The 339,016-nt window shown below is 72.1% G+C and carries 297 protein-coding genes, 8 tRNA genes, 2 pseudogenes and 1 riboswitch; of the genes and pseudogenes, 209 read left to right on the top strand and 98 right to left on the bottom strand.

Annotation, left to right across the window (positions count from 1 at the left end; translation table 11 throughout):
* Window positions 1–133: 133 nt before the first annotated feature.
* The 6 genes from ACIGXJ_RS23935 to ACIGXJ_RS23910 all read right to left on the bottom strand — a co-directional run bounded on the left by ACIGXJ_RS23935 (window position 134) and on the right by ACIGXJ_RS23910 (window position 4,771).
* On the bottom strand, window positions 134–1,348 hold the full coding sequence (locus ACIGXJ_RS23935) for an acyl-CoA dehydrogenase family protein (protein WP_399648814.1): 1,215 nt from the start codon (window positions 1,346–1,348) through the stop codon (window positions 134–136).
* A gap of 4 nt (window positions 1,349–1,352) precedes the next feature.
* Window positions 1,353–2,375 carry a phosphotransferase family protein gene (locus tag ACIGXJ_RS23930; protein ID WP_399648811.1) on the bottom strand — a complete coding sequence of 341 codons (1,023 nt, stop codon included), beginning with the start codon at window positions 2,373–2,375 and terminating at the stop codon, window positions 1,353–1,355.
* Between the two features lie 238 nt (window positions 2,376–2,613).
* Entirely contained in the window at window positions 2,614–2,934 is a 321-nt protein-coding gene (locus tag ACIGXJ_RS23925; protein WP_399648809.1) for a DUF202 domain-containing protein, read from the bottom strand.
* Complete coding sequence (locus ACIGXJ_RS23920; RefSeq protein WP_399648806.1) at window positions 2,931–3,323, bottom strand: YidH family protein; 393 nt, start codon at window positions 3,321–3,323, stop codon at window positions 2,931–2,933. Before ACIGXJ_RS23920 ends, ACIGXJ_RS23925 begins: the two co-directional genes overlap by 4 nt.
* Before the next feature lie 9 nt (window positions 3,324–3,332).
* Window positions 3,333–3,842, bottom strand: a complete 510-nt coding sequence (locus ACIGXJ_RS23915; RefSeq protein WP_399648804.1) for an NUDIX hydrolase — start codon at window positions 3,840–3,842, stop codon at window positions 3,333–3,335.
* Window positions 3,843–3,880: 38 nt separating this feature from the next.
* Window positions 3,881–4,771: a DMT family transporter gene (locus tag ACIGXJ_RS23910; protein WP_399648801.1), complete on the bottom strand. Its 891-nt coding sequence runs from the start codon at window positions 4,769–4,771 to the stop codon at window positions 3,881–3,883.
* A gap of 336 nt (window positions 4,772–5,107) precedes the next feature.
* On the opposite strand from ACIGXJ_RS23910, the gene ACIGXJ_RS23905 reads away from it, so the two are divergent.
* The 4 genes from ACIGXJ_RS23905 to ACIGXJ_RS23890 all read left to right on the top strand — a co-directional run bounded on the left by ACIGXJ_RS23905 (window position 5,108) and on the right by ACIGXJ_RS23890 (window position 9,111).
* Window positions 5,108–6,058 (top strand): hypothetical protein, encoded by a 951-nt coding sequence (locus ACIGXJ_RS23905; protein WP_399648799.1) that lies wholly within the window; start codon window positions 5,108–5,110, stop codon window positions 6,056–6,058.
* A 68-nt stretch (window positions 6,059–6,126) separates the two neighbouring features.
* Window positions 6,127–7,671, top strand: coding sequence for an APC family permease (locus tag ACIGXJ_RS23900; RefSeq protein ID WP_399648796.1), 1,545 nt, complete (start codon window positions 6,127–6,129; stop codon window positions 7,669–7,671).
* Window positions 7,672–7,745: 74 nt separating this feature from the next.
* The gene (locus tag ACIGXJ_RS23895) at window positions 7,746–8,504 is read left to right on the top strand and encodes a molybdopterin-dependent oxidoreductase (RefSeq protein ID WP_399648794.1); all 759 of its coding nucleotides are present in this window, start codon (window positions 7,746–7,748) and stop codon (window positions 8,502–8,504) included.
* On the top strand, window positions 8,488–9,111 hold the full coding sequence (locus ACIGXJ_RS23890) for a cytochrome b/b6 domain-containing protein (RefSeq protein ID WP_399648792.1): 624 nt from the start codon (window positions 8,488–8,490) through the stop codon (window positions 9,109–9,111). The genes ACIGXJ_RS23895 and ACIGXJ_RS23890 overlap by 17 nt, the downstream gene beginning before the upstream one ends.
* Window positions 9,112–9,185: 74 nt before the next feature.
* Here the strand turns inward: ACIGXJ_RS23890 and ACIGXJ_RS23885 are convergent, their stop codons facing one another.
* On the bottom strand, window positions 9,186–10,583 hold the full coding sequence (locus ACIGXJ_RS23885) for a gluconate:H+ symporter (RefSeq protein WP_399648790.1): 1,398 nt from the start codon (window positions 10,581–10,583) through the stop codon (window positions 9,186–9,188).
* Window positions 10,584–10,631: 48 nt separating this feature from the next.
* Entirely contained in the window at window positions 10,632–11,150 is a 519-nt protein-coding gene (locus tag ACIGXJ_RS23880; RefSeq protein ID WP_399648788.1) for a gluconokinase, read from the bottom strand.
* 149 nt (window positions 11,151–11,299) lie between these two features.
* On the opposite strand from ACIGXJ_RS23880, the gene ACIGXJ_RS23875 reads away from it, so the two are divergent.
* Window positions 11,300–12,001, top strand: a complete 702-nt coding sequence (locus ACIGXJ_RS23875) for a FadR/GntR family transcriptional regulator (protein WP_399648786.1) — start codon at window positions 11,300–11,302, stop codon at window positions 11,999–12,001.
* Between the two features lie 20 nt (window positions 12,002–12,021).
* On the opposite strand, the gene ACIGXJ_RS23870 is transcribed toward ACIGXJ_RS23875, so the two are convergent.
* Together ACIGXJ_RS23870 and ACIGXJ_RS23865 are read right to left on the bottom strand one after the other, a co-directional pair.
* Window positions 12,022–12,396, bottom strand: coding sequence for a YchJ family protein (locus ACIGXJ_RS23870; RefSeq protein WP_399648784.1), 375 nt, complete (start codon window positions 12,394–12,396; stop codon window positions 12,022–12,024).
* Window positions 12,397–12,460: 64 nt separating this feature from the next.
* Window positions 12,461–12,548: transfer RNA gene (locus ACIGXJ_RS23865), tRNA-Leu, on the bottom strand.
* A gap of 246 nt (window positions 12,549–12,794) precedes the next feature.
* On the opposite strand from ACIGXJ_RS23865, the gene ACIGXJ_RS23860 reads away from it, so the two are divergent.
* The 3 genes from ACIGXJ_RS23860 to ACIGXJ_RS23850 all read left to right on the top strand — a co-directional run bounded on the left by ACIGXJ_RS23860 (window position 12,795) and on the right by ACIGXJ_RS23850 (window position 15,429).
* The gene (locus ACIGXJ_RS23860; protein WP_399648782.1) at window positions 12,795–14,120 is read left to right on the top strand and encodes a M20/M25/M40 family metallo-hydrolase; all 1,326 of its coding nucleotides are present in this window, start codon (window positions 12,795–12,797) and stop codon (window positions 14,118–14,120) included.
* Between the two features lie 154 nt (window positions 14,121–14,274).
* Complete coding sequence (gene chpH / locus ACIGXJ_RS23855) at window positions 14,275–14,508, top strand: chaplin ChpH (protein ID WP_399648779.1); 234 nt, start codon at window positions 14,275–14,277, stop codon at window positions 14,506–14,508.
* 129 nt (window positions 14,509–14,637) lie between these two features.
* Complete coding sequence (locus ACIGXJ_RS23850) at window positions 14,638–15,429, top strand: chaplin (RefSeq protein ID WP_399648777.1); 792 nt, start codon at window positions 14,638–14,640, stop codon at window positions 15,427–15,429.
* 73 nt (window positions 15,430–15,502) lie between these two features.
* Here the strand turns inward: ACIGXJ_RS23850 and ACIGXJ_RS23845 are convergent, their stop codons facing one another.
* Window positions 15,503–15,691 carry a DUF5703 family protein gene (locus tag ACIGXJ_RS23845; RefSeq protein ID WP_028422893.1) on the bottom strand — a complete coding sequence of 63 codons (189 nt, stop codon included), beginning with the start codon at window positions 15,689–15,691 and terminating at the stop codon, window positions 15,503–15,505.
* 47 nt (window positions 15,692–15,738) lie between these two features.
* Between ACIGXJ_RS23845 and ACIGXJ_RS23840 the strand changes: the two genes are divergently transcribed.
* Window positions 15,739–16,509, top strand: a complete 771-nt coding sequence (locus ACIGXJ_RS23840; protein ID WP_399648773.1) for a hypothetical protein — start codon at window positions 15,739–15,741, stop codon at window positions 16,507–16,509.
* A gap of 301 nt (window positions 16,510–16,810) precedes the next feature.
* Here ACIGXJ_RS23840 and ACIGXJ_RS23835 read toward each other — a convergent pair whose 3' ends face one another.
* The gene (locus ACIGXJ_RS23835; RefSeq protein WP_399648772.1) at window positions 16,811–19,192 is read right to left on the bottom strand and encodes a helix-hairpin-helix domain-containing protein; all 2,382 of its coding nucleotides are present in this window, start codon (window positions 19,190–19,192) and stop codon (window positions 16,811–16,813) included.
* A complete protein-coding gene (locus ACIGXJ_RS23830; RefSeq protein ID WP_399648769.1) occupies window positions 19,189–20,175 on the bottom strand; it encodes an aldo/keto reductase in 987 nt (328 codons plus the stop codon). The genes ACIGXJ_RS23835 and ACIGXJ_RS23830 overlap by 4 nt, the downstream gene beginning before the upstream one ends.
* A gap of 170 nt (window positions 20,176–20,345) precedes the next feature.
* Between ACIGXJ_RS23830 and ACIGXJ_RS23825 the strand changes: the two genes are divergently transcribed.
* Both ACIGXJ_RS23825 and ACIGXJ_RS23820 read left to right on the top strand, forming a co-directional pair.
* Complete coding sequence (locus ACIGXJ_RS23825; protein ID WP_399648767.1) at window positions 20,346–21,401, top strand: LLM class F420-dependent oxidoreductase; 1,056 nt, start codon at window positions 20,346–20,348, stop codon at window positions 21,399–21,401.
* A gap of 239 nt (window positions 21,402–21,640) precedes the next feature.
* Window positions 21,641–22,429, top strand: coding sequence for a ferritin-like domain-containing protein (locus ACIGXJ_RS23820; protein WP_399648765.1), 789 nt, complete (start codon window positions 21,641–21,643; stop codon window positions 22,427–22,429).
* A 1-nt stretch (window position 22,430) separates the two neighbouring features.
* On the opposite strand, the gene ACIGXJ_RS23815 is transcribed toward ACIGXJ_RS23820, so the two are convergent.
* Window positions 22,431–23,426 carry a magnesium and cobalt transport protein CorA gene (locus tag ACIGXJ_RS23815; RefSeq protein ID WP_399648762.1) on the bottom strand — a complete coding sequence of 332 codons (996 nt, stop codon included), beginning with the start codon at window positions 23,424–23,426 and terminating at the stop codon, window positions 22,431–22,433.
* A gap of 62 nt (window positions 23,427–23,488) precedes the next feature.
* Here ACIGXJ_RS23815 and ACIGXJ_RS23810 point away from each other — a divergent pair, with 62 nt between their 5' ends.
* The 5 genes from ACIGXJ_RS23810 (at window position 23,489) to ACIGXJ_RS23790 (ending at window position 28,111) form a co-directional block, all read left to right on the top strand.
* On the top strand, window positions 23,489–24,175 hold the full coding sequence (locus ACIGXJ_RS23810) for a histidine phosphatase family protein (protein WP_399648759.1): 687 nt from the start codon (window positions 23,489–23,491) through the stop codon (window positions 24,173–24,175).
* Between the two features lie 74 nt (window positions 24,176–24,249).
* Window positions 24,250–24,840 carry a DUF3090 domain-containing protein gene (locus ACIGXJ_RS23805; RefSeq protein ID WP_399648755.1) on the top strand — a complete coding sequence of 197 codons (591 nt, stop codon included), beginning with the start codon at window positions 24,250–24,252 and terminating at the stop codon, window positions 24,838–24,840.
* The gene (locus tag ACIGXJ_RS23800; RefSeq protein ID WP_399648753.1) at window positions 24,804–25,634 is read left to right on the top strand and encodes an SCO1664 family protein; all 831 of its coding nucleotides are present in this window, start codon (window positions 24,804–24,806) and stop codon (window positions 25,632–25,634) included. The genes ACIGXJ_RS23805 and ACIGXJ_RS23800 overlap by 37 nt, the downstream gene beginning before the upstream one ends.
* 101 nt (window positions 25,635–25,735) lie before the next feature.
* Window positions 25,736–26,965: a cysteine--1-D-myo-inosityl 2-amino-2-deoxy-alpha-D-glucopyranoside ligase gene (gene mshC, locus ACIGXJ_RS23795; protein WP_399648751.1), complete on the top strand. Its 1,230-nt coding sequence runs from the start codon at window positions 25,736–25,738 to the stop codon at window positions 26,963–26,965.
* 189 nt (window positions 26,966–27,154) lie between these two features.
* Complete coding sequence (locus tag ACIGXJ_RS23790; RefSeq protein ID WP_399648749.1) at window positions 27,155–28,111, top strand: SMP-30/gluconolactonase/LRE family protein; 957 nt, start codon at window positions 27,155–27,157, stop codon at window positions 28,109–28,111.
* A 208-nt stretch (window positions 28,112–28,319) separates the two neighbouring features.
* Here ACIGXJ_RS23790 and ACIGXJ_RS23785 read toward each other — a convergent pair whose 3' ends face one another.
* The 5 genes from ACIGXJ_RS23785 to ACIGXJ_RS23765 form a co-directional block, all read right to left on the bottom strand.
* Entirely contained in the window at window positions 28,320–29,294 is a 975-nt protein-coding gene (locus ACIGXJ_RS23785) for a PAC2 family protein (protein WP_399648746.1), read from the bottom strand.
* 337 nt (window positions 29,295–29,631) lie between these two features.
* On the bottom strand, window positions 29,632–31,248 hold the full coding sequence (locus ACIGXJ_RS23780; RefSeq protein ID WP_399648742.1) for an FAD-dependent oxidoreductase: 1,617 nt from the start codon (window positions 31,246–31,248) through the stop codon (window positions 29,632–29,634).
* Window positions 31,249–31,256: 8 nt separating this feature from the next.
* Window positions 31,257–32,792, bottom strand: coding sequence for a glycerol kinase GlpK (gene glpK / locus ACIGXJ_RS23775; protein ID WP_399648740.1), 1,536 nt, complete (start codon window positions 32,790–32,792; stop codon window positions 31,257–31,259).
* 48 nt (window positions 32,793–32,840) lie between these two features.
* Entirely contained in the window at window positions 32,841–33,638 is a 798-nt protein-coding gene (locus ACIGXJ_RS23770) for an MIP/aquaporin family protein (RefSeq protein WP_399648737.1), read from the bottom strand.
* 358 nt (window positions 33,639–33,996) lie between these two features.
* Window positions 33,997–34,761, bottom strand: coding sequence for an IclR family transcriptional regulator (locus tag ACIGXJ_RS23765; protein WP_399648734.1), 765 nt, complete (start codon window positions 34,759–34,761; stop codon window positions 33,997–33,999).
* A 366-nt stretch (window positions 34,762–35,127) separates the two neighbouring features.
* Between ACIGXJ_RS23765 and metH the strand changes: the two genes are divergently transcribed.
* The 4 genes from metH to ACIGXJ_RS23745 all read left to right on the top strand — a co-directional run bounded on the left by metH (window position 35,128) and on the right by ACIGXJ_RS23745 (window position 43,239).
* The gene (gene metH, locus ACIGXJ_RS23760) at window positions 35,128–38,643 is read left to right on the top strand and encodes a methionine synthase (RefSeq protein ID WP_399648731.1); all 3,516 of its coding nucleotides are present in this window, start codon (window positions 35,128–35,130) and stop codon (window positions 38,641–38,643) included.
* Between the two features lie 191 nt (window positions 38,644–38,834).
* Window positions 38,835–39,536, top strand: coding sequence for an HAD family hydrolase (locus ACIGXJ_RS23755; protein ID WP_399648728.1), 702 nt, complete (start codon window positions 38,835–38,837; stop codon window positions 39,534–39,536).
* Between the two features lie 435 nt (window positions 39,537–39,971).
* Window positions 39,972–41,576, top strand: coding sequence for an ABC transporter substrate-binding protein (locus ACIGXJ_RS23750; protein ID WP_399648725.1), 1,605 nt, complete (start codon window positions 39,972–39,974; stop codon window positions 41,574–41,576).
* A 76-nt stretch (window positions 41,577–41,652) separates the two neighbouring features.
* Window positions 41,653–43,239 carry an ABC transporter substrate-binding protein gene (locus ACIGXJ_RS23745; protein ID WP_399648722.1) on the top strand — a complete coding sequence of 529 codons (1,587 nt, stop codon included), beginning with the start codon at window positions 41,653–41,655 and terminating at the stop codon, window positions 43,237–43,239.
* A gap of 84 nt (window positions 43,240–43,323) precedes the next feature.
* On the opposite strand, the gene ACIGXJ_RS23740 is transcribed toward ACIGXJ_RS23745, so the two are convergent.
* Both ACIGXJ_RS23740 and ACIGXJ_RS23735 read right to left on the bottom strand, forming a co-directional pair.
* Window positions 43,324–43,998, bottom strand: coding sequence for a response regulator transcription factor (locus ACIGXJ_RS23740; protein ID WP_356689794.1), 675 nt, complete (start codon window positions 43,996–43,998; stop codon window positions 43,324–43,326).
* Window positions 43,999–44,031: 33 nt separating this feature from the next.
* Window positions 44,032–44,988, bottom strand: coding sequence for a RecB family exonuclease (locus tag ACIGXJ_RS23735; RefSeq protein ID WP_399648720.1), 957 nt, complete (start codon window positions 44,986–44,988; stop codon window positions 44,032–44,034).
* Window positions 44,989–45,129: 141 nt separating this feature from the next.
* Here ACIGXJ_RS23735 and ACIGXJ_RS23730 point away from each other — a divergent pair, with 141 nt between their 5' ends.
* The 3 genes from ACIGXJ_RS23730 to ACIGXJ_RS23720 all read left to right on the top strand — a co-directional run bounded on the left by ACIGXJ_RS23730 (window position 45,130) and on the right by ACIGXJ_RS23720 (window position 48,365).
* A complete protein-coding gene (locus tag ACIGXJ_RS23730) occupies window positions 45,130–46,620 on the top strand; it encodes a site-2 protease family protein (protein ID WP_399648718.1) in 1,491 nt (496 codons plus the stop codon).
* A 47-nt stretch (window positions 46,621–46,667) separates the two neighbouring features.
* Window positions 46,668–47,570 (top strand): tRNA (adenine-N1)-methyltransferase, encoded by a 903-nt coding sequence (locus ACIGXJ_RS23725; protein WP_399648716.1) that lies wholly within the window; start codon window positions 46,668–46,670, stop codon window positions 47,568–47,570.
* A gap of 216 nt (window positions 47,571–47,786) precedes the next feature.
* Window positions 47,787–48,365, top strand: a complete 579-nt coding sequence (locus tag ACIGXJ_RS23720; protein ID WP_399648714.1) for a hypothetical protein — start codon at window positions 47,787–47,789, stop codon at window positions 48,363–48,365.
* Window positions 48,366–48,455: 90 nt separating this feature from the next.
* Here the strand turns inward: ACIGXJ_RS23720 and ACIGXJ_RS23715 are convergent, their stop codons facing one another.
* The gene (locus tag ACIGXJ_RS23715) at window positions 48,456–48,755 is read right to left on the bottom strand and encodes a ferredoxin (RefSeq protein ID WP_399648712.1); all 300 of its coding nucleotides are present in this window, start codon (window positions 48,753–48,755) and stop codon (window positions 48,456–48,458) included.
* A 252-nt stretch (window positions 48,756–49,007) separates the two neighbouring features.
* Between ACIGXJ_RS23715 and arc the strand changes: the two genes are divergently transcribed.
* The 6 genes from arc to prcA all read left to right on the top strand — a co-directional run bounded on the left by arc (window position 49,008) and on the right by prcA (window position 55,196).
* Complete coding sequence (gene arc, locus ACIGXJ_RS23710) at window positions 49,008–50,774, top strand: proteasome ATPase (protein ID WP_399648709.1); 1,767 nt, start codon at window positions 49,008–49,010, stop codon at window positions 50,772–50,774.
* Between the two features lie 248 nt (window positions 50,775–51,022).
* Window positions 51,023–52,534 (top strand): depupylase/deamidase Dop, encoded by a 1,512-nt coding sequence (gene dop / locus ACIGXJ_RS23705; protein ID WP_399648707.1) that lies wholly within the window; start codon window positions 51,023–51,025, stop codon window positions 52,532–52,534.
* A gap of 188 nt (window positions 52,535–52,722) precedes the next feature.
* A complete protein-coding gene (locus ACIGXJ_RS23700; protein ID WP_031486664.1) occupies window positions 52,723–52,941 on the top strand; it encodes a ubiquitin-like protein Pup in 219 nt (72 codons plus the stop codon).
* 43 nt (window positions 52,942–52,984) lie between these two features.
* Window positions 52,985–53,590, top strand: coding sequence for an endonuclease VII domain-containing protein (locus ACIGXJ_RS23695; protein WP_399648705.1), 606 nt, complete (start codon window positions 52,985–52,987; stop codon window positions 53,588–53,590).
* A complete protein-coding gene (prcB, locus tag ACIGXJ_RS23690) occupies window positions 53,542–54,387 on the top strand; it encodes a proteasome subunit beta (RefSeq protein ID WP_399648702.1) in 846 nt (281 codons plus the stop codon). Before ACIGXJ_RS23695 ends, prcB begins: the two co-directional genes overlap by 49 nt.
* Window positions 54,388–54,446: 59 nt before the next feature.
* Complete coding sequence (gene prcA, locus ACIGXJ_RS23685; protein WP_399648698.1) at window positions 54,447–55,196, top strand: proteasome subunit alpha; 750 nt, start codon at window positions 54,447–54,449, stop codon at window positions 55,194–55,196.
* A gap of 131 nt (window positions 55,197–55,327) precedes the next feature.
* Here the strand turns inward: prcA and ACIGXJ_RS23680 are convergent, their stop codons facing one another.
* Window positions 55,328–56,344, bottom strand: coding sequence for a LacI family DNA-binding transcriptional regulator (locus tag ACIGXJ_RS23680; RefSeq protein ID WP_399648695.1), 1,017 nt, complete (start codon window positions 56,342–56,344; stop codon window positions 55,328–55,330).
* A gap of 95 nt (window positions 56,345–56,439) precedes the next feature.
* Here ACIGXJ_RS23680 and ACIGXJ_RS23675 point away from each other — a divergent pair, with 95 nt between their 5' ends.
* The 16 genes from ACIGXJ_RS23675 to ACIGXJ_RS23600 all read left to right on the top strand — a co-directional run bounded on the left by ACIGXJ_RS23675 (window position 56,440) and on the right by ACIGXJ_RS23600 (window position 73,040).
* Entirely contained in the window at window positions 56,440–57,699 is a 1,260-nt protein-coding gene (locus ACIGXJ_RS23675) for an MFS transporter (RefSeq protein WP_399648693.1), read from the top strand.
* Window positions 57,700–57,708: 9 nt separating this feature from the next.
* Window positions 57,709–59,070: a Pup--protein ligase gene (pafA, locus tag ACIGXJ_RS23670; RefSeq protein WP_055622880.1), complete on the top strand. Its 1,362-nt coding sequence runs from the start codon at window positions 57,709–57,711 to the stop codon at window positions 59,068–59,070.
* 130 nt (window positions 59,071–59,200) lie between these two features.
* The gene (locus tag ACIGXJ_RS23665; protein ID WP_399648691.1) at window positions 59,201–60,205 is read left to right on the top strand and encodes an FKBP-type peptidyl-prolyl cis-trans isomerase; all 1,005 of its coding nucleotides are present in this window, start codon (window positions 59,201–59,203) and stop codon (window positions 60,203–60,205) included.
* Between the two features lie 90 nt (window positions 60,206–60,295).
* Window positions 60,296–60,667, top strand: coding sequence for an FKBP-type peptidyl-prolyl cis-trans isomerase (locus tag ACIGXJ_RS23660; protein WP_399648689.1), 372 nt, complete (start codon window positions 60,296–60,298; stop codon window positions 60,665–60,667).
* A gap of 204 nt (window positions 60,668–60,871) precedes the next feature.
* Window positions 60,872–61,849, top strand: a complete 978-nt coding sequence (locus ACIGXJ_RS23655; RefSeq protein ID WP_399648686.1) for a helix-turn-helix transcriptional regulator — start codon at window positions 60,872–60,874, stop codon at window positions 61,847–61,849.
* A gap of 18 nt (window positions 61,850–61,867) precedes the next feature.
* The gene (locus tag ACIGXJ_RS23650; RefSeq protein WP_399648684.1) at window positions 61,868–62,941 is read left to right on the top strand and encodes a helix-turn-helix transcriptional regulator; all 1,074 of its coding nucleotides are present in this window, start codon (window positions 61,868–61,870) and stop codon (window positions 62,939–62,941) included.
* Window positions 62,938–63,231: a hypothetical protein gene (locus tag ACIGXJ_RS23645; RefSeq protein WP_399648682.1), complete on the top strand. Its 294-nt coding sequence runs from the start codon at window positions 62,938–62,940 to the stop codon at window positions 63,229–63,231. Before ACIGXJ_RS23650 ends, ACIGXJ_RS23645 begins: the two co-directional genes overlap by 4 nt.
* Window positions 63,232–63,309: 78 nt before the next feature.
* On the top strand, window positions 63,310–63,504 hold the full coding sequence (locus ACIGXJ_RS23640) for a hypothetical protein (protein ID WP_399648680.1): 195 nt from the start codon (window positions 63,310–63,312) through the stop codon (window positions 63,502–63,504).
* A gap of 274 nt (window positions 63,505–63,778) precedes the next feature.
* Window positions 63,779–64,069, top strand: a complete 291-nt coding sequence (gene tatA / locus ACIGXJ_RS23635; protein WP_399648677.1) for a Sec-independent protein translocase subunit TatA — start codon at window positions 63,779–63,781, stop codon at window positions 64,067–64,069.
* A gap of 47 nt (window positions 64,070–64,116) precedes the next feature.
* Window positions 64,117–65,064: a twin-arginine translocase subunit TatC gene (tatC, locus tag ACIGXJ_RS23630; protein ID WP_399648675.1), complete on the top strand. Its 948-nt coding sequence runs from the start codon at window positions 64,117–64,119 to the stop codon at window positions 65,062–65,064.
* Window positions 65,065–65,221: 157 nt separating this feature from the next.
* Window positions 65,222–68,074, top strand: coding sequence for a DEAD/DEAH box helicase (locus ACIGXJ_RS23625; protein ID WP_399648673.1), 2,853 nt, complete (start codon window positions 65,222–65,224; stop codon window positions 68,072–68,074).
* Window positions 68,075–68,444: 370 nt separating this feature from the next.
* A complete protein-coding gene (locus tag ACIGXJ_RS23620; RefSeq protein WP_399648670.1) occupies window positions 68,445–70,091 on the top strand; it encodes a sensor histidine kinase in 1,647 nt (548 codons plus the stop codon).
* Window positions 70,088–70,495: a roadblock/LC7 domain-containing protein gene (locus ACIGXJ_RS23615; protein WP_399648668.1), complete on the top strand. Its 408-nt coding sequence runs from the start codon at window positions 70,088–70,090 to the stop codon at window positions 70,493–70,495. Before ACIGXJ_RS23620 ends, ACIGXJ_RS23615 begins: the two co-directional genes overlap by 4 nt.
* Window positions 70,492–70,911, top strand: a complete 420-nt coding sequence (locus ACIGXJ_RS23610; RefSeq protein ID WP_399648666.1) for a DUF742 domain-containing protein — start codon at window positions 70,492–70,494, stop codon at window positions 70,909–70,911. The genes ACIGXJ_RS23615 and ACIGXJ_RS23610 overlap by 4 nt, the downstream gene beginning before the upstream one ends.
* Window positions 70,892–71,512 (top strand): GTP-binding protein, encoded by a 621-nt coding sequence (locus ACIGXJ_RS23605; protein ID WP_399648664.1) that lies wholly within the window; start codon window positions 70,892–70,894, stop codon window positions 71,510–71,512. The genes ACIGXJ_RS23610 and ACIGXJ_RS23605 overlap by 20 nt, the downstream gene beginning before the upstream one ends.
* Window positions 71,513–71,561: 49 nt before the next feature.
* Window positions 71,562–73,040, top strand: coding sequence for a cytochrome P450 (locus ACIGXJ_RS23600; protein WP_399648661.1), 1,479 nt, complete (start codon window positions 71,562–71,564; stop codon window positions 73,038–73,040).
* Here ACIGXJ_RS23600 and ACIGXJ_RS23595 read toward each other — a convergent pair.
* On the bottom strand, window positions 73,034–73,984 hold the full coding sequence (locus ACIGXJ_RS23595; protein ID WP_399648659.1) for a pseudouridine synthase: 951 nt from the start codon (window positions 73,982–73,984) through the stop codon (window positions 73,034–73,036). The two genes, ACIGXJ_RS23600 and ACIGXJ_RS23595, sit on opposite strands and share 7 nt — an antisense overlap.
* 90 nt (window positions 73,985–74,074) lie before the next feature.
* On the opposite strand from ACIGXJ_RS23595, the gene ACIGXJ_RS23590 reads away from it, so the two are divergent.
* Entirely contained in the window at window positions 74,075–74,656 is a 582-nt protein-coding gene (locus tag ACIGXJ_RS23590; protein WP_399648657.1) for a GNAT family N-acetyltransferase, read from the top strand.
* Between the two features lie 24 nt (window positions 74,657–74,680).
* Here ACIGXJ_RS23590 and ACIGXJ_RS23585 read toward each other — a convergent pair whose 3' ends face one another.
* Entirely contained in the window at window positions 74,681–75,529 is an 849-nt protein-coding gene (locus ACIGXJ_RS23585; protein ID WP_399648654.1) for a siderophore-interacting protein, read from the bottom strand.
* 99 nt (window positions 75,530–75,628) lie between these two features.
* Complete coding sequence (locus tag ACIGXJ_RS23580; RefSeq protein WP_399649103.1) at window positions 75,629–76,558, bottom strand: 5'-3' exonuclease H3TH domain-containing protein; 930 nt, start codon at window positions 76,556–76,558, stop codon at window positions 75,629–75,631.
* A 204-nt stretch (window positions 76,559–76,762) separates the two neighbouring features.
* Between ACIGXJ_RS23580 and ACIGXJ_RS23575 the strand changes: the two genes are divergently transcribed.
* From ACIGXJ_RS23575 to ACIGXJ_RS23560, 4 genes are all read left to right on the top strand, one after another.
* Window positions 76,763–77,839 (top strand): glycine betaine/L-proline ABC transporter ATP-binding protein, encoded by a 1,077-nt coding sequence (locus ACIGXJ_RS23575; RefSeq protein ID WP_399648651.1) that lies wholly within the window; start codon window positions 76,763–76,765, stop codon window positions 77,837–77,839.
* Window positions 77,832–79,640 (top strand): ABC transporter permease/substrate binding protein, encoded by a 1,809-nt coding sequence (locus ACIGXJ_RS23570; protein ID WP_399648648.1) that lies wholly within the window; start codon window positions 77,832–77,834, stop codon window positions 79,638–79,640. The genes ACIGXJ_RS23575 and ACIGXJ_RS23570 overlap by 8 nt, the downstream gene beginning before the upstream one ends.
* A 391-nt stretch (window positions 79,641–80,031) precedes the next feature.
* Window positions 80,032–80,598, top strand: a complete 567-nt coding sequence (locus ACIGXJ_RS23565; RefSeq protein WP_399648644.1) for a helix-turn-helix domain-containing protein — start codon at window positions 80,032–80,034, stop codon at window positions 80,596–80,598.
* Complete coding sequence (locus tag ACIGXJ_RS23560; protein ID WP_399648641.1) at window positions 80,598–81,317, top strand: helical backbone metal receptor; 720 nt, start codon at window positions 80,598–80,600, stop codon at window positions 81,315–81,317. Before ACIGXJ_RS23565 ends, ACIGXJ_RS23560 begins: the two co-directional genes overlap by 1 nt.
* Here ACIGXJ_RS23560 and ACIGXJ_RS23555 read toward each other — a convergent pair.
* Complete coding sequence (locus ACIGXJ_RS23555) at window positions 81,244–82,422, bottom strand: TDT family transporter (protein ID WP_399648639.1); 1,179 nt, start codon at window positions 82,420–82,422, stop codon at window positions 81,244–81,246. The two genes, ACIGXJ_RS23560 and ACIGXJ_RS23555, sit on opposite strands and share 74 nt — an antisense overlap.
* Before the next feature lie 71 nt (window positions 82,423–82,493).
* Here ACIGXJ_RS23555 and ACIGXJ_RS23550 point away from each other — a divergent pair, with 71 nt between their 5' ends.
* The gene (locus ACIGXJ_RS23550) at window positions 82,494–83,429 is read left to right on the top strand and encodes a LysR family transcriptional regulator (RefSeq protein ID WP_399648636.1); all 936 of its coding nucleotides are present in this window, start codon (window positions 82,494–82,496) and stop codon (window positions 83,427–83,429) included.
* Window positions 83,430–83,495: 66 nt separating this feature from the next.
* Window positions 83,496–84,455 carry an aminoglycoside phosphotransferase family protein gene (locus ACIGXJ_RS23545; protein WP_399648634.1) on the top strand — a complete coding sequence of 320 codons (960 nt, stop codon included), beginning with the start codon at window positions 83,496–83,498 and terminating at the stop codon, window positions 84,453–84,455.
* Here the strand turns inward: ACIGXJ_RS23545 and ACIGXJ_RS23540 are convergent.
* Both ACIGXJ_RS23540 and ACIGXJ_RS23535 read right to left on the bottom strand, forming a co-directional pair.
* Window positions 84,433–85,122: a gamma-glutamyl-gamma-aminobutyrate hydrolase family protein gene (locus ACIGXJ_RS23540; RefSeq protein WP_399648631.1), complete on the bottom strand. Its 690-nt coding sequence runs from the start codon at window positions 85,120–85,122 to the stop codon at window positions 84,433–84,435. The two genes, ACIGXJ_RS23545 and ACIGXJ_RS23540, sit on opposite strands and share 23 nt — an antisense overlap.
* 51 nt (window positions 85,123–85,173) lie before the next feature.
* Window positions 85,174–85,962: a FadR/GntR family transcriptional regulator gene (locus ACIGXJ_RS23535; protein WP_399648629.1), complete on the bottom strand. Its 789-nt coding sequence runs from the start codon at window positions 85,960–85,962 to the stop codon at window positions 85,174–85,176.
* A gap of 86 nt (window positions 85,963–86,048) precedes the next feature.
* On the opposite strand from ACIGXJ_RS23535, the gene ACIGXJ_RS23530 reads away from it, so the two are divergent.
* The 4 genes from ACIGXJ_RS23530 to ACIGXJ_RS23515 are packed head-to-tail and all read left to right on the top strand — an operon-like array spanning window position 86,049 to window position 90,514.
* A complete protein-coding gene (locus ACIGXJ_RS23530) occupies window positions 86,049–87,407 on the top strand; it encodes a glutamine synthetase family protein (protein WP_399648626.1) in 1,359 nt (452 codons plus the stop codon).
* Between the two features lie 9 nt (window positions 87,408–87,416).
* Window positions 87,417–88,784: an aldehyde dehydrogenase family protein gene (locus ACIGXJ_RS23525; RefSeq protein WP_399648623.1), complete on the top strand. Its 1,368-nt coding sequence runs from the start codon at window positions 87,417–87,419 to the stop codon at window positions 88,782–88,784.
* Window positions 88,781–89,572, top strand: coding sequence for a 3-oxoacyl-ACP reductase (locus tag ACIGXJ_RS23520; RefSeq protein ID WP_399648621.1), 792 nt, complete (start codon window positions 88,781–88,783; stop codon window positions 89,570–89,572). Before ACIGXJ_RS23525 ends, ACIGXJ_RS23520 begins: the two co-directional genes overlap by 4 nt.
* Before the next feature lie 27 nt (window positions 89,573–89,599).
* A complete protein-coding gene (locus ACIGXJ_RS23515) occupies window positions 89,600–90,514 on the top strand; it encodes a DUF2510 domain-containing protein (protein WP_399649100.1) in 915 nt (304 codons plus the stop codon).
* Window positions 90,515–90,642: 128 nt separating this feature from the next.
* Here ACIGXJ_RS23515 and ACIGXJ_RS23510 read toward each other — a convergent pair whose 3' ends face one another.
* Complete coding sequence (locus tag ACIGXJ_RS23510; RefSeq protein ID WP_399648617.1) at window positions 90,643–91,845, bottom strand: amino acid deaminase/aldolase; 1,203 nt, start codon at window positions 91,843–91,845, stop codon at window positions 90,643–90,645.
* 467 nt (window positions 91,846–92,312) lie between these two features.
* On the opposite strand from ACIGXJ_RS23510, the gene ACIGXJ_RS23505 reads away from it, so the two are divergent.
* The 3 genes from ACIGXJ_RS23505 (at window position 92,313) to ACIGXJ_RS23495 (ending at window position 95,432) form a co-directional block, all read left to right on the top strand.
* Entirely contained in the window at window positions 92,313–93,398 is a 1,086-nt protein-coding gene (locus ACIGXJ_RS23505) for a hypothetical protein (protein ID WP_399648614.1), read from the top strand.
* Window positions 93,395–94,564, top strand: a complete 1,170-nt coding sequence (gene mycP / locus ACIGXJ_RS23500) for a type VII secretion-associated serine protease mycosin (RefSeq protein WP_399648612.1) — start codon at window positions 93,395–93,397, stop codon at window positions 94,562–94,564. The genes ACIGXJ_RS23505 and mycP overlap by 4 nt, the downstream gene beginning before the upstream one ends.
* A gap of 133 nt (window positions 94,565–94,697) precedes the next feature.
* On the top strand, window positions 94,698–95,432 hold the full coding sequence (locus ACIGXJ_RS23495) for an SseB family protein (RefSeq protein ID WP_399648609.1): 735 nt from the start codon (window positions 94,698–94,700) through the stop codon (window positions 95,430–95,432).
* A 7-nt stretch (window positions 95,433–95,439) separates the two neighbouring features.
* Here ACIGXJ_RS23495 and ACIGXJ_RS23490 read toward each other — a convergent pair whose 3' ends face one another.
* Window positions 95,440–95,796, bottom strand: coding sequence for a DUF1844 domain-containing protein (locus tag ACIGXJ_RS23490; protein ID WP_399648606.1), 357 nt, complete (start codon window positions 95,794–95,796; stop codon window positions 95,440–95,442).
* A gap of 360 nt (window positions 95,797–96,156) precedes the next feature.
* Between ACIGXJ_RS23490 and infC the strand changes: the two genes are divergently transcribed.
* The 9 genes from infC (at window position 96,157) to ACIGXJ_RS23445 (ending at window position 106,054) form a co-directional block, all read left to right on the top strand.
* Window positions 96,157–96,810, top strand: a complete 654-nt coding sequence (gene infC, locus ACIGXJ_RS23485; RefSeq protein ID WP_399649098.1) for a translation initiation factor IF-3 — start codon at window positions 96,157–96,159, stop codon at window positions 96,808–96,810.
* A gap of 112 nt (window positions 96,811–96,922) precedes the next feature.
* Window positions 96,923–97,117, top strand: coding sequence for a 50S ribosomal protein L35 (rpmI, locus tag ACIGXJ_RS23480; RefSeq protein ID WP_004933563.1), 195 nt, complete (start codon window positions 96,923–96,925; stop codon window positions 97,115–97,117).
* 97 nt (window positions 97,118–97,214) lie between these two features.
* Window positions 97,215–97,598 (top strand): 50S ribosomal protein L20, encoded by a 384-nt coding sequence (gene rplT / locus ACIGXJ_RS23475; RefSeq protein ID WP_004002577.1) that lies wholly within the window; start codon window positions 97,215–97,217, stop codon window positions 97,596–97,598.
* A gap of 103 nt (window positions 97,599–97,701) precedes the next feature.
* Window positions 97,702–98,550, top strand: coding sequence for a TrmH family RNA methyltransferase (locus ACIGXJ_RS23470; protein WP_399648603.1), 849 nt, complete (start codon window positions 97,702–97,704; stop codon window positions 98,548–98,550).
* Window positions 98,551–98,646: 96 nt separating this feature from the next.
* Window positions 98,647–99,795, top strand: coding sequence for an ATP-binding protein (locus ACIGXJ_RS23465; RefSeq protein WP_399648600.1), 1,149 nt, complete (start codon window positions 98,647–98,649; stop codon window positions 99,793–99,795).
* A gap of 134 nt (window positions 99,796–99,929) precedes the next feature.
* A complete protein-coding gene (gene pheS / locus ACIGXJ_RS23460) occupies window positions 99,930–101,051 on the top strand; it encodes a phenylalanine--tRNA ligase subunit alpha (RefSeq protein ID WP_399648598.1) in 1,122 nt (373 codons plus the stop codon).
* Window positions 101,051–103,564, top strand: a complete 2,514-nt coding sequence (pheT, locus tag ACIGXJ_RS23455) for a phenylalanine--tRNA ligase subunit beta (RefSeq protein WP_399648595.1) — start codon at window positions 101,051–101,053, stop codon at window positions 103,562–103,564. The genes pheS and pheT overlap by 1 nt, the downstream gene beginning before the upstream one ends.
* Window positions 103,565–104,020: 456 nt before the next feature.
* On the top strand, window positions 104,021–105,361 hold the full coding sequence (locus ACIGXJ_RS23450; RefSeq protein ID WP_399648593.1) for a transcriptional regulator: 1,341 nt from the start codon (window positions 104,021–104,023) through the stop codon (window positions 105,359–105,361).
* A 138-nt stretch (window positions 105,362–105,499) separates the two neighbouring features.
* Entirely contained in the window at window positions 105,500–106,054 is a 555-nt protein-coding gene (locus ACIGXJ_RS23445; RefSeq protein WP_399648590.1) for an NUDIX hydrolase, read from the top strand.
* Here the strand turns inward: ACIGXJ_RS23445 and ACIGXJ_RS23440 are convergent.
* Together ACIGXJ_RS23440 and ACIGXJ_RS23435 are read right to left on the bottom strand one after the other, a co-directional pair.
* Window positions 106,051–106,308 (bottom strand): hypothetical protein, encoded by a 258-nt coding sequence (locus tag ACIGXJ_RS23440; protein WP_399648588.1) that lies wholly within the window; start codon window positions 106,306–106,308, stop codon window positions 106,051–106,053. The genes ACIGXJ_RS23445 and ACIGXJ_RS23440 overlap by 4 nt on opposite strands.
* A gap of 183 nt (window positions 106,309–106,491) precedes the next feature.
* The gene (locus ACIGXJ_RS23435) at window positions 106,492–107,352 is read right to left on the bottom strand and encodes a 3-hydroxybutyryl-CoA dehydrogenase (protein WP_399648585.1); all 861 of its coding nucleotides are present in this window, start codon (window positions 107,350–107,352) and stop codon (window positions 106,492–106,494) included.
* 180 nt (window positions 107,353–107,532) lie between these two features.
* Here ACIGXJ_RS23435 and ACIGXJ_RS23430 point away from each other — a divergent pair, with 180 nt between their 5' ends.
* A complete protein-coding gene (locus ACIGXJ_RS23430) occupies window positions 107,533–108,750 on the top strand; it encodes a glycoside hydrolase family 10 protein (protein ID WP_399649095.1) in 1,218 nt (405 codons plus the stop codon).
* A gap of 133 nt (window positions 108,751–108,883) precedes the next feature.
* Here ACIGXJ_RS23430 and ACIGXJ_RS23425 read toward each other — a convergent pair.
* Together ACIGXJ_RS23425 and ACIGXJ_RS23420 are read right to left on the bottom strand one after the other, a co-directional pair.
* Window positions 108,884–109,075 (bottom strand): annotated as a pseudogene (locus tag ACIGXJ_RS23425) (DUF1918 domain-containing protein); the annotation flags it as partial.
* Between the two features lie 21 nt (window positions 109,076–109,096).
* Entirely contained in the window at window positions 109,097–110,017 is a 921-nt protein-coding gene (locus ACIGXJ_RS23420; protein ID WP_399648582.1) for a DMT family transporter, read from the bottom strand.
* On the opposite strand from ACIGXJ_RS23420, the gene ACIGXJ_RS23415 reads away from it, so the two are divergent.
* A complete protein-coding gene (locus ACIGXJ_RS23415) occupies window positions 110,016–111,455 on the top strand; it encodes a PLP-dependent aminotransferase family protein (protein WP_399648580.1) in 1,440 nt (479 codons plus the stop codon). The genes ACIGXJ_RS23420 and ACIGXJ_RS23415 overlap by 2 nt on opposite strands.
* Before the next feature lie 130 nt (window positions 111,456–111,585).
* Window positions 111,586–112,167, top strand: a complete 582-nt coding sequence (locus tag ACIGXJ_RS23410) for a histidine phosphatase family protein (RefSeq protein ID WP_399648577.1) — start codon at window positions 111,586–111,588, stop codon at window positions 112,165–112,167.
* A gap of 37 nt (window positions 112,168–112,204) precedes the next feature.
* Here ACIGXJ_RS23410 and ACIGXJ_RS23405 read toward each other — a convergent pair whose 3' ends face one another.
* Entirely contained in the window at window positions 112,205–112,666 is a 462-nt protein-coding gene (locus tag ACIGXJ_RS23405) for a DUF6314 family protein (RefSeq protein WP_399648575.1), read from the bottom strand.
* Window positions 112,667–112,813: 147 nt separating this feature from the next.
* Between ACIGXJ_RS23405 and ACIGXJ_RS23400 the strand changes: the two genes are divergently transcribed.
* On the top strand, window positions 112,814–115,318 hold the full coding sequence (locus ACIGXJ_RS23400) for an alpha-L-arabinofuranosidase C-terminal domain-containing protein (RefSeq protein WP_399648572.1): 2,505 nt from the start codon (window positions 112,814–112,816) through the stop codon (window positions 115,316–115,318).
* A gap of 48 nt (window positions 115,319–115,366) precedes the next feature.
* Here the strand turns inward: ACIGXJ_RS23400 and ACIGXJ_RS23395 are convergent, their stop codons facing one another.
* Together ACIGXJ_RS23395 and ACIGXJ_RS23390 are read right to left on the bottom strand one after the other, a co-directional pair.
* Window positions 115,367–116,554, bottom strand: a complete 1,188-nt coding sequence (locus ACIGXJ_RS23395) for a hypothetical protein (protein ID WP_399648569.1) — start codon at window positions 116,552–116,554, stop codon at window positions 115,367–115,369.
* Window positions 116,555–116,594: 40 nt separating this feature from the next.
* Entirely contained in the window at window positions 116,595–117,077 is a 483-nt protein-coding gene (locus ACIGXJ_RS23390) for a hypothetical protein (protein WP_399648565.1), read from the bottom strand.
* A gap of 102 nt (window positions 117,078–117,179) precedes the next feature.
* Here ACIGXJ_RS23390 and ACIGXJ_RS23385 point away from each other — a divergent pair, with 102 nt between their 5' ends.
* From ACIGXJ_RS23385 to ACIGXJ_RS23360, 6 genes are all read left to right on the top strand, one after another.
* Window positions 117,180–118,274 carry an ABC transporter substrate-binding protein gene (locus ACIGXJ_RS23385; protein WP_399648563.1) on the top strand — a complete coding sequence of 365 codons (1,095 nt, stop codon included), beginning with the start codon at window positions 117,180–117,182 and terminating at the stop codon, window positions 118,272–118,274.
* A gap of 73 nt (window positions 118,275–118,347) precedes the next feature.
* The gene (gene argC / locus ACIGXJ_RS23380; RefSeq protein ID WP_399648561.1) at window positions 118,348–119,376 is read left to right on the top strand and encodes an N-acetyl-gamma-glutamyl-phosphate reductase; all 1,029 of its coding nucleotides are present in this window, start codon (window positions 118,348–118,350) and stop codon (window positions 119,374–119,376) included.
* The gene (gene argJ, locus ACIGXJ_RS23375) at window positions 119,373–120,524 is read left to right on the top strand and encodes a bifunctional glutamate N-acetyltransferase/amino-acid acetyltransferase ArgJ (RefSeq protein WP_399648559.1); all 1,152 of its coding nucleotides are present in this window, start codon (window positions 119,373–119,375) and stop codon (window positions 120,522–120,524) included. Before argC ends, argJ begins: the two co-directional genes overlap by 4 nt.
* Window positions 120,521–121,429 carry an acetylglutamate kinase gene (argB, locus tag ACIGXJ_RS23370; protein ID WP_399648557.1) on the top strand — a complete coding sequence of 303 codons (909 nt, stop codon included), beginning with the start codon at window positions 120,521–120,523 and terminating at the stop codon, window positions 121,427–121,429. Before argJ ends, argB begins: the two co-directional genes overlap by 4 nt.
* Window positions 121,426–122,622, top strand: coding sequence for an acetylornithine transaminase (locus tag ACIGXJ_RS23365; protein ID WP_399648555.1), 1,197 nt, complete (start codon window positions 121,426–121,428; stop codon window positions 122,620–122,622). Before argB ends, ACIGXJ_RS23365 begins: the two co-directional genes overlap by 4 nt.
* 7 nt (window positions 122,623–122,629) lie before the next feature.
* Window positions 122,630–123,169 carry an arginine repressor gene (locus tag ACIGXJ_RS23360; protein ID WP_399648552.1) on the top strand — a complete coding sequence of 180 codons (540 nt, stop codon included), beginning with the start codon at window positions 122,630–122,632 and terminating at the stop codon, window positions 123,167–123,169.
* A gap of 3 nt (window positions 123,170–123,172) precedes the next feature.
* On the opposite strand, the gene ACIGXJ_RS23355 is transcribed toward ACIGXJ_RS23360, so the two are convergent.
* From ACIGXJ_RS23355 to ACIGXJ_RS23340, 4 genes are all read right to left on the bottom strand, one after another.
* Window positions 123,173–123,874, bottom strand: coding sequence for an FAD:protein FMN transferase (locus ACIGXJ_RS23355; protein WP_399648550.1), 702 nt, complete (start codon window positions 123,872–123,874; stop codon window positions 123,173–123,175).
* Between the two features lie 28 nt (window positions 123,875–123,902).
* Complete coding sequence (locus tag ACIGXJ_RS23350) at window positions 123,903–124,334, bottom strand: FMN-binding protein (protein WP_399648548.1); 432 nt, start codon at window positions 124,332–124,334, stop codon at window positions 123,903–123,905.
* Window positions 124,335–124,367: 33 nt separating this feature from the next.
* Complete coding sequence (locus tag ACIGXJ_RS23345) at window positions 124,368–125,750, bottom strand: ferric reductase-like transmembrane domain-containing protein (protein ID WP_399648545.1); 1,383 nt, start codon at window positions 125,748–125,750, stop codon at window positions 124,368–124,370.
* A 69-nt stretch (window positions 125,751–125,819) separates the two neighbouring features.
* A complete protein-coding gene (locus ACIGXJ_RS23340; RefSeq protein ID WP_399648542.1) occupies window positions 125,820–126,404 on the bottom strand; it encodes a pyridoxamine 5'-phosphate oxidase family protein in 585 nt (194 codons plus the stop codon).
* A 120-nt stretch (window positions 126,405–126,524) separates the two neighbouring features.
* Here ACIGXJ_RS23340 and argH point away from each other — a divergent pair, with 120 nt between their 5' ends.
* The 4 genes from argH (at window position 126,525) to ACIGXJ_RS23320 (ending at window position 131,242) form a co-directional block, all read left to right on the top strand.
* The gene (gene argH / locus ACIGXJ_RS23335) at window positions 126,525–127,952 is read left to right on the top strand and encodes an argininosuccinate lyase (RefSeq protein WP_399648539.1); all 1,428 of its coding nucleotides are present in this window, start codon (window positions 126,525–126,527) and stop codon (window positions 127,950–127,952) included.
* 162 nt (window positions 127,953–128,114) lie between these two features.
* Window positions 128,115–129,086 carry an aldo/keto reductase gene (locus ACIGXJ_RS23330; RefSeq protein WP_399648536.1) on the top strand — a complete coding sequence of 324 codons (972 nt, stop codon included), beginning with the start codon at window positions 128,115–128,117 and terminating at the stop codon, window positions 129,084–129,086.
* An 84-nt stretch (window positions 129,087–129,170) separates the two neighbouring features.
* Window positions 129,171–129,722: a TetR/AcrR family transcriptional regulator gene (locus ACIGXJ_RS23325; RefSeq protein WP_399648533.1), complete on the top strand. Its 552-nt coding sequence runs from the start codon at window positions 129,171–129,173 to the stop codon at window positions 129,720–129,722.
* Window positions 129,719–131,242, top strand: a complete 1,524-nt coding sequence (locus ACIGXJ_RS23320; RefSeq protein ID WP_399648530.1) for an MFS transporter — start codon at window positions 129,719–129,721, stop codon at window positions 131,240–131,242. The genes ACIGXJ_RS23325 and ACIGXJ_RS23320 overlap by 4 nt, the downstream gene beginning before the upstream one ends.
* Window positions 131,243–131,654: 412 nt before the next feature.
* Here ACIGXJ_RS23320 and ACIGXJ_RS23315 read toward each other — a convergent pair whose 3' ends face one another.
* Window positions 131,655–132,326 (bottom strand): lysophospholipid acyltransferase family protein, encoded by a 672-nt coding sequence (locus tag ACIGXJ_RS23315; protein ID WP_399648528.1) that lies wholly within the window; start codon window positions 132,324–132,326, stop codon window positions 131,655–131,657.
* Window positions 132,327–132,677: 351 nt separating this feature from the next.
* On the opposite strand from ACIGXJ_RS23315, the gene ACIGXJ_RS23310 reads away from it, so the two are divergent.
* The 3 genes from ACIGXJ_RS23310 (at window position 132,678) to ACIGXJ_RS23300 (ending at window position 134,960) form a co-directional block, all read left to right on the top strand.
* Window positions 132,678–133,835 (top strand): glycerophosphodiester phosphodiesterase, encoded by a 1,158-nt coding sequence (locus ACIGXJ_RS23310; protein ID WP_399648525.1) that lies wholly within the window; start codon window positions 132,678–132,680, stop codon window positions 133,833–133,835.
* A 76-nt stretch (window positions 133,836–133,911) separates the two neighbouring features.
* Window positions 133,912–134,418, top strand: a complete 507-nt coding sequence (locus ACIGXJ_RS23305; RefSeq protein WP_399648522.1) for an RNA polymerase sigma factor — start codon at window positions 133,912–133,914, stop codon at window positions 134,416–134,418.
* A gap of 44 nt (window positions 134,419–134,462) precedes the next feature.
* Window positions 134,463–134,960, top strand: coding sequence for a GNAT family N-acetyltransferase (locus ACIGXJ_RS23300; protein ID WP_399648520.1), 498 nt, complete (start codon window positions 134,463–134,465; stop codon window positions 134,958–134,960).
* A gap of 1 nt (window position 134,961) precedes the next feature.
* Here ACIGXJ_RS23300 and ACIGXJ_RS23295 read toward each other — a convergent pair whose 3' ends face one another.
* Together ACIGXJ_RS23295 and ACIGXJ_RS23290 are read right to left on the bottom strand one after the other, a co-directional pair.
* Window positions 134,962–135,381 carry a hypothetical protein gene (locus ACIGXJ_RS23295; protein ID WP_399649093.1) on the bottom strand — a complete coding sequence of 140 codons (420 nt, stop codon included), beginning with the start codon at window positions 135,379–135,381 and terminating at the stop codon, window positions 134,962–134,964.
* 1 nt (window position 135,382) lies between these two features.
* Entirely contained in the window at window positions 135,383–135,742 is a 360-nt protein-coding gene (locus tag ACIGXJ_RS23290; RefSeq protein ID WP_399648517.1) for a hypothetical protein, read from the bottom strand.
* A 92-nt stretch (window positions 135,743–135,834) separates the two neighbouring features.
* On the opposite strand from ACIGXJ_RS23290, the gene ACIGXJ_RS23285 reads away from it, so the two are divergent.
* From ACIGXJ_RS23285 to ACIGXJ_RS23245, 9 genes are all read left to right on the top strand, one after another.
* On the top strand, window positions 135,835–136,482 hold the full coding sequence (locus ACIGXJ_RS23285; protein ID WP_399648514.1) for an HAD-IA family hydrolase: 648 nt from the start codon (window positions 135,835–135,837) through the stop codon (window positions 136,480–136,482).
* 330 nt (window positions 136,483–136,812) lie between these two features.
* Window positions 136,813–137,880 carry a methionine ABC transporter ATP-binding protein gene (locus ACIGXJ_RS23280; RefSeq protein WP_399648511.1) on the top strand — a complete coding sequence of 356 codons (1,068 nt, stop codon included), beginning with the start codon at window positions 136,813–136,815 and terminating at the stop codon, window positions 137,878–137,880.
* Window positions 137,877–138,614: a methionine ABC transporter permease gene (locus ACIGXJ_RS23275; protein WP_399648509.1), complete on the top strand. Its 738-nt coding sequence runs from the start codon at window positions 137,877–137,879 to the stop codon at window positions 138,612–138,614. The genes ACIGXJ_RS23280 and ACIGXJ_RS23275 overlap by 4 nt, the downstream gene beginning before the upstream one ends.
* Window positions 138,615–138,697: 83 nt before the next feature.
* Window positions 138,698–139,525, top strand: a complete 828-nt coding sequence (locus ACIGXJ_RS23270; protein ID WP_399648506.1) for a MetQ/NlpA family ABC transporter substrate-binding protein — start codon at window positions 138,698–138,700, stop codon at window positions 139,523–139,525.
* A 183-nt stretch (window positions 139,526–139,708) separates the two neighbouring features.
* Window positions 139,709–140,347 (top strand): GNAT family N-acetyltransferase, encoded by a 639-nt coding sequence (locus tag ACIGXJ_RS23265; protein WP_399648503.1) that lies wholly within the window; start codon window positions 139,709–139,711, stop codon window positions 140,345–140,347.
* Window positions 140,348–140,457: 110 nt separating this feature from the next.
* A complete protein-coding gene (gene cbiE / locus ACIGXJ_RS23260) occupies window positions 140,458–141,675 on the top strand; it encodes a precorrin-6y C5,15-methyltransferase (decarboxylating) subunit CbiE (protein WP_399648501.1) in 1,218 nt (405 codons plus the stop codon).
* A gap of 346 nt (window positions 141,676–142,021) precedes the next feature.
* Window positions 142,022–146,314, top strand: a complete 4,293-nt coding sequence (cobT, locus tag ACIGXJ_RS23255; RefSeq protein WP_399648500.1) for a nicotinate-nucleotide--dimethylbenzimidazole phosphoribosyltransferase — start codon at window positions 142,022–142,024, stop codon at window positions 146,312–146,314.
* A 141-nt stretch (window positions 146,315–146,455) separates the two neighbouring features.
* Entirely contained in the window at window positions 146,456–147,682 is a 1,227-nt protein-coding gene (gene cobA / locus ACIGXJ_RS23250; RefSeq protein WP_399648497.1) for a uroporphyrinogen-III C-methyltransferase, read from the top strand.
* Window positions 147,683–147,752: 70 nt separating this feature from the next.
* Window positions 147,753–148,571 (top strand): TrmH family RNA methyltransferase, encoded by an 819-nt coding sequence (locus ACIGXJ_RS23245; protein WP_399648494.1) that lies wholly within the window; start codon window positions 147,753–147,755, stop codon window positions 148,569–148,571.
* 3 nt (window positions 148,572–148,574) lie between these two features.
* Here the strand turns inward: ACIGXJ_RS23245 and ACIGXJ_RS23240 are convergent, their stop codons facing one another.
* On the bottom strand, window positions 148,575–150,023 hold the full coding sequence (locus ACIGXJ_RS23240; RefSeq protein WP_399649092.1) for a protein kinase: 1,449 nt from the start codon (window positions 150,021–150,023) through the stop codon (window positions 148,575–148,577).
* 583 nt (window positions 150,024–150,606) lie between these two features.
* On the opposite strand from ACIGXJ_RS23240, the gene ACIGXJ_RS23235 reads away from it, so the two are divergent.
* From ACIGXJ_RS23235 to ACIGXJ_RS23225, 3 genes are all read left to right on the top strand, one after another.
* Complete coding sequence (locus ACIGXJ_RS23235; RefSeq protein ID WP_399648492.1) at window positions 150,607–150,813, top strand: hypothetical protein; 207 nt, start codon at window positions 150,607–150,609, stop codon at window positions 150,811–150,813.
* A 446-nt stretch (window positions 150,814–151,259) separates the two neighbouring features.
* Window positions 151,260–152,288 (top strand): phosphotransferase family protein, encoded by a 1,029-nt coding sequence (locus tag ACIGXJ_RS23230; RefSeq protein WP_399648490.1) that lies wholly within the window; start codon window positions 151,260–151,262, stop codon window positions 152,286–152,288.
* A gap of 7 nt (window positions 152,289–152,295) precedes the next feature.
* The gene (locus ACIGXJ_RS23225; RefSeq protein ID WP_399648487.1) at window positions 152,296–152,586 is read left to right on the top strand and encodes a zf-TFIIB domain-containing protein; all 291 of its coding nucleotides are present in this window, start codon (window positions 152,296–152,298) and stop codon (window positions 152,584–152,586) included.
* A gap of 53 nt (window positions 152,587–152,639) precedes the next feature.
* Here the strand turns inward: ACIGXJ_RS23225 and ACIGXJ_RS23220 are convergent.
* The 5 genes from ACIGXJ_RS23220 to ACIGXJ_RS23200 form a co-directional block, all read right to left on the bottom strand.
* Window positions 152,640–152,711: transfer RNA gene (locus ACIGXJ_RS23220), tRNA-Val, on the bottom strand.
* Between the two features lie 35 nt (window positions 152,712–152,746).
* Window positions 152,747–152,818: transfer RNA gene (locus ACIGXJ_RS23215), tRNA-Val, on the bottom strand.
* Between the two features lie 44 nt (window positions 152,819–152,862).
* Window positions 152,863–152,934: transfer RNA gene (locus tag ACIGXJ_RS23210), tRNA-Val, on the bottom strand.
* 1 nt (window position 152,935) lies between these two features.
* Window positions 152,936–153,009 (bottom strand) — tRNA-Cys (locus tag ACIGXJ_RS23205).
* Window positions 153,010–153,046: 37 nt separating this feature from the next.
* A tRNA-Gly gene (locus ACIGXJ_RS23200) sits at window positions 153,047–153,119 on the bottom strand.
* A 179-nt stretch (window positions 153,120–153,298) separates the two neighbouring features.
* Here ACIGXJ_RS23200 and ACIGXJ_RS23195 point away from each other — a divergent pair.
* From ACIGXJ_RS23195 to ACIGXJ_RS23185, 3 genes are all read left to right on the top strand, one after another.
* Window positions 153,299–154,339, top strand: a complete 1,041-nt coding sequence (locus ACIGXJ_RS23195) for a chorismate-binding protein (RefSeq protein ID WP_399648484.1) — start codon at window positions 153,299–153,301, stop codon at window positions 154,337–154,339.
* A gap of 3 nt (window positions 154,340–154,342) precedes the next feature.
* Entirely contained in the window at window positions 154,343–155,164 is an 822-nt protein-coding gene (locus ACIGXJ_RS23190; protein ID WP_399648482.1) for an aminotransferase class IV, read from the top strand.
* Between the two features lie 88 nt (window positions 155,165–155,252).
* Window positions 155,253–156,077, top strand: coding sequence for a GNAT family N-acetyltransferase (locus tag ACIGXJ_RS23185; protein WP_399648480.1), 825 nt, complete (start codon window positions 155,253–155,255; stop codon window positions 156,075–156,077).
* A 96-nt stretch (window positions 156,078–156,173) separates the two neighbouring features.
* Here ACIGXJ_RS23185 and ACIGXJ_RS23180 read toward each other — a convergent pair whose 3' ends face one another.
* Window positions 156,174–156,701 (bottom strand): DsbA family protein, encoded by a 528-nt coding sequence (locus tag ACIGXJ_RS23180; RefSeq protein ID WP_399648477.1) that lies wholly within the window; start codon window positions 156,699–156,701, stop codon window positions 156,174–156,176.
* 217 nt (window positions 156,702–156,918) lie between these two features.
* Between ACIGXJ_RS23180 and ACIGXJ_RS23175 the strand changes: the two genes are divergently transcribed.
* Complete coding sequence (locus ACIGXJ_RS23175) at window positions 156,919–157,359, top strand: hypothetical protein (protein WP_399648475.1); 441 nt, start codon at window positions 156,919–156,921, stop codon at window positions 157,357–157,359.
* 227 nt (window positions 157,360–157,586) lie between these two features.
* Entirely contained in the window at window positions 157,587–157,739 is a 153-nt protein-coding gene (locus ACIGXJ_RS23170; RefSeq protein WP_356689695.1) for a hypothetical protein, read from the top strand.
* A gap of 72 nt (window positions 157,740–157,811) precedes the next feature.
* On the opposite strand, the gene ACIGXJ_RS23165 is transcribed toward ACIGXJ_RS23170, so the two are convergent.
* Both ACIGXJ_RS23165 and ACIGXJ_RS23160 read right to left on the bottom strand, forming a co-directional pair.
* Complete coding sequence (locus tag ACIGXJ_RS23165) at window positions 157,812–158,369, bottom strand: CGNR zinc finger domain-containing protein (RefSeq protein WP_399648473.1); 558 nt, start codon at window positions 158,367–158,369, stop codon at window positions 157,812–157,814.
* Window positions 158,370–158,714: 345 nt separating this feature from the next.
* Window positions 158,715–159,128: an SsgA family sporulation/cell division regulator gene (locus ACIGXJ_RS23160; RefSeq protein WP_004002642.1), complete on the bottom strand. Its 414-nt coding sequence runs from the start codon at window positions 159,126–159,128 to the stop codon at window positions 158,715–158,717.
* A 190-nt stretch (window positions 159,129–159,318) separates the two neighbouring features.
* Here ACIGXJ_RS23160 and ACIGXJ_RS23155 point away from each other — a divergent pair, with 190 nt between their 5' ends.
* From ACIGXJ_RS23155 to ACIGXJ_RS23125, 7 genes are all read left to right on the top strand, one after another.
* A complete protein-coding gene (locus tag ACIGXJ_RS23155) occupies window positions 159,319–159,789 on the top strand; it encodes a TIGR02611 family protein (RefSeq protein ID WP_399648470.1) in 471 nt (156 codons plus the stop codon).
* A gap of 75 nt (window positions 159,790–159,864) precedes the next feature.
* A tRNA-Val gene (locus ACIGXJ_RS23150) sits at window positions 159,865–159,936 on the top strand.
* A 1,486-nt stretch (window positions 159,937–161,422) separates the two neighbouring features.
* Window positions 161,423–162,709, top strand: coding sequence for an ABC transporter substrate-binding protein (locus tag ACIGXJ_RS23145; protein WP_399648467.1), 1,287 nt, complete (start codon window positions 161,423–161,425; stop codon window positions 162,707–162,709).
* 11 nt (window positions 162,710–162,720) lie between these two features.
* Window positions 162,721–163,677 (top strand): carbohydrate ABC transporter permease, encoded by a 957-nt coding sequence (locus ACIGXJ_RS23140; RefSeq protein ID WP_399648464.1) that lies wholly within the window; start codon window positions 162,721–162,723, stop codon window positions 163,675–163,677.
* Window positions 163,674–164,531, top strand: a complete 858-nt coding sequence (locus ACIGXJ_RS23135; protein ID WP_399648462.1) for a carbohydrate ABC transporter permease — start codon at window positions 163,674–163,676, stop codon at window positions 164,529–164,531. The genes ACIGXJ_RS23140 and ACIGXJ_RS23135 overlap by 4 nt, the downstream gene beginning before the upstream one ends.
* 13 nt (window positions 164,532–164,544) lie before the next feature.
* Entirely contained in the window at window positions 164,545–165,159 is a 615-nt protein-coding gene (locus ACIGXJ_RS23130) for a hypothetical protein (RefSeq protein ID WP_399648460.1), read from the top strand.
* Between the two features lie 98 nt (window positions 165,160–165,257).
* A complete protein-coding gene (locus tag ACIGXJ_RS23125) occupies window positions 165,258–167,996 on the top strand; it encodes a Tat pathway signal sequence domain protein (RefSeq protein WP_399648458.1) in 2,739 nt (912 codons plus the stop codon).
* 76 nt (window positions 167,997–168,072) lie between these two features.
* Here the strand turns inward: ACIGXJ_RS23125 and ACIGXJ_RS23120 are convergent, their stop codons facing one another.
* The gene (locus tag ACIGXJ_RS23120) at window positions 168,073–170,487 is read right to left on the bottom strand and encodes an SCO7613 C-terminal domain-containing membrane protein (RefSeq protein WP_399648456.1); all 2,415 of its coding nucleotides are present in this window, start codon (window positions 170,485–170,487) and stop codon (window positions 168,073–168,075) included.
* 103 nt (window positions 170,488–170,590) lie between these two features.
* Between ACIGXJ_RS23120 and ACIGXJ_RS23115 the strand changes: the two genes are divergently transcribed.
* Both ACIGXJ_RS23115 and ACIGXJ_RS23110 read left to right on the top strand, forming a co-directional pair.
* Window positions 170,591–171,037: an SRPBCC family protein gene (locus tag ACIGXJ_RS23115; protein WP_399648453.1), complete on the top strand. Its 447-nt coding sequence runs from the start codon at window positions 170,591–170,593 to the stop codon at window positions 171,035–171,037.
* 39 nt (window positions 171,038–171,076) lie between these two features.
* Window positions 171,077–171,148, top strand: a tRNA-Val gene (locus ACIGXJ_RS23110).
* A 109-nt stretch (window positions 171,149–171,257) separates the two neighbouring features.
* Here ACIGXJ_RS23110 and ACIGXJ_RS23105 read toward each other — a convergent pair.
* Window positions 171,258–171,983, bottom strand: a complete 726-nt coding sequence (locus tag ACIGXJ_RS23105; protein WP_399649089.1) for a 3'-5' exonuclease — start codon at window positions 171,981–171,983, stop codon at window positions 171,258–171,260.
* Window positions 171,984–172,160: 177 nt separating this feature from the next.
* On the opposite strand from ACIGXJ_RS23105, the gene ACIGXJ_RS23100 reads away from it, so the two are divergent.
* The 3 genes from ACIGXJ_RS23100 to thrS all read left to right on the top strand — a co-directional run bounded on the left by ACIGXJ_RS23100 (window position 172,161) and on the right by thrS (window position 175,994).
* On the top strand, window positions 172,161–172,727 hold the full coding sequence (locus tag ACIGXJ_RS23100; RefSeq protein ID WP_399648451.1) for a DUF4365 domain-containing protein: 567 nt from the start codon (window positions 172,161–172,163) through the stop codon (window positions 172,725–172,727).
* Window positions 172,724–173,926: a hypothetical protein gene (locus ACIGXJ_RS23095; RefSeq protein WP_399648449.1), complete on the top strand. Its 1,203-nt coding sequence runs from the start codon at window positions 172,724–172,726 to the stop codon at window positions 173,924–173,926. The genes ACIGXJ_RS23100 and ACIGXJ_RS23095 overlap by 4 nt, the downstream gene beginning before the upstream one ends.
* Window positions 173,927–174,017: 91 nt before the next feature.
* Window positions 174,018–175,994, top strand: coding sequence for a threonine--tRNA ligase (thrS, locus tag ACIGXJ_RS23090; protein ID WP_399648447.1), 1,977 nt, complete (start codon window positions 174,018–174,020; stop codon window positions 175,992–175,994).
* 24 nt (window positions 175,995–176,018) lie between these two features.
* Here the strand turns inward: thrS and ACIGXJ_RS23085 are convergent, their stop codons facing one another.
* The gene (locus tag ACIGXJ_RS23085) at window positions 176,019–176,657 is read right to left on the bottom strand and encodes a potassium channel family protein (protein WP_399648445.1); all 639 of its coding nucleotides are present in this window, start codon (window positions 176,655–176,657) and stop codon (window positions 176,019–176,021) included.
* A 67-nt stretch (window positions 176,658–176,724) separates the two neighbouring features.
* Between ACIGXJ_RS23085 and ACIGXJ_RS23080 the strand changes: the two genes are divergently transcribed.
* Entirely contained in the window at window positions 176,725–177,282 is a 558-nt protein-coding gene (locus ACIGXJ_RS23080) for an HIT family protein (protein ID WP_399648443.1), read from the top strand.
* Between the two features lie 4 nt (window positions 177,283–177,286).
* Here ACIGXJ_RS23080 and ACIGXJ_RS23075 read toward each other — a convergent pair whose 3' ends face one another.
* The gene (locus tag ACIGXJ_RS23075) at window positions 177,287–178,948 is read right to left on the bottom strand and encodes a hypothetical protein (protein ID WP_399648440.1); all 1,662 of its coding nucleotides are present in this window, start codon (window positions 178,946–178,948) and stop codon (window positions 177,287–177,289) included.
* Window positions 178,949–179,153: 205 nt separating this feature from the next.
* Window positions 179,154–181,352 (bottom strand): elongation factor G-like protein EF-G2, encoded by a 2,199-nt coding sequence (locus ACIGXJ_RS23070; RefSeq protein ID WP_399649087.1) that lies wholly within the window; start codon window positions 181,350–181,352, stop codon window positions 179,154–179,156.
* Window positions 181,353–181,596: 244 nt separating this feature from the next.
* Between ACIGXJ_RS23070 and pgsA the strand changes: the two genes are divergently transcribed.
* The 15 genes from pgsA to ACIGXJ_RS22995 all read left to right on the top strand — a co-directional run bounded on the left by pgsA (window position 181,597) and on the right by ACIGXJ_RS22995 (window position 197,149).
* Complete coding sequence (gene pgsA, locus ACIGXJ_RS23065; RefSeq protein ID WP_399649085.1) at window positions 181,597–182,349, top strand: phosphatidylinositol phosphate synthase; 753 nt, start codon at window positions 181,597–181,599, stop codon at window positions 182,347–182,349.
* On the top strand, window positions 182,346–183,269 hold the full coding sequence (locus ACIGXJ_RS23060) for a phosphatidylinositol mannoside acyltransferase (RefSeq protein WP_399648437.1): 924 nt from the start codon (window positions 182,346–182,348) through the stop codon (window positions 183,267–183,269). The genes pgsA and ACIGXJ_RS23060 overlap by 4 nt, the downstream gene beginning before the upstream one ends.
* Window positions 183,266–184,438 (top strand): glycosyltransferase family 4 protein, encoded by a 1,173-nt coding sequence (locus ACIGXJ_RS23055; protein WP_399648435.1) that lies wholly within the window; start codon window positions 183,266–183,268, stop codon window positions 184,436–184,438. Before ACIGXJ_RS23060 ends, ACIGXJ_RS23055 begins: the two co-directional genes overlap by 4 nt.
* 98 nt (window positions 184,439–184,536) lie before the next feature.
* Entirely contained in the window at window positions 184,537–185,079 is a 543-nt protein-coding gene (locus tag ACIGXJ_RS23050) for a hypothetical protein (protein ID WP_399648433.1), read from the top strand.
* A 296-nt stretch (window positions 185,080–185,375) separates the two neighbouring features.
* A complete protein-coding gene (gene pdxS, locus ACIGXJ_RS23045; protein WP_399648430.1) occupies window positions 185,376–186,281 on the top strand; it encodes a pyridoxal 5'-phosphate synthase lyase subunit PdxS in 906 nt (301 codons plus the stop codon).
* A 24-nt stretch (window positions 186,282–186,305) separates the two neighbouring features.
* On the top strand, window positions 186,306–186,914 hold the full coding sequence (gene pdxT, locus ACIGXJ_RS23040; protein ID WP_399648428.1) for a pyridoxal 5'-phosphate synthase glutaminase subunit PdxT: 609 nt from the start codon (window positions 186,306–186,308) through the stop codon (window positions 186,912–186,914).
* 48 nt (window positions 186,915–186,962) lie between these two features.
* Window positions 186,963–187,715: a YebC/PmpR family DNA-binding transcriptional regulator gene (locus ACIGXJ_RS23035; protein WP_399648425.1), complete on the top strand. Its 753-nt coding sequence runs from the start codon at window positions 186,963–186,965 to the stop codon at window positions 187,713–187,715.
* A gap of 129 nt (window positions 187,716–187,844) precedes the next feature.
* Window positions 187,845–188,420, top strand: coding sequence for a crossover junction endodeoxyribonuclease RuvC (ruvC, locus tag ACIGXJ_RS23030; protein WP_399648423.1), 576 nt, complete (start codon window positions 187,845–187,847; stop codon window positions 188,418–188,420).
* Window positions 188,417–189,022, top strand: coding sequence for a Holliday junction branch migration protein RuvA (ruvA, locus tag ACIGXJ_RS23025; protein WP_399648421.1), 606 nt, complete (start codon window positions 188,417–188,419; stop codon window positions 189,020–189,022). The genes ruvC and ruvA overlap by 4 nt, the downstream gene beginning before the upstream one ends.
* Before the next feature lie 40 nt (window positions 189,023–189,062).
* Complete coding sequence (ruvB, locus tag ACIGXJ_RS23020) at window positions 189,063–190,133, top strand: Holliday junction branch migration DNA helicase RuvB (protein ID WP_399648419.1); 1,071 nt, start codon at window positions 189,063–189,065, stop codon at window positions 190,131–190,133.
* A gap of 220 nt (window positions 190,134–190,353) precedes the next feature.
* Window positions 190,354–190,851, top strand: a complete 498-nt coding sequence (yajC, locus tag ACIGXJ_RS23015; protein ID WP_399648416.1) for a preprotein translocase subunit YajC — start codon at window positions 190,354–190,356, stop codon at window positions 190,849–190,851.
* 141 nt (window positions 190,852–190,992) lie between these two features.
* Window positions 190,993–192,774, top strand: a complete 1,782-nt coding sequence (gene secD, locus ACIGXJ_RS23010; RefSeq protein WP_399648414.1) for a protein translocase subunit SecD — start codon at window positions 190,993–190,995, stop codon at window positions 192,772–192,774.
* 1 nt (window position 192,775) lies between these two features.
* Window positions 192,776–193,879, top strand: coding sequence for a protein translocase subunit SecF (secF, locus tag ACIGXJ_RS23005; protein WP_399648410.1), 1,104 nt, complete (start codon window positions 192,776–192,778; stop codon window positions 193,877–193,879).
* A complete protein-coding gene (locus ACIGXJ_RS23000) occupies window positions 193,876–194,424 on the top strand; it encodes an adenine phosphoribosyltransferase (protein ID WP_399648407.1) in 549 nt (182 codons plus the stop codon). Before secF ends, ACIGXJ_RS23000 begins: the two co-directional genes overlap by 4 nt.
* A gap of 181 nt (window positions 194,425–194,605) precedes the next feature.
* The gene (locus tag ACIGXJ_RS22995) at window positions 194,606–197,149 is read left to right on the top strand and encodes a RelA/SpoT family protein (protein ID WP_399648404.1); all 2,544 of its coding nucleotides are present in this window, start codon (window positions 194,606–194,608) and stop codon (window positions 197,147–197,149) included.
* Window positions 197,150–197,226: 77 nt separating this feature from the next.
* On the opposite strand, the gene ACIGXJ_RS22990 is transcribed toward ACIGXJ_RS22995, so the two are convergent.
* Both ACIGXJ_RS22990 and ACIGXJ_RS22985 read right to left on the bottom strand, forming a co-directional pair.
* On the bottom strand, window positions 197,227–198,456 hold the full coding sequence (locus ACIGXJ_RS22990) for a DUF349 domain-containing protein (RefSeq protein ID WP_399648402.1): 1,230 nt from the start codon (window positions 198,454–198,456) through the stop codon (window positions 197,227–197,229).
* Between the two features lie 146 nt (window positions 198,457–198,602).
* Window positions 198,603–199,418: a peptidylprolyl isomerase gene (locus ACIGXJ_RS22985; RefSeq protein ID WP_399648399.1), complete on the bottom strand. Its 816-nt coding sequence runs from the start codon at window positions 199,416–199,418 to the stop codon at window positions 198,603–198,605.
* A gap of 142 nt (window positions 199,419–199,560) precedes the next feature.
* On the opposite strand from ACIGXJ_RS22985, the gene ACIGXJ_RS22980 reads away from it, so the two are divergent.
* From ACIGXJ_RS22980 to rpsD, 5 genes are all read left to right on the top strand, one after another.
* Window positions 199,561–200,271 (top strand): MBL fold metallo-hydrolase, encoded by a 711-nt coding sequence (locus ACIGXJ_RS22980; protein ID WP_399648397.1) that lies wholly within the window; start codon window positions 199,561–199,563, stop codon window positions 200,269–200,271.
* A 13-nt stretch (window positions 200,272–200,284) separates the two neighbouring features.
* Window positions 200,285–201,547 carry a histidine--tRNA ligase gene (gene hisS, locus ACIGXJ_RS22975; RefSeq protein WP_399648395.1) on the top strand — a complete coding sequence of 421 codons (1,263 nt, stop codon included), beginning with the start codon at window positions 200,285–200,287 and terminating at the stop codon, window positions 201,545–201,547.
* Between the two features lie 197 nt (window positions 201,548–201,744).
* Entirely contained in the window at window positions 201,745–202,401 is a 657-nt protein-coding gene (locus tag ACIGXJ_RS22970; protein ID WP_399648393.1) for a vitamin K epoxide reductase family protein, read from the top strand.
* A gap of 44 nt (window positions 202,402–202,445) precedes the next feature.
* On the top strand, window positions 202,446–203,801 hold the full coding sequence (locus tag ACIGXJ_RS22965; protein WP_399648390.1) for a replication-associated recombination protein A: 1,356 nt from the start codon (window positions 202,446–202,448) through the stop codon (window positions 203,799–203,801).
* Window positions 203,802–204,090: 289 nt separating this feature from the next.
* A complete protein-coding gene (gene rpsD / locus ACIGXJ_RS22960) occupies window positions 204,091–204,705 on the top strand; it encodes a 30S ribosomal protein S4 (protein ID WP_399648388.1) in 615 nt (204 codons plus the stop codon).
* Between the two features lie 33 nt (window positions 204,706–204,738).
* Here rpsD and ACIGXJ_RS22955 read toward each other — a convergent pair whose 3' ends face one another.
* Window positions 204,739–206,931, bottom strand: coding sequence for an ATP-binding protein (locus ACIGXJ_RS22955; protein WP_399648386.1), 2,193 nt, complete (start codon window positions 206,929–206,931; stop codon window positions 204,739–204,741).
* Window positions 206,932–207,084: 153 nt separating this feature from the next.
* On the opposite strand from ACIGXJ_RS22955, the gene ACIGXJ_RS22950 reads away from it, so the two are divergent.
* The 14 genes from ACIGXJ_RS22950 (at window position 207,085) to nusB (ending at window position 220,558) form a co-directional block, all read left to right on the top strand.
* Window positions 207,085–207,537: a DUF948 domain-containing protein gene (locus tag ACIGXJ_RS22950; protein ID WP_399649083.1), complete on the top strand. Its 453-nt coding sequence runs from the start codon at window positions 207,085–207,087 to the stop codon at window positions 207,535–207,537.
* An 8-nt stretch (window positions 207,538–207,545) separates the two neighbouring features.
* Window positions 207,546–207,917: a hypothetical protein gene (locus ACIGXJ_RS22945; protein WP_399648383.1), complete on the top strand. Its 372-nt coding sequence runs from the start codon at window positions 207,546–207,548 to the stop codon at window positions 207,915–207,917.
* On the top strand, window positions 207,917–210,589 hold the full coding sequence (gene alaS / locus ACIGXJ_RS22940; protein WP_399648381.1) for an alanine--tRNA ligase: 2,673 nt from the start codon (window positions 207,917–207,919) through the stop codon (window positions 210,587–210,589). Before ACIGXJ_RS22945 ends, alaS begins: the two co-directional genes overlap by 1 nt.
* Entirely contained in the window at window positions 210,589–211,053 is a 465-nt protein-coding gene (ruvX, locus tag ACIGXJ_RS22935; protein ID WP_399648379.1) for a Holliday junction resolvase RuvX, read from the top strand. Before alaS ends, ruvX begins: the two co-directional genes overlap by 1 nt.
* Window positions 211,054–211,175: 122 nt before the next feature.
* On the top strand, window positions 211,176–212,954 hold the full coding sequence (mltG, locus tag ACIGXJ_RS22930) for an endolytic transglycosylase MltG (protein WP_399648376.1): 1,779 nt from the start codon (window positions 211,176–211,178) through the stop codon (window positions 212,952–212,954).
* Window positions 212,935–213,774 (top strand): shikimate dehydrogenase, encoded by an 840-nt coding sequence (locus ACIGXJ_RS22925; RefSeq protein WP_399648372.1) that lies wholly within the window; start codon window positions 212,935–212,937, stop codon window positions 213,772–213,774. The genes mltG and ACIGXJ_RS22925 overlap by 20 nt, the downstream gene beginning before the upstream one ends.
* Before the next feature lie 262 nt (window positions 213,775–214,036).
* On the top strand, window positions 214,037–214,375 hold the full coding sequence (locus ACIGXJ_RS22920) for a hypothetical protein (protein WP_399648369.1): 339 nt from the start codon (window positions 214,037–214,039) through the stop codon (window positions 214,373–214,375).
* A 181-nt stretch (window positions 214,376–214,556) separates the two neighbouring features.
* The gene (aroC, locus tag ACIGXJ_RS22915) at window positions 214,557–215,741 is read left to right on the top strand and encodes a chorismate synthase (protein ID WP_399648366.1); all 1,185 of its coding nucleotides are present in this window, start codon (window positions 214,557–214,559) and stop codon (window positions 215,739–215,741) included.
* Complete coding sequence (locus ACIGXJ_RS22910; RefSeq protein WP_399648363.1) at window positions 215,738–216,253, top strand: shikimate kinase; 516 nt, start codon at window positions 215,738–215,740, stop codon at window positions 216,251–216,253. Before aroC ends, ACIGXJ_RS22910 begins: the two co-directional genes overlap by 4 nt.
* Window positions 216,250–217,332 carry a 3-dehydroquinate synthase gene (gene aroB, locus ACIGXJ_RS22905; RefSeq protein ID WP_399648361.1) on the top strand — a complete coding sequence of 361 codons (1,083 nt, stop codon included), beginning with the start codon at window positions 216,250–216,252 and terminating at the stop codon, window positions 217,330–217,332. The genes ACIGXJ_RS22910 and aroB overlap by 4 nt, the downstream gene beginning before the upstream one ends.
* Before the next feature lie 152 nt (window positions 217,333–217,484).
* The gene (locus ACIGXJ_RS22900; RefSeq protein WP_399648359.1) at window positions 217,485–218,285 is read left to right on the top strand and encodes a Pro-rich N-terminal domain-containing protein; all 801 of its coding nucleotides are present in this window, start codon (window positions 217,485–217,487) and stop codon (window positions 218,283–218,285) included.
* Window positions 218,286–218,400: 115 nt separating this feature from the next.
* The gene (locus ACIGXJ_RS22895; protein WP_399648357.1) at window positions 218,401–219,507 is read left to right on the top strand and encodes an aminopeptidase P family protein; all 1,107 of its coding nucleotides are present in this window, start codon (window positions 218,401–218,403) and stop codon (window positions 219,505–219,507) included.
* A 47-nt stretch (window positions 219,508–219,554) separates the two neighbouring features.
* Complete coding sequence (gene efp / locus ACIGXJ_RS22890; RefSeq protein WP_030620252.1) at window positions 219,555–220,121, top strand: elongation factor P; 567 nt, start codon at window positions 219,555–219,557, stop codon at window positions 220,119–220,121.
* 2 nt (window positions 220,122–220,123) lie between these two features.
* Complete coding sequence (nusB, locus tag ACIGXJ_RS22885; protein ID WP_399648354.1) at window positions 220,124–220,558, top strand: transcription antitermination factor NusB; 435 nt, start codon at window positions 220,124–220,126, stop codon at window positions 220,556–220,558.
* Window positions 220,559–220,628: 70 nt separating this feature from the next.
* Here nusB and ACIGXJ_RS22880 read toward each other — a convergent pair whose 3' ends face one another.
* From ACIGXJ_RS22880 to bldD, 3 genes are all read right to left on the bottom strand, one after another.
* Window positions 220,629–221,348, bottom strand: a complete 720-nt coding sequence (locus tag ACIGXJ_RS22880; protein WP_399648352.1) for a hypothetical protein — start codon at window positions 221,346–221,348, stop codon at window positions 220,629–220,631.
* Between the two features lie 20 nt (window positions 221,349–221,368).
* Window positions 221,369–224,482, bottom strand: a complete 3,114-nt coding sequence (locus ACIGXJ_RS22875) for a CHAT domain-containing protein (protein WP_399648349.1) — start codon at window positions 224,480–224,482, stop codon at window positions 221,369–221,371.
* A gap of 181 nt (window positions 224,483–224,663) precedes the next feature.
* Entirely contained in the window at window positions 224,664–225,164 is a 501-nt protein-coding gene (bldD, locus tag ACIGXJ_RS22870) for a transcriptional regulator BldD (protein ID WP_129796818.1), read from the bottom strand.
* Window positions 225,165–225,417: 253 nt separating this feature from the next.
* Between bldD and pyrR the strand changes: the two genes are divergently transcribed.
* From pyrR to ACIGXJ_RS22800, 14 genes are all read left to right on the top strand, one after another.
* Window positions 225,418–225,990, top strand: a complete 573-nt coding sequence (gene pyrR / locus ACIGXJ_RS22865) for a bifunctional pyr operon transcriptional regulator/uracil phosphoribosyltransferase PyrR (RefSeq protein ID WP_399648345.1) — start codon at window positions 225,418–225,420, stop codon at window positions 225,988–225,990.
* Window positions 225,991–226,110: 120 nt separating this feature from the next.
* Window positions 226,111–227,091 (top strand): aspartate carbamoyltransferase catalytic subunit, encoded by a 981-nt coding sequence (locus ACIGXJ_RS22860; protein WP_399648343.1) that lies wholly within the window; start codon window positions 226,111–226,113, stop codon window positions 227,089–227,091.
* 3 nt (window positions 227,092–227,094) lie between these two features.
* Window positions 227,095–228,381, top strand: a complete 1,287-nt coding sequence (locus ACIGXJ_RS22855; RefSeq protein ID WP_399648340.1) for a dihydroorotase — start codon at window positions 227,095–227,097, stop codon at window positions 228,379–228,381.
* Complete coding sequence (locus ACIGXJ_RS22850) at window positions 228,378–228,947, top strand: hypothetical protein (RefSeq protein WP_399648338.1); 570 nt, start codon at window positions 228,378–228,380, stop codon at window positions 228,945–228,947. Before ACIGXJ_RS22855 ends, ACIGXJ_RS22850 begins: the two co-directional genes overlap by 4 nt.
* Complete coding sequence (carA, locus tag ACIGXJ_RS22845) at window positions 228,944–230,086, top strand: glutamine-hydrolyzing carbamoyl-phosphate synthase small subunit (protein WP_399648335.1); 1,143 nt, start codon at window positions 228,944–228,946, stop codon at window positions 230,084–230,086. Before ACIGXJ_RS22850 ends, carA begins: the two co-directional genes overlap by 4 nt.
* Window positions 230,079–233,387: a carbamoyl-phosphate synthase large subunit gene (carB, locus tag ACIGXJ_RS22840; RefSeq protein ID WP_399648333.1), complete on the top strand. Its 3,309-nt coding sequence runs from the start codon at window positions 230,079–230,081 to the stop codon at window positions 233,385–233,387. The genes carA and carB overlap by 8 nt, the downstream gene beginning before the upstream one ends.
* Window positions 233,388–233,444: 57 nt before the next feature.
* Complete coding sequence (locus ACIGXJ_RS22835) at window positions 233,445–234,551, top strand: quinone-dependent dihydroorotate dehydrogenase (RefSeq protein ID WP_399648330.1); 1,107 nt, start codon at window positions 233,445–233,447, stop codon at window positions 234,549–234,551.
* Between the two features lie 5 nt (window positions 234,552–234,556).
* Window positions 234,557–235,402, top strand: coding sequence for an orotidine-5'-phosphate decarboxylase (pyrF, locus tag ACIGXJ_RS22830; protein ID WP_399649080.1), 846 nt, complete (start codon window positions 234,557–234,559; stop codon window positions 235,400–235,402).
* A gap of 276 nt (window positions 235,403–235,678) precedes the next feature.
* Window positions 235,679–236,002, top strand: coding sequence for an integration host factor (locus ACIGXJ_RS22825; RefSeq protein WP_003977346.1), 324 nt, complete (start codon window positions 235,679–235,681; stop codon window positions 236,000–236,002).
* Between the two features lie 61 nt (window positions 236,003–236,063).
* Window positions 236,064–236,657: a guanylate kinase gene (gene gmk, locus ACIGXJ_RS22820; protein WP_399648328.1), complete on the top strand. Its 594-nt coding sequence runs from the start codon at window positions 236,064–236,066 to the stop codon at window positions 236,655–236,657.
* Window positions 236,658–236,714: 57 nt separating this feature from the next.
* The gene (gene rpoZ, locus ACIGXJ_RS22815; protein ID WP_003988945.1) at window positions 236,715–236,987 is read left to right on the top strand and encodes a DNA-directed RNA polymerase subunit omega; all 273 of its coding nucleotides are present in this window, start codon (window positions 236,715–236,717) and stop codon (window positions 236,985–236,987) included.
* Between the two features lie 110 nt (window positions 236,988–237,097).
* Window positions 237,098–238,300, top strand: a complete 1,203-nt coding sequence (gene coaBC / locus ACIGXJ_RS22810; protein ID WP_399648324.1) for a bifunctional phosphopantothenoylcysteine decarboxylase/phosphopantothenate--cysteine ligase CoaBC — start codon at window positions 237,098–237,100, stop codon at window positions 238,298–238,300.
* A gap of 241 nt (window positions 238,301–238,541) precedes the next feature.
* The gene (gene metK, locus ACIGXJ_RS22805) at window positions 238,542–239,750 is read left to right on the top strand and encodes a methionine adenosyltransferase (protein WP_399648321.1); all 1,209 of its coding nucleotides are present in this window, start codon (window positions 238,542–238,544) and stop codon (window positions 239,748–239,750) included.
* Window positions 239,751–239,864: 114 nt separating this feature from the next.
* Window positions 239,865–242,018: a primosomal protein N' gene (locus ACIGXJ_RS22800; protein ID WP_399648318.1), complete on the top strand. Its 2,154-nt coding sequence runs from the start codon at window positions 239,865–239,867 to the stop codon at window positions 242,016–242,018.
* A 228-nt stretch (window positions 242,019–242,246) separates the two neighbouring features.
* On the opposite strand, the gene ACIGXJ_RS22795 is transcribed toward ACIGXJ_RS22800, so the two are convergent.
* Window positions 242,247–242,786 carry a hypothetical protein gene (locus tag ACIGXJ_RS22795; protein WP_399648315.1) on the bottom strand — a complete coding sequence of 180 codons (540 nt, stop codon included), beginning with the start codon at window positions 242,784–242,786 and terminating at the stop codon, window positions 242,247–242,249.
* A 248-nt stretch (window positions 242,787–243,034) separates the two neighbouring features.
* On the opposite strand from ACIGXJ_RS22795, the gene fmt reads away from it, so the two are divergent.
* Together fmt and ACIGXJ_RS22785 are read left to right on the top strand one after the other, a co-directional pair.
* Window positions 243,035–243,970, top strand: a complete 936-nt coding sequence (gene fmt, locus ACIGXJ_RS22790) for a methionyl-tRNA formyltransferase (protein ID WP_399648312.1) — start codon at window positions 243,035–243,037, stop codon at window positions 243,968–243,970.
* 494 nt (window positions 243,971–244,464) lie between these two features.
* Complete coding sequence (locus ACIGXJ_RS22785; protein ID WP_399648310.1) at window positions 244,465–245,886, top strand: RsmB/NOP family class I SAM-dependent RNA methyltransferase; 1,422 nt, start codon at window positions 244,465–244,467, stop codon at window positions 245,884–245,886.
* Here the strand turns inward: ACIGXJ_RS22785 and ACIGXJ_RS22780 are convergent.
* Window positions 245,864–248,053: an MMPL family transporter gene (locus tag ACIGXJ_RS22780; RefSeq protein ID WP_399648307.1), complete on the bottom strand. Its 2,190-nt coding sequence runs from the start codon at window positions 248,051–248,053 to the stop codon at window positions 245,864–245,866. The two genes, ACIGXJ_RS22785 and ACIGXJ_RS22780, sit on opposite strands and share 23 nt — an antisense overlap.
* 59 nt (window positions 248,054–248,112) lie before the next feature.
* On the opposite strand from ACIGXJ_RS22780, the gene rpe reads away from it, so the two are divergent.
* From rpe to ACIGXJ_RS22750, 6 genes are all read left to right on the top strand, one after another.
* The gene (rpe, locus tag ACIGXJ_RS22775) at window positions 248,113–248,796 is read left to right on the top strand and encodes a ribulose-phosphate 3-epimerase (protein ID WP_399648304.1); all 684 of its coding nucleotides are present in this window, start codon (window positions 248,113–248,115) and stop codon (window positions 248,794–248,796) included.
* A gap of 78 nt (window positions 248,797–248,874) precedes the next feature.
* Window positions 248,875–249,918 (top strand): sugar-binding transcriptional regulator, encoded by a 1,044-nt coding sequence (locus ACIGXJ_RS22770; protein ID WP_399648302.1) that lies wholly within the window; start codon window positions 248,875–248,877, stop codon window positions 249,916–249,918.
* Between the two features lie 226 nt (window positions 249,919–250,144).
* Entirely contained in the window at window positions 250,145–251,587 is a 1,443-nt protein-coding gene (locus tag ACIGXJ_RS22765; RefSeq protein ID WP_399649078.1) for a GuaB1 family IMP dehydrogenase-related protein, read from the top strand.
* 82 nt (window positions 251,588–251,669) lie between these two features.
* Entirely contained in the window at window positions 251,670–252,188 is a 519-nt protein-coding gene (locus ACIGXJ_RS22760) for a GNAT family N-acetyltransferase (protein WP_399648300.1), read from the top strand.
* A 212-nt stretch (window positions 252,189–252,400) separates the two neighbouring features.
* Window positions 252,401–253,885, top strand: coding sequence for an amino acid permease (locus ACIGXJ_RS22755; protein ID WP_399648297.1), 1,485 nt, complete (start codon window positions 252,401–252,403; stop codon window positions 253,883–253,885).
* A 10-nt stretch (window positions 253,886–253,895) separates the two neighbouring features.
* Window positions 253,896–254,348, top strand: a complete 453-nt coding sequence (locus tag ACIGXJ_RS22750; RefSeq protein ID WP_093551890.1) for an Lrp/AsnC family transcriptional regulator — start codon at window positions 253,896–253,898, stop codon at window positions 254,346–254,348.
* Between the two features lie 64 nt (window positions 254,349–254,412).
* Here ACIGXJ_RS22750 and ACIGXJ_RS22745 read toward each other — a convergent pair whose 3' ends face one another.
* Both ACIGXJ_RS22745 and ACIGXJ_RS22740 read right to left on the bottom strand, forming a co-directional pair.
* A complete protein-coding gene (locus ACIGXJ_RS22745) occupies window positions 254,413–254,808 on the bottom strand; it encodes a hypothetical protein (RefSeq protein ID WP_399648295.1) in 396 nt (131 codons plus the stop codon).
* Window positions 254,809–254,914: 106 nt separating this feature from the next.
* Window positions 254,915–255,448 carry a Repetin gene (locus ACIGXJ_RS22740; protein ID WP_399648292.1) on the bottom strand — a complete coding sequence of 178 codons (534 nt, stop codon included), beginning with the start codon at window positions 255,446–255,448 and terminating at the stop codon, window positions 254,915–254,917.
* A gap of 286 nt (window positions 255,449–255,734) precedes the next feature.
* Here ACIGXJ_RS22740 and ACIGXJ_RS22735 point away from each other — a divergent pair, with 286 nt between their 5' ends.
* The 3 genes from ACIGXJ_RS22735 (at window position 255,735) to ACIGXJ_RS22725 (ending at window position 259,557) form a co-directional block, all read left to right on the top strand.
* Window positions 255,735–256,523: a carbon-nitrogen hydrolase family protein gene (locus tag ACIGXJ_RS22735; protein ID WP_399648290.1), complete on the top strand. Its 789-nt coding sequence runs from the start codon at window positions 255,735–255,737 to the stop codon at window positions 256,521–256,523.
* A gap of 51 nt (window positions 256,524–256,574) precedes the next feature.
* Entirely contained in the window at window positions 256,575–258,275 is a 1,701-nt protein-coding gene (locus tag ACIGXJ_RS22730) for a flavin monoamine oxidase family protein (protein WP_399648287.1), read from the top strand.
* A 211-nt stretch (window positions 258,276–258,486) separates the two neighbouring features.
* Entirely contained in the window at window positions 258,487–259,557 is a 1,071-nt protein-coding gene (locus ACIGXJ_RS22725) for a hypothetical protein (protein ID WP_399648284.1), read from the top strand.
* A 12-nt stretch (window positions 259,558–259,569) separates the two neighbouring features.
* Here the strand turns inward: ACIGXJ_RS22725 and ACIGXJ_RS22720 are convergent, their stop codons facing one another.
* Window positions 259,570–260,256 (bottom strand): DUF5995 family protein, encoded by a 687-nt coding sequence (locus ACIGXJ_RS22720; RefSeq protein WP_399648282.1) that lies wholly within the window; start codon window positions 260,254–260,256, stop codon window positions 259,570–259,572.
* Between the two features lie 102 nt (window positions 260,257–260,358).
* Complete coding sequence (locus ACIGXJ_RS22715) at window positions 260,359–261,750, bottom strand: uracil-xanthine permease family protein (RefSeq protein WP_399648278.1); 1,392 nt, start codon at window positions 261,748–261,750, stop codon at window positions 260,359–260,361.
* A gap of 120 nt (window positions 261,751–261,870) precedes the next feature.
* Here ACIGXJ_RS22715 and ACIGXJ_RS22710 point away from each other — a divergent pair, with 120 nt between their 5' ends.
* Window positions 261,871–262,332 carry an acyl-CoA thioesterase gene (locus ACIGXJ_RS22710; RefSeq protein WP_399648275.1) on the top strand — a complete coding sequence of 154 codons (462 nt, stop codon included), beginning with the start codon at window positions 261,871–261,873 and terminating at the stop codon, window positions 262,330–262,332.
* Here ACIGXJ_RS22710 and ACIGXJ_RS22705 read toward each other — a convergent pair.
* Window positions 262,289–263,503 carry an MFS transporter gene (locus ACIGXJ_RS22705; RefSeq protein ID WP_399648273.1) on the bottom strand — a complete coding sequence of 405 codons (1,215 nt, stop codon included), beginning with the start codon at window positions 263,501–263,503 and terminating at the stop codon, window positions 262,289–262,291. The two genes, ACIGXJ_RS22710 and ACIGXJ_RS22705, sit on opposite strands and share 44 nt — an antisense overlap.
* A gap of 82 nt (window positions 263,504–263,585) precedes the next feature.
* On the opposite strand from ACIGXJ_RS22705, the gene ACIGXJ_RS22700 reads away from it, so the two are divergent.
* Complete coding sequence (locus ACIGXJ_RS22700) at window positions 263,586–264,815, top strand: ROK family transcriptional regulator (RefSeq protein WP_399648270.1); 1,230 nt, start codon at window positions 263,586–263,588, stop codon at window positions 264,813–264,815.
* Window positions 264,816–264,950: 135 nt separating this feature from the next.
* Here the strand turns inward: ACIGXJ_RS22700 and ACIGXJ_RS22695 are convergent, their stop codons facing one another.
* The 3 genes from ACIGXJ_RS22695 to ACIGXJ_RS22685 all read right to left on the bottom strand — a co-directional run bounded on the left by ACIGXJ_RS22695 (window position 264,951) and on the right by ACIGXJ_RS22685 (window position 269,149).
* Window positions 264,951–265,712, bottom strand: coding sequence for an SDR family oxidoreductase (locus ACIGXJ_RS22695; RefSeq protein WP_399648267.1), 762 nt, complete (start codon window positions 265,710–265,712; stop codon window positions 264,951–264,953).
* A 102-nt stretch (window positions 265,713–265,814) separates the two neighbouring features.
* A complete protein-coding gene (locus ACIGXJ_RS22690; protein ID WP_399648264.1) occupies window positions 265,815–266,708 on the bottom strand; it encodes an RNA polymerase sigma-70 factor in 894 nt (297 codons plus the stop codon).
* A gap of 101 nt (window positions 266,709–266,809) precedes the next feature.
* Window positions 266,810–269,149: a chitinase C-terminal domain-containing protein gene (locus tag ACIGXJ_RS22685; protein ID WP_399648261.1), complete on the bottom strand. Its 2,340-nt coding sequence runs from the start codon at window positions 269,147–269,149 to the stop codon at window positions 266,810–266,812.
* Between the two features lie 186 nt (window positions 269,150–269,335).
* Window positions 269,336–269,466: riboswitch (FMN riboswitch) on the top strand.
* Window positions 269,467–269,620: 154 nt separating this feature from the next.
* On the opposite strand from ACIGXJ_RS22685, the gene ACIGXJ_RS22680 reads away from it, so the two are divergent.
* The 9 genes from ACIGXJ_RS22680 to ACIGXJ_RS22640 all read left to right on the top strand — a co-directional run bounded on the left by ACIGXJ_RS22680 (window position 269,621) and on the right by ACIGXJ_RS22640 (window position 276,937).
* Window positions 269,621–270,226 (top strand): riboflavin synthase, encoded by a 606-nt coding sequence (locus ACIGXJ_RS22680; RefSeq protein WP_399648258.1) that lies wholly within the window; start codon window positions 269,621–269,623, stop codon window positions 270,224–270,226.
* A complete protein-coding gene (locus ACIGXJ_RS22675) occupies window positions 270,223–270,864 on the top strand; it encodes a nicotinamide riboside transporter PnuC (protein ID WP_399648255.1) in 642 nt (213 codons plus the stop codon). The genes ACIGXJ_RS22680 and ACIGXJ_RS22675 overlap by 4 nt, the downstream gene beginning before the upstream one ends.
* On the top strand, window positions 270,861–272,150 hold the full coding sequence (locus tag ACIGXJ_RS22670; protein ID WP_399648252.1) for a bifunctional 3,4-dihydroxy-2-butanone-4-phosphate synthase/GTP cyclohydrolase II: 1,290 nt from the start codon (window positions 270,861–270,863) through the stop codon (window positions 272,148–272,150). The genes ACIGXJ_RS22675 and ACIGXJ_RS22670 overlap by 4 nt, the downstream gene beginning before the upstream one ends.
* A 25-nt stretch (window positions 272,151–272,175) precedes the next feature.
* On the top strand, window positions 272,176–272,661 hold the full coding sequence (gene ribH, locus ACIGXJ_RS22665; RefSeq protein WP_399648250.1) for a 6,7-dimethyl-8-ribityllumazine synthase: 486 nt from the start codon (window positions 272,176–272,178) through the stop codon (window positions 272,659–272,661).
* Window positions 272,662–272,695: 34 nt separating this feature from the next.
* A complete protein-coding gene (locus tag ACIGXJ_RS22660; protein ID WP_003988914.1) occupies window positions 272,696–272,968 on the top strand; it encodes a phosphoribosyl-ATP diphosphatase in 273 nt (90 codons plus the stop codon).
* A gap of 51 nt (window positions 272,969–273,019) precedes the next feature.
* Entirely contained in the window at window positions 273,020–273,868 is an 849-nt protein-coding gene (gene hisG / locus ACIGXJ_RS22655; RefSeq protein ID WP_399648246.1) for an ATP phosphoribosyltransferase, read from the top strand.
* Between the two features lie 15 nt (window positions 273,869–273,883).
* Window positions 273,884–274,327: a PH domain-containing protein gene (locus ACIGXJ_RS22650; RefSeq protein ID WP_399648244.1), complete on the top strand. Its 444-nt coding sequence runs from the start codon at window positions 273,884–273,886 to the stop codon at window positions 274,325–274,327.
* A gap of 199 nt (window positions 274,328–274,526) precedes the next feature.
* Complete coding sequence (locus ACIGXJ_RS22645) at window positions 274,527–275,852, top strand: hemolysin family protein (RefSeq protein ID WP_399648242.1); 1,326 nt, start codon at window positions 274,527–274,529, stop codon at window positions 275,850–275,852.
* The gene (locus ACIGXJ_RS22640; protein ID WP_399648240.1) at window positions 275,849–276,937 is read left to right on the top strand and encodes a hemolysin family protein; all 1,089 of its coding nucleotides are present in this window, start codon (window positions 275,849–275,851) and stop codon (window positions 276,935–276,937) included. The genes ACIGXJ_RS22645 and ACIGXJ_RS22640 overlap by 4 nt, the downstream gene beginning before the upstream one ends.
* A gap of 20 nt (window positions 276,938–276,957) precedes the next feature.
* On the opposite strand, the gene ACIGXJ_RS22635 is transcribed toward ACIGXJ_RS22640, so the two are convergent.
* Window positions 276,958–278,820 (bottom strand): AAA family ATPase, encoded by a 1,863-nt coding sequence (locus ACIGXJ_RS22635; protein ID WP_399648237.1) that lies wholly within the window; start codon window positions 278,818–278,820, stop codon window positions 276,958–276,960.
* Between the two features lie 462 nt (window positions 278,821–279,282).
* Complete coding sequence (locus ACIGXJ_RS22630; RefSeq protein WP_399648235.1) at window positions 279,283–279,888, bottom strand: uridine kinase; 606 nt, start codon at window positions 279,886–279,888, stop codon at window positions 279,283–279,285.
* Window positions 279,889–280,171: 283 nt separating this feature from the next.
* Here ACIGXJ_RS22630 and ACIGXJ_RS22625 point away from each other — a divergent pair, with 283 nt between their 5' ends.
* The 3 genes from ACIGXJ_RS22625 (at window position 280,172) to ACIGXJ_RS22615 (ending at window position 282,528) form a co-directional block, all read left to right on the top strand.
* A complete protein-coding gene (locus ACIGXJ_RS22625) occupies window positions 280,172–281,530 on the top strand; it encodes a peptidase C39 family protein (RefSeq protein WP_399648232.1) in 1,359 nt (452 codons plus the stop codon).
* Window positions 281,531–281,606: 76 nt separating this feature from the next.
* Window positions 281,607–281,750 (top strand): SCO1431 family membrane protein, encoded by a 144-nt coding sequence (locus ACIGXJ_RS22620; protein ID WP_399648229.1) that lies wholly within the window; start codon window positions 281,607–281,609, stop codon window positions 281,748–281,750.
* A gap of 118 nt (window positions 281,751–281,868) precedes the next feature.
* Window positions 281,869–282,528: a TetR/AcrR family transcriptional regulator gene (locus ACIGXJ_RS22615; protein WP_399648227.1), complete on the top strand. Its 660-nt coding sequence runs from the start codon at window positions 281,869–281,871 to the stop codon at window positions 282,526–282,528.
* 45 nt (window positions 282,529–282,573) lie between these two features.
* Here ACIGXJ_RS22615 and ACIGXJ_RS22610 read toward each other — a convergent pair whose 3' ends face one another.
* Window positions 282,574–283,803, bottom strand: coding sequence for a glycoside hydrolase family 18 protein (locus tag ACIGXJ_RS22610; protein ID WP_399648225.1), 1,230 nt, complete (start codon window positions 283,801–283,803; stop codon window positions 282,574–282,576).
* Between the two features lie 337 nt (window positions 283,804–284,140).
* On the opposite strand from ACIGXJ_RS22610, the gene ACIGXJ_RS22605 reads away from it, so the two are divergent.
* Window positions 284,141–285,313 (top strand): acyl-CoA dehydrogenase family protein, encoded by a 1,173-nt coding sequence (locus ACIGXJ_RS22605; protein ID WP_399648223.1) that lies wholly within the window; start codon window positions 284,141–284,143, stop codon window positions 285,311–285,313.
* A gap of 709 nt (window positions 285,314–286,022) precedes the next feature.
* Here the strand turns inward: ACIGXJ_RS22605 and ACIGXJ_RS22600 are convergent.
* Window positions 286,023–286,466 (bottom strand): hypothetical protein, encoded by a 444-nt coding sequence (locus tag ACIGXJ_RS22600; RefSeq protein ID WP_399648221.1) that lies wholly within the window; start codon window positions 286,464–286,466, stop codon window positions 286,023–286,025.
* Window positions 286,467–286,770: 304 nt separating this feature from the next.
* Between ACIGXJ_RS22600 and ACIGXJ_RS22595 the strand changes: the two genes are divergently transcribed.
* The 4 genes from ACIGXJ_RS22595 (at window position 286,771) to fxsA (ending at window position 290,999) form a co-directional block, all read left to right on the top strand.
* On the top strand, window positions 286,771–287,211 hold the full coding sequence (locus ACIGXJ_RS22595) for an Lrp/AsnC family transcriptional regulator (protein ID WP_399648219.1): 441 nt from the start codon (window positions 286,771–286,773) through the stop codon (window positions 287,209–287,211).
* A gap of 46 nt (window positions 287,212–287,257) precedes the next feature.
* Window positions 287,258–288,883: an amidohydrolase gene (locus tag ACIGXJ_RS22590; protein ID WP_399648217.1), complete on the top strand. Its 1,626-nt coding sequence runs from the start codon at window positions 287,258–287,260 to the stop codon at window positions 288,881–288,883.
* Window positions 288,884–289,615: 732 nt separating this feature from the next.
* Window positions 289,616–290,407, top strand: a complete 792-nt coding sequence (locus tag ACIGXJ_RS22585; RefSeq protein WP_399649076.1) for a polyprenol monophosphomannose synthase — start codon at window positions 289,616–289,618, stop codon at window positions 290,405–290,407.
* A gap of 43 nt (window positions 290,408–290,450) precedes the next feature.
* Window positions 290,451–290,999, top strand: coding sequence for an FxsA family membrane protein (gene fxsA, locus ACIGXJ_RS22580; protein ID WP_399648214.1), 549 nt, complete (start codon window positions 290,451–290,453; stop codon window positions 290,997–290,999).
* Window positions 291,000–291,194: 195 nt separating this feature from the next.
* On the opposite strand, the gene ACIGXJ_RS22575 is transcribed toward fxsA, so the two are convergent.
* From ACIGXJ_RS22575 to ACIGXJ_RS22560, 4 genes are all read right to left on the bottom strand, one after another.
* Window positions 291,195–291,569 (bottom strand): RNA polymerase-binding protein RbpA, encoded by a 375-nt coding sequence (locus tag ACIGXJ_RS22575; protein WP_003977404.1) that lies wholly within the window; start codon window positions 291,567–291,569, stop codon window positions 291,195–291,197.
* A gap of 278 nt (window positions 291,570–291,847) precedes the next feature.
* Window positions 291,848–293,215 carry an MFS transporter gene (locus ACIGXJ_RS22570; RefSeq protein WP_399648211.1) on the bottom strand — a complete coding sequence of 456 codons (1,368 nt, stop codon included), beginning with the start codon at window positions 293,213–293,215 and terminating at the stop codon, window positions 291,848–291,850.
* A 49-nt stretch (window positions 293,216–293,264) separates the two neighbouring features.
* Complete coding sequence (locus tag ACIGXJ_RS22565; protein ID WP_399648208.1) at window positions 293,265–294,035, bottom strand: glycerophosphodiester phosphodiesterase; 771 nt, start codon at window positions 294,033–294,035, stop codon at window positions 293,265–293,267.
* Entirely contained in the window at window positions 294,032–294,730 is a 699-nt protein-coding gene (locus ACIGXJ_RS22560) for a YitT family protein (RefSeq protein WP_399648206.1), read from the bottom strand. Before ACIGXJ_RS22560 ends, ACIGXJ_RS22565 begins: the two co-directional genes overlap by 4 nt.
* Window positions 294,731–294,794: 64 nt before the next feature.
* On the opposite strand from ACIGXJ_RS22560, the gene ACIGXJ_RS22555 reads away from it, so the two are divergent.
* Window positions 294,795–296,303, top strand: coding sequence for a PLP-dependent aminotransferase family protein (locus ACIGXJ_RS22555; RefSeq protein WP_399648203.1), 1,509 nt, complete (start codon window positions 294,795–294,797; stop codon window positions 296,301–296,303).
* Window positions 296,304–296,372: 69 nt separating this feature from the next.
* On the opposite strand, the gene ACIGXJ_RS22550 is transcribed toward ACIGXJ_RS22555, so the two are convergent.
* Together ACIGXJ_RS22550 and ACIGXJ_RS22545 are read right to left on the bottom strand one after the other, a co-directional pair.
* Window positions 296,373–298,073 carry a hypothetical protein gene (locus tag ACIGXJ_RS22550; protein ID WP_399648201.1) on the bottom strand — a complete coding sequence of 567 codons (1,701 nt, stop codon included), beginning with the start codon at window positions 298,071–298,073 and terminating at the stop codon, window positions 296,373–296,375.
* Between the two features lie 40 nt (window positions 298,074–298,113).
* Window positions 298,114–298,308, bottom strand: a complete 195-nt coding sequence (locus tag ACIGXJ_RS22545) for a hypothetical protein (RefSeq protein ID WP_015661880.1) — start codon at window positions 298,306–298,308, stop codon at window positions 298,114–298,116.
* Window positions 298,309–298,570: 262 nt separating this feature from the next.
* On the opposite strand from ACIGXJ_RS22545, the gene ACIGXJ_RS22540 reads away from it, so the two are divergent.
* Both ACIGXJ_RS22540 and ACIGXJ_RS22535 read left to right on the top strand, forming a co-directional pair.
* On the top strand, window positions 298,571–298,963 hold the full coding sequence (locus ACIGXJ_RS22540; RefSeq protein ID WP_399648197.1) for an ankyrin repeat domain-containing protein: 393 nt from the start codon (window positions 298,571–298,573) through the stop codon (window positions 298,961–298,963).
* A 324-nt stretch (window positions 298,964–299,287) separates the two neighbouring features.
* Window positions 299,288–300,706, top strand: coding sequence for a HEAT repeat domain-containing protein (locus tag ACIGXJ_RS22535; protein WP_399648194.1), 1,419 nt, complete (start codon window positions 299,288–299,290; stop codon window positions 300,704–300,706).
* Between the two features lie 410 nt (window positions 300,707–301,116).
* Here the strand turns inward: ACIGXJ_RS22535 and ACIGXJ_RS22530 are convergent, their stop codons facing one another.
* From ACIGXJ_RS22530 to ACIGXJ_RS22510, 5 genes and pseudogenes are all read right to left on the bottom strand, one after another.
* Window positions 301,117–301,986, bottom strand: a complete 870-nt coding sequence (locus ACIGXJ_RS22530) for a biotin-dependent carboxyltransferase family protein (RefSeq protein WP_399648192.1) — start codon at window positions 301,984–301,986, stop codon at window positions 301,117–301,119.
* A 79-nt stretch (window positions 301,987–302,065) separates the two neighbouring features.
* Window positions 302,066–302,707, bottom strand: coding sequence for an allophanate hydrolase subunit 1 (locus tag ACIGXJ_RS22525; RefSeq protein WP_399648190.1), 642 nt, complete (start codon window positions 302,705–302,707; stop codon window positions 302,066–302,068).
* A complete protein-coding gene (locus ACIGXJ_RS22520) occupies window positions 302,704–303,465 on the bottom strand; it encodes a LamB/YcsF family protein (protein WP_399648188.1) in 762 nt (253 codons plus the stop codon). Before ACIGXJ_RS22520 ends, ACIGXJ_RS22525 begins: the two co-directional genes overlap by 4 nt.
* Window positions 303,466–303,599: 134 nt before the next feature.
* Window positions 303,600–304,064 (bottom strand): annotated as a pseudogene (locus tag ACIGXJ_RS22515) (D-glutamate cyclase family protein); the annotation flags it as partial.
* Window positions 304,061–305,341, bottom strand: coding sequence for an MFS transporter (locus ACIGXJ_RS22510; RefSeq protein ID WP_399648185.1), 1,281 nt, complete (start codon window positions 305,339–305,341; stop codon window positions 304,061–304,063). The pseudogene ACIGXJ_RS22515 and the gene ACIGXJ_RS22510, both read right to left, overlap by 4 nt.
* 150 nt (window positions 305,342–305,491) lie before the next feature.
* Here ACIGXJ_RS22510 and ACIGXJ_RS22505 point away from each other — a divergent pair, with 150 nt between their 5' ends.
* The 4 genes from ACIGXJ_RS22505 (at window position 305,492) to ACIGXJ_RS22490 (ending at window position 313,510) form a co-directional block, all read left to right on the top strand.
* Window positions 305,492–306,184, top strand: coding sequence for a GntR family transcriptional regulator (locus ACIGXJ_RS22505; RefSeq protein ID WP_399648182.1), 693 nt, complete (start codon window positions 305,492–305,494; stop codon window positions 306,182–306,184).
* 195 nt (window positions 306,185–306,379) lie between these two features.
* Window positions 306,380–307,906 (top strand): hypothetical protein, encoded by a 1,527-nt coding sequence (locus ACIGXJ_RS22500; RefSeq protein WP_399648180.1) that lies wholly within the window; start codon window positions 306,380–306,382, stop codon window positions 307,904–307,906.
* 67 nt (window positions 307,907–307,973) lie between these two features.
* Entirely contained in the window at window positions 307,974–308,852 is an 879-nt protein-coding gene (locus ACIGXJ_RS22495) for a hypothetical protein (RefSeq protein WP_399648176.1), read from the top strand.
* 38 nt (window positions 308,853–308,890) lie between these two features.
* Complete coding sequence (locus ACIGXJ_RS22490; protein ID WP_399648173.1) at window positions 308,891–313,510, top strand: hypothetical protein; 4,620 nt, start codon at window positions 308,891–308,893, stop codon at window positions 313,508–313,510.
* Between the two features lie 214 nt (window positions 313,511–313,724).
* Here the strand turns inward: ACIGXJ_RS22490 and ACIGXJ_RS22485 are convergent, their stop codons facing one another.
* Complete coding sequence (locus ACIGXJ_RS22485; RefSeq protein ID WP_399648171.1) at window positions 313,725–314,558, bottom strand: IclR family transcriptional regulator; 834 nt, start codon at window positions 314,556–314,558, stop codon at window positions 313,725–313,727.
* A gap of 133 nt (window positions 314,559–314,691) precedes the next feature.
* Complete coding sequence (locus tag ACIGXJ_RS22480) at window positions 314,692–315,300, bottom strand: hypothetical protein (protein WP_399649074.1); 609 nt, start codon at window positions 315,298–315,300, stop codon at window positions 314,692–314,694.
* Window positions 315,301–315,717: 417 nt separating this feature from the next.
* Between ACIGXJ_RS22480 and ACIGXJ_RS22475 the strand changes: the two genes are divergently transcribed.
* The 5 genes from ACIGXJ_RS22475 to ACIGXJ_RS22455 are packed head-to-tail and all read left to right on the top strand — an operon-like array spanning window position 315,718 to window position 323,974.
* Window positions 315,718–318,690, top strand: coding sequence for a nitrate- and nitrite sensing domain-containing protein (locus ACIGXJ_RS22475; RefSeq protein WP_399648168.1), 2,973 nt, complete (start codon window positions 315,718–315,720; stop codon window positions 318,688–318,690).
* A complete protein-coding gene (locus tag ACIGXJ_RS22470; protein ID WP_399648164.1) occupies window positions 318,687–319,124 on the top strand; it encodes a roadblock/LC7 domain-containing protein in 438 nt (145 codons plus the stop codon). Before ACIGXJ_RS22475 ends, ACIGXJ_RS22470 begins: the two co-directional genes overlap by 4 nt.
* A gap of 9 nt (window positions 319,125–319,133) precedes the next feature.
* Window positions 319,134–319,529 (top strand): DUF742 domain-containing protein, encoded by a 396-nt coding sequence (locus ACIGXJ_RS22465; RefSeq protein WP_399648161.1) that lies wholly within the window; start codon window positions 319,134–319,136, stop codon window positions 319,527–319,529.
* Between the two features lie 24 nt (window positions 319,530–319,553).
* Window positions 319,554–323,366 carry a hydantoinase B/oxoprolinase family protein gene (locus tag ACIGXJ_RS22460; RefSeq protein WP_399648158.1) on the top strand — a complete coding sequence of 1,271 codons (3,813 nt, stop codon included), beginning with the start codon at window positions 319,554–319,556 and terminating at the stop codon, window positions 323,364–323,366.
* Complete coding sequence (locus tag ACIGXJ_RS22455; RefSeq protein ID WP_399648155.1) at window positions 323,363–323,974, top strand: GTP-binding protein; 612 nt, start codon at window positions 323,363–323,365, stop codon at window positions 323,972–323,974. The genes ACIGXJ_RS22460 and ACIGXJ_RS22455 overlap by 4 nt, the downstream gene beginning before the upstream one ends.
* A 199-nt stretch (window positions 323,975–324,173) precedes the next feature.
* On the opposite strand, the gene glpK (ACIGXJ_RS22450) is transcribed toward ACIGXJ_RS22455, so the two are convergent.
* The 3 genes from glpK (ACIGXJ_RS22450) to ACIGXJ_RS22440 all read right to left on the bottom strand — a co-directional run bounded on the left by glpK (ACIGXJ_RS22450) (window position 324,174) and on the right by ACIGXJ_RS22440 (window position 328,617).
* Window positions 324,174–325,694, bottom strand: coding sequence for a glycerol kinase GlpK (gene glpK, locus ACIGXJ_RS22450; RefSeq protein WP_399648152.1), 1,521 nt, complete (start codon window positions 325,692–325,694; stop codon window positions 324,174–324,176).
* Between the two features lie 21 nt (window positions 325,695–325,715).
* A complete protein-coding gene (locus ACIGXJ_RS22445) occupies window positions 325,716–326,465 on the bottom strand; it encodes an MIP/aquaporin family protein (protein ID WP_399648149.1) in 750 nt (249 codons plus the stop codon).
* A 502-nt stretch (window positions 326,466–326,967) separates the two neighbouring features.
* Window positions 326,968–328,617 carry an EAL domain-containing protein gene (locus ACIGXJ_RS22440; protein WP_399648146.1) on the bottom strand — a complete coding sequence of 550 codons (1,650 nt, stop codon included), beginning with the start codon at window positions 328,615–328,617 and terminating at the stop codon, window positions 326,968–326,970.
* Window positions 328,618–329,062: 445 nt separating this feature from the next.
* Here ACIGXJ_RS22440 and ACIGXJ_RS22435 point away from each other — a divergent pair, with 445 nt between their 5' ends.
* Both ACIGXJ_RS22435 and ACIGXJ_RS22430 read left to right on the top strand, forming a co-directional pair.
* Window positions 329,063–329,890: a M15 family metallopeptidase gene (locus tag ACIGXJ_RS22435; RefSeq protein WP_399648143.1), complete on the top strand. Its 828-nt coding sequence runs from the start codon at window positions 329,063–329,065 to the stop codon at window positions 329,888–329,890.
* A gap of 53 nt (window positions 329,891–329,943) precedes the next feature.
* Window positions 329,944–330,480, top strand: coding sequence for an NUDIX domain-containing protein (locus tag ACIGXJ_RS22430; protein ID WP_399648139.1), 537 nt, complete (start codon window positions 329,944–329,946; stop codon window positions 330,478–330,480).
* Here the strand turns inward: ACIGXJ_RS22430 and ACIGXJ_RS22425 are convergent.
* Window positions 330,471–332,849 (bottom strand): TIM-barrel domain-containing protein, encoded by a 2,379-nt coding sequence (locus tag ACIGXJ_RS22425; RefSeq protein WP_399648136.1) that lies wholly within the window; start codon window positions 332,847–332,849, stop codon window positions 330,471–330,473. The two genes, ACIGXJ_RS22430 and ACIGXJ_RS22425, sit on opposite strands and share 10 nt — an antisense overlap.
* 212 nt (window positions 332,850–333,061) lie before the next feature.
* On the opposite strand from ACIGXJ_RS22425, the gene ACIGXJ_RS22420 reads away from it, so the two are divergent.
* Window positions 333,062–335,029: an acetoacetate--CoA ligase gene (locus ACIGXJ_RS22420; RefSeq protein ID WP_399648133.1), complete on the top strand. Its 1,968-nt coding sequence runs from the start codon at window positions 333,062–333,064 to the stop codon at window positions 335,027–335,029.
* A 170-nt stretch (window positions 335,030–335,199) separates the two neighbouring features.
* A complete protein-coding gene (locus tag ACIGXJ_RS22415) occupies window positions 335,200–336,093 on the top strand; it encodes a hypothetical protein (RefSeq protein ID WP_399648130.1) in 894 nt (297 codons plus the stop codon).
* A gap of 75 nt (window positions 336,094–336,168) precedes the next feature.
* Here ACIGXJ_RS22415 and ptsP read toward each other — a convergent pair whose 3' ends face one another.
* The gene (ptsP, locus tag ACIGXJ_RS22410; RefSeq protein WP_399648128.1) at window positions 336,169–337,839 is read right to left on the bottom strand and encodes a phosphoenolpyruvate--protein phosphotransferase; all 1,671 of its coding nucleotides are present in this window, start codon (window positions 337,837–337,839) and stop codon (window positions 336,169–336,171) included.
* Between the two features lie 78 nt (window positions 337,840–337,917).
* On the bottom strand, window positions 337,918–338,367 hold the full coding sequence (locus tag ACIGXJ_RS22405) for a PTS glucose transporter subunit IIA (RefSeq protein WP_399648125.1): 450 nt from the start codon (window positions 338,365–338,367) through the stop codon (window positions 337,918–337,920).
* Between the last annotated feature and the right edge of the window lie 649 nt (window positions 338,368–339,016).

Below are 339,016 nucleotides of genomic sequence, written 5' to 3'. Positions count from 1 at the left end.
CCTGCGGGGGGGGCCGGCGTGGCCCGACGCGCCGCCCCACGTAGTCGTGGGCCCGCTCGTGGTTGCGGTCTGCGCCGCTCCCCGGGGGGGGGGGGGGGCCCCCCCGGGGGGGCCCCCCCCCTCACACATGACCTCACAGGTACTTCTTCAGCTCCCGCCGCCCCAGCGACCGCTGGTGCACCTCGTCGGGGCCGTCCGCGATCATCAGCGTCCGCGCGGCCGCGTACAGCTCGGCCAGCGGGAAGTCCTGGCTCACCCCGCCCGCGCCGTGCAGCTGGATCGCCCGGTCGATGATGTCGACCACCGCGCGGGGCGTGGCGATCTTGATGGCCTGGATCTCCGCGTGGGCGCCCCGGTTGCCCACGGTGTCCATCAGCCAGGCCGTCTTCAGCACCAGCAGCCGCAGCTGCTCGACCGTCACCCGCGCGTCGGCGATCCAGTTGTGCACCACGCCCTGCTGCGCCAGCGCCTTGCCGAACGCCGTACGGGACACCGCGCGCCTGCACATCAGCTCGATCGCACGCTCCGCCATGCCGATCAGGCGCATGCAGTGGTGGATGCGGCCCGGGCCGAGCCGGGCCTGCGCGATGGCGAAGCCGCCGCCCTCCTCGCCGATCAGGTTGGACACCGGCACCCGCACCCGGTCGAAGATCACCTCGGCGTGGCCGCCGTGGTAGTGGTCCTCGTAGCCGAAGACCTGCATGGCGCGCTTGACGGTGACACCGGGGGTGTCGCGCGGGACGAGCACCATCGACTGCTGGCGGCGGATGTCCGGCCCGTCCGGGTCGGTCTTGCCCATCACGATGAAGATCGCGCAGTCCGGGTTCATCGCGCCGGAGATGTACCACTTGCGGCCGGTGATGACGTACTCGTCGCCGTCCCGCTCGATATGGGTGGTGATGTTGGTGGCGTCGGAGGAGGCCACGTCCGGCTCGGTCATCGCGAACGCCGAGCGGATCTCACCGGCCAGCAGCGGCTCCAGCCACTGCTTCTTCTGCCGCTCGTCGCCGAACTGGTGCAGCACCTCCATGTTGCCGGTGTCCGGCGCGGCGCAGTTCAGCGCGGTCGGCGCGAGCTGCGGGGAGCGGCCCGTGATCTCGGCGAGCGGCGCGTACTGGAGGTTCGTCAGCCCGGCACCGTACTCGGTGTCCGGCAGGAACAGGTTCCACAGCCCCTGCCTGCGCGCCTCCGCCTTCAGCTCCTCGACCACGGCCGGGGTGTCCCACGGCGAGGCCAGCGCGGCACGCTGCTCCTCGGCGACCGCCTCGGCCGGGTAGACGTACTCGTCCATGAAGGCCAGCAGTTTGGCGCGCAGTTCCTCCGTGCGCGCGTCGAACGCGAAGTCCATGTCGTCAGCCTTCCTGAAGAGTGGTCAGACCGTGCTCGATGAAGACCGGCACCAGATCGCCGATGCGGTCGAAACCGCGGCCGACCGTCTGGCCCAGCGTGTAGCGGTAGTGGATGCCCTCGAGGATCACGGCGAGCTTGAACCAGGCGAACGCCGTGTACCAGGAGACGGCCGAGACGTCCCGGCCCGAGCGGGCGGCGTACCGCTCGATCAGCTCGGCGGGGGAGGGGTGCCCGGCGGCCGTGGCGGTGGTGCTCACGGGCGAGTCGGGCAGGTTCAGAGGCTCGCTGTACATCACCAGCAGCCCGAGGTCGGTCAGCGGATCGCCGAGGGTCGACATCTCCCAGTCGAGGATCGCCCTGATCCGGTCGTCGTCGCCGATCAGTACGTTGTCCAGCCGGTAGTCGCCGTGCACGACGGTCGGCGCGGGGGAGGCGGGCAGCTCCCGGCCGAGCGCGGCGTGCAGCTCGTCGATGCCGGCGAGGTCGCGGTTGCGGGAGGCGTCCAGCTGCTTGCCCCAGCGGCGCAGCTGCCGGTCCAGGAACCCCTCGGGCCGCCCGAAGTCGCCGAGCCCGACCGCCGCCGGGTCGACCGCGTGCAGCTCCACGAGGGTGTCCACCAGCGACAGCACCGCGTCCCGGGTGCGCTCCGGGCCGAGCGGGGCGAGCTGCTCGGCGGTGCGGTACGGGGTGCCGGCCACGAACTCCATGACGTAGAACGGCGCCCCCAGCACCTCCTCGTCCTCGCACAGCAGCACCGGCGTCGGCACCGGCACGCTCGTCGGGTGCAGCGCGCTGATCACCCGGTGCTCGCGCTTCATGTCGTGCGCGGTGGCCAGGACATGCCCGAGCGGAGGCCGCCGTACGACCCACTTCACCGAACCGTCGGAGACCTCGTACGTCAGGTTCGACCGCCCGCCCTCGATCAGCCGGCCGCTCAGCGGCCCCTGCACGAGACCGGGCCGCTCCCGGTCGAACAGACCGCGCAGCCGGTCGAGGTCGAGCCCTGGCGGGTGGTCGGATGCCATCGTCGCTCCTACATGCCTATGAACAGGATGCGACTCATGATGCCGACCGGTCGGTATGTCGTCCAGTGCGACGGACGAACGTGATCGGGCCCACGATAGGCCGCCGACTCCCGGGGGAGTAGCCCGCCGGGCCGGAAGGGCGGGTTTCAGGCCCGTGCCGCCCGCGCCGAGGACCGCAGGCCCCCGGTCCGCAGCCGGCGCGCCCAGCAGGTCGCGCAGGCCGCGGCCCCCGACGGCTTCAGAAGACCAGTGCCGTCGCGCACACCGCCAGGGCCACCGTGCACAGCGTCGCCGTGGTGGCCTGGCGGGCGGTGAGGGGGCGGGGACGGCCGGGGCTGCTCAGGGCGCGGATGCGGTGGTGGGCGACCAGGAGGAAGCCCAGCCAGAGCAGGCAGCACAGGGCGCAGGCGAGGGCCGACGGGACGGAGAGGCCGGCGCGCAGGGTGGTGCGGACGGCGAGCACGGCGGCGACCGTGCAGGCGAGTGTCGTACGGCGCCAGGCCAGCCGGGTGCGCTCGGGCTGGAGTCCCGGGTCGCGCGTCTCGGGCGGCCGGCTCACCCGTCCCACCCGACGAGCACGACGAACACCATCGCGATCGCCACGACCGCCACGACCAGGCTCAGCAGCGCCGGGAAGCGGGACATGGGCAGGTCCTCGCCGCGGCGCATGGCCTGCTCGCAGCGCGTCCAGTGGTTCACCGCGCGCAGGGAGGACAGCACGCCCGCCGCGAGCAGCGCGAGGGCGAGGCCGACGCGCCAGCCCCAGCGGAGGTCCGGCAGGAACTGGTCCACCGCGAACCCGCCGCCGATCAGCGCGAGCGCGGTGCGCAGCCAGGCCAGGAAGGTCCGCTCGTTGGCCAGCGAGAAACGGTAGTCGGGTGTGTCGCCCTCCGCCCGGATGCGGTCGGGTGCGAACCAGGTCCGCACGTTGCGCACGAGTCCGATCATGTGGGGACCTTATCCGGAGCGGTGGCCGAGGAGCCTCTCGTAGGCCGCCAGGCCGTCCGGCACCCACTCCCACTCGGGGAGCCGGCTGCGCAGCTCGTCCTCGGTGAGGAACGTGTGCCAGGCGACCTCCTCGGCCTGCGGCCGCACCGGGAGGTCGCAGCGGACCTCGTAGACGGCCGACCACCAGCTGTTTCCGGCCCCGTCGTCGTAGAGGAACTTGAAGAGGAAGTCCGGCTTCGGCAGGCCGCTCACGCCGAGCTCCTCCTCCGCCTCGCGCAGGGCCGCGTCGTCGTAGGACTCGCCCGCGCCGACGACCCCGCCGACGAACATGTCGTAGAGGGAGGGGAAGACCAGCTTCGTCGCCGTCCGGCGGTGCACGAAGACGCGGCCCTCGGCGTCCTTGGCCCGGATGAACACACAGCGGTGGCGGTGGCCGCCGGCGTAGACCTCGCGGCGGGGGAGTCGGCCGATGACCTGGTCGTGCTCGTCGACGACGTCGAGGATCTCGTCTGCGCTCATGCGGGCATCCAATCAGGCCGGGGCCCGGGTGCCCCGGGTCAGGTCTGCTGCAGCGCGACCCGGCGGGGAACGGCGGCCCCCGCCGGCATCGCCGGGTGCATCCCCAGCAGGACGATGCCCGTGACCACCGCGGCGAGGCCCGCGGCCTCCCAGGCGAGGGCGCCCGTGTCGGTGCGCAGCCGGTCGCCGAGGAAGCCGACGCCGCAGATGATGCCGGCCAGCGGCTGGGCTGCGGTCAGGGCGGGCAGCGAGGCGCGCAGGGAGGCCGTCTCGAAGGCGCTCTGCACCAGCAGCAGGCCGCTGATCCCGAGCAGCAGGACGGCGTAGGGCTGCCAGCCGGTCAGCAGCTCGGCGAAGCCGCCGGCGGAGAAGCGCTCCCCGCTGACGCGGGTGAGGGCGTCCTGGACGCCGTAGAGCAGTCCGGCGGCCAGGGCCAGCAGCAGCGGGGCGGAGCCGAGCCGGGTGCGCTTGGCGTACGCCGTGAGGAGCAGGGCGAGCCCGATCATCGGGCCGATGATCAGCCAGGGCCGCAGCGGGTCGGCGACGACGCTGCCGCCGCGGGGCTCCCCGGCGACGATGAACGCGGTCACCCCGCCCGCGAGCAGCGCCAGGCCCGCCCAGCCCTGGCGGCCGAGCGGCTGCCGGCTGCTGCGCCGGGACAGGGCGAGGGCGAAGAGCAGGTTGGTCGCCAGCAGCGGCTCCACGAAGGAGATCTCGCCCTGGCCGAGGGCGACCGCGCCGAGCGCCATGCCGACGACCATCAGGGCGATGCCGCCCAGCCAGCGCGGCACCCGCATCAGGTCGAGCAGCAGCCGGGGGGAGAGGAAGTCACCGAGCGGCGCCCGCTGGGCGGCCTGCTGCTGCAGGACGAACCCGAAGCCCAGACAGCAGGCGGCACCGACGGCGAGGAGCAGGACGAGAACCGACACGCTGTTCGTACCTCGGTAGAGACCCCGGGAGGCGGTGTGCTCCCGGACGGCCATCGTCCGCTGCCGTCTCGCAGCGCGCTATGGCGTACGTCACACGCCGCCGCTGGGGGATTCCGTCGGAATTTCACCCTCGCCCCGGTCCCACATGTCACAACTGTCCCACCGGTTTCAGGAGTTGACAGGTGTCACTCCTCTGGTGCCACTTGACGATGACTATTGGCTCCAGGTTGGCTGTGCGTGATCGGATGATGACCGCACTGACATAGTGGGCCATCAACCGACACAACGCACCAATTTCCGACATTCCGCATTTTCGTCTCCAGGAAGTCCCCCTCGGTGTCACCACCCCCGCCTCCCCTGGGCCGCGGCCGCAAGCGCTCGGCCCAGACGTTCGACGCGGCACTCGACGACACCGACCTCGCGGCCGCGCGTGCCGCGCTCTCCCAGGGCCGCTGGCAGGCCGCGCGCTCGCTGCTCGCCCACACGGGTGACGACTGGGACCGCCGGGGCCACCGCGTCACCGTCCTGGCGATGGAGAAGTACAGCGCCGCCTGGGCCCGCGAGTGGCGGCTCGCCGAACCCGAGTCCGCGGACGCCGCCGTGCTGCTCGCCCTGTCCCTGGTGCTCCGCGTCCTGCACGGCAAGGAGAAGCCCGAGCGGGCCCGCGAGGCCTGCCGGGCCGCCGCCGACCTGGTGCCGGCCGACCCCACCCCCTGGCTCGGCCTGCTGCTGCTGGAACGCGACCAGGGCGGCGACCAGGAGGCCGGGCGCGTCTTCGACGAGATCCGCCACCGGCACCCCGAGCACCACCACGCCCATCACCTGATGGTCGCCCTGCTCGCCGAGGTCCGCGCCCAGGACGGCCCCGACCCGCTGCACGAGGTCTACGACTTCGCCAACTGGGCCGCCGAGCAGGCACCCGCCGACTCCCCGCTCGCCATGCTCCCGGTCGTCGCACACGCCGAGCGCTACCGCGTCCTCGCCGCCGCCGGCCACGAGGACGCCGACCCGGTCGCCTCCGGCCACTGGGTGGGCCGCCGGGCCCGGCAGGTGATGAAGACCGCCTTCGACTGGTGGCTGGAGTGGGAGCACGAGGACCACCCGCGCCGCCTGATCGACCTGAACTTCCTGGCCCACGCCAAGTCCTGCGAGGGCCGGGGCGCCGAGGCGGCCGCGCTGTTCCACCGCATCGGCGAGCACATCACCCCGCAGCCGTGGTCCTACCCCGACCGCGACCCGTACGCCGCCTTCCACGCCGCGCGTGCCGGCGCGCTCGGCACGGGCTGAACCACCCGGACACCCCCACGGACCGGTCCCGCGAACAGTCCCCAGGTCCCCGAAAGGACGCACCCCCGATGACAACGGGCAGTTCGAGAACCACCGCCTCCGGCACCGCCGACGGCATCAGCACCTTCAAGGGCCAGGAGCGCGCGCTGCGCGCCGACCGCCTCGGCACCGGCGGACTGCTGCTGTCCGTCCTCGCCGCCACCGCGCCCCTCATGGTCGTCGCGGGTGTCATGCCCACAGCATTCGCGGTGATGGGCATCGTCGGCCAGCCGCTGCTCTTCGTCGTCCTCGGCGTGACGCTGGTGCTGTTCAGCGTGGGCTACGCCGAGATGAGCCGGCACGTCCACAACGCGGGCGCCTTCTACGCCTACATCTCCCGCGGCCTGGGCGGCACCGCGGGCGCGGGCGCATCCTTCGTCGCCCTCGTCTCCTACAGCGCCCTCCAGGTCGGCATCTACGGCATCTTCGGCTTCGAGGTCTCCGGCCTGCTCGCCACCTACGCCGAGGCCGAGGTGGCCTGGTGGATACCGGCGCTGCTCGCGGTCGCGGTCGTCGGCGCGCTCGGCTGGCTGAAGATCGACGTCAACGCCCGCCTGCTGGGCGTGCTGCTGCTGATCGAGCTGGCCCTCGTCCTGATCTTCGACATCGCCGCCGTCGGCGACCCGGGCGCCGAGGGCCTGTCCCTGCACGCCTTCAACCCCGACACGCTCACCGGGGCGGGCGTGGGCACCGCGCTGTGCTTCTGCATCGCCGCGTTCACCGGCTTCGAGCAGGCCCCCGTCTACGCCGAGGAGACCAGCCGCCCGCACGTCCTCGTGCCGCGCGTGATGTTCCTCGCCGTCGGCTTCGTCGCCGTCTTCTTCGCCCTGAGCTCCTGGGCGCTGACCGTCGCCGCCGGCCCCTCCCAGATCGTGCCCACGGCACAGGAGCAGAGCGCCGGGCTGCTGTTCTTCCTCAGCGAGTCCCGGCTCGGCGAGACCTTCACCGACGTCATGCACGTCCTGTTCGTGACCGGCATGTTCGCCGCGCTGCTCAGCTTCCACAACGTCGTCGCCCGCTACGCCTTCGCCATGGGCCGCGAGGGCCTGCTCCCGGCCGCCTTCGGCCGCACCACCGGCAGCAGCGGCGCACCCGGCACCGGCTCGCTGCTCCAGACCGTCGTCTCCCTGGTGGTCGTGGCCGGCTTCGCCCTCGCCGACGACGCGCCGGCCGGCGACCCGACCGCGCCCGTCCTGCACCTGTTCACCTGGGGCGGCAACACCGGCGCCCTCGGCGTGATCCTGCTGATGGCGACGGCCTCCTTCTCCGTCGTCGCCTTCTTCGTCCGCCGCGGCGCCGCCTCCGCGCAGGCCTGGCGACTCGTCGCCTCGACCGTCGCCGGCCTCGCCCTGCTGGTCATCGCCGTGTACACCATCAAGGACATCGACGTCCTCATCGGCGCGGGACCCGGCTCCTCACTGAGCTGGATCCTCCCCGGCATCATCGCCCTCGCCCTCCTCGCCGGCCTCGCCCACGGCCTCCTCCTGCGCTCCCGCGCCCCCGAGGCCCACGCCCGCATCGGCCTGGGCAACGAGGCGTTCCAGCTGGAGAAGGCCGCCGAGTCCACCGACTGAGCCGGCCTTACCGAAGTCTGACGACACCCGCGCACCCCTGGTACGACCAGGAGCGCGGGTGCTCGAATGAGGGGGTGAACCCCGAACGCCCCGAACGGCAGGATCCGACGACCCCCGCCGAGCACGAACCGCTCGGCAGGCCCGTCGGGCGCCGTGTCTTCCTCGGCACCCTCGGCCTGGGCGCCCTCGGCGTCGTCGCCGCGCCCCCGCTGCAACGCGCCCTGGAGGACTTCCTCGGCAGCGCGGCCGACAAGGACCCCACCGGGCTGAGCCGCCTGCTGCCCAACGGCGGTGGCTTCCGCTACTACTCGGTCGTCTCCTCCGTCCCCCGCAAGTCCCCCCAGGACTACCGCCTCACCATCGACGGCCTGGTCGACCGCCCCGCCACCTACACCCTGTCCGACCTCCGGGCGATGCCCCAGACCCGGCTCGTACGGGACGTCCAGTGCGTCACCGGCTGGCGGGTCCCCGGCACGCCGTTCGAAGGGGTCCGCCTGTCCCGGCTGCTGGACGCGGCGGGCGTACGCCGGGAGGCCGCGGCGGTGCGCTTCACCTGCTTCGACGGGGCGTACAGCGAGAGCCTCACCCTCGACCAGGCCCGCCGCGCCGACGTCCTGCTCGCGCTGCGCATGCAGGACGAGGACCTCGGCCACGCGCACGGCGGCCCCGTCCGCCTGTACGTGGCGCCCATGTACTTCTACAAGTCCGCCAAGTGGCTCTCCGGCATCACGCTCACCGACCGCGTCCGCCCCGGCTACTGGGAGGAACGCGGCTACGACGTCGACGCATGGGTCGGCCGCTCGAACGGACGCGACGATGCCCCTACGACCTGACACCCGCGCCCCGGACACCCGGCTGCGGCGCTTCACCCCGGCCGAGCGCTGGGTCCACCGCACCACGGCCGCGCTGATGGGCGTCTGCGTGCTGACGGCGGCCTGTCTCTACATCCCCGAGCTCGCCCAGCTCGTCGGCCGGCGCGAGCTGGTGGTGCGGGTCCACGAGTGGGCCGGCCTCGCCCTGCCCCTGCCCGTCCTGGCCGGACTCGCCTCCCGCGCCTTCCGCACCGACCTGCGCTTCCTCAACCGCTTCGGCCCGCACGACCGCGTCTGGCTGCGCGCCGCCCTGCGCCGCGACAAGCGGGCCGCCTCCCGCCCGGCGGGCAAGTTCAACGCCGGCCAGAAGATCTACGCCGCCTGGATCGCCGGGGCGACCCTGGTGATGCTCGGCACCGGCCTGCTGATGTGGTTCACGCACCTCACCCCGCTGCGCTGGCGCACGAGCGCCACCTTCGTCCACGACTGGCTCGCCCTCACCGTCGGCGTCGTCCTCGCCGGTCACATCGGCATGGCCCTCGCCGACCCGGAGGCCCGCCGCGGCCTGCGCACCGGACGGGTGAGCCGGGAGTGGGCGGAACGCGAACACCCGCTGTGGCGCCCCTGACACGGACGCGGGACAGCCGCCGGACCCCTTCGGGGGAGTCCGGCGGCTGTCCCGTGTCCGGCCGCTGACGGCCGCTAGATGACCAGCGACAACAGCAGCACCACACCACCGGCGACCACGGAGATGATCGTCTCCATCAGCGACCAGGTCTTGATGGTCTGCCCGACCTTCAGCCCGAAGTACTCCTTCACCAGCCAGAATCCGGCGTCGTTGACATGGCTGAAGAAGAGGGAGCCGGCGCCGATGGCCAGGACCAGCAGGGCGGCGTGGGTGGTCGACATGTCGGCCGCCAGGGGCGCGACCAGACCGGCCGCCGAGACGGTCGCCACGGTCGCCGAACCGGTCGCGAGCCGGATCGCCACGGCGATCAGCCAGGCCAGCAGCAGCGCCGGGATCGACCAGTCCTCGGAGATCTCCAGGACCATCTGCCCCACGCCGGAGTCGATCAGCGTCTGCTTGAATCCGCCGCCCGCGCCGACGATCAGCAGGATGCCCGCGATCGGCGCGAGCCCCTTCTCGACGGTCTGCTGCAGCCGCTCCTTGGTGAACCCGGCCGGCCGGCCCAGGGTGAAGAAGCCCAGCAGCACCGCGGCCAGCAGTGCGATCAGCGGCGAGCCGATCACGTCGAAGACGCGCTGCACCGTCTGCTCCGGGTCGTCCACCACGATGTCGACCAGCGCCTTGGACAGCATCAGCACGACCGGCAGCAGGATCGTCGCCAGCGTGGCACCGAAGCCGGGACGGCGCTCCAGCTCGTCCGAGGCGCGCTGCGGGATCATGCGGTCCGGGGCGGGCACGTCCACCCAGCGCGCGGCGACCTTGGAGAACAGCGGACCGGCGATGATCACCGTCGGGATCGCGACGAGCACGCCGAGCGCCAGCGTCACACCGAGGTTGGCGTGCACGGCGTCGATCGCGACCAGCGGACCGGGGTGCGGCGGCACCAGACCGTGCATCACCGACAGACCGGCCAGCGCCGGGATGCCGATGCGCATCAGCGAGTAGTTGCCGCGCTTGGCGACCATCAGCACGACCGGGATCAGCAGCACGACGCCGACCTCGAAGAACAGCGGCAGACCGATCACGGAGGCGATCAGCACCATCGCCCACGGCATCGACCGCCCGCCGGCCCGGGCGAGGATCGTGTCGACGATCTGGTCGGCGCCGCCGGAGTCGGCGAGCAGTTTGCCGAGGATCGCGCCCAGCGCGATCAGCACACCCACACCGGCGACGGTCGAGCCGAGCCCGGTGGTGAAACTGACGATCGCCTTGTCGAGCGGCGCCCCGGCGAACGCGCCCAGCGCCAGCGACCCGACGGTCAGCGCGAGGAAGGCATGAAGCTTGAACTTGGTGATGAGCAGGACGATGACGGCGATGCCCGCCAGTACGGCTATGCCCAGCTGGGCATGCCCGGCCGAGGTGATCGGCTCGACGGTGTCCGCTGCCAGCATCTCGACGCTGAGTCTGGTCACGGGGATTCCTTGCGGTTACGGGGGTTGGGAGAGGGGTGGTGCGAGGAGTTAGGGCGCCGGATCGGGGAGGGCGCTCAGCGCGCGCACGGCACGCTCGGTGATCTCCTCCGGGCTTCCGGAGACGTCGACGGCCACGCCCGCCTCGTCCGGCTGGAGCGGCTGGAGCGTGGCGAACTGCGAGTCGAGCAGCGCGGTCGGCATGAAGTGCCCCTGCCGGTGCGCCATGCGGTCCTCGATCAGCGCGCGGTCGCCCGTGAGATGCACGAACACGATGCCGGGGGCGGCCGCCCGCAGCCGGTCGCGGTACGCCCGCTTCAGCGCCGAGCTGCTGACGACGCCGCCGAGCCCGGCCCGGCCGTGGGCCCAGTCGCCGATGGCGTCGAGCCAGGGCCACCTGTCGCCGTCGTCCAGCGGGACACCGGCCGACATCTTGTCGATGTTGGCCTGCGGATGGAAGTCGTCACCCTCGGCATAGGGGACGCCGAGCCGGGCGGCGAGCAGAGGACCGATGGTGGTCTTGCCCGTTCCGGCGACGCCCATCACCACGACGACGTGGGGGGTACGCATGGCTGCCTCGCTGTCTTCCTCGACACGCGACGTCGACTTCCGACGTCGACGCCGGCCCTACTGAAACCCAATAGGTACGACGAATTCAAGATGCTGTGACAAATAAGTCTGACTTTTTGTTCCCGTAATGACCCCCGTACCCTGTGTGCATGACCACACCGGGCCGCGGGCTGCACGGCCGTGTACTGGACACCCTCGGCCCCGAGATCACCGCGGGCGACTACCCGCCGGGCAGCGTGTTGCGCACCGACGAACTGGCCCAGCGCTTCGACGTCTCCCGCTCGGTCATGCGCGAGGCGGTCCGCGTCCTGGAGTCCATGCACCTGGTCGAGTCCCGCCGCCGCGTCGGAGTGACCGTGCTGCCCGAGTGCGAGTGGAACGTCTACGACCCGCAGGTCATCCGCTGGCGCCTGGCCGGCGCCGACCGGCCGCGCCAGCTGCGCTCGCTCACGGTCCTGCGCTCCGCCGTGGAACCCGTCGCCGCGGGCCTCGCCGCCCGCCACGCCACCGCCGAGCAGTGCGCCGAGCTCACCGAGTGCGCGCTCGGCATGGTCGCCAACTCACGCGGCCACAAGCTGGAGGGGTATCTGCTGCACGACGTCGCCTTCCACCGTGTGATCCTCACGGCCTCCGGCAACGAGATGTTCGCCCGCCTCGGCGACGTCGTCGCCGAGGTCCTGGCCGGCCGCACCCATCACGACGTGATGTTCGAGGACCCCGACCCCGCGGCCGTCACGCTGCATGTGCAGGTCGCCGAGGCCGTCCGCGAGCGCGACGCCGCCCGCGCCGAGGAACTCACCCGCCAGATCACCGTCGGCGCCCTCCAGGAACTCGACATCCTGGCGCCGTAGGAACCGCCCTCCGTACGGGTTCAGTCGAGGAAGTCGCCGTCCACGTACACCCACGCCCCGTCGACCCGCTCGAAGCGGCTGCGCTCATGCAGCGAGCCGCCCCGGTACGACGCCCGGAAGGTCACGGTCCCGGAGGTGTGGAAGGCCGACCCGCCGGACGTCTCCAGGATCTCGAGGCCGGTCCACCGCATCCCCGGGTCGAGGTCGAGACGCGCGGGACGGGTGCGCGGATGCCAGGTCCGCAGCAGATAGCCGGCGTCCTGCCGCACGAACGCGCTGTAGCGCGACCGCATCAGCGCCTCGGCGGTCGGCGCGGCCGCCGCACCCGCGTGGAAACGCCCGCAGCAGGCGTCGTACGACTCGGGCAGCCCGCACGGGCACACACGCGTGGTCATCGCCGAAGTCCTCCGCAAAGACATCCAGAAAAGCAGAAGACCCCTGGTCAACAGGGGTCTCAGCTGGTGTCCGAGGGGGGACTTGAACCCCCACGCCCGATAAAGGGCACTAGCACCTCAAGCTAGCGCGTCTGCCATTCCGCCACCCGGACAAGGTGTCTGTCGTGCGGGGTTTCCCCCGCGGCGACGTCGTAAACATTACCAGGCTTTCGCGGGTGCCCGATCACCGGCGGCCGTGAGCGCCCTCACGGCGGCCGCCCGGCCGCGCACCGTGAACGGCGTGTGTCGGGCCGGGTCCGGTCTTGGGGCGCGGCCGGGCGGGGTGGAGGATGAGGGAGACCAGCAGTGGACCACCAGCGAGTGATGGACCACCAGCAGTGACAGCGGGAGGAACCAGCGTGAGCCAGACGGGCACGGCCGGCGGCGTCACCGGCGAGGACGAGGTCGTCGACCTCTGCCGCGAGCTGATCCGGATCGACACCAGCAACTACGGCGACCACTCCGGCCCCGGTGAGCGGGCGGCGGCCGAGTACGTCGCCGAGAAGCTCGCGGAGGTGGGCCTCGAACCGCAGATCATCGAGTCCCACAAGGGGCGCGCCTCCACGGTCGCCCGGATCGAGGGCGAGGACCCCTCCCGGCCGGCCCTGCTCATCCACGGGCACACCGACGTCGTCCCGGCCAACGCGGACGACTGGACCCACCACCCCTTCTCCGGCGAGATCGCCGACGGCTGCGTGTGGGGCCGCGGCGCCGTCGACATGAAGGACATGGACGCGATGACCCTCGCGGTCGTCCGCGACCGGCTGCGCAGCGGCCGCAAGCCCCCGCGCGACATCGTCCTCGCCTTCCTCGCCGACGAGGAGGCGGGCGGCACGTACGGCGCCCGCTACCTCGTCGACAAGCACCCCGGCCTGTTCGAGGGCGTCACCGAGGCGATCGGCGAGGTCGGCGGCTTCTCCTTCACCGTCAACGAGAAGCTTCGCCTCTACCTCGTCGAGACCGCCCAGAAGGGCATGCACTGGATGCGGCTCACCGTGGACGGCACCGCCGGGCACGGCTCGATGACCAACGACGACAACGCCATCACCGAGCTGTGCGAGGCCGTCGGCCGCCTCGGCCGCCACAAGTGGCCCGTGCGGGTCACCAAGACCGTACGGTCCTTCCTCGACGAGCTCTCCGACGCGCTCGGCACCGAGCTCGACCCCGAGAACATGGACGAGACCCTCGCCAAGCTCGGCGGCATCGCCAAGATGATCGGCGCCACGCTCAGGAACTCGGCCGCCCCGACCATGCTCGGCGCCGGCTACAAGGTCAACGTCATCCCCGGCCAGGCCACCGCGCACGTCGACGGCCGCTTCCTGCCCGGCTACGAGGAGGAGTTCCTCGCCGACCTCGACCGCATCCTCGGCCCCCGCGTGCGGCGCGAGGACGTCCACGGCGACAAGGCGCTGGAGACCGACTTCGACGGCAAGCTCGTCGACGCCATGCAGACCGCGCTCAGCGCCGAGGACCCGATCGCCCGGGCCGTGCCCTACATGCTCTCCGGCGGCACCGACGCCAAGTCCTTCGACGACCTCGGCATCCGCTGCTTCGGCTTCGCGCCGCTGCGGCTGCCGCCGGAGCTGGACTTCGCCGGCATGTTCCACGGCGTGGACGAGCGGGTGCCGGTGGAGGGCCTGAAGTTCGGCGTGCGGGTGCTCGACAGGTTCCTCGATGCGTCCTGAAATCGTCCACTGAAACGACACTTCAACCCTCGTACGGCCGTGCGGAGTTGACCGGGAAGAGTGAATGCTCTCATCAGGTCGTAGCCCTAATCCGCCCCCCTCGTTACTGGTGTTGCGATCGCGGCTTGGGTCGCTTTGCCAACAAGGAGGAACAATGATCAAGAAGGTCGTCGCCGCTGCGGCTGCCACGGGTGGGCTGGTTCTCGCGGGCGCGGGCCTGGCTGTCGCCGACTCCGGTGCCCAGGGTGCCGCCGTGCACTCCCCGGGTGTCGCGTCCGGCAACAACATCCAGGTTCCGGTGCACATCCCGGTGAACGTCTGCGGCAACACGGTCAACGTGATCGGTCTGCTGAACCCCGCCTTCGGCAACACCTGCGTCAACGACTGACGCCCATCAGCTGAGGGGCGTTCCCACACCCCCGTCGGCCCCGGAGCGCGCGCCATGCGCTCCGGGGCCGACCGGTCTTTGCCGCGTTTTTTCACGAAAGCGACTTTTCCGAAAGGCAGGGATCAGTACATGCGACAGGCCACCCGCAAAGGCCTCCTGACCGTGGCGGCCGCCACCGGCGTGATCGCCGCAGCGGGCGGTGCCGCCAACGCCGCCTCCGGCGCGAGCGGCTCCGCCTCCCACTCACCCGGCGTGCTCTCCGGCAACTCGGTGCAGGCGCCGGTGCACGCGCCGGTGAACGTCTGCGGCAACACCGTCGACGTCGTCGGCGCGCTCAACCCGGCCACCGGCAACTCGTGCGCCAATCACAGCGGTTCCACCGGTGACTCCGGTGACTCCGGTGGCTACGGCGACTCAGGTGGCTCAGGTGACACCCGAGCCGACGGCGGCACCAGCGACTCCCCGGGCGTCGGGTCCGGCAACAACATCCAGGCGCCCGTCGAGGCCCCGGTCAACGTCTGCGGCAACTCCGTCGACGGCGTCGGTGCCCTCAACCCGGCCACGGGCAACGACTGCGGCTCCGGAGCCCGCCCCGGCCCGCCGGACGACGACGACGGCTACGGCACGCCGCCGGGACCCGGCAAGCCGGGCACCCCGGAGGACCGGAACATCCCGCCGGCCCCGCCGTCACCGGAGCACCGCCCGCCGGCCCCGCACGACGACTCGTCCGTGCACGGCCACCGGACCCCCGCGACCGGGCCGGGAACCAGCCGGTCGGTGTCCCACACGGTCCCGCGGACCGGCGGCACCGAGCTCGCCTCCACCGGCCTCGGCATGCCCGTCGGGGCGGCCGGGGCGCTCGGGGCCGGCGCCGTGCTCGGCGGCGCCGTCCTCTACCGCCGGGCGCGTGGGCAGGCGTAACACACCTCACACACGTCACGACGGAGCGGGCCCCGCACACGCGGGGCCCGCTCCGTCGTGACGTCCTTCCCGCTCACCAGGTGGCGCGCACCTGGCGGATGATCCTGCGCCGCAACCGCACCCTGCGGCTGCCGTCACGCATCAGACTCAGGCGGTACAACTCCCAGTGTCCGTACTCGGCATGGTCCGTCAGCAGACGTGTCGCCTCCTTGCGGGAGACCCCGCGCGGTACGTACACGTCGACAAATTCGTATTCCGGCATCGCATCTATTGTGCGGGCTGGGGCCCGGTACGGATAGCGTCTGCTCTATGTCTGATGCTGCGCAGCCCACCGCTGCCGAGGTACGCGCCGCCGCCGAGGCGGTCAAGACCGCGCTCGACCGCCACCTTGCCGCGGTCGAACGCCGGTCGGGGGACGAGGACCCGGCCGTCTACGAGGCGTTCAACCAGCTGGCCGCGGCCGCAGAGGCGTACGACGAACTGCTCTACGACCGCTACGACGAGGTCACGCCCTTCGAGATCCCAGGCGCCGACTCCACCCCGCCCTACACGGGCCCGGAGGAGCCGAACGCGCTCAGCGTGCTCATCCGCCGCGACTACGCCGTGGTGGAGCCGCAGCGGCTGCTGGCCCAGGCCGAGCGGGTCGAGGCGGCCGAGTACGACGACGCGGACGCGGCCGGCACCGTGCACGGCGCGCTGGGCATCCTGTTCGGCGAGTACGAGCCCGACGAGATCGCCACCCGGCACAAGGAGTTCGGCCTGGAGGAGGGCGACTCCACGCTCTGGGTGACCGCGGCCGACGAACCGGCCGAGCCGGGCGAGTGGCTGGAGACGCCCTTCGACCACGTCGACCCCCAGCGGGTGGTCTGCCGCTTCGACGTCAGCGCGGTCTTCGACGACGAGACCGACGACGACCTGGACGACATCGAGGTCGTGGACGTCGACGAGCCGGAAGAGGCCGACGAGGACCTCGACGACGTCGACGAGGCCGACGCCGACGGCGACGTGGACGAAGCCGACGACTACGGGTACGACTCCGAGCCCGACGACGAGCTGGAACGGCTGGACGCGGACCGCTGACCCCGCAGGCCGGGACGCATTCGACCAGACCGGGAACGAGCACGTCATCCGCCCATGGAGCGGCCGGGGGGGGGGGGGGGGGGCCCCCCCCCCCCCCCCCCCCGGGGGGGCGCCCCCCCCCCCCGGGGCCGGCCCCCCCCCCCCCCGGGGGCCCCCCCCCCCGCCCCCCCGGGCCCCCCCGCCCCGCCCCCCACCCCCCCCCCCCCACAACCCCCCCCCCCCCCCCCCCGGGGGGGGGGGGGGGGCGGGGGGGCCCCCCCCCCCCCCCCCCGCCGCTGTCGTACGACGCCCGTGCCCGGGTTCAGTCCCGCGCCGCCTGCGGGGCCAGCAGCACCGGCAGACGGGTCGTGCGCGGCTTCGCCGGAACCTCCGCGACCGCCCGCGGCAGTGCCTGCTCCACCCCGTGGACCACCGACAGATGCCGCTCGGCCCGGCTGAACGCCGTGTACACCCAGGGCCGGTTCAGCGCCTGCGCCGCGTCGCCGGGCAGCACCACGACCGCCGCGGGCCAGCGGCCGCCCACCGCCTGGTGCGCGGTCAGCGCCCACCCGTGCCGTACGGTCTGCTCCACCCGCTCCTTCGGTACGACGACGGCCTCGCCGGCGCAGGACAGGTGCAGCCCGTCCGCGTCGGCCCCGACCACCTGGCCGGGCAGCGTGCGGCCCGGCGCGGGGGAGTAGGCGATCCGGTCGCCGGCGTCGAAGCCGCCGAACCGGCCGGGGCCGGGGTTGAGCCGCTCCTTGAGCGCCGCGTTCAGCACGCGGGTGCCCGCGGCGCCGCCGTGGCCCGGCGTGATCACCACGGTCTGCTCGGGGGGCACCCCGATCGCCCGGGGCACCGAGTCCGCGACGAGCTGCACGGTCCGGTGCACGGCCTCACCCGCGTCCCGCACGGGCACGACGACGACCTCCTTGCCGGGGGCCTCCACCTGTCCCAGCTCCCCGACGCCGATGCCGGACACCAGCTCGCCCAGCGGGCCGGGGTCGGGCCGGCGGGAGGCGACCTGGGGGCACACACGGGCGGCGAGCAGATCGCCGAACACCCGGCCCGGCCCCGCGGACCACAGCACGGCCGGGTCCCCGGACAGCACCAGCCGGGCCCCGTCCGGCAGCGACTCGACGAGCAGCGCCGCCGTCTCCACGTCCAGCTGCGGCGCGTCGAGCACGACGAGCAGGTCGAGGTCCAGCGCCCCGTCGGCGTCCCGCCCCGGCCCCTCGGCGCCGGAGAGCAGTCCGGCGGCGGTCGCCACACCGGGGCGGCCGGAGGGGGCGGAACCGGCGGCAGGGGCGGAGCCGTCGGCGTCCTGGCCGTCCGGGGAGGTGCCCGCCGGCAGCGCGCCGAAGCGGGCCCGGCCCACCGGGCTGTGGGTGGCCGCCCAGGCGCGCAGTCCGAGGGACCGCGCGGTGTCCAGCAGCGCCGCCGCTTCGACGCGGGAGGCGTCCGTGCCGGTGTGCAGCACCAGGCCGTGCGCCGCGACGGCGCGGATCAGCTCGGCGGCGGAGCCTTGCGCGCCGGCGGCGGCCGCTTCCCAGTCCTCGGCCGAACCGTCCTGCTTGGGCGCCGAGCCGATCAGCCGGGCCAGGCCGTCGGCGAGGCTCTCCTCCGCGAGCGCGTACCGCTCCAGGCCGACCAGGACCCGCACCGGGCGGTCGTCCTCGGCCTCGTCCTCGCCCTCCCCGGCGGCGGCGGCCGGGGGCGCGCCCGGTTCGTCCAGGGCGTCCTGGAAGGCCAGGGCCTCGCCCTCGGCGAGGGTGCTCTGCACGGCTGCCTCCGGGTCGGGCACGCCCCACTGGGCCAGGGCCGCGGTGAGCGTGGGCAGTTCCAGGGCGGTGTGTCCGGCGAGCGCGGCCTGCTCCAGCAGCCGGCCCGTCAGGGCCCGGCCGCGCCGCTCGTCGTCCGGCCCGCATTCAGCGCCGAGCAGGGCGCGCGCGAACCCGTCGGCCTGCTCGGGCCGCACCCCGGCGACCCGCAGGAGCTGCCAGGGGTCCTCGCGCAACCGCTGGTCCGCGCCCTCGCCGAGCGCGGCGGCGACCTGCCCGGCCAGGGCCTCAGGGGCACCGCCCTCGCGCAGCACGCCCTGCACGGCCGCGACGGCCTCCGGGCCGGGGGCCGCGGGCCCCGGCCCGGGCGCGGCCGGCCCCGGCTGGGGGCGTCGTACCGGCTCGGGGGCCGCCGGGCGGCGCGGCGGCTCGGGCGCGCCGAACACCGTCGCCGGGGGCTTGGCCCCGCTCTCCACCGCGCGGACGGCGGCGAGCAGTTCGGCGGCCTTGCCGCTCAGCTTCGTGCCGCTGTGGATGGGCGCCTGCTTCTCGGCCTTCCGCCGCTCGATCCGCTCCCGCTCCAGCCGCTGCGCGACCAACTCGGCCTCGGCCTCCGACAGCTCCGCAGCACCCTCGGCGGTCTCAGCGGCGTCCTCGGCCTCACCGGCCTCACCGGCGTCCTCGGCCGCACCGGCCGTCTCCGCCGCGACCTCCGCCTCACCCGTGCCCCCGGCCGTGTCTGCGGCGCCCTCGGCCTCCTCACCCCGGCCGTCCTGCGTGTCCCCGGTCTCCTCCGACGGCCCGGCAGCGTCTCCGGCAGCCTCCGTGGCCTCCGGGGCGTCCACGGCCCCGACGGCCCCCTCCACCGCGGCGGGCGGTGTCTGCTGCCCGGCGTTCTCGGTGGTCTCCGGCTCCGTGCTCACAGCGTGCTCCAGTCGTGATCGGGATAGCGGTGCACGGGCGCCGACACATCGTCGAGCGCCCGGCAGATCTCGTCAGGAAGACTAAGCGCCTCCACTGACAATGCCGCCGTGAGCTGCTGCGCGTTGCGCGCGCCGACGATCGGCGCGGCCACCCCGGGCCGGTCGCGCACCCAGGCGAGCGCCACCTGGAGCGGGGTCACCGCGAGCCCGTCCGCGGCCGTGCTCACCGCGTCCACGATCCGGCTCGCGGTGTCGTCGAGGTACGGCTCCACGAAGGGGGCGAGATGCTCCGAGGCGCCACGGGAGTCCGGCGGCATCGCCTCGCCCCGGTACTTCCCGGTCAGCACCCCGCGGCCCAGCGGCGAGGAGGGCAGCAGCCCGATGCCGAGGTCCAGGGCGGCCGGCAGCACCTCGCGCTCCACGCCGCGCTGGAGCAGGGAGTACTCCATCTGCGTGCTGGCCAGCCGGGTCCGCACCCCCGGCGCCGCCAGCTGCCAGGTGGCCGCCTTGGCGAGCTGCCAGCCGCAGAAGTTGGACACGCCCGCATAGCGCGCCCGCCCGCTGCTGACCGCCAGGTCGAGCGCCTGGAGGGTCTCCTCCAGCGGGGTCGAGGGATCGAAGGCGTGCACGTGCCAGATGTCGACGTGGTCGGTGCCGAGCCGGGTCAGCGAGGCGTCCAGTGCGGCGAGCAGATGGCCGCGCGAGCCGTCGAAGCGCCGGTCCGGGTCGGGCACGCTGCCCGCCTTGGTCGAGACGACCAGGTCCCGCCGCGGGATCAGCCCCTCCATGAGGCGCCCGAGCAGGTACTCGGCCTCTCCGTCGCCGTAGACGTCGGCCGTGTCGACGAGGGTCCCGCCCGCCTCCCAGAACGTCTTCAAGAGGTCCGCCGCGTCATGCTCGTCGGTGTCCCTGCCCCAGGTCAGGGTGCCCAGACCGATACGCGACACACGCAGGCCGGTGCGGCCGAGATGCCTCTGCTCCATGGACGCCGAGAGTACTGGCCAGAACCTGTCGTGTGGGGGGCCTGTGGACAACCGTTTCCGGTGATCGCGACACGGGTCCCGGACGGGCCCGTGACACCCCTGCCCCGCGCCGCGGCCGTCCGCTACTGTCTGCGGAACAGGGACGTTACTGATCAGTAAGGGGATCTGGCATGCAGCTCGGGATCAACCTCGGCTACTGGGGTGCCGGAATGGACTCCGACAACCTCGCCGTCGCCCAGGAGGCCGACCGGCTCGGCTACGCCGTCTGCTGGGCCGCCGAGGCCTACGGCTCGGACGCCGCCACCGTGCTGACCTGGGTCGCGGCCCAGACCGAGCGCATCGACGTCGGCTCCGCCATCTTCCAGATCCCGGCCCGCCAGCCCGCCATGACCGCGATGACCGCCGCCACCCTCGACTCGCTCTCCGGCGGCCGCTTCCGCCTCGGCCTCGGCGTCTCCGGTCCGCAGGTCTCCGAAGGCTGGTACGGCGTCAAGTTCGACAAGCCGCTGGCCCGCACCCGTGAGTACGTCGAGATCGTCCGCAAGGCCATGACCCGCGAGCGCCTCTCCTACGAGGGCGAGCACTGGACCCTGCCGCTGCCCGGCGGCCCCGGCAAGCCGATCAAGCTGACCGTGCACCCGCAGCGCGAGCACATCCCGCTCTACATCGCGGCGATCGGCCCCAAGAACCTGGAGCAGACCGGCGAGATCGCCGACGGCGCCCTGCTGATCTTCCCCTCCGCCGAGCACCTGGAGGAGACCGCGATCAAGCACCTGCGCGCGGGCCGCGAGAAGGCCGGCAAGACCCTCGACGGCTTCGACGTCTGCCCGACGCTCCCGCTCGCACTCGGCGAGGACAAGGACGTCCCCCTTCTCGCCGACTTCTTCCGCCCCTACACCGCGCTCTACGTCGGCGGCATGGGCAGCCGCAAGCAGAACTTCTACAACCAGCTCGCCCGGCGCATGGGCTACGAGCAGGCCGCCACCGAGATCCAGGACAAGTACCTCGCCGGCGACAAGCAGGGCGCCGCGGCCGCCGTACCGCACGAACTGATCGACAGGACCACGCTGCTCGGCTCCGTCGACCGCATCGCCGACCGCATGCGGGCCTACGCCGCCGCCGGGGTCACCACCCTCACCGTCACCCCCGCCGGCTTCACCCTGGACGACCGCCTGGCCGCGCTGCGCGCCGGCGTCGAGGCCATGGAGCGCGCCGGGCTGGCGTGAGCCACCGGCCGGCCCGCCGGCAGCACGACGAGGGGGAGTTTCAGCGGCCGTGGTGGGGGCTCGGGGGTCTTCCCCGCCACGGCCGTCGTCCAGCACAACGCGCCCCACCACGCCCGGGTTACGCCCCCGGCGCGTCCTCCTTTCGGAGCAGTCGCCGGACACACCTGTTGCGGCTCTCCCGGCACGGCATTTGACTCGTTTCCCGCGGGCCTGCGCCATGCTGCAGAGAGGTGCCACCGATGCTTTCCGCAAAGAGTCTGTTCCAGGAGATCCTCGACAACGACGAGTCCTTCCGGCTGTTCTGCTCCATCGCCGCCAGCGGGGAGTCCCAGGGAGGCTGGGAGAACGCCCGGATCGCCGCCCTCGTCCCCGCGAGCGAACGCGCCCTCGCCCCCAAGATCACCCGGCACGGCGCCGACGAGGACAAACACGGCCGGATCTTCGAAGCCCTGCTCAGGAAACGCGGCCTCGAACCCGTCCCCGTCCCGCCCGAGACGGACTACACGATGCTCCTGGAGCGGCACGGCATCGGCCTCGCCCACGACAAGCTCAAGGGCGACGAGCCGCTCACCGTGCAGGACGTCGTCACCTACCTCTCGCACAGCCGCGTCACCGAGCAGCGCGCCTCCGAGCAGATGGACCTGCTGCGCAAGCACTTCGCCGACCACCCCGACATCGGCCGCGCGGTGAAGATGATCTCGCACGACGAGGACAACCACCTCGCCTACTGCCACGAGGAACTGCTGCGCTTCGCCCGTGCCGGCCACGGCCGCGCCATCCAGCGCACCCTGCGCGAGTGCGCGCTCGCCGAGATCCGCGTGTACCGGGACGTCAGCCTCGCCGTGATGGCCCACATGGGCCGCATCCTCGGCTGGTCGAAGGCCAGGTCCGCCGTCCTCGCGGCCGGCATCCACGCCGTCTACGCCTGGGAGCGGCTCGCGGGCTGGCGCCGCATGGTCTCGCTGAGGACACCCGAGCGGCGCGACGCGCTCGGCGGACCGGCCACCACGGCCCCCGAGTTCGCCTGAGTCAGAGCCAGTCCCGGCTCTTGAACAGCCGGTACAGCAGCACTTCGAGGACCGCCATCAGCACGAGCAGCGCCGGATACGACCACCCCCAGTGCAGTTCGGGCATGTGGTCGAAGTTCATGCCGTAGATCCCCGCGAGCATGGTGGGCACCGCGGCCATGGCCGCCCACGCGGAGATCTTCCGCATGTCGTCGTTCTGCCGGACGCTCGTCTGCGCCAGATGCGCCGACAGAATGTCCGACACCAGCCTGTCCAGGCCCTCCACCGACTCGTTAACCCGCGTCAGATGGTCGCTGACGTCCTGGAAGTACGGCCGCGCCCGCGCGTCCACGAACGGCACCGCCACACCGAACTGGCCGGTGCCCGCGAGCCGGGTCAGCGGCAGCGTCAGCGGGCCGGTCGCCCGGCGGAACTCCAGCACCTGCCGCTTGAAGGTGTAGATCCGCGACGCCGTGTGCCGCGACCCGCCGCGCTCCGGCGAGAACACCTCCGCCTCCAGCACCTCCAGGTCCGTCTGCAGCTCGTCCGCGACCTCCAGATAGTGGTCGACGACCGCGTCGGTCACCGCGTACAGCACCGCCGTAGGACCCTTGGCCAGCATCTCCGGCTCGTCCTCCAGCCGCCGTCGGACGGCCGCCAGCGGAGTGCCCTCGCCATGGCGGACCGTGACCACGAAGGAGTCGCCGAGGAAGATCATCACCTCGCCGGAGGAGACCGTGTCGCCCTCCGGTTCGTAGACGACCGGCTTCAGCACCATGAACAGCGAGTCCTCGTACACCTCCAGCTTCGGCCGCTGGTGGGCCTTCAAGGCGTCCTCGACCGCCAGCGGATGCAGCGCGAACTCCTCGCTGACCAGGCCGAACTCCTCGGGCGACGGCTCGTGCAGCCCGATCCACACGAACCCGCCCGCCGCCCGCGCCTCGGCCAGCGCGTCGGACAGGTCCGACGGCCCCTCGGTGCGCTTGCCGTCGTGATAGACGGCGCAGTCCACGATCACTGAGCGAATTCTCCCTTCGGACGCCCGCCACCGCACCCGTTCGTATGCCTACCCTGGTCCGCATGCCCACGCTGCTTCTGGTCCGGCACGGACGCTCCACCGCCAACACCGCGGGACTGCTCGCCGGCTGGACGCCCGGCGTCGCCCTCGACGAGCGCGGCCTCGCCCAGGCCGCCGCCCTGCCCGGACGGCTCGCCGGCCTCCCGATCCGCGAGATCGTCACCAGCCCCCTGCAACGCTGTCAGGAGACCGTCCGGCCGCTGGCCGGGGCCCGCCCCGACCTCACCGTCCACGAGGACGAGCGCATCGGCGAGGCCCACTACGGCGACTGGTCGGGCCGCAAACTCGCCGAGCTCAAGGACGAACCCCTCATGGAGGTCGTCCAGGCCCACCCCTCCGCCGCCGCCTTCCCCGGCGGCGAGTCCATGCGCGCCATGGCCACCCGCGCCGCCGAAGCCGTACGCGAGTGGAACGCGCGCGTGGAGCGCGACCACGGCGCCGACGCCGTCTACCTCATGTGTTCGCACGGGGACATCATCAAGGCGCTCGTCGCCGACGCACTCGGACTTCATCTCGACCTCTTCCAGCGGATCTCCGTCGAACCGTGTTCCATCACCGCGATCCGCTACACCCGGTTGCGGCCGTTTCTCGTCCGCCTCGGCGACACCGGCGACTTCGCGTCCCTGGTGCCGCGCGAGGAACCCCCGAGCGACCAGGCGACCGTCGGGGGCGGTGCGGGCGCACCGTGATCGTCGGCCGCAGTAGGGTGAATCCACCGCAACTGCGCCGCGATTGCCCCTCTTCACGATTCTTGGAGCTGGACGTGTCCCGTCAGGTGTTCCTCTACGACCCCCCGGACCGCTTCGTGGCCGGTACGGTCGGGCTGCCCGGGCGCCGTACGTTCTTCCTCCAGGCCACCGCCGGCTCCCGGGTGACCAGCGTGGCCCTGGAGAAGACCCAGGTCGCCGCGCTCGCCGAACGGATGGACGAACTGCTGGACGAGGTCGTACGCCGCAGCGGAGGCAGCGCGGCCGTCCCCGCCGTCGCCCCCGCCGAGATCTCCGACACCGCCCCCCTGGACACCCCCGTCGAGGAGGAGTTCCGGGTCGGCACCATGGCCCTCGCCTGGGACGGCGAGGAACAGCGCATGATCGTCGAGGCGCAGGCCCTCGTGGAGCTCGACGCCGACTCCGAGGAGGACCTCGCCGAGGCGGAGGAGAGACTCCTGCAGGACGAGGAGAACGGACCCCCGATGCTGCGGGTCCGGCTCACCGGGGCGCAGGCCCGCGCCTTCGCCAAGCGCGCCCTGGACGTCGTCAACGCCGGCCGGCCGCCCTGCCCGCTGTGCAGCCTGCCGCTCGACCCGGAGGGACACGTATGTCCGCGCCAGAACGGATACCGCCGCGGAGCATGACACCGGCGGACCTGCTCGCCCAGGGCGAGCTGACCGTGCGCGGACGCCTGCGCGAGGCCTCCAACGCGGCCCTGTACTGCACCCTGACCGGGCCCGGAGGTCAGGAAATCGCCTGCATCTACAAACCCGTCGCCGGGGAGCGCCCGCTGTGGGACTTCCCCGACGGCACCCTCGCCCAGCGTGAGCTGGCCGCCTACGAGGTCTCCGAGGCGACCGGCTGGCAGCTGGTCCCGCCCACCGTGCTGCGCGACGGCCCCTACGGCGAGGGCATGGTCCAGCTGTGGATCGAGGCACCCGAGGAGACAGCCGGCGCCGAGCTGCTCGCCCTGGTCGACGGGGAGGAGCCCGGGCCCGGCTGGAAGGCCATCGGCCTCGCCGAGGTGGGGGAGGGCCGGACGGCGCTGCTCGTGCACGCCGACGACGAACGGCTGCGGCGCCTCGCCGTCCTCGACGCGGTGATCAACAACGCCGACCGCAAGGGCGGCCATCTGCTGCCCGCCGCCGACGGCCGCCTCTACGGCATCGACCACGGCGTCACCTTCCACGCCGAGGACAAGCTGCGCACCCTGCTGTGGGGCTGGGCGGGCGAACCGCTGCCCGAGGAGGCGGTGGCCGTCCTGAAGGGGCTCAAGGAGTCCCTGCTGCCCGGCGGCCCCCTCGCGGAGCGCCTCGCCCCGCTGATCACGCCCGCCGAGACCGACGCCACACGCGCGCGGGTCGACGCGCTGCTGGCCTCCGGGAAGCACCCCGAGCCCGGCGGGGAGTGGCCGGCGATCCCCTGGCCACCCGTATGAGCCGGACGAGCACACCGGGCGGCAGAACACAAGAGCGCCTTCCCGGCCAACCGGCGTCATCCGGTTCGTATCCGGAACTACAGTCCGGTTAGGCTCGACACATGCATGCCTGGCCCGCTTCCGAGGTCCCCGCCCTGCCTGGTCAGGGCCGCGACCTGAGGATCCACGACACCGCGACCGGTGGGCTCGTCACCCTCGAGCCCGGTCCCGTCGCCCGCCTCTACGTCTGCGGCATCACGCCGTACGACGCCACCCACATGGGGCACGCGGCGACCTACAACGCGTTCGACCTCGTCCAGCGCGTCTGGCTGGACACCAAGCGGCAGGTTCACTACGTCCAGAACGTCACCGACGTCGACGACCCGCTCCTGGAGCGGGCCAAGCGTGACGACATCGACTGGGTCGCCCTCGCGGAGAAGGAGACCGCCCTCTTCCGCGAGGACATGACCGCGCTGCGGATGCTCCCGCCGCGGCAGTACATAGGCGCCGTCGAGGCGATACCCGGCATCGTGCCGCTCGTCGAGCGGCTGCGGGACCTGGGCGCCGCCTACGAGCTCGAGGGCGACGTCTACTTCTCCGTCGAGGCCGACCCCCACTTCGGCCGGGTCTCCAACCTCGACGCCGCCGCCATGCGGCTGCTGTCCGCCGAGCGCGGCGGCGACCCCGACCGGCCCGGCAAGAAGAACCCCCTCGACCCGATGCTGTGGATGGCCGCCCGCGAGGGCGAGCCCAGCTGGGACGGCGCCTCCCTCGGCCCCGGCCGTCCCGGCTGGCACATCGAGTGCGTCGCCATCGCCCTCGACCACCTCGGCATGGGCTTCGACGTCCAGGGCGGCGGCTCCGACCTCGCCTTCCCGCACCACGAGATGGGTGCCTCGCACGCCCAGGTGCTCACCGGCGAGTTCCCCATGGCCAAGGCGTACGTCCACGCCGGCATGGTCGCCCTGCACGGCGAGAAGATGTCGAAGTCCAAGGGCAACCTGGTCTTCGTCTCCACGCTGCGCCGCGAGGGCGTCGACCCGGCCGCCATCCGCCTCGCGCTGCTCGCCCACCACTACCGCGCCGACTGGGAGTGGACCGACCAGGTCCTCAGGGACGCCCTGGACCGGCTCGGCCGCTGGCGCGCGGCCGTCTCCCGGCCGGACGGCCCGGCCGCCGAGGCGCTCGTCGACGAGATCCGCGAGGCCCTCGCGAACGACCTCGACGCCCCGGCCGCGCTCGCCGCGGTCGACCGCTGGGTCGCCCGCCAGGAGTCCGAGGGCGGCACCGACATCGGCGCGCCCGGCGTGGCCTCCCGCGCGGTGGACGCGCTGCTGGGCGTGGCGCTGTAGCACGTCCCGCAGGTCCAAGGGCACTTCCTCCTGCCGGGCGCGGGAAGGAAGTGCCCTTGTGCATGGCAGCGTTGCCGAACGGTCATGGCCGCCGGGGCTGTGCGACGGGCCGTCATGTGATGGGGTGAAGCGCGTCCGACGATCACGCGGCCGGCCCCGCGCCGGCCCCTCTCCGGATAAGGACGCACCGTGCACTTCGCCTCACCGACACGCAGACACTTACTGACCGCGACCGCCGCGCTGGGAGCCACCGCGCTGCTCGGCGGCACCGCCCACGCGGCCGCCGGCCCGGCCCGGCACCCCTGGCCCGAGCAGTTCCCGCTGCCCGACGGCTGGCGCCCCGAAGGCATCGCCGTCGGCCCCGGCCCCTACGCGTACTTCGGCTCCCTCGGCCACGCCGACCTGTACCGGGTCCATCTGCCCACCGGCCGCGGCGCCGTCGTACGCACCGGACTCGACGCCACGCACCCCACCGTCGGCCTCAAGAGCGACCGCTACGGCCGGCTGTTCCTGGCCGGCGGCCCCAGCGGCGAGCTGCGCACGGTCGACGCCCGCACCGGACAGGTGGAACGCGTCGTCCAGGTGGGCGGCACGTTCGTGAACGACGTGATCCTCACCCCCGGCGCCGCCTGGTTCACCGACTCCTTCACCGACGCCCTCTACCGGCTCGAACGGGGTGCGCGGGGCGAGCCCGGCGAGGCGCGGACCGTACGGCTCGGCGGGGACTGGGTACAGGGCGACGACTTCACCGCCAACGGCATCGAGCGGACCCCCGACGGCAGCGCCCTGCTCGTGGTGAACGCCTTCGCCGGCGGCGGCACCCTGATGCGCGTCGACCCGCGCACCGGCATCGCCCGCGCGGTCGACCTCGGCGGCGCGCTGCTGCCCAACGGCGACGGCCTGCTGCTGCTCGGCCGCACCCTCTACGTCGTCCAGCAGTGGCAGAACGCCGTCGACGTCTTCCACCTGGACGCCGCGGGCACCCGCGGCTCCCTGGTCACCCGCATCGAGGACCCCGCCCGCTTCCGCATCCCCACGACGGCCGCGGCCTGGGGCGACCGCCTCTATCTGCCCAACGCCCGCTTCGACGTCGACCCGCCCACCCCGGACACCGACTACGACGTGGTCGCCGTGCGCCGGATGTGACACGACGAAGCCGGGTGTGGCACGACGAAGCCGTTGTGGCACGAAGAAGCCGCGTGTGGCACGACGAAGCCGGGTGTGGCACGACGAAGCCGTTGTGGCACGAAGAAGCCGGGTGTGGCACGACGAAGCCGTTGTGACACGAAGAAGCCGGGTGTGACACAGCAAAAGAGGGGCGGCGCGACACGCACCGCCCCTCTTCGCCCAGTCCTCAGTCCTCCGACGCGTCCCCGTCGTCGGTGCCCGGCTTGGGCGGCTTCGGCGGCCGGTTCCGGTCCCCGCCGGAGCTGTCCCGCCGGTACGGGGAGCCCTCGCCGTCCGTGGCGTGCCCGCCCGCCGTGCCGCCGCCGTCCCGGCGCCGCAGATACCGCTCGAACTCCCGGGCGATCGCCTCGCCCGACGCCTCCGGCAGCTCCGCGGTGTCCCGGGCCTCCTCCAGCGTCTGCACGTACTCGGCGACCTCGCTGTCCTCGGCGGCCAGCTGGTCCACGCCGACCTGCCAGGCGCGCGCGTCCTCGGGCAGCTCGCCCAGCGGGATGCGTACGTCGATCAGGTCCTCCAGGCGGTTCAGCAGCGCCAGCGTCGCCTTGGGGTTGGGCGGCTGCGACACGTAGTGCGGTACGGCCGCCCACAGCGACACCGCCGGGACCCCCGCGTGCGTGCACGCCTCCTGCAGGACGCCGACGATGCCCGTCGGGCCCTCGTACTTGGTCTCCTCCAGGCCCATCCGGCGGGCCAGGTCCGGGTCGGACGTGGTCCCGCTGATCGGCACCGGGCGGGTGTGCGGGGTGTCGCCCAGCAGGGCGCCCAGGACGACCACCAGCTCCACACCCAGCTCGTGCGCGAAACCGAGCAGTTCGTTGCAGAACGACCGCCAGCGCATGGACGGTTCGATACCGCGCACCAGCACCAGATCGCGCGGCTTGTCACCGCCGACCCGCACGACGGACAGTCTCGTCGTCGGCCAGGTGATCTTGCGCACGCCGTTGTCCATGAACACGGTGGGGCGGTTCACCTGGAAGTCGTAGTAGTCCTCGGCGTCCAGCGCCGCGAACACCTCGCCCTTCCACTCCCGCTCCAGATGCGCGACCGCGGTGGAGGCGGCGTCGCCGGCATCGTTCCAGCCCTCGAACGCGGCCACCATGACCGGGTCGATCAGCTCGGGAACCCCCTCGAGCTCGATCACCCAGTGCCTCCTTCCGACGTGCCCTCGCTTGACGTCCCAACCTTACGGCGTTCGGCGGGAACGTCCGCAGCCCCCTTGCACGGGGGAGTGAACGGATCACTGCCCCGTTCGCCACCCCGGAACACCCCGGAGCACCTCCGAACGCCCAGGGCCCGCCGAATCGCCCGCGATCACCCGCCGCCGTACCCCAACACCCGTGACGGGGCCGCCGAGTTCGCCGTGCGCGCGGGCATGCGAGAGGGGCGGCTCCTGTGCGGGGAGCCGCCCCTCTCACGGCGTAGGACCGTCCGGCCGTCGTTCCTGTCGGCCCTACGTGCCGCCGAGCGGGCCCGGGACCCTACTTCCCGTCGAGCAGGTCCTGGACCTTGCCGCGCACCTCGTCCGTGGCCAGGCCGCGGATCGTGAGGGTGGTGCGGCGGCGCAGGACGTCGTCCGCGGTCTCGGCCCACTCGTGGTCACGCGCCCACACGACCTGGGCCCAGATCTCCGGGGCGTCCGGGTGGACGCGCTCGGCGAGCTCGGGGTCGTCGTTGGCCAGCCGGGCGATGTCGAAGGCCAGGGAGCCGTAGTGGGTGGCCAGGTGCCTGGCGGTGTCCGCCGCCATGCGCGGGCCGGGCGCCGGACCGTCGACCAGCAGGCGGTGGGCGACCGCGCGCGGGTTGGCGACACCCGGCAGCGGCAGCTTCTTCGGCAGCGAGGAGATCGGCTCGAAGTCCTCGCCGAGCGGCGCGCCCGGCAGCTCCTGGAGCTTCTGCATCACCGTACGGCCGATGTGGCGGAAGGTGGTCCACTTGCCGCCCGCGACGGACAGCATGCCGCCCTTGCCCTCGGTCACCACGGTCTCGCGCTTGGCCTTCGCGGTGTCGCCCGGGCCGCCCGGCAGCACCCGCAGGCCGGCGAACGCGTAGGTGATCAGATCGCGGTCGAGCTGCTGGTCGCGGATGGAGAACGCGGCCTCGTCGAGGATCTGGGCTATGTCCTTGTCGTTGACCGAGACCTCGCCCGGGTCGCCCTCGTACTCCTCGTCGGTCGTGCCGAGCAGCAGCATGTCCTCCCAGGGGAGGGCGAAGGTGATGCGGTACTTGTCGATCGGGGTGGCGAGCGCGGCCTTCCAGGGGGAGGTGCGCTTCAGGACCAGATGCGCGCCCTTCGACAGGCGGATCGACGGCGCGGCACTCGGGTCCTCCATGCGGCGCAGGTGATCGACCCAGGGGCCGGTCGCGTTCAGCACGAGACGGGCGCCGACGCCGAACTCGTCACCGGAGAGCCGGTCGCGCAGCTCGGCACCGGTGACCCGGCCCTTGGTGAAGCGCAGGCCGGTGACCTCGGCGTGGTTGAGGACGACCGCGCCCGCCTGGACGGCCGCGCGGACCGTCATCAGCGCCATGCGCGCGTCGTTCATCTGGTCGTCGCCGTACACGGCGACGGCCTTGAGGTTCTCGGTGCGCAGCTCGGGCACGTCCTGCGCCGCCTTGGCGGGGGAGAGCAGGTGGCCGACGCCGTCACCGAACGCGGAGAGCGCGGAGTAGGCGAAGACGCCCGCCCCGAGCTTCGCCGCGCCGTGCGGCCCGCCCTTGTACACGGGGAGGTAGAAGGTGAGCGGGTTCGCCAGGTGGGGGGCCACCTGGCGGGAGACCGCACGGCGCTCGAAGTGGTTCTCCGCCACCAGCTTCACCGCGCCGGTCTGCAGGTAGCGCAGGCCGCCGTGGAGCAGCTTGGAGGAGGCGGAGGAGGTGGCGCCGGCGAAGTCGCCGGCGTCGACCAGAGCCACCCTGAGGCCGGACTGCGCGGCGTGCCAGGCGGTGGAGATGCCCAGGATGCCGCCGCCGATGACGAGAAGGTCGTACGACGCCTTGGAGAGCTGCTCCCGGGTCTCGGCGCGGCTCGGGTTCGAGCCGGACGCCGGGTGCGTGCCCAGGGCAGGGACGGACTGCAGGGTGGACTGCGTGGTCATGGGGTTTCTTACTCCTCGTCCTCGAGCCAGCCCATGGTCCGCTCCACGGCCTTGAGCCAGCTCTTGTACTCACGGTCGCGGGTCTCCGCGTCCATGCGGGGGGTCCACTCGGCGGCCCGGCGCCAGTTGGCGCGCAGGTCGTCGGTGCTGGTCCAGAAGCCGACGGCGAGACCGGCGGCGTAGGCGGCGCCGAGGCAGGTGGTCTCGGCGACCATCGGGCGCACCACGGGGGCGTCCAGGAAGTCCGAGAGGGTCTGCATCAGCAGGTTGTTGGAGGTCATGCCGCCGTCGACCTTGAGGGCCGACAGCTCGACGCCGGAGTCCTTGGTCATGGCGTCGGTGATCTCGCGGGTCTGCCAGGCCGTGGCCTCCAGCACCGCGCGCGCCAGGTGCGCCTTGGTGACGTACCGGGTCAGGCCGGCGATGACACCGCGGGCGTCGGAGCGCCAGTAGGGGGCGAACAGGCCGGAGAAGGCCGGCACGAAGTAGGCGCCGCCGTTGTCCTCGACCGAGAGCGCCAGCGTCTCGATCTCGGCCGCGGTGGAGATGAGGCCCATCTGGTCGCGCATCCACTGCACCAGCGAACCGGTGACGGCGATCGAGCCCTCCAGGGCGTAGACCGGCTGCTCGTCGCCGATCCGGTAGCCGACCGTGGTCAGCAGGCCCGAGTAGGAGTTGATGATCTTCTCGCCGGTGTTCATCAGCATGAACGTGCCGGTGCCGTACGTGGACTTGGCCTCGCCCTCGGAGAAGCAGGTCTGGCCGAACAGGGCCGCCTGCTGGTCGCCGAGCGCGGAGGCGACCGGGATGCCGCCGAGCAGGTCGCCGAGCTTGCCGCCGGTGACCTCGCCGTAGACCTCGGCGGAGGAGCGGATCTCGGGCAGCATCGCCAGCGGCACGCCGATGGACTCGGCGATCTTGTCGTCCCACTCCAGCGTGTGGAGGTTCATCAGCATGGTGCGGGAGGCGTTGGTGACGTCGGTGTAGTGCTTGCCGCCGTCGACGCCGCCGGTCAGGTTCCAGATGACCCAGGTGTCCATGGTGCCGAAGAGGATGTCCCCGGCCTCGGCGCGCTCGCGCAGCCCCTCGACGTTGTCGAGCAGCCAGCGGGCCTTGGGGCCGGCGAAGTAGGAGGCCAGCGGCAGGCCGGTCTCGCGGCGGAAGCGGTCCTGGCCGACGTTGCGGCCGAGCTCCTTGCACAGGGCGTCGGTGCGGGTGTCCTGCCAGACGATGGCGTTGTGGACGGGCTCACCGGTGTTCTTGTCCCACAGCACGGTGGTCTCGCGCTGGTTGGTGATGCCGATGGCCTTGATGTCGTCACGGGTGATGCCGGCCTTCTGGACGGCCCCGGCGACGACCTCCTGGACGTTGGTCCAGATCTCGTTGGCGTCGTGCTCGACCCAGCCCGGCTTGGGGAAGATCTGCTCGTGCTCCTTCTGGTCGACGGAGACGATACGGCCGTCCCGGTCGAAGACGATGCAGCGCGAGGAGGTCGTGCCCTGGTCGATGGCGGCGATGAAGGGTCCGGCGTGAGCGTCGGTCACTGTGTGCTCCTGGAAGTCCTTGGGATACGGCGTGGGCTGATGCCTTGCTTAGACGAACGCGACCTTGTAGATACCCGCGGCGATCGCCGCGCCGATCAGCGGACCCACGACGGGGATCCAGGCGTAGCCCCAGTCGGAGCCGCCCTTGTTCGGCAGGGGCAGAAGGGCGTGGACGATCCGCGGGCCGAGGTCACGGGCCGGGTTGATGGCGTAGCCGGTCGGACCGCCGAGCGAGAGGCCGATGCCGACGACCACCAGGGCGGTGATCAGCGCGCCCAGGGTGCCCAGGCCGTTGCCGTTGTCGTTCAGGCCCTGCGTGAGGACGGCGAGCACCAGCACGATCGTGCCGAGGATCTCGGTGGCGAGGTTCTGCACCGCGTTCCGGATCTCCGGGCCGGTGGAGAAGACACCCAGGACCGGGCCGGCGCCCTTCTCCCGGGCCTCGATCGCCTTGGCCGCCGCCGTGTCCTGCGCGCCCGGACCGCCGACGATCTCCTTGTCGGTCAGGTGGGCGTGGAACTGGCCGTAGTAGGCGACCCAGACCAGGGCCGCACCGATCATGGCGCCGAGCACCTGGCCGCCCCAGTAGGTGGCGACGTTGCTCCAGTCGTTGTCCTTGATCGCGAGTGCGAGCGTGACCGCCGGGTTGAGGTGGGCGCCGGACAGCGGCGCCGAGGTGTAGACCGCCGTCAGCACGGCGAAACCCCACCCGAAGGTGATGGCGAGCCAGCCGGCGTTGCGGGCCTTGGAGGCCTTCAGCGTCACGGCGGCGCAGACGCCACCGCCGAGCAGGATGAGTATGGCGGTACCGATGGTCTCGCCGATGAAGATGTCGGAGCTGGACACCCGCGACTCCTTTGTCCTTCGTCCAGGGGAAGCAGACCCCGAGTCCCTTCGGGGGTGCTGCGCCCTCGGGGGTGAGAGCTTGCCGGTCCCTTGGCGTTGTCACACTCTAACGCGTATTGCCGGTAGGTGTTCGACAATGCCGACCGATGGACGGGAGTCTTGCTTCGGGCCGACATGCCCGTCAAGAGTTCTGTTATCGAAAGCACGATCGTTATTGATCGACTCGGCTTATCGCCGTTGCGTCCACGCCTGTACACCTGTGGGCGTTATGCCCACCTTCCATCGGATTTCAGGGTAGGCCGAAGGCCGGAACGCCGTCCTGGCGTCCCGGCCCGGTGAGACTCGTCCTGCGGGCTGCTCAGAAGCGTCCGGCGCCCAGGTCCCGCGACACCGCGCGGGCGCAGTCGCGCACGGCCGCGATCAGCTCCGGGCGCACCTCTCCGTCACGCCCCAGCCGCTCCACGGCACCCGTGATGCCCACGGCACCCACCGGCATGCGCCGGCGGTCGTGGATCGGCGCAGCGATGGACGCCACGCCCTCCCAGGTCTCCTCCACGTCCGCCGCGTAGCCACGCGCGCGCGTGATGTCGAGGATGTGCTCGAAGGCGTCCAGCTCGCACACCGTGCGGTCCGTGAACGCCTTGCGGTCCGCCTCGACCGCCTCGCTGTGCGCCACCGGGTCGTAGGCCGACAGCACCTTGCCCAGTGCCGTGGAGTGCAGCGGCTGCATGGCCCCGATCTCCAGCACTTGACGGCTGTCGTCCGGGCGGAAGACGTGGTGCACGATCAGCACGCCCTGCTGGTGCAGCACCCCCAGGTACACGCTCTCGCCGCTGGAGCGGGCCAGGTCGTCCGTCCACACCAGGGCCCGCGCGCGCAACTCGTGCACATCCAGGTAGGTGGTGCCCAGGCGCAGCAGCTCCGCGCCCAGCTGGTAGCGGCCCGAGGCCTCGTCCTGCTCGACGAACCCCTCCTGCTGCAGGGTGCGCAGGATGCCGTGCGCGGTGCCCTTGGCGAGGCCCAGCGAGGAGGCGATGTCCGACAGGCCCAGCCGTCGCTCGCCGCCCGCGAGCAGGCGCAGCATCGCCGCCGCCCGCTCCAGCGACTGGATGTTCCGTGCCATCGCCGTCCTGCCTCCGTCCCCTTCGACTGTCGAGCCGTGGCATCGTGCCGCTGTTCGACGCGATCCACTGTTCGGCAATGTCGAACACTACCGGTCGATGCCGACCCCGCGCTAATGGTCGGTCGCCTTTCGGTCGCCTTTCGGCCGCCGCTCGTTCGCCACATCATGGGTCACATGCCGCCAGGCAGGGACCGCCCGGCCCTTCGTCCGGGTGGTGGACGCCCCTGAACACAGTCACGGCGTCCCGGCTACCCTGACGGCGTGCGCCCTCTCGGGGAAGCCCCTCGCGGGCTTCACCGCTAAGACCTGCAAGGCCTGGTCCTAGGGGCGCAAAGCCGACAGCCGTCGCACCCGAGGGAGCCCTTCATGGCCTCTGTGCCGCCGACCCCTTCCGCCGACAGCCGGACCCGCGCGTCCGCGCTCCGCCAGGCGCTCGCCACCCGTGTGGTGGTCGCCGACGGAGCCATGGGCACGATGCTCCAGGCCCAGGACCCGTCCCTGGAGGACTTCCAGCAGCTCGAAGGCTGCAACGAGGTCCTCAACGTCACCCGCCCCGACATCGTGGCCTCCGTCCACGAGGCGTACTTCGACGCCGGCGTGGACTGCGTGGAGACCAACACCTTCGGCGCCAACCTCAGCGCCCTCGGCGAGTACGACATCGCCGACCGCGTCGCCGAGCTGTCCGAGGCCGGTGCCCGCATCGCCCGCGAGACCGCCGACGCCTGCACCGCCCGCGACGGCCGGCAGCGCTGGGTCCTCGGCTCCATGGGCCCGGGCACCAAGCTGCCCACCCTGGGCCACACCACCTTCACCGCGATCCGCGACGCCTACCAGCAGAACGCCGAGGGCCTCCTCGCCGGCGGCGCCGACGCCCTGCTGGTGGAGACCACCCAGGACCTGCTCCAGACCAAGGCCTCCGTCATCGCCGCCCGCCGCGCGATGGAGACCGCCGGATACGACGTACCGCTGATCGTGTCGGTCACGGTGGAGACCACCGGCACCATGCTGCTCGGCTCCGAGATCGGCGCCGCCCTGACGGCCCTGGAGCCGCTCGGCATCGACATGATCGGCCTGAACTGCGCCACCGGCCCCGCCGAGATGAGCGAGCACCTGCGCTACCTCGCCCGGCACGCGCGCATCCCGCTGTCCTGCATGCCCAACGCCGGCCTGCCCGTCCTCACCGCCGACGGCGCCCACTACCCGCTGACCGCGCCGGAGCTCGCCGACGCGCAGGAGAACTTCGTCCGCGACTACGGCCTGTCCCTGGTCGGCGGCTGCTGCGGCACCACGCCCGAGCACCTGCGCCAGGTCGTCGAACGGGTCCGCGAGCTCGCCCCCGCCGAGCGCAGCCCCCGCCCCGAGCCCGGCGCCGCCTCCCTCTACCAGACCGTGCCCTTCCGCCAGGACACCTCCTACCTGGCCATCGGCGAGCGCACCAACGCCAACGGCTCCAAGAAGTTCCGCGAGGCCATGCTGGAGGGCCGCTGGGACGACTGCGTCGAGATGGCCCGCGAGCAGATCCGCGAGGGCGCGCACATGCTCGACCTGTGCGTCGACTACGTCGGCCGGGACGGCGTCGCCGACATGGAGCAGCTCGCCGGCCGCTTCGCCACCGCCTCCACGCTGCCGATCGTGCTGGACTCCACCGAGGTCGACGTCATCGAGGCGGGCCTGCAGAAGCTCGGCGGCCGCGCGGTGATCAACTCCGTGAACTACGAGGACGGCGACGGCCCCGAGTCCCGCTTCGCCCGTGTCACCCGCCTCGCGCAGGAGCACGGCGCCGCCCTGATCGCGCTCACCATCGACGAGGAGGGCCAGGCCCGCACCGCCGAGAAGAAGGTCGAGATCGCCGAACGGCTCATCGCCGACCTCACCGGCAACTACGGCATCCGCGAGGAGGACATCCTCGTCGACTGTCTGACCTTCACCATCTGCACCGGCCAGGAGGAGTCCCGGCGCGACGGCATCGCCACCATCGAGGGCATCCGCGAGCTCAAGCGCCGCCACCCGGACGTGCAGACCACCCTCGGCCTGTCCAACATCTCCTTCGGCCTCAACCCGGCCGCCCGCATCCTGCTGAACTCCGTCTTCCTCGACGAGTGCGTCAAGGCCGGCCTGGACTCGGCGATCGTGCACGCCTCCAAGATCCTGCCGATCGCCCGCTTCGACGAGGAGCAGGTCCGCACCGCCCTCGACCTGATCTACGACCGCCGCAGCGAGGGCTACGACCCGCTGCAGAAGCTCATGCAGCTCTTCGAGGGCGCCACCGCCAAGTCCCTGAAGGCCGGCAAGGCCGAGGAGCTGGCCGCGCTGCCGCTGGAGGAGCGCCTCAAGCGGCGCATCATCGACGGCGAGAAGAACGGCCTGGAGGCCGACCTCGACGCGGCCCTGGAGACCCGTCCGGCCCTGGACATCGTCAACGACACCCTCCTCGACGGCATGAAGGTCGTCGGCGAGCTGTTCGGCTCCGGCCAGATGCAGCTGCCGTTCGTGCTGCAGTCGGCCGAGGTGATGAAGACGGCCGTCGCCCACCTCGAACCCCACATGGAGAAGACCGACGAGGCGGGCAAGGGCACCATCGTGCTGGCCACCGTCCGCGGCGACGTCCACGACATCGGCAAGAACCTCGTCGACATCATCCTGTCCAACAACGGCTACAACGTCGTCAACCTCGGCATCAAGCAGCCGGTCTCCGCGATCCTGGACGCCGCCGAGGAGCACCGCGCCGACGTGATCGGCATGTCAGGTCTCCTGGTGAAGTCCACCGTGATCATGAAGGAGAACCTGGAGGAGCTCAACGCCCGCGGCCTCGCGGCGGACTACCCCGTCATCCTCGGCGGCGCCGCCCTCACCCGCGCCTACGTCGAGCAGGACCTGCACGAGATCTACGAGGGCGAAGTCCGCTACGCCCGCGACGCGTTCGAGGGCCTGCGCCTGATGGACGCCCTCATCGGCGTCAAGCGCGGTGTCCCCGGGGCCAAGCTGCCCGAACTCAAGCAGCGCCGCGTGCGGGCGGCCGCCACCGCCGTGGTGGAGGAGCGCCCGGAGGAGGGCCACGTCCGCTCCGACGTGGCCACCGACAACCCGGTGCCCACCCCGCCGTTCTTCGGCACCCGCGTCGTCAAGGGCATCCAGCTCAAGGAGTACGCCTCCTGGCTCGACGAGGGCGCCCTGTTCAAGGGCCAGTGGGGCCTGAAGCAGGCCCGCACCGGCGAGGGACCGACGTACGAGGAGCTCGTCGAGAGCGAGGGACGCCCGCGGCTGCGCGGCCTGCTGGACCGGCTGCAGACCGAGAACCTCCTCGAAGCGGCCGTCGTCTACGGCTACTTCCCGTGCGTGTCCAAGGACGACGACCTGATCATCCTGGACGAACAGGGCAACGAGCGCACCCGCTTCACCTTCCCCCGCCAGCGCCGCGGCCGCCGCCTGTGTCTGGCCGACTTCTTCCGCCCGGAGGAGTCCGGCGAGACGGACGTGGTCGGACTCCAGGTCGTCACCGTCGGTTCCCGCATCGGCGAGGAGACCGCCCGCCTCTTCGAGTCCAACTCCTACCGCGACTACCTCGAACTGCACGGCCTGTCCGTGCAGTTGGCCGAGGCGCTCGCCGAGTACTGGCACGCGCGCGTGCGTTCAGAGCTCGGCTTCGCGGGGGAGGACCCCGCCGAGATCGAGGGCATGTTCGAGCTGAAGTACCGCGGCGCCCGCTTCTCCCTCGGCTACGGCGCCTGCCCGGACCTGGAGGACCGCGCCAAGATCGCCGACCTGCTCGAGCCGGAGCGCATCGGCGTGAAGCTGTCCGAGGAGTTCCAGCTGCATCCCGAGCAGTCCACGGACGCGATCGTGATCCACCACCCGGAGGCGAAGTACTTCAACGCCCGCTGAGGGCCGCAGCCCGGCCGTGCGGGCACACCGCGGGGCACGCCACAGCCGCCCCCGGCGTATCTGCGGTGTGCCCGCGCCCACGCCGTTCAAACGAGGCGCGTACGCCGCAGGCGACGTACACTGGTCGGTCCACCGCAGGCCGGTTCCCGTGACGGGAACCGGCCTGCTCGGCCCTCAAGGAGGTACGCCGGATGACCACCACGGTCCCCGCACTCGGCACCCGTACGGCCGAGGGCTCAGCCCTGCAGGCCGTACTCCTCGACATGGACGGCACTCTCGTGGACACCGAGGGATTCTGGTGGGACGTCGAGGTGGAGGTGTTCCGCAGGCTCGGTCACACCCTCGACGACTCCTGGCGCCATGTCGTGGTCGGCGGCCCCATGAGCCGCAGCGCGGGGTTCCTCATCGAGGCCACCGGCGCGGACATCACCCTCGCCGAACTGACCGTCCTGCTCAACGAGGGCTTCGAGGACCGTATCGACCGGGCCCTGCCGCTGATGCCCGGCGCGGCCCGGCTGCTGGCCGAGCTGGCCGCGCACGAGGTGCCGACGGCCCTGGTCTCCGCCTCCCACCGGCGCATCATCGACCGGGTGCTCACCTCGCTCGGCCCCCGGCACTTCCGGCTCACCGTCGCCGGCGACGAGGTGCCGCGGACCAAGCCGCACCCCGACCCCTACCTGTTCGCGGCCGCGGGGCTCGGCGCCGATCCGGCCAGATGCGCCGTCGTCGAGGACACCGCGACCGGCGTCGCCGCCGCCGAGGCGGCCGGCTGCCATGTGGTGGCCGTGCCGTCCGTGGCGCCCATCGCCCCGGCCGCCCGGCGGACCGTCGTGACCTCTCTGGAAGAGGTCGACCTGGCATTTCTGCGCGGTCTGATGACACAAATGATCTAAGCGTTCACCGGACGTGCAGGGCTGATTCCCGCCCGATTTCTTTCCGCCTGCACGCGTCCCCGCGGACTAAATCGAACCCGCGCCCGGGCGGCCGAATTCGAGCCGGTGTGAACGCGGTTGGCGATGTGACGTTCCCCACGCCGCAGGCCCTCGACACCGGCGTCGGCGTGTGCCATCTGCCCCCTTTCCCACGGCGTGACCGTGTCTTTGTGTCCGGATTGGGGGGACGCTGTACCCAAACCTTCCACTGTCGGGTTTTCGGTGTGTCCACGCCCGGTTTCGGAGCGTGATGGAACCTCAACTCCGGTGACTGTGAACCCCGGAGCGCACGCCCATTAATCTCGTCGCGAGAACATCACCCCCTTCCCCGTGGTCTCGCGGCGACACCCCTGCTTGCGTGATACACGGACCTGACAGCAGTGGAGAAACCCGAGCATGAACCGCAAGACTTTGGTGCTGCCGGCCGCCCTCGGCCTGCTCGCGCCGGTACTCGCCGCCTGCGGCGGGGCCGACAGCGGGAGCGACGGCGGCGGCGCGATCGCCGTCGGCACCACGGACCGGTTCATCGCCACCAAGGACGCCCCCGCGCCCCTGGACCCGGCCTACGCCTACGACGTCGGCAGCTGGAACATCCTGCGCCAGACCGTGCAGACCCTGATGATCCAGCCCCGCGGCGAGGGCGAGCCCGTCCCCGAGGCCGCCGAGAGCTGCACCTTCACCGACACCGGCAACGAGCGCTACGTCTGCAAACTGCGCGAGGGCCTGAAGTTCAGCGACGGCAGCCCGGTCACCGCCGAGGACGTCAAGTTCTCCATCGACCGGGCCCTGGCCATCAAGGCCGACTCCGGCGTCTCCGCCCTGCTGTCCACCATCGACACCGTCGAGACGCAGGGCGACCGCGACGTCGTCTTCCACCTCAAGACCGCCGACGCCACCTTCCCCTACAAGCTGTCGACCCCCGTCGCGGGCATCGTCAACCCCGCCGACTACGACAAGGGCAAGCTGCGCGACGGCTTCGAGATCAGCGGCTCCGGCCCCTACAAGTTCGAGGCCGAGGTCGACAACGACGAGCTGGTCTCTGCCGTGTTCACCAAGAACCCCGACTACAAGGGCGCTCTGGCGGTGAACAACGACAAGGCCGAGATCCGCCCCTTCAAGGACGCCGACGCCATGGACGCCGCCCTGCAGAAGGGCGACATCGACGTCATGAGCCGCACCCTGACGCCGGAGCAGATCAAGAAGCTCTCCGTCGACCCCGGCGAGAACGTCGAACTCATCGACATGCCCGGCCTGGAGATCCGCTACCTCGCCTTCAACACCGAGGCGCCCGGCGTCAAGGACAAGGCCGTACGCCAGGCCATGGCCCAGATCGTCAACCGCAGCGAACTGGTCTCCAAGGTCTACGGCTCCCAGGCCGAGCCCCTCTACTCGCTCGTCCCGGCCACCATCACCGGCCACTCCAACTCGTTCTTCAACAAGTACGGCGACCCCAGCACCGACCGGGCCGAGGCCCTGCTGGCCAAGGCGGACGTCAGCACCCCCGTGAAGCTGACCCTGCACTACACCACCGACCACTACGGTGCCGCCACCAAGCAGGAGTTCGAGGTGCTGAAGAAGCAGCTCGACGACAGCGGCCTGTTCGACGTCACCATCAAGGGCACCCCCTGGGACAGCTTCGTCCCCGCCCAGCGCAAGGGCTCCTACGAGGTGTGGGGCATGGGCTGGTTCCCCGACTTCCCCGACGCCGACAACTACCTGGCGCCGTTCCTCGACGACGACAACTTCCTCAAGTCGCCGTACGCCAACAGCGTCATCCGCAACACCCTCATCCCCGAATCCCGCCGCGAGCCCGACCGGGGTTCGGCCGCGACGAGCCTGACCGAGATCCAGGACATCGTCGCCGAGGACGTCCCCGTCCTGCCGCTGTGGCAGGGCAAGCAGTACGTCGCCGCCCGTGACGACATCACCGGCACGGCGTACGCCCTGAACTCCTCCTCGACCCTCCAGCTCTGGGAGCTCGGCCGCGGTGTGAGCGGCTGACGCTTCCGCGTCCTCCGGGGGGCCCGGGACGGCGCACCCCGGGCCACCTTCGAGAACGACGACAAGGCACACGCACGTGAACATGCGCAACCAGTGGCCGGTCCTGCCCATCGTGGCGGGGCTGGCCTCCGGCCTGCTGACCGGCTGCGGCACGGAGACCGGTGGCTCCGGCGGAACCGGCTCCAGCGTGGTCATGGGGATGTCGGACGACGTCCTCGCCACCGACCCGGCGTCGGGCTACGACCCCGGCTCGTGGCTGCTGTTCAACAACGTCTTCCAGTCCCTGCTCAGCTTCCCCAAGGGCGGCACGGTGCCCGAGCCGGAGGCCGCCGAACAGTGCGGCTTCTCCGACACCCGGGCCACCGTCTACAAGTGCACCCTCAAGGACGGCCTGAAGTTCAGCAACGGTGACCCGCTCACCAGCGAGGACGTCAAGTTCTCCTTCGACCGCATGCTGAAGATCGACGACGACGCCGGCCCCGCGATCATGTTCCCCATGCTGGACAAGGTCGACACCCCCGACGAGAAGACCGTCGTCTTCACCCTGAAGGTCCCCGACGCCACCTTCCCCAGCAAGATCGCCTCCGGTGCCGGCTCCATCGTCAACCACCGCGAGTACGACGCCGACGGCCTGCGCGAGGACGGCGAGGCCAGCGGCTCCGGCCCCTACAAGCTCGACTCGATCGGCGACGACGAGGCCGTGTTCACCGTCAACGACAACTACCAGGGCAGCGCCGAGGTGCAGAACTCCGGCGTCACCCTCAAGTTCTTCCACGGCGACCAGAGCGCCCTCAAGCAGGCCCTGCAGAAGGGCGACGTCGACATCGCCTACCGAGGCCTGAGCGCCGCCGACATCGCCGACATCGAGGCCAAGTCCGACGGCACCGGCACCGAGGTCGTCGAGGGCAGCAGCGCCGAGGTCCAGCACCTCGTCTTCAACATGGACGACCCCGTCGCCGGAAAGCTCCCCGTCCGCAAGGCCATCGCCCACCTCCTCGACCGCGACGCCCTCATCCGCGACGTCTACGAGGGCACCGCCACCCCGCTCTACTCGATCATCCCGGCGGGCATCGACGGCCACAGCACCGCCTTCTTCGACACCTACGGCGGCCGCCCCTCCAAGGAACAGGCCGAGTCCGTCCTGCGCGAGGCCGGCATCACCGACAAGGTGAAGCTCACCCTGTGGTCCACGCCCTCCCGCTACGGCCCCGCCACCGACCAGGAACTCAAGGCGATCGCCCAGCAGCTCGACGACAGCGGCCTGTTCGACGCCGACGTCAAGTCCGTGCCGTTCGACCAGTACGAGAAGGACATCGCCGCCGGCAAGTACGGCGTCTACGTCAAGGGCTGGGTGCCCGACTACCCCGACGCCGACAACTTCACCGCCCCGTTCTTCGGCAAGGGCAACGTCCTCGGCAACAACTACACCAACAAGACCATCACCGGCACGCTCATCCCGCGCACCGCCGGCGAGAGCAACCGCGCCGCCACCGAGAACGACTACGACGCGCTCCAGCAGATCGTCGCCGACGAGATCCCCGTCCTGCCCGTCTGGCAGGCCAAGCAGTACGCCGTCGTCGGCGACGGCGTCTACGGCCTGGAGTACTGCCTCGACGCCTCGACGGTGTTCCGCTTCTGGGAGATCAGCAAGAGCAACGCCTGACGGACCCCTCGCACGACACACGAAGGGCGCCTTCCCCGCGGGGAAGGCGCCCTTCGGCGCAGCACCCGAGAACGCGCGCTGCCGCTACTGCTGCGCTCCGGGGCGCACCAGCCCGCTCTCGTACGCGTACACCGCCGCCTGCACCCGGTCGCGCAGCCCCAGCTTCGTCAGCACATGGCCCACATGCGTCTTGACCGTCGTCTCGCTCACGAACAGATCCGCGGCGATCTCCGCGTTCGACAGCCCGCGCGCCACCAGCTTCAGCACCTCCACCTCACGCTCGGTCAGCGTGTGCAGCGTGTCCGGAACCGGCTCGTCACCCGAGGGCAGATGCGTCGCGTACTTGTCCAGCAGCCGGCGCGTGATGCTCGGCGCCAGCATCGCCTCACCCGCCGCCACCACCCGGATCGCCTGCACCAGCTCGTTCGCCGGGGCGTCCTTCAGCAGGAAACCGCTGGCACCGGCCCGCAGTGCCTCCACCACGTACTCGTCGAGGTCGAACGTCGTCAGCACCAGCACCTTCGCCGGGCCGTCCCGGCCCGGACCGGTGATCTGCCGCGTCGCCTCCACGCCGTCCATCCGCGGCATGCGGATGTCCATCAGAACCACATCCGGCTGCAGCGCCCGCACCTGATCGAGCGCCTGCAGACCGTCACCGGCCTCCCCGACGACCGCGATGTCCTGCTCCGCCTCCAGGATCATCCGGAAGCCCGTACGCAGCAGCGGCTGGTCGTCGACCAGTAGGACGCGGATGGCCACGCAAATCTCCTTCGCTCGGGCCTGCCCGGAGGATCACTCCGACCCCATTCTGCCCTGCTCGCCCGCCGCCGCCTCGGCCGCCCTCACCGGCACCCGGGGACCCGGCCGCACCTCCAGCGGATAGGGCGGGGGAGTGCCGCCGAACTCCGGACAGTGCGCCTGGTGATCGCACCAGCCGCACAGCTTCGTCGGCCGCGGCCGCCAGTCGCCCGTCTCCGTCGCCTCCCGGATCGCCTCCCACAGCGCCAGCAGCTTGCGCTCGACGCGCTCCAGATCCGCGAGCACCGGGTCGTACGTCAACACGTCCCCGCTGCCCAGGTAGACCAGCTGCAGCCGGCGGGGGACCACCCGCTTGAGCCGCCACACCACCAGGGCGTAGAACTTCATCTGGAACAGCGCGCCCTCGGCGTACTCCGGCCGGGGCGCCTTGCCCGTCTTGTAGTCGACGATCCGCACCTCACCGGTCGGCGCCACGTCCACCCGGTCGATGATCCCGCGCAGCCGCAGCCCCGACTCCAGCTCGGCCTCGACGAACAGCTCACGCTCGGCCGGCTCCAGCCGCGTGGGGTCCTCCAGCGAGAACCACCGCTCCACGAGCTGCTCGGCCTCACCCAGCCAGCGCGCCAGCCGCTCACCCTCCGGGTCGTCGGCGAACAGCTCCACGACCTCCGGACGCGACTCCCGCAGCCGGTCCCACTGGCCGGGGATCAACGACTTGGCACGCGGCGCCGTCCGCTCCGCGGCCGGGGCGTCGAACAACCGCTCCAGCACCGCGTGCACCAGCGTCCCCCTGGTCGCCGCCTCGCTCGGCTTCTCCGGCAGCCGGTCGATCACCCGGAACCGGTACAGCAGCGGGCACTGCATGAAGTCACTGGCCCGCGAGGGCGACAACGAGACCGGCGCTATCGCCGTCCCGGCCGGGACGGAGCCCACGGACTCCCCGGCCGATGCCGTCACGGCCTGCGCTGCGCTCTCGGTGCTGCTCTCCATGCCCAAGACCATACGGCCCACCACTGACAGTCACCCAGCCGCAGGGGTGCCGGGGCGGAACGCGGCGGGCAGGCCGCATACCATCGACCCGAGACCCCTCCGCCCGGCAGGCGCGGAGGACGCTTCGAACGAGGGGACACCGTGGACCAGAGCGGCGGGAGCGGCCAGCCGCGGCCGGACGACAAGGACCCGACCGACCCCGCCCCCCAGAGGGCCCCGGGGAACGACGCGCCCGACGCCCACGCCCTCCAGCCCGAGCCGGACCTGGACAGCAGCGCCGCCGACGGGGGCGCGGGGAACGGCGCGACCAGCCCCCACGACCCGCAGCCGAAGTCCCCCCGCCCCACCCCGGACGGCGAGCCCGCCCCGCACCCGCAGGAACCCGGCACCCCCGGGCACGGGCACCGCACGCAGGCCCACAGCCACACCGAGCAGCCCGTCCAGGGCAACGCCAAGGCGAGGCGCCCCGCCCGGCGGGAACCCGGCGGCGGCATCCTCATGGGCCGCCCCTTCGGCGTACCCGTCTACGTCGCACCCAGCTGGTTCCTCGTCGCCGCCCTGATCACCTGGGTGTTCGGCGGCCAGCTCGACCGCGTCCTGCCCGAACTGGGCGCCGCCCGCTACCTGGTCTCCCTCTTCTTCGCGGTCGCCTTCTACGCCTCCGTCCTCGTCCACGAACTCGCCCACACCATCGCCGCCCTCCGCTTCAGACTCCCGGTCCGCCGCATCCAGCTCCAGTTCTTCGGCGGCGTCTCCGAGATCGAGAAAGAGGCCGAGACACCGGGACGCGAGTTCGTCCTCGCCTTCGTCGGCCCGCTGCTCTCCCTCGTCCTGGCCGGACTCTTCTACGCCGCCATGCAGACCGTCGAACCCGGCACCGTCCCCGGCGTCCTGCTGGCCGGCCTGATGATCTCCAACCTCATCGTTGCCGCCTTCAACCTCCTGCCCGGCCTCCCCCTCGACGGCGGCCGCATGCTCCGCGCCGTCGTCTGGAAGATCACCGGCAAACCCATGAGCGGCACCATCGCCGCCGCCTGGTTCGGCCGCGCCCTCGCCGTCGCCGTCCTCATCGGCCTGCCGCTGCTCACCCAGTCCGGCGCACTCGGCTCCGACGCCGTCGACAACGTCGGCATGGACACCGTCATGGACGCCCTGCTCGCCGCGATCCTCGCCGCGATCATCTGGACCGGCGCCGGCAACAGCCTGCGCGTCGCCCGCCTGCGCCAGCACCTGCCCGAACTGCGCGCCCGCACCCTCACCCGACGCGCCGTACCCGTCCAGACCGACACCCCCCTGTCCGAGGCACTGCGCCAGGCCAACGCCGCCGGCGCCCGCGCCCTCGTCGTCGTCGACGCCGACGGCAACCCCCTCTCCCTCGTCCGCGAGGCCGCCATCGTCGGCGTACCCGAACACCGCCGCCCCTGGGTGCCGGTCAGCGGCCTCGCCCAGGACCTCACCGACGGCATGCGCGTGTCCGCCGAGCTCGCCGGGGAGGAACTCCTGGAGGTGCTGCGCGCCACCCCCGCCACCGAGTACCTCGTCGTCGAGGAGACCGGCGAGATCTACGGCGTCCTGTCCGCCGCCGACGTCGAGCGCGCCTTCGTGAAGGCCATGGCCCGCCCCTCCCAGTGATCCCACCCGTGGTCGGCGGCCCCCGCAAACCCCGGTAGGCTGGTCACATGTCCGAACCGACCGGTGCCGCCCGCAGGCGCGGGCCCTTCAAGGTCGGGGACCAGGTACAGCTGACCGACCCCAAGGGCCGCCACTACACGTTCACGCTCGAAGCCGGGAAGAACTTCCACACCCACAAGGGCAGCTTCCCGCACGACGAACTGATCGGCGCTCCCGAGGGCAGCGTTGTCCGCACCACCGGAAACGTCGCCTACCTCGCGCTGCGCCCCCTGCTCCCCGACTACGTCCTGTCCATGCCCCGCGGGGCAGCCGTCGTCTACCCGAAGGACGCGGGGCAGATCCTCGCCTTCGCCGACATCTTCACCGGCGCACGCGTCGTCGAGGCCGGCGTCGGCTCCGGCTCGCTCAGCACCTTCCTGCTGCGCGCCATCGGCGACCAGGGCATGCTGCACTCCTACGAGCGCCGCGAGGACTTCGCCGAGATCGCCAAGCAGAACGTGGAGCGCTACTTCGGCGGCCCGCACCCCGCCTGGCAGCTCACCGTCGGCGACCTCCAGGACAACCTCTCCGACACCGACGTCGACCGCGTCATCCTCGACATGCTCGCCCCCTGGGAGTGCCTGGAGGCCGTCTCCAAGGCGCTCGTCCCCGGCGGCATCCTGTGCTGCTACGTCGCCACCACCACCCAGCTCGCCCGGACCGTCGAGTCCATCCGCGAGATCGGCTGCTTCAACGAGCCGACCGCCTGGGAGACGATGATCCGCAACTGGCACATCGAGGGCCTCGCCGTCCGCCCGGACCACCGGATGATCGGCCACACCGGCTTCCTCCTCACCGCCCGCCGCCTCGCCGACGGCGTCGAGCCGCCCATGCGCCGGCGCCGCCCCGCCAAGGGCGCCTACGGCGAGGACTACTCCGGCCCCAACGCCGACGGAGGCACCGGCCGCTGACGCGGCCGCTCCCCTCCGTCCAACGCCGCCGCGCCGTGGTGGAGTTCCCGTGCACCGACGGGAACCCCACCACGGCGCTTCGTCGTTGACCCCGTGCCAGACCGCCCCACCGGTCCCGTGTGACAACCGGCACCCCCGCCGTTCCCCCTCGCTGTGACGTGTGGCACCATGCAGGCCACCCCCCCACCGGCACAGCCCTCACGGGAGACACTCCTAGTGCAGCAATCCGCCGTCCCGGAACTGGCACACACGCACACCCACCCCATCCACTGGCTCGCCACCGCGACCGCCGTCGCCGGTGTCGTGGCCCTCTCCTCCGTGGCCCAGCCCGACTCGGCAACCGCCGCCCAGGCGCCCGGCACCGCACCGCAGTCCGCCCCGGCCGCCGCCGCGCCCCCGGCCACCACAGGCGTCGACTTCCCCCTGGACTGCGGCCCGGTGAAGCTCGTCGTCGCCAGGAAGGCGACCGGAGACCTGGACGGCGACGGCCGGCCCGAGACGGTCGCCGTCGTGCACTGCGACGCCGGCATGAGCACACCGCCCGACGGCGTGTACGTCCTCACCCAGGGCGCGGGCGCCCCACGCGCGCGCGTGGTCGCCATGCTCGTCGACCCCGAGGACCGCACGAAGGTCACGGACCTCGCCGTGCGCGCCGGCGCGGTCCACGCGAGCCTGCTCGGCTACTCCTCGCCGGACGTGCCCACCTGCTGCCCGGACGTCACCGACAACGCGAAGTGGCAGTGGAAGAACGGAACGTTCGTCCGCTCCGCACCCTCCGAGGCACGCAGCGTCTGACCCCGGACACCACAGATCATCTGCCGATCACCTTCGGATCACCGGCAGATGTGAGAAATCAGACATCAGTGACAAGTTGTAAAGATGTGGTCACTCGGCGTCCGGACCGAACACCTCGACCCTGTCCGAAACGCGCCGCACATGGATGCACTCACCCGGACACTCCCTCGCCGAGTCCACCACGTCCGTCAACAGCGGCAACGGCACCGGAGTGGCCGCCCCCCGCTCCTGCAGCAGCTCCTCCTGCGGGCCCTTCACATACGCCAGACCGTCGATGTCCAGCTCGAACACCTCGGGCGCGTACTGCACACAGATGCCGTCGCCGGTACACAGGTCCTGGTCGATCCAGACCTCCAGCGCCTCACCGGCGACTGCGGCGTCCTGCTGCACGGTCGTCTCTCCTGCCGTTTCCGTCCGCCGGACCTTTCGGGAACCTTCCAGGCCCTGACGGGTGTTGAACACCTTGACCCTACCCTCGCCCGCTTCCCCACCGCGTTCCGTGGGTATCCCCCTGGCACGAGGGAGAGCGCAAGGGTGAAGATCGGACACACCCCGACAGTCTTTGTGATCTAGGGGTTTCAATCGACACCCACCCAGGTAGGGTCTGGAAGCGTCCAGCTCCCCTTGGAGGAGGTGAGGACCGTGGCAGCCCACGACGACGACATGAACCGCGGCATCCGCCCGGGACGAGGGTCCGACGACCCGGCCGGGCAGATCGCCTACCTTGAGCAGGAGATCGCCGTCCTGCGACGCAAGCTCGCCGACTCTCCGCGACACACGAGGATTCTCGAAGAGCGGATCGTCGAGCTGCAGACCAACCTGGCCGGCGTGTCCGCCCAGAACGAGCGACTCGCGAACACCCTCCGCGAGGCCCGCGACCAGATCGTGGCCCTCAAGGAGGAAGTCGACCGGCTCGCCCAGCCGCCGGCCGGCTTCGGAGTCTTCCTGCAGGCCAACGAGGACGGCACCGCCGACATCTTCACCGGCGGCCGCAAACTCAGGGTCAACGTCAGCCCGAGCGTCGAACTCGACGACCTCCGGCGCGGCCAGGAAGTCATGCTCAACGAAGCGCTCAACGTGGTCGAAGCCATGGAGTACGAGCGCGTCGGGGACATCGTCACCCTCAAGGAGATCCTCGAGGACGGCGAACGCGCCCTGGTGCTCGGGCACACCGACGAGGAACGGGTGGTACGGCTCGCCGAGCCGCTGCTGGACGTCACCATCCGACCCGGCGACGCCCTCCTGCTCGAACCCCGCTCCGGCTACGTCTACGAGATCGTCCCCAAGAGCGAGGTCGAAGAACTCGTCCTCGAAGAAGTCCCCGACATCGGCTACGAGCAGATCGGCGGCCTCGGCGGCCAGATCGAGGCCATCCGCGACGCGGTCGAACTGCCCTACCTCTACCCCGACCTCTTCAAGGAGCACGAACTGCGGCCGCCCAAGGGCGTCCTGCTGTACGGGCCCCCCGGATGCGGAAAGACACTCATCGCCAAGGCCGTCGCCAACTCGCTGGCCAAAAAGGTCGCCGAAGTCACCGGCCAGGCCGCCGGCAAGAGCTTCTTCCTCAACATCAAGGGCCCCGAGCTCCTCAACAAGTACGTCGGTGAGACCGAACGCCAGATCCGGCTCGTCTTCCAGCGAGCCCGCGAAAAGGCATCCGAGGGCACCCCCGTCATCGTCTTCTTCGACGAGATGGAATCCCTCTTCCGCACCCGCGGCTCCGGCGTCAGCTCGGACGTGGAGAACACCATCGTCCCGCAGCTGCTCGCCGAGATCGACGGCGTGGAAGGCCTGCAGAACGTGGTCGTCATCGGCGCCTCCAACCGCGAGGACATGATCGACCCCGCCATCCTGCGACCCGGCCGACTCGACGTGAAGATCAAGATCGAGCGCCCCGACGCCGAAGCCGCCAAGGACATCTTCGGCAAGTACCTCACCGAACGCCTCCCGCTCCACGCCGACGACCTCGGCGAACACGGGGGCGACAAGACACTGACCGTCCAGAGCATGATCCAGACGGCAGTGGAACACATGTACGCCGAATCCGAGGAGAACCGCTTCCTCGAGGTCACCTACGCCAACGGCGACAAGGAAGTCCTCTACTTCAAGGACTTCAACTCCGGCGCCATGATCGAGAACATCGTGGGCCGCGCCAAGAAGATGGCCATCAAGGAATTCCTCGACAACAACCAGAAGGGACTCCGCGTCTCCCACCTCCTCCAGGCCTGCGTGGACGAGTTCAAGGAGAACGAGGACCTCCCCAACACCACCAACCCCGACGACTGGGCGCGCATCTCCGGAAAGAAGGGCGAACGGATCGTCTACATCCGCACCCTCATCACCGGAAAGCAGGGCGCCGACACCGGACGGTCCATCGACACGGTGGCCAATACCGGACAGTACCTGTAAAAAGCAGGGCGGCTGCGGGTGCCCTCCACCGGGTACCCGCAGCCCACTGTTTTTCGGGGGCCGAAATTTGGGCACGGCCGGACCAAGGCAATGACGCAAATGATCTCCACACCAGCGCAGAGCCGTTCTAGGCTCTTCGGTACCGCCGGGTCGCGCAGTGCGGGGACGGGCACCGCACACGCAACCCAGCGCCAGCGGTATCTGAGCGGCGCCCACGACCGAGGACGCCGCCGGGCAAGGAGGGCCGCATGACCGTACGGCGAGTAATGGGCATCGAGACGGAGTACGGCATCTCCGTCCCCGGCCACCCCAACGCCAATGCCATGCTCACCTCGTCCCAGATCGTCAACGCCTACGCGGCGGCGATGCACCGGGCCCGCCGGGCCCGCTGGGACTTCGAGGAGGAGAACCCGCTCCGCGACGCGCGGGGCTTCGACCTCGCCCGCGAGGCCGCCGACACCAGCCAGCTCACCGACGAGGACATCGGCCTGGCCAACGTCATCCTCACCAACGGCGCCCGGCTCTACGTCGACCACGCCCACCCCGAATACAGCGCCCCGGAAGTCACCAACCCCCGCGACGCCGTCCTCTGGGACAAGGCCGGCGAACGCATCATGGCCGAGGCCGCCGAACGCGCCGCCGCGCTCCCCGGCGCCCAGCCCATCCACCTCTACAAGAACAACACCGACAACAAGGGCGCCTCCTACGGCACGCACGAGAACTACCTGATGAAGCGGGAGACCCCCTTCTCGGACATCGTGCGCCACCTCACGCCCTTCTTCGTCTCCCGCCAGGTCGTCACCGGCGCCGGCCGCGTCGGCATCGGCCAGGACGGCCACGAACACGGCTTCCAGCTCAGCCAGCGCGCCGACTACTTCGAGGTCGAGGTGGGCCTGGAGACGACCCTCAAGCGCCCCATCATCAACACCCGCGACGAACCCCACGCCGACGCGGAGAAGTACCGCCGCCTCCATGTGATCATCGGCGACGCCAACCTCTCCGAGATCTCGACCTACCTGAAACTGGGCACGACCGCACTCGTCCTGTCCATGATCGAAGACGGCTTCATCGCGGTCGACCTCGCCGTCGACCAGCCCGTACGCACCCTCCACCAGGTCAGCCACGACCCCACCCTGAAGCGACTCGTCACACTGCGCAGCGGCCGCACCCTGACCGCCGTACAACTTCAGATGGAGTACTTCGAGCTGGCCCGCAAATACATCGAGGAACGCTACGGCGCCGACGCGGACGACCAGACCAAGGACGTCCTGGCCCGCTGGGAGGACACCCTCACGCGGCTCGAGAACGACCCCATGAGCCTCGCCGGCGAACTCGACTGGGTCGCCAAGCGCGAACTCATGGAGGGCTACCGCCGCCGCGACGGCCTCGACTGGGACGCCGCCCGCCTCCACCTCGTCGACCTCCAGTACGCCGACGTACGCGCCGAGAAGGGCCTCTACAACCGCCTCGTCGCCCGCGGCCGTATGAAGCGCCTCCTGGACGAGCAGGACGTCGCACGAGCCGTCTCCAAGCCTCCCGAGGACACCCGCGCCTACTTCCGCGGCCGCTGCCTGGAGCAGTACGCCGACGACGTCGCCGCCGCCTCCTGGGACTCGGTCATCTTCGACCTCCCCGGCCGCGACTCCCTGCAGCGCGTCCCAACCCTGGAACCGCTACGCGGAACGCGAAATCACGTCAAGGAGCTCCTGGACCGCTGCCGCACCGCGGAAGACCTGGTCAGGGTGCTTTCCGGCGGCTGAACGGGTACACGGACCCTCCCGGGCGCGCAGGGTGGAAACCCCGCCGCCCGGGAATCATCGAGGTGGCCCTCGTACGTTCTTCGAACTACAGGGCCGATGTCAGACCCGGCTAGTAGGGTCTGATCACCACCGATCGGCAGGAAAGCCGACCTGTCGACCATGTCGGGCAACAGAGCGGGGTGAGGGTTATGGCAACCAAGGACACCGGCGGCGGCCAGCAGAAGGCCACGCGCTCTACCGAGGAAGTCGAGGAGCAGGCGGCGGAAGCGCAGGCCTCCGAGGACCTCAAGGAGCGCCACGAGAAGCTGAGCGACGACGTGGACTCGGTTCTCGACGAAATCGATGACGTACTCGAGGAGAACGCCGAGGATTTCGTGAGGAGCTTTGTGCAAAAGGGTGGCGAGTAAAGGCAATCTGGCAGGCTCACCTTCGAAATGAAGGTTACGGGGGATGGCTGAGGAAACGCCTGAGAAGCGGTGCACCGGCTGCAAGAAGTCCCTGCCGCTCACCGCGTTCGCACGGGACAAGAATCGGCGCGATGGCCTCCAGGTGCGGTGTCGGGAATGCGTGGCGCAATACAGTGCCGCGCACTACCGGCGCCGCCGGGAGGCCATCGGCAAACCGGCGCGGGAGAAGGTGGACGTTCCGCCAGGGCACAAGCTCTGTCGGACGTGCGGTGAGGTCAAGCCGCTCAGTGAGTGGCATCGCAATGCAACCGCGTCCGACGGTCTGTCGACGCGCTGCAAGGCGTGCCGCGCCGCGCAGGGGCGGCAAGGCCATCTGAAGCGCCAGTACGGCCTCACGGAAGCCGAGCGCGACGAGCTGGTCGTCTCTCAAGGGGGCGTCTGCTGCATATGTTCGGCGGCTGCGCCCGAGCATGTGGATCACTGCCATGAGACGGGTAGGGTCCGTGGCGTACTGTGCTTCAGCTGCAACGCCGCACTGGGGCAGTTCAAGGATCGGCCCGACGTCATAAGGCGGGCTGCTGCTTACGTGGAAGGAATCGCGTGGAAGCCAACACTCGTAGCACCGGGCGTCTACCAGCTGCCTTCCTGACGCCAGGATCCTCCTCCTTCATGGACTTCCTCTCCGAGCACCAGCCGGAGCTGCTGCCGGGGAAGCGGCAACTGCCGCCGACGCAGGGTGTCATCGAGGCGCCGCACGGGACGACGATCGTGTCCGTGACGTTCCCCGGGGGCGTCGTGCTCGCGGGTGACCGGCGGGCCACCATGGGCAATGTGATCGCTCAGCGGGACATCGAGAAGGTGTTCCCGGCGGACGAGTACTCGGCCGTCGGTATCGCCGGCACCGCCGGTCTGGCCGTCGAGATGGTGAAGCTGTTCCAGCTGGAGCTCGAGCACTTCGAGAAGGTCGAGGGCGAGCAGCTGTCGCTGGAGGGCAAGGCCAACCGGCTGTCGACCATGATCAGGTCGAACCTGGGCATGGCCATGCAGGGGCTGGCGGTCGTGCCGCTGTTCGCGGGGTACGACCTGGACCGCGGCAAGGGGCGGATCTTCTCCTACGACGTGACCGGTGGCCGCTCCGAGGAGCACAACTACGCCGCCACGGGCTCGGGCTCGGTCTTCGCGCGTGGGGCGATGAAGAAGCTGTTCCGCGACGACCTGAGCGAGGAGCAGGCGACGACGCTGGTCGTGCAGGCGTTGTACGACGCGGCCGACGACGACTCGGCGACCGGTGGTCCCGACGTCGCGCGCCGGATCTACCCGATCATCACCGTGATCACCGAGGACGGCTTCCGCCGGCTCACCGAGGACGAGGCCTCGCAGATCGCGCGCTCGGTGCTGGAGCGCCGGCTGGAGCAGCCGGACGGTCCGCGGGCCGCGCTGCTGTAGCGGGCCGCTGCTTGTTGCAAGGTGATCCAGTGATTTCGACAGAAAGGGACGGATAACCGGTGTCGACGCCGTTCTATGTCTCACCTCAGCAGGCCATGGCCGACCGGGCGGAGTACGCCCGTAAGGGCATCGCCCGGGGCCGCAGCCTGGTCGTGCTGCAGTTCGCCGACGGCATCGTGTTCGTCGGCGAGAACCCGTCCCGTGCGCTGCACAAGTTCAGCGAGATCTATGACCGGATCGGTTTCGCGGCCGCCGGTAAGTACAACGAGTACGAGAACCTCCGTATCGGCGGTGTCCGGTACGCCGACCTGCGTGGATACACCTACGACCGGAACGACGTGACCGCGCGTGGTCTGGCGAACGTGTACGCGCAGACGCTGGGCACGATCTTCTCGAGTGTGGGGGAGAAGCCGTACGAGGTGGAGCTGGTGGTGGCCGAGGTCGGCGAGACGCCGGAGTCGGACCAGATCTACCGGCTGCCGCACGACGGGTCGATCGTGGACGAGCACGGTTCGGTCGCGGTGGGCGGCAACGCGGAGCTGATCAGTAACTATCTGGACCAGCGGCATCGTGACGGCATGACGTTGGCCGAGGCGCTGCGGTTGGCGGTGCAGGCGTTGTCGCGGGAGTCGAACGGCACGCAGCGGGAGATTCCGGCGGAGCGGCTGGAGGTGGCGGTGCTGGACCGTACGCGGCCGCAGAAGCGGAAGTTCCGGCGGATCCAGGGTCGTCAGCTGGAGCGTCTGCTGGAGCAGCAGGAGGGTGTGTCGGCCGATGCGGCCGAGGAGGGTTCCTCCGAGGAGGAGTGACCTCTGCCGGACGGCTGCGTTTCGCTGTGTTTCGGATGCCCCGCGTCTTCTCAGGCGCGGGGCTTCCGCTTTTACGGTCGCGGGCGCCCGGCGCCGGTCTCAGGGGGGGGGCCGGGAGCGCGGGGTGCGCCTCAGGTGGCCGGTGGTGGGGCCGTGGAGGCCCGTACGACGAGTTCCACGGGGATGTCTCCGGCGTCGGGTGTGCGGCCCTCCAGGACGGCGAGGAGGGCTTGCATGCCGCGTTCGCCGAAGAGTTCTGCGTCGAGGCGGACGGTGGTGAGCTCGGGGTCGATGGCGGTGGCGAGGCCGAGGTCGTCGATGCCGGTGACGGAGAGGTCGTCGGGGATGCGCAGGCCGAGGCGGCGGGCGGCTTTGTAGGTGCCGGCGGCGAGGAGGTCGTCGTCGCACAGGACGGCGGTGGGGCGGGGGCCGGGTGCGGTGAGGGCGGTCTCGGCGGCGGTGACGGCGCTGTCGATGGCGAGTCTGGCGCGGGCGGTGCGGACGGTGGTGCCGGGGTGGGGGGCGAGGCGGGCGGCGAGTTCCCGGGCGCGGATCTCGAAGGTCCAGGAGGGGACGTCGGCGGCGAGGTGCAGGAAGTGGCGGTGGCCGAGGTGGAGGAGGTGGTCGGTGGCCTGGCGGACGCCGTCGGCGATGTCGAGGTTGACGGTGGCGGCGCCGTGGCTGCCGGCGGGGTCGCTGTCGAGCATGACGAGGGGGAGTTGGTCGCCGCGGATGGAGGTGAGGGCGTCGGCGGCCATGGAGGAGGCGATGACGCCGTCGAGGGCGGCTTGTGCGGAGGCGAAGGGGTCGCGGGCGGGGCCGATGCCTTCGGGGGAGGGGTAGAGGACGACGCCGAAGCCGTTCTCGGCGGCCACGCGTGCGGCGCCGGTGTAGACGCCGGCGAAGAATTCGGTGGTGAGGGCCGGGACGACGAGGAGGACGGTGCGGGTGCGGCCGAGGCGGAGGTTGCGGGCGGCGAGGTTGGGGCGGTAGTCGAGTTCTTGTGCGGCCTGTCGTACGCGTTCGGCGGTGGCGGGGGAGACGCGGCCGCGCCATTTGTCGCCGAGGACGAGGGAGACGGCCGCCTGGGAGACGCCGGCGGCCTGGGCGACGTCCCGGCTGGTGGGGCGTGTGCTGCCGTGTGCCACCGTCCGTCTGCTCCTTCGTCTGGACTCGTGAACAGCGCTCATGGTACGTATGACGGACGACGTTATACGTAAAACCCCAGCCGAGAGGGCGGATCATGGCCGCGGGATACCTGGAGATCCTCAGGGCGAAGCACGCCACCCGGCTGCTGGTGGGCACGCTGGTGGGGCGGCTGCCCAACGCCACGGCGGCGATCGCGATCGTGCTGTTCGTGCGTGCCGAGGGCGGCACCTACAGCCTCGCGGGCGGGCTGGCGGCGGTCTACGGCGTGGCGAACGCCGTGGGCCAGCCGGTGCTCGGCCGCCTGGTGGACCTGTACGGGCAGCCGCGGGTGCAGCTGCCCGCGGCGCTGGCGTCGGCGCTGGCCATGACCGCGTTCGCGTTCACCGGCACGGACCTGCTGGGCCTGTCGTACGCGGCGGTGGCTCTCGCGGGTCTGTTCACGCCGCCGCTGGAGGGCGGGCTGCGGGCGCTGTGGCCGTCGGTGCTGCGCCGGGAGGAGCAGGTGCACACGGCGTACGCGATGGACGCCGTGGCGCAGGAGGTGATGTTCACCGTCGGCCCGCTGCTGGTGACCCTGTGTGTCTCCCTGTGGTCGGCGCACGCAGCGGTGGTGGTGCTGAGTGTCCTCGGAGTGCTCGGGGCGCTGTCGGTCGTCCTGTCGCCGCCCTCGCGCGCGTGGCGCTCGGCTCCGCGTGCGGCGCACTGGCTGGGCGCGCTGCGTTCGCCGGGCCTGGTGGCGCTGCTCGCGGCGTTCCTGTTCATCGGGATGGCGCTGGGTTCGATCACCGTGGCGGCGGTGTCGTACGCCGATGAGCACGGCGGTGACGCGGTGTACGGCTGGATGATGGCGGCGCTGGGGCTGGGCGCGCTGGTGGGCGGCACGGTGTACGGGGCGCGGCAGTGGGCGGGTGCGCCGGAGCGGCGTCTGCGGATGCTGGTGGCTCTTCTGGCGGTGTGTTACCTGCCGTTGATGCTGATGCCGGGTGCCGTGGCGATGGTGGGGCTCACCGCGCTGGCCGGTGTGTTCCTGGCGCCGGCCATCGCGTGCGCGTTCGTCATCGTCGACCGGCATGCGCCGAGCGGCACGGTGACGGAGGCGTTCTCCTGGCTGGTGACGACGTTCACGGTCGGCGCGTCGGTGGGAACGGGGCTGGCCGGGCCGGTGGTGGAGGCGGGCGGGGCGCTGTGGGGTTTCGCCGTGCCGGGTGCCGCGGGGGCGCTGTCGTTGCTGGTCCTGGCGGCCACCGGGAGGGTGCTCGCAGCTCCCGTCCGGAGGGCGGTCGTTGCGGCTTCATCGGAAAATGATCCAAATCGTGCCGTCGAACCCCGTTTCAGCTCGGGGGATCGGGCGTAATGTTCAGTCATGGACCGCCGCATTTTCGGGCTGGAGAACGAGTACGGCGTCACGTGCACGTTCAGGGGACAGCGCCGTCTGTCGCCTGACGAGGTGGCGCGGTACCTCTTCCGCCGTGTCGTGTCATGGGGCCGCAGCAGCAATGTCTTTCTGCGGAACGGCGCCCGCCTCTATCTCGACGTGGGGTCACATCCGGAATACGCGACACCCGAATGTGACAACGTGACCGAGCTGGTCACTCACGACAAGGCCGGCGAGCGCATTCTCGAAGGACTCCTGGTGGACGCGGAACGACGCCTGCACGAGGAGGGAATCGCGGGCGACGTCTACCTGTTCAAGAACAACACCGACTCGGCGGGCAACTCCTACGGGTGCCACGAGAACTATCTGGTGGCCCGGCACGGGGAGTTCTCCCGGCTCGCGGACATTCTCATCCCGTTCCTCGTGACCCGCCAGCTGCTGTGCGGTGCCGGCAAGGTGCTGCAGACGCCGCGCGGTGCCGTGTACTGCGTGAGCCAGCGGGCCGAGCACATCTGGGAGGGCGTCTCCTCGGCGACGACCCGTTCCCGGCCCATCATCAACACGCGCGACGAGCCGCACGCGGACGCGGAGCGCTATCGCCGGCTGCATGTCATCGTCGGCGACTCGAACATGTCCGAGACGACCATGCTGCTGAAGGTCGGCGCGACCGACCTGGTGCTGCGCATGATCGAGGCGGGCACGGTGATGCGTGACCTGACCCTGGAGAACCCGATCCGGGCGATCCGCGAGGTCAGCCATGACATCACCGGGCGGCGCAAGGTGCGCCTGGCCAGCGGCCGGGAGGCGTCGGCGCTGGAGGTGCAGCGGGAGTACTACGAGAAGGCCGTGGACTTCTGCGAGCGGCGCGGCATCCGTACCGGCACGGTGGAGCAGGTGCTGGAGCTGTGGGGCCGCACCCTGGACGCGATCGAGACCGAGGACCTCGACCGGATCGGTACCGAGATCGACTGGGTGATGAAGTACAAGCTCATCGAGCGGTACCGGGCGAAGCACAACATGACGATGTCGCATCCGCGCGTGGCGCAGATAGACCTCGCCTACCACGACATCCACCGTCGTCGTGGCCTGTACTACCTGCTGGAGAAGAAGGGCCAAGCCACCCGGATCTGCAACGACTTGAAGATCTTCGAGGGCAAGTCGGTTCCGCCTCAGACCACTCGGGCGCGGTTGCGCGGTGATTTCATCCGGCGGGCGCAGGAGCAGCGCCGTGATTTCACGGTCGACTGGGTGCACCTGAAGCTCAACGACCAGGCACAGCGCACGGTGTTGTGCAAGGACCCGTTCCGTTCGGTGGACGACCGGGTGGAGAAGCTGATCGCCGGAATGTGAGCGAGGTGTTCCGGACTCGTGCCGGAACGCAACACGGGCGCCGTACGTTTCTCGTGCGGCGCCCTTCTCACGCCGTAGAGTTGCGCGCACGTCCATCCGACCGAGATCGACCGATTACGAGGCCCCCACCGTGCGCCGACGCTCTCTCATCCTTGCCGCCGTCCCCGCTGGACTGGTCACGCTCGCCGGCTGCGGCGACGACAAGGCAGATTCCGGCAAGGCCAGCGACAGCGCGTCGCCGACGGACGGGAGCCAGTACTCCACGCCCGGGCCGAAGATCGTGGAGGGTCCGCTGCCGGCGATCACGGCGGGGGTGAAGTTCGACGAGAAGCCGACGGTGGCCAAGGGCAGCGGGAAGCCGTCGAAGGACCTGGCGGTGAAGACGCTGATCGCGGGCGGCGGCCAGACGGTCGCGGAGAACGACTATGTGCAGGCCCACTACCTCGGCCAGGTGTGGGACACCGCGAAGGTGTTCGACAACTCCTACGACCGCAAGACGCGCCTGATCATCCAGCTCGCGCAGGGCAGCATCATCGACGGCTGGCGCTACGGCCTGGCCGGCAAGAAGGTCGGCAGCCGGGTGGAGATGGCGGTGCCGCCGGCCCAGGGCTACGGCTCGCAGGGCAATGCGCAGGCGGGCATCAAGGGCACCGACACGCTGGTGTTCGTGGTGGACCTCAAGGCCACGTTCAACGGCAGGAGTTCCGCCAAGGGCAGCGAGGTGGCGCAGGACGACAAGGACCTGCCCAAGGTGGGGACGAACACCGACGGCAAGGCGCCGTCCATCGAGGTGCCCAAGACCGACCCGCCGAAGAAGCTGGTGGCGCAGTACGTCATCGAGGGCGACGGCGAGGAACTGACCGCGGACAGCACGGTGCTGGTGCAGTACAAGGGCGTGCAGTGGGACGGCGGCAAGGAGTTCGACTCGACGTACAGCCGCAAGTCGCTGACGTCGTTCTCGCTGCAGCAGGTGGTCAAGGGCTGGTCGCAGGGGCTGACCGGGAAGAAGGTCGGCAGCCGGGTGCTCATCGTGATCCCGCCGGACCTGGGCTACGGCGACAACCCGCCGCAGGGCAGCGGGATCGAGAAGGGTGCCACGCTGGTGTTCACGGTGGACATCCTCGCCAAGATGTGACGCCCCGCCGACCCGTCCTCGGGCGGCGCGCCGTCGGGGATGAAAGACTGTGCGCGTTGCCTTTTTCGTACACATGCAGGAGCTAGTGACGTGAACATCGACAAGCCCGAGATCGACTTCCCTGAGGGCGCGCCCCCGGCGGACCTGGAGATCAAGGACATCTGGGAGGGCGACGGCCCGGTCGCCGAGGCCGGTCAGACGGTCACCGTGCACTACGTCGGTGTCTCCTTCAGCACGGGCGAGGAGTTCGACGCCAGCTGGAACCGTGGCGCGCCGTTCCGTTTCCCGCTGGGTGGCGGCCGTGTCATCCAGGGCTGGGACCTGGGCGTGCAGGGCATGAAGGTCGGCGGTCGTCGTCAGCTGACGATTCCCGCGCACCTCGCCTACGGTGACCAGAGCCCGACTCCGGCCATCAAGCCCGGTGAGACGCTGATCTTCGTGGTGGACCTGCTCGGGGTCTGATCGCCCCGGCCCGGTCACTTCGGGTCTGATCACACAAGGTCTGATCACACAAGGTCTGATCACTTGGGGTCCGATCGTCGTACGACCGGACCCGATCACCTGGGGTCCATGCCTGTCCGGGCATGGACCCTCGGCTTTTGCCGGGGCGCCGCGGAGCGGTACGGTCATCGGTCGGAAGCACCATAGGGAAGGCGAAGGGCGTCGATGGCCATTGCCAAGGCCGAGCGGCTGATGAACCTGGCGTTGTGTCTGCTCGGGACGCGGCGGCCGCTCAGCAAGCGTGAGCTGCGGGACTCCATCGAGGCATACGTCGAGGCCTTCAGGCCGGAGAAGGGCGCGGCGGGCAACGACGACTCCTTCAACCGTATGTTCGAGCGGGACAAGGACGATCTGCGCGAGCTGGGCCTGGTCATCGAGACCGTCGAGAGCCTGGACGGCGAGGTGGGCTATCTGGCCCGCCGCGACTCCAACCGGCTGCCGCCGATCACCCTGGACGCCGAGGAGGCCGCGGCGCTCGGGCTCGCCGCGAAGGTGTGGCAGCAGGCGCGGCTCGCCGGGGCGGCCAGCGGGGCCCTGCAGAAGCTGCGTGCCGCGGGGCTGCCGGAGGACGTCGACCCGTACGAGGCGCACGGCGCGCTGGAGCCGCGGATCCCGGTGCACGAGGCGGCCTTCGAGCCGCTGATGCTGGCCTGCCGCGACCGCCGCCCGGTCGTCTTCGACTACCGCAAGGCCACCGCAGCCCACCCGGAGACCCGGCAGGTCGAGCCGTGGGCGCTGGAGTGCTGGCGCGGGCACTGGTACCTCGCCGGCTTCGACCGCGACCGGGGCGCCGAGCGCGTGTTCCGGCTGTCGCGGATCACCGGCAAGGTGCGCAGCCGCGGTGGTGCCTTCACCGTGCCCGTGCCGGACGTCGTCACCGTGCGGGAGACCGTCGCGAGCTGGGCGGGCGAGACCGCCGACCGCAGCGCGCGGATCCGGCTGAGCTCCGGCGCCGGTTACCCCCTTCGGGCGAAGGCGTCCGCCGTGCGGGAACTCGGCGACGGCTGGGACGAGTTGGAGATTCCGTACGGCCATGGGCTGGATGCCTGGCTGGTGGAGTTCGGGCCCGACGTGGTGGTGCTGGAACCCGCCGAGCTGCGGGCCGATGTGGTGGACCGGCTGCGTGCCGTGGCCAAGGGCTGAGGGGGAGCGGGCAAGAACGTGGCAGGCAAACCGGTCAGGCCCACGAACGCCATCGACCAGACCCGGCGGATGCTGTCGCTGGTGACCTATCTGCGGGAGCGCCCCGGCGCGCGCGTGGAGGACGTCGCCCGCGCCTTCGGCATCACCGAGGACGAGCTGGTCTCCGACCTCGACGTGCTGCCGATGTGCGGCACCAGCTTCCGTGGCGGGGATCTGCTCGACATCGACACCGACGGCGAGCGCATCTGGTGGCACAACCCGGCCGCGCTCGGCGCGGAGGCCGCCGAGCCGCTGCGGCTCGCCGCCGACGAGGCGACCGCGCTGCTGGTGGCCGCGCGGGCCGTGGCGACCCTGCCGGGGCTGCGCGAGAGCGACCGGCAGGCGCTGCTGCGGGCGACGGCCAAGGTGGAGACCGCCGCGGGGGAGGCCGCCGGGGCCAGCTCCCGGCTGTCGGTCACCTTCGAGTCCGAGGGCGGTGTGTTCGCCGACGTCGACCGGGCCATCTCCGAGCGGCGCCGGCTGTGGATCCGCTACTACTCCCCGGCCCGTGACGAGGTCACCGAGCGGGAGATCGACCCGATCCGCCTGGTCAGCGTCGGCCACACCTATGTCGAGGCCTGGTGCCGCCGCTCCGAGGCGCGCCGCACCTTCCGGCTCGACCGGGTCGCCGAGATCAGGATCCTCGACGAGCCGTCCGCGCCGCCGGAGATAGAGCTGCGTGATCTGTCCGAGGCGCTGGTGCAGCCCGCCGCCGAGGACCCCGAGGTGGTCGTCGAGGTCGGGCCGGGCGGGCGCTGGGTCGCCGAGTACTACCCGCACGACAGCGCCGAGGAGCTGCCCGACGGCGGGCTGCGCATCACCCTGCGCACGCCCGACCCGGCCTCCCTGAAGCGTCTGGCGCTGCGCCTGGGCGCCGACGGCCGTATCGTCGCGCCGCGCGACCTGGCCGACGCCGCCCGTCAGGCGGCCCGCGACGCGCTCGCGGCGTACGACGGCCTGGAGGCGCCGGGCGACACGCGGGGGGCCGGCGGCCCCGGACCCGGCGGGCAGGGCACGGGCCGGCAGGGCGACAGGCAGGAGCAGATGCTTTGAGCGAGTCGGTGGCGCCCGGGGGACGGGGCATGTCGGTGGCCTCCGCGTTCGCGGGGATGAGGAGCGTGGCGCCCGTGGTGTTCCGGGCGGGCTGCCCGGACTGCCGGGGCCGCTTCGAGCTCGCCGCCGGTGCCCTGCGCCTGGCCATCGGCGCCTCCAGCCGCACCACCTTCTACTCCTTCACCTGCCCCGACTGCGGCGCGTCGGTGCGCAAGCCCGCGGGGGACCGGATCGTGGAACTGCTCACCGGCGGCGGCGTACGGACCCTGCGGCTGCACTCCACGCTGTAGGCCGACGGCGGGTCCGGGGTGGCGCCGGGGTGCCGGTCGGCTGCCTGCCGCGCCCGGGGACCGTCTAGGCTCGGCGGCATGTTCTGGCCGATGTTCGCGGTTGCCGTGGGTTTTGTGGGTCTCGCCGTGCTGGGCGTGTTCGCCGTGCGGGTGTTCCTGGAGGCGCAGCGCCTGGGCAGACAGGTCTCGGAGTCGGCGCGGCGGATCAACCGCGCGGCGGAGGACCTGGAGCGCGCCGCGGTGAGCACGGCCCGGGCTGTGGACTCCCTGTGAGAGGCGCCGCACCGCACCGCCCGCCCGGCGCCGCGGACAGCGTAGGCCGGGAGTGTTTTGGGTGGTATCGCCCTGTCGACCCGCCGGGGGCGACAGGTACGCTGCTGGTCGCGGCCCGCTGAACGAGGCCCGGACCGCGAACCGGGAGTACGCACGGGGATTGCCTGAGGTTCACCCCCGGGCGTTACGATCGCTGGCGGCACGATCGTTCGGACACCTGTCCGACCGGTCGGACAGTGTCCCATCAATTCGCCTCGGTGAGAAGGTAAAACATATGTTCGGCGGAAAGATCGGCCCGCTCGAGATCACCCTGATTCTCGTCATCATCCTGCTGCTGTTCGGTGCCAAGAAGCTTCCGGACATGGCTCGCTCGCTCGGCAAGTCCGCGCGCATCCTCAAGAGCGAGGCGAAGGCGATGAAGGAGGACGGCAAGGCCGCCGCCCCCGCCGACCCGCCGAACCCGGGCGACGACCAGACCCCCGCTCAGCGCGTCATCCAGGCTGCCCCCGGCGATGTGACCAGCTCCCGCCCGGTCACCGAGCCGACGGACACCACCAAGCGCTGACGCAGGGCCGGTGACCTCCGGCCCGCCGTAGGAGATGGGAACGTGGGTTGCTGAAGCCTGCCCGCAACAAGGAGAAGGACCCCGAGGGGCGGATGCCCCTCGCGGAACACCTGCGTGAGCTCCGCAACCGGCTCGCGAAGGCCGTGCTGGCCGTCGTCGTCGTCACCGTCGTGGCCGCCTTCTTCTACAACGACATCATCGACTTCTTCACCGAGCCGGTCCTGGACTCCGTCGGATGTCCGGACTCCTTCTCGGAGCTGGCGAAGCAGACGAGCGACAGCCCCTGCGCCCAGATCACGATCAACGGTCTGCTGGCGCCCTTCACGCTCGCGCTGAAGGTCTCCCTGATGGCCGGTGTCGTCCTCGCCTCGCCGGTCTGGCTGTACCAACTGTGGGCGTTCGTCGCGCCCGGTCTGCACCGGCACGAGAAGAAGTACGCGTACGCGTTCGTCGCCACCGGCGTCCCGCTGTTCTTCGCGGGCGCCTACTTCGCGTACTCGGTGCTGCCCACCACCGCGAACGTCCTGATCGAGTTCACGCCCTTCGGCGTGGACAACCTGCTGCCGCTGGACGACCTGCTGGACCTCGTCACCCGCATGGTGATCGTCTTCGGTCTGTCCTTCGAGCTGCCGCTGCTGCTGGTGATGCTGAACTTCACCGGGGCGATCACCGGCAAGCGCATGCTCGGCTGGTGGCGCGGCATGATCCTCGGCATCACGGTCTTCGCGGCCATCGCCACGCCGAGCACCGACCCGCTGTCCATGCTGGCGCTGGCCGGGCCGATCTGGGTCCTGTACTTCGGCGCCGTGATCGTCGCGCTCCTCAACGACCGGCGCAGGGCCCGCCGCGAGGCCCTCGAACCCGACGCCGACGAAGCCTCCGAGCTGGACCTCACGCCCGAGGACATCGGCGAGATCGAGCCCGTCACCGCGGCCCGGGCCCTGCCCGAGCAGACCGGCACCGACCGGGTCAACGGCTACGACGACGTGACCTGACACCCCGGGGCCGGCCGAGCGCCGGCCCCCGACGCCTCCACCCCACCGCGGGCCGCGGCCGGGGCGCCCACCCCGGCGCCGCCGGCCGCTCGCGTCTCACCCGTCGTACGGCCGTGAGCTGCGCGGACATCGGGTGCGCGGGAAGCGGATCGGGATAATGATCGTCCGGTTGTCAGTGCGGAACGGTACGCTCGAAAGCACGATGACAGAGGACCTCTCACCGGCCCAGCGGTACGCGGCAGCCCGCAAGCGCGCTGCCGAGCAGGCCACCGCCCTCGCGTCCTTCCGCGAGATGTACGACTTCGGCCTCGACCCCTTCCAGATCGAGGCCTGCCAGGCGCTCGAAGCGGGCAAGGGCGTCCTGGTGGCCGCACCCACCGGCTCGGGCAAGACGATCGTGGGCGAGTTCGCCGTCCACCTCGCCCTGCGCCAGGGCAAGAAGTGCTTCTACACGACACCCATCAAGGCGCTGTCGAACCAGAAGTACAACGACCTGTGCCGTCGCTACGGCACGGCGAAGGTCGGCCTGCTCACCGGCGACAACAGCGTCAACTCCGACGCCCCGGTCGTCGTCATGACCACCGAGGTCCTGCGGAACATGCTGTACGCCGGCTCGCAGACCCTCCTCGGCCTCGGCTACGTGGTCATGGACGAGGTGCACTACCTCTCCGACCGCTTCCGCGGCGCCGTCTGGGAAGAGGTGATCATCCACCTGCCCGAGTCGGTCACGCTGGTGTCCCTGTCCGCGACCGTGTCCAACGCCGAGGAGTTCGGCGACTGGCTCGACACCGTCCGCGGCGACACCGAGGTGATCGTCTCCGAGCACCGGCCGGTGCCGCTGTTCCAGCACGTCCTCGCCGGGCGCCGGATGTACGACCTGTTCGAGGAGGGCGAGGGCCACCGCAAGGCCGTCAACCCCGACCTCACCCGCATGGCCCGCATGGAGGCCAGCCGGCCCTCCTACCCGGACCGCCGGCGCGGGCGCTCCATGCGCGAGGCCGACCGTGAGCGCGAGCGCCGCCAGCGCTCCAGGATCTGGACGCCGAGCCGCCCCGAGGTCATCGAGCGCCTCGACGCCGAGGGACTGCTGCCCGCGATCACCTTCATCTTCAGCCGCGCCGCGTGCGAGGCCGCCGTACAGCAGTGCCTGTACGCCGGGCTGCGGCTGAACGACGAGGAGGCGCGGGCGAAGGTGCGGTCCCTGGTCGAGGAGCGCACCGCCTCCATCCCCACCGAGGACCTGCACGTCCTCGGCTACTACGAGTGGCTGGAGGGCCTGGAGCGCGGTATCGCCGCCCACCACGCGGGCATGCTGCCGACCTTCAAGGAGGTCGTCGAGGAGCTGTTCGTGCGCGGCCTGGTGAAGGCCGTCTTCGCCACCGAGACGCTCGCCCTGGGCATCAACATGCCCGCGCGGTCCGTGGTGCTGGAGAAGCTCGTCAAGTGGAACGGCGAGCAGCACGCCGACATCACCCCCGGCGAGTACACCCAGCTCACCGGCCGGGCGGGCCGGCGCGGCATCGACGTCGAGGGCCACGCGGTGGTGCTGTGGCAGCGCGGGATGAACCCCGAGCAGCTCGCGGGCCTCGCGGGCACCCGCACCTATCCGCTGCGCTCCAGCTTCAAGCCGTCGTACAACATGGCGGTCAACCTCGTAGAGCAGTTCGGGCGGCACCGCTCGCGCGAGCTGCTGGAGACCTCCTTCGCGCAGTTCCAGGCCGACAAGTCGGTCGTCGGGATCTCCCGGCAGGTCCAGCGCAACGAAGAGGGCCTGGAGGGCTACAAGGCGTCGATGACGTGCCACCTCGGCGACTTCGAGGAGTACGCGCGCCTCAGACGGGAGCTGAAGGACCGCGAGACCGAGCTGGCCCGGCAGGGCGCGGCGCAGCGGCGCGCGGAGGCCGCCGTGGCGCTGGAGCGGCTCAAGCCCGGTGACGTCATCCATGTGCCGACCGGCAAGTACGCGGGCCTGGCGCTGGTCCTGGACCCGGGGCTGCCCGCCGGGCGGTCCAACGGCCATCGCGGCTTCGACCACCAGGACGGGCCGCGCCCGCTGGTGCTGACCGCCGAGCGGCAGGTCAAGCGGCTGGCGTCGATCGACTTCCCCGTCCCGGTCGAGGCGCTGGAGCGGATGCGGATCCCCAAGACCTTCAACCCGCGCTCCCCGCAGTCGCGCCGGGACCTGGCCAGCGCGCTGCGCAGCAAGGCCGGCCACATCGTGCCGGACCGGCACCGCAGGGCGCGTGCGCAGGCGGCCGACGACCGCGAGATCGCCCGGCTGCGCGCCGCGCTGCGCGCCCACCCCTGCCACGGGTGCAACGACCGTGAGGACCATGCCCGCTGGGCCGAGCGCTACTACCGGCTGCTGCGGGACACCTCGCAGCTGGAGCGGCGCATCGAGGGCCGGACGAACACCATCGCCCGCACCTTCGACCGGATCGTGGCGCTGCTGACCGAGCTGGACTACCTGCGCGACGACGAGGTCACCGAGCACGGACGGCGGCTCGCCCGGCTGTACGGCGAGCTCGACCTGCTGGCCAGCGAGTGCCTGCGGGCCGGCGTGTGGGAGGGCCTGAACCCCGCGGAGCTCGCGGCGTGCGTCTCGGCGCTGGTGTACGAGGCGCGGGTCAGCGACGACGCGCTCGCGCCGAAGCTGCCGTCCGGGAAGGCGAAGGCCGCGCTGGGCGAGATGGTGCGGATCTGGGGGCGTCTGGACGCGCTGGAGGAGGACTTCCGGATCAGCCAGTCCGAGGGCGTCGGACAGCGGGAGCCGGACCTCGGGTTCGCGTGGGCCGCGTACATGTGGGCCTCCGAGAAGGGGCTCGACGAGGTGCTGCGCGAGGCGGAGATGCCGGCCGGTGACTTCGTGCGGTGGTGCAAGCAGGTCATCGACGTACTGGGGCAGATTCAGGCGGCGGCTCCCCCGGAGGGGTCGACCGTGCCGAAGACCGCGCGCAAGGCCGTCGACGCGTTGCTGCGGGGGGTAGTCGCCTACTCGTCCGTGGGCTGATCGCCTCGGGCGCCGATGGAAGCGCTGGTGCGGGTGCGGGTGTTGCGCGAGACGTCGCGGGACGCCCGCACCCGCGCTTTTTGCATGATCCTGCGAGCTCTTCCCTGAACCTGTCACTCGTTACGGTGAGTTACTTTCGTATGTCTGTACTCCGCTACTCTCCGTGTGTGACCGTGGTCCCAGCGTGTAAATGGGGCTGAGCGTACTCCTGTTGCGGGGGTCATTTCAGGTGCTTGCCGAATATGACACGGCGATGATCCGGTCGGACTAAGCTCGCCCGCAGCGCGCCGAGTTGAGACGAATCGTGCGCTTGTTCCCCTACGCGCCTTAGATCCCGACAGTTCCCGACCGTTCCCTGACGAGGGCCCACATGGTGAGTGTCCAATCCCCTCCCGTACGCCGCGAACTCCCCTTCAGCCGCGTGCTGTTGCTCCCCGCGATAGTCATGGCCGCGGCGACCGGCGCCGCCGTGGCGCTCGTCCCGCAACCGGCACAGAACGCGGTCGCCGTGTGCGGTGGCATCGCCACCCTGCTGGTGATCCTCACCGGTGCCGAGGCCGTGCGCCGCGGTCGTGTGCTGCACGACCTGCGCACCGACCACGCCCGTGACACTGCGTATCTGGAACGGCGTATCGCCGCCCACGAGGAGCGGATGATCCGCCTCGGCCAGGAGGTCGTGCCCGCCGCGATCCGCCGGTTGAACAGCGGCCACTCGCCCGGCGAGGTGATGCGCGACCTCGGTGACATCGACGCCTCCTACCGGGACCTGTCCGAGGCCGAGCGCCAGCTCGTCCACTACCTGCTGCGGATCGTCGACCACGAGGAAGCCCTGCGGGACTCCGCCCAGCGGTCCTTCGTGAGCATCGCCCGCCGGGTCCAGGCGATCATCCACCAACAGGCCGCGGAACTGCGGGAGATGGAGGAGGACCACGGCCGCAACCCCGAGGTCTTCGACGACCTGCTGCGCATCGACCACGGCAACGCCCTGATCGGCCGGCTCGCCGACTCCATCGGCGTCCTCGGCGGCGGCCGCCCCAGCCGTCAGTGGCCCAAGCCCGTCGCGCTCTACAGCGTGCTGCGCGGCGCCATGTCCCGGATCCTGGAGTACCGGCGCATCTCGCTGGACAACATCGCCAAGGTCAACATCAAGGGCACCGCCGTCGAACCGGTCATCCACGCCTGCGCGGAGCTGCTCGACAACGCCACCCGCTATTCTCCGCCGCAGACCAAGGTGCATGTCACCGCCTTCGAGGTGCAGACCGGCGTCGCCATCGAGATCGAGGACGGCGGAGTCAGCCTCAGCGAGGAGGCCCGCGCCCGCGCCGAGGGCATGCTGGAGCGCGCCAAGGCCGGTGTCGACCTCCAGGAGCTCGGCGAGAGCCCGCGCCTCGGCCTCGCCGTCGTCGGCCGGCTGTGCACGCAGTTCAACATGCAGGTCTCGCTGCGCAATTCGGCGTACGGCGGCGTGCGGGCCGTGCTGATCGTGCCCAGCGACATGATGACCACCGAGCCCGGCGTCGGACTCGCCCACGGTATCGGCGCCACCGCCCTGCCCCAGACGGTCGACGCGCTCGAAGGCCCCAAGCGTCCGCCCAAGAAGCGCCGCCCCACCAGCCCGCGCATCCCGGCCACGGTCTCCATGGAGGACGAGATCCCGGAGGTCACCGAGTGGACCGCGGGCGGCCTGCCGCAGCGCCGCAGCCGGGTCAAGGTCCCGATCAGCCAGCGCATCGCCGAGCAGTACGCCGCCGAGCGCGCCATCCGCGAAGGCCGCGACCCCGGCCCGCAGTGGGCCGATCTGAAGGCCGAACTGGCACCGGAGGCACCGGCGAAGAAAGAGGACAAGCCCGACAGGCCGGCGCCCGGACTGGCCTTCGAGGCGTTCTGGGAGGGCCTGAAGAAGGTCGCCCCGCCCGGGGAGCACCCCACCGCGTTCACCCGCAACCCCACCGCATACATCCATCTGATCGAGGACTCGGCCCGCAGCGAGGCCGACGACGAGGGGGACCTCAAGTGATCCAGCAGCGAGCGAACTTCGACTGGATGCTCAAGGAACTCGCCGACGGCGTACCCGGCATCGCCATGATCGTGGTGCTCTCCGCCGACGGACTGCGCATCGCACGGCACGGCGGCGACCCCGACACCGCCGACCGGGTCGCCGCGGCCTGCGCGGGCCTGCAGAGCCTGGCGAACGCGGTCGCCCAGGAGATCCCCACCAGCGAGGGCGAGATGAACATGGTCCTCATCGAGATGGACCGCGGCTACTTCTACATGATGGCCGCCGGCGCGAACGCCTACCTCGCCGTTCTCGCCGACATGATCTGCGAGCCCGGCATGATGAGCAACCGCATGCGCGACCTCGTCGTCCGCATCGGCGCACATCTGACGAGTCCGCCCCGACGCAACGGGCAGACCGTATGACGCCTCCGCAACGCCAGCGGCGCACCCCCCTCCAGCCCCCTGCCCGGCCTCCCGCACCTCCCCCGGGAGCGGCGGCCGGACAGGAAGGCGAACGCCCCAACCCCGAACGGCTCTTCGTCATCGGCGGCGTCGACGGCTCCCGAGCGGAGATGGACCTCGTCACGCTGATCGTGGCGCGCGCCGAGCCGTCGCCGTCGACCACCCCGGAGCAGGCGGCGGTGCTGCGGCTGTGCGCCGCCCCCCTGTCCGTGGCGGAGCTGTCGGCCTACCTCAGTCTGCCGTTCAGCGCGGTGACCGTCCTGCTCACGGAGATGCTGGCGGCCGAACTGGTCACGGCGCGCGCCCCGATCGCCCGTCAGGCGCTCCCCGACCGTTCCCTCCTCGAAGCGGTGATGCATGGACTTCAAAAGCTCTGACACCGTCCCCGGTCCACGCGCCGAGGACCATCTGCCGCACACGGCCCAGGCCGCGGCGAAGATCGTGATCGTGGGCGGTTTCGGGGTCGGCAAGACGACGATGGTCGGCTCGGTCAGCGAGATCAGACCGCTGACCACCGAGGAGACCATGACGCAGGCAGGTGTCGGCGTCGACGACAACTACGGCTCCGAGACCAAGACCGCCACCACCGTGGCCATGGACTTCGGCCGCATCACCATCACCGACCAGCTGGTCCTCTACCTCTTCGGCACCCCCGGCCAGGAGCGCTTCTGGTTCCTGTGGAACGGCCTGTTCGAAGGGGCGCTCGGCGCGGTCGTGCTGGTCGACACGCGCAGGCTGGAGGTCAGCTTCGACGTCATGGGGCGACTGGAGGAACGCGGCGTGCCCTTCGTGGTGGCCGTCAACTCCTTCCCGGACGCGCCCCGTCACTCCCTCGACGAACTGCGCACCGCCCTCGACCTGACCGACGAGATCCCGATCATGGAGATCGACGCCCGGCGCCGTGCCTCCAGCCGGGACGCCCTGATGACCCTGGTGCGCTTCCTGCACTCCCTCGCCCGCAGCGGCGCGCTCACCTGAGACCCGCCCCCGACACCGGACCTGATCCACCAGCCTCGGAGCCTGCACAGTGACGTCTGAACACTTCTCACCGACCGGAACGGACGCCCCGACCCTCGCCCCGCCCCCCGGCTGCCCCGCGCACGGCACCGGCCCCGCAGGCCGGCACCGGCTGTACGGCCCCGAGGCGCTGGACCTGGGCGAGCTGTACGAGAAGCTGCGGGCCGAGCACGGGCCCGTGGCGCCCGCGCTGCTCCACGACGACGTGCCCGTCTGGGTGGTCCTCGGCCACACCGAGAACCTGCACATGGTGCGCACCCCCTCGCAGTTCACCCGGGACAGCCGCATCTGGACCCCGCTGATCGAGGGCAGGGTCAAGCCCGACCACCCGCTGATGCCGCACATCGCCTGGCAGCCGATCTGCTCCCACGCCGAGGGCGACGAGCATCTGCGGCTGCGCGGCGCGGTCACCGGCGCCATGTCGACCATCGACCACCGGGGTCTGCGCCGGCACATCAACCGCTACACCCAGCGGCTGGTCAACCGGTTCTGCGAACAGGGCACCGCCGATCTCGTCAGCCAGTTCGCCGAGCACCTGCCGATGGCCGTCATGTGCGAGGTCCTCGGCATGCCCGAGGAGTACAACGACCGGATCGTGCAGTGCGCCCGCGACGCCCTCAAGGGCACCGAGACGGCGATCGCCAGCAACGCCTACGTCATGGACGCCCTCGGCCGACTCACCACCCGCCGCCGCGCGCAACCCGAGGAGGACTTCACCAGCCACCTCATCGTGCACCCCGCCCGCCTGACCGACGACGAGGTCCGCGAACACCTGCGCGTGGTCCTGTACGCCGCCTACGAGGCGACCGTCAACCTGCTGTCCAACGCGCTGCGCATGGTGCTGACCGACCCGCGGTTCCGGGCGCAGCTCAACGGCGGGCAGATGACGGTGCCCGAGGCGGTCGAGCAGTCGCTGTGGGACGAGCCGCCGTTCAGCACGGTCTTCGCCTACTTCGCCAAGCAGGACACCGAGCTGGGCGGGCAGCGCATCCGGCGCGGCGACGGGCTGCTGTTCGCCCCGGCCCCCGGCAACGTCGACCCCCGGGTCCGGCCCGACCTGTCGGTCAACATGCAGGGCAACCGCTCGCACCTGTCCTTCGGCGGCGGCCCGCACGAGTGCCCCGGCCAGGACATCGGCCGTGCCATCGCCGACGTCGGCGTCGACGCGCTGCTGATGCGCCTGCCCGACGTGGAACTCGAATGCGACGAGGACGAGCTGCGCTGGACCGAGTCCATCGCCTCCCGGCATCTGGTGTCCCTGCCGGTGCAGTTCGCCCGGCGGGCGCAGCAGGACGTGCGGGAGAAGCCGTCGATCCGGCCGGTGCCGTCGCAGCGGCCGGCCTGGCAGATCAGCACGCCCGCCCCGCAGCCGGCGCCGCCCGCCCAGCCCGAGCCGCTGCCGTCGCCCCCCGCGCAGGCGCCGACGCCGGTGCCGGCCGGGCGCCCCGGGGCGTGGCAGCGGTTCCTGCGGTGGTGGCGGGGCTACTGACCGGCCCAGTCGTCGTACGACGTCCAGGCCGCCAGCCGGCGCCCGCTGGTGAAGCGATGGGCCGTCCCGGTGACCGGGTCGGTGAACTCCAGCGTGCGGGCGAGAAGTTGCAGCGGGCGGCGGAAGTCGCCGGCGGGCACGGCGGGGAGGGGCGCGGGGTAGAGGGGGTCGCCGAGGATGGGCAGGCCGAGCGCGTTCATATGGACGCGGAGCTGGTGGGTCTGCCCGGTGGCGGGAGTCAGCCGGTACAGGGCGGTCCCGTCGGCGCGGTGCTCGGCGGCCTCGATCCGGGTGACCGCGTTCGGCTCGCCCTCGACCTCGTACGCGGTGAGCACCCCGCGCTCCTTCACGATCCGGCTGCGCACGGTGCGGGGCAGGCCGAGCCGGGGATCGTACGGGGCGACGGCCTCGTACTCCTTGTGCACACGACGGTCGCGGAACAGCGTCTGGTACGCGCCGCGTTCCTCGGGCCGCACGGTGAACAGCACCAGCCCGGCGGTGAGCCGGTCCAGGCGGTGCGCCGCGCTCAGCGTGGGGATGCCCAGGTCGCGGCGGAGCCGGGCGAGGGCGGTCTCGGTGATGTGCGAGCCGCGCGGGGTGGTGGCCAGGAAGTGCGGCTTGTCGGCGACGACGATGTGCTCGTCGTGGTGGACGACCTCCACCGGGAACGGCACCGGCACCTCGGCCGGCAGCTCGCGGTGGAACCACACGTACAGGCCGGGCACGTACGCCGTGTCCGCGGCGACCGGGCGTCCGTCCGCGTCGACGACGAGGCCCGCGTCCAGCATCCGCTCCACGACCCCGGGCCCCGCGCCGGACAGCCGCTCCACCAGGTGCTCACCGACCGTGGCCCACACGCCCTGTCCCGGCAGGCGCACGCGCACCGGATCGACCCCGTCGCGCTGGGGCAGCGGGGAGGGCGGGGGAGGGGTGCGGCGTCTCATCGAGAGGCAAGCCTACGTCGCGCGGCCGGCCGGTCCGGGCCGCCGTAAAAGCCGTTTGATCTGCTGTGCGCGGTTGGCAGGATGCGGGCCATGCCCTTTCTGACCGACCCCGTGCTGACCGCTGGGGCCTTCGCGGCGGTGCCGCAGCCCGAGATCCCGACCGGTGACGGGCTGCTGCTGCGTCCTTGGCAGGCGTCGGACGCGCCGGCGGTGTACGCCGCCTTCCAGGACCCGCTGATGCACCGCTGGCAGCTGCGGGCGGCCGACTCCGCGCACGAGGTGCGCGGCTGGATCGAGGAGTGGCGCGGGGAGTGGGCCACCGCGCGCAGCGTCCAGTGGGCCGTCGTGGACGCGGGGGAGGGCGCGCTGCTCGGGCGGGTGGCGCTGCACCACATCGACCTGGTCGACGGGGTGGGCGAGATCGGCTACTGGACGGTCCCCGCGGCCCGGGGCGAGGGGGTGGCCGCCCGGGGGACGTCGGCGCTCGCCCGCTGGGCGCTGGACGAGGCCGGCTTCGGCCGTCTGGAGCTCACCCACGCCCTCGGCAACGGCGCCTCCTGCCGGGTCGCCGCCAAGTGCGGCTTCGCCCTGGAGGGCACCAAGCGCAGCGCGGTCCTCTACACCGACGGCCGGCAGGACGTGCACCTGCACGCGCGCGTACGCGGCGACTGACCGGCGGGGCGCCCCGGGCGCGGGTCACGCCGCCGGGGCCCTGCCCTCCTGCTCCGCCTCGATGCGGGCGTTCCACTCGCGCTTGGAGGCCTGCCAGCCGTCCTCGTTGTGACCGAGGCGCCAGTAGCCGGAGATCGACAGGTCCTCGCGCGGGATCCCGCGCTCGACCCGCAGCAGATGCCGCAGCTCCTTCACACAGCCCGCCTCGCCGTGCACGAAGGCGTGCACGCGGCCCTCGGGCCACGGCAGCGCGCGCACCGCCTCCACCAGGGCCTCGCCGACGCGCCGGCCGCCGCGGTGCAGCCAGACGACCTCGGCGGCGCAGTCGATCTTCAGCTCCTCCTCGGGGCCGGAGACCTCCACGAAGCAGCGCACGTCGGCGTCGTCGGGCAGCGACTCCAGGGCGGCCGCGATCGCGGGCAGCGCGCTCTCGTCGCCGGCGAGCAGATGCCAGTCGGCCCGCGGGTCGGGGGCGTAGGCGCCGCCGGGGCCCATGAAGCGGACGGTCTCGCCGGGCCGCACCCGGGTCGCCCACGGCCCGGCCAGACCCTCGTCGCCGTGGACCACGAAGTCCAGCGTGAGCTCGCGCGTGTGCGGGTCCCAGGCGCGCACGGTGTAGGTCCGGGTCACCGGCCACCGCTCGCGCGGGAACTCGGCGCGGACGCGCTCCAGGTCGAACGGCTCGGGATAGGTCACGCCGGCGGCGGGCGGGAACAGCAGCTTGACGTAGTGGTCGGTGTGGGCGCCCACCGCGAAGTCGGCCAGGCCGTCGCCGCCGAGCACCACGCGCTGCATGTGCGGGGTGAGCCGCTCGGTGCGGACGACCTGCGCCGTGTGGGGCTTCCGCGCCGTGCGGGCCGGACGTTCTGCCATGGCGGCCTCCCTGCGTTCCCGTGCCTTAGGCATACCTAAGTTAGCACTACCCTCACCACATGTGCGGGGAACGAGTGCCCACATGAGCAGCGGAGGCGCTCACCCGCCCAAGGTCATCAGCAGCCGGTGCAGGGAGCTGCCGAGCCCCCAGCGCGCCCCGAGGTCCGCCACCGCCGCCGGGTCGCGCGGGGTGCGCGGCAGGGCCGTGTCCACGTCGGGCAGCGGGACGTCGTCCGCGACCCGGACCACCTTCGGGGCGACGGCGAGATAGGGCCGCGCCTCGACGAGCCGCTTGCGCTGCGAGGGCGTCAGCCTGGCCCGGGGGTCGTCCACCGCGGCCATGATCCCGGCCAGGTCGCCGAACTCGGCCAGCAGCTTCGCGGCCGTCTTCTCCCCGATGCCGGGCACACCCGGCAGTCCGTCGCTCGGGTCGCCGCGCAGCAGGGCCAGATCGGCGTACCCGGGGCCGTCGACGCCGTACTTCTCGCGCAGGACCGCCTCGTCGGTGAGCTGGAGCATGCCGACGCCCTTGAGCGGATACAGCACCCGCACCCCGCGGGCGTCGTCGACCAGCTGGTAGAGGTCGCGGTCGCCGGTGACGATGTCGACCGGGCCGCCGGCGCGCGCGGTGAACGTGCCGATCACGTCGTCCGCCTCGTAGCCCGAGACCCCCACCCGGGCGATGCCGATCGCGTCCAGGACCTTCTCGATCACCGGCACCTGCGGCGTCAGGGTGTCCGGCACCTCCTCCTCGTCCGGCCCCACCTCGTGCTCCTCGGCGACGCGGTGCGCCTTGTACGACGGGATCAGGTCGACCCGCCACTGCGGCCGCCAGTCGGCGTCCATGCAGGCCACCAGCTCGTCCGGGCGGTGGTCGCGCACCAGGCGGTCGATGAACTCCAGCAGCCCGCGCACGGCGTTCACCGGTGTGCCGTCCGGGGCCTTCACGGACTCCGGGACGCCGAAGTAGGCGCGGAAGTAGAGCGAGGCGGTGTCGAGGAGCATCAGTCGTCCGGTCACGTCTCGCATCATGCCGCACGCCACTGACAGCGACCCGCGGACCGGGGCCCGCCGCAACGTGTTGCGTCCTGCGCGTCCCCGGTGAGCTGTCCCACTCGTGCGTTTGCCCCCCGCGGCTCCGGGCAGGGGCCGCCCCGGAGCGACGTAGGCCGCGGGCCCCCCCTCACGCGGCCGGTCGCTCCCTTTCCATTGCCCCCGAGACAAGAGGTTCGCGTGTCAGCCAGGCTAGAAGCCGATCATCTGTACAAGGTGTTCGGCAGACGACCGGACGAGGCAGTCGAGCGGCTCCGCCAGGGAGCCGACCGGGAGGAACTGCGCGCCGACGGCACCACCGCCGCCGTGATCGACGCCTCCTTCACGGTGGACGAGGGCCGGATCTTCGTCGTCATGGGCCTGTCCGGCTCCGGCAAGTCGACCCTGCTGCGGATGCTGAACGGCCTGCTGGAGCCGACCGCCGGGCACGTCCGCGTCGACGGACAGGACCTGACCGCGCTCGGCGCGCGCGAGCTGCGCGAGGTCCGCTCGAAGAAGATCAGCATGGTCTTCCAGCACTTCGCGCTGTTCCCGCACCGCAGCGTCCTCGACAACGCCGCCTACGGCCTGGCCGTGCAGGGCGTACCCCGCGCGGAGCGCGAGAGGCGTGCCGCCGAGGCCCTCGGCCTGTGCGGTCTCGCCGGCTGGGAGAAGTCCTGGCCCGACGAGCTCTCCGGCGGCATGCAGCAGCGGGTGGGCCTGGCCCGCGCGCTGGCCACCGACGCGGACCTGCTGCTGATGGACGAGTCCTTCAGCGCGCTGGACCCGCTGATCCGCCGTGACATGCAGGACCAGCTGCTCACGCTGCAGCGCACCCTGAGGAAGACCATCGTCTTCATCACCCACGACCTCAACGAGGCCATGCGCCTGGGCGACCGCATCGCCGTCATGCGCGACGGCCGCATCGTGCAGAACGGCACCGCCGAGGACATCCTGCTGCGCCCGGCGAACGACTACGTCGCCTCCTTCATCCAGGACGTCGACCGCTCCCGGGTGCTGACCGCGGGCGCGCTGATGGACACCTCCGTCACCGGCGACGCCCCGGTGTGCGGCTGCGAGACGGCCACCCGCGAGACGCCGTTCGCGCAGCTGTGCGCGATCAGCGCCCGGCTGTCGCACCGCGTGTCGGTCGTGGACGAGGCGAACCACGTCGTCGGCGTGGTGCCGCGGCAGCGGCTGCTCGCCTTCCTCGGCGACGAGAGCGCCGATGCCGTGCCCTGCGACAACCCGGACGGGAAGGTGGCCGCCCGTGCCTAGGCTTCGGCTCGGCGACTGGGTCGACTCCGGTGTCGACTGGCTCGTCACGCACCTCTCGTGGTTCTTCGACGCCGTCAAGACGGTCGTGGAGGGCATGTACGACGGCCTCGACGCCGTCCTGACCGCACCCCAGCCGCTGCTGCTGGCGGGCATCCTCGCGGTGCTCGCCTGGTGGCTGCGGGGCCTGGCCGCCGGTGTGCTGTCCTTCGCCGGGTTCGCGCTGATCGACTCGCTCGACCTGTGGGAGCAGGCGATGTCGACGCTGTCCCTGGTGCTGGTCGCGACCCTGATCGCCCTGCTGGTCTCGCTCCCGCTGGGCGTCTGGGCGGCCCGCTCCAAGGCCGTCGGCGCGGCCCTGCGGCCCGTCCTGGACCTGCTGCAGACGATGCCGTCGATGGTGCTGCTGATCCCGGCGATCCTGTTCTTCGGCATGGGCGTGCCCGCCGGTGTCGTCGCCACCCTGATCTTCGCGCTCGCGCCGGGCGTGCGGATGACCGAGCTCGGCATCCGCCAGGTCGACGCGGAACTCGTCGAGGCCGCCGAGGCCTTCGGCACCACCCCGCGCGACACGCTGCTGCGGGTCCAGCTGCCGCTCGCCCTGCCGACCATCATGGCGGGCGTCAACCAGGTGATCATGCTGGGTCTGTCGATGGTCGTCATCGCCGGCATGGTCGGCACCGGCGGCCTCGGCGGCGCCGTCAACGAGGCCATCGGACAGCTGGACATCGGCCTCGGCTTCGAGGCGGGCCTCGGCATCGTGGTCCTCGCCATCTACCTGGACCGCGTCACCGGCGCGCTCGGCACGCAGCTGTCACCGCTGGGCCGCCGGGCCGCCGCGAAGGCCCGCCGGACACCGCTGACGTACCGGCCGCGCCCGGCCGTCGCCGTGATCGGCGCGGTCGTGCTCGCCCTGGTGGCGGGCGGCCTGAACGTCTTCGGGTCGAACGCCGGCACCGCCGAGGCGTCCGCCGCGGACATCGGCGAGGGCCGCGAGGTGAAGATCGGCTACATCCCCTGGGACGAGGGCATCGCCTCCACCTACCTGTGGAAGGAACTCCTGGAGCGCCGCGGCTTCGAGGTCACCACCACCCAGTACGCCGCCGGCCCGCTCTACACCGGCCTCGCCACCGGCCAGATCGACTTCCAGACCGACTCCTGGCTGCCGGTCACCCACGCCGAGTACTGGAAGAAGTACGGCGAGCACCTCGACGACCTCGGCAAGTGGTACGGCCCCACCTCCCTGGAGCTGGCCGTCCCGTCGTACATGAAGGACGTCGACACCCTTGCCGACCTCGAGGAGCACGCCGCCGACTTCGACGGCAAGATCGTCGGCATCGAGCCCAGCGCCGGGATGATGGGCCTGCTCAAGGACAAGGTGCTGGGCGAGTACGGCCTCGACGGCTCCTACGACGTCGTCGACGGCTCCACCCCGGCGATGCTGGCCCAGCTGAAGCGGGCGTACGCCAAGAAGCAGCCGGTCGTCGTCACGCTGTGGTCGCCGCACTGGGCGTACAGCGACTACGACCTGAAGAAGCTGAAGGACCCCAAGGGCGCCTGGGGCGCGGGCGACGGCGTGCACACCCTGGCCCGCGACGGCTTCGCCGCCGACAACCCCGAGGTCGGCCGCTGGCTGAAGGACTTCTCGATGACCGAGCGGCAGCTCACCGCCCTGGAGTCGCGCATCCAGAAGGCCGGCAAGGGCCATGAGCAGCAGGCCGTGCGCGACTGGCTGAAGGACAACCCCGGACTGGTCGACCGGTGGGCGCCGGTCTCCGGGGACGAGAGCCGGGCGGCCGGGTGACCTGACGGACCCGGCCGGCCCGATCGAGGGGCGGGTCCCCGTACGTCTTCCCCTGCGTACGGCGGCCCGCCCCTCCTTTCCACCCCTCACGGCCACCGTATGGATCCGGCCAACCACAAAGAGCCACGCCCGGGCCTGTGAACGGCTGCCGGGCGGCCCGGAGTTCGACACAGCGCTCTCTCGGGCACCCGGGAACACATCGGGACGGCAGCGCATTGAACCCGGGACGAGTGCGTCGACTGGCGTGAAGTGTGGGGTCGGACCTCAGACAATGTGTCGTCGATGTGACGGCCGCCTGAAACGGTTTGCCGAACATGCGTAGGGTGCAGAGAACTCAGCACAACCCGTGCACCCGCGACCCGACCGACGAGCGAAGGAGGGAGCCGGAGCGATGGGCGACCACAAAGAGCAGCCACTGCGCGTGGGCGCGGCCGTGCGGCGCCGCCGCCGTGCGCTGGAGCTCACCCTCGCCGTCGTGGCCGAGCGCAGCGGCCTGTCGGTACCCTTCCTGAGCCAGATCGAGAACGACCGGGCGCGGCCCAGCACCAGCTCCCTGGAGAAGGTCGCCGACGCCCTGCGCACCACCGCCGTCGAGCTACTCGCCGCGGCCGACCCGGCGTGCAGCGTCGACGTGGTGCGCGCCCTGGAGCCCGAGCCGGGGCCGGAGCCGCAGATGCGTTCCCTGGTGCGCGGGCACCACCAGATGCACGCCTCGGAGTTCACCGGCGGGCATGAGGCGGGCCGTGAGTTCCAGTACCGCAACGACCAGTTGCTGTACGTCGCCGACGGCGGTGTCGAGATCGAGGCGGAGGGCCGCGCCTACCGTCTGGGCCGCGGCGACACCCTCTACCTGACCGGCGGGGTCCGCCACCGCTGGCGCGCCACCGTGCCGGAGACCCGGGTGCTCGTGGTCGCCGTCGCCGAGCACATCGACGCCTTCGAGGACCGGCAGAGGTAGTGCGGGTCGTCTCCCTGGTGCCCTCGCTGACCGAGGCCGTCGCCGTGACGCTGCCCGGCGTGCTGGCCGGCGCCACCGACTGGTGCGTGCGTCCGGCGGGCCTGGAGGTCGCCCGGATCGGCGGCACCAAGAACCCGGGGATCGAGCGGATCCTGGCGCTCGCGCCCGACCTGGTGATCGCCAACGAGGAGGAGAACCGCGCCCCCGACCTCGACGCCCTGCGCGCCGCGGGCCCGGAGGTGCTGGTGACCGAGGTGCGGGACGTGCCGCAGGCGTTCGCCGAACTGGAGCGCGTGCTGCGGGCCTGCGGGGCCGCGGCCCGGCCGCGCTGGCTGGACGAGGCGGAGGCCGCGTGGGCGGCGCCGCCCGGACTGTCCCGTCGTACGACCGCCGTGGTGCCGGTCTGGCGGCGGCCCTGGATGGTGCTGGGCCGGGACACCTTCGCCGGCGACGTGCTCGCCCGCCTGGGCGTCGACCACCTGTACGCCGGACACCCCGAGCGCTACCCGCGCGTCCCGCTGGAGGAGCTGACGGCTGCCGCGCCCGATCTCGTCGTCCTGCCCGACGAGCCCTACCGCTTCACCGCCGACGACGGCCCCGAGGCGTTCCCCGGGCTGCCCTGCGCGCTCGTCGACGGCCGGTACCTCACCTGGTACGGGCCGTCGCTGGCCGAGGCACCGCGGGTGCTGGGCGCGGCCCTGCGAGCAGCGCTCCGCTGACCAGGCCCCGTACGGTCCCGAAGGCCGCGACCGTGACGGCGGTCAGCAGCACGGCGTACAGGGCGACCGACAGGGCGTCGTAGGCGAGCAGCCCCGTGTGCCGGGCGAGGGACGCCGTGCCGGTGACGCAGGTGCCCACCGGGAAGGTGAAGGCCCACCAGGTCATCGCGAAGCCCATGCCGTGCCGCCGGGCCCGCACCACGTGCACCGTGGCGAGCCCCAGCCACAGCAGCGCGAAGCCCATCACCGGCACGCCGTGCAGCACGGCGAGGATGCCGAACCCGTCGGCGTAGGGGGCGGGCATCACCCCGGGCGCCACGTCGGCGAAGTTGCCCGCGGCGGTGGTGGACTGGCCCAGCGGCCCGAGCACCAGGAACAGCGTCGGGGTGAGCGCGAGCGGCAGCGGGCCGCGGGTGATCAGGCGCGCGAACACCAGCGGCAGCATGACGAGGATGCCCAGCAGGCTCAGCCCGAACAGCGCGAAGCAGCCGAGCAGCAGCGTGGCACGGGCCTGCCCCGGCGGCAGATGCGGCACCAGCAGCGGCCCCTGCGCCGCCGACACCATGGGCGCGACCAGCGGCAGCAGCCACACGGGCGTGGCCTGCTCCGGCGTCACCCGGTGCCGTACGGCCATCAGGTACGGGACGGCCACGGCCGCGGCCAGCGCGGTGGCCGTACCGGCGGTGAACAGCACGGCGTCCAGCGCCGGCGCCGCCCGCGGTCCGATCCAGTCCCGCCCGGCCGTCATCGCGCCGGCACCGACCGACAGCAGGGCCATCGCCACACAGCCGTAGAACGGAGCCGTCGCCGGGTCCAGCAGGTGCGCGCGGGCCTGGTCACGGTGGTGGCGCCAGTGCAGGGCACGGCCCGCGAGCAGCACCAGCAGCATGCCGAGGGACAGCGCCCACACGGCCGCGCACAGCGGGCGCAGACCGGGGACGCGGGCCGGCAGCGCCGCGCCGGCGGTGGCCACGATCGCGGTGCCCATCACGGTGGCGTACCAGTTGGGGCCGAGGTGACGGACCGCGGCGGCGCGGCAGCGGGGGACGGCGGGCCGGGCGGGCGGTGCTGGTGGGGTGGCGAGCGGCTGGGCGGCGGTGACCATGACCCCCACGGTCTCCCGGCTGCGGGGCCACCACCAGGGACTATGTCTCTATGAGGGCATAAGGTGGGGTTATGAGCAGCATGGATGGGCGGGACGGGGACACACGGCCGGGCGGCGGATCGCTCGCGCACCGGGTGCCGGATCTGGGGGCGCTGGAGCTGCTGCTGGCGGTCGCCCGGCTCGGCAGCCTGGGCGCGGCGGCCCGCGAGGTCGGCATCACCCAGCCCGCCGCGAGCAGCCGCATCCGCTCCATGGAACGCCAGCTGGGCGTGGCCCTGGTCGACCGTTCACCGCGCGGCTCCCGGCTCACGGACGCGGGCGCGCTGGTGACCGACTGGGCGCGCCGGGTCGTGGAGGCGGCGGAGGCCTTCGACGCGGGCGCGCAGGCGCTGCGGGACCGGCGCGACTCCCGGCTGCGGGTCGCCGCCAGCATGACCATCGCCGAGTACCTCCTCCCGGGCTGGCTGCTCGCGCTGCGCGCCCAGCGGCCCGACACCGCCGTGTCCCTGCTCGCGGGCAACTCCGCCGCGGTCGCCGAACGGCTGCTCGCGGACGAGGCGGACGTGGGGTTCGTCGAAGGCCTGACGGTCCCGGCGGGCCTGGACGCGACGGTGATAGCCCACGACCACCTGATCGTCGTCACCGCTCCCGGTCACCCCTGGGCCCGCCGCCGACGGCCCCTCGCGGCGGACGAACTCGCCGCCACCCCCCTGATCCTGCGCGAGAAGGGTTCCGGCACCCGGCAGGTCCTCGACGCGGCGCTGGGCGGCCTCGCCCGCCCGCTGATCGAGCTGTCCTCCACCACCGCCGTCAAGGCGGCCGCGGTCGGCGGCGCGGGCCCCGCCGTCCTGTCCGAACTCGCCGTCGGCGAGGAACTCGCCATGCGCCGCCTCGTCCGCGTTCCCCTCGACGGCGTCACCCTGAAACGCTCCCTGCGCGCGGTCTGGCCCACAGGCCACCGCCCGACGGGCCCGGCCCGGGACCTGCTGTCACTGACGAGGGGGTAGGGACGGCGAGGCCCGCGCCCGCAATTCCCTGGCCCTGTCCCGCTCGCCCTCGGCACCATGGGGTCCATGACTCTTTCCGCCCCGCCCGCCGCAGGCACCCGGCTGCCGTGGGGAGTGCTGCCCGGTGAGGTCAGGGAGGCCGTCGCCGGGACGCTCGGGGGGCCGGTCGTGTGGGCCGAGACGCAGGTCGGCGGGTTCTCGCCGGGTGTGGCCGCGCGGGTGCGGACCGCGGCCGGCCGGCGTGCCTTCGTGAAGGCCGTCAGTTCCGTGAGCAACCCGCACAGTCCGGGGCTGCACCGCGCCGAGGCCCGCAACGCGGCGGCGCTCCCGCCGGAGGTGCCCGCGCCCCGGCTGCTGGGGACGTACGACGACGGCACCTGGGTCGCGCTGGTCTTCGAGGACGTGTGCGGGCGGCAGCCGCACGTGCCCTGGCGGGAGGCGGAGCTGCGCGGGGTGCTGGACGCCGTGGCCCTGCTCGCCCGCGCCCTCACCCCGGCGCCGCTGGACGCCCGGCCCGCCGGTGAGGCGCTCGTCCGGAACTTCGGCGGCTGGCGCGAGCTGCGCGACGGCGCCGAGGGCGAGGTGGCCGGCCGGCTGGGTGCCTGGACCGCGGGCCGCCTCGACCGGCTGGCCGGGCTGGCGGAGCCCTGGGCGGAGGCCGTCGCCGGTGACACGCTCGCCCACGGCGATCTGCGGGCGGACAACATGCTGCTGACCGGGGACGGCCGGGTCGTCTTCGTCGACTGGCCGCACGTCGTGCGGGCCGCGCCCTGGTTCGACCTGCTCGTCATGCTGCCCTGCGTGCGCGCGCAAGGAGGCCCGGACCCGCAGGAGGTGTTCACCCGGCACGAGCTGGGCGCGGACGCCGACCCGGACGCGGTCACCGCCGCGCTCGCGGCCCTCGCGGGCTACTTCCTGCGGCACTCCCTGCTGCCGGCGCCGCCCGGCATCCCCGCCCTGCGCCCCTTCCAGCGGGCGCAGGGCGAGGCCGCGCTGGAGTGGCTCAGGACGCGGCTGCCGCTGTGACCAGGGCCCGGATCACCCGCGGGTCCTCGCCCATCTCCGGGTGCCACTGCACCCCCAGCACCCAGTGCGGCCCCGGCAGTTCGACCGCCTCCACCGTGCCGTCTGCCGCGTGCGCCGAGGGCACCAGACCGGTGCCGAGACGGTCCAGCGCCTGGTGGTGGTACGTCGGTACGGCGCTCTCCTCGGCGACGATCGCTGCGTACCGCGTGCCGGGGACCGGCTTGACCGGGTGCAGGCCGAACACGCCGAGCGCCTCGGTGTGGCCGTCGAGGTGCTGGACGAGGGTGCCGCCGAGGGCGACGTTCAGCAGCTGCATGCCGCGGCAGACGCCCAGCAGGGGAGTGCCGGAGGCCAACGCGGCGCCGATCAGGGCCAGTTCCCAGGTGTCGCGGGCATGCGCGGGCGGGCCCGTACGCGGGTCGCGCTCGGCGCCGTAGCGGGCCGGGTCGACGTCAGGGCCGCCCGCGATCACCAGCCCGTCGAGCCGGGCGACGGCCTCGGCCGCATGCTCCGGCGCGTCCGGGGGCAGCATCGTGGCGAGCCCGCCCGCCCGCTGGACCAGCCGGGGATACCCGGCCGGCACCAGCGCCGCCGGCAGGTCCCACACGCCCCAGCGCGCACTGGACTCCCAGTACGTGCTGATCCCGATGAGCGGCCTGTCCGCCATCTGCCCTCCCGCACCTCAATGGACTGTCCGCATACCTTTATCCCGGCGCCGTCAGGTCAGGAAACCCCGCAGCAGCGCCGCCGTCCCCGCGCAGTGCTCCCGCATGATCTCCCGCGCCCCGTCGGCGTCCCCGTCGAGGACCGCCTCCACCAGCGCGGTGTGCTGGCGCTGGGAGTGCTCCAGGTTGCGCACCAGCAGCGGGATGCAGTCGAGGAGGTCGTTCACCGTGGCCCGTACGGCCGCGTACTGGGCGGTGAGCGTGGCCGAGCCGGACAGCTCGGCCAGGGTGAGGTGCAGCAGGGTGTCGGCCCGCCGGTAGTCGGTCAGCGGCGCGTCCTGCGTGCGGGCCAGCGCCTCGCGCAGCCGCCCGCCCTGCCCGTCCGTCAGCCCGTGCGCCGCGCACAGCCCGGCCGCGCCCACCTCCAGGACCTCCCGGAAGCGCAGCACGTCCTCGACGTCGACGCCGGTGACCCGGCGGCGCAGCTCGTCCTCGCCGGGGCTCTGTGCGCGCGGCAGCACGAACGTTCCTCCGTACCGCCCCCGCCGCGACTCCACCAGCCCCTGCTCCTGGAGCACCTTGAGCACCTCGCGCAGCGTCACCCGGCTGATCCCGAGCCGCTCGGCGAGCTCCCGCTCCGCCGGCAGCCGGCCGCCCGTGGGCACCAGGCCGAGCCGGACCACCTGGAGGATCTGCTCCAGGGCCTCCTCGAAACCGTTGCCCGCCCGGACGGGGCGCAGCACGGGCGTGAGCCGGTCCGGCAGGCCCGCGTGCGCGCAGTCGGCGCCCGCCGCACCGGCCTCCTGTGCCGCCGCCCCCGCTTCCGGTGCCCGTTCCCGCATCTCGACGCGCCCCCTTCCCAAGCAATGGTTCTCGGCAATACCTTATGGCTCCCGGCTGACCGAAGAGGCCTTGAGGAGGCTTTCCCGTGGCAGACCGCACAGCGCCGCTCGGGGTCGAGGAGCTGCACGCCCTCGTCGCCGCCGGTGAGATCGACACCGTCGTCCTCGCGTTCCCCGACATGCAGGGTCGCCTCCAGGGCAAGCGGTTCGCGGCGCGCTTCTTCCTCGACGAGGTCCTCCACCACGGCACCGAGGGCTGCAACTACCTCCTCGCCGTGGACACCGACATGAACACCGTCGACGGCTACGCCATGTCGTCCTGGGAGCGCGGTTACGGCGACTTCGCCTTCCACCCCGACCTCGCCACCCTGCGCCGCGTCCCCTGGCACCCCGGCACGGCCCTGCTGATCGCCGACCTCGCCTGGGAGGACGGCACCCCGGTCGCCGCCGCGCCCCGCCAGATCCTGCGCCGCCAGCTGGAGCGGCTCGCCGAACACGGCTGGACCGCCCAGGTCGGCACCGAGCTGGAGTTCATCGTCTTCAAGGACACCTACGAGCAGGCCTGGGACGCGAACTACCGCGGCCTGACCCCGGCCAACCAGTACAACGTCGACTACTCCATCCTCGGCACCGGCCGCGTCGAACCCCTGCTGCGCCGGCTGCGCAACGACATGGCGGGCGCCGGGCTCACCGTGGAGTCGGCCAAGGGCGAGTGCAACCCCGGCCAGCACGAGATCGCCTTCCGCTACGCCGAGGCCCTCGTCACCTGCGACCAGCACGCGATCTACAAGACCGGCGCCAAGGAGATCGCCGCGCAGGAGGGCGTGTCGATCACCTTCATGGCGAAGTACGACGAACGCGAGGGCAACTCCTGCCACATCCACCTCTCGCTGACGGACGCCGACGGAGCCAATGTGATGGCCGGCCCCGACGGCATGTCCGACGTCATGCGCCACTTCCTCGCCGGACAGCTCGCCGCCCTGCGCGACTTCTCCCTCCTCTACGCCCCCAACATCAACTCCTACAAGCGCTTCCAGCCCGGTTCCTTCGCCCCCACCGCCGTCGCCTGGGGCCACGACAACCGCACCTGCGCCCTGCGGGTCGTCGGCCACGGCCGCTCCCTGCGCTTCGAGAACCGGCTGCCGGGCGGTGACGTCAACCCGCACCTCGCCGTCGCCGGACTGGTCGCGGCCGGGCTGTACGGGGTCGAGCACAAGCTGGAACTGCCCGAGCCCTGCGCGGGCAACGCCTACACCGCCGGCTACGACCACGTCCCCACCACCCTGCGCGAGGCCGCCGACCTCTGGGAGAACAGCCCCGTCGCACGGGCCGCCTTCGGCGACGAGGTCGTCGCGCACTACCGCAACATGGCCCGCGTCGAGCTGGAGGCCTTCGACGCCGCGGTCACCGACTGGGAGCTGCGCCGCTCCTTCGAACGCATGTGAGGCACCGACGTGTCCGACCAGCTCCAGGTACTGAACCCGGCCACCGAAGAGGTCGTGGCGACCGTGCCCGCCGCCGACGCCGCCGACGTGGACCGTGCCGTCGTACGCGCGACGAAGGCGCAGTCGGCGTGGGCCGCGCTCGCCCCCGGCGACCGCGCCCGGCTGCTGCGCCGCTACGCCGCCGTCGTCGACGCGCACATCGAGGAACTCGCCCTGCTGGAGGTCCGCGAGGCCGGGCACACCCTCGGCAACGCCCGCTGGGAGGCGGGCAACGTCCGGGACCTGCTGGAGTACGCGGCCGGGGGAGTGGAGCGGCTGACCGGCCGGCAGATCCCGGTGGCGGGCGGCCTGGACGTGACGATCCTCGAACCGCTCGGCGTGGTCGGCGTGATCGCGCCCTGGAACTTCCCCATGCCGATCGCCGCCTGGGGGACCGCCCCCGCCCTCGCGGCCGGCAACGCCGTGCTCCTCAAACCCGCCGAGACGACCCCGCTGACCGCACTGCGCCTCGCCGAACTGGCCCTTCAGGCAGGGCTCCCCGAGGGGCTGTTCCAGGTGCTGCCCGGCCACGGCCCCGTCGCGGGCGACGCCCTCGTCGAGCACCCGGGCGTCGCGAAGATCGTCTTCACCGGGTCGACAGCCGTGGGCCGACAGGTGCTGGCGAAGGGTTCGGCCCTGCTCAAGCGGGTCACCCTCGAACTCGGCGGCAAGAGCCCCAACATCGTCTTCGCCGACGCCGACCTCAAGGCCGCCGTCGACCCCTTCTCCTTCCTCGACAACTCCGGCCAGGACTGCTGTGCCCGCACCCGCATCCTCGTCCAGCGGTCCGTCCACGACGAGGTCCACCAGCTCCTCGCGGACGCCCTCGCCGCCGTCGTCGTGGGCGACCCGGCCGACGAGAAGACCCAGATGGGCCCGCTGATCTCCCGGCGCCAGCTCGACCGGGTCCGCGGTTACGTCCCCGACGACGCCCCCGCCCTGCGCGGCACCGCACCCGACGGGCCCGGCTTCTGGTTCCCGCCGACCGTCCTCACCGGCGAGCGCCCCGACTCCCGGGCCGCCCGCGAGGAGATCTTCGGCCCCGTCGCCGTCCTGCTGCCGTTCACCGACGAGGAGGACGCGATCCGCCTCGCCAACGACACCCCCTATGGACTGTCCGGCTCCCTGTGGACCCGGGACATCGGCCGCGCCCTGCGCGTCGCCGGGGCCGTCCGGGCCGGCAACCTGTCCGTCAACTCCCACTCCAGCGTCCGCTACTGGACCCCGTTCGGCGGCTTCAAGCAGTCCGGCCTCGGACGCGAGCTGGGACCGGACGCCCTGACCGCCTTCACCGAGACCAAGAACGTCTTCATCAGCACGGAGGGCCCCGCACAGTGACCTCATCGACCGAAGAGACCGTCTGCCGCCGCCTGGCCGGCCGTACCGCCGTCGTCACCGGAGCCGGCAGCGGCATCGGACTCGCCACCGCCCGCCGGCTCGCCTCCGAGGGCGCCCACGTCGTCTGCGGCGACGTCGACGAGGCCCGCGGCAAGGCGGCCGCCGAAGAGGTCGGCGGGCTGTTCGTGAAGGTCGACGTCACCGACCCCGAGCAGGTCGAGGCGCTGTTCAGGACGGCGTACGACACCTACGGCAGCGTCGACATCGCGTTCAACAACGCCGGGATCTCCCCGCCCGACGACGACTCCATCCTGGAGACCGGTCTGGAGGCCTGGAAGCGCGTCCAGGAGGTCAACCTCACCTCCGTCTACCTGTGCTGCAAGGCCGCGCTGCCCTACATGCGGCGCCAGGGCCGGGGCTCGATCATCAACACGGCGTCCTTCGTGGCCAGGATGGGCGCGGCCACCTCCCAGATCTCCTACACCGCCTCCAAGGGCGGCGTGCTCGCCATGTCCCGTGAACTGGGCGTGCAGTTCGCGCGGGAGGGCATCCGGGTGAACGCCCTGTGCCCCGGCCCGGTGAACACCCCCCTGCTCCAGGAGCTGTTCGCCAAGGACCCCGAGCGGGCCGCGCGCCGTCTGGTGCACATCCCGCTCGGCCGGTTCGCCGAGGCCGAGGAGATCGCCGCCGCGGTCGCCTTCCTCGCCAGCGACGACTCCTCGTTCGTCAACGCCACCGACTTCCTGGTGGACGGCGGTATCTCGGGGGCGTACGTCACGCCGCTGTAGGCCTCGGCCTAGAGTGCCCGTGTGAGCATGACACCACCGCCCGGCTGGTACCCCGACCCGCACGCCCCGCACCTGGAGCGCTGGTGGGACGGCACGGCCTGGACCGAGCACCGGCGCGCCCCCGAGGCGGCGGTGGCGCCGGTGACCGTCCCCCTGCCCTCCGGCGGCGGCCCGGGGCGCACCCGGGCGGTCGCGCTGACCGTGGCCGGAGCGGTCCTGGTCGCCGCGATCACCACCGGCGCGATCGTGCTCAGCGGCGGCGACGGCGGCGAGACCCCCGCCGGCCCCTCGCCGAGCACGTACGCCACGGCCGCTCCGACCAGCGAGCCGCCCTCCCCGACCACCGAGGAGCCCGACCCCGTCGAGGAGGACCCGTCCGTGGTCGTGGACGCGCTCAACGGCATCACCTTCCCGCTGCCCGAGGGCTGGGTCCCGCCCGAGTACGTCACCGACCACTCGGTCGTCATGACCACGGACGACGGCACCTACGACTGCCCCGGCGACTGGGGCAGGTGCCGGCACGGCCAGGTCAGCTCGCGCACGGTGAGCGCCGACGGCGAGACCCCCGAGGCCCTCGCCAGGGCCGACATAGCCGAGGCCGCCGAGGAGGTCTACGGCCGCAACCGGCTGGACCAGCGGCCCTTCGGCGGCATCACCTCGCACCGGCAGGTCGCGGCCGGTCCGGTCGCCGTCGCCGGGCGGGCCGGCTACTTCGTGCGCTGGCACGTACGGACCGCCGTCGGACCCGGCGGCTATGTGCAGTCCCTGGCGTTCCCCTCCACCGTCGGCATCGGCTCCCCGGTCGTCGTCCGCTTCGCCTTCGACGCCGGTGACGACGGGCCGCCCCTGAGCGACATGGACCTGATCACCGACGGCATCCGGCCCGTCGGCGACGCCGGCACGGGCGGCGGCGTGGGCACGAGCGTGGGCCCGACCGACTGACGTCCCGTGGCTCCTTGGCTCCTTGGCTCCATGGCCCCGGCGCCCGAGGGTCCCGGCACCCCGGAGTCCCGGAGTCCCGGCGTCCGAGGGGCCCGGCACCCCACAGTCCCGGCGCCCGAGGGGCCGGACTAGAGGAACGTCCGCCCCTCACCCCGATACGTCGGCACGGTCGCCGTCACCCGGTCCCCCTCCACCAGGTGCAGCGTCTCGAACCGCTCGCACAGCTCACCGGCCTTCGCGTGCCGGAACCACACCTTGTCGCCGATCAGCAGATCGTCGGCCGGCGAGCCCAGCAGCGGCGTCTGCACCTCGCCGGCCCCCTCCTGCGGGTCGTAGCGCAGCCCCTCCGGCAGATACGGCACCGGCAGCCGGTCCGGGCCCGCCGCACCGGAGGCCGGATAGCCACCCCCCAGCACGGTCACGACACCGACACCGGGCCGCCGTACGACGGGCTGCGCGAAGAGGGCGGCCGGACGCCCGCTGAAGGACGTGTAGTTGTCGAACAGCCGCGGCACGTACAGCCCCGACCCGGCCGCGATCTCGGTGACCGCGTCCTCCGCGGCGGTGTGCTGCACACTGCCCGTGCCGCCGCCGTTGACGAACTCCAGGCCCGGCACCACCGCGCGCACCGCCCGCACGGCCGCGGCCCGCCGCTCGGCCAGCTCCCGCCGCGCCGCGGCCTGCATCAGCCGGATCGCCCGCGACCGCAGCGGCCGCCCGGCCACCGCGTCGCCGACACCGGCGACATGACCCTCGTACGCCATGATCCCGACCACCTCGAAACCCGGCCGACGCGTCACCGCCCGTGCCAGTTCGGCGAGTTGGGCGGGGGAGTGGCACGGGGAGCGCAGGGCGCCGACGCGCACCCGCCCGCCGAGCATCCGCAGCGAGGTGTCCAACTCCAGGCACACCCGCACCACTTCGCGTCCGCCGGCGCGGGCCGCGTCGATCAGGTCGAGCTGTGCCGGGGCGTCGACCATGACGGTCACCGCGGCGGCCAGCTTCGGATCGGAGGCGAGCTCGGCGAATCCGGCCCGGTCGGCCGACGGGTAGGCCAGCAGCACGTCCTCGAACCCGGACCGGGCCAGCCACAGCGACTCGGCGAGCGTGTACGACATGATCCCCGCGAAGCCGTCCCTGGCCAGCACCCGCTCCAGCAGCGCCCGGCAGCGCACGGACTTGCTGGCGACCCGGACCGGCTTCCCGGCGGCCCGCCGGAGGAGGTCGTCCGCGTTGGCGTCGAAGGCCTCCAGATCCACGATCGCGACGGGGGCGTCGAGATGGGCGGTGGCCCGGTCGTAACGGGCCCGGTCGGCGGCGCGCGCAGTCATGGACGCAGCCTGCCAGACAGGATTACCGCAGGGTAGGGGGACGATCCGGGCAGATGCCTCCGGCTCGTGGACCGGTTCCCCCCGGGGCCCGGCCAACCCGTAGAGTGACGCGCACGTACGGGCACCGGTACGCACGAGGAAACGCCGGCACGGCACGAGGAAACGGGGGGTGCATGAGCACGGAAGCCGAGCGCGCCCCCGTCCCCCCGCGCCCCACGGCCCCACCGGCACCGACGGCCCCGCCCCCGCCCCCGCGGCCCCCCGCTCCGATCCCGCCCCCCACCCGTGGCGAACGCGAACGCGAGCGCCTCGTGCGCCCCACGCCGACCGGCCCGGGCGCCCCCGGGGCCGACCGCGCCGTCTCGGCACCGGGCGCGGACGGCGGCACGGCGGCAGGACCCGCCGAGGCCGGCCCCGGTGAGGCCGCCGGAGGCTCACCGGCGACCCGTTTCCCACGGTCGCGGGACGTGCGCCTGCACACGGGCGCGGACGCCGGGGGACCGGGGCGGGCCGCCCCGCCTCCGCCCGCCGCCTCGGCCCGTTTCCCGGACTCGCCTCCGGCCGGCACCGGCGCACCGGACGAGGTGCCCGAGGAGACCACCACCCGGCTGCGTCCCGTCCCCGCAGAGCCCCCCGCCGCCCCCGACCTCCCCCCGCCGATGCCCCCCATCGCGTACCCCCACGACCCCGGCCCGGACCCCGAGGCGCCCTTCGCCTGGGGCGACCCCTCCGGGCGGCCCGTCGTGTCCTTCGGGCAGCCCGAGATGCCGGAGTCGTACGACGAGCGGGCCCGGGCCCGCCGCGGCCGGGCGCGCACCGTCGCGGCGGCCGCCTGTGTCGTGCTCGGCGCCGGACTCATCGGCGGCGCGGTGACCGGCAGTTGGCTCGTCGGCGACTCCACCGAGGAACGCGAGCGCAGCGCCTTCACCGCGGCCGGCGACCTGTGGCACAACGTGCCGGTCGACGACCTCTTCCCGCCCACCGTGCAGGGCACCGGCGCCGGCCCCGGCGGAGCCGACCGCACCTGGACCCGCATCGCCGTCGCCCCCGACACCGGCTGCGCCGGCGCCTTCGACCCGCTGCTGCGCAAGGCCCTCGCCCCCGTCGGCTGCGAGCGTCTGCTGCGCGCCACGTACACCGACGCCACCCAGAGCCATGTCACCACCGTCGGCCTGCTGTTCACCAAGGCCGACGCGCCCGCCATGCGCTCCCTGGACCGGCAGTTCGACAGCGGGGGCCTCGCCGGGCGCACCGACCTGATGCCCCGCCCGTACGCCGCGCGGGGCACCGTCGCCGAGGGCTTCGGCCCGCGGCAGCGCGCCGCCTGGACCGTGTCGGTGCTCACCGACGCCCCCGTCGTCGTCTACGCCGTCTCCGGCTGGGCCGACGCGCGCCCGGTCGACGAGCCCCAGCCCGCCGCCGACGCCACCCGCACCGACGCCACGGCCGACCCCGCGCAGGCCGGCCTCGGCCACGAGGCCCAGGGCCTCGCCGACCGCATCGAGCGCGCCCTGCGCAGACACGCCGCCACGGCCACGGAGCAGCCGTCATGATCCGCCGTACGACCGCCAGGACCGCGCTCCTCGGCGGCCTCCTCGCCGCCTCCGTCGCCCTCGTGCCGCCCGCCGTCGCGCACGCCGACGCCATACGCGCCCAGCAGTGGGCCCTGGAGGCCCTGCACGCCGACGAGGTCTGGCGGACCACCAAGGGCGAGGGCGTCACCGTCGCCGTCCTCGACACCGGTGTCGACGCCGGCCACCCCGACCTCGTCGGGAACGTCCTGCGCGGCAAGGACATGGTCGGCTTCGGTGCCGGCGAGGGCGACGCGGCCTGGGCCGGCCACGGCACCAACATGGCCGGCATCATCGCCGGCCACGGACACGGCTCCGGCGGTGCCGACGGCGTCATGGGCATCGCACCCGAGGCGAAGATCCTCCCGGTCCGGGTGATCCTGGAGGACGGCGACCCGGCCCGCGGCAGGGCCCGCAAGACCCGCGCCAACGCCCTCGCCGAGGGCATCCGCTGGGCCGCCGACCACGGCGCCGACGTCATCAACCTCTCCCTGGGCGACGACTCCGAGTCCGCCCACCCGGAGGCGGCCGAGGACGAGGCCGTGCAGTACGCCCTGAGCAAGGGCGTCGTCGTCGTGGCCTCCGCGGGCAACGGCGGCGAGAAGGGCGACCACATCTCCTACCCGGCCGCCTACCCGGGTGTCATCGCCGCCACGGCCGTCGACAAGTTCGGCACCCGCGCCTCGTTCTCCACCCGCCGCTGGTACGCCACCGTCAGCGCCCCCGGCGTCGACGTCATCATCGCCAACCCCGACCGCAAGTACTACAAGGGCTGGGGCACCAGCGCCGCCGCCGCCTTCGTCTCCGGCTCCGTCGCCCTGGTCAGGTCCGCCCACCCCGACCTGACCCCGGCGCAGATCAAGAAGCTCCTGGAGCAGACGGCCCGCAACTCCCCGCAGGGCGGCCGCGACGACTCCCGCGGCTACGGCTTCATCGACCCGGCCGCCGCCGTCGAGGCCGCCGACGCGCTCGAGCGGGACGACCTGCGCGCGGCGTCGTACGGCGCGCGGTACTTCGGCGACGGCCCCGACCCGGCCGGCCCGGACGACGGCCCGGCCGACTGGGCGGGCCCCCTGGCGGGCAGCGTGGGAGCGGTCCTGCTGGTGATGGCCGCGGTCTTCTGGCGCGGCCGCAGACAGGTGCCCTGAAGGGGCGGGGGCTTCGTCGGCAGGCGGCTCCGCCGCGTGGGCGCGAGCGGCCACGAACGGCCCGCACCCGCGGACGGACGCTTCCCCCCCACGGCGAGAAGGCACCCCCGTCGCCCCCGATAAGGTCGGACACGTGAACAAGAACATCCCCGACCCCGGCTTCAGCGACGACGACGGCTCGGCCGACCCCCGGCTGAGCGCGGCCCTCGCGGCCTGGGCCGAGGAGCGCACGGCCGTCGCCCCCGTACTGGAGGCCCTCAAGGGCGCCAGGCTCCTCGTCCCCGTCGTCGCCGTGCTCGGCGAGGTCGAGGAGGACGAGAACGGCCTGCGCCGCGAGAAGACCAGCGACATGGCCGTGCCCACCCTGAAGGCCGGCCACCGCACCGCGCTCCCCGCCTTCACCTCGACCGAGTCGCTGGCCCGCTGGGACCCCGAGGCCCGCCCCGTCGCCGTACCGCTGCACCAGGCGCTCCAGGCCGCCGCGCACGAGAAGGCCGACACGGTCGTGCTGGACCTGGCGGGCCCGGTGCCGTTCGAGCTGACCGGCCCGCTGCTGCTGGCCCTCGCGGAGGGACGTACCAGCACGGACCCGCTGCAGGACCCCGCGGTCGTGGAGGCGGTGCGCGCGGCGGTCGCCGACGCGAGCGGCGTGCTGCTGCGCGCCTACCTCGGCCCGAGCGGCCGGGCCGACGGCACCCTCGCCCTGGTCGTCGACCCCGCCGTGCCGAGCGACACCGGCGTCCACGCGGTGGCCCGCCGCCTCGCCGCCGACGAAACACTCAGGGCCCGCCTGGTGCGCGGTCTCGACCTGGCAGTCCTGCCGGCCGAGGCCACGCCACCCGGCGAGCCCCTCTTCGTGCGCGCGTGAGCGTGACCTAGCCGTAGACCGGCCCGGTGTACTTCTCGCCCGGGCCCTGGCCCGGCTCGTCCGGGACCACGGACGCCTCACGGAAGGCGAGCTGGAGCGACTTCAGGCCGTCGCGCAGCGGGGCGGCGTGGAAGGAGCTGATCTCGGTCGTGCTCGCGTCCAGCAGGCCGGCGAGGGCGGTGACCAGCTTGCGGGCCTCGTCCAGGTCCTTGTACTTGTCGCCCTCCTCGGTCAGGCCGAGCTTCACCGCGGCGGCGCTCATCAGGTTGACGGCGACCGTCACGATCACCTCGACCGCCGGCACCTCCGCGATGTCGCGGGTCATGTCGTCGTAGGCGGGCGTGTCTGGAGAGGTCTCACTCATGCCCCACACGATAGGCCCCGCCGCAGCCCGGTTCGCACCACCCCGGGGTAGCTGCTAACCTTGTGTAACGACCGGCTGGACACTCACGTGTGCAGCCCACAAGTGGAGGCTCCGATCTCCCACCTGACCGTCCTCCGGGACGGCGGGTCATCCGGTCAGGCGGCCACCATCGTTCCGTACGGACGATGGAGTCGCCCGAAAGCGCGCCCCGCAGTCATCGCGGCGGTGCTCCGGTAGTGCTTTGGAGCCCCGCCTGTGATCGTCCGGGGCATTTTTTGTGTCTCGGCGCGGTTAGGTCTTACGAAAACAGACATCGCGGCTGTCCGCCAGACCGCCGCGTGGTGCTACCGAGGAGGATCCATCAGCGCCGAGCCCCGCATCAACGACCGGATTCGCGTTCCCGAGGTGCGACTTGTCGGTCCCAGTGGCGAGCAGGTGGGCATCGTCCCCCTGGCCAAGGCACTGGAGCTTGCGCAGGAGTACGACCTGGACCTGGTCGAGGTCGCGGCGAACGCCCGTCCGCCCGTGTGCAAGCTCATGGACTACGGGAAGTTCAAGTACGAGTCGGCCATGAAGGCCCGTGAGGCGCGCAAGAACCAGGCGCACACGGTCATCAAGGAGATGAAGCTCCGGCCGAAGATCGACCCGCACGACTATGACACCAAGAAGGGTCACGTCGTCCGGTTCCTCAAGCAGGGCGACAAGGTCAAGATCACGATCATGTTCCGTGGTCGCGAGCAGTCCCGGCCCGAGCTGGGCTACCGACTGCTGCAGCGTCTCGCGGAGGACGTCCAGGACCTCGGTTTCGTCGAGTCGAACCCGAAGCAGGACGGCCGGAACATGATCATGGTCCTCGGTCCGCACAAGAAGAAGACCGAGGCGATGGCCGAGGCCCGTCAGGCGCAGGAAGCCCGCAAGGCGGAGGCCAAGGCCAACCCCGGTCGTTCGATGAACGCCGCGGACCCCGACGCCGCGAACGCCGAGGCTCAGGCCGAGGCTTCCACCGAGGCGTGATCCCGGGGGACACCGTCCCCAGGCGATGTAACCGAAACAAGAGCGACGCTCCACCGTGCCCGGTTTTCGTGACCGGGCACCGGAGCGCCACCGACGAGGAGAGAACGGCGCTATGCCGAAGAACAAGTCGCACAGCGGTGCCAGCAAGCGCTTCAAGGTCACCGGCTCCGGCAAGGTGCTCCGTGAGCGCGCCGGCAAGCGCCACCTGCTCGAGCACAAGTCGTCCCGCGTGACGCGTCGCCTCACCGGCAACGCCGAGATGGCCCCGGGCGACGCCGCGAAGATCAAGAAGCTTCTCGGCAAGTGAGGCCGGGCGCGCAGCGCCTGAAGCACCTCTAGACCGGGACCCAATCGTTTCCGGGCCGTGTGAGGACAACCACGGCCCCGCTACAAGGAGTTAACAAGTGGCACGCGTCAAGCGGGCAGTCAACGCCCACAAGAAGCGCCGGGCGATCCTCGAGCAGGCCTCCGGCTACCGCGGTCAGCGTTCGCGCCTGTACCGCAAGGCCAAGGAGCAGGTCACCCACTCGCTGGTCTACAACTACAACGACCGCAAGAAGCGCAAGGGCGACTTCCGTCAGCTGTGGATCCAGCGCATCAACGCCGCTGCCCGCGCCAACGGCATCACCTACAACCGCTTCATCCAGGGTCTGAAGGCCGCGAACGTCGAGGTCGACCGCAAGATCCTCGCCGAGCTGGCCGTGAACGACGCCGGCGCGTTCGCCGCGCTGGTCGAGGTGGCCCAGAAGGCGCTGCCGAGCGACGTCAACGCCCCCAAGGCTGCGTGACGCCGCGCCGGCCTTGAGCCGACGTGACTGAAGGGACCCGCAGACCGGCACGGTCTGCGGGTCCTGCCGTGTCCGGTACCTGTCGACGAAGGTGAAGAACCACATGCCCCCCGCCAGCCCCGAGCTGATCTCCCCCCGCTCCCCCCGCGTCTCGGCCGCCCGGCGGCTCGCCCGGCGGAACTTCCGGGGCAAGGAGCGGCTGTTCCTCGCGGAGGGGCCGCAGGCCGTGCGGGAGGCGGCGGCGTACGGCGACAACCTCGTCGAGCTGTTCGCGACGCTGGAGGCCGCGGAGCGGTACGCGGACATCGTGGGCGAGGCCCGTGACGCCGGCGCCCGGGTCCACCTCGCCTCCGAGGAGGTGATCGCCGACATCTCCACCACCGTGACCCCGCAGGGCCTGGTCGGCGTGTGCCGTTTCCTCGACACGCCCTTCGAGGACATCCTGCGCGCCCGGCCGAAGCTGGTCGCCGTGCTGGCCCACGTCCGCGACCCCGGCAACGCGGGCACCGTCCTGCGCTGCGCCGACGCCGCCGGGGCGGAGGCGGTGATCCTCACCGACGCGTCCGTCGACCTGTACAACCCCAAGGCGGTACGTGCCTCCGTGGGCTCCCTGTTCCATCTGCCGGTCGCCGTGGGCGTGCCGGTCGAGCGGGCCGTCGCCGGGCTCCGGGAGGCCGGTGTACGTCTCCTCGCCGCCGACGGGGCGGGGGACCGCGACCTGGACGAGGAGCTGGACAAGGGCACCATGGGCGGGCCGACCGCCTGGATCTTCGGCAACGAGGCATGGGGCCTGCCCGAGGAGACCCGCGCCCTCGCCGACGCCGTGGTGCGCGTCCCCATCCACGGACGGGCCGAGTCGCTGAACCTCGCGACCGCCGCGGCCGTATGCCTGTATGCCTCCGCCCGTGCACAGCGCGCGGCCGGAGGCTGCCGCTCCGTCACCGCGAGCTAGTAGGGTGACCTGCCCGGGGCCCTCCCCCGAGCTCTCGGCTGCGCTCGTCGAGCGGGGAGGCACCTCCATGCCGTCCGAGAGGTGGGATACGGGGATATGAGCGTCGGCACGGGCAGCGCAACCGGAGCGGATGACGCGAGCCGCCCGCCCGAGCTGCGCCGGGACGCCCCCACCGGGCTCGGCATCGACCCCGACGACCTGCCCGAGGGGCTCGTCGTCGCCGACGAGCACGGCCGGGTGATCTGCTTCAACGCCGCCGCGGAGCGCATCACCGCCGTGTCCGCCGCCGACGCCCTCGGCCGCCGCCTCGACAAGGCGCTGCCGCTGGAGGACCTCGAAGGCCGCCGCTGGTGGCAGCTGACCGACCCCTACGGCGGGCTCGCCATACGGACCCGGCAGCCGGAGCGCAACCTGCTGCTGCCCGGCGCCCGCGAGGTGCTGGTCTCCGCCCGCTACGTGCGCGACGAGCCCACCGGACCCGTCCGGCGCGTCGTCGTGTGCCTGCGGGACACCGAGGCCCGGCGCCGCACCGAGCGCAGCCACGCCGAGCTGATCGCCACCGTCGCGCACGAGCTGCGCTCCCCGCTCACCTCGGTGAAGGGCTTCACCGCGACGCTGCTGGCCAAATGGGAGCGGTTCACCGACGACCAGAAGCGGCTGATGCTGGAGACCGTCGACGCCGACGCCGACCGCGTCACCCGGCTCATCGCCGAGCTGCTCGACATCTCCCGGATCGACTCCGGCCGCCTGGAGGTGCGCCGCCAGCCCGTCGACATCGGCGCCGCCGTCGGCCGGCACATCCAGGCCTACGTCGCCGCCGGGCAGCCCGCCGACCGGTTCCTGCTGCGCGTCGAGCAGCCGCTGCCCGACCTGTGGGCCGATCCCGACAAGATCGACCAGGTGCTCGGCAACCTCCTCGAAAATGCCGTGCGGCACGGTGAGGGAACTGTCACGATCGAGGTCAGGCCCGCCCCGTCCCCCCGCGAGGGGGAAGGCCACGAGAACGCAGCCACGTCGGTCACCGTGAGCGACGAAGGCCCCGGCATCCCGGAGGAGTCCATGAACCGCGTCTTCACCCGCTTCTGGCGGGGCAGCAAGCGCGGCGGCACCGGGCTCGGCCTCTACATCGTCAAGGGCATCGTCGAGGCCCACGGCGGCACCATCACGGTCGGCCGCGCCCCCGCCGGCGGCGCCGAGTTCCGATTTACGTTGCCCGTGGCGGCACCGGCGTATCTCGCCCAGTGACCCGCGGGCGCATCCGTACCCCCTCCCCCCGTTAGACTCGGCCTTTGGCACCTTTGTGTCCCGAAACCCGTGACGCACAGTCCATGAGTCGGTGACGGGGACCTCCAGCCAGCCAATCGGAAGCACGGGAAGAGATGTCGGCACCGAATAAGTCGTACGACCCTGTCGAGGTCGAGGCGTTGAAACCGGAAGAGATCGAGCGCATGCGGGACGAGGCGCTCGCCGCCTTCGCCGCAGCGAGCTCCCTCGACGCGCTCCAGGAGGCCAAGGTCGCCCACACCGGCGGCACCTCCCCGCTGGCGCTCGCCAACCGCGAGATCGGCGCCCTGCCCCCGCACGCCAAGGCCGCCGCCGGGAAGCTGGTCGGCCAGGCCCGCGGCGCCGTCAACAAGGGCCTCGCCGCCCGCCAGGCCGAGCTGGAGGCGGAGCGCGACACGCGCGTGCTCGTCGAGGAGGACGTCGACGTCACGCTGCCGTACGACCGTGTCCCGGCCGGCGCCCGCCACCCGCTCACCACGCTCTCGGAGCGCATCGAGGACATCTTCGTGGCCATGGGCTACGAGGTCGCCGAGGGCCCCCAGGTCGAGGCCGAGTGGTTCAACTTCGACGCCCTGAACATCGGCCCGGACCACCCGGCCCGCGGTGAGGCGGACACCTTCTTCGTGCAGGGCCCCGACGGCGGCACCGAGTCGGGCGTGGTGCTGCGCACCCACACCTCCCCGGTGCAGATCCGCTCGCTGCTCGACCGCGAGCTGCCGGTGTACGTGATCTGCCCCGGCCGCGTGTACCGCACCGACGAGCTGGACGCCACCCACACCCCGGTCTTCCACCAGGTCGAGCTGCTCGCCGTGGACGAGGGCCTGACCATGGCGGACCTCAAGGGCACCCTGGACCACATGGTCCAGTCGCTGTTCGGCGAGGGCATGAAGACCCGGCTGCGGCCGAACTTCTTCCCCTTCACCGAGCCGTCCGCCGAGATGGACATGGTGTGCTACGTCTGCCGCGGCGAGTCCGTCGGCAACCCCGACCGTCCCTGCCGCACGTGCTCCTCCGAGGGCTGGATCGAGCTCGGCGGCTGCGGCATGGTCAACCCGCGGGTGCTGGCCGCCTGCGGCGTCGACCCGGAGAAGTACAGCGGCTTCGCCTTCGGGTTCGGCATCGAGCGGATGCTGATGTTCCGCCACAACGTCGAAGACATGCGAGACATGGTCGAGGGTGACATCCGGTTCACCCGGCCCTTCGGGATGGAGATCTGATGCGGGTCCCGCTTTCTTGGCTGCGGGAGTACGTCGACCTGCCGGCCACCGAGACCGGCCGTGACGTCCAGGCCAAGCTCATCTCGGCCGGTCTGGAGGTCGAGACGGTCGAGCAGCTCGGCCACGACCTCAAGGGCCCCCTGGCCGTCGGCCAGGTCCTCACCATCGAGGAGCTGACGGAGTTCAAGAAGCCCATCCGCTTCTGCACCGTCGACGTCGGCCAGGCCAACGGCACCGGCGAGCCGCAGGAGATCATCTGCGGCGCCCGCAACTTCCAGGTCGGCGACAAGGTCGTCGTGGCCCTCCCCGGCGCCGTGCTGCCCGGCGACTTCCAGATCGCCGAGCGCAAGACGTACGGCCGGATCTCCCGCGGCATGATCTGCTCCAGCGACGAGCTCAACATGGGCGACGACGGCACCAAGGGCATCATCGTCCTGCCGCCGGAGACCGAGGTCGGCCGCGACGCCGTCGAGCTGCTGGAGCTGGTCGACGAGGTGCTGGACATCGCCGTCACCGCCAACCGCGGCGACTGCCTGTCCATCCGCGGCGTCGCCCGGGAGACCGCCATCGCCTACGGCCTGCCGCTGCGCGACCCGGCCCTGCTCGACGTACCGGCCCCGAACGCGTACGGCTACCCGGTCCAGGTCACCGACCCGGCCGGCTGCGACCGCTTCACCGCCCGGACCGTCTCCGGACTCACCCCCGAGGCGCGCTCCCCGATCTGGCTCCAGCGCCGGCTGCAGAAGGTCGGCATGCGCCCGATCTCGCTCGCCGTCGACGTCACCAACTACGTGATGATGGAGCTCGGCCAGCCGCTGCACGCCTACGACCGCAAGCTGGTCCAGGGCACCATCGGCGTCCGCCGCGCGGCCGAGGGCGAGAAGATCGTCACCCTCGACGGGGTGGAGCGCACGCTGCACGCCGAGGACCTCGTCATCACCGACGACCGCGGCCCCATCGGCCTCGCGGGCGTCATGGGCGGCGCCAACACCGAGATCGCCGATCACGACGACGTGGAGAACGCGACGACCGACGTGGTGATCGAGGCCGCGCACTTCGACGCGGTCGCCGTCGCGCGCACGGCCCGCCGCCACAAGCTGTCCTCCGAGGCCTCCCGCCGCTTCGAGCGGGGCGTCGACCCGGCCGCCGCCGCGGCCGCCGCCCAGCGCACGGTCGACCTGCTGGTCCTCCTCGCCGGCGGCACCGCCGACGCGGGTGTCACCGAGGTGCTCGCCCCGTCCGCGCCGCACACCATCACCGTCCCGGCCGACCACCCGGACAAGGTCGCGGGTGTGCACTACGGCCGGGAGACCGTGGTGCGCCGCCTCCAGGAGATCGGCTGCGACGTCTACGGGCAGGACGAGCTGGTCGTCACCGTCCCGTCCTGGCGGCCCGACCTGATGGAGAAGAACGACCTGGCGGAGGAGGTCATCCGGCTGGAGGGCTACGAGAACCTGCCCTCCACGCTGCCCAAGCCGCCGTCCGGCCGTGGCCTCACCCACCGTCAGCGGCTGCACCGCCGCGTGGGCCGCGCCCTCGCCGGCGCCGGCTACGTCGAGGCACCGAACTACCCGTTCGTGAGCGAGCAGGTCTTCGACCAGCTCGGCCTGGAGGCCGACGACCCGGCCCGCCGCGTCGTGAAGCTCGTCAACCCGCTCAACGACGAGGAGCCCGCACTCCGTACGTCGCTGCTGCCCGGCCTGCTGGCCGCGCTGCGGCGCAACGACGGCCGCGGTTCGCACGACCTCGCCCTCTTCGAGACGGGGCTGGTGTTCCAGCCGCGCGAGGAGCAGGGCGTCGCCGGGCACCTGCCGGTCGACCGCCGGCCCACCGACGAGGAACTCGCCTCGCTGAACGCCGTGCTGCCCGAGCAGCCGCGCCATGTCGCCGTCGTCCTCGCGGGCGCCCGCGAGCAGGCCGGCTGGTGGGGCAAGGGCCGCCCGGCCGACTGGGCCGACGCGGTCGAGGCCGGCCGTGCCGTCGCACGTGAGACGGGCGCCGAGCTCGTCGTCCGCAAGGGCGCGTACGGGCCGTGGCACCCGGGCCGGTGCGCCGAGTTCGCGGTCGTCGTGGACGGCGCGGAGGTCGTCGTCGGCCACGCCGGCGAGCTGCACCCCCGTGTGGTGAAGGCCTTCGGTCTGCCCGCGCGCACCTGCGCGACGGAGCTGGACCTGGACGCCCTGGAGCGGGCCGGCGACGGTGTGCCGCAGGCGCCGAGCATCTCCACCTTCCCCGTCGCCACGCAGGACGTCGCGCTCGTCGTGGACAAGCCGGTCCCGGCCGCCGAGGTCGAGGCCGCGCTCCGCGAAGGCGCGGGTGAACTGCTGGAGGGCATCCGGCTGTTCGACGTGTACGAGAACGAGGACCAGCTCGGTGAGGGGCGCAAGTCCCTGGCCTACGCCCTGCGGTTCCGCGCCGGTGACCGCACGCTGACCGTGGACGAGGCTTCGGCCGCACGGGACGCCGCGGTCGCCCTCGCGGGCGAGCGCACCGGGGCTGTGCTGCGCGGCTGAGCGCCGTGGGGGCTGCGCGAGTACCCCGGCTGCGGGTCGGCCGTGGTTGCTCGCGCAGTTCCCCGCGCCCCTGAGGACACTCGACCGGCTCCGAAAGGCCGGTCCGAGCACCCCAGGGGCGCGGGGCGCTGACGTCAGCGGCTCCGCCGCGCGGGCGCGAGAAGCGACCACGCACCGGCAGCCGACGAACCACAGCCAGCCCCACGGGCCGGCGTCGCCGTCCGCCCCGCCACGGAGTGTCGGGCAGGCAGCCGGGCGGACGGCGGGAAGCGGGCCGCCGCACTGTACGAGGGGGAGCCGGCGGCCCGGCCGGCCTCTTGCGAGGCACCCCAGTCAACCGGCCGGGAACTCTCCGCGACAGCGCGCACACGGTACGGATTCGCGCACTCCGTTCACACCCCGTGTGAAGGCGAACCCACTACGCTGTCGGGCACCGAGCCACCGGGGGGGCACCCAATGCAGCCCAACACACTGCTCGACGCGATCCTGGACGAGGCCGGGGTCTCGCACGCCGGGCTGGCCGCACACGTCAACCAGGCCGGGCGCGCCCGCGGCCTGGCACTGCGGTACGAGCACACCGCCGTGGCCCGCTGGCTGAAGGGCCAGCGCCCGCGCGGACAGGTGCCCGACCTGATCTGCGAGGTGCTCGCGGCCCGGCTGCACCGGCCGGTCACGCTCGACGACATCGGCCTCGGCGTCCCCGGCGAGCCGACCGTCCTGCACTCCGGCACGCTGTCGGGGTTCGTGGAGCGGGCCACCGCCCTGTGGCGCTCCGACGAGCAGCAGCGCCCGCACATCCTGGGCGCGCCCGCGGTCACCGGCACGCCCGCGGTGATGCCGGTGTGGGAGTGGGAGAACCCGCCCGAGGACGTCGACGTCTCGCGTGGGGGCCGGCACCGGGTGACCCCGGCCGATCTGGAGATGCTGCGGGCGGCCCGTACGCACTACGAGCAGATGTACCGCAAGGCCGGCGGGGTCGCGACGCGCAGCCGGATCGTCGGCTTCCTCAACGCCGAGGCCGCCCCGCTGCTGCGCGGCGGCTACACCGACGCGACGGGCCGTCAACTGCACCGGGCCACCGGCGGGCTGGTGGCGATCGCCGGGATCTGCGCGTACGACTCCGACGCGCACGGCCTCGCCCAGCGCTACTTCCACCAGGCGCTGCGGCTCGCCAAGGCCAGCGGCGACCGGGGCCTCGGCGCGTACGTGATCGCGCTGCTGGTCAACCAGTCGCTGTTCATGCGGGAGTTCCGCCAGGCGGTCGCCTTCGCGGAGGCCGCGCTGCGGACCGCGGGCAGGCACATCACCCCCGCCCTCGCCTCCGACCTGTACGCGATGCAGGCGAAGGCCTACGCCCACCTCGGTGACGGTTCGAGCGCGCTGTCCTGCATCCGCCGGGCCGAGGCCGCCGCCGAACGCATCCGGCGCGGCATCGAGCCCGACGAGACCGGCTATGTCCAGCCGGGTCTGGTCAACGTCCAGGTGGCGGAGGCGCTGCTGAGCCTGGGCGAGCTCCAGGCGGCGGCCGAGCACGCGGCGGCCGCGGTGGACAACCCCGCGCACGACCGGGGCCGGGTCCACCGGCTCGCGATGCTGTCCACCATCGAACTGCGCCAGGGGAACGCCGACAAGGCGGTGGCCACGGCGGTGCGGATGGCCGAGCAGGCGCGGGGCATGGAGTCGCAGCGGCTGCGCGACAGACTCCGCGCGGTGCGCGAGCACCTGGTGAGCAGCGGCTGCTCGGGCACCGCGGAGGCCGCCGAACTCATCGACGGGGCGCTGCGCGTACCGCTGTGAGCCCCTGAGCGAGCTGTAGGGGGCCTGCTCCATTCCGCCCCTGTGCGCCCGCCGCGCTGCCATCGGACGTCCCTGTGCCTGCTGCCGGACCGCTCCTGCTGCGATATTGCCACTTACTCGGCGGAAGGTGGCAGAACCGTGCAGTGGACGAAGCAGAACGAACAAACTGTGTACTCAAACCGCTGGTTCAGCGTCAATCTGGCGGATGTCGCGTTGCCGGACGGCCGGCATCTCGACCACTTCCTGATCCGGCTGCGGCCCGTCGCCGTGGCCACGGTGGTCAACGAGGCCAATGAGGTCCTCCTGTTGTGGCGCCACCGTTTCATCACCGACAGCTGGGGGTGGGAGCTCGCGGCCGGCGTCGTCGAGGACGGCGAGGACATAGCGTGCGCGGCCGCCAGGGAACTGGAGGAGGAGACCGGCTGGCGGCCGGGACCCCTGCGCCACCTGATGAGCGTCGAGCCCTCCAACGGGCTCACGGACGCCCGGCACCACATCTACTGGGCCGACGAGGGCGAGTACATCGGTCATCCCGTGGACGACTTCGAGTCGGACCGCAGGGAATGGGTCCCCCTCAAACTCGTCCCCGACATGGTCGCCCGCGGCGAGGTCCCGGCCGCCAACATGGCGGCCGCACTGCTGTTACTGCATCACCTCAGGCTCGGCCAGGACCTGCCGCCCCGGGGGCGTTAGCGTCCCAGCGCCTGCCAGACCGTCACGACGAGCGCGCCCACGGCCGTGACGGCAGCGATCGAGGGCAGGGGCCAGCGGGTGTGCTCCAGGGAGGTGAGCCGGGTCTCCAGCTCGTCCACCTCCTTGGCGGTCTCCTCGGTGCGATGGGTGAGCAGGGTCAGCCCGCCCTCGACTCTGGCGTAGGCCACATCGAGCCGGCGTCGTAACTCTGCGAGTTCCCCTTGGACCACGGGATGCTCGGGATCGGCGGTCACGGGTCCGCTCCTTTCCGTAGTCGATTCACATCCCTTGCATGCGCATGTTGAGTGAACTCGCCTGGTGGGCGCGTGGGGAGAGTGTGCGAAGGGCATATGCGTGCCCGCCGCGCACACGGTGTGTGAATGCCGCGGGCCCGGCACTCCGAAGAGCGCCGGGCCCGCGACGGTGACTGTGCGTGCTCAGCTGTACGTGTAGAAGCCCGAGCCGGTCTTGCGGCCGAGGCGGCCCGCGTCGACCATGCGCTGCAGCAGCGGGGGAGCGGCGTAGAGCGGCTCCTTGTACTCCTCGTACATCGAGTCGGCGATCGAGGCGATCGTGTCCAGGCCGATCAGGTCGGAGAGCTTCAGCGGGCCCATCGGGTGGGCGCAGCCGAACTCCATGCCGTTGTCGATGTCCTCGCGGCTCGCGATGCCCGATTCGAACATCCGGATCGCGGAGAGCAGGTAGGGCACCAGCAGCGCGTTGACCACGAAGCCCGAGCGGTCCTGGGCGCGGATCGCGTGCTTGCCGAGCACCTTCTCGGCGAACACCTGGGCGCGGCTGAGCGTGCCCTCGGAGGTGGTCAGTGCCGGGATCAGCTCGACGAGCTTCTGCACCGGGGCCGGGTTGAAGAAGTGGATGCCGATCACATGGTCGGGGCGGGAGGTCGCCACGGCCAGCTTCACCAGCGGGATGGAGGAGGTGTTGGAGGCCAGGATGGCGTCCGGCCGGGTCACCACCTGGTCGAGGACCTGGAAGATCTCGGTCTTGACCTGCTCGTTCTCGACGACGGCCTCGATGACGAGGTCGCGGTCGGCGAACTCGCCCAGGTCGGTGGTGAAGCTCAGCCGCGCCAGGGTGGCGTCCCGCTCCTCCTCCGAGATCTTGCCGCGCTCGGCCGCCTTCGCCAGGGAGTTGAACAGCCGGGTGCGGCCGATCTCCAGGGCTTCGCCGGTGGTCTCGGCGACCTTGACGTCGAGTCCGGCACGGGCGCACACCTCGGCGATGCCCGCGCCCATCTGACCGCAGCCCACCACTCCGACGCGCTCGATGTCTGTCACATCGTCCCTTTCGCTGCTTGTGTACGGCGGTGGCAGGCCGGCGGGGTTCCGCCCCTGCTCCGTTCGTGCACGTTACCCCGAAGTATCGATGATCGATCGGCGGGGTCGGGCATCCTGGGCGCGGAGGCGATCCGTGACCGGGCGGATCCGGAGCGTACAGGGGTGTGGTCCGTGGGACGGATGTCACGGCGGGCGTTCGCGGTGGCGAGCCTGGCGGCCCTGGTGGCATCGAGCGAGGCCGCCGCGCAGGGGGCGGCCCGGCGGCCGCGGGCCGTCCGTGAGATGCGCGGCATGTGGCTGGCGACCGTCGCCAACCGGGACTGGCCCTCCGTCACCGGTCTGTCCCCGGCACAGCAGCGCGCCGAACTGCTCGCCCTCCTCGACCGGGCCGTCGAGCGCCGGCTGAACACCGTGGTCTTCCAGGTGCGGCCCACCGCCGACGCGCTGTGGCCCTCGCCGTACGAGCCGTGGTCGCAGTACCTGACCGGGGTGCAGGGCCGCCACCCCGGCTGGGACCCGCTCGGCACGGCCGTACGGGAGGCACACGCGCGGGGCCTGGAGCTGCACGCGTGGTTCAACCCGCTGCGGATCGCGAACCACGCCGACCTCACACAGCTGGTCCCCTCCCACCCGGCCCGCCGCCACCCCGACTGGGTCGTCACCTACGGGGGCCGGATGTACTACGACCCGGGCCTGCCGGAAGTCCGGGACTTCGTGCACGACGCGATGCTGGACGCCGTACGCAAGTACCCGGTGGACGCGGTGCACTTCGACGACTACTTCTACCCGTATCCCGTCCCCGGCCAGAGCTTCGACGACGACGCGGCCTACGACACCCACGGCGGCGACTTCGCCGACCGGGCGGACTGGCGGCGGGACAACATCGACCGGCTGGTGCGTGACATGGCGGCCAGGATCAAGAAGGTCAGGCCCGGCACCCGCTTCGGCATCAGCCCCTTCGGGGTGTGGCGCAACGCGGACACCGACCCGCGCGGCTCGGACACCCAGGCGTTCCAGTCCTACGACGAGCTGTACGCGGACTCCCGCAAGTGGGTGCGGGAGAAGTGGGTCGACTACATCTGCCCGCAGCTGTACTGGCACATCGGCCACGAGGCCGCCGACTACGCCACGCTCGTGCCCTGGTGGGCCTCGGTCGTCCGGGGCACCGGCACACAGCTGTACGTGGGGGAGGCGCTGTACAAGGCGGGCCGCGCGGGACAGCCGCAGGCCTGGCAGAACCCGGCGGAGCTGTCCCGGCACCTCACCCTGGCGAAACGGCACGCTGAGGTGCGCGGACACGTCTTCTTCGCGGCGACCGAGGTGGCCGTCGACGACACCGGGGCGATGGCGCGGGTGGTCGCCGACCACTACACCGGGCCGGCGCTGCCCCCGCGCTGACTCACATCCCGGGCATCTCCCGCCCGGGCGGCATCGGCTGCCCGGTCATGGGCCGGTCGGACATCTGCTGCCCGCCCATCTGCTGCCCGCCCATCTGCTGCCCGCTCACCGGCTGTCCGGGCATCTCCTGGCCGCTCATCGTCTTCTTGTGCCGGATCTCGGTGTCCGGCCCCGGGGAGCAGACGCCCTCGTGCCCGTCCTCGAAGCGGACGCGGTACGGAGGGTTGCCCTCCTGGCCCATCACCTCGACGATCTCGCCGACCTTGTCGTGCTGTCCGACCACCCTGCCGTGCTGGACAAGCTGGTCGCCCACGGTTGCACGCATCTAGGGCCTCCTCACGGTGTGTCAGCCGCGCGCCCGTTGGGTGACGGCGATGCACACCAGCACCGCCGCGGCCGTCAGCGGGGCGGCCACTGTCAGGTGCTCGCCCAGCAGCAGCACCGACCACACCAGTGTGAGCAGCGGCTGGGCCAACTGCAACTGGCTGGCCTTGGGGATCCCGATGACCGCCATGCCCCGGTACCAGACGACCAGACCCACGAACTGCGAGCCGGCCGCCACCCACAGCAGCCCGGCCACGCTGTGCCCGGTGAGGTGCACCGGCTCGTACGACAGCGCCAGCGCCGACCCGATCACGCCGAGCGGAGCGCACAGCACCAGCGCCCAGCCGATGACCTGCCAGCCGGGCATCACCCGGGCGAGGCGACCGCCCTCGGTGTAGCCGGCCGCGCACACCAGCAGCGCGGCGAAGAGATAGAGGTCGGCGCCGGTGAGGGCACCGCCGCTCTGCTGCACGGTGAACGCCACCACCGCGGCCGCGCCGGCCAGCGCCGCCGTCCAGAAGGTCCGCGAGGGACGGTTGCCCATGCGCAGCGCGGACAGCGCGGCGGTGGTCAGCGGGAGCAGTCCGACGACGACGGCCGCGTGCGCCGTGGTGGACGTCTGCAGCGCCAGTGTGGTCAGCAGCGGGAAGCCGACGACGACCCCGGCGCCGACGACCGCGAGCCCCGGCCAGTGCGCCCGCGCGGGCAGCGGCACGCGCAGCGCCAGCAGACAGCCGCCCGCGATCAGCGCGGCCAGCACGCTGCGCACGGCCACCAGCGACCAGGGGCCGAAGCCCTCCAGGCCCCAGGCGGTCGCGGGGAAGGTCAGCGAGAACGCGGTGACGCCCAGTGCGGCCTGGACGACGCCGAAGGAGGACGACCGCTGCTGAGGGGCGTCGACTGCTATCCGACTCGGGGCGATAGCGCTACTCTGTGCTCTCATGCATGAGCGTAGCAGTGTCGGTGAACTGGCGAACACCCTGCGGAGCGAGCTCAACCGCTACTCTCCAGGTGAGAAGCTGCCGTCGAGCCGGGCTCTCGTCGAGCGGTTCCGGGTGAGCCCGGTGACCGTGTCACGGGCGCTGGCGCAGCTGGCCGCGGAGGGACTGGTGGTCACCCGCCCGGGCGCCGGGGCGTTCCGGGCGCGGCCCCGTGAGACGCCCGCGGCGGCCGGGGACACCTCCTGGCAGGAGGTCGCGCTCAGCGCCGACGGCGCCGCCGACCTCGTACCGCGCACGGTGGACGCCTCCGGGGTGACCGTGTCGCTCGCCGCCCCGGCACCCGGGGTGATCGAGTTCAGCGGCGGCTATCTGCATCCCTCCCTCCAGCCCGAGAAGGCGATGGCCGCCGCGCTGTCCCGGGCCGGACGCCGGCCCGGCGCCTGGGGCCGGCCGCCGCTGGAGGGGCTGCCGGAGCTGCGCGAGTGGTTCGCGCGCGGGCTCGGCGACACCGTCAGCGCCGCCGACGTGCTGGTCACCGCGGGCGGCCAGTCGGCCCTCACCACCGCCTTCAGGGCGCTCGCCCCGCCCGGCGCGCCCGTCCTCGTGGAGTCGCCCACCTATCCGGGCATGCTCGCCATCGCCCGGGCCGCCGGTCTGCGCCCGGTGCCCGTCCCGGTGGACGCCGACGGTGTGCGCCCCGGCCTGCTGGCCGACGCCTTCAAGGCGACCGGCGCCCGGGTGTTCGTCTGCCAGCCGCTGTTCCAGAACCCCACCGGGGCCGTCCTCGCCCCCGACCGGCGCGGCGAGGTGCTGCGGATCGCCCGCGCGGCCGGCGCCTTCGTCGTCGAGGACGACTTCGTGCGGCGCCTCGCCCACGAGGACGCCGGTGTGCTGCCGCGTCCCCTGGTCGCCGACGACCCGGACGGCGTGGTCGTCCACGTCGGCTCCCTCACCAAGGCGACCTCGCCGAGCTTCCGTGTGAGCGCGCTCGTGGCCCGCGGGCCCGTGCTGGAGCGGCTGCGGGCGATCCAGGTCGTCGACACCTTCTTCGTCCCCCGCCCGCTCCAGGAGGCGGCCCTGGAGCTGGTCGGCTCCCCGGCCTGGCCCCGCCATCTGCGGGCGCTGGGCACCCAGTTGCGCGCCCGCCGCGACGCCATGGTCTCGGCCCTGCGGCTTCACCTGCCCGAGCTGGACCTGCCGTACGCGCCCTGCGGCGGCTATCAGCTCTGGGCCCGCCTCCCCGACGACCTCCCCGAGTCCGCCCTCCCGTCCGCGGGCGCCCGCGCCGGAGTCTCCCTCACCCCCGGCCGCCCCTACTTCTGCGCCGAACCCCCCGGCGGCCACCTCCGCCTCAGCTTCGCCGCCGCCGCGGGCACGACCGAGATCGCCGAGGGCGTACGACGTCTGCGGGCCGCCTGCGAGGAACTGCGCGGCACGTGAGGCCCGGCAGCCCGGCCCGTGCCGGGCCGCGGGCATCGTCTCCCTTCCGGCCGGTGAGACCCGGTGCACGCCGCGTAACCCATCAGTAACGACTCTTGACCGGCGCACTGTGCGGGCCCACCATCCCCGCATGGCACTTCGGGTCACCTTCGTCGCCGCCGCGCGCAGCTCCGCGCTGCTCGCCGAGCGCTTCCAGGACGACCGGCCGCTGGATCAGGCGGGCTGGGACGAGGTCCAGCGCATGGCCGGCGGCCTCCTGCCGCTCGCGGCCGCCGACCTGCGCTACTGCTCGCCCACCCCGCGCAGCCGCGCGACCGGTGACGCCCTCGGCTACGCGCCGCTGGTCCAGCTCGCCCTGCGCGACTGCGACATGGGCCGCTGGAACGGGCTGACGCTCGGCGAGGCGATGGCCCGGGAGCCGGACGCGGTCGACGCCTGGCTCGCCGACCCGCGCGCCACCCCGCACGGCGGTGAGTCGCTGCTGGCGTTCATCTCCCGGGTCGGCGGCTGGCTGGACACCCGGCCCGTGGAGGACGGCTGCCGCATCGTCGCGGTGGCCGAGCCCTCGGTGATCCGGGCCGCCCTGGTGTACGCGCTGAAGGCCCCACCCGCGACCTACTGGAACCTCGACGTCCGTCCCCTGTCCGCGACCACCCTCGCCGGCCGGCGAGGCCGCTGGAACCTGCGGTTCGACGTGCCGGCGGCGGCCTGACTCCTCATGCGGCGGCGGCCGGCGGCGGCCTGACTGCTCATGCGGCGGCGGCCTGGGCGCTGCCGCGCGTGTAGTCCGTCACCAGCAGCAGGTCCTTCGCCGGTCCGCCCACCCGCCACACCGTGCGCCAGCGGTCGGGGCCGGTCACGGTGAACTCCCCGCGGTAGAGGTCCGCCGCGCACGGATGGTCGGCGATGTGCCGTCCCGTCCTCAGGTCGAGGCCGTGGAACGGCCGGCCGTCGGCGAAGCGGACGTCCGCCGTGCCGGTCCGGGCCCCCGGCAGGAAGCGCAGCGTCCGCTCGGCGGGCCGGGTGACCCCGTGCCAGGTGAAGTGGCCGGTCTCCCGGTGCAGCAGACCCCCGCCGGGAAGTGGCGTGAAGTCGGTGGCCCCGGTGAAGGTGCCCTGGGTGCCGTCCCCCAGATCGCGCACGACCCGTTCGACCCGCCACCCTCCCGTGAGGTAGGCGAGCGCATCGGGCACTGGCCAGAACTCGCCCATCTCGCCCCGCTCTCCTTCTCGACGGCCGCTGCGCGACCCATTGACGCGTCAACGCCCCCTCCCTATCTTGCCGTTCGAAGTGCTGACCAACGTCCGATATTTCGAACCACATCGCCCCGAGCCGGGGCGCAGAGCCGCGGAGTATCCATGTCACGCACCACCCGCACGCCCCGGAGCCGCCGGACGCACCGGAGACTCGGTCTCACCACCGGTGCCGTCCTCGTCGCCACGGCCGTCGTCGTCCCCGCCCCCGCGCACGCCGAGGCGGTCACGGACTACGCGATCACCGTCGACCCCGGCGCCCGGGGCGCGGCGATCGACGACACGATGTACGGCGTCTTCTTCGAGGACATCAACCGCGCCGCGGACGGCGGCCTGTACGCCGAGCTCGTGCAGAACCGTTCCTTCGAGTACTCCACCGCCGACAACGGCTCCTACACACCCCTGACCTCGTGGTCGGTGGACGGCGCGGCCCAGGTCGTGGACGACGCCGGCCGGCTGAACGACCGCAACCGCAACTACCTGTCCCTGGGGGCCGGTTCGACCGTCACGAACTCCGGCTACAACACCGGCGTGCGCGTCGAGCAGGGCAAGCGCTACGACTTCTCGGTGTGGGCCCGCGCGGAGGCCGGCAGCACCCTCACCGTCGCGCTGCGGGACGCGGCCGGCGCCCTCGGGACCGCCCGCCGGGTGACGGTGTCGGGCGGCTGGCGGAAGTACACCGCGACCTTCACCGCCTCCCGCACCAGCTCCCGCGGACGCCTCGCCGTGACCGCCTCCTCCGCCGCCGCGCTCGACATGGTCTCGCTCTTCCCGCGCGACACGTACAAGGGGCAGCCGAACGGCCTGCGCAAGGACCTCGCCGAGAAGATCGAGGCCCTGCACCCCGGCTTCGTCCGCTTCCCCGGCGGCTGCCTGGTCAACACCGGCTCCATGCAGGACTACAGCGAGGCGAGCGGCTGGCAGCGCAGGCGCAGCTACCAGTGGAAGGACACCGTCGGCCCGGTCGAGCAGCGCGCCACCAACGCCAACTTCTGGGGCTACAACCAGTCCTACGGCCTCGGCTACTACGAGTACTTCCGCTTCTCCGAGGACATCGGCGCCATGCCCCTGCCGGTCGTGCCGGCGCTGGTGACCGGCTGCGGCCAGAACCGGGCCGTCACCGACGAAGCCCTGCTCCAGCGGCACATCCAGGACACCCTGGACCTGATCGAGTTCGCCAACGGCCCGGCCACCTCGCCCTGGGGCCGCAAGCGCGCCGAGATGGGCCACCCGGGGCCGTTCCACCTCACCCACATCGAGGTCGGCAACGAGGAGAACCTGCCCCACGAGTTCTTCGCCCGCTTCCAGCGGTTCCGTACGGCCATCGAGGCGAAGCACCCGGAGATCACCGTCGTCTCCAACTCCGGCCCCGACGACAGCGGCACCGTCTTCGACACCGCGTGGCAGCTCAACCGCGAGGGCAAGGTCGACATGGTCGACGAGCACTACTACAACAGCCCCCAGTGGTTCCTGCAGAACAACGACCGCTACGACTCCTACGACCGCGGCGGCCCCAAGGTCTTCCTCGGCGAGTACGCCTCCCAGGGGAACGCCTTCCAGAACGCCCTGGCCGAAGCAGCGTTCATGACCGGCCTCGAACGCAACGCGGACGTCGTCGAGCTCGCCTCGTACGCGCCGCTGCTCGCCAACGAGGACGCCGTGCAGTGGCGGCCCGACCTGATCTGGTTCAACAACCACGCCTCCTGGAACTCCGCCAACTACGAGGTCCAGAAGCTGTTCATGAACAACGTCGGCGACCGGGTCGTGCCCTCCACCGCGACCGGCACCCCGGACGTCAGCGGCCCGATCACCGGCGCGGTCGGCCTGTCCACCTGGGCGACGAGCGCGGCGTACGACGACGTGCGGGTCACGGCGGCCGACGGCACCACCCTGCTCGGCGACGACTTCTCCGGCGGCGCCTCGCAGTGGACCCACCGCGGGTCCGGCAGCTGGAGCGTGCAGGACGGGGCCTACGTCCAGACCGACGAGGCCGCCGAGAACACCCTGGTCACCGCGGGTGACCCGGCCTGGCACGACTACGACCTGAAGGTGCGGGCCACCAAGAAGTCCGGCAAGGAGGGCTTCCTCGTCGCCTTCGGCGTCAAGGACACCGGCAACTACTACTGGTGGAACCTCGGCGGCTGGAACAACACCCAGTCCGCCGTGGAGCAGGCCGTCGACGGCGGCAAGTCCACCCTGCTCGCCAAGCCCGGCACCATCGAGACCGGCCGCGCCTACGACCTCGAGGTCAAGGTCCGCGGCCGCCAGGTGAGCCTCTACCTCGACGGCACGCTGTGGGGCGGCTTCACCGACGACAAGCCGGCCGAGCCGTTCCGCCAGGTCGTCACCGAGGACCTGCGCACCGGCGACCTGATCGTCAAGGTCGTCAACGCCCAGCCCACGGCGGCCCGTACGGCCGTCGACCTCGGCCGTGACGACGTCTCCTCCCGGGCCCGGGTGACCACCCTGGCCGCCGGCCCCGAGGACGTGAACACCGAGTCGGACACCCCGGTGACCCCGGTGACGTCCACCTTCTACGGCGTCGCCGAGAAGTTCGCGTACACCTTCCCGGCGAACTCGGTCACGTTCCTGCGGATCAGGCGGGACTGACGGCCGACGAGGGCGCGGGCCGCCGCCCGGCGGTGGCCCGCGCCCTCGTCACCAGTAGGCGTGCTCCTCCCAGGACCGGAACCCGGCGAACTCCACCGGGTCGTCCTCCTCCTCGTCCAGCCGGGCCAGCCCCGGCGTGACGAGCGCACCCCGCTGCCAGGCGAGCAGCGTCTCGACCAGCCCGCCGTCCAGCGGCGGCCCCTGCCGGGCGTGCCGGGGCCAGACGACCAGCGGCCAGCCGTCCGGGTCGGGCCCCTGCGCGAGCCAGCCCAGGTAGTCGCCGTCGATGGAGTTGGCGAACGGCAGGAACCCGCCCGGCTCGGGCCACACCGGCAGCGGAAACTCGTGCGGGTACCCGGCCCGCAGCCGCCGGTAGCCCGACAGGGTCTCCTCGACATGCGTGACGAACCGCCGCTCGCCGGTCCGCAGCGGGGTGTGGAAGCGCAGCCACTCGCTCCAGCACCCGGCGCCGTAGAGATCCATGAGGCGCACGTACTCGGCGGGCAGCCGGGTGCCCAGCTCGGCGAAGAGGCCGTCCCAGGTGCCGCCCCCGAGGTAGGGCTCGGCGGGCGGCGGCGCGAGCAGCCGCAGCGCGTCGAGGCCGCTACCGGTCTCCAGGGCGAGAAGCCGCTCGGCGTCGGTCAGCCGCGAGGGCACGGGCACCGGCGGGACCCACGGGACGGGGGAGTCCGCCAGGAAGTCCGGCCGGGCCCGGCTCGCGTACAGCGGCCCGATCACCGGCCCCGGCGGCGTCGGGGTCTGCCAACCCTCCCGCACGGTGTACCGCAGATACGCGCCGAGCCCCACCTCGTACCGGTGCCAGGTCAGCAGCCCGCTGCCGGGCACGGCCCCCCGGTGCAGCACGACGACGGGCCACGCGTCGGGGTCCTGCGACCGGGAGGTGTCCCAGAAGAACAGGTCCCCGTCCGCACTGTCCCCCCACGGCAGCAGCCCGCCGGGCTCCGGATGCAGCACCGGACACCCGTCCTCGCCGCGCGCGTCCCGCAGCACCCGCCGCAGCCACCGGCTCCAGTCGTACGCCTCCCCGTCCCCGCACGGCACATGCACCTGGAGGAAGCCGCCCAGCTCCACCGGCCCGCACTCCTCGGCCAGCCGCTTGTAGTCCCCGGGCAGCCGCACCCCGAGCCACCCCTCCACCACATCCCAGTCCACGGCCACGGGTTCCGGCGGCTGGGCGGCGCAGATCTCGGTGAAGTCGGCCGGACTGGGGCACACGCTGATCCTCCTGGATGATCTTCGGCGAGCCCCGATTGTGTCAGCCGTGACAGAACACGCACCCGTCCCAGAGCGGCAGCGCGCCCAGCACCCGGTGCCGTACGCAGCATGCGGCGCATCCCTCCGCCGGAAGCGCGCCGGCCGCCGGGTGCGCGGTGGCCGGGTCGAAGCCCTCGACGATCGCCCGGAACCGGCGCAGACCCGCCTCGGCGTGCGGCGGGTCGTAACCGAGCTCGTCCCATCGGTGCCGCCGCGCGGCCAGGGCGACGACCCTCAGCACAAAGTCCTTCGCCGCCTCCCGCTCCTCGGCCGACGGTCCCCAGTCGAGGTCGGCGAGGTCGAAGCCGACCGCGCCCCTGCCCATCACGTTCTGGTCCTGCAACGCCAGCAGGGCGGCGAACCGGTGGTCCCACTCCCGCTCGGCCAGCGCCGACACCGCGAGGGTCAGCACCTCCACGAAGACCTGGGTGGCGTTGTTGGAGAGGTCGAGAGAGTCGCCCCCCGCCCCGAACACGTTGGCCATCCCGACAGGCTAGGCCCCGGGGTGCCGCGCCCCCATAATCGGTTGCCCGTCGGTGAGGGCGGTGGATGCAATGCGGTGCCACCTCACAGGAAGAGTCAGCAGATGAATGCAGCCACAGCGCAGCCGGCCGGCGGATCGCCCGTCCTGATCGGTGCCCTCGCCCCGCTGAGCCGGCCCGGGTGGGCCGAGGCGGGGCGGCATCTGCTCGCCGGAGCCGAGCTGGCCGTCGCCGAGGCCAACGCCGCCGGGGGGATCGGCGGACGGCCGCTGGAGCTGGTGGTCCGGGACACCGCCGCCGACCCGGAGCGTGCCGCGGCGGCCGTCGGGGAATTCGCCGGGATGGGCGCGGCCGCGGTGGTGGGGGAGTACCACAGCGTCGTCGCCCGTGCCGCCGCCGCCCGCGCCGACGCGCTCGGGCTGCCGTTCCTGTGCTCGTCGGCGGTGCTCGACGCGCTCACCGACGCGCCCACGGACATGGTCGCGCGCATCTGCCCGCCGCAGTCCCGCGGCTGGCGCGTCTACGCCGACCTGCTCGTCGAGGCCGGCCACCGCCGCGTCGCCGTGGCGGTCCAGCCGAGTGTCTACTGGGCGGCCGGGACCCGCATCCTGCGCGAGTGCCTCTCCCCGCACGGCGGCACCGTCGTCGAACTCGACATGCGCGCGCTCACGCCCACGGCGCTGTGCGACGCCCTCGCCGCCCAGGGTGCGACCGCCCTCCTGCTGCTGGTCGGCCACCCCGATCCGGCCGTGCCGATCGTCCGGGCCGTCCGCCGCGACCCGCGCCTCGGCGAGGTGCTGATCGGCGCTCCCGCCGGGCAGCCGGAGTTCGCCGAATGGGCCGCGCTGCTGGGCGCCGACGGGGCCGGGGTCCCGTTCCTGCGCTACCTGCCCGAGCGCCCCACCCCCCTCGGGGCCCGGGTCGGGGCGGCCCTGCGCGAACGGCTGGCGGAAGCACCCTCCTTCGTCGCCTTCGAGGGCTACGACACCGTCACCGTCCTCGCCGAGGCCCTGCGCGCCCCCGGCCGCCCGCACCTCGCCGAGGCCTGGGGCCGGGTGGCCGTCGAGGGCACCCGAGGGGAGATCCGCATCTCCCGCCCGCAGGGCAGCGCCGTCCGGCAGTGGGCCTGGCCGCCGATCCAGGTCGCCGACCGGGACCCGGCCCACCCCGAGCGCTTCCGCGTCCTGCGCACCGGCTGAGGGCACCGACCCGACGGCGATTGCATAAACGTGCAGCGAAACGTATAGTCATGCCATCCAGGAGGAGGGTTCCATGACGGTACGAGCGGCAGTGGCCGGAGCGAGCGGATACGCGGGCGGCGAGGTGCTGCGCCTGCTCCTGGGCCACCCCGAGGTGGAGATCGGCGCGCTGACGGCGAACTCGAACGCCGGGCAGCGGCTCGGCGCGCTGCAGCCGCACCTGCTGCCGCTCGCCGACCGGGTGCTGGCCGAGACGACCCCCGAGGCGCTGGCCGGCCATGACGTCGTGTTCCTCGCGCTGCCGCACGGACAGTCCGCCGCCGTCGCCGAGCAGCTCGGCCCGGACGTCCTGGTCGTCGACATGGGCGCCGACTTCCGGCTGAAGGACGCCGCCGACTGGGAGAGGTTCTACGGCTCCCCGCACGCCGGCACCTGGCCCTACGGGCTCCCCGAACTTCCGGGTGCCCGCGCCGCGCTGGAGGGGTCCAAGCGTGTCGCGGTGCCCGGTTGCTACCCCACCGCGGTCTCGCTCGCCCTGTTCCCGGCCTACGCCGCGGACCTCGCCGAGCCCGAGGCCGTCGTCGTCGCCGCGTCCGGCACCTCCGGCGCGGGCAAGGCACCCAAGCCGCACCTGCTGGGCAGCGAGGTCATGGGCTCCATGACCCCGTACGGCGTCGGCGGCGGCCACCGGCACACCCCCGAGATGAGCCAGAACCTCAGCGGCGTGGCCGGCGACACGGTGAGCGTCTCCTTCACGCCGACCCTCGCCCCGATGCCCCGCGGCATCCTCGCCACCTGCACGGCCAAGGCGAAGCCCGGCGTCACCGCCGACTCGGTGCGCGCCGCCTACGCCAAGGCCTTCGCCGACGAGCCGTTCGTCCACCTGCTCCCGGAGGGCCAGTGGCCCGCCACGGCGTCCGTCTTCGGGTCCAACGCCGTTCAGCTGCAGGTCGCGTACGACGCCGCCGCGCACCGCATCATCGCGATCAGCGCCATCGACAACCTCACCAAGGGCACCGCGGGCGGTGCCGTCCAGAGCATGAACATCGCCCTCGGTCTCGACGAGACCACCGGGCTTTCCACGATCGGAGTCGCACCGTGAGCGTCACGGCAGCCAAGGGATTCACGGCGGCGGGAGTCGCCGCCGGGATCAAGGAGAACGGCAACCCGGACCTGGCCCTCGTGGTCAACAACGGTCCGCGCCGCGCCGCCGCGGGCGTCTTCACCTCCAACCGCGTCAAGGCCGCCCCGGTCCTGTGGTCCGAGCAGGTCCTGAAGACCGGCGAGCTGGCCGCGGTCGTCCTCAACTCCGGCGGCGCCAACGCCTGCACCGGCCCCAAGGGCTTCCAGGACACCCACGCCACCGCCGAGAAGGCGGCCGAGGTGCTGGACATCGGCGCCGGCGAGGTCGCGGTCTGCTCCACCGGTCTCATCGGCGTCCTGCTGCCCATGGACAAGCTGCTCCCCGGCGTCGAGACCGCCGCGGCCCAGCTGTCCGAGCACGGCGGCGAGAAGGCAGCCATCGCCATCAAGACCACCGACACCGTCCACAAGACGTCCGTCGTCACCAAGGACGGCTGGACCGTCGGCGGCATGGCCAAGGGCGCCGGCATGCTCGCCCCCGGCCTCGCCACCATGCTGGTCGTCCTCACCACCGACGCCGACCTGGACAGCGACACCCTGGACCGGGCCCTGCGCGCCGCGACCCGCACGACCTTCGACCGGGTCGACTCCGACGGCTGCATGTCCACCAACGACACCGTGCTCCTGCTGGCCTCCGGCGCCTCGGGCGTCACCCCCGAGTACGCCGAGTTCGCCGAGGCCGTGCGGCAGGTCTGCGACGACCTCGGCCAGCAGCTGATCCGCGACGCCGAGGGCGCCAGCAAGGACATCAAGGTCGAGGTGATCAACGCGGCCGACGAGGACGACGCCGTCGAGGTCGGCCGCTCCATCGCCCGCAACAACCTCCTCAAGTGCGCCATCCACGGCGAGGACCCCAACTGGGGCCGCGTTCTCTCCGCGATCGGCACCACCAAGGCCGCCTTCGAGCCCGACCGCCTGAACGTCGCCATCAACGGCGTCTGGGTGTGCAAGAACGGCGGCGTCGGCGAGGACCGCGACAAGGTCGACATGCGCTACCGCGAGGTGCACATCGTCGCCGACCTCGCCGCGGGCGAGGAGACCGCCACCATCTGGACCAACGACCTCACCGCCGACTACGTCCACGAGAACAGCGCCTACTCGTCATGAGCACCACGCGGAAGCACACCGCCCTCCCCAAGGCCCAGATCCTCATCGAAGCGCTGCCGTGGCTGGTCCGTCACAACGGCAGAACCGTCGTCATCAAGTTCGGCGGCAACGCCATGATCGACGAGGAGCTGAAGGCCGCCTTCGCCCAGGACGTCGTCTTCCTGCACCACGCCGGCCTCAAGCCCGTCGTCGTGCACGGCGGCGGCCCCCAGATCAGCGCCGCCCTCGACAGACACGGCATCGTCAGCGAGTTCAAGGCGGGCCTGCGCGTCACCACCGAGGACGCCATGGACGTCGTACGCATGGTGCTCGCCGGGCAGGTGCAGCGCGAACTGGTCGGCCTGCTCAACCAGCACGGGCCGCTCGCCGTCGGCCTGACCGGCGAGGACGCGCACACCATCACCGCCACCAAGCACCAGCCCGAGATCGACGGCGAGAGCGTCGACATCGGCCGCGTCGGCGAGATCACCGCCATCGACACGGGCGCCATCGAGGCACTCCTCGCGGACGGCCGTATCCCGGTCGTCTCGTCGATCGCACGAAGCCAGGACGACGGACATGTCTACAACGTCAATGCTGATACGGCGGCTGCGGCACTCGCTGCGGCACTGGGCGCCGAGACCCTCATGGTCCTCACCGACGTCGAGGGCCTCTACGAGGACTGGCCGAACAGCGACGAGGTGATCAGCCGCCTCACCGCCTCCCAGCTGGAGAAGCTGCTGCCGGAGCTGTCCTCCGGCATGGTCCCGAAGATGGAGGGCTGCCTGCACGCCGTCCGCAACGGCGTGACGACCGCCCGCGTCATCGACGGCCGCGTCCAGCACTCGATCCTGCTGGAGATCTTCACCGACGAGGGCATCGGCACCATGGTCGTGCCCGACCAGGACGCACAGGGGGAGTCATGAGCAACGAGGAGATGACCGCGCGGTGGCAGGGCGCGCTCATGAACAACTACGGCACCCCGCGGCTGCCCCTCGTGCGCGGTGAGGGCACCAAGGTCTGGGACGCCGACGGCCGGCGGTACCTCGACTTCGTCGGCGGCATCGCCACCAACGCGCTCGGCCACGCCCACCCGGCGATCGTCGAGGCCGTGAGCCGGCAGATCGGCTCCCTCGGCCACATCTCCAACTTCTTCATGGCCGAGCCGACCGTCGCGCTCGCCGAGCGGCTCCTGCGCCACTTCGGCCGGGAGGGCCGGGTCTTCTTCTGCAACTCCGGCGCCGAGGCCAACGAGGCCGCCTTCAAGATCGGCCGGCTCACCGGGCGCACCCACATCGTCGCCACCGAGGGCGGCTTCCACGGCCGGACCATGGGCGCCCTCGCCCTGACCGGCCAGCCCGGCAAGCGCGAGCCGTTCCTGCCGCTGCCCGGCGACGTCACTCATGTGCCCTTCGGCGACGCGCAGGCGCTGGCCGCCGCGGTCACCGAGGACACCGCCCTGGTGATCATCGAGCCGATCCAGGGCGAGCTCGGTGTCGTCGTCCCCCCGCCCGGCTACCTCAAGGCCGCCCGCGCCATCACCGCCGCCACCGGCGCGCTGCTCGTCCTCGACGAGGTGCAGACCGGCATCGGCCGGACCGGCAACTGGTTCGAGTACCAGGCCCACGAGGGCGTCCTGCCCGACGTCGTCACCCTCGCCAAGCAGCTCGGCGGCGGGCTCCCGCTCGGCGCGGCCGTCGCCTTCGGCCGGGCCGCCGAACTGCTGCAGCCCGGCCACCACGGCACCACCTTCGGCGGCAACCCGGTCGCCTGCGCGGCCGGCCTGGCCGTGCTGGACACCATCGAGAACGAGGGGCTGCTCGACAACGTCAAGCAGCGGGGCGAGGCGCTGCGCGAGGGAGTCGAGTCGCTCGGCCACCCGCTGGTCTCCCACGTCCGGGGCGCGGGCCTGCTCCTGGGTATCGTGCTCACCGAGCCGCTCGCGCCGAAGGTGCAGCAGGCGGCTCAGGACGCCGGTTTCCTGGTGAACGCGCCCGCTCCCGATGTCGTACGGCTCATGCCGCCGCTGAACATCGGCCAGGAGGATGTGGAAGCGCTTCTTCAGGCGCTGCCCGGCATCCTTGACGCAGCGAACGGGGACGGACGATCCGGAGAATGAGACGACGATGAGCCAGGCGCAGGATCACGACCAGACCTCCGGGCCGGCCGTGCCGCAGACCCGCACCGCACGTCACCGCCGGATCGTGGACATCCTCAACCGGCAGCCGGTGCGGTCGCAGAGCCAGCTGGCGAAGCTGCTCGCGGACGACGGGCTGACGGTCACCCAGGCGACGCTGTCCCGGGACCTCGACGAGCTGAACGCGGTGAAGATCCGCAACACCGACGGTGAGCTGATCTACGCCGTGCCCAGCGAGGGCGGGTTCCGCACGCCGCGCGCTCCGCTGGGGGAGTCCGCCAAGGAGGAGCGGATGCGGCGGCTGTCGCAGGAGCTGCTGATCTCCGCGGAGGCCTCGGCGAACCTCGTGGTCCTGCGCACCCCTCCGGGGGCCGCGCAGTTCCTCGCCTCGGCCATCGACCAGGCCGAGCTGCACGACATCCTGGGCACCATCGCGGGTGACGACACGCTGCTGCTGATCAGCCGGAACCCGACGGGCGGGCAGGCGCTGGCCGATCATCTGCTGCGGCTGGCCCAGAACGGGCACTGAACCCTAGGAGAGGGCGTCCGGGATCAGGACCGTCTCCACGTCCGGCAGGGTCTCCAGCCAGGCGCGGGCCTGCCGTGAGCCCATGGCGAAGGCCGCTGTCGCCCAGCAGTCCGCCCAGGTCAGGGACGGGGCGACCACGGTCACCGCGAGCAGGTCCGTGGCCGCCGGGCCTCCGGTGCGCGGGTCCACGATGTGCCTGCCGCGCTCGGCCGTGCCGGAGGTGGCCACGGCCAGTTCGGGGGCGCCGGCCGAGGAGACCACCGCGGCGAGTCCGCCCGGCCGCAGGGGGTCCGCCACGCCGACGCGCCACGGCCGGTCCGGGCCTGCGGCGCCCAGCACCTGCACGTCGCCGCCGCCGTTGACGCTGACCCCGGTCGCGCCGGCGTCCCACACGAGGCGCGCCGCGCGTTCGGCCGCCCAGCCTTTGACGATGCCGGTGGGATCGAGGCGGCCGGCGTACCGCGGGCTGAACCAGCCGCCGCTGAGCCGCTCGGCCTCCTCGGCCAGTTCCAGCACCTCGGCCACCACCGGGTCGCAGTCGGCGAGGCCCACCTCCCCCCGGGCCAGCCGCGACAGCTGGCTGTCCTCCCGGTAGGTGCTGAACACCGTGTCCAGGCGGTGCAGTTCGGCGACCGCCGTGTCCAGGGCCGACCGCACGGCCCCGGGTTCCCCGCCGCGGACGTCGAAGGAGAACACCGTCCCCATGACCTCCTCGGTACGCCGCACCCCCGGGTCAGCCACCGGCCTGGTCCAGCGCCGACTGCAGGGACTGCCGGTAGCCCTCGCTGGTGTACGTCGCTCCGGACACGGCGTCGATCCGCGCGCTCTGCGCGGTGACGGCGGCCTGGTTGAGCCGGGGCACGGCCATGCCGGTGATCTCGCCGCTGCGGCCCCCGCCGGGGGCCTGGACGGCCTCGGCCCGGGTGATCCGCCCGCCGCTGAGGGTGAGGCGGACCTGGACGGGGCCGTACTGGGTGGTGGCGACCGCGCCGGTGACCGTGCCCGCGCCCGGGGCGGGCCGCTGCGCGGCGGACACCGGCGGGGGAGGAGGAGCCGACGCGGCGGCCGGGTCCGAGGCCGGCTTGAGGGACAGCAGCAGCACGACGCCGGACACGGTGGCGACGGTGGCGAGCAGGGCCCGCCGGACGGGATGGCTCTTCTTCATGGGGTGGACAACTCCTGCTGACGGTCGGTCGGCTCACATCTCGAAGGACTCGTGGTGGATGCGCCGCGCCGGGACCCCCGCGTCGCGCAGCGCCTCGTACACCGACTGCGCGAAACCGGGCGGCCCGCACAGGAACACGTCGTGGCGCTCGATCTCCGGGATCTTGCGCCGGAGCGACTCGGCGGAGATGTCCGGGCGTTCGCCGTCCGGGCTGTTGACCGCGTACATCAGCCGGGCGCCCCGCTCGTCGGCGATGGCCGCCAGCTCGTCCCACAGGGCCAGGTCCTGTGTGCTGTTGGCCCGGTACAGCAGGGTGATGTCACCGGCCGCGCCGGGCAGCGTCTCGAACAGGGCCCGCATCGGCGTGATGCCGACCCCGCCCGCGACCAGCAGTACCTTGCCCCGGCTGCGCCGCTGCGCGGTCAGCGCCCCGTACGGCCCCTCGGCCCACACGCGGGTGCCCGGTTCGAGGTCGCGCAGCCGGGAGCTGTGGTCGCCGATCGCCTTGACGGTGATGCGCAGCATGCCGGGCCTGGGCGCCGCCGACAGCGAGTAGGGATGCGAGCTGAACCGCATGCCCGGTGCCAGGAACCGCCACCGGAAGAACTGCCCCGCCTCGGCGCCCATCCGGTGCAGCTTCCGCCCGCCGATCAGCACGGACACGATCCCGGGCGTCTCCTCGATCACCGCCTCCACCCGCATCCGGTGCCGCAGGTTGAGCCGTACCGGCGTCAGCACGCGGTACCACAGCAGCAGCGCGGTCACGGCGGCGTACAGCGCGGTCCACGCGGTCTTCGCGAGCGGCTGCACGGCGAAGTCGTTGCCGGTGGTGATCTGGTGCCAGAACGTCAGGAACACGGCCGCGTAGGTCAGCAGATGCACGTGGTACCAGAGGTCGTAGGGCAGCCGGCGGCGGACCGGGCCGGCCGAGATCAGCCCGATGACCAGCAGCAGACCCGTGCCCACGGCGGCCTTGCCCATGTCCGGCAGCTGCTGGACGGAGTCGACGGTCTGCTGCACGACGTCCCCGAGCCCCTTGCCGGCCTGCAGGGCGTACCCCCACATGGTCAGCAGCACATGCGCCAGGACGAGACAGAGCGTGTACCGCCCGGACATGGCGTGCCATCGCGCGACCCGGTCCGACCCCACCCGCCGCTCCAGCGCGGGCACCCGCGCCATCTGCAGCACCACGAGCGCCATGAGATACCCGGCGACCAGCCCGGTGATCCGCCCGGCGCCCAGGACCCACCCCGCCCGATCGGCGACGGCCGGGGTGTTGTCCCACCACAGCCACAGCACCCCGGCCGCCCCGGCCCACAGCCCCAGCAACAACGGCACGGCCGGCGACCGGCGCGGGCGTATCCGACGCATGGTCTGCCGCCGAGCGGCCCGACCGCCTGCGAGCGTGGTGGTCACTTTCCCTCCGGGGCTCCCTGTGTTCCCTAGGCCCAGAGGTACGCGGGAGAGGCGGAACCCGTTCAACGCCTACGGCAGGGGAGGCAGCGGCAGCGGCAGTCCGGGCAGCCCGTCCATGCTGGAGGCGATGTGCTCCTTCTTCTCGAAGTACGCCCCGAGCGAGGCGTCGTCCTCCCGCGCGAACCGCTTCCCGTGCAGATCACGGTCCTCGTCGTACGACATGAAGGGCACGGCGTAACCACAGGTGTCGCGCACCAGCTCGGCGGTCACCACGATGATCGCCCGCAGGCCGTGCGGGGCGGGGTCGATGTCCGGGAACCGCGCCAGCAGCCCGGGGAACCGCGGGTCGTCCCGGAACACCGGCTCCCCGCGGCCGTGCACCCGCACGATGTTCGGCGGTCCCTGGAAGGCGCACCACATCAGCGTGATGCGTCCGTTCTCCCGCAGGTGCGCGACCGTCTCCGCGTTGGACCCGGCGAAGTCCAGGTAGGCGACGGTGTGTTCGTCGAGCACGGCGAAGGAGCCCTTGAGACCCTTGGGCGAGAGGTTGATCGTGCCGTCGCCGGCCAGCGGCGCGGTGGCGGTGAAGAAGACCGGCTGTGCCTCGATGAACGTACGGAGACGACCGTCTATGCGCTCATAAGTCTTTCCCATGCCTAAAGGTTGTCACGCCTCACGATCTCGGAACCCGCGAATATCCCGATCCGCTTTGACGAATCATGCAGCGCTCTGCATACTCATGCATAACAACGGTGTCTTCCGAGGAGCAGCGCAGTGAGCAGCAACAGCGGTGACGTACGGCTCTGGGGCGGCCGTTTCGCGGACGGCCCCGCCGAGGCCCTGGCGAAACTGTCCGCGTCGGTCCACTTCGACTGGCGGCTCGCCCCCTACGACATCGCCGGCTCCCGCGCCCACGCGCGCGTGCTGCACAAGGCCGGGCTCCTCACCGAGGACGAGCTGACCCGGATGATCGCGGGCCTCGACCAGCTGGAGGCCGACGTCGCCGCGGGCGACTTCGTGGGCACCATCGCCGACGAGGACGTCCACACCGCCCTGGAACGCGGCCTGCTGGAGCGCCTCGGCCCCGACCTCGGCGGCAAGCTGCGCGCGGGCCGCTCCCGCAACGACCAGGTCGCCACGCTGTTCCGGATGTACCTGCGCGACCACGCCCGGACCATCGCCGCGCTGATCGCCGACCTCCAGGACGCCCTGATCGGCCTCGCCGAGGCGCACCCGGACGTGGCGATGCCCGGCCGCACCCACCTCCAGCACGCCCAGCCGGTGCTGTTCGCCCACCATGTCCTCGCGCATGTGCAGTCCCTGTCCCGGGACGCCGAGCGGCTGCGCCAGTGGGACGAGCGCACGGCCGTGTCGCCGTACGGCTCGGGCGCCCTGGCCGGCAGCAGCCTCGGCCTGGACCCGGAGGCGGTCGCCGCCGACCTCGGCTTCGAGCACGGCAGCGCGGCCAACTCCATCGACGGCACCGCCTCGCGTGACTTCGTCGCCGAGTTCGCCTTCATCACGGCGATGATCGGGGTCAACCTCTCCCGGATCGCCGAGGAGGTCATCATCTGGAACACGAAGGAGTTCTCCTTCGTGACCCTGCACGACGCCTTCTCCACCGGCTCGTCGATCATGCCGCAGAAGAAGAACCCGGACATCGCCGAGCTGGCCCGCGGCAAGTCCGGCCGGCTCATCGGCAACCTCACCGGTCTGATGGCGACCCTCAAGGCCCTCCCGCTCGCCTACAACCGCGACCTGCAGGAGGACAAGGAGCCGGTCTTCGACTCCATCGACCAGCTGGAGGTCCTGCTCCCCGCCTTCACCGGCATGATGGCCACCCTCACCGTGCACCGCGAGCGCATGGAGGAACTGGCCCCGGCCGGCTTCTCCCTCGCCACCGACATCGCCGAGTGGCTGGTCAGGCAGGGCGTCCCCTTCCGGGTCGCCCACGAGGTCGCCGGCGAGTGCGTGAAGGTCGCCGAGGCCGAGGGCAAGGAGCTGGACGACCTCACCGACGAGCAGTTCGCCAAGATCTCCGAGCACCTCACCCCCGAGGTCCGCACGGTCCTCAACGTCCCCGGAGCCCTCGCCTCCCGCGACGGCCGCGGCGGCACGGCCCCGAGCGCGGTCGCGGTCCAGCTGGCGGAGCTGAAGACGGACGTGCGGGCGCAGCACGAGTGGGCGAACGCGAAGAAGTGACCTGAGGGGCGCCGCCAGGGGCGCGGCGAACCGCACGACAAGCACGACACGCCGGTGGTCGCCGACTCACCGCACGTCCCGGGTCCTGGGGCGATCATCAGGCGCATCGCGGGTTACGTTGGTCGGGAAGCCCACCGGAGCCGACCGAGAACGGAGCCCGCGATGCCCTTCGCCCGCCTCGCCAAGGCCACCACCCCCACCGCCCACGTCGGACTCGGTCTGGCGGCGGTGGGCCGCCCCGGCTACATCAACCTCGGCCGGGAGACCGACCTCCCCGAGGACCGCACGGTCGAGGCACTGAGGGCACGCACCCACGAACTCCTCGACGCCGCCTACGCCCAAGGCGTCCGCTACTTCGACGCGGCGCGCTCCTACGGCCGGTCCGAGGAGTTCCTCGCCGCCTGGCTGCACGCCCACCCCGCGGTGGACGACGTGGTCGTCGGCAGCAAATGGGGCTACACCTACACCGCCGGCTGGGCCGCGGACGCCGACACCCACGAGGTCAAGGACCACAGCCTCGCCACGTACGAACGCCAGCGCGCCGAGACCGACGCGCTGCTCGGCGACCGGCTCGACCTCTACCAGATCCACTCCGTCACCCCCGACAGCCCCGCCCTCACCGACAAGGCCCTGCACGCGAAGCTCGCGGAGGCCGCGGCACAGGGCGTCTCGGTCGGCTTCTCCACCAGCGGCCCCGCCCAGGCGGACGCCGTCCGCGCGGCGCTCGCGGTGACGGTGGACGGCGAGCCGCTCTTCCGTACGGTCCAGTCGACCTACAACCTCCTGGAGCCCTCGGCCGCCCCCGCCCTCGCCGAGGCCCATGACGCGGGGCTCACCGTGATCGTCAAGGAGGGCATGGCCAACGGCCGCCTCGCGGACCGCTACGCGCCGGACGCGCTGAAGGCCGTCGCCGCCCAGGCCGGACTCGGCTGTGACGCCGTGGCCCTCGCCTGTGTCCTCCGGCAGCCGTGGGCCGGCGTCGTCCTCTCCGGCGCCGCGACCACCCTCCAGCTCGCCTCCAACCTGCACGCCCCGGCCGTGGACCTCGACGAGGACCAGCTCACCCGCCTCGCGGCGCTGGCCGAGGAGCCGCGCGCGTACTGGGAGAAGCGCGGCACCCTGCCCTGGCACTGAGTCCGCCCCAGGTCCGTCCCCCTCCCATGAGACATGCATGCCCGCAGTGAGACAAAGATGTCTCATGTGGTCTATGGTTGTCTCATGGCTGTCGATCGTGACCACGTCCTGCGCAGCGCCGCGGCCCTGCTGACCCGTAGATCCACCGCGACCATGGACGAGGTCGCCAAGGCCGCCGGGATCAGCCGGGCGACCCTGCACCGCCAGTTCGCCGGGCGGGACGCCCTGGTACGGGCCCTGGAGTCGCTCGGCATCGCCGAGTGCGAGGCAGCGCTGGACGCGGCCCGCCTGGACGAGGGCAGCGCGAGCGACGCCGTGCGGCGCCTCGTGCGCGAGATCGAGCCCGCGACCGGGCTGCTGTCCTTCCTCTACAGCGAGAACCAGCTGTTCGAGGGCGAGGAGCAGAACGCGGGCTGGGCCAGGCTCGACACCCGGATCGCGGCCCTGTTCCGGCGCGGCCAGGACAGCGGCGAGTTCCGCATCGACCTCAGCCCCACCTGGCTCACCGAGGCGCTCTACGGCCTGATCGCGGCCGGGGCGTGGGCCGTGATGGACGGCAAGGTCGCCCGCAACGACTTCCAGTTCATGATCGTCGAGCTGCTGCTCGGCGGCGCACTACGGAGAGAGGAACCATGACCAGCACCCTGCAGCCGGCGACGACGACCGAGGCGGTGAAGCGCCCGGGCCGCTGGCTCGCGCTGTCCGTCCTGGTGCTCGCCGTGCTGCTGGTGGCCGTCGACGCGACGGTCCTCGGTCTCGCCACCCCCTACATCAGCGAGGATCTGGGGCCCACCGGCAGCCAGCTCCTGTGGATCGGCGACGTCTACTCCTTCGTCATCGCCGGCCTGCTCGTCTCCATGGGCAGCCTCGGCGACCGCATCGGCCGCAAGCGCGTCCTGCTCGTCGGCGCCACCGCGTTCGGCGCGCTGTCCGTGCTCAACGCCTACGCCACGAGCCCCGAGATGTTGATCGCGGCCCGTGCCCTGCTCGGTGTCGCCGGCGCCACGCTGATGCCGGCCACCCTCGCGCTGATCCGCAACCTCTTCCACGACCCGCGCGAGCGCAGCCTCGCCGTGGGCATCTGGGGCGCCACCGCCTCGGCCGGCACCGCGGTCGGCCCGATCGCGGGCGGCTTCCTGCTCGGGCACTTCTGGTGGGGCTCGGTCTTCCTGATCAACCTGCCGGTGATGGCCGTGCTCGTCCTCGTCGGCATCAAGCTGCTGCCGGAGTCGCGCAACCCGCGTCCCGGCCCCTGGGACCTGACCAGCGTGCTGCTGTCCCTGGTCGGCATGATCGCGGTCGTGTACGCGGTCAAGGAGGCCGCCTCGCACGGCCCGGCCTGGGAGCCCCTCGCCGCGGGCCTGCTGGGCCTGGCCGCCCTGTACGCCTTCGTCCGCCGCCAGCTGACCCTGCCGGCCCCGCTGCTGGACATGCGCCTGTTCGCCCACCGCGGCTTCAGCGGCGCGGTCCTGGCCGACCTGCTGACCATCCTCGGCCTGTCCGGCCTGGTGTTCTTCCTGTCCCAGTACCTGCAACTCGTCCAGGGCCGCCGCCCGTTCGAGGCCGGCCTCGCGGAACTCCCGGCCGCCGTGGGCGCGGTGGCCGCCGGCCTGGTCGCGGGCCGGGTGGCCCGCCGACTCTCGGTGCGTACGGTCGTCTCCGGCGGCCTGGCCGCGGTGGGGCTGGCGCTGGCCTCCCTCGCCTTCCTCGACCAGTCCACCGGCTATCCGGTGCTGGGCGCCGCCCTGCTGGTCGTCGGTGTCGGCGCGGGCTTCTCCTTCACCGTGACCGCCGACGTGATCCTCGGCTCCGTGCCCAAGGAACAGGCGGGCGCCGCCTCCGCGGTCTCGGAGACCGCCTACGAACTGGGCGCGGCCCTCGGCATCGCCCTGCTCGGCTCCATCGTCACCGGCGTCTACCGGGGCTTCGCCGCCCCGGCGGGCACCCCGGCCGAGGCGCACGAGTCCCTGGGCAGCGCGACGGAGGCGGCGGCCGCGCTGCCGTCCCCCACGGGCGAGGCCCTGCTGGACGCGGCCCGCCAGTCCTTCGTGGACGGCCTGGCCCTGGCGGCGGGCGCCGGGGCAGCCGTGCTCCTGGCTGCGTCGGTGGCGGCGTGGTTCATGCTGAGGGGCCAGAAACTGGAGAACGGGGCGTAGCCCCTCAGGAGCGCCTTCTCAGGAGCGCCGTCTCAGGGGCGCGGGGAACTGCGCGGGAAACCACGACGAACCCGCGGCCGCCGTACGGCAGAACCTTTACGGCGGCCGGGCGCAGCCTTGGCTGCCGTGGCGTACGTGCATGACGCGGCCATGGGGCGTAGCTCCTCAGGGGCGCGGGGAACTGCGCGAGAAACCACGACGAACCCGCGGCCGCCGTACGGCAGAACCTTTACGGCGGCCGGGCGCAGCCTTGGCTGCCGTGGCGTACGTGCATGACGCGGCCATGGGGCGTAGCTCCTCAGGGGCGCGGGGAACTGCGCGGGAAACCACGACGAACCCGCGGCCGCCGTACGGCAGAACCTTTACGGCGGCCGGGCGCAGCCCTAACCCCCACGAACGGCCGGGCGCAGCCCTACGCGGCCTTGGCCTTCGTGGCGTACATGTCCACATACTCCTGCCCCGACAGCCGCATGACCTCGGCCATCACCGAGTCGGTCACGGCCCGCAGCACATACCGGTCCCGGTCCATCCCGTCGTACCGGGAGAACTCCAGCGGCTCACCGAACCGCACGGTCACCCGGGAGGGCCGCGGAATGCCCGCCCCGCCGGGCTGGATCTTGTCCGTGCCGATCATCGCGAAGGGGACCACCGGCGCGCCGGTCATCAGGGTGAGCCGGGCGATGCCGGTACGGCCCCGGTACAGCCGCCCGTCGGGGGACCGCGTGCCCTCGGGGTAGATGCCGAAGACCTTGCCCTCCTCCAGGATCCGCCGCCCGGTCATCAGCGCGGCGACGCCGCCCTTGCCGCCGTCCCGGTCGACCGGGATCATGCCGACGCCGGTGAAGAACCACGCCATCAGCCGGCCCTTGAGGCCCTTGCCGGTGACGTACTCGTCCTTGCCGATGAAGAACACCTGACGGTCGCAGACCAGCGGAAGGATCATCGAGTCGATGAAAGTCAGGTGGTTGCCGGCGAGGATGACCGGACCGTCGCCCGGGATGTTCTCCACGCCTTCCACCCGGGGGCGGAACATCAGGCGCATGACCGGACCGAGCACACCCTTGATGAGCGCGAAGCGGGACAACGGGTCCTCCGGTTCTGTATGAGTCTGTGCAGGTGAGGACGATACTCGCGGGCACGGTGGTTGCGCACATCGGGTTCACGGAGGTCTTACACAGAGTTGACCCACGTTCACCTGCGGCGGCCCGCACCCGGCCCCCGTGACGCGGGCGCGGCGATGTGACGGACATCGCGCGAGCAGCTGCCCACCGGGTGTCCCGCAGGGCCCCGGCCAAAGCCGACGGGGCGTCATCTACGTCCTCCGGTACGACATTCAGCGTCATCCGTGTGTTCGAGCCGAGGTCTCCCTCAGGTCATGTCCGCGCCCCTACGATCGGCCCGCACACCACGAGCACCGACGGCGAGGAGGCCGCGCATGGCAACGCAGGAGTCGAACGAGCCGCAGGGCACCGGACGGCGGGCACTCCTCGGCGCGGCGGTGCTGGGCGCCGGTGTCCTGGGCCTGTCCGGCACGGCGAGGGCGGCCGGGGCGGCGGGGCACCCGGGCGGGGTGAAGAGTCTGCCGAAGCCGACGATCATCGGCCACCGGGGCGCCAGCGGCTACCGCCCCGAGCACACCCTGGGCTCCTACCAGCTCGCCCTGGACCTGGGCGCCGACATCGTCGAGGCCGGTGACCTGGTCCCCACCAAGGACGGCCACCTCGTGTGCCGGCACGAGCCGGAGATCGGCGGCACCACCGATGTCGCGAGCCGCCCCGAGTTCGCCGGGCGCAGGACCACCAAGGTGCTGGACGGCGTCTCCGTCACCGGCTGGTTCACCGAGGACTTCACGCTCGCCGAGCTGAAGACCCTGCGCGCCACCGAGCGCATCCCGGCCAACCGCCCGCACAACACCCTCTACGACGGCCGCTGGGAGATCCCCACCTTCGAGGAGGTGCTGCGCTGGCAGGACGAGCAGACCCGGGCGCGCGGCAGGCAGGTCTGGATCTACCCCGAGCTCAAGCACCCGACCTACTTCCGGAAGCTGGGCCTCGGCCTGGAGGAGCGGGTCGCCAAGCTGCTGCACAGGCACGGCAAGGACCGCCGTACCTCCCCGGTGATCGTGCAGTCCTTCGAGCCGACCAGCATCCAGCGGCTGAACAAGCTCGTCGACAACAACCTCGTCGTCCTGCTGTCCGGCCCCGCCACCCGCCCCTGGGACTTCGTCGACACCGGCGACCCGCGCACCGTCGCCGACCTGGTCAAGCCGGCCGGGCTGCGGGAGATCGCCTCCTACGCCCAGGGCATCGGCCCCACCCTGGACCTGATCATCCCGAAGGACGCGAGCGGCAACCTCACCACGCCGACCACGCTGGTGGCCGACGCCCACAAGGTCGGCCTGCTCCTGCACCCCTGGACGCTGCGCAACGAGAACCCCTTCCTGCCCGCGAACTTCCGCAAGGGCTCCGACGCCGACGCGTACGGCGACGTCTTCGGCGCCTACCGGGCGTACTTCGCCACCGGCATCGACGGCATCTTCACCGACCAGCCGGACACCGGCCTGCTCGCCCGCGAGGAGTTCGTCAACGGCTGAGCGCCGCGCGACACCTCAAGGTGAACCCTCGGCCGTCCGGGCAACTGCGGGCCCGGACGGCCGCGTCGTGCCGCATATGACGCCCGACATGGTCACCACCCTGCACCCCCTGCTCGCCGCCGAGGCCTCCGCCGAGGCACATGCCACCGGCACCGAGCCGGGCGACCTCGAGCAGGCGGTCTGGCTGCGCCTGCTGGAACGCCTCGGCAGCGACGGGCCGCCGCCCCACCCCGAGCGCTGGCTGCGCTCCGCCGTCCGCGCCGAGGCGCGCCGCAGCCGTCGTACGACCGCGTTCGAGCGGCCGTACGAGATCGAGCCGGCCGACGAGGCCGCGCGGGACCCCGAGCAGCAGGTGCTGACCGCCGCCCGGCTGCGGGCCCTGCGGGACGCGGTGGACCGGCTGCCCGGACGCTGCCCCCGGGTGCTGTCGGCCCTGTTGTCGCCGAGGGACCTGACCTACCGGGAGATCGCGGGGGAGTTGGGTATCTCACAGGGCAGCCTCGGCCCGGAACGCTCCAGATGTCTGGGATGTCTGCGTCGTTTGCTCACACCGGAGGTTGCGGCCCGCGGAGTGCGGGGATAGGAGTGAGGGACGACAGGCGACAGGTGAGCGGGAGGCGTGCACACATGGGCATGAGCGTGATCATCTCCGAGGCGACCGACCAGGACGTCGAGCAGATCTTCAGGCTGCAGTACCTGTGCTTCCAGAGCGAGGCCGCGCTGTACGGCAACTACCGCATCGACCCGCTCGTGCAGAGCCTGGAGTCGGTCCGCGAGGAGGTCGCCGCCGACCGCGTCTTCGTCGCGCGGCTCGGCGAGGAGGTCGTCGGCTCGGTGCACGGCCGCCTCACCGAGGACGGCGCCGCCGCCATCGGCAAGCTCTGCGTGCACCCCCGCCTCCAGGGCCACGGCATCGGTGCCCGCCTGCTGCGGGCGGCGGAAGCGGCCCTCGCCGAGCAGCACGGCGCCACCACCTTCCGCCTCAGCGCCGGCCACCGCAGCGAGAACGGCCTGCGCCTGTACCGGCGCGTGGGCTACGTGGCCGTGGGCACGGAGCAGGGCCAGGACGGAGTCCCGATGGTCGTCCTGGAGAAGGCGGCCACCTCATACGCGGCTACCGCGTAGCTCAGCCACCCTGTCGGGAGCGTGCCTTGCGCAACCAGTACATGGCGGAGAGCGGCAGGAGCACCGGGATGAACAGATACCCCATCCCGTAGTCCGACCACACCGTGGCGTCGGGGAACGCTGACGGATCGGCCAGGGTCCACGTGCCGACCGTCAGCACCCCGAGCAGCTCGGCCCCGCAGCACACGAACGCGGCCCGGCGGGCCGTCTCCCCGCCCCGCACGAGCGAGTACGTGATGAACCCGTAGACCAGCCCGGCCAGCGCCGACAGCGAGTACGCCAGCGGCGCCCTGTCGAAGTCGGTCGCGATCTGCACGGCGGATCGCGACACCGCGCCGACCACCATCACCCCGTACAGCCACACCAGCAGCATCCCGGGCCCGCTGATCAGCCGCGCCGGCTTCTCCTCCACCGCAGTCACCTCAGCCACCCCAGATGTCGTAGAGCCGTACTTCCAGCACCGCGAGGACGACTCCGCCCGCGGCCACGGTCACCGAACCCCAGCGTGTGCGCTCGGCCAGCGACATGAACCCGGTCACCGGCACGCACGCGAACGCGCCCAGCAGATACGCCACGAAGATCGTCGTGCCCTGCTCCGGCTTCTCGCCCCGCGCCAGCTGCACGATCCCGATCACCAGCTGGGCCAGCGCCAGTACCGAGACCACGGCCATCCCGATGAAGTGCCAGTCCTTCGTCGGCTGGTCACGGTAGGCCGCCCAGCCGCACCAGGCGGCGAGCAGCAGCGCGGCGACACCGGTCACCAGCGTCAGGGCATCAAGCATGCAGCGACCCTATTACGGGGCAAACGGACGCCCGCCGCCGGGGCACGCCTCCCGTCGAAGGGTCTAGACCAGTTCGGCGTAGGGTCGGGGGCATGACGATCCACGCACGCGCCCTGCTCTTCGACAACGACGGCACCCTCGTGTCCTCCCTCGCCTCGGTGGACCGCTGCTGGGCCCGCTGGGCGGACGAGTTCGGGATCCCGCCCGGGGACTTCGCGCGGGTCGCCCTGCACGGCCGCACCGCCGCGGCGGTCGCCGCCGACCTGCTCGACGCGGACGTCGTGCCGCGCGCCGTCGCCCGCATCGAGCAGCTCGAGGTGGACGACGTGCCCGGCGGGGTCGAGCTGCTGCCCGGCACCCGCGCCTTCCTGGACGCCCTCCCCGCCGACCGCTGGGCGGTCGTCACCTCCGCCACCCGCCGGCTGGCCGAGGCCCGCCTGGACGCCGTCGGCATCCGGCCCAAGACGCTGATCACCGCCGACGAGGTCACCCGCGGCAAGCCCGACCCGGAGCCCTATCTGCTCGCCGCCCGGCAGCTCGGCGCCGACCCCGCCGACTGTGTCGTCTTCGAGGACGCCCCGGCCGGTCTCGCCGCGGGCCGCGCGGCCGGCATGCGGACCGTGGCGTTGGCCACAACCCACCCCGCCGGACAGCTCGACGCCGACCTCGTGGTGAGGGACCTGTCGGCCTTGTCGGCACTGGTCACCGACGCGGGCGTGGAGATCGCCGTACGCGACTGAGAACGGCAACGACGGTGTCCACGGCTGTCCACTATTCGGACGGCCGTGCCCGGTCAGGAGCGTCCGTCTGCTTTACTGATCGCATGACCACGACGAGCTGCCGCATCCTTGCGACCGAGGCGACCCTGACGCCCGGTGCTCGTTGTATGTGTCGAATGTGCGCCTTCTAGAGGGCCCCCGCACCATCTCCTGAGCCTCGCGCCCCGAAGCGAGCCCGCCGTGGCATGTCCGTACGCCCATCGCCGTACGTGACCACGTCGCCCCGCGCACACACCCCTTCCGTACCAGGGCACATCCACGCCCGCGTACTCGACAGTGACGGAAACCCACGTGATCACCACCACGGGCCTGACCAAGGTCTACCGCTCCCGCGGCCGTGAGGTCACCGCCCTCGACGGCGTCGATCTTCACGTCCGCGAAGGTGAGGTCTACGGCGTCATCGGCCAGTCCGGCGCCGGCAAGTCCTCGCTCATCCGCTGCGTCAACCTCCTGGAGCGCCCCACCTCCGGCACGGTCACCGTCGCCGGCCAGGACCTCACCGCCCTCGCCGGCCGGGGCCCGCGCGCAGGCAGGGAGCTGCGGCAGGCGCGCAGCCGCATCGGCATGGTGTTCCAGCACTTCAACCTGCTGTCCTCACGAACCGTGCAGGACAACGTCGAGCTGCCGCTGGAGATCCTCGGCAGGTCAGGCAGGGACCGCTCCCGCAAGGCGCTCGAACTCCTCGACCTCGTCGGCCTCGTCGACAAGGCGGGCGCCTACCCCGCCCAGCTCTCCGGCGGCCAGAAGCAGCGCGTCGGCATCGCCCGCGCCCTGGCCGGCGACCCCAAGGTGCTGCTGTCCGACGAGGCCACCAGCGCCCTCGACCCGGAGACCACCCGCTCCATCCTCCAGCTGCTGCGCGACCTCAACCGCCGGCTCGGCCTGACCGTCCTGCTCATCACGCACGAGATGGACGTGGTGAAGCAGATCTGCGACTCGGCCGCCCTGATGGAGCGCGGCCGGATCGTGGAGTCCGGCACGGTCGGCGAACTGCTCGCCACCCCCGGCTCCCAGCTCGCCTCCGCGCTGTTCCCCGTCGGCGGCGAGGCGACCGACGACGAGCGCACGGTCCTCGACGTCACCTTCCACGGCGAGGCCGCGACCCAGCCGGTCATCTCCCAGCTGGCCCGCACCTACAACATCGACATCTCCATCCTCGGCGCGGCCATCGACACCGTCGGCGGCCTCCAGGTCGGCCGGATGCGCATCGAACTGCCCGGCCGCTACGAGGACAACGTCGTGCCCGTCGGCTTCCTGCGCGAACAGGGCCTGCAGATCGACATCGTCGGCCAGAGCTCCGCACAGGACTCCGCAGGCTCCGTTCAGGACTCCGTACTGGTGAAGGAAGGTGCCAAGTGACCTGGTCGGAGATGCAGCCCCTGCTGGAGCAGGCGTGTACCGAGACGCTGGTCATGGTCGGCTGGTCCACCCTGATCGCGGTCCTCGGCGGTCTGCCGCTGGGCATCCTGCTGGTCCTCACCGACAAGGGCGGCCTGCTGCAGAACACCGTGGTGAACAAGGTCATCGGGCAGATCGTGAACGTCGGCCGCTCGATGCCGTTCATCATCCTGATGGTCGCGCTGATGAACTTCACCCGCTGGATCACCGGCACCACCATCGGCAGCGAGGCCGCGATCGTGCCGCTCGCCATCGGCGGCATCCCGTTCTTCGCCCGGCTCGTCGAGACGGCTGTCCGCGAAGTGGACGGCGGGCTGGTCGAGGCCGTGCAGTCCATGGGCGGCAACACCTGGACGATCGTCCGCAAGGTCCTCGTCCCCGAGGCGCTGCCGTCCCTGATCGCCTCCACCACGACCACGGTCATCGCCCTGATCGGCTACTCCGCCATGGCCGGCACGGTCGGCGGCGGCGGCCTCGGCGACCTCGCCGTCCGCTACGGCTACCAGCGCTTCGAGACCGGCCTGATGTGGATCACCGTCGCGGTCCTCGCGGTCGCCATCTCCCTCATCCAGTTCGCCGGCGACTACGCGGCCCGCTCCCTGCACCGCCGCGGCGCCCGCTCCGGGCCCGGTCCGAAGCTGCGCCTGCTCAAGGCCAAGGAGCCGGACGCTGCCACGGTCGGCGAGGCCGCCTGAGCACGCCCCCCGAGCGCGCTCGCCCCACAGACTCCCCGTCCACCCACGACGGGGTCGCACCACCATAAGGAAAGGCACTTTTCGTGCGTAACACCGCCAAGATCACCACCGCCGTCCTCGCCGCCGGAGCCCTCACCTTCGGGCTGACCGCCTGCGGGTCCTCCGACAGCGACTCCTCCTCCACCGACGGCCCGCTGGTCGTCGCCGCGAGCCCGGTCCCGCACGCCGAAATCCTGAACTTCGTCAAGGACAACCTGGCGAAGAAGGCGGGCCTCGACCTGGAGGTCAAGGAGTTCACCGACTACGTCACGCCGAACACGGCCACCGAGGACGGCTCCGTCGGCGCCAACTACTTCCAGAACCAGCCGTACCTCGACGACTTCAACAAGAAGAACGGCACCCACATCGTGCCCGTCGTCACGGTCCACCTGGAGCCGCTCGGCCTGTACTCCGAGACGGTCAAGAGCGCCGACGCCCTCAAGAGCGGTGCCACCATCGCCGTCCCCAACGACACCGTGAACGAGGCGCGCGCCCTGAAGCTGCTCGCCGACAACGGCCTGATCACCCTCAAGGACGGCGTGGGCAACGAGGCGACCCCCGCGGACATCACCAAGAACCCCAAGAACCTCAAGTTCAAGGAGCTGGAGGCGGCCCAGACCCCGCGCTCCCTGAAGGACGTCGACGCGGCCGTCGTCAACGGCAACTACGCCATCGAGGCCGACCTCCAGCCCGCGAAGGACGCCCTCGTCCTGGAGTCCCCCAAGGACAACCCCTACGGCAACTTCCTCGCCGTCAAGGAGGGCAAGGAGGACGACCCGCGCGTCAAGAAGCTCGCCGAGCTGCTGACCTCGCCCGAGGTCAAGAAGTTCATCGAGGACGAGTACGCCGGCTCCGTCATCGCCTCCTTCTGAACCCACTGACGCCCTTTCAGCGGGTGCTCACCGCACCCGGGGTCCCCTCAGCGCGAACAGACGCGCGAACGGCGGGACCCCGGGTGCGGTTCGGTGCTTTCATGCTGCATGCTGGGCAGTTCAGCACGGCTGTTCAGCACGACCTCAGCTTTTCGACAGCTTTCCACGGCTACGGAGCGGCGCATGACGAGCACCTTCCCCAACATCTCCATCAGCACGGAGCGGTTGGTGCTGCGTCCCCTCGACGAGGACGACGTCCCCGCCCTGGCCGAGATGATGAACGACGAACAGGTCGCCGCCTGGACCGACGTCCCGCAGCCCTTCACCGAGGACGGCGCCCGCACCTGGATCACCGAGTACGCCCCCGCCGAGCGGGAAGCCGGACGCGGACTCGACCTCGCCGTGACCGAGTTCCTCACCCAGCGTCTCGTCGGCGTCGTCCAACTGGGCAGGACCAACTGGCACATCCGCTCCACCGAGCTGTCGTACATCATCGCCCCCTGGGCCCGCGGCGAGGGCTACGCCTCCGAGGCCGCGCTCGCCACCGCCCAATGGCTGTTCGGCGACCAGAAGTTCGAACGCATCGAGCTGCGCACCGCCGCCGACAACACCGCCTCCCAGCAGGTCGCCCAGAAGATCGGGTGCATCAGCGAGGGCGTCCTGCGCAACGCCTGCATAGCGCACGTCCGCGCCGACGACGGCACCTGGACCGACGTGCGCACCGACTTCATCGTCTGGAGCCTGCTCCCCGAGGACCTCGAAGGCGCCGCCGAGCAGCTCACCGACACGTCCGGGTTCACCTCGTACGCCGACTGGAACTGACCCGCGAGGGGCCACCGGCCGCACAGCACGACCGGGTACGCTCACCAGGCCGGCCCCGGCGCGGGCCGACCCCCACGACGACCTGCGACGATCCCTGGAGACTGACGACGATGGCCGACCGGGTCACGGTGATCGGCTGGGACGGCTCGCCGCTGACCGCAGCGGCACGCTCCGCCCTGGGCGCCGCCACCCTGGTGGCCGGGGCGGGCCACCACCTCGCGCTGCCCGAGGTGCCGCCCGGCGCCGAGCGCATCCGGCTCGGCAGCGTCGCCCTCGCCGCCCGCCGCATCGCCGCCCACCGCGGCACCGCGGTCGTGCTCGCCGAAGGCGACCCCGGGTTCTTCGGCGTCGTACGCACCCTGCGCGCCCCCGAGTTCGGCCTGGAGGTCGAGGTCGTCCCCGCGGTCTCCTCGGTCGCCGCCGCCTTCGCCCGCGCCGGGATGCCCTGGGACGACGCCCAGGTGGTCGTCGCCCACCGCCGCACCCTGCGACGCGCGGTGAACGTATGCCGCGCCCACACCAAGGTCGCGGTCCTCACCTCGCCCGGCGCCGGACCCGCAGAACTCGGGCTGCTCCTGGAGGGCGTCCACCGCACCTTCGTCATCTGCGAGGAACTCGGCACCGACCGCGAACAGGTCAGCGTCGTCACCTCCGACAAGGCCGCCGACCACACCTGGCGCGACCCCAACGTCGTCATCGTCATCGGCGGCCCCGCCCGCGGCGGCCCCGCCCCCGAGGACGGCTGGATCGCCGGCCGCGACCCCGGCACGGGCCCCCGCGGCTGGACCCAGCCCGCCGACGCCTACGTCGGCGACCTGGGCGAGGGCGAGACCGACATGCTGCGCGCCGCCCAGCTCGCCCGCCTGGGACCCCGTACCGGTGACCTGGTGTGGGACATCGGCTGCGGTGCGGGCGCGTTCGCCACGGAGGCCGCCCGCGCCGGGGCCGCCGTCCTCGCCGTCGACCGGGACCTCGGGGCCTGTGCGCGCACCGACGCCGCCGCGCGCCGCTTCGGGGTGCAGATGCAGATCGTGCACGGCACCGCCCCGCACGTCCTGGAGGACCTGCCGGAACCCGACGTCGTCCGGGTCGGCGGCGGGGGAGCGGCTGTCGTCTCCGCCGTCGCCGACCGCCGTCCGCGCCGCATCGTCGCCCACGCCGCCACCCGCGACGAGGCGGAGCTCCTCGGCCGCGATCTGACCGAACACGGGTACGAGGTGGAGTGCGCCCTGCTGCAGTCCGTGGGGCTGGACACCCGCACCTGGACGGAGACGGAGCGGAGTGTCGCGTTCCTGCTCAGCGGGGTACTGCCGGACCGCTCCCCGTGATCCTGTTGTCGTACTGCGCGCGGTAGGCTGGCCGATCGTTGTACCGCACTCGGTCGCCCGGCGCTTCGTCGGTCAATGTCCGGAAAGCACACCCGTTTTGGGGTGAGTGTGGTACGGCAGAACCGGAGGACGCGCAACGTGGCGCAGTCCACAGCGGACCGTTGCGGATCAAGCTGTCGCGACGGCGCAACGACCGGGACAATGCCACCTAATGGCTTTGTCGCCTTTTCCGGGCGGGTCGTTCGTGCCGCTGGACACGCACGCTCGTTCTTCACTGCGGGGCGGTCGGTGCGCCGTTCCGGGTGAGCTGGTCGTAGAGGCACTAACCGATGGGCGAGGGGTACGCATGACCGACACCGGCCAGGTCCCGGGCGAGGGGCTGCCGGAGAACGCAGGCATGGTGGAACAGCCGGGCGTTCCCGAGCACGCGGCGTACACCTACCTCTCCGAGACCCCCGCCGAGGACGAAGACCTGCTGCTGCCGGGCGCCCAGAGCGCCTGGGGCAACGAAGTGGCTCCGCCGGCGCCCGAGCCGGTCGTCGAGGCCGTCCACGAGCCGGACCCGCACGAGACGGGCGGCCGCGACAGCGGCTCCGTCGACCTGACCGGCGTCCGCCTGCCCAACCCGGCCCCGTCGGCCCCGCGCCGCCCGCTGCACCTCGGCCCGCCGATCCCCGACACCTCCGCCAGCCCGGTCCGCTCCCTGGCCGACCGCGGCCCGGCGGGCGCCCCCGTGCGCCAGCCCGCCCCGCAGGCCCCCGGCCCCGAGTACTTCGACGTCCCGCGCGCCCGTGAGACGCCCGCCCAGGCGACCGCCCCGCAGGGCGCCATGCCCCAGGGCGCCGTGCCGTGGGGCGCTCCGGCCGCCGCTCCCGTCGGTACGGCGGCCCAGCCCGCGGAAACGGTTGGCCCGGCTCCGCATCCGTACACCGAGCCGGTGGACGCCGCCCAGGCCACGATGGCCCGCCTCACGAACCAGGCGGTGGCGGCTACGACGCCCGCGGGTGAGGTGCCCCCGGCGCACGAGGAGCCGGTGGCTGCGGCGGACCAGGGCGCCGGCGGCGGGCCGGAGGGTCCGCAGGACCCGGCCACCGTTGCGCCCGAGGGCGTCCAGGTGGGCGAACTTCCCGCACCGGGCGCTGTGACCGAGCCCGGCCAGGAAGTACCCCAGGCCCCGGAGGCCGCGCAGGTGCCTCCGCAGGCCGCGGCCGAGCCCGTCGCCGCGGCACCGGGGGAGCCTGTCCAGGAACCGGTCCAAGGTGTGGACGCAACTGCTGCCGCCGGCCCGGCCGAGCCGCAGGGCGTGGAAGGCGCGGAGACCGTGGAGGCCGTGCCTGCGGCCCAGGGCCAGCCGGTCGCGCAGGCCCCGGACGCCGTCGAGGCTGCCCCGGGCCAGCCGGTTCTGGAGGCTGCCGCGGAGGCTCCTGCCGCCGTAACCGCCGAGCCGCAGGTGGTGGACGCCGCCGCTGCCGCCCCCACCCAGCCGGATGCGGACGTCTCCGCCGCCGAGCCCGCGGTGGGCCAGGCCGGGCCGGCCGAGGCGCCGGTCGGGGAGGCCGCTGCGGTGGCTCCGGGTCAGCCGGTCGTGGAAGCCGCCGCTGCCGAAGCGGTCGAGCCGCAGCCCGTCGACGCCGTTGCGGTCGCCCCGGTGCAGGAGATCCCGCAGGCCCCGGATGCCGCCGTTGCCGAGCCCGCTCCCGCTCAGCCGCAGGCCGCGGAGGCCGAGGGGGTGGCGGTGGCTCCGGGTCAGCCGGTCGCGGAGGAGGCCCCCACCGCCGAAGCGGTCGAGCCGCAGCCCGTCGACGCCGTCGCGGTCGCCCCGGTGCAGGAGATCCCGCAGGCCCCGGACGCCGCCCTTGCCGGGCCCGTTCAGCCGGAGGTCGCCGAGATCTCTGCCGCCGGGCCGGTTCAGCCGCAGGTCGCCGAGTCCTCTGCCGCCGAGCCGGTTCAGCCGCAGGTCGCCGAGTCCTCTGCCGCCGGGCCGGTTCAGCCGCAGGTCGCCGAGTCCTCTGCCGCCGGGCCCGTTCAGCCGCAGGTCCCGGACACCGCAGCCGTGGCCCCCGAGCAGCCGGCCCCCCAGCAGGCGGACGCCCCGGCCGCCACGGGCCTCGCCCAGCCGGCCCCGCAGCCCGCGGAGGCTCCCGCCCAGGCGGCCCCCCAGGCCGGTCCCGCCGAAGCGGCCGCCCCCGCTGCGGCACCCGTCATGGACCAGGCCCCGCACGCCCAGCAGTCGCCCGCCCAGCAGTCGCCCGCGCAAGCCCCGCAGGTCACCGACGCGCACCCCGTCCCCGAGGGCCACCCCGCCCCGGGCGAGGTCCCGGCCCCGCACCCGCAGGCCGCCCCCGCCGAGCAGCCCGTCGCGGACGCCCGGGCCCCGCAGCCGCAGCAGCCCGCGGCCGAGCCCACACCCGTGGCCCAGCCCGCGGCCGAGCCCGTGCCCGCCGCCCCGCAGCCCGCCGCGGTCGCCGCCCACATCCCGGACCCCGCGTCCCAGACCCCGGACGCCCACCCCACCGAGCCGCCCATGACCGACCCGGCGCACGCACAGGCGACGGCCGCCCACCCGCAGGCACTCGCGGGCCCGCAGTCGATGCCCCAGTCCACGCACCCCGCCGGGGACGCGGCCACCCCGCTCCCCAGCACCCTCTCCGCGGACGCGGTCGACGCGCCCCAGCTCGGTGAGTTCGTGCCCGTGGAGGGCGCCCCCGTGCCGACGGCCCCGCATCTCGCCCCGACGCCGCCGCACCCCATCGCCGTACCGGCACAGCGGGAGGCGGTGTCCGAGACGGACGGCGAGGTCGTACGCGTACAGCAGGCGGACGACCTGGAGACCCGGGGCGCCGAACAGGAAGACCGGCAGGAAGCAGAGGGCACGGCCGCGGTGGCAGAGGCACGACAGTCCACGGGGCCGGCCGCGCCCGGGTACGACGAGGCGGAGCGCGCGGCCGTGCTGAAGGTCATGCGCGAGCGGCGCGACATCCGCAACGGCTTCCGCAGCGACCCGATCCCGCACGAGGTACTGCTGCGCGTCCTGGAGGCGGCCCACCACGCGCCCTCCGTGGGCCACTCCCAGCCCTGGGACTTCGTGGTCATCAGATCCGCCGACACCCGCCGGGCCATGCACGAACTGGCCATGCGCCAGCGCGAGGCGTACGCCAAGTCGCTGCCGAAGGGCCGGGCCAAGCAGTTCAAGGAACTGAAGATCGAGGCGATCCTCGACACCCCGGTGAACATCGTCGTCACCGCCGACCCGACCCGCGGCGGCCGCCACACCCTCGGCCGGCACACCCAGCCGCAGATGGCGCCGTACTCGGCCGCCCTCGCGGTGGAGAACCTGTGGCTCGCCGCGCGCGCGGAGGGCCTCGGCGTCGGCTGGGTCAGCTTCTTCGACGAGCGCGAGATGGTCCGTGCCCTCGGCCTGCCCGAGCACCTGGAGGTCATCGCCTACCTGTGCGTCGGGTACGTCGACGAGTTCCCGGACGAGCCCGAGCTGATGCAGGCCGGCTGGTCCAAGCGCCGCCCGCTGTCCTGGGTGGTCCACGAGGAGACGTACGGCCGGCGCGCCCTGCCCGGTGAGGAGCCGCACGACCTGCTCGCCGAGACCGTCGCGCAGATCCGCCCGCTGGACGCCAAGGCGCTCGGCGAGGCCTGGGAGCGGCAGAAGCGCATGACCAAGCCGGCCGGCGCGCTCGGCATGCTGGAGATCATCTCCGCGCAGCTGTCCGGCCTGTCCCGGCAGTGCCCGCCGCCGATCCCGGAGCCCGCGGCCGTCGCGATCTTCGCGGGCGACCACGGGGTGCACGCCCAGGGCGTCACCCCCTGGCCGCAGGAGGTCACCGCCCAGATGGTGGCCAACTTCCTGGGCGGGGGAGCGGTCTGCAACGCCTTCGCCAACCAGGTCGGCGCCGAGGTCTGCGTCATCGACGTCGGCGTGTCCGGCGACCTGCCCGCCACCCCGGGCCTGCTGCCCCGCAAGATCCGCGCCGGTACGTCCGACATGACCACGGGCCCCGCGATGACCCGCGAGGAGGCCAAGCAGGCCATCGAGGTCGGCATCGAGACGGCCCGCGACCTGGTGGCGGCCGGCAACAAGGCGCTCCTGACGGGCGAGATGGGCATCGCGAACACCACCGCGTCCGCGGCCCTGATCTCCGTCTTCACCGGCACCGACCCCGCCGAGGTGACGGGCCGCGGCACCGGCATCAACGACGAGACCCTCGCCCGCAAGACCGAGGTCGTCCGCCGTGCCATCGAGCTGCACCAGCCCGACCCGGCCGACCCGATCGGCGTCCTCGCGGCGATCGGCGGCTTCGAGCACGCGGCGATCGTCGGCCTCCTGCTGGGCGGCGCGTCGCTGCGTACGCCGGTGATCCTGGACGGCGTCAGCGCCGGTGCCGCCGCGCTGGTCGCCCGCGCCATCGCCCCCGAGGTGCTGGCCGCCTGCATCGCGGGACACCGCAGTGCCGAGCCCGGCCATGTGGCCGCCCTCAACAAGCTCGGTCTGCGCCCGCTGGTCGACCTCGACCTCCGCCTCGGCGAGGGCACCGGCGCCCTCCTCGCCCTTCCGCTGGTCCAGAGCACGGCCCGCGCGATGCACGAGGTGGCCACGTTCGACTCGGCGGGAGTCACCGAGAAGTAAGGCACCACCGGCGGGGTCGGTCCGCTGTTCAGCCTGCGGACCGACCCTCCCGCATGCCCCGCCCGCAGCTTAAAATCCGCACGTCAGGGCCGCTCCGAAGTTGCAGCGCCCACCGCACGCCCCGTCGAGGAGCCGCCCCTCATGGCCGAAAACCCCGCCTACCCGGTAGGTCTCCGCCTCACCGGCCGCAAGGTCGTCGTCCTCGGCGGCGGCCAGGTCGCCCAGCGCCGCCTCCCCGCCCTGATCGCGGCCGGCGCGGACATCCACCTCGTGTCCCCGCAGGCCACGCCGTCGGTCGAGGCCATGGCGGACGCGGGCGAGATCACCTGGCAGCGGCGGCCGTACGAGGACGGCGACCTGGCCGACGCCTGGTACGCCCTGATCGCCACCAGCGACCCGGACGCCAACGCCCGCGCCTCCGCCGAGGCCGAGCGGCACCGCGTGTGGTGCGTGCGCTCCGACGACGCCGACGCGGCCACCGCCTGGACCCCGGCGACCGGCCACAGCGAGGGCGTCACCGTCGCGATCCTCACCACCGACACCCGGTCCCGCGACCCCCGCCACACCGCCGCCATCCGCGACGCGGTCGTGGAGGGCCTGCGCGACGGCACCCTGGTCGCCCCGCACCACCGCACCCGCACCCCGGGCGTCGCCCTGGTCGGCGGCGGCCCCGGCGACCCGGACCTGATCACCGTGCGCGGCCGCCGCCTGCTCGCCGAGGCCGACGTCGTCATCGCCGACCGCCTCGGCCCGCGCGACCTGCTCGCCGAACTGCCCCCGCACGTCGAGGTCATCGACGCCGCGAAGATCCCGTACGGCCGCTTCATGGCCCAGGAGGCCATCAACAACGCGCTCATCGAGCACGCCAAGCAGGGCAAGTCCGTCGTACGGCTCAAGGGCGGCGACCCTTACGTCTTCGGCCGCGGCATGGAGGAGCTGCACGCCCTCGCCGAGGCCGGCATCCCCTGCACGGTCGTCCCCGGCATCTCCAGCTCGATCTCGGTGCCCGGCGCGGCCGGCATCCCGGTCACCCACCGGGGTGTGGCCCACGAGTTCACCGTCGTCAGCGGTCACGTGGCCCCCGACGACGAGCGCTCGCTGGTCGACTGGCCGTCCCTCGCCAAGCTCACGGGCACGCTCGTGATCCTCATGGGCGTGGACAAGATCGGCAGGATCGCCGAGACCCTCGTCGCCCACGGCAAGTCCCCCGACACCCCGGTCGCGCTCGTCCAGGAGGGCACGACGGCCGCCCAGCGGCGGGTCGACGCCACCCTCGCCACGGTCGCCGAGACCGTCCGCACCGAGGACGTGAAGCCCCCCGCGGTGATCGTCATCGGAGAGGTCGTCGAGGTCGGCACGGCCACGTAGGGCCGCTCCGGCGTAACCCGAGGTAACCCGCCCCGTTGGCACCGCACGTACGACAAGGCAGTATCACCCTGTGGCCGATCTCATCACCGTTGACGACCCCGACGACCCGCGCCTGCGCGACTACACCGGCCTGACCGACGTCGAGCTGCGCCGCAGACGCGAACCCGCCGAGGGCCTGTTCATCGCCGAGGGCGAGAAGGTCATCCGCCGGGCCAAGGACGCCGGGTACGAGATGCGCTCGATGCTGCTGTCGGCGAAGTGGGTCGACGTCATGCGCGACGTCATCGACGAGCTCCCGGCCCCCGTGTACGCGGTCAGCCCGGAGCTCGCCGAGCGCGTCACCGGCTACCACGTCCACCGCGGCGCGCTCGCCTCCATGCAGCGCAAGCCGCTTCCGGACGCCACCGAGCTGCTGGGCGCCGCCCGCCGCGTGGTCGTCATGGAGTCGGTCAACGACCACACCAACATCGGTGCCATCTTCCGCTCCGCCGCCGCCCTCGGCATGGACGCCGTCCTGCTCTCCCCGGACTGCGCCGACCCGCTGTACCGACGCAGCGTCAAGGTCTCCATGGGCGCCGTCTTCTCGGTGCCGTACGCCCGGCTCGACACCTGGCCCAAGGGCCTGGACTCGGTCCGTGAGGCGGGCTTCACCCTGCTCGCCCTCACCCCCGACGAGAAGGCCAGGAGCCTCGACGAGGCCGCCCCGCACAAGATGGACCGGGTCGCCCTGATGCTCGGCGCGGAGGGCGACGGCCTGTCCCGCCAGGCCCTGGTCGCGGCGGACGAATGGGTCCGCATCCCGATGGCCCACGGCGTCGACTCCCTCAACGTGGGCGCGGCGGCCGCGGTCGCCTTCTACGCGGTGGCCACGGGCCGCCCGGCGGCGTAGCCGCTACTCGGGCTCGGACATCTCGAACGTCGACTCGTACCGCTGCGACATCATCGATCCCCGGTCCAGCGGCGTGTACGACGGCTGCACCGCCTGTCCGCGCCGCTCGCCCGTCCCGCTTCCGCCGGGGGTGCCGAGCCCGCTCGCGGAGCCCTGGCAGCCCTGCACCAGGGCGATGCCGAGCAACACGAACAGCGTGACCACGACGAACACGAACAGCCGCTGGCGCAGCAGTCGCGGATTGGCCGGCCGCAGCCGGGTGCCCGTGGTCCGCGGCGCCGGACGGCCACCGCGCGGCGCGGGCCGGCTGCCGCTGCCGCCGCGGGTCGAGCCGCGGGTGGCGGGGGTGTTGCGGGGGACCGGCGTGGGCCGGGTCTGGCCGGAGCGGGGCGCCGCAGCGCCGCGCGAGGCGGTGCCACCGCGTGAGGCGCTGCCGCCCCGGGACGGGGCCGCCCCGCGCGCGGGGGCCGGGCCGCGGGCGGGCCGGGGCTCGGGCGTCGTCCCCTGCGGCCGCGGCCGGCGCTGCGGGGCGCGCTGCTGCTCGGGGTGGCTCTCGGCGAGCCGGCCGGTGGGCCGGTCCGGTTCGGGCGCGCGCGGCGCGGGCGGCCGTCCGTCGAGCATGATCTGCGCCTCGCGGGCCGCGATCTCCTTCAGCCGCAGCGAGAGGTCGAGCGTGCTGGGCCGCTCCTCGGGGTCCTTCGCCAGACAGGCCCGTACGAGCGGGGCCAGCGCGTCGGGGACACCGTGCAGCTGGGGCTCCTCATGCACCACGCGGTACAGCATCACCTCCGAACTGCCGTGTCCGAAGGGCGAGTCGCCCGTGCAGGCGTACGCGAGCGTGGCGCCCAGCGAGAACACGTCGGTGGCAGGGGTGACCGCGGCGCCGCGCACCTGCTCCGGCGCCAGGAAGCCGGGGGAGCCCACGGCGGTGCCGACGTGGGTGAGGGTGGAGGCGCCGGTCGCCCAGGCGATGCCGAAGTCGATGATCCGCGGCCCCTTGGGGGACAGCAGGATGTTGGACGGCTTGAGGTCCCGGTGCACCACACCGGCCTCATGGACGGCGACGAGCCCCTCGGACAGCGCGGCCCCCACCGCGGCGACGTCCGCCGCGCCGAGCGCGCCCCCCTCGGCGACCTTGTCGTGCAGCGAGGGACCGGGCACGTACTGCGTGGCGAACCACGGCCGGTCGGCCTCCAGATCCGCCGCGACCAGCCGCGCCGTGCACCCGCCCCGGATGCGCCGCGCCGCGGACACCTCGCGCGCGAACCGCGACCGGAACTCCTGGTCCTCCGCCAGATCGGGCCGGATCACCTTCAGCGCGACCCGCTGCCCCTTCTTGTCGGAGCCCAGATAGACGACCCCCATACCGCCCGCCCCGAGCCGCCGGTGCAGCTTGAACGAGCCGACGACGCGCGGGTCCTCGCGCCTCAGGCGCATCATCGCCATGTTCATCCCCGCTGCCCGGTCCGTCTGACGTGGCACAGCTTACGTTTCCACGGCCGTGTGCGCGCAGAGGCCGCGCCCTCTCTGTTGCGCGGATTGCCGGTGCTGGACGGGAGACTTGAGAGAGGGTCAGGCCCCGCGGGGACGCACCCCGGGAATCCGCCCACGACCCCAACGGCCAATGGCACAAAGGTCATTGGACTAAGGCGGACCGAGGCGCGGGAGCACGCCCCGAACACCGCGGACCGACCCCCTGCGCACGGCGCGCGGACCTCGGGCAGAGGCGGCCGGGAGGCGGCGGGGACGGAAGTGAGGGAAGTCACCCAGCGGCCCCGTACGGCCCGGGAAATCAGGACAGACGGGGCGTCCCCTCCGGGAAGACCCCGAGACCCGGGTCCGCGTCTCCACCCAGGGGAGTACGCGCCGGGGAGGAGCTCATCCTCCGGGAGGCCCGGCAATCGGTACGAGGGCATGACGACCGGTGTCCGCCGCGGGCCTAGATTTGAGGTCAAGCGGCGGGTGGAGCACTCGTCCCCCGAGGTCAGACACCCGCCGCTGCCAACGAAAACCGAGAGCGGTCAGGAGAGGGACCATGGCCTTCACGGCACCGCGGACAGCGCTCCGCAGCCAGGGACGCAGGGCGTACGCCGCCCTCCACCCGCGCCGTACCGGGCGCCGCCACCCGCTGGTGGCCACGGCCATGGCCCTTCCTCTCGCGGCCCTGCTCCTGCTCGTCTTCGACGGCTGGGAGACGGTGGCCACACAGGCGTCGTCCGTGGGCGTGATGCTGGGGCGCTGAGCGGCGACCCCAGGCCCGGAAGAGCGGTCCGGGCGGGGACATCCACCCATAACCCCGTGGGGACGGGGGTGCGGCGGACGGCAAAAATGCCGGCGCAGCTGGGGAGCTGCGCCGGCATTGCTCTTCTCCCGACCAGCCCGGCCACGACGTCCCTGGTCCGCCGCGACGTCTTCGGTGCCGGCCTCGAAGTCCCCGGTTCCTGCCGCGACGTCTCCGGTCCTGCCCGACGGCCCCCGGGGAGCCTCCGGCGTCGACCGCGCCCGAGCCGCGCCGTCGCCAGCTCGCGATCGACTCCGGGCCGGGGGGCTGGTCCAGGAGTTCTGGCGCGCTCCCTCTCCGGGCGCAGCTCCTGCCCTGCCCGGGCGGTCGCTCGATCAAGCCCCCGCTTCCTCCGCCACGCCCACGTCCGCCTCGCGTACCCTCACGCCAGACCACCTGGGGGAGATGTGACCGCAGACCTGTCGTCCGAGCTCGCGGCGAAGGCCCGGGGCGCGGCCCACCCGGGCGCCGGGAGCTGCGTCTGCGGGGCGGGCGTCACCCTTGCCGACCGCCCGGACGCCACCGTCGTACGCCATGGCGGCACCGTCGCGAAGGCCCATGCCCCGGGCGCCACCCTCGCCGATCTCGCCCCTCGCGTCGCCGTGGCCGCGGCCCTGCCCGAGCTGCTGCTGCCCCCGCTCTCCGCGACGCCGGTCCCGCTGCACGGCCGCCAGGTGACCTTCTGGCCCTACGGCACCCCCGTGGACCCCGAGGACCCGGACGCCGCGCCCTGGGAGGCCGCCGCGGCGCTGCTCGCCGCACTGCACCGCAGCCCGGCGCCCACCGGCCTGCCCCCGATGCGCGGCCCCGCCAAGGCGGCCGGTGCCGTCGCCCGTCTCCGGGCCGGCGCCCCTGACCATCAGGCCGTCGCCCCCGTCCTCGGCGCCTGGGGCACCCTCCCGGCCTGGGCCCGCGGCGAGGCCCCTATGCCGGACGCGACCACCCTCTGCCACGGTGACCTCCACCTCGGCCAGCTCGTGCGCCACCCGGCGCCCGACGGCCCCTGGCGGCTCATCGACGTCGACGACCTGGGCACGGGCGTCCCCGCATGGGACCTGGCCCGCCCGGCCGCCTGGTACGCCTGCGGCCTGCTGCCGCCCGAGGAGTGGAGCCGCTTCCTCACCGCCTACCGCGAGGCCGGCGGCCCGGCCGTGCCGAGGGACGGCGACCCCTGGCCCGCCCTGGACGTCCCGGCGCGCGCCCTGACCGTGCAGACGGCGGCGCTCGCGATCACCAAGGCCGTCTCGGCGGACCGCGGCCTGGACGAGGTCGAGCAGTCGCTGATCGACGCCTGTGCACGCATGTGTTCGGTATCACCGCAGTCGGCGGCGAGTTTCACGAAGCAGCGTGCAACCGGCGGCGAACGGGCGGAGTCTGTGCTGGAGATAGACGGCGTCCTGGATCTCCATCAAGCAGGACCGACGGCGAGGAGTTGAGCCGACCATGCAGTGTCCGAAGTGCCACGCGGCGATGCACACCTACAACCGCAACGGTGTCCAGATCGAGCAGTGCTCCAACTGCCGCGGGATCTTCCTCGACTACGGCGAGCTCGAGGCGCTGACCCGGCTGGAGGCCCAGTGGACCCAGCCCGCCCCGCCGGCGCCGCCCGTCGCCCCGGCCCCGCAGGCCTACCCCGCCCCGCCGGCCCCCGCCTGGGGCGCCCAGCACGGCGGCGCCCACTACGGCGGCCACCAACGTCACAAGAGTTTCGGCCGCATGCTCTTCTCCAGCTGAGCCACGGACCACGAAGAAGCCCCCCGGTCGCGGGACCGGGGGGCTTCGGTGTGTGGACGATACTGGGATTGAACCAGTGACCTCTTCCGTGTCAGGGAAGCGCTCTCCCGCTGAGCTAATCGTCCTCGGGACCCTGAACCCGGAGGTCAGGGGCGTTGCGTGCGCGATACTGGGATTGAACCAGTGACCTCTTCCGTGTCAGGGAAGCGCTCTCCCGCTGAGCTAATCGCGCGGGGTGATCTTCGAGAAGATCGCCAGGCCTTCGAGAAGGCCCAGTGGACGATACTGGGATTGAACCAGTGACCTCTTCCGTGTCAGGGAAGCGCTCTCCCGCTGAGCTAATCGTCCTTGGAGGTGGAGACGGGATTTGAACCCGTGTAGACGGCTTTGCAGGCCGTTGCCTCGCCTCTCGGCCACTCCACCAGGAGTGTAGGGGATCGGGAAACCCCCTCTTCCTGCGAGCGGACGACGAGGCTCGAACTCGCGACCTCAACCTTGGCAAGGTTGCGCTCTACCAACTGAGCTACGTCCGCTTGTCGTTTCGGTGCGCTCTCGCGTCCCGGCGACGTGTTGAACTCTAGCGGATTCCCCGGCCAGTACAAAAACGCGTTTGCGCAGCGTGCTGCGCTGCACCCGCCCACCGGGCCGCGCGGCCCCACCCCGCAGGTCACGCCGGGGCCACCCGCGGGACACCCGCCCTAGACTCGACACCGTGCTCGACCTCGCTCCTCTGGCCCGCTTCGGCGACCGCGTCGCCACCGGCCTCCTCGACGTCACCGACGACCCCGAGGCACTCGACTCCGCCGGCTTCTGGGCCGTCGCCGCGGACTTCGAGGGCCGGCTGACCTGCGCACGCTTCGCCGACGTACGCGAGGAGCCGGTGCCCGCCCCCGTACCGGGCGCCTGGCGGGGACCGGCGGCCCGGGACTGGACGTCCTCCCTCGACCGGGCCGCGTACACGGCGGGCGTACGACGGATCCGCGAGCACATCGCGCGCGGCGAGGTCTACCAGGCCAACCTCTGCCGGGTGCTGTCCGCGCCCGTCGCCGCCGACGCGGACGTCGACGCCCTGACCGCACTCCTCGCCCGTGGCAACCCGGCACCGTACGCAGGAACGATCCGGCTGCCGGAGCACGGCGTGGAGACAGCCACCGCCTCCCCGGAGCTGTTCCTGCGCCGGGCGGGGCGGACGGTCGAGTCCGGGCCGATCAAGGGCACCGGACGCACCGAGGCGGACCTCCTGGAGAAGGACTACGCCGAGAACGTCATGATCGTGGACCTGGTCCGCAACGACATCGGGCGCGTGTGCGCCACCGGCAGCGTCACGGTCCCCGACCTGTGCGTCGTGGAGAAGCACCCGGGCCTGGTCCACCTCGTCTCCACCGTCAGCGGCGAGCTGCGCGAGGACGCCGGCTGGCCCGAGCTGCTGGCCGCGGCCTTCCCGCCCGGCTCGGTCACCGGCGCCCCGAAGTCGAGCGCCCTGCGCATCATCGACGCCCTGGAGACCGCACCGCGCGGCCCCTACTGCGGCGGCATCGGCTGGGTCGACGCCGACCGCGGCACGGCCGAGCTGGCCGTCGGCATCCGCACCTTCTGGATCGACCGAGCCGAGGGGATGCTGCGCTTCGGCACCGGGGCCGGCATCACCTGGGGATCCGACCCCGAGGGGGAGTGGCGGGAGACCGAACTGAAGGCGTCCCGGCTGCTCGCGGTAGCGTCGGGCACGTACGAGGTCACTGGAGAAGGGCTCTAGGAAGTGAAGATCTGGCTCGACGGCGGGCTGCAGGACATCGAGTCCGCCCGCGTATCCGTCTTCGACCACGGCCTGACCGTCGGCGACGGCATCTTCGAGACGGTGAAGGTGGCCGACGGCCGCACCTTCGCCCTGACCCGGCACCTCGCCCGGCTCACCCGCTCCGCCCGCGGCCTCGGCCTGCCCGACCCCGACCTCGACGAGGTGCGCCGCGCCTGCGCCGCCGTCATCGACGCCAACCCCATGCCGCTCGGCCGGCTGCGCATCACCTACACCGGAGGCCACGGCCCCCTCGGCTCCGACCGAGGCGAACACGGGCCCACCCTGGTCGTGGCCCTCGGCGAGACCACCCGCCGCCCCGACTCCACCGCCGTGATCACCGTCCCCTGGACTCGCAACGAACGCGGCGCCCTCACCGGCCTGAAGACCACCTCGTACGCCGAGAACGTCGTCGCGCTCGCCCGCGCCCACGAGCAGGGCGCCTCCGAGGCGCTCTTCGCCAACACCGTCGGACAGCTCTGCGAGGGCACCGGCTCCAACGTCTTCGTCGTCCTGGACGGCGAGATCCACACCCCGCCCCTCGCCTCCGGCTGCCTCGCCGGCATCACCCGCGAGCTGGCCGTTCAGTGGACCGGCGCCAAGGAGACCGACCTGCCGCTGGACGTCCTGGAGCGGGCCGACGAGGTCTTCCTGACCTCCACCCTCCGCGACATCCAGGCCGTGCACCGGGTCGACGGCCGCGACCTGCCGGGCACGCCGGGCCCGGTGACGGCGAAGGCCATGCGGATCTTCGACGAGCGCTCGGGCGACGACCTCGACCCGTAGGCCCGACGCGCAGGCGAGCCGGCCGCACCTGTGCAGCCGGTGTGAAATCCAGCTGCCGACGGGCGCGTGGACGGGTAGAAATCCCGTGATGACCACGACCCTGCGGCCGACCGAGCCGCTTCAGCGCGCCGCCGACGGGGCGTTGTCGCGCCACTTCACCGTGTGCGTGAACAGCCGTCCCGTCGGCGCGGTACACCTCGCCACCCATCCCGTGTTCGGGCCCGCCGTCGCCCAGATCCGCGACCTGCACATCGAGGGACCGGACCGTGGGCGGGGCCGGGGCGCGGTGGCGGCGCTCGCCGCGGAGGAGGTGGCCCGCGGCTGGCGCTGCACCCGTATCGAGGCCAACGTGCCCGCCGACGCCACGGCCGCCCTCCGCCTCCTCACGGCCCTCGGCTACACCCACCGCAACCGCGGCATGGAGAAACGCCTCGGCACCACCGCCCCGGCCCTGCCCGACGGCAGCCGGGCCCGCCCGATGACGGAGGCGGAGTTCGGGCCCTGGAACGAAAAGGGCATGGCCGAGTACGCCCGCGAGTGGATCTCCCGCGGCGTCCCCGAGGACCAGGCCTGGGCCAAGGCCCACCGCGACCACGCCAGCCTCCTGCCGCAGGGCCTGGACACCCCCGACGTCCGGCTGAGCGTCCTGGAACACGAGGGCACACCCGTCGGCACGCTCTGGCTGGCCCTCGACACCGAGCGGGCGTACGTCTACGACGTCGAGACCGACGCCCGCTTCCGGGGCCGCGGCCACGGCCGCTCCCTCATGCTCCTCGCCGAGTCCCAGGCGCTGTCCGCGGGGAGGCGGACCATCGGCCTCAACGTGTTCGCCGGCAACACCCCGGCGGAACGGCTCTACGACTCCCTCGGCTACCGGACGGTCGGATACGTGATGTACAAACCCCTGCTGTGAGGGGGCCGGACCCTCACCGGCGGGCGGTTCCACGACCTGACGGGCCGGGCCGGCTCCGGCCGCGCGGGCCCGCCGGTGCCGAGGTCCCGCTCGCGCTCAGCCCTGCCCGGCCAGCAGGCGGTCCGCGATCTCCTCGATGCGCGCGCGCAGGCCCTCCTGGCTCTTGCCGCCGTCGAGGCGCTCCCCGCCGATGACGTAGGTCGGCGTGCCGGTCACCCCGAGCGCCTTGCCCTCGGCCTGGTCGGCGTCGACGATCAGGATGTGCCGGCCGTCGATCAGCGCGGTGTCGAACTCCTCCGCGTCCAGACCGAGTTCCCGGGCCACCTCGACGAGGAAGGGCTCACCCTTGCGGCCCAGCTCCTCGACGCGCCCCAGCACCGCCTCGACGTACGGCCAGCCCTGCCCCTGCTCGGCGGCCTCCTCGGCGGCCTGCGCGGTGGCGAAGGCGTACTTGTTCTTCTCCAGCGGGAAGTGCCGCAGCCGCACCTCCAGCCGGTCGCCGTAACGGGCGCGCAGGGCGCGGAGGTCCTCCAGTGCGGTACGGCAGTCCGGGCACTGCAGATCGCACCAGAAGTCGAGAACAGGGGTCGTGGGACGCGTCGCCGCGGAGGAGGTGTCGCTCATGGGATCAGTCTCCCAGCCTCGACGGAGCCGCCCCAACCGGGCCGGGAGCCGCGTGGGGGAGGAGGCGGCCTCGGCGACCCGGAGCCGACCCCCACTCACGGAGGAGGCGACCCGGAGATGTCCCTGATGTCCGGCCGGAGCATGGCCGGGCCGGGTGCGGCAGGTGCACGATGGAGGGGACGAACCGCTTGCCCGACCGTGTCGCCTGGAGGACCGGATGATTGCCGAGACCGTGTGTTCCGCCGTCGCCGCGGCCGGCCTCGGCATCGCCGCGGTCACCGCCTACCGCCGCCGCTTCCTGGCGGCGGCCCGTATCGCCGCCTACGCCCTGGTGCCGCTCGGCCTGGTGATGACCGGCGTGGTCGACTGGCTCGCCGACACCGCCTTCAGCCCGACGGCCTGGGCCGGCTTCGGCGTGCTGGGTGCGGCCTGGGCCCTGTTCGCCACGACGCGCGCGGTCGAGCGGCGCCGGGGCGGTACCCGCAAGGAGCGCCGGGCAGCGGCAGCCGCGGCACAGCGCGAGGCGGTCGCCCCGCAGACCTCGGCGCCTTCCCTCGGCTCGGCCACCCGCACCGCGCCCCGCGCCCAGACCGGCAACCGGGGCGACTCCGAGGACTTCAGCGACATCGAGGCGATCCTCAAGAAGCACGGCATATGAAGCCCGCCGGCTGATGTGCGTCCGCTTCAGCTGATCGAATTGATTCTGCGGATATGAAACCGAGCCTGTCCATCCGGATGACTCTGCTGATTCGGACGGGTCTGCCGGTATGAGCGGGCGACCGTACCCCCGCCCGCACCCGCATGTCACGGGATTCGGCGAACTACCGCCAGCTGCGGGCGTGTTGATCGCGTCAAGGGTGCGGATTGCGCCATCATCGCCGCGAGATGCTGGACACGACACAGAGCGATGCCGCGCCGCCGAAGGACGAGCCGCGCGGATGTCTCTTCGCCCTTTCCCAGCCACCGCTGATGATCTTCCTTGCGGTGATCGGGAGTCTGCTGCTCATGGCCGCGCTGCACGACCTGCTGTTGCTGTGAGCCTTACCCGGGGTCCCCGGCGTCACCCGCCGGGGGCCGCGTGAGCATCGGCCGGCGCCGACCGGGCCGGGGTCAGCCGGCGGCCTCCTTGCGACGCGCCCGGTAGGCGGCGACGTGCAGCCGGTTGCCGCAGGTGCGGCTGTCGCAGTACCGCCGCGAGCGGTTGCGGGAGAGGTCGACGAAAGCACGCCGGCAGTCGGGGGCCTCGCAGCGGCGCAGCCGCTCCTGCTCACCGGCGACCACGAAGAAGGCGAGCGCCATGCCGCAGTCGGCGGCGAGGTGGTCGGCCAGGGAGGCGCCGGGGGCGAAGTAGTGCACATGCCAGTCGTAGCCGTCGTGGTCCGTGAGGCGCGGGGTGGTGCCCGCCGCGGCGATCAGTTCGTTGATCAGGCCGGCCGCCCCGCGGGCGTCGGGGGCCGCGAAGATCGCGGCGAACCGCCCGCGGATCTTGCGCACCGCGGCGAGGTCGAACTCCGAGAGTGCCCCGACGTCACTGACCTTGTGGGTGCGCACGAACTCCTCGAGCGTCGCCACGTCGGGCAGCCCCTCGGGGGTCTCGTCCTCGGGTGCGGTGTTCACCAGATCCACCACAGTGTCGAGGGCGCACCGGGTGTCGTGGGTGATCAGCACGTTTCGCTCTCCCTGGACTGGGGGTCGGGCGGGCGCCCGTCGATGCTGGCCGATGGTAGTGGCTCGGCGCCGCACCGAAAGGGCCTCGCCGCCGCGCATCCGCTCGCGGTGCCGGTACAACGCACACGCGCTCCGTGACGTTCCCGGCATACGCGACGCACCGCCGCCCACTCCCACCTCGTGGGAGAACCACCCCTTTCGTCACGCACAGTCACCACACCGGAACCGGCGTCGACCCCGCGGCTCTGGACCGCGGCGACGACGCCGGTGTGTGCCGTATGCGGTTGTCCGGGCCCGAGCCGTCTCCCCGAGTGGACGGCGCCGGGCGGTCTGTGGGGGGCTCTCCTAGCTCTCGGCCAGGATGTGTGAGAGCTCCTGATCCAGGTCGAAGTGCCGGTGCTCCGTGCCGGGCGGCACGGCGGCGTCCGTCCGCTTCAGGAACGACTCCAGGGCCCGCGCCGGGGCCTCGAGCAGTGCTTCCCCCTCCGGGGAGCTCAGGGCGATGCAGACGACGCCCTGGCCGTGACTGCGCGACGGCCAGACACGGACGTCGCCGGTTCCCGTGGGCCGGTGCAGGCCCTCGGCGAGGAGGTCGCGGGCGAAGACCCACTCGACGGTCTCCTCGGCTCCGGTGTGGAAGGTGGCGTGCACGGCGTAGGGGTCGGCCGTGTCGTACCGCAGGCCTGCGGGGACAGGCAGGGAGGACTCGCTCGACACAACGAGGCGCAGGTGCAGCTCGCAGCTGACCGTGGTGTTCATAAGCGCCAGGGCCTTTCGCTCAGTGTGCGCTCGGGGATTCGCACGTCGGCGAAATCGACATGCCACCTACGGTGCCGTTGTAAACCCCTCTGAGTGTTTTGCATGGCTTTACGTAACTCTTCCGGCCGAGGCGGGCTTCGGAGGGTACGGCCATTACGGTGACCGGAATCGGTCCGGTAGGTTTGGTGGCATGAATACGGGGAGTGACCAGCCGGGCGAGGCGGTGGCCATGGCGGCGGACGGTGTGATGGTGGACGATACGAACGCGGACGGGAGCAAAGCCGAGCGCGCGCTCGGCTCCAGGGCTCCGGAGTTCATCAGAGCGCGCCGGGCGCTGCACCTGAGTTGGCAGGTCGGCGTCTTCGTGGTCGGCCTGGCGGTCGTCGCGGCAGGCATCGTCATGCTTCCGCTGCCCGGCCCCGGCTGGGTCGTGATCTTCGGCGGAATGGCGATCTGGGCGACCGAGTTCGTATGGGCCCAGCTGGTGCTGCGCTGGACCAAGCGCAAGGTGACCGAGGCCGCCCAGCGGGCCCTCGACCCCCAGGTCCGGCGGCGCAACATCATCCTGACGGTCGTCGGCCTGGTGATCATCGGGGCGCTCGCCGGGTTCTACCTCTGGAAGTTCGGCCTCGTCATGCCCTGGAAGATCAAGGACCAGTGACCCGGGGCGGGCGCAGGCCCGGCCGACGCCGGTCACGGCCATCCCCTGACATGGGGTAATGTTCTTCCTGCGCCCGGGCGATTAGCTCAGTGGGAGAGCGCTTCGTTCACACCGAAGAGGTCACTGGTTCGAACCCAGTATCGCCCACCCCGGTCAACGGCCCGTCTGCAGAAACAGCAGACGGGCCGTTGTCATACCCGAGGCCTCCGACATGCCACGGGCCGCCCGCCGGGTCCGCGCGCAAAGCTGCCGGGTCCGCACCTTCAGGGGTCGCGCCTCGCTCACGCCGTCCGTCAGGGGTGCTGCCTGAGCCGTTGTCGTTGTCGTGTCGTTGTGGTTGTCGTCGGCGGAGGGGCCGGGGCGGGCGCCGTGGGTCGCGGGCCACGGGCCGGGGGCGCCGTCTCTGGTCTCGTGACCTGGGGGTTTCTCGCTGGGGGGCTGTTCCCTGCGGCCGTTGAGGCGAGGCGTGGCCGTCGCCCTGCGTCCCGGGCTCGCTCGCACTGTCTACGAGGCGCTCGGGCGTCGTCCGGCGTCCGGCAGTTCCGGCGGGCGCGTCCTCGCCCTTGGCGGAGGGGGCGGGGGTGAGGGCTCCGTTCCGGCTCTCTGACCTGGACCGGGTGCCGTGACCTGGGGCCGTGACCTGCGGCCCGTCGAGGCGTGGCCGCCGCCTGCGGCCCGGGCTCGCGCTGCCCGCGCGAGGTGGTCGTCCGGCGGCCGGCTGCCCCGGGGGATCGCGCCCTCAGCCACACCGTCTCGGGTGCATCCAAGCCCTCGCTCTCGCATGGGTGTCAGGGGCCGTGGGTGAGGTCTCCGCTCTTCTGACCTGGGCGTCCTGCGCGGCGCCACGACCTCGCGTGCCCAACGGGTGCTCTGACCTCCGGTGTCGTGGGATCGCCTCGGTATGCCTGCGGTGCCTGACGTGCGCGTTCCCTCCGAGTCCATGCCACCGCCCTTGTGCCTGGGCGCTCCGGCGGTGCGCAGTCCTGCCGAGGCGTCGTGCTGCTCGCATGGCGCAATGGGCTGCCCTCTCTCACCTGCCGCCCCGCGGCCGCCGCCCCCACAAGACCCCACGGCCACGCACTGCGCCCCCGAAGAGCCCCTCACGCCCCCCGACACCCCCAGCCCCCCTCGCCCCACCAGAAGCCCCGCACAGCCACCCTCAACCCACACCCGCCACCCCACGCCCAGGCCCCGCCCCTCCAAGCCCGCACTCACACCCTCCGCCCTCCCGGAGCCGCCCTCCCGGCCCCGCCTCCCAGCCGCACACTCCAGCCCATCCCGACAGTCCCCGGACCCCCCACCCCGCCCACCAGCCCTCGCCCCCCATCCGGCTGTTTTCGGCGGAGGTGCCGAACGCCTTGTGGAATCCGGCGGAACGACTTTCAGCCACCCCCACCCCCGTACGGCAGGCCAACACCCGTTCGACTCCTCGAACCCACCCCCCTCACCTGCGCCGGCGCCCACCCTCAGCCCCCACCTCGGCCCAGCAGCCACACCCCACGAGCGAGCCGTCCCGGAAGAAATTCCTGTCCGAATCATTGACGCACCCCGAGCCCCTCCGTAACTTGTCCCGGCAAGCGCTTACTTGAAACGATTCATGAAGCGGCAACGACGCTGCGGGGAGGGGTCCACTGTGGGCACAGGGAATGTTGAGAGGCGCACCGTCCTGAAGGCGGCCGGTGCCTCGGTGGCCACCCTGGGGCTGGCCGCGACGACCGGCTGCGGCGGTGACGGCGGCACCGGTGCTGACGGAACGGTGACGATCCGTTACTCCTGGTGGGGTGCCGAGGAGCGGGCCAAGCGGATCAACCGGTCCATCAAGCTCTTCGAGAAGAAGTTCCCGAAGATCAAGGTGAAGACCGACTTCCAGGACTATGTCTCTTTCTGGGAGAAGTTCCAGACGCAGGCCGCGGGCGGAAACCCGCCGGACGTTTTCCAGAACGCCGTTGGATTTCTTCGGAAGTACGACAAGCGCGGCATTCTCCTGAACCTCAAGTCCCAGATAGACGCGGGCAATTTGAGCCTGGACAACTTCCGGGCGGGTGTCACCTCCGTCGGTGAGGTGGACGGCAAGCAGCTCGGCATTCCGGTGGGCTCCAACACCATGGCCCTGGTCATCGACAAGAAGGTCTTCCGGAAGGCGGGTGTCGAGGCGGCGCCGGGCTGGACCTGGGGCGACTACTTCAAGGCCCTGAAGACGATCCACGACAAGACCGGTGTCGCCGGTGACTCGGGCTACCACTCGATCATGTACCTGTACGACCTGTACCTCCGTCAGAACGGCAAGGCCTTCTTCACCGAGGACGGACTCGGCTTCGAGCAGACCGATCTGACGGAGTGGTGGCAGGACGCCTACAACCGCGTCAAGGCCGGCCACATCACCGACCCGAAGATCGTCGAGCAGGACAAGCCCAAGTCCTCCCTGGCCGCGGCGCACGCCGCCTCGGAGTTCACCTGGGACAACTTCACGGTCCGTTACTCGGTGGAGGGCAAGAGCGAGTACGGCCTCGCCCCCATCCCGACCACCGACGGCAAGAACACCGGCCAGTACCTCGGCTCTCTGATGCTGAGTGCCTCCGCGCGCACCCGGCACCCCAAGGAGGTCGCCCAGTTCATCGACTTCATGGTCCACGACCCCGAGGTCGGCAAGATCATGGGCTACGACCGCGGCATCCTCGCCACCACCGAGCAGTACGAGGCGTACAAGCCGACCGAGGCAATCGGCAAGGAGATCGCGCAGTACGAGGAGGACACCGCCAAGGCCGGCGTCCTGGGGAAGATCACCCCGCACCCGTCCGGCGCCGACACCGTCGAGGCCGCGTTCCTGCGCATCGGCGGTGACATGGCCCAGGGCAAGACCAAGGTCTCCGACGCGGTGAAGCAGTTCTTCTCCGAGGCCGAGGCCGCCTTCCAAGCCTGATGGGAACCGCCGTGACGCTCGTCAAGGACTCCGTGTCCACCACCCGGCCGACACGTTCCCCCGTCCCCGCCGCCGCCAAGCGGCGGGGACGCCGGGACAACCTCACGGGCTATCTGTTCATGTCCCCGTGGATCGCCGGCTTCCTGCTGCTGACCGCGGGCCCCATGATCGCCTCGCTGTACTTCGCGTTCACCGACTACAACCTCTTCAACTCCCCGAAGTGGATCGGGCTCGACAACTTCACGCGGATGTTCGACGACCCGCGCTGGCAGAAGTCGGTCGAGGTCACCGCGAAGTACGTCGTCATCGGCACCCCGCTGAAGCTGCTGCTGGCCCTCGGCGTTGCCCTGCTGCTCGCCCAGAGCAGACGCGGCCAGGCCTTCTATCGGGCCGCGTTCTACATGCCGTCCCTGATCGGCGCCAGTGTCTCCGTAGGGTTCGTGTGGCGGGCGCTGTTCTCCGACGACGCGATCGTCGACAGGTCGATGTCGCTGTTCGGCGTGGACGTCGGCGGCTGGGTCGGCAACCCCGACTGGGTCCTCTACAGCCTGGTCGCGCTGACCGTCTGGCAGTTCGGCGCCCCCATGGTCATCTTCCTGGCCGGTCTGAAGCAGGTGCCGAGAGAGCTCTACGAGGCCGCCGAGATGGACGGGGCCGGACCGCTGCGCCGGTTCTGGAGCATCACGCTGCCGATGATCTCCCCGGTGCTGTTCTTCAACGTGCTGCTGGAGACCATCCACTCGTTCCAGATCTTCGGCTCGGCCTACGTCGTCTCCAACCAGTCCTGCGGACCGGCCGACGCCACGCTCGTCTACACCTGCTACCTGTACCAGAAGGGCTTCAAGGAGTCCCAGATGGGCTTCGCCTCCGCGATGGCCTGGATGCTGCTGCTGGCCGTGGCCCTGGTGACGGCGGTGCTGTTCTGGTCCCAGAAGAAGTGGGTGCACTACTCGGAGGACGCCCGATGAGCGCCATCACACCTGCCGTGAACAAGCGGACCGGCTCGCTCGCCTGGCACATCGGCTCACTGCTCGTGCTGGCGGTCGTCCTCTACCCCGTCGTCTGGGTCCTCGGTGCCTCCTTCAAGCCCAGTGACGAGATCATCGGCTCTCTGCAGCTGTTCCCCACCAGCCCCGTCACGAGGAACTTCACCGGTCTCGCCGAGGGCATCGCGGACATCTCCATCGCGACCTTCTTCCAGAACTCCCTGTTCTACGCGCTCGGCTCCGTCGTGGGCATCCTGGTCTCCTGCTCCCTGACGGCGTACGCCTTCGCCAAGGTCCGGTTCGCCGGGCGGAACCTGCTGTTCTCGCTGATGATCGGCACCCTGCTGCTGCCGTACCACGTGCTGCTCATCCCGCAGTACGTGATGTTCCAGAAGATGGAGCTGATCAACACCTATGTGCCGCTGCTGATCGGCAAGTTCCTGGCGACGGAGGCGTTCTTCGTCTTCCTGATGGTGCAGTTCATGCGGAACCTGCCGCGCGAGCTGGACGAGGCCGCCCGGATCGACGGCTGCGGGCACCTGCGGATCTACTGGTCGATCGTGCTGCCGCTGTGCCGGCCCGCCCTGATCACCAGTGCGATCTTCACCTTCATCAACGCCTGGAACGACTTCATGGGCCCGCTGATCTACCTCAACGAGCCCGGCAAGTACACCGTCTCGCTCGGCATGATGATGTTCCGCGACCAGGAGAGCGTCGCCAACTACGGCGGCATGATCGCCATGTCGCTGGTCGCGCTGCTGCCTGTGCTGCTGTTCTTCCTCGCCTTCCAGCGGTACCTCATCGACGGTATGGCGACCTCCGGACTCAAGGGCTGAGGGGGCACACGCCATGGCACAGGTGCACGCGGAGGCCCGCGGGGCGGCTCGTGAGAAGGCCGCGAAGGAGTCCGGGTTCAACGAGCGGTTCGGGGTGTTCGCCGAGTGTCTGCTCACCGGCGTGTGGATCGCGGTCTTCTCGCTCGGTGTGGTCACCTACCCGGCCGCGTTCGCCGCGGGCGCCCGCCATCTGCGCCGCCGTACGGCCCATGAGGCGGGCGGCCTGCGGGAGTTCGCCGCCGACTTCCGGGCGGCGCTGCGCGGCGGGTGGGTCGTGGGCCTCGCCGGCTGGGCCGCCCTGGCCGTCGTAGGGGTGGACGTACAGGCCGCGCGGGCCGGGCTTCCCGGCGGGCCGCTGGTCGGAGCGGTCGGCCTGCTCGCGCTTCTCGCCGCCGCCGTCGCCGGGATGCGCGCGGCGGCGACCTGGACACCGGGCGCGGCCTGGCGGGCGCTGCTCCCCGCGGCGGTCCGAAGGACCGTGCTCGATCCCGCCGGGTCCTTCCTGATCGTCGGGGGACTGGTGGTCGTCGTCTGCTCCGGCTGGCTGATCGCCCCGCTGGCGGTGCCGGTGCTGGGTGCCGTCGCGGCGGCCGCCGTCGCCGTGGAGGAGCGGTACCGGCACCGCTGACCGGCAGCCCTCGAAAGAAGCGAGGGCGGCGCCCCGAGCGCCGCACCTCTCTCTGTCATGCCCTTGGCAAGCCTTGCATCCGCACGGAAAGGAAAGCCATGTCCCCCATCCCCCGCAGGTCCATCCTGAAGGCGGCCGCCGTCGCCGGAGCCGCCGCGCAGTTCAGCTGGGCGCTGGGCACGCAGAAGGCCCAGGCGGCCCCCGCCGCCGCGCCCGCCGACGCCGACCCGGTCGTCCTGAACTGGCTGGAGGACGGGGGCCTCGGCGCCGCTCCGGGCTCCACGGTCGGCGTGCCCTGGCCCAAGGGCGCCGTCCCGGCGGACCAGACCTTCGCGCTCACGGACGAGGCCGGCAGAGCGGTCCCCGTCCAGTCCTGGCCGATCGCCCACTGGCCGGACGGCTCCCTGAAGTGGACCGCCCACGCGGTCGGCTCCGGCGACGGCAGGCTCACCCTCGCCCCGGGCACCCCGGCCGCTCCCGCCCACCAGGTCACCGTCGACGAGAACGGCGGCACGATCACCGTCTCCACCGGCGTGGTCACCACCCGGATCGGCAAGTCCGGCTCCGTCCTGGTCAAGTCCGTCACCCGCGGCTCCACCGAGATCGCCAAGGACGGCCGCCTCGTGCTGCTGCGCCAGCCCGAGATCGAGGACGGCGACCAGGGCACGGTGAAGTACGAGCGCTTCGACAGCGCCATCGACGAGGTGAAGGTCGAACAGGACGGCCCCGTCCGCGCGGTCGTCCGCGTCGACGGCAAGCACCGCAAGGGCGACCGCGGCTGGCTGCCCTTCTCCGTCCGCCTCTACTTCTACGCGGGCGCCGAGTCCTTCCGCATGGTGCACACCATCACCTACGACGGCACCCAGGAACCCGGCAAGGCGAGCGGCGACTTCATCCGCGGCATCGGCGTCCGCTTCACCGTGCCCATGCGCGACCAGTCCTACGACCGCCACATCCGCATCGGCGGCGAGGGCACCGGACTGCTGCGCGAGGCCGTCAAGGGCATCACCGGCCTGCGCCGCGACCCCGGAGCGGCCGTGCAGGCGGCCCAGTTCGAGGGCCGGAAGCTGCCCGACCCGTCCACCTGGGACCAGCGCGTGACCACGCGGCTGCAGTACATCCCCGAGTGGGGCGACTACACCCTCTCCCAGCTCTCCGCCGACGGCTTCACCGTGCGCAAGCGCACCAAGAAGGGCCACGGCTGGATCGCGGCGGGCGGCGGCCGGCGCGCCTCCGGCTTCGCCTACGTCGGCGGCGCGAGCGGCGGCCTGTCCTTCGGACTGCGCGACTTCTGGGAGAAGTTCCCCGCCCAGCTCGACATCCGCGCCGCCCACACCGACGAGGCCCAGGTCACCGTCTGGCTCTGGTCGCCCGAGGCCCAGCCGATGGACCTGCGCTTCTACCACGACGGCATGGGCCAGGACACCTTCCCCGAGCAGCTCGAAGGCCTCAACATCACCTATGAGGACTACGAGCCCGGCTTCGGCACCCCCTACGGCATCGCCCGTACCTCCGAACTCCTCTTCTGGGCCAACGAGTCCACCCCGTCGGCCGAGCAGCTCGCCCGGCAGGCCGAGGCCGTGCGGGTGCTGCCCCAGCTCGCGGCCCCGCCCGAGCAGCTCATCAAGGCCGGAGTGTTCGGCCCCGGTCTGTACTCCGAGCCCGACCGCTCCACGCCCGCCAAGGCCAAGATCGAGGACCACCTCGACTTCCTCTTCACCTACTACAAGGACCAGGTGGAGCAGCGCCGCTGGTACGGCTTCTGGGACTACGGCGACATCATGCACACCTACGACAGCGCCCGGCACCAGTGGCGCTACGACGTGGGCGGCTACGCGTGGGACAACTCCGAACTGTCGCCGGACCTGTGGCTCTGGTACGCGTATCTCAGAAGCGGCCGCTCCGACATCTTCCGCTTCGCCGAGGCCATGACCCGGCACACCGGCGAGGTCGACGTCTACCACCTCGGCAAGTGGGCCGGCCTCGGCACCCGGCACGGCGTCCAGCACTACGCCGACAGCGCCAAGCAGCAGCGCATCGCGAACACGACGTACCGCCGCTACTACTACTTCCTCACCGCGGACGAGCGCGTCGGCGACCTCATGCACGCCAACGTCGACTCCGACGAGACCTTCCTCGTCCTCGACCCCATCCGCAAGATCCGCACCGAGCCCTACACGCCCGACCGGCACGCGCTGTCCATCGGCTTCGGCACGGACTGGAGCGGTCTGGTGTCGGCGTGGCTCACCGAGTGGGAGCGCAAGGGCCCGAAGTGGGAGAAGGCCAGGGCGCGGGTGCTGTCCACCATGGAGACCATCGCCGCCCAGCCGAACGGCTTCGTGCAGGGCACCGGCCTCTACGACCTGGACACCGGCCGGTTCGCCGTCGCCGAGACGCCCGTCGTCGGAGTCTCGCACCTGTCCGCCGTCTTCGGGCTCAACGAGCTGTGCGCCGAGCTCATCGACCTCGTCGACATGCCCGAGTTCAAGGAGGCGTACCTCGACTACTGCCGCTACTTCAACGCCACCAAGGCGGAACAGGCCGCTCGGTACGGGTCCAACTTCGGTTCGCTGATCCTCTTCCAGGGGCACTCGCGGCTGGACGCGTACGCGGCCGTGCAGACGGGCGACGAGAAGCTCGCCGCCCGCGCCTGGAGCAAGTTCTACAACTCCGACGGATACAAGGAGAGTTCGCCCTGGAAGACCGAGGCGGTCAGCGGGCCGGTCGCACTGGTCGCGGGCAGTGAGGCGGCGTGGGTGTCGACCAACGACACCGCGCTCTACGGCCTCGCCGCCATCGAGAATCTCGCCCTCCTCGGGCACAGGATGCCGTCGTAGTCGTCGGCTCCGGGCCGGTGGGGGACCGCGCGCCGTGCGTGGCCGGTCGCGCAGTTCCCCACCGGCCCTGGGTACCTCAGTGCATGCCTTGGAGGAGGTCCCGCACCTTGCGTACGTTCCTCAGCCGCTGTTCGTACGTCGCCCCCAGCGCGAGCAGCAGCAGGCCGGCCAGGGCCATGGGGACCCAGCGGGGCAGGGCGTCGGCGAGCTGGACGAGATAGGGGGCCAGCTCGTGCAGGGCGTCCAGGGCGAGGACCGAGCCCCCCAGCACCAGGGGCGCCTGGAGGTTGCCGCCGGCGCCCAGCAGCGTCACCGCGAGGGCGCCGAGACCCAGCAGCAGGGGGCGCTGCCAGTGCGGGTCGGCCCAGGCCGCCACCAGGCTCGGCAGCAGGGTGACGGCCAGTCCGGGACCGTACGCCGTCCACGACGAGGCCCGCGGGTCACGGCGCCGGCGCAGCAGGCCGACCAGCAGGGCGGGGACCGTGACCGGCAGCGTGTACGCCTCCGGGTCGGTGACCTCCCAGGCCCCGAGCCGCACCCAGGAGGACAGCACGAACAGGCCCGCCGCCGCACCGCCGACATGGCGGCGGTCCGGGCGTACGGCCGTGCCCGCGGCGATCACCCCGAGCAGGGCGAGGACCAGCGACAGCATCGGCGGGTGGGTCACCGCCAGGCCGACCGCCACCAGGGCGGACACCGCACCCGCCACCTCCACCGCCGGCCTCGTCGCCCCCTCGGCGCGCGGCGCGTACAGGGCCGCCGCGGCCGGCACGACCAGCACCAGCAGGGCCACGTACCGCGGCTCCCAGCCCAGGGACGCGCCCGTCGCGCAGGCCAGCGCGGTGGCGTACACGATCGCGGCCACGGCCGGCAGCGCCCGGCGGGCCAGCGTCGCGCACCCGGCCGTCAGCACCGCGAGCACGCTCAGCGTGGCCGCCTCCGTGGCCAGCGACAGCAGCACCAGCTCGGCCGAGGTGACCAGCGCCAGCACGGTCGGCGTGAGGCGGCCCGGCAGCAGCAGGGCGAGAGTCAGCGCGGCCGGCAGCACCAGGCCCGCGAGGTACGGCAGCTCCAGCGTCGCGGGCAGCACCAGCAGCGCCGCCCAGCCCAGACCCAGGGCCGTGTCCAGCACCCGCGGCCGCCACACGGCGTCCGCGGCCGGCAGCGGGGCCCCCTCCGTCATCCCGCGCCCGAAGCCGGCCCGCCGCAGGAACCGCGCGCCGTCGCCCGGCCTGCGGACCGCCGACGCCGCCACCGCCGCCACCGCGGCCAGGACCAGCGGCACCAGGGCCGCGTCAGGCGGCCACGGCACATCGGCCGTCACCGCCGCCCGGGCGTCCGCGGGCGCCCCGGACCACACCCGGGCCGCCGGCCCCAGCGGGCCCAGCAGCGTCACCGCCGGCACCGGCAGCGTCCACACCAGGGCCAGCGCCTGCACGGCCCCCGACGCCCAGAGCGCCCCCTGCCGCACCGGCTCGGGCACCCGGGAGATCCAGACGACCGCCAACAGGGCGATTCCGAGGGCGAGATGGACCGGCACCGTCCACATGCCCGGGAGCGTCACGCGCGGCACCGCGCCCAGGGCCGCCACCAGCAGCAGGCCCGCCGTCACCGCCGTACCGAGCGCGAGGCCCTGCCGCGGGGCCCGCCAGGCCGCGCCCAGGGCGATCGCCGCGGCGAACCCGAGCAGCACGGCCGCGCGGGCGGCGGCGCCCGGGCCGGACGCAGTGGCCGCCAGGGAGCCGGCCGCGAGGACACCCCAGCCGCCCGTGCCGAACGCGCCCGTCAGCGCCGTCACCCGCACGGCCCCGCCCGGCGCACGCAGCGCCAGGACACCGTCGCAGGCCGCCGTCACCAGCAGGGCCGCCGTCACCACGGACGGGTCCGCGTCCGCGGCCACCGCCCAGAGCAGCAAGGGCAGTTGGGCCACCGCGACGGCCGCGGGAACCGGCAGCCGCAGGGCCGGGTCGCACCAGCGGGCGATCCCGAGGCCGTACCCCGCCCACAGCACCCCCAGGACCGCCGACGCGGCGGCCGCGTATCCCGTGCCGTCCGTCTCCGCGAGCGCCACCCGGTGCAGCGCGTACGCGTCGAGCACCGTCAGCGCCAGCCCGAGACCGGCCACCGACTCCGCCGTCGAACGCAGACCACGCCGCAGCAGCGGCAGCGGCGCCACGAGCGCGGCAGCCGTCACCGCGGCGAGCACCAGCGCCCGCCCGGCGATGCCCAGATGGCCCCAGCTCACCACGGTGAACGCCGTCGCCGCGATGGTCAGCAGCACACCGCCCAGCACCAGCAGCACGTTCTGCACGCTCGGCGCGGACGTCTCCCGGCGGGGCGGCTGGGAGGCGGGCGGCTGCGGCCGCACCGGGGTCAGCTGGGACACCAGCCAGGCGCGGCGGGCCAGCAGCTGGGACCGGCGGGCGTCCAGCCGGAACAGCTCGGCGTCGAGGAGCCGCAACTCCTCGGCCGGGGGCGGAATGTGGGTCATGCTCGGAGTGTGTCCCGCGTCACGGCGTTCGGCATGAGTGCGGATACTCAGAACAGGTACTCAGAGCCGGCCCCGGCACACGGAGACCTTGGAGTGGACGACCATGGAATGGAACCGCTACCGCTTCCGCAGCCTGTGGGCCGTGCCCGCGCCCCCGGCCGCCGTCTACGCCGTCCTCGAACGGGCCGAGGACTATCCGCACTGGTGGCCCCAGGTGCGCGAGGTCACCCGCCTCGACGGGGCGACCGGCGTGATCCGCATCCGCTCCGTGCTGCCGTACGACCTGACCTTCACGGCGCGCGAGGTGCGGCGCGACCCCGCGGCCGGTGTGCTGGAGATCGCCATGACCGGGGACGTCGAGGGCTGGGCCCGCTGGAGCGTCCGCGCCCACGGCACCGGCAGCCTCGCCCGCTACGACCAGGTCGTCACCGTCAACAAGCCGCTGCTCAGACGCCTCGCCCTGCCCGGGCGGCCGGTCTTCCGCGCCAACCACGCGCTGATGATGCGCGCCGGACACCGCGGACTCCTCGCCCGCCTGGAAGCGGTTTGAACCAACCCCGCCGAGACCTGTATTGTTCAGTCCGTTCCCGGGCGATTAGCTCAGTGGGAGAGCGCTTCGTTCACACCGAAGAGGTCACTGGTTCGAACCCAGTATCGCCCACCGGGAAAGGCCGGTCCGCCCAGCGCGGACCGGCCTTCTTCATGCCGCGCCCCAGTGCCGCGCCCTCTTCACGCAGCTCAGGCCGCGCCTGCCTCACGCCGGGTGTCCCTCACGCCGCCGCGGGCAGCTCCGGGCGCAGCGGCCACGCCGGGTCCACCTCCTCCTCGCTGCCGTTGCGCGCGAACCACGTCTGCAGCCCGCGCGCCTGTGCCGCGTGCCACACCGCCTGCAGCGTGTGCAGCTCGGCCGGGGACAGCCGGTCCAGCCGCGAGGCGAACCTGCGCCCCACCGCCCGTACGACCTCCAGCGCGGCCAGCGCGTCCGCGGCCGCGTCGTGTGCGCCGTCCAGCTGGACGCCGTAGTGCTCGCACAGATCGGTCAGCGTGCGCCGGCCCTTGCGGTAACGGTCCAGATGCTTGTCCAGCACCCGCGGATCCAGCACCAGCAGCGGCGTCGACTCGAACCAGCGGGCCAGCGACGACGCCCGGTGCCGGCGCAGCTCGCGGTCCAGCAGGGTCAGGTCGAACGGCGCGTTCATCACCACCAGCGGCCGCCCCACGCCCGCCTGTTCACGCAGGCCGGCGGCTATCTCGTGCATCACCGGCGCCGGCCAGCGGCCGTTGCGCTGGAGATGATCCTCCGTCAGCCCGTGCACCGCCGTCGCCGCCTCCGGCACCGGCACACCCGGATTCACCAGCCAGCGCGTCACCCGCGGCCGGGCGCCCGGCGCGTCCTGGACGACGAGGGCGGCCGACACGATCCGGTCGGTCTCGACGTCCACACCCGTAGTCTCCGTGTCGAATGCCGCCAGAGGGCCCTCGTGCCACGCCTTCATCGGCTCCACCGCCCTACAACTCCTCTGTCACCGAAAGCAGCTGACGCACCGTCTTCTGCCCGTTTGGTGATACCCGGGCTGTTTGCGCACTACGCCGGGAGGAGACAACAGGAGTACGGGTCTTTGCAGTTCAGCGGCCCGCACGGGGAAAACACCTTGCCTGGAGGGCTCTCGGTCATGGCGGTAGCGCAGCCCGAGCGGGGCGGGCTGCTGCCCGACCGCACGGGACCGACTCGCGGCACACTCGCCACCACCGCCTGCATGGAGACACTGCAGGTGGGCTATCTGCACGCCGTCGCGGCGGCCGCCGGCTGCTCGCTGTCCCAGCCCTTCCCGGACAACGGCATCGACTGGCACGTCAGCCACAGCGCCCCCGGCCACACGGTCGACGACGAGGTCACCATCAAGGTCCAGCTCAAGGCGACCTACCAGATCGCGCCCAACCCCCCGGGCCGCTCCTTCTCCTTCACCCTCGACAACGCACACCTGCGCAAGCTCGCCCGCACCCCGGTCTCCGTGCACAAGATCCTGGTGGTGATGCTCGTGCCCCGGTCCCAGGACGACTGGCTGCGCGCCAGCCACGACCGGCTCGACCTCAGGCACTGCTGCTACTGGGTCAACCTCGCCGGCCACCCGATCACCGGCCGGCACCGCACCACCGTGCGCGTCCCCACCGCGCGGATCTTCGACGACCGGGCGCTGTGCGAGATCATGACGCGGGTCGGGACGGGAGGCAGACCATGACCCACCGCCCGTTCGGCGAACCTCTGCGGCCGGTGCGACCGCACCCCGAGGACATGCCGTGGAACCGCCCGCCGAGCCCCGGCGACATCGACCCGGCCGTCCTCGGCGCCCTGCTGCGCCGGCACGGCTGGCGGCGGCGCGGCGGAGCCGCCGGACGCTACGGCCGCTGGACCCCGCCCGGCCCCGCCGGCGCCGGCACCAGCCTGCTCGTGCCCGAGAGCCACGCCTTCCCCGACAGCGACGACCTGCTCGGCGAGGCCCTCGACGCCCTCGCCCGCAGCGCCACCCCCTCCGCCCGCGAGGTGCTCCTCGCGCTGAGCGTGCCCAGCGACGAGATCCGCTGGTGGCGCGACCTGCCCGACGGCCCCCGGACCTGGACGGCCGAGGAGACGCTCCGGGCCGCCGCCCGCCAGACGCTGCTAGCCGGAGCCCTCGCCACCCGCGCCCGCGCCGGCTACCACGGCGCCCGGCACCGGCGGGCCGCCACCGCACTGCTCGACGGCGTCCTCGTCGGCGCGGCCGCCGACGGGGACCACCTCACCGCCTTCGTGCCCGTCACCCCCGGCCGCCCCCTCGCCGTCCGCCTCCACCAGGCGCTGTACGCCGCCCGCGAGGCCATCGACTACCAGCGCGCCACCGGCGGCATGGACGCCTTCGACGGTGCGATCGAGGCCGGCGTCAGCCGCGAGCTGACCGAGGCGCTGATCGCCCTGGTCCGGGGCAGCGAGGGCGCCCGCATCGCCGTCGCCTGGGCGCCCGGCGCAGGCGTCCCCGACGGCTGCTCCTGCGAACCCGTCGAGTTCTCGCCAGGCGACCTGCCCGCCCTGCGCGAGGCCGGCACCCGCTATCTGCGCGCCGAGCCCTCCGAGCCCGTACGCCTCACCGGAGCCGTCGTCCGCATGCGCAGATCGGGCCCGCGCGGCGCCGGCAGCGTCCGGCTGCGCGTCCTGGCAGGCGCCGAGATCCCGCACGTCCGGGTCGTCCTCGACGAGGAGGACTACCGCATCGCCGGGCACGCCCACCTCGTGGGGCTGCCGGTGCGGCTGCAGGGGCGCCTGGAGAGCAGGGGCGGCTTCCGGCGGCTGACCGGCGCCTCGGGGGTCGTGCCCGTGCAGGTCGACGAGGAGGAGCGGGACCGGCTGCTGAAGTCCATGCAGGAGAACCTGGACTTCCTGGAGGAGGCCTGCGGCGGGGAATGATTTCGCGGTCAGGGGTGCGGGGTCGGTACGATCGCATCCAATGCGTGCGCTCCGGTATGGCGCCGCACCCCCCTTCAGTCAGGAGAGACCGGTGTCAGACGTCCGTGTGATCATCCAACGCGATTCCGAGCGGGAAGAGCGCGTGGTGACGACGGGCACTACGGCCGCCGACCTCTTCGCCGGCGAGCGCTCGATCATCGCCGCGCGCGTGGCCGGTGAGCTGAAGGACCTCACGTACGTCCTGCAGGACGGCGAGACCGTCGAGGGCGTCGAGATCTCCTCCGAGGACGGCCTCAACATCCTGCGCCACTCCACCGCGCACGTCATGGCGCAGGCCGTGCAGGAGCTGTTCCCCGAGGCCAAGCTGGGCATCGGCCCGCCCGTCAAGGACGGCTTCTACTACGACTTCGACGTCGAGAAGCCGTTCACGCCCGAGGATCTCAAGGCCATCGAGAAGAAGATGCAGGAGATCCAGAAGCGCGGGCAGAAGTTCGCCCGCCGCGTGGTCACCGACGAGGCCGCCCGCGAGGAGCTCGCGGACGAGCCGTACAAGCTGGAGCTGATCGGCCTCAAGGGCGCCGCCTCCAGCGACGACGGCGCGGACGTCGAGGTCGGCGCCGGCGAGCTGACGATCTACGACAACCTGGACGCCAAGACCGGCGAGCTGTGCTGGAAGGACCTCTGCCGTGGTCCGCACCTGCCCTCCACCCGGCTCATCCCGGCGTTCAAGCTGATGCGCAACGCCGCCGCCTACTGGCGCGGCAGCGAGAAGAACCCGATGCTCCAGCGCATCTACGGCACCGCCTGGCCGTCGAAGGACGAGCTGAAGGCCTACCTCGACTTCCTCGCCGAGGCCGAGAAGCGCGACCACCGCAAGCTGGGCAACGAGCTGGACCTGTTCTCCATCCCGGAGCAGATCGGCTCCGGCCTCGCCGTCTTCCACCCCAAGGGCGGCATCGTCCGACGGGTCATGGAGGACTACTCGCGGCGCCGCCACGAGGAAGAGGGCTACGAGTTCGTCTACACCCCGCACGCCACGAAGGGGAAGCTCTTCGAGACGTCCGGGCACCTGGACTGGTACGCCGACGGCATGTACCCGCCCATGCAGCTCGACGAGGGCGTGGACTACTACCTCAAGCCCATGAACTGCCCGATGCACAACCTGATCTTCGACGCGCGCGGGCGTTCGTACCGTGAACTGCCGCTGCGCCTGTTCGAGTTCGGGACGGTGTACCGGTACGAGAAGTCGGGTGTCGTGCACGGCCTGACCCGTGCGCGCGGCTTCACGCAGGACGACGCGCACATCTACTGCACCCGCGAGCAGATGTCGGAGGAGCTCGACAAGACGCTCACCTTCGTCCTCGGCCTGCTGCGCGACTACGGCCTGACCGACTTCTACCTCGAGCTGTCGACCAAGGACCCGGAGAAGTTCGTCGGCTCCGACGAGGTCTGGGAGGAAGCGACCGAGACGCTGCGCGAGGTCGCCGAGAAGCAGGGCCTGCCCCTGGTCCCGGACCCGGGCGGCGCCGCCTTCTACGGCCCGAAGATCTCCGTCCAGGCCAAGGACGCCATCGGCCGCACCTGGCAGATGTCGACCATCCAGCTCGACTTCAACCTGCCCGAGCGGTTCGACCTGGAGTACACCGGCCCCGACGGCTCCAAGCAGCGCCCGGTCATGATCCACCGCGCGCTGTTCGGCTCCATCGAGCGCTTCTTCGCCGTCCTTCTGGAGCACTACGCGGGTGCCTTCCCGGCGTGGCTCGCCCCGGTGCAGGCGATCGGCATCCCGATCGGTGACGCGCACGTGGAGTACCTGGAGAAGTTCGCCGCCGAGGCGAAGAAGAAGGGCCTGCGGGTCGAGGTGGACTCCTCCTCGGACCGTATGCAGAAGAAGATCCGCAACGCCCAGAAGCAGAAGGTGCCCTTCATGGTCATCGCGGGCGACGAGGACATGTCGAACAACTCGGTGTCCTTCCGCTACCGCGACGGCTCCCAGGAGAACGGCATCCCCTTCGACGAGGCCATCGCGAAGATCGCGAAGGTCGTCGAGGAGCGGGCGCAGGTCTGACCCCTCGCCGAGGGCCCCCGGGGATCATCCCGGGGGCCTTTCGTCGTCCTGTCGTGAGAACACCTGGATCAGCCAGGACGAGAACGACCCCGTCACCGCGCCCAGCAGCGCCAGCCCGCAGGCCATCATGCCGACGGCGATCAGCCGGCCCACCGGGGTGACCGGGGCGATGTCGCCGTAGCCGACGGTGGCGAGCGTCGAGCAGGTCCACCAGACGGCGTCCCCGAAGGTGCGCATGCTCGCACCCGGCGCCCCGCGCTCCTGCTGGTACACGGCGAGGGCACCCGCGAACCCGAGCAGGCCCGTCGAGATCCCGGCGTACGTGATCACCCGCGCGTGCAGCGGCAGCCGGGGATGTCCGTGCCGGCGCTGGACCGCCTCGTAGAGCCGGACGATCCGCAGCGGGCGCAGCAGCGGCAGCACTACCACCAGGGTGTCCAGCCACTGCCGCCGTACGAAGCCGGGGCCCTGGCCGCTGAGCCGCCAGCGGACGGCGTAGTCCAGGGCGAACAGCGCCCACGCCCCGCACATCACGGTGACGGGCAGCACGCCGTGGGGGGCGAGGACCTGGACGGCGTACGAGGCGAGGAAGGCGAGGGACGCCACGGCGAGCGGCACCTCGGTGCGCTGTTCCCAGGTGGTCTGGGGCGGGGAGTCGTCCACGGCCTCAGCTTGGCCGGGGAGGGCGTCTCGCGCGCCCCGGCGACACGCCACGAACGGGCGAAGCCATATGCTGCACAACATGACGAGTGAGCCGGAGCAGCAGATCGGAGTGGGGACGCAGGACGCGTTCCAGCGCCTGTGGACGCCCCATCGGATGGCGTACATCCAGGGTGAGAACAAGCCGACCGGCCCCGGGGCCGACGACGGCTGTCCCTTCTGCTCGATCCCGGCCAAGTCGGACGAGGACGGGCTGATCGTCAAGCGGGGTGCGCAGGTGTACGCGGTGCTGAACCTGTACCCGTACAACGGCGGCCATCTGATGACCGTGCCCTACCGTCATGTCGCCGACTACACCGACCTCACCGAGGCGGAGACGGCGGAGCTGGGGGAGCTGACCAAGCAGGCGATGACGGCCCTGCGGACCGCGTCCGGCGCGCACGGCTTCAACATCGGCATGAACCAGGGCACCGTCGCGGGCGCCGGTATCGCCGCCCATCTGCACCAGCACATCGTCCCGCGCTGGGGCGGCGACACCAACTTCATGCCGGTCGTCGGTCACACCAAGGTGCTGCCACAGCTGCTGGCCGACACACGGAAGATGCTGGCGGACGCCTGGCCGGCGTGAGCCGCTACGCGTCGTAGAGGTCGGCCTTCCTCGGGGTGGGGTCCTGGACGTTGCCGCTGAGGAAGGCCGAGCGGGCACCGAACTTCTCGGTGTCCACGCCGTTCTCCTCCAGCACCTTGATCGCGGCCGAGTGCACCACGCGCAGGACCGGGGTCGCCGCGCGCAGGGCGTCGTCGGCCATGAAGCGGTGGCGCCAGGGCTGGTCGGCCCAGGCGTGCCGCAGGCCGAAGGGCTCGGGCAGGGATATGGAGCCGCCGAGCCAGTTCAGCAGCGGCGGGTACCAGGTGAGCGGGGCGCGGACGGCGAGCCGTACGACCTCGTTGGTGGTGACCAGGGGGAGATTGACCGTACGGCTCTCCCACGGCTTGAACTGCTTGGTGACCTGCTTGGTGGGGGCCTCCGGCTTGGCCATGAACAGCGGGTTGACCGGTCCGAGGGCGTGGCCGGTGACCTCGATGCGCAGGGTGGCGTGCAGCACGGTGACGGTGATCAGCATGGTGATGACCAGCTGGCCGTCCCACAGGGTCCACTGCACGCCCAGGTAGTGGCGGTCGCCGGCGCCGAACTGCTGGCGGTTGCAGATCTCCTGTATGGCGTGCGGCTTGACCTGGTAGGCCTCCACGTCCGTGCCCTCGGGCCGGGAGACGGCCTTGGCGTTCTCCCCGACGGGGGTGACGATCCAGTGGCGTATCGACGGGGTGGGGAAGCCTCCGGTGTTGAGCGGGCCGCGTTCCAGCATGCGCAGCTGGTCGTGGATCGCGCGGATCACGTCCCAGCTGCGGAAGGGGTGGATCTCCCGGTCGGCGTCGGCGGGGACCAGTTCCTCGGCGAGCTGCCAGGCGCCCCAGCGGGTGCCCATGCCGAGGACGCCCTTGGGGCCGGCGTAGAAGACGGAGTTGGACTGCTGCTCGGCGCTGAGGCGGGCCAGGGACTGGCGGAGCTGCTCGGCGGCGGTCTCGCCGGGGCTGCTGGGGACGGCCTCGGGGACCTTGGCGCCGACGCTGCTGCCGGACAGCAGGCCCGCCCAGCGCTCGCGCAGGTCGCGCGCGGTCGACTCGCAGATCCGGCGGGCGCCGAACCAGCCGAGGACGGGCACCACGACGGCCGCGCGGGCGTACCAGCCCCAGAATCCGGTGAACGGCATCCGGAGCAGGAAGATCACGGCGAGGGCGCCGACGGCGACGAGCAGGGTGGTGGCGAGCGCGGAGGCGCGCTTGTCGTCGCGTCTGTCGACGGTGGCGCGCAGCTGGAAGACCAGCAGCCACACCAGGAAGCCGGGCAGGAAGAGCAGTCCGCAGACCACGCTGACGGCGGTGAGTTTGTTGTCCCGCTCGCGGCGGATGCGGTTGGCGGCCAGGCAGTGTTCGACGACGACCTGGGGTTCGGTGCCGAAGGACTGGATCAGCGGCTTGCGGCCGCTGCCCAGCATGCGGTCGACGACCGCGCGGGAGAACGCCTCGCCGAGGTTGGGGCGGAAGATCTTGGCCCAGGAGCGGCCTTCGTTGACCGTCGTCTGGTGCCAGTCGTTGTCGGCCTTCTTGATCTCCTCCATCGGGCCGTCCCGGTAGGCCGCGGAGGCCAGCGCGAAGGTCGCCGTCTGCCCCTCGTCGCCCGTGCGCGGCACCTGTGGTCCGAAGATGTCCGCGTAACCGCTGTCAACGGTCATTCCCGCCCCCTCGCCGCTGTGTTGCCCTCTGCGGCCTTCCCGACTTCACTGCCCCGCACACCTGTTGATCAGGTCATCAGCGTATCCGCAGGTACCGACATCGCGTCGGCGGACGGCCGAAAGCCGTCCGCCGATCCGGGGGAGTGCGGTCCGTGCCGGTGAAATCGGTCGTGCCGCCAGGGCACTTGGCGGCGGACCGTGTCGACTAGGAGGCCTTCGCCTCCTGTTGGCGCAGCCGTTCTGCGACCTGCTGCGGCATGGGTTCGTGCCGGGCGTAGGAGCGGTCGAAGCGGGCCGTGCCGTGGGAGAGGGAGCGCAGGTCGACCGCGTACCGGCCGATCTCGATCTCGGGCACCTCGGCCTTGACGAGGGTGCGGCCGCCGCTGGTCTGCTCGGTGCCGAGGACCCGGCCGCGCCGGCCGGACAGGTCGCTCATCACGGCGCCCACGTACTCGTCGCCGACGAGCACGCTGACCTCGGCGACCGGTTCCAGCAGATGGATCCTGGCGTCGGCCGCGGCCTCCCTGAGCGCGAGCGCGCCGGCGGTCTGGAAGGCGGCGTCGGAGGAGTCCACCGAGTGCGCCTTGCCGTCGAGCAGCGTGATCCGCACGTCGACGAGCGGATGCCCGGCGGCGACGCCCTTGGCGGCCTGGGCGCGCACGCCCTTCTCGACGGAGGGGATGAACTGCCGGGGCACGGCGCCGCCGACGACCTTGTCGACGAACTCGATGCCGGAGCCGTTCGGCAGGGGCTCGACCTCGATCTCGCAGATGGCGTACTGGCCGTGTCCGCCGGACTGCTTCACATGGCGTCCGCGCCCGGCCGACTTCGCCGCGAACGTCTCCCGCAGCGACACCTTGTGCGGTACGACGTCGACCTGGACGCCGTAGCGGCTGCGCAGCCGTTCCAGCGCGACGTCGGCATGCGCCTCGCCCAGGCACCACAGGACGACCTGGTGGGTGTCCTGGTTCTGCTCCAGGCGCATGGTGGGGTCCTCGGCGGCGAGCCGGGAAAGGCCCTGGGAGAGCTTGTCCTCGTCGGCCTTGCTGTGCGCCTGGATGGCGAGCGGCAGCAGCGGGTCGGGCATCCGCCAGGGCTCCATCAGCAGCGGGTCGTCCTTGGCGGAGAGGGTGTCGCCGGTCTCGGCGCGGCTCAGTTTCGCCACGCAGACCAGGTCGCCGGCGACGGCGTGGGTGACGGGGCGCTGTTGTTTGCCGAACGGTGTGGACAGGGCGCCGATGCGCTCGTCGACGTCGTGGTCCTCGTGCCCGCGGTCGGCGAGGCCGTGCCCGGAGACGTGGACGGTCTCGTCGGGGTGCAGGGTGCCGGAGAAGACGCGGACCAGCGAGATCCGGCCGACGTAGGGGTCGGAGGCGGTCTTGACGACCTCGGCGACCAGGGGACCTGAGGGGTCGCAGAGGGCCAGGTCGCGGGGTTTGCCGTCGGGTGTGGTGACCGCGGGCGCCTCCCGCTCCAGCGGGGTGGGGAAGCCGCGGGTGATCAGCTCCAGGAGTTCGACGGTGCCGAGGCCCTGCTTGGCGCCCTCGGCCGCGGGGGCGGCGGCCAGGACGGGGAAGAACGTGCCCCGCGCGACGGCCCGTTCCAGGTCCTGGATCAGCGTCTTGACGTCGATGGGCTCGCCGCCGACGTAGCGGTCCATGAGGGTCTCGTCCTCGCTCTCGGCGATGATCCCCTCGATCAGCCGGTTGCGGGCCTCCTCGATGAGCGGCAGCTGGTCCTCGCCCGGCTGGGACTCCTCGCGCCGGCCGGTGGAGTAGTCGAAGAGGGTCTGCGACAGCAGTCCGATCAGGCCGGTCACGGGAGCGTGCCCGTCGGGTGCCTGGGGTCCGTGCAGCGGCAGGTACAGCGGCAGCACCGCGTCCGGGTCGTCCCCGCCGAAGGCGTCCGCGCAGATCCGGGTCATCTCCTCGAAGTCGGCCCGCGCGGCCTCCAGGTGCGTGACGACGATGGCCCGTGGCATGCCGACGGCCGCGCACTCCTCCCACACCATGCGGGTGGAGCCGTCCACGCCGTCCGACGCCGAGACGACGAAGAGGGCCGCGTCCGCCGCGCGCAGACCGGCCCGCAGTTCTCCGACGAAGTCGGCGTATCCGGGGGTGTCGAGGATGTTGATCTTGATGCCGTCCCATTCGACGGGCACCAGGGAGAGCTGCACCGAGCGCTGCTGACGGTGCTCGATGTCGTCGTAGTCGGAGACGGTGCCGCCGTCCTCCACGCGGCCCGCCCGGTTGACCGCCCCCGCGGTCAGCGCGAGGGCCTCCACCAAAGTCGTCTTGCCCGCTCCGGAGTGGCCGACCAGCACCACATTCCGTACGGACGCGGGTTGGTCGGCCGCCACTGCCCTGCCGGCGGCCCCGGGGTGTGCGTTCGCCTTGTCGCCCATGGCCTTGCCTCCCGTGCACGGTGAGGTCTCTGTGGGCGCGGGCACGCGGAACCTCCCCCAGAGGGGGCACCCCCAGGGCGGCTCCGGTGACGCCCGCGGTTCTTTCGAGCTTTGCACCACCGTCACGGTGCGTCCATACGAACGGAGGGAACCGGCCGCCCGCCGCCGGCTGCGGTCCCGTTCGCCCGGATCGGCTGGACGGCTGCGGGTGCCCGGCGGCCGGCGGCACGCGCGCGTGGCTACGATGGGCCAGCCGGTGGCCAGCAGGGGCCGCGCGGCGACACCGACCCTCGGGAAGGCCATGCTGAACAAGTACGCGCGTGCATTCTTCACGCGTGTCCTCACGCCGTTCGCCGCGTTTCTGATCCGCAGGGGCGTCAGCCCCGACACGGTGACGCTGATCGGCACCGCCGGTGTGGTCGCGGGCGCACTGGTCTTCTTCCCCCGGGGCGAGTTCTTCTGGGGCACGATCGTCATCACGCTGTTCGTGTTCTCCGACCTCGTCGACGGCAACATGGCCCGCCAGCTCGGCCGCTCCAGCCGCTGGGGCGCCTTCCTGGACTCCACGCTGGACCGGGTCGCGGACGGCGCCGTCTTCGGCGGGTTCGCCCTCTGGTACGCCGGCAGCGGCGACGACAACATCCTGTGCGCGGTGTCGATCTTCTGCCTGGCGAGCGGGCAGGTGGTGTCGTACACCAAGGCGCGCGGTGAGTCGATCGGCCTGCCGGTGGCGGTCAACGGCCTGGTCGAGCGGGCCGAGCGGCTGGTGATCTCGCTGGTCGCGGCAGGGCTCGCGGGCCTGCACGGGTTCGGTGTGCCGGGCATCGACGTGCTGCTGCCGATCGCGCTGTGGCTGGTCGCCGTGGGCAGCCTGGTCACGCTGATCCAGCGGGTGGTGACCGTGCGTCGCGAGTCCGCCGAGGCCGAGGCGGCGGAGGCTTCGCAGGTCTCGCAGGCCGGCCAGGGCGACGCGCAGAGCAGTGAGGCGGCGAAGTGAGGGTTCAGGAGCGTCTGACGGACGCGCTGTACGGAGCAGGCTGGAGCACGGTCAAGAAGCTGCCCGAGCCGGCCGCCGTACGCCTGGGCCGTACCGTCGCCGACCTCGCCTGGAAGAAGCGCGGCAAGGGCGTGCGGCGGCTGGAGAGCAACTACGCGCGCGTGCTGCCCGACGCGAGCCCCGAGCGGCTGGCCGAGCTGTCCCGCGCGGGCATGCGCTCGTATCTGCGCTACTGGATGGAGTCCTTCCGGCTGCCCGCGTGGAGTGCCGAGCGGGTCAGGAACGGCTTCGACCCCAAGGACCTGCACCACCTGACCGACGGCCTCGCCTCCGGCAGGGGTGTCGTCCTGGCGCTGCCGCACCTGGCGAACTGGGACCTGGCCGGCGCCTGGGTCACCACCGAGCTGGAGACCCCGTTCACCACGGTCGCCGAGCGCCTCAAGCCCGAGACGCTGTACGACCGCTTCGTCGCCTACCGCGAGGGCCTCGGCATGGAGGTCCTGCCGCACAGCGGCGGCTCCGCCTTCGGCACGCTGGCCCGCAGGTTGCGCGACGGTGGCCTGGTCTGCCTGGTCGCCGACCGCGACCTGTCGGCCTCCGGCGTGGAGGTGGAGTTCTTCGGCGAGACGGCCCGGATGCCCGCCGGACCCGCCCTGCTCGCCCAGCAGACCGGCGCCCTGCTGCTGCCGGTGACGCTCTGGTACGACGACTCGCCCGTCATGCGGGGCCGGGTCCATCCGCCGGTCGAGGTGCCCGAGTCAGGTACGCGCGCCGAGAAGACGTCTGTCATGACACAGGCCCTGGCCGACGTGTTCGCCAGGGGCATCTCCAAGCACCCGGAGGACTGGCACATGCTGCAACGGCTGTGGCTCGCCGACCTCGAGCCGTCGCCCGCCCCGTCGAAGGAGCGGCGCGCGTGAGGATCGGCATCGTCTGCCCGTACTCCTGGGACGTGCCCGGCGGCGTCCAGTTCCACATCCGCGACCTCGCCGAGTACTTCATTCGCCTCGGCCACGAGGTGTCCGTCCTCGCCCCGGCCGACGAGGACACCCCGCTGCCGCCGTACGTCGTCTCCGCGGGCCGCGCGGTCCCGGTGCCGTACAACGGCTCGGTGGCCCGGCTGAACTTCGGCTTCCTGTCGGCCGCGCGGGTGCGCCGCTGGCTGCACGACGGCGCGTTCGACGTGGTGCACATCCATGAGCCGACGTCGCCGTCGCTGGGCCTGCTGACCTGCTGGGCCGCGCAGGGACCCATGGTCGCCACGTTCCACACGTCCAACCCGCGCTCCAAGGCGATGATCGCCGCGTACTCGATCCTGCAGGCCGCGCTGGAGAAGATCAGCGCGCGCATCGCGGTCAGCGAGTACGCCCGCCGCACCCTGGTGGAGCACCTGGGCGGGGACGCGGTCGTCATCCCCAACGGCGTCGACGTCGACTTCTTCGCCGGGGCCGAGCCCAACCCCGACTGGCAGGGCGAGACCATCGGCTTCATCGGCCGCATCGACGAGCCCCGCAAGGGCCTGCCGGTGCTGATGCGGGCCCTGCCGAAGATCTTCGCCGCCTACCCCAAGGCACGGCTGCTGGTCGCCGGCCGCGGTGACGAGCAGGCCGCGGTGGCCGACCTGCCCCGGGAGCTGCACTCACGCGTGGAGTTCCTCGGCATGGTCAGCGACGAGGACAAGGCGCGGCTGCTGCGCAGCGTCGACGTCTACGTCGCCCCGAACACCGGCGGGGAGAGCTTCGGCATCATCCTGGTCGAGGCACTGTCCGCGGGCGCCCCCGTCCTCGCCTCCGACCTCGACGCCTTCACCCAGGTCCTGGACCAGGGCGCGGCCGGCGAGCTCTTCGCCAACGAGGACGCCGACGCCCTCGCCGCCGCCGCGGTCCGCCTCCTCGGCGACCCCGGCCGCCGCACCGAACTCCGCGAACGGGGCAGCGCCCACGTCCGCCGCTTCGACTGGTCCACCGTCGGCGCCGACATCCTGTCGGTCTACGAGACGGTCACGGCGGGCGCGGCCGCGGTGGCCGCCGCGGACGACCGCGAGCCGGGGACGGGCCTGCGGGCCCGGCTGGGCCTGGCCAGAGACTGACACCGGCGCCGGCGCCCGCCGGGCGGGCCCGCGCGGGGAGCGGCGGGTCCCCCGGTCGGGGCCCGCCCCGTGATCCGCGGCGCGTAGTCTGTGCGCCCGTGACCGCAACCCTCATCTGGATCCTCGTCGCCCTTGTGGCCATCGGCCTGTACCTGAGCTGGACGGCGGGCCGGCTGGACCGGCTGCACGCCCGCATCGACGCCGCGCGCGCCGCGCTGGACGCGCAGTTGCTGCGCAGGGCGTCCGTGACACAGGAGCTGGCGACCTCGGGTGTGCTGGACCCCGCCGCGTCGATCGTGCTGTACGAGGCGGCGCATGCCGCCCGGCAGGCCGAGGAGGAGCAGCGGGAGGTCGCCGAGAGCGAGCTGAGCCAGGCGCTGCGGGCCGTGTTCGCGGAGGCGGCGCAGGTGGAGGCGGTGCGGGAGGCGCCCGGGGGGGAGGGGGCCGCCCGCGAGCTCACCGAGGCCGTACGGCGCGTGCCGATGGCCCGCCGCTTCCACAACGACGCCGTCGGCGCGGCCCGCCGACTGCGGGAGCACCGCAAGGTCCGCTGGTTCCGGCTGGCCGGGCACGCCCCGTTCCCGATGGCTTTCGAGATGGACGACGAGCCTCCGGCGGCGCTGGCGGACCGGGCGGCCTGAGCGGGTCCGGGCCGGGTGGTCTCCGGGTCCCGGCCCGGGGTGGTCTCCGGGGCCCGAGCCGGGGTGGTTTCCGGGACGCGAGCCGGGGTGGTTTCCGGGTCCCGGCCCGGGGTGGTCTCCGGGCCCCGCGCCGCGATGGTTTCCGGGCCCCGAGCGGCGATGGTTTCCGGCCTGCCGCCTCTCCCTGGCGCAAAAACGATCCACCGGGTTCTCATTGGCCCTTGCTGTGGCCTGGCCCGTTCACGTTTCCTCGGTGATGCAGAAACCCTCTTTTCACACTTCTGTGAGGTCAACCCGTGTCCATCACCGAGAACCAGGCTCCCGCCACCGGCACCGCCCGCGTGAAGCGCGGCATGGCCGAGCAGCTCAAGGGCGGCGTCATCATGGACGTCGTCACGCCGGAGCAGGCGAAGATCGCGGAGGACGCGGGCGCCGTCGCCGTCATGGCCCTCGAGCGCGTCCCGGCCGACATCCGCAAGGACGGCGGCGTGGCCCGTATGTCCGACCCGGACATGATCGAGGGCATCATCGACGCCGTCTCCATCCCGGTGATGGCCAAGTCGCGCATCGGCCACTTCGTCGAGGCCCAGGTCCTGCAGTCCCTCGGCGTCGACTACATCGACGAGTCGGAGGTCCTCACCCCGGCCGACGAGGTCAACCACTCCGACAAGTGGGCCTTCACGACCCCCTTCGTCTGCGGCGCCACCAACCTCGGCGAGGCCCTGCGCCGCATCGCCGAGGGCGCGGCCATGATCCGCTCCAAGGGCGAGGCCGGCACCGGCAACGTCGTCGAGGCCGTCCGCCACCTGCGCCAGATCAAGAACGAGATCGCCCGCCTGCGCGGCTACGACAACAACGAGCTCTACGCCGCCGCCAAGGAGCTGCGCGCCCCCTACGAGCTCGTCAAGGAGGTCGCCGAGCTCGGCAAGCTCCCGGTCGTGCTGTTCTCCGCCGGTGGCGTGGCCACCCCGGCCGACGCCGCCCTGATGCGCCAGCTCGGCGCCGAGGGCGTCTTCGTCGGCTCCGGCATCTTCAAGTCCGGCGACCCGGCCAAGCGCGCCGCCGCCATCGTGAAGGCCACCACCTTCTACGACGACCCGAAGATCATCGCCGACGCGTCCCGCAACCTCGGTGAGGCCATGGTCGGCATCAACTGCGACACCCTCCCCGAGGCCGAGCGCTACGCCAACCGCGGCTGGTAAGCACCCCTCAAGGACTGCACGTACATGACTGACGCACCCGTCATCGGCGTCCTGGCGCTCCAGGGCGACGTACGGGAGCACCTCATCGCCCTGGCCGCGGCGGACGCCGTGGCCAGGCCGGTGAGGCGCCCCGAAGAGCTCGCCGAGGTGGACGCCCTCGTCATCCCCGGCGGCGAGTCCACCACCATCTCCAAGCTGGCCGTCCTCTTCGGCCTGATGGAACCCCTCCGCGCGCGCGTGCAGGCGGGCATGCCCGTCTACGGCACCTGCGCCGGCCTGATCATGCTCGCCGACAAGATCCTCGACCCGCGCTCGGGCCAGGAGACCATCGGCGGCATCGACATGATCGTGCGCCGCAACGCCTTCGGCCGGCAGAACGAGTCCTTCGAGGCCGCGGTCGACGTCAAGGGCGTCCCGGGCGATCCTGTGGAGGGCGTCTTCATCCGCGCCCCCTGGGTGGAGTCCGTCGGCGCCCGCGCCGAGGTGCTCGCCGAGCACGACGGCCACATCGTCGCGGTCCGCCAGGGCAACGCGCTGGCCACGTCGTTCCACCCGGAACTGACGGGCGACCACCGCGTGCACGCCCTCTTCGTCGACATGGTGCGCGCAGACCGGGCGGCCGAGTCCTTGTAGGATCTCTGGCGTCGTTACAGAGATGGGTTACGCGAAGGAGACAGGCAGATGTCCGGCCACTCTAAATGGGCCACGACGAAGCACAAGAAGGCCGTCATCGACGCCAAGCGCGGCAAGCTCTTCGCGAAGCTGATCAAGAACATCGAGGTCGCGGCGCGCATGGGCGGCGTGGACCTCGAGGGCAACCCGACGCTCTACGACGCCGTCCAGAAGGCCAAGAAGCAGTCGGTTCCCAACAAGAACATCGACTCCGCGATCAAGCGCGGCGGCGGTCTCGAGGCCGGCGGCGCCGACTACGAGACGATCATGTACGAGGGCTACGGCCCCAACGGCGTCGCGGTGCTCATCGAGTGCCTCACCGACAACCGCAACCGCGCGGCCTCCGAGGTCCGTGTCGCCATGACCCGCAACGGCGGCTCGATGGCCGACCCGGGCTCGGTGTCCTACCTCTTCAACCGCAAGGGCGTCATCATCGTCCCCAAGGGTGAGCTGACCGAGGACGACGTCCTCGGCGCGGTCCTCGACGCGGGCGCCGAGGAGGTCAACGACCTCGGCGAGAACTTCGAGGTCATCAGCGAGGCCACCGACCTGGTCGCGGTCCGCACCGCCCTCCAGGACGCCGGCATCGACTACGACTCGGCCGACGCCAACTTCGTCCCGACCATGCAGGTCGAGCTGGACGAGGAGGGCGCCAAGAAGATCTTCAAGCTGATCGACGCGCTCGAGGACAGCGACGACGTGCAGAACGTCTACGCCAACTTCGACGTCAGTGACGAGGTCATGGAGAAGGTCGACGCGTAACGCTGCCGCGAGCGGTACGGATTCCGGCGGGCCGGTGGGACACACCCACCGGCCCGCCGCCGTATTTCCGCCGTTGTCGGTGGCACCCGATAGCCTGCACAAACAGGTGATCGAAGCGGAGGGGGCGCAGTGCGCGTACTCGGGGTGGACCCCGGACTGACCCGGTGCGGGGTCGGGGTGGTCGAAGGAGTGGCCGGGCGCCCGCTGACCATGCTCGGCGTCGGCGTGGTACGCACCCCCGCGGACGCCGACCTCGGCCACCGCCTCGTCGCCGTCGAGCAGGGCATCGAGGCATGGCTGGACGAGCACCGGCCAGAGTTCGTGGCCGTGGAGCGCGTCTTCAGCCAGCACAACGTCCGTACGGTGATGGGCACCGCCCAGGCCAGCGCCGTCGCCATGCTGTGTGCCGCCCGCCGCGGCATCCCCGTCGCCCTGCACACCCCCAGCGAGGTCAAGGCCGCCGTCACCGGCAGCGGCCGCGCCGACAAGGCGCAGGTCGGCGCCATGGTGACCCGGCTGCTGCGGCTCGACGCCCCGCCGAAGCCCGCCGACGCCGCCGACGCCCTCGCGCTCGCCATCTGCCACATCTGGCGCGCCCCCGCCCAGAACCGGCTGCAGCAGGCCGTCGCCCTGCAGGCGGCGAAAGCACCGGCCGCAGCACCGCCCCGCACCCCGACCAGAACAATGAAGGGCCGTACGGCATGATCGCCTTCGTCAGCGGCACGGTCGCCGCACTCGCCCCGGACGCCGCCGTCGTCGAGGTCGGCGGTGTCGGCATGGCCGTCCAGTGCACGCCGAACACGCTGTCCACCCTGCGGGTCGGCCGGCCCGCCCGGCTGCACACCTCCCTGGTCGTCCGCGAGGACTCGCTCACCCTGTACGGCTTCGCCGACGACGACGAGCGCCAGGTCTTCGAGCTGCTCCAGACCGCGAGCGGCGTCGGCCCGAGACTCGCCCAGGCCATGCTCGCTGTGCACAGCCCGGACGCCCTGCGCCGGGCCGTCGCCACCGGCGACGAGAAGGCGCTCACCGCCGTGCCCGGCATCGGCAAGAAGGGCGCGCAGAAACTGCTGCTCGAACTGAAGGACCGCCTCGGCGCACCCGTCGGCGCCCCCGTGGTCGGCGCCGCGGTCAGCCAGGGGTGGCGCGACCAGCTGCACGCCGCCCTCATCGGCCTCGGCTACGCCACCCGCGAGGCCGACGAGGCCGTCAGCGCGGTGGCCCCGCAGGCCGAGGCCGCCGAGGGCACCCCACAGGTCGGGCAGCTGCTCAAGGCGGCGTTGCAGACCCTGAACCGAGCCCGCTGAACCGAGCCGGCCGCCCCCATACCCGTCGTAAGGCACACACATGAACTGGGACGACACGACCGACATCTCCGCCGCCGAGCGGCTGGTGGGCCCTGTCGCCGACCGTGAGGACCAGGCGGTCGAAGCCGCCCTGCGCCCCAAGGACCTGGGCGAGTTCATCGGCCAGGAGAAGGTCCGTGAGCAGCTCGATCTCGTGCTGCGCGCCGCACGCGCGCGGGGTGCCACCGCCGACCACGTCCTGCTCTCCGGCGCCCCCGGCCTCGGCAAGACCACCCTGTCGATGATCATCGCGGCCGAGATGGGCGCCCCGATCCGCATCACCTCCGGCCCGGCCATCCAGCACGCCGGCGACCTCGCCGCGATCCTGTCCTCCCTCCAGGAGGGCGAGGTCCTCTTCCTCGACGAGATCCACCGCATGTCCCGGCCCGCCGAGGAGATGCTGTACATGGCGATGGAGGACTTCCGGGTCGACGTCATCGTCGGCAAGGGCCCCGGCGCCACCGCCATCCCTCTGGAGCTGCCGCCCTTCACCCTGGTCGGCGCCACCACCCGCGCGGGCCTGCTGCCGCCCCCGCTGCGCGACCGCTTCGGCTTCACCGCGCACATGGAGTTCTACGAACCCACCGAGCTGCAGCGCGTCATCCACCGCTCGGCCGGACTGCTCGACGTGGAGATCGACACGGACGGCGCCGCCGAGATCGCCGGCCGCTCCCGCGGCACCCCGCGCATCGCCAACCGCCTGCTGCGCCGCGTGCGCGACTACGCCCAGGTCAAGGCCGACGGCGTCATCACCAGAGACATCGCGGCGGCGGCCCTCGCCGTGTACGAGGTCGACGCGCGCGGCCTGGACCGGCTCGACCGCGCCGTCCTTCAGGCCCTGCTGAAGCTGTTCGGCGGCGGCCCGGTCGGCCTGTCCACGCTCGCCGTGGCGGTGGGGGAGGAGCGGGAGACCGTCGAGGAGGTCGCCGAACCCTTCCTCGTACGGGAAGGACTGCTGGCGCGCACCCCCCGAGGCCGGGTCGCCACCCCGGCGGCATGGGCACATCTCGGCCTCACCCCGCCCGGCGCGGCGGGCTCCGCAAACGGACAACAGGACCTGTTCGGGACGTGACGGCGCGAGAGGGGCAGGGAGCCGGCCGGGGCCTCCCCGCCCGCTGAGTACGGGTTCGGCGCGGTATTGGCGACGTCAGGAACCCAGGTGCCATGCTGAGCGTTGTTCCATGCGCGCGGACTCGCTTAGACTCCGCCGATGCCGCCCGTGCCGGACGGCATGCATACCCCCATCGAATAGGCCGCACACCATCGCGGTCGTGTGAAGGAAGTTCCGACCCGTGAGTCTCGTGACCCTCCTCCCGTTCATCGTGCTCATCGGGGCCATGATCCTGATGACGCGGTCGGCCAAGAAGAAGCAGCAGCAAGCGGTCGATATGCGGAACCAGATGCAGCCCGGTTCCGGCGTCCGCACGATCGGGGGCATGTACGCGACGGTCAAGGAGGTCAACGAGGACACGGTCCTCCTCGACGCCGGTCCCGGCGTCGAGCTCCTGTTCGCCAAGAACGCCATCGGTGCCGTCCTGTCCGACGACGAGTACAACCGCATCGTCCACGGCATCGAGCACGACCTGAAGTCCGACGTCGTCCCGGACGACGCCTCGTCCCTCACCGAGTCCCCCGCCGATTCCGACGAGTCCGCCGGCTCTGCCGCCGCCTCCGACGAGACGCACGTCGACCTCGGCAAGAAGGACGCGGGCGAGGAGCCGTCCCAGGACGCCGCCGAGGCGAAGGCGGAAGAGCCGAAGAAGACCGACGGCGACTCCGACGCGAAGTAGTACTGTCCCGGTGCGCACGGGGGCCCGCGCCCCCGGCCCGCGCCGGGACACGTGTCTCTCGTCAGGGGATCCCACACCATGTCATGGCCGCCCGCCCGCCGACCCGGCGCGAGGCGGCGGCCCGAGAGGGAGTACGAGAAGGTGGCAGCACCTAAAAAGGGCCGGACCGCGAGCGCCCAGAGCAAGCCGGGGCGCTCGCTGGCCCTGATCCTGATCGCCATCGTGGCGCTCACCGGTGGCATGTTCGCCGCGGGGACGACGACCCCGCGCCTTGGCATCGACCTGGCCGGCGGTACCAGCATCACGCTGACCGCCATCAACGAACCGGGCCAGCCCAACGCGATCAACAAGACCAACATGGACACCGCTGTCGAGATCATGAACAGCCGTGTCAATGGTTTGGGTGTGTCGGAGGCCGAGGTCCAGACCCAGGGCTCCAACAACATCATCGTCAACATCCCCAAGGGCACGAACTCCAAGCAGGCCCGGGATCAGGTCGGTACCACCGCCAAGCTCTACTTCCGCCCCGTGCTGCAGAGCGCGCCCTCCGGCGGCGCGGCCACGCCGAGCACCAGCCCGAGCGGCAGCCCCAGCGGCAGCGCCTCCCCGAGCGGCAGCCCGTCGCCGAGCGCCTCCACCTCCGCGAGCGGCGGTGACGACGAGGCCACCCCGTCGGCCAGTGCCACCTCGCAGGGTCGCGCGGTCACCGACGCGCTGAAGGCGGACCCCACCCCCTCCGCCAGCGGCTCGCCCTCCGCCTCCGCGACGCCGAGCGCCACCCCGTCCGCGGACACCGGTGCCGCCGACAGCAAGCTCCAGGAGCAGTTCGCCGCTCTGAACTGTGCCGACCCCAAGCAGCGCGCGAAGGCCGGCAAGGCCGCCAGGCCCGAGGACTCGACCGTCGCCTGCGGCCAGGACGGCGAGGCGTGGACCAAGTTCGTGCTCGGCCCGGTCGCCGTCGACGGCACCGACGTCGACAAGGCACAGGCCATCCTCGACACCCAGAGCGGTGCCGGCTGGAAGGTCACCATGGACTTCACGTCCGGTGGCGGCAAGAAGTTCGCGAAGATCACCGGCGAGCTGGCCACCAAGGCCTCCCCGCAGAACGAGTTCGCCATCGTCCTGGACGACAAGGTCATCTCGCACCCCTACGTCCGCACGGCCATCAGCGGCGGCAACGCGGAGATCTCCGGCAACTTCACGCAGCAGGAGGCCGAGAACCTCTCCAACATGCTGTCCTACGGTGCGCTCCCGCTGACCTTCAAGGAGTCCAGCGTCACCACCGTGACGGCCGCCCTCGGCAGTGAGCAGCTGCACGCGGGTCTGCTGGCCGGTGCCATCGGCCTCGCCCTGGTCGTGATCTACCTGGTCGTGTACTACCGCGGCCTGTCGCTCGTCGCGTGCGCGTCGCTGCTGGTGTCCGCCGCGCTGACCTACGTGATCATGTCGCTGCTCGGCCCGGCCATCGGCTTCGCGCTGAACCTGCCGGCCGTCTGCGGTGCCATCGTCGCGATCGGCATCACAGCCGACTCCTTCATCGTGTACTTCGAACGCATCCGGGACGAGATCCGCGAGGGCCGCTCGCTGCGCCCCGCGGTCGAACGGGCCTGGCCCCGCGCCCGGCGCACCATCCTGGTCTCCGACTTCGTGTCGTTCCTGGCCGCCGCGGTGCTGTTCATCGTCACGGTCGGCAAGGTCCAGGGCTTCGCGTTCACGCTGGGTCTGACCACCCTGCTGGACGTGGTCGTCGTCTTCTTCTTCACCAAGCCGCTGATGACGATCCTCGCCCGCACGAAGTTCTTCGGCGGCGGCCACAAGTGGTCCGGCCTCGACCCGAGGAGCCTGGGCGCCCAGCCCCCGCTGCGCCGCACCCGCCGTCCCGCCGGCCCTGTCGCGGGCCCTGTCGACCCGAAGGAGGCCTGAGATGTCGAAGCTCGGCAACCTCGGAGCCCGACTGCACCGCGGTGAGGTCAGCTACGACTTCATCGGCCACCGCAAGCTCTGGTACGGCATCTCGGTCCTGATCACCATCACGGCCATCCTGGGCCTCGGGGTGCGCGGCCTGAACATGGGCATCGACTTCCAGGGCGGTGCCGTCTTCACCACTCCGGAGACCAGCGTCTCGGTCGCCCAGGCCGAGGAGTTCGCGCAGGAGGCCTCCGGCCACGAGGCCGTCGTGCAGAAGCTCGGCAACGACACGCTGCGCATCCAGATCGCCGGCATGGACACCCAGCAGTCCGACCAGATCAAGAACGAGCTGGCCAAGGACTTCAAGGTCGACCCCGAGCGGATCGCCGCCGACCTGGTGGGTCCGAGCTGGGGCGACCAGATCGCCAACAAGGCCTGGCAGGGTCTGGCGATCTTCATGGTCCTCGTCGTGATCTACCTGGCGATCGCCTTCGAGTGGCGCATGGCCATCGCCGCGCTGGTCGCCCTGATCCACGACATCACCATCACGGTCGGCATCTACGCCCTGGTGGGCTTCGAGGTCACGCCCGGCACGGTGATCGGTCTGCTGACGATCCTCGGTTACTCGCTCTACGACACGGTCGTCGTCTTCGACAGCCTCAAGGAGCAGACGAAGGACATCACCAAGCAGACCCGCTTCACCTACAGCGAGATCGCCAACCGCTCCATCAACGGCACCCTGGTGCGCTCGATCAACACCACGGTCGTCGCGCTGCTGCCGGTGGCGGGCCTGTTGTTCATCGGTGGCGGTTTCCTCGGGGCGGGCACGCTCAACGACATCTCGCTGTCGCTGTTCGTCGGCCTCGCGGCCGGTGCCTACTCCTCGATCTTCATCGCCACGCCGCTCGTCGCCGACCTCAAGGAGCGCGAGCCGCAGCTCAAGGCGCTGAAGAAGCGCGTCCTCGCCAAGCGCGCCCACGGCGGCGACCAGGCCGAGCCTTCGGCCGCCGCTGCCGGGGGGACGTACGACGAGGACGCCGCTCCGGCGGTCGTCGGCCCTCGCGAGACGTCCGCCGACCGCAGCCGCGGCCGTGGCCGTCCTTCGGGGAAGCGCCGATGACCGAGCTCGCAGACGTCAGGACGCTGCTGCTCAGCCGCATCCGCGAGGTCGCCGACTACCCCGAGCCCGGGGTGATGTTCAAGGACATCACCCCGCTGCTCGCGGACCCGGCCGCGTTCGCCGCGCTGACCGACGCGTTCGCGGAGATCGCCGAGCGCACCGGCGCCACCAAGGTCGTCGGCCTCGAGGCCCGCGGCTTCATCCTCGGCGCCCCGGTGGCCGTCCGCGCCGGGCTCGGCTTCATCCCCGTACGCAAGGCGGGCAAGCTCCCCGGAGCGACGCTCAGCCAGCGTTACGACCTGGAGTACGGCTCGGCCGAGATCGAGGTGCACGCCGAGGACCTGTCGGCCGACGACCGGATCCTGGTCATCGACGACGTCCTCGCCACGGGCGGCACCGCCGAGGCCTCGCTGCAGCTGATCCGCCGCGCGGGCGCCCAGGTCGCCGGTGTCGCCGTACTGATGGAGCTCAGCTTCCTCGCCGGCCGCGCCCGCCTGGAGGCGGCCATCGGCGGGGCGCCCCTGGAGGCGCTGCTCACCGTCTGAGCGGTCCGGACCGGCAGGTCAGGCGCGATCAGGGCGGGCCCGGAGGAATCCGGTGCCCGCCCTCGGTGTTTGCGTGAGGGAGTCCGCACTTCGGCCTGAAGGCGATCCCTGAGCCCAGGATCGCTACCATGGGTTCTCCGGAGCCTGACCGGGGGACCCGGAACGCGCACGAGGAGCCCTCTTGCCAGACGAGGCCCAGCACCTGACCGCCGCCAAGTCCGAGCCCGCCTCGGAGCAGCCGGCCAAGCCCGCGTCGAACGCCGAGAACGACACCCGCGGGACGGCGGAGCACGCCCAGTCCGCGGCTGTCGACACGCCGGCCGAGGCCGCCCGTCCCAAGCCGGCTCCCGCCCCTCCCGCGCGCAGCAACCCCGCCCCGACGCCCCCGATCCGCCCGGCCGCGCCCCAGCCGTCCGCCCGCTCCGGCTCCTCCAACCGCGTCCGCGCCCGCCTCGCCCGGCTCGGTGTGCAGCGCGCCAACCCGTACAACCCGGTCCTCGAGCCGCTGCTGCGGATAGTGCGCAGCAACGACCCGAAGATCGAGACCGCGACGCTGCGCCAGATCGAGCGCGCCTACCAGGTCGCCGAGCGCTGGCACCGCGGCCAGAAGCGCAAGAGCGGCGACCCGTACATCACCCACCCCCTCGCGGTGACCACCATCCTCGCCGAGCTCGGCATGGACCCGGCCACCCTGATGGCGGGCCTGCTGCACGACACCGTCGAGGACACCGAGTACGGCCTGGAGGACCTGCGCCGCGACTTCGGCGACGTCGTCGCCCTGCTCGTGGACGGCGTGACCAAGCTCGACAAGGTCAAGTTCGGCGAGGCCGCCCAGGCGGAGACCGTGCGCAAGATGGTCGTGGCGATGGCCAAGGACCCGCGCGTGCTGGTCATCAAGCTCGCCGACCGCCTGCACAACATGCGCACCATGCGCTACCTCAAGCGTGAGAAGCAGGAGAAGAAGGCGCGCGAGACCCTGGAGATCTACGCGCCGCTCGCCCACCGCCTGGGCATGAACACCATCAAGTGGGAGCTCGAGGACCTCGCCTTCGCGATCCTCTACCCCAAGATGTACGACGAGATCGTCCGGCTGGTGGCCGAGAGGGCACCCAAGCGCGACGAGTACCTGGCCATAGTGACCGACGAGGTCCAGCAGGACCTGCGCGCGGCCCGCATCAAGGCCACCGTCACCGGCCGCCCCAAGCACTACTACAGCGTCTACCAGAAGATGATCGTCCGCGGCCGTGACTTCGCGGAGATCTACGACCTGGTCGGCATCCGCGTCCTCGTGGACACCGTCCGCGACTGCTACGCGGCCCTCGGCACCGTGCACGCGCGCTGGAACCCGGTCCCCGGCCGGTTCAAGGACTACATCGCGATGCCGAAGTTCAACATGTACCAGTCGCTGCACACGACGGTCATCGGCCCCAACGGCAAGCCGGTCGAGCTGCAGATCCGCACCTTCGACATGCACCGCCGCGCCGAGTACGGCATCGCCGCGCACTGGAAGTACAAGCAGGACGCCGTGGCCGGCGCCTCCAAGGTCCGCACCGACGTGCCCCGCACGTCCGGCAAGGACAAGGACGCCGTCAACGACATGGCGTGGCTGCGCCAGCTCCTGGACTGGCAGAAGGAGACCGAGGACCCCGGCGAGTTCCTGGAGTCGCTGCGCTTCGACCTCTCCCGCAACGAGGTCTTCGTCTTCACCCCCAAGGGCGACGTCATAGCGCTGCCCGCGGGTGCCACCCCGGTCGACTTCGCCTACGCCGTCCACACCGAGGTCGGCCACCGCACCATAGGAGCCCGGGTCAACGGCCGCCTGGTGCCGCTGGAGTCCACCCTGGACAACGGCGACCTGGTGGAGGTCTTCACCTCCAAGGCGGCGGGCGCGGGCCCCTCGCGCGACTGGCTGAGCTTCGTCAAGTCGCCCCGGGCCCGCAACAAGATCCGCGCCTGGTTCTCCAAGGAGCGCCGCGACGAGGCCATCGAGCAGGGCAAGGACGCCATCGTCCGCGCGATGCGCAAGCAGAACCTGCCGATCCAGCGCATCCTCACCGGCGACTCCCTGGTCACCCTCGCCCATGAGATGCGCTACCCCGACATCTCCGCGCTGTACGCGGCGATCGGCGAGGGCCATGTCTCCGCGCAGAGCGTCGTGCAGAAGCTCGTGCAGGCCTTCGGCGGCGAGGAGGCGGCCACCGAGGAGATCGACGAGAGCGTGCCGCCCGCGCGCGGGCGCAGCCGCAAGCGCCGCTCCAGCGCCGACCCCGGCGTGGTCGTCAAGGGTGTCGACGACGTGTGGGTGAAGCTGGCCCGCTGCTGTACGCCCGTCCCCGGCGACCCGATCATCGGCTTCGTCACCCGGGGTAGTGGCGTATCGGTTCACCGCAGCGACTGCGTCAACGTGGAGTCACTGTCCCGCGAGCCCGAGCGCATCCTGGACGTCGAGTGGGCGCCCACCCAGTCCTCGGTGTTCCTGGTCGCCATCCAGGTGGAGGCCCTGGACCGCTCCCGGCTCCTGTCGGACGTCACCCGCGTCCTTTCCGACCAGCACGTCAACATCCTCTCCGCGGCCGTCCAGACCTCCCGCGACCGCGTGGCCACCTCTCGCTTCACCTTCGAGATGGGCGACCCCAAGCACCTGGGCCACGTCCTGAAGGCGGTACGCGGCGTCGAGGGCGTCTACGACGTCTACCGGGTCACCTCGGCCCGCAGCCGGGCGTAGCAGCGCCGCGCGGCGCGCAGGCGGACACGAAGAAGGGGCTCCCCGAGGGGAGCCCCTTCCTCATCTGCCGTACGGCGTCAGCCGCCGAACTCCTGCAGACCCTTCAGCGCCTGGTCCAGCAGCGCCTGGCGGCCCTCCAGCTCCCGCTCGAGCTTGTCGGCGCGGGCGTTGTTGCCCTGGGCGCGCGCCTGCTCGATCTGACCCTTGAGCTTGTCCACCGCGGCCTGCAGCTGGCCGGTCAGCCCCTCGGCACGCGCGCGTGCCTCCGGGTTGGTGCGGCGCCACTCGGCCTCCTCGGCCTCCTGGATCGCCCGCTCCACGGCGTGCATGCGGCCCTCGACCTTGGGCCGGGCGTCGCGCGGCACATGGCCGATCGCCTCCCAGCGCTCGTTGATCGAGCGGAACGCGGCCCGCGCGGCCTTCAGGTCGGTGACCGGGACGATCTTCTCGGCCTCCTCGGCCAGCTCCTCCTTGAGCTTGAGGTTCTCCGCCTGCTCGGCGTCCCGCTCGGCGAACACCGAGCCGCGGGCGGCGAAGAACACGTCCTGGGCGCCGCGGAAGCGGTTCCACAGGTCGTCCTCGTGCTCGCGCTGGGCGCGGCCCGCGGCCTTCCACTCGGCCATCAGCTCGCGGTAGCGCGCCGCCGTCGGACCCCAGTCGGTCGAACCCGACAACGCCTCGGCCTCCGCGACCAGCCGCTCCTTGGTCCTGCGGGCCTCCTCGCGCTGCGCGTCCAGCTGCGCGAAGTGCGCCTTGCGACGCTTGGAGAACGCCGACCGGGCGTGCGAGAAGCGGTGCCACAGCTCGTCGTCCGACTTGCGGTCGAGCCGGGGCAGCCCCTTCCAGGTGTCCACCAGCGCGCGCAGCCGTTCACCGGCGGCCCGCCACTGGTCCGACTGCGCCAGCTCCTCGGCCTCGGCGACCAGCGCCTCCTTGGCGTGGCGGGCCTCGTCGGTCTGCTTCGCCCGCTGCGCCTTGCGCTCCTCGCGGCGTGCCTCGACCAGCTCCGTGAGCTTGTCCAGCCGGGTCCGCAGCGCGTCCAGGTCGCCGACCGCGTGGTGCGCGTCCACCTGCTCGCGCAGATGGCCGATGGCGGCCTGGGCGTCCTTCGCCGACAGGTCGGTGGTCTTCACTCGCTTCTCGAGGAGGCCGATCTCGACAACCAGGCCCTCGTACTTGCGCTCGAAGTAGGCCAGCGCCTCATCGGGGGAGCCGGCCTGCCAGGAACCGACGACCTGCTCGCCCTCGGCCGTACGCACGTACACGGTCCCCGTCTCGTCGACGCGGCCCCACGGGTCGCTGCTCACAGCGCCTCCTCCACATGATGCCTGCGGGGGGCCTCAGCTCCCCCGGGCATCGTCCACAGTTTCGTCACGGCCAACATAGGCGACCGGCGGGGCGCCTGTCCGCATCCCGCGCGACCGAAATTCCGCAGATGGCGGTCGGGATGGGGTCAGGATTTCGTGACCGTCGCCTTGTCGATCACAACGGTCGCGTTCGGCGCGCCGTCACCGGCGCCGGTGTTCTCGCCGGCCGCGGCGATCTTCTTGAGAACCGTCATGCCCGATTCGGAAACGGTACCGAAGGGGGTGTAGCTGGGCGGCAGCTGACTGTCCTGGTAGACGAGGAAGAACTGGCTGCCGCCGGAGTGCGGCTGGCCGGTGTTCGCCATCGCGACCGTGCCCGCCGGGTAGACGCCGCCCTTGAGGCTCTTGTCCTTCAGGTTCTCGTCCGGGATGGTGTAGCCCGGCCCGCCGCTGCCGCTGCCCGTCGGGTCGCCGCACTGCAGCACGTAGATGCCGTTCGTGGTGAGCCGGTGGCACTTGGTGTGGTCGAAGTAGCCCTTGCCGGCCAGGTGGTGGAACGAGTTCACCGTGTGCGGGGCCGCCGCCGCGTTCAGCGCGACGTCGATGTCACCGCAGGTCGTGGCCAGCTTCATCGTGTACTTGGCCGACTTGTCGATGGTGACCGCCGGCTCCTTCTTCCACGTCTGCGTCTTGACCTTGCCCTCGGCGGGCTTCTCGCAGGGGTCCTTCACCGCGCTGGGCGTCGGGTCGGCGGTCGCGCTCGCGTTCGCCTTGTCGTCCTTGTCGTCCTTCATGACCCCGGTCGTGTACAGCGCGAGGCTGCCCACCAGGACCACGCCGAGCACCGACGCGATCACCGAGTTGCGCACCTTCGCCTTCTGTCGCGCCTCGGTGCGCCGCTGCTGCTGCCGCAAGAACTTCTCCCGGGCGAGCTGCCGCCGCCGCTGTTCCTGGGTGACCACCGGGTTGTCTCCTCGTACGTCAGTCTGGTGTGTGCCCCGTACCGTATATGGGTTCGCTGAGGAATCGGCAGCGCCGGTAGGCTCTGACCTCAGGCGTAGCCCATGCGCAAGCCACCCCGAACCGACACAACGAAGGACGATCGTGCTCATTGCCGGGTTCCCCGCCGGGGCCTGGGGGACGAACTGTTATCTCGTCGCCCCCGCCGCCGGTGAGGAGTGCGTGATCATCGACCCGGGCCATCAGGCGGCCCCCGGAGTCGAGGAAGCACTGAAGAAGCATCGGCTCAAGCCCGTCGCCGTCGTCCTCACCCATGGCCACATCGACCATGTGGCCTCGGTCGTCCCGGTCTGCGGAGCGCACGACGTGCCGGCCTGGATCCACCCCGAGGACCGGTACATGATGAGCGACCCCGAGAAGGCGCTCGGCCGTTCCATCGGCATGCCGCTGCTCGGCGAGCTGACCGTGGGGGAGCCGGACGACGTCAAGGAGCTCACGGACGGCGCGAGGCTGGAACTGGCCGGAATGGAACTGACGGTCTCGCACGCGCCCGGCCATACCAAGGGGTCGGTGACCTTCGGCATGCCCGAGGCGGCGGACATCCCGCCGATCCTGTTCTCGGGCGACCTGCTGTTCGCCGGCTCCATCGGACGCACCGACCTGCCCGGCGGTGACATGGCCGAGATGCTCGACTCGCTGGCACGCGTGTGCCTGCCGCTCGACGACTCGACCGTGGTGCTGTCCGGCCACGGCCCCCAGACGACCATCGGCCAGGAGCGCGCCACCAACCCCTATCTGCGGCAGGTGGCCGCCGGCCCGGGAGCGAATCTCGACGCTCCCCGACGAGGAATGTGACGAGAGACTTTCCGTGAGCACCTTCAAGGCCCCCAAGGGCACCTACGACCTCCTGCCGCCGGACAGCGCCAAGTTCCTGGCCGTCCGTGAGGCGATCGCCGCCCCGCTGCGCAACTCCGGCTACGGCTACATCGAGACGCCCGGCTTCGAGAGCGTCGAGCTGTTCGCGCGCGGTGTCGGCGAGTCCACCGACATCGTCACCAAGGAGATGTACGCCTTCGAGACCAAGGGCGGCGATCGCCTCGCCCTGCGCCCCGAGGGCACCGCGTCCGTGCTGCGCGCCGCCCTGGAGGCCAACCTGCACAAGGCGGGCAACCTCCCGGTCAAGCTCTGGTACTCGGGCTCCTACTACCGCTACGAGCGCCCGCAGAAGGGCCGCTACAGGCACTTCTCCCAGGTCGGCGCCGAGGCGATCGGCGCGGAGGACCCGGCCCTGGACGCCGAGCTGATCATCCTGGCCGACCAGGCCTACCGCTCGCTGGGCCTGAACGACTTCCGCATCCTGCTCAACAGCCTCGGCGACAAGGAGTGCCGGCCCGTCTACCGGGCTGCGCTGCAGGACTTCCTGCGCGGCCTCGACCTCGACGAGGACACCCTGCGCCGCGCCGAGATCAACCCGCTGCGCGTCCTGGACGACAAGCGCGAGTCCGTGCAGAAGCAGCTCGGCGACGCCCCGCTGCTGCGCGACTACCTGTGCGACGCCTGCAAGGCGTACCACGAGGAGGTCCGCGAGCTGATCACGGCCGCCGGCGTGGCCTTCGAGGACGACCCCAAGCTGGTCCGCGGTCTGGACTACTACACGCGGACGACGTTCGAGTTCGTCCACGACGGCCTGGGCTCCCAGTCCGCGGTGGGCGGCGGCGGCCGCTACGACGGCCTGTCCGAGATGATCGGCGGCCCCGCCCTGCCGTCCGTCGGCTGGGCCCTCGGCGTGGACCGCACGGTCCTCGCCCTGGAGGCCGAGGGCGTCGAGCTGGCGCTCCCCGCGTCCACCAGCGTCTTCGCCGTAGCGCTCGGCGAGGAGGCCCGCCGGGTGCTGTTCGCGAAGGTCACCGAGCTGCGCAAGGTCGGCGTCGCCGCGGACTTCTCCTACGGCGGCAAGGGCCTCAAGGCGGCCATGAAGGCGGCCAACCGCTCCGGCGCCCGCTACGCCCTGGTGGCCGGCGAGCGCGACCTCGCCGAGGGCGTCGTCCAGCTCAAGGACATGGAGTCCGGCGAGCAGACGGCGATCGGCGTGAACGAGATCGTGGCCGAGCTGGAGGCACGGCTCGGCTGAGCGCACACGCGTGTGGAGGGGCGTCCGGGTTTCCGGACGTCCTTTCGCATGCCGGGCGGACACCTGTCCGAGACCGAACGCTCCCGGCTGAACGGACGTACGTCCTTGTGGTGAGCGAACGGTGCGCTTACGCGCGTGTGCGGCACAATGGCCCGTGCCCGAAGATGTTCCAGCTCTCAAGTGACGGAATCGGCGTGATGAGCAAGACGACAGTGCAGGACGTCTCCACCGAGCCCGAGCCCCGGCCGGACGCCGCGGAGCCACGCGCGGTCGGCGGCAGCCGGGGCCTCGCGCTGCTGCTCGTGATCACGGGCGCGGCCGGCCTGCTGGCGGCCTGGGTCATCACGATCGACAAGTTCAAGCTGCTGGAGGCGAAGGTCGAGGGCAAGACCTTCACGCCCGGCTGCAGCCTCAACCCGGTCGTCTCCTGCGGCAGCGTGATGGAGAGCGACCAGGCGTCCGTCTTCGGCTTCCCCAACCCGATGCTGGGCCTCGTCGCCTACGGCATCGTGGTCTGCGTCGGCGTGAGCCTGCTCGCGCGGGCCCGCTTCCCGCGCTGGTACTGGCTCGTCCTCAACGCCGGGACCCTGTTCGGTGTCTCGTTCTGCGCCTGGCTGATGTTCCAGTCGCTGTACCGGATCAACGCGCTGTGCCTGTGGTGCTGCCTGGCCTGGGTCGCCACGATCGTCATGTTCTGGTACGTGACCTCGTTCAACGTCCGCAACGACCATCTGCCCGCCCCGCGCTGGGTCAAGAGCTTCTTCGGCGAGTTCACCTGGGTCATGCCCGTGCTGCACATCGGGATCATCGGCATGCTGATCCTGACCCGCTGGTGGGACTTCTGGACGAGCTGACGGCCCTGAGGGGATTGTCAGTGCCGTGATTTAGGGTTTCTGACGTGGAGCCCGATCTGTTCACCGCCGCAGCCGAAGAGCGCCAGGAGAAGGACCCGACGAGCAGTCCCCTGGCGGTCCGCATGCGCCCGCGCACCCTCGACGAGGTGGTGGGCCAGCAGCACCTGCTCAAGTCCGGCTCCCCGCTGCGCAGACTCGTCGGCGAGGGTGCCGGGGGACCGGCCGGACCTTCCTCGGTGATCCTGTGGGGCCCGCCGGGCACCGGAAAGACGACCCTCGCCTACGTCGTCTCCAAGGCCACCGACAAGCGCTTCGTGGAGCTCTCCGCGATCACCGCAGGCGTCAAGGAGGTCCGCGCGGTCATCGACGGCGCCCGCCGCGCCACCGGCGGCTACGGCAAGGAGACCGTCCTCTTCCTCGACGAGATCCACCGCTTCAGCAAGGCCCAGCAGGACTCCCTCCTGCCGGCCGTGGAGAACCGCTGGGTCACCCTGATCGCGGCCACCACCGAGAACCCGTACTTCTCGGTGATCTCCCCCCTGCTGTCCCGCTCCCTGCTGCTCACCCTGGAGCCGCTGACCGACGACGACGTCCGCGGTCTGCTGAAGCGCGCCCTCACCGACGAGCGCGGCCTGAAGGGTGCGGTCGCCCTCCCCGAGGAGGCCGAGGACCACCTGCTGCGCATCGCGGGCGGCGACGCCCGCCGGGCATTGACCGCCCTGGAGGCCGCCGCCGGGGCCGCCCTGGACAAGGGCGAGCAGGAGATCTCCCTCACCACCCTGGAGGAGACCGTCGACCGCGCGGCCGTCAAGTACGACCGCGACGGCGACCAGCACTACGACGTGGCCAGCGCCCTGATCAAGTCGATCCGCGGCTCCGACGTGGACGCGGCCCTGCACTATCTGGCCCGCATGATCGAGGCCGGCGAGGACCCCCGCTTCATCGCCCGCCGCCTGATGATCTCCGCCAGTGAGGACATCGGCCTCGCCGACCCGACCGCCCTTCCCATCGCCGTCGCCGCCGCCCAGGCCGTCGCCATGATCGGCTTCCCCGAGGCCGCCCTCACCCTCAGCCACGCCACCATCGCCCTCGCTCTCGCCCCGAAGTCCAACTCCGCGACCACCGCGATCGGCGCCGCCCTGGACGACGTACGGAAAGGGCTGGCCGGACCGGTCCCGGCGCATCTGCGCGACGGGCACTACAAGGGCGCCGCCAAACTGGGGCACGCGCAGGGGTACGTGTACCCGCACGACCTGGCGGAGGGCATCGCCGAGCAGCAGTACGCGCCGGACGCCCTGAAGGACCGCGAGTACTACCTCCCCACCCGGCACGGCACGGAGGCGCGCTACGCGGACGCCGTGGAGTGGACCCGGAAGCACCTCGGTCGCAAGCGGTCCTGACCACCCTGTAAACTCGCTCGGAGTGCTGAGTCCCGCGCAGTCAGAGCGGGACATCCAGCCGGAACCCCCAGCGGGTTCCAGGAGCGTCGCGCACCGTCGAACGGTGTCGCGGGCAGCCCACCACCACCCCGGAGCCCGGGAGAGGTCGGTGGGCCACTCGCGTGCTGCACGTATGTGCCCAGACCAGGGAGCGGCTGCCCAGCAGGCCCCACGGGACCTGACGGGTTTCCCCGGCTGCGGATGCGACCTCCCCCAACTCTGACGAGCCGAATCAAGGAAATGAGAAACAGTGGCGAACCAGTCCCGCCCCAAGGTCAAGAAGTCGCGTGCCCTCGGCATCGCGCTGACCCCGAAGGCCGTCAAGTACTTCGAGGCCCGTCCCTACCCGCCGGGTGAGCACGGCCGCGGCCGCAAGCAGAACTCGGACTACAAGGTCCGTCTGCTCGAGAAGCAGCGTCTGCGTGCGCAGTACGACGTGTCCGAGCGTCAGCTCGTCCGCGCCTACGAGCGTGCCTCCAAGGTTCAGGGCAAGACCGGTGAGGCCCTGATCATCGAGCTCGAGCGTCGCCTCGACGCGCTGGTCCTGCGTTCGGGCATCGCCCGCACGATCTACCAGGCCCGCCAGATGGTCGTCCACGGCCACATCGAGGTCAACGGCCAGAAGGTCGACAAGCCGTCCTTCCGTGTCCGTCCCGACGACGTCGTGCAGGTCCGCGAGCGCAGCCGCGAGAAGACCCTCTTCACGATCGCCCGTGAGGGTGGCTTCGCCCCCGACGGTGAGACCCCGCGCTACCTCCAGGTGAACCTCCGCGCCCTGGCCTTCCGCCTGGACCGTGAGCCGAACCGCAAGGAGATCCCGGTGATCTGCGACGAGCAGCTCGTCGTCGAGTACTACGCCCGCTGATCCCAGCAGGCGCGGTACTTCACCAGCGGTACCTCAGCCCGTCGTCTCCCCGCCCCCGCGGGTGGGGGAGGCGGCGGGCTTCCGCATGCCGTCGGCCGTGTCCGCGGCGCCCCGCGGCGACGGCACCGGCCCGCGCGAGGCCGACGGCGGCCCGTCCGCGTCCCAGGACGCGGCCCGGCCCAGCGCCCGGGCCACCGCCGCCCGCCGCTCCAGCCGCCCGCCGAGCCGTACGCACTCCTCGTACCGCTCGTCGCCCAGTGCCTCGCGGGCCCCGGCCTCGCACAGTTCGTGCGGCTGGTTGTAGTACGCGGAGCCGAACAGCGGCAGCCCCACCGACGGCCACATCGCCGCCGCCGCGCCCTGCAGCACGGCCGCCTCGGCCGCGTCACCCTCCGCAAGGGTCACCAGCGCCAGCAGCTCCACCACCAGCACCGAGCCCAGCAGGTCGTTGAAGCCGTCCGCGCCGGCCAGGCAGTCGGTCAGCAGAACCCGGGCGCGCCCGAGGTCGCCGTCGGCCCAGGCCGCGTACGCCAGCACGAACAGGGCGTACGAGCGGGCCCAGCGCTCCCCGTGCTCCTCGCACACGCGGCGCACGTCCTCGCTCAGGCGGACCGCGTCCGGCAGGTCGCCCCGGAAGGCGCGGGCCATCGCCAGCTCGACCTGTCCCATCAGGACGTTGCTGTTGAGCTCGCCGATCTCGCGGTAGCGCTCCAGCGCCGACCGCAGCAGCGTTTCCGCGCGCGGCATGTCGTCCGTGACCAGCGCGAGACAGCCCGTGCGGTGCTCGGCGTAGGCCGCCGCGGTCGCGCTGCCGAGGCGCTCGGCCTCCTCCCGGCACTCGTGCAGCGCCGCCAGCGCGGCGACCGCGTCGCCCTGGAGCACGCACACATAGCCGAGCACCCACAGGGCCTTGAGCCGGGACTGCTCGTGGGTGACCTCCTCGGCCGGCGGCAGCTCCACGCTGCGCCGCAGCCAGCGCCGGCCCTCCGACAGCCGTCCGCAGCCCACCCAGCAGAACCACAGCGCCCCCGCCAGGTACTGGCCGAGGTGCGCCTCGTCCGGATCGGTCAGGCTGAACTCCAGCGCAAGCCGCAGATTCGGCAGCTCCGCCTCGACGCGGGCGGCGACCTCGCACTGCCGGGGCGAGAACCAGTCCAGCTCGCACCAGGTCGCAAGGCCCAGATACCAGTCCCGGTGCCTGCGCCGCAACCGCTCGGCGTCGCCCATGCCCTCCAGCCACTCGGCGCCGTACGCGCGCACGGTGTCGAGCATCCGGTAGCGCACCCCGGCCGGGGTCTCCTCGCGGGCCAGGAGTGACTGGGCGAGCAGCGCGGTGAGCACGTCGAGGACGTCGTCGGCGTGCAGTCCGTCGCCGCTGCACACGTACTCCACGGCCTCCAGGTCGAACTGCCCGGCGAACACCGACAGCCGCGACCACAGCAGCCGTTCCTCCGGGGTGCACAGCTCGTGGCTCCAGCCGATCGCCGTGCGCAGCGTCTGATGGCGGGGCAGGCCGTCGCGTCCGCCGCCGGTCAGCAGCCGGAACCGGTCGTCGAGCCGGTCGAGCAACTGCGCCGGGGAGAGCGCCCGCAGCCGGCCCGCCGCCAGCTCGACGGCCAGCGGGATGCCGTCGAGGCGGCGGCACAGCTCGCGCACCCGCCCGCCGGGCCGCAGCGCGACGCCGTGCGCCGAGGCCCGCTCGAGGAGCAGGTCTACGGCGTCGTCCTCGCCGAGCGGCGCCAGCGGGAACAGCCGCTCACCGGCCACCGCGAGCGGCCGGCGCCCCACGGCGAGCACCCTGAGCCCGGGCAGCTGCCGCAGCAATGCGCCGACCAGGTCCGCGCAGGGTTCCACCAGATGCTCGAACCCGTCCAGGAGCAGCAGCAGTTCGCGCTGTGCGAGCTGGCCGAGGAGCGTCTCGCGCGGCGGCCGCGTGGTGTGGTCCGTCAGCCGGAGCGCCTCCACGACCGCGTACTCGACCAGTTCAGGATCGCGCAGCGCGGCCAGCTCCACCCGCCACACCCCGTGCGCGGGCCGCCGTCGCGCGGCCGCGTGCGAAGCGAGCCGGGACTTGCCGACCCCGCCGCCCCCCGTCACCGTCACCAGCCGCGCGGTGTCCAGCGCGGCGGCGAGCCCGGACAGTTCGGCCGAGCGGCCGACGAACGCGTCCAGCTCCGCCGGGAGGTTGCCCCGCACAGGGTCGTCGTCGCGCTGTTCCACTCGCATGGGACACGGAGGGTACTGAAGCGTAATCACTCCGTACAATCGCGTCGCTGGATCCCGGTTTCCACCGCGCCCATATCCGGTACGGTGCGCCGCCCCCGGCGCGATAGGCTCGGTCCAGGACTTAATCGATGTTCAGGCGTGATCAGGGAGCGGGTGCGCAAGGTGTCCGGTGGAGAGGTGGCCGGGATCCTGGTGGCCGTCTTCTGGGCGATCCTGGTGTCCTTCCTCGCGGTGGCTCTCGCGAGGCTGGCCCAGACGCTCAGGGCGACCACCAAGCTGGTCGCGGACGTGACCGAACAGGCCGTTCCGCTGCTGGCCGACGCCTCCGCGACGGTGCGTTCCGCGCAGACCCAGATCGACCGGGTGGACGCGATCGCCTCCGACGTCCAGGAGGTCACGTCGAACGCGTCCGCGCTGTCGACGACCGTCGCCTCCACGTTCGGCGGCCCCCTGGTCAAGGTCGCCGCCTTCGGGTACGGCGTGCGCCGGGCCCTCGGCGGCCGCAAGGACGACGCGCCCGCCGAGGCACCCCGGCGTACGGTCATCGTCGGCCGCACTGTTCCGGCCTCCCGGCGGGACAGGCGAGACCGCCGGAAGAAGGGCTGACGGAAGCGATGTTCCGCCGTACGTTCTGGTTCAGCACGGGCGTCGCCGCCGGTGTGTGGGCCACCACCAAGGTCAACCGCAAGCTGAAGCAGCTGACCCCCGAGCATCTCGCCGTCACCGCGACGAACAAGGCGATCGAGGCCGGTCACCGCCTCAAGGACCGGGCGGTCGGCTTCGCCCTCGACGTCCGCGACAACATGGCCCAGCGGGAGGCCGAACTCGAAGAGGTGCTCGGCATCCGCGAGGACCCGGGCGCCACGGAGCTTCCCGCACCCCGGCGGTACGCCGCCATCGAGAACGACCACGAGCCGAAGTACCCGAAGTACATCGAATCCACGGTGTACAGGAACGACAAGAACGACCGGAATGGGGACCACTGATGGAGTCGGCTGAGATCCGCCGCCGCTGGCTGAGCTTCTTCGAGGAGCGCGGGCACACCGTCGTCCCTTCGGCGTCGCTCATCGCGGACGACCCGACTCTGCTCCTCGTCCCCGCCGGCATGGTGCCCTTCAAGCCCTACTTCCTGGGTGAGGTCAAGCCGCCCTTCCCGCGCGCCACCAGCGTGCAGAAGTGCGTGCGCACGCCCGACATCGAAGAGGTCGGCAAGACCACGCGTCACGGCACCTTCTTCCAGATGTGCGGCAACTTCTCCTTCGGCGACTACTTCAAGGAAGGCGCCATCAAGCTCGCCTGGGAGCTGCTCACCAGCCCCCAGGACAAGGGCGGTTACGGCCTGGAGCCGGAGAAGCTCTGGATCACCGTCTATCAGGACGACGACGAGGCCGAGCAGATCTGGCACGAGGTCGTCGGCGTGCCCAAGGAGCGCATCCAGCGCCTGGGCATGAAGGACAACTTCTGGTCCATGGGCGTGCCCGGCCCGTGCGGCCCCTGCTCCGAGATCAACTACGACCGCGGCCCCGAGTTCGGCGTCGAGGGCGGACCCGCCGTCAACGACGAGCGGTACGTGGAGATCTGGAACCTCGTCTTCATGCAGTACGAGCGGGGCGAGGGCACCGGCAAGGACAAGTTCGAGATCCTCGGCGACCTGCCCAGCAAGAACATCGACACGGGCCTCGGTCTGGAGCGCCTCGCCATGATTCTGCAGGGCGTGCAGAACATGTACGAGATCGACACCTCCATGGCCGTCATCGAGAAGGCCACCGAGCTGACCGGCGTCCGCTACGGCGACGCCCACGCCTCGGACGTGTCCCTGCGCGTGGTCACCGATCACATGCGCACCGCCACCATGCTCATCGGCGACGGGGTCACCCCCGGCAACGAGGGCCGCGGTTACGTCCTGCGCCGCATCATGCGCCGCGCCATCCGCAACATGCGGCTGCTGGGCGCCACCGGTCCGGTCGTCCAAGACCTGATCGACGTCGTGATCCGCATGATGGGCCAGCAGTACCCGGAGCTGATCACCGACCGCGAGCGCATCGAGAAGGTCGCCCTCGCCGAGGAGAACGCCTTCCTCAAGACGCTGAAGGCCGGCACCAACATCCTCGACACCGCCGTCACCGAGACCAAGCAGTCCGGCTCCGCGGTGCTGCCCGGCGACAAGGCCTTCCTGCTCCACGACACCTGGGGCTTCCCGATCGACCTCACCCTGGAGATGGCCGCCGAGCAGGGCCTTTCCGTGGACGAGGACGGCTTCCGGCGCCTGATGAAGGAGCAGCGGGAGCGCGCCAAGGCCGACGCCCAGGCCAAGAAGACCGGCCACGCCGACATGGGCGCCTACCGGGAGATCGCCGACACCGCCGGTGAGACCGACTTCATCGGCTACGGCGACACCGAGGGCGAGTCCACCATCGTCGGCATCCTCGTCGACGGCGTGTCCTCCCCGGCCGCCACCGAGGGCGACGAGGTCGAGGTCGTCCTGGACCGCACCCCGTTCTACGCCGAGGGCGGCGGCCAGATCGGCGACACCGGTCGGATCAAGGTCGACTCCGGTGCCGTCATCGAGGTCCGCGACTGCCAGAAGCCGGTTCCGGGCGTGTACGTCCACAAGGGCGTCGTCCAGGTCGGCGAGGTCACCGTCGGCGCCAAGGCCCATGCCTCCATCGACGTCCGCCGCCGCAAGGCCATCGCCCGCGCCCACTCGGCCACCCACCTCACCCACCAGGCGCTGCGCGACGCCCTCGGCCCGACGGCCGCCCAGGCCGGTTCGGAGAACCAGCCGGGCCGCTTCCGGTTCGACTTCGGCTCCCCGTCCGCCGTCCCCACGGCGGTCATGACCGACGTCGAGCAGAAGATCAACGAGGTGCTCGCCCGCGACCTGGACGTGCACGCCGAGGTCATGGGCATCGACGAGGCCAAGAAGCAGGGCGCCATCGCCGAGTTCGGCGAGAAGTACGGCGAGCGCGTCCGCGTGGTCACCATCGGCGACTTCTCCAAGGAGCTGTGCGGCGGCACGCACGTGCACAACACCGCCCAGCTGGGCCTGGTGAAGCTGCTCGGCGAGTCCTCCATCGGCTCCGGTGTGCGCCGTATCGAGGCCCTCGTCGGCGTCGACGCCTACAACTTCCTCGCCCGTGAGCACACGGTCGTCGCCCAGCTCCAGGAGCTGATCAAGGGCCGTCCGGAGGAGCTCCCGGAGAAGGTCTCCGCCATGCTCGGCAAGCTGAAGGACGCCGAGAAGGAGATCGAGAAGTTCCGCGCCGAGAAGGTGCTGCAGGCCGCCGCAGGTCTCGTCGAGTCCGCCAAGGACGTCAACGGCGTCGCCGTCGTCACCGGACAGGTCCCGGACGGCACCACCCCGGACGACCTGCGCAAGCTGGTCCTCGACGTGCGCGGCCGTATCCAGGGCGGACGGGCCGCCGTGGTGGCCCTGTTCACGGTCAACAACGGCAAGCCGCTGACGGTCATCGCCACCAACGAGCCCGCCCGCGAGCGCGGCCTGAAGGCCGGTGACCTGGTCCGCACCGCCGCCAAGACCCTCGGCGGCGGCGGTGGCGGCAAGCCGGACGTCGCCCAGGGCGGCGGCCAGAACCCGGCCGCAGTCGGCGAGGCCGTCGACGCCGTCGAGCGCCTCGTCGCGGAGACGGCCAAGTAATGCGCAGAGGACGACGTCTCGCCGTCGACGTCGGGGACGCCCGCATCGGGGTCGCCTCGTGCGACCCCGACGGGATCCTCGCCACACCGGTGGAGACCGTCCCCGGCCGGGACGTCCCCGCGGCCCAGCGCCGGCTGAAGCAGCTCGTCGAGGAGTACGAGCCGATCGAGGTCGTCGTCGGACTCCCTCGCTCCCTCAAGGGGGGCGAGGGCCCCGCCGCCGTCAAGGTCCGCGGCTTCACCCAGGAACTGGCCCGCATGATCGCGCCGGTTCCGGTGAGACTCGTGGACGAGCGGATGACGACCGTGACGGCCGGTCAGGGGCTGCGCGCCTCGGGGGTGAAGTCCAAGAAGGGCCGCTCCGTCATCGATCAGGCGGCCGCTGTGATCATCCTCCAGCAGGCACTCGAATCCGAACGGGTGTCAGGTAAAGCTCCGGGCGAGGGCGTCGAAGTGGTCATCTGATCGCGATACGGTAACGTTCCGCGCGATGCGGCGGCGTTCGAACAGCCACCGCACAACGAGAGGCGGAACGGAACCGGGCCCCCCGAGCCCCGCGCCCACCGCCTCGCGGCTCTAGGGGATCGATGACTGAGTATGGCCGGGGCCCAGGCTCCGAACCGTGGCATCCGCAGGACCCGTTGTACGGGGACGGCGGATGGGAAGGGCAGCAGGCCGCCCAGCCGGGCCATGAGTCTGCCTACGGCGGCCAGCAGCAGCACTACCCGCAGCAGCCGTACCAGCAGTGGGACACCGGCCAGGGCGCCTACGGCCAGACGCACCAGCAGCAGTACCCGCAGCAGTACGGCGGGCAGCAGCAGCCGTACGACACCGACGGCGCGGGACAGTCGTACGGCACCGACGGCGGCGGGCAGGCGTACGACACGAACGGCGGGGGCCGTTCGTACGACACCGGCGGCGGGCAGCAGTCCTACGGGCAGGGCCACGGCGGCTGGGCCACGGGCGGCCGGCCGCAGATGCCCTACCCCGGCGACCCGGCCGACCCCTACGGGCAGCAGACCGCGGCCTACGGCGACCGGCAGCCGGACTTCTACCAGACGCCGGACGCCTACCCGCCGCCCGAGCCGCCCGCCCGCAGACGCCCCGAACCCGAGCCCCGCACCGACTGGGACCCGGGACCCGACCAGGGCGAGAGCGACTTCTTCGCAGGCGGGAACGACGGCGACGGCCGGGACGACGACTACGGCGACTTCGACGACGAGCCGGGGGACCGGCGCGGACGCGGCGAGCGCCGGGGCCGCGGCGGCAAGGGCGGCAAGAGCAAGAAGAGCCGCAACGGCTGCGCCTGTCTGGTGGTCGCCCTGGTCTTCGGCGGCGGTCTGGCCGGTGTCGGCTACTTCGGGTACCAGTTCTACCAGGATCGTTTCGGCGCGGCCCCGGACTACGCGGGTGACGGCACGAGCGAGATGGTCACCGTGCAGATCCCCAAGGGCGCGCTCGGCTACGAGATCGGCCGGCGGCTGAAGGAGGCCGGGGTCGTCAAGAGCGTGGACGCCTTCGTCTCCGCCCAGTCGCAGAACCCCGACGGCGACACCATCCAGGCCGGCGCGTACCTGCTCAGGAAGCAGATGTCCGCGGCGAGCGCCGTCGAGATGATGCTCGACCCCAAGAGCCAGAACAATGTGATGGTCAAGCCGGGTGACCGCAATGTCGCCGTCTACAAACTGATCGACGAGAAACTCGGACTGGCCGAGGGCACCACGAAAAAGGTGTCCGAGACGAAATACGACAGTCTCGGCATGCCGGACTGGGCGAACGACGACAAGGACATCAAGGACCCGCTGGAAGGATTCCTCTACCCCGGCACCTATCCGGCCGCAAAGGGCATGAAGCCGGAATCCGTCCTGAAGGACATGGTCGGCCGTGCCGCCGCGAAGTACGACGAACTCGACCTCGCGACAAAGGCGAAAGCCCTGAATCTGGACAGCCCGCTGGACGTCATCACGGTCGCCAGCCTCGTCCAGGCCGAGGGCAAGACGGAGGACGACTACCGCAAGATGGCGGAGGTCGTCTACAACCGCCTCAAGCCCACGAACACCGAGACCAACCAGAAGCTGCAGTTCGACTCGACCTACAACTACCTGATGAACGAGAGCAACATCCACATCGGGAACGACGAGGTCAACGCCAATCCGGACCCGTACAACACCTACCGCTACCCGGGTCTGCCGCCCGGCCCGATCGGCAGCCCGAGCGACGCGGCCCTGCGGGCGACGCTGAATCCCACCCACGACGGCTGGATGTACTTCGTGGCGACCGACGGCATGCACAACACCGAGTTCGCCAAGACGTACAAGGAACACCAGAGGCTGACGGAAAAGTTCAATGCCAACACCGGAAACTGACGCCCGCCGGGCCGCCGTGCTCGGCTCGCCCATCGCCCACTCCCTCTCGCCGGTGCTGCACCGCGCCGCGTACGAGGAACTCGGGCTGGCACATTGGTCGTACGACCGGTTCGAGGTGGACGAGGCCGCGCTCCCGGGGTTCGTCGCGGGGCTGGGTCCCGAGTGGGCGGGGCTGTCGCTGACCATGCCGCTGAAGCGGGCGGTCATCCCGCTGCTCGACGAGGTCAGCGAGACGGCACGCTCGGTCGAGGCGGTCAACACCGTGGTCCTCACCGGGGACGGGCGCCGCGTCGGCGACAACACCGACATCCCGGGGATGGTGGCGGCGCTGCGCGAGCACGGCATCGACAAGGTCGACAGCGCCGCGATCCTCGGCGCGGGTGCCACCGCCTCCTCCGCGCTGGCCGCGCTGGCCCGCGTATGCACCGGTGAGGTCTCCGTCTACGTCCGCAGCGAGGCCCGCGCCGCCGAGATGCGCGAGTGGGCCGAGCGGCTGGAGGTGGAGGTGCGCATCGCCGACTGGGCGGACGCCGAGCGGGCCCTGCGCGCCCCGCTGGTCGTCGCGACCACCCCCGCCGGCGCCACCGACGCGCTGGCCCCGCACATCCCCGAACGCCCGGCGGCCCTCTTCGACGTGCTCTACGACCCGTGGCCCACCCAGCTCGCGGCCCGCTGGTCCGCGTACGGCGGAGCCGTGGTCGGCGGCCTCGACCTGCTGGTGCACCAGGCGGTCCTCCAGGTCGAGCAGATGACCGGCCGCGCTCCGGCGCCGCTGGCCGCCATGCGGGCGGCGGGCGAGCGGAGTCTTGCGCACCGGTAGTTCTCTTGTGTGAATGAACTTCCCTGCGCGAATGCGCGCGGAGCGGAATTCCACCGAGGCAGCGCATTCTTTCTGCGGCCGCCACGCCCGGAATGGCGGCCCGCATCGGCGCGGCCGCCGCATCGCTCGCCGCCGCGGCCGCGTCGACGCCCGCGCTGACCCACTCCGCCGGCGGCAGCCCGGAATTTGCCGGGTGGACCCCGTGGACCGTTAAGATCCGCGGGGTTCCGCAGGGGGCGGAACCGGGAGGGGGAAAAGCCGTATGTCCTTTGCCGTGCCGATGGCGTCCGGGAAGAGCGAGATATTCGAGGCGCTGCTCAGGTTCATGCCCGAATGGGTGCAGATCACCGTACTCGCGCTGGTGATCCTGGCCGTCCTCGTGTCGTGGGGCTTCAAGCTCAAGCACCGGATCGACCGGCGCCGCGCCCGCCGGTCCGGCACGCCGGCCCCCGTGCCCGCGCAGCGCAGCGGCGCCGACTACCTCGGGCCCTACGCGCCGCAGGCCCAGCCCCAGGCGCAGACCCCGCAGCCGCAGGGCAGCGGCGCGGACTTCCTCGGCTCCTACGCGCCCCAGCAGGCCCGCCAGGACGGCACCGTCTAGCCGCACCCGAGCCGCGCGCCCGTCCACGGACCGTCCGCCAGATGGACCGGCGGCCGGGCGGCACCCGCGGACGTGGGAGGATCGGAGACGGCGGGCCCCAGGCCGCGCACCGGGTCCCGCCGTCGCCGTACGCACATGCGTACGCCGGGCAGTACCGGGGCGCGAGCACTGAGGAGCACCGTTGAGCAGGTTGCGCTGGCTGACCGCGGGGGAGTCCCACGGTCCCGCACTCGTGGCGACGCTGGAGGGCCTTCCCGCCGGCGTGCCGATCACCACGGAGATGGTGGCGGACCACCTGGCCCGGCGCCGGCTCGGTTATGGACGCGGTGCCCGGATGAAGTTCGAGCGGGACGAGGTCACCTTCCTCGGCGGCGTCCGGCACGGCCTCACCCTCGGCTCCCCGGTCGCGATCATGGTGGGCAACACCGAGTGGCCCAAGTGGGAGAAGGTCATGGCGGCCGACCCGGTCGACCCGGCCGAGCTCGCCGAGCTCGCCCGCAACGCGCCGCTCACCCGCCCGCGACCCGGCCACGCCGACCTCGCGGGCATGCAGAAGTACGGCTTCGACGAGGCCCGCCCGATCCTGGAGCGCGCCTCCGCCCGTGAGACGGCGGCCCGGGTCGCGCTGGGCGCGGTCGCCCGCTCCTACCTCAAGGAGACGGCCGGCATCGAGATCGTCTCCCACGTCGTCGAGCTGTGCTCCGTGAAGGCCCCGCAGGGCGTCCACCCGACCCCGGCCGACGTCGAGAAGCTGGACGCCGACCCGCTGCGCTGCCTGGACGCCGACACCTCGAAGGCGATGGTGGCCGAGGTCGACCAGGCCCACAAGGACGGCGACACCCTCGGCGGCGTCGTCGAGGTCCTCGCCTACGGCGTCCCGGTCGGGCTCGGCTCGCACGTGCACTGGGACCGCAAGCTGGACGCCCGCCTGGCCGGCGCCCTCATGGGCATCCAGGCCATCAAGGGCGTCGAGATCGGCGACGGCTTCGAGCTGGCGCGAGTGCCCGGCTCCAAGGCGCACGACGAGATCGTCAAGACGCCCGAGGGGATCCGGCGCGTCTCCGGCCGCGCCGGCGGCACCGAGGGCGGCCTGTCCACCGGCGAGCTGCTGCGCGTGCGCGCCGCGATGAAGCCGATCGCGACCGTGCCGCGTGCCCTGCAGACGATCGACGTCACCACCGGCGAGCCGGCCCAGGCCCACCACCAGCGCTCCGACGTCTCCGCCGTCCCGGCCGCGGGCATCGTCGCCGAGGCGATGGTCGCCCTCGTCCTCGCGGACGCCGTCGCGGAGAAGTTCGGCGGCGACAGCGTGGCCGAGACCCGCCGCAACGTCACCTCGTACCTCGACAACCTCCACATCCGATGACCGGCCCGGTGGTCGTCCTGATCGGCCCGATGGGCGTGGGCAAGTCCACCGTCGGGCAGCTCCTCGCCGACCGGCTCGGCGTCGGCTACCGGGACACCGACGACGACATCGTCGCCGCCGAGGACCGCGCCATCTCCGACATCTTCGTCGAGGAGGGCGAGCCCGCCTTCCGGGCCCTGGAGAAGCAGGCCGTGGCCCGCGCGCTCGCCGAGCACGAGGGCGTCCTCGCGCTCGGCGGGGGCGCCGTCCTCGACCCGGACACCCGCGCGCTGCTGGCCGGCCGTCCGGTCGTCTACCTCTCGATGGACGTCGAGGAGGCCGTCCAGCGCACCGGCCTGAACGTCGCCCGCCCGCTGCTCGCGGTCAACCCCCGCAAGCAGTGGCGCGAGCTGATGGAGGCGCGCCGGCACCTGTACGAGGAGGTCGCCACGGCGGTGGTGCCCACGGACGGCCGTACGCCCGAAGAGGTCGCCCGAGCAGCCCTGAACGCTTTGGAGTTGAAGGAAGCATGAGCGAGTCGGTGACAAGGATCCACGTGGGCGGCGCCGACGCCTACGACGTCCTGGTGGGCCGTCAACTGCTGGGCGAGCTCGGCGGCTTGATCGGCGACAAGGCCAGGCGGGTCGCGGTCGTCCACCCCGAGGCACTGGCCGAGACCGGCGAGGCGCTGCGCGCCGACCTGGCCGAGCAGGGGTACGAGGCCGTAGCGATCCAGGTGCCGAACGCGGAGGAGGCCAAGACCGCCGAGGTCGCCGCCTACTGCTGGAAGGCGCTCGGCCAGTCCGGCTTCACCCGCACCGACGTGGTGGTCGGCGTGGGCGGCGGCGCGACGACGGACCTGGCCGGCTTCGTCGCCGCGACCTGGCTGCGCGGCGTGCGCTGGATCGCCATCCCCACGACCGTCCTGGCCATGGTCGACGCGGCCGTCGGCGGCAAGACCGGCATCAACACGGCCGAGGGCAAGAACCTCGTCGGCGCCTTCCACCCGCCGGCCGGTGTCCTGTGCGACCTGGCGGCGCTGGACTCCCTCCCGGTCAACGACTACGTCTCGGGTCTCGCGGAGATCATCAAGGCCGGCTTCATCGCCGACCCGGTGATCCTGGACCTGATCGAGGCCGACCCCGAGGGCGCGCGCACCCCGGCGGGCCCGCACACGGCGGAACTGATCCGGCGCTCCATCCAGGTCAAGGCAGACGTGGTCTCCTCCGACCTGAAGGAGGCGGGCCTGCGCGAGATCCTCAACTACGGCCACACGCTCGCCCACGCCATCGAGAAGAACGAGCGCTACAAGTGGCGCCACGGCGCCGCGGTTGCGGTCGGCATGCACTTCGCCGCCGAACTCGGCCGCGTGGCGGGCCGCCTGGACGACGCGACGGCGGACCGCCACCGCACCATCCTGGAGTCGGTCGGCCTGCCGCTGCACTACCGCTACGACCAGTGGCCCAAGCTGCTGGAGACGATGAAGGTCGACAAGAAGTCCCGCGGTGACCTGCTGCGCTTCATCGTGCTGGACGGCCTGGCCAAGCCCACCGTGCTGGAGGGCCCGGACCCCGCGGTGCTGCTCGCGGCGTACGGCGAAGTGGGCCAGTAAGCGGGAGTCCGCCCGATTCGCCTGCACCTCCGGGCACTTGTGACCGCCCCCGGCCGTTCACCAAAGGACGGCCGGGGGCGGTACCGTTCGGTAGGGAGCGGGCCTGCCCCGCCGCAACCGCCAATTGCCTGTACGAGACGGAGTGGCACCGGATGCAGCACGCAGTGGGGTCTCCGCTGCCGCCGCCCCACCAGCCGGGGCACGGACCGACCACCGACTGGGCGTCGGCCGCACACCAGCAGGGCCGGCACCACCCGGTCCCCCCACCGCCCCCGCCCCCCGGGCCGATGCCGCCCGCCCCGGTCGACACGACGGGCCATGTCGCGCTGCCGCCCGGCGGCCCGGTCCCCGTGCCCGCCCCGCCGCCTCCGGCGACCTCGGCACCGGACCCTCTGACCACGACGATGGCCGTACTGCTCATCGGCCCCGCGGGTGCCGGCAAGACCTCCGTCGCCAAGTACTGGGCCGACCACCGCCGGGTGCCCACGGCCCACATCAGCCTCGACGACGTCCGCGAATGGGTCCGCTCCGGCTTCGCCGACCCCCGGTCCGGCTGGAACGACCACTCCGAGGCCCAGTACCGCCTCGCCCGCCGCACCTGCGGCTTCGCCGCGCGCAACTTCCTCGCCAACGGCATCTCCTGCATCCTCGACGACGCCGTCTTCCCCGACCGGCCCGTCGTCGGCCTCGGCGGCTGGAAACGGCATGTGGGTCCCGGCCTGCTGCCGGTCGTCCTCCTGCCAGGACTCGAGATCGTCCTGGAGCGCAACGCCGAGCGCTCCGGCAATCGCCGGCTCTCGGACGAGGAGGTCGCCCGCATCCACGGCCGTATGGCCGGCTGGTACGGCTCGGGCCTGCCGATCATCGACAACTCCCAGCTCGACGTCCCCGGCACGGCCCGCGTCCTGGACGAGGTGCTGGCCAGGTCCATCGCCAGCCCGCCCAAGTGGTGACCACCACCTGACCGACTTCCGTGGAGTGTCGGCCGGCCCGCCGTGCCGGCCCCCACGGAGCCCCGTATGGCGGTCCCGACCGGCGACATCCGGCCACCCCTCGTACGCTCGGTTCATGTCAGAGGTGCACGCATCCCGCCGAACGCGGCTACGAGAGCGATGCAACGCGGCCGGCAGCGCGGCGGCGCTGGTCTCCCGCCCCGCCAATGTGCGGTACCTGGCGGGCGCGGCCCCGCAGGGCGCCGTACTCCTCCTCGGGAAGGACGAGGACCTTGTCGTCTGCACCGGCCCCCCGGACGACCGCCCCTCCGACGGCCGCCCCGACGAGGCGCTGCGCGTGCACACACTGTCCAGCCGCACCGGTGACGCGGCCGTCGCGGCGGCCGAGCTGGCGAAGGCCCAGGGCGCCGAGTCCCTCGCCGTGGAGGAGCACCACCTCACCGTCGCCCGGCACCGGGCCCTCCGCTCCGTCGCCCCGCAGCTCCGGCTCGAGGACCTCGGCGGAGCCGTCGAGCAGCTGAGGGTCGTCAAGGACGAGGAGGAGATCTCCTGTCTCCGCATCGGCGCCGAGATCGCCGACCAGGCGCTCGGCGAGCTGCTGGAGTCGATCCTCGTCGGCCGCACCGAACGCCACCTGGCGCTCGAACTGGAACGCCGCCTCGTCGACCACGGCGCCGACGGCCCGGCCTTCCCCACCTCCGTGGCCACCGGCCCCCACGCCGGCCGACGGGCGCACCGCCCCACCGACCGCCGGGTGGAGGAGGGCGACTTCCTCTCCGTCTGCCTGGGCGCCACCTACCGCGGCTACCGCTGCGAGATCGGCCGTACCTTCGTCATCGGCACCAGCCCGGCCGACTGGCAGATCGAGCTGTACGACCTGGTCTTCGCCGCCCAGCGGGCCGGACGCGAGAGCCTCGTACCGGGCGCCGCGTACCGGGATGTGGACCGTGCGGCACGCCAGGTGCTGGACTCGGCGGGCTACGCGGAAGGCCTCCCACCGCTCACCGGCCACGGCGTGGGACTCGAAATCGACGAGGACCCTCAGTTGACCCCCGCGGCCATGGGTAAACTGGACGCTTGCGTGCCGGTCACCGTCGAACCCGGGGTCCACCTCCCGGGCCGGGGCGGCGTCCGGATCGATGACACGCTCGTCGTACGCCCCGAGGCGGACGGCGGACCCGAGCTACTCACCATCACGACCAAGGAGCTGCTCGCGCTGTAGGCGCTTGCCCCGGGGTCGTCCACGTCAGTCCAGGAGATTCCGCAACCGTGGCTTCCACGAACGACCTCAAGAACGGCATGGTGCTCAAGCTCGAAGGCGGCCAGCTCTGGTCCGTCGTCGAGTTCCAGCACGTCAAGCCCGGCAAGGGCCCGGCCTTCGTGCGCACCAAGCTCAAGAACGTGCTCTCCGGCAAGGTCGTCGACAAGACCTTCAACGCCGGCGTCAAGGTCGAGACGGCCACTGTCGACAAGCGCACCATGCAGTTCTCGTACATGGACGGCGAGTACTTCGTCTTCATGGACATGGACACCTACGACCAGCTCATGGTCGACCGCAAGGCCGTCGGCGACGCCGCGAACTTCCTGATCGAGGGCTTCGAGGCCACGGTCGCGCAGCACGAGGGCGAGGTGCTCTTCGTCGAGCTGCCGGCCGCCGTCGAGCTGACCATCCAGGAGACCGAGCCCGGCGTCCAGGGCGACCGCTCCACCGGTGGCACCAAGCCCGCCATCCTGGAGACCGGCCACCAGATCCAGGTCCCGCTCTTCATCACCACCGGTGAGAAGATCAAGGTCGACACCCGCACCAGCGACTACCTCGGCCGGGTGAACAGCTAACCGTGGCTGCCCGCAACACGGCCCGCAAGCGCGCCTTCCAGATCCTCTTCGAGGGCGACCAGCGTGGCGTCGACGTCGTCACGGTCCTCGCGGACTGGGTCCGGCACGCGCGCAGTGACACCCGGCAGCCGCCCGTCAGCGAGTACACCATGCAGCTGGTCGAGGGGTACGCCGAGCACGCCAGGCGGATCGACGAGCTGATCGCGCAGTACTCGGTCGGCTGGACGCTGGACCGGATGCCGGTCGTCGACCGCAACATCCTTCGTCTCGGCGCGTACGAGCTGATCTGGGTCGACGAGACGCCGGACGCCGTCGTCCTGGACGAGATGGTGCAGCTGGCGAAGGAGTTCTCGACGGACGAGTCGCCGTCCTTCGTGAACGGCCTGCTGGGCCGTCTCAAGGAGCTCAAGCCGACGCTGCGCCGCGCCGACGGCTGAGGCTCGCCCTCTTGCCATGTCAGGGCCCGCGGATCCGTCCGCGGGCCCTCGGCGTTCCCCTCGCGCGGCTTCAGACCTGGCCCGCACCCGACGGCAGCTCGCCGGTGGAGTCGGACATCACCGCCGGTCGTGCCAGGGCCGCCAGGTCGATGGTGTGCAGGACCGGCGGCAACGCGGCGCGACTGCGCAGCAGTCTCATCCTGCGCAGCGAGGCCGCCACGATCACCTCGGCCCGCACCGCCGCGCCGGCGGGTGCGCCCACCACCATCGCCAGCAGGAAGTCGCCGCTGACGGGGTGGCCGGGTGCATCGCGCAGCAGCCAGCCCGGGAAGCTGCTGCCCCGCCCGTGCGCCACGACGTACTGCTCCTCCGCCGACCCGTCGGTCGCGTACTCGACGGACGGCTCCGCGACCACGAGCGGAACCGTCAGAGCGAACCGCAGGCTGCGCCCGCTCGCCGCGCTCTCGGTGTCCGGGGAGAGCGCGAGCGCCACCGGTTCGCGGTCGCTGCCCGGTGCGCTGAGCCGGATCCCGATACGCGACTCCACGAACGGCGCCTTGTCGTCGTCGGATTCCGGGCGGTACGTGCAGACGAACGCCAGCACGAAGTAGTCGTCGTCCGGGGACAGGGACGCCAGGATGAGCGGACTCACCCCGAGTTCCGGCAGCTGGTCGAGGCGCAGCCGGGTGACGTACGGCTCGGTGACGTTGAGCCGACGGCGGACGCGCTCCTCCGTGGTGTCGCCCTGAAGCGTCGCGGGCACCACCAGGTCGACCTCGTGCGCGGTCATCGGTGGCAAGGTCAGGGGCATCAGACGTTCCTCTCGTCGGGGCGGGTCCAGCCGCCCTGATAGACAAAGGCACCCCAGTCCCGGTATTCGGGGAACCGTGCCCGCGTGACGTTCTGAGCGTGCCGGAACGCGCCCAGGGTGTCGTGCCGGAGTACGAGGTGCTGGTACAGCTCGCCGAAGAAGCAGGTCGCCGTCTCTGTCCGCACCGGCCACAGGCAGCCCACCACGGCTCGTGCCCCGGCGAGCAGGAATGCGGCCGGGAGGCCTCTGAGGTTGTCGGCGGAGTCGAAGCGGCCCAGGCCGGACTCGCAGGCACTGAGCGTGACCATGTCGACGCCGCGTAGGTCGGCGGCGAGCACGTCGTGCCCGAAGAGACGGCCGTCCCCGCCTTCCGCGGGCGGGTTGAGATACAGGCACTGGAACCACGAGGCCTCGGGGCTGTGCGACCCGTGCGCTGCGACGTGCACGTACCGGGCGCCCTGCGCACGCGCGAGCAGGGAGGCCGGTGTCGCGTCGGGTCCGACGAGGGCCTGCCCCTCCGCGGAGCGCGCCACCGAGACGGCGTGCTCGTCGAGCACCGGTTCCGGTCGCAGGCGCCACGGAGTGCCGCCCAGCGCGGCGCCCAGCGAGATGAGCCCCGTGCCGGTGCGGGAAGCGTCCTGCCCGGGTTCGGTGACGCACACCAGGCTCGGCACCGTACTGACGGTCCAGTCGTCGGCCAGAGGCTTTCCGCCCACCTGGAGAAGCGGGAACGGCAGGAAGTGGAACGGGCCGTGTCCCCAGAAGCACAGGTGCCGTTTGCCCTCGCCGTGCAGCCGCGCCAGCACGTCGGCGAGTCCGTCGCCGAAGAGCGTCGCGAAATCCAACTCCTCCTCGCCCTCCCAGGTCACCACGCCGTGCAGCGGATCCGCGCGCACCGCGGAACGGATGGAATCGACCTGGTAGGCGAAGGGATGCATGGTGTGGAGGTAGCCCTCCTTGCCGATCTTGATGACGCCGCCGGGAACCCCGTCGAAATTGCGCACCCGTACGTCCTGCACACCCTCCTGCGTGACGGTGACCAGATACAGTGCGGCGGACCGCTTGCCGTCCGAGTCCTTCGGCGCCGTGACACTGGTTTCCAGGCCGATGAACAGGCTGATCAGCACCGTGTCGGCGGGCAGCGCCGCGGTGACGTCGTCCAGGGTGGGATGCTGGGAGAGCTCCGTGGACCGCTCCAGCCCGTACAGACGGCGCGAGAGCCGGCGGTCGAAGGAGCGTCGGAGGTTGCTCAGCAGTTCCGCGTCGGCGTCGCCGTGGGCGCTCTCCCGGGATCCGGCGTAGCACAGCATTTCGAGGTCTTCGCCGATCTCGTGCAACCTTGGTGCTCCGGCCGCGCCCGACCGGCGTTCGAGGTCATCGATGCGGTGCAGCAGTTCGTCCAGCACCGGTGCGGGCTGCCGGGGGCCGCGGCCGGTCAGGGCACGCGAGAAGTCGAGCCCCTTGGCGGCGGCCATGAGCAGCAGCAGCGCACCCGGTGACGACGAGCCCACGGCCATCGCGGCGGCCAGACGCTGGGCGGCCATGTTGAGCGCGAACGCCGATTCCTCGAACAGAGCGGTGTCCAGCCACGGGGCCACGGCGATGCGCAGGAGCACCGCGGCACGGATGGCGTCCGAGGTGCTGCCCTCATAGGCGCAACTCACCAGCAGTTCCAGCTCGCGCAGGGCCAGATCCCGCAGTCCGAGGGTGCCGTAGTGCCGCGCGGCCTCCGCGTGCAGGTTGATCGCCTCGGCGAGGGCGCTGTCCTCGCGGTGGGCGACGGCGGCTCGGGCTGCCGTGCTGCCCAGCAGATGGATGACGGCCTCCCCGACCTCGGGCGGCTGGTTCCGTGTGTAGAGGTCGGCGTCGCGTACCAGTCGGTGAGCCGCTCTGGGGTCGCGGCCGTGATACAGATGGGCCGCCATGTGCAGGCGGGCCGCCGTCTGCCGCTCGGGGTCGTCGGCGACCTCCGCCAGAAGGCCGGAGAAGTCCTCCGGGCTGAGGGTGTCGTCGGGACAGGGGAGAGGATCGCCGGGGAGCACATGGACCTGGCTCTCCCAGGTCTCCCGCATGTGTTCCCGTTCGGGGAACGGCGTCAGTTCGGCGTGGACGGCCGCCACCACCTGCCGCAGGGCCTCCCGGTTGCCGGTCTCCCGCAGCAGGCACAGCACCTGGTCCGTCACCGCACCCGCCTCGCGCTTGCCGAAGCGCTCGACGAGTTCGGACACCGGCATGGGCAGGGCCTCGTCGAGCGTCGTGGGCGGTGCCTGGCCGTCCAGGGCCACGAGGATGCGGCGCAGCCGCGTCCAGTTGACCGGGTCCTTCGCCGGGTCGAGCAGCTCGGCGGCGGCCCGGCTGTTCGCCAGCCAGGCGTCCCGCATCCAGTCCTGCGGGTCTGGCTCCTGCATCAGCAGGGAGAGAGCCTCGTTCACCGCGTTGAGACAGCGGGCGCGCAGATGGCCCTGGCTCAGTCCGGCCGCCCCGTACAGATAGGGCAGCGCTTCCAGGGCGGCGTCCACCGGATGCGGCAGATTGTCGAGCGACTCTTCGTCCTCGGTGATCTCACCGGAGTAGAACTGACTGCGTATCAGGCCGCGGACCTGTCGTTCGCGGAAGCTGCTCGGGTCGTCGTGCGTGACCGGGCGGCCGGTGTGCGGATGGATCCGCAGGATGCCGGCGGCGTACATCGTGTCCGCCATTTCCTCCAGCTCGCCCAGCTCCCGCAGGGTGGCGATCTGCTCGTCGGCGATCGAGCAGGCCAGCCGCAGCCGATTGCCGCTGGGGCGCTCGACCAGGTCCAGGCGGACGGCCTCCACCAGCAGATCGGCCGCGCCCCACCAGGGCGAGGTGTGGGTGCGTCCCCACCGCTCCTCCGCCGCGGCCAGAATCAGCCGGGCCAGCAGATAGCCGCTCTCCGGGATGCCCAGGTGCACCTGGCGGAGACCCACCGAGACCAGCACGGCCGCCTCCTGCTCGGTCAGCTGCCACTGCGGTGAGCGCACGCGGCTCTCTGCCGTGTCCAGGCTGAGATGTCCCGCGTGAATCTCTCGTACGAGTTCGATGACCCCGTCGATCGCTCCGCTGTCCACGGCTTCCTCGTACTGCGCCACCATGACCTCCCCGTTTGCCCGCTCGAGACCGGCAGAGCCCGGGGGATCGTGGCACAGGACGGGCGGCACGATGGCGAAAACGGGACATCGAGGCGACGCCGGCCTGCCCCGGAAACGACAAGGGCGGAGCCGTGAGGCTCCGCCCTGCGAAGGCTGTGACGTTTCTGCTCAGCCGGTCGGTCGCTCAGCCCTCTTCGTGGGAGACCGCGCGCCGCGCGTCCGCGTCCAGGACACCCCAGCTGATCAGCTGCTCGGTGAGGACGGACGGGGACTGGTCGTAGATGACGGCGAGGGTGCGCAGGTCGTCCTGGCGGATCGAGAGCACCTTGCCGTTGTAGTCACCGCGCTGGGACTGGATCGTCGCCGCGTAGCGCTGCAGGGGGCCCGCCTTCTCGGCCGGCACCGTGGCCAGCCGCTCCAGGTCCAGGACCAGCTTCGGCGGGGGCTCGGCGGCGCCGCCGGGGGTCGTGCCCGGAAGCAGCTCCTGCACCGGCACGCCGTAGAAATCCGCCAGCTCGGCGAGGCGCTGCACGGTCACGGCACGGTCGCCGCGCTCGTACGAACCGACCACGACGGCCTTCCAGCGCCCCTGGGACTTCTCCTCGACACCGTGGAGGGAAAGACCCTGCTGGGTGCGGATGGCCCGGAGCTTGGCCCCGAGCTGTTTGGCGTATTCGCTGGACATATAGCTCCCCGGCACTGGGTCGACGCGGCCGGCTTGGTTTCCGTGCCGCGCGGCTGGTAACTCACTGTGAGGTTACGCAGCGTTACTCTGCCGCGTCAAGCCGAATGGTCCGCACCGGCGCTTCCGTGGTGGCGGGGTCCGATTGGGCCAAGGGGGTGACGAGAGGTGTCCCCGGGGCCTGCTACGGTGGATGGCGCAATCCCGACGTCCTTTAAGGTCCGTCCCGTGAGGCGGAGAAGGAGGTCCGTTTCGTATGGACGACAACCAGGACGCGCAAGCGTCCGATGCCCGGCCCGTTCTCGAAGGCCCTGACATCGCGCGGGTCCTGACCCGCATCGCCCACGAGATCGTCGAGCGCGCCAAGGGCGCCGACGACGTGGTGCTCCTCGGCATCCCGACCCGTGGCGTCTTCCTCGCCCAGCGGCTCGCCGTCAAGCTGGAGCAGATCACCGAGCGCAAGGTCCCCGTCGGCTCGCTGGACATCACCATGTACCGCGACGACCTGCGCATGCACCCGCCGCGCGCGCTGGCCCGCACGGAGATCCCCGGCGACGGCATCGACGGCAAGCTCGTCGTCCTCGTCGACGACGTGCTCTTCTCCGGCCGCACCATCCGCGCCGCCCTCGATGCCCTGAACGACATCGGGCGCCCCCGCGCGGTCCAGCTCGCGGTCCTCGTCGACCGCGGCCACCGCGAACTGCCCATCCGCGCCGACTACGTCGGCAAGAACCTCCCCACGTCGCTGCGGGAGACGGTCAAGGTCCAGCTCGCCGAGGAGGACGGTCGCGACACCGTGCTGCTCGGTGTGAAGCCGGCCGCCCAGTAGCAGGTCGGGCGCACGGCTCGCTTCGGCGTGCCCGCGTGTGCGCCGGATCGCCCTACTGCGCCCTCTGGGGGCATCCCCCAGACCCCCGGATCCCGAAAACTGCCTTACGGAGCCTGACAGATGCAGCGTCATCTCATCTCGGCCGCCGACCTCACCCGCGACGACGCCGTCCTGATCCTCGACACCGCCGAGGAGATGGCCCGGGTCGCCGACCGGCCGATCAAGAAGCTGCCGACCCTGCGCGGCCGGACCGTCGTGAACCTCTTCTTCGAGGACTCCACGCGCACGCGTATCTCCTTCGAGGCCGCCGAGAAGCGGCTGTCGGCGGACGTCATCAACTTCACCGCCAAGGGGTCGAGCGTCTCCAAGGGCGAGTCCCTGAAGGACACCGCCCAGACCCTGGAGGCCATGGGCGTGGACGCCGTCGTCATCCGGCACGGCGCCTCCGGAGCGCCGTACCGCCTGGCGACCTCCGGCTGGATCGACGCCCACGTCATCAACGCCGGCGACGGCACCCACCAGCACCCCACCCAGGCCCTGCTGGACGCCTTCACCATGCGCCGCCGCCTGGTCGGCCGGGACGCCGGCCTCGGCCAGGACCTGTCCGGCCGGCGCATCACCATCGTCGGTGACGTCCTGCACAGCCGGGTCGCCCGCTCCAACGTCGACCTGCTGCACACCCTGGGCGCCGAGGTCACCCTGGTCGCCCCGCCCACCCTGGTGCCGGTCGGCGTCGAGACCTGGCCCTGCGAGGTGTCGTACGACCTCGACAGCACGCTGCCCAAGTCCGACGCGGTGATGATGCTGCGCGTGCAGCGCGAGCGGATGAACGCCGCCTTCTTCCCGACCGAGCGCGAGTACTCCCGCCGCTACGGCCTCGACGGCGACCGCATGGCGCGGCTGCCCGAGCACGCCATCGTGATGCACCCCGGCCCGATGGTCCGCGGCATGGAGATCACCGCCGAGGTCGCCGACTCCGACCGCTGCACCGTCGTCGAGCAGGTCGCCAACGGCGTGTCCATCCGGATGGCCGTCCTCTACCTGCTGCTCGGCGGCAACGAGCCCGCCGTCGCCCACGCCCGCACCACTGAGGAGAAGTAAGACATGAGCAAGATCCTGATCCGTGGTGCGAAGGTGCTGGGCGGCGACCCGCAGGACGTCCTGATCGACGGCGAGGTCATCGCCGAGGTGGGCCGGAACCTGTCCGCCGAGGGTGCGGAGGTCGTCGAGGCGGCCGGCAAGGTGCTGCTGCCGGGCCTGGTCGACCTGCACACCCATCTGCGCGAGCCGGGCCGCGAGGACTCCGAGACGGTGCTGACCGGCACCCGCGCGGCCGCCTCCGGCGGCTACACCGCCGTGTTCGCCATGGCCAACACCTTCCCCGTCGCCGACACGGCCGGTGTGGTCGAGCAGGTCTGGCGGCTCGGCCAGGAGTCCGGCTACTGCGACGTGCAGCCGATCGGCGCGGTCACCGTGGGCCTGGAGGGCAAGAAGCTCGCCGAGCTGGGCGCCATGCACGAGTCGGCCGCGGGCGTCACCGTCTTCTCCGACGACGGCAAGTGCGTCGACGACGCCGTGATCATGCGCCGCGCGCTGGAGTACGTGAAGGCCTTCGGCGGCGTCGTCGCCCAGCACGCCCAGGAGCCGCGCCTGACCGAGGGCGCCCAGATGAACGAGGGCATCGTCTCCGCCGAGCTGGGCCTGGGCGGCTGGCCGGCCGTCGCCGAGGAGTCGATCATCGCCCGGGACGTGCTCCTCGCCGAGCACGTCGGCTCGCGCGTGCACATCTGCCACCTGTCGACCGCCGGCTCCGTCGAGATCGTCCGCTGGGCCAAGTCCCGCGGCATCGACGTCACCGCCGAGGTCACCCCGCACCACCTGCTCCTCACCGACGAGCTGGTGCGCAGCTACAACCCCGTCTACAAGGTCAACCCGCCGCTGCGCACCGAGCGTGACGTGCTGGCCCTGCGCGAGGCGCTCGCCGACGGCACGATCGACATCGTCGCCACCGACCACGCCCCGCACCCGCACGAGGACAAGGACTGCGAGTGGGCCGCAGCCGCCATGGGCATGGTCGGCCTGGAGACCGCGCTGTCGGTGGTCCAGGAGACGATGGTGGAGACGGGCCTGCTGGACTGGGCCGGGGTCGCCGCGCGCATGTCCTTCAAGCCGGCCGAGATCGGGCAGGCCAAGGGCCACGGCCGCCCCGTCTCGGCTGGTGAGCCCGCCAACCTCACGCTCGTCGACACGGAATACCGTGGCCAGGTGGACCCCGCGGGCTTCGCCTCGCGCAGCCGCAACACTCCGTACGAGGGGCGTGAGCTGCCGGGCCGTGTCACCCACACATGGCTGCGGGGCAAGGCCACCCTCGTCGACGGGAAGCTCACGTGACACCTGTAATCCTGCTGGCCGCCGAGAAGAGATCGGCCGAGGTCACCGACTGGGCCGCACGGCTCGGCTGGGTGATCGGGCTCGCGCTGTTCGTCGCGCTCGTCTACTGGCTGATGCGCGAGGGCTGGAAGTGGCGCGGCACGCTCCAGAGCGACCTGCCGGAGCTGCCCAGCGCGCCGGAGTCGACCGGCCCGGTGAAACTGAAGCTGAGCGGCCGCTACCACGGCTCCACCACCGCCGGCCAGTGGCTCGACCGCATCGTGGCGCACGGCCTGGGCACCCGCAGCCGGGCCGAGCTCACCCTGACCGACGCGGGACTGGACGTCGTACGACCGGGCGCGACGGACTTCTTCGTCCCCCGTGAGGCGCTGCGCGAGGCCCGCCTCGACAAGGGCATCGCCGGCAAGGTCCTCACCGAGGGCGGACTGCTCGTGGTGACCTGGGCGCACGGGGAGAAGCTGATCGACTCCGGCTTCCGCTCCGACCACGCGGCCGAGCACAACGAATGGGTCGCCACCCTCAACTCCATGATCGAATCCAACAGCACGGAAGGCGCCGAACGATGACGACCTCCACCAGGGGAACCGGAAAGGTTCCCGCCGTACTCGTCCTGGAGGACGGCCGGATCTTCCGCGGCCGCGCCTACGGGGCCGTGGGGGCGACCTTCGGCGAGGCCGTGTTCTCCACCGGCATGACCGGCTACCAGGAGACCCTCACCGACCCCTCCTACCACCGTCAGGTCGTCGTGATGACGGCCCCGCACGTCGGCAACACCGGCGTCAACGACGAGGACCCCGAGTCCCAGCGGATCTGGGTCGCCGGCTACGTCGTGCGCGACCCCGCGCGCGTGCCGTCCAACTGGCGCTCGCGGCGCTCGCTGGACGAGGAGCTGCGCGAGCAGGGTGTCGTCGGCATCTCCGGCATCGACACCCGCGCCCTGACCCGCCACCTGCGCGAGCGCGGCGCGATGCGCGTCGGCATCTTCTCCGGCAACGCCCTGCCGGACGAGGGCACCATGCTCGCCGAGGTCCGCCAGGCCCCCGAGATGGAGGGCGCGGACCTGTCGGCGGAGGTCGCCACCAAGGAGGCGTACGTCGTCCCCGCGATCGGCGAGAAGAAGTTCACCGTCGCCGCCGTCGACCTCGGCATCAAGGGCATGACCCCGCACCGCATGGCCGAGCGCGGCATCGAGGTGCACGTCCTGCCCGCCACCGCGACCGCCGAGGACGTCTACGCCGTGAACCCCGACGGCGTGTTCTTCTCCAACGGCCCCGGTGACCCGGCCACCGCCGACCACCCGGTCTCCGTGATGCAGGCCGTCCTGGAGCGGGGCACCCCGCTGTTCGGCATCTGCTTCGGCAACCAGATCCTCGGCCGCGCGCTCGGCTTCGGCACCTACAAGCTCAAGTACGGCCACCGCGGCATCAACCAGCCGGTGCAGGACCGTACGACCGGCAAGGTCGAGGTCACCGCGCACAACCACGGCTTCGCCGTCGACGCTCCGCTCGACAAGGCGACCGACACCCCCTTCGGCCGAGTCGAGGTCTCCCACGTCTGCCTGAACGACAACGTGGTGGAGGGCCTCCGGCTCCTCGACAAGCCTGCTTTCAGCGTCCAGTACCACCCCGAAGCGGCCGCCGGTCCCCACGACGCCGCCTACCTGTTCGACCGCTTCGTGAAGCTCATGGAGGGCCAGCGTGCCTAAGCGCACCGATATCCAGTCCGTCCTGGTCATCGGCTCCGGCCCGATCGTCATCGGCCAGGCCGCCGAGTTCGACTACTCCGGCACCCAGGCGTGCCGGGTCCTGAAGTCCGAGGGCCTGCGGGTCATCCTCGTGAACTCCAACCCGGCGACGATCATGACCGACCCGGAGATCGCCGACGCGACCTACGTCGAGCCGATCACCCCGGAGTTCGTCGAGAAGATCATCGCCAAGGAGCGCCCCGACGCGCTCCTGCCCACCCTGGGCGGCCAGACGGCCCTGAACACCGCGATCTCCATGCACGAGCAGGGTGTGCTGGAGAAGTACGGCGTCGAGCTGATCGGCGCCAACGTCGAGGCCATCCACAAGGGCGAGGACCGCGACCTGTTCAAGGACGTCGTCGAGGAGGTCCGCAAGAAGATCGGCCACGGCGAGTCCGCCCGCTCGGTCATCTGCCACTCCATGGACGACGTCCTCCAGGGCGTCGAGACGCTCGGCGGCTACCCCGTCGTCGTGCGCCCCTCCTTCACCATGGGCGGCGCCGGCTCCGGCTTCGCGCACGACGAGGAGGAGCTGCGCCGCATCGCCGGCCAGGGCCTCACGCTCTCCCCGACCACCGAGGTGCTCCTGGAGGAGTCCATCCTCGGCTGGAAGGAGTACGAGCTGGAGCTGATGCGCGACAAGCACGACAACGTCGTGGTCGTCTGCTCCATCGAGAACTTCGACCCGATGGGCGTGCACACCGGTGACTCGATCACCGTGGCGCCCGCGATGACGCTGACCGACCGCGAGTACCAGATCCTGCGCGACGTCGGCATCGCGATCATCCGCGAGGTCGGCGTCGACACCGGCGGCTGCAACATCCAGTTCGCGGTGAACCCGGTCGACGGCCGTGTCATCGTCATCGAGATGAACCCGCGGGTCTCCCGCTCCTCGGCGCTCGCCTCCAAGGCGACCGGCTTCCCGATCGCCAAGATCGCCGCCAAGCTGGCCGTCGGCTACACCCTCGACGAGATCCCGAACGACATCACCCAGGAGACCCCGGCCTCCTTCGAGCCCACGCTCGACTACGTCGTCGTCAAGGCGCCGCGCTTCGCGTTCGAGAAGTTCCCGCAGGCCGACTCCACCCTCACCACCACCATGAAGTCGGTCGGCGAGGCCATGGCCATCGGCCGCAACTTCACCGAGGCCTTCCAGAAGGCGCTGCGCTCGCTGGAGAAGAAGGGCAGCCAGTTCACCTTCGTCGGCGAGACCGGCGACAAGGAGACGCTGCTGCGCGAGTCGGTCCGGCCCACCGACGGCCGGATCAACACCGTCATGCAGGCCATCCGCGCCGGCGCCACCCCGGAGGAGATCTTCGAGTACACGAAGATCGACCCCTGGTTCGTCGACCAGCTCTTCCTCATCAAGGAGGTCGCGGACGAGCTGGCCGAGGCGCCCGAGCTGACCCGCGAGCTGCTCGCCGAGGCCAAGCGGCACGGCTTCTCCGACCAGCAGATCGCCGAGATCCGCGGCCTGCGCGAGGACGTCGTCCGCGAGGTCCGGCACGCGCTCGGCGTCCGCCCGGTCTACAAGACGGTCGACACCTGCGCCGCCGAGTTCGCCGCGAAGACGCCGTACTTCTACTCCTCCTACGACGAGGAGACCGAGGTCGCGCCCCGCGAGAAGCCGGCCGTCATCATCCTGGGCTCCGGCCCGAACCGCATCGGCCAGGGCATCGAGTTCGACTACTCCTGCGTCCACGCCTCCTTCGCGCTGTCCGACGCCGGGTACGAGACCGTGATGGTCAACTGCAACCCGGAGACCGTCTCCACGGACTACGACACCTCCGACCGCCTGTACTTCGAGCCGCTGACGCTCGAGGACGTGCTGGAGATCGTCCACGCCGAGCAGCAGGCCGGCCCGGTCGCGGGCGTCGTCGTCCAGCTCGGCGGCCAGACCCCGCTGGGCCTGTCGCAGGCGCTGAAGGACAACGGCGTGCCGATCGTCGGCACCTCCCCGGAGGCCATCCACGCCGCCGAGGACCGCGGCGCCTTCGGCCGCGTGCTCGCCGAGGCGGGCCTGCCCGCCCCCAAGCACGGCACCGCCACCACCTTCGCCGAGGCCAAGGCCATCGCCGACGAGATCGGCTACCCGGTCCTGGTGCGCCCGTCGTACGTGCTGGGCGGCCGCGGCATGGAGATCGTCTACGACGAGACGCGCCTGGAGGCGTACATCGCCGAGTCGACCGAGATCAGCCCCACCCGGCCGGTGCTCGTCGACCGCTTCCTCGACGACGCGATCGAGATCGACGTCGACGCGCTCTACGACGGCCAGGAGCTCTACCTCGGCGGCGTCATGGAGCACATCGAGGAGGCCGGCATCCACTCCGGCGACTCGGCGTGCGCCCTGCCCCCGATCACCCTCGGCGGCTTCGACATCAAGCGGCTGCGCGCCTCCACCGAGGCCATCGCCAAGGGCGTCGGCGTGCGTGGCCTGATCAACATCCAGTTCGCCATGGCCGGCGACATCCTCTACGTCCTGGAGGCCAACCCGCGCGCCTCCCGCACGGTCCCCTTCACCTCCAAGGCGACCGCGGTGCCGCTCGCGAAGGCCGCCGCCCGGATCTCGCTGGGCGCGACCATCGCCGAGCTGCGCGAGGAGGGCCTGCTCCCGGCGAACGGCGACGGCGGCGAGCTGCCGCTGGACGCGCCGATCTCCGTCAAGGAGGCCGTCATGCCGTGGTCGCGCTTCCGCGACATCCACGGCCGCGGCGTGGACACCGTCCTCGGCCCGGAGATGCGCTCCACCGGCGAGGTCATGGGCATCGACTCGGTCTTCGGCACGGCGTACGCCAAGTCGCAGGCCGGCGCCTACGGCCCGCTGCCCACCAAGGGCCGCGCGTTCATCTCCGTCGCCAACCGCGACAAGCGCTCGATGATCTTCCCGGCGCGCGAGCTGGTCGCCCACGGCTTCGAGCTGCTGGCCACCTCCGGCACCGCCGAGGTCCTCAAGCGCAACGGCATCAACGCCACGGTCGTGCGCAAGCAGTCCGAGGGCACCGGCCCGAACGGCGAGAAGACCATCGTCCAGCTCATCCACGACGGCGAGGTCGACCTCATCGTCAACACCCCCTACGGCACCGGCGGCCGCCTCGACGGCTACGAGATCCGTACGGCGGCCGTGGCGCGGTCGGTCCCGTGCCTGACGACGGTCCAGGCGCTCGCCGCGGCCGTCCAGGGCATCGACGCCCTCAACCACGGAGACGTGGGCGTCCGATCGCTCCAGGAACACGCCGAACACCTGACCGCGGCCCGCGACTAGCAGCCCACGAGGGGGACACCGGAAACGGTGTCCCCCTCTTCATGAGGACATCGCCCCATGTACAAGCTCTTCTTCACCCTCGTCTTCAAGCACATGGACCCCGAGAAGGCCCACTACCTGGCCTTCCGCTGGATCCGCCTCGCCGCCCGGATCCCGGTGCTGCGCACGTTCGTCGCGGCCGTCCTCGCGCCCCGCCACAAGGAGCTGCGCACGGAGGCCTTCGGCCTGCGCATGCACGGCCCCTTCGGGCTCGCGGCCGGGTTCGACAAGAACGCCGTGGCGATCGACGGCATGTCGATGCTGGGCTTCGACCACGTCGAGATCGGCACGGTCACCGGTGAGCCGCAGCCCGGCAACCCCAAGAAGCGGCTGTTCCGCCTGGTCGCCGACCGGGCGCTGATCAACCGCATGGGCTTCAACAACGACGGCTCGCTGGCCGTCGCCGCCCGTCTGGCCTCCCGGGAGCCCGTCTTCAAGACGGTCGTGGGCGTCAACATCGGCAAGACCAAGGTCGTCCCCGAGGAGGAGGCGGTCCTCGACTACGTGAAGTCGGCCGAGCGTCTCGCGCCGTACGCCGACTACCTGGTCGTGAACGTCTCCTCGCCGAACACGCCGGGCCTGCGCAACCTCCAGGCGGTGGACCACCTGCGCCCGCTGCTGAGCGCCGTACGGGAGGCGGCCGACCGGACGGTCACCACGCGCCGGGTGCCGCTGCTCGTGAAGATCGCCCCGGACCTCGCCGACGAGGACATCGACGCCGTCGCCGACCTCGCGGTCGAGCTGGGCCTGGACGGGATCATCGCCACGAACACCACCATCGCGCGTGAGGGGCTCGGTTTGAAATCCGAACCTTCCCTGGTCAAGGAGACCGGCGGTCTGTCCGGCGCGCCGCTGAAGGCCCGCTCCCTCGAGGTCCTGCGCCGCCTCTACGCGCGCGTGGGGGACCGCATCACCCTGGTCGGCGTCGGGGGCATCGAGAACGCCGAGGACGCCTGGCAGCGCATCCTGGCCGGCGCCACCCTGGTGCAGGGCTACAGCGCCTTCATCTACGAGGGCCCGTTCTACAGCCGCGCCCTGCACAAGGGCCTCGCCGCCCGGCTGCGCCAGAGCCCGTACGCCACCCTCGCCGACGCGGTCGGCGCCGACGTGAGGAACGCCCGATGACCAGCATGAGCCTCCTGGAGCCCTTCGGCGCCCGACTGCGCCGCGCCATGGACGAGCGCGGCCCGCTGTGCGTGGGCATCGACCCGCACGCCTCCCTGCTGTCCGAGTGGGGCCTGAACGACGACGTGGCGGGCCTGGAGCGGTTCAGCCGTACCGTCGTGGAGGCCACGGCGGACCGGGTCGCCGTCCTGAAGCCGCAGAGCGCGTTCTTCGAGCGCTTCGGCTCGCGCGGGGTCGCCGTCCTGGAGAAGTCCGTGGAGGAGGCCCGCGCTGCCGGTGCCCTGGTCGTGATGGACGCCAAGCGCGGCGACATCGGCTCGACCATGGCCGCCTACGCCGAGGCGTTCCTGCGCAAGGACTCCCCGCTGTTCTCGGACGCGCTGACGGTGTCGCCGTACCTCGGCTACGGCTCGCTGAGCCCGGCCGTGGCGCTGGCCCGGGAAACCGGCGCCGGTCTGTTCGTGCTCGCACTGACCTCGAACCCGGAGGGCGGCGAGGTCCAGCACGCCGTCCGGGAGGACGGGCGCAACGTCGGCGCGACCATGCTGCGGCACCTGGCCGCGGAGAACGCGGGGGAGGAGCCGCTGGGCTCCTTCGGCGCGGTCGTCGGCGCCACGCTGGGCGATCTGTCGACGTACGACCTGGACATCAACGGCCCGCTTCTCGCACCCGGCATCGGGGCTCAGGGGGCGACCCCGGCGGACCTTCCGCGGGTCTTCGGGGCGGCCGTGCGCAACGTCGTGCCGAACGTCAGCCGGGGGGTGCTGCGGCAGGGTCCCGACGTCAGCGCGCTGCGGACGGCCGCGGACCGGTTCGCGGAGGAGATCCGGACGGCGGTGGCGGCCGGCTGAGGGTGCCTGGACGCGCGTTCGAAGGGGTGCGGGAGCGGTCCGGGACCGACTTGAGCCTGGATACATTCTCAAATCCGGGGCAGTATGTCTGAAATATCCTGTCCTGACAGAGGCTGACCAGGACTTTTCCTCTGTTCTCGCTGACTCTGGCGGACTTGACCGCTAGTCTCCGACGAGAGAGCGGGCAAGCGTGTTGCTCGTAGCTCCCCAGGTGTGGGGCGACTAGGTTCCTCACCGGTCCGTATCCGACAGTTCGACATCCGAGGTGACGTAGGCGTGGCTCTTCCGCCCCTTACCCCCGAACAGCGCGCAGCCGCGCTCGAAAAGGCCGCCGCGGCTCGCCGGGAGCGGGCCGAGGTCAAGAATCGACTCAAGCACTCCGGCGCCTCCCTTCACGAGGTCATCAAGCAGGGCCAGGAGAACGACGTCATCGGCAAGATGAAGGTCTCCGCCCTCCTTGAGTCGCTGCCGGGCGTGGGCAAGGTCCGCGCCAAGCAGATCATGGAGCGACTCGGCATCTCCGAGAGCCGCCGCGTGCGCGGTCTCGGGTCCAACCAGATCGCCTCCCTGGAGCGCGAGTTCGGCAGCACCGGTTCCTGACGCACGGGGCACTCCGGGACCGGCGTCCCGGGCACCCCGTGATTGCTGGAATAATCGCTGCATGGCTGTAACACCCCGGGGGACGACCCCCGAGCCCCCGGACGCACGTCCGCGGCTGACCGTGCTCTCCGGCCCCTCCGGGGTCGGCAAGAGCACGGTCGTCGCCCATATGCGCAAGGAACACCCCGAGGTCTGGCTCTCGGTGTCGGCGACGACCCGCAGGCCCCGCCCCGGCGAGCAGCACGGAGTCCACTACTTCTTCGTCACCGACGAGGAGATGGACAAGCTGATCGCCAACGGCGAGCTGCTGGAGTGGGCCGAGTTCGCCGGCAACCGCTACGGCACCCCGCGTGGTGCCGTGCTCGAGCGCCTGGAGTCGGGCGAGCCCGTGCTGCTGGAGATCGACCTCCAGGGCGCCCGGCAGGTCCGCGAGTCGATGCCCGACGCCCAGCTGGTCTTCCTGGCTCCCCCCTCCTGGGAGGAGCTGGTGCGCCGGCTCACCGGCCGGGGCACCGAGCCGCCCGAGGTCATCGAGCGGCGCCTTCAGGCCGCGAAGATCGAACTCGCGGCCGAACCGGAGTTCGACGAGACCCTGGTCAACACCTCCGTCGAGGATGTGGCGCGTGAGCTGCTAGCCTTGATGGATGTTGTGTGATCGTTTCCGGTCACCCTCGCTGAAACTTCATCTTTCCCATCCATCGGAAGGTAGAGCGTGTCCTCTTCCATCTCCGCGCCCGAGGGCATCATCAACCCGCCGATCGACGAGCTCCTCGAGGCCACCGACTCGAAGTACAGCCTCGTGATCTACGCGGCCAAGCGGGCCCGCCAGATCAACGCGTACTACTCGCAGCTCGGCGAGGGCCTCCTCGAGTACGTCGGTCCCCTCGTCGACACCCACGTCCACGAGAAGCCGCTCTCGATCGCCCTGCGCGAGATCAACGCGGGCCTGCTGACGTCCGAGGCCGTCGAGGGCCCGGCGCAGTAATATCAGCAGCTCGCAGCTGACTTTTCCACAGGCCCGGCGGCGTACCGCCGGGCCTGTGGTGTGTCATGGGGGTGTACGGAGTTGTGGGTTTCCGAGTCCGGGGAGTGACGGTGGACAAGCCGAAGGTCGTGCTGGGGGTCAGCGGTGGCATCGCCGCCTACAAGGCCTGTGAGCTGCTCAGAAGGCTCACCGAGTCCGGCCATGACGTCAGGGTCGTGCCCACCGCCTCGGCGCTGCACTTCGTGGGTGAGGCCACCTGGTCCGCGCTGTCCGGCAACCCCGTCTCCACCGAGGTGTGGGACTCCGTCCACGAGGTCCCGCACGTCCGCATCGGACAGCACGCCGACCTGGTCGTCGTCGCCCCCGCGACCGCCGACATGCTCGCCAAGGCCGCCCACGGCCTCGCCGACGACCTCCTGACGAACACCCTGCTCACGGCCCGCTGTCCGGTCGTCTTCGCGCCCGCCATGCACACCGAGATGTGGGAGCACCCGGCCACCCAGGAGAACGTGGCCACCCTGCGCCGGCGCGGCGCCGTCGTCGTCGAACCCGCCGTCGGCCGCCTCACCGGCGTGGACACCGGCAAGGGCCGGCTGCCCGACCCCGCCGAGATCTTCGAGGTCTGCCGCCGCGTCCTCGCCCGCGGGGTCACCGCACCGGACCTCGCCGGCCGCCATGTCGTCGTCAGCGCCGGCGGCACCCGCGAGCCCCTCGACCCCGTCCGCTTCCTCGGCAACCGCTCCTCCGGCAAGCAGGGCTACGCCCTCGCCCGCGCCGCCGCCGCGCGCGGTGCCCGCGTCACCCTGGTCGCCGCCAACACCGCCCTGCCCGACCCGGCCGGGGTGGACGTCGTCCGGGTCGGCACGGCCGTCCAGCTGCGCGAGGCCGTGCTGAAGGCGGCCGCCGACGCCGACGCCGTGGTGATGGCCGCGGCCGTCGCCGACTTCCGGCCCGCTGCCTACGCCGCCGGGAAGATCAAGAAGAAGGACGGCCTGGAGCCCGAGCCGATCGTGCTCGTGCGCAACCCCGACGTCCTCGCCGAGATCTCCGCCGAGCGTGCCCGCCCCGGCCAGGTGGTCGTCGGCTTCGCCGCCGAGACCGACGACGTCCTCGCCAACGGCCGCGCCAAGCTGGAGCGCAAGGGCTGCGACCTGCTCGTCGTCAACGAGGTGGGGGAGCGCAAGACTTTCGGGTCGGAGGAGAACGAGGCCGTGGTGCTGGGTGCCGACGGCTCCGAGACGGCCGTACCGCACGGGCCCAAGGAGGCGCTGGCCGAAACCGTGTGGGACCTCGTGGCCGAACGCCTTCGCTGAGCGCCCCGAACGCTTCCGGGCGCCCGTCGGACACGCGCACTTTGGCGCGTGGCGACCCTGGCCAACGGCGCTCGCGATTGGGCAGAATGCCCGTGCCGCAGGTCACAGCGCTCCCGAGAGGCGAGACACGTGAGCCGGTGGCCGAGCGCGACCGATAAACTGTTCTCGGACGACGCCGGGCGCAGCCCCCAGCCCGTCCGCCCATGATCAGCCAGCAGCCGCTGCAACCCCAGGGAGCGTTGTGTCCCGTCGCCTGTTCACCTCGGAGTCCGTGACCGAGGGTCACCCCGACAAGATCGCTGACCAGATCAGCGACACCATTCTCGACGCTCTGCTGCGCGAGGACCCCACGTCCCGTGTCGCCGTCGAGACCCTCATCACCACCGGCCTCGTGCACGTGGCCGGCGAGGTCACGACCAAGGCCTACGCGCCGATCCCGCAGCTGGTCCGGGAGAAGATCCTGGAGATCGGCTACGACTCCTCGAAGAAGGGCTTCGACGGCGCCTCCTGCGGTGTGTCGGTGTCGATCGGCTCGCAGTCCCCCGACATCGCGCAGGGTGTCGACGCGGCCTACGAGACCCGTGTCGAGGGCGACGACGACGAGCTGGACCGCCAGGGCGCCGGCGACCAGGGCCTGATGTTCGGCTACGCGTCCGACGAGACGCCCACCCTGATGCCGCTGCCGATCTTCCTCGCGCACCGCCTGTCCAAGCGGCTGTCCGACGTCCGCAAGAACGGCACCATCCCCTACCTGCGCCCCGACGGCAAGACGCAGGTCACCATCGAGTACGACGGCGACAAGGCCGTCCGCCTCGACACGGTCGTCGTCTCCTCGCAGCACGCCAGCGACATCGACCTCGACTCCCTCCTCGCCCCCGACATCCGCGAGTTCGTCGTGGAGCCGGAGCTGAAGGCGCTGCTCGACGAGGGCATCAAGCTCGACACCGAGGGCTACCGCCTGCTGGTCAACCCGACCGGCCGCTTCGAGATCGGCGGCCCGATGGGCGACGCCGGCCTCACCGGCCGCAAGATCATCATCGACACGTACGGCGGCATGGCCCGCCACGGCGGCGGCGCCTTCTCCGGCAAGGACCCGTCCAAGGTCGACCGCTCCGCCGCCTACGCGATGCGCTGGGTCGCCAAGAACGTGGTGGCGGCCGGCCTCGCCTCCCGCTGCGAGGTCCAGGTCGCGTACGCGATCGGCAAGGCCGAGCCGGTCGGTCTGTTCGTCGAGACCTTCGGCACCCACAAGGTCGAGATCGAGAAGATCGAGAAGGCCATCGACGAGGTCTTCGACCTGCGCCCGGCCGCGATCATCCGCGACCTCGACCTGCTGCGCCCGATCTACGCCCAGACCGCCGCGTACGGCCACTTCGGCCGTGAGCTGCCCGACTTCACCTGGGAGCGCACGGACCGCGTGGACGCCCTGCGCACGGCGGTCGGCCTGTAAGGCCCCGCACGGCTTCACCGAGGCCCGGCACCCCCGAAGGGATGCCGGGCCTCGGCGCGTCCCGGGACCGGCGCACCACCGCCGGTGTCAGTGGCATTTGGTAAGAATGCAAGCGTGAGCGGGGAGAACGGATCAGTGCGGGGCGGGGCCGACGGGGCGCCGCCCGAGCAGCTTGCGCTGATCCGGGAGAGCGTGCGGAAGGCGAAGGAGCCGCGGGCCAGGCCGAGGACCTGGCGGGGGGCCGCGCTGGCCAAGGAGCTGCCCGTCGCACGGGTGCTGGTCGACAAGGGCGTGCTGCATCTCGACCGGTACTTCGACTACGCCGTCCCCGAGGAGCTCGACGCAGACGCCCGGCCCGGGGTGCGGGTGCGGGTGCGGTTCGGCGCCGGGCGGCACCGCGTGCGGGAGGGGCGGCGTGAGGGCGGCGGGCTGATCGACGGGTTCCTGATCGAGCGGCGGGCCGAGTCCGACTACTCCGGGCCCCTTGCGGCGCTCGCCCAGGTCGTGTCACCCGAGCCCGTGCTCAGTGAGGAGCTGCTCGGGCTCGCCCGGGCCGTCGCCGACCGGTACGCGGGCAGCCTCGCCGATGTGCTGCAGCTCGCCGTGCCGCCGCGCAACGCCCGGGCCGAGCAGAAACCCTCACCCCCGGCGTTGCCGCCGCCCCCGCGGCCCGAGCCGGGGCCCTGGACGCGGTACGAGCGCGGGGCCGCCTTCGTGGAGTCACTGGCCTCCGGGGGAGCGCCGCGAGCGGTGTGGAACGCGTTGCCCGGACCGCTGTGGAGCGAGGAGCTCGCCCGGGCCGTCGCCGCCACGCTCGCCTCCGGGCGTGGCGCCCTGGTCGTCGTACCGGACGGGCGGGCCGCGGCGCGCGTCGACGCCGCACTGACCGAGGTGCTCGGTGAGGGGCGGCATGCCCTGCTCACCGCGGACGCGGGGCCCGAGAAGCGGTACCGGGAGTGGCTCGCCGTGCGGCGGGGGTCCGTACGGGCCGTCGTGGGCACGCGTGCCGCGATGTTCGCTCCCGTGCAGGATCTGGGCCTGGTGGCCATCTGGGACGACGGCGACGACAGCCACAGCGAACTGCACGCCCCGCAGCCCCACGCGCGTGAGGTGCTGCTGCTGCGCGCCGCGCAGGACAGGTGCGGCTTCCTGCTCGGCGGCATGAGCTGCACGGTGGAGGCCGCGCAGCTCGTGGAGAGCGGCTGGGCGAGGCCGCTGGTCGCCGCGCGGGAGCGGGTGCGGGCGCTGACACCGCTGGTGCGCACGGTCGGGGACCAGGACCTGGCCCGGGACGAGGCCGCACGGGCCGCCCGGCTGCCCAGCCTCGCCTGGCAGGCCGTACGGGACGGGCTGCGGCACGGCCCCGTGCTGGTGCAGGTGCCCCGGCGCGGCTACGTACCGCGGATGGCGTGCGCGCAGTGCCGTACGCCCGCCCGGTGCCGGACGTGCGCGGGGCCGCTCGAGGCGCGGGACGGCGGCGCGCTCGTCTGCGGCTGGTGCGGGCGTGAGGAGACGTCCTGGCACTGCCCGGAGTGCGGGTCCTTCCGGCTGCGGGCGCAGGTCGTGGGGGCCCGGCGTACCGCCGAGGAGCTGGGGCGGGCCTTCCCGAAGGTGCCGGTGCGCACCTCGGGGCGCGAGCATGTGCTGGACACCGTGCCGGGGACGCCCGCGCTGGTGGTGAGCACCCCCGGCGCCGAGCCGGTCGCCGAGGGCGGCTATGCCGCGGCCCTGCTCCTGGACGGCTGGGCGATGCTCGGACGGCCCGACCTGCGGGCAGGGGAGGACGCGCTGCGGCGGTGGATCGCGGCGGCGTCCCTGGTGCGGGACCGGTCCGCCGACGGCACGGTCGTCGTGGTCGCCGACCCCACCCTCAGGCCCGTACAGGCACTGGTGCGGTGGGACCCCGTCGGACATGCCGTGCGCGAACTCGCCGAGCGGGCCGAGCTGGGCTTCCCGCCGGTGTCCCGGATGGCAGCGGTGTCAGGGAGCCCCGAAGCGGTCGCCGACTTCCTCCGCGCGGTCGGCCTGCCCGCCGACGCCGAGGTGCTGGGACCGGTGCCGCTGCCCGTCACCCCTCCCGGACGTCCCCGGCGGCCCGGCGCACCGCCCCCCGGCGAGCAGTGGGACCGGGCGCTGGTCCGCGTCCCGCCGGGCAGTGGTGCGGCGCTCGCGGCCGCGCTGAAGGCGGCTCAGGCGGCACGGATGGCGCGGGGCGCGGGCGGCGGGGAGCCGGTGCGGGTGCGGATCGATCCGCCGGACATCGGGTGACGGGGCCCGCCCGGCGCTGGGCCGTGGCCTTCGTGGCCAGGCGGTCCAGGGTGGTCAGGGTGCGTCGGGCAGGAGAGTTCGGGTGGTCAGGGGGTTGCGCGGCTACCGGTTCGTCGTGGCTTGTCGCGCCCGCGCGGCGGTAGCCGCACATCGAGCACAGCCCCGCCCCCCTGACGTGCGCTGCCCTCCCGGTAGGCGCACACCAGGAGGGCGGTCGCGGTGGGAGGGTCAGCCGTTGCGGGGGCCGGGGAAGGCCGGGGGCCTGGGGTCGTCGCGCAGGGACGGGCTGCCCGCGGTGGGCTGGGTCGGCATTGAGCGGGCCGCGGGGACCGTGGGCGTGGGGAGGGCCGTCGTGGCGTTGAGCGTGCGGGAGCCCGACGGCTCCGGCGTGCGCTCGGTCTCGGCGGCCGCCTGCGCGGCGGCGCGGCGGGAGCCGTAACGGCGGTGCACCGCCTGCTTGGTGACGCCGAGTGCGGAGCCCACCGCGTCCCAGGAGAAGCCGAGCGAGCGGTCGAAGTCGACCGCCGCGGTGACCAGGGTCTCGACACTGTCCCGCAGTTCCTGGGCGAGGCGCACGGTGGGGGCGGGAGCGCGTCCGTAGACGACGAAGCCCGTGGACGGGCCGGAACGTCGCGGGCGGTAGACGTTGCCCAGCTGGGCGGTCAGCGTACGCAGTGCGTCCACCTGCCGGCGGACCCGCTCGATGTCCCGCACCAGCAAGTGCAGGCTGGCCCGAGCCTGGGCGTCGTGGGTTGCGTGGTCGGCCATGAACAAGCCTCTCGAACCGGCGTTGAGGAGAAAGGGTCGGGCCTCGAAAGCGGCCCGTTGTGGGTCAACTCTTTCTTGACCAACGCGCTTGCGCTCCGCTGGTCACGGGGTGGGGGCGTAAGGGCATATGCATACGCCCCCACAGGCCCGCGTGCGCGGGGAACCGGGAGCCATAGACTGGTGCGCTGCCCGTGTCCGAGGGGTGCGCTGTCCGCGTCAACCCCCGCCCGAGAGGCCCTGACCCACCCATGAAGCTCGTCTTCGCCGGCACCCCCGAGGTCGCTGTTCCCGCCCTGGACGCCCTGCTCGCCTCCGGGCGGCACGAGGTGGCCGCCGTCGTCACGCGCCCGGACGCGCCGGCCGGGCGCGGACGCCGGCTGATCGCGAGCCCCGTCGCCGAGCGGGCGGCGGAGGCCGGCATCGAGGTGCTGAAGCCGGCGAAGCCGCGCGACCCGGAATTCCTGGAGCGGCTGCGCGCGATCGCGCCCGACTGCTGCCCCGTCGTGGCCTACGGTGCCCTCCTGCCGCGCGTCGCCCTCGACGTCCCCGCGCACGGCTGGGTCAACCTGCACTTCTCCCTGCTGCCCGCGTGGCGCGGGGCCGCGCCCGTGCAGCACGCCCTGATGGCGGGCGACGAGATCACCGGCGCGACCACCTTCCAGATCGAGGAGGGGCTGGACTCCGGCCCGGTCTACGGCACCGTCACCGAGACGGTCCGGCCCACCGACACCAGCGGCGACCTGCTCACCCGGCTCGCCTTCGCGGGCGCCGGGCTGCTCGCCGCGACCATGGACGGCATCGAGGACGGCAGCCTGAAGGCCGTCCCGCAGCCCGCCGAGGGCATCTCCCTCGCCCCGAAGATCACCGTCGAGGACGCACGCGTCGACTGGGCCGCGCCCGCGCTGCGCGTCGACCGCGTCGTGCGCGGCTGCACGCCCGCACCGGGAGCCTGGACGACCTTCCGCGGCGAGCGCCTGAAGTTGATCCAGGTCGCCCTCGCGCCCGACCGCACCGACCTCGCGCCGGGGCAGCTCGCCGTCGGCAAGAACAGCGTCCACGTCGGCACCGGCTCGCACGGCGTGGAGCTGCTGTGGGTGCAGGCGCAGGGCAAGAAGCCGATGAAGGCCGCGGACTGGGCCCGCGGGGTGCGCATCGGCGCCGACGAGACGGTCGGCGACGCCTGACGCCTCCGGCGTGGTTCACCTGTGGGCGCGGCTCTCGGCGGGGTCGGCTCAGGAGGACGGGCCGGCTTTGTGTGGGGGCTTGCCTGCGGGCTGCGGGGGCTGCGCGGGGGGCGGCTCCTGCGGGTCCGCGGTGCTGTGCCGGGTCGGACTCGGGCGCCCGGGGCCTGGGCGGGGCTGGGTCCTGTACGGGGGTGGGGGCGGGCTCGACCCTCTGCCAGGGGTTCCGGCGCGGGCGCGTGGCCCGGGGCGGGGCCGGCTTCGGTGCGGGACGCCACCCTCCGCTCAGCCTCCCAAGCCCGGCCAGGGACCCGGAGCTCAGCCCTCCCAGAGCCCGCCCCAAGCCCGGCCAGGGACCCGGAGCTCAGCACTTTCCGGGCATCCCAAGCTCCGCCCTACCCCCCTGCCAAGCCCCCAGCCCCCCGCCCTGCGCGGCCGCACCCCCTCCCGACGTACGCTGGCCACAGACCGTATACAGAGATCCGGAGCACCTTTTCGTGAGCGACACCCCCCGTCGGCCGCGTCCCGGCGGCAAGCCCTATCGGCGGCCCAAGAAGGACCCCGTCCGCTTTCTCGCCTTCGAGGCGCTGCGCGCTGTGGACGAGCGGGACGCGTACGCCAACCTCGTGCTGCCGCCGCTGCTGCGCAAGGCCCGGGAGAACGGCGACTTCGACGGGCGGGACGCGGCGCTGGCGACCGAGCTGGTGTACGGGACGCTGCGCCGGCAGGGGACGTACGACGCGATCGTCGCGGAGTGTGTGGACCGGCCGCTCCGCGAGGTCGACCCGCCCGTCCTGGACGTGCTGAGCCTCGGGGTGCACCAACTGCTCGGCACCCGTATCCCCACCCACGCGGCCGTGTCCGCCTCCGTCGAGCTCGCCCGGGTGGTGCTCGGCGACGGACGGGCGAAGTTCGTCAACGCCGTGCTGCGCAAGGTGGCCCAGGACGACCTGGACGGCTGGATCGCCAAGGTCGCCCCGCCCTACGACGAGGACCCCGAGGACCATCTCGCCGTCGTGCACTCGCATCCCCGCTGGGTCGTCTCCGCGCTGTGGGACTCCCTCGGCGGAGGACGCGCGGGCATCGAGGAGCTGCTGGCCGCCGACAACGAGCGGCCCGAGGTCACCCTGGTCGCCCGGCCCGGCCGGGCCACGACCGAGGAACTGCTGCGCGAGGAGGCCGCGGTGGCCGGGCGCTGGTCGCCGTACGCCGTGCGGCTCACCGAGGGCGGTGAGCCCGGGGCTATCGAGGCCGTGCGGGAGGGCCGGGCCGGTGTCCAGGACGAGGGCAGCCAGCTCGTCGCGCTGGCGCTGGCGAACGCGCCGCTCGACGGCCCCGACGAGAAGTGGCTCGACGGCTGCGCCGGGCCCGGCGGCAAGGCCGCGCTGCTCGGCGCCCTCGCCGCCGAGCGAGGGGCCACCCTGCTCGCGAGCGAGAAGCAGCCGCACCGGGCGGGGCTGGTGGCGAAGGCCCTGGCCGGCAATCCGGGGCCGTATCAGGTGATCACCGCGGACGGTACGCGCCCGCCGTGGCAGCCCGCGACCTTCGACCGGGTGCTCATGGACGTGCCCTGCACCGGGCTGGGTGCGCTGCGGCGGCGGCCGGAGGCGCGCTGGCGCCGGCGGCCGGAGGACCTGGACGGCTTCGGGCCGTTGCAGCGCTCTCTGCTGAGGACCGCTCTGGAGTCGGTGCGGGTGGGGGGCGTCGTCGGGTACGCGACCTGCTCGCCGCATCTCGCCGAGACCCGGGCGGTCGTCTCCGATGTGCTGAAGCAGTTCCCCGACGCAGAGCTGATCGACGCGCGGCCGTTGCTGCCCGGGGTGCCGGACCTGGGTGACGGGCCCGATGTGCAGCTGTGGCCTCATCTGCACGGGACCGATGCGATGTATCTGGCTCTTATTCGGAGGACCGCGCCGTAGGGGATCCGTCGTCGCCCCGTCCGGCGGCCGTCGTGGCTTCTCGGGCAGTTCCCCGCGCCCCTGGGGAACTGTCCCCGGAACCCTTCGACAGTGCATGGGGCCACCACACACGGGGGCCCACGTCCAGGAACAGCGCCGTCACCAGCACCGAGCGGACGATGAAGGTGTCCAGGAGCACACCGAGAGCCACCGCGAAGCCGATCTCCGCGAAGGCCACCATCGGCAGGGTGCCCAGGGCGGCGAAGGTGCCCGCGAGGACCAGGCCCGCCGAGGTGATGACGGAGCCGGTGGCGGCGAGGCCGGTGACCACGCCGGGGCGGGTGCCCTGGCGGGCCGCCTCCTCGCGGATGCGGGTCGTCAGGAAGATGTTGTAGTCGATGCCCAGCGCGACCAGGAACACGAAGACGAACAGCGGGAAGTCCGTCGACTCGCCCGCGTAGTCGAACAGGTACCGGAACGCGAGCGCGCTGATGCCGAGGGCCGCCGCGAACGACAGGATCACCGTGCCGATCAGCAGCAGCGGGGCGATCAGGGCGCGCAGCAGGGCGCACAGGATCAGCAGCACCACGACCAGCACCAGCGGGATGATCAGCAGGTTGTCGTGGGTGGTGGCCTCGTCCATGTCGAGCAGGGCCGCCGTACCGCCGCCCACCTGGGCGTCGGCGTCGGGCACCGCGTGCACGGCGTCCCGCACCCGCTCCACGGTCTGTTTCGCGGCCTCGCTGTCGGCGGGGGCGGTCATCGTCGCCTCGAACAGCACCTTCCCGTCGACCACCGGTTTCGTGCCCGGAGGCAGGCCGAGCGAGGTCGGCACCACGCCCTCGGTCCCGGCGACGGCCTGGCCCACCTGCCGGGCCTGCGCCTCGTTGGAGATGATCACGAGAGGGTCGCCGCTGCCCGCCGGGAAGTACCGCGCGGAGACCTCCTGACCGGTGATGGAGTCCGGTTTCCCGGTGAACGCGTCCGCGTTGGAGATGCCCTCCGCGCGCAGCTGGATCAGGCCCAGGGAGCAGACCGCGAGGACCACCGCGGTGACGCCCCAGACCATGCGCGGACGTGCGGCGATACGGCGGCCCATGCGCGCCCACTGCCCCCGCTCGTGCGGGTTCGGCGCGCCCAGGTGCGGGATGACCGGCCAGAAGATCCACCGGCCGAAGATCACCAGCAGGGCGGGGAACAGCGTCAGCATCGCCAGCAGCGCGACGGCCACACCGATGGCGGCCACCGGACCGAGGCCCCTGGTGGAGTTCATCTCGGCCGCCAGCAGCACCAGCATGCTCAGCACGACGGTGGCCCCCGAGGCGATCACCGCCGGGCCCGCCCGGTGCAGGGCGAGGGCCATCGCCTCGTGCCGGTCCTCGTGCGCGCGCAGCTCCTCTCGGTAGCGGGCGACGAGCAGCAGCGCGTAGTCGGTGCCCGCGCCGAAGACGAGGACGGTCAGGATGCCCGCGCTCTGGCCGTTCACCGTCAGGCCCGCGTGCTCGGCCAGGAAGTAGATCAGCGCCTGTGCGGTGAACAGCGCGGCGATCACGCCGAGCAGCGGCACCACCAGCAGGGTCGGGCTGCGATAGGTGATCAGCAGCATCACGATCACGACCGCCATCGCGGACAGCAGCAGCGTGGAGTCGATGCCCTCGAACGCCTCGGAGAAGTCCGCGGAGGTGCCGCCGGGCCCGGTGACGTGCACGGCCAGGCCGCCCTGGCTCTCGCCGACGACGTCGCGGATGGAGTCGACCGCGGGCCCGATGCGCTCCCAGCCCTTCTCGTCCATCGTGATCGGCACCTGGACCTGAGCGGCCTGCGGGTCGTCCGGACGGTTGTAGACCGGGCCGCGGGTCTGGTCGCCGATGATCCCGTGGGCGGTCAGCCGCTTCAGCTGCCGTACGTCCTCCTGGATCTGCGCCCGGTCCTGGGAGGTCAGCCCGCTGTCCCGGGCGTAGACCACCACCGCCGGGATCTGCTCGGGCCGGAAGTCCTCCGACATCTCCAGGACCTGCGTCGACTCGGCCGACCCCGGCAGCCAGGACGCCGCGTCATTGTCCTGCGCGTCGGTCAGCTTCTGCGCGAAGGGAGCGGTGAGGAACAGCACCACCAGCCACAACGCCAGCACGACCCACTTGGCCCGGCGCCCGCAGACCAGGTGGGCGATTCCCCGGCCGCCGTTCACGAGGACCACCGTCCGGACAGGGACGACCCGCGGCCGAAGTAACCGCATAGTCTTGGGTCATGGCGCAGATCAACCCCAGCATCCTGTCCGCCGACTTCGCCCGCCTCGCGGACGAGGCCAAGGCCGTCGAAGGAGCCGACTGGCTCCACGTAGATGTGATGGACAACCATTTCGTCCCCAACCTCACGCTCGGCGTGCCGGTCGTGGAGTCCCTGGCCCGTGCGACGGACACTCCGCTGGACTGCCACCTGATGATCGAGGCCCCCGATCGCTGGGCCCCCCAGTACGTGGAAGCGGGTGCCTCCTCCGTCACCTTCCACGTCGAGGCGGCCGCCGCCCCGGTGCGGCTCGCCCGGGAGATCCGGGCGAAGGGCGCGCGTGCCTCGATGGCGCTGAAGCCGGCGACGCCCATCGAGCCGTACGAGGACCTGCTGCCCGAGCTCGACATGCTGCTGATCATGACGGTCGAACCGGGCTTCGGCGGCCAGGCGTTCCTCGACATCATGCTCCCGAAGATCCGCCGAACCCGCGAGTTGATCAGCAAGCACGGCCTGCAGCTGTGGCTCCAGGTCGACGGCGGAGTCTCGGCCTCCACGATCGAGCGGTGCGCCGACGCCGGCGCCGACGTCTTCGTGGCCGGTTCCGCGGTCTACGGCGCCGACGACCCGGCCGAAGCGGTCCGCGCGCTGCGCGCTCAGGCGGAGTCGGCGACCGCCAAGGCGTCCTGGGCGTGCGACCACTGAGCATCAGGAAAATGAACGGCGCCCATCAGGGCGGATCGACCGCGCCACATCTGCAAGGATGAACGGCGAATCCAGAGTGTGAACAGCAGTGAGGAGATCGCCGTGTCGGGTATGTCGGCGGGCCGGTCAGCCATGCGGATGGGACCCGCTGAGCTGGTGCAGGCGGCGGCCATGGCCCGCCGCTTCTACCTCGAGGGCAAGTCCAAGATCCAGATCGCGGAGGAGTTCGGCGTCAGCCGCTTCAAGGTGGCCCGGGTCCTGGAGACCGCCCTCGAACGGGATCTCGTACGCATCGAGATCCGGGTCCCCGCCGAGCTGGACGCCGAGCGCTCGGACGCGCTCCGCGCCCGCTACGGCCTGAGGCACGCCGTCGTGGTCGAGTCCCCGCCCGAGTCGGAGGAGACGCCCGACCCCGAGAACCTCGGCGAGGTCGCCGCCGATCTGCTCGGCGAGCTCGTCAACGAGGGGGACGTCCTGGGACTGGCCTGGGGCCGGTCCACCATCCACATGGCGGCGGCGCTCGACCGGCTGCCGCCCTGCACCGTGGTGCAGCTGACGGGCGTGTACGACGCCGGGACCGCCGAGCGCGGCTCGGTGGAGGCCGTGCGGCGCGCCGCGCAGGTCTCCGGGGGCGACGCTCACCCCATCTACGCGCCGATGCTGCTGCCGGACGTGGCCACCGCGCAGGCGCTGCGCCACCAGACCGGTATCGCCCGGGCCTTCGAGTACTTCGACAAGGTCACCGTCGCGTGTGTGTCCATCGGCTCCTGGGAGCCGGGCATCTCCACGGTGCACGACATGCTCAGCGACGAGGAGCGGGCGCACTACGCCTCGCTCGGGGTCGCCGCCGAGATGTCCGCGCACCTCTTCGACGCCCAGGGCCGCCGGGTGGGCCGCGACCTGGGGGAGCGGTGCATCACGGTCAAGGCCGACCAGCTCCGCCGTATCCCGGAGGTCGTGGCGATCGCGGGCGGGCAGCGCAAGGCGTCCGCGATCGACGCGGTGCTGCGCTCGGGGCTCGTCACCTCCCTGGTGACGGACACCTCGGCCGCGGACTACCTCATGACCGCGGGTCCGACGCCCAAGCCGGCCCTGAACCGGGCCGACCCGGACGGAGTCTGACAGCGGGTGCCCCGGGGACGGCCGTGACGGCATCGACGGCATGCCGCCGCGGTCCGTCCCCCGGGGCGGCCCGCCCTTGGACGATCCTCCCAAGGCACCCTGCGTAACCTGGAGGAACTGACCGTGCACGGCGTTCCGGCCGTCATGGGACAATGAAGTACGTGCTCTTCGCCCCCCTGGCTGTCCTGTCCGGGGGCCACCTCTGATCGACTGGGATGTGCAGCACGTGCGTTTCCTCAACGACATCCAGCCCTCGTACGACCTGACGTACGACGACGTCTTCATGGTGCCGAGCCGCAGCTCGGTCGGCTCGCGGCAGGGTGTGGACCTCAGCTCGCCCGACGGAACGGGCACCACGATCCCGCTCGTCGTCGCCAACATGACCGCCATCGCCGGCCGCCGCATGGCCGAGACCGTGGCCCGGCGCGGTGGCCTCGTGGTCATCCCGCAGGACATCCCGATCGAGGTCGTCACCGAGGTCGTCTCCTGGGTCAAGAGCCGGCACCTCGTGCTGGACACGCCCATCGTGCTCGCCCCCCACCAGACCGTCGCCGACGCGCTGTCCCTGCTGCCGAAGCGGGCGCACAACGCCGGTGTCGTCGTGGACGAGAACCACCGGCCCGTCGGTGTCGTCACCGACGCCGACCTGTCCGGCGTCGACCGCTTCACCCAGCTCGAGGTCGTCATGTCCAAGGACCTGCTCCTGCTGGACGCCGACATCGACCCGCGCGAGGCCTTCAACACCCTCGACCAGCACAACCGCCGCTACGCCCCGGCCGTCGACCGGGACGGCAGGCTGGTGGGCATCCTGACCCGCAAGGGCGCCCTGCGCGCCACGCTGTACACCCCCGCCGTCGACGCCCGGGGCAAGCTGCGCATCGCGGCCGCCGTCGGCATCAACGGCGATGTGGCCGGCAAGGCCAAGCAGCTGCTCGACGCGGGCGTGGACACGCTCGTCATCGACACCGCGCACGGCCACCAGGAGTCGATGATCACCGCGGTCAGGACGGTGCGGGCGCTCGACCCGCAGGTGCCGATCGTCGCGGGCAACATCGTCTCCGCCGAGGGCGTCAAGGACCTGATCGACGCGGGCGCGGACATCATCAAGGTCGGTGTCGGCCCCGGCGCCATGTGCACCACCCGCATGATGACCGGCGTCGGCCGGCCGCAGTTCTCCGCGGTCCTGGAGTGCGCCGCCGAGGCCAGGAAGTACGGCAAGCACGTGTGGGCCGACGGCGGTGTCCGCCACCCCCGCGACGTGGCGATGGCGCTGGCCGCGGGCGCGTCCAACGTGATGGTCGGCTCCTGGTTCGCCGGCACCTACGAGTCCCCCGGCGACCTCCAGCACGACGCCCAGGGCCGCGCCTACAAGGAGTCCTTCGGCATGGCCTCCGCGCGTGCCGTGGCCAACCGCACCTCGGACGAGTCGGCGTACGACCGTGCCCGCAAGGCACTGTTCGAGGAGGGCATCTCCACCTCGCGCATGTTCCTCGACCCGGCCCGCCCGGGCGTCGAGGACCTGATCGACTCGATCATCGCGGGCGTCCGCTCCTCCTGCACCTACGCCGGCGCCGGCTCCCTGGAGGAGTTCGCCGAGAAGGCCATCGTCGGCATCCAGAGCGCGGCCGGCTACGCCGAGGGCAAGCCGCTGCACGCCAGCTGGAGCTGACGCTCCCTCAGTTGCCTTGCGGACGGCCCCCGGTGGGAAAAACCGGGGGCCGTCCGCAGGTCCGGGACCGTACCGTCGGGGCATGGAGATGCCCGTCTGCCGCCCCGCCGACGTGGCACTGCTCGACCGGTACATGGGGTCGTCCGCCGCCACCTCGTTCCACGCCCGCCGGTTCGCACGCCAGGAGGCCGGCCGGAGCACCTACCTCCTCGCCTGGCTCGACGGGCGGCCCGTGGGCCACACCGAGCTGCGCTGGGGCGGCTGCGCCGACGAACGCGTCCGCGCCGCCCGGCCCGGCTGCCCGGAGATCAACGCGCTGGCCGTACGGCCCGAGACGCTGCGCTCCCGCGGCATCGGCAGCGCGCTGGTCCGCGCCGCCGAGCGGCTCGCGCACGAGCGCGGCCGCACCGCCGTCGGACTCGGCGTCGCGGACGACAACCCCCGCGCGGCCGCCCTGTACACCCGGCTCGGCTATCTGCCCCTCACGACCTACCTGGACCGCTGGTCGTACGAGGACCACGACGGTGTCGTCCACGAGTGCGCCGACCCCTGCACCTTCCTGGTGAAAGACCTGCTCGCGAGCCCCCCGCGCAACACTTGAAAGCCGTCGTGCAACGAATGTGCACCCCCTTGCGATGAACGCAACGATCTTGCGGGCACGCGCAAGGTTGCTGCATTACGACGGCAACGTCCCAGATCGTAGGCTCCTGCGCTGTACGAGGCGTGGCGGGGTTTCCGCTCGGTGTGCGGACCCCGCGGGACGGGGTGCGACACATCCCCGTCCCCCTGATCGGCAGCGATAAGGAGCCGCGCGTGCTCGACCAAGGCGCACCCCCGCAAGTCCGCAGTGAAACCGTCCCCGCCGCCCCGGGGCTCGGCGCGCGCCTGATGCGCAGGAAGCCGGTAGAACTCCTGGTCGCCGAGGGTGGCCAGGGCGAGGGAGGCTCGCTGAAGCGCTCCCTCGGACTGTGGCAGCTGACCATGATCAGCATCGGTGCCACCCTCGGCACCGGCATCTTCGTCGTCCTCGGTGACGCCGTCCCCGAGGCCGGCCCGGCCATCACGCTGGCCTTCGTCATCGCCGGTCTGACGGCCCTGTTCTCCGCGCTGTCCTACGCCGAGCTGGCCGGCTCCATCCCGGTCGCCGGGTCGTCGTACTCGTACGCGTACGCAACGATGGGCGAACTCGTCGCCTGGATCTGCGGCTGGTGCCTGGTCCTGGAGTACGGCGTGTCGGTGGCCGCCGTCGCGGTCGGCTGGGGCGAGTACCTCAACGAGCTGCTCGACGGCACGATCGGCGTCACCATCCCGTCCGCGCTGTCCTCGGCACCCGGTGAGGGCGGCATCGTGAACCTGCCCGCGCTGATCGTGGTCCTGCTGGCGATGGTGTTCCTGCTCGGCGGTGCCCGTGAGTCCGCCCGCGCCAACACCATCATGGTCATGGTGAAGATCGCCGCGCTGGTGCTGTTCTGCGCGGTCGGCTTCCTGGGCTTCAAGTCCGGCAACTACGCCGACTTCATGCCGCTCGGCATGGCCGGGGTGAGCGCCGCCGGGGCCACCCTGTTCTTCTCCTACATCGGCTTCGACGCCGCCTCCACCGCCGGTGAGGAGGCCAAGGACCCCAAGAAGGACCTGCCGCGCGCGATCATGCTGTCGCTGATCATCGTCACCGCGCTGTACGTGCTGGTCGCCGGTGTCGCCGTCGGCGCCTGGCACTGGACGAAGTTCGAGGGCTCCGAGGCGTCCCTCGCGGCGATCATGAACGATGTCAGCGGCCAGACCTTCTGGGGCACGCTGCTCGCCCTCGGCGCGGTCATCTCCATCGCGAGCGTGGTCCTCACCGTGCTCTACGGCCAGACCCGCATCCTGTTCGCGATGGCCCGCGACGGCCTGGTTCCCAAGGCGCTCGGCAAGGTCGACGCGAAGACCGGCACCCCGCGCCTGAACACCGTCATCGTGTCGCTGTTCTGCGCCGTCCTCGCCGCGTTCATCCCGCTCGGCAAGCTCGTCGACGCCACCAGCATCGGCACGCTGTTCGCCTTCGCCCTGGTCAACATCGCGGTGATCGTGCTGCGCTACAAGCGGCCCGAGCTGGAGCGCACCTTCAAGGTGCCGTTCGGTCCGGTGCTGCCGGCGGTGGGCTTCCTGTTCTGCGCCTGGAACATGTTCAGCCTCGACACCGTCACCTGGGTGGTCTTCGGGTGCTGGATGGCCGCCGGTCTCGTGTTCTACTTCATTTACGGCCACCGCCGTTCCCGTCTCGCGACGCCCCAGGCGTCCGTAGCTGAAGTGAAGTGAACCACCCGCAGTGCTGAACGATCTCGACGAACGCATCGTGCACGCCCTCGCCGAGGACGCCCGCCGTTCCTACGCGGACATCGGGCAGCTCGTCGGCCTGTCCGCGCCCGCCGTGAAGCGGCGCGTGGACAGGCTCAGGGCCACCGGGGCGATCACCGGGTTCACCGTCCGGGTGGACCCGGCGGCGCTCGGCTGGGAGACCGAGGGGTTCGTCGAGATCTACTGCCGGCGCAACACCTCGCCGGAGACCATCCAGCGGGGTCTGGAGCGGTACCAGGAGGTCGTGGCCGCGTCCACCGTCACCGGGGACGCGGACGCGGTCGCCCAGGTCTTCGCCTCCGACATGCGCCACTTCGAGCGGGTGCTCGAACGCATCGCGGGGGAGCCGTTCGTGGAGCGCACCAAGTCGGTGCTGGTGCTGTCGCCGCTGCTGCGGCGGTTCTCCTCCGGGTCGCCCACGTAGTACGTCCACTGCTTGTACCTCGACTGCGGGTGGTTCCAGCCGGGCGCGTGTGTTCTCCGCGCCCTCAGGGACGTGTCCTTCCCGTGTTCCCGGCAGCCGCGCGACGACCGATCGACGACAGCAGTCGCCGTACGACCACGGCGTGGGCGCCCGACCTGATGACCAGGGTCCGGTAGAGCGCACCCGCCGCCCCCGGGAACCGGGCCCGGGTCTCCGCGCGCAGCCGGGTCCGCGCCGGGCCCGCCTCCTCCAGGCGGAAGATCAGCGCGTACGACGAGAAGCGGTGGCTTCCGGTCAGGGTCAGCTCCCCGGGCGGCCGCGCCCCCGCGACCCGGAAGCCGCCCGTCCTGGAGCCGTCCAGCACTTCCCCCAGCGCACACCACACCACGTCCCGCTCGGCGTCGGCGACGACCGTGTGCGTGTCGACGTACGGCAGGTCGAGGATCTCGGTGACGTCCATGAGGGCCCCTTCGGTTCGGCGTGTCCCTCAGTCTCGGACGCGCCGCGGGCCGTCGGCCTCCTCCGACGGGACGACCTTCATGGCCGTACGGGGGAGGGGCGCCTCGTCACAGCGCAGGGTTCCACGGCACCACCGTGAAGTCGCCCGTCCCCTCGCGGACCTTCTCGAACGGCGCCGAGCTCACGCACTTCGGCAGGTTCCGGGGGCCGAGGTCCTCGGTCGCGGCCCAGCTGTAGCCGAGCCGGTCGTGCCGGCCGAGGTCGTGGACGGTGACGCCGACCCGCCGGCCCTTCGCGCCGGGCAGGTCGGATTCGGTGATGACGCCCGAGACCACGGCCACCGCCCCGCCGGTGACCAGGCAGTCGACCCGCGCCTCGGCCCGGGCGCCCTTGCCGTCGAGGTAGTGGCTGAACTCGAAGGTGCCGGTCGCCTTCGACGGGTCGGCCGTGTCCTTCGCCGCCAGGTGCGCGTCGAAGGTGAAGGTGATGTCGTCCCCGGCCGAGCGGTACAGCTTCGCCGTGCCGGTGAGGGCGGCGGCCTCCCGGGCTCGCGGCCCGTCCGAGGCGGTGGCGGACGCCGCGCCCGTCGCGGTCAGCAGCAGCGCGGCGCCGAGCACAGCGGTCTTCGTACGTCGGTTCATGATGGTGCCTTTCCGCAGGTCGACAAGGTGCCACCACTCTCCCGGGCACACGTCCCCGGCACATCGGACCCCGGGCGGCACCCGCTCTCCGCCGGACGGGGGAGGAGACCTACGACGGGAGGCGCAACGAATCGCCGCGCATCGCCCGGGGGACGCAACGAACAGCGCACGGACGCGCAACGGCTTCTCCTTGTCCGCCCAGGTCGCCCGCCCGTACCTTCTAGATGGCCCCCGCACTCATCCGCGGAGGCGCCCCCAGACCCGCCCGTCCCGGTGAGGAACCCGTATGCGCACCGCCCTGCTGCAGAGCTCCGGCCGCCCCGGCTCGACCGTCGAGAACCTGAAGGTCCTCGACGAGGCCGCGGGCCGGGCCGCCGCCGCGGGGGCCGGGCTGCTCGTCACGCCGGAGATGTTCCTGACCGGCTACGCGATCGGCGACGACATCGCCCGGCTGGCCGAGCCCGCCGACGGCGAGGCCGCCGACGCGATCGCCGACCTGACCGCCCGGCACGGCCTGGCGATCGCCTACGGCTACCCGGAACGCGACGGCGACACGGTGTACAACTCCGTCCAGCTGATCTCCGCGGACGGCGCCCGGTCGGCCAACTACCGCAAGACGCACCTGTTCGGCTGCTTCGAGCGCGACCACTTCACCCCGGGCGACACCCCGGTCGTGCAGGCCGAGCTGGACGGCCTCACCGTCGGCCTGATGATCTGCTACGACGTGGAGTTCCCGGAGAACGTCCGCGCCCACGCCCTCGCCGGCACCGACCTGCTGCTGGTGCCGACCGCGCAGATGCACCCCTTCCAGTTCGTCGCCGAGTCGGTGGTGCCGGTGCGCGCCTTCGAGAACCAGATGTACGTCGCGTACGTCAACCGGGTCGGCACCGAGGGCGAGTTCGAGTTCGTCGGGCTCTCCACCCTGGCCGGCCCCGACGGCGTCGCCCGCACCCGCGCCGGCCGCGCCGAGCAGCTCGTCCTCGCCGACGCCGACCCGGCCTTCCTCGCCGCCTCCCGCGAGAACAACCCGTATCTGCTGGACCGCCGCCCGGGCCTGTACGGGTCGCTCGTCTGAACCTCCCCCGCCTTTCTGTCTTCTGTAGCAGTCGCAAGGAGTCCGTACCCCATGACGTCCACCGTGCCCAACGCCGTCGAGCACGCCGACGAGCAGCAGCCGCCGATCACCATGTTCGGCCCGGACTTCCCGTACGCGTACGACGACTTCCTCGCCCACCCGGCGGGCCTGGGCCAGATACCGGCGACCGAGCACGGCACCGAGGTGGCCGTCATCGGCGGCGGCCTCTCCGGCATCGTCGCCGCCTACGAGCTGATGAAGATGGGCCTGAAGCCCGTCGTGTACGAGGCCGACCAGATCGGCGGCCGGCTGCGCACGGTCGGGTTCGACGGCCCCAACACCGACGGTCTGACGGCCGAGATGGGCGCGATGCGCTTCCCGCCGTCCTCCACGGCGCTGCAGCACTACATCGACCTGGTGGGCCTGGAGACGCGGCCCTTCCCGAACCCGCTCGCCGAGGCCACCCCGTCGACCGTCGTCGACCTCAAGGGCGAGTCGCACTACGCCGAGACCATCGACGACCTGCCCCAGGTGTACCGGGACGTGGCCGCCGCCTGGAACAAGTGCCTCGAAGAGGGCGCCGACTTCTCCGACATGAACCAGGCCATGCGCGAGCGGGACGTACCGCGCATCCGCGAGATCTGGGCGAAGCTGGTCGAGAAGCTCGACAACCAGACCTTCTACGGCTTCCTCTGCGACTCCGAGGCCTTCAAGTCCTTCCGCCACCGCGAGATCTTCGGCCAGGTCGGCTTCGGCACCGGCGGCTGGGACACCGACTTCCCGAACTCCATCCTGGAGATCCTGCGCGTCGTCTACACCGAGGCCGACGACCACCACCGCGGCATCGTCGGCGGCTCCCAGCAGCTGCCGCTGCGGCTGTGGGAGCGCGAGCCGGAGAAGATCGTCCACTGGGCGTACGGCACCTCGCTCGCCAAGCTGCACGAGGGCGGCCTCCCCAAGCCGGCCGTGACCCGGCTGCACCGCACCGCGGGCAACCGGATCACCGTCACCGACGCGGCCGGCGACATCCGCACCTACCAGGCGGCGATCTTCACCGCGCAGTCCTGGATGCTGCTGTCGAAGATCCAGTGCGACGACGAGCTGTTCCCGATCGACCACTGGACGGCGATCGAGCGCACCCACTACATGGAGTCCTCCAAGCTCTTCGTGCCCGTGGACCGGCCGTTCTGGCTGGACAAGGACGAGGAGACGGGCCGGGACGTCATGTCGATGACGCTCACCGACCGCATGACCCGCGGCACCTACCTGCTGGACGACGGCCCGGACAAGCCCGCCGTGATCTGCCTGTCCTACACCTGGTGCGACGACAGCCTGAAGTGGCTGCCGCTGTCCGCGAACGAGCGGATGGAGGTCATGCTGAAGTCGCTCGGCGAGATCTACCCGAAGGTCGACATCCGCAAGCACATCATCGGCAACCCGGTGACGGTGTCCTGGGAGAACGAGCCCTACTTCATGGGCGCGTTCAAGGCCAACCTGCCGGGCCACTACCGCTACCAGCGGCGCCTGTTCACGCACTTCATGCAGGACCGGCTGCCCGAGGACAAGCGCGGCATCTTCCTCGCCGGCGACGACATCTCCTGGACGGCCGGCTGGGCCGAGGGCGCCGTGCAGACCGCGCTGAACGCCGTCTGGGGCGTCATGCACCACTTCGGCGGCACCACCGACGCGGCCAACCCCGGCCCCGGTGACGTCTACGACGAGATCGCCCCGGTGGAACTGCCCGAGGACTGACCGGGCCCCCTGATCGAGGCGCGGCCGGCCGGACACCGACTACGGCCGACCGCGCCTTTCCCACGCGCGCGCCGCAGCCGTGGCGCCTCCACTCGCGCCGGCGCTTGCACTCCCGCCGGCCGTGGCGCCGGCGATGCCCCGGCGGCGGCCCCGGCCGCCTGGCAGAATCCCCTCGGGTGAGGGGTGGCCGCACGGGTCGGGGGCGAAGCGGATGGACCGGGTGAGGGCGGGGGCCGCCGTGGCGCTGTCGGCGGTGCTGCACCTGGTGACCTGGGCCGTCGCCGTGGGCGGCGTGCTGCTCGTCGTCCTCGGCTGGGAAACGGTGGTCCAGCCCGTCCTCGGGCTCATCCTGCTCGGCCTCGCCGTCCATCTGCGGCCTCCCGCCGACCCGGTCGACGCGGACGGCGTCCTGCGCCGGACCGACGCGCCGCGGCTGTTCTCCCTGCTCGACGACATCGCCCGGGCCCTCGGCGGCAGGTCCTGCGACGCGGTGCGGCTCACCCCCGGCTTCGAGGTCCGCGCCGTGCGGCACGGGCTGCGCGGGACGCGGCTCGACCTCGGGCTCGCCCTGTGGGCGACGCTGACCCCGCAGCAGCGCGTGGCGTGCCTGGCCCAGGCCCTGGCCGGGCTCACCGGCACCGATGTGAGCCGGCACCTGCTGGTGCGCACCGCCCTGCGGATCGGGAGCCGGCCCGTCGCGCCCTCCGACGACTCCGCCGCACTGCGCGAGCGGGCCTTCGCCACGCCCCGCACGAGCCGCCGCACCGACGACCTGGCCGAGGCCGCGGGGCGCTTCCGCGTGGACAACGCCCTGAGCCGGTGGACCGTCTGGCTGGTCACATGGCCGCTCAGACAGGTCGTCCGGCTGGTGCGGCGCCTTGTCGCGCCCCTCGCCGCGGAGGCCGAGCGCCGCTCGGACGCGTCGGCAGCCGAGGTCGCCTCCACCGAGGCCGCTGTCGCGGCGCTGACCCGACGGGAGGCGGCGCCCGCGCTGGACACCGAGCTGCGCCGGCTGGCGGTCGAGGCAAGGGCGTTCGGCCGTGAGGACGCCTCGGACGCGCTCTGGGGGCGGCTCGCCTCCCACACGGCGAACCTCCCGGCGGCCCCGTCGCCCGGCGGCGCCGCGCGGTCACGGGCCGGCCTGCTCGCCGCGGCGGAGCCCCGTCCTGCCCGGGTGACGCTCGATCCCGAGGCGGCCGCCGCGCTGGAGCGCGAGTTGGAGCCCGCGGGGCGGGCCGTCGCCCGGCGGTACATCCGTGACGTCGCCGGTCTCCCGGGATGACGAGCGCCCGTGTCAGTCCGGCAGCGGCGTGAGCAGCATGCGCCCCGCGAAGCCGACGGCCGCGTCCAGCCGGCCGGTGAACTCCTCGGCCACGTCCGGGAGTCGGCGCAGTGCCCACAGCGCGCGGGCCGCGGTCCAGGTGGCGTCGCGGGCGCGTTCCAGGCTCCATGAGCCGAGCAGATGGGTGAGCGGATCGGCGATCTGGAGCAGGTCGGGGCCCGGCATCAGATCCTCGCGGATGCGCTCCTCCAGCGCCACGAGGAGGTCGCCCACCCGGTCGAACTCGTCCTCCAGCTCGCCCGGTTCGCAGCCGAGGCTGTGACAGGCGTCCACGACGGCGAGCGCGAGGTCGTGCCCGATGTGGGCGTTGATGCCGGCGAGCGCGAACTGCAGCGGACGTACGCCGGGATGGCGGCGGAACTGGAACAGCGGACGCCAGCAGGCCGGCGGACGGCCGTCCGCCGTGGCCGCGTCCACGGCGCAGAGGTACCGCTCCGCGAACCGCACGTCCAGCGTGATCGCCGCTCGCGGGTCCGGGAACCGGCCCGCGTCCAGCTGCCGGTCGACCGCCTCGGTGACGGCGAGGTAGACACGGTTGAAGACGGCGACCCCGTCCCGTGCGGGCAGGGCCGCGTCCAGCGCGCGCATCCGGGAGACGACCGCGTCGACAGGGGTGGTGAACTGTTCCAACTGCGCCATGGGGGCAGGGTCCCAGCCCCGGGCCGGCCGCAGGGGCGGCGGGCCGGGCGCTTCCCCAGAACGGGGGAACGCCCGGCCCCCCCCACCTCGAAAGCGGCACGCCTACGACTCGGCGCGCCGGGCCTCCTCGCCGTACGACGACGTGCCTTCGTCCAGGAGGGGCTCCTGGGTCTTGAGGTGGGCCGGGGCGAAGGCGCGCAGGGCGTGGTAGCCGGTGATGACGACCAGGGTGCCGAGGGCGATGCCGCTGAGGGAGAAGGTGTCGGTGAACTCCAGGGTGACGTTGCCGACGCCGATGATGATGCCCGCGGCGGCCGGGACGAGGTTCAGCGGGTTGCGCAGGTCGACCTTGGCGTTGATCCAGATCTGGGCGCCGAGCAGGCCGATCATGCCGTAGAGGATGACGGTGATACCGCCGAGGACGGCGCCCGGGACGGCGGCGACGACCGCGCCGAACTTGGGGCACAGCCCGAAGAGGAGGGCGAAGCCGGCGGCGGCCCAGTAGGCGGCGGTGGAGTAGACGCGGGTCGCGGCCATCACGCCGATGTTCTCGGAGTACGTGGTGTTGGGCGGACCGCCCACGGCGGTGGAGAGCATCGAGGCGACGCCGTCGGCGGAGATCGCGGTGCCCAGCTCGTCGTCGAGATCGTCGCCGGTCATCTCGCCGACCGCCTTGACGTGCCCGGCGTTCTCCGCGACCAGCGCGATCACGACCGGCAGCGCGACGAGGATCGCCGACCACTGGAAGCTCGGGCCGTGCAGGTCGGGCAGGCCGATCCAGTCGGCCCTGGAGACGCCGGAGAGGTCCAGGCGCCAGTGGTCGGTGACCTTGCCGCTGCCGTCCGCCGCGTGGATCCTGCCGAAGACCCGGTCGAACGCCCAGGAGATGCCGTAGCCGAAGATCAGCCCGAGGAAGATCGCGATCCGGGACCAGAAGCCGCGCAGGCAGACCACCGCGAGGCCGGTGAACAGCATCACCAGCAGAGCCGTCCACTGGTCCTGCGGCCAGTAGGTGGACGCGGTGACCGGGGCGAGGTTGAAGCCGATCAGCATCACCACCGCGCCGGTGACGATCGGCGGCATGGCCGCGTGGATGATCCGCGCCCCGAACTTCCGCACCGCGAGACCCACCAGGAACAGGGCCACGCCCACCACGAACACCGCGCCGGTCACGGTCGCGCTGGAGCCGCCCTGGGCGCGGATCACCGCCGCGACGCCGACGAAGGACAGCGAGCAGCCGAGGTAGCTGGGCACCCTGCCACGGGTGGCGAGGAGGAAGACGGCCGTCGCGACGCCCGACATCATGATCGCGAGGTTGGGGTCCAGTCCCATCAGGACCGGAGCGACGAAGGACGCCCCGAACATGGCCACCACGTGCTGGGCGCCGAGGCCCACCGTGCGCGGCCAGGACAGCCGCTCGTCGGGCCGGACCACGGCGCCGGGGGCCGGGGTGCGTCCGTCGCCGTGCAGTTTCCAGCGGACGCCGAGATCCATGGTGGGGTTTCGCTTTCGTCGTACGGGTGGATGCCGCCGACCATTGTCCCTGCCCGAAGACCGTGCTGAGCGCCCGCTTAGGATGAGGTGGTTGAACCGTTGACCTCAGGAGACCCACCCGTGACCGCCGAAGCACCACCCGCCCCCGCCCTGTCGTACGGCCGGCTCGTCCCCGTCACCGTCCACTTCGACGACCTCGACGCACTCGGCCTGCTGCACAACGCCCGCTATCCGCTGATGGTCGAGCGGGCCTGGACCGCGCTGTGGCAGGACCACGGTTTCCGCTTCGAGGGCGACTGGGCCGCCGCCGGCGACGCCTGCAACGCCGTCAAGGAGCTGCGGATCAGCTACGAGGCCCCGGTGACCAGGCCCGGCGAGTACGCCGTCCATCTCTGGCTGGAGCGGCTCGGCACCACGGGCCTGACCTACGGCTTCCGCTTCTGCTCGGCCGACGGCGTCACGACCTACGCCCACGGCAGCCGGGTGCTGGTCCGGCTGGACGCCGACACGCTGCGCCCGGCGCCGTGGAGCGAGGGGTTCAGGGCCGCGGGTCGGGCACTGCTGCGTCCGTCGGACGGCTGACCTTCGGCCGGTCGCGGTCGCCCGCCCGCAGGACTCCCGCGAACACGACGAGCCCGCAGGCCAGCAGGGTGACCAGGCCGAAGGACACCACCAGGCTGGTCGCCTGGGCGAGCCCGCCGATCGCGCCGGGCGCGACCAGGCCCGAGGTGTAGGTGATGGTGGCGACGCCCGCGATGGCCTGGCTGGGGTTCGGGCCGCTGCGGCCCGCGGCGGCGAAGCACAGCGGTACGACGACCGCGATGCCGAGGCCCATCAGCGCGAACCCGGTCATGGCCGCCGCCGGGTGCGGGGCGGCGACGATCAGCAGCCCGCCTAGGACGGCGAGGACACCGCCCGCCCGGACCGTGCGCACCGAGCCGAAGCGGTCCACCACCTTGTCGCCCGCGATCCGGGCCACCGCCATGGTGAGGGTGAAGCCCGTGGTGCACGCCGCCGCGAGGCCGGCCGAGGCCGCCAGCTCGTCGCGCAGATACACCGCCGACCAGTCCAGGCTCGCCCCCTCGGCGAACACCGCGCAGAAACCCACCGCGCCGATCAGCAGCGCCGACTTCGGCGGCAGCGCGAACCGCGGCGGAGGCTCCTCGTCCTCGGCCGGCTGGAGGTCCAGCACCCAGCCGCACGCGGCCACGCCGAGGCCGGTCAGCACCGCGGCGGCCAGCAGATGGTGCAGGCGGGCGTCGACACCCAGGTGCGCGGCGAGCGTGCCCGCCGCCGAGCCGATCAGGGCGCCCGCGCTCCACATGCCGTGCAGGCCGGACATGATCGAGCGCCCGAGCCGGTTCTCGACCTCCACGCCGAGGGCGTTCATCGCCACGTCCGCCATGCCGGCGGTGGCGCCGTAGGTGAACAGCGCCAGGCAGAGCGTGAGCAGTCCGGGGGAGAGGGCCGGCAGCACCAGCGACAGGGTCCACAGGGCGATCAGTCCGCGCAGGGCGTTGCGAGCGCCGAAGGTGTGGCTGATGCGCCCCGCGAGCGGCATCGCGACGGAGGCGCCCAGCGCAGGAAAGGCGAGGGCGAGGCCCAGCTGTCCGGCGCTCACCCCGGCGTGGTCCTGGATCCAGGGCACCCGGGTCGCGAACGAGCCGGTCACCGCGCCGTGCACCGCGAACACGGCGGCCACGGCGTACCGCGCCCGCCGGACATCGCGCTGCTCGTAGGACACTGCGTCCATCTTCCCGCCCTCCGCATGCTGTGTCAGTGCGTCGGTAAACTATCAGGAACCCTGCCTGATAGATAGCCGTTAGGATGCGCCCATGCCCGCATCACCGAGCACCGCCCGGGCCATCAACGACCGGCTCGCCCTGCGGCTGCTGCAGCAGGAGGGCCCGCTGACGGCGGCCCAGCTGAAGCAGCTGACCGGACTGTCCCGGCCGACCGTCGCCGACCTCGTCGAGCGGCTGACCTCGGCCGGGCTCATCGAGGTCGCCGGAGAGGCGGGGGAGCAGCGCCGCGGCCCCAACGCCAAGCTGTACGGCATCGTCGCCGGGCGCGCGCACCTCGCGGCGCTCGACGTACGCACGGAGGGCGTCTCCGTCGCCGTCTGCGACCTGGTGGGCCGGGTGCTGGCGGAAGCCTCCGCGCCGATCGCCGGCGAGGCCGGGACCGGGTCCGCCGTCGAGCAGGCGGTCGCGCTGGTGGAGCGGGCGGCCAAGGAAGCCGGGGCCGCCGCACTGCACACCGTCGGGATCGGCGCGCCCGGCCTGATCGACCCCGCGACCGGCGAACTCCGCGACTCCACCGGGCTGCCCGCCTGGCACCGCCGTCTGGTGGCGGCTCTCCAGGAACGGCTCCCCGCGGCCCGGGTGACCGTCGAGAACGAGACCAACCTCGCGGCCCTGGCCGAGCAGCGCGAGGGCGCCGCCCGCGACCGCGACACGTTCGTCCTGCTCTGGCTGGGCGCCGGCACCGGCGCGGCCGTCGTACTCGACGGCACCTTGCGCCGCGGCGCCTCGGGGGGCACCGGCGAGATCGGCTTCCTGCCGGTGCCGGGGACGGACACGCTGCCCTCGGCCACCGACTGCGAGGGCGGGTTCCACTCCCTGGCGGGGGCCCAGGCGATCGAGCGGCTCGCGGACGAGTACGGAGTGGGGGCGCGGGGCGCGGGGGAGGAGCTGGGTGCCGCGGCGGCGGTCCGGGCGGCCGTGGCGGAGGAAGGCGCGGGCGAGGGGGGTGCCGGCTTCCTGGACGCCGGTGCTCCCTCGGCTGCCGCCGCCTTCCTCGACGCCCTCGCCGGCCGGCTCGTCGTCGGGGTCGCCTCCGTCGTCGCCGTACTCGATCCCGGGTGTGTCGTCCTCGGTGGAGAGGTCGGCCGGGCCGGGGGCGAGGCTCTGGCCCGGCGTGTGGCGGAGCGGCTGCGGAGGATGTCCCCGCTGGGCGCGGAGGTCCGCAGCAGTGCCCTCGGCGGGGGTGCCGTGCTGCGCGGGGCGCTGCTCACCGCACGGGAGCGGGCGCAGGAGGAGCTGTTCGGGCCGGGCGGGCCCTGACCGGGTGGTTGCCGGGGCCGACCTGGCCCCGACCGGGTGGTTTCAGATGCTCGCTCGGCGCTTCGGGTTCGCCCGGCCCCTCCCTGACCGCGCGCCCTCCAGGGCCTCACCGCGACCGGCCCCCGGCCGCGTGGCTCAGCCCCCGAGGCGCCCGGGGCCCCCGAAGCGCCGTTCCAGATACTCCTCGAACGTGCCCTTTCCCACGGCCGGTTCGGGCGTGAGATGGCCGCCCTCCCGGAACGCGCGGTACGCCGTGCCCCACAGCGGCACCCGCACCAGGGGCCGGCGGCGGCCGGTGGCCGAGAGGTAGGCGCGGGCCAGCGAGTCCAGGGAGCGCACCTCGGGGCCGCCCATGTCCGGGACGCGGCCCGCCGGGGCGCCGACGGCCAGCTCCGCCAGGCGGCCGGCGACCTCGGCCACCTCGATCGGCTGGTCGCTCACACCGGCCGGCAGCAGCATGACCGGCGGCTTGGCGAGCCCCTGGAAGAGCTGCACGAGCAGGTCGTGGAACTGCGTGGCGCGCAGCGTCGTCCAGCCCAGCCCCGACTGCTCCACCAGGCGTTCCACCGCCAGCTTGCTCTTGTAGTAGCCGAACGGCACCCGGTCCACCCCGACGATGGAGATGTAGACCAGGTGGCCCGTCCCGGCCCGCCGCGCCGCCTCGATCAGGTTCGCCGCGGCCCGCTCGTCCCCGCCGCGCGGCGTGCTGGCGCAGTGCACGACCGTGTCCACGCCCGCCAGGGCCGCGTCCAGCCCGCTGCCGCCCTCCCGCAGGTCCACGGCGTACGGCTGCGCATGCCGGCTGAGCACCCGCACCTCGTGCCCGTCCGCGCGCAGGCGCTCGGTGACGAGCCGGCCGAGGACTCCGGTTCCGCCGGTCACCAGGATCGTGGTCATGACGTTCAGCTCCTTCGGACGCCGGGCGCTCCCCGTGGAACACCCTTCGCCGACTGAGACGACGCGGCCCCCGCGGAATGTGACAACCGAGGGGGCCGGCTCTCATGGACGCCCGAGCTGGCGCTGCAGGTAATCCAGCTTGTCCGGGTTCATCACCGTGTGCGCTTCGCTGATCAGCCCGTCGCGCAGCTCGAACGAGGACACCGAGACGAGCCGCTCCCCGTCCCAGGCGAGCAGCGCGACGCCGCCGTTGACCTCGGCCAGGGTGAAGCGCACACCGCCCAGGTAGCGCTCGGCGACGCCCAGCAGGAAGCGGAGGACCTTGTCGCGGCCCTCGATCGGCCGGCGCGCCGCGGTGACCTTGCCGCCGCCGTCGCTGAACCAGATGACATCGGCGGCGAGGAGCTTCTCCAGGCCCGCCAGGTCCCCCTCGCGGGAGGCGTTGAGGAAGGAGACGACGAGCTCCTCCCGGCGCTCGGGAGCGGATTCGAAGCGGTGCTCGTCGGCGGCCACCCGCCGCACCGCACGCCGGTAGAGCTGACGGCAGTTGGCCTCGGTCAGGTCCAGCACGCCCGCGATCTCCCGGTGCCCGTACCCGAAGGCCTCCCGCAGGACGTACACCGCCCGCTCGGTCGGCGTCAGCCGCTCCAGCAGCACCAGCATCGCCAGCGACACGGCCTCGCGCTGCTCCGCGGACTCCAGCGGCCCGAGCGTGCCGTCGGAGGTGGCGACCGGCTCGGGCAGCCAGGGCCCCGGATACGTCTCGCGCCGCGCCCGGGCGGAGGTCAGCCGGGTGAGGCAGAGGTTGGTGACGACCTTGGCGAGCCAGGCCCCCGGGTGGTCGATCCCGGCGCGGTCGGCGCCACTGAAGCGCAGCCAGGCGTCCTGGACGGCGTCCTCCGCCTCGTCGGCGGAGCCGAGCAGCCGGTAGGCGAGAGCGAACAGCCGGGGGCGGTGCGTCTGGAACTCGTCGGCGAGCGCGGCGGCAGTCGTCATGCCCTCACCCTGCCAGAAGGCCCCGCCCGGGCGTCGCTTGGGAGGCCCGGCGGCGGGCAAGGGCCGTCGTCACCGCCGCCGGGCCGGTCCGTCGAAGGGCGCTAGCAGGAACCGAGGTCCTGCCACACCCCCCACTCGCCGGTGGTGCCGGGCTCCTCGCCCTTCGTCCACCACTTGGCCTTCCACGAGTGCCCCTTGTGGGAGACCTGACTACCGCCGCCGTACTCCGTCGTCGCGCTCCAGGCGGGCGCGGTGCAGGCACCCGGGGTCGGGGTCGGGGTCGGGTTCGTCGGGTCGGGGGAGGGGCCGGTGCCCGTGCCCGGCTCGACCACCGTGGTGCCCCGTGCCAGGTTCCCCGCCAGCTGGTACGTCGTCCCGGCGATGGTCACCGTCCAGTTCCACGGCGTGGACACCGGCAGGTAGTAGTTGAACGACAGCTCCACCGACGCGCCCGGCGCCAGCGACTGCCAGCTCGGCAGCTTCAGCGAGACCCGGTGGAAGTCGCCCTTCAGCCCGCCCACGTTGGAGCCGGTGTGGTCGCTGCTGATCACCTTGGTGCCGAAGCCCGACTGGTCGGAGGCGTTGCCCGGCGCCGCGGTGGAGTAGTCGAACTGGAACTCCGTACCGCCCGGCAGGGTCGTCTTGGTGTTGTTGGTGATCCGCACCTTCGGCGTGATCGGGTAGTTGGAGTCGCCCAGCTTGAAGTCGCCGAACTCCACACCGATGTCGACGGCCTTGTCGGGCAGCGCCTTGTTCGAGACCTTCGCGCCGTAGGGGGCGGCCGACTTGAACTTGTCGTACATCAGCGAGGTGAGCGTCGAGCCGGGCTCGTACTGGCCCTTGGCCGCGTTCCAGGCGTAGTCGCCCGCGAGCTCCCACACCATCGTGCCGCCGATGCCCCGGCTGACGACGTAGTCGGCCTTCGCGGCCACCGACTGCTCGTCCTCGGTGGACAGGAACACCTTCTTCTCGGCGTTCCACAGCCACGGCGCGACCAGAGTGGAGTCGTACCTGCGGGCGTAGGTGCCGGTCAGCCTGGTGCCGGACGGGAAGCCGTACCTGGTGAGGTAGTCGCCCACGACGCCCTTCTCCAGGTTCTTCGCGTGCCACATCGGGTTGGAGCCGGCCGGCGACTCCATGCCGTTGGTGTCCAGGTCGTGCCACAGGTTGTCGATGCCGACCGCGCCGTCACCGCACTTGGTCAGACCGGACCCGGCCGGGCAGGTGGTCGCGGCCGCCTTGCCCCACAGGCCGTCCGTGCCGCCCTGGACGTTCTTGAACCCGCGCGTGTAGTACGGCAGGCCGATGTTGATGCGGCCGGCCGGCATCGAGCCGCGGAAGTAGTGGTACGCCCAGTCGGTGTTGAGGTAGCCGATGCCGCCGTACTGCTGGCTGCCGTAGACGCCCGCCGCGGCCAGCTCGGCGTCCTTGCCGTCGTCGAAGAGGGAGGCGTTCGGGCCGACGTACTCGTTCCAGGCGCCGTGCAGGTCGTAGGACATGATGTTGACGTAGTCCAGGTACTTCTGGACCTGGAAGGTCTCCATGCCGCGCAGCAGATAGCCGGAGGAGGGCGCCGCCACCGACAGCAGGTAGTGCCTGCCGTCGGCCGCGCCCGCGCGGTCGAGCTTCTCGCGCAGGGTCTTCATCAGGGCCGCGTAGCCCTTGACCAGGCCGGCCCGGCGGGCGTTGGAGATCGACCAGTCGAGCGGGTTGCCCGCGTCCTTCATGGTCGTCGGGTACTCGTAGTCGATGTCGACGCCGTTGAAGCCGTACTTCCTGATGAACTCGACGGCCGAGCCGGCGAAGGTGTCGATGCCCGCCTGGTTCACCGAGCCGTCGGCGTTGGTGGCCATGGAGTAGAAGCCGCCCGAGTTCACGCGCGAGCCGTCGTCGGCGAAGTAGCCGCCGGTCTCCGCCCAACCGCCGACCGAGATCAGCGTCTTGACGTTCGGGTGCTGCTTCTTGAACTTGTTCAGCAGGTTGAAGTGGCCCTTGTACGTGTACGCCGGGTCCATGTCGGCGCCCGCCACACCCGGCCAGGTCATGCCGGTGGCGGCGTTGGCCGTGCCGTCCGCGCCCACGGAGATCCTGTTGGAGCCGTCGATGTGGGCGAAGGCGTAGTTGAGGTGGGTGACCTTGTCCCACGGGATGTCGGAGGCGAGGTAGGCGGGCGTGCCGTCCTTGCCGGTCCGCCAGCCGGTGAAGTAGCCGATCACCCGGCGCTGGTGGTCCGCGCCCATCTTCTCGCGCCCGTCGGCGTCGTAGACGGAGCAGTAGGGGACGTCGACGCCGGGCGTGCGGTAGAGGCCGTCGGGGCGACAGGAGTCCTGGTCGGCGGCGTGCGAGACGGTCGCCGGGAGGCCGGCCAGCAGGAGACCGGCGACCGCGCCGGCGACGGCGAGCAGTGCGGGTCTGGCGCGATTGCGTGCGGGGGACAGCAATTCGGCTCCTCTCCAAGGAAGTTGCGCAGACCCTAGGGAGGACTAGACCAATGCGTCAATAGGTATGGACCAATCCCGTGCCGATGGTTCCCGTGACGCGTTCTCGTCATGTGCATGTGAGCCACTCCACAGGCCTCACCCGCATGGACGAGTGGCGGCCGTGGCACACTGGCCCTGTACCAGTAGCAGCGCACTCCGGGGTCGGTGAAAGTCCGAACCGGCGGTTACAGTCCGCGACCCGGTCGCCTCCAGCGGCCGGTTGACCAGGTGAAACTCCTGGACCGACGGTTAAAGTCCGGATGGGAGGCAGTGCGCGGCGGGCGGGCACATCCGTGCGCGTCGCCGTATCTACGGTTCGCCTTCCCTGGCGAACCCTGTCCGGCGTCGGCGTCCCCGGTGTCCTCGCTCGTACCTTCTGTCGTCATCGACAGCCCCGGAGTCCGTGCCCGAAGAGGCAGGAGGACCCGGGAAGTGTTCACCGGAATCGTCGAAGAGCTGGGCGAGGTCACCGCCGTCGAGACCCTCGACGACGCCTGTCGCTTCCGGCTGCGCGGCCCCGTCGTCACCGAGGGCGCGAAGCACGGCGACTCCATCGCCGTCAACGGAGTCTGCCTCACGGTCGTCGACCACGAGGGCGACGAGTTCACCGCCGACGTCATGGCCGAGACCCTCAAGCGTTCCAGCCTGGGCGCCCTCACCGTCGGCTCCCGCGTCAACCTCGAACGCCCCACCGCCGTCGGCGCCCGCCTCGGCGGCCACATCGTGCAGGGCCACGTGGACGGCACCGGCTCCGTCCTGGAGCGCACTCCCTCCGAGCACTGGGAGATCGTGAAGATCTCCCTCCCCGCGGACCTCGCCCGCTACGTCGTCGAGAAGGGCTCCATCACGGTCGACGGCATCAGCCTCACCGTCGTCGAGGCCGGCCCCGACTACTTCACCGTCAGCCTCATCCCGACGACCCTCGCCCTGACGACGCTCGGCCACAAGCAGCCCGGCGACCCGGTCAACCTCGAGGTCGACATCATCGCCAAGTACGTCGAGCGCCTGCTCACCACCGGTCAGGGGGAGGCCAAGTGAACTGGCTGAACTCCGAGGCGTTCGTGCTGCTCGACCAGCACATCATCTGGTCGGACATGATCGGCAACATCTTCGGCCTGATCGCCCTCACCCTCGGCTGGCGCCGCTCGGTGTGGACCTGGCCCGTGCAGTTCCTCGCCGGCCTGATCCTCTTCGCCGCCTTCTACGGCCACCTCACCGGCAGCGCCGGCAAGCAGGTCGTCGTCATGCTGGTGGCGCTCTACGGCTGGTGGCAGTGGAACCGCGGCAAGGGCCAGGGGGAGGACGGCCACATCTCCGTGCGCTTCGCCACCTGGCGCGAGCGCGCCGCGATGACCGCCGCGGCCGCCGCGGGCACCGTCGCGGTCGCCCTGCTGTTCAAGGCGTACCCGAGCCTCTCCTGGGACCCTTGGCCCGACGCCTACATCTTCGTCGGCACCATCGTCGCCATGTACGCCCAGGCCAAGGGCATGGTCGAGTTCTGGTTCGCCTGGCTGCTCGTCGACCTCGTCGGCGTGCCCCTGAACTTCGCCAACGGCTACGCCTTCTCCGGCTTCGTCTACGTCATCTACGGCGCGCTGGTCCTGTGGGGCATGCGCGACTGGTGGCTGCGCTCCCGCAAGGGTCCGCGGCCCGCCCTGGAAGGAGCGCCCGCATGAGCACGGCATCTGTCCTGTACCCCGGCGACGACCTCGACGACTTCGCGCTCGACCCCGTGGAGCGGGCCGTCGCCGACATCGCCGCCGGCCGGCCGGTCGTCGTGGTCGACGACGAGGACCGCGAGAACGAGGGCGACCTCGTCGTCGCCGCCGAACACGCCACCCCCGAGATCGTGGCGTTCATGATGAGCGAGTGCCGCGGCCTGATCTGCGCCCCCATGGAGGACGACGAACTCCAGCGGCTCCGGCTCCCGCAGATGGTCGCCGACAACACCGAGTCGATGAAGACCGCGTTCACCGTCTCCGTCGACGCCTCCGGCGCCCACGGCGTCACCACCGGCATCTCCGCCGCCGACCGCGCCACCACGCTCCAGCTCCTGGCGAGCGGCACCGCCCAGGCGGACGACTTCGTCCGCCCCGGCCACATCTTCCCGCTGCGCGCCAAGCCCGGCGGTGTGCTGGCCCGCAACGGCCACACCGAGGCCGCCGTCGACCTCGCCCGCCTCGCCGGACTGCGCCCGGCCGGCGCGATCGTCGAGATCGCCGGCGAGGACGGCCGGATGCTGCGCCTGCCCGAGCTGATCCCCTTCGCCCGCAAGCACGGCCTGACGATCATCTCCATCGAGGACCTGATCGCCTACCGCCGCTCCAGCGAGCCCACCGTCCGCCGCGAGGCCGAGACCCGGCTGCCCACCGCCCACGGCACCTTCACGGCGTACGGCTACCGCTCCACCGTCGACGGCGTCGAGCATGTCGCGCTGGTGCACGGCGAGATCGGCGACGGCGAGAACGTCCTGGTCCGGGTCCACTCCGAGTGCCTCACCGGGGACGTCTTCCACTCCCTGCGCTGCGACTGCGGCCCCCAGCTGGAGACCTCCCTGGAGCGCATCCAGGCCGAGGGCAGGGGAGTGGTCGTCTACCTGCGCGGCCACGAGGGGCGCGGCATCGGCCTGCTGTCCAAGCTGCGCGCCTACGAGCTCCAGGAGCAGGGCCGCGACACCCTGGACGCCAACCTGGAGCTGGGCCTGCCCGCCGACGCCCGCGACTACGGCGCCGGGGCGCAGATGCTGAAGGACCTGGGCGTGCGCAGTGTCCGGCTGATGACCAACAACCCCGACAAGACCGACGCGCTCCTGAGGCACGGCATCGCCGTCACCGAGCGCGAGCCGATGCCCGTGACCGCGGGCGAGCACAACCTCCGCTACCTGCGCACCAAGCGGGACCGGATGGGCCACGATCTGCCCTGGCTGGACACACCCACCGTGTCCACCTGCGGCAACCAGTAAGCGAGCACCGAGGAGACACGAGAACGTGAGCGGCAAGGGCGCACCGGAACTGTCCGTACGCAACGTGGGTGACCTGCGGGTCGCCGTCATCGCGGCGCAGTGGCACGAGAAGGTGATGGACGGACTGGTGGACGGCGCCCTGCGCGCCCTGCACGACCTGGGCATCGACGAGCCGACCCTGCTCCGGGTCCCCGGCAGCTGGGAACTCCCGGTCGTCGCCAAGGTGCTCGCCGGACGCGGCTACGACGCGATCGTCGCGCTCGGCGTCGTCATCCGCGGCGGCACCCCCCACTTCGACTACGTGTGCCAGGGCGTCACCCAGGGCCTGACCCAGGTCTCCGTCGACACCGGCGTGCCCGTCGGCATGGGCGTGCTCACCTGCGACACCGAGGAGCAGGCCCTCGACCGGGCGGGCCTGGAGGGCTCGAACGAGGACAAGGGGCACGAGGCGGTCACCGCCGCGGTCGCCACCGCGGCCACCCTGCGTTCAGTATCCGAACCGTGGCGCTGAGCGGTGCCGGGGACCGCGTAGGGTAAGGACCACCATGTCCAAGAAGACGTTCGAGGAGCTCTTCACCGAGCTCCAGCACAAGGCCGCCCAGGGCGATCCCGCCACCTCCCGCACCGCGGAACTGGTGGAGAAGGGCGTCCATGCCATCGGCAAGAAGGTCGTCGAAGAGGCCGCGGAGGTCTGGATGGCCGCCGAGTACGAGGGCAAGGAGGCGGCCGCCGAGGAGATCTCGCAGCTGCTGTACCACGTCCAGGTGATGATGGTCGCCCGCGGCATCTCCCTCGACGACGTCTACGCCCACCTGTAAGCACCCCCGAGAAGCCGCAACCACCCCCTTCACGCAAAGGAAGCCGACCTCATGCTGCGCATCGCCGTCCCCAACAAGGGTTCCCTCTCAGGCCCTGCGGCGGACATGCTGCATGAGGCCGGCTACCAGCAGCGCCGGGAGTCCAAGGAACTGCGGATCGTCGACCCGGAGAACGAGGTCGAGTTCTTCTACCTCCGCCCCCGCGACATCGCGATCTACGTCTCCTCCGGCAAGCTCGACATCGGCATCACCGGCCGCGATCTGCTGATCGACTCCGCCGCCGACGCCGAGGAGATCCTGCCGCTGGGCTTCGCCCGCTCCACCTTCCGCTTCGCCGCCAAGCCGGGCACCGCGAACACCCTCCAGGACCTCAAGGGCAAGACGGTCGCCACCTCCTACGAGGGCATCGTCGCGGGGCACCTCGCCGACCACGGCGTCGACGCCTCCGTCGTCCACCTCGACGGCGCCGTCGAGACCGCCATCGAGCTCGGGGTCGCCGAGGTCATCGCGGACGTCGTCGAGACCGGCACCTCGCTGCGCAACGCCGGCCTGGAGGTCTTCGGCGAGCCGATCATGAAGTCCGAGGCCGTCGTCGTCCGCCGCACCGGCGCCGACGCCGACGACCCCAAGGTCCAGCAGTTCCTGCGCCGACTTCAGGGAGTCCTCGTCGCCCGGACGTACGTGATGATGGACTACGACATCCGCGCCGAGCACCTGGAAGCGGCCGTGGCCATCACCCCCGGCCTGGAGGGCCCGACCGTCTCCCCGCTGCACAACGAGGGCTGGGTCGCCGTGCGCGCCATGGTCCCCACCAAGGAGGCGCAGCGCATCATGGACGACCTGTACGCCATCGGCGCGCGGGCCATCCTCACCACCGCCATCCACGCCTGCCGTCTCTGAGAGGACCGCGGCACGATGTCGGACCTCCCCCCGCTTCCCGTCACCTTCCGGCCGAGCCGCACCCGCGCGGTGCTGCTCACGGCCGCCGCGGCGATCTTCGTCACGGTCTCGGCCATCGCCCTGCTGCTGGACAGCCTCGGCCCCGGTGAACGGCTCACCTTCATCCTCACCGCGGCCGTGTTCGCCGGTGTCGTGCTGATGCTGGCCCGGCCCAAGGTCGTCGCCGACGACAGCGGTGTGACCGTCGTCAACTTCGTCAGCTCACGCCGGCTGGAGTGGGCCGAGATCGTGCAGGTCAACCTGCGGGTCGGCGACCCGTGGGTGTTCCTCGACCTCACCGACGGCACCAGCCTGCCCGCCATCGGCATCCAGCCCGGTATCGCCAAGGAGCAGGCCATCGCCCACGCCCGTGCCCTGCGCGCGCTGGTCGATGCCCGCTCGGGGGACGCGCGCACCTGATGGGCCCGCTCCCCCTGACGCGGTCACCGGTGTCTTGATTAATCTGGTGACGGAGGCGCACGAACCGCGCCTCCGCCCCTGGAGTGCCGGACGGCGCACAGGGGCTCCTGCTACTCGAGGAGTGACTCCCTCCAGCGATGGACGGATCGTCCTGTAGTACCTGCGCCGCCCCCGGTCACCGAACTCGGGCGGCGGCATCATGACCACCCCCCTGCTGCTTCTGGCAGCCGCTTTCGTGCTCATCCTGGCCAACGGCTTCTTCGTGGCCGCCGAGTTCGGCCTGGTGACGGTCGAGCGGCCCGAGGCGGAGAAGGCCGCCGCCGAGGGCGACCGCCGCGCCCGTACGGTCGTGGAGTCGCTGAAGGAGCTCTCCTTCCAGCTCTCCGGCACCCAGCTCGGCATCACCATCACCTCCCTCGTCGTCGGCATGCTCGCCGAGCCCGCGCTGGCCGAGCTGCTCGGCGGCCCGGTCACCGCGCTCGGCGTGCCCGAGGGCGCCGTGTCCGGGGTGGCGGTGATCATCGGCATGCTGCTGGCCTCCGCGGTCCAGATGGTGGTCGGCGAGCTGGTGCCCAAGAACTGGGCGGTGTCCCGGCCGATGCAGGTCGCGCGCTTCGTCGCCGGCCCGCAGCACCGGTTCGCCCTGCTGTTCCGGCCGGTGATCGCCGCCCTGAACGCGGTCGCCAACCGGCTGGTCCGCGCCATGGGCGTGGAGCCCACCGAGGAGCTGGCCTCCGCCCGCACCCCCGGTGAGCTGGTGTCGCTGGCCCAGCACTCCGCGCAGGCCGGTGCCCTGGAGCAGGACACCGCCGACCTGTTCGTGCGGACCCTGTCGCTGGCCGAGCTGACCGCCCAGCATGTGATGACCCCGCGCGTGAAGGTGAGCGCGCTGCAGTCGTCGGCCACCGCCGAGGACGTCGTCAACCTCACCCGCGCCACCGGCCTGTCCCGCTTCCCCGTCTACCGGGAGAAGATCGACGAGATCGTCGGCATGGCGCACCTCAAGGACGCCCTCGCGGTGCCCGTGCAGGACCGGCTGCGCACCCCGGTCGCCCGGATCGCCCGGCCCGCGCTGCTCGTCCCCGAGACGCTGCCGGTGCAGCCGCTGCTGGCCCGGCTGCGCAGCGAGCAGCCCATCGCCGTCGTCGTCGACGAGTACGGCGGCACGGCCGGGGTCGTCACCCTGGAGGACATCGTCGAGGAGATCGTCGGCGAGGTCCGTGACGAGCACGACGGCCACGACACCCCCGAGCTGGCGCCCGCCCCCGCCGAGGACGGCCGGCCCGCCTGGGACGTCGACGGCAGCTGCCGCGTCGACACCCTCGCCCGGATAGGGCTGGAGGTCCCCGAGGGGCCCTACGAGACCGTCGCCGGACTCGTCGCCGACCTGCTCGGGCGCATCCCGGCCGCCGGTGACCGCGCCGAGCTGCCCGGCTGGCGGCTCTCCGTGCGCCGGGTCGGCCACTACCGCGCCGAGCGCGTCCGCCTGGTGCGGACCTCCGCCGTGCGGGAGGCCGCCCGATGAGCGTCCTGCAACTGCTGTTCGCCGCGCTGCTGGTGCTCGCGAACGGCTTCTTCGTCGGCGCCGAGTTCGCCCTCGTCTCCGTACGCCGAAGCCAGATCGAACCGCTCGGCACGACCCGTGCCCGCCAGGTGCTGTACGGCCTGGAGCGGCTGCCGCGGATGATGGCCGCCGCCCAGTTCGGCATCACCGTCTGCTCGCTGACGCTCGGCGCGGTCGCCGAGCCGACCGTGGCACACCTGCTGGAGCCGGTGTTCGAGTGGGTCCACCTGCCGCACGGCATGATCCACCCGCTCGGCTATGTCATCGCGCTCGCGGCCGTGGTCTTCTTCCACCTCGTCATCGGCGAGATGGTCCCGAAGAACCTCGCCATGGCCGCGCCCGAGAAGGCCGCGCTGTGGCTCGCGCCCGGCCTGGTCGCCTTCGCCCGGGTGTGCGGGCCCGTCACCTCTGCCCTCGGCGCCTGCGCCCAGGCCGTCCTGCGGCTGTTCCGCGTGGAGCCGAGGGACGAGGTGGAGGCGGTCTTCACCAGCGTGCAGCTGGGCCGGCTGGTGGAGGACTCCGGGCAGGCCGGTCTGCTCGACCCCGAGGAGCAGGAGCGCCTGGAGGACGCCCTGGAGCTGGGCTCCCGCCCGGTGACGGACGTGCTGCTGCGCCGCGAGTCGCTGGTCACGGTAGGCCCGTCCGTCACACCTGGCCGGGTCGTGGAGCTGACCGCCCGCACCGGGTACTCCCGCTTCCCGGTCGCCGCGGACAACGGCGCCTTCATGGGCTACGTCCACATCAAGGACGTCCTCGACCTGGAGGACTCCGACCGGGCCGTCCCGCAGCACGTCTGGCGCCATATGACGACCCTGCGCTCCGACCTGCCCCTGGACGACGCCCTGACGGTCATGCGCCGCGCGGGCACCCACCTCGCCCAGGTCGCGGACGCGTCGGGCCGGGTGCTCGGCCTGGTCGCGCTGGAGGACGTACTGGAACTGATCGTCGGCGAGGTCCGGGACCCGGCCCACCGGCAGCAGACCCCGGAGGTCCGGGTGACCGAGCCGAGGCTGAGCGGGGAGCCGGAGGAGGCGATGGCGACCTAGCAGGGCCTGTCAGCCCGGCGCTAGTCGAGATCCTGGGGACCCCGCCCGGACAGCACCTCGCCGTAGGCCTGCATCAGGTCCGGCAGCCGCAGGGTCGCCAGGTCGTCCCTGGTGAGCGTGCCGGGATAGGCGGACAGCCGCAGATCCCGGTACGCGCAGCTCTTCTCGTACAGCGTGCGCAGGAAACGGCCGTTGCCCAGCTCGTCGATCCAGCCCTGGTCGACGACGTGCCCGGCGATGGAGCGCAGCTCCTCCAGTGCCTCCTCGTCCCAGGCGTCGCCGTTCTCGGCGGCCAGCACCTTGCCGATCGCGGTGAGTTCGAGCGGCCGGTAGGAGGGGAAGTCGACGCGGGTGGTGAAGCGGGAGGACAGCCCCGGGTTGGCGGCGAGGAGGCGGTCCATGCCCTCCGGGTAGCCGGCCAGGATCACCACCAGGTGGTCGCGGTTGTCCTCGGCCCGCTTCAGCAGCACCTGCAGGGCCTCGTCGCCGTAGGCGTCGCCCTTGCCGTAGCCGGAGTTGGACAGCGAGTAGGCCTCGTCGACGAAGAGGACCCCGCCGAGCGCGGAGTCGATGAGCTCGTTGGCCTTCACCGCGGTCTGGCCCAGATACTCGCCGACCAGGTCGGCCCGCTGGGCCTCCACCAGGTGGTCGCCGCCGAGCAGGCCGAGGGCGTAGAAGACGCGGCCGAGGATGCGGGCGACGGTGGTCTTGCCGGTGCCGGAGGGGCCGGAGAAGACGAAGTGCCGTTTCGGCGGCTGGACCGGCAGCCCCTGACCGGCCCGCAGCCGGGCCATGTTCAGCTGTGCCGACAGCGCCTTGACCTGGCGCTTGACCGGCTCCAGCCCCACCATGCGCTCCAGTTCGGCGAGCGCCTCGTCGAGTAACGCCGGGTCCGTGGGGCCGGCCGGCAGCGGCCCGGACACCACCGTCGTCTTCTCCCGCACCGCCGGGTCGGGCACCGAGGGCAGGGGCGCCACCGGGGGCGCCGGCTCGGGCTCGGGCAGCCGCAGGTCACGGGCGTCGGTGCCGAACAGCGGGTCGAGCACGTCGAGCCCGTCCACGCTGTCCTGCCCGGCACCGGCGAGGCTGATCGCCGCGAGGTCGGCGGAGTCGTCGTAGCCGTCGCCCTCGGAGATGGCCGCGAGCCGTGCGGCGGTGTCCATGAACGCGGGGTCGACCCGGTGCACGGCCCGGTACAGCGGCAGCGCGGCCGCCGAACGGCCCGTGCCCTCGTGCGCCCGGGCCAGCCAGTAGCGCAGTTCCTTGCGCTGCGGCTGCTCGCTGCGGCAGCGCATCAGCGCCGCCGACAGCAGCGGCTCGGCCTGTCCGTACATCTCCAGGCGTACCCGGGCCATGCCGCCGAACAGCCCGGCCTCGATGCCGAGCAGCGGATCGTCCAGGAGCGGGTCGGTGTGCCGGACGAGCTGCTCCCAGTCCTTGACCAGGTAGGAGCGGCAGGCGTGCAGGAAGCGCACCTGCGGGTCGGTGTCCACCGGCGGCAGTCCGGCCAGCGCCCGGTCCAGCTCGGGCACGTGCCGGCCGTCGAGCCAGTGCGAGGCGTGCGCGAGCAGCAGATCGCGGGGGCTCTCCAGCACCGGCTGGACCCACCAGCCCAGCCAGTACCAGGAGTTCAGGGTGCGCCCGTGCCGGGCGCGCTGCTCGCCGAACCGGTCGCGGTGGCGGAACATCCGCAGCAGCGCGGTCGTCGTGTCGACGCGCAGCGCGTGCAGTCCCAGCCAGCCGTCCGCCATGCCCGGGTCGATCCGCACCGCGGTGCGGAACTCCTCCTCCGCCTGCGGATAGGCGCCCATCGTGTAGGCGTCGACCCCGCGCAGCCAGGCGAGGTCGGCCGGGGCCTCGGGGCCCTGCGTGCCGAAGTCCATCCCGTCCCCCACAAGCCGTGCCCCCGCTGGTTCACCGCCGGGCCGTCGCCCGTGGCCGCTCCGCTCGAACCGCTGTACCGCGGGCCGGAGTTGACCGGTGTGCGGCAGCCGTCCGAAGGTCGCGCCGAGGGCATCGTACCTGCGTGGGCGGTGCCCGCCGTAGGGTGCGTGGCGGGGCGTTCGGGGAGGTGGGAGCGGACAGGCACGCTTCCGTTTCGGTGACCCAGGGTGATCGCGCGGCGCCCCACGGCGGTCGCCGAAGGGGGACCGGACAGAACGAAGCCCCCGGTCACGGGGGAACAACCGGGGGCTTCGCGTCAGTGGGTGGCCCCGAGGGGGCGCACATTGAGAACGTAAGACCTGTACGGGCCGCCGGTCAAGCGGAGTTGAGGCACTCCTGGAAGTTCCCCGAGGGGCCGTCTTCACAGGTTCACCACATTGTCTACAGCTGCTCACGGAGCGTCACCCAGCGGTTCCGGCCGCACGCCCGGGCAGCACCTCGTACCCCTCCCGCACCTGCCGCACCACGAGGTCGGCGTACGGCTCCGACGGGTCCTCGGCGAAGTGCCGCGCCTCCGCATCGACCCACCCGTCCCAGAAAGCGCGCTGCTCCTCACCGTCCCGTTCCCGGCCGCGTGCCCAAGCCTGCTCCCGGGGCATCCGCATCCACATCAGCCGCGCCAGACACGGCCGTAGCACCCGTCGGCCCGCCCCCACGCCCTCGATCAGCACGACGTCGGCCGGCGGCAGCGCCCGCGGCGGCCCGAACCGCCGGGTCCGCCAGTCGTAGGGCCGGTACACCGCCGGCTCGCCGCGGCCGAGCGGCTCGACGACCTCCTCCATCAGCCGGCCCGTCCACGTGAACAACTCCTCGTGCGTGGCGATGTCGTCCAGGTGCAGCGCGGGCGCTCCGCCGAGCTCGGCGGCGAGGCGCCCGGCGAAGGTGGACTTGCCGGAGCCGGCGTGTCCGTCGACGGCGACCAGCCGGACGGGGCCGAGCGAGGGCGGCAGGCTGCGCAGGTGACGGGCGAGTCGGGGCAGGGAGAGCGGAGCGGTCGGGGAGTGCACGTGCCCATCATCCCCGTGGCCCTCGATCGTCGCGGGCGCGGGTGGCGTCGGCCGTTCGCGCGGTGCGCCGGGCCCCTGAGCGGCCCGTCCCCGGGGGCCCGGGGAACTGCGCGATCAGCCACCGCCGCCCCGCAGCCGGCCACGCGCACCGGACCGGGCGCCACTGGTCGACACCAATATTGCTCGGCACGGCATGCCCCGAGGTGCTGGATGGAGCGGGGACCCTGCGGCCATAGTTGGCGCACGCAGCCACCCGACTCGGACACCTGGGGGTCACCCGCCCATGAGCAGAGCCGAACAGCCGTCGCGCAGAACCGTCCTGGCCGCGGTGGTCGCCGCCGCGGTCACCACCGGCGCGGCCCCGGCGGCGGCCGACACCGACGCCGCCGGGCAGCAACAGACCGCGCCGGCGCGTCTCGTCGACAACCGCGCCTGGACGACGTACGCCGACTGGCGTTCCGGCACCGTGCGCGGCGCGCGGCCCGTCGCCGGGGTCCGGCCGGGACTCGTGATCGGCACTCCGGCCGGCACCACCGACTACACCGACCCGCACACCGGCACCACGGCCCCCTGGGAGTACGCCACCTGGACCTCGCCGGTCCACACCCCGGCGGTGCCCGCGACCGAGGTGATCGCCTCCTGGAACGCGGCCACCCCGGCAGGCACCTGGATCCAGATCGAGCTGCGGGGCACCTACTCGGACGGCACGCAGACGCCGTGGTACGTCATGGGCCGCTGGGCCGCGGGCGACCAGGACATCCGGCGGACCTCGGTCGACGACCAGAGCGACGGCAGGAGCAGCGTCTGGACGGACACCTTCGCCATCGACGACGCCACGACCGGCCTGCGCCTCACCTCGTACCGGCTGCGCCTCACGCTGTACCGCCGCCCGGGCTCCGAGTCGACCCCCACCGTCTGGCGGCTCGGCGCGATGGGGTCCGACGTCCCCGACCGCTTCACCGTGCCGGCCTCCACGCCGGGCCTGGCGCAGGAACTCGCCGTCCCGCGCTACTCGCAGGAGATCCACAAGGGCCAGTACCCCGAGTACGACAACGGCGGCGAGGCCTGGTGCAGCCCCACCTCCTCGCAGATGATCATCGAGTACTGGGGCGGCCGGCTCACCGAGGAGCAGCTGTCCTGGGTCGACCCCTCCTACGCCGACCCGCAGGTGTGCCACGCGGCCCGCCACACCTACGACTTCCAGTACGCCGGCTGCGGCAACTGGCCCTTCAACGCCGCCTATGCCGCCACCTTCCGCGGCCTGCAGGGCGTGGTGACCCGGCTGCACTCCCTCACCGACCTGGAGACGCTGATCGCCGCGGGCATCCCGGCCATAACGTCCCAGTCCTTCCGGGCCGACGAGCTGACCGGCGCCGGATACGGCACCTCGGGGCACCTGATGACGGTGATCGGCTTCACAGCCGACGGCGACGTGATCGCCAACGACCCGGCCTCCGACAGCAACGAGGCCGTACGCCGCGTCTACCGGCGCCGCGAGTGGGAGAACATCTGGCTGCGCACCAAGCGGTACGACGCGAACGGCCGGGTCAGAGGCGGCACCGGCGGCGTCTGCTACCTCTACTTCCCGGCCCACCCGACCCCGCGGCAGCGCCGCGCGCTGGCGGCGGTGGGCGTGCGCTGAGCCCGCCGGTGCTCCCGGGGCGGCTGTGACCAAGCGCACGGTCGCAAAAGCCGCCCCGGGTGGCAAGGTGGACAGCATGACCACGAACGCAGCCACCGCCGCCCGGGTGGGCACCGGCGGACCTCAGGAAGACGACGGCCCCGAGGTCGTCGAGCACGTCATGGGCTGGACCCTCGTCGTGGTGGTCGCCATGCTGATCGCCCAGCTCGGGCTGCTGTGACGCCGTTCGGCCCGCTGTGACCGCCGCCGCGATCACTGCTCGGACGGCTGTGAGCTGAGCCACCCATGACCTGACATACTGCGGGTGTCCTGCCGCCCGTCGGATATCAGGTTGGAAATTGACCATCAGTCATCAGCGCGGTGCCGCCCGGCCGCCGGTCCGCGGCACCGACCGCTCGCTGGCGCGTCGCGTCGAACTACTCGCCATCGGGCGGAAGTTGTTCGCCGACACGCCCTACGACGCGCTCTCCATGGACGACATCGCCCGCCAGGCCCATGTCGCCAAGGGACTGATCTACTACTACTTCCACTCCAAGCGCGGCTACTACCTGGCCATCGTCCAGGACTCCGTCGCCGATCTGGTCGGCTTCGCCGCGAGCGGCCGTGAACTGCCCCCGGGCGACCGGGTCCACCGCACCATCGACGGCTACCTGCGCTACGCCGAGCACAACCACGCCGCCTACCGCACGATCGTCAGCGGCGGAGTCGGCTTCGACACCGAGGTGCACGCCATCCGCGACGGGGTGCGCGAGGCGATCGTGGGGACCATCGCCGAAGGGGCGTACGGCAGGCGGGACATCGCTCCGCTGGCCCGGATGGGGCTGCTCGGCTGGGTGTGCGGCGTCGAGGGCGCCACGCTGGACTGGATCGACCGGCCGGGCCTCACCCGCGACGACATGCGCGAGCTGCTGGTACGGATGCTCGGCGGCACCCTGCGCGCCATCGAGGAGCTGGACCCGGCCCACCCGGCCCCCGAGCCGGCCCGCAGGGAGGCGTAGCCGGGCGGGAGGCCTGCCCCCGCCCCGGCTGTCTCCCGCCCTCGGTCAGTTGATCGCCCTGATCAGCTCACCGCTCGCCGTGTCCCCGCTGAGCTCCCAGAAGAAGGTGCCGCCGAGGCCCTGGCCGTTCTTGTAGGCCATCTTGGTGGCGATGGTCGCCGGGGTGTCGTAACTCCACCAGTTGCTCCCGCACTTGGCGTACGCGGTGCCGCCGACGGTGCCGGTGACCGGGCACTTGGCCTTCAGGACCTTGTAGTCGTCGATGCCCTGCTCGTACGTCCCCGCCGCCGGGCCGGTCGCGGTGCCGCCGGGCGCGGACTGGGTGACGCCGGTCCAGCCGCGGCCGTAGAAGCCGATGCCGAGCAGCAGCTTGGAGGCGGGGATGCCGAGCCCCTTGAGCTTGGCGATGGTCGCCGAGGTGTACATGTTCGCCTTGGGGATGCCGCTGTAGGAGTTGAGCGGCGAGTGCGGGGCGGTCGGGCCCGTGGCGTCCCAGGCGCCGAAGTAGTCGTACGTCATCGGGTTGTACCAGTTGACGTACTGCGCGGCGCCCGCGTAGTCGGCGGCGTCGATCTTGCCGCCGGCCGTGGCGTCGGCGGTGATCGCCGCGGTCACGAGGTAGGTGGAGCCGAACTTGGCCCGCAGCGCCTGCATCAGGTTCCTGAAGGCCGCCCTGCCGCTGGTGTCGCAGCTCAGGCCGCAGGCGTTGGGGTACTCCCAGTCGATGTCGATGCCGTCGAAGACGTCCGCCCACCTGGAGTTCTCGACCAGGTCGTAGCAGGACTGGGCGAAGGCGGCGGGGTTGCGGGCCGCCTCGCCGAAGCCGCCGGACCAGGTCCAGCCGCCGAAGGACCACAGGATCCTCAGGTTCGGGTGGAGCCGCTTCAGCTTGCGCAGCTGGTTGAAGTTGCCGCGCAGCGGCTGGTCCCAGGTGTCGGCGACGCCGTCCACCGACTCGGCGGCGGTGTAGGCGCGGTCGGTGGCGGCGTAGGCGTCGCCCATCGCGCACTTGCCGCCGGTGACGTTGCCGAAGGCGTAGTTGATGTGGGTGAGCTTCGCCCCGGACCCCGAGGTCTGGATGTTCTTGACGAAGTACTTGCGGTCGTACGTGCCCCATTCGGTGAAGTAGCCGACGACCTTGGAGCCGGCGGCGGCCTCGGCGGTGGGGGCGGTGGTGGTGGCGGTCGCGGTGGCGGTGCCCGCGCCGGCGAGCAGTCCGGCGCCGAGTACGGCGCTGCACAGCGCCGAGACGAGGGAGCGGAGGGGGGTTCGCATCGGTGTCTCCTCGTGGGGGGAGGGGGACCTGCGCCGGTGCGCGCCCAGCATTGGCATGGACGCGATAAACAGCCGGTGATCCGACACCGTAGGAGGACTAGACCAGTGCGGTCAATGGTGCGGACCAATCCGGTGTCCTCGTAGATTCTCTGAAGTAAGCGGTCGTTAACCAGTGACGCGCCGCCGCCGATCGGGCATACTCACAGCGCCGAGCCGCTGGTCACAAGCGTCCGAGACCCGGAACTGCGAGCATCGGAAACGGCACCAGAGAGACCTGGCGGAGCCGCCCCCACAACGGGCCGGGCCGCCCGTGCCCGAAAGGGAGGAGAGCGTCGCCATGCCCGACCGCGCCCCGCAGCCGGTGGACCGCCAACTGCCCACCGACGAGGCCCGGGATCTGATCTCGCTCGTCCGCGACATCGCGCAGCGCGAGATCGCTCCGGCGGCGGCCGAGGAGGAGGACGCCGGACACTTCCCGCGCGAGATCTTCACCCTGCTCTCCCGCTCCGGCCTGCTCGGCCTGCCCTACGACGCCGAGTACGGCGGCGGCGAGCAGCCCTACGAGGTCTACCTCCAGGTGCTCGAAGAGCTCGCCATGGCCCGTCTGACCGTCGGCCTCGGCGTCAGCGTGCACACGCTGGCCTCCTACGCGCTCGCCGCCTACGGCACCAAGGAGCAGCAGGTGGAGCATCTGCCCGCGATGCTCGGCGGCGGCCTGCTCGGCGCCTACTGCCTGTCCGAGCCGGCCTCCGGCTCCGACGCGGCCTCGCTGCGCACCAAGGCCGTGCGCGACGGCGACGACTGGGTGATCACCGGCACCAAGGCGTGGATCACCCACGGCGGCGTCGCCGACTTCTACACCGTGATGGCCCGCACCGGCGAGGAGGGCCCGCGGGGTGTCACCGCGTTCCTGGTGCCGGGTGACGCCGAGGGCCTGAGCGCGGCCGTGCCCGAGAAGAAGATGGGCATGAAGGGCTCGCCCACGGCCCAGGTCCACCTCGACGGCGTCCGCGTCCCCGACAGCCGCCGCATCGGCGAGGAGGGCCAGGGCTTCGCCATCGCCCTGTCCTCGCTCGACTCCGGGCGGCTCGGCATCGCCGCCTGCGCCGTCGGCGTCGCCCAGGCGGCCCTCGACGAGGCTGTCGCCTACGCCAAGGACCGCCGCCAGTTCGGCAAGCCGATCGCCGACTTCCAGGGCCTGCGCTTCATGCTCGCCGACATGGCCACCCAGATCGAGGCCGGCCGCGCCCTGTACCTGGCGGCGGCGCGGCTGCGCGACGCCGGGCTGCCCTTCGCCAAGCAGGCCGCGATGGCCAAGCTGCACTGCACCGACGCCGCCATGAAGGTCACCACGGACGCCGTGCAGATCCTCGGCGGCTACGGCTACACCGCCGACTTCCCGGCGGAGCGCTACATGCGCGAGGCCAAGGTGCTGCAGATCGTCGAGGGCACCAACCAGATCCAGCGCATGGTCATCGCCCGCCACCTCGCGGGTCCGGAGACCCGCTGAACTGACCCGGCCGCACCAGGGGCGCCGCGAGCCGTACCCACTCCGGGTCGTGGCGCCCGGGCAGCGTACGGCCGCGGTCGGCCCAGGTCCGCAGCAGATCCCGGTAGATGGGCGGGTCCACGGGCTGCGGAGGAGCCATCGGAGGCGGCAGCGGAACCGATTCTGCGCCGGCCGGGACGAACACTAGGAGCTGACGCCCGGTCGTGGAGTAGGTGGGGGTCATACCAGGCCAACGCACGAAGCGGGCAAGGAGTCACCGGCCGGCGTAATAGGCCGTGAGTTCGCGCCGTGAGTGCTCCGGTCGTGCGGCGTCGCCGGCGTGCGGCCGTGAGCTCGCGCCGTCGGGGGCCCGGCCACCCGGCGCTGCCTGACGTACCGTCACCTGAGCCCCCGTCAGGGAGGTGTGCCTCGGCCGACGACCGCCCCTGCCGCTCGACGAGTACCCGGTCCGCCAGGTGCCGCTGTTCACGAAGCACGTCGCCACCGGCGACCACAACGCCTACGACCGCGGCACCTTGCACGTCTTCGACCACGCCGGCCGGGCGCTGCTGACCACCGGCCTCGGCGTCTGTCCGAACCTCGGGGTGATCGACGCCTACGCCACCCTGCGCCTGGACGACACCCTGTACGCGGGCGGGCACACCGATCCTGCACCACGGCGGCCTGCCGGCCATGGTGCAGGGCGGTCAGCGGGAGCCGGCGGAGCGGCTCAGGCGGCGTGGCGGCGCATCGAGGGGACGCGCATCGGGCGCGAGCCCGGGCCGCCGACGTGCGAGAAGGGCTGCATCCGCCAGTCGAGGCCCTGAGGCAGCGTCAGCAGCAGGGCGGTGTCCTGCTCCTGCGGCTCGAAGGACTCGTCGGCCGGGCGGGCGTCGGTGGCGCTGCGGCCGGTGCCCGGGCACACCGTGAGCCCGAACGGGTTCCACTTCGAGGCGCACAGCGCGTGCTCCGGCAGGGACTCCTCGTCCGCCAGCAGGGCGATGGGCTGGGCGCAGTCCGGGCAGATCACCCGGTACATCTCGAAGGTGTCGTACGTGTCGCTGTCGAAGTCGTCGCCGTCGAAGGCGTCGGTTTCGACGCCCTCCGGCTCGGGCTCGACGACCGGCTGCTGCCGCTTGGGCGCAGTACGACCAGGACGCTTAAGACTCTGCATGGGATTCTCCCCCTCGGGCTGGGCCGTGAAGGCGCTGCGGCCTCGACCACAGCAAGCACTTCCCGTCCGGCCTCCGAGGTAATCACGAGTCCATCACGGACGTCAGCCGGTGACTGTGGTGTTCGTCACATGCCGTCCGCAGGTGCCCGGAAAACAACGTGTCCTCGCCCCGACCGCTCCACCGGTCCTCCAGCGGTTCTCCGGCGGTGCCCGAGCGGGGACGGCGGGCCCCAGGTCACGAACCGGGTATGACCGGGCTGTCGAGGTATCGGAAGAGATCAACCGCACTGTAGGTTCTTGCGCCATGGAGGAGCTGGACCGTCAGATCGTGCAGCTGCTCGTCAAGGACGGGCGGATGAGCTACACAGACCTCGGCAAGGCCACGGGTCTGTCCACGTCGGCCGTGCACCAGCGGGTGCGCCGGCTGGAACAGCGTGGGGTCATCCGCGGCTACGCCGCGGTGGTCGACCCCGAGGCCGTCGGGCTGCCGCTGACCGCCTTCATCTCCGTGAAACCCTTCGACCCCAGCGCCCCCGACGACATCTCCGACCGGCTCGTCGGCGTCCCCGAGATCGAGGCCTGCCACAGCGTCGCGGGCGACGAGAACTACATCCTCAAGGTCCGCGTGGCCACCCCCCACGAGCTGGAGGGCCTGCTGGCCCGCATCCGCTCGCTCGCCGGGGTGTCGACCCGTACGACGGTGGTGCTGTCGACGCCGTACGAGGCACGGCCGCCGCGTATCTGACCACCTGGGTGCGGTGCGCCCGGGCCGAGGCGCGAGACTGTTCCCCATGAGTGAGCGCACCGCCCCGACCAAGACCGTCCTGCTGCGCCGCGGAGAAGTGCACAGTCCCGCGGACCCCTTCGCCACCGCCATGGTCGTCGAGCACGGCCAGGTCGCCTGGGTCGGCTCGGAGGGTGCGGCCGACGCCTTCGCCGACGGCGTCGACGAGGTCGTCGACCTGGACGGGGCGCTGGTCACCTCCGCGTTCACCGACGCCCATGTGCACACCACCGCGACCGGTCTCGCGCTGACCGGCCTCGATCTGACCGGGGCGACCTCTCTGGAGGCCGCGCTGGCCCTCGTACGGGAGTTCGCCGCCGCCCGTCCCCACGACCGGGTGCTGCTCGGCCACGGCTGGGACGCGGCCCGCTGGCCCGGCGGCCGCCCGCCGACGCGCGCGGAGCTGGACGAGGCCACGGGGGGCCGCCCGCTGTACCTCTCCCGCATCGACGTCCACTCGGCGGTCGTCACGACGGCGCTGCTCGACCTGACCCCCGGTGTCCGCGGCCTGGACGGCCTGGCGGAGGGTTCGACGCAGGGGCCGCTGACCGCCGACGCCCACCACGCCGTACGGGCCACCGCGCTGGCCGCCGTCACCCCGGCCCAGCGCGCCGAGGCCCAGCGCGCGGCCCTCGCCCACGCCGCCTCCCTCGGCATCGGCTCGGTGCACGAGTGCGGAGGGCCGGAGATCTCCTCCGAGGACGACTTCACCGGCCTGCTCCGCCTGGCCGCCGAGGAGCCCGGCCCGCGGGTCGTCGGCTACTGGGCCGAGCAGGATGTGGCGAAGGCGCGCGAGCTGGGCGCGCTCGGCGCCGCGGGCGACCTGTTCGTCGACGGTGCCCTCGGCTCCCACACCGCCTGTCTGCACCAGCCGTACGCCGACGCCGGGCACACCGGCACCGCCTACCTGGACGCGGCGGCCGTGACCGCGCATGTCGTCGCCTGCACCGAGGCCGGGCTCCAGGCGGGCTTCCACGCCATCGGCGACGCCGCCGTCACCGCGGTCGTGGAGGGCGTGCGCGCCGCCGCCGACAAGGTGGGGCTCGCCCGCGTCCGCGCCGCCAGGCACCGCGTCGAGCACGCCGAGATGCTCGACCCCGAGGCCATCGCCGCCTTCGCCGAGCTGGGCCTGACCGCGTCCGTGCAGCCGGCCTTCGACGCGCTGTGGGGCGGCGAGGACGGCATGTACGCGCAGCGGCTCGGGGTGGAGCGGGCGCGCGCCCTCAACCCGTTCGCGGCCCTGCTGCGGGCCGGTGTGCCCCTCGCCCTAGGCTCCGACAGCCCGGTCACCCCGCTCGACCCGTGGGGCACGGTCCGGGCCGCCGCCTTCCACCGCACGCCCGAGCACCGCGTCTCCGTGCGCGCCGCGTTCACCGCCCACACCCGGGGCGGCTGGCGGGCGACCGGCCGGGACGACGCGGGCGTCCTGGTGCCCGGCGCACCCGCCGACTACGCGGTCTGGCGCACCGGCGAGCTGGTGGTCCAGGCGCCCGACGACCGGGTGGCCCGCTGGTCCACCGACCCCCGCTCCGGCACCCCCGGCCTGCCCGATCTCACCCCGGGCCGTGACCTGCCGGTCTGCCTGCGCACGGTGGTGGCCGGGCGGACGGTGTACGTACGGCCGGGCGAGTGATCTACGGCGGCGGGCCCCGTCCGGCGGCCCGCCGCTCGACCTGCGCATCCGCCCCGCCGACCAGCGCGTTCCGAACGTATGCGCAGGTCAAACGGCTGTTGACAGGGGACGGCCCGGGGCCGGTAGGTTCGGCGGAGTCCACCACAGGACGCCCGACGGGAGCACGTCCGCGCACTCGCCGCCGCGCCGCTGGGTCAGGGACGGTGTACCGCACCGGGCACCGCCACTGGCAGCCAGGCTCAGCGCCCGCGCCGCGGCGAGGGAACGTTCCGGCCGGTCGGGAAGGTGTGACCCGGGTGGGGCCCGGCCGCTCAGTAGACAACGGCCTCAGGTCGATCCGCAGCCAGCGGATCCCGGGCCGGCCCGAAGGGCGCCGGGCCCCCATCCGCAGCCGGACGCGTCCACGCCGGGCTGGGATAAGCGCGCCTCGCGCGTCCACGCCGTGGGGGAATGCGCGCCTCGTGCGTCCACGCCGTGGGGGAATGCGCGCCTCGTGCGTCCACGCCGTGGGGGAATGCGCGCCTCGTGCGTCCACGCCGTGGGGGAACGGGCGCCTCGCACGTCCCGCTGTGCGGGATCCGCGGTTCTCGTGCGTCCCGCTGTGCGGGAAATCCGCGGTCTCGTGCGTCCCGCTGTTGTGGAATCGGCATGAGCATACGAACCGCCCGTCACGTCATCGCAGGCGGCGGCCACTATGGTGGACGTCTGCGCATGAAGACTGAAGGGGCAGCAGTGAACGACGGCGAGGGGACCGGGGCGGCACAGTCCCAGGGCAGGCGTTTCGGCCCGCTCGGCACCGCCCTGGTGATCATTCCGACCTACAACGAGGCGGAGAACATCAAGGCGATCGTGGGGCGGGTGCGGGCCGCCGTCCCCGCGGCGCACGTCCTGGTGGCCGACGACAACAGCCCGGACGGCACGGGCAAGCTGGCCGACGAGCTGGCAGCGGCCGACGAGCAGGTCCACGTCCTGCACCGCAGGGGCAAGGAGGGCCTGGGCGCCGCCTACCTCGCGGGCTTCCGCTGGGGCCTGGAGCGGGACTACGGCGTCCTGATCGAGATGGACGCCGACGGCTCCCACCAGCCGGAGGAGCTGAACCGGCTGCTGACCGCCCTCAAGGGTGCCGACCTGGTCCTCGGCTCGCGCTGGGTGCCGGGCGGGCGGGTCGTGAACTGGCCCAAGAGCCGTGAGTTCATCTCCCGCGGCGGCAGCCTGTACTCCCGGGTCCTGCTGGACGTCCCGATCCGTGACGTCACCGGCGGGTACCGGGCCTTCCGCCGCGAGACCCTGGAGGGGCTCGGCCTCGACGAGGTCGCCTCGCAGGGGTACTGCTTCCAGGTCGACCTGGCCCGGCGGGCGATCAAGGCCGGCTACCACGTGGTCGAGGTGCCCATCACGTTCGTCGAGCGTGAGCTGGGCGACTCCAAGATGAGCCGGGACATCCTGGTCGAGGCGCTGTGGCGGGTGACGACCTGGGGTGTGGGGGAGCGGGTCGGCAAGGTCGCCAAGCGGCTCCGGCCGTAGGGCGTTTATCCCGGGCTGAGCTGCCGAGAGGCACACTGGACGCATGACGCAGACCTCCACGCAGCCGGCGAGGCCCCGCCGCGGCCGGCTCCGCACCTTCCTGCCCCTCGGCATCGCCGCATGGCTCGTGCTGGAGATCTGGCTGCTGACCCTGGTCGCGGGCGCGGCCGGCGGGCTCACCGTGCTCCTGCTGCTGCTCGCCGGGCTCCTGCTCGGCGCGACCGTCGTGAAGCGGGCCGGGCGCAGGGCCTTCCAGAACCTCAACCAGGCGGTGCAGGGCGGCGGCACGCCCTCCGGCAGCGGGGGCAACGGCTGGCTGATGCTCGGCGGACTCCTGCTCATGCTCCCCGGGTTCCTCTCCGACGTGCTCGGTCTGCTCCTGCTGGTTCCGCCGGTGCAGAAGGCCCTCGGACAGCGCGCCGAGCGCACGTTCGAGCGACGGTTGCGCGCTGCCGCGCCCGGCGGCTTCGGCGACGCCTTCCAGCAGGCTCGTATCCACCGCCCGGACGGCAAGGTCGTGCAGGGCGAGGTCATCCGCGACGAGCCGCGCGGGGACGCCCCGCAGGGGCCGCGCCCGCCGCTGACGCACTGAGACCCCTGAGCACTGAGCCTGGCTGACACACAGAGACCCGGGGGCGAGACGGCCTCCGGGCGCCCCGGGAGATGACCTCCGGGTGCCGAGAGGGCACTCATGGCAAAGACCGAGGGCGCCGTACGAGATCTCGTACGGCGCCCTCGGTCATTTCGGCGTGTGTTGTCGCTGCCGCCGGTCAAGTCCCGCCGGGACTCATGCGGACTTGCGGCTGTCCCGGGGGTGAACGGCGATGTTCATCGCCCCGGAGCGGAGAACGGCCAGCCGCTCCTCGAGAACCTCTTCGAGCTCCTCGCGGGTGCGCCGCTCCATCAGCATGTCCCAATGCGTACGCGCGGGCTTGGCCTTCTTCTCCTCAGGGCCGTCGCCATCAACGAGGAGTGCCTGGGCCCCGCAGACCTTGCACTCCCACTCCGGCGGGATCTCCGCCTCGACCGAAAAGGGCATCTCGAAGCGGTGCCCCTTCTCGCATGCGTACTCCACGGCCTGGCGCGGGGCCAGGTCGATGCCGCGGTCCGTCTCGTAGCTGGTCACCACGAGGCGCGTGCCGCGAAGAGCTCGCTCACTCATGAATCGTGCCTCCCGGGCTTGTCGCCCACAGGACAGGTGTCGCTGTCGTCGTCATCCGGTCAACGTCCGGTCGGCGGTAAAGATTCCCGTCCCGTGTCCCGTTTCGGGTCATGCGTCGCCGTCGTAGCCGCAGCCTTGTCAACCAGTGCAGTACCCACCGGCGCCCGGTTTGTCACATCTGCTAGGAGATGTCACCCAGCGTTTTTGCATCTTTGACGCGCAGTAACGGTACGCCTGGCAGGCCAAAGGCGTACACTACCGCCCTTTCGCCCTGAGTGCTAAATCTTCTCCGGAACGGGATTGCCCGCGTCGCCGATCGCCCGGCGCACCGGGACCCTGGCGAGCAGCACAGAGCCCAGGACGAAGAAGGCCACCAGGGAGATGATCGCGTCCCGGTAGCTCCCGGTCAGCTGGAAGGTCAGCCCGAACAGCAGCGGCCCGAGCCAGCTCATGCCGCGGTCGCTCACCTCGTACGCGGCGAAGTATTCGGCCTCCTTGCCGGGCGGGACCAGGTGGGAGAACAGGGAGCGCGACAGGGCCTGGCTGCCGCCGAGGACCAGCCCGATCCCCGAGGCGAGCACGAAGAACCACACCGGCTGCCCCGCCGGCAGGAAGTAGCCCGCGGCCAGGACCGCCGTCCAGGCGGCCAGCGAACCGAGGATCGTGCGCTTCGCCCCGTAGTGCCGTGCCAGCCGCCCCAGCGCGAGTGCGCCCGCCACCGCCAGCACCTGCACCAGCAGGACCGCGCCGATCAGGGTCGACTGGCCGAGGTCCAGCTCCTTGGAGCCGTAGACGGAGGCCTGGGAGATCACCGTCTGGATGCCGTCGTTGTAGACCAGGTACGCCAGCAGGAAGCCCAGGGTCAGCGGATGGCGGCGCATGTCGCGGACGGTGGCGGCCAGCTGCCGCAGACCGGGGGCGGTCGCCTCGCGCGCGGGGCCGCGGTCGCTCGCCGCGGGGGCGCGCCGGTCGCGCAGCCGGCGCAGCGGGACCAGCGCGAACCCGCCCCACCACAGCCCGGCCGACGCCAGGCAGATCCGCACCGCCATGCCCTCGGACAGGCCGAAGCTGTCGTGCGCCGTGTAGAGCACGAGATTGGCGACCAGCACCAGGGCGCCCGCCGCGTAACCGAAGGCCCAGCCGCGCGAGGAGACCGCGTCGCGTTGCTCGGGCGGGGCGATCTGCGGCAGGTAGGAGTTGTAGAGCATCATCGCGACCGACTGCGCGGTGTTCGCCAGGACCAGCAGCAGGCCGCCCAGCAGATAGCGGTCGCCGGACAGGAAGAACATGCACGCCGTCGCCCCGGCCCCGACGTAGGCGGCGGCGCCCAGCAGCGGCTTCTTGCGGCCGGTGCGGTCGGCGGCGGCGCCCACCAGGGGCATCACCAGCACCGCGACGATCACCGACAGGGACACCGAGTAGGCGAAGAACGACCCCGCGCGGACCGGTATGCCCAGCGGATGGACGAAGCCCTCGGCGTCGGCGGCCTCCTCGGCGACGGACGTCAGATAAGGGCCCAGGAACACGGTGAGGACGCTCGTGGAGTAGACCGAGCAGGCCCAGTCGTAGAAGTACCAGCCGCGCTGCTCGCGCCGTCGGTCGGCCGCCTCGTCGGCGACCGCCGTGCGCACGGTTTCGGTCCCCACCCGCGCCCTCGCTTCCGGTCCGGCGCCGCGCGGGGGCGCGTTCCGGGGGTCAGACCCAGACGCCCCGGTCCTCCATGACCTTGCGCAGCGTGTCGATGTGATCGGTCATGATGCCATCGACACCGAGGTCCAGGAGCCTGTGCATTCGATCGGGTTCATTGATCGTCCACACATGCACCTGGAGCCCGCGCGCGTGTGCGGTGCGTACGAAGCGGTCGTCGACCACCTGGATGCCCGACTGGGACTCCGGGACCTGGGCCGCGACCGCCGAGGCGCGCAGCGCGGCCGGGACGCCCCAGGACCGCAGCCGCAGATTCAGCACCCCGCGGGTGCCGCAGGACGTGGCCAGGCGCGGTCCGGCCAGTCGCTGGGCGCGCACCACCCGGGCCTCGGAGAACGAACCGACACAGATCCGGTCCCAGGTGTTCGTTCGCTCGATCAGTTCCAGAAAGGGGTGAAGGGCGGACTCCGCCTTGACGTCGACGTTCCAGCGCACCTCCGGGAACTCCTCCAGCAGTTCCTCGAACAGCGGTACCGGCTCCTGGCCCGCCACGCGCGCGTGCCGTACCTCTGCCCAGGGCAGGTCGGCGATCCGGCCGGCGCCGTCCGTCACCCGGTCCAGCGTCGAGTCGTGGAAGGCGACCAGCTTTCCGTCGCGGGTGGTGTGGACGTCCGTCTCGATGTACCGGTAACCCGTTGCCACCGCCCGCCTGAACTGGAGCGCGGTGTTCTCCAGGCCGCCGGCCGCGCCGCCCCGGTGGGCGAACGGGATCGGGCCGGGGTGGTCGAGGTACGGGTGGCGTATCCGCGTGGTGGTCACCGACGCAGTATCGCTCCACGGGGTTGACCGGTGGCAACGACCGTGCTGCCACCCGGTGCCGACGGAACGGCGAACACGCGCAGGAACACCTGGGCGAGCGGGCCGATCGACACCGCGTACAGCAGCGTGCCGATTCCGATGGTGCCGCCGAGGAGGAACCCGGTCACCACGACCGTGATCTCGACGATCGTGCGCACCAGCCGGATCGACCAGCCCGTGCGCCGGTTCAGGCCCGTCATCAGCCCGTCCCGCGGACCGGGACCGAAGCGCGCCGCGATGTACAGGCCGGTCGCCGCGCCGTTCAGCACGATCCCGGCCGCCATGAGCGACACCCGCACCGCGAGGCCGTGAGCGTCCGGCACCGCGGCCAGCGTGGCGTCCATCGCGGCACCGATCACCAGCACGTTGGAGATCGTGCCGAGGCCCGGCCGCTGGCGCAGCGGGATCCACAGCAGCAGGACGGCCGCGCCCACCAGGGTCAGCACCACGCCGATCGACAGCCCGGTCCGCTCCGCCAGCCCCTCGTGGAGCACGTTCCAGGGCTCGAGCCCGAGCCCGGAGCGGATGAGGAGGGCCGAGCTGGCGCCGTACAGCGCCAGGCCGCCGTACAGCTGGACGAGGCGCCGTAGGACATGGTCCGGCGCGGAGGAGATGGACAAAGGAACCCCCGGGATGGTGTGAGTGGCCTGACGCATGTCACTCTGTGGCTTGGGGTGAAACATCATCCATGGCCAATTCGGGGAAGGTGGACTGGTAATCATGGCGCAGTGGACCTCTGCGGTGGGGGCCGCGCAGCTCGCCCGGCTGCTCAAGTCGCAGCAGGACCGGCCCGCCGGTCCCGGCAGCCGCCGCCCGCCCGCCTACCGCGCGCTCGCCGACGGCGTCCGGCTGCTGGTGCTGGAGGGCCGAGTCCCCGTGGCCGCCCGGCTGCCCGCCGAGCGGGAGCTGGCCCTCGCGCTGTCCGTCAGCCGGACGACCGTGGCCGCCGCCTACGAGGCGCTGCGGGGCGAGGGATTCCTGGAGTCCCGGCGCGGCGCCGGCAGCTGGACGGCCGTACCGGCGGGGAATCCGGTGCCCGCGCGGGGCCTGGAGCCGCTGCCGCCCGAGGCGCTCGGCTCGATGATCGACCTCGGCTGCGCCGCCCTGCCCGCCCCCGAGCCCTGGCTCACCCGCGCGGTGCAGGGCGCGCTGGAGGAGCTGCCGCCGTACGCGCACACGCACGGCGACTACCCGGCCGGTCTGCCCGCGCTGCGCGCGATGATCGCCGAGCGGTACACCGCGCGCGGCATCCCCACCATGCCCGAGCAGATCATGGTGACGACCGGCGCGATGGGCGCCATCGACGCCATCTGCCATCTCTTCGGCGGCCGCGGTGAGCGCATCGCCGTCGAGTCGCCCAGTTACGCCAACATCCTGCAGCTCATGCGGGAGGCCGGCGCCCGGCTGGTGCCCGTGGCCATGGCGGAGGGGCTCAGCGGCTGGGACATGGACCGCTGGCGTCAGGTGCTGCGGGAGGCCGCGCCGCGCATCGCGTACGTCGTCGCCGACTTCCACAACCCGACGGGCGCCCTCGCCGACGACGACCAGCGCCGCCGCCTGGTGGAGGCCGCCCGTTCGGCGGGGACCGTGCTGGTCGCCGACGAGACGATGACCGAGCTGTGGCTGGACGAGGAGTTCGCGGGCGGTGGCATGCCGCGGCCGGTGTGCGGCTTCGACCCGGCGGGGTCCACCGTGATCACTGTCGGCTCGGCCAGCAAGGCCTTCTGGGCCGGCATGCGCATCGGCTGGGTGCGGGCCGCCCCGGACGTCATCCGCAGCCTCGTCGCCGCCCGCGCCTACGCCGACCTGGGTACGCCCGTGCTGGAACAGCTCGCGGTGAACTGGCTGTTCGCCACCGGTGGCTGGGAGCAGGCCGTCGAGCTGCGCCGCGCCCAGGCCCGGGAGAACCGGGACGCGCTGGTCGCGGCCGTACGGCGGGAGCTGCCCGACTGGGAGTTCGAGGTGCCCGGCGGCGGTCTGACCCTGTGGGTGCGGGCCGGGGGCCTGTCGGGGTCGCGGCTCGCCGAGGCGGGGGAGCGGGTCGGCGTGCGGGTGCCCTCCGGGCCGCGGTTCGGGGTCGACGGGGCCTTCGAGGGCTATGTACGGCTGCCCTTCACCGTCGGCGGGGCGGTCGCCGAGGAGGCGGCGGCCCGGCTGGCCGCGGCGGCGCGGCTGGTGGAGAGCGGCGGAACGGCCGGAGGCGAGGCCCCGCGCACCTTCGTGGCCTGAGGGTCTCGTGACGGCGAGAGGGCCGGGCGGCTGGCGGCCGCCCGGCCCTCTCCTCGTGCTCGTGTCCGCTCAGCTCTCCGCGGCCATGGCCTCCGTCGGCACCTGGTTCATCGGCACCTCCTCCAACGGCGGCTTCTCCATGGGCACCTTCTCCATGGCGACCTCCACCGGGATCTTCTCCAGCGGCGGCTTACCGGCCGGCAGCTTCTCCAGCGGCGCCGCCTCGGGCTGGGGCGTCACGATGGCCGGCTCCGCGTCCGCCGGGGTCGTGCGCGGCGGCAGGAGGTCGAGGACGGCCTGGCGGTGGGCGTCGCTGGTGGCGTCGTCGTACGGGTCAGGCGTGGCCGGCACCTGTAGGCGCAGGACGGGGCCGGTGCCCAGGCGGGCGTAGCCGCGGCCGGGCGGGACATGGGTGGTCGGGGTCGTGTGCGGCGGGGCGCCGAGGACCGCCTCAAGCTGCGCGCGGGTGGCCGGTCCGAGGACGACACGCGCGCGCGTGTGCTGCCGTACGGCGTCGCTGAGCAGATCCAGGTGGTCGAACTGCTCGGCCACCACGATCGTGACGTTGGCGGCGCGGCCGTGCCGCAGCGGCAGCTGGAGCAGGGACTGCGGATCGCGCTGCCCGTCGCCGCCGACGAGGCCGAGCGCGCCGGGGCGGTCGAGGAGGATCCACAGCGGGCGCCGGGTGTCCTCGGGCGGCGCCTGTCCGGCCTGGCGGGCGCGGTTGACGGCGACGAGCCGGCGCTCGGTCTCGTGCGCGGCCCATTCCAGGCTGGTCACCGCCCCGGCGGCCCCGCATTCGACGGCGAGGACGCCGTCGCGGCCGGTGAGGCAGGCGTACTCGCCGGTACCGCCGCCCTCGACGATCAGGACGTCGCCGTACTGCAGGGCCTGCAGGGCGATCGAGCGCAGCAGGGTGGAGGTGCCGCTGCCCGGCTGGCCCACGGCCAGCAGGTGCGGCTCGGTGGAACGCACACCGGTGCGCCACACCACGGGCGGGACGTCGCGCTGCTCCTCCCCGTGGGTGAGGGGGAGCGTGCGCGGGACCTCGCCGGGGTCGGTGAAGCCGAGGACCGTCTCGCCGGGGGAGCTGACGAACCGCTGGGCGGCGATGTCGGTGGGCAGCGGGGCCAGGACGCTGACCGTGAGCTGGTTGCCCTCCTCGTCCCAGGCGAAGTGGTACTCGCGGCCGCGGCCGGACTTGGCGGTCAGCAGCTGCTCGATCCGCGCGCGGGCGGCCGGTTCGCCGTCGGTGAAGTACGCGGGGTAGCGGATCACCAGACTGCTGACCCGGCCCGAGTCGTCGAACTCGAAGTCGGTCAGGGCCTTGTCCCACTCGCCGCCGTGGGCGTACAGCGGAGCGGGATCGTCGGCGGTGGAGAAGTACGGGACGAGCGCCTCGTACAGCGCCTGCAGGCGCTGCGTCTGCGACTCGTCGGGGCCCTCGGGGGCGGACGGGGTGCGGTCCCGGCCCTGCCAGGCCGCCGCCGCCATCAGGGTGATGACGGCCACCAGCGGGCCGTACGGCACGAGGGCGACGACCAGGATCACCGACGCCACCAGGAACAGCAGTGGCCCGCGCCTGTCCTTGGGCGTCTCGGCCCACCTGCGCCGCCCGGCCGAGGCCAGCCGGCGCAGCCCGCGGGTGATCGTGATGAGCGGGTGGAGGACGTCGGTGGCGCTGTCGGCCGCCGTGCGGGCCAGCTCCCGGCTCCGGGCGATCTGTGCGCTGCCTGTGCTCAGGATGCGGGGGAGGGGGCGCCGGGCCACTGCTGTCTCCTGAAGGTGCGTACGGACGGGGTCTGCGGCGTCAGAACTTGATGCCGCCGAGAAGGCTCGCCAGGCTCTCGCCGCCGGCCTTGATGCTCGGCGCGATGGCCGTGCTCGCGAGGTAGAAGCCGAAGAGCGCCGCCACCAGGGCGTGCGATGCCTTGAGTCCGTCCTTCTTGAAGAAGAGGAAGACGATGATGCCGAGCAGGACCACGCCTGAGATGGACAGGATCATTTGAGTTCTCCTGGTTGGTGGGGACAGTCACCATGAGTACTTCCAGGCTCACAGGATGTATCCATACGATAAAAGGTGCAAATGGGGGAAATTCTGGAGATTTCCCCCGGGTGGCGTAGGCTCTGGGGGTCCGGCTGAGCAGGGGAGTTGCGTCGAACGGTCCTCCCGGTGATCTTTGCCTCGGGCGACTCCGGTCATGTGCGCCCGCAGCCAGTACTCTGGCGATTCACCTGAACGGCTGTAAGGAGAGGTGGACCGGCCGATGACTGAAGCCCCCGACCCCGAGGTCGTGGAGCTCGCGACCAAGATCTTCGATCTGGCCCGGCAGGGGCAGACCGACACGCTCGCCGAATACGTGGACGCGGGCGTTCCGGCCAACCTCACCAACGACCGCGGCGACTCGCTCGTGATGCTCGCGGCCTACCACGGGCACGCGGAGACCGTACGGGCTCTGCTCGCCCGCGGGGCCGAGGCGGACCGGATCAACGACCGCGGCCAGACGCCGCTCGCAGGGGCGGTCTTCAAGGGTGAGGAAGCCGTGATCCGGGCCCTTCTGGAGGCCGGCGCCGACCCGTCGGCCGGCACTCCGTCGGCCGTCGACACAGCCCGGATGTTCGGCAAGACGGACCTGCTCACACTGTTCGGAGCGAACTGATCCGAACGCCCTGACCAGGGAAAACAGGGTCCCTGGCAGGACAGGAAACGGAAAACGGGGGAGGCGGTACAAGGCCGCCGGAAATTTCGGTCGCGGCATCGAAGAGCGCCGAGTCATCATGACGTCGTGATTCACGGACGCGATGGCTGGGCAGGTGTTGCCGCACCGCGCGGGCCGTGATGCGGCCCGCATGGGCCACCGACGAGAGGCAGAGAGAGATGGTCTACAGCAAGCATGAGACGGCGGGCGCCCCGACGTGTTGTCACGCGGCCCGGTAAAGCACATTTCCCGGTTGCGTCAACGCTTGATGTGAGGCTGTTTCCCATGTTCGATCCGGTCATAGCGCCCAGCGGTACGCTGCTCGGCCTGCTCCAGCGCGGCCGTGGCGACGGCACGCTGCACGCGCTCACCGCCCCGCGCGCCGAGGCGCTCGCGGCGCTGAACCACTGTGTGGTGCGCGACCCGCGCCACGACTGGCAGGTGGAGAACCGCTCCCTGTACTACGCCCGTCTGTACCTCGACCTCGGCGGCGAACTCGACGCCATCGAGGCCCACCTCTTCGACGCCGAGGACATCCTCGACACCGAGGAGAACCGCACCGGCCTGGCCCTCGCCGTCCTCGGCCACCTCGCCTCCTACGGCAGGCGCGACGCCCTGGAACTGCTGCGCAGGTACGCCGCCGAGGGCACCAACTGGGCCTGGGCGCTGGACGAGCTCGCCCTGCGCGACGACGACGCCGGGCTGCGCGCCCTCGCCGCCCCCGTCCTCGCCCGCTTCCCGGCCGGCGCCGAGGGCGACGCGGAACTGGCCGCCGTGGTCCGCGACGCCTTCGAGCCGCGGCCCTGGCGGCTGTGGGCCGACGACCCGCGCGCATGGATCGCCACGCGCGTGCGTGCCGCCCAGGAGACCGGCTGCTTCGACCGATGGCAGCGCCAGATGAACTCCTCCGGGCCCCGCCCGGGCTGGAGCGTCCAGGCGGTGTTCGACTGGGCCCAGCAGGGCCTCGAACGCGGCACACCCCTGCACGTCCCGGCCGCCCGTTGCCTGACGGCCGTCGCCGGCCCCGAGGACCGGCCCGAGATCCTCCAAGCCGCCCGCGGCGGCAGCGAGGGCGCCCGCACCACGGCCCTGCGCTACCTCGCCGACAGCAACGACCCGGACGCCCTCGACCTCGTCGAGCAGGCCGTCACCACCGGCCCCACGCCGGTCGTGGAGGCCGCCGTGGAGGCCTACGAGCGCATGCGCAGCGTCGCCGCCGTGGAACGGGCCCGCCGCTGGGCCCGCAGGCCCGACCCGCTCGGTGCCGCCGCCGGACGCATGCTCGCCTGCCGGGGCGGAACCCAGGACAAGGAACTGGTCCTCGGCGCCCTGCGCGAGGCCGTTCGCGGCGAGGGACCCGACGCGCCGACCCTGTGGACCCTCGTCGACGGCGCCGGCCGGCTCGGCATCGGCTGCGCCGCCCCCGTCCTGCGCCACATCTACCGCGAGACCGCCTCCTCCCATCTCCGCGGCCGCGCCGCCCGCGCCCTCGCCGCCACCGACCCCTCCTTCCCCGCCGGATTCGCGGTCGAATGCCTGTGGGACTGCGAGGAGAGCACCCGCGAGCTCGCCGCCCGCCACGCCGAGACCGGCGACACCCGCGTCGTCGACCGGCTCCGCAGGCTCGCCGCCGACCCGGCCGAGGAGGACGAGGTGCAGACGGCCGTCCGCAGCCGGTTCGGCAGCGAGACGCCTCCCGTGTGACCCACCCCGCGGCAGGGAACGCCGCACGCCTACGAGGTGAACGGCAGCCGACGTGCGGGTGAGGCGCGCATGACCGGCGGCCGGCCCGCGCGGAGCGCCGTTCGAGCGGTTCCGGGCCGCGCAAGTGCGCGTTCGGCCGACCGACCCGCGAGGCGAGACCGCGTCCGCCGCGCCGACTCGCACCAGGGCGCGGCGCGCGCGGTGTCACACGGCTCCCGTGCCCCGGGCGGCGGGTCAGCGGCGGCGTACCGCCATGAAACGGATCGACGTGCCCGGGGCGGCCTGGGCGGTGTCACACGGCTCCCGCGCCCCGGGCGGTGGGTCAGCGGCGGCGTACCGCCATGAAACGGATCGGCGTGCCCGGGGCGGCCTGGGCGGTGTCACGCGGCTCCCGCGCCCGGGGCGGTGGGTCAGCGGCGGCGTACCGCCATGAAACGGATCGGCGTGCCCGGGGCGGCCTGGGCGGCGGCCGGGAGGTCGGCCGCGCGCACGACGGCGATCATCGGGTAGCCGCCCGTGGTGGGATGGTCGGCGAGGAACACGACGGGCCTGCCGTCCGGCGGCACCTGGACCGCGCCCAGCACCATGCCCTCGCTGGGCAGCTCACCCGTACGGGCCCGCTCCAGGGCCGGACCCTCGGTGCGCAGGCCGATGCGGTTGCTCGCGGCGGAGACCCGGTACACACGCGTGATGAAGTCACGCAGGGCCCGCGCGGTGAACCAGTCGTCGCGCGGGCCCGCCGTCACCCGCAGCACCAGCTCGGCGGGCGGGGCCGGCTGCGGGGCCACGTCCACGCGCGCGTGGAGTCGCTGTTCCCGTCCCAGCGGGAGCACCGCCCCGTCCGTCAGCGGCGCCGGGCCGAGCCCGGACAACAGGTCGGTGGAGCGGCTGCCCAGCACCGGCTCCACGGCGACTCCGCCCGAGACGCCCACATAGCTCCGCACGCCCGTCACGGCGGGGCCGACGTCCAGCAGGGCCCCGGCGGGCACCCGCACCGGGGCGCCCCAGGCGGCCGGCCGCCCGTCCACGGTCACCGCGCAGGGCGCCCCGCCGACGGCCACGGTGACCCCGGAGCGGGGCCGCAGCGCACAGCCGGTGAGGGTGGTCTCCAGTACGGCCGCGTCCGGCGGATTGCCGACCAGCCGGTTGACCATCTCCGCCGCCGGCCCGTCGAGCGCCCCTGAGCGGGGCACCCCGAGGTGCGCGTACCCGGGGCGACCCTGGTCCTGCACGGTGGTGAGCGCGCCGGCGCGCACGACGGACAGTGCGCGATCGGTCATACGTCACCGTCCTGAACGAACGACCAGGTGCTCGGACGAACGCTCATGCGACTGCCCATATGACCGCTCATGTGACCGGTCATCCCCTCACTGCCCCTCGTGCGCCTGCGTCGCCCACCGGCACGAACCGCACCCGCGCGCCCGGTGACAACAGGGCGGCCGGCACGCGCGTGTGGTCCCACAGGACGGCGTCGGTGGTGCCGATCAGCTGCCAGCCGCCGGGGGAGGAGCGCGGATAGACGCCCGTGTAGGGCCCGGCCAGGGCCACCGCCCCCGCGGGCACGGCCGTACGCGGTGTCGCCCGGCGCGGCACCTCGTACCGGGGCGGCAGACCGGTGAGGTAGCCGAAGCCGGGCGCGAACCCGCAGAAGGCGACGCGGAACTCGGTGCCCGCGTGGATCCGCGCCACCTCCCGCTCGGCGACGCCCCAGTGCGCGGCGACGTCGGCCAGGTCGGGACCGTCGTACCGGATGGGGAGTTCGATCACCGCACGCGCGCGTGGTGGCACCGGCGGCAGCTTCGTCGCGGTGAGCTCCGAGGCGAGCCGGGCCGGGTCGGCGAGGCCGTCCAGCAGCACCGTACGGGCGGCGGGCACCAGCTCCCGGACGCGCAGGGAGCCCTCCGCGCGGCGCCGCAGCAGCTCGGCGTGCAGGGCCTCGGCCTGCTCACCGGAGGAGACCTCGACGAGCAGTGCGTCGTCGCCGACGGGCAGGACCCTCATGCGAACGCCTCCACCCGCACGCCCGCGGCCTCCAGCCGTGCGCGGACCCGGCGGGCCAGTTCCACTGCGCCCGGGGTGTCCCCGTGGAGGCACAGCGAGCGCGCCCGGACCTCGATGGGCAGGCCGGAGTGCGAGACGACCCGGCCGTCCCTGGCGAGGCCGACCGACCGCTCCACGACCGCAGGCGGATCGGTGACCACCGCGCCGTCCGTGCCGCGCGGCACCAGTGTGCCCTGGTGGGTGTAGGCGCGGTCGGCGAACGCCTCGGTGACCGCGGGCAGGCCCGCCTTCTCCGCGCGCTCCAGCAGACGCGACCCGGGCAGCCCCAGCACGGGCAGGGTGGGGCCGGCCAGGAGAACGCCCTCGACGACGGCCCCGGCCTGCTCGTCGTCGTGCACGACCCGGTTGTAGAGCGCGCCGTGCGGCTTGACGTACGCCACGCGCGTGCCCGCCGCCCGGGCGAACACCTCCAGGGCGCCGATCTGGTACGCCACCTCCGCGGCGAGTTCGTCGGAGGGCACGTCCATCGCGCGCCGCCCGAACCCGGCGAGGTCCCGGTAGGAGACCTGGGCGCCGATCGTCACACCGCGCTCGGCCGCCAGCTCGCACACCCGCCGCATGGTGGCCGCGTCCCCGGCGTGGAAGCCGCAGGCCACGTTGGCGCTGGTGACGACGGACAGCAGCTGTTCGTCGTCGGTGAGCCGCCAGCGGCCGAAGCCCTCGCCGAGGTCGGCGTTCAGATCGATCGAGGTGGTCATGATTCCTTCCTGCGCTTCTTGCTCGGTGCTTGAAGCTTCTTGCTCGGTGCCCGTGCTTCGTGCTTCGTGTTGCGTGCTTCGTGTTGCGTGCTTCGGGCTTCCGGGTTCGGGCTTTCGTCCGGTCAGGCCACGCGGTACATGGGGACGTTGCGGCCCTGCTCGACATGACGGATCGGCACCCCGGCCGAGGACAGCGCCCACTCGAAGGTGAAGCTGCATCCGATCAGGAACGACACCAGGTCGTCGCGCCAGTACGCGCGTACGTCCGTCGGTTCGTCCACCGGCTCGCCGTCCCGCCACACCCGGTAGCGCGGCAGGTCGGTGCGCAGATCGGCGCCCTCGGCCAGCACGGTGGTCCAGGACCCGGCGTCCGTGACGTCGAGCACCGGGCAGGGCTTCGGATCGCGCTGGCAGAACAGCAGCATGTCGTACGCCCAGTCCGCGGGCACCGCGATCACGTTGACCTGCGTGTGGCCGGCCGCGACGCCCGCGGTGGGGCCGGTGAGGCCCTCCCGGAAGCGGGCCCGGGCGGTTTTCGGGCTCCACGCGTGCGCGTGCTCGGCGACGAGGGTCAGCGGGCGGTCGTCGGTCTGTGTCATGCCAGCTCCCTCCCCCGGGTTTCCGGCAGGCCGAACAGGGCCAGCGCCGCCAGACCGTAGCCGATCGCGCCGAAGGCCAGCGCGCCGCCCACGCCCCAGCTGTCGGCCAGGAAACCGACGGTGGTGGGGAAGACCGCGCCCACCGCGCGGCCGGTGTTGTATGTGAAGCCCTGGCCCGTGCCGCGCACGGCGGTCGGGTACAGCTCGCTCAGGAACGACCCGAACCCGCTGAAGATGGCCGACATGCAGAACCCGAGCGGGAAGCCCAGCAGCAGAAGGAGGGTGTCGGCGCCGTTCGGGATGTTGGCGTACCCGAGGCTGCACAGCGCCGACAGCACCGCGAACAGCCAGATGTTGCGCCGGCGGCCCAGCCGGTCCGTGAGGTGGCCGCCGGTCAGATAGCCGGCGAAGGCGCCCGAGATCAGCAACGTCAGATAGCCGCCGGTGCCGACGACCGACAGGTCGCGCTCGGTCTTGAGGTACGTCGGCACCCAGGTGGCGAGGGTGTAGTAGCCGCCCTGGACGCCCGTGGACAGCAGCACCGCGAAGAGCGTCGTCCGCGCCAGGCCCGGCTTGAAGATCTCGGCGAACGACCCCCTGGCCGGGCTCTTCGCGCGTATGGCGGCCGCCTCCGGCGCGTCCTGCACACGGCGGCGCATCCAGATCACCAGCAGCGCGGGCAGCGCGCCGGTCCAGAACATCACGCGCCACGCCAGATCGTCGCCGACCAGGGAGAAGACCAGCGTGTACACGATGGCCGCGAGCGCCCAGCCCACGGCCCACGAGCTCTGGACCGCGCCGAGGGTACGTCCGCGATGGCGCGCGCTCGCGTACTCGGCGACCAGGATCGCGCCGACCGCCCACTCGCCGCCGAAACCCAGACCCTGCAGAGCCCGGAAGACCAGCAGCCACTCGTAGGTCGGCGCGAAGCCGCAGGCGACGGTGAACACGGCGTAGGTGATCACCGTGATCATCAGCGCCCGGACCCGCCCGATCCGGTCGGCGAGCACGCCCGCGAGCGCCCCGCCGACCGCGGAGACCACGAGCGTGACGGTGGTGAACAGGCCGGTCTGTCCGCTGTCCAGGCCGAAGTACGCGGCCAGCGCGACCATGCTCAGCGGCAGCGTGAAGTAGTCGTACGAGTCGAGGGCGTAGCCGCCGAACGCGCCGGCGAAGGCACGCCGGCCACGCGGGCCGAGGGCGCGCAGCCAGCCCGGAGGGCCGGTGTCGGCGGCGGTTTCCACGGGAGTGGCGGTCGGTAAACGAGTCGAGCTCATGAGCACCTCGCAGTGAGGAGACGGAGGGTGCGGTGCTGAGCGTGTGGTGAGCGGATGGAGCCGTACAGTGAGCAGCAAGGTAGAGGATCGTTGAACAATCCTTCAATACCCGTGTTGTTTCGCCCTCTTCGCTGCGGTTGAATTCCGGGCATGGCAGAGCAGCTGACGGGACTGGCCGACGACCGCGCACTCCTCGGGCGCACCAGCACCGCGGAGCGCGTCGCGGACATCCTCAGGAGCCGAGTCGCCGAGGGCTTCTTCCCGCCCGGCACCCGTCTCTCCGAGGACGGCATCGGCGGTGCCCTCGGCGTCTCCCGCAACACGCTCCGCGAGGCGTTCCGGCTGCTCACCCATGAGCGTCTGCTCGTCCATGAGCTCAATCGAGGCGTTTTCGTCCGAGTGCTCACCGTGGAGGACGTCGAGGACATCTACCGCACACGCGCGTTGGTCGAGTGCGCGGTGGTGAGGGGCCTCGGGGAGCCGCCGTACGCGCTCGACGGGCTCGTGGCGGCCGTCGCCGAAGGGTGGCGCGCCGTCCGCGAGGACGACTGGAAAGCGCTGGGCACCGCCAACATCCACTTCCACCGGGAACTGGTCGCGCTCGCCGGCAGCGAGCGTACGGACGAGCTGATGCGCAGTGTGTTCGCCGAGCTGCGGCTCGCGTTCCATGTGGTGGACCACCCGCGGCAGCTGCACGAGCCCTATCTCGCGCGAAACGAGGAGATCCTCCGAGCCCTGGAGTCGGGCGACCGGGACGGGGCGGAGCGAGTGCTGGCCGTCTACCTGGCGGACTCGCAGGAGCGGGTCGTGGACGCGTACCGACGGCGGGTGGACGGTCTCTAGGGGCGCGGGGCCGTATCGATCCGTGGATCCGCCGCGTGACCGGCCCGCGGAGTCGCGACGCCTCGCGCCCTCCGGTGACCGGCCCGCGGAGTCGCGACGCCTCGCGGCTCTCCGGTGACCGGCCCACGGAGTCCCGCGGCCTCGGGGCTCTCCCGATTTGGGCTGATGTCAGACCCAGCACCTAGTCTGTGCACCGTGACTTCGCCAGCAACGACGGACAGCGTTCCGCCCCAGCTCAGCGCGGGGCCGCGACCCGCACCGGGCCCGGCCGCCGACGAAGGGCTGGCGCGGCGCCTGCGCGCGCTCGCCTGCACCGCCCCGCTGCACGACCTCGACGCCCGCAAGGCCAACCTCGCCGGCGAGTACTCGGTGTACGGCATGGCCGAGGTGGCGCTCTCCGCCATCGACCTCGTCACGCTCAACATGGACTTCGACACCGGCGCCGACCACGAACAGGTCGTCGCCCGGCTCGTGCCGCGCATCGCCGCCCAGGCCCCGCAGCGCCCCACCGCCGAGCACGAGCGCGTGGCCCGCTGGGTGCTGGAGAACCTGATCAACGTCGGCAGCGTCGACCGCGGCTTCCGCGCGGTGTACGGCACCTTCGCCGCGGACGGCACCTATGTCCGCCGCGACTACGACTTCAAGCTGATCGAGGAGGTCCCCGGCCCCGGCGGCAGCGTCTATCTGCGGACGACCGACGAGGCGGTCAACGTCCTCGTCGGTGCCCTCGACACGGACGTCACCAGCGCGCAGATCGCCGCCGAGGTCAAGCTGGAGGTCCTGATCAGCCGCGGCCGCCTCGCAGACGCCCAGCTCGCCGCCGAGCAGGCCCGCTACCGGACCGTGCAGTACTCCGAGACCCTGCGCAGGGCCCTGGAGGCGACCCGGCGCAACGTCCGCGCGGTGGACTGGCTGAACGCGGTGCCCGACATGATCGCCGAGGCGCTCGACCACGTGGCCGACCGCTACCGCCACGAGAACGCCATCCTGACCAACATCCGCAAGGCCCGCGACGAGTCCGAGGACCCCGAGCACAAGCGGCGCGCCGCCGAGCTCGTCGACATCGTCAAGGACTGCATCCGGCGCCACACCCAGCTGCAGTCGCGCCTGCTGGAGGCCGGGCCGCTGTTCCGCGCGGAACAGGACCGGCAGGCCTTCGCCACGCCGACGGCCTCCTCGGGGACGGACCTGTACGGCCACCTCTTCGCGCCCGTTCTGCCGCTGCCCCTGGAGCAGGCCGTCCGGGTCACCGACGCGTTCTTCGCGCAGGGCACCGGGCTGCGCACCCCGGTGTCGGTGCGGGTCGGCGACCTGGTCGACATACTGCTGACCCCGCCGATGGAGCGCGAGCACCTGGGCGCCGAGATGCCCGAGCCGGACCTCATCGCCACGCCCGACGACAGCCGCTTCAGCGAGGAGCAGCTCGCCCAGGCGAGAGAACTGCTCGACCTGCCCGCCGACGCGCCCCGCAGACTCTCGGGCCTGCTGGCCGAGGCCCGCGACCGCGATCCCGACCTGCCCTATCTGGTCGCACTGCTCGCCGTCCACGCGGCGAGCCCCGCGGTCGGTACGGCCTACCGGCAGGGCGAGGAGAAGCTGCTGTTCGCCGTGGACGACGGGACGGAGCTGGACGATCCCGAGTTCGGCGGCGCGGACCTGATCGTGGGCACCGCCCTGCTGGACGCCGCGGGGATGGCGGCGGACCGGACGGAAGCAGCATGAGTGACCGAGACACGCGACACCCGCGCCACCCGCGGTACGCGCGACAGCTGAGCGAGGAGCCCAAGCCGTGACCGAGCACGTCGAGTGGAGTGAGCCGGAGACCGGCGCCGCGCCGGTGAGCAGTGCCGTCACTCCCGCCGACGCCGCCGACGCGGCGCGGCTGGTCGCCTTCGGCCTGCAGCCCAAGCTGCAGCCCGCGCGGGACCAGGAGTACGCCGAACTGCTGCGCCGCTACCGGGAGGACCCGGCGTTCGCGCGGCTCGCCGACGCCGTGGCCGCCGGCCTCGGGCTGGTGGTACTGGAGGTGTCCGCGCGCGCGGGGATGGCCGTCACCGCCGCCGAGGACTCGGTGTTCGCCGTGCGCATGGGCGACTACGCGCGTCGCACCTCGGCCGACGGCTCCGACCGCTTCCTGCACGGACTCGCTCATCTCGCGGTCGCCGCCATGGCGTTCCCGCGGCCCGAGGACCTCGCCGACGACGGGTACATCGGCCGGGTCAGCGTCAACGGCGTCGACGCGTTCGTCCGCCAGGCCTGCCGCCGGCTGGAGGAGCGGGCCGAGGAGCAGGGGGAGAACACCGACCCGGCGACCGACGCGCCCGGACTGGAGGCCGCCTGGCGGGTCTGGGCCAGACGCAGCGCCACCGGAGCCACCAAGGACGCCCGCCGTCTGGCCGGCTCCACCACCGGCATCGTCGGGAAGGCCGTCGCCTTCCTCACCGACTCCGGCTTCCTGCAGCGCACCGGCGACGACCACGGCGGCACCTACCGCACCACCGCCCGCTACCAGCTCCAGGTCCGCGACATGGCCGGCAGCGCCGCCATGGCCGAGCTGCTGGAACTGGGCGTCGTCCCGGTCACCGACGGCACCCCCACGCTGCTGCCCCCACAGGACGGGGACGACCTGGACCTGGTGGCCGACGCCGGTCTGCCCTTCCACTCCTGAACCCCCCTCACCTGCAAGAAGACTGACGAGAGTCCGCCATGTACGAGCTGTCCCGGGTCCGCCTCTACTCCATCGGACCCGCCGGTGCGCGCTACGCCGACACCGTGCTTGACCTGCGGGGCGTGGGTGACATCGTGCCCGACCCCGCGCCCACCCAGGCGGAGTTCTTCGAGGAGGAGCCCGTCGGCCCGCCGCGCCGCCCCGCGCCGGCCGGTGTGCTCTTCCTGGAGAACGGCGGCGGCAAGTCCGTCCTGCTCAAGCTGATCTTCTCGGTGATGCTGCCGGGCCACCGCAACACCCTCGGCGGCGCGAGCTCCGGCGTGCTGCGCAAGTTCCTGCTCGCCGACGACTGCGGTCATGTGGCCCTGGAGTGGCAGCACGTGCTGACCGGCGAGTGCGTGGTCGTCGGCAAGGTCAGCGAGTGGCGCGGCCGCCAGGTCTCCAACGACCCGCGCAAGTTCGCCGAGGCCTGGTACTCCTTCCGGCCCGGCCCCGGCCTCACCCTGGACAATCTGCCCGTCGCCGAGTCCACCGCCGTGCGCCCGCCCGTGGAGGGCGCCTCCGGCGCGCAGGGCCGCCGCCGCACCATGAAGGGCTTCCGCGACGCCATCGCCGAGGCCGGGAAGACGTATCCGCACCTGGAGGTGCACTGGGAGGAGATCCACGACCGGTGGATCGAGCACCTCGGCGACCTCGGCCTCGACCCCGAACTCTTCCGCTACCAGCGGGAGATGAACGCCGACGAGGGCGAGGCCGCCGGCCTGTTCGCGGTGAAGAAGGACTCCGACTTCACCGACCTGCTGCTGCGCGCGGTCACCGACACCCGCGACACCGACGGACTCGCCGACCTGGTCAGCGGCTTCGGCAGCAAGCTCGGCCGGCGAGCCGAGCTGATCGCCGAACGCGACTTCACCGCCGGGTCGGTGGACCTCCTCGGCCGGATCGTCGAGGCCGCCGAGACCCGGGCACGGGCGCGTGACGTGCACGCGGGCGCCGAGCGACGTACCCGCACCCTCGCCCGGCGGCTGTCCGCGCGGGGCGTGCAGGAGCGGCGCAGGGCCGCCGACCTCGCCCAGCGGGTCACGGCCGCCGCCTACGCCGTCACCCACTCCGAGTCCGCGCGCGGGCGCGCCGCACTCGTCGCGTCCGAACTCGCCTACCGGCACGCCTCCCTGGCACTCGCCGCCGCCGAGAAGTCCGCCGCCGCGCAGAAGCGCGAGCTGGCAGACGCGCGCACCCTGCACGCCGCCTGGCAGGCCGCCGAGGCCGTCCTGCGCCACCGCGCGGCAGCCGACCGGGTCGCGCGCGTGGCCGCCGCCATCCAGGAGGCCGAGCGGGACGCCGCCCCCGCCCTCGCCGCCCGCACCAGGGCCGCCGTGGATCTCGTACGGGCCCTGCACGCGGCCGCGGAGAGCGCCGAGACCCTCGCCAACGAGGAGGAGGAGCGCTCAGCCGCACTGCAGGAGGCGGGCGACGCCGCCCACCGGGACGCCACCGCCGCCGCCACCGAGGCGCAACGCGCCCGCAGCGAGATCGGGCATCTGCGCCAGCGCCTCACCGAGGTCGAGCAGGAGACCGCCGAGGCCGTCCGCGCGGGCTGGCTCGACGACAGCGCGCCGGACGCCGACCCGGCCCGTGCCGCGCTCGCCGCCAGCGACGCCGAGAAGACCGCCGTCGCCGCCTGGGACACCGCCCGCGAAGCCTCCCGCCGGGCCGCCGAGCAGGCCCGCGAGACCGCCTCCGCCGAGTCCCGCGCCGAGCTGACCGCCGCCCGCGCGGCCGACGCCGCCGTCGCCGCGGAGCGCGCCTACGGCGGCGAGCGGCGCACCGCGCAGGCCCTCGCCGCGGAGGAGCGCCTCGCCGAGCTGCTGGGCCTAGCCGGGCACCAGGTGCACGCGGGTGTGCCCCAGCCGCGCCGGGAGGACGGCTCGTCGGGCGAGGCCGCCCTGAGCGCCGAGGAGCTGGACCGATTCGCCGACGAACTGCGCGAACTCCTCGACGACGCCGTCTCCTCCGCCGAACGCCAGCTGTTCGAGCTGCGCACCGCCGCCGCCGACGACTCCCGCATCCTCGGCGCGCTCGGCGACGGCGGCCTGCTGCCGCCCGGCCCCGACGTGCTGGCCACCGTCGAGTTCCTCGGCGAGCACGGCATCCCCGCCCTGCCCGGCTGGCGCTACCTCGCCCAGGCCGTCGACCCGGCCGACCACGCCCGTGTGCTCGCCGCCCGGCCCGAGCTCGTCGACGGTGTGATCATCACCGACCCGGCGTCCCACGCACGCGCGCGTGAGGCGCTCAGCGACGCCGCCCTGCTGCCCCGCTCGGCCGTCGCGGTCGGCACGGCGGCCGCCCTGCTCGCACCCACTCCGGCTCCGGCGGCGGACGACGGGGACGTGTTCCTCGTACCGCCGAACCCGGCCATGCACGACGAGCACGCCGCCGACGAGGAGCGGCAGGCGTTGCGCGCCCGGGCCACCGAGCGTGACGAGGAGATCCGCGCGCTCGCCGCCCGGCTCGGCAAGGACCGGGAGCTGGCCGCGCGGCTGGCCTCCTGGCGCACCGGCTGCCCGGCCGGACGGCTCCAGGAGCTGGCCGAGGCCGCGCGGGAGGCGCGTACGTTCGCCGAGGAGACCGAGGCCGAGCTGGCCGAGGCACGCATCGCCCGCGCCGAGGCGGAGGAGTCCGCCGCCGAGGCCGCCCAGATCCGCGACGAACGGCAGGAAGCCGCCCAGAGGGCGCGCCGCGCAGCCGACGCCCTCGCCGGGCTCGCCTTCCGGCTGCGTGAACGCGCCGGCTGGCAGGCGCGCCTGCGCGAACTGGCAGACGAGGCCACCGAGTCCGAGGCCCGCGCCCAGGCATGCCTGGAGCGCGCCCGGGCCGCCGACGAGGACCGCCGCGCCGCCCAGCGTGCCGCCGACGACGCCCGCCGCACCGCACGTGCGCTGCGCGCCGAGCGCTCCGAGATCGCGGGCGCCCCCGACGACGTGCCGGAGACCGACGCGGACACCGGTGCGGGAGCCTCCAAGGCGTCCCTGCCCGCGCTGCGCGAGGCCTACCGGGCCGCATCGCAGGTCTACGAGAAGGTCGGCGTCGGCGCCGATCTGCGCGCCGAGCAGGCCCGCGCGGAGAGCGACGAGAGCGCGGCGCGCGCCGAGCTGGACCGGCTGAGCAACAAGGTCCGTACTCGCGCCGAGCAGCTGCTGCAGTCACCCGACGGCTCCGACGGACCCTCCCGGCAGGCGGCCGCCGCCCGCGCGGAGGAGCTGGTGCAGCTCCTGGAGACCCGGGTGTCCACCGCCAGCGAGCAGCTCGGCCGGCTGCGCGGCGAGGCCGAGCGGCACGCGCCCGAGGAGGGCGAGGCGCACACCGAGCTGTCCGAGGAGATGCAGCCGCGCGACGCCGACCACGCCCAGGCCCTGCTGCGCACCGCCACCGCGGAACTCGCCTCCCGCACCGAGGCGCTGGACCAGGCCCGCGAGGCCCACGCCGAACTGCTCGACGCGCACCGCGCCGCCGAGGACGCGGCCGGCGGCTTCGACGAGATCGCCGCGCTGCTGCGCGACCTGCTGCGTGAGCACACCACGGAGGAGGAGCAGGAGGACGTCGAGCCCTACCCCGGCAGCCTGGAGGAGGCGCGGCAGTCCGCTGCCGAAACCCGTCGGTCGCTGCGCGGCTGCGCCACCGACCTGTCGGCCGCCGAGGCCGCCGTGCGCGAGGCGAGCGACGTGCTCGTACGACACGCCAACTCCACCCGCTACGAGCAGGTCCGCACCCCCGCCCGGCAGCAGATCCGCGAGCTGCCAGCCTCCGCGCTGCCCGAGCACGCCGCGAAGTGGGCCGACGCCTTCGCCCCCCGGCTGCGCGTCCTCACCGACGAGCTGGCCCAGCTCGAACGCAACCGCGACTCGATCGTGGACCGGCTGCGCGGACTCGTCGAGTCGGCCCTCGCCACCCTGCGCTCCGCCCAGCGGCTGTCCCGGCTGCCGGAGGGACTCGGCGAGTGGTCCGGGCAGGAGTTCCTGCGCATCCGTTTCGAGGAACCCGACCAGGCGACCCTCACCGAACGCCTGGGCGAGGTCATCGACGAGGCCACTCGCGCGGCCGTGAAGAAGAACTCCGACCTGCGCCGTGACGGCATGTCCCTGCTGCTGCGCGGAGTCGCCGCCGCACTCCAGCCCAAGGGCGTCGCCGTCGAGATCCTCAAGCCCGACGCCGTGCTGCGCGCCGAGCGGGTGCCCGTCGGCCAGATGGGCGACGTCTTCTCCGGCGGGCAGCTCCTCACCGCCGCCATCGCCCTGTACTGCACCATGGCCGCCCTCCGGTCGAACGACCGCGGCCGCGACAAGCACCGCCACGCAGGCACGCTGTTCCTCGACAACCCCATCGGCCGCGCCAACGCGACCTATCTGCTGGAGCTCCAGCGGGCGGTGTCGGACGCGCTCGGTGTCCAGCTCCTGTACACCACGGGCCTGTTCGACACGACCGCGCTCGCCGAGTTCCCGCTGGTCATCCGGCTGCGCAATGACGCGGACCTGCGGGCGGGCCTGAAGTACATCAGCGTCGAGGAACACCTCCGCCCGGGACTGCCGCAGCAGCCGCAGGCAGGCGAAGTGGTGCACAGCGAGATCACGGCGACACGGATGTTCAGACGACCGTCCTGATGTTCTGTCCGGGTTTCCTCGGTCGGCTTTGATCCTGCTCGGCGCGCTTCTGTGGTGCAGCACGCTCCCTCTTGTTGCGCAACGCACTATGGGTTGTGGGACAGGGAACGCACACAGAACGCTGCCTGGGCCGTCAAGAGGCACGCGGCAACCCTCGGCGAAAGCGGTCGCTCCGCCCCGACCCGCCGAGGGTGCGTTGGTGGCGCGCTTCGGGTCAGAAGCCGTAGCCCATACGGCGGGACAGCTCAGCCCCCGCCGCCACGGCCCGCTTCGCCAGCTCAGGGAGGCGGTCCGCGTTGAGGCGGTACACCGGCCCCGACACGCTGATGGCCGCGATGACCTCGCCGTCATGGGCCCGCACGGGCGCGGAGACGGCGGCCAGACCCACCTCCAGCTCCTCGACGGTCACCCCGTAGCCCTGTTCGATCACCGCCTCCAGCTCGCCGCGCAACATCGAGGCGCCGGTGACCGTCCGCTCGGTGAACCGCGGCAGCGGCCTCGCCAGCAGGCCCTCGCGCAGGGTCGGCGACATGTGGGCGAGCAGCACCTTTCCGCTGGACGTCGCGTGCAGCGGGGTGCGCCTGCCGAGCCAGTTCTGGGCTGTGACGGAGGCCGTGCCGCGCGCCTGCATGATGTTGACGGCCGCGTCGTCGTCCAGGACCGCGATGTTGACCGTCTCGCCGAGTTCGTCGGCCAGTTCCCGGCACACCGGCACGCCCTCCTGGGAGATGTCCAGGCGCACGGCCGCCGCGCCCGCGAGCCGCAGTACGCCGGCCCCCAGGTAGTACTTGCCGCGGTCCTTGGCCTGCGACACCAGGCCACGGTTCTCCAGGACGCCGAGCAGCCGGAACGCCGTCGACTTGTGCACGTCCAGCTCGCCGGCGATCTCCGTCACGCCGGCCTCACCGCGCCGGGCGAGGATCTCCAGGACACTCACCGCCCGGTCCACGGACTGCACGGCGCTCCCCGCACCCCTGCCGCCGCTCTGCCGTGCCGGGCTCTCGCCGGGCTTCTCGGGGACGTCTGTCCGCTTCTGCGTGCGGGCCATGGGCTGCTCAACTCTCGGCGCTGTTGCGTACAGCGTGCACCTGTGCGCTATGTGAGACGCCATGTTACCCACGTGTTTGTGAGGGCGGAGTGGAGGTGAGCGAGGCAGGGGCCCCCTTCCGGCTGACCGCCGCTCAGGAGTGGGACAGCCACCCCGCCCCGCCGGGCCGGCGTATCCGCTCCTGGGCGCGCACGGTGGCCCGGGCCTGCCTACGGGCCCTGCGCCGCTCCCGGCGCAGCGCACGGGCGGTGCTGCTGGGGGTGGACACCACGCCATGGCGCTGGTTCCACACCTGGCGGGTCACCCACACGTCGAGCACGCCCCACGTGGCCGCCACCGTACTGGCCACGCTGGTGAGCACCATGGGGAAGGCCAGCCAGGACCCGGCCAGCGTGCACAGGAACGCGACCATCGCCTGTATCAGTGTCACGGCGGCGATCAGCACCGCCCGCACCGCCGCCGTGCGCACCGGGTCGGGCAGTCGGCGCCGCTTGGCGGGCTCCTCAACCCACAAGGGCCGGTAGTAGGGCTGTTGCTGCGCGGTCCCCTCCGAGTCGGTGGTCCGTGCTCGGCCACCACTGGTCGAAGCTCCACCGGCCACGGCCGGGGTGTCCCCGGTCCCACGCGGGACCTGGCGGGGGTTTGGGGGAATCTCCGGATCCGGTGCCGCGACGCCGCCCTGAACCGCCACCCGCGCCGCCGCGCCCCTCGCGGGTGCTTCGCTCCGCTCCGCCGTGCCCATCACCGTGTCACTCCCCACCGCCAGCAGACTCCGCGTCCCGGCCCGAAGACCGACTCCCCATTGACTGCCCGGCTTGCGTCTATTTACGCCGCCCAGGTGCGGGATGCGGCTCCTGTGGCCGATTCCGCCCCCATCTCCCGTAGGGAAAGACGAACAACACCCCTCGAAGATTCCCAAGCGCCGAAAATTTCCGGCCAATTGGCTTCTCGTACCAGCCACGTCGGCCCCCCTGGGCACCCGGGCTTTCGGGGTTGCAATCTCCCGCAATGGGCGGACAACGGGCCATCTCGCCCTGGCAGTGCGGAAGTTCGGCTTCCGGATGGCTCTTCGAGTTAGCTCTGCGTCGGTAGTAGGCTCGCGCCGTTTGTTGACGCACATGTGTGCCCCCTTCCGGTGGGGGCCGAGCTGGGGGAGGCCATGCGCTTTCGCGGGAAATCCATCCGCCGGAAGATCGTGGCGCTGCTTCTCGTGCCGTTGGTGTCCCTGACCGCGATCTGGGCGTTCGCCACCGTTCTCACCGGACGCGAGGCAGCCCGGCTGTTTAGCGGGTCGTCCGTCGTCGAGGAGATCGGTTACCCGGCCGAGGACACCGTGCGCGTCCTGCAGGAAGAGCGCCGGCAGAGCCTCGCCTACCTCGCCGACCCCCGGGCCGCCGACGCGCTCGCCGCGCTGCGCCGCAGCCGACTCGCCACCGACCGTGCCGTCGCCGAGATCAGGAAGAACGCTCAGGACCCCGATCTGCTCGACGCCGTCGGCCCGGGCACCGACGAGCGCCTCACCACCGTCCTGGACGCCTTCGACGGCATCCAGCCGCTGCGCCAGAGCGTCGAGGACGGCACCGTCGACCGCGCCCACGCCCTCGACCTCTACAACCACCTGGTCGACCCCTGCTACGAGCTGCTCGCCGACCTCCAGGCCCTCGACAACGCGGAGATGGACAAGCAGTACCGCGCCCTGGTCAACCTCAGCCGCGCCCGCGAACTCCTCTCCCGTGAGGACGCCCTCCTCGGCTCCGCCCTGATCGTCGGTGAGGTCACCCGCGGCGAGGCCAGGAACATCTCCGACCTCGTCGCCCAGCGCACCCTGCTCTACGACCTCAACCTTCCCCTCCTGCCCTCCTCGGAGCGGGACCGCTACACCCGCTTCTGGAAGAACGCCGCCACCGCCCCCCTGCGTGTGGCCGAGTACGCCGCGGTCCGGGCACGGGACGGGCAGCCTCGCGGCGTCACCACGGCAGGCTGGGACACCGCCGCCGGCAACGTGCTCGACGAGCTCGCCTCCCTCAACGACCAGGCCGGCAACCGCTATCAGGACCGCATCAGCCCCATCGCCACCGGCGTCATCGTCAAGGCGGTCGTCGCCGGCGTCCTCGGCCTGGTCGCCCTGCTGATCTCTCTCGTGGTGTCGGTGCGCATCGGCCGCGCCCTCATCCGCGACCTGCGGCAACTGCGCATGGAGGCCCACGAGGCGTCCGGCGTCCGCCTGCCCAGCGTGATGCGCCGTCTGTCGGCCGGAGAACAGGTCGACGTCGAGACCGAGGTCCCCCGCCTGGAGTACGACCGCAACGAGATCGGCGAGGTCGGCCAGGCCCTCAACACCCTGCATCGCGCCGCCGTCGAAGCGGCCGTCAAGCAGGCGGAACTGCGGGCCGGCGTCTCCGAGGTCTTCGTCAACCTCGCCCGCCGCAGCCAGGTCCTGCTGCACAAGCAGCTCACCCTCCTCGACGCCATGGAACGCAGGACCGAGGACACCGAGGAACTCGCCGACCTCTTCCGCCTCGACCACCTCACCACCCGCATGCGCCGCCACGCCGAGGGCCTGGTGATCCTCTCCGGCGCCGCCCCCTCCCGGCAGTGGCGCAAGCCCATCCAGCTGATGGACGTCGTCCGCGCCGCCGTCGCCGAGGTCGAGGACTACGAACGCATCGAGGTGCGCCGCCTGCCCCGCGTCGCCGTCACCGGCCCCGCGGTCGCCGACCTCACCCACCTGGTGGCGGAGCTCCTGGAGAACGCCACGGTGTTCTCGCCGCCCCACACCGCCGTGCAGGTGCTCGGCGAGCGAGTCGCCAACGGCTTCACCCTGGAGATCCACGACCGTGGTCTGGGCATGGCGGCCGAGGCTCTGCTGGACGCCAACCTGCGGCTCGCCGAGACCCCCGAGTTCGAACTGTCGGACACCGACCGGCTCGGCCTGTTCGTCGTCAGTCGCCTCGCCCAGCGCCAGAACGTGCGCGTCTCATTGCAGCCGTCGCCGTACGGCGGCACCACGGCTGTCGTCTTCATCCCCGACGCCCTGCTCACCGACGACGTGCCGGACACCAACGGCATCGGCTTCCGCCTCGACCGCCCCCGCGCGGCCAAGGAACCCGACCCCGTGGCCGGCCGCCGGGCCGCGCTCTCCCAAGTGCCCGTGCAGGTCCCCGGCCTGCCCGGCTCCCTCCTCGACGGGCCGGTCGAACTCGAGGCACCCGTTGACCTCGACACCATCGACGAGTACCCCGGCGCCCTCGGCGAGGAGGACACCGGACGGGGCGGACTCTTCCGCCCGCGCCGATCGCTCACGCGCACGGACGCCGACACTCACGGCGGCTCCCTCACGCCCTACCCGGGCCCCCACGACGGCCCCGGCCGCGCGGAACCCGAGGAGGACGCCGACGCACCGGTGCCGCTGCCCCGCCGACGCACGCCGAAGCTGGTCAGTTCCCACGGCCGCCCGGTGATCGAGCAGCGCTCCCGCCGCTCCGAGCCGGACGGGGAGCGCCTCCCCGCTGTGGACGGCCCGGCGCCGGACACACGCCGCCGCAGCGGCACCGACCTCCCGGAGCGGGGCGGCGACCGCCCCAAGAGCCTTCGCGGCCCCCTCCCGGCCGCCGAGCGCACCAGCGGCCCCCGTGGCCCGATAGCGGGCTCGCAACCCCCTGGCACGCTGCAGAGCAGGGAGTCGTCCGACGCCTCCGGCCCCCGGGGCACGGCAGCGGGTGCGGATCGTCCCGCCGACCCCGGCCGCCCGCCCTCGGACGCCCTCGCCCCGCTGCCCACGCGCCGCCGAGGCACAGGCAGCACCCGCCGCGGCACCGGACCCAGCCGCCCCACCGAGGACGCCTGGGCCACGAGCGCCGCCGGCAGCGGCACCGGCGACGACACCGCGGCCGGCACCACGGCACTGCCCCGGCGGGTCCGCCAGGCCAATCTTGCTCCGCAGCTCAGGCAGGACCCGGAGCGCCGCACCGAGGACCGGGCCGACCCCGCCGACCGGGACGCCGACGAAGTACGCAGCCGTATGGCCTCGCTCCAGCGCGGCTGGAAGCGCGGCCGTGAGGAGAACGCCGCGGGCAACGACGCCCACAGCGGCACAGCAGCACGAGGAACGACTAAGGGGGACGGTCGATGACCGCACCGAAGGCGACCGACCACGCGCCGACCAGCAAGTCCGGTGAACTCAACTGGCTTCTCGACGACCTGGTGGACCGCGTCGCGAGCATCCGCAAGGCAGTCGTCCTGTCCGGCGACGGCCTGCCGACCGGGGTGTCCAAGGACCTGACCCGCGAGGACAGCGAGCACCTGGCCGCCGTCGCGTCCGGCTTCCACAGCCTGGCCAAGGGCGTGGGCCGCCACTTCGAGGCGGGCAGCGTCCGGCAGACCGTCGTGGAACTCGACGACGCCTTCCTGTTCGTCACCGCCGCCGGGGACGGCAGCTGTCTCGCCGTCCTGTCGGACGCCGACTCCGACGTCGGCCAGGTCGCCTACGAGATGACCCTGCTCGTCAAGCGGGTCGGCGTGCATCTGGGCACCGCTCCGCGCACCGATCTGCCCGCAGGCGGGTAGTGGGATGACATGAGCGCAGACGGTCAGGCAACAAGCCACTGGTTCGACGACGAGGCGGGACCGGTCGTCCGTCCGTACGCCATGACGCGCGGCCGGACCAGACACGCGGCCCAGCACCGCCTCGACCTGATCGCGGTCGTCGTCACCGAACCCCGTGCCGGCGATCCGGAGGCCGACCCGACGCTGTCCCCGGAGCACTCGGACATCGTCGACCTGTGCCGCAAGGCTCCGCAGTCGGTCGCGGAACTCGCCGCCGAGCTCGACCTGCCCATCGGCGTGGTCCGGGTCCTGGTCGGCGATCTCGTCGACAGGGAGCTCGTCCATGTGACCCGCCCCGTCCCCCCGGCCGAGCTGCCGGACGAGAGTATTCTGCGCGACGTGATCAACGGTCTCCGGGCGCTGTGAGCAGTGCGGAAGCGAGGTGGAGACGTGACGGGCTGGCAGTTCTGGGTCGACCGGGGCGGCACGTTCACGGACATCGTCGCCCGGCGCCCGGACGGCCGCCTGCTCACGCACAAGCTGCTGTCGGACAACCCGGCGCGCTACCCCGATGCCGCCGTCGCCGGCGTCCGCGAACTGCTCGGCCGAGCGGATCGACCGACCACCTCGGGCGTCCGCGAAACCGCTGAAGCGAGCTCGCAGGAGGCGGCTGAGCGCGGCACGCAGGAGGCGGCTGAGCGCGGCACGCAGCCGACCACCGACGCGAGCGCGCGGAAGACCGCCGAGGGCGCCCCGCAGCAGGCCACCGAAGCGGGCCCGAGCGAAACCACCGGAGCCGGCCGCTCGGAGACCGTCGAGGCCGTCCGCATGGGCACCACTGTCGCCACCAACGCCCTCCTCGAACGCAAGGGCGAGCGAACCGTCCTCGTCGTCACCAAGGGCTTCCGCGACGCCCTGCGCATCGCCTACCAGAACCGGCCGCACATCTTCGCCCGACGGATCGAACTGCCGGAACTGCTCCACGAGCGGGTCGTCGAGGTCGACGAACGCATCGCCGCCGACGGCACCCCGCTGCGCGCCCCCGACCTGGACACCCTCGCCAGGGAACTCCAGGAGGCCTACGACGACGGAATCCGGGCCGTCGCCGTCGTATGCCTGCACAGCCACCTGCACCCTGCCCACGAACAGGCCGTGGGTGAGGTCGCCGCGCGGATCGGCTTCCCGCAGGTCTCGCTCTCCAGCGAGGTCAGCCCCCTGATGAAGCTCGTCCCGCGCGGGGACACGGCCGTGGTCGACGCCTACCTCTCGCCCGTGCTGCGCCGCTACGTCGCCCAGGTCGCCGACGCCCTCACTGGCGTTCGCCTGCTGTTCATGCAGTCCAACGGCGGCCTCGCCGAAGCAGGCCAGTTCCGCGGCAAGGACGCGATCCTGTCCGGCCCGGCCGGCGGCATCGTAGGCATGGCCCGCATGTCCCGGCTCGCCGGCTTCGACCGGGTCATCGGCTTCGATATGGGCGGCACCTCCACCGACGTCTCCCACTTCGCCGGGGAGTACGAGCGCGTCTTCAGCACCCAGATCGCCGGAATCCGGCTGCGCGCCCCGATGCTGGACATCCACACGGTGGCCGCCGGCGGCGGCTCCGTGCTGCACTTCGACGGCTCCCGCTACCGCGTAGGGCCGGACTCGGCGGGCGCGGACCCGGGCCCCGCCTGCTACCGGGGCGGCGGCCCGCTCGCCGTCACCGACGCCAACGTGATGCTCGGCCGTATCCAGCCCGCCCACTTCCCCAAGGTGTTCGGCCCCGACGGCGACCAACCCCTGGACGACGCGCTCGTCCGCGACCGCTTCACCGCCCTTGCTCGCGAGATCCGCGAGAGCACCGGCGACGACCGCACCCCGGAACAGGTCGCCGAGGGCTACCTGCGCATCGCCGTCACCAACATCGCCAACGCCGTCAAGCGGATCTCCGTCCAGAAGGGCCACGACGTCACCCGCTACGCCCTCACCACCTTCGGCGGCGCGGGCGGCCAGCACGCGTGCATGGTCGCCGACGCACTCGGCATCCGCACCGTGCTCGTACCGCCCATGGCCGGTGTGCTGTCCGCGCTCGGCATCGGGCTGGCCGACACCACCGCCATGCGCGAACAGTCGGTGGAAGCCCCCCTCGAACCGGCCGCGATGCCCGGCGTACGGAAGACGGCGGACGACCTGGAAGCCGCCGCGCGTGCCGAACTCCTCGCCGAGGACGTGCCGGAGGACCGCGTCCGTGTCACCCGCCGCGCCCAGCTGCGCTACGACGGCACCGACACCGCGCTCACCGTGGAGCTGACCGAAGCAGGCGCGATGAGGCACGCCTTCGAGGAACGTCATCGCGCCACCTACTCCTTCACCCTCGACCGGCCGATCGTCGTCGAAGCCCTCTCCGTGGAAGCCACCGGCATCACCGAACCCCCCGATCTGTCGGCCCTCGCCCCGTACGAAGGCCGTACCACCGCACCCGAGACCGTCCGCCTGCACACCGGCGGCGCCTGGCGCGACGTCCCCCTGCACCGCCGGGAGAGCCTGCCTCCAGGCGAGCCCGTCACCGGACCGGCGATCATCACCGAGTCCGGTGCGACGACCGTGGTCGACGAGGGCTGGCGGGCCACCGCGACCGACGGCGGGCATCTGGTCATGGAACGGGCGGCGATCACGCAGAGTTCCCACGCCGACACAAAAGCCGACCCGGTTCTCCTCGAGGTCTTCAACAACCTCTTCATGTCGATCGCCGAACAGATGGGCGCCCGGCTGGAGTCGACGGCCCAGTCCGTCAACATCAAGGAGCGCCTGGACTTCTCCTGCGCCCTCTTCGACCCGGACGGGAACCTGGTGGCCAACGCCCCGCACATCCCGGTCCACCTGGGCTCGATGGGGACGAGCGTGAAAGAGGTCATCCGGCGCCGCGGCCCGCGGATGCGGCCCGGAGACACCTACGCGGTCAACGACCCGTACCACGGCGGCACCCACCTCCCCGACGTCACCGTGATCACGCCGGTCTTCGGCACCGGACCCGACGCCGACACGGACAGTGAGCGCATCCTGTTCTACGTCGCCTCCCGAGGCCACCACGCGGAGATCGGCGGCATCGCCCCCGGCTCCATGCCCGCCGACAGCCGCACCATCGACGAGGAGGGCGTCCTCTTCGACAACTGGCTGCTCGTCCAGAACGGCCGCTTCCGCGAGGAGGAGACGCTCCGCCTGCTCACCGAGGAGGCACCCCACCCCTCCCGGAACCCGCGGACCAACCTGGCCGACCTGCGCGCCCAGATCGCCGCCAACCACAAGGGTGTCGAAGAGGTCACCCGCATGATCGAGGACTTCGGCCTCGACGTCGTCCAGGCCTACATGCGGCACGTCCAGGACAACGCCGAGGAGGCGGTGCGCCGCGTCATCGACGCCCTCGACGACGGCGCGTACGCCTACGGGACCGACTCCGGCGCCGTCATCCGGGTACGCGTGCGCGTGGACCGCGACAACCGTTCGGCGACCGTCGACTTCACCGGCACCTCACCCCAGCTGGCCACCAACTTCAACGCCCCGTACTCGGTGGTCAACGCGGCCGTCCTGTACGTCTTCCGCACCCTCGTCGCCGACGACATCCCCCTCAACGACGGCTGCCTGCGCCCCCTGGAGATCGTCGTACCGCAGGGCTCCATGCTGGCGCCCGAGCCGCCCGCCGCCGTCGTCGCCGGCAACGTCGAGACCTCCCAGGCCATCACCGGCGCCCTCTACGCCGCGCTCGGCGTCCAGGCGGAGGGCTCCGGCACGATGAACAACGTGACGTTCGGCAACGCCCGTCACCAGTACTACGAGACCGTCGCCTCGGGCTCCGGCGCGGGGGAGGGCTTCCCCGGCGCGAGCGTCGTACAGACCCATATGACGAACTCGCGGCTGACCGACCCCGAGGTCCTCGAATGGCGCCTGCCCGTCCGCCTGGAGGAGTTCTCCGTCCGGCGCGGCAGCGGCGGAGCCGGACGCTGGCGCGGCGGCGACGGCGCCCTGCGCCGCATCCGGTTCCTGGAGCCGATGACCGTCTCCACGCTGTCCCAGCACCGCCGGGTGCCGCCGTACGGCATGGCGGGCGGCGAGCCCGGCGCCCTCGGGGCGAACCGGGTCGAGCGTGCCGACGGGACGGTCACCGAACTGGGCGGCAGCGACACGACCGACGTCGGCCCCGGTGACGTCCTGGTCGTCGAGACCCCCGGCGGCGGAGGCTACGGGCCGCCGTCCTCACCCCCATCAAGCAGGAGAAGAGATCGATGATCTTCGGGCGTTCTGAGCGCGCCAAGCCACCGGTCGAACCCGTCACGCTGAAGATCCTCGTGGCCGGCGGCTTCGGCGTGGGCAAGACCACCCTCGTCGGCGCGGTCAGCGAGATCAGACCGCTGCGCACCGAGGAGACGCTCACCGAGGCGGGCCGCCCGGTCGACGACACCAGCGGCGTGGAGACCAAGCACACCACCACTGTGGCCATGGACTTCGGGCGGATCACGCTGCGCGAGGACCTGGTGCTCTACCTGTTCGGCACACCCGGCCAGGAACGCTTCTGGTTCATGTGGGACGAGCTGTCCGAAGGTGCCCTCGGCGCGGTGGTGCTCGCCGACACCCGCCGGCTGGAGGACTGCTTCGCGGCCGTCGACTACTTCGAGCGCCGCTCCATACCCTTCATCGTCGGCGTCAACTGCTTCGAGGGAGCCGCCCGTTACCCCGTCGACGACGTCCGCGGCGCCCTGGACCTCGACGACGACGTACCGGTGGTGCTGTGCGACGCCCGGGACCGGGAGTCGGTCAAGGATGTCCTCATCGGCGTGGTCCGGCACGCCATGGCCTACGCGGCCGATCGCCGCGCGGCCGCAGCCGTCGCGACCTGAGGCCGGCAGGACGGGCCGCCGCGACCCGCGGCCACCAGGGCGAGCCGTCCTCTCCTGAGACCACCGGATTGCACCCTCGTCACCTGAGACCACCGCTGCGAGCCCGCCGCACACGGCCCGTACCCCCGCCGCACACGGCCCGTACCCCGGCCGACCGGGGTACGGGCCGCGGTCCGCGGCGACGTACGCGCGTGTGTGCCTACGCGCCCCCGTCCTCCAGCCAGCCGAAGCTCTTCTCCACGGCCCTGCGCCAGTTGTCGTACTCGCGGTCGCGTACCGACGCGTCCATGGACGGTGTCCACTCGGCGTCCTTCTGCCAGTGCGTCTTGAGTTCGTCCAGGCCGTTCCACACGCCCGTGGCCAGACCGGCCGCGTACGCCGCGCCCAGACACGTCGTCTCGGAGACCCTGGGCCGCATCACGGGCACGTCCAGCACATCGGCCTGGTGCTGCATGAGCAGGTTGTTCTTGGTCATGCCGCCGTCCACCTTCAGGGTGGTGATCCGCACCCCCGAGTCCTGGTACATCGCGTCCACGACCTCACGCGTCTGCCAGCTCGTCGCCTCCAGCACCGCCCGCGCGAGATGCGCCTTCGTGACGTACCGGGTGAGCCCCGTGACGACCCCGCGCGCGTCCGAGCGCCAGTACGGCGCGAACAGGCCCGAGAACGCCGGGACGATGTACGCGCCGCCGTTGTCGCCGACGCTCGCCGCGAGGGTCTCGATCTCGTCGGCGGTGCGGATGATGCCCAGCTGGTCCCGGAACCATTGGACGAGCGCGCCCGTTATGGCTATCGAACCCTCCAGGCAGTACACCGGCGCCTCCCCGCCGATCTTGTAGCCCATCGTCGTCAGCAGGCCGCTCTTGGACGGCACCGGCCGGCTGCCGGTGTTCAGCAGCAGGAAACTGCCCGTGCCGTACGTGTTCTTGGCCGTGCCCACGTCGTAGCAGGCCTGCCCGAACACGGCCGCCTGCTGGTCGCCCAGCGCCGAGGCGACCGGCACGCCCGAGAGCTGTCCCACGGCGGAGCCGTACACCTCGGCCGAGGACCGGATCTCGGGGAGGATCGCCTCGGGGATGTCCATGGCGGACAGGATCGACCGGTCCCACTGGAGCGTCTCCAGGTTCATCAGCATGGTGCGCCCGGCGTTGGTGACGTCGGTGACGTGCCGGCCCCCCTCGGTGCCGCCGGTCAGGTTCCAGATGAGCCAGGAGTCGATGGTGCCGAAGGCGATCTCGCCGCGCTCGGCGCGGTCCCTGAGCCCGGGGACGCTGTCGAGCAGCCAGGCCGCCTTGGGGCCGGAGAAGTAGCTGGCCAGCGGCAGGCCCGTCTGCTCGCGGAACCGGTCCTGCCCGTGCGCGCCGCCGAGTTCGTGGCACAGCGCCGCCGTGCGGGTGTCCTGCCACACGATCGCGTTGTGCACGGGCTTGCCGGTCGCGCGGTCCCACAGGACCGTCGTCTCGCGCTGGTTGGTGATGCCGAGCGCGCTGAGCTGGTCGGCCCGCAGGCCCGCCTTGGCGATCGCCCCCGCGACCACCGCCTGGACCTTGGACCAGATCTCGGTCGCGTCGTGCTCCACCCAGCCCGGCTTGGGGAAGATCTGGCGGTGCTCACGCTGGTCCACGGCGACGATGGAGCCGGCGCGGTCGAAGATGATGCAGCGGCTGGAGGTGGTGCCCTGGTCGATCGCGGCGACGTACTTCTCGGCGTTGTCCGTCATTGATTCCCCTTGGGCTTCGGTTCAGAAGGCTGCGTTGTAGACGAGGCCGGCCAGAACCCCTCCGATCAGCGGGCCCACGACGGGGACCCAGGCGTAACCCCAGTCGGACGTGCCCTTGTTCGGGATCGGCAGAAAGGTGTGCACGATGCGCGGCCCGAGGTCACGTGCGGGGTTGATGGCGTAGCCGGTCGGCCCGCCGAGGGACAGGCCGATCCCCACGACCAGCAGCGACACGATGAGCACGGTGGTACCGGATGCGCCGAGCCCCTCGGTCAGTCCGAACGCCAGGACGGGCAGGACCAGTCCGATGGTCGCGATGATCTCGGTGATCAGGTTGGCGACCGGGTTCCGGATCTCCGGGATGGTGGAGAAGATGCCGAGCGTGGGAGTGGGCTCTTCGGCCGTGCCCTCGGTCGTGCCCGTCCGGCGCACATTGGCCTGGAACTGCGCGAAGTACACCAGGTACGCCAGTACGGCGCCCAGCATCGCGCCGACCGTCTGCCCCAGCAGATACACCCAGACCTGGTCCCAGTCCCCGGTGTCGACCGCGATACCGATGGTCACGGCCGGATTGAGGTGCCCTCCGGAGAGCGGCGCCGCGGTGTAGGCCCCGGCCAGCACGGCGAAGCCCCAGCCGAAGGCGATCACCACCCATCCGGCGGCCCGGGCCTTGGAGTATCTGAGGGTGACGGCGGCGCACACACCGGCGCCGAACAGAATCAGGATCGCCGTACCGATGATCTCGCCGACGAAAACGTCTCCGTTGCTCATGGCGGCTCCTCGACGCTGGGCCCCCGGTCCCAGGCGGCCCCGGCGGGCGTGCAGGGCGCGTTTCCTCGGGTCCCGTGGCTCTCGTGGCGACTTTCCGCCGGTGGCAGGGAGGGTCCCGCGCCCCGCCCGGCGTCCATGACGAGCGTGCCGTGGCAGCCGAATCGCCCGTGGGGGAGTGGGCCTGGCCGCGCTGAGGCCCCGGGCGTGCCGGATTACGCCGAGAATGTACGGCGATGTCGACCGACACCGGGAAGTGTTCACCGGCGCTCACAGGGCGTCAAGGTCGCCGGCAGCAATGGACCGACTCGACCGAACCGGCCGCCGCCGAAGGGGCGTTGGTGGCGAGGCCCGACCTCCCTGAGCCTTGTGCCGCCTGATGTGCCGGGCTCGGCGAAACGGTTCCGCCGCGCAGGACGGCGTGTCCCCCCGGGCGCGTGTCCCCGGGGGCGTATGCCTCTCCCGTCCGCGCCCCCGTCAGACGCGTGCACCCGCGCTCAGGTCTTCAGCCGAGCGGCTCGGCCACGGCGACCCCCGTCCGGCTGGTCGTCGGCCCCGCGCCGCGCCGGATCTCGTGGCCGGGCAGCCCTGCCCGGCCCAGTACCCAGCTCGTCCCGGCCAGCGCCTTCGCCGCCTCTTTCAGCGGTGCCAGACGCGCCGCCGCCTGGCGGTGGTCCTCCACGCTCCCCGGCGCGCACAGCACCGTGGCCAGCGACAGGGTGACGGGCCGCCCGCCCGCGGACCACGGCGCGTCCAGCAGGGACGCCGCCAGCGCGTCGAGCCCCTCCGGTTCCGCCAGGACCAGGAAGTCGTCCCCGCCGATGTGCCCCACCCCGGTGTTCCCGGACGCGGCGTTCTGCAGTGCCCGGCCCACGGCACGGATGAGGTCGTCCCCGGCCGCGAAGCCGGCGCCGTCGTTGACCCGCTTGAAGTGGTCCACGTCCAGCCAGCTCAGCGTGAACGGCCGCCCGTCCGCGATCCACCGGTCGACCTCGCCGGTGATCGCGTCCGATCCCGGCAGCCGCGTCAGCGGATTCAGCCCGGCCGCCTCCTCGACACGCGACTCGGCCAGCGCCCGCACGAGATCGGCCAGCCGTACGACACCGACACAGCGCCCGTACCGGTCGACGACGGCGACATCGTCCGACGTACGGTCCCGGTCCCCGTCCGCCACGACGTCCAGCACCTCCCACGCGGTGGCGTCCGCACCCACCGTGCGCGGCACATCGCCCAGCCGGGCGGCGGGCCGGTCGGCGTACAGGGCGTGTCCGTAGCGCCCCGACATCGACAGCAGGAAGCGGGACCGGTGCACCGACCGCACCGGCACACCCTCCCGGTCCACGAGCAGCACTCCGGACACGTCAGGCGAGCCCGTCAGCAGCGCCCGCACCTGCCCTGCGGACGCCGTGTCCGGAAGCAGCGCGGCCGGCCGTACGAACTCCCGCACCGGCGGCCCCGGACGCGGCCCGGACACGGACCAGGACGGGCGGGGCGGAACGTACACCTCCGCGATGGGCAACCGTGCCGGCGGCGCGAACAGCTCGCCCTGCCCCAGCTGCGCACCGGCGGACACGGCTGCCCTGTAGTGCAGTTCGGTCTCCACGCCCTCGACCGACAACAGGGCGCCGAGCTGGTCGCACAGGGTGCGCATGGCCCGGACCGCCGCAGGCCGGTCCAGCAGTGACATGTCGAGTTTCACCAGGTCGGGTGCCATGTCGTGGAGCATCCGCAGGGGCAGGTCCCCGTCACCGACGCCGTCCGCGCCGATCCGGAATCCCACGCCCCGCAGCTCGGCCACGGCGTCCAGCAGCGCCTGCCGCGGCACGTGCGTGAAGGGCGGCCCGACATCGAGCGTCACCTCCCACGGCAGCCGGCCGGCCTGGCGCACCGCCTCGTGCAGCGGCCCGAGGCCGCCGAGGTCGGCGAGGGTGCCGGCGAACACGTTGATGTGGAGCGGCAGCAGTGTCTCCTTGCGCGCCGCCGCGCGGACCGCCAGCACGGCCAGTCTGCCGTCCAGTTCGGGGTCCCGGCGGGCCTCGGCCAGGATGTCTCCCGCCTCCGGCCGGGCGAGGACCTCCAGCGCCGCGACTCCGCCGGTGGTCAGATTGGCCACAGGCTGGAAGGCGAAGCGGAGAGTATCCGTCCAGGAGTGCACGGCAAGCATGATGGCGCTGCCGGGGTGCAGGCCCGGGCTCAGTTCATGAGACGTTCACGCAGCATTCCTGCCCGATCACGGTACGTGTACGTTGCCCCTGGGTGCGGCCTCGGGACTGTGAGGCGGCGTCAGTCGAGAGGCCCCGGACGGCGCCCCCCGTTCCTCCCCGGCGAATCCGCCTGCGACCACAGGAATGCGTGTACGCGCCAAAACCCCTGCCCGGTAAGGGATGTGACGCGGCATCAGAAATGTGCCACGGGCAACCATAAATCTGCAGGTCAAAGAGGTGAACCAAGCGCGCCCGAAACGGCGTCGACGTAACGGGAGGGGCGGGCGAGGCCCACGGGGGTGGTCCCGGTCGCCCCTCCCACGACACCGCTCGACCGCGGCCGGACCCCGCGAACCGCTTTCCCCGAGACGCAGCCTCCTGATAGACGCAGGAGACATGACACGACTCTCCGCCGCAGTACGCGTCTCCCCAGCACTCCGCGGGATCGTCACCACCCTCGCCGCACTCGCGGCCGTGACCGCCGCGCCCGCCCCCGCCGAAGCGCAGCCCGAACCCCAGGCCCCGGCCGACTTCGTGGCACTGCGCAGCGTGGACCGGACCATCATCCAGGAGATGCGTTACTTCACCCCGCACAACTTCGTCGGTGAACGCATCGACGGCTACCGGCAGCCGCTGTGCATCCTCACCCGCCCCGCCGCCGAAGCTCTCCGTACGGCACAACAGCGGCTGCTGCGCCAGGGGTACAGCCTCAAGGTGTACGACTGCTACCGCCCCCAGCGCGCGGTCGACCACTTCGTCCGCTGGGCCGAGGACCTCGACGACGAGGCGATGAAGGCCGAGTTCTACCCGAACGTCGACAAGAGCAGGCTGTTCACCGACGGCTACATCGCCGAGAAGTCCGGCCACAGCCGCGGCTCCACGGTCGACCTCACCCTCGTGAAGCTCCCCGCGGAACCCACCCGGCCCTACCACCCGGGAGAGCCGCTCCTGCCCTGCTACGCGCCCCGAAGCGAACGCTTCCCCGACAACTCCGTCGACATGGGCACCGGCTTCGACTGCTTCGACACACTGAGCCACACCCTCGACCCCCGCATCCAGGGCGAACAGCGCGCCAACCGCCTGCGCCTGAAGAACACCCTTGAGAGCCTCGGCTTCGTCAATCTCGCCGAGGAGTGGTGGCACTACACCTACAAGCCCGAGACCTACCCGGACACCTACTTCGACTTCCCCGTCACCGCGGGATCGCTCACCGGCCACCGCTGAACCGACGGTTCGGGACGAGGACGCCCTCTCCGTGATCGGATACAGTCCGCCACGTGTCCGAGAACCAGCACTCCACCCCCAACTCCGCGCCGGGCTCCCACTGTTCGAGCTGCGGATCGCCCTACGGAGAGGGCGTCTCCGGCTGGCCCCGCACCTGCCCGGCCTGCGGCACGGTGGCCTACCGCAACCCACTGCCCGTCGCCGTCGCCATCCAGCCCGTGTACGACACCAAGGGCACGGCCCTGGTCGTCATCACCCGCGACGTGCCACCCGCGCGCGGGGGCACCGCACTGCCCGGCGGCTACATCGACGACCGCGAGGACTGGCGCCAGGCCCTCGTACGGGAGCTCAAGGAGGAGACCGGCATCGACGCGGCGAGCCGCGACGTACGGCTGGTGGACGCCATGAGTTCCTCCGACGGCCATCTGCTGCTGTTCGGCGTCCTCCCCGAGCGCCCGGCCGACCGCCTGCCGCAGCCCGCCCCCACCGACGAGACAGCGGGCTGGCATCTGCTGCGCAGGCCCGAGGAACTCGCCTTCCCCCTCCACACCCTGGCCGTACGCGCCTGGTTCGAGGGCCGCTACGTCTGAGCCGAGCCGTCGGCAAGCCCCCGCACACGCACCGGGTGAGGCGGCACGCTCACGCCGTCCTCACCCTCGCGCCGCACCACCACCCGACGGCCCTCCCAACGGCTGACGTACCGCTCCATCGAGGGCTCCTCCCAACCGTCACCCGCGTCCGGCACGACCAGCCCACCCCCGGTCCGGCCCCGGGCCGGCGCCCACACCTCCAGCTCCAGACCACCGTCCTCGCCCCGCACCGGAAGCACGGCACCGGCGCGTGCCAGCACCGGAATCCGCGCCAAAGGCGCGTCCACCAGCACCTGCCCCGGCCCCTCGTACGCCCGCCCGGTCGCCGTGTCGTACCAGCGCCCGCGCGGCAACCGCACCGCCCGCCGGTCCGTCCCCGGACCCAGCACCGGCGCCACCAGCAGACTGTCCCCGAGCAGGAAGGCGTCCTCGCAGTCGCGCAGCGCCCGGTCCTCCGGAGCGCCCCACCACACGGGCCGCACATACGGCGCACCCGTACGCCGGGCCAGATGCGCCAGCGTCACGAAGTACGGCAGCAGCCGCCGGCGCTCGACCAACGCCACGCGCGCGTGCTCCAGCACCTCGGGCCCGAACTCCCACGGCTCCCGTCGCCCCGCCCGCAGACCCGCGTGCGTACGGAACAGCGGCAGATACGCGCCCAGCTGGAACCAGCGCAGGAACAGCTCCGGCGAGGGGCTGCCGTCGTATCCGCCCACATCCGGCCCCGAGTACGGCACCCCGCACAGCCCGAGCCCCAGGACCAGCGACAGCGACGCCCGCAGCCCCGGCCATCCCGTGGCCACGTCCCCCGACCACGTCCCGCCGTAACGCTGCATGCCCGCCCAGCCCGAGCGGGAGAACACGAACGGCCGCTGCCCGGGCGACAGCTCCCGCAGCGCCTCGTAGCCCGCCCTGGCCATGCACAGCGCGTACACGTTGTGCGCCTCGCGATGATCGCCGCCGTGCCCGTCCAGGTCGTGCCGGGCCGAGCGGGGCAAGGTCGCCTCCCCGAACGCCGCGAACGACGTCGGCTCGTTCATGTCGTGCCAGAAACCCGAGAACCCCTGCCCGAGCCGCTCCTCGTACCACTGCCCCCACCACTTGCGCACGCGCGCGTGCGTGAAATCCGGGAAGACAGCCTCACCTGGCCACGCCACCCCCCGCACGACCCGGCCGGAGGCGTCGCGAACGAAGGCGTCCTCGGCCGAACCACTGTCGTAGACGGCGTTCCCCGCAGCGGCCTTCACCGCCGGATCGACGACCGAGACCAGCCGCACGCCGTCCCGGCGTAGTTCCTCGGCCAGCCCGGACAGCCGGGGAAAGCGCTCTCGGTCGACCGTGAACACCTGGTGCTCGTCGAAGTGGTCGATATCCAGGTGCACGGCATCCAGCGGCAGCCCGCGCTCCCGGTAACCGGCGGCGATCCGGCGCACCTCCCGCTCGCTGCCGAACCCCCACCGCGCGTGATGGTGACCGAGCGCCCACGACGGAGGCAGCGCGGCCCGGCCGGTCAGCGAGGCCCACGCCAGCAACACGCGCGCGGGTGTCCCCACCATCACCCAGCAGCGCAGCGGGCCGCCCTCCAGGCGCAGCTCGCTCGCCCCGGTGCGGTCGTGCCCCGAGCCGGCGCCCTCCTGGCCCTCCCGCAACGTCACCGTCCCGTCCCACGACGTGTCGTGGAAGACCAGATGGGTCCCCGCGTCCGACACCACCATCTGCACCGGCATCGTGACGTACAGCGGATCGTCGCCGGGCCGGAAGGCGAGACCCGGATCGGTGTTCCACAGCCGGTACACCCCGTCCCGCAGCCTCGGCCCCGAGGCACGCCCGCCCAGACCGAAGAACCGGGCGTCCGCCGGCACCTCGGACCGCTGCATCCACCGCGCCCGGCCACCCCCGACGGGCTCCCACCAGCGAGGCGGCTGGTCCCGCCGCAACATCACCCCGCCTGGCGTCTGCACCTCCACCGCGCCATGACGCGAGACGACCACCGTCACCCGCTCCGCCACCACCCGCCAGCCGCCGTCCTTGTCCGGCTCCAGCACCGCCCGGGCATCCGGCTCCGGGCAACGCCCGGCCAGTGCGTACGACGGCTCGGGCCCGGCCCCGTCCCAGCCCCAGAACACCGCGCCACTGACGGTCACCGCGATCCGCAGCTCCGCCCGGCTGAACCGGATCACACCCCCGCCCGGACCCGGCTCCGCCTCCAGCACCGGACCCGGCACACGCGCGCGCTCCGCACCGCGCGGCGGCAGGCCGGCCGCATCGGTGCGGCCCCTGCGCCACGCCGCCCGCACGGTACGCAAACCCTGGGCCACCCCCACAGCACCGACCGCCTTTATCGAACGCACCAGGTCACGACCGTCCATGCTGCTCACCCTGCCATTGACGGGTCCACGCGCGTGTGTCGTTCAACTTCCGTTCACCCGTGCCGGGACCACACCTTCACGACACGGACTATGTGGGGTGGACCCTGGTGCGGAAGTCGATCACATGGCATCGTCCGTGTCATCCGCGTCACGCGCACACCCCGCCCGTGCGCGGACGACGCACACGACGCGCACAGTCCGGGAGCCGCCCCATGTCGACCGAGAACCCGCAGCCGCTCTGGCAGCCCGATCCCGAACGCATCGCCGACGCGCGGATCACCAAGTTCCAGGCCTGGGCCGCCGAACACCACGGAGCGCCCGCCGACGGCGGCTACGCCGACCTGCACCGCTGGTCCGTCGACGAACCCGAGGCGTTCTGGGCGGCGGTCACCCAATGGTTCGACGTGCGCTTCTCCACGCCCTACGCGCGCGTGCTCGGCGACCGCTCGATGCCCGGAGCCCAGTGGTTCCCCGGCGCGACCCTCAACTACGCCGAGCACGCCCTGCGCGCGGCGGCGACCCGCGCGGACGAACCGGCCCTCCTCTGCGTCGACGAGATCCATGAGCCGCGCCCGGTGACCTGGTCGGAGCTGCGCCGCCAGGTCGGCTCCCTGGCGGCCGAGCTGCGCGCCCTGGGCGTCCGGCCCGGCGACCGTGTCAGCGGCTACCTGCCCAACATCCCCGAGGCCGTCGTCGCCCTCCTCGCCACCGCCGCCGTCGGCGGCGTCTGGACCTCCTGCGCACCCGACTTCGGCGCCCGCAGCGTCCTCGACCGCTTCCAGCAGGTCGAACCCGTCGTCCTGTTCACCGTCGACGGCTACCGCTACGGCGGCAAGCGGCACGACCGCCGCGACGTCGTCGCCGAGCTGCGCGGCGAACTGCCCACCCTGCGCGCGGTCGTCCACATCCCGCTCCTCGGCACCGACGCCCCCGAGGGTGCCCTCGACTGGTCCGCCCTGACCGGCGCCGACGCGGAGCCCGTCTTCGAACAGGTCCCCTTCGACCACCCGCTCTGGGTCCTGTACTCCTCCGGCACGACCGGTCTGCCCAAGGCCATCGTCCAGTCCCAGGGCGGCATCCTCGTCGAACACCTCAAGCAGCTCGGCCTGCACTGCGACCTCGGCCCCGAGGACCGCTTCTTCTGGTACACGTCCACCGGCTGGATGATGTGGAACTTCCTCGTCTCCGGCCTGCTCACCGGCACCACGATCGTCCTGTACGACGGCAGCCCCGGCTACCCCGACACCGGCGCCCAGTGGCGCGTCGCCGAACGCACCGGGGCCACCCTCTACGGCACCTCCGCCGCCTACGTCATGGCCTGCCGCAAGGCCGGCGTCCACCCGTCCCGCGACCACGACCTCTCCACGGTCCGCTGCGTCGCCACGACCGGCTCCCCGCTGCCCCCCGACGGCTTCCGCTGGCTGCACGACGAGGTCCGCGACGACCTGTGGATCGCCTCCGTCAGCGGGGGCACGGACGTGTGCTCCTGCTTCGCCGGAGCCGTCCCCACCCTGCCCGTCCACGTCGGTGAGCTCCAGGCCCCCGGCCTCGGCACCGACCTGCAGTCCTGGGACCCGAGCGGCAAGCCGGTCATCGACGAGGTCGGCGAGCTCGTCGTCACCAACCCCATGCCGTCGATGCCGATCCACTTCTGGAACGACCCCGACGGCAGCCGCTACCACGACAGCTACTTCGACACCTACCCCGGAGTCTGGCGCCACGGCGACTGGATCACCGTCACCTCCCGGGGCTCCGTCGTCATCCACGGCCGCTCCGACTCCACCCTGAACCGCCAGGGCGTCCGCATGGGATCCGCCGACATCTACGAGGTCGTCGAGCGGCTCCCCGAGATCAAGGAGTCCCTCGTCATCGGGGTGGAACAGCCCGACGGCGGCTACTGGATGCCCCTCTTCGTGCACCTGGCCCCCGGCGCCACCCTCGACGACGCCCTGCTGAACCGCATCAAGCAGACCATCCGCGAGCAGCTGTCACCGCGCCACGTCCCCGACGAGGTCATCGAGGTGCCCGGCATCCCGCACACCCTCACCGGCAAGCGCATCGAGGTCCCGGTCAAGCGCCTCCTCCAGGGCACCCCCCTGGACAAGGCCGTCAACCCCGGCTCCATCGACAACCTCGACCTGCTCGGCTTCTACGAGGACCTCGCCCGCAACCGGACCTGACCGCAGCAGCACGAGCGCCGGCCGCGGACCGTTCCGATCGGGTCCGCGGCCGACGCGCGCCCATCTCCCAACCAGGCTTCTGACGTGCGGCGATTCCATTCGCAGACCCCGTTGTCAGTGGTGCCGGTTACGGTGAGTGAGCATTGATCGACCGTGCACAGGGGGAGAACATGGCACACACCGACCACCGGACCGTGCGACGTGTCCTGCGCCGCGAAATCGCCGGCACCATCGGCCTTCTCACCGACGAGCAGGACTTCCGGGCGATGCGGCGCTACCGCAGCTTCACCTTCGACGACCACACCACCTACCTACGACAGGTGGAGGCGCTCCTACGCACCCGCGCCGCCCAGGGCGGCCACACCACAGTGGCCCTCTTCGACCCGCAGGAGTACGCCGACTACTGCACCGACACCGGCCTCGACCCCGACAAGGCGTCCAGCCGCACCCGCTTCACCGCCGAACTCGCCGCCCTCGGACCCGCCCTGCCCTACGACGGCCGGCCCCTGACCGAACTGGTCCCCGCCCTCATCGACGAGGCGGTACGACAGGCGACCTGGGAGTACGCCTCCACCCTGCTATCCGGACTCGGTGCCTGTGCCTCCTGCGGCGAGGACCTCGGCCGGGCCGCCCTCACCCGAGCCTCCGACCTCCTCGCCCGCATCCTCGAGACGGCACCGCGCGGGCACCACCATCTCGTCTGCAGCGTCTCCAGCACCCCAGAGCCCCTCCTCGCCGTCCTGCACGTGGACGAGAGCCAGACCGGCGAACTGGAACTGGACCACACGGAGTCCCTCGAATTCACCACCGTCCTGGCCCTCGGCCTCGCCACCCACTCCCCCGGCGGCCTGGTCATGCGCACCATGGCCGCCGGTGAGCCCGACCAGATCTACGGATGGCGCCTGCGCGGCGACGGCCTCGAACCACTCACCGCGGGTGAGATCTTCGACGCCTACTGCACGGACACCCAGTCCGGCGACCTCATCTCCCCGGAGTCCAACGTCGACTACCGCGAACCGCCCGACCTCGGCGGAGAGGGCGCCGTGACCACACATGGTCACTGAACGCGTGAAGGGCGCCCCACCCTGTGGATGGAGCGCCCCTCGACGACCACCGGTACGGCAGCCGACGGGACCCGGTCACTCGCCGGACAGCACCGCCTGCGCGGCGGTCCGCGCCTCCTCGGCGCTGTCCGCCGCCCGCGCGGCCGCCGCCGCCCGCTCGCACTGAGCGAGCGTGTACTTCGCCAGCGTGGCCCGGACGTACGGGATCGACGCCGCACCCATGGACAAGGAGGTGACACCCAGACCGGTCAGAACACACGCGAGCAGCGGGTCGGACGCGGCCTCACCACACACACCACAGCTCTTGCCCTCGGCCTTCGCGGACTCCGCGGACAGCGCGACCAGGTCGAGCAGCGCCGGCTGCCACGGGTCCTGCAGACGCGACACCGCACCCACCTGACGGTCCGCGGCGAAGGTGTACTGGGCGAGGTCATTGGTGCCCAGCGACAGGAACTCCACCTCCTGCAGGATGGAGCGCGCCCGCAGCGCGGCAGACGGGATCTCGACCATGGCACCGAACTTCGCCCGCAGCCCGGCCTCACGGCACGCGTCCGCGAACGCCTTGGCGTCGGCACGGTCCGCCACCATCGGGGCCATCACCTCGAGGTAGACAGGCAGACCCTCGGCAGCCCTGGCCAGCGCCGTCAGCTGCGTGCGCAGTACCTCCGGGTGGTCGAGCAGGGTCCGCAGACCGCGCACACCCAGCGCCGGGTTCGGCTCGTCGGCGGGAGTGAGGAAGTCCAGCGGCTTGTCCGCCCCCGCGTCCAGCACCCGCACGACCACACGGCCCTCGGGGAACGCCTCCAGAACCGTCCGATAGGCCTCGACCTGCTTCTCCTCGGACGGCGCGCTCTTGCTGTCGTCCAGGAAGAGGAACTCGGTACGGAACAGGCCCACACCCTCGGCACCCGCCTCCACAGCGGCGGCCACGTCGGCCGGACCACCGATGTTGGCGAGCAGCGGCACCTTGTGCCCGTCGGCGGTGGCACCCGGACCGGTCGACGCAGCCAAGGCAGCCTTGCGCTCCGCCGCAGCGGCCCGAAGCTGCGCCTTCTTCTCCTCGGCCGGGTCCACGAACACCTCACCGGTGCTGCCGTCCACCGCGATCAAGGTGCCCTCGGCGAGCTCGCCCGCACCCGGCAGCGCCACCACGGCGGGCACGCCGAGCGCCCGCGCCAGGATCGCACTGTGGCTGGTCGGCCCGCCCTCCTCGGTCACAAAGCCGAGCACCAGGGTGGGGTCCAGCAGCGCGGTGTCCGCCGGCGCGAGGTCACGCGCGACCAGCACGTACGGCTCGTCACTGTCCGGCACGCCCGGCATGGGCACACCGAGCAGACGCGCGACGATACGGTTCCGCACGTCGTCGAGGTCGGCCACGCGCCCGGCGAGATACTCGCCGGCACCGGCCAGCAGCTCGCGGTAGGCGGCGAAGGCGTCGTACACAGCACGCTCGGCCGTGCTGCCGACGGCGATCCTGCGGTCCACGTCCGCCATCAGCTCGGGGTCCTGAGCCATCATGGCCTGCGCCTCGAGCACCGCCTGCGCTTCACCTCCCGCCAGGTTGCCGCGCGCTATCAGGTCGGCCGCCACCGCTTCCACGGCCTTGCGGGCACGCCCCTGTTCGCGCTCCGCCTCCTCCGCCGGGATCTGCTTGGCGGGCGGCTCCAGGACCGCCGTCCCCATGTGCCGAACCTCGCCGATCGCCACCCCGTGGCTCACGCCGACGCCTCGCAGCGTTGTTTCCATCTCACCCGTCTCCGATAGTGCGGCGACTCCCGTCGCCGCGGTGGTAGTCCTTTACGCCGTCCTCGGACGGCGTCGATGTCACTGCCAGGCGAAGAGGCTGTCGCCGGCCTTGAGGTCGCCTTCCTCGCGAAGACCGGTGAGTGCCTCCGCCGTGGCCTCCAGCGCCACGACCGGGCAGACCGGGGACTTGCCGGCGGCCTCGACCGCAGCGGGGTTCCAGCGGACGACCGCCTGGCCGCGCCGCACGGTGTCCCCCTTGTTCACGAGGAGCTCGAAGCCCTCTCCGTTCAGCTGAACGGTGTCGATGCCGAGGTGCACGAGCACGCCGTGCCCCTCGCCGTCGACGACCACGAAGGCGTGGGGGTGCAGAGAAACGATGACCCCGTCGACGGGGGCAACGGCCTCGGAGGGCTCCCGGACGGGGTCGATGGCGGTACCCGGGCCGACCATGGCCCCGGAGAAGACGGGGTCCGGCACTCCGGCCAGCCCGATGGCGCGTCCTGCAAGAGGGGACGTCACGGTGGTCATGGGAAGCCTCCCAGCGGTGGAGATGCTCACGCGTCGTCACTGTCTGTTCACAACGGCGCACTGTTGAGCAGGGTATGTCATATGAAGTCCCGGTTCCGTATGAATGGTCCCGGGTCCAGAGGTCTAGACCACCAGCTTAATGGATTTGCACGGGGTTCGTAGCCCCGTGTACTGTCGTACTCCTGCCTGGGGCTGAGCGACGCAGCATGCGTCCTCGCCTGGCAGCATCCAACTCGTCAGAGCCTATCCATGGGTCTCCTTCTGCATGTCTGCGGAAGGATGGTCAGGGAGACGGAGAAACACTGATAAAGTTGGGACCGCCGGAAAGGGAAACGCGGAAGCGGGAACCTGGAAAGCACCGAGGAAATCGGATCGAGAAAAGATCTGATAGAGTCGGAAACGCAAGACCGAAGGGAAGCGCCCGGAGGAAAGCCCGAGAGGGTGAGTACAAAGGAAGCGTCCGTTCTTTGAGAACTCAACAGCGTGCCAAAAGTCAACGCCAGATATGTTGATACCCCGACCTGATCGGTTCGATCGGGTTGAGGTTCCTTTGAAAAAACACAGCGAGGACGCTGTGAACGGCCGGGCTTATTCCGCCTGGCTGTTCCGCTCTCGTGTGTGTGCACCGGCTGAATTAATTTTCTGGCCG

The sequence above is a fragment of the Streptomyces sp. NPDC053367 genome, from assembly GCF_044545925.1.
In the GTDB taxonomy this organism is placed as follows: Bacteria; Actinomycetota; Actinomycetes; order Streptomycetales; family Streptomycetaceae; genus Streptomyces.
This window is presented reverse-complemented; position numbering and strand designations above follow the sequence as displayed.

Bases quoted from the DNA above. Each gene is read 5' to 3' on its own strand.
- ACIGXJ_RS23935 (WP_399648814.1), bottom strand. From the start codon at position 1,348: ATGGACTTCGCGTTCGACGCGCGCACGGAGGAACTGCGCGCCAAACTG.
- ACIGXJ_RS23930 (WP_399648811.1), bottom strand. From the start codon at position 2,375: ATGGCATCCGACCACCCGCCAGGGCTCGACCTCGACCGGCTGCGCGGT.
- ACIGXJ_RS23920 (WP_399648806.1), bottom strand. From the start codon at position 3,323: ATGATCGGACTCGTGCGCAACGTGCGGACCTGGTTCGCACCCGACCGC.
- ACIGXJ_RS23915 (WP_399648804.1), bottom strand. From the start codon at position 3,842: ATGAGCGCAGACGAGATCCTCGACGTCGTCGACGAGCACGACCAGGTC.
- ACIGXJ_RS23900 (WP_399648796.1), top strand. From the start codon at position 6,127: ATGACAACGGGCAGTTCGAGAACCACCGCCTCCGGCACCGCCGACGGC.
- ACIGXJ_RS23890 (WP_399648792.1), top strand. From the start codon at position 8,488: ATGCCCCTACGACCTGACACCCGCGCCCCGGACACCCGGCTGCGGCGC.
- ACIGXJ_RS23880 (WP_399648788.1), bottom strand. From the start codon at position 11,150: ATGCGTACCCCCCACGTCGTCGTGGTGATGGGCGTCGCCGGAACGGGC.
- ACIGXJ_RS23875 (WP_399648786.1), top strand. From the start codon at position 11,300: ATGACCACACCGGGCCGCGGGCTGCACGGCCGTGTACTGGACACCCTC.
- ACIGXJ_RS23870 (WP_399648784.1), bottom strand. From the start codon at position 12,396: ATGACCACGCGTGTGTGCCCGTGCGGGCTGCCCGAGTCGTACGACGCC.
- chpH (WP_399648779.1), top strand. From the start codon at position 14,275: ATGATCAAGAAGGTCGTCGCCGCTGCGGCTGCCACGGGTGGGCTGGTT.
- ACIGXJ_RS23850 (WP_399648777.1), top strand. From the start codon at position 14,638: ATGCGACAGGCCACCCGCAAAGGCCTCCTGACCGTGGCGGCCGCCACC.
- ACIGXJ_RS23845 (WP_028422893.1), bottom strand. From the start codon at position 15,691: ATGCCGGAATACGAATTTGTCGACGTGTACGTACCGCGCGGGGTCTCC.
- ACIGXJ_RS23840 (WP_399648773.1), top strand. From the start codon at position 15,739: ATGTCTGATGCTGCGCAGCCCACCGCTGCCGAGGTACGCGCCGCCGCC.
- ACIGXJ_RS23830 (WP_399648769.1), bottom strand. From the start codon at position 20,175: ATGGAGCAGAGGCATCTCGGCCGCACCGGCCTGCGTGTGTCGCGTATC.
- ACIGXJ_RS23825 (WP_399648767.1), top strand. From the start codon at position 20,346: ATGCAGCTCGGGATCAACCTCGGCTACTGGGGTGCCGGAATGGACTCC.
- ACIGXJ_RS23820 (WP_399648765.1), top strand. From the start codon at position 21,641: ATGCTTTCCGCAAAGAGTCTGTTCCAGGAGATCCTCGACAACGACGAG.
- ACIGXJ_RS23810 (WP_399648759.1), top strand. From the start codon at position 23,489: ATGCCCACGCTGCTTCTGGTCCGGCACGGACGCTCCACCGCCAACACC.
- ACIGXJ_RS23800 (WP_399648753.1), top strand. From the start codon at position 24,804: ATGTCCGCGCCAGAACGGATACCGCCGCGGAGCATGACACCGGCGGAC.
- mshC (WP_399648751.1), top strand. From the start codon at position 25,736: ATGCATGCCTGGCCCGCTTCCGAGGTCCCCGCCCTGCCTGGTCAGGGC.
- ACIGXJ_RS23780 (WP_399648742.1), bottom strand. From the start codon at position 31,248: ATGACCACGCAGTCCACCCTGCAGTCCGTCCCTGCCCTGGGCACGCAC.
- ACIGXJ_RS23765 (WP_399648734.1), bottom strand. From the start codon at position 34,761: ATGGCACGGAACATCCAGTCGCTGGAGCGGGCGGCGGCGATGCTGCGC.
- metH (WP_399648731.1), top strand. From the start codon at position 35,128: ATGGCCTCTGTGCCGCCGACCCCTTCCGCCGACAGCCGGACCCGCGCG.
- ACIGXJ_RS23755 (WP_399648728.1), top strand. From the start codon at position 38,835: ATGACCACCACGGTCCCCGCACTCGGCACCCGTACGGCCGAGGGCTCA.
- ACIGXJ_RS23750 (WP_399648725.1), top strand. From the start codon at position 39,972: ATGAACCGCAAGACTTTGGTGCTGCCGGCCGCCCTCGGCCTGCTCGCG.
- ACIGXJ_RS23735 (WP_399648720.1), bottom strand. From the start codon at position 44,988: ATGGAGAGCAGCACCGAGAGCGCAGCGCAGGCCGTGACGGCATCGGCC.
- ACIGXJ_RS23725 (WP_399648716.1), top strand. From the start codon at position 46,668: ATGTCCGAACCGACCGGTGCCGCCCGCAGGCGCGGGCCCTTCAAGGTC.
- dop (WP_399648707.1), top strand. From the start codon at position 51,023: ATGACCGTACGGCGAGTAATGGGCATCGAGACGGAGTACGGCATCTCC.
- ACIGXJ_RS23700 (WP_031486664.1), top strand. From the start codon at position 52,723: ATGGCAACCAAGGACACCGGCGGCGGCCAGCAGAAGGCCACGCGCTCT.
- ACIGXJ_RS23695 (WP_399648705.1), top strand. From the start codon at position 52,985: ATGGCTGAGGAAACGCCTGAGAAGCGGTGCACCGGCTGCAAGAAGTCC.
- ACIGXJ_RS23675 (WP_399648693.1), top strand. From the start codon at position 56,440: ATGGCCGCGGGATACCTGGAGATCCTCAGGGCGAAGCACGCCACCCGG.
- pafA (WP_055622880.1), top strand. From the start codon at position 57,709: ATGGACCGCCGCATTTTCGGGCTGGAGAACGAGTACGGCGTCACGTGC.
- ACIGXJ_RS23655 (WP_399648686.1), top strand. From the start codon at position 60,872: ATGGCCATTGCCAAGGCCGAGCGGCTGATGAACCTGGCGTTGTGTCTG.
- ACIGXJ_RS23640 (WP_399648680.1), top strand. From the start codon at position 63,310: ATGTTCTGGCCGATGTTCGCGGTTGCCGTGGGTTTTGTGGGTCTCGCC.
- tatA (WP_399648677.1), top strand. From the start codon at position 63,779: ATGTTCGGCGGAAAGATCGGCCCGCTCGAGATCACCCTGATTCTCGTC.
- ACIGXJ_RS23625 (WP_399648673.1), top strand. From the start codon at position 65,222: ATGATCGTCCGGTTGTCAGTGCGGAACGGTACGCTCGAAAGCACGATG.
- ACIGXJ_RS23620 (WP_399648670.1), top strand. From the start codon at position 68,445: ATGGTGAGTGTCCAATCCCCTCCCGTACGCCGCGAACTCCCCTTCAGC.
- ACIGXJ_RS23610 (WP_399648666.1), top strand. From the start codon at position 70,492: ATGACGCCTCCGCAACGCCAGCGGCGCACCCCCCTCCAGCCCCCTGCC.
- ACIGXJ_RS23605 (WP_399648664.1), top strand. From the start codon at position 70,892: ATGGACTTCAAAAGCTCTGACACCGTCCCCGGTCCACGCGCCGAGGAC.
- ACIGXJ_RS23595 (WP_399648659.1), bottom strand. From the start codon at position 73,984: ATGAGACGCCGCACCCCTCCCCCGCCCTCCCCGCTGCCCCAGCGCGAC.
- ACIGXJ_RS23590 (WP_399648657.1), top strand. From the start codon at position 74,075: ATGCCCTTTCTGACCGACCCCGTGCTGACCGCTGGGGCCTTCGCGGCG.
- ACIGXJ_RS23585 (WP_399648654.1), bottom strand. From the start codon at position 75,529: ATGGCAGAACGTCCGGCCCGCACGGCGCGGAAGCCCCACACGGCGCAG.
- ACIGXJ_RS23580 (WP_399649103.1), bottom strand. From the start codon at position 76,558: ATGCGAGACGTGACCGGACGACTGATGCTCCTCGACACCGCCTCGCTC.
- ACIGXJ_RS23565 (WP_399648644.1), top strand. From the start codon at position 80,032: ATGGGCGACCACAAAGAGCAGCCACTGCGCGTGGGCGCGGCCGTGCGG.
- ACIGXJ_RS23555 (WP_399648639.1), bottom strand. From the start codon at position 82,422: ATGGTCACCGCCGCCCAGCCGCTCGCCACCCCACCAGCACCGCCCGCC.
- ACIGXJ_RS23550 (WP_399648636.1), top strand. From the start codon at position 82,494: ATGAGCAGCATGGATGGGCGGGACGGGGACACACGGCCGGGCGGCGGA.
- ACIGXJ_RS23545 (WP_399648634.1), top strand. From the start codon at position 83,496: ATGACTCTTTCCGCCCCGCCCGCCGCAGGCACCCGGCTGCCGTGGGGA.
- ACIGXJ_RS23540 (WP_399648631.1), bottom strand. From the start codon at position 85,122: ATGGCGGACAGGCCGCTCATCGGGATCAGCACGTACTGGGAGTCCAGT.
- ACIGXJ_RS23535 (WP_399648629.1), bottom strand. From the start codon at position 85,962: ATGCGGGAACGGGCACCGGAAGCGGGGGCGGCGGCACAGGAGGCCGGT.
- ACIGXJ_RS23515 (WP_399649100.1), top strand. From the start codon at position 89,600: ATGACACCACCGCCCGGCTGGTACCCCGACCCGCACGCCCCGCACCTG.
- ACIGXJ_RS23510 (WP_399648617.1), bottom strand. From the start codon at position 91,845: ATGACTGCGCGCGCCGCCGACCGGGCCCGTTACGACCGGGCCACCGCC.
- mycP (WP_399648612.1), top strand. From the start codon at position 93,395: ATGATCCGCCGTACGACCGCCAGGACCGCGCTCCTCGGCGGCCTCCTC.
- ACIGXJ_RS23490 (WP_399648606.1), bottom strand. From the start codon at position 95,796: ATGAGTGAGACCTCTCCAGACACGCCCGCCTACGACGACATGACCCGC.
- rpmI (WP_004933563.1), top strand. From the start codon at position 96,923: ATGCCGAAGAACAAGTCGCACAGCGGTGCCAGCAAGCGCTTCAAGGTC.
- ACIGXJ_RS23470 (WP_399648603.1), top strand. From the start codon at position 97,702: ATGCCCCCCGCCAGCCCCGAGCTGATCTCCCCCCGCTCCCCCCGCGTC.
- ACIGXJ_RS23465 (WP_399648600.1), top strand. From the start codon at position 98,647: ATGAGCGTCGGCACGGGCAGCGCAACCGGAGCGGATGACGCGAGCCGC.
- pheS (WP_399648598.1), top strand. From the start codon at position 99,930: ATGTCGGCACCGAATAAGTCGTACGACCCTGTCGAGGTCGAGGCGTTG.
- pheT (WP_399648595.1), top strand. From the start codon at position 101,051: ATGCGGGTCCCGCTTTCTTGGCTGCGGGAGTACGTCGACCTGCCGGCC.
- ACIGXJ_RS23450 (WP_399648593.1), top strand. From the start codon at position 104,021: ATGCAGCCCAACACACTGCTCGACGCGATCCTGGACGAGGCCGGGGTC.
- ACIGXJ_RS23430 (WP_399649095.1), top strand. From the start codon at position 107,533: ATGTCACGGCGGGCGTTCGCGGTGGCGAGCCTGGCGGCCCTGGTGGCA.
- ACIGXJ_RS23415 (WP_399648580.1), top strand. From the start codon at position 110,016: ATGCATGAGCGTAGCAGTGTCGGTGAACTGGCGAACACCCTGCGGAGC.
- ACIGXJ_RS23420 (WP_399648582.1), bottom strand. From the start codon at position 110,017: ATGAGAGCACAGAGTAGCGCTATCGCCCCGAGTCGGATAGCAGTCGAC.
- ACIGXJ_RS23410 (WP_399648577.1), top strand. From the start codon at position 111,586: ATGGCACTTCGGGTCACCTTCGTCGCCGCCGCGCGCAGCTCCGCGCTG.
- ACIGXJ_RS23405 (WP_399648575.1), bottom strand. From the start codon at position 112,666: ATGGGCGAGTTCTGGCCAGTGCCCGATGCGCTCGCCTACCTCACGGGA.
- ACIGXJ_RS23400 (WP_399648572.1), top strand. From the start codon at position 112,814: ATGTCACGCACCACCCGCACGCCCCGGAGCCGCCGGACGCACCGGAGA.
- ACIGXJ_RS23390 (WP_399648565.1), bottom strand. From the start codon at position 117,077: ATGGCCAACGTGTTCGGGGCGGGGGGCGACTCTCTCGACCTCTCCAAC.
- ACIGXJ_RS23385 (WP_399648563.1), top strand. From the start codon at position 117,180: ATGAATGCAGCCACAGCGCAGCCGGCCGGCGGATCGCCCGTCCTGATC.
- argC (WP_399648561.1), top strand. From the start codon at position 118,348: ATGACGGTACGAGCGGCAGTGGCCGGAGCGAGCGGATACGCGGGCGGC.
- argB (WP_399648557.1), top strand. From the start codon at position 120,521: ATGAGCACCACGCGGAAGCACACCGCCCTCCCCAAGGCCCAGATCCTC.
- ACIGXJ_RS23365 (WP_399648555.1), top strand. From the start codon at position 121,426: ATGAGCAACGAGGAGATGACCGCGCGGTGGCAGGGCGCGCTCATGAAC.
- ACIGXJ_RS23360 (WP_399648552.1), top strand. From the start codon at position 122,630: ATGAGCCAGGCGCAGGATCACGACCAGACCTCCGGGCCGGCCGTGCCG.
- ACIGXJ_RS23355 (WP_399648550.1), bottom strand. From the start codon at position 123,874: ATGGGGACGGTGTTCTCCTTCGACGTCCGCGGCGGGGAACCCGGGGCC.
- ACIGXJ_RS23350 (WP_399648548.1), bottom strand. From the start codon at position 124,334: ATGAAGAAGAGCCATCCCGTCCGGCGGGCCCTGCTCGCCACCGTCGCC.
- ACIGXJ_RS23340 (WP_399648542.1), bottom strand. From the start codon at position 126,404: ATGGGAAAGACTTATGAGCGCATAGACGGTCGTCTCCGTACGTTCATC.
- ACIGXJ_RS23330 (WP_399648536.1), top strand. From the start codon at position 128,115: ATGCCCTTCGCCCGCCTCGCCAAGGCCACCACCCCCACCGCCCACGTC.
- ACIGXJ_RS23325 (WP_399648533.1), top strand. From the start codon at position 129,171: ATGGCTGTCGATCGTGACCACGTCCTGCGCAGCGCCGCGGCCCTGCTG.
- ACIGXJ_RS23320 (WP_399648530.1), top strand. From the start codon at position 129,719: ATGACCAGCACCCTGCAGCCGGCGACGACGACCGAGGCGGTGAAGCGC.
- ACIGXJ_RS23310 (WP_399648525.1), top strand. From the start codon at position 132,678: ATGGCAACGCAGGAGTCGAACGAGCCGCAGGGCACCGGACGGCGGGCA.
- ACIGXJ_RS23305 (WP_399648522.1), top strand. From the start codon at position 133,912: ATGACGCCCGACATGGTCACCACCCTGCACCCCCTGCTCGCCGCCGAG.
- ACIGXJ_RS23300 (WP_399648520.1), top strand. From the start codon at position 134,463: ATGGGCATGAGCGTGATCATCTCCGAGGCGACCGACCAGGACGTCGAG.
- ACIGXJ_RS23290 (WP_399648517.1), bottom strand. From the start codon at position 135,742: ATGCTTGATGCCCTGACGCTGGTGACCGGTGTCGCCGCGCTGCTGCTC.
- ACIGXJ_RS23285 (WP_399648514.1), top strand. From the start codon at position 135,835: ATGACGATCCACGCACGCGCCCTGCTCTTCGACAACGACGGCACCCTC.
- ACIGXJ_RS23265 (WP_399648503.1), top strand. From the start codon at position 139,709: ATGACGAGCACCTTCCCCAACATCTCCATCAGCACGGAGCGGTTGGTG.
- cbiE (WP_399648501.1), top strand. From the start codon at position 140,458: ATGGCCGACCGGGTCACGGTGATCGGCTGGGACGGCTCGCCGCTGACC.
- cobT (WP_399648500.1), top strand. From the start codon at position 142,022: ATGACCGACACCGGCCAGGTCCCGGGCGAGGGGCTGCCGGAGAACGCA.
- cobA (WP_399648497.1), top strand. From the start codon at position 146,456: ATGGCCGAAAACCCCGCCTACCCGGTAGGTCTCCGCCTCACCGGCCGC.
- ACIGXJ_RS23240 (WP_399649092.1), bottom strand. From the start codon at position 150,023: ATGAACATGGCGATGATGCGCCTGAGGCGCGAGGACCCGCGCGTCGTC.
- ACIGXJ_RS23235 (WP_399648492.1), top strand. From the start codon at position 150,607: ATGGCCTTCACGGCACCGCGGACAGCGCTCCGCAGCCAGGGACGCAGG.
- ACIGXJ_RS23225 (WP_399648487.1), top strand. From the start codon at position 152,296: ATGCAGTGTCCGAAGTGCCACGCGGCGATGCACACCTACAACCGCAAC.
- ACIGXJ_RS23185 (WP_399648480.1), top strand. From the start codon at position 155,253: ATGACCACGACCCTGCGGCCGACCGAGCCGCTTCAGCGCGCCGCCGAC.
- ACIGXJ_RS23180 (WP_399648477.1), bottom strand. From the start codon at position 156,701: ATGAGCGACACCTCCTCCGCGGCGACGCGTCCCACGACCCCTGTTCTC.
- ACIGXJ_RS23175 (WP_399648475.1), top strand. From the start codon at position 156,919: ATGATTGCCGAGACCGTGTGTTCCGCCGTCGCCGCGGCCGGCCTCGGC.
- ACIGXJ_RS23170 (WP_356689695.1), top strand. From the start codon at position 157,587: ATGCTGGACACGACACAGAGCGATGCCGCGCCGCCGAAGGACGAGCCG.
- ACIGXJ_RS23160 (WP_004002642.1), bottom strand. From the start codon at position 159,128: ATGAACACCACGGTCAGCTGCGAGCTGCACCTGCGCCTCGTTGTGTCG.
- ACIGXJ_RS23155 (WP_399648470.1), top strand. From the start codon at position 159,319: ATGAATACGGGGAGTGACCAGCCGGGCGAGGCGGTGGCCATGGCGGCG.
- ACIGXJ_RS23135 (WP_399648462.1), top strand. From the start codon at position 163,674: ATGAGCGCCATCACACCTGCCGTGAACAAGCGGACCGGCTCGCTCGCC.
- ACIGXJ_RS23130 (WP_399648460.1), top strand. From the start codon at position 164,545: ATGGCACAGGTGCACGCGGAGGCCCGCGGGGCGGCTCGTGAGAAGGCC.
- ACIGXJ_RS23125 (WP_399648458.1), top strand. From the start codon at position 165,258: ATGTCCCCCATCCCCCGCAGGTCCATCCTGAAGGCGGCCGCCGTCGCC.
- ACIGXJ_RS23120 (WP_399648456.1), bottom strand. From the start codon at position 170,487: ATGACCCACATTCCGCCCCCGGCCGAGGAGTTGCGGCTCCTCGACGCC.
- ACIGXJ_RS23115 (WP_399648453.1), top strand. From the start codon at position 170,591: ATGGAATGGAACCGCTACCGCTTCCGCAGCCTGTGGGCCGTGCCCGCG.
- ACIGXJ_RS23105 (WP_399649089.1), bottom strand. From the start codon at position 171,983: ATGAAGGCGTGGCACGAGGGCCCTCTGGCGGCATTCGACACGGAGACT.
- ACIGXJ_RS23100 (WP_399648451.1), top strand. From the start codon at position 172,161: ATGGCGGTAGCGCAGCCCGAGCGGGGCGGGCTGCTGCCCGACCGCACG.
- ACIGXJ_RS23095 (WP_399648449.1), top strand. From the start codon at position 172,724: ATGACCCACCGCCCGTTCGGCGAACCTCTGCGGCCGGTGCGACCGCAC.
- ACIGXJ_RS23080 (WP_399648443.1), top strand. From the start codon at position 176,725: ATGCTGCACAACATGACGAGTGAGCCGGAGCAGCAGATCGGAGTGGGG.
- ACIGXJ_RS23075 (WP_399648440.1), bottom strand. From the start codon at position 178,948: ATGACCGTTGACAGCGGTTACGCGGACATCTTCGGACCACAGGTGCCG.
- ACIGXJ_RS23070 (WP_399649087.1), bottom strand. From the start codon at position 181,352: ATGGGCGACAAGGCGAACGCACACCCCGGGGCCGCCGGCAGGGCAGTG.
- pgsA (WP_399649085.1), top strand. From the start codon at position 181,597: ATGGGCCAGCCGGTGGCCAGCAGGGGCCGCGCGGCGACACCGACCCTC.
- pdxT (WP_399648428.1), top strand. From the start codon at position 186,306: ATGACTGACGCACCCGTCATCGGCGTCCTGGCGCTCCAGGGCGACGTA.
- ACIGXJ_RS23035 (WP_399648425.1), top strand. From the start codon at position 186,963: ATGTCCGGCCACTCTAAATGGGCCACGACGAAGCACAAGAAGGCCGTC.
- ruvA (WP_399648421.1), top strand. From the start codon at position 188,417: ATGATCGCCTTCGTCAGCGGCACGGTCGCCGCACTCGCCCCGGACGCC.
- ruvB (WP_399648419.1), top strand. From the start codon at position 189,063: ATGAACTGGGACGACACGACCGACATCTCCGCCGCCGAGCGGCTGGTG.
- secF (WP_399648410.1), top strand. From the start codon at position 192,776: ATGTCGAAGCTCGGCAACCTCGGAGCCCGACTGCACCGCGGTGAGGTC.
- ACIGXJ_RS23000 (WP_399648407.1), top strand. From the start codon at position 193,876: ATGACCGAGCTCGCAGACGTCAGGACGCTGCTGCTCAGCCGCATCCGC.
- ACIGXJ_RS22970 (WP_399648393.1), top strand. From the start codon at position 201,745: ATGAGCAAGACGACAGTGCAGGACGTCTCCACCGAGCCCGAGCCCCGG.
- ACIGXJ_RS22955 (WP_399648386.1), bottom strand. From the start codon at position 206,931: ATGCGAGTGGAACAGCGCGACGACGACCCTGTGCGGGGCAACCTCCCG.
- ACIGXJ_RS22945 (WP_399648383.1), top strand. From the start codon at position 207,546: ATGTTCCGCCGTACGTTCTGGTTCAGCACGGGCGTCGCCGCCGGTGTG.
- alaS (WP_399648381.1), top strand. From the start codon at position 207,917: ATGGAGTCGGCTGAGATCCGCCGCCGCTGGCTGAGCTTCTTCGAGGAG.
- ruvX (WP_399648379.1), top strand. From the start codon at position 210,589: ATGCGCAGAGGACGACGTCTCGCCGTCGACGTCGGGGACGCCCGCATC.
- mltG (WP_399648376.1), top strand. From the start codon at position 211,176: ATGACTGAGTATGGCCGGGGCCCAGGCTCCGAACCGTGGCATCCGCAG.
- ACIGXJ_RS22925 (WP_399648372.1), top strand. From the start codon at position 212,935: ATGCCAACACCGGAAACTGACGCCCGCCGGGCCGCCGTGCTCGGCTCG.
- ACIGXJ_RS22920 (WP_399648369.1), top strand. From the start codon at position 214,037: ATGTCCTTTGCCGTGCCGATGGCGTCCGGGAAGAGCGAGATATTCGAG.
- ACIGXJ_RS22910 (WP_399648363.1), top strand. From the start codon at position 215,738: ATGACCGGCCCGGTGGTCGTCCTGATCGGCCCGATGGGCGTGGGCAAG.
- aroB (WP_399648361.1), top strand. From the start codon at position 216,250: ATGAGCGAGTCGGTGACAAGGATCCACGTGGGCGGCGCCGACGCCTAC.
- ACIGXJ_RS22900 (WP_399648359.1), top strand. From the start codon at position 217,485: ATGCAGCACGCAGTGGGGTCTCCGCTGCCGCCGCCCCACCAGCCGGGG.
- ACIGXJ_RS22895 (WP_399648357.1), top strand. From the start codon at position 218,401: ATGTCAGAGGTGCACGCATCCCGCCGAACGCGGCTACGAGAGCGATGC.
- ACIGXJ_RS22880 (WP_399648352.1), bottom strand. From the start codon at position 221,348: ATGACCGCGCACGAGGTCGACCTGGTGGTGCCCGCGACGCTTCAGGGC.
- ACIGXJ_RS22875 (WP_399648349.1), bottom strand. From the start codon at position 224,482: ATGGTGGCGCAGTACGAGGAAGCCGTGGACAGCGGAGCGATCGACGGG.
- bldD (WP_129796818.1), bottom strand. From the start codon at position 225,164: ATGTCCAGCGAATACGCCAAACAGCTCGGGGCCAAGCTCCGGGCCATC.
- pyrR (WP_399648345.1), top strand. From the start codon at position 225,418: ATGGACGACAACCAGGACGCGCAAGCGTCCGATGCCCGGCCCGTTCTC.
- ACIGXJ_RS22860 (WP_399648343.1), top strand. From the start codon at position 226,111: ATGCAGCGTCATCTCATCTCGGCCGCCGACCTCACCCGCGACGACGCC.
- ACIGXJ_RS22855 (WP_399648340.1), top strand. From the start codon at position 227,095: ATGAGCAAGATCCTGATCCGTGGTGCGAAGGTGCTGGGCGGCGACCCG.
- carA (WP_399648335.1), top strand. From the start codon at position 228,944: ATGACGACCTCCACCAGGGGAACCGGAAAGGTTCCCGCCGTACTCGTC.
- ACIGXJ_RS22835 (WP_399648330.1), top strand. From the start codon at position 233,445: ATGTACAAGCTCTTCTTCACCCTCGTCTTCAAGCACATGGACCCCGAG.
- pyrF (WP_399649080.1), top strand. From the start codon at position 234,557: ATGAGCCTCCTGGAGCCCTTCGGCGCCCGACTGCGCCGCGCCATGGAC.
- gmk (WP_399648328.1), top strand. From the start codon at position 236,064: ATGGCTGTAACACCCCGGGGGACGACCCCCGAGCCCCCGGACGCACGT.
- ACIGXJ_RS22795 (WP_399648315.1), bottom strand. From the start codon at position 242,786: ATGGCCGACCACGCAACCCACGACGCCCAGGCTCGGGCCAGCCTGCAC.
- fmt (WP_399648312.1), top strand. From the start codon at position 243,035: ATGAAGCTCGTCTTCGCCGGCACCCCCGAGGTCGCTGTTCCCGCCCTG.
- rpe (WP_399648304.1), top strand. From the start codon at position 248,113: ATGGCGCAGATCAACCCCAGCATCCTGTCCGCCGACTTCGCCCGCCTC.
- ACIGXJ_RS22760 (WP_399648300.1), top strand. From the start codon at position 251,670: ATGGAGATGCCCGTCTGCCGCCCCGCCGACGTGGCACTGCTCGACCGG.
- ACIGXJ_RS22745 (WP_399648295.1), bottom strand. From the start codon at position 254,808: ATGGACGTCACCGAGATCCTCGACCTGCCGTACGTCGACACGCACACG.
- ACIGXJ_RS22740 (WP_399648292.1), bottom strand. From the start codon at position 255,448: ATGAACCGACGTACGAAGACCGCTGTGCTCGGCGCCGCGCTGCTGCTG.
- ACIGXJ_RS22735 (WP_399648290.1), top strand. From the start codon at position 255,735: ATGCGCACCGCCCTGCTGCAGAGCTCCGGCCGCCCCGGCTCGACCGTC.
- ACIGXJ_RS22730 (WP_399648287.1), top strand. From the start codon at position 256,575: ATGACGTCCACCGTGCCCAACGCCGTCGAGCACGCCGACGAGCAGCAG.
- ACIGXJ_RS22725 (WP_399648284.1), top strand. From the start codon at position 258,487: ATGGACCGGGTGAGGGCGGGGGCCGCCGTGGCGCTGTCGGCGGTGCTG.
- ACIGXJ_RS22720 (WP_399648282.1), bottom strand. From the start codon at position 260,256: ATGGCGCAGTTGGAACAGTTCACCACCCCTGTCGACGCGGTCGTCTCC.
- ACIGXJ_RS22715 (WP_399648278.1), bottom strand. From the start codon at position 261,750: ATGGATCTCGGCGTCCGCTGGAAACTGCACGGCGACGGACGCACCCCG.
- ACIGXJ_RS22705 (WP_399648273.1), bottom strand. From the start codon at position 263,503: ATGGACGCAGTGTCCTACGAGCAGCGCGATGTCCGGCGGGCGCGGTAC.
- ACIGXJ_RS22700 (WP_399648270.1), top strand. From the start codon at position 263,586: ATGCCCGCATCACCGAGCACCGCCCGGGCCATCAACGACCGGCTCGCC.
- ACIGXJ_RS22695 (WP_399648267.1), bottom strand. From the start codon at position 265,712: ATGACCACGATCCTGGTGACCGGCGGAACCGGAGTCCTCGGCCGGCTC.
- ACIGXJ_RS22690 (WP_399648264.1), bottom strand. From the start codon at position 266,708: ATGACGACTGCCGCCGCGCTCGCCGACGAGTTCCAGACGCACCGCCCC.
- ACIGXJ_RS22670 (WP_399648252.1), top strand. From the start codon at position 270,861: ATGAGCACGGCATCTGTCCTGTACCCCGGCGACGACCTCGACGACTTC.
- ACIGXJ_RS22660 (WP_003988914.1), top strand. From the start codon at position 272,696: ATGTCCAAGAAGACGTTCGAGGAGCTCTTCACCGAGCTCCAGCACAAG.
- hisG (WP_399648246.1), top strand. From the start codon at position 273,020: ATGCTGCGCATCGCCGTCCCCAACAAGGGTTCCCTCTCAGGCCCTGCG.
- ACIGXJ_RS22650 (WP_399648244.1), top strand. From the start codon at position 273,884: ATGTCGGACCTCCCCCCGCTTCCCGTCACCTTCCGGCCGAGCCGCACC.
- ACIGXJ_RS22645 (WP_399648242.1), top strand. From the start codon at position 274,527: ATGACCACCCCCCTGCTGCTTCTGGCAGCCGCTTTCGTGCTCATCCTG.
- ACIGXJ_RS22640 (WP_399648240.1), top strand. From the start codon at position 275,849: ATGAGCGTCCTGCAACTGCTGTTCGCCGCGCTGCTGGTGCTCGCGAAC.
- ACIGXJ_RS22635 (WP_399648237.1), bottom strand. From the start codon at position 278,820: ATGGACTTCGGCACGCAGGGCCCCGAGGCCCCGGCCGACCTCGCCTGG.
- ACIGXJ_RS22625 (WP_399648232.1), top strand. From the start codon at position 280,172: ATGAGCAGAGCCGAACAGCCGTCGCGCAGAACCGTCCTGGCCGCGGTG.
- ACIGXJ_RS22620 (WP_399648229.1), top strand. From the start codon at position 281,607: ATGACCACGAACGCAGCCACCGCCGCCCGGGTGGGCACCGGCGGACCT.
- ACIGXJ_RS22610 (WP_399648225.1), bottom strand. From the start codon at position 283,803: ATGCGAACCCCCCTCCGCTCCCTCGTCTCGGCGCTGTGCAGCGCCGTA.
- ACIGXJ_RS22605 (WP_399648223.1), top strand. From the start codon at position 284,141: ATGCCCGACCGCGCCCCGCAGCCGGTGGACCGCCAACTGCCCACCGAC.
- ACIGXJ_RS22600 (WP_399648221.1), bottom strand. From the start codon at position 286,466: ATGCAGAGTCTTAAGCGTCCTGGTCGTACTGCGCCCAAGCGGCAGCAG.
- ACIGXJ_RS22595 (WP_399648219.1), top strand. From the start codon at position 286,771: ATGGAGGAGCTGGACCGTCAGATCGTGCAGCTGCTCGTCAAGGACGGG.
- ACIGXJ_RS22590 (WP_399648217.1), top strand. From the start codon at position 287,258: ATGAGTGAGCGCACCGCCCCGACCAAGACCGTCCTGCTGCGCCGCGGA.
- fxsA (WP_399648214.1), top strand. From the start codon at position 290,451: ATGACGCAGACCTCCACGCAGCCGGCGAGGCCCCGCCGCGGCCGGCTC.
- ACIGXJ_RS22575 (WP_003977404.1), bottom strand. From the start codon at position 291,569: ATGAGTGAGCGAGCTCTTCGCGGCACGCGCCTCGTGGTGACCAGCTAC.
- ACIGXJ_RS22560 (WP_399648206.1), bottom strand. From the start codon at position 294,730: ATGCGTCAGGCCACTCACACCATCCCGGGGGTTCCTTTGTCCATCTCC.
- ACIGXJ_RS22555 (WP_399648203.1), top strand. From the start codon at position 294,795: ATGGCGCAGTGGACCTCTGCGGTGGGGGCCGCGCAGCTCGCCCGGCTG.
- ACIGXJ_RS22545 (WP_015661880.1), bottom strand. From the start codon at position 298,308: ATGATCCTGTCCATCTCAGGCGTGGTCCTGCTCGGCATCATCGTCTTC.
- ACIGXJ_RS22540 (WP_399648197.1), top strand. From the start codon at position 298,571: ATGACTGAAGCCCCCGACCCCGAGGTCGTGGAGCTCGCGACCAAGATC.
- ACIGXJ_RS22535 (WP_399648194.1), top strand. From the start codon at position 299,288: ATGTTCGATCCGGTCATAGCGCCCAGCGGTACGCTGCTCGGCCTGCTC.
- ACIGXJ_RS22530 (WP_399648192.1), bottom strand. From the start codon at position 301,986: ATGACCGATCGCGCACTGTCCGTCGTGCGCGCCGGCGCGCTCACCACC.
- ACIGXJ_RS22525 (WP_399648190.1), bottom strand. From the start codon at position 302,707: ATGAGGGTCCTGCCCGTCGGCGACGACGCACTGCTCGTCGAGGTCTCC.
- ACIGXJ_RS22520 (WP_399648188.1), bottom strand. From the start codon at position 303,465: ATGACCACCTCGATCGATCTGAACGCCGACCTCGGCGAGGGCTTCGGC.
- ACIGXJ_RS22510 (WP_399648185.1), bottom strand. From the start codon at position 305,341: ATGAGCTCGACTCGTTTACCGACCGCCACTCCCGTGGAAACCGCCGCC.
- ACIGXJ_RS22505 (WP_399648182.1), top strand. From the start codon at position 305,492: ATGGCAGAGCAGCTGACGGGACTGGCCGACGACCGCGCACTCCTCGGG.
- ACIGXJ_RS22490 (WP_399648173.1), top strand. From the start codon at position 308,891: ATGTACGAGCTGTCCCGGGTCCGCCTCTACTCCATCGGACCCGCCGGT.
- ACIGXJ_RS22485 (WP_399648171.1), bottom strand. From the start codon at position 314,558: ATGGCCCGCACGCAGAAGCGGACAGACGTCCCCGAGAAGCCCGGCGAG.
- ACIGXJ_RS22480 (WP_399649074.1), bottom strand. From the start codon at position 315,300: ATGGGCACGGCGGAGCGGAGCGAAGCACCCGCGAGGGGCGCGGCGGCG.
- ACIGXJ_RS22475 (WP_399648168.1), top strand. From the start codon at position 315,718: ATGCGCTTTCGCGGGAAATCCATCCGCCGGAAGATCGTGGCGCTGCTT.
- ACIGXJ_RS22470 (WP_399648164.1), top strand. From the start codon at position 318,687: ATGACCGCACCGAAGGCGACCGACCACGCGCCGACCAGCAAGTCCGGT.
- ACIGXJ_RS22465 (WP_399648161.1), top strand. From the start codon at position 319,134: ATGAGCGCAGACGGTCAGGCAACAAGCCACTGGTTCGACGACGAGGCG.
- ACIGXJ_RS22455 (WP_399648155.1), top strand. From the start codon at position 323,363: ATGATCTTCGGGCGTTCTGAGCGCGCCAAGCCACCGGTCGAACCCGTC.
- glpK (WP_399648152.1), bottom strand. From the start codon at position 325,694: ATGACGGACAACGCCGAGAAGTACGTCGCCGCGATCGACCAGGGCACC.
- ACIGXJ_RS22445 (WP_399648149.1), bottom strand. From the start codon at position 326,465: ATGAGCAACGGAGACGTTTTCGTCGGCGAGATCATCGGTACGGCGATC.
- ACIGXJ_RS22435 (WP_399648143.1), top strand. From the start codon at position 329,063: ATGACACGACTCTCCGCCGCAGTACGCGTCTCCCCAGCACTCCGCGGG.
- ACIGXJ_RS22425 (WP_399648136.1), bottom strand. From the start codon at position 332,849: ATGGACGGTCGTGACCTGGTGCGTTCGATAAAGGCGGTCGGTGCTGTG.
- ACIGXJ_RS22420 (WP_399648133.1), top strand. From the start codon at position 333,062: ATGTCGACCGAGAACCCGCAGCCGCTCTGGCAGCCCGATCCCGAACGC.
- ACIGXJ_RS22415 (WP_399648130.1), top strand. From the start codon at position 335,200: ATGGCACACACCGACCACCGGACCGTGCGACGTGTCCTGCGCCGCGAA.
- ptsP (WP_399648128.1), bottom strand. From the start codon at position 337,839: ATGGAAACAACGCTGCGAGGCGTCGGCGTGAGCCACGGGGTGGCGATC.
- ACIGXJ_RS22405 (WP_399648125.1), bottom strand. From the start codon at position 338,367: ATGACCACCGTGACGTCCCCTCTTGCAGGACGCGCCATCGGGCTGGCC.